General features: G+C 63.5%; 439 protein-coding genes, 3 tRNA genes, 1 other RNA gene, 6 pseudogenes and 1 riboswitch (2 of these 450 running past the window's edge). Of the genes and pseudogenes, 200 read left to right on the top strand and 249 right to left on the bottom strand.

Annotated elements, in window-relative coordinates:
* The 3 genes from HB777_33310 to HB777_33300 all read right to left on the bottom strand — a co-directional run.
* A protein-coding gene (locus HB777_33310) for a substrate-binding domain-containing protein (protein ID QND68359.1) crosses the window boundary here: on the bottom strand, positions 1–190 show its beginning. It extends 881 nt beyond the left edge of the window; only the first 190 of its 1,071 coding nucleotides appear in the window; its start codon is at positions 188–190; its stop codon lies beyond the left edge, outside the window.
* Positions 191–405: 215 nt separating this feature from the next.
* Complete coding sequence (locus HB777_33305) at positions 406–1,413, bottom strand: amino acid ABC transporter substrate-binding protein (GenBank protein ID QND68358.1); 1,008 nt, start codon at positions 1,411–1,413, stop codon at positions 406–408.
* 117 nt (positions 1,414–1,530) lie between these two features.
* Positions 1,531–4,587 carry an aminotransferase class III-fold pyridoxal phosphate-dependent enzyme gene (locus HB777_33300; GenBank protein ID QND68357.1) on the bottom strand — a complete coding sequence of 1,019 codons (3,057 nt, stop codon included), beginning with the start codon at positions 4,585–4,587 and terminating at the stop codon, positions 1,531–1,533.
* 132 nt (positions 4,588–4,719) lie between these two features.
* Between HB777_33300 and HB777_33295 the strand changes: the two genes are divergently transcribed.
* The gene (locus HB777_33295) at positions 4,720–5,160 is read left to right on the top strand and encodes an Lrp/AsnC family transcriptional regulator (GenBank protein QND68356.1); all 441 of its coding nucleotides are present in this window, start codon (positions 4,720–4,722) and stop codon (positions 5,158–5,160) included.
* A 19-nt stretch (positions 5,161–5,179) separates the two neighbouring features.
* Here HB777_33295 and HB777_33290 read toward each other — a convergent pair whose 3' ends face one another.
* Positions 5,180–5,713 carry a TetR/AcrR family transcriptional regulator gene (locus HB777_33290; GenBank protein QND68355.1) on the bottom strand — a complete coding sequence of 178 codons (534 nt, stop codon included), beginning with the start codon at positions 5,711–5,713 and terminating at the stop codon, positions 5,180–5,182.
* Positions 5,714–5,858: 145 nt separating this feature from the next.
* Between HB777_33290 and HB777_33285 the strand changes: the two genes are divergently transcribed.
* Both HB777_33285 and HB777_33280 read left to right on the top strand, forming a co-directional pair.
* Complete coding sequence (locus HB777_33285) at positions 5,859–7,187, top strand: efflux RND transporter periplasmic adaptor subunit (protein ID QND68354.1); 1,329 nt, start codon at positions 5,859–5,861, stop codon at positions 7,185–7,187.
* Complete coding sequence (locus HB777_33280; GenBank protein QND68353.1) at positions 7,184–10,267, top strand: multidrug efflux protein; 3,084 nt, start codon at positions 7,184–7,186, stop codon at positions 10,265–10,267. Before HB777_33285 ends, HB777_33280 begins: the two co-directional genes overlap by 4 nt.
* Before the next feature lie 208 nt (positions 10,268–10,475).
* On the opposite strand, the gene HB777_33275 is transcribed toward HB777_33280, so the two are convergent.
* A complete protein-coding gene (locus tag HB777_33275; GenBank protein ID QND68352.1) occupies positions 10,476–10,937 on the bottom strand; it encodes a L,D-transpeptidase in 462 nt (153 codons plus the stop codon).
* 354 nt (positions 10,938–11,291) lie between these two features.
* On the opposite strand from HB777_33275, the gene HB777_33270 reads away from it, so the two are divergent.
* Together HB777_33270 and HB777_33265 are read left to right on the top strand one after the other, a co-directional pair.
* Positions 11,292–11,624: a hypothetical protein gene (locus tag HB777_33270; protein ID QND68351.1), complete on the top strand. Its 333-nt coding sequence runs from the start codon at positions 11,292–11,294 to the stop codon at positions 11,622–11,624.
* Positions 11,625–11,678: 54 nt separating this feature from the next.
* Positions 11,679–11,846, top strand: coding sequence for a hypothetical protein (locus tag HB777_33265; GenBank protein ID QND68350.1), 168 nt, complete (start codon positions 11,679–11,681; stop codon positions 11,844–11,846).
* Between the two features lie 72 nt (positions 11,847–11,918).
* Here HB777_33265 and HB777_33260 read toward each other — a convergent pair whose 3' ends face one another.
* On the bottom strand, positions 11,919–12,605 hold the full coding sequence (locus HB777_33260) for a response regulator transcription factor (protein ID QND68349.1): 687 nt from the start codon (positions 12,603–12,605) through the stop codon (positions 11,919–11,921).
* A 94-nt stretch (positions 12,606–12,699) separates the two neighbouring features.
* Here HB777_33260 and HB777_33255 point away from each other — a divergent pair, with 94 nt between their 5' ends.
* Positions 12,700–13,425, top strand: coding sequence for a response regulator transcription factor (locus HB777_33255; protein ID QND68348.1), 726 nt, complete (start codon positions 12,700–12,702; stop codon positions 13,423–13,425).
* Between the two features lie 79 nt (positions 13,426–13,504).
* A complete protein-coding gene (locus HB777_33250; GenBank protein QND68347.1) occupies positions 13,505–15,592 on the top strand; it encodes a PAS domain S-box protein in 2,088 nt (695 codons plus the stop codon).
* Between the two features lie 116 nt (positions 15,593–15,708).
* On the opposite strand, the gene HB777_33245 is transcribed toward HB777_33250, so the two are convergent.
* Positions 15,709–16,119 (bottom strand): hypothetical protein, encoded by a 411-nt coding sequence (locus HB777_33245; GenBank protein ID QND68346.1) that lies wholly within the window; start codon positions 16,117–16,119, stop codon positions 15,709–15,711.
* Between the two features lie 499 nt (positions 16,120–16,618).
* Here HB777_33245 and HB777_33240 point away from each other — a divergent pair, with 499 nt between their 5' ends.
* On the top strand, positions 16,619–17,821 hold the full coding sequence (locus HB777_33240) for an aromatic ring-hydroxylating dioxygenase subunit alpha (protein QND68345.1): 1,203 nt from the start codon (positions 16,619–16,621) through the stop codon (positions 17,819–17,821).
* A 239-nt stretch (positions 17,822–18,060) separates the two neighbouring features.
* Here HB777_33240 and HB777_33235 read toward each other — a convergent pair whose 3' ends face one another.
* On the bottom strand, positions 18,061–19,482 hold the full coding sequence (locus HB777_33235) for an aminotransferase (protein ID QND68344.1): 1,422 nt from the start codon (positions 19,480–19,482) through the stop codon (positions 18,061–18,063).
* A 272-nt stretch (positions 19,483–19,754) separates the two neighbouring features.
* Between HB777_33235 and HB777_33230 the strand changes: the two genes are divergently transcribed.
* The 3 genes from HB777_33230 to HB777_33220 are packed head-to-tail and all read left to right on the top strand — an operon-like array spanning position 19,755 to position 22,583.
* Positions 19,755–20,672, top strand: coding sequence for an ABC transporter permease (locus HB777_33230; protein ID QND68343.1), 918 nt, complete (start codon positions 19,755–19,757; stop codon positions 20,670–20,672).
* Positions 20,669–21,493: an ABC transporter permease gene (locus HB777_33225; GenBank protein QND68342.1), complete on the top strand. Its 825-nt coding sequence runs from the start codon at positions 20,669–20,671 to the stop codon at positions 21,491–21,493. The genes HB777_33230 and HB777_33225 overlap by 4 nt, the downstream gene beginning before the upstream one ends.
* A gap of 16 nt (positions 21,494–21,509) precedes the next feature.
* Positions 21,510–22,583, top strand: coding sequence for an ABC transporter ATP-binding protein (locus HB777_33220; protein ID QND68991.1), 1,074 nt, complete (start codon positions 21,510–21,512; stop codon positions 22,581–22,583).
* Here the strand turns inward: HB777_33220 and HB777_33215 are convergent.
* From HB777_33215 to HB777_33195, 5 genes are all read right to left on the bottom strand, one after another.
* Positions 22,547–23,857, bottom strand: coding sequence for a flavin monoamine oxidase family protein (locus tag HB777_33215; protein ID QND68341.1), 1,311 nt, complete (start codon positions 23,855–23,857; stop codon positions 22,547–22,549). The genes HB777_33220 and HB777_33215 overlap by 37 nt on opposite strands.
* The gene (locus HB777_33210; protein ID QND68340.1) at positions 23,854–24,930 is read right to left on the bottom strand and encodes an extracellular solute-binding protein; all 1,077 of its coding nucleotides are present in this window, start codon (positions 24,928–24,930) and stop codon (positions 23,854–23,856) included. Before HB777_33210 ends, HB777_33215 begins: the two co-directional genes overlap by 4 nt.
* Before the next feature lie 115 nt (positions 24,931–25,045).
* Positions 25,046–26,128, bottom strand: a complete 1,083-nt coding sequence (locus HB777_33205) for an ABC transporter substrate-binding protein (GenBank protein ID QND68339.1) — start codon at positions 26,126–26,128, stop codon at positions 25,046–25,048.
* Between the two features lie 29 nt (positions 26,129–26,157).
* Complete coding sequence (gene betI, locus HB777_33200; GenBank protein QND68338.1) at positions 26,158–26,871, bottom strand: transcriptional regulator BetI; 714 nt, start codon at positions 26,869–26,871, stop codon at positions 26,158–26,160.
* 6 nt (positions 26,872–26,877) lie between these two features.
* Positions 26,878–27,672: a methyltransferase domain-containing protein gene (locus HB777_33195; protein QND68337.1), complete on the bottom strand. Its 795-nt coding sequence runs from the start codon at positions 27,670–27,672 to the stop codon at positions 26,878–26,880.
* 201 nt (positions 27,673–27,873) lie between these two features.
* Between HB777_33195 and HB777_33190 the strand changes: the two genes are divergently transcribed.
* The 4 genes from HB777_33190 to HB777_33175 are packed head-to-tail and all read left to right on the top strand — an operon-like array spanning position 27,874 to position 32,586.
* Positions 27,874–29,493 carry an NAD(P)/FAD-dependent oxidoreductase gene (locus HB777_33190; protein QND68336.1) on the top strand — a complete coding sequence of 540 codons (1,620 nt, stop codon included), beginning with the start codon at positions 27,874–27,876 and terminating at the stop codon, positions 29,491–29,493.
* Positions 29,480–31,045 carry an NAD(P)/FAD-dependent oxidoreductase gene (locus tag HB777_33185; protein ID QND68335.1) on the top strand — a complete coding sequence of 522 codons (1,566 nt, stop codon included), beginning with the start codon at positions 29,480–29,482 and terminating at the stop codon, positions 31,043–31,045. Before HB777_33190 ends, HB777_33185 begins: the two co-directional genes overlap by 14 nt.
* Before the next feature lie 3 nt (positions 31,046–31,048).
* Entirely contained in the window at positions 31,049–32,323 is a 1,275-nt protein-coding gene (locus HB777_33180; GenBank protein ID QND68334.1) for an aminomethyl transferase family protein, read from the top strand.
* 2 nt (positions 32,324–32,325) lie between these two features.
* Positions 32,326–32,586: a hypothetical protein gene (locus HB777_33175; GenBank protein QND68333.1), complete on the top strand. Its 261-nt coding sequence runs from the start codon at positions 32,326–32,328 to the stop codon at positions 32,584–32,586.
* A 6-nt stretch (positions 32,587–32,592) separates the two neighbouring features.
* On the opposite strand, the gene HB777_33170 is transcribed toward HB777_33175, so the two are convergent.
* The 4 genes from HB777_33170 to HB777_33155 all read right to left on the bottom strand — a co-directional run bounded on the left by HB777_33170 (position 32,593) and on the right by HB777_33155 (position 35,670).
* Positions 32,593–33,651 carry a membrane dipeptidase gene (locus HB777_33170; GenBank protein ID QND68332.1) on the bottom strand — a complete coding sequence of 353 codons (1,059 nt, stop codon included), beginning with the start codon at positions 33,649–33,651 and terminating at the stop codon, positions 32,593–32,595.
* A 144-nt stretch (positions 33,652–33,795) separates the two neighbouring features.
* Entirely contained in the window at positions 33,796–34,095 is a 300-nt protein-coding gene (locus tag HB777_33165; protein QND68331.1) for an N-acetyltransferase, read from the bottom strand.
* Between the two features lie 2 nt (positions 34,096–34,097).
* A complete protein-coding gene (locus tag HB777_33160; GenBank protein ID QND68330.1) occupies positions 34,098–34,733 on the bottom strand; it encodes an alpha/beta hydrolase in 636 nt (211 codons plus the stop codon).
* Positions 34,734–34,737: 4 nt separating this feature from the next.
* On the bottom strand, positions 34,738–35,670 hold the full coding sequence (locus tag HB777_33155) for a ring-cleaving dioxygenase (protein QND68329.1): 933 nt from the start codon (positions 35,668–35,670) through the stop codon (positions 34,738–34,740).
* 226 nt (positions 35,671–35,896) lie between these two features.
* Between HB777_33155 and HB777_33150 the strand changes: the two genes are divergently transcribed.
* The gene (locus HB777_33150; GenBank protein QND68990.1) at positions 35,897–37,459 is read left to right on the top strand and encodes an alkaline phosphatase family protein; all 1,563 of its coding nucleotides are present in this window, start codon (positions 35,897–35,899) and stop codon (positions 37,457–37,459) included.
* Between the two features lie 83 nt (positions 37,460–37,542).
* Here the strand turns inward: HB777_33150 and HB777_33145 are convergent, their stop codons facing one another.
* Complete coding sequence (locus tag HB777_33145; protein ID QND68328.1) at positions 37,543–38,868, bottom strand: PRC-barrel domain containing protein; 1,326 nt, start codon at positions 38,866–38,868, stop codon at positions 37,543–37,545.
* A gap of 289 nt (positions 38,869–39,157) precedes the next feature.
* On the opposite strand from HB777_33145, the gene HB777_33140 reads away from it, so the two are divergent.
* A complete protein-coding gene (locus tag HB777_33140) occupies positions 39,158–40,078 on the top strand; it encodes a diacylglycerol kinase family lipid kinase (GenBank protein ID QND68327.1) in 921 nt (306 codons plus the stop codon).
* Positions 40,079–40,107: 29 nt separating this feature from the next.
* Here the strand turns inward: HB777_33140 and HB777_33135 are convergent, their stop codons facing one another.
* Positions 40,108–40,281, bottom strand: a complete 174-nt coding sequence (locus HB777_33135; GenBank protein QND68326.1) for a hypothetical protein — start codon at positions 40,279–40,281, stop codon at positions 40,108–40,110.
* Positions 40,282–40,427: 146 nt separating this feature from the next.
* On the opposite strand from HB777_33135, the gene HB777_33130 reads away from it, so the two are divergent.
* The gene (locus HB777_33130) at positions 40,428–41,939 is read left to right on the top strand and encodes a GAF domain-containing protein (GenBank protein ID QND68989.1); all 1,512 of its coding nucleotides are present in this window, start codon (positions 40,428–40,430) and stop codon (positions 41,937–41,939) included.
* Between the two features lie 13 nt (positions 41,940–41,952).
* On the opposite strand, the gene HB777_33125 is transcribed toward HB777_33130, so the two are convergent.
* The 3 genes from HB777_33125 to HB777_33115 form a co-directional block, all read right to left on the bottom strand.
* On the bottom strand, positions 41,953–42,411 hold the full coding sequence (locus HB777_33125) for a hypothetical protein (GenBank protein QND68325.1): 459 nt from the start codon (positions 42,409–42,411) through the stop codon (positions 41,953–41,955).
* Between the two features lie 11 nt (positions 42,412–42,422).
* Positions 42,423–42,749, bottom strand: a complete 327-nt coding sequence (locus tag HB777_33120; GenBank protein ID QND68324.1) for a DUF883 domain-containing protein — start codon at positions 42,747–42,749, stop codon at positions 42,423–42,425.
* 128 nt (positions 42,750–42,877) lie between these two features.
* Entirely contained in the window at positions 42,878–43,639 is a 762-nt protein-coding gene (locus tag HB777_33115) for a Crp/Fnr family transcriptional regulator (GenBank protein QND68323.1), read from the bottom strand.
* Between the two features lie 127 nt (positions 43,640–43,766).
* Between HB777_33115 and HB777_33110 the strand changes: the two genes are divergently transcribed.
* Positions 43,767–44,171, top strand: a complete 405-nt coding sequence (locus HB777_33110) for a response regulator (protein ID QND68322.1) — start codon at positions 43,767–43,769, stop codon at positions 44,169–44,171.
* Positions 44,172–44,315: 144 nt separating this feature from the next.
* Here HB777_33110 and HB777_33105 read toward each other — a convergent pair whose 3' ends face one another.
* The 3 genes from HB777_33105 to HB777_33095 form a co-directional block, all read right to left on the bottom strand.
* Positions 44,316–44,867 carry a sigma-70 family RNA polymerase sigma factor gene (locus HB777_33105; protein QND68321.1) on the bottom strand — a complete coding sequence of 184 codons (552 nt, stop codon included), beginning with the start codon at positions 44,865–44,867 and terminating at the stop codon, positions 44,316–44,318.
* A 3-nt stretch (positions 44,868–44,870) separates the two neighbouring features.
* The gene (locus tag HB777_33100) at positions 44,871–45,074 is read right to left on the bottom strand and encodes a hypothetical protein (GenBank protein QND68320.1); all 204 of its coding nucleotides are present in this window, start codon (positions 45,072–45,074) and stop codon (positions 44,871–44,873) included.
* 140 nt (positions 45,075–45,214) lie between these two features.
* Positions 45,215–45,919 carry a hypothetical protein gene (locus HB777_33095; GenBank protein ID QND68319.1) on the bottom strand — a complete coding sequence of 235 codons (705 nt, stop codon included), beginning with the start codon at positions 45,917–45,919 and terminating at the stop codon, positions 45,215–45,217.
* 118 nt (positions 45,920–46,037) lie between these two features.
* Here HB777_33095 and HB777_33090 point away from each other — a divergent pair, with 118 nt between their 5' ends.
* The 6 genes from HB777_33090 (at position 46,038) to HB777_33065 (ending at position 49,549) form a co-directional block, all read left to right on the top strand.
* Complete coding sequence (locus HB777_33090; GenBank protein ID QND68318.1) at positions 46,038–46,832, top strand: response regulator; 795 nt, start codon at positions 46,038–46,040, stop codon at positions 46,830–46,832.
* A 247-nt stretch (positions 46,833–47,079) separates the two neighbouring features.
* A complete protein-coding gene (locus tag HB777_33085) occupies positions 47,080–47,247 on the top strand; it encodes a DUF1328 domain-containing protein (GenBank protein QND68317.1) in 168 nt (55 codons plus the stop codon).
* 184 nt (positions 47,248–47,431) lie between these two features.
* Positions 47,432–48,463, top strand: coding sequence for a sensor histidine kinase (locus HB777_33080; protein QND68316.1), 1,032 nt, complete (start codon positions 47,432–47,434; stop codon positions 48,461–48,463).
* 138 nt (positions 48,464–48,601) lie between these two features.
* Positions 48,602–48,781, top strand: a complete 180-nt coding sequence (locus HB777_33075; GenBank protein QND68315.1) for a hypothetical protein — start codon at positions 48,602–48,604, stop codon at positions 48,779–48,781.
* Between the two features lie 111 nt (positions 48,782–48,892).
* On the top strand, positions 48,893–49,219 hold the full coding sequence (locus tag HB777_33070) for a hypothetical protein (protein ID QND68314.1): 327 nt from the start codon (positions 48,893–48,895) through the stop codon (positions 49,217–49,219).
* 84 nt (positions 49,220–49,303) lie between these two features.
* A complete protein-coding gene (locus HB777_33065) occupies positions 49,304–49,549 on the top strand; it encodes a lipoprotein (GenBank protein QND68313.1) in 246 nt (81 codons plus the stop codon).
* A gap of 96 nt (positions 49,550–49,645) precedes the next feature.
* Here the strand turns inward: HB777_33065 and HB777_33060 are convergent, their stop codons facing one another.
* From HB777_33060 to xylF, 4 genes are all read right to left on the bottom strand, one after another.
* On the bottom strand, positions 49,646–51,292 hold the full coding sequence (locus HB777_33060) for a histidine kinase (GenBank protein QND68312.1): 1,647 nt from the start codon (positions 51,290–51,292) through the stop codon (positions 49,646–49,648).
* Between the two features lie 173 nt (positions 51,293–51,465).
* Positions 51,466–52,266, bottom strand: a complete 801-nt coding sequence (locus HB777_33055) for a sugar ABC transporter ATP-binding protein (protein ID QND68311.1) — start codon at positions 52,264–52,266, stop codon at positions 51,466–51,468.
* An 11-nt stretch (positions 52,267–52,277) separates the two neighbouring features.
* A complete protein-coding gene (locus HB777_33050; protein QND68310.1) occupies positions 52,278–53,630 on the bottom strand; it encodes a sugar ABC transporter permease in 1,353 nt (450 codons plus the stop codon).
* A 246-nt stretch (positions 53,631–53,876) separates the two neighbouring features.
* The gene (gene xylF / locus HB777_33045; GenBank protein ID QND68309.1) at positions 53,877–54,917 is read right to left on the bottom strand and encodes a D-xylose ABC transporter substrate-binding protein; all 1,041 of its coding nucleotides are present in this window, start codon (positions 54,915–54,917) and stop codon (positions 53,877–53,879) included.
* 270 nt (positions 54,918–55,187) lie between these two features.
* On the opposite strand from xylF, the gene HB777_33040 reads away from it, so the two are divergent.
* Complete coding sequence (locus tag HB777_33040) at positions 55,188–56,435, top strand: ROK family transcriptional regulator (GenBank protein QND68308.1); 1,248 nt, start codon at positions 55,188–55,190, stop codon at positions 56,433–56,435.
* A gap of 16 nt (positions 56,436–56,451) precedes the next feature.
* Here the strand turns inward: HB777_33040 and phoB are convergent, their stop codons facing one another.
* The 7 genes from phoB to HB777_33005 all read right to left on the bottom strand — a co-directional run bounded on the left by phoB (position 56,452) and on the right by HB777_33005 (position 67,793).
* Positions 56,452–57,141 (bottom strand): phosphate regulon transcriptional regulatory protein PhoB, encoded by a 690-nt coding sequence (phoB, locus tag HB777_33035; protein QND68307.1) that lies wholly within the window; start codon positions 57,139–57,141, stop codon positions 56,452–56,454.
* A gap of 16 nt (positions 57,142–57,157) precedes the next feature.
* Positions 57,158–57,865 carry a phosphate signaling complex protein PhoU gene (gene phoU / locus HB777_33030; protein QND68306.1) on the bottom strand — a complete coding sequence of 236 codons (708 nt, stop codon included), beginning with the start codon at positions 57,863–57,865 and terminating at the stop codon, positions 57,158–57,160.
* A gap of 26 nt (positions 57,866–57,891) precedes the next feature.
* The gene (locus HB777_33025; protein QND68305.1) at positions 57,892–58,716 is read right to left on the bottom strand and encodes a phosphate ABC transporter ATP-binding protein; all 825 of its coding nucleotides are present in this window, start codon (positions 58,714–58,716) and stop codon (positions 57,892–57,894) included.
* Positions 58,717–58,733: 17 nt separating this feature from the next.
* On the bottom strand, positions 58,734–60,050 hold the full coding sequence (gene pstA, locus HB777_33020) for a phosphate ABC transporter permease PstA (protein QND68304.1): 1,317 nt from the start codon (positions 60,048–60,050) through the stop codon (positions 58,734–58,736).
* Positions 60,047–61,513 (bottom strand): phosphate ABC transporter permease subunit PstC, encoded by a 1,467-nt coding sequence (gene pstC, locus HB777_33015; GenBank protein QND68303.1) that lies wholly within the window; start codon positions 61,511–61,513, stop codon positions 60,047–60,049. The genes pstA and pstC overlap by 4 nt, the downstream gene beginning before the upstream one ends.
* 98 nt (positions 61,514–61,611) lie before the next feature.
* Entirely contained in the window at positions 61,612–62,640 is a 1,029-nt protein-coding gene (locus HB777_33010; protein QND68302.1) for a phosphonate ABC transporter substrate-binding protein, read from the bottom strand.
* 515 nt (positions 62,641–63,155) lie between these two features.
* On the bottom strand, positions 63,156–67,793 hold the full coding sequence (locus tag HB777_33005) for a PAS domain-containing protein (GenBank protein ID QND68301.1): 4,638 nt from the start codon (positions 67,791–67,793) through the stop codon (positions 63,156–63,158).
* 119 nt (positions 67,794–67,912) lie between these two features.
* Here HB777_33005 and HB777_33000 point away from each other — a divergent pair, with 119 nt between their 5' ends.
* Positions 67,913–68,263, top strand: coding sequence for a hypothetical protein (locus tag HB777_33000; GenBank protein ID QND68300.1), 351 nt, complete (start codon positions 67,913–67,915; stop codon positions 68,261–68,263).
* A gap of 112 nt (positions 68,264–68,375) precedes the next feature.
* Here the strand turns inward: HB777_33000 and HB777_32995 are convergent, their stop codons facing one another.
* Together HB777_32995 and HB777_32990 are read right to left on the bottom strand one after the other, a co-directional pair.
* Positions 68,376–68,612 (bottom strand): hypothetical protein, encoded by a 237-nt coding sequence (locus HB777_32995; GenBank protein QND68299.1) that lies wholly within the window; start codon positions 68,610–68,612, stop codon positions 68,376–68,378.
* Positions 68,613–68,731: 119 nt separating this feature from the next.
* Positions 68,732–69,664: a DUF2865 domain-containing protein gene (locus HB777_32990; GenBank protein ID QND68298.1), complete on the bottom strand. Its 933-nt coding sequence runs from the start codon at positions 69,662–69,664 to the stop codon at positions 68,732–68,734.
* Positions 69,665–69,982: 318 nt separating this feature from the next.
* Between HB777_32990 and HB777_32985 the strand changes: the two genes are divergently transcribed.
* Positions 69,983–70,198 (top strand): hypothetical protein, encoded by a 216-nt coding sequence (locus HB777_32985; protein ID QND68297.1) that lies wholly within the window; start codon positions 69,983–69,985, stop codon positions 70,196–70,198.
* A gap of 55 nt (positions 70,199–70,253) precedes the next feature.
* On the opposite strand, the gene HB777_32980 is transcribed toward HB777_32985, so the two are convergent.
* The 8 genes from HB777_32980 to HB777_32945 form a co-directional block, all read right to left on the bottom strand.
* A complete protein-coding gene (locus tag HB777_32980; GenBank protein ID QND68296.1) occupies positions 70,254–70,622 on the bottom strand; it encodes a hypothetical protein in 369 nt (122 codons plus the stop codon).
* A 377-nt stretch (positions 70,623–70,999) separates the two neighbouring features.
* Positions 71,000–71,839: a glutathione S-transferase family protein gene (locus HB777_32975; protein ID QND68295.1), complete on the bottom strand. Its 840-nt coding sequence runs from the start codon at positions 71,837–71,839 to the stop codon at positions 71,000–71,002.
* 22 nt (positions 71,840–71,861) lie between these two features.
* On the bottom strand, positions 71,862–72,443 hold the full coding sequence (locus tag HB777_32970) for a VOC family protein (GenBank protein QND68294.1): 582 nt from the start codon (positions 72,441–72,443) through the stop codon (positions 71,862–71,864).
* 318 nt (positions 72,444–72,761) lie between these two features.
* Entirely contained in the window at positions 72,762–73,133 is a 372-nt protein-coding gene (locus HB777_32965; protein ID QND68988.1) for a hypothetical protein, read from the bottom strand.
* 481 nt (positions 73,134–73,614) lie between these two features.
* Positions 73,615–78,633, bottom strand: a complete 5,019-nt coding sequence (locus HB777_32960; GenBank protein ID QND68293.1) for an autotransporter domain-containing protein — start codon at positions 78,631–78,633, stop codon at positions 73,615–73,617.
* Positions 78,634–78,981: 348 nt separating this feature from the next.
* Positions 78,982–79,056 (bottom strand) — tRNA-Glu (locus tag HB777_32955).
* Between the two features lie 90 nt (positions 79,057–79,146).
* Positions 79,147–79,554, bottom strand: coding sequence for a VOC family protein (locus HB777_32950; GenBank protein ID QND68292.1), 408 nt, complete (start codon positions 79,552–79,554; stop codon positions 79,147–79,149).
* A gap of 56 nt (positions 79,555–79,610) precedes the next feature.
* Positions 79,611–79,994: a fimbrial protein gene (locus HB777_32945; GenBank protein QND68291.1), complete on the bottom strand. Its 384-nt coding sequence runs from the start codon at positions 79,992–79,994 to the stop codon at positions 79,611–79,613.
* A gap of 27 nt (positions 79,995–80,021) precedes the next feature.
* Between HB777_32945 and HB777_32940 the strand changes: the two genes are divergently transcribed.
* Positions 80,022–81,062 carry an RluA family pseudouridine synthase gene (locus tag HB777_32940; GenBank protein ID QND68290.1) on the top strand — a complete coding sequence of 347 codons (1,041 nt, stop codon included), beginning with the start codon at positions 80,022–80,024 and terminating at the stop codon, positions 81,060–81,062.
* 190 nt (positions 81,063–81,252) lie between these two features.
* A complete protein-coding gene (gene rpoH, locus HB777_32935; protein QND68289.1) occupies positions 81,253–82,164 on the top strand; it encodes an RNA polymerase sigma factor RpoH in 912 nt (303 codons plus the stop codon).
* Between the two features lie 328 nt (positions 82,165–82,492).
* On the opposite strand, the gene HB777_32930 is transcribed toward rpoH, so the two are convergent.
* The 4 genes from HB777_32930 to HB777_32915 form a co-directional block, all read right to left on the bottom strand.
* A complete protein-coding gene (locus HB777_32930; GenBank protein ID QND68288.1) occupies positions 82,493–83,365 on the bottom strand; it encodes an MBL fold metallo-hydrolase in 873 nt (290 codons plus the stop codon).
* A 150-nt stretch (positions 83,366–83,515) separates the two neighbouring features.
* Positions 83,516–84,175, bottom strand: a complete 660-nt coding sequence (locus HB777_32925) for a peroxiredoxin (protein ID QND68287.1) — start codon at positions 84,173–84,175, stop codon at positions 83,516–83,518.
* A 164-nt stretch (positions 84,176–84,339) separates the two neighbouring features.
* Complete coding sequence (locus HB777_32920) at positions 84,340–84,702, bottom strand: cell division protein ZapA (GenBank protein QND68286.1); 363 nt, start codon at positions 84,700–84,702, stop codon at positions 84,340–84,342.
* Positions 84,703–84,722: 20 nt separating this feature from the next.
* Entirely contained in the window at positions 84,723–84,995 is a 273-nt protein-coding gene (locus HB777_32915; protein QND68285.1) for a DUF4164 domain-containing protein, read from the bottom strand.
* Positions 84,996–85,257: 262 nt separating this feature from the next.
* Between HB777_32915 and tkt the strand changes: the two genes are divergently transcribed.
* From tkt to HB777_32880, 7 genes are all read left to right on the top strand, one after another.
* Positions 85,258–87,249, top strand: coding sequence for a transketolase (gene tkt, locus HB777_32910; GenBank protein ID QND68284.1), 1,992 nt, complete (start codon positions 85,258–85,260; stop codon positions 87,247–87,249).
* Positions 87,250–87,407: 158 nt separating this feature from the next.
* Positions 87,408–88,418 carry a type I glyceraldehyde-3-phosphate dehydrogenase gene (gene gap / locus HB777_32905; protein QND68283.1) on the top strand — a complete coding sequence of 337 codons (1,011 nt, stop codon included), beginning with the start codon at positions 87,408–87,410 and terminating at the stop codon, positions 88,416–88,418.
* Positions 88,419–88,636: 218 nt separating this feature from the next.
* Entirely contained in the window at positions 88,637–90,526 is a 1,890-nt protein-coding gene (locus HB777_32900) for a potassium/proton antiporter (GenBank protein QND68282.1), read from the top strand.
* A 146-nt stretch (positions 90,527–90,672) separates the two neighbouring features.
* On the top strand, positions 90,673–91,869 hold the full coding sequence (locus tag HB777_32895; protein ID QND68281.1) for a phosphoglycerate kinase: 1,197 nt from the start codon (positions 90,673–90,675) through the stop codon (positions 91,867–91,869).
* A gap of 188 nt (positions 91,870–92,057) precedes the next feature.
* Positions 92,058–93,083: a fructose-bisphosphate aldolase class I gene (locus HB777_32890; GenBank protein QND68280.1), complete on the top strand. Its 1,026-nt coding sequence runs from the start codon at positions 92,058–92,060 to the stop codon at positions 93,081–93,083.
* A 177-nt stretch (positions 93,084–93,260) separates the two neighbouring features.
* On the top strand, positions 93,261–93,998 hold the full coding sequence (locus HB777_32885; GenBank protein QND68279.1) for a DUF899 family protein: 738 nt from the start codon (positions 93,261–93,263) through the stop codon (positions 93,996–93,998).
* Positions 93,999–94,081: 83 nt separating this feature from the next.
* Positions 94,082–94,795 carry an SGNH/GDSL hydrolase family protein gene (locus tag HB777_32880; GenBank protein ID QND68278.1) on the top strand — a complete coding sequence of 238 codons (714 nt, stop codon included), beginning with the start codon at positions 94,082–94,084 and terminating at the stop codon, positions 94,793–94,795.
* Between the two features lie 22 nt (positions 94,796–94,817).
* Here the strand turns inward: HB777_32880 and HB777_32875 are convergent, their stop codons facing one another.
* Positions 94,818–94,979: a hypothetical protein gene (locus tag HB777_32875; protein ID QND68277.1), complete on the bottom strand. Its 162-nt coding sequence runs from the start codon at positions 94,977–94,979 to the stop codon at positions 94,818–94,820.
* A gap of 117 nt (positions 94,980–95,096) precedes the next feature.
* Entirely contained in the window at positions 95,097–96,044 is a 948-nt protein-coding gene (locus HB777_32870; GenBank protein QND68276.1) for a ring-cleaving dioxygenase, read from the bottom strand.
* A gap of 309 nt (positions 96,045–96,353) precedes the next feature.
* Between HB777_32870 and HB777_32865 the strand changes: the two genes are divergently transcribed.
* The 4 genes from HB777_32865 to HB777_32850 all read left to right on the top strand — a co-directional run bounded on the left by HB777_32865 (position 96,354) and on the right by HB777_32850 (position 98,526).
* Entirely contained in the window at positions 96,354–96,521 is a 168-nt protein-coding gene (locus HB777_32865) for a hypothetical protein (protein QND68275.1), read from the top strand.
* An 84-nt stretch (positions 96,522–96,605) separates the two neighbouring features.
* Positions 96,606–97,196: a glutamine amidotransferase gene (locus HB777_32860; GenBank protein ID QND68274.1), complete on the top strand. Its 591-nt coding sequence runs from the start codon at positions 96,606–96,608 to the stop codon at positions 97,194–97,196.
* 74 nt (positions 97,197–97,270) lie between these two features.
* Positions 97,271–97,678: a hypothetical protein gene (locus tag HB777_32855; protein ID QND68273.1), complete on the top strand. Its 408-nt coding sequence runs from the start codon at positions 97,271–97,273 to the stop codon at positions 97,676–97,678.
* A gap of 128 nt (positions 97,679–97,806) precedes the next feature.
* Complete coding sequence (locus HB777_32850) at positions 97,807–98,526, top strand: YafY family transcriptional regulator (protein ID QND68272.1); 720 nt, start codon at positions 97,807–97,809, stop codon at positions 98,524–98,526.
* A gap of 167 nt (positions 98,527–98,693) precedes the next feature.
* Here the strand turns inward: HB777_32850 and HB777_32845 are convergent, their stop codons facing one another.
* The 3 genes from HB777_32845 to HB777_32835 form a co-directional block, all read right to left on the bottom strand.
* Positions 98,694–99,389 carry a DUF1013 domain-containing protein gene (locus HB777_32845; protein QND68271.1) on the bottom strand — a complete coding sequence of 232 codons (696 nt, stop codon included), beginning with the start codon at positions 99,387–99,389 and terminating at the stop codon, positions 98,694–98,696.
* 499 nt (positions 99,390–99,888) lie between these two features.
* Positions 99,889–100,029, bottom strand: coding sequence for a DUF1127 domain-containing protein (locus HB777_32840; protein QND68270.1), 141 nt, complete (start codon positions 100,027–100,029; stop codon positions 99,889–99,891).
* 193 nt (positions 100,030–100,222) lie between these two features.
* Positions 100,223–101,233: an NAD(P)H-quinone oxidoreductase gene (locus tag HB777_32835; GenBank protein QND68269.1), complete on the bottom strand. Its 1,011-nt coding sequence runs from the start codon at positions 101,231–101,233 to the stop codon at positions 100,223–100,225.
* A 123-nt stretch (positions 101,234–101,356) separates the two neighbouring features.
* Here HB777_32835 and HB777_32830 point away from each other — a divergent pair, with 123 nt between their 5' ends.
* The 3 genes from HB777_32830 (at position 101,357) to HB777_32820 (ending at position 103,186) form a co-directional block, all read left to right on the top strand.
* Positions 101,357–101,551, top strand: coding sequence for a DUF1192 domain-containing protein (locus HB777_32830; protein QND68268.1), 195 nt, complete (start codon positions 101,357–101,359; stop codon positions 101,549–101,551).
* A gap of 91 nt (positions 101,552–101,642) precedes the next feature.
* The gene (locus HB777_32825) at positions 101,643–102,890 is read left to right on the top strand and encodes an MFS transporter (protein ID QND68267.1); all 1,248 of its coding nucleotides are present in this window, start codon (positions 101,643–101,645) and stop codon (positions 102,888–102,890) included.
* Positions 102,891–102,922: 32 nt separating this feature from the next.
* The gene (locus tag HB777_32820; GenBank protein ID QND68266.1) at positions 102,923–103,186 is read left to right on the top strand and encodes a winged helix-turn-helix transcriptional regulator; all 264 of its coding nucleotides are present in this window, start codon (positions 102,923–102,925) and stop codon (positions 103,184–103,186) included.
* Positions 103,187–103,220: 34 nt separating this feature from the next.
* Here the strand turns inward: HB777_32820 and HB777_32815 are convergent, their stop codons facing one another.
* The 4 genes from HB777_32815 to HB777_32800 all read right to left on the bottom strand — a co-directional run bounded on the left by HB777_32815 (position 103,221) and on the right by HB777_32800 (position 105,649).
* On the bottom strand, positions 103,221–103,685 hold the full coding sequence (locus tag HB777_32815; GenBank protein QND68265.1) for a polyketide cyclase: 465 nt from the start codon (positions 103,683–103,685) through the stop codon (positions 103,221–103,223).
* 11 nt (positions 103,686–103,696) lie between these two features.
* Positions 103,697–104,032 (bottom strand): helix-turn-helix transcriptional regulator, encoded by a 336-nt coding sequence (locus HB777_32810; protein ID QND68264.1) that lies wholly within the window; start codon positions 104,030–104,032, stop codon positions 103,697–103,699.
* A 5-nt stretch (positions 104,033–104,037) separates the two neighbouring features.
* Positions 104,038–104,694, bottom strand: coding sequence for a glutathione S-transferase family protein (locus tag HB777_32805; protein ID QND68263.1), 657 nt, complete (start codon positions 104,692–104,694; stop codon positions 104,038–104,040).
* Positions 104,695–104,812: 118 nt separating this feature from the next.
* Positions 104,813–105,649: an alpha/beta hydrolase gene (locus HB777_32800; GenBank protein ID QND68987.1), complete on the bottom strand. Its 837-nt coding sequence runs from the start codon at positions 105,647–105,649 to the stop codon at positions 104,813–104,815.
* Between the two features lie 100 nt (positions 105,650–105,749).
* On the opposite strand from HB777_32800, the gene HB777_32795 reads away from it, so the two are divergent.
* The 3 genes from HB777_32795 (at position 105,750) to HB777_32785 (ending at position 107,176) form a co-directional block, all read left to right on the top strand.
* The gene (locus HB777_32795; GenBank protein ID QND68262.1) at positions 105,750–106,268 is read left to right on the top strand and encodes a helix-turn-helix transcriptional regulator; all 519 of its coding nucleotides are present in this window, start codon (positions 105,750–105,752) and stop codon (positions 106,266–106,268) included.
* A 77-nt stretch (positions 106,269–106,345) separates the two neighbouring features.
* The gene (locus HB777_32790) at positions 106,346–106,579 is read left to right on the top strand and encodes a hypothetical protein (protein ID QND68261.1); all 234 of its coding nucleotides are present in this window, start codon (positions 106,346–106,348) and stop codon (positions 106,577–106,579) included.
* Positions 106,580–106,744: 165 nt separating this feature from the next.
* Complete coding sequence (locus HB777_32785) at positions 106,745–107,176, top strand: heme-binding protein (GenBank protein ID QND68260.1); 432 nt, start codon at positions 106,745–106,747, stop codon at positions 107,174–107,176.
* A gap of 9 nt (positions 107,177–107,185) precedes the next feature.
* Here the strand turns inward: HB777_32785 and HB777_32780 are convergent, their stop codons facing one another.
* The 3 genes from HB777_32780 to mtgA form a co-directional block, all read right to left on the bottom strand.
* Positions 107,186–107,587: a hypothetical protein gene (locus HB777_32780; protein ID QND68259.1), complete on the bottom strand. Its 402-nt coding sequence runs from the start codon at positions 107,585–107,587 to the stop codon at positions 107,186–107,188.
* A 245-nt stretch (positions 107,588–107,832) separates the two neighbouring features.
* Complete coding sequence (locus tag HB777_32775; GenBank protein QND68258.1) at positions 107,833–108,015, bottom strand: 50S ribosomal protein L32; 183 nt, start codon at positions 108,013–108,015, stop codon at positions 107,833–107,835.
* Between the two features lie 141 nt (positions 108,016–108,156).
* On the bottom strand, positions 108,157–108,918 hold the full coding sequence (gene mtgA / locus HB777_32770; protein ID QND68257.1) for a monofunctional biosynthetic peptidoglycan transglycosylase: 762 nt from the start codon (positions 108,916–108,918) through the stop codon (positions 108,157–108,159).
* A gap of 222 nt (positions 108,919–109,140) precedes the next feature.
* On the opposite strand from mtgA, the gene HB777_32765 reads away from it, so the two are divergent.
* From HB777_32765 to HB777_32740, 6 genes and pseudogenes are all read left to right on the top strand, one after another.
* Positions 109,141–110,058 carry a polyprenyl synthetase family protein gene (locus HB777_32765; GenBank protein ID QND68256.1) on the top strand — a complete coding sequence of 306 codons (918 nt, stop codon included), beginning with the start codon at positions 109,141–109,143 and terminating at the stop codon, positions 110,056–110,058.
* A 469-nt stretch (positions 110,059–110,527) separates the two neighbouring features.
* On the top strand, positions 110,528–112,396 hold the full coding sequence (locus HB777_32760) for a S8 family serine peptidase (GenBank protein ID QND68255.1): 1,869 nt from the start codon (positions 110,528–110,530) through the stop codon (positions 112,394–112,396).
* Between the two features lie 10 nt (positions 112,397–112,406).
* Positions 112,407–113,582, top strand: a complete 1,176-nt coding sequence (locus HB777_32755; GenBank protein QND68254.1) for a hypothetical protein — start codon at positions 112,407–112,409, stop codon at positions 113,580–113,582.
* 88 nt (positions 113,583–113,670) lie between these two features.
* Positions 113,671–113,818, top strand: a pseudogene (locus HB777_32750) (polyprenyl synthetase family protein).
* Between the two features lie 225 nt (positions 113,819–114,043).
* Positions 114,044–114,850 (top strand): class I SAM-dependent methyltransferase, encoded by an 807-nt coding sequence (locus HB777_32745; GenBank protein QND68253.1) that lies wholly within the window; start codon positions 114,044–114,046, stop codon positions 114,848–114,850.
* 153 nt (positions 114,851–115,003) lie between these two features.
* The gene (locus tag HB777_32740) at positions 115,004–117,343 is read left to right on the top strand and encodes a response regulator (protein ID QND68252.1); all 2,340 of its coding nucleotides are present in this window, start codon (positions 115,004–115,006) and stop codon (positions 117,341–117,343) included.
* 18 nt (positions 117,344–117,361) lie between these two features.
* Here HB777_32740 and HB777_32735 read toward each other — a convergent pair whose 3' ends face one another.
* From HB777_32735 to HB777_32715, 5 genes are all read right to left on the bottom strand, one after another.
* Positions 117,362–118,114, bottom strand: a complete 753-nt coding sequence (locus tag HB777_32735; GenBank protein ID QND68986.1) for a Stf0 sulfotransferase — start codon at positions 118,112–118,114, stop codon at positions 117,362–117,364.
* Positions 118,115–118,159: 45 nt separating this feature from the next.
* Positions 118,160–118,726 (bottom strand): chloramphenicol phosphotransferase, encoded by a 567-nt coding sequence (locus HB777_32730; protein QND68251.1) that lies wholly within the window; start codon positions 118,724–118,726, stop codon positions 118,160–118,162.
* Between the two features lie 47 nt (positions 118,727–118,773).
* Positions 118,774–119,628, bottom strand: a complete 855-nt coding sequence (locus tag HB777_32725; GenBank protein ID QND68250.1) for a lytic transglycosylase domain-containing protein — start codon at positions 119,626–119,628, stop codon at positions 118,774–118,776.
* A gap of 5 nt (positions 119,629–119,633) precedes the next feature.
* Positions 119,634–120,884 (bottom strand): flavodoxin-dependent (E)-4-hydroxy-3-methylbut-2-enyl-diphosphate synthase, encoded by a 1,251-nt coding sequence (gene ispG / locus HB777_32720; GenBank protein ID QND68249.1) that lies wholly within the window; start codon positions 120,882–120,884, stop codon positions 119,634–119,636.
* Between the two features lie 334 nt (positions 120,885–121,218).
* The gene (locus HB777_32715; GenBank protein ID QND68248.1) at positions 121,219–121,398 is read right to left on the bottom strand and encodes a YdcH family protein; all 180 of its coding nucleotides are present in this window, start codon (positions 121,396–121,398) and stop codon (positions 121,219–121,221) included.
* Between the two features lie 241 nt (positions 121,399–121,639).
* Between HB777_32715 and HB777_32710 the strand changes: the two genes are divergently transcribed.
* The gene (locus HB777_32710) at positions 121,640–121,843 is read left to right on the top strand and encodes a DUF465 domain-containing protein (protein ID QND68247.1); all 204 of its coding nucleotides are present in this window, start codon (positions 121,640–121,642) and stop codon (positions 121,841–121,843) included.
* Between the two features lie 125 nt (positions 121,844–121,968).
* On the opposite strand, the gene HB777_32705 is transcribed toward HB777_32710, so the two are convergent.
* A complete protein-coding gene (locus HB777_32705; GenBank protein ID QND68246.1) occupies positions 121,969–122,757 on the bottom strand; it encodes an IclR family transcriptional regulator in 789 nt (262 codons plus the stop codon).
* A 121-nt stretch (positions 122,758–122,878) separates the two neighbouring features.
* Between HB777_32705 and HB777_32700 the strand changes: the two genes are divergently transcribed.
* From HB777_32700 to HB777_32645, 12 genes are all read left to right on the top strand, one after another.
* On the top strand, positions 122,879–123,751 hold the full coding sequence (locus tag HB777_32700) for a transporter substrate-binding domain-containing protein (GenBank protein ID QND68245.1): 873 nt from the start codon (positions 122,879–122,881) through the stop codon (positions 123,749–123,751).
* Positions 123,752–123,966: 215 nt separating this feature from the next.
* On the top strand, positions 123,967–124,632 hold the full coding sequence (locus HB777_32695) for an amino acid ABC transporter permease (GenBank protein QND68244.1): 666 nt from the start codon (positions 123,967–123,969) through the stop codon (positions 124,630–124,632).
* Between the two features lies 1 nt (position 124,633).
* Complete coding sequence (locus HB777_32690) at positions 124,634–125,284, top strand: amino acid ABC transporter permease (protein ID QND68243.1); 651 nt, start codon at positions 124,634–124,636, stop codon at positions 125,282–125,284.
* Between the two features lie 4 nt (positions 125,285–125,288).
* The gene (locus HB777_32685) at positions 125,289–126,083 is read left to right on the top strand and encodes an amino acid ABC transporter ATP-binding protein (protein ID QND68242.1); all 795 of its coding nucleotides are present in this window, start codon (positions 125,289–125,291) and stop codon (positions 126,081–126,083) included.
* A gap of 38 nt (positions 126,084–126,121) precedes the next feature.
* Complete coding sequence (locus HB777_32680) at positions 126,122–126,583, top strand: RidA family protein (protein QND68241.1); 462 nt, start codon at positions 126,122–126,124, stop codon at positions 126,581–126,583.
* Positions 126,584–126,609: 26 nt separating this feature from the next.
* The gene (locus HB777_32675; protein QND68240.1) at positions 126,610–127,815 is read left to right on the top strand and encodes an aminotransferase class V-fold PLP-dependent enzyme; all 1,206 of its coding nucleotides are present in this window, start codon (positions 126,610–126,612) and stop codon (positions 127,813–127,815) included.
* A gap of 153 nt (positions 127,816–127,968) precedes the next feature.
* Entirely contained in the window at positions 127,969–128,916 is a 948-nt protein-coding gene (locus HB777_32670) for a metallophosphoesterase (GenBank protein ID QND68239.1), read from the top strand.
* Between the two features lie 54 nt (positions 128,917–128,970).
* Positions 128,971–129,285, top strand: coding sequence for a cupredoxin family copper-binding protein (locus HB777_32665; protein ID QND68985.1), 315 nt, complete (start codon positions 128,971–128,973; stop codon positions 129,283–129,285).
* Between the two features lie 46 nt (positions 129,286–129,331).
* Complete coding sequence (locus HB777_32660; protein QND68238.1) at positions 129,332–129,871, top strand: sigma-70 family RNA polymerase sigma factor; 540 nt, start codon at positions 129,332–129,334, stop codon at positions 129,869–129,871.
* Complete coding sequence (locus tag HB777_32655; protein ID QND68237.1) at positions 129,868–130,800, top strand: anti-sigma factor; 933 nt, start codon at positions 129,868–129,870, stop codon at positions 130,798–130,800. The genes HB777_32660 and HB777_32655 overlap by 4 nt, the downstream gene beginning before the upstream one ends.
* A gap of 99 nt (positions 130,801–130,899) precedes the next feature.
* Positions 130,900–131,397, top strand: coding sequence for a 5-(carboxyamino)imidazole ribonucleotide mutase (gene purE / locus HB777_32650; GenBank protein QND68236.1), 498 nt, complete (start codon positions 130,900–130,902; stop codon positions 131,395–131,397).
* Complete coding sequence (locus HB777_32645; GenBank protein ID QND68235.1) at positions 131,394–132,470, top strand: 5-(carboxyamino)imidazole ribonucleotide synthase; 1,077 nt, start codon at positions 131,394–131,396, stop codon at positions 132,468–132,470. The genes purE and HB777_32645 overlap by 4 nt, the downstream gene beginning before the upstream one ends.
* A 14-nt stretch (positions 132,471–132,484) precedes the next feature.
* On the opposite strand, the gene HB777_32640 is transcribed toward HB777_32645, so the two are convergent.
* Positions 132,485–132,907, bottom strand: a complete 423-nt coding sequence (locus HB777_32640) for a lysozyme inhibitor LprI family protein (protein QND68234.1) — start codon at positions 132,905–132,907, stop codon at positions 132,485–132,487.
* Positions 132,908–133,148: 241 nt separating this feature from the next.
* Between HB777_32640 and rpmJ the strand changes: the two genes are divergently transcribed.
* The 3 genes from rpmJ (at position 133,149) to HB777_32625 (ending at position 135,186) form a co-directional block, all read left to right on the top strand.
* Positions 133,149–133,274, top strand: a complete 126-nt coding sequence (gene rpmJ / locus HB777_32635) for a 50S ribosomal protein L36 (protein ID QND68233.1) — start codon at positions 133,149–133,151, stop codon at positions 133,272–133,274.
* A 114-nt stretch (positions 133,275–133,388) separates the two neighbouring features.
* Entirely contained in the window at positions 133,389–133,994 is a 606-nt protein-coding gene (locus HB777_32630) for a hypothetical protein (protein ID QND68232.1), read from the top strand.
* A 124-nt stretch (positions 133,995–134,118) separates the two neighbouring features.
* The gene (locus HB777_32625) at positions 134,119–135,186 is read left to right on the top strand and encodes an alpha/beta hydrolase (protein ID QND68231.1); all 1,068 of its coding nucleotides are present in this window, start codon (positions 134,119–134,121) and stop codon (positions 135,184–135,186) included.
* A gap of 4 nt (positions 135,187–135,190) precedes the next feature.
* Here HB777_32625 and pyk read toward each other — a convergent pair whose 3' ends face one another.
* Positions 135,191–136,627 (bottom strand): pyruvate kinase, encoded by a 1,437-nt coding sequence (gene pyk / locus HB777_32620; GenBank protein ID QND68230.1) that lies wholly within the window; start codon positions 136,625–136,627, stop codon positions 135,191–135,193.
* Positions 136,624–137,112 carry a DUF1036 domain-containing protein gene (locus tag HB777_32615; protein ID QND68984.1) on the bottom strand — a complete coding sequence of 163 codons (489 nt, stop codon included), beginning with the start codon at positions 137,110–137,112 and terminating at the stop codon, positions 136,624–136,626. Before HB777_32615 ends, pyk begins: the two co-directional genes overlap by 4 nt.
* Before the next feature lie 245 nt (positions 137,113–137,357).
* On the opposite strand from HB777_32615, the gene HB777_32610 reads away from it, so the two are divergent.
* From HB777_32610 to HB777_32600, 3 genes are all read left to right on the top strand, one after another.
* A complete protein-coding gene (locus HB777_32610) occupies positions 137,358–138,155 on the top strand; it encodes an N-formylglutamate amidohydrolase (GenBank protein ID QND68229.1) in 798 nt (265 codons plus the stop codon).
* A gap of 14 nt (positions 138,156–138,169) precedes the next feature.
* Positions 138,170–138,478, top strand: coding sequence for a DUF1244 domain-containing protein (locus HB777_32605; GenBank protein ID QND68228.1), 309 nt, complete (start codon positions 138,170–138,172; stop codon positions 138,476–138,478).
* Positions 138,479–138,911: 433 nt separating this feature from the next.
* The gene (locus tag HB777_32600; GenBank protein QND68227.1) at positions 138,912–140,087 is read left to right on the top strand and encodes an MFS transporter; all 1,176 of its coding nucleotides are present in this window, start codon (positions 138,912–138,914) and stop codon (positions 140,085–140,087) included.
* Here HB777_32600 and HB777_32595 read toward each other — a convergent pair.
* On the bottom strand, positions 140,051–140,959 hold the full coding sequence (locus HB777_32595) for a LysR family transcriptional regulator (GenBank protein ID QND68226.1): 909 nt from the start codon (positions 140,957–140,959) through the stop codon (positions 140,051–140,053). The two genes, HB777_32600 and HB777_32595, sit on opposite strands and share 37 nt — an antisense overlap.
* Before the next feature lie 115 nt (positions 140,960–141,074).
* On the opposite strand from HB777_32595, the gene HB777_32590 reads away from it, so the two are divergent.
* On the top strand, positions 141,075–141,284 hold the full coding sequence (locus HB777_32590) for a DUF680 domain-containing protein (protein QND68225.1): 210 nt from the start codon (positions 141,075–141,077) through the stop codon (positions 141,282–141,284).
* A gap of 93 nt (positions 141,285–141,377) precedes the next feature.
* Entirely contained in the window at positions 141,378–142,337 is a 960-nt protein-coding gene (locus HB777_32585; protein QND68224.1) for an NAD-dependent epimerase/dehydratase family protein, read from the top strand.
* An 84-nt stretch (positions 142,338–142,421) separates the two neighbouring features.
* Here the strand turns inward: HB777_32585 and HB777_32580 are convergent, their stop codons facing one another.
* From HB777_32580 to HB777_32555, 6 genes are all read right to left on the bottom strand, one after another.
* Positions 142,422–142,580, bottom strand: coding sequence for a DUF3309 domain-containing protein (locus tag HB777_32580; GenBank protein ID QND68223.1), 159 nt, complete (start codon positions 142,578–142,580; stop codon positions 142,422–142,424).
* 95 nt (positions 142,581–142,675) lie between these two features.
* A complete protein-coding gene (locus HB777_32575) occupies positions 142,676–145,849 on the bottom strand; it encodes an efflux RND transporter permease subunit (GenBank protein QND68222.1) in 3,174 nt (1,057 codons plus the stop codon).
* An 87-nt stretch (positions 145,850–145,936) separates the two neighbouring features.
* Positions 145,937–147,049: an efflux RND transporter periplasmic adaptor subunit gene (locus HB777_32570; protein QND68983.1), complete on the bottom strand. Its 1,113-nt coding sequence runs from the start codon at positions 147,047–147,049 to the stop codon at positions 145,937–145,939.
* 217 nt (positions 147,050–147,266) lie between these two features.
* Positions 147,267–147,875, bottom strand: coding sequence for a hypothetical protein (locus tag HB777_32565; protein QND68221.1), 609 nt, complete (start codon positions 147,873–147,875; stop codon positions 147,267–147,269).
* Complete coding sequence (locus HB777_32560; GenBank protein ID QND68220.1) at positions 147,872–150,145, bottom strand: xanthine dehydrogenase family protein molybdopterin-binding subunit; 2,274 nt, start codon at positions 150,143–150,145, stop codon at positions 147,872–147,874. The genes HB777_32565 and HB777_32560 overlap by 4 nt, the downstream gene beginning before the upstream one ends.
* A 2-nt stretch (positions 150,146–150,147) precedes the next feature.
* Entirely contained in the window at positions 150,148–150,609 is a 462-nt protein-coding gene (locus HB777_32555; GenBank protein ID QND68219.1) for a (2Fe-2S)-binding protein, read from the bottom strand.
* Between the two features lie 113 nt (positions 150,610–150,722).
* Here HB777_32555 and HB777_32550 point away from each other — a divergent pair, with 113 nt between their 5' ends.
* Positions 150,723–151,322, top strand: coding sequence for a TetR/AcrR family transcriptional regulator (locus HB777_32550; protein ID QND68218.1), 600 nt, complete (start codon positions 150,723–150,725; stop codon positions 151,320–151,322).
* A 15-nt stretch (positions 151,323–151,337) separates the two neighbouring features.
* On the opposite strand, the gene HB777_32545 is transcribed toward HB777_32550, so the two are convergent.
* The 3 genes from HB777_32545 to HB777_32535 form a co-directional block, all read right to left on the bottom strand.
* On the bottom strand, positions 151,338–152,468 hold the full coding sequence (locus HB777_32545) for a patatin-like phospholipase family protein (GenBank protein QND68217.1): 1,131 nt from the start codon (positions 152,466–152,468) through the stop codon (positions 151,338–151,340).
* 49 nt (positions 152,469–152,517) lie between these two features.
* Entirely contained in the window at positions 152,518–153,309 is a 792-nt protein-coding gene (locus tag HB777_32540; protein QND68982.1) for a 3-hydroxybutyrate dehydrogenase, read from the bottom strand.
* Positions 153,310–153,498: 189 nt separating this feature from the next.
* Entirely contained in the window at positions 153,499–154,587 is a 1,089-nt protein-coding gene (locus tag HB777_32535) for a citrate synthase/methylcitrate synthase (GenBank protein ID QND68216.1), read from the bottom strand.
* A 93-nt stretch (positions 154,588–154,680) separates the two neighbouring features.
* Here HB777_32535 and HB777_32530 point away from each other — a divergent pair, with 93 nt between their 5' ends.
* Positions 154,681–155,820, top strand: a complete 1,140-nt coding sequence (locus tag HB777_32530) for a citrate synthase (GenBank protein ID QND68215.1) — start codon at positions 154,681–154,683, stop codon at positions 155,818–155,820.
* A 21-nt stretch (positions 155,821–155,841) separates the two neighbouring features.
* On the opposite strand, the gene phaR is transcribed toward HB777_32530, so the two are convergent.
* Positions 155,842–156,453: a polyhydroxyalkanoate synthesis repressor PhaR gene (phaR, locus tag HB777_32525; GenBank protein QND68214.1), complete on the bottom strand. Its 612-nt coding sequence runs from the start codon at positions 156,451–156,453 to the stop codon at positions 155,842–155,844.
* 299 nt (positions 156,454–156,752) lie between these two features.
* On the opposite strand from phaR, the gene HB777_32520 reads away from it, so the two are divergent.
* The 6 genes from HB777_32520 (at position 156,753) to HB777_32495 (ending at position 164,843) form a co-directional block, all read left to right on the top strand.
* Positions 156,753–157,931, top strand: a complete 1,179-nt coding sequence (locus tag HB777_32520) for an acetyl-CoA C-acetyltransferase (protein QND68213.1) — start codon at positions 156,753–156,755, stop codon at positions 157,929–157,931.
* Between the two features lie 93 nt (positions 157,932–158,024).
* On the top strand, positions 158,025–158,750 hold the full coding sequence (phbB, locus tag HB777_32515) for an acetoacetyl-CoA reductase (GenBank protein QND68212.1): 726 nt from the start codon (positions 158,025–158,027) through the stop codon (positions 158,748–158,750).
* 726 nt (positions 158,751–159,476) lie between these two features.
* The gene (locus HB777_32510) at positions 159,477–162,917 is read left to right on the top strand and encodes a helicase (protein ID QND68211.1); all 3,441 of its coding nucleotides are present in this window, start codon (positions 159,477–159,479) and stop codon (positions 162,915–162,917) included.
* A 16-nt stretch (positions 162,918–162,933) separates the two neighbouring features.
* Entirely contained in the window at positions 162,934–163,320 is a 387-nt protein-coding gene (locus HB777_32505; protein ID QND68210.1) for an RNA-binding S4 domain-containing protein, read from the top strand.
* Positions 163,321–163,555: 235 nt separating this feature from the next.
* Positions 163,556–163,894, top strand: coding sequence for a ferredoxin family protein (locus HB777_32500; GenBank protein ID QND68209.1), 339 nt, complete (start codon positions 163,556–163,558; stop codon positions 163,892–163,894).
* A gap of 367 nt (positions 163,895–164,261) precedes the next feature.
* Entirely contained in the window at positions 164,262–164,843 is a 582-nt protein-coding gene (locus HB777_32495; GenBank protein QND68208.1) for a CarD family transcriptional regulator, read from the top strand.
* 202 nt (positions 164,844–165,045) lie between these two features.
* Here the strand turns inward: HB777_32495 and HB777_32490 are convergent, their stop codons facing one another.
* From HB777_32490 to HB777_32480, 3 genes are all read right to left on the bottom strand, one after another.
* Positions 165,046–165,813: an amino acid ABC transporter ATP-binding protein gene (locus HB777_32490; protein ID QND68207.1), complete on the bottom strand. Its 768-nt coding sequence runs from the start codon at positions 165,811–165,813 to the stop codon at positions 165,046–165,048.
* On the bottom strand, positions 165,810–166,490 hold the full coding sequence (locus HB777_32485; GenBank protein ID QND68206.1) for an amino acid ABC transporter permease: 681 nt from the start codon (positions 166,488–166,490) through the stop codon (positions 165,810–165,812). The genes HB777_32490 and HB777_32485 overlap by 4 nt, the downstream gene beginning before the upstream one ends.
* Positions 166,491–166,623: 133 nt before the next feature.
* Positions 166,624–167,397 (bottom strand): amino acid ABC transporter substrate-binding protein, encoded by a 774-nt coding sequence (locus HB777_32480; GenBank protein ID QND68205.1) that lies wholly within the window; start codon positions 167,395–167,397, stop codon positions 166,624–166,626.
* Between the two features lie 329 nt (positions 167,398–167,726).
* On the opposite strand from HB777_32480, the gene HB777_32475 reads away from it, so the two are divergent.
* A complete protein-coding gene (locus HB777_32475) occupies positions 167,727–168,590 on the top strand; it encodes an RNA polymerase factor sigma-32 (protein ID QND68204.1) in 864 nt (287 codons plus the stop codon).
* 35 nt (positions 168,591–168,625) lie between these two features.
* Here the strand turns inward: HB777_32475 and HB777_32470 are convergent, their stop codons facing one another.
* The 4 genes from HB777_32470 to HB777_32455 form a co-directional block, all read right to left on the bottom strand.
* A complete protein-coding gene (locus tag HB777_32470; GenBank protein ID QND68203.1) occupies positions 168,626–170,095 on the bottom strand; it encodes a M48 family metalloprotease in 1,470 nt (489 codons plus the stop codon).
* Between the two features lie 263 nt (positions 170,096–170,358).
* On the bottom strand, positions 170,359–171,159 hold the full coding sequence (locus HB777_32465) for an ATP-binding cassette domain-containing protein (protein QND68202.1): 801 nt from the start codon (positions 171,157–171,159) through the stop codon (positions 170,359–170,361).
* Positions 171,152–172,762 (bottom strand): thiamine/thiamine pyrophosphate ABC transporter, permease protein, encoded by a 1,611-nt coding sequence (gene thiP, locus HB777_32460; GenBank protein ID QND68201.1) that lies wholly within the window; start codon positions 172,760–172,762, stop codon positions 171,152–171,154. Before thiP ends, HB777_32465 begins: the two co-directional genes overlap by 8 nt.
* A gap of 164 nt (positions 172,763–172,926) precedes the next feature.
* A complete protein-coding gene (locus tag HB777_32455) occupies positions 172,927–173,925 on the bottom strand; it encodes a thiamine ABC transporter substrate binding subunit (GenBank protein ID QND68200.1) in 999 nt (332 codons plus the stop codon).
* A 43-nt stretch (positions 173,926–173,968) separates the two neighbouring features.
* Positions 173,969–174,083: riboswitch (TPP riboswitch) on the bottom strand.
* Between the two features lie 87 nt (positions 174,084–174,170).
* Between HB777_32455 and HB777_32450 the strand changes: the two genes are divergently transcribed.
* The 4 genes from HB777_32450 to HB777_32435 are packed head-to-tail and all read left to right on the top strand — an operon-like array spanning position 174,171 to position 177,227.
* Positions 174,171–174,815 carry a thiamine diphosphokinase gene (locus HB777_32450; protein ID QND68199.1) on the top strand — a complete coding sequence of 215 codons (645 nt, stop codon included), beginning with the start codon at positions 174,171–174,173 and terminating at the stop codon, positions 174,813–174,815.
* A 1-nt stretch (position 174,816) separates the two neighbouring features.
* Complete coding sequence (locus tag HB777_32445) at positions 174,817–176,628, top strand: ABC-F family ATP-binding cassette domain-containing protein (GenBank protein ID QND68198.1); 1,812 nt, start codon at positions 174,817–174,819, stop codon at positions 176,626–176,628.
* A gap of 57 nt (positions 176,629–176,685) precedes the next feature.
* Positions 176,686–176,928, top strand: coding sequence for a type II toxin-antitoxin system CcdA family antitoxin (locus HB777_32440; GenBank protein ID QND68197.1), 243 nt, complete (start codon positions 176,686–176,688; stop codon positions 176,926–176,928).
* Positions 176,928–177,227 (top strand): plasmid maintenance protein CcdB, encoded by a 300-nt coding sequence (locus HB777_32435; protein ID QND68196.1) that lies wholly within the window; start codon positions 176,928–176,930, stop codon positions 177,225–177,227. The genes HB777_32440 and HB777_32435 overlap by 1 nt, the downstream gene beginning before the upstream one ends.
* A 24-nt stretch (positions 177,228–177,251) precedes the next feature.
* Here HB777_32435 and HB777_32430 read toward each other — a convergent pair whose 3' ends face one another.
* Positions 177,252–178,913 carry a hypothetical protein gene (locus HB777_32430; protein QND68195.1) on the bottom strand — a complete coding sequence of 554 codons (1,662 nt, stop codon included), beginning with the start codon at positions 178,911–178,913 and terminating at the stop codon, positions 177,252–177,254.
* Between the two features lie 75 nt (positions 178,914–178,988).
* Complete coding sequence (locus HB777_32425) at positions 178,989–180,287, bottom strand: adenylosuccinate synthase (protein QND68194.1); 1,299 nt, start codon at positions 180,285–180,287, stop codon at positions 178,989–178,991.
* A gap of 206 nt (positions 180,288–180,493) precedes the next feature.
* On the opposite strand from HB777_32425, the gene HB777_32420 reads away from it, so the two are divergent.
* Positions 180,494–181,405, top strand: coding sequence for a DMT family transporter (locus HB777_32420; protein QND68193.1), 912 nt, complete (start codon positions 180,494–180,496; stop codon positions 181,403–181,405).
* Between the two features lie 54 nt (positions 181,406–181,459).
* Here the strand turns inward: HB777_32420 and HB777_32415 are convergent, their stop codons facing one another.
* From HB777_32415 to HB777_32395, 5 genes are all read right to left on the bottom strand, one after another.
* On the bottom strand, positions 181,460–183,061 hold the full coding sequence (locus HB777_32415; GenBank protein QND68192.1) for a phosphoglycerate dehydrogenase: 1,602 nt from the start codon (positions 183,059–183,061) through the stop codon (positions 181,460–181,462).
* 67 nt (positions 183,062–183,128) lie between these two features.
* Complete coding sequence (locus tag HB777_32410) at positions 183,129–184,304, bottom strand: phosphoserine transaminase (protein ID QND68191.1); 1,176 nt, start codon at positions 184,302–184,304, stop codon at positions 183,129–183,131.
* 202 nt (positions 184,305–184,506) lie between these two features.
* Entirely contained in the window at positions 184,507–185,274 is a 768-nt protein-coding gene (locus tag HB777_32405) for a porin family protein (GenBank protein ID QND68190.1), read from the bottom strand.
* Positions 185,275–185,478: 204 nt separating this feature from the next.
* Positions 185,479–186,315 (bottom strand): porin family protein, encoded by an 837-nt coding sequence (locus tag HB777_32400; GenBank protein QND68189.1) that lies wholly within the window; start codon positions 186,313–186,315, stop codon positions 185,479–185,481.
* A gap of 254 nt (positions 186,316–186,569) precedes the next feature.
* Positions 186,570–187,922, bottom strand: coding sequence for a phosphoglucosamine mutase (locus HB777_32395; GenBank protein ID QND68188.1), 1,353 nt, complete (start codon positions 187,920–187,922; stop codon positions 186,570–186,572).
* Positions 187,923–188,290: 368 nt separating this feature from the next.
* Here HB777_32395 and HB777_32390 point away from each other — a divergent pair, with 368 nt between their 5' ends.
* Positions 188,291–189,127, top strand: coding sequence for a hypothetical protein (locus HB777_32390; GenBank protein QND68187.1), 837 nt, complete (start codon positions 188,291–188,293; stop codon positions 189,125–189,127).
* 846 nt (positions 189,128–189,973) lie between these two features.
* Here the strand turns inward: HB777_32390 and HB777_32385 are convergent.
* The 10 genes from HB777_32385 to ybgC form a co-directional block, all read right to left on the bottom strand.
* On the bottom strand, positions 189,974–191,902 hold the full coding sequence (locus tag HB777_32385) for an ATP-dependent metallopeptidase FtsH/Yme1/Tma family protein (GenBank protein ID QND68186.1): 1,929 nt from the start codon (positions 191,900–191,902) through the stop codon (positions 189,974–189,976).
* Between the two features lie 125 nt (positions 191,903–192,027).
* Positions 192,028–193,404 carry a tRNA lysidine(34) synthetase TilS gene (tilS, locus tag HB777_32380; protein QND68185.1) on the bottom strand — a complete coding sequence of 459 codons (1,377 nt, stop codon included), beginning with the start codon at positions 193,402–193,404 and terminating at the stop codon, positions 192,028–192,030.
* 58 nt (positions 193,405–193,462) lie between these two features.
* Positions 193,463–194,572 (bottom strand): tol-pal system protein YbgF, encoded by a 1,110-nt coding sequence (gene ybgF / locus HB777_32375; GenBank protein QND68184.1) that lies wholly within the window; start codon positions 194,570–194,572, stop codon positions 193,463–193,465.
* Positions 194,573–194,796: 224 nt separating this feature from the next.
* Positions 194,797–195,303, bottom strand: coding sequence for a peptidoglycan-associated lipoprotein Pal (gene pal, locus HB777_32370; protein QND68183.1), 507 nt, complete (start codon positions 195,301–195,303; stop codon positions 194,797–194,799).
* A 231-nt stretch (positions 195,304–195,534) separates the two neighbouring features.
* Positions 195,535–195,912 (bottom strand): four helix bundle protein, encoded by a 378-nt coding sequence (locus tag HB777_32365; protein QND68182.1) that lies wholly within the window; start codon positions 195,910–195,912, stop codon positions 195,535–195,537.
* A 36-nt stretch (positions 195,913–195,948) separates the two neighbouring features.
* Positions 195,949–197,259 carry a Tol-Pal system protein TolB gene (gene tolB / locus HB777_32360; GenBank protein QND68181.1) on the bottom strand — a complete coding sequence of 437 codons (1,311 nt, stop codon included), beginning with the start codon at positions 197,257–197,259 and terminating at the stop codon, positions 195,949–195,951.
* A 40-nt stretch (positions 197,260–197,299) separates the two neighbouring features.
* Complete coding sequence (locus HB777_32355; GenBank protein ID QND68180.1) at positions 197,300–198,457, bottom strand: TonB family protein; 1,158 nt, start codon at positions 198,455–198,457, stop codon at positions 197,300–197,302.
* Positions 198,458–198,465: 8 nt separating this feature from the next.
* Positions 198,466–198,918 (bottom strand): protein TolR, encoded by a 453-nt coding sequence (tolR, locus tag HB777_32350; protein ID QND68179.1) that lies wholly within the window; start codon positions 198,916–198,918, stop codon positions 198,466–198,468.
* A 10-nt stretch (positions 198,919–198,928) separates the two neighbouring features.
* On the bottom strand, positions 198,929–199,639 hold the full coding sequence (tolQ, locus tag HB777_32345) for a protein TolQ (GenBank protein ID QND68178.1): 711 nt from the start codon (positions 199,637–199,639) through the stop codon (positions 198,929–198,931).
* 398 nt (positions 199,640–200,037) lie between these two features.
* Complete coding sequence (ybgC, locus tag HB777_32340; protein QND68177.1) at positions 200,038–200,508, bottom strand: tol-pal system-associated acyl-CoA thioesterase; 471 nt, start codon at positions 200,506–200,508, stop codon at positions 200,038–200,040.
* A gap of 57 nt (positions 200,509–200,565) precedes the next feature.
* Here ybgC and HB777_32335 point away from each other — a divergent pair, with 57 nt between their 5' ends.
* The gene (locus HB777_32335; GenBank protein ID QND68176.1) at positions 200,566–201,816 is read left to right on the top strand and encodes a glycoside hydrolase family 5 protein; all 1,251 of its coding nucleotides are present in this window, start codon (positions 200,566–200,568) and stop codon (positions 201,814–201,816) included.
* A 12-nt stretch (positions 201,817–201,828) separates the two neighbouring features.
* Here HB777_32335 and HB777_32330 read toward each other — a convergent pair whose 3' ends face one another.
* The 10 genes from HB777_32330 to HB777_32285 form a co-directional block, all read right to left on the bottom strand.
* Positions 201,829–202,725 carry a metallophosphoesterase gene (locus HB777_32330; protein ID QND68175.1) on the bottom strand — a complete coding sequence of 299 codons (897 nt, stop codon included), beginning with the start codon at positions 202,723–202,725 and terminating at the stop codon, positions 201,829–201,831.
* A gap of 156 nt (positions 202,726–202,881) precedes the next feature.
* Positions 202,882–203,919 (bottom strand): Holliday junction branch migration DNA helicase RuvB, encoded by a 1,038-nt coding sequence (ruvB, locus tag HB777_32325; protein QND68174.1) that lies wholly within the window; start codon positions 203,917–203,919, stop codon positions 202,882–202,884.
* Positions 203,916–204,320: a type II toxin-antitoxin system VapC family toxin gene (locus HB777_32320; GenBank protein ID QND68173.1), complete on the bottom strand. Its 405-nt coding sequence runs from the start codon at positions 204,318–204,320 to the stop codon at positions 203,916–203,918. Before HB777_32320 ends, ruvB begins: the two co-directional genes overlap by 4 nt.
* Positions 204,317–204,601 carry an AbrB/MazE/SpoVT family DNA-binding domain-containing protein gene (locus HB777_32315; protein QND68172.1) on the bottom strand — a complete coding sequence of 95 codons (285 nt, stop codon included), beginning with the start codon at positions 204,599–204,601 and terminating at the stop codon, positions 204,317–204,319. The genes HB777_32320 and HB777_32315 overlap by 4 nt, the downstream gene beginning before the upstream one ends.
* 68 nt (positions 204,602–204,669) lie before the next feature.
* A complete protein-coding gene (gene ruvA, locus HB777_32310) occupies positions 204,670–205,290 on the bottom strand; it encodes a Holliday junction branch migration protein RuvA (GenBank protein QND68171.1) in 621 nt (206 codons plus the stop codon).
* Positions 205,291–205,305: 15 nt separating this feature from the next.
* The gene (locus HB777_32305) at positions 205,306–205,719 is read right to left on the bottom strand and encodes a type II toxin-antitoxin system VapC family toxin (GenBank protein QND68170.1); all 414 of its coding nucleotides are present in this window, start codon (positions 205,717–205,719) and stop codon (positions 205,306–205,308) included.
* Positions 205,720–205,721: 2 nt separating this feature from the next.
* A complete protein-coding gene (locus tag HB777_32300) occupies positions 205,722–205,973 on the bottom strand; it encodes an AbrB/MazE/SpoVT family DNA-binding domain-containing protein (GenBank protein ID QND68169.1) in 252 nt (83 codons plus the stop codon).
* Between the two features lie 61 nt (positions 205,974–206,034).
* Complete coding sequence (gene ruvC, locus HB777_32295) at positions 206,035–206,544, bottom strand: crossover junction endodeoxyribonuclease RuvC (GenBank protein QND68168.1); 510 nt, start codon at positions 206,542–206,544, stop codon at positions 206,035–206,037.
* Positions 206,545–206,620: 76 nt separating this feature from the next.
* On the bottom strand, positions 206,621–207,154 hold the full coding sequence (locus HB777_32290) for a DUF1465 family protein (GenBank protein QND68167.1): 534 nt from the start codon (positions 207,152–207,154) through the stop codon (positions 206,621–206,623).
* Positions 207,155–207,551: 397 nt separating this feature from the next.
* Complete coding sequence (locus HB777_32285; protein ID QND68981.1) at positions 207,552–207,932, bottom strand: cbb3-type cytochrome c oxidase subunit I; 381 nt, start codon at positions 207,930–207,932, stop codon at positions 207,552–207,554.
* A gap of 328 nt (positions 207,933–208,260) precedes the next feature.
* Between HB777_32285 and HB777_32280 the strand changes: the two genes are divergently transcribed.
* Positions 208,261–208,812: a DUF2269 family protein gene (locus tag HB777_32280; GenBank protein QND68166.1), complete on the top strand. Its 552-nt coding sequence runs from the start codon at positions 208,261–208,263 to the stop codon at positions 208,810–208,812.
* 40 nt (positions 208,813–208,852) lie between these two features.
* On the opposite strand, the gene HB777_32275 is transcribed toward HB777_32280, so the two are convergent.
* The 3 genes from HB777_32275 to HB777_32265 form a co-directional block, all read right to left on the bottom strand.
* Positions 208,853–209,623: a sulfite exporter TauE/SafE family protein gene (locus HB777_32275; GenBank protein ID QND68165.1), complete on the bottom strand. Its 771-nt coding sequence runs from the start codon at positions 209,621–209,623 to the stop codon at positions 208,853–208,855.
* A gap of 117 nt (positions 209,624–209,740) precedes the next feature.
* Positions 209,741–210,469, bottom strand: a complete 729-nt coding sequence (locus tag HB777_32270; GenBank protein ID QND68164.1) for a class I SAM-dependent methyltransferase — start codon at positions 210,467–210,469, stop codon at positions 209,741–209,743.
* 103 nt (positions 210,470–210,572) lie between these two features.
* Positions 210,573–211,049 carry an Lrp/AsnC family transcriptional regulator gene (locus HB777_32265; protein ID QND68163.1) on the bottom strand — a complete coding sequence of 159 codons (477 nt, stop codon included), beginning with the start codon at positions 211,047–211,049 and terminating at the stop codon, positions 210,573–210,575.
* Between the two features lie 132 nt (positions 211,050–211,181).
* Here HB777_32265 and HB777_32260 point away from each other — a divergent pair, with 132 nt between their 5' ends.
* The 6 genes from HB777_32260 (at position 211,182) to HB777_32235 (ending at position 216,347) form a co-directional block, all read left to right on the top strand.
* On the top strand, positions 211,182–212,087 hold the full coding sequence (locus tag HB777_32260; GenBank protein QND68162.1) for a DMT family transporter: 906 nt from the start codon (positions 211,182–211,184) through the stop codon (positions 212,085–212,087).
* Between the two features lie 134 nt (positions 212,088–212,221).
* Positions 212,222–212,869 (top strand): thiamine phosphate synthase, encoded by a 648-nt coding sequence (locus tag HB777_32255; protein ID QND68161.1) that lies wholly within the window; start codon positions 212,222–212,224, stop codon positions 212,867–212,869.
* 1 nt (position 212,870) lies between these two features.
* Positions 212,871–213,911, top strand: coding sequence for a sel1 repeat family protein (locus HB777_32250; protein ID QND68160.1), 1,041 nt, complete (start codon positions 212,871–212,873; stop codon positions 213,909–213,911).
* A 175-nt stretch (positions 213,912–214,086) separates the two neighbouring features.
* Positions 214,087–214,653, top strand: a complete 567-nt coding sequence (efp, locus tag HB777_32245) for an elongation factor P (protein ID QND68159.1) — start codon at positions 214,087–214,089, stop codon at positions 214,651–214,653.
* An 85-nt stretch (positions 214,654–214,738) separates the two neighbouring features.
* Entirely contained in the window at positions 214,739–215,539 is an 801-nt protein-coding gene (locus tag HB777_32240) for an inositol monophosphatase (GenBank protein QND68158.1), read from the top strand.
* Positions 215,540–215,660: 121 nt separating this feature from the next.
* Positions 215,661–216,347, top strand: coding sequence for a hemolysin III family protein (locus tag HB777_32235; GenBank protein ID QND68157.1), 687 nt, complete (start codon positions 215,661–215,663; stop codon positions 216,345–216,347).
* Here the strand turns inward: HB777_32235 and HB777_32230 are convergent.
* Positions 216,334–216,546 (bottom strand): hypothetical protein, encoded by a 213-nt coding sequence (locus tag HB777_32230; GenBank protein ID QND68156.1) that lies wholly within the window; start codon positions 216,544–216,546, stop codon positions 216,334–216,336. The genes HB777_32235 and HB777_32230 overlap by 14 nt on opposite strands.
* Positions 216,547–216,649: 103 nt before the next feature.
* Between HB777_32230 and HB777_32225 the strand changes: the two genes are divergently transcribed.
* From HB777_32225 to HB777_32215, 3 genes are all read left to right on the top strand, one after another.
* Complete coding sequence (locus tag HB777_32225) at positions 216,650–217,675, top strand: flagellar motor protein MotA (GenBank protein QND68155.1); 1,026 nt, start codon at positions 216,650–216,652, stop codon at positions 217,673–217,675.
* Between the two features lies 1 nt (position 217,676).
* Positions 217,677–218,708 (top strand): peptidoglycan -binding protein, encoded by a 1,032-nt coding sequence (locus HB777_32220; protein QND68154.1) that lies wholly within the window; start codon positions 217,677–217,679, stop codon positions 218,706–218,708.
* A 249-nt stretch (positions 218,709–218,957) separates the two neighbouring features.
* On the top strand, positions 218,958–219,392 hold the full coding sequence (locus tag HB777_32215) for a hypothetical protein (GenBank protein ID QND68153.1): 435 nt from the start codon (positions 218,958–218,960) through the stop codon (positions 219,390–219,392).
* Between the two features lie 76 nt (positions 219,393–219,468).
* On the opposite strand, the gene HB777_32210 is transcribed toward HB777_32215, so the two are convergent.
* On the bottom strand, positions 219,469–219,822 hold the full coding sequence (locus tag HB777_32210; protein ID QND68152.1) for a DUF1304 domain-containing protein: 354 nt from the start codon (positions 219,820–219,822) through the stop codon (positions 219,469–219,471).
* Between the two features lie 141 nt (positions 219,823–219,963).
* Between HB777_32210 and HB777_32205 the strand changes: the two genes are divergently transcribed.
* Positions 219,964–221,451, top strand: coding sequence for a carboxypeptidase M32 (locus HB777_32205; GenBank protein ID QND68151.1), 1,488 nt, complete (start codon positions 219,964–219,966; stop codon positions 221,449–221,451).
* Between the two features lie 51 nt (positions 221,452–221,502).
* On the top strand, positions 221,503–221,694 hold the full coding sequence (locus tag HB777_32200; protein QND68150.1) for a hypothetical protein: 192 nt from the start codon (positions 221,503–221,505) through the stop codon (positions 221,692–221,694).
* A 2-nt stretch (positions 221,695–221,696) separates the two neighbouring features.
* On the opposite strand, the gene HB777_32195 is transcribed toward HB777_32200, so the two are convergent.
* Positions 221,697–223,496 carry an ATP-binding cassette domain-containing protein gene (locus tag HB777_32195; GenBank protein ID QND68149.1) on the bottom strand — a complete coding sequence of 600 codons (1,800 nt, stop codon included), beginning with the start codon at positions 223,494–223,496 and terminating at the stop codon, positions 221,697–221,699.
* A gap of 207 nt (positions 223,497–223,703) precedes the next feature.
* Here HB777_32195 and rpmE point away from each other — a divergent pair, with 207 nt between their 5' ends.
* Together rpmE and HB777_32185 are read left to right on the top strand one after the other, a co-directional pair.
* Positions 223,704–223,925 (top strand): 50S ribosomal protein L31, encoded by a 222-nt coding sequence (gene rpmE / locus HB777_32190; GenBank protein QND68148.1) that lies wholly within the window; start codon positions 223,704–223,706, stop codon positions 223,923–223,925.
* A 100-nt stretch (positions 223,926–224,025) separates the two neighbouring features.
* Positions 224,026–224,526: a hypothetical protein gene (locus HB777_32185; GenBank protein QND68147.1), complete on the top strand. Its 501-nt coding sequence runs from the start codon at positions 224,026–224,028 to the stop codon at positions 224,524–224,526.
* 39 nt (positions 224,527–224,565) lie between these two features.
* Here the strand turns inward: HB777_32185 and HB777_32180 are convergent, their stop codons facing one another.
* Positions 224,566–225,273, bottom strand: a complete 708-nt coding sequence (locus HB777_32180; protein QND68146.1) for a hypothetical protein — start codon at positions 225,271–225,273, stop codon at positions 224,566–224,568.
* Between the two features lie 159 nt (positions 225,274–225,432).
* Here HB777_32180 and HB777_32175 point away from each other — a divergent pair, with 159 nt between their 5' ends.
* The gene (locus HB777_32175) at positions 225,433–226,500 is read left to right on the top strand and encodes a helix-turn-helix transcriptional regulator (GenBank protein QND68145.1); all 1,068 of its coding nucleotides are present in this window, start codon (positions 225,433–225,435) and stop codon (positions 226,498–226,500) included.
* A gap of 37 nt (positions 226,501–226,537) precedes the next feature.
* Here HB777_32175 and HB777_32170 read toward each other — a convergent pair whose 3' ends face one another.
* Positions 226,538–227,179: a TetR/AcrR family transcriptional regulator gene (locus HB777_32170; protein QND68144.1), complete on the bottom strand. Its 642-nt coding sequence runs from the start codon at positions 227,177–227,179 to the stop codon at positions 226,538–226,540.
* Between the two features lie 106 nt (positions 227,180–227,285).
* On the opposite strand from HB777_32170, the gene HB777_32165 reads away from it, so the two are divergent.
* Both HB777_32165 and HB777_32160 read left to right on the top strand, forming a co-directional pair.
* Positions 227,286–228,119, top strand: coding sequence for an NAD(P)H-binding protein (locus HB777_32165; GenBank protein QND68143.1), 834 nt, complete (start codon positions 227,286–227,288; stop codon positions 228,117–228,119).
* Position 228,120: 1 nt separating this feature from the next.
* The gene (locus HB777_32160) at positions 228,121–228,597 is read left to right on the top strand and encodes a DUF1772 domain-containing protein (protein ID QND68142.1); all 477 of its coding nucleotides are present in this window, start codon (positions 228,121–228,123) and stop codon (positions 228,595–228,597) included.
* Between the two features lie 159 nt (positions 228,598–228,756).
* Here the strand turns inward: HB777_32160 and HB777_32155 are convergent, their stop codons facing one another.
* The 3 genes from HB777_32155 to HB777_32145 all read right to left on the bottom strand — a co-directional run bounded on the left by HB777_32155 (position 228,757) and on the right by HB777_32145 (position 230,351).
* Positions 228,757–229,047, bottom strand: coding sequence for a SelT/SelW/SelH family protein (locus tag HB777_32155; protein ID QND68141.1), 291 nt, complete (start codon positions 229,045–229,047; stop codon positions 228,757–228,759).
* A 17-nt stretch (positions 229,048–229,064) separates the two neighbouring features.
* Positions 229,065–229,814, bottom strand: coding sequence for a YebC/PmpR family DNA-binding transcriptional regulator (locus HB777_32150; protein ID QND68140.1), 750 nt, complete (start codon positions 229,812–229,814; stop codon positions 229,065–229,067).
* 213 nt (positions 229,815–230,027) lie between these two features.
* On the bottom strand, positions 230,028–230,351 hold the full coding sequence (locus HB777_32145) for a helix-turn-helix transcriptional regulator (GenBank protein ID QND68139.1): 324 nt from the start codon (positions 230,349–230,351) through the stop codon (positions 230,028–230,030).
* A gap of 52 nt (positions 230,352–230,403) precedes the next feature.
* On the opposite strand from HB777_32145, the gene HB777_32140 reads away from it, so the two are divergent.
* Positions 230,404–230,886 carry an ATPase gene (locus HB777_32140; protein ID QND68138.1) on the top strand — a complete coding sequence of 161 codons (483 nt, stop codon included), beginning with the start codon at positions 230,404–230,406 and terminating at the stop codon, positions 230,884–230,886.
* Between the two features lie 15 nt (positions 230,887–230,901).
* The gene (locus HB777_32135; GenBank protein QND68137.1) at positions 230,902–231,264 is read left to right on the top strand and encodes a hypothetical protein; all 363 of its coding nucleotides are present in this window, start codon (positions 230,902–230,904) and stop codon (positions 231,262–231,264) included.
* 24 nt (positions 231,265–231,288) lie between these two features.
* On the opposite strand, the gene HB777_32130 is transcribed toward HB777_32135, so the two are convergent.
* The 4 genes from HB777_32130 to ssrS all read right to left on the bottom strand — a co-directional run bounded on the left by HB777_32130 (position 231,289) and on the right by ssrS (position 233,865).
* Positions 231,289–232,056 carry a TerC family protein gene (locus HB777_32130; GenBank protein QND68136.1) on the bottom strand — a complete coding sequence of 256 codons (768 nt, stop codon included), beginning with the start codon at positions 232,054–232,056 and terminating at the stop codon, positions 231,289–231,291.
* A 74-nt stretch (positions 232,057–232,130) separates the two neighbouring features.
* Positions 232,131–232,955 (bottom strand): YmdB family metallophosphoesterase, encoded by an 825-nt coding sequence (locus tag HB777_32125; protein QND68135.1) that lies wholly within the window; start codon positions 232,953–232,955, stop codon positions 232,131–232,133.
* A gap of 70 nt (positions 232,956–233,025) precedes the next feature.
* The gene (locus HB777_32120) at positions 233,026–233,613 is read right to left on the bottom strand and encodes a 5-formyltetrahydrofolate cyclo-ligase (protein QND68134.1); all 588 of its coding nucleotides are present in this window, start codon (positions 233,611–233,613) and stop codon (positions 233,026–233,028) included.
* A gap of 96 nt (positions 233,614–233,709) precedes the next feature.
* Positions 233,710–233,865, bottom strand: a non-coding RNA gene (ssrS, locus tag HB777_32115) — 6S RNA.
* A 148-nt stretch (positions 233,866–234,013) separates the two neighbouring features.
* Between ssrS and HB777_32110 the strand changes: the two genes are divergently transcribed.
* Entirely contained in the window at positions 234,014–234,853 is an 840-nt protein-coding gene (locus HB777_32110) for a MoxR family ATPase (protein ID QND68133.1), read from the top strand.
* Between the two features lie 68 nt (positions 234,854–234,921).
* Here the strand turns inward: HB777_32110 and HB777_32105 are convergent, their stop codons facing one another.
* A complete protein-coding gene (locus HB777_32105; GenBank protein QND68132.1) occupies positions 234,922–236,490 on the bottom strand; it encodes an MFS transporter in 1,569 nt (522 codons plus the stop codon).
* 127 nt (positions 236,491–236,617) lie between these two features.
* On the opposite strand from HB777_32105, the gene HB777_32100 reads away from it, so the two are divergent.
* The 5 genes from HB777_32100 (at position 236,618) to msrB (ending at position 240,499) form a co-directional block, all read left to right on the top strand.
* Entirely contained in the window at positions 236,618–237,481 is an 864-nt protein-coding gene (locus HB777_32100) for a LysR family transcriptional regulator (protein QND68131.1), read from the top strand.
* Between the two features lie 56 nt (positions 237,482–237,537).
* Positions 237,538–237,984, top strand: a complete 447-nt coding sequence (locus HB777_32095) for a GNAT family N-acetyltransferase (GenBank protein ID QND68130.1) — start codon at positions 237,538–237,540, stop codon at positions 237,982–237,984.
* A 7-nt stretch (positions 237,985–237,991) separates the two neighbouring features.
* Entirely contained in the window at positions 237,992–239,182 is a 1,191-nt protein-coding gene (locus tag HB777_32090) for a VWA domain-containing protein (GenBank protein ID QND68129.1), read from the top strand.
* Positions 239,183–239,992: an MBL fold metallo-hydrolase gene (locus HB777_32085; GenBank protein ID QND68128.1), complete on the top strand. Its 810-nt coding sequence runs from the start codon at positions 239,183–239,185 to the stop codon at positions 239,990–239,992.
* Between the two features lie 102 nt (positions 239,993–240,094).
* Complete coding sequence (gene msrB, locus HB777_32080; protein ID QND68127.1) at positions 240,095–240,499, top strand: peptide-methionine (R)-S-oxide reductase MsrB; 405 nt, start codon at positions 240,095–240,097, stop codon at positions 240,497–240,499.
* 80 nt (positions 240,500–240,579) lie between these two features.
* Here the strand turns inward: msrB and HB777_32075 are convergent, their stop codons facing one another.
* The 13 genes from HB777_32075 to HB777_32015 all read right to left on the bottom strand — a co-directional run bounded on the left by HB777_32075 (position 240,580) and on the right by HB777_32015 (position 255,808).
* Positions 240,580–240,891, bottom strand: a complete 312-nt coding sequence (locus HB777_32075) for a hypothetical protein (protein QND68126.1) — start codon at positions 240,889–240,891, stop codon at positions 240,580–240,582.
* 7 nt (positions 240,892–240,898) lie between these two features.
* Complete coding sequence (locus tag HB777_32070; GenBank protein QND68125.1) at positions 240,899–241,339, bottom strand: DUF4268 domain-containing protein; 441 nt, start codon at positions 241,337–241,339, stop codon at positions 240,899–240,901.
* A gap of 50 nt (positions 241,340–241,389) precedes the next feature.
* On the bottom strand, positions 241,390–241,650 hold the full coding sequence (locus HB777_32065; GenBank protein QND68124.1) for a DUF2312 domain-containing protein: 261 nt from the start codon (positions 241,648–241,650) through the stop codon (positions 241,390–241,392).
* Between the two features lie 158 nt (positions 241,651–241,808).
* The gene (gene pyc, locus HB777_32060; GenBank protein ID QND68123.1) at positions 241,809–245,267 is read right to left on the bottom strand and encodes a pyruvate carboxylase; all 3,459 of its coding nucleotides are present in this window, start codon (positions 245,265–245,267) and stop codon (positions 241,809–241,811) included.
* A 299-nt stretch (positions 245,268–245,566) separates the two neighbouring features.
* Positions 245,567–246,685 (bottom strand): branched-chain amino acid ABC transporter substrate-binding protein, encoded by a 1,119-nt coding sequence (locus HB777_32055; GenBank protein QND68122.1) that lies wholly within the window; start codon positions 246,683–246,685, stop codon positions 245,567–245,569.
* A 137-nt stretch (positions 246,686–246,822) separates the two neighbouring features.
* Positions 246,823–247,170 (bottom strand): hypothetical protein, encoded by a 348-nt coding sequence (locus tag HB777_32050; protein ID QND68121.1) that lies wholly within the window; start codon positions 247,168–247,170, stop codon positions 246,823–246,825.
* Between the two features lie 112 nt (positions 247,171–247,282).
* The gene (locus HB777_32045) at positions 247,283–248,011 is read right to left on the bottom strand and encodes an ABC transporter ATP-binding protein (GenBank protein ID QND68120.1); all 729 of its coding nucleotides are present in this window, start codon (positions 248,009–248,011) and stop codon (positions 247,283–247,285) included.
* Positions 248,011–249,570 (bottom strand): ATP-binding cassette domain-containing protein, encoded by a 1,560-nt coding sequence (locus HB777_32040; protein QND68980.1) that lies wholly within the window; start codon positions 249,568–249,570, stop codon positions 248,011–248,013. Before HB777_32040 ends, HB777_32045 begins: the two co-directional genes overlap by 1 nt.
* A gap of 35 nt (positions 249,571–249,605) precedes the next feature.
* Positions 249,606–251,201 (bottom strand): high-affinity branched-chain amino acid ABC transporter permease LivM, encoded by a 1,596-nt coding sequence (gene livM, locus HB777_32035; GenBank protein ID QND68119.1) that lies wholly within the window; start codon positions 251,199–251,201, stop codon positions 249,606–249,608.
* A 4-nt stretch (positions 251,202–251,205) separates the two neighbouring features.
* Positions 251,206–252,108, bottom strand: coding sequence for a branched-chain amino acid ABC transporter permease LivH (locus HB777_32030; protein ID QND68118.1), 903 nt, complete (start codon positions 252,106–252,108; stop codon positions 251,206–251,208).
* Positions 252,109–252,442: 334 nt separating this feature from the next.
* A complete protein-coding gene (locus tag HB777_32025; GenBank protein QND68117.1) occupies positions 252,443–253,444 on the bottom strand; it encodes a 4-hydroxyproline epimerase in 1,002 nt (333 codons plus the stop codon).
* Positions 253,445–253,474: 30 nt separating this feature from the next.
* Positions 253,475–254,725 carry an FAD-binding oxidoreductase gene (locus tag HB777_32020; GenBank protein QND68116.1) on the bottom strand — a complete coding sequence of 417 codons (1,251 nt, stop codon included), beginning with the start codon at positions 254,723–254,725 and terminating at the stop codon, positions 253,475–253,477.
* A 189-nt stretch (positions 254,726–254,914) separates the two neighbouring features.
* Positions 254,915–255,808: a dihydrodipicolinate synthase family protein gene (locus HB777_32015; protein QND68115.1), complete on the bottom strand. Its 894-nt coding sequence runs from the start codon at positions 255,806–255,808 to the stop codon at positions 254,915–254,917.
* Positions 255,809–255,877: 69 nt separating this feature from the next.
* Here HB777_32015 and HB777_32010 point away from each other — a divergent pair, with 69 nt between their 5' ends.
* Positions 255,878–256,570, top strand: a complete 693-nt coding sequence (locus HB777_32010; GenBank protein ID QND68114.1) for a GntR family transcriptional regulator — start codon at positions 255,878–255,880, stop codon at positions 256,568–256,570.
* Between the two features lie 9 nt (positions 256,571–256,579).
* On the opposite strand, the gene HB777_32005 is transcribed toward HB777_32010, so the two are convergent.
* Positions 256,580–256,897 (bottom strand): hypothetical protein, encoded by a 318-nt coding sequence (locus tag HB777_32005; protein ID QND68113.1) that lies wholly within the window; start codon positions 256,895–256,897, stop codon positions 256,580–256,582.
* A 327-nt stretch (positions 256,898–257,224) separates the two neighbouring features.
* Positions 257,225–258,722, bottom strand: a pseudogene (locus tag HB777_32000) (CoA-acylating methylmalonate-semialdehyde dehydrogenase).
* A gap of 387 nt (positions 258,723–259,109) precedes the next feature.
* Here HB777_32000 and HB777_31995 point away from each other — a divergent pair.
* The 3 genes from HB777_31995 (at position 259,110) to HB777_31985 (ending at position 262,685) form a co-directional block, all read left to right on the top strand.
* Entirely contained in the window at positions 259,110–259,991 is an 882-nt protein-coding gene (locus HB777_31995; GenBank protein QND68112.1) for a LysR family transcriptional regulator, read from the top strand.
* A 97-nt stretch (positions 259,992–260,088) separates the two neighbouring features.
* Positions 260,089–260,532 carry a hypothetical protein gene (locus HB777_31990; GenBank protein QND68111.1) on the top strand — a complete coding sequence of 148 codons (444 nt, stop codon included), beginning with the start codon at positions 260,089–260,091 and terminating at the stop codon, positions 260,530–260,532.
* Positions 260,529–262,685 carry a phosphatidylserine/phosphatidylglycerophosphate/cardiolipin synthase family protein gene (locus HB777_31985; protein ID QND68110.1) on the top strand — a complete coding sequence of 719 codons (2,157 nt, stop codon included), beginning with the start codon at positions 260,529–260,531 and terminating at the stop codon, positions 262,683–262,685. Before HB777_31990 ends, HB777_31985 begins: the two co-directional genes overlap by 4 nt.
* 12 nt (positions 262,686–262,697) lie before the next feature.
* On the opposite strand, the gene HB777_31980 is transcribed toward HB777_31985, so the two are convergent.
* From HB777_31980 to rsfS, 10 genes are all read right to left on the bottom strand, one after another.
* Positions 262,698–263,954 carry a D-amino acid dehydrogenase gene (locus tag HB777_31980; protein ID QND68109.1) on the bottom strand — a complete coding sequence of 419 codons (1,257 nt, stop codon included), beginning with the start codon at positions 263,952–263,954 and terminating at the stop codon, positions 262,698–262,700.
* Between the two features lie 122 nt (positions 263,955–264,076).
* Positions 264,077–264,619: a nucleoside-diphosphate kinase gene (locus HB777_31975; protein ID QND68979.1), complete on the bottom strand. Its 543-nt coding sequence runs from the start codon at positions 264,617–264,619 to the stop codon at positions 264,077–264,079.
* A 14-nt stretch (positions 264,620–264,633) separates the two neighbouring features.
* The gene (rnk, locus tag HB777_31970) at positions 264,634–265,050 is read right to left on the bottom strand and encodes a nucleoside diphosphate kinase regulator (GenBank protein QND68108.1); all 417 of its coding nucleotides are present in this window, start codon (positions 265,048–265,050) and stop codon (positions 264,634–264,636) included.
* Between the two features lie 274 nt (positions 265,051–265,324).
* A complete protein-coding gene (gene alr, locus HB777_31965) occupies positions 265,325–266,464 on the bottom strand; it encodes an alanine racemase (GenBank protein QND68107.1) in 1,140 nt (379 codons plus the stop codon).
* 78 nt (positions 266,465–266,542) lie between these two features.
* A complete protein-coding gene (locus HB777_31960) occupies positions 266,543–267,061 on the bottom strand; it encodes an RNA pyrophosphohydrolase (GenBank protein QND68106.1) in 519 nt (172 codons plus the stop codon).
* Between the two features lie 51 nt (positions 267,062–267,112).
* Entirely contained in the window at positions 267,113–268,309 is a 1,197-nt protein-coding gene (locus tag HB777_31955; GenBank protein ID QND68105.1) for a divergent polysaccharide deacetylase family protein, read from the bottom strand.
* A gap of 197 nt (positions 268,310–268,506) precedes the next feature.
* A complete protein-coding gene (locus HB777_31950) occupies positions 268,507–269,838 on the bottom strand; it encodes a S41 family peptidase (protein ID QND68978.1) in 1,332 nt (443 codons plus the stop codon).
* Positions 269,839–271,182: a murein hydrolase activator EnvC gene (locus HB777_31945; protein QND68104.1), complete on the bottom strand. Its 1,344-nt coding sequence runs from the start codon at positions 271,180–271,182 to the stop codon at positions 269,839–269,841.
* Positions 271,183–271,365: 183 nt separating this feature from the next.
* On the bottom strand, positions 271,366–271,848 hold the full coding sequence (gene rlmH, locus HB777_31940; protein QND68103.1) for a 23S rRNA (pseudouridine(1915)-N(3))-methyltransferase RlmH: 483 nt from the start codon (positions 271,846–271,848) through the stop codon (positions 271,366–271,368).
* Positions 271,849–271,904: 56 nt separating this feature from the next.
* Complete coding sequence (gene rsfS, locus HB777_31935) at positions 271,905–272,282, bottom strand: ribosome silencing factor (protein ID QND68102.1); 378 nt, start codon at positions 272,280–272,282, stop codon at positions 271,905–271,907.
* 242 nt (positions 272,283–272,524) lie between these two features.
* Between rsfS and HB777_31930 the strand changes: the two genes are divergently transcribed.
* A complete protein-coding gene (locus HB777_31930) occupies positions 272,525–273,376 on the top strand; it encodes a mechanosensitive ion channel (GenBank protein ID QND68101.1) in 852 nt (283 codons plus the stop codon).
* On the opposite strand, the gene HB777_31925 is transcribed toward HB777_31930, so the two are convergent.
* The 5 genes from HB777_31925 to obgE all read right to left on the bottom strand — a co-directional run bounded on the left by HB777_31925 (position 273,377) and on the right by obgE (position 279,064).
* Positions 273,377–274,669, bottom strand: a complete 1,293-nt coding sequence (locus tag HB777_31925; GenBank protein ID QND68100.1) for an MFS transporter — start codon at positions 274,667–274,669, stop codon at positions 273,377–273,379.
* A 105-nt stretch (positions 274,670–274,774) separates the two neighbouring features.
* Entirely contained in the window at positions 274,775–275,362 is a 588-nt protein-coding gene (locus tag HB777_31920) for a nicotinate-nucleotide adenylyltransferase (protein QND68099.1), read from the bottom strand.
* A 164-nt stretch (positions 275,363–275,526) separates the two neighbouring features.
* Complete coding sequence (locus tag HB777_31915; protein ID QND68098.1) at positions 275,527–276,813, bottom strand: glutamate-5-semialdehyde dehydrogenase; 1,287 nt, start codon at positions 276,811–276,813, stop codon at positions 275,527–275,529.
* A gap of 3 nt (positions 276,814–276,816) precedes the next feature.
* Complete coding sequence (locus HB777_31910; protein ID QND68097.1) at positions 276,817–278,028, bottom strand: glutamate 5-kinase; 1,212 nt, start codon at positions 278,026–278,028, stop codon at positions 276,817–276,819.
* Between the two features lie 4 nt (positions 278,029–278,032).
* On the bottom strand, positions 278,033–279,064 hold the full coding sequence (obgE, locus tag HB777_31905; protein QND68096.1) for a GTPase ObgE: 1,032 nt from the start codon (positions 279,062–279,064) through the stop codon (positions 278,033–278,035).
* Positions 279,065–279,198: 134 nt separating this feature from the next.
* Here obgE and HB777_31900 point away from each other — a divergent pair, with 134 nt between their 5' ends.
* The gene (locus HB777_31900; GenBank protein ID QND68095.1) at positions 279,199–280,068 is read left to right on the top strand and encodes an endonuclease/exonuclease/phosphatase family protein; all 870 of its coding nucleotides are present in this window, start codon (positions 279,199–279,201) and stop codon (positions 280,066–280,068) included.
* Between the two features lie 7 nt (positions 280,069–280,075).
* Here HB777_31900 and HB777_31895 read toward each other — a convergent pair whose 3' ends face one another.
* From HB777_31895 to HB777_31880, 4 genes are all read right to left on the bottom strand, one after another.
* The gene (locus tag HB777_31895; GenBank protein ID QND68094.1) at positions 280,076–280,606 is read right to left on the bottom strand and encodes a GNAT family N-acetyltransferase; all 531 of its coding nucleotides are present in this window, start codon (positions 280,604–280,606) and stop codon (positions 280,076–280,078) included.
* 21 nt (positions 280,607–280,627) lie between these two features.
* Complete coding sequence (locus HB777_31890; protein QND68093.1) at positions 280,628–281,215, bottom strand: GNAT family N-acetyltransferase; 588 nt, start codon at positions 281,213–281,215, stop codon at positions 280,628–280,630.
* A gap of 118 nt (positions 281,216–281,333) precedes the next feature.
* Entirely contained in the window at positions 281,334–281,603 is a 270-nt protein-coding gene (gene rpmA, locus HB777_31885; protein ID QND68092.1) for a 50S ribosomal protein L27, read from the bottom strand.
* Positions 281,604–281,701: 98 nt separating this feature from the next.
* On the bottom strand, positions 281,702–282,370 hold the full coding sequence (locus tag HB777_31880; protein QND68091.1) for a 50S ribosomal protein L21: 669 nt from the start codon (positions 282,368–282,370) through the stop codon (positions 281,702–281,704).
* Between the two features lie 405 nt (positions 282,371–282,775).
* Between HB777_31880 and HB777_31875 the strand changes: the two genes are divergently transcribed.
* Positions 282,776–282,865, top strand: a tRNA-Ser gene (locus tag HB777_31875).
* Between the two features lie 236 nt (positions 282,866–283,101).
* The gene (locus HB777_31870) at positions 283,102–283,323 is read left to right on the top strand and encodes a hypothetical protein (protein ID QND68090.1); all 222 of its coding nucleotides are present in this window, start codon (positions 283,102–283,104) and stop codon (positions 283,321–283,323) included.
* Between the two features lie 269 nt (positions 283,324–283,592).
* Here HB777_31870 and HB777_31865 read toward each other — a convergent pair whose 3' ends face one another.
* Together HB777_31865 and HB777_31860 are read right to left on the bottom strand one after the other, a co-directional pair.
* On the bottom strand, positions 283,593–283,796 hold the full coding sequence (locus HB777_31865; GenBank protein ID QND68089.1) for a DUF3606 domain-containing protein: 204 nt from the start codon (positions 283,794–283,796) through the stop codon (positions 283,593–283,595).
* A gap of 542 nt (positions 283,797–284,338) precedes the next feature.
* A complete protein-coding gene (locus tag HB777_31860) occupies positions 284,339–284,992 on the bottom strand; it encodes a porin family protein (protein ID QND68088.1) in 654 nt (217 codons plus the stop codon).
* A 706-nt stretch (positions 284,993–285,698) separates the two neighbouring features.
* Here HB777_31860 and HB777_31855 point away from each other — a divergent pair.
* Positions 285,699–286,469: an SDR family oxidoreductase gene (locus tag HB777_31855; protein ID QND68087.1), complete on the top strand. Its 771-nt coding sequence runs from the start codon at positions 285,699–285,701 to the stop codon at positions 286,467–286,469.
* Positions 286,470–286,486: 17 nt separating this feature from the next.
* On the opposite strand, the gene recQ is transcribed toward HB777_31855, so the two are convergent.
* A complete protein-coding gene (gene recQ / locus HB777_31850) occupies positions 286,487–288,328 on the bottom strand; it encodes a DNA helicase RecQ (GenBank protein ID QND68086.1) in 1,842 nt (613 codons plus the stop codon).
* A 277-nt stretch (positions 288,329–288,605) separates the two neighbouring features.
* On the opposite strand from recQ, the gene HB777_31845 reads away from it, so the two are divergent.
* Entirely contained in the window at positions 288,606–290,027 is a 1,422-nt protein-coding gene (locus tag HB777_31845) for a coniferyl aldehyde dehydrogenase (GenBank protein QND68085.1), read from the top strand.
* Between the two features lie 188 nt (positions 290,028–290,215).
* Here HB777_31845 and HB777_31840 read toward each other — a convergent pair whose 3' ends face one another.
* Both HB777_31840 and uxaC read right to left on the bottom strand, forming a co-directional pair.
* The gene (locus HB777_31840; protein ID QND68084.1) at positions 290,216–290,551 is read right to left on the bottom strand and encodes a cupin domain-containing protein; all 336 of its coding nucleotides are present in this window, start codon (positions 290,549–290,551) and stop codon (positions 290,216–290,218) included.
* 54 nt (positions 290,552–290,605) lie between these two features.
* Positions 290,606–292,015 (bottom strand): glucuronate isomerase, encoded by a 1,410-nt coding sequence (gene uxaC, locus HB777_31835; GenBank protein ID QND68977.1) that lies wholly within the window; start codon positions 292,013–292,015, stop codon positions 290,606–290,608.
* Between the two features lie 176 nt (positions 292,016–292,191).
* Between uxaC and HB777_31830 the strand changes: the two genes are divergently transcribed.
* Entirely contained in the window at positions 292,192–293,685 is a 1,494-nt protein-coding gene (locus tag HB777_31830) for a mannitol dehydrogenase family protein (protein ID QND68083.1), read from the top strand.
* Positions 293,686–293,738: 53 nt separating this feature from the next.
* Here the strand turns inward: HB777_31830 and HB777_31825 are convergent, their stop codons facing one another.
* The 7 genes from HB777_31825 to HB777_31795 form a co-directional block, all read right to left on the bottom strand.
* On the bottom strand, positions 293,739–294,146 hold the full coding sequence (locus HB777_31825) for a F0F1 ATP synthase subunit epsilon (GenBank protein QND68082.1): 408 nt from the start codon (positions 294,144–294,146) through the stop codon (positions 293,739–293,741).
* Between the two features lie 113 nt (positions 294,147–294,259).
* On the bottom strand, positions 294,260–295,852 hold the full coding sequence (gene atpD / locus HB777_31820; protein ID QND68081.1) for a F0F1 ATP synthase subunit beta: 1,593 nt from the start codon (positions 295,850–295,852) through the stop codon (positions 294,260–294,262).
* A 70-nt stretch (positions 295,853–295,922) separates the two neighbouring features.
* On the bottom strand, positions 295,923–296,807 hold the full coding sequence (locus tag HB777_31815; GenBank protein QND68080.1) for a F0F1 ATP synthase subunit gamma: 885 nt from the start codon (positions 296,805–296,807) through the stop codon (positions 295,923–295,925).
* A gap of 31 nt (positions 296,808–296,838) precedes the next feature.
* Positions 296,839–298,368: a F0F1 ATP synthase subunit alpha gene (locus HB777_31810; GenBank protein QND68079.1), complete on the bottom strand. Its 1,530-nt coding sequence runs from the start codon at positions 298,366–298,368 to the stop codon at positions 296,839–296,841.
* Entirely contained in the window at positions 298,368–298,928 is a 561-nt protein-coding gene (locus HB777_31805) for a F0F1 ATP synthase subunit delta (GenBank protein QND68078.1), read from the bottom strand. Before HB777_31805 ends, HB777_31810 begins: the two co-directional genes overlap by 1 nt.
* A gap of 246 nt (positions 298,929–299,174) precedes the next feature.
* On the bottom strand, positions 299,175–299,570 hold the full coding sequence (locus HB777_31800) for a DUF4345 family protein (GenBank protein ID QND68077.1): 396 nt from the start codon (positions 299,568–299,570) through the stop codon (positions 299,175–299,177).
* A 95-nt stretch (positions 299,571–299,665) separates the two neighbouring features.
* On the bottom strand, positions 299,666–300,361 hold the full coding sequence (locus HB777_31795) for an aspartate/glutamate racemase family protein (protein QND68076.1): 696 nt from the start codon (positions 300,359–300,361) through the stop codon (positions 299,666–299,668).
* 67 nt (positions 300,362–300,428) lie between these two features.
* Here HB777_31795 and HB777_31790 point away from each other — a divergent pair, with 67 nt between their 5' ends.
* Both HB777_31790 and HB777_31785 read left to right on the top strand, forming a co-directional pair.
* A complete protein-coding gene (locus HB777_31790) occupies positions 300,429–300,671 on the top strand; it encodes a type II toxin-antitoxin system Phd/YefM family antitoxin (protein ID QND68075.1) in 243 nt (80 codons plus the stop codon).
* Positions 300,668–301,123: a type II toxin-antitoxin system VapC family toxin gene (locus HB777_31785; GenBank protein QND68074.1), complete on the top strand. Its 456-nt coding sequence runs from the start codon at positions 300,668–300,670 to the stop codon at positions 301,121–301,123. The genes HB777_31790 and HB777_31785 overlap by 4 nt, the downstream gene beginning before the upstream one ends.
* 12 nt (positions 301,124–301,135) lie before the next feature.
* On the opposite strand, the pseudogene HB777_31780 reads toward HB777_31785, so the two are convergent.
* Positions 301,136–303,320: pseudogene (locus HB777_31780) on the bottom strand (primosomal protein N').
* A gap of 90 nt (positions 303,321–303,410) precedes the next feature.
* Between HB777_31780 and fsa the strand changes: the two are divergent.
* Positions 303,411–304,067 (top strand): fructose-6-phosphate aldolase, encoded by a 657-nt coding sequence (gene fsa, locus HB777_31775; protein QND68073.1) that lies wholly within the window; start codon positions 303,411–303,413, stop codon positions 304,065–304,067.
* A 90-nt stretch (positions 304,068–304,157) separates the two neighbouring features.
* On the opposite strand, the gene HB777_31770 is transcribed toward fsa, so the two are convergent.
* The 3 genes from HB777_31770 to HB777_31760 form a co-directional block, all read right to left on the bottom strand.
* A complete protein-coding gene (locus HB777_31770; protein QND68072.1) occupies positions 304,158–306,857 on the bottom strand; it encodes a DNA translocase FtsK in 2,700 nt (899 codons plus the stop codon).
* A 296-nt stretch (positions 306,858–307,153) separates the two neighbouring features.
* Positions 307,154–307,723, bottom strand: coding sequence for a hypothetical protein (locus HB777_31765; GenBank protein ID QND68071.1), 570 nt, complete (start codon positions 307,721–307,723; stop codon positions 307,154–307,156).
* A complete protein-coding gene (locus HB777_31760; GenBank protein QND68070.1) occupies positions 307,710–310,334 on the bottom strand; it encodes a leucine--tRNA ligase in 2,625 nt (874 codons plus the stop codon). The genes HB777_31765 and HB777_31760 overlap by 14 nt, the downstream gene beginning before the upstream one ends.
* Before the next feature lie 155 nt (positions 310,335–310,489).
* Between HB777_31760 and HB777_31755 the strand changes: the two genes are divergently transcribed.
* Positions 310,490–311,152, top strand: a complete 663-nt coding sequence (locus tag HB777_31755; GenBank protein ID QND68069.1) for a YggS family pyridoxal phosphate-dependent enzyme — start codon at positions 310,490–310,492, stop codon at positions 311,150–311,152.
* A gap of 111 nt (positions 311,153–311,263) precedes the next feature.
* Entirely contained in the window at positions 311,264–312,313 is a 1,050-nt protein-coding gene (locus HB777_31750) for an aldo/keto reductase (protein ID QND68068.1), read from the top strand.
* Between the two features lie 353 nt (positions 312,314–312,666).
* On the opposite strand, the gene HB777_31745 is transcribed toward HB777_31750, so the two are convergent.
* Positions 312,667–313,575: a LysR family transcriptional regulator gene (locus HB777_31745; GenBank protein ID QND68067.1), complete on the bottom strand. Its 909-nt coding sequence runs from the start codon at positions 313,573–313,575 to the stop codon at positions 312,667–312,669.
* Between the two features lie 119 nt (positions 313,576–313,694).
* Between HB777_31745 and HB777_31740 the strand changes: the two genes are divergently transcribed.
* Together HB777_31740 and HB777_31735 are read left to right on the top strand one after the other, a co-directional pair.
* Complete coding sequence (locus tag HB777_31740; GenBank protein ID QND68976.1) at positions 313,695–314,876, top strand: MFS transporter; 1,182 nt, start codon at positions 313,695–313,697, stop codon at positions 314,874–314,876.
* A 58-nt stretch (positions 314,877–314,934) separates the two neighbouring features.
* Positions 314,935–315,969, top strand: coding sequence for an aldo/keto reductase (locus HB777_31735; GenBank protein QND68066.1), 1,035 nt, complete (start codon positions 314,935–314,937; stop codon positions 315,967–315,969).
* Positions 315,970–316,274: 305 nt separating this feature from the next.
* Here HB777_31735 and HB777_31730 read toward each other — a convergent pair whose 3' ends face one another.
* Positions 316,275–316,547 carry an aspartate-semialdehyde dehydrogenase gene (locus HB777_31730; GenBank protein QND68065.1) on the bottom strand — a complete coding sequence of 91 codons (273 nt, stop codon included), beginning with the start codon at positions 316,545–316,547 and terminating at the stop codon, positions 316,275–316,277.
* 316 nt (positions 316,548–316,863) lie between these two features.
* On the opposite strand from HB777_31730, the gene acs reads away from it, so the two are divergent.
* Positions 316,864–318,819, top strand: a complete 1,956-nt coding sequence (gene acs / locus HB777_31725; protein ID QND68064.1) for an acetate--CoA ligase — start codon at positions 316,864–316,866, stop codon at positions 318,817–318,819.
* Positions 318,819–319,568 (top strand): MOSC domain-containing protein, encoded by a 750-nt coding sequence (locus HB777_31720; GenBank protein QND68063.1) that lies wholly within the window; start codon positions 318,819–318,821, stop codon positions 319,566–319,568. Before acs ends, HB777_31720 begins: the two co-directional genes overlap by 1 nt.
* Here HB777_31720 and HB777_31715 read toward each other — a convergent pair whose 3' ends face one another.
* From HB777_31715 to HB777_31705, 3 genes are all read right to left on the bottom strand, one after another.
* On the bottom strand, positions 319,569–320,837 hold the full coding sequence (locus HB777_31715; GenBank protein QND68062.1) for a class I SAM-dependent methyltransferase: 1,269 nt from the start codon (positions 320,835–320,837) through the stop codon (positions 319,569–319,571).
* Between the two features lie 440 nt (positions 320,838–321,277).
* A complete protein-coding gene (locus HB777_31710) occupies positions 321,278–322,651 on the bottom strand; it encodes a hypothetical protein (protein ID QND68061.1) in 1,374 nt (457 codons plus the stop codon).
* A gap of 205 nt (positions 322,652–322,856) precedes the next feature.
* Positions 322,857–323,726 carry a transglutaminase family protein gene (locus tag HB777_31705; GenBank protein ID QND68060.1) on the bottom strand — a complete coding sequence of 290 codons (870 nt, stop codon included), beginning with the start codon at positions 323,724–323,726 and terminating at the stop codon, positions 322,857–322,859.
* Between the two features lie 165 nt (positions 323,727–323,891).
* Here HB777_31705 and HB777_31700 point away from each other — a divergent pair, with 165 nt between their 5' ends.
* Positions 323,892–324,557, top strand: coding sequence for an HAD-IA family hydrolase (locus HB777_31700; protein QND68059.1), 666 nt, complete (start codon positions 323,892–323,894; stop codon positions 324,555–324,557).
* 8 nt (positions 324,558–324,565) lie between these two features.
* On the opposite strand, the gene HB777_31695 is transcribed toward HB777_31700, so the two are convergent.
* The gene (locus HB777_31695) at positions 324,566–324,787 is read right to left on the bottom strand and encodes a DUF1674 domain-containing protein (protein ID QND68058.1); all 222 of its coding nucleotides are present in this window, start codon (positions 324,785–324,787) and stop codon (positions 324,566–324,568) included.
* A 105-nt stretch (positions 324,788–324,892) separates the two neighbouring features.
* Between HB777_31695 and htpX the strand changes: the two genes are divergently transcribed.
* Both htpX and HB777_31685 read left to right on the top strand, forming a co-directional pair.
* Entirely contained in the window at positions 324,893–325,912 is a 1,020-nt protein-coding gene (gene htpX, locus HB777_31690) for a zinc metalloprotease HtpX (protein ID QND68057.1), read from the top strand.
* Positions 325,903–327,297: an RsmB/NOP family class I SAM-dependent RNA methyltransferase gene (locus tag HB777_31685; protein QND68975.1), complete on the top strand. Its 1,395-nt coding sequence runs from the start codon at positions 325,903–325,905 to the stop codon at positions 327,295–327,297. The genes htpX and HB777_31685 overlap by 10 nt, the downstream gene beginning before the upstream one ends.
* 35 nt (positions 327,298–327,332) lie before the next feature.
* On the opposite strand, the gene HB777_31680 is transcribed toward HB777_31685, so the two are convergent.
* Positions 327,333–328,268 carry a phytanoyl-CoA dioxygenase family protein gene (locus HB777_31680; protein QND68056.1) on the bottom strand — a complete coding sequence of 312 codons (936 nt, stop codon included), beginning with the start codon at positions 328,266–328,268 and terminating at the stop codon, positions 327,333–327,335.
* A gap of 93 nt (positions 328,269–328,361) precedes the next feature.
* Between HB777_31680 and HB777_31675 the strand changes: the two genes are divergently transcribed.
* The 3 genes from HB777_31675 (at position 328,362) to purH (ending at position 332,793) form a co-directional block, all read left to right on the top strand.
* Positions 328,362–329,204, top strand: a complete 843-nt coding sequence (locus HB777_31675; protein QND68055.1) for an AraC family transcriptional regulator — start codon at positions 328,362–328,364, stop codon at positions 329,202–329,204.
* Between the two features lie 160 nt (positions 329,205–329,364).
* Positions 329,365–331,089 (top strand): heparinase, encoded by a 1,725-nt coding sequence (locus HB777_31670; protein QND68054.1) that lies wholly within the window; start codon positions 329,365–329,367, stop codon positions 331,087–331,089.
* A gap of 87 nt (positions 331,090–331,176) precedes the next feature.
* Positions 331,177–332,793 (top strand): bifunctional phosphoribosylaminoimidazolecarboxamide formyltransferase/IMP cyclohydrolase, encoded by a 1,617-nt coding sequence (purH, locus tag HB777_31665; protein ID QND68053.1) that lies wholly within the window; start codon positions 331,177–331,179, stop codon positions 332,791–332,793.
* Between the two features lie 253 nt (positions 332,794–333,046).
* On the opposite strand, the gene HB777_31660 is transcribed toward purH, so the two are convergent.
* Together HB777_31660 and HB777_31655 are read right to left on the bottom strand one after the other, a co-directional pair.
* Positions 333,047–334,423: an MFS transporter gene (locus HB777_31660; GenBank protein ID QND68052.1), complete on the bottom strand. Its 1,377-nt coding sequence runs from the start codon at positions 334,421–334,423 to the stop codon at positions 333,047–333,049.
* A 269-nt stretch (positions 334,424–334,692) separates the two neighbouring features.
* Positions 334,693–339,483, bottom strand: a complete 4,791-nt coding sequence (locus HB777_31655) for an NAD-glutamate dehydrogenase (GenBank protein QND68051.1) — start codon at positions 339,481–339,483, stop codon at positions 334,693–334,695.
* Positions 339,484–339,618: 135 nt separating this feature from the next.
* On the opposite strand from HB777_31655, the gene HB777_31650 reads away from it, so the two are divergent.
* Together HB777_31650 and HB777_31645 are read left to right on the top strand one after the other, a co-directional pair.
* Positions 339,619–340,182 (top strand): peroxidase-related enzyme, encoded by a 564-nt coding sequence (locus HB777_31650; GenBank protein ID QND68050.1) that lies wholly within the window; start codon positions 339,619–339,621, stop codon positions 340,180–340,182.
* A 136-nt stretch (positions 340,183–340,318) separates the two neighbouring features.
* Complete coding sequence (locus HB777_31645) at positions 340,319–340,642, top strand: hypothetical protein (GenBank protein ID QND68049.1); 324 nt, start codon at positions 340,319–340,321, stop codon at positions 340,640–340,642.
* Between the two features lie 4 nt (positions 340,643–340,646).
* Here the strand turns inward: HB777_31645 and HB777_31640 are convergent, their stop codons facing one another.
* A complete protein-coding gene (locus HB777_31640) occupies positions 340,647–341,261 on the bottom strand; it encodes a LysE family translocator (GenBank protein ID QND68048.1) in 615 nt (204 codons plus the stop codon).
* 584 nt (positions 341,262–341,845) lie between these two features.
* On the opposite strand from HB777_31640, the gene HB777_31635 reads away from it, so the two are divergent.
* The gene (locus tag HB777_31635) at positions 341,846–342,466 is read left to right on the top strand and encodes a DUF1062 domain-containing protein (GenBank protein ID QND68047.1); all 621 of its coding nucleotides are present in this window, start codon (positions 341,846–341,848) and stop codon (positions 342,464–342,466) included.
* Between the two features lie 59 nt (positions 342,467–342,525).
* On the opposite strand, the gene typA is transcribed toward HB777_31635, so the two are convergent.
* The gene (gene typA / locus HB777_31630) at positions 342,526–344,355 is read right to left on the bottom strand and encodes a translational GTPase TypA (GenBank protein ID QND68046.1); all 1,830 of its coding nucleotides are present in this window, start codon (positions 344,353–344,355) and stop codon (positions 342,526–342,528) included.
* Positions 344,356–344,498: 143 nt separating this feature from the next.
* Here typA and HB777_31625 point away from each other — a divergent pair, with 143 nt between their 5' ends.
* Positions 344,499–344,834 carry a hypothetical protein gene (locus HB777_31625; protein ID QND68045.1) on the top strand — a complete coding sequence of 112 codons (336 nt, stop codon included), beginning with the start codon at positions 344,499–344,501 and terminating at the stop codon, positions 344,832–344,834.
* A gap of 90 nt (positions 344,835–344,924) precedes the next feature.
* Here HB777_31625 and HB777_31620 read toward each other — a convergent pair whose 3' ends face one another.
* Together HB777_31620 and HB777_31615 are read right to left on the bottom strand one after the other, a co-directional pair.
* Positions 344,925–346,499 carry an alkaline phosphatase gene (locus HB777_31620; GenBank protein QND68044.1) on the bottom strand — a complete coding sequence of 525 codons (1,575 nt, stop codon included), beginning with the start codon at positions 346,497–346,499 and terminating at the stop codon, positions 344,925–344,927.
* A 155-nt stretch (positions 346,500–346,654) separates the two neighbouring features.
* Positions 346,655–347,938, bottom strand: coding sequence for an MFS transporter (locus tag HB777_31615; protein QND68043.1), 1,284 nt, complete (start codon positions 347,936–347,938; stop codon positions 346,655–346,657).
* 73 nt (positions 347,939–348,011) lie between these two features.
* Here HB777_31615 and HB777_31610 point away from each other — a divergent pair, with 73 nt between their 5' ends.
* Both HB777_31610 and HB777_31605 read left to right on the top strand, forming a co-directional pair.
* The gene (locus HB777_31610; GenBank protein ID QND68042.1) at positions 348,012–348,629 is read left to right on the top strand and encodes a TetR/AcrR family transcriptional regulator; all 618 of its coding nucleotides are present in this window, start codon (positions 348,012–348,014) and stop codon (positions 348,627–348,629) included.
* A gap of 44 nt (positions 348,630–348,673) precedes the next feature.
* Positions 348,674–349,266, top strand: a pseudogene (locus HB777_31605) (hypothetical protein).
* A 9-nt stretch (positions 349,267–349,275) separates the two neighbouring features.
* Here the strand turns inward: HB777_31605 and ppa are convergent.
* The 6 genes from ppa to HB777_31575 form a co-directional block, all read right to left on the bottom strand.
* Complete coding sequence (ppa, locus tag HB777_31600; GenBank protein QND68041.1) at positions 349,276–349,809, bottom strand: inorganic diphosphatase; 534 nt, start codon at positions 349,807–349,809, stop codon at positions 349,276–349,278.
* Positions 349,810–349,921: 112 nt separating this feature from the next.
* Entirely contained in the window at positions 349,922–350,428 is a 507-nt protein-coding gene (locus HB777_31595) for a GNAT family N-acetyltransferase (protein ID QND68040.1), read from the bottom strand.
* 240 nt (positions 350,429–350,668) lie between these two features.
* Positions 350,669–351,307: a TPM domain-containing protein gene (locus HB777_31590; protein ID QND68039.1), complete on the bottom strand. Its 639-nt coding sequence runs from the start codon at positions 351,305–351,307 to the stop codon at positions 350,669–350,671.
* 9 nt (positions 351,308–351,316) lie between these two features.
* Positions 351,317–352,204, bottom strand: a complete 888-nt coding sequence (locus tag HB777_31585) for a YgcG family protein (protein QND68038.1) — start codon at positions 352,202–352,204, stop codon at positions 351,317–351,319.
* Positions 352,205–352,208: 4 nt separating this feature from the next.
* Complete coding sequence (locus HB777_31580; GenBank protein ID QND68974.1) at positions 352,209–353,060, bottom strand: YgcG family protein; 852 nt, start codon at positions 353,058–353,060, stop codon at positions 352,209–352,211.
* Positions 353,061–353,237: 177 nt separating this feature from the next.
* Complete coding sequence (locus HB777_31575) at positions 353,238–353,876, bottom strand: LemA family protein (protein QND68037.1); 639 nt, start codon at positions 353,874–353,876, stop codon at positions 353,238–353,240.
* Between the two features lie 163 nt (positions 353,877–354,039).
* On the opposite strand from HB777_31575, the gene HB777_31570 reads away from it, so the two are divergent.
* The 6 genes from HB777_31570 to HB777_31545 all read left to right on the top strand — a co-directional run bounded on the left by HB777_31570 (position 354,040) and on the right by HB777_31545 (position 359,327).
* Entirely contained in the window at positions 354,040–354,291 is a 252-nt protein-coding gene (locus HB777_31570) for a hypothetical protein (protein ID QND68036.1), read from the top strand.
* A gap of 13 nt (positions 354,292–354,304) precedes the next feature.
* Positions 354,305–355,189, top strand: a complete 885-nt coding sequence (pdxY, locus tag HB777_31565) for a pyridoxal kinase PdxY (GenBank protein ID QND68035.1) — start codon at positions 354,305–354,307, stop codon at positions 355,187–355,189.
* On the top strand, positions 355,186–355,956 hold the full coding sequence (locus tag HB777_31560; GenBank protein ID QND68034.1) for a DUF429 domain-containing protein: 771 nt from the start codon (positions 355,186–355,188) through the stop codon (positions 355,954–355,956). Before pdxY ends, HB777_31560 begins: the two co-directional genes overlap by 4 nt.
* 148 nt (positions 355,957–356,104) lie before the next feature.
* Positions 356,105–356,749: a carbonic anhydrase gene (locus tag HB777_31555; protein QND68033.1), complete on the top strand. Its 645-nt coding sequence runs from the start codon at positions 356,105–356,107 to the stop codon at positions 356,747–356,749.
* Between the two features lie 16 nt (positions 356,750–356,765).
* A complete protein-coding gene (locus HB777_31550) occupies positions 356,766–357,179 on the top strand; it encodes a nuclear transport factor 2 family protein (protein QND68032.1) in 414 nt (137 codons plus the stop codon).
* A 93-nt stretch (positions 357,180–357,272) separates the two neighbouring features.
* Positions 357,273–359,327 carry a M3 family metallopeptidase gene (locus HB777_31545; protein QND68031.1) on the top strand — a complete coding sequence of 685 codons (2,055 nt, stop codon included), beginning with the start codon at positions 357,273–357,275 and terminating at the stop codon, positions 359,325–359,327.
* An 81-nt stretch (positions 359,328–359,408) separates the two neighbouring features.
* Here HB777_31545 and HB777_31540 read toward each other — a convergent pair whose 3' ends face one another.
* The 4 genes from HB777_31540 to HB777_31525 form a co-directional block, all read right to left on the bottom strand.
* Positions 359,409–360,986, bottom strand: coding sequence for a M81 family metallopeptidase (locus HB777_31540; GenBank protein ID QND68030.1), 1,578 nt, complete (start codon positions 360,984–360,986; stop codon positions 359,409–359,411).
* Between the two features lie 155 nt (positions 360,987–361,141).
* A complete protein-coding gene (locus HB777_31535; GenBank protein QND68029.1) occupies positions 361,142–361,966 on the bottom strand; it encodes a carbohydrate ABC transporter permease in 825 nt (274 codons plus the stop codon).
* Positions 361,963–362,832, bottom strand: a complete 870-nt coding sequence (locus tag HB777_31530) for a sugar ABC transporter permease (GenBank protein QND68028.1) — start codon at positions 362,830–362,832, stop codon at positions 361,963–361,965. The genes HB777_31535 and HB777_31530 overlap by 4 nt, the downstream gene beginning before the upstream one ends.
* A 154-nt stretch (positions 362,833–362,986) precedes the next feature.
* Positions 362,987–364,219 (bottom strand): sugar ABC transporter substrate-binding protein, encoded by a 1,233-nt coding sequence (locus tag HB777_31525; protein QND68027.1) that lies wholly within the window; start codon positions 364,217–364,219, stop codon positions 362,987–362,989.
* Between the two features lie 181 nt (positions 364,220–364,400).
* Between HB777_31525 and HB777_31520 the strand changes: the two genes are divergently transcribed.
* Genes HB777_31520 through HB777_31510 form a run of 3 tightly spaced genes read left to right on the top strand, consistent with a single transcriptional unit; the run spans position 364,401 to position 367,169 of the window.
* Complete coding sequence (locus tag HB777_31520) at positions 364,401–365,207, top strand: SDR family oxidoreductase (protein ID QND68026.1); 807 nt, start codon at positions 364,401–364,403, stop codon at positions 365,205–365,207.
* A 2-nt stretch (positions 365,208–365,209) separates the two neighbouring features.
* Complete coding sequence (gene ugpC / locus HB777_31515) at positions 365,210–366,277, top strand: sn-glycerol-3-phosphate ABC transporter ATP-binding protein UgpC (GenBank protein QND68025.1); 1,068 nt, start codon at positions 365,210–365,212, stop codon at positions 366,275–366,277.
* 10 nt (positions 366,278–366,287) lie between these two features.
* Positions 366,288–367,169, top strand: a complete 882-nt coding sequence (locus HB777_31510) for a MurR/RpiR family transcriptional regulator (protein QND68024.1) — start codon at positions 366,288–366,290, stop codon at positions 367,167–367,169.
* Positions 367,170–367,187: 18 nt separating this feature from the next.
* Here the strand turns inward: HB777_31510 and HB777_31505 are convergent, their stop codons facing one another.
* Positions 367,188–367,499 (bottom strand): DUF167 domain-containing protein, encoded by a 312-nt coding sequence (locus tag HB777_31505; protein QND68023.1) that lies wholly within the window; start codon positions 367,497–367,499, stop codon positions 367,188–367,190.
* A 13-nt stretch (positions 367,500–367,512) separates the two neighbouring features.
* Positions 367,513–367,803 carry a YggT family protein gene (locus HB777_31500; GenBank protein ID QND68022.1) on the bottom strand — a complete coding sequence of 97 codons (291 nt, stop codon included), beginning with the start codon at positions 367,801–367,803 and terminating at the stop codon, positions 367,513–367,515.
* Between the two features lie 161 nt (positions 367,804–367,964).
* Between HB777_31500 and HB777_31495 the strand changes: the two genes are divergently transcribed.
* From HB777_31495 to HB777_31470, 6 genes are all read left to right on the top strand, one after another.
* A tRNA-Ala gene (locus tag HB777_31495) sits at positions 367,965–368,040 on the top strand.
* Positions 368,041–368,378: 338 nt separating this feature from the next.
* On the top strand, positions 368,379–369,128 hold the full coding sequence (locus tag HB777_31490) for a helix-turn-helix transcriptional regulator (GenBank protein ID QND68021.1): 750 nt from the start codon (positions 368,379–368,381) through the stop codon (positions 369,126–369,128).
* 424 nt (positions 369,129–369,552) lie between these two features.
* Positions 369,553–370,617, top strand: coding sequence for a SagB/ThcOx family dehydrogenase (locus HB777_31485; protein ID QND68973.1), 1,065 nt, complete (start codon positions 369,553–369,555; stop codon positions 370,615–370,617).
* 58 nt (positions 370,618–370,675) lie between these two features.
* Positions 370,676–370,930 (top strand): hypothetical protein, encoded by a 255-nt coding sequence (locus tag HB777_31480; GenBank protein QND68020.1) that lies wholly within the window; start codon positions 370,676–370,678, stop codon positions 370,928–370,930.
* Positions 370,931–370,934: 4 nt separating this feature from the next.
* Positions 370,935–371,195: a hypothetical protein gene (locus HB777_31475; GenBank protein QND68019.1), complete on the top strand. Its 261-nt coding sequence runs from the start codon at positions 370,935–370,937 to the stop codon at positions 371,193–371,195.
* Between the two features lie 96 nt (positions 371,196–371,291).
* Positions 371,292–371,612, top strand: a complete 321-nt coding sequence (locus HB777_31470) for a hypothetical protein (GenBank protein ID QND68018.1) — start codon at positions 371,292–371,294, stop codon at positions 371,610–371,612.
* Between the two features lie 54 nt (positions 371,613–371,666).
* Here HB777_31470 and HB777_31465 read toward each other — a convergent pair whose 3' ends face one another.
* The 4 genes from HB777_31465 to HB777_31450 form a co-directional block, all read right to left on the bottom strand.
* Complete coding sequence (locus HB777_31465) at positions 371,667–372,611, bottom strand: energy transducer TonB (protein ID QND68017.1); 945 nt, start codon at positions 372,609–372,611, stop codon at positions 371,667–371,669.
* Positions 372,608–373,054 (bottom strand): TonB system transport protein ExbD, encoded by a 447-nt coding sequence (gene exbD, locus HB777_31460; protein QND68016.1) that lies wholly within the window; start codon positions 373,052–373,054, stop codon positions 372,608–372,610. Before exbD ends, HB777_31465 begins: the two co-directional genes overlap by 4 nt.
* 4 nt (positions 373,055–373,058) lie before the next feature.
* Complete coding sequence (exbB, locus tag HB777_31455) at positions 373,059–374,009, bottom strand: tonB-system energizer ExbB (protein ID QND68015.1); 951 nt, start codon at positions 374,007–374,009, stop codon at positions 373,059–373,061.
* Between the two features lie 65 nt (positions 374,010–374,074).
* A complete protein-coding gene (locus HB777_31450; GenBank protein ID QND68972.1) occupies positions 374,075–374,866 on the bottom strand; it encodes an ATP-binding cassette domain-containing protein in 792 nt (263 codons plus the stop codon).
* Positions 374,867–375,044: 178 nt separating this feature from the next.
* Between HB777_31450 and HB777_31445 the strand changes: the two genes are divergently transcribed.
* From HB777_31445 to HB777_31425, 5 genes are all read left to right on the top strand, one after another.
* Positions 375,045–377,264 carry a TonB-dependent siderophore receptor gene (locus HB777_31445; protein QND68014.1) on the top strand — a complete coding sequence of 740 codons (2,220 nt, stop codon included), beginning with the start codon at positions 375,045–375,047 and terminating at the stop codon, positions 377,262–377,264.
* 25 nt (positions 377,265–377,289) lie between these two features.
* Positions 377,290–378,153, top strand: coding sequence for an ABC transporter substrate-binding protein (locus HB777_31440; GenBank protein ID QND68971.1), 864 nt, complete (start codon positions 377,290–377,292; stop codon positions 378,151–378,153).
* 38 nt (positions 378,154–378,191) lie between these two features.
* Positions 378,192–380,150: a Fe(3+)-hydroxamate ABC transporter permease FhuB gene (gene fhuB / locus HB777_31435; GenBank protein QND68970.1), complete on the top strand. Its 1,959-nt coding sequence runs from the start codon at positions 378,192–378,194 to the stop codon at positions 380,148–380,150.
* 112 nt (positions 380,151–380,262) lie between these two features.
* Positions 380,263–381,987 (top strand): ABC transporter ATP-binding protein, encoded by a 1,725-nt coding sequence (locus HB777_31430; protein ID QND68013.1) that lies wholly within the window; start codon positions 380,263–380,265, stop codon positions 381,985–381,987.
* Positions 381,988–382,087: 100 nt separating this feature from the next.
* A complete protein-coding gene (locus tag HB777_31425; GenBank protein ID QND68012.1) occupies positions 382,088–382,774 on the top strand; it encodes a cysteine hydrolase in 687 nt (228 codons plus the stop codon).
* Positions 382,775–382,780: 6 nt separating this feature from the next.
* Here HB777_31425 and HB777_31420 read toward each other — a convergent pair whose 3' ends face one another.
* A complete protein-coding gene (locus HB777_31420) occupies positions 382,781–383,722 on the bottom strand; it encodes an LLM class flavin-dependent oxidoreductase (GenBank protein ID QND68011.1) in 942 nt (313 codons plus the stop codon).
* 110 nt (positions 383,723–383,832) lie between these two features.
* Positions 383,833–383,988, bottom strand: coding sequence for a hypothetical protein (locus HB777_31415; protein QND68010.1), 156 nt, complete (start codon positions 383,986–383,988; stop codon positions 383,833–383,835).
* A gap of 289 nt (positions 383,989–384,277) precedes the next feature.
* On the opposite strand from HB777_31415, the gene HB777_31410 reads away from it, so the two are divergent.
* Complete coding sequence (locus HB777_31410) at positions 384,278–385,045, top strand: SDR family oxidoreductase (protein QND68009.1); 768 nt, start codon at positions 384,278–384,280, stop codon at positions 385,043–385,045.
* A gap of 209 nt (positions 385,046–385,254) precedes the next feature.
* Here the strand turns inward: HB777_31410 and HB777_31405 are convergent, their stop codons facing one another.
* From HB777_31405 to HB777_31375, 7 genes are all read right to left on the bottom strand, one after another.
* A complete protein-coding gene (locus HB777_31405; protein ID QND68008.1) occupies positions 385,255–386,199 on the bottom strand; it encodes an ABC transporter permease in 945 nt (314 codons plus the stop codon).
* Entirely contained in the window at positions 386,196–387,251 is a 1,056-nt protein-coding gene (locus HB777_31400) for an ABC transporter permease (protein QND68007.1), read from the bottom strand. The genes HB777_31405 and HB777_31400 overlap by 4 nt, the downstream gene beginning before the upstream one ends.
* A 225-nt stretch (positions 387,252–387,476) precedes the next feature.
* Positions 387,477–388,967, bottom strand: a complete 1,491-nt coding sequence (locus HB777_31395; GenBank protein ID QND68006.1) for an ABC transporter ATP-binding protein — start codon at positions 388,965–388,967, stop codon at positions 387,477–387,479.
* A gap of 210 nt (positions 388,968–389,177) precedes the next feature.
* Positions 389,178–390,209, bottom strand: a complete 1,032-nt coding sequence (locus tag HB777_31390; protein ID QND68005.1) for a BMP family ABC transporter substrate-binding protein — start codon at positions 390,207–390,209, stop codon at positions 389,178–389,180.
* Positions 390,210–390,628: 419 nt separating this feature from the next.
* Positions 390,629–391,834, bottom strand: coding sequence for a 3-oxoadipyl-CoA thiolase (gene pcaF / locus HB777_31385; GenBank protein ID QND68969.1), 1,206 nt, complete (start codon positions 391,832–391,834; stop codon positions 390,629–390,631).
* A 1-nt stretch (position 391,835) separates the two neighbouring features.
* Positions 391,836–392,633, bottom strand: coding sequence for a CoA-transferase subunit beta (locus HB777_31380; GenBank protein ID QND68004.1), 798 nt, complete (start codon positions 392,631–392,633; stop codon positions 391,836–391,838).
* Complete coding sequence (locus tag HB777_31375) at positions 392,630–393,487, bottom strand: CoA transferase subunit A (protein QND68003.1); 858 nt, start codon at positions 393,485–393,487, stop codon at positions 392,630–392,632. Before HB777_31375 ends, HB777_31380 begins: the two co-directional genes overlap by 4 nt.
* A gap of 120 nt (positions 393,488–393,607) precedes the next feature.
* On the opposite strand from HB777_31375, the gene HB777_31370 reads away from it, so the two are divergent.
* Positions 393,608–394,378 (top strand): helix-turn-helix domain-containing protein, encoded by a 771-nt coding sequence (locus tag HB777_31370; GenBank protein ID QND68002.1) that lies wholly within the window; start codon positions 393,608–393,610, stop codon positions 394,376–394,378.
* Positions 394,379–394,659: 281 nt separating this feature from the next.
* Here HB777_31370 and HB777_31365 read toward each other — a convergent pair whose 3' ends face one another.
* Genes HB777_31365 through HB777_31350 form a run of 4 tightly spaced genes read right to left on the bottom strand, consistent with a single transcriptional unit; the run spans position 394,660 to position 399,584 of the window.
* Positions 394,660–395,961: an FAD-binding oxidoreductase gene (locus tag HB777_31365; protein QND68001.1), complete on the bottom strand. Its 1,302-nt coding sequence runs from the start codon at positions 395,959–395,961 to the stop codon at positions 394,660–394,662.
* Positions 395,962–395,963: 2 nt separating this feature from the next.
* The gene (locus tag HB777_31360; GenBank protein QND68000.1) at positions 395,964–397,346 is read right to left on the bottom strand and encodes a glutamine synthetase; all 1,383 of its coding nucleotides are present in this window, start codon (positions 397,344–397,346) and stop codon (positions 395,964–395,966) included.
* A 5-nt stretch (positions 397,347–397,351) separates the two neighbouring features.
* A complete protein-coding gene (locus HB777_31355) occupies positions 397,352–398,635 on the bottom strand; it encodes a glycosyltransferase (GenBank protein QND67999.1) in 1,284 nt (427 codons plus the stop codon).
* Positions 398,636–398,645: 10 nt separating this feature from the next.
* A complete protein-coding gene (locus tag HB777_31350) occupies positions 398,646–399,584 on the bottom strand; it encodes a GntR family transcriptional regulator (protein ID QND68968.1) in 939 nt (312 codons plus the stop codon).
* Positions 399,585–399,823: 239 nt separating this feature from the next.
* Here HB777_31350 and HB777_31345 point away from each other — a divergent pair, with 239 nt between their 5' ends.
* From HB777_31345 to HB777_31305, 9 genes are all read left to right on the top strand, one after another.
* Entirely contained in the window at positions 399,824–400,888 is a 1,065-nt protein-coding gene (locus HB777_31345) for a spermidine/putrescine ABC transporter substrate-binding protein (GenBank protein ID QND67998.1), read from the top strand.
* A gap of 441 nt (positions 400,889–401,329) precedes the next feature.
* A complete protein-coding gene (locus HB777_31340; GenBank protein QND68967.1) occupies positions 401,330–402,172 on the top strand; it encodes an ABC transporter permease in 843 nt (280 codons plus the stop codon).
* Positions 402,165–402,959 carry an ABC transporter permease gene (locus tag HB777_31335; GenBank protein QND67997.1) on the top strand — a complete coding sequence of 265 codons (795 nt, stop codon included), beginning with the start codon at positions 402,165–402,167 and terminating at the stop codon, positions 402,957–402,959. Before HB777_31340 ends, HB777_31335 begins: the two co-directional genes overlap by 8 nt.
* Positions 402,956–404,029: an ABC transporter ATP-binding protein gene (locus HB777_31330; GenBank protein ID QND67996.1), complete on the top strand. Its 1,074-nt coding sequence runs from the start codon at positions 402,956–402,958 to the stop codon at positions 404,027–404,029. The genes HB777_31335 and HB777_31330 overlap by 4 nt, the downstream gene beginning before the upstream one ends.
* 13 nt (positions 404,030–404,042) lie before the next feature.
* Entirely contained in the window at positions 404,043–405,317 is a 1,275-nt protein-coding gene (locus tag HB777_31325) for a glycosyltransferase (GenBank protein ID QND67995.1), read from the top strand.
* Positions 405,318–405,621: 304 nt separating this feature from the next.
* On the top strand, positions 405,622–405,972 hold the full coding sequence (locus HB777_31320) for a cupin domain-containing protein (GenBank protein ID QND67994.1): 351 nt from the start codon (positions 405,622–405,624) through the stop codon (positions 405,970–405,972).
* 17 nt (positions 405,973–405,989) lie between these two features.
* Complete coding sequence (locus HB777_31315; GenBank protein QND67993.1) at positions 405,990–406,331, top strand: cupin domain-containing protein; 342 nt, start codon at positions 405,990–405,992, stop codon at positions 406,329–406,331.
* Between the two features lie 22 nt (positions 406,332–406,353).
* Complete coding sequence (locus tag HB777_31310; protein ID QND67992.1) at positions 406,354–406,698, top strand: cupin domain-containing protein; 345 nt, start codon at positions 406,354–406,356, stop codon at positions 406,696–406,698.
* A 20-nt stretch (positions 406,699–406,718) separates the two neighbouring features.
* Positions 406,719–408,227, top strand: coding sequence for an aldehyde dehydrogenase (locus HB777_31305; protein QND67991.1), 1,509 nt, complete (start codon positions 406,719–406,721; stop codon positions 408,225–408,227).
* 139 nt (positions 408,228–408,366) lie between these two features.
* Here the strand turns inward: HB777_31305 and HB777_31300 are convergent, their stop codons facing one another.
* The 6 genes from HB777_31300 to HB777_31275 all read right to left on the bottom strand — a co-directional run bounded on the left by HB777_31300 (position 408,367) and on the right by HB777_31275 (position 414,194).
* Positions 408,367–409,089, bottom strand: coding sequence for a hypothetical protein (locus tag HB777_31300; GenBank protein QND67990.1), 723 nt, complete (start codon positions 409,087–409,089; stop codon positions 408,367–408,369).
* Between the two features lie 301 nt (positions 409,090–409,390).
* A complete protein-coding gene (locus tag HB777_31295) occupies positions 409,391–410,152 on the bottom strand; it encodes a glucose 1-dehydrogenase (protein ID QND67989.1) in 762 nt (253 codons plus the stop codon).
* 10 nt (positions 410,153–410,162) lie between these two features.
* Positions 410,163–410,975 carry an ABC transporter permease gene (locus tag HB777_31290; protein QND67988.1) on the bottom strand — a complete coding sequence of 271 codons (813 nt, stop codon included), beginning with the start codon at positions 410,973–410,975 and terminating at the stop codon, positions 410,163–410,165.
* Positions 410,975–411,838 carry an ABC transporter permease gene (locus HB777_31285; GenBank protein QND67987.1) on the bottom strand — a complete coding sequence of 288 codons (864 nt, stop codon included), beginning with the start codon at positions 411,836–411,838 and terminating at the stop codon, positions 410,975–410,977. Before HB777_31285 ends, HB777_31290 begins: the two co-directional genes overlap by 1 nt.
* Before the next feature lie 75 nt (positions 411,839–411,913).
* Entirely contained in the window at positions 411,914–413,077 is a 1,164-nt protein-coding gene (locus HB777_31280) for a spermidine/putrescine ABC transporter substrate-binding protein (protein ID QND67986.1), read from the bottom strand.
* On the bottom strand, positions 413,058–414,194 hold the full coding sequence (locus tag HB777_31275) for an ABC transporter ATP-binding protein (GenBank protein ID QND67985.1): 1,137 nt from the start codon (positions 414,192–414,194) through the stop codon (positions 413,058–413,060). The genes HB777_31280 and HB777_31275 overlap by 20 nt, the downstream gene beginning before the upstream one ends.
* A gap of 148 nt (positions 414,195–414,342) precedes the next feature.
* Here HB777_31275 and HB777_31270 point away from each other — a divergent pair, with 148 nt between their 5' ends.
* A complete protein-coding gene (locus tag HB777_31270) occupies positions 414,343–415,116 on the top strand; it encodes a helix-turn-helix transcriptional regulator (protein QND68966.1) in 774 nt (257 codons plus the stop codon).
* 294 nt (positions 415,117–415,410) lie between these two features.
* On the opposite strand, the gene HB777_31265 is transcribed toward HB777_31270, so the two are convergent.
* From HB777_31265 to HB777_31230, 8 genes are all read right to left on the bottom strand, one after another.
* On the bottom strand, positions 415,411–417,480 hold the full coding sequence (locus tag HB777_31265; GenBank protein ID QND67984.1) for a 3-hydroxyacyl-CoA dehydrogenase: 2,070 nt from the start codon (positions 417,478–417,480) through the stop codon (positions 415,411–415,413).
* Positions 417,481–417,614: 134 nt separating this feature from the next.
* On the bottom strand, positions 417,615–418,562 hold the full coding sequence (locus tag HB777_31260) for an ABC transporter permease (protein QND67983.1): 948 nt from the start codon (positions 418,560–418,562) through the stop codon (positions 417,615–417,617).
* 3 nt (positions 418,563–418,565) lie between these two features.
* A complete protein-coding gene (locus HB777_31255; GenBank protein ID QND67982.1) occupies positions 418,566–419,546 on the bottom strand; it encodes an ABC transporter permease in 981 nt (326 codons plus the stop codon).
* A 1-nt stretch (position 419,547) separates the two neighbouring features.
* Positions 419,548–421,017 carry a sugar ABC transporter ATP-binding protein gene (locus HB777_31250; protein ID QND67981.1) on the bottom strand — a complete coding sequence of 490 codons (1,470 nt, stop codon included), beginning with the start codon at positions 421,015–421,017 and terminating at the stop codon, positions 419,548–419,550.
* Positions 421,018–421,066: 49 nt separating this feature from the next.
* Positions 421,067–422,080, bottom strand: coding sequence for an ABC transporter substrate-binding protein (locus HB777_31245; protein QND67980.1), 1,014 nt, complete (start codon positions 422,078–422,080; stop codon positions 421,067–421,069).
* Between the two features lie 93 nt (positions 422,081–422,173).
* Entirely contained in the window at positions 422,174–423,064 is an 891-nt protein-coding gene (locus HB777_31240) for an SMP-30/gluconolactonase/LRE family protein (protein ID QND68965.1), read from the bottom strand.
* A gap of 158 nt (positions 423,065–423,222) precedes the next feature.
* The gene (locus HB777_31235) at positions 423,223–423,957 is read right to left on the bottom strand and encodes a response regulator transcription factor (protein ID QND67979.1); all 735 of its coding nucleotides are present in this window, start codon (positions 423,955–423,957) and stop codon (positions 423,223–423,225) included.
* On the bottom strand, positions 423,957–425,231 hold the full coding sequence (locus HB777_31230) for an ATPase (protein QND67978.1): 1,275 nt from the start codon (positions 425,229–425,231) through the stop codon (positions 423,957–423,959). Before HB777_31230 ends, HB777_31235 begins: the two co-directional genes overlap by 1 nt.
* Positions 425,232–425,386: 155 nt before the next feature.
* On the opposite strand from HB777_31230, the gene HB777_31225 reads away from it, so the two are divergent.
* The 8 genes and pseudogenes from HB777_31225 to HB777_31190 all read left to right on the top strand — a co-directional run bounded on the left by HB777_31225 (position 425,387) and on the right by HB777_31190 (position 434,639).
* Positions 425,387–427,819, top strand: coding sequence for a glucan 1,4-alpha-glucosidase (locus HB777_31225; protein QND67977.1), 2,433 nt, complete (start codon positions 425,387–425,389; stop codon positions 427,817–427,819).
* 35 nt (positions 427,820–427,854) lie between these two features.
* Positions 427,855–428,868, top strand: a complete 1,014-nt coding sequence (gene gnd / locus HB777_31220; protein ID QND67976.1) for a decarboxylating 6-phosphogluconate dehydrogenase — start codon at positions 427,855–427,857, stop codon at positions 428,866–428,868.
* A 22-nt stretch (positions 428,869–428,890) separates the two neighbouring features.
* Entirely contained in the window at positions 428,891–430,267 is a 1,377-nt protein-coding gene (zwf, locus tag HB777_31215; protein ID QND67975.1) for a glucose-6-phosphate dehydrogenase, read from the top strand.
* A gap of 11 nt (positions 430,268–430,278) precedes the next feature.
* Positions 430,279–430,983: an ROK family protein gene (locus HB777_31210; GenBank protein ID QND68964.1), complete on the top strand. Its 705-nt coding sequence runs from the start codon at positions 430,279–430,281 to the stop codon at positions 430,981–430,983.
* 215 nt (positions 430,984–431,198) lie between these two features.
* Positions 431,199–431,659 (top strand): annotated as a pseudogene (locus HB777_31205) (transcriptional regulator).
* Positions 431,660–431,779: 120 nt separating this feature from the next.
* A complete protein-coding gene (locus tag HB777_31200; protein ID QND67974.1) occupies positions 431,780–432,880 on the top strand; it encodes an aminotransferase class I/II-fold pyridoxal phosphate-dependent enzyme in 1,101 nt (366 codons plus the stop codon).
* A gap of 160 nt (positions 432,881–433,040) precedes the next feature.
* On the top strand, positions 433,041–434,279 hold the full coding sequence (locus HB777_31195) for an MFS transporter (GenBank protein ID QND67973.1): 1,239 nt from the start codon (positions 433,041–433,043) through the stop codon (positions 434,277–434,279).
* 51 nt (positions 434,280–434,330) lie between these two features.
* Positions 434,331–434,639 (top strand): NIPSNAP family protein, encoded by a 309-nt coding sequence (locus HB777_31190; GenBank protein QND67972.1) that lies wholly within the window; start codon positions 434,331–434,333, stop codon positions 434,637–434,639.
* Here HB777_31190 and HB777_31185 read toward each other — a convergent pair.
* The 6 genes and pseudogenes from HB777_31185 to hemC all read right to left on the bottom strand — a co-directional run bounded on the left by HB777_31185 (position 434,636) and on the right by hemC (position 440,725).
* On the bottom strand, positions 434,636–435,352 hold the full coding sequence (locus tag HB777_31185) for a glutamine amidotransferase (protein QND67971.1): 717 nt from the start codon (positions 435,350–435,352) through the stop codon (positions 434,636–434,638). The genes HB777_31190 and HB777_31185 overlap by 4 nt on opposite strands.
* A gap of 15 nt (positions 435,353–435,367) precedes the next feature.
* Positions 435,368–435,847, bottom strand: a complete 480-nt coding sequence (locus tag HB777_31180; GenBank protein ID QND67970.1) for a hypothetical protein — start codon at positions 435,845–435,847, stop codon at positions 435,368–435,370.
* Positions 435,848–435,883: 36 nt separating this feature from the next.
* Positions 435,884–437,484, bottom strand: a pseudogene (locus HB777_31175) (heme biosynthesis protein HemY).
* A 10-nt stretch (positions 437,485–437,494) separates the two neighbouring features.
* The gene (locus HB777_31170) at positions 437,495–438,970 is read right to left on the bottom strand and encodes a phage tail protein (GenBank protein ID QND67969.1); all 1,476 of its coding nucleotides are present in this window, start codon (positions 438,968–438,970) and stop codon (positions 437,495–437,497) included.
* A gap of 109 nt (positions 438,971–439,079) precedes the next feature.
* Positions 439,080–439,796, bottom strand: coding sequence for a uroporphyrinogen-III synthase (locus HB777_31165; protein ID QND67968.1), 717 nt, complete (start codon positions 439,794–439,796; stop codon positions 439,080–439,082).
* 2 nt (positions 439,797–439,798) lie between these two features.
* Positions 439,799–440,725 carry a hydroxymethylbilane synthase gene (gene hemC, locus HB777_31160; GenBank protein ID QND67967.1) on the bottom strand — a complete coding sequence of 309 codons (927 nt, stop codon included), beginning with the start codon at positions 440,723–440,725 and terminating at the stop codon, positions 439,799–439,801.
* A 154-nt stretch (positions 440,726–440,879) separates the two neighbouring features.
* Here hemC and tsaD point away from each other — a divergent pair, with 154 nt between their 5' ends.
* From tsaD to HB777_31125, 7 genes are read left to right on the top strand one after another with little or no spacing between them, the layout of a single operon-like run.
* Positions 440,880–441,968, top strand: coding sequence for a tRNA (adenosine(37)-N6)-threonylcarbamoyltransferase complex transferase subunit TsaD (gene tsaD / locus HB777_31155; protein QND67966.1), 1,089 nt, complete (start codon positions 440,880–440,882; stop codon positions 441,966–441,968).
* A complete protein-coding gene (locus HB777_31150) occupies positions 441,965–442,981 on the top strand; it encodes an NAD(P)-dependent glycerol-3-phosphate dehydrogenase (GenBank protein ID QND67965.1) in 1,017 nt (338 codons plus the stop codon). The genes tsaD and HB777_31150 overlap by 4 nt, the downstream gene beginning before the upstream one ends.
* A 55-nt stretch (positions 442,982–443,036) precedes the next feature.
* Positions 443,037–443,333, top strand: a complete 297-nt coding sequence (locus HB777_31145; GenBank protein ID QND67964.1) for a hypothetical protein — start codon at positions 443,037–443,039, stop codon at positions 443,331–443,333.
* A gap of 41 nt (positions 443,334–443,374) precedes the next feature.
* Positions 443,375–443,800 (top strand): EVE domain-containing protein, encoded by a 426-nt coding sequence (locus HB777_31140; protein ID QND67963.1) that lies wholly within the window; start codon positions 443,375–443,377, stop codon positions 443,798–443,800.
* Positions 443,797–444,453, top strand: a complete 657-nt coding sequence (locus HB777_31135) for a methyltransferase (protein QND68963.1) — start codon at positions 443,797–443,799, stop codon at positions 444,451–444,453. The genes HB777_31140 and HB777_31135 overlap by 4 nt, the downstream gene beginning before the upstream one ends.
* A gap of 50 nt (positions 444,454–444,503) precedes the next feature.
* Positions 444,504–444,920: a DUF1761 domain-containing protein gene (locus tag HB777_31130; GenBank protein QND67962.1), complete on the top strand. Its 417-nt coding sequence runs from the start codon at positions 444,504–444,506 to the stop codon at positions 444,918–444,920.
* 15 nt (positions 444,921–444,935) lie between these two features.
* Positions 444,936–445,679, top strand: coding sequence for a hypothetical protein (locus HB777_31125; protein ID QND68962.1), 744 nt, complete (start codon positions 444,936–444,938; stop codon positions 445,677–445,679).
* A gap of 32 nt (positions 445,680–445,711) precedes the next feature.
* Here HB777_31125 and gcvA read toward each other — a convergent pair whose 3' ends face one another.
* Positions 445,712–446,662: a transcriptional regulator GcvA gene (gcvA, locus tag HB777_31120; protein QND67961.1), complete on the bottom strand. Its 951-nt coding sequence runs from the start codon at positions 446,660–446,662 to the stop codon at positions 445,712–445,714.
* 130 nt (positions 446,663–446,792) lie between these two features.
* Here gcvA and HB777_31115 point away from each other — a divergent pair, with 130 nt between their 5' ends.
* On the top strand, positions 446,793–447,050 hold the full coding sequence (locus tag HB777_31115; GenBank protein QND67960.1) for a hypothetical protein: 258 nt from the start codon (positions 446,793–446,795) through the stop codon (positions 447,048–447,050).
* A gap of 107 nt (positions 447,051–447,157) precedes the next feature.
* On the opposite strand, the gene HB777_31110 is transcribed toward HB777_31115, so the two are convergent.
* A complete protein-coding gene (locus HB777_31110) occupies positions 447,158–447,673 on the bottom strand; it encodes a L,D-transpeptidase (GenBank protein QND68961.1) in 516 nt (171 codons plus the stop codon).
* Positions 447,674–447,838: 165 nt separating this feature from the next.
* Between HB777_31110 and HB777_31105 the strand changes: the two genes are divergently transcribed.
* The 4 genes from HB777_31105 to HB777_31090 all read left to right on the top strand — a co-directional run bounded on the left by HB777_31105 (position 447,839) and on the right by HB777_31090 (position 450,970).
* Positions 447,839–448,522 (top strand): response regulator transcription factor, encoded by a 684-nt coding sequence (locus tag HB777_31105; protein QND67959.1) that lies wholly within the window; start codon positions 447,839–447,841, stop codon positions 448,520–448,522.
* A gap of 222 nt (positions 448,523–448,744) precedes the next feature.
* Positions 448,745–449,200, top strand: a complete 456-nt coding sequence (locus tag HB777_31100; GenBank protein ID QND67958.1) for a Crp/Fnr family transcriptional regulator — start codon at positions 448,745–448,747, stop codon at positions 449,198–449,200.
* Positions 449,201–449,267: 67 nt separating this feature from the next.
* Positions 449,268–449,780: a GNAT family N-acetyltransferase gene (locus HB777_31095; protein ID QND67957.1), complete on the top strand. Its 513-nt coding sequence runs from the start codon at positions 449,268–449,270 to the stop codon at positions 449,778–449,780.
* A 101-nt stretch (positions 449,781–449,881) separates the two neighbouring features.
* A complete protein-coding gene (locus HB777_31090) occupies positions 449,882–450,970 on the top strand; it encodes a hypothetical protein (protein QND67956.1) in 1,089 nt (362 codons plus the stop codon).
* Positions 450,971–451,046: 76 nt separating this feature from the next.
* On the opposite strand, the gene HB777_31085 is transcribed toward HB777_31090, so the two are convergent.
* From HB777_31085 to HB777_31075, 3 genes are all read right to left on the bottom strand, one after another.
* Entirely contained in the window at positions 451,047–451,853 is an 807-nt protein-coding gene (locus tag HB777_31085) for an exodeoxyribonuclease III (protein ID QND67955.1), read from the bottom strand.
* A gap of 167 nt (positions 451,854–452,020) precedes the next feature.
* Positions 452,021–452,704: an outer membrane lipoprotein carrier protein LolA gene (locus HB777_31080; protein QND68960.1), complete on the bottom strand. Its 684-nt coding sequence runs from the start codon at positions 452,702–452,704 to the stop codon at positions 452,021–452,023.
* A gap of 151 nt (positions 452,705–452,855) precedes the next feature.
* Entirely contained in the window at positions 452,856–455,519 is a 2,664-nt protein-coding gene (locus tag HB777_31075) for a DNA translocase FtsK (protein QND67954.1), read from the bottom strand.
* 203 nt (positions 455,520–455,722) lie between these two features.
* Between HB777_31075 and HB777_31070 the strand changes: the two genes are divergently transcribed.
* Positions 455,723–455,804, top strand: the start of a protein-coding gene (locus tag HB777_31070; protein QND67953.1) for a hypothetical protein. Its footprint extends 290 nt past the window's final position; only the first 82 of its 372 coding nucleotides appear in the window; its start codon is at positions 455,723–455,725; its stop codon lies beyond the right edge, outside the window.

The following is a 455,804-nucleotide window of genomic DNA, read 5'->3' as shown; positions in this document are numbered from 1 at the left end:
TGCCTCGCGCATTCGCCTGATAGCCCAGTTCCCGCGCAGCAGTGACGATAGCGTCCCGTGTGGGCTGCGCGACGACCGGCGACCCCCGCAGGGCCTTGGAAATGGTGGCGATCGAATAACCGGTATGGGCCGCCAACGTCTTGATGGTCGGCGAAAGCTCTCGGCGTTCGGATTTTTCGATCTCTGCCATGGACGATTCCATCCTGATGTCAGGGTTCGTATCATCGCATAAAAACGTTTTCAACCAAAATAAAAACGTTTTTATTGCCTCTTCGAACACGACGAAGGTGGTGACGTGCGGGCCGCACATCACCACCTCTCTTTAACAGGCCAGACATCGCCGGGGGCGCGGGAGCCCGAGAGCACCACGCTTCGGCAACTCCGGTTAGTCGTTGCTTTCTGGTCTCAGCGTGCCGGTGGCGCGTACATCAGGCCGCCGGCGTTCCACAGCGCATTGATGCCGCGCGCTATTTTCAGCTGGCTGGACTGGCCGAGATTGCGCTCGAACATCTCGCCATAATTGCCGACCTTGGCGACGATGTTGTAGGCGAAGGCAGGCTCGAGCCCAAGCTGCTGGCCATTGTCACCGTCGACGCCGAGAAAGCGGCGGATCGTCGGATTCTGTGACTTCAGCGAGGCTTCCGCATTGGCCTGGGTGATGCCTTCCTCTTCCGCCTCGATCAGCGAGAACAGCGTCCAGCGCACGATGTCGAACCACTTGTCGTCGCCCTTGCGAACGGCAGGGCCGAGCGGTTCCTTCGAAATGATCTCGGGCAGCACGGTGAAGGCGGCGGGGTTGGTCAGCTTCAGGCGTTGCGCATAGAGCGCCGATGCGTCCGTGGTGTAGACGTCACAGCGGCCGCTATCGAACGCCTTGATGATGCTGTCGGCGGAATCGATGACGACCGCCTCGTACTTCATCTTGTTGGCGGTGAAATAGTCGGCAACGTTCTGCTCGGTGGTCGTGCCTTGCTCCGCGCAGACCGTGGCTCCCGACAGCTTGAGCGCGCTGTCGACTCCGAGGTCCTTGCGCACCATGAAGCCCTGGCCGTCATAATAGGCGGTGCCGGCGAAGTGGATGCCCATGCCGGTGTCGCGCGACAGCGTCCACGTCGACTGCCGCGACAGGATGTCGACGGTGCCGGCCTGCAGCGCGGTGAAGCGTTCCTTGGTCGACAGCGCCACATAGCTCACCTTGTCGGGGTCGCCGAAAACGGCGGCCGAGATAGCGCGGCAGAAATCGATGTCGAAGCCGCCCCATTTTCCCTGGTCGTCTGGTGACGAAAAACCGGCGACGCCCTGGCTGACGCCGCACAGGATCGAACCCCTCTGCTTGACGATGTCGAATGTGTCCGCTTTCACCGGCATCGTGGCCGATGCAAGCAAGAGCGCTGTGATCAATGCATGTCTCATGGTTTCCTCCCTTGATGAGGCAAAGCCTCTCCTCCCGCCGGCACGTAGAGCGCCGGAAGTTCGTGAAAATCGCTGTCGTGAATCCCTCCGCGCGCCGCCGGGCGTGCGGGATCTGCCCTACGTCCCTTCCCCCAGAACCGCCGCCAGCGTCTCGTCGAGAACGCCGACCAGATGATCGGCATTGGCCCGGCTGAAGATCATCGGCGGGCGCATCTTCAGCACATTGTCGTGCGGCCCTTCGGTGCCGATCAGCACGCCGCGTGCCCTGACCCCGTCATTGACGCGGCGGGCAAGGGCGGTCGCCGGCGCCTTGCTGTTGCGGTCCTCGACCAGTTCGATGCCGAGGAAGAGCCCTTGGCCGCGCACGTCGCCGATGATGTCGTAGCGGGCCTGCAAGGCCTTGAACCGCGCCATGAGGTAGTCGCCGATCTCCAACGCATTGCGCCTGAGGCCGTCACGCTCGATGACGTCGAGCACCGCGAGTCCGGCCGCGCAGGACACCGGATTGCCGCCGAAAGTGTTGAAATACTCCATGCCGTTGTTGAACGAAGCGGCGATCTCGGTGGTCGTCACCACGGCTGCCATCGGATGGCCGTTGCCGATCGGCTTGCCCATGGTGACGATGTCGGGCGTCACCCCTTGCGTCTCGAAAGCCCACCAGTGGCTGCCGACGCGGCCAAAGCCGACCTGCACCTCGTCGGCCGCACAGATGCCGCCGGCGGCGCGCACCATCGCGTAGACTTCCGCCAGATAGCCGTCCGGCAGGAACACTTGGCCGGCAACGCTGGGGATCGATTCCGCCAGGAACAGGCCTGGCATGCGGCCTTGCCTCGCCATATCAGCGATCTGCTCGGCGACGCTTTCGGCAAAGCGCCTTGCATGCTCCGCCAGCGGCCATTCGACCGGGGCACGGTAGCTGTCGGGAATGGTTGCCTCGAACACATGCGGCGGGCGCCCCTTGCCGCCCTTGCGCTTGTATTTGTAGGGGCTGAGGTCGATCAGCTCCTGCGTTGTGCCGTGATAGCCCCAGTCGAGCACAATCGCCTCGCTGCGGCCGGTATGGGTTCGCGCCATGCGCAGCATCAGGCTGTTGGCCTCGCTGCCCGAACAGGCGAAGGACGCCACCGACAGGCCGGCGGGCAAGGTCGCGGTCAACCGTTCCGCGTAGGTCACGATGGCGTCGTGCAGATAGCGCGTGTTGGTGTTGAGTTTCGCCGCCTGTCTGGCGATCGCCTCGACCACGTCGGGATGGGCATGGCCGAGGTGGCAGACATTGTTGAAGCAATCGAGATAGGCGCGGCCAGTATCGTCGATCAGCCAAGCGCCTTCGCCGCGCACGAACTTGATCGGCTCGGAATAGGAGATCGAGAGATTGGGCAGCAGCGACGCCTTGCGTGCGGCAACGATCTGCGGACGGGAACGACCACTTTTGTGGAAGGTTTCGGGCGGAATGCCGGCGAGGTCGGCGGCGTCCGGAAACAGCTCTTGCCAGACTGAGAGATAGCGCTCTTCACCGACGCCGAGGATGTCGCGTGCGGTGAGGCTTGTGTCCGTCGATATCTGGAAATGCAGATGCGGCGCCCAGCCGCCATTTTCTGCTGGTGATCCCATCTCGCCGACAAGCGCGCCGGCTTGCAGATGCTCGCCGACCTTCAGTCGCCGGCCTGCTTCATGCGCCATATGCCCCCACAGGGTGATGAAGGGCGGGCACCCCGGCGGGGCATGCTCCAGCGCCACCAGGCAGCCATAGCCGAGCGGATCCTCCTCGATCTCGACGCTTCTGACGGTGGCGGCCAGCGGCGTGTAGAGCTGCGTGCCCGCCGGCATGAACAGATCGAGGCCCAGATGATTGGCGCGGCGGGCACCTTCCACAAACCGAGAGCGGAAGATGTCGCTGGTGTAGACCGTGCGCGCCTCGCCCCACGGGCCGATGCCGAGCGCAATGCCATGCTCGGCGCAATAGGCATCCCACCATGCGGTCGCCTTGTCGGGCTGTTGCGCGGCCGATGTCACCGTCATGGGATTTTGTGGATCGCCATAAGGCACCAGCGCCTTGGCAAGCGTCGCCGGGTGGCGGTCGAGGATGGGCGCAAGCTGCGCGCGGTTCGCCGCGATCCAGCTCGTGACAGCGCGAGCTCCGGGCGCGGCCTCAAAGCCGCAGGCATGGCGCAGGATCGCCGTCGCGAAGCGCCGGTTCATCGCTCCCAGGCGTCGCAGCAGGCGCCAGGCCGGCGCTTCCGAGATGGACAGATAGGGATTGTCGGTGGTCCGCTCCTTGCGCGCCGCCGACAGCGTCACCGAAGTGACGAGACGCATAACAATGAGATCGAAGAGCAGATCGAGCTCCTCTTCGCGCAGCGGATATTCGGCATGGAACCCGGCGGCAAGACGGGCGGCGGCGGCGATCGGATCCTCGGCATCGAGGATGGCATAGGCACAGGCGACCGCAACCTCGGCGATCAGCACGCTGTGCAAGGCGTCCCCGAAATCGATCAGCCCGGCGACACGCTCGGGCCGCTCCGGATCGACCAGCACATTCCAGTCATTGGCATCGTTGTGGATCACCTGCGCCCGCAGCGCCGGCAGCCGGGGCGCCACCTCGGCATCGAAATGATCGAGAAGCCGCTCCAGCAAGGCGCGGTCCTGGTGATCATCGATATGGTGAAGGCGTTGCCGCGCGGCACCGGCCCGGCGAATGTCCCAGTCGAACGTGCGCAGCGCGCCGGGGTGGATGAAGCCTTGCAGGGCGCGGTCCAACCGGCCGAGCGCGCCGCCGAGGCTTTCAAGCAACTCCGGACTGGACGAGCTCTCGGCCAGCGGCCGGCCGGCAAGCCACGACACCAGCCGCACGGCATGATCTTCGCCGCCGGCGCCGGTGGCGTGAGCAAGCGATGTTCCCCCCGCTGTTGTCCTGAGACGCGGCACGGCGACATGAGGGCTGTTGCGCTCAAGGTGGTCGAACAGCGCCGTCTGGAATTCGCTCTCACCGAGCGGTTCGCTGGCATTGACGATCTTGAGGATCCACAGCGAATGGTCGGGGGCGGTCAGCTTGAAATTCTGGTCGCGCTCGCTGTCCAGCGGCGTGACGCTGCCGGCAATGCCGAAATGCCGCGCGGCGATATCGATGGCCTCGCTTTGCGAGAACTGAGGCGCTGGGTGGGAAACATTGGTCATCGGCAATCCGCATCTGCTTTCTCAAAGCTTGGCATGGGCTTAAAAATCGGGCATCCGGCAAAGCGTCGGTTACGCCGTCACAATGACTGCATTGGCCGGCACATTAACGGAAGCGGGTAGGAGCGCGATGTGATGAGGGAACTGGACGCCAAGGACAGGGACATTCTCGGCATCCTGTCGAAGGAGGCCCGCATCCCGCTGAAGACGCTTGCGGGGCGCATCGGCCTGTCGCGCAGCGCGACGAGCGAGCGGGTTGCCTCGCTGGAAAAAAGCGGCGTCATTCGTGGCTACCGCGCCGATATCGGTCAGATGGACAAGGGGCTGATCTGCGCCTTCCTGCTTGTCACGCTGATACGCACGCCATCGATCGGCATCCTCGACCAGCTGGCGCGCTATCCTGAAGTCCGGCGGGTGTCATCGGTCAGCGGCCAGCTCGATCTCATCGTCGAGGTCGAGGTGCCGTCCATCGACAGGCTGAACACGCTGCGCGATCTGATCGCCAGTCATGGCGGTGTCGAGGACCTGACAACCGCGATCGTGCTGCGCCGCGACATCGAGCGCGCCGTGGACTGAGCGCTTCGATCAGCCATGCCTATCTGGCAATCTCGAGCAGGGACGACACCAGCAGCTCTCGCTCGTCTTTCGACAGCACATCCGCATCGAACAGGTTCATGCTGCGCAATCCCTCGATGGCGAGGTAGCAGACCAGCAGCGATTTGAGGTCCGGCGTCTCGCCCTTCAGTCGCTCGAAAAGGTGCCGTTTGAATGTCTTTATCGGCGTCATGAAATCGGGATCCTCGGCGATCGCGGAGAATATCCAGGACGCGGACGGCTGCTTTTCCTCGCAATCATTGGCCGACAGCCTGATGTAGACGGCCAGCGGATTTTCGTCCTTGTCATTCGTGCGGGCGGATTCCAGCGCGTTCTCGAACTCGCGCAAATAGCCTTCGACCAGACCTTGCATCAATTTGGCCTTGGTCGGGAAATTGTAGAGCAGCCCGCCCTTCGAAACGCCGGCGCGGCTGGCGACCGCTTCCAGCGACAGGCTGCCGGGTCCGGATTCCCGTGCGACATCGGCCGCCGCGGCGAGAATTTTCTCGCGCGAGTTCGTTCGTTGGGCTCTCATGGCGCCTCCCTTCGCAAGCTTAGGCCCAATTGACAAGACCGTCCAGACGGTACAGTAAGACCGCCACTATTTGAAATCGGGACCCGCAGTCGATATGTGTCCCGATGTCCGCGCTTCGCGCCGGATTTCGACTGAGGGGACTTCCTTGTTCAAGCGCATACTCCGTATCTTTATCATCGTTCTGGTTCTGGCTGTGCTCGTCGTCGTGGTCGGCGGCATCGTCGGCTTCAACTTCCTGCGCGACAACGGCATCAAGCAGTATTTCGCATCGATGAAGCCGCCTGCGGCAACCGTGTCGACGACCATCGCCAAGCCTTCGACCTGGACGCCGGGCGTCGAGGCGATCGGTACGGTCAAGGCCGTGCGCGGTGTTGACCTGACGGTTGAGACCACCGGCATCGTCAAGGACATCCTTTTCCATGCCAACCAGAAAGTGGCCGACAATGCGGTTCTGCTGCAGCTCGACGACGCCGTCGAGCGCGCCGATCTCGACGCGCAGAAAGCGCAAGCCGCGCTCGACCAGGCATCGCTGGCCCGCGCCATCGAACTGACGAGGCGTGGCGTCGGCTCCGACTCGACGCTGGACACGGCGCGTGCGGCGGCCTCGGCCTCGGCCTCGCAGGTCACCAAGCTGCAGGCCGTGCTCGAACAGAAGCAGCTGACGGCGCCTTTCGGCGGCACGGTGGGCATTCCGAAGATCGATATCGGCCAGTATCTGGCGCCCGGCACCGCCGTGGTGACGCTGCAGGATCTCGACACGATGCGGGTCGATTTCTCGATTCCCGAACAGCAACTCGCGCTGCTCAAGATCGGCCAGACGGTTCGGTTGGGCTTCGGCGGTGAGGACAGGCCGTTTGCCGGCGCCATTCGCGGCATCGACCCGAAGATCGACTCGTCCAGCCGGCTGGTGAACATCAGGGCGGAAGTCGCCAATCCCGACGGCAAGCTGACCCCTGGCCAGTTCGTGCAGGTGCGTGTCGAACTGCCCGAAGAGCAGAACGTGCTGACGCTGCCGCAGACGGCACTGACGACCAGCCTCTATGGCGACTACATCTTCGTGGTGCAGCCGGCAAAGCCCGCCGAGGCGGCCCCGGCCAAGCCGGAAGAAAAACCCGCCGTGGCGGCCACCGACAAACCGGCTGACGCCAAGCCGGCGGACACCAAGCCGGCCGATGCCATGAAGCCGGCGGCTGACGCAGCCAAGCCTGCCGCCGATGCGGCAAAGCCGGCCGACAAGGCTGCCGATCCGGCCAAGCCGGCGGCGGAAGGTGACAAGCCCGCGCTGGTGCTGTCGCAGGTGTTCGTCAAGCCGGGCCGCCGCAATCAAGGCATGGTCGAGATCGTCGAGGGGCTGAAGGCCGGCGACGAGGTCGTCACCGCCGGTCAGAACCGCCTCTTCAACGGCATGTCCGTCGCTATAGACAACACCATCGATCCGACCAAATCGGCGAACAAGCAGGCCGACCAGCAATGAGCTTTTCCGATCTCTTCATTCGCCGGCCTGTCCTTTCGACGGTCCTTGCCTGCATGATCCTGCTCCTGGGTTTCCAGGGCATCTTCAACCTGTCGATCCGACAGTATCCGAAGGTCGACGAAACGGCGATCACCATCACGACGGCCTATCCAGGCGCCAGCGCCGATCTGATCCAGGGCTTCATTTCCGCTCCGATCGCCCGCGCCGTCGCCTCGACCGAGAACATCGACTACGTCACCTCGTCCAGCCGTCCGTCGTCCAGCACCGTGACGGTGCAGATGAAGCTCGGTTCCAACCCCGACGTCGCGCTGACCGAAGTGCTGTCCAAGGTCCAGGGCGTGCGCGGCACCTTGCCCGACGCCTCGAAGGATCCCGTCATCGTCAAGGGCACCGGTCAGCAGTTCGCGATGATGTACATCTCGATGCAGAATCCGAACATGACGAAGGAGCAGCTGACGGAGTATATCGAGCGCGTCATCAGGCCGCGCATGTCGACGGTCGAAGGCGTCGCCGATGTGCAGATCTTCGGCGCCCAGGAATACTCGATGCGCGTCTGGATCGATCCGATCAAGCTTGCCGCGCGCGGCGTGACGGCCTCCGAAGTGCTGACGGCGATCAACAATTCCAACTTCCTGTCGGCGCCCGGCAACACCCAGAACGAGTATGTCGTCTCGTCGATCACCGTGCGCTCGACATTGCAGACGCCGGAGGCGTTCGCCGAACTGCCGCTGCGCTCGACCGATGGCAATGTGGTGCGGTTGCGCGACGTGGCTCGCGTCGAACTCGCTGCCGAAAACACCGACACCAGGGTCTCCTTCAACGGCAAGCCCGGCACCTTCCTCGCCATCTTCCCGACGCCGGCAGCCAATCCGCTGACCACGGCGGCGGCGCTCACCAAGCTGGTGCCGCAGATACAGGAGACGCTGCCGAAAGGTATGACGATCGAGGTCGTCTACGACGCGACCGGGCAGATCAGCGCGTCCATCGAAGAGGTGTTCAAGACCATCGCCGAGGCGGTTGCCATCGTCATCGTCGTCATCCTTTTGTTCCTTGGCTCCTTCCGTTCCGTGATGATGCCGATCGTCACCATCCCGCTATCGCTGATCGGCGTCTGTTTCCTTTTGTTTGCGGTCGGCTATTCGATCAACCTCCTGTCGCTGCTGGCCATGGTGCTGGCGATCGGCCTGGTCGTCGACGACGCCATCGTGGTGGTGGAGAACATCCATCGCCATATGGAAGAAGACCACATGTCGCCGATGCAGGCCGCGTTCAGCGGTATGCGCGAAATATCGTCGGCCATCGTTGCCATGACCATGACGCTGGCCGCCGTGTTCGCGCCGCTGGCCTTCACCGGCGGCCTGACCGGCGCGCTGTTTCGTGAATTCGCGGTCACGCTTGCCGGCTCGGTGGTGCTGTCGGGCGTCATCGCCATCACCATCACCCCGATGATGTCGGCACGCCTCCTGAAGTCCGGCACGCCGGGCCGTTTCCAGCGCATTGTCGACGGCGCCTTCGCGCGCGTCGAGCATGTCTATGAACGGGCCGTCACCGGGTCGCTGAACTATCGTCCATTGACGCTGATCATCGTGCTTGCGCTTGTCGGTGTCACCGGCTTCATGTTCACCAAGACCTCGAGCGAACTTGCGCCGGAAGAGGACCAGGGCTTCCTGCTCTCGATTGTGACGGCGCCGCGTTATGCGACCTCCGATTACACCGAGACATACGTCAACCAGATTCTCGGCCTGGTGAAGGATATTCCCGAAACACGGGCGCAGTTCTCGGCCGTCGCCTTCGGCGGCACGACAAACAGCGCCTTCGTCGGCTATGCCTTCAAGGATTGGGCGGAGCGCAAGCGCAATTCGAAGGAACTGCAGGCCGACATTACGGCCCGTATCGCCAAAGTGGCCGGTGTCGAGGCCTTCGTCTTCGCACCGCCGACGCTGCCGGGCTCCGGCGGCGGCCTGCCCATTTCCATGGTGGTGCGATCGACCGGCGCTTCCTCGGAAGTGTACGAGGTGGCCGAGCAGATCAAGAACAAGGCGCAAGCCTCCGGCCGCTTCATAGTCGTGCAGAATTCGATGGCCTATGACGCACCGGAGGTGACGGTGACCATCGACCGTGACCGCGCCGCGGCGCTGAACCTGCCGATCGCCGACATCGGCCGCACGCTGACATTGCTGGTCGGCGGCGCCGAAGTGGCGCAGTTCGACCGCGACTCCAACAGCTACGACATCATCCCGCAGGTGCCGCAGGAGTTCCGCGACAACCCCGACAAGCTCGGCGAATACTTCGTGCGCAGCGTGACGGGCGAGATGGTGCCGCTTTCGGCGGTGGTCAAGATTTCGACCAATGCCGCGCCGGCGGCAATCGAGCAGTTCAACCAGCTGAATTCGTCGACGATTTCAGCGCTTCCACTGCCCGGCGTCACCACCGGCGACGGGCTGAAGGCGCTGGAGGACATCGCCAAGGAGAGCCTGCCCGACACCTTCTTCCTCGACTATTCCGGTCAATCGCGACAGGAAAAGGAACAGGGCAACACCATCCTGATCGCTTTCGCGGCGGCCGTCGTCGTCATCTATCTGGTGCTGGCGGCGCAGTTTGAAAGCTTCCGCGACCCGCTGATCATCATGATGGCGGTGCCGCTGTCGATCTTCGGCGCGATCGTGCCGCTCAATCTGGGCCTCGGCACGCTCAACATCTACACGCAGGTCGGCCTGATCACGCTGATCGGTCTGATCACCAAGCACGGCATCCTGCTGGTCGAGTTCGCCAACCAGCAGCGCGAAATCCATGGCATGCGGCGGCGTGACGCCATCATCGCCTCGGCCAAGGTGCGCCTGCGGCCGATCCTGATGACGACGGCGGCGATGGCGCTTGGCGTGGTGCCGCTGATCACCTCCAGCGGCGCTGGTACGGCGGCCCGCTATTCGATGGGCCTGGTCATCTTCACCGGCATCCTGGTCGGAACCATGTTCACGCTCTTCGTCGTGCCCATGTTCTACACCTTCATTGCCAGCAAGGATCTGCCTCATCTGGCCGAGAAACCGGATCCCAAGCTGATGCCGGCACTGCCGAGCTAGGGCAATTCGAGGAAAGCGCGTAACGGTTTTCCGTCCGGTATTGCGCAAGACAAGTTGGAAACAAAGAAAAGAGGCCGGAAATTTCCGGCCTCTTTTCTTTTTGGCTGGGCTCGATACCGCCGGTTTGAGCTGTACTCAATACCGCAGCGTTTTCCGGTGGGAGCTTTGAGGCGTGGCAGCATGCTGCCACGCCATCGTTTCCAGCCTGCTACTTGACGATGACGATGCTGGTGTTGGTCGCCCCGAAGGTTTCGACGAGCTGGTAGAAATCGGCGGCATTGTCGGGGTGCAGCCGCACGCAGCCATGCGAAGCCGGCTGGCCGAGACGCTTGATCGCGTAGGTCGCATGCACCGCATAGCCGCCGCTGAAGAAGACCGAGTGCGGCATCGGGGCGTTGTCGTATTTCTTCGAATACCACATCTCATGCATGCGGGTCGGCTTGAACGAGCCGGTCGGCGTCACATGAGCCCGGTCGCCGGTGGAAACCTTCCAGGCGAAGGTCGGCCGGCCATCGACCGAGACTTCCATGACCTGCTGTGAAAGCGAAACGCGCGCCACGATCTTGTTGGCGGCGTGCGCTGCGCCCGAGCCGGCGCCGAACAGCAGTGCGGCGCCCGTCAGCGCGGCGGCGGTGATGTTGATGAGCTTGGCGGAAATGGCGGTATGCATGATGAAATCCCCTCTCTCTGCCGGTTCGGCCGGCTCCAATTCGATGGCTGCTTATCCCAACGTCATGTTTCGGGGAGATTTCGCAAAACGCTCATTTGTGTTTCGAATCTGTTTCCTCGGGTTAACAAACGCAGCCCTTTATAGACCGAATGGGAGTCGGCACCACGGCCTACCGGCGAGAGGTCAAAGTCAGAACATGAGTATCTGCCTCTAAACGAAAGTGCGGATTGGCATCATACGAAAGAAATGCCGGCAATCTCGAAACCAACCTGCAACAAAGCGAGGCTTCAAGCGGCATGATCCGGATACGGGCCGCAAGCAAAGTTGACGCAACGAAAACAGCCGGTAACGAACATGGGAACGAAATCGAACGCGCTGTCCTGGCTTCTTAGGATCAGCATCGCGGCAGCGGTCATTGGCGGCGTCGGCACGGTTGCCGGCACTCCACTGACAAGCCTCGGCGCGATGACGTCAGGCGAGATTTCGACGCTGCATGCCGCACTGTTTTTCGCCACGGTCTGGATTGTTTCCAGCCTGCGCATCGCCCGGCTAAAGGCCCTCTGGCGGGTCGGCCTTAGGCTGACGGGTTTGCGCGGCGCCTCCGGCAACTTGCTGCCGAGAGGACCGAAGGCCCGCGCCGCGACGGGGGGCTCCGTGGGCGGCGCGGGCACTTCGGGGGTGTCCTGAAGCGATCCGCAACACATTCACTTTGAAGAATTGGCTTTTTGGGGAACTGCTACGATGAAAACGAAATTTGCCGCTTCGGTGCTTTCCGCACTGCTCTACGCACAGGGCCTGCTCGGTTTTGCCGGCCTTGCCACAGTGCTGCTCAGGGACCGCGCCCATGCAAGCGAGATCGCCGTGGGCGGCGACATGCCGGTAGGCCCATCACTTCTGCTGGTACGCTGAGCCTCAAGAGCATCGGGCCCAGAGATGGAAACTCCGATGCTCAGCCGAACAAATTGCCTGGGCGCTCGGCAATCAGCCGGCGAATTGCTGCGGCGGATCGAACCTGTAGCCGGCGCCGCGTATGGTGGTGATGGTTTCGGTGTCGAGCTTGCGGCGCAGCCGCACGATGCGCGAATCGATCGAGCGATCGAAGGCGTCGGCGTTTTCCGCCGGTGCCGCGGCAATGATGTCGTCACGCGTCAGCACCTTGCGCGGACTGGCCAGGAACAGCCTGAGCAGCGCCACCTGACCGGGCGAAAGCTGCTCCTCCGTGCCGGAGCGATGCATGACCATGGCCGACCTCAGATCGACGGTCGCGTTCTCCAGCACGATCAGTTCCTGAGTGCCCCTGCCGCGTCGCGAAAGCAGGCCGCCAACACGGGCAGCCAATTCCCTGACATTGAGCGGGCTCTCGACGACGTCGGCCGCACCAAGCTCGAGCGCCAGCACCTTGTCGACGAGATCGGCCGGCCGGCAGATCAGGATGAAATCCGGTCCGCCCTCGCCGCCATGGCGCCGCAGCAGGTCGCGCCCCTCCGCCTGGCTGAGGCTGTCGCCGACGACGACGACGTCGATGCCCTTCCCCGACAGCAGCGATTCGGCCTCCCAGGGCTGGCGCGCCTGACGCACATCGTGACCGCGCCGCTCGAGATGGTCGGCGAGCTCGGTCGCGACCACTTCGGCAACGGAAACAAGCGCGATGATCGATCGTGCGGCCATGTTTTCCCACCCTGCAACAGACATCCCGAGATGAGTGCTGGACATCATGTTTATACCCAATCTACTTTCCGCTGATAGCGGGGGCGAGAGCATAGTGCGGGCAAGAATTGTCATCGTCGAGGATGAGCCCGATCTGAGGGACGCGGTCGCCGAGTATCTCGAGGCCGCCGGCTATGAAGTGGTCACCGCTGAAAGTGCTGCCGCCGCGCGCAGCCTCGTTGAAACGCAGTCGTTCCATCTCGCCATTCTCGACATCGCGATGCCGGGCGAGGATGGCCTGTCGCTCGGCCGCTGGCTGCGCTCGAAGCTGCCGATCGGCATCATCTACGCCACCGCGGCCGGCACCGCGCTCGACCGCATCGTCGGGCTGGAGCTCGGTGCCGACGACTACATCGTCAAGCCTTACGAATTGCGCGAAGTGCTGGCGAGGGTCCGCAGCGTGTTGCGCCGCGTTCCCCAGCCACAGGAGCTTCAGGACAAGAAGGCCAGGACAGATCGCCGTTCCGTTGCCTTCGGCCCTTTCCAGGCCGATCTCGACGGCAGGCTGGTCACCGGCGCCAATGGCGCGGTGATCGAGATGGCCAAGAGCGAATTCGACGTGCTGGAGGTTTTCCTGACCCGCGCCAACCGGCTTTTGACCCGCGCCGCGATCTCCGAGGCGATCGGCTTCACCGAAGACCCGGACTCGTCGCGCGCGGTCGATATTCGCATCATGCGGCTGAGGAAGAAGATCGAGACCGATCCGGCCAATCCGAAATTCCTGCGCACGGTGCGCGGCGAAGGCTATATCTTTTCGCTGCCGACCGGCGACGGCAACTGAGCGGCGAGGCCGGAGGGTTTCAGGTTCGGGCCGTTGCTCGTCGATCAAATTGGCATGACCTCTGGAATGACGGCTGACAATGACCGCTGAGGCAGTAAGCACGGAGATGCAGGGTTTCAGGCAGGGCGCTGCGATGGCGGCCGTGCGTGTCGTTCGCCGGCTGCGCGAGGCCGGCGACTGGCAGCGCGAGATGGAAGGTATCCTGGAAACGCTCTGCCGGGCCATGGATTGCCAGCGCGGCATCCTGTTTCGCCTGCGCGAATTGCCCGGCCAGGGTTTCGCCCAATCGGTCGCCGCCTACTGGATCGACCCGCTCTTTGGCGGCGAACTGGCGTCACCGACCGTCATCATGCAATCGATCGTCAATTCGGACCCGCTGCTGGAGCGGCTGGCCGAGGACGAACGGCAAGGCAAGATCTTCGCCGGCCATACGCGCGATCTCGATGGCTTTCTGAGAACCGATTTCGAAAAGCAGAACATCAAGTCGTTCCTGTCGGTGTCGGTCTTCGCGCATGGCCATCTGTGGGGCACGCTGGCGGTCAATGACTGCGTCAACGAGCGCGATTGGACCGACGAGGAAGAGGCGACGCTGCACATCATCGCGCTGGCCATCGGCGATGCCATCGAACGCTCGCCGTCCGAAGCCCATGCCAGCGAGGTCATTCGCCGCACCATGCTGCAGGCCTCGCTCGACGCCATCGTCGTCATCGATGAGACCGGTTCTATCATCGAATTCAATCCGGCCGCCGAGAAGATGTTCGGTTTCCAGCGCAGCGACATCCTCGGCAAGGACCTGCTCGATACCATCGTGCCGATCTATTACCGAAAGGGCTATGCTTCTGGGGCCGAATACATGTCCGGCCGCGGCGCGCCGATGGTCGGCCAGCGGCTCGAGACGGTGACCCAGAACGCCGCCGGCGAGGTGTTCCCGATCGAGCTGACGGCGACCGAGATGCGGGTCGCCGACCGCCGCCTGATCTTCGGCTCCATCCGCGACCTTCGCGACAAGCTCCGCGCCGAGGAGGAGATCGGCCGCCAGCGCGAGAAGCTGCACCAGAACGAGAAGATGGCGGCGATGGGCTCGTTGCTGGCCGGCGTCTCGCACGAACTCAACAACCCGCTGGCCGTGGTGGTGGCGCAATCGACGCTGCTGCACGAATTCGCCTCCGACCCGCAAACCAAGGTGCGCGCCGAGAAAGTCCGCGCCGCCGCCGAGCGCTGCGGCCGCATCGTCAAGAGCTTCCTGTCGATGGTCCGCCTTCATCCCGCGGCACAGGCCGAGACAGACCTCAACCAGGTGATCCGTGCAGCATTGGAAGTGACCGCCTATGGCGCGCGCTCCAGCGGCATCATCATCGACACCGACTTCGCCGCTGGCCCGCTGCTGGCCATGGCCGACGCCGACCATGTGACGCAGGTGGCGGCCAACTTCCTCATCAACAGCCAGCATGCGCTGGCCGGCATTGCCGGCGACCGGCTGATCAAGGTGCGGACGTTCCGCAGCGACCGCAGCCACCCCTGCTTCTCGGTCGAGGACAACGGGCCCGGCGTGCCGGAAGCGATCCGCGGCCGCATCTTCGAATCCTATTTCACCACCAAGCCGGTCGGCGTCGGCACCGGCATCGGCCTGTCGATCTCGAAATCGATCATCGAGCGGCACAATGGCAATGTCTGGTTCGAGGAAGTGCTGCCGAGAGGCGCGCGTTTTGTCGTCCAGCTGCCCGCCATTGTAGCCGGCCATGCCACTGCCGGCGAGAGCCAGCCGCGATCGAGCGGCCTGCGCCACGCCTTGATCATCGACGATGAGCCGGATGTTGCCGGCTCGCTCTCCGACATTCTGGAATTGATGGGCATCAAGTCGCGGATCGTTCCTGTCTGGGAATCGGGCACCGCCACCTTGAGCGGCCACATGCCGCCGGACATCGTCTTTTCGGACCTGCGCATGCCCGGCGTCAGCGGCATATCGATCTATCGCGAGTTGCTCGCCGAAAAGCCCGACCTGGCGCGGCGTTTCGTGCTGGTCACCGGCGACCTGATCGGCGCGAAAGCCGAAATCGAGGCCCTACCGGCACAGCAGCGGCCGCAGATCCTGGAAAAGCCGTTCAGCACGCTGGATGTGCGCAGCGTGCTGTCCGCCATTGCCGAACAGGCGGCAATAAAAGGATAAAAAGAGGCCCCCCGGGGGCGGGGGCCGAAGAAGAGCGCGCTGGAGGGAGCGCTCGGGGAGGTCAGAGCACGATCCCAAAGAGGGAACCGGTTTTCGGGATCATGCTTCGACAGAAATCAGAAAATGTTCGGCGTACCGGTCAACGGCGCGGCATTGGCGATCATGCGGATTGCGCGGCCCTTGTGCGCTCCGGACTGTTCGGCGATGGCGCGCAGGCAATCGATGCTCTCGGCGCCCCAGGCCTGCCCCCTGCAGGCGAAGTCGGTCACCGGCATCGGCAGACGCGCGGTCCTCGTCGTCGTCTGCGCGCCCTCGATGAGGTTGGCCGGCGGATTCAATGAAGCAAAGGCCGGCCCGATTGTCGGCGTGAACGCCATGCCGATGAAGGCGCAAGCAGCCAGCACCATGAACATCGCCATGGGGTGATCGCTGGCTCGCTGGCGCAGCGCCAGTTTCGGACGGCGGTCATTGCGCTCTGGAGCCTGAAGGCGGCTCTCGCCGCGGATCGTCTGGATTTTCGCACGCATTGCCTTCCCCTTCGCTAAGTTTCTTTTTGGTGATGAAACGAACTTAGCCGCGCTTTGTAACAAGGCAACGGTGCTGCAAGACTGCCAATGTAACGAGTTTGAAACAGCATTTCGGGCAGAAACGGGCAAAATCGGGCACGCGGACGCGCTCCTCGTGCAGAAAGGCGATCTTCGGCCCGATTCCAGCCGACTGCTCCGTTCGCAATATGCCCATGGATCAGCGAACCGGACGGAGGATGGCGAGGCCATTTTGTCATCGGCCGAGGTGCTTTGTGCCGCGCTCCGTTCGCTGCACAAAGCAGGGCCGGGACAGCGTCCCTGAAACCCCGACTAACATCTGGATTCTCCGGGATTTTCCCGGTCGACAGCCATGTGGATTTTGACCCCGGACGGCATGAGGATTCCGCCACAGAAACTGTCGAATTTTCACAAGCCATTGCATTTCAATGAAAAATATGATTTTATTGAATGAGTATTCAATAAAAAGAAGAGACGTTTTATGAACCCGCACCTCCGTGACGTGGCGATCCCCAACGATTGGGACCGGCGGGGACTACCGGGCTGGAGCTACCATTCCGATGCCCTTCTCGAACTCGAGAAGGAGCACGTCTTCCGCAACCACTGGCAGATCGTCGGGCATGTCTCGGACGTCCCTGACGCCGGCGACTATCTGACCATGGACGTCGTCGGCGAACGCGCCTTGATCGTGCGCGGCAAGGATGGCGTGGTGCGCGGTTTCAACAATATGTGCCGCCACCGCGGCAGCCGCGTCGTCGCCGACAGCCAGGGCAATTGCAAGAACGCGCTGGTGTGCCCGTTCCATGGCTGGGTCTACAATCTCGACGGCACGCTGCGCGGTGCCGCGCGCCCGCGCTCCTTCCCCGATCTCGACAAGACCGATTTCGGCCTGATGCCGCTCGATCTGGAAGTCTGGATGGGTTTCATCTTCATCCGCTTCCGCAATGGCGGGCCTCAGCCCTCGGTCGCCGAACTGATGAAGCCGATCGAGCCCGAATTCGCGCATTACAACGCCGCCGACATGGTGCCCTCCTGGGGCATCTGGAACCAGAAGACCCCGGTCAACTGGAAGTCGGTGCGCGATGTCGACAATGAGGGCTATCACGTCGCCATGGCGCATCCCGCCTTGCAGGATCTTTATGGCGCGACCTATTTCGACGAGCCCTTCATCAACGGCGTATCGCGCTCATTCGCCACCTACAACCCGCATGCCGGCCGGCGCTGGAGCGTCAAGAACTACGTCAAGATCGCGCCCGAGCCACAGCATCTGCCCGACTATCTGAAGAAGGCCTGGGTCTATTACGGCATCTTCCCCAATGCGGTCATTTCGGTGATGCCGGAATCGGTGCAGTTCTATCAGGAGTTTCCACTGTCGACGGGTGAGACGCTGCTGCGCGGCGCCATCTACCGCTACCGCGACGAAAGCCGCGAGCAAGCCGCCGCCCGCTACCTCTCCTTCCGTATCGACCGCGACACCATGTCGGAAGATGTGCAGCTCTCGGTGTGGTCGAACGAATCCATGCTGTCCGAAGCCTTCGAGGGCTTTTATCTCTCCGACCTCGAATATGGCGTGCGCACCCACCACGACCATCTGCGCAAGATGCTGCCGGTACTGGGTCTGGAGACCGCGCCTGAGGAGAAGGACATGTGGAATTTGAACGACGCGCTGAGGTCGCGGTCGTAGCGCTCTGTCTGCAGCGCAGGTGATTGGCGAAGCCGCCGATGAGAGCGCCCCTCTCCCCGTTCTACGGGGAGAGGATGCCGGCAGGCAGGTGAGGGGCGGCGCCGGGCTTGTGAGGTAATCGCGTCAAACAGACGATAGCTTCGAATTTGCATTGGATGCGGACAATTCACCGCTGCTGGCGCCGCCCCTCATCCGCCTGCCGGCACCTTCTCCCCGTGAAACGGGGAGAAGGGAGAAAATCACCCCCGCCACACCCCTTCTTTCCGCAAATCATCCATCGTCCTTGAAATACCTTCGCGCAGAATGCCGACCATGTCGTCGATCTGCTCGCGCGTGATGATCAGTGGCGGTGACATAACGCACATGTTGATCAGCGGCCGGACCAGGAGGCCGAGCTCGTGGCAATGGGCGTCGATGCGCTTGCCGACATCCTTGTCGAGCTGCAGCGGATCCTTGCTTTCGCGGTCCGCGACGCATTCGACGCAGCCCATCAACCCCATCCCGCGTACCTCGCCGACGAGCGGCAATTCTTCCAGCGTCTTCAGTTGCGCCTGGAAATAGGGCGCGACCGCCTGCGTGTGGGCAAGCACGCCCTCTTCCAGCAGGTCGAGGTTTTTCAACGCCACGGCGCAGCCGACGGGATGGCTGGTGTAGGTCAGGCCATGGCCGAACATCGCGTCGGGATGGTTCGACCGGCGCAGCTCTTCCAGCAGCCGTTCCGAGATGATGACGCCGCCGAGCGGGAAATAGCCCGAGGTGACGCCCTTGGCGAAGGTGATCATATCCGGATCGATGCCGAACACGTCGCCGGAGGCGAAGACATGGCCAAGTCGGCCGAATGCCGTCACCACCTCGTCGGACACATAGAGGATGTCGTTGTCGCGGCAGATCTCGCGGATACGCTTGAGGTAGCCATCGGGCGGCACGACGACGCCACCTGATGCCTGCACCGGTTCGCCGACGAATGCACCGATCTTGTCGGCGCCGACACGAGCGACCGTGTCGCGGAACTGATCGACGAGGAAATCGGTGAAGGCGGCAAGGCTCATGCCGTGCGGGCGCCGAAACGGATCGGGCGACGACAGCTTGATCACCAGCTCGTCGACGCCGTCCATCCAGTCGCGGTCGCGTGGGCGGCCGTTGAGCGAGGCCGACAGGTAGGTCGAGCCGTGATAGGCGCCGCCGCGGCTCAGGATCAGCTTCTTTTCCGGCCGGCCGCGCACATTGTTATAGAACTGCATGAAGCGCAGCGCCGTCTCGACGGCCGAAGAGCCGCCGGTGGTATAGAAGACATGGCTGAGATCGCCCGGCGCGTGGCCGGCGATGCGCATGGCGAGTTCCGCCGACGGCGCGTTCATCGTGTACCACGGCGTGTTGTAGGACAGCGCCATCGCCTGGTCGTACATCACCTTGGCGAGCTCCTCGCGGCGGTGGCCGACATTGACGCACCACATGCCGGCCGGCCCGTCGATCAGCCGTTTGCCGGTGCTGTCGGTGATGTAGATGCCGTCGCCTTCGCCGATCAGGGCGCGCGCTTCATTGCCGACCGAACCGGCGAACGGCCAGGGCTGGATAAGATGGCGCTTGGCCAGCTCGACCGCATCGTCGCCGGGCTCCGCGCCGGCCATCTCGGTCGCCTTCAGGTCTCTTGCCGCAGCCATCATCGCCTCACATTGCTTCACAAATTTTCATCGGACATGAAGTGAGATGCCAAGCATTGGAAACAGAGGCTTTCTTCACTTCATTTTGAATGTCCGTTCAATCAATATTGCAGAATTAACGCTTGATTTCAATCCAAGGATGCGCGCATGATGAAAGAAAGCCGGCAAGGGGAACAGGCAGCCGGCGCCAGCACAATGGGATGCCGCATGGCGGGACAGTCCAGGCCAGCAACCGAGATCACACCCGGAGCCCTGCCCTCCGGAGCCTGGCAATGACGGCGGCTGCCGAAGGGTCGTCCCCGTTGCGCATGACGCGGGCCAGACGAAATGCCCTTCTGCAGTCCGAACCCGTACAGGGCCTTGCCCTGATCAGCCCGACCTTCATCTACGCGCTCATCCTTCTGGTGCTGCCGATCCTGGTGGTCATCGCGCATTCCTTCTGGACGCAGCACTATTTGACCATCGACCGCACCTTCACGCTTGAAAACTACCGCGTCGCGCTGACCGAGCCGATCTACCGTGATCTCCTGTGGCGCTCGCTCTACATTTCGCTGACGGTCAGCCTGCTCACCGTGCTTCTGGCCTATCCGATTGCCTATTTCATTTCCTTCCACGGCGGCCGCCACAAGAGCCTGTGGCTGTTCCTCATCACCATCCCGTTCTGGACCAGCTACCTGCTGCGGGTGATGTCGTGGAAGGTCATCCTCGGCTATAACGGCGTGCTGAATTCCGGCCTGATGGGCCTCGGCATCATCGATGAGCCGTCGACCGCGCTGCTCTACAATTCGAGCGCCGTCATCATCACGCTTACCCATGCCTGGGCGGCCTTCGCCATCCTGCCGATCTTCGTCTCGCTGGAAAAAGTCGACCGCACGCTGGTCGAGGCGGCCACCGATCTCGGCGACGGTCCGCTGCGCTCGTTCCTGCGCGTGACCTTGCCGTTGTCGGCGCCGGGCGTCATCTCGGCGGCGCTGATCGTGATGATCCCGACCGTCGGCGACTACGTCACACCGAAGCTGGTCGGGGGCAAGGACGGCGTCATGATCGCCAACGCCATCCAGGCGCAGTTCGGCAAGGCCTCCAACTGGCCGCTGGGCGCCGCCCTTTCCGTCACCACCATGCTGATCGTGACGCTGATGGCAGGCGCCACAGTGTTGATCATCCGCGCCGTCCAGAGGCTGGCGCGATGATTGCGGTGCGGCGTTTCCTGTCCGGCGGCTGGCTGGCGACCTATGCGTTTCTCTACGTCGCGTTCCTCTATCTGCCAGTGATCTTCCTGCCGATCTTCTCGGTCAACACGGCAGCGACACCGAAATTTCCGCTCACAGGCTTCACCTTGCATTGGTATGAGGACCTGCCGCGCACGCCGGCTTTGCTCGACGCCGCCTGGAACAGCCTGATCGTCGGCGTGTCGGCCGCCGTCCTGTCCACCCTGCTTGGCATCCTCGCCGCGCGCTCGATCACCCGCTATCGCTACCCCGGCCGAAGCACCATTCACGGCCTGATCATGGCGCCGCTGGTGCTGCCGGAAGTGATCGTCGCCATCTCCATGCTGCTGGTGATGCTGCAGCTTGGCCTCAGCCTGTCGCTGTTCACCGTCGTGCTCGGCCACGTGCTGGTCTGCATTCCCTATTCGATGACGGTGCTGACCTCGGGTTTCGAAGGCTTCGACCGCAGCCTGGAAGAGGCCTCCGCCGACCTCGGCGAAAGTGCTTTCGGCACCTTCCGGCGGGTGACGCTGCCGATGGTGGCGCCGGCCATCATCTCCAGCCTGCTGGTCTGCTTCACCATCTCGCTCGACGAGTTCATCATCGCCTTCTTCCTGACCGGCACCGAGGCAACCCTGCCGATCTACATCTGGGGCCAGCTGCGCTTCGCGGCCAAGCTGCCGGGCGTGCTGGCGCTGGGCACGCTGCTTCTGGTTGCCTCCTTCCTGTTGATGACCGTCGCTGAAATCCTGCGTCGCCGCGCCGCCAGACGCACCCAGAACGAGGGAGGCCTCTATGCCTGAGCAGCAGCAACGATCCATGATCGAGATCAAGAACGTTACCCGCAGCTATGGGGCGTTCAAAGCGCTCGATGACGCCTCGCTGACCATCCGGGAAGGCGAGTTCTTCTCGTTGCTCGGCCCATCCGGTTGCGGCAAGACCACGCTGTTGCGCATGATCGCCGGCTTCGACAATCCGACCAGTGGTTCGATCTCCGTCGGCGGTCAGCCGATGGAGGGCATCCCCGCCAACCGCCGGCCGACCAACATGGTCTTCCAGAGCTATGCGATCTTCCCGCACCTCAATGTCGAACAAAACGTCGCCTATGGGCTGAAGCGGCTGAAGCTGCAGGGCGGCGAGGAAAAGCGCCGTGTCGAGGAGGCGCTGGCGCAGGTGTCGCTGACCGGCCTCGGCAAGCGCCTGGCGACAGAACTTTCCGGCGGCCAACGGCAGCGCGTGGCGCTGGCACGCGCACTGGTGATGCGGCCCAAGGTGCTGCTGCTCGACGAACCGCTGTCGGCGCTGGACAAGAAGCTGCGTGAGCAGATGCAGGTCGAACTGCGCCGCCTGCAGCAGGCGGTCGGCATCACCTTCGTGCTCGTCACCCATGACCAATATGAGGCGCTCGCCATGTCCGACCGCATCGCCGTGATGTTCGGCGGCAGGATCGCGCAGGTCGCCTCGCCGAAGGAAATCTATCAGCGGCCGGTCACCCGCCAGGTCGCCGACTTCCTCGGCGGCATGAACTTCGTCAAGGCGCAGATCGTCGAGGAGGATGGCGCGTCGCTGCTCGTCGACACACTGGGCTTCGGCCGCATCAAGACCGACAAGCCCAAGGCTTTCGTGCGCAATGGCGGCGGCGCGACGCTCGGCATCAGGCCGGAGCGGCTGCGCGTCCTGTGGGACAATGCGACGGCCAAGTTCGAGGTCGCCGGCAAGGTGGTCGAACGCCACTATTTCGGCGAGATCACCCATCTGATCGTCGAGATACCGGGCCTGGAAAAGCCGCTGTCGGTGACGGAGACCAACGATTTCGGCGCCGACGACATCCCGGTCGGCACCTCGATCCGCCTCGCCTACGATCCCGAGGCTTTGGTGGCGATGGCGGATTGAAGCCCCGCGATGATCTTGCGCGCGGCGATGCGACCGGCAACGATGGCGCCTTCGACATAGCCTGGAAATGACGGCGACACTTCCGAACTGGCGAAATGCACCGGTGGCGCGCCGGCCAGGATGGTATGCTCGGCGTCGGTCGCATCCACGTCGATGATGAGGTCGCTGTAGCCGCCAACGCTGCCTTGGTCGTCGAACCAGTATCGGACGGCAAAGCCGATCCATTCTGCAGCTTCTGGACCGAGTGCCGCAACGAGACGCGCCGCAATTCTGGTGCGGAGGCCTTCCTGCCCAAAGCCACGCCATTCGATGGCTGATGGACCGCCAATGAAAACCACCAGCGCCGGATGATCGTCATCCTTGCTGGCGTCGCAGGCAAACAAACCCGGCTGGTCGCGCCACATCACCATGCCGCTCAAGCCCTTGGCTCGCCAGAAGGCGGTGGGGTAGCGCACCAGCACCTTGATCACCGTACCGCTCCGCCAGACGCCGAGTGCTTTCTCCAGGGCCGCCGGCAGTGGCGGCGAATAGTCGATCCTCGACGCCATGACCGGCGGCACGGCGACGAGCAGACAACGAGCCTCTATCCAACCCGCGCCGGCATGGATGGACACGCCGTTTGCGCCTTGCTCGATGCGCGTGACATGCGCGCCAAGCCGCACCCGGGCGCCCAGATCTTGAGCCAAATCCTCCGCCAGCGAATGCATCGTCTCTGCGAGAAAATATTGCAGCTCCGACACCTCGTTGGTGATGCGGCGATCATTGTCGATGAGGTGCCAAAGCGGCAGCTTCTCCAGTGCCTGGCACCACAGACCTTCGATCATCGAGCGAAAGACTGCCTTGGCGTCCTCGGGATCGTCCTGGCGATCGAGCCAGGCGGCGACCGACAAGCCGGCGATATCAGGATCATCGGGCGCGATCGCGTTCATGCGATCGCGGATCGCCATCGAGCCGACATAGGTTCGTTCCGCCTCCCGGGCAGACATGGCCGGCTGGGCGATAAATTCGCCGTCGACATAGGACTCGACCAGCGTCTTGCCATGCTCCTCGACCAACGCCATCAGCGCCGGCATATCCTCGCACAGGAACTGACCGCCGCTGTCGATACGCTCGCCGTCGCCAATCTCCATGGACTCGACCCGCCCGCCGACTCGGTCGCGCGCTTCGAGCAACAAAAAGTCGATGCCGGCTGCCTTCAGCTCAAGCGCTGCCGACAGGCCGGTGAAGCCGGCGCCAACGATGACGACATCGGTTCTTTCCGGTTCGCCCGTCAATAGCCGGCCTTGATCTTCTCGAATTCGGCGACCATGCGCTGCTTGAGTTCCGGCGCAACCGGCTGCTGGAACAAGGTCTTGTCGAGAAACTTGTCGAGATTGTCGAAGCCGCGCTCGACCAGCACCTTGTGGTCGAGCGCGGCCATGCCGGCGCCATTGCCATGGCCATAGCCGAAGGTCTTGACCATGTAGTCCGACACGCCGGGTGCATTGACGGCGCTGAGGAATTCATAGGCTTCATCGAGCTTACCGGGAGCGTCCTTCATCAGCACATAGCCGCACACCCAGGTGGAAATCCCTTCCTTGGTGTCGCGGTTCATGGCGATCGGCATGCCTTGGCCTTTGAGCGTGACAAAGGTCTCGTTCCAGCCCCAGACGAGATCGACCTCATTGCCGATAAAGGCCTGGTTGAGGTCGGTGTCGTCGGTCCAGTAGAAGCGGATGTTCTTGTGCACGTCGCGCAGGAAGGCGGACGCCTCCTGGAACTGCGCGTCGGTCATCTTGGTCCAGTCCTTGAGGCCGATCACCAGGCTCGCCAGCGCATAGGCGTCATCGACGTTGTCGCCGATGGTGACGCGGCCCTTGAACTTGGGATCGGCGAAAATCCTGAGCGATTGCGCCTCTTCAGCCGTGACTTTGTCGGTGCGGTAGAGCAGCGAGGTGTTGCCCCAGTCGAACGGCATGAACCAGGCTTTGCCGTCGGCTGTGGTAGCCAGATCCTTCATCGCCATGATGCCGGGATTGAGGTCTTTCCAGCCTGCTATCCTGGAGGTGTCGAGCGGCTGCAGCATGCCGGCCTCGCGCCACTTGACCACGCTTTGCGAGCAAGGGTGGGCGATGTCGGCCTTGAAGCCCGCCCGCATCTTCTCGAAGGCTTCGTCCTCGTCGCCGAAGAAAGCGAAGGTTGGCTCGGCGCCGTATTTGGCGGTGTAGGCGGGGTGCAGCAGCGGATCTTCATAGCCCGACCAGTCGAACACGACGAGATCGCCGCCGCCTTCAGCGAAAGCATAGACCGCACCGGCGCCGATCATGCACGCGGCGGCAAGGGCAAGGCGGCGTAGCACTGACGTCATGGCGCGAAACTCCCCCATCGCGAAAAAAGCTGCTGCGAGGTTAGGAGAATTCGGCTCACTTGGCGAGCCCGACTGCCACCCGATCGGCGCGCAGACGGGCTGCCCAGAACAGGGCTCAATACCCTGCTTTGATCTTCTCGAACTCAGCGATCATCTTGAGCTTGAGGTCGGACGGCACCGGCGATTGGAACAGCGTCTTGTCGACGAATTTCTGCACGTCGTCATAGCCCTTTTCCTTCAGCACCGCCTGGTCGACGCCGGCCATGCCCTTGGCGTTGGCCTGGCCATAGCCCCAATCCTTGACCAGCACCTTGGCTGTCTCCGGATCGTTGACGGCATTCAGGTAGTCATAAGCCTTGTCGATGTTGCCGGGCGCGCCCTTGAACAGCACATAGCCGCAGACCCAGGTCGAGATGCCTTCGTCGGTGTCCTTCTTCGCCATGATCGGCACGCCGGCGGCGACCGACTGCACGGTTGCGTCATTCCAGGCCCAGGCGAGATCGACCTCGCCGCCACTCAGCAACTGCACGACATCGGTGGTGTCGGTCCAGTAGGAGCGGATGTTCTTGTGCACCTGGCGCAGGAAATCGGACGCCTGCTTGAATTGGTCGTCGGTCATCTTCGTCCAGTCCCTGAGGCCGATGGCAAGGCTCGCCAGCGCATAGGCGTCGTCGACATTGTCGCCGATCGACACCCTACCCTTGAATTTGGGATCGGCAAAAGCCTTCAGCGATTGCACGTCCTTGGCATCGATCTTGGAGGTGTTGTAGGTGAGCTGGGTGTTGCCCCAGTCCCAGGGCATGAACCACGCCTTGCCGTCCGATGTGGTGGCAAGATCCTTCATCGCCATGATGCCGGGATTGAGGTCTTTCCAGCCCGTGATCTTGGACGTGTCGAGCGGCTGCAGCAGACCGGCCTCGCGCCATTTCACCACGCTTTGCGAGCAGGGATGGCCGAGATCGGCCTTGAAGCCGGAGCGCACCTTCTCGAACGCCTCGTCCTCGTCGCCGAAGAAGGCGAAGGTCGGCGAGTCGCCGTTCTTCTCGACATATTTCGGATGGAAGCTGGGGTCCTCATAGCCGGACCAGTCGAACACGATCAGGTCCTTGTCGGCGGCGACCGCAAGTGCCGCGGCCGAAGCCGCCAGCGCACCAGTCAGCGCCAGGGTCAATGTCAGGCGTCGGGTCAGTTTCTTCATTGTTCCATCCTCTGTCTGTTCTGGTGTTCTTATGGTTTCGTGGCGCCGGCCGCCTTCGACGGATAGTGCTTCGGGAAGGCCACCGACAGGAATTCATTGGCTGCCTGCAAGGCGCTCTCGCGGGTGGTGTCCTCGGTCCCCATCATCAACCGCAGCCACAGCCCCTCCAGCATCGCACTAAGCGCCAGCGCCATGACCTGCGGCTCATAGGCATAGAAGCCGCTTTGCTTGAGCGTCGCGCACAGGTCGATGAAGATGGTCTGATAGACGGCGTCGCGCGCGCTGCTCAGCGCCTGGTAGGTCGGCCGCGACTTGGCCTCGCCCCAGAAGGCGCACCAGGCGGCCAGCTTGCGCTTGTTGCAGATCGACCGATCGAAATCGGCGGAGACCAGCGCGTGAAGCTGATCGGCGGGGTCATCGCCTGCCTTCTGCAAGGCGTTGCGCCAGTGCGCCGAATACTCGTCATACATATGCTGCAAGGTCGCGATGAGCAGCTTTTCCTTGCTCTCGAAATGGAAATTGACGATGCCGCGCGATAGGCCCGCACCGTCGGCGACGTCGGCCATCGTCGTTTCCGAATAGCCACGCTTGGCCAGGGAATCGATCGTCGCCTCGATGAGCTGAAGCTGCCTGACCTCCTTCGAGGCCTTGCGTCCGCGCTTTTCGGCCTCGCTTTTCCGCGCCGATTCAAGGAGGGCTTCCTTGGCGACTGAAGTCTTCATGGGTCTGATGGTCTCCAGCATCGCCGGCTATCCAACCGGCTTTCGCCCGCGAAGATGAGTGGGACGGTGCTCACCACTGTCAAGCACCTTCTGCATGGCTTCCCAGGTTCGTATGTTCTTGTCGACATAGGCTGCGCCAACAGCGGCCGCGACCATCGGATAGAGCGGTCCTTTCAGCCTTTCGAGTTCGCCGCGCGCGACGTCGCGATACCAGGGATTGCGGTCCCTGACGGTGACATCGGCAAAGCCGGCGCTGCGCATGGCCTGCGCATAGCGCGCGGGCGATGCCATGGCGAAGGACAGCCCTTCCGCCGCGATATAGGCCTTCATCTCGGGTGACGGTTCGCCGTCATGCGAGATCATCCAGTTGGAGGCGGCAAAGACGCCGCCTGGCCTGAGCACCCGGAAGATTTCGGCAAACAGCGCGTCCTTGTCCTGCACGTGCAGCAGCGCATCCTTGGAGAAGACGACATCGAAGGAGCGATCGGCGAAGGGCAGCGATCCCGGTGACGCCTGGATGAAGCTCGCACGATCCGCGAGCCCACGCGCCGCGGCTCGCTGTCTCGCCGTTTCGATCACCGGCTGTTCGACATCGAAGCCGGTGGCGTGGGCGGCGCCGTGGCGCTCGACCAGATGCAGCGTGATGCCGCCGGAGCCACAACCGATGTCGAGAACGGTCTTGCCCTTGAGCGAAAGCCCTTCGACCACCCGGTCGACCTCGTCCGGTCCGCCCGGCGACAGATAACCATCGCCCCACAGCGCCTCGAGGAAGCGGATGGCGATGTCGTCATACTCGGGCTCGGCGTCTGCCGTTTCGATCATCGCACCTCGGCCCCGTCAGCCGATTTGAGTACTTTCGAATGCCGGCAAAGCGTATCTCAAGGATGAGAAAAAGCAACACCATTTGTTGAACATTCATTCAGTATGGCTGGACAGAATGGCTGATGTCGTGCCAAATTCCGCGCATTCGGGGAACAGATCACGCAAAAATGAAGGGCGGGTCAGAATGAAGACTGGGCCAAAATGAAAGCTTGGGATGCGATCATCATCGGCGGCGGGCACAACGGCCTTGTCAACGCCTGCTACCTGCAGCGCGCCGGCCTCGACGTGCTGGTAGTCGAGAAGAACGACTGGGTCGGCGGCGCCGCCACCAGCCGCGAGCTGACGCCGGGCTTCCTCTACTCCAACTGCTCCTATGTCTGCTCGCTGTTTCGCCCCGAGATCATGCGCGACCTCGAACTGCCGCGCTTCGGCCTGCAGGTCATCTCCTATGAGGGCGGCGCGGTGTTCACGCGCGACGGTGACTACCTCGCCAACTACCGCGACCACGATGCCCACCGGCGCGAATTCGCCCGCTTCTCCAAGCGCGATGCCGAAGCCTATGACCGCTACGCCCGCGACGTGACGCGGCAGTGCCGCTTCATCCAGCCGCTGTTGATGCGCACCGCGCCCGACCCCACCAGCCTGCGGCCGCGCGACCTCGGTGAACTCATCTATCTCGGCAAGAAATTCGCCGGACTGTCGGCGCAGGAAATGGCGCTGACGCTGCGCTTCTGGACCATGTCGATCTCGGAATTCCTGGACGAATATTTCGAGACCGATGTCATCAAGGCGAACTTTGCGCTGTCCGGCATCATCGGCACCGCGCTCGGGCCGATGTCGCCGGGCACGGCTTACGTGCTGCTGCACCACTATATGGGCGAGGTCGACGGCTCGGTCGGCGCCTGGGGCTATGCGCGCGGCGGCATGGGCGCCGTCACCAAGGCGCTCGCCGCCTCCTTCAAGGCCTCGGGCGGAACCATCCGCACCGGCGCCGAGGTCGACCATGTGCTGGTGAGCCGAGGCAAGGCCAAAGGTGTGGTGCTGGCCGGCGGCGAGGAGATCTACGGCAAGCTCGTCGTCTCCAACGCCGATGTGAAGCGCACCTTCCTCAAGCTGGTCGAGGAAAAGGAACTGCCCGACATCTTCCTGCGCCGGGTGAAGAACTTCAAGATCCGCGGCTCGTCCGGCAAGGTCAACATCGCGCTCGATTCGCTGCCGGAATTCCCGGCGCTGCCGAAGGATTCGCCGGTCTATCGCGGCGACATGCATTTCACCGATTCGATGGAGCGCATGGAGCGCGCCTATGACGACTGGAAGGCCGGGCGCTGGTCGGCCGATCCCTTCCTCGACATGGTCATCCCGACGACACTCGACCCGACCATGGCTCCGCCCGGCAAGCATTTCATGAGCTGCTTCGTGCAATACGCACCACCCAAGGTGAACGGCCGCGACTGGACCGATGCCGACCGCGACGGCTTTGCCGAAAGCGTGATTGCGCAGATCGCTGAATATTCGCCTGGCTTCCGTGATCGCATCGTTCACATGGAAGTGCGCACGCCGCGCGAGATCGAGGCCGAGGTCGGCCTCACCGAGGGCAATATCTTCCAGGGCGAACTGACCTTCGACCAGCTTTTGTTCAACCGGCCGGTGCCGGGCTACGCGCAGTACCGCTCACCGGTCGGCGGGCTCTATATATGCGGCTCCTCGACCCATCCGGGCGGCGGCGTCATGGGCGCGCCCGGCCGCAACGCCGCGGCGGAAATCCTGCGCGATCTTGCCAAGTCGACCTCCCACATGAGCCCGGCCCATGACGTCATTTGATGCCATCGTCATTGGCGGCGGCCACAATGGCCTCGTCGCTGCTGCCACGCTGGCCAAAGCCGGCCGCAAGGTGCTGGTGCTGGAGGCCGGAAGCGAAGTCGGCGGCGCCGCGCGCACCGAGGAATTCGCGCCCGGCTTTCGCGCATCCTCCATTGCCCATCTGCTGAACCGGCTGCATCCCGATGTGGTGAAGACGCTGGAGCTGGAAAAGCGCGGGCTGCGGTTTGCGCGCGCCGACTTCATGCCGTCGGTGGCGCTGTCGAAAGACGGCTCGCCGATTGTCCTGCATGGCGCCTATGGCGAGGTGCTGACTGGCGCCAGTTCGTCCGAGCAATCGGCCTGGAAGGACCTGCGCGGGCAGCTGCTGCGCTATGCCGGCATCCTGAAGCCGTTTCTCTCCCGCCGGCCACCCGATCTCGCCGGCATATCGCTGCTGGAAACCGCTTCACTCGGCCAGATCGCGCTGGCGCTGAAAAAGCTTGGCAAAGAAGACATGCGCGACTTCCTGCGCGTGCTGCTGATGAACGTTGCCGACCTGCTCGACGAACAGCTTGCCGATATCAGGCTGAAAGGCCTGCTCGCCTTCGATGCGACGCTGGGCAGTCACCTCGGCCCGCGCTCGCCGACCTCGCTGCTTGGTCTCTACTACCGGCTGGCCGGCGAGACCGGTGGTGCGGCCGGCGCGCAGATCCTGCCGCAAGGCGGCATGGGCGCGGTCGTCGCCGCCATTCGTGCCTCGGCGGAGAAGGCTGGCGTCGAAATCCGCACATCGGCGCCCGTAGCAAAAATCATCGTCGAGAAAGGCCGCGCCGTCGGTGTCGCGCTCGACAATGGCGAGGTGCTGCGCGCCAACACGATCGTCTCCGCCATCAATCCGGCGATGACTTTCCTCGATCTTGTCGGACCGCGCGAGATCGACACCGGCTTCGTGCGGAAGGTGAAGAACATCCGCATGAGGGGCGATGCGGCCAAGCTCAATCTGGCACTCGACCGGCCGCCGCAATTCAGCGGTGTCGATGCCGCCGGCCACACGGGCCGGCTGGTCATCGCCGCCTCGCCCGACCACGTCGAGCGCGCCTTCAACCCATCCAAGTATGGCGAGTTCTCGCCCGAGCCTGTTATGGAGATCACGCTGCCCAGCCTCGCCGATCCGTCGCTCGCGCCGAGCGGCGCCTGCGTGCTGTCGGCGGTCGTGCAATATGCACCCTACGCCCTCAAGGAAGGCTGGGACGCCGGCAAGCCGAAATTCCTCAAGGCAATCATGACGCAGCTCGAGTCTTACGCGCCCGGCATCAGCGAGAGCGTGGTCCATGCTGTACTGTTGACGCCGGCCGATATCGAGACGCGCTACCGCATGCAGGGCGGCCATTGGCACCATGGCGAATTGCAGGCCGACCAGATGCTGGTCTCGCGCCCCGTCTCCGGCTGGTCAGGTTACGACACGCCGGTCGAAGGGCTGTTCCTAGCCGGCGCCGGCTCGCATCCCGGTGGCGGCGTCTCTGGTGCGCCTGGCCTCAACGCCGCGCGGCGCATCATTGCGATGAAGGGATAGGCCATGGCCCAGGCAACCAGAAAGAAGCCCGTTGCAAAGGCAGTCAGCGCGGCCGTTTCCGCCCGCATCGCCGCCCAATCCCATTTCCGGATGCTGCGTCTGGGCACGCCATTCCAGCCGCGCATCGATGCGCTGGCTAAAACCCAGGACTGGTACAATTGGGCCGGCTACCGCGCCCCGCACTCCCTGTGGGACGAGGAGCTCGAATATTTCGCCATCCGCAGCCAGGCGGCGCTGTTCGACATTTCGCCGATGACCAAATACCGGATCGAGGGGCCGGACGCCGAAGCCTTGCTCAACCGCGTCACGCTGCGTGATGTCACCAAGCTCCGACCCGGCCGCGTCCACTACACAGCCTGGTGCGACGACGAAGGTTTCGTCCTCGACGACGGCACGCTGTTCCGGCTCTCGCCAACGCGTTTCCGGCTGTGTTCGCAAGACCGACATCTGCCATGGCTGCTCGACAGCGCCATTGGTTTCGATGTGACCGTTGAGGAAGAGACGGAGGCGGTGGCCGGCCTCGCCTTGCAAGGCCCGACCTCCTTTGCCGTGCTGCGCGATGCCGGCTTCGCCGGCGTCGAGAGGCTGAAAATATTCGACCTCGCCGACTTCCCGCATGATGGCGGCCCCCAGGGAAACACCCAAGTCAGCATTTCGCGCACCGGCTTCACCGGCGATCTCGGCTACGAGCTGTTCGTGCCGGCCGACAAGGCGCTGAGCCTGTGGGACCGGCTGATGACATCAGGCGAACTGCGCGGCATCCGCGCCATCGGCTACAACGCGCTCAACCGCGCCCGTCTCGAGGCCGGGCTGATCGTTGCCAATGCGGATTTCACGACCGCCGAGCACGCCATCCGCGCCGACCGCCTGCGCATGCCTGACGAGATCGGGCTCGGCTTCATGATCGATCTGGAAAAGGGCCATTTCAATGGCCGCCGTGCCATCCTCGAGGCGAGAGCGAAACGCAAATTGCGCTATGTGCTGGTCGGGCTGGAGATCGAGGGCAACATCCCGGCCGAACACGCCATCGTCTACCACAAGAAGCACCAGGAGGTCGGCCTGGTCAGCGCCGCCATGTGGTCGCCGATGGCCAAGCGCAACATCGCCATCGCCTCGCTGGCGCGGCCGTACGGTGATACCATGGTGGAAGACCTCTGGGTCGAGATCTACGCCATGCGCGAGCTGCAGTATCAGAAGCTGATGAAGCGGGCCAAGGTGGTGGCGCGGCCGTTCATCAAGCTTGACCGCCGCACCGCCAATCCGCCTGCGGATTTCTGATCATGACTGACGAAGCCGACAAGCCGCAAGAAGATGCGGAAGCCGCCGAACAGTGGGAGCTGGTCAACACGCCGCTCGGCGAAAAATGGTCGGGCCGCACGCGCTATGCCGCCGCCATGTTCTTCTACAAGCGCGACGAGATGACTTCCGAGACGCTCGAGGTCTACCGCATCTGCGCAAGGCTCGATTCCGAAAATCCGCTGCCGATCATCAGAGATCGCGGTGTGGGCAAGGACTGGCTGAAGCGCATGGGCTTCCAATAAGGCGGTCTAACCTATCGTTTTCTCGAGCATGCCCAGCCAGTTGCGATAGGCAATCTTTTCGATCAGCGCGCGGCCGAAGCCCCGTGCCGCCAAGGCATCGATCAGTTTCGGCAGGCCGGCAACGTCGCCGATGACGGCCGGGATCATGGCGCCGTCGAAATCGGAGCCCAAGCCGACGCCGTCTTCACCCAGAGCCTGCAGCAGTGAATCGACATGGCGCACCATGATGTCGAGGCTGGTGTCGGCATTCATGCGGCCGTCTTCGCGCAGGAAGCCGGTGGCGAAGTTCAGCCCGACCATGCCGCCGGACTCGCGGATCGCGCCGAGCTGCCAGTCGGTGAGATTGCGCGAATGCCCGCAGATCGCATGCACGTTGGAATGGGTGGCGACCAGCGGCGCATCGCTGAGCGCGGCGACATCGCGAAAGCCCTTCTCGTTGAGATGCGAGAGATCAATCATGATCTTCAGCTGGTTGCAGGCCTTGACCAGCGCCTTGCCCGCATCGGTCAGGCCGGGCCCGGTGTCGGGCGAGGACGGAAAGCGGAACGGCACGCCGTGGCCGAAAGCATTCGGCCGGCTCCAGACGATGCCGAGCGAGCGTAGGCCGGCGGCATGCAGCACGTCGAGCATGGTGAGCTCGGGATCGATCGCCTCGACCCCTTCGATGTGGAACACAGCTGCAATCGAACCCTGCGCCATGGCGTTGCGCACATCGCCGGCACTGCGGCAGACAGTGAGCGCTCCCGCCCGCTCCAGCCTGAACAGGATCGAGGCCATACCGATCGTCGAGGTCAGCGCGTCACTGTGTGGAACCTCGGGCGGCAGCGGCTCGGCAGCGCTCGGCGCCAGGGGCACGGCGCTGCGCCTGGATTTCTCGACTGGCGGCGGAAAGATGGCGAACATGCCGCCGGCAAAGCCACCGGCTTTGGCACGCGGCAGGTCGATATGGCCGCCCGATTTCCCCTCGATGAACAGCTTTTCGACGTCCGTGTCTTTCGACTGGTAGAGTCTGAGCAACGTATCGTTGTGGCCGTCGAAGACGGGAACGAGGTCGGTTTCGGTCATAGGGGGATCATTCGGTTCGTTTGTCGGCAAGGGGGCTGAGATACACCATATCTACTTAGGCAGGATGTGCCACCCGCGCAAATGCCAAAGCCGTCCCGGTGGGATGGCAGCCGCTTGCCGCGCCGTTTCCGAGCGACGAAAATCCTACTGCTTCAGCACGTCGGCCCATTCCTGATGACGGCGGAACTGGGCGTTGGCGAAGGGGCAGAGTGGGATGATCTTCTTGCCTGCCGCGCGCGCATCCTCGACGGCGCGGGTGACGAGCCGAAGCCCGGCACCCTGGCCGCGAAATGCGTCCGGCACCTCGGTGTGGTCGATGATGATCTGGTGCTCGCCGATCTTGGTGAAGGTCATCTCGGCCTCGGCGCCACCGGGCCCGCGCAGGACATAGCGACCCTTGGAACCGCGATCCTCAAGTTCGATCTCAGGCAGTTGGTCAGGCATCGCTATGCTCCTTGGGCAGCGCCGGCAAAGAACCGTCGCGCCGCCTCGATCTCGTTTGGCCGCACCTCGTGCCCGCCTTCATGCCACTCCACTGTGACATCGGCGCCGTCGGCACGCAAATAGGCTTCGAGCCGCGTCGTCAGGTTCGGCGGGCAGATCGGATCGCGCTTGCCGGCGGTCAGCAGAATATGGCGGCCGGCGAGGCTGCCCTTGACCTCCGGTTCGAACGGGATCAGCGGATGCATCAGCACCGAGGCGTCGAACAGCAGCGGTGCCGCAAACACCACCGAGGCCAGGATGTTGGCGCCGTTGGAGTAGCCGAGACCCAGCACGACCGACGGCTTTGCCGCCCCGACATGGGCTGCCTCGACATGCGCCTTGATGAAGCCCGCCATCTTGTCCGTCGCCCGTGCCAGATCGTCCATGTCGTAGACGCCCTCGCCGGTGCGGCGAAAGAAGCGCGCGGCACCTTGTTCGGACACATCGCCACGCGGCGAGATGATGGTTGCCTGGGGCGCGAGATCGCGCCCCAGCGACAGAAGCTGGTTCTCATCGGCTCCCGTGCCATGGAAGACGAACAGCAGCGGACCGCCCGGCGAACCGGGCAGCAGCTTGTGGATGTAAGCGTCCTTGCTCATAGCCTCAGCCTTCCAGTCTCTGCAAATGCTGTTCGAGATAGGGCCGCAGGTGCTGATGCTGCGTCGGCAGCTTCAGCGCCTCGCCGAGATGAGCGGTGTCCTCATCCCGATCGAAACCCGGCTCGTTGGTGGCGACTTCGAACAGCACGCCACCTGGCGTGCGGAAATAGATCGCCCAGAAGTAGTCGCGGTCGATCACCGGCGTCACGCCATAGCCGGTGTCCATCAATGCCTTGCGCACTTCGAGCTGCTTGGCGCGATTCTCGACGGCGAAGGCGACGTGATGGACGGAGCCGGCGCCAAGATCGGCGAAGGCAGCAGCCGGCAGCGATTCGATGTCGACAACATCAGCGCCGTTGCCGTTCTTCACCGCCAGTCGCCTGACGTTGCCGGACTTGTCGACTTCCTCATAGCCCATGAACTTCAGCAACTCCTCAGTGGCGCCGCCATCCTTCAACCGGAGCGACACGGAATGAAAGCCTCGGATCGCCTCATCCGTGGGAACACCGCCTTTCGCCCATGGCGCTCTGCTGTCGGCCTTGTCCTCGACCAGCGCGAAACCGTCGCCATCCGGTCCGGCAAAGGCCAGGCGCTTCTCGCCGAATGTCTCTTCGCGCGACAGGCCGGTGACTCCTTCATCGGCAAAACGCTTTTCCCAGTAGGCGAGCGTGCCTTCCGGCACCGAGTAGACCGTGGTGCCGACTTCGCCGACGCCATGCCGGCCTTTGCCGATGTCGGGGAACGGGAAATAGGTCATCACCGAACCGGGCGTCCCGGCCTCGTCGCCGTAGTAGAGGTGGTAGACATCAGGCGCGTCGAAATTGACGGTCTTCTTGACCCGGCGCTGCCCGAGTTTTTTGGTGAAGAACTCATTGTTCTGGCGGGCATCCCTGGCCATCGATGTGACGTGATGCAGGCCCTTGATCTGGTCGAGCATTGTCTTGCTCCTTCCCTTGGTGCTTGTGCGGCCCTCGCCGCTGTCCACGCCAATATGAGGACGCGACCGCTTTAGGCAAAGGCGGCAAACACAGAATGGACTGTGCTGTAAAAGTGAACAACAGAAAGCGGCTTGTTCACCAATTGACTCACAAGACAGACTTGCGCCTGCGCCAGAATTCGGTTCCATGAGCGGCGTTCGACCATCCCAGGACAAGGTATCGCGCGTGACCGGAAAAGCCAGGCGGCCTAACATTCTGCTGATCACATGCGACCAGTGGCGCGGCGACTGTCTGTCGTCCGCGGGCCATCCGGTTGTACAGACGCCGAATGCCGATGCACTGGCCGCGGAGGGTGTGCTGTTCAAGCGGCACTATGGCGGTGCGGCGCCCTGCTCGCCGGCCCGCGCCTGCCTCTACACCGGCCTCTACCAGATGAACAACCGCGTCTGCCGCAATGGCACGCCGCTCGACGCCCGTCACGGCAACATCGCGCTGCACGCGCGCGCCCTCGGCTATGATCCGACGCTGTTCGGATACACCGACGTCTCGCTCGACCCGCGCCTGCTGGCGCCGGGCGACCCGCGGCTGCAAAGCTATGAGGGCGTGCTGCCGGGCTTTACCGTGCGCCAGTTGCTGCCCGAACATCAGAAACAGTGGCTGTCCTGGCTGAAGCAGCGAGGTATCGATGTCAGCGCCGGATCTCCCGACATCCACCGACCGGTGAACGGCGACAAGGCCGGCGCTGTCAGCAACGTTCCGCCCGTCTACTCCAGCGACGAGACTCCGGCCGCCTTCCTGACCGGCGAATTCACGCGCTGGCTTGGGGAGCAGGACGACGCCGCGCCGTGGTTCGCGCATCTTTCCTTCATCAGCCCGCACCCGCCCTTCATCGTGCCGGAACCCTACAACACGATGTATCAACCTGCCGATGGCCCGGCCTTCCGGCGGGCGGCGAGTTGGCAGGAGGAGGCTCTGAGCCACCCCTACCTCGCCTATGATCTCGGCCGGCAGAAACAGATAAAATTCCGCCCCGACGCCCGTGGCAAGGTATATGACTGGAGCGAGGACGACTTCCGCCGCATCCGGGCGATCTATTACGGCATGATCTCGGAGGTCGACGCGCAGCTCGGCCGCATCTGGCAGGCGGTCAAGGACGCTGGCGCGTGGGACGACACCATCATCGTGCTGACCTCGGACCATGCCGAGATGATGGGTGACCATTTCATGCTGGGCAAGGGCGGCTACTTCGACGGCAGCTACCACATTCCGCTGATCATCCGCGACCCCAGCCATGGCAAGGCGGCCGGCGGCAGCGTCGATCGCTTCACCGAGGCGGTGGACATTGTGCCGACACTGCTCGACCTGCTCGGCGAAGACCCCGCACCGCACCTCGACGGCACCTCGCTGAAGCCATTCCTGAGCGGCGGGAGCCCTGCTGACTGGCGCGATGCGGCGCATTGGGAGTTCGATTTCCGTTCGATCGCCGAAGGCGAGGCCGAACGCCATTTCGGCATCGCCTCACGCCAATGCAACCTCGCCGTCATCCGCACGGAAAAATTCAAATATGTGCATTTCGGCGGCAACCTGCCGCCACTGCTGTTCGCCCTGGAAACAGATCCGGGTGAATTGAACAACCTGGCCACCGATCCTGACTATGTGGCTGTGCGGCTGGAGTTCGCCGAAAGGCTGCTTGCCTGGCGCGCCGAACATCTCGACCAGTCGCTGGCGTTGGCAGAGCTGACGGAGCACGGCGTTGTCGGCCACGTGGCCAGGGCAGTAAGGGAATAGGGCAGCAGCGAAACCGAACCGGTACAACGACGGTCCAACCCTACTGCCTACTGCCTACTGCCTACTGCCTACTGCCTACTGCCCTACTGCACAATCAACCGCTGCTGGTCCCGCTTCTCCGCATAACTGCCCTTGTCATAGGCGGTTTGCGCCTCGAGCTGTTCCTTGGTGAAGGTCGTGTACAGGTACTTCTTGCCGTCCTTGTCGGTCATGAATTTGAGATTATCCACGCCGACCGCGACTTCCTTCTCGCCAATGCCGAGGAAGCCGCCGACATCGACAATCACCGCGTCGGTCTTGTTGTCGGGCGCGAGCACGACATCGCCGATCTCGCCGACCTTGGCGTCGTTGGCGCCGTAGACAGTGGTGCCCTTCAGATCGTCGCCACGGATTTCGCCGACCGGCATTTCCGTCAGCGTCGACTTGTCGATAGCTGCCGTCTGCGTCTGGTCGGGAGCCGAGGCATCAGGGGCTGCCGGAGCCTCGGCCGTCTTGTCTGTGGGAGCGGCCGCAGGAGCCGTAGCGTCGGACGGCACAGCGGCCGGAGCGGTTGCCGCCGGCTCGGTGGAAGCCATCGTTGCCGGCACCGGATCATAGGCTTTGCGGTTGAAATCCGGCTGCGCCTGCAGCTCTTCCTTGGTGGTCTGGGCCACCAGCCAGCGGTCGCCGTTCTTCTCGGCCCACTGTGCCTTGGAGAAATCATAGGCGACATTCTTTGCGCCGAGGCCAAGGAAGCCACCGACGCCGATGACCAGCGACTCGGCCTTGCCTTCCCTGGTCAGCACGATGTCATTGACGCTGCCGATGTTCTGCGCGTCATCGCCGGTGCCGTTGTAGACGGTTTCACCGATGATGTAGGTGGCGAGATTGCCGTCAGCGCGCTTCACGGGTTCCGCCGGAGCGGCATTCAGGTCGACAGGCGTCTGCGCGGTGTCCGTCGTTGCGGGCGCCGCATCGGTCGATGCGGCAGGTGCCGGGGCCGGACCATAAGGCTTGCTGTCGAACTCCGGATGCGCCGTCAGCTCGTCCTTGGTCGTCTGGGCGACCAGCCAGCGATCGCCGTTCTTCTCGGCCCATTGCAACTTGTCATAGTCGAAAGCGACGTTCTTCGCCCCGACGCCCAGGAAGCCGCCAACGCCGATGACGACGGATTTCGCCTGGCCGTCCTTGTCGAAGACGACGTCGCTGATCTTGCCGATGCTCTCGGCATCGTCGCCGGTGCCGTTGTAGACGGACTCACCGATGATGTTGGTGACAATGCTGCCCTCGGCGCGCGGCAGGGGGGCGGCGGCAGCCGGCGCCTGAACGGCAGGCGCGTCCGCGGGTGCCGGGGTCGTCGCCGTCTGCGCATGGGCGCCGGTCGCGATCAGCGTTGCGAGTGCGGTCGTGGCTAAAAGATTGCGGATCATGATAGTCTCTCCTGGGGCGTGATTTCGTGCGCGCCGCGCCCGGTTGAACCCGTCGCTGGGGAGATCTGACGCGGCAGCTCCTACAGTTCACAACGTCGTGAGCATGCTGTTGTTCCGACAAAAAGCGCGCGGAGTCCGCCGCAAGAAATCGACAAGCGTCTCCGCCACGGTAGTAAGCCCGATCGCGGATTTCGCCGCACACGGAACCTTTCCCACCTCGCCGCGTTGCAGCCTGTGGCTGGGTTTGTCTTTGTCCCGGTCCGACCATGGTCGACTAACGGAGTGGGGCATGAAATTCGCAGCGGTGCTGAACCGGGACGGCGGCACCTTGCGGACCACTGACCTTGCCGCTTTCTCCGACAGGATGCGCCAGGTGCTGGAGACGGCAGGTCACTCTCTCAGCATCGAGATTGTCGCCGGCAAGGATGTTGTGGAAACGCTCGACAGCGCGGCTTCACGCCGCTCCGTCGATGTCGTGCTGGCCGGTGGCGGCGACGGAACCATTTCTGCCGCGGCCGCCCGGCTAATGGGGACGAAGAAGGCGCTTGCCATATTGCCGGCCGGCACCATGAACCTGTTCGCGCGCGGGCTGGGCATTCCGCAGTCCCTGGATGCCGCGCTCGAATCCTTCACTGACGGCGAAATCATCGCGGTCGACATAGCGACCGCCAACGGCCGGCCATTCGTTCACCAGTTCTCGATTGGCATGCATGCCAAGATGGTGCAGCTGCGCCAGAAGATGGAGTTCGGTTCTCGCCTGGGAAAGATCCGCGCCTCGGCCAAGGCGGCGTGGGCGACGATCAACAATCCACCGGCGATGAACGTAACGCTCAGCATCGGCGAAGCCGAGATGGCGGCCCGCATCACCGGCATCGGCATCACCAACAATTTGTTCGGCGAAGGCCATCTGCCTTACGCCGACAACCCGGCGGGCGGCGTGCTTGGCGTCTATGTCACGGTGGCGCAGCAGCGCGCCGAACTGGTCAAGTTCTTCTTCAACATGGCGCGTGGCAAATGGCGCGACAACGAACATGTCGAAATCCATCAGGCGGGCAGAACGGTTCTGCAAATCCATTCAGGGAGCCGGAAGTTTCGCGCCGTGATGGATGGGGAACTGGTCAGGCTTGAGCGTGAAACGACGATCGAAATCCAACCGGGCGCGCTCAATGTCCTGGTGCCGGCGAGCATCGCCAAGGCAAAGGCTGCCTGATGCGATTCGAACCCAATATCGCCGACAAACTAGCCGCTGCGAGCACTGCCCTGTTGGGTCGTATCCTTCTTGATCAATTCGCCATAAATCTCGGCGGCGCCCCAGGCGACAAAGGCCAGCAGCAACGCAGCGATCAGAATGCGCAGGCCATGCCGACCCCAGCGCCCCTCACGGGCTTTGTCCTCGGGAATGATCTTGATCATGGTCGGCCCTCGGATCGTTTTGCACCAACTGGCGCGTCCGGCAAAACAACATGGTCAGGTAACGGTTCCTCGCTAGGATGGTTCCGGGTCGGCGACGATGACCAGGACGGGCATTGGGGACTTGGGTGAATAGCAAGGCAGAAACAGTGCCGGGTCTGCCGGCCGAAATTGCGCGGGCTGTCAGCGCCGAAGACCGGCTGGCCGTGCTGCACGGGCTGGAGATGCTGGATACGGCGGCCGACCCGGATTTCGACCGCATCAGCAGCCTTGCCGCGGCGGTGATGCAGGCGCCGATCGCCCTGGTCACGCTCGTCGACCACGAGCGGCAGTGGTTCAAATCCTGCTTCGGCCTGGACGAGACCGAAACCGCGACCGACATCTCTTTTTGCGCTCATGCGATTGCCGCCGGCGACGAGCCCATGGTGGTGGCGGATGCAACGACGGACCCGCGTTTCAAGGCCAACCCGCTGGTCACCGGCAAGCATCACGTCCGCTTCTATGCCGGCGCGCCGATGGTGGTGGCAGGTGCCCGCATCGGCACGCTGTGCGTGCTCGACCGCAAGCCGCATGCCTTTCCATCCCGCGCCAAGCTCGACCAGTTGAAGGCGCTCGCCGGCCTTGCGGGCAGCCTGTTCATCTTGAAGGACGCGACCCGCAGCGGCGCCATCGCCGAGGCCGCACTGGTGCGCGAGGAAAAACGGCGCGCCATCGCGCTCGATGCGGCTTCGCTCGCAAGCTGGGCCTGGGACATCCGCACCGACATCATCGAATGTGACACCTTGCTGTCGGAGCTGTTCAACTTGCCGCGCTCGAACCGGCTGCGGGCACGCGACATCCTCACCGCCATCGATCCGCGTGACGTCTACCAGACCGAAACCCGCTTTCGTGACGCCTTGACCGGCAGCGACGACTATTTCGGCGAATACCGGGTGAAAGGCTTTCATCCGCCGCGCTGGCTCGCCACGCGCGGCCGTGTCATCGAGCGTGACGGCGACGGCAAGCCGACGCTGATCTTCGGCGTCAATTACGACATCTCGGAGCGCAAGCTTGGCGACGAGCGGCAACGGCTGCTGCTGCGCGAGCTCAACCATCGCGTCAAGAATACGCTGGCGACCGTCCAGGCGTTGGCGACGCAGACCGTGCGCCATGCCCGCCAGCCGAGCCAGTTCCTCGAGGCCTTCGGCGCCCGGCTTCAGGCTCTGGGCATCGCCCACAATCTGTTGTCGGACCGCGAGTGGCGCGGCATCGGCATCCGTGAACTCGTCCAGATCGAGGTCAGGCCCTTCGAAACGGCCGAGCAGCCGCGCATGACGATTACCGGCGACGACTTGCTGCTGTCACCCGACCAGGCTGTCGGGCTTGGCCTGATCCTGCATGAACTGGGCAGCAATGCACTGCAATATGGATCGCTGTCGGTGGCATCAGGCAAGGTCGATCTCGGCTGGAAGACGCAAGGCAGGAAGGGGGCCCGGCGCCTTGTGCTGACCTGGCGCGAAAGCGGCGGCCCGCAAGTCGCCCCGCCGGAGCGGCACGGCTTCGGCTCGATCCTGATCCGCCGTAGCCTTGCCAAGGTCATTTCAAGCGAAGTGACGCATGAGTTCCGGCCGGAAGGCGTGTTTGCCGAAATATCGATGCCGCTGGAAGACCTGTCGAAGTGACCTCCCAGCAGCTCTATTTCCGCTCGCTCTCATCCGGATCGTCGGATTTCACATTCTCGCGGTAGATCGCGTAAGCCGCGAGCGCTACGGCTGGGCCCAGAATGACGCCGAGACCGCCTTTTCCCTTGAGCAGCGTCGGCAGCACGGCGAGTGCGGCGGTGATGCCGATGGCCTTCATGTCGGCATTGCGGCGTTGCGCCCGGCGCCGGGCGCGCGAGCCTGCGGATATCCGGTAAATCAGCAGGATCAGCCCGGCAAGCACCAGGAACCCGGCGCCAAAGCCCAGCGCGGCGGCAAACGACCCATAGCGCATCGCCGCCCAGATATAGGCTGCGCCGACCAGAAAGCCGAGACCACAGAGCGCTGCCGATAAAGCGAGCCCATAGACGATTGCCGCCCTGCGCGCCCGGCGCATGGCGGCAACGGTCTCGCCCGAGGCGAGACCCGAAATCAGGGATGCCAGCATTCCCATCTGCAATGTGACTAGCGACGCGCGATGAGCGCGAAGAGGAAGCCGACGCCGGCGGCGATCGCCAGGGACGTCACCGGCTTTTCACGCACGCTGGCCATCATCTGCGCTTCGATGTCCTTGGCGTTGCTGCGCAGACTGTCAAAGGCTGCTTCGCCCTGCGCGCGCAGTTGCTCGACGCCTTCCGTGGCCGCGCGACGGGCAGTGCCATAGCCATGCTCGCCGGTCTTGGCCAATTGCTTGGTGAGCTTGTCGATGTCGGCCTTCAATTGCCTGATGTCGGCTTCCAGGTCCGCATTTGCGCGGGCGTCGTTTGCGGTCTTTCCTGCGGCAGTTGCCATGGCTTAACTCCTTGTGATTGCTCGATTTCAAACGCGCCGCGCGCCTCAAGGTTCCGGCATTGCGCACAAAGTAGCCGAAAACGCATCCGCGCGCACCCGATCCGCCGGCCTGGCAAAAAGGCGCTTCGTCAGATCAGCGGTCGGCGCGCCTCGCCCAGCCCTTCCCAGCCGGCGAGCCGCTTGAGCCCTTCGTTGTCGGTGACCTCGCAACCGCCGTCGCGCCAGACGATCAGCTTGCGATCCATCAACTTGCGGATCGTCTTGTTGGTATGAACCAGCGACAGGCCGAGCGTGTCGGCGATGTGTTGCTGCGTGATCGGTATCTGGATGGACTGCTTGCCGTTCAGCCCGACGACCTTGGCCCGGCTGGCGATGAAGGCGATAAGATAGGCGGCGCGCTCGATCGCGCTGCGACGCCCGAGGCTGAGCAGATTTTCATCCAGCATGCGCTCTTCGCGCGACGCGATCCAGGTGATGTCGTAGGCGAGCCCTGGATGATTGCGATAGAGCTCGTGCAGATACTCACGCTCGAAAACGCACAGCAGCATCGGCGACAAGGCCTCGACGGAATGCTGCATCTCGCCCATCACACTGCCCTGCAGGCCGATCAGATCGCCGGGCATGAGATAGTTGAGGATCTGGCGGCGGCCGTCCCGCAACAGCTTGTAGCGGAACGCCCAGCCGGAGAGCACGGTGTAGAGATGGGCGCTGTGGCTACCCTCGACCAACACGGTAGCCCCCTTGTCGACGACGAGCTCGCCCTTCTTGAATGTACTGATGAAGGCCAGCTCCTGTTTTTCGAAGTCGCGGAAAACCGGCAACGGCCGCAACGGGCAGTTCTCGCAAGGATACTGGAGGTTGGAAAAGGCGCGACCGTTCCGGGCTGACATTTCGACCCCTCTTCGAAAGCCCGCTCTTTGGAAGAGCTACGTTTCAACGCGTTGCAAGGATTGAGGTTCCGCCGCCGGCCACATGTCTTTTTTAAATGACAGCACGCCAATTAGCGATCATGACTTCATGCGTTTCAAGGAGTCCTTGCCGGTGCCCACATTGCTTGACGGATTGCGAATTCTCGTCCTGGAGGATGAATTTCTCATCGCCATGGATGTCGAGCAGCTTTGCCGTGACCATGGCGCCGGTGATGTGGTCATCGCCCGCGATCTGACCGAGGTCGATGGCCGGGAGGTCGCCACGCAATTCGACGCGGCCATTGTCGACCTCATGCTGGGCGGCGCCTCGACACTCGATTTCGCCTCGGGGCTGCGCGCGGCAGGCGTACCTTTCGTGTTCGCGTCGGGCTATTCGGATGCCGATGAAATCAAGGCATCTTTTCCGGGCGTCAGGCTCGTCGGCAAACCCTATTCGGGTGAAGACCTGGTGCAAGCGGTGGCGGCAGCCTGCGGACGCGCTTCTCCCGGTTAGAGCAATTCCAGGAAAAGTGTGAACGGTTTTCCGTCCGGAATTGCGTCAAAACAAAGAGCTGGAGCAGTTCGCTGTTTCCGTGAAACGGTGAACTGCTCTAAGGCGAGATCCCGTTCATTGCGGATCGCGCCTGGCGATCGCAGGTCAGCTGGCCGGCGAGCCCGTTACCTGGGTCGAAATCGCATCCGGACCATACTCGTCTTCGCCTGATATTTTCAGGATCTCCTGCAAGCGCGTGCGGGCTCGGCTGACGCGGCTCTTGATCGTCCCGACCGCGCAACCGCAAATCTCGGCGGCCTCCTCGTAGGAGAAACCCGACGCGCCGATGAGGATGATGGCTTCGCGCTGGTCCTCCGGCAATTGTTCGAGGGCGCTGCGAAAATCCTTCAGGTCGAGCTGGCCATGCTGGGCGGGATGAACGGCAAGCCTGGCCGTCATGATGCCGTCGCTATCCTGTACTTCGCGCCCGCGCTTGCGCATCTGCGAATAGAATTCATTGCGCAGGATGGTGAAAAGCCACGCCTTGAGATTGGTGCCCGGCTGGAAGCTTTCATGCTTGTCCCACGCCTTGACCAGCGTTTCCTGGACCAGGTCGTCGGCCTTGTCGGCGTTTTGCGTCAGCGACACGGCAAAGGCGCGCAGGCTTGGGATCGCCCCAAGCAGATCGGTCTTGAAGCCTTGGGAGACCGCGGCCATGCCTCAGTCCTTCTTCTGTGCGGGTTCGGCCTGTTCCAGCTGGCTAAGCAACTGGGAGAAGCGATCCGGCACATCGTCGGAGACCAGCTCGTCGTAATATTGTTTGAGTTTGCGCCCGATTTCGGAGTTCGGCCCAAGGGCGTCACCGGAACCATTCCGGCGCCTGCTCTCGGCGCCAGCCAGAATATCTTTCGTCATATCCTTCATTTCGCCCTTGTATTCCCAGCGCCCAAGCCGCTCACAATATTACTCAACACAACGCAAGCGACACCCTCGTCTGGTTGCCCATCCCGACTTCAAACGCCGTCCCGACGCATTAGTTTTTTTTTAAAAAAAAATTTATTTAATTAAAAAAAAAAAAAAAAAAATTTTTTTTTTTTTTTTTTTTTTTTTTTTTTTGTTTCCCCCCCCTTTTTTTTTTTTTTTTTTTTTTTTTTTTTTTTTTTTTTTTTTTTTTTTTTTTTTTTTTTTTTTTTTTTTGTTTTTTTTGGTTTTTTTTTTTTTTGGGGTTTTCCCCCCTCTCCTTTTGGTTTTTTTTTTTTTTTTGGGGTTGGGTTTTTTTTTTTTTTTTTTTTTGGAAGGTTGTTTTGGGGGGGGGGGGTTTTAAAAAAAGAGGGGGGGAAAATTTTTTTTTTTTTTTTTGGGGGGGGGGGGGAAAGGAGGGGGGGGGGGTTGGGTTTTTTTTGGGGGGGGTTTTTTTTTTTTTTGGGGGCCCCCCCCGGCCGGCCCCCCCCCTTTTTTTTTTTTTTTTTTTTTTTTTTTTTTTTTTGGGGGTGGTGTTTTTTTTTTTTTTTGGTTTTTTTCCTCCCCCTTCCCGCCCGGGTTTTTTTGGGGGGGGAAAGGGGTTTTTTCCCTTCTTTGGGGGGGGGGGATTTTTTTTTTTTTTTTTTTTTGGGGTTCCTTCCCCCCCCCCCCCCCCTCCTTCCTTTTTTTTTTTTCCCCCCCCCCCCCCCCCCCCCCTGAGAGGGGGGGGGGGGCCCCCCCCCCCCCTCCCCCCCCCCCCCCTCTTTCCCCCCCCCCCCAAATAAAAAAATTTCCTCAACCTTTTCCACGAACCTAGTTCCATCAACGCCGGAACTTTTTCTCAAGATCGGCGTTGTTTGACCGGGCTTGCAATCAGCTTGACCTGCAATCTATGCAATCACGTCATTCTGAGGGAGACGTCTTACCATGAGCTTATCCGCCACCATCGCGCCAAACCTGCCATTCCTGCGCCGCTTCTCGCGGGCCGTTTCCGGATCGCAGGAGAGTGGCGATGCGCTGGTCGCCGCGATGCTCGAAGCCATCATCGCCGATGTCGAAATCTTTCCCGAGGCATCGAGCGACCGCATCGCTCTGTACAAGGTTTTTGCCAAGCTGTTCACATCGGTCGCCATCCGCGTTCCACAGGAGCACGCGCAATCGGCATGGGAACAGCGCGCCGCCGCCAATCTGAATGCAATTGCGCCGCGCCCGCGCCAGGCCTTCCTGCTCGTTGCCGTCGAAGGCTTCAGCGAGGACGAGGCGGCCGAGATCCTCGATGTCGGCGACCAGGAGTTTTCAGAGCTGCTTGCCCAGGCGAGCAACGAGATATCCCGTCAGGTGGCAACCGACGTGCTGATCATCGAGGATGAACCGCTGATCGCCATGGATATAGAAGAAATGGTCGAGAGCCTCGGGCACCGCGTCGTTGGAACGGCGCGCACCCATGCCGAGGCGGTGATGATGTTCGGCAAGACACGGCCCAAGATGGTGCTGGCCGACATCCAGCTTGCCGACGGCAGTTCGGGCATCGAGGCGGTGAACGAGATCCTGTCGTCGACATCGGTGCCGGTCATCTTCATCACCGCCTTTCCCGAGCGTCTGTTGACTGGCGAGCGTCCCGAACCGGCCTTCCTGGTCACCAAGCCGTTCAATCCCGACATGGTCAAGGCGCTGATCAGCCAGGCGCTGTTCTTTGACCGTCAGGCGAAAGCCGCCGCATAGTATTGAGGAGTGGAGGAATTGAAGAATTGACGAACCCGGGGCGATAGCCTCGCTCGCCGATTTTCTCCAGATTTTCAATTCATCAATTCTTCACTTCGTGCCGCCTGATGCACGCATTGGGCGGCAGCGGCAAATTTCCCCGCGCGCTCTGCACCGAACGATTTGCAAGCATCGCCTTTTTCGGCAAAAGGGTGGAACAAACCGCATCTACCCACGTTTTCATCGCACCATTCGAAGGAGATGGATCATGCTTTACTGGGCGCTCGTATTTCTCGTCGTGGCGATCATTGCCGGCGCGCTTGGTTTCGGCGGCATCGCCGGTACGTCTGCCGGCATCGCGCAGATATTGTTTTTCATCTTCCTCGCTTTCCTGGTCATTTCGCTTCTTGCGGGCCTGTTCAAACGGGCATCGTGAGGACGAACGGCGACCGAACACTGGAAGCCGCACCCCTCAAACGGTTTCCAGCCACCGCCGGGCGGTATCCTGCAAAGGACACCGTCCGGCGGACCGCTTTTTGGGGCTGGTTTGCGGGAAATCTCTTTTGGGAACCCATTCAACAGTAAGCCGTTCAGCCTGAGTTGGGTGGACAGATTGGCAGATGCGTTCCAGAACCGGAGATGGGAAGGACGACGTGCAAAGCGATGAAGTCATCGCCCTGCATCCTGCCGAAAGCGGCATGCAGCTCGGCCGGGCTCTTCTCCACGCGTTGCACAATGCCGGCATTTCCGTTCTCTACCAGGATCGCGAGATGAAAACCGTATGGGCGCGCAATATGCGCGCGCCCTGGGTTTCCGACACCGCCGACAGCAACGGCATCCTGCCGGCGGCGCAGGCTGACCGCATTGGCGCGGCCAAACGCGACGTCATCGCATCCGGCAACCCGCAACGTCTCGAGATCAGCGTTCCCGTCGAGGATGGCATCCGCTGGTTTCAAGTCTGGATCGATGCCGACCACGGCGATGGCGGCACGGTGCAAGGCGTCGTCACCACGATGGTCGAAACGACCGAGCAGAAACGCCGTGAGCAGACCCTGACGACGCTGTTGCGCGAAGTCAGTCATCGCTCGAAGAACCTGTTGGCGATCATCCAAAGCATAGCCACCCAGACCGGGCGCTACTCCGACGGCATCGGTGATTTCCTGACACGCTTTCGCGGCCGGCTGCAATCGCTGGCTTCGTCCCAGGATCTCGTCACCTCTTCCAACTGGCGGGGTGCCGCGCTTCGCGAACTGGTATCGGGCCAGGTTGGCCGCTACGGCGGGGATCCGGTGCGCAGCCTGCGTTTTCAGGGGGCAAACCCCTATCTCAATCCGAACGCTGCCCTGCATATCGGCCTTGCCATGCATGAACTCGCCGTCAACTCGGTGAGCTATGGCGCCCTGTCGCGGCCGGATGGATTCGTCGAGGTTACAGCCAACCTGACCGCCGACGACACAGGAACCTCCCTGTCTCTGACCTGGGCCGAAGCGATCGGAGCCAATGATAACAGGCGCAGCGAGAAGCGCTTCGGCAGCGTCGCACTCGAACGGGTCGTGCCGGCGTCGCTGAATGGTACGGCGACGCTTGAAATCGCGGCTGGTCGCCTCGAATACCGCCTTGTCGTTCCGCACGGCAATTTCGAGACGGATTGAGCGACCCGCACCTGCGCTAGTCCTTAACCGGCTGTTCACCATAAAAGCCGATGCTGTATTTCCCAGACACCGCTGGAACCTGTTGCATCGCCGGACATTTCCGCAGCAGGACTTGCAGCATGGTGCGGGAGGAATGCCTTGACGGTTGCCGACATGAACAGACTGGAACAGGCCGCTCGGATCTCCATGGGCGAGTTTGAAGACTCCGAGGCATCCGCGCCACCGCTGTCTCCTGTTCCTCACGCTTCGTTGCGCCTTGTCGCTCTGGGTCTGGCCGCGTTTATCGTCGCGGTGGTCCTCTTCCAGCTGGCTTACTGACCTCCGCGCCACCTGAGGCCTTGGTCGATGTATGTTAATTCGCTGGCAAGCCTTGCAGTGCAGGAACTTTGCGGAATGTGGACCGTTACTGTGGCGAGAGGACGTTTCGCCATGGAACACATCGCCGCATTGCTGCTGGTCATCGGCTGCTCGAACACGATGGCCGATTGCCGTGAGCTTCAGGTTCCTGTCAGTGTTTTCGAAACCGCCGACCAATGTGTCGCCGAACGCCCGTTCGCCATGGGCGACGTGCGGGGGCAGGCAGAACACATCGTCGCCAAATGCCTTGCGGTCGACCCGGCGCTCGAAGATGACTACGACCAGGTGGTGTGGAAGGTCGGCCCGGACGGCCGTCTCGACGCATCCTTGGAGATTTCAAAAATCGTGGTTGCGTCAAACATGACGCGCCCCGAAAAAGACTATCTTAGCCAACAATAAATTCGAGCGGGCAACGGGCGCCATTTCATGCTAAATGGCGGTTGGAGCTTATTAAAGTGAGGACACAAAGTGAGGAGTGACTCTATGCGGAAGATACTTATTGCCATGGTTGCTGTGGTCGCGGTCAGTGGCTGCACCTCGACCGAGCAGGACGTTGTTGGCGGCGGCTTGATCGGCGCCGGTGTCGGCGGCTTGGTCGGTGGCGGCAAGGGCGCGCTGATCGGCGCGGCCGTCGGTGCCGGTTCCGGCCTGCTGGTGCGCAACCTGCGCAATGGCTATTGCCAGTATCGCGATCATCGCGGCCGGATCTACACGGCGCGCTGCAACTAGTTCGGCGATAATCGAAAGCTGATCCGGAGACCGGTTAGCCGGCCTCCGGATTTTCGATGTCTGGGAGATTGATCCTGGCCCGCCTGACGACCGTCGTCAGTCTGCCAGAGGGATTTTGATTTCCACGTTCAGCCCATCGGCCCGGAAATCACGCTTGATCGTACCGCGCAATTCGCGTGTCACGTTGAGATCGATCAGCTTGGTGCCAAATCCGGTCTTGGCCGGCGATTCAAGTTTTTTCTGCCCGGTTTCGCGCCAGTTGAGAGCCAGCGTCCTGTCGCGCCCGCGCCCTTCCAGCGACCAGTCCACTTTCAGCGCCCAGTCACCCTTAAGCGAATTGGCGGAGTTGCCGGCTTCGCCGTATTTCAGCGCATTCGTGGCCAGTTCGTGGAAGGTCAGGCCGAGCGCTTGCGTCGTGGTTTCGTCGAGCAGCACCTGTGGCCCCGACAACAGCTCTTCGGGCAGTTCCTTGCCGAACACCTGACCTAGCTCGATGCGCAGGAGATCGCCAAGATCGGCCTTCTGCCAGCGCGAGCGCGTCAGCATGTCTTGGGACGCCGCCATTGCCTGCAGCCTGGCCGAGAAGGATGCTGAAAACTCGTTGACGTCGGTGGCCCTCGATGCCGTCTGGCGCGCGATCGCCAGCACCCTGGTGATCGAATTCTTGATGCGATGCTTCATCTCCTGCAGCATCAGGTCTTTTTCGAGCAGGCTCTTTTCGGTCGTTTCGTGCAAGCGCGACGCTGCCTCATAGGCCCGCTCCTGATACCGCGCCACCAATGCGATGGCGCCCGCCAAAAGCAGGCCGAACAGCCCCAGCATCACCGGAATGGCACGCGACGACGGCGGCAGGAAGGCGCTCGTCGGCCGGAACAGGACAGTCCAGGGTCGCCCGGCCACGATGATCTTGCGGGTGACCAGCAACCTGTCGCCGAACGCGGAAACCGGTGGCGTTTCCGACCGGAACAATAGATCGTCGCCGTTCACCGCGCCGTCGCTGTCATAGATCTCGGTGTTGACCGGCAGCAGTGGCGACCGGCTGAGCGCGGTCTGGAACAGGTCCCGAGCCCGAAAGGCCGCATAGAGAAAACCGGACGTCGAGGATCTGGACGCATTGATGACATCGGGTGCGGTTTCGACATTGAGCCGCACGAAGACGACGAAGCCGGGGAAGGTCTGCGCGGCGCCTGTGCCCTGGCCCAGTTGCACCAGCCCGCTGGCATGCTGGTGATCGTTCGACATCGCCTTTTCGATCGCCGCGCGCCGCACCGGTTCGCTGAACATGTCGTAGCCGATGCTGGCTTGATTGGACGGATCCATCGGTTCGAACATCACAATGGGCGCGCGCCAGGATTGCGTGGTGTCTGGATAGATTGGATGGCTGACGCCATGGTCGTGCAGCATGTCGCGTTCGACGGCCGCCTCGTCTCCCGCCTTCACCAGCCTGGGAAAGCCGATACCGCGCAAGCCGGCGAAATTGTTGTCGACATCGAGCGCGTTGAAAAACGCCTTGAACTCATTCTGGGAGATGTCGCCGTTGCGGGCGTCGAACAGGGCCTGCGTCGAGCGCAACAGCGACAAATGCAGGTCGATGCGGCTCTCGATCCGGTTGAGCGCGTCATCGGCCGTCGCTTCGAACTTGATGCGGGCGGCCTCCTGCGTGGCGAAATAGGCAAACCCCGCCATCGTCATGCTGATCAGCGCAACGGCGATGAACGCGACGATTGGAAAAAGCTTCTTCAACGGATGATGCGGTCCCTGAGCGAATTGGGACCTTTATGGGCAAGTCGCCGCGCCAACACAATGGCAAGGCCAAGCCATGCTGACGGCTGGCACATCACGTGTCCGGCAACCCGCGACCTGGTCTGACCCAGGCCGCTATCTTCAGCGACCTCAGGCCGCGATCTTCGGCGGTCTCAGGCCGCGATCTTCAGTGCGCCCGGTCCGGGAATGGCGCCGGGCGGGCATTTACCCAGAATGATCATGCCGAGCACCTCGTCCTGGGTTACATCGGTGGTGCGTGCGGTGCCGACGACCTGGCCGTTCTTCATGACGCAGACCCGGTCGGCAAGTTCGAAAACGTCGTGGATGTCGTGGCTGATCAGGAAGATGCCGATGCCGTCGGACTTGAGCTGCTTGACCAGTTCACCGACCTGCGCCGTCTCCTGCGGACCGAGCGCCGCCGTCGGCTCGTCCATGATCAGGATGCGCGCGTTGAACAGGATGGCGCGCGCGATCGCCACCGATTGCCGCTGGCCGCCCGACAGCTTGATCACCGGCTCCTTGAAGCGCTGGAAGCGGGGATTGAGCCGGCCCATCACCTTGCGCGCCTCCGCCTCCATGGCAACGTCGTCGAGCGTGCCCCAGGCGGTCATCAGCTCGCGGCCGAGGAACAGATTGGCGGCGGCATCGACATTGTCGGCCAGCGCCAGCGTCTGGTAGATCGTCTCGATGCCGTATTTCTTGGCGTCGCGCGGATTGGAGATCGATGCCTCCTCGCCATTGACGAAGATCTGGCCCGCATCGCGCTTGTAAGCGCCGGACAGGATCTTGATCAGCGTCGACTTGCCGGCGCCGTTGTGACCGAGCAGCGCCACGACCTCGCCGGGGAAAAGATCGATCGAGGCGTCGTCGACGGCGCGGATGCCGCCAAAGGCGATCGAGATGTTGCGCATATCGATCAGTGCGGTGGCTGCAGGAGCAATCTTGTCAGTCATGGCCATGCCTCCTAGACGCGCTTGCGATAGACGGTGTCGAGCCACACCGCGATGACCAGCACGGCGCCGACGACGATGCTCTGCAGCGGCGAGTCGACACCGAGCAGCACCATGCCGGACTGCAGCGACTGCATCAGCAGCGCACCGAGCATGGCGCCGATGATCGTTCCCGAGCCGCCGGCGAGCGACGTGCCGCCAATGACGGCGGCGGCAATGACCAGCAATTCGTCCAGCGTTCCAAGCACGTTGGTCGCCGAATTCTGCCGGGCCGAGGAGATCGCGGCGGCGATCGTGGCCAGCACGCCCATGATCATGAACACCTTCATGGTGATCCAGCGCGTGTTGATGCCGGCGAGATTGGCTGCCTCGGGATTGCCGCCAATGGCAAAGACATAGCGGCCGAAACGGGTGCGGTTGGTGATGAAGGTCATGACCAGCCCGACGGCGATCGCCATCAGCACCGGTATGGCAATGCCGTGAGCGATGAACAGGCCGCCTTCGGGAACGGTGATGTTGTTGGCGGCCGCATACCGGTTCACGATGCCGATCGGCCAGGGATAGGAATTGGCGAGCCAGACCGCACCCATGATGACGGCGCAGGTGACGACGCCGAGCAGCGTTTCGGCCCAGATCGGACGCAGCGGAAACCGGAAACGCTTGCGCTGCACCCGGCCGTTGAAGAGCGCAAACGCCACGGCAAGGCAGGCGACGATCCCGACGACCCAGCTCCAGGTGGCGCCGATCGATCCCGCCGGCCCGCCGCCCATGAGCTGAAAGGTGGCGTCAAGCGGCGCCACCGTCTGGCCGCTGGTGACCCACCAGGCAGCACCGCGCCAAACCAGCAGTCCGCCCAGCGTGACGATGAACGCCGGCACTTCGAGATAGGCGATGACGAAGCCTTGAAAGGCTCCGATCAGCAGGCCGAGCGCCAGGCCGATGATCAGCGCCAGGACCCAGATCCACGGATTGCCGAGTTCGAGCCCGACAAACCGGACCAGGAAATGCACCTGGGCAAATCCCATCACCATGCCGATCAGGCCCTCGGCGGAACCGACGGACAGGTCGATGTTGCGCATGACAATGACCAGCACCATGCCGCAGGCCATGATGGCGACCGCCGATGTCTGCACCGACAGATTCCACAGATTGCGCGGCGTCAGAAAGGTGCGGCTGTCGAAATCGAGCGGATTGACGCCGAGGCGCAGGCTGGAAATGACATGTAGCCCGATCCAGATGATCAGCAGGGCGCCGACCATGCCGAGCATGCGGGTGTCGATCTCGGTCGCCTTCAGGAACCGGGCGACCACGCCGAGTTCCGACGCACGCGCGGTGTCGGCCTGCGGGTTGGACGTCGTGTCGGTCATGATTTCCTCCCACCGGCTGGCCGTCTGACACGGATGCCGGAATCCAGCCTGGAACGGTTCACCGATTCACGGAAACGCCGAACCGTTCTATCTCTTTGTTTTGACGCAATTCCGGACGGAAAACCGCTACGCACTTTTCCTGGAATTGCTCCCGAAGCTATCCGCGTGATGCGGAAACACAAATCTTTTTGAGAAAACGCCGCGGCTTTTGGGCCGCGGCGTTCAGATATTTCGAAGTGATCCAGATCAGTTACAGGCCGCGACGGTGCCGGCGGCGACGCCCGCGCAGACTTCGTCCTTCTTGATCCAGCCGGCGTCGATGACGACGTTGAGATTGTCCTTGGTGATCGCAACCGGGGTCAGGAACAGCGACTTGACGGTGTTGCCGCCCGGTGTCGTGAAGTCCTTGGCACCGGCAATGTCGCTCGTCTTCTTGCCGTCGGCGAGCTGCGAGGCGATCTCGGCGGCGTTCTTGCCGAGTTCGCGCGCGTCCTTCCACACCGACACGGTCTGCGTGCCGAGGGCGATGCGGTTCAGCGCGGCGTGGTCGCCGTCCTGACCCGAGACCGGCACGGTGCCGGCAAGGCCCTGCGCCGTCAGCGCCGCGACGACGCCACCGGCGGTGCCGTCATTGGCCGCGACCACGGCATCGACCTTGTTGTCGTTGGCGGTGAGGAACTGTTCCATGTTCTTCTGGGCGTTGGCGGGCAGCCAGCCGTCCGTATACGCCTCGCCGACATTCTTGATCTTGCCGCTGTCGATGGCTTCCTTGAGCACTTCCATCGAGCCCGAAAACAGGAAATCGGCATTCGGATCGGCGCCCGAACCCTTGATGAAGACATAGTTGCCTTCGGGCTTCGCCTTGAACACTTCGCGGGCCTGCATGCGGCCGACTTCCTTGTTGTCGAAGGTCAGATAGAAGACGTCCTTGTTCTCGATCAGACGGTCATAGCCGACGACCGGAATGCCTTCGTCCAGCGCCTTCTGCACCGCCGGGCCGATGGCCGAGGCATCCTGCGCCAGGATGATCAGCGAATTGGCGCCCTGCGAGATCAGGCTTTCGACATCGGTAAGCTGCTTGCCGGGATTGGACTGCGCATCGGCGGAGATGTACTTGTCGCCGGCGGCCTCGATCGCCGTCTTCATGGCGGCCTCGTCGGTCTTCCAGCGCTCTTCCTGGAAGTTGGACCACGAAACGCCGACGACCTTGTCCTTCGCCTGCGCGACCGACGCGAGCGTCAGCGACATGGCGACACCCGCCAGGATGGCGGCTGTGAATCTTTTCATAATATCCTCCCTGCGCCGCGTATGGCGCGACCAAACTGACCCGAAGGCCGGCACAGAGGCTCTATTTTTTCGAGCCTCGAAAAAATACTGGTCCAACACCCGAACGCTGTCAACATCGATTCTGATGGATTTTGATGTGCTCGCGAATTTTTTTCGAGCTCCGGAATAAATAAATGACAGAGTGGGTCGCTTCTGCCAGTATTTGACTGCGTTGCCGACAGCGTTCGAGGGGCACGGTGAACCGCGGCGACCGGGAGGACTTGAAGAAACATGTCGGTCGGAATCCGCCACGACGATTTGCGCCGGCGCAACCGGGCGATGGTGATTGCGGCCGTGCGCCGCGCCGGACAACCGTCCCGCACCGAGATCGCCGCGACCACCGGCCTCAGCCACTCGACCATATCGGCGATCTCCTCCGACCTGATCGGCGAAGGCATCCTGACCGAAAGCAAGCCGAGCGAGGCCGGCTCGCTCAAACGCGGCCGGCCGCAGGTCGGCCTCGGCCTCAATCCGGAAGCAGCGGCGGTGATGACCGTGGTGCTGTCGCTGAATTTTCTCTCCGTCGCCGTCATCGACTATGCCGGTCAGGTAATCGCCGAGGAACAGCGCCGGCTGGACACGCTGACCATGTCGCGCGACGCGCTGATCGGCGAATGCACGGCAATCGTGCGGCGCCGTCTCGAGGACCCCGATCTCGATGTCCGCAGCGTCGCCCGCATCGCGCTGGCGATCCAGGGCATTACCGACACCCATGCCCGCGCCATGCTGTGGTCGCCGATCACGCCGCACACCGACATCGCCTTCGCCGACGTACTTGAAGACGAGTTCGGCATCCCCGCCACGATGGAGAACGACTGCAACATGATGGCGATTGCGCTGCGCTGGCGCGATCCTGATCGCTACCGCGACGATTTCATCGCCATCCTTTTATCGCACGGCATCGGCATGGGCCTGGTGCTGAAGGGCGAGTTGTTCACCGGCACCCATTCCTCGGGCGGTGAGTTCGGCCACATGATCCATCGGCCGAACGGTGCGCTGTGTCGCTGCGGGCGGCGCGGCTGCGTCGAAGCCTATGCCGGCAACTACGCCATCTGGCGCAACGCCAGGCAGCTGGGTGAGGACGCAGAACCCGTCGCCGATGTCAGTGACGCCGATATGCGTGCCCTGGCGACCGCGGCCCGCGAAAGGGATGGGCCCGAGCGCGAGGCCTATCGCAAGGCCGGCGAAGCGCTCGGCTACGGCCTCGGCAGCCTGTTCGCGCTGATCGATCCGGCGCCCGTTGCCATGGTCGGCGTCAGTGCTGCCGCCTTCGACCTGATCGAGCCGGCTTTGCGCAAGGCGATTGCCCAGACCGCCGGCGGCCAGCACTCGAAATCGATTTCCTTCGATACCGAACCGAACGAACTGCCGCTGATCCGCGAAGGCTGCGCCATGCGAGCGCTGACCTTCGTCGACCAGGAGATTTTTGCGCCGGGCATGCAGACAAGATCCAGCCTCGTCGGCAAGAACGTGGCGTGAATTCAAACGAGCGGGTTCAATCTTCCCTGATCGCGTATCCCGCCCCGCGAATGGTGCGGATGACATCGGGCATACGGCCATTGTTGACCGCCTTGCGCAGCCGGCCCACATGCACGTCGACCGTGCGCTCATCGATATAGATCGTCTCGCCCCACACATTGTCGAGCAGCTGGCTGCGCGAGAAGACGCGGCCGGGATGACGCATCATGAACTCGAGCAGGCGGAACTCGGTCGGCCCGAGCCGGATCTCGCTCTTCTTGCGATAGACCCGGTGCGATTCTCGGTCGAGCACGATGTCGCCGACCTTGAGCACGCTGGACAGCACTTCCGGCTTGGCGCGGCGCAGCAGCGCCTTGACCCTGGCCATGAACTCCGGCGTCGAGAACGGCTTGACCAGGTAATCGTCGGCGCCGGTCGAGAGGCCGCGCACGCGGTCGCTTTCCTCGCCCCGCGCGGTCAGCATGATGATCGGCAGCCGCTCGGTCTCAGGACGCATCCTTAGCCGACGACAGAGCTCGATACCGGAAACCGCCGGCACCATCCAGTCGAGCACCAGAAGGTCGGGAACGTTCTCCTGCAGCCGGATCTCGGCCTCGTCGCCGCGCGTCACCACCTCGACCTGGTAACCCTCGGATTCGAGATTGTAGCGGAGCAGCACGCCTAGCGGCTCCTCGTCCTCCACCACCATGATGCGTGGCGCGATCATCGGCCGGTCACCCCTGTCATGCCGCCGGCGCGGACATTGCCGTTTCGTCCTGCTTCGGACGATTGGCGGGCAACTGCGTACCGGTCAAAACATAATAGGCATTTTCGGCGATGTTGGTCACATGGTCGCCAATGCGCTCGAGGTTCTTGGCGCAGAACAACAGATGCGTGCAGGCAGTGATGTTGCGCGGGTCTTCCATCATGTAGGTCAGCAGTTCGCGGAACACCGAGGTGTATTTGACGTCGATGCGCTCGTCGTTGTTTCTGAGCGTGGCAAGCGCTGCCGCGTCAGCGGCGGCATATTCGTCGATGACGCCCTGCACCTGAATCAGCACCAGCTGCGCCATCCCGTCGATCGAATGCGACAGGTCGCGCGGCGTGACACTCAGCCCGACAGTGCCGACGCGCTTGGCGATGTTCTTGGCAAGGTCACCGATGCGCTCGAGGTCGCTGGCCATGCGGATCGAACCGACCACGGCACGCAGGTCGTTGGCCATCGGCTGGCGCTTGGCAATCAGCGTAATGGCGCGATCGTCCAGCTCGCGCTGGCGTGCATCCATGATGGCATCGTCGGAAACCACCCGCTGCGCCAGCGCATTGTCCGAATTGAGCAATGCCTTGGTCGAGCCACTGACCATCGAGCGGGCGAGATCGCCCATGTCGCGGATCAACTGGCTGATGTGCTCCAGATCCTCATCGAAAGATGCGACGGTATGTTCACCCATGATCTTCGTCCCTTGTATGCCTGAACTCAGCCGAACCGGCCGGTGATGTAGTCTTGGGTGCGTTTGTCGTCGGGGGTGGTGAACATCTTGTCGGTGGCGCCCTCCTCGACCAGATAGCCGAGATGGAACATCGCGGTGCGCTGCGACACGCGCGCCGCCTGCTGCATCGAATGGGTGACGATGACGATCGTATAGTTCTGACGCAGCTCGTCGATCAGTTCCTCGACGCGAGCGGTGGCGATCGGGTCGAGCGCCGAACACGGTTCGTCCATCAGGATCACCTCGGGCGATACGGCGATGGCGCGCGCAATGCACAGACGCTGCTGCTGGCCACCGGAAAGGCCGGTGCCTGGCTCCTGCAAGCGGTCCTTGACCTCGTTCCAGATTGCCGCCTTCTTCAGGCTCGACTCGACGATCTGATCCATGTCGGCCTTGCGCTTGGCCAGTCCGTGGATGCGCGGGCCATAGGCGACGTTCTCGTAGATCGACTTGGGGAACGGATTGGGCTTCTGGAACACCATGCCGACGCGCGCCCTGAGCTCGACGACGTCGATGTTCTTGTCGTAGATATCCTCCTGGTCGAGCGTTATCTTGCCGGTTACCCGCGCTGAATCGATGGTGTCGTTCATGCGGTTGAGGCAGCGCAGGAAGGTGGACTTGCCGCAGCCGGAGGGGCCGATCAGCGCCGTCACCTGATTGAGGCGGACGTCGAGATTGACATCGAACAGCGCCTGCTTCTCGCCGTAGAACACGCCGACCTTGTCGCCGCGCATTTTGATCACTTCGTTCGACTTGGCGTTCATCTTGTCGCCCACTGCGTTTTCAAGGGACTGTTCGGTCATGATGTTCATACCAAAATGCCTTTTTTCTACCAGCGCCGCTCGAACCGACGCCGAAGCACGATCGCGGTGATGTTCATGGCCATGAGGAAGACGAGCAGGATGATGATGGCGCCGGACATGCGCTCGACGAAAGCGCGTTCGGCCTCGTTCGCCCACATATAGATCTGCACCGGCAGCGCGGTGGCCGGATCGAAAGGCGTCTTCGGATAATCGGCGACGAAGGCGACCATGCCGATCAAGAGCAGCGGTGCGGTTTCGCCGAGCGCACGCGCCAGGCCGATGATGGTGCCGGTGAGGATGCCGGGCGCGGCAAGCGGCAGAATGTGATGGAACACCATCTGCATCTTGGAGGCGCCGAGACCAAGCGCTGCCGAGCGGATCGACGGCGGCACGGCGGCAAGTGCAGCGCGCGTCGCGATGATGATTGTCGGCAGCGTCATCAGCGTCAGCACCAGGCCGCCGACGAATGCGGCAGAGCGCGGCATGCCAAGGAAATTGATGAACACCGCAAGGCCGAGCAGGCCGAAGACGATCGACGGCACGGCCGCCAGATTGTTGATGTTGACTTCGATCAGGTCGGTGAAGCGGTTCTTCTTGGCGAACTCCTCCAGATAGATGGAGGCGGCGACGCCGATCGGCAGCGCCAGGAGCAACACGATCACCATCATATAAAACGAGCCGATGATGGCCACGCCCATGCCCGAGGTTTCCGGGCGGCTGGAGGCGCCGTAGGTGAACAGGCCGGTGTTGAAGTGCTCGGCCATCGCACCCTCGGCCTTGAGCTTGTTCATCCAGGTAATCTGCTGGTCCGAGACTTTGCGGCGCGCTTCCTCGACGCTGAGGTCGATCTGGCCCTTGAAGGCCGAGTCGAGATTGGCAGCGGCCAGGATGTTGACATCGCGCGTCGTTCCGATGACCGACGGATCAGCTGCGACGATGTCGCGCAACTGGACGCGGGCGCCGTCGGACAGGAAGCCCTTGAGCTTCTGGATCATCGGCTTGTCGTCAGGAGAAATGCCGAGCTTGGCGACCAACGCGTTCTCGGCAAGTTTGGGATAGTTTGCCTTGATCAACACGTTCGGATCGGTGGCGCGCTTGTTGGCGGGATCGATCACCTTCTCGTCGAAAGTAATCGGCAGCGATACCGTCGTCTGCCAGAAGGCGGTGTAGCCTTTCGAGACGATGGTGATCAGCATGATGGCCAGGAACGCCAGGCCGACGGAAATCGCTACAACGCCGTAGATGCGGAAACGGCGTTCGGCGGCATAGCGGCCCTTCAGGCCGATGTCACGGCGCGGATGGGCCGCGGCCCTGACCATCGTATCCATGGAGATGTCGGTCATTCGTACTGCTCCCGGTATTTGCGCACGATGTAGAGGGCGACGATGTTCATCACCAGCGTCAGCGCGAACAGCGTCAGGCCGAGCGCGAAGGCGACCAGCGTCTGCGGCGAATTGAACTCCAGGTCACCGGTGAGCTGGTTGACGATCTTGACGGTGATGGTCGTCATCGCCTCGAACGGGTTGATGGTGAGGTTGGCGGCGACGCCCGCTGCCAGCACGACGATCATCGTTTCGCCGATGGCGCGCGAGGCGGTCAGCAGGATCGCGCCGACGATGCCGGGCAATGCGGCTGGCAGGATCACCCGCTTGATCGTCTCGGAGCGGGTTGCGCCAAGGCCGAGCGAGCCGTCGCGCATGGCGCGCGGCACCGCGGTGATGATGTCGTCGGACAAAGAGGACACGACCGGGATCAGCATGACGCCCATGACCAGGCCGGCGGTGAAGATGCTCTGGCCCTGGATGAAGGGCGAACCGCCGGTCAGCGCCGCGGACAGGTCGCGCAGGAACGGTCCGAGGGTGACGACGGCGAAGATGCCGTAGACGATGGTCGGTATGCCGGCCAGCAGTTCAAGCGCCGGCTTGACCACCGAGCGCACCCTGGGTGTTGCGTATTCGGCCATGTAGACAGCCGACATCAGCCCGACCGGCACCGCCACCAGAAGTGCGACGGCGGCAATGTAGAGTGTGCCGGCAAGAAGCGGGATCAGGCCGAACTGACCCTGGCTGCCGCCCGAACCGGCAGCGGCAAAACGCGGATCCCAGACCGTGCCGAAGAAGAAACTCATCGGCGAGACGCTCTCGAAGAAGGTGATCGTCTGGAACAGCATCGAAAGCACGATGCCGACGGTGGTCAGGATGGCGATGGTGGAGGCGGCAAGAAGCCCCCACAGCATCAGCCTCTCGACATTGTTGCGTGCCCTGGCGCGCGGCGCGATCTGCCTGAGCGCATGGAAGGCGCCGGCGATCGACAAAGCGAGAATGACGACAGCACCGAACAGGCCGAGCCGGTCCTGGACCTTGTTCGCCTCGACGGCGATCGGGATCATGTAGTCCTGGGTGTCGGTCGCCAGCGCCACACCCTTGGCGGCGAGCAACGGCTGCAGCTCGGAGAAGCTGGCAGGCAGCGCGGCCTGTGTGCCGGCATCGAGTTTGCGCAGGCCCTTGGCCAAGCTCTTTACCAGGCTGACGTCCAGCGCCTCGCTGGCAACCTTGCTGTCGACGCTGCGCTCGGGCAATGCAGAGTGAATGTGCCGGTCGAGATAGACGGACGAGCCGACGGCCCAGACGGCCAGCAGCAGAACGGCAGGCAGGACGGCGAGCAGGAAGGCCCACCAGCCGTGATAGTGGGCACGTGAATGCGGCTTGACCCGGCCATCATCCTGCGCTGCGGCACGCTGCCGGCCTATGAAGAATGCGACCAGGCCGATGGCAACGACAATGGCGAGCACGAGCAAGGAAGACATGGACCCACCCCAAGGGAAACTCTAGTCGCAGCCGCCATTGCGGCGTGCGGCGAAATCAGGGCGCGGGTTTTGGCCCGCGCCCTGATCCGGTAGTTTGACTACATCGACTTCCCGGCGGCGAAAGCGTCGCGCTGGGCCTGACGCTCGGCATCCGGAGCAGCAACGAGGCCGTATTCGGCGAGCGGGCTTTCCGGGCCGACCATCTGGTCGTCAAGGAAGAACTCGACATATTCCTTGAGGCCGGGAACGACGCCGAGATGCGCCTTCTTGACATAGAAGAACAGCGGGCGCGACACGGGGTACTTGCCGGTGGCGATGGTCTCGGTCGAAGGCACGATGCCCTCCACGGTAGCGACCTTCAGCTTGTCGGCATTGTTCTCGTAGAAGGCGAGGCCGAACACGCCAACGCCGGTCTTGTTGGAGTCGATGCGGGCGAGCGTCTCGGTATAGTCGCCGTCGATGTCGACAGCCTTGCCGTCCTTGCGAATGGCGATGCAGGTCTTGCCGATTTCCTTGTCGTCGGCAATGCCGGCGGCCTTGAGAGCAGCCTTGTCACAGCCAGCATCGAGAAGCTTGGTCTCGAACACTTCGCGGGTGCCGTGCTTTTCGCCCGGAATGTAGGCGGCGATATCCCAGTCGGGCAGCTTCGGATTGACCTGGCTCCACTTGGTGTTCGGATTGTCGACGAGCTTGCCGTCGACGACGAGCTTGGCGGCGAGCGCCTTGTAGACGTCGGCGGGAACCAGCGACCAGTCCGGGCCCTTGATGTCGGTGGCGAAGACGATGCCGTCATAGCCGATACGGACTTCCTGGACTTCCTTCACGCCGGCGTCGGCGCAGGACTTGAGTTCGTCCTTCTTGATCGGACGCGAGGAGTTGGCGATGTCGATGGTGTCTTCGCCGACGCCCTTGCAGAATTCCTTGATGCCGGCGCCGCTGCCGCCAGACTCGACGACCGGGGTCTTGAAGTTGGTGAATGTTTCGCCGAACTGCTCGGCGACGATCTTGGCATAGGGTAGCACCGTCGATGATCCGGCGACCTGAATCTGGTCACGCGCGGCGGCGAAGCCGGACGACGCGGCGAGCGCAAGCGCCGCGGCCGACGCCGTATAGAGGAATTTCTTCATGTGGCCTGCTCCTGTTCGGAAGATGGTCTCTCGGCGCCAGTGTCTGTCTGCGCCCGCTGAGGCCAATAGCCTTCGATTATTACAGTCGCATGACAGTTTGATGTCACCCCGGTAACGCGTCGTCGGGACGAGCAAAATGCCGCCTGGCCGGCACTCCCGATGGAGCCCGGCTTTGTCCCCGGAATCAGAGACTTGCTCCGTTTGAGCCGAGGCTGGCCGGCGATTTGGGATCAGCCGGCCGCTATAAAGAAAATCCGGACGGGAGCGCGTTGCTCTCGGCCAGACGGTGTCGTGGCCGGGCCATCGCCGAAAACAGGTCCGTTGGGGTAGGTTGACGCTGTCTCATGCCGGCGGTCGCTGCTCCCGCCCGTAACTGGGAAGAGCGGAATTCGAATGTGGTCATTGTCTCGATCAGGCACAGGTTTGATATGGTGCGATCGCACCATGGCGCTGCGCGCGGGACGCGTCACGAATCTCCGCATGGTTTCTTGCCAACAGGGTGCGACGAGAATCCCTTACCCGGCGTTGCGCTGAGCCTGGCGGCTGGCGCCGACCCAGCGCTCGACCTTCTCGAGCAGGGCCCGGGGACTGATCGGCTTGGGCAGATAGTCGTCCATGCCGGCCTCCAGGCAGCGCTCGCGATCGCCCTTCAACGCATGCGCGGTGACGCCGACGATCGGCACATGCGTGCCGGTTTCTTCCTCAAGCCGGCGAATGGCGGCGGTTGCCTCGAGCCCGTTCATCTCCGGCATCGAGACATCCATCAGGATCATGCACGGATTGAGCCGGCCGAAGGCGTCGAGCGCCTTGCGGCCATTGGCGACGATCTCGAAACCATAACCGGTCTCACCGAGGATCTGGGTGAACACCATCTGGTTCACCTCATTGTCCTCGGCCACCAGGATATCCAGCCTGTCGCCGCCACCCGCCACGGGCGGCCGGGGGCGAATCGAAGGCGGCTGCAGCAGCGCCCGCTGTTCGGAAGGCGCAGAGGGCTGTGGCCGCGCAACATTGTTTGCAGCGACGTCGGCCGCTTGCGGCAGCGCGTCGCTGCCGCTCGTGTTGTGGCGATGCCGCTGGATGGTGGCGACCAGCGTTTCCAGCAGCACCGAAGAGCGCGCCGGCTTGATCAACTGGGCATCGATGCCGAGATCGCGATAGCTGGTGTTGGCGAGCGACTGGTCGACCGAGGTCAGCATGATGATCGGCGTTCCGGCAAGGCCAGCGGTGTTGCGCACGATCCGAGCCATTTCGGCGCCGCTCATCTCAGGCATCTGGTAGTCGAGCACGACGCAATCGACGGGCACGCCATAAGCGGCGGCGGCGATCAGCACCTTGAGGCCCTCGGCGCCGCTTTCGGCAGCGCAGGAATCGAACGTCCACGATGTCATCTGTTCGGTCAGGATGGCCCTGTTGACGGCATTGTCGTCGACGATCAGCACGCGTGCGCCGGTCACGTCGATCGGCATGATGCGTTGCCCGTTCTGCTGTCCGGCCCTCGGCAGTGTCACCGAGAACCAGAAGGTCGAGCCCTTACCCTCGGCGCTCTCGACACCGATGTCGCCGCCCATCAACTCGACCAGCCGCGAGGTGATGGCGAGGCCGAGGCCGGTTCCCTCGTGCCGCCGCGTCGACGAGGTGTCGACCTGGCTGAATTTCTCGAACACGAGTTTCAGTTTTTCCTCGGGGATACCGATGCCGGTGTCGGTGACCGAGATGGTGAGCTTCGTTCCGGTCGGAACCCTCTCGCCGGTGACATCGACCAGCACATGGCCTTCATCGGTGAATTTCACCGCGTTGCCGAGCAGGTTGGTGACGATCTGCCTGATGCGGCCGACATCGCCGACGAACAGATTCTCGAGCCGAGGCTCGACGCGCACGATGAGTTCGAGGTCTTTCTCCTTGGCGCGTGTAGACACCAGCGTCGCGACATCCTCGATCGCCTCGGCAAGATTGAAGGGCGCCGGATCGAGCACCAGCTGACCAGCATCGATCTTGGAGAAGTCGAGGATGTCGTTGATGATTGTGAGCAGCGCGTTGCCCGATTTCACGATGATGTCGGTGAACGTCTTCTGCTTCGGGTCGAGGTCCGATTTGGCCAGGAGTTCGGCCATGCCGAGCACGCCGTTCATCGGCGTGCGGATTTCGTGGCTCATATTGGCCAGGAATTCCGACTTGGCGCGGTCGGCGAGCACGGCGCGCTGCCGCGCTTCGCGCAGTTCAGCCTCGCGCGTCTTCAGTTCGGTGATGTCGGTGGTCGAGCCGATCAGGTAGAGCGACCCGTCCGAGGCGATCATGGCCCCCTTGCGGGCAAACTGATGCCGCACACTGCCGTCGGCCGCCGTAACGGTCTCTTCGACCTCTTGCGTTTCACCGCTGCGCAGCACCGCAAGGTCGCTTTCGACGAAGGCTTCGCCATCCGGCCCGAAGATCTCGATGTCGGTCTTGCCGGTAGCCTCTTCCTTGCTGAAGCCGGTGAGATCGCACCAGCCCTTGTTGACGTAGAACTGCCTGAGGTCGGAGCGTTTGGCGTAGATCGACACCGGCACATTGTCGATCAAGCTGCGGAACACCTCGTTCTCGCGCATGCTTTCTTCCAGCGCACGCTCGCGCGCCTTGACGTCGGTGATGTCAGTGCTCGAACCGACCAGATGCACCGACCCGTCCAGCGCCACCAGGCGGCTCTTGCGCGTCATCAACTGCCGAACCGTGCCGTCACGATGGGTGACGGGTTCCTCGATCTCCTTGACGGCGCCGGTCACGGCGACTTGCGTGTCGTCATGGCTGTAGCCGTCGGCGTCCTGCGCGCCGAACAGCTGGCGGTCGGTGCGGCCGATGACATCCTCCTTGGCCAAGCCCGTGATCGCGCACCAGGCCTTGTTGACGAACTCGATGCTCAGGTCCTGCGCCTTGATGAAGGCGGCCACCGGCAACTCGTCCAGCACATGCCGGAACAGGTCGATCTGGCGCATCGAGTCGCGCAACGCCGCCTCGCGGCTCTTGATCTCGGAGATGTCGACGCGCACGCCGATGAAGGTGCCATCGTCGGTCCGCATGTCGTAGACCTGATACCAGCGGCCGTCGGGGTTGTGACGCTCGTAGGAGGAATTGGGCAAGCGGTAGCGGGTGAGGATTGCATCCAGCCAGCGGTCACGGTCGCTGTCGTAGAGCTTATCGACTTGCGGATCGCCGCTGTTGCGGAAATAGCCGTTCGCATGGCCCAGAACGAGTGCCTCGCGGAATGTACACCCCGGCTGCCATGCCGGCTTCAAGGCCGGCAGCGTATCCTGGATCTTGCGGTTGGCGAAAACGAACCGGTCGTCTCGGTCGTAGATGATCACGGCCGCCGGCAAGGATTCCAGAACGCTGGCGAGATGCATGCGCGCATCCTCGGCCTCCATCTCGCGGCGCTTCATGTCGGAAATGTCGAACAGGAAACCGGCAACGTAGTTGCGGCCGCTGGCCATGCCGACGCGGCTCTTCCTGACGATGCGCGAGCGGCTGGCGCCATCGGCCTGGAAATTCTCTTCCACTTCGTAAGCGCGTCCGGTGGCAAGCACGTCCCGTTCGCTCTGCTCGAAAAGCGCGGCATGGTTCGTTGTCAGGAAATCGCCGCCGGGCTTGCCGAGCATGGCTTGCGGCGTCTGGCCAAACAGGGCGGCGAACGCCTCGTTGACGAAGACGAAGCGCAGATGGTCGTCCTTGACGAAGATCGGATCCTTGACGGCGTTGATCACCGCTTCCGCCAGCCGCGCTTTCTCCAGCGCCTCGGCAAGTTCGGCCTCGCGGTCCTTCATGTCGGTGACATCGACATAGGAGATCAACCGCTTGCCGCCGGCCAGCGGCGCCGTCGACGATATCAGCGTGCGGCCGTCATTGCGGGGGAACTGACGCGATCCGGCGGTGCCGGCCCTGATTTCCGCCTCACGCTCGGCGATGTGCTGCTGCCATGTCGCGTCGTCGGAACCATACGGGTCGATGTCGCGGCTGGCGTCCATAAGATCGCGGAAGCTGCAGCCGATCTCGGCGCGCCGGGCGTCGATCTGCCAGAAATCGTAGAAGGCACGGTTGATGACTTCGGCGCGCATATCGGCATCGAGGACGAGGACACCGATCGGCATCTGGTCGACCATGGTGCGGAGATTGACGAAGGTCTCGGCGATTTTGGCGTTGGCGCTCTCGATCTCGGCATCGCGATGCTTGATCTCGGTGACCTCATAATAGGTCAACAGCCGCTTGCCCCCCGACAGCGCCGTCACCGAGAACATCATCGTCCTGCCGTCGGCATGGACAAACTCGCGCGGCGCGATGGAGCCGGCACGAATCTCGTCGACACGGGCAGCGAGGTAGCGCTGCCACTGCTGTTCGTCGATGTCGCCATAGATGCCGTTGCGGCGATTGAGTTCCATCAACAGGCTGAACGGAGCGCCGACGGTGACAGCGCCGTCCGGAATCCTGGAGAGGTCGCGATAAGCCTTGTTGACGATCAGCGTGTCGAGCCTGGCGTCGAGAAGCACGACGCCCATGTGCATGGCGTCCATCGTCCGCTCGAGATCGACCAGATGCTGGTCGGGTTCGCCGTCCGCCGAGGGTCCCTGCCCCGGGGTTTGGAACGCGCAAGCCAGTGCCGTGACGTTGCGGCCGATGCCGCGATAGCCGGCAAATCGTCCCTCGCCGTCGAATCTTGGAAAGCCTGATGTCAGAACCCAGCGGCAATCGGCGCTGCCGCCCTTGAGCTCATGGACGAAATCGCGAAACGGCCGGTGCGCCTGCAGATCCTCCAGATGCGCGGCGCCACTGCGATCGCCGTTCAGGACCTGATTGAGGAAATCGAAGCGGAACCGGCCAAGCACGTTTGCCGGATCGATGCCGGTGGCTGCCTGGTAGTTTTGCGAAAGCCAGGAGAAGCGCAGTTCGGCGTCGGTTTCCCAGACCCAGTCCGAACCGGCTTCGACGAGTTGGCGAAGCGCATCGTTCGAATCCATGCAAGCGGCGGGCGACGATGCATCGTAGCCATGCGCTGTGGATTTGCGAGGCCCGCGCTTGCCGCGCGCGCCAATTGTTTCGTCCGCTTCCGCCATGCCGTCCCCACCCCGAAAACCAAGGCCGAACCCTCCTCCGCGGTTCGTCGGCGGAATGTGCCCGAGAAGCATTAACGATCCGCTAACCTTAACGGCCGGTTAGACATATCGGCCGGCACGGCCTGGGTTGTTCCGCCCGGTTGTCGGCGGGATCGAAGCCGCTATATAAGCAACTGCAGGGGGTATTGCTGATGCTTGGACGGATTGTGCCTTTTTTCATGGCGGTGGCGCTGCTTTTCGGCAGCGGCTGCTCGCGCAGCTATGATGGCACCGTCGTCATCCCGAGACCGCTCGATGTCCGGCGTATCTGGGATCGTCCGCCACCGAATGTCGACTATGGGCCATCCGAGGTCGAAAACGGCGCCTTTCCGGTAGCGCCACAGCCGCCGAGGCGGTTTTCTGAGCGCAAAGTCGCTCATGCCGCACCGAGACGGCACCAGACGAGGCTGCCCCCGTCAGCCTCGCTGTCCGAACCGGCCAACCCGCTTACCTGCAGGAACGTCAGCGAGCCCGGCAAGAGAGCTCGCATGGTCTGTGATTAGAGCATGGTCCCCAAAAGCGGGAACCGGTTTTCTCGGGCAAACGGAAACCGTTTGTCCAGGGATTACGCTCAAGCAAGAGATGATCCGCAGATAGCTTTCGGTGAACTGGTCTTCACAGCGAGGCGGCGCCCTTTTTCGGCTCTTTCGCACCGAGTTTGTCGAGTGCGAGACGAACCTGACGCAGATCGTCCTGCCAGCCATCATCGTCGCCCATCGGGCTCTCGGAGGCCGCCCGCTGCAGCCCGCGCGCCTCGGATTCAATCTCGCGCAGTTCAGCGATTTTCTGTTCGGTGTTCAGCGAGCCGTCTTCGACGATCTCCAGCACCCGCATTTCCCTGAACGTGGCCATGGCGTTTCTCCTGGCTGATGTCGATCACAACGCCGTGAGCGCCTCTCTATTCCAGGCAGATTTCAGGATCCAGCGGGGTCGCAACAGGCTTGCGGCAGCCGGTCATCCGCCAATGGTGCTCAGTCGGCAGGGAAGAAGGCCGGGCCGACCACGCGCACCGTCCGCTTGCTGGCCTCGATCGACTGGTGCTGGGCAGCGCCCAGGGTTTCGGCATCGGGCACCGGAACGGCTGCCACGGTGCCGAAATCCGGGGTGCCAAGATCCGGCTTTACCGTCGGCAGCGGAATGATGGCGTTGCTCATGTCGGCGGGCGTCACCGTCCTGGCTCGCAGTTCGGTGACCCGCTGGTAGTAGCGCTTGACGTCGCATGCCTTGAAATTCGCGTCATCGCGGTATCTGAAGGCCGCCGTCAGCTCGGTATAGGGCTTGCGCGTATCGAGCGCGACCATCTGGTCGGTTTCGAGGCTGGCGTCGCTCAACGTGTAGAGGTCGACGCTGGCATTGTCGCAGATGTAACGGCATTGATCTGCCGTCTCCTTCAGATCGCCGCTGGCGGCGAATTGCGACTTTGGCGCCGGGAAGAAATACCCGTCCGACAGGCGCACGCAAAACAGCATCGCATTGCCGCCGAGCGTGGCTCCGGCTGACTGGGTGCTGCTAGGCGCGGCGCGCGCCGGCCGTTGCTTTGCCGAAGGCGCGCAGCCAAGCGCTACGAAGCGCGCCTGCAGGCCCGATGTGTCCCGGCCCGAATTTCCCGCGGCAGCGATCCGGCGCTGCACATCCGTGCGGCTCTTGGCGAGGTCGGCGCAAGCGTTGAAGAGGCCACCCAGCGAACTTTTCGCCGTGCATTGTCGTTGTCTCTCGATAGTCTGGATGGCGGCAAGTTGCCGGCGCAGCTGGGCAAGCTCCGGGCTCGCCCCGCCGCTGCGGCCGGCCGAAAGCAACTGGCTTCTGATCACGCCGCAGCTGTCCGCGTAGGACGAAAGCGTACCGAACAAAACCGCCGCCAGCGATATCAGCGCGATCATCATGGGAGGCCAGAAACGGGTCATCGGGACGACTTGGCCCTTATTGCGGAGAACCTGGAACTACAGTTCTTGACTTCGGCAAGCTTTGTCTAAATGAGCAACATCTAATTTCTACAAGCTTCTCAACCTGAAGAGACCTTTACCTAGTGTATTAGGTCGCCTCCTGTAAATTCGATATTACATTTTTATTTCAAGATTGAGACGAACCCCAAAACAATGCGGCAAGCCCGACGATCGCCGACAGCCGCGGCGCGACGGGCCGGAATCAATCCGCCATTACCGCCAGGTGCTTTTGAAACCTTTGCCCGGTCTTCGGCGTTGAAGGGTCAGAGGAGAACGCGGATGTCTATCCACTTCACTGTCTCGGACCTGACAAGAAACCTGTTTCACTCGCTGGGGCTGGATCACGAGCGCGCACCAAGGCCTCTCAACCCCGAGCAAAGCCTGTTGCTGGAATGCTATCTGGCCGGCCAGGTTCCGGAATCGGCCTGGAACGACTACGTCTTCGAGACGCCCGATCTTGCCCGGCACGCCGAGGCAAGGCGCAGTCACCACTGAGCCGTGCGGCACGGGCCGAGCCCATCTTGGCAATGCGGCTTGCGCCGCTCGTGGGCTATTTGGGAGAAGCGAATTGCAACGTGAACACGTTGCCGGCGATCCCCTGCGCCAGCTTCGCTGAGAAGGTCAGGGGCAGGCAATTCTGCAAAGCCGCCGTCGCGGCATCGACAAACGATTTTTTCGCCTTGGCATCGCCATCCACCTTGATGGCTGTCGGCCTCGGTGGGCCGATCAGCGTGCCGTCCCGCTTGAAGCTGAAGCTCAAGGTGACGCTGGCGGTTCCGGCGTCCGCCGGCGGCGTCCAGCATGCCTGGATCGCGTCCCCGACATCGTTCATTGTGTTGAGTTCAGCCGCATTTGAAGGATGAACGGCGCTCGCCAGCATCACGCCCACAATCGCAACCCGCCTCGCAACGCTTTTCATCGCCAGCCCTCGTCTCGCGCCTGACCTGCAATCCATGCCGGACCGCCGAAATGGATGGTAGGGCCGCCTCCGGCAATGACAATATCTCTCGGCAAAAGTTGACGCCAAAAAAGCGAGAGCAGACGAGGCCTGATCGCAGTTCGACCACGCCTCGGCGATGGGGCAATTCCAGGAAAAGTGTGAAACGGTTTTCCCGGGAAAAGCGCGTAGCGCTTTCCCTTGGGAATTGCGTCAAACAAAGAGATGGCGTTCGAAAAGCAAAAAGGCCGGCATCGCGCCGACCTTTCCTATCGCTACGACGTTCTGCGCCAGTACATCCGTGGTCGCCGGCCGAAAGCGAATTGCCTTCAGTAGACAGGGCTTTGGTTAACGAATCCTTAAGCTGAGGCATTGGCCTGCGACTTCACATAGGCGATGTAGCCGCGCACGTCACCGGCCGGCTCGCTATAGGCCTTGCCGAGCTTCTTCTCGACCGCTGCCACATAGTCCTTCGCCCATTTGGGCAAGGCATAGTCGATGACGGCCAGGAATTCGAGCGTCGCAGCCAGGCGAATATCGGCGATGGACGGGTTCTTGCCGCCGATGAACGGCTTGCCGTCCCTGAAGAACGAGTGGAAGACCTCCAGCGGCTCGGCGATCGCGGCCATCGCTGCCTTCTGGGCTTCGGACTTCTTGTCGGGGTGGGCGTCGCTGTGGCCGACCTCGCCGGCATATTGCGGAAAGCCGAGGAACGGATAGGTGGCGCGTGCGACATAGGGGTAGAGCGTACCGACCAGGTAGAACATGGCGCTGTCGATCATCGCCCGCTTGGCCGGCGCCTTGGGATAGAATTTCTCCAGCCCGTGCTTGTTGGAGAGGTACTGCATGATGGCGCAGCTTTCCCACAACACGCCCCTGGGAAGGCCCTTGTCCTCGATCATCGGCGTCAAATGGGCGGGGTTTCGTGCCATGAATTCCGGCGAACGGGTGTGGCCCCAGGCATCGGTCTCGGCGGTGTCCAGCCCGGCCGCGCGCGCGAACACCCGGACAGTCATGTTGTTGACGCTGGGCTTCAGCATGCTGAGCTTCAAGGCCGGTTTCTTCGCCGGCTTCGTCTTCGCCTTCACAGCGGGCTTGGCGGCTGCCTTGGCCGCCGGCTTTGCTGCAGCTTTCGCCGCCGGCTTGGCGGCTGCCTTGGCGGCCGGTTTCTTCGCACTCTTCGTCGCTGTCTTGGCCATCTTGTTCCTCCCTGTGGTTTGTTCAGTATGGGTTCTTCGGTGCCCGATCGTCCGACAAGGTTGCGCGGGACCGCTCGACAAGCGCCTGGATCGCATCGGCGAGATGCACTTCGGCGATATTGTAGTCGCCACGCGCCACCCGCAGCCTGTGCGCTTCCATCAGCACGTCGGCATGGGTGAAGCCCGCCGGCGGCTCGAAGCGGTAGGACGCCAGTTCGATCAGCAGGCCGAGCGGATCCTCGAAATAGATCGAATCCATGAAGCCGCGATCCTTGACGCCGCTGTGCTTGATGGCGCGCTCGTCGAGCCGGGCGACCGCCTGCAGGAAGGTGACGCGCGACACCGAAAAAGCGATGTGGTGAACGCAACCCGGATCGGTCGGCGTGCGCCGCTTCTCCGGCGTGCGGCTTTCGTCGGTGAAGATGGTGATCAGCCTTCCGTCACCCGGATCGAAATAGAGGTGGCTTTCCCTGGGCTTGTCGAGGTTGGGCTGCTCGAAGATGAACGGCATGCCGAGCACGCCTTCCCAGAAATCGATCGAGGTCTGGCGCCCGGCGCCGACCAGCGTGATGTGATGGACACCCTGCGATTGCAGCTTCTGCATTGGCCTTCCTCCCCGTGGCATCAACTGCCCGTCCTGCCCGGCACCCGGCGTTCTGCGCGCCGCTGGCCGTGCCTCAGGATCCATGACGCGATGCTAATGCAATCGGCCCCGCTGCGCCAGAACCGTCGAATGCGACCAGGATTGGAAGATTGGTGGAGAGATCTGAAAGATTCGCGGTCTTCGGTCGAAACCGAATTGCGTCCAATCCAGGCGCGCTAACGCATGTCGCTCAAAAGTGGCCCCGGTTTTGAGACGACGACATGCATAGAAACAAAGACCTAAAGCGCGTCGCTTGAATCCGCTTCGACACGACGCGCTTTAGTCGAGAAACTTGATTTTCTTGAACGCCATCATCTCTCCCATGACGTTGCCGCTGTCATCGACCTGCTGCCCTTGCCCGACTGTAACCGTCACGCGTTTTCCCTTGTAGCGGGACGGCATCACGGTCTGCTCGTTCCAGCTTTCGCACTCGGGCGCGGAACACAGGCCGACTTGCTCGTCCTTCTTGCGGTCGACGATGGTCAGGTAGCAATTGTCGCCGCATTCGAAACCGCGAATGGTGCCAGTGATTTTCCTGTCCTTGGAGAAGGACGGACCACATTGGGCAATCAGGGACACGCAGACGAGGAGGGCCAAGGCCAGCTGTTTCATGCAGCCAACTTGCTGCAACATGCCGTGCCGCGCAAGCATCATATCTGGTGGAAAATCCTTGGTACGCCCAAGGGCCGCAAACGCGACGCGCCTTAGTCCCTGATGAATGAAAAACCCGCCACAGGAGCGACCTGCAGCGGGCTTTTTGAGTGGCTACATCCCTGAAGGAATCGACCGCTTGTAGTTGTATTGTGAACCGTGTGATCGGCTTAGCCTATGGTGTGATCGCGGAAGCCTGGGGCAAGCGCCTTGCCGACCAATGTTGATTGGAGAGCACGATGACGATGGCGCCGCCGGCGTTCGCAGGGTCAGACCCTCGCCAATCAGGCGATGGACATGCGCCGGGCAGCGTCAACGAACGGGTAGGCGTTGCGCCGGAAGCGACAAGGGTCGGAAAACTGCGTTTACTCCATAGCGTTCTGACTGGACGGTCGTGAGGAGCAACGGGCCTCCGACGCAAGAGGTCCGCTGCTCCTCTGGAGCACTCCGGCCGGCCCGAGCATTCGTGATTCTTTCGCCGTCAGAACTTCCAGTTGAAATTCGCCCTGACGGACTGGTCGGAGAGGCCCGAGGCGAACTGGCCGTCGTAAGAGACGCCGAGCGTGGCGCCGGGCGCGATGGCGAGGTCGAGACCCGCCTCGACCACGGCTGCATCGCGCGTGATTGGCACACCCGCGATCGTGAACGGCGCGCCGCCTGCAAAGGCCATGGTGGCGAGCGGCGTCACGTCGCCGAAGGCATGCTTCCAGCCGAGCGTCCCCCTCGCGGTGGTGCTGACGTCGCCGAGGTCGAACGTCGTCGAGGCGCGCAGGCCGAGCGTCGAGAAGGTAGCGTCCGTCGTGGCGCCAGCGCTCGACAGCGCGGCAGCGCCGCCTTTCTCGGTGAAGCCGTCGGTGTGCAGGTTCACATAGGCGAGGTTGGCGAAGGGCTCGAAGCCGACATTGCCGGCGCGCATGCCGTAGCCGAGTTCGCCGAAGACCTGCGCAGTGCCGGCGTTGTAGTCGCCCTTCAGGCTGTCGGAGAAGCCGGGGAAGGCCACCGTACGGCCCGTCGAGATGTCGTGCCAAGTGTAAGCGGCGCCGGTGCGGAAAGCGAGATCGCCCCCCAAGACATTCCAGCTGGTGCCGCCATAGAGGCCGAGATGATAGTTGTCGCTCGCGCCCGAGGAATGGCGGTCCTTCACGTTGAAGTTGGTGCGGCTGTAGCCCGCGACAGCGCCGAGGCGCCAGGTGTCGAACACCGGAGCGTCGGCGCCGATGAAGAAGCCGCCGGTCGAGCGGCTGAGACGACCGGCGTTGCCGTCGCCATCCGTGTGGCCCCAGGAGCCGAAGCCCTGACCCCAGACCGCGAGACGATCGGTGGCGGCGGGCGCAAGCACGGGTTCGCCGTCGGCATAACCCAGCACCGGCACGCTCGGCGCGCCGACACTCTCGAAGGCTGCGCGCAGGCGGTCATCAGCGGTATTGCGCAGGAAGCGACTGTCTTCAATCAACGCCGTTTTCGCCGAGGCGTGCATCTCGCCCGAGAGCTGGTCGAAGGCTGCTGCGGCTGACAGGGCGTCGAGCTGCGCTACGGCGCCGACGAGCGGGTTCGACAGCGGCGCGCCGTCCAGGCCGCCGCCGGTCGCAATCTGGTTCGCTGTTGTCCCGGCCGAGGCGAACGTCAGGTCGCTGCGCTGCACGTTTAGGTAGGCCGCGTACTGGCCGTAGCTCAGGCCGAAGGACAGGAAGGGCGTCGAGAGCGGCGGCGCCTGGGTCAGGCTGGCGAAGGTACCCGCCACGCCGCCGGCGGCCGACAGAATTGTGTAATGGGCGCCGAGTGCGTAGACGCCGGGCGCATTCAGGACCTTGACTGTGCCGCCATTGATCGTCGCGGTGCCGGTCGCATTGATCCGGTCGGACTGGCCCGCCGCGTTCGCCTCGACCTCATAGGTCGAGCCGGCATCGAAGGTGAAGTCGCCGGCAACGTTGAGCGTGCCGATCGAGTTGCCCGGCGCGATCGTGCCCGAGACCGTGGTGTTGCCCACCGTGCCGGTGCCCTGCAGGCGACCCGCGGCCAGAACGTCGAGCGTGCCGCCAAGCACGCCATTGACGGCGAGCGTGCCGCCCTTGACCGTGGTCGTGCCTGTGAAGCCACTGGAGGCTCCGGTCAGGATCGTCGTGCCGGCCTCCACCGTCACCGCCCCCGCGCCCGAGATGGCTGGCGCAAAGACGTAGTTCGAGGCGGTGTGGTTGAAGACGATGCTGCCGGTGCCGGCCCCGAACATAACCGAGGCGGCGTTCAGCGTGCCCGGCGCAACCGCCGTCTGACCGGCGGAGGCGCCGATGTTCAGCGTTCCGGTCGAACCCGCATTGGCGGCGATCACAGTAGACCCGGCAACGTTCACGGTGCCGCCGTTCTGGATGGTCAGCGTGCCGGTGCCGGAGATGCCGACACGGAGTTTGCCGGAATTGATCCACGACGAACCGGCGCCATCGACCGTCACGGTGCCGGTCGAGCCGGCACTGTAGCCGAGGGAGCCGTAGATGTTACTGACCTTGCCGCCGTTCTGGATCGTCAGCGTGCCGGTGCCGGAGATGCCGACATCGAGATCGCCGGAATTTATCCACGACGAACCGGCGCCATCGACCGTCACCGTGCCGGTCGTACCGGCATTCCAACCAATAAGGCCAAAAGCATTTGCGACCTTGCCACCGTTCTGGATTGTCAGCGCGCCGGCGCCGGAGTAACCGACATAGAGACTGCCGGAATTGGTCCAGGACGAGCCATCGACCGTCACCGTGCCGGTCGAGCCGGCACCGTAGCCGAGTATGCCGTCGATGTTACTGACCTTGCCGCCGTTCTGGATTGTCAGCGTGCCGGTGCCGGAGTTGCCGACATAGAGATTGTGGGAGTTGGTCCACGACGAGCCGGCGCCATCGACCGTCACGGTGCCGGTCGCGCCGGCATAGGTGCCGACAAATCCGTTGTAATCTGCGACCTTGCCGCCGTTCTGGACCGTCAGCGTGCCGGTGCCCGAGTAACCGACTTTGAGATCGACGAAATGGTCCCAGGACGATCCGGCGCCATCGACCGTCACGGTACCGGTTGAGCCGGCAGACAAGCCGATAAATCCTGTGATATCTGCGACCTTGCCACCGTTCCGGACCGTCAGCGCGCCGGTGCCGGAGTAACCGACATAGAGACCGCTGGAATTGCTCCACCACGAACCGGCGCCATCGACCGTCACGGTGCCGGTCGAGCCGGCACCGTAGCCGAGGAAGCCGTTGACACCTGCGACCCCGCCGCCACCCAGGATATTCAGCGTGCCAGTGCCGAAGTTGCCGACAGTGAGATTGCCGGAGTTGATCCACGACGAGTCGACGCCAGCGACGGTCACCGTGCCGGTCGAGCCGGCATAGGTGCCGATCCCGCCTGTGTCGTCGCTCACCTTGCCGCCGTTCTGGATCGTTAGCGTGCCGGTGCCGGAATTGCCGACACGGAGATTGCCTGAATTGATCCACGACGAACCGGCGCCATCGACCGTCACCGTGCCGGTCGAACCGGCATTCTCACCAATAAAGCCAAAAGCACTTGCGACCTTGCCGCGGTTCTGGATTGTCAGCGTGCCGGTGCCGGAGTCGCCGATATAGAGATCGCCGGAATTGGTCCAGGCCGAGCCGGTGCCATCGACCGTCGCCGTGCCGGTCGAGCCGGCATGGGTGCCGATAGATCCGTTGACATCTGCGACCTTGCCGCCGTTCTGGATGGTCAGCGTGCCGGTGCCGCCGAAGTAACCGAAATAGAGATCCCTGGAATTGGTCCACGACGAACCGGTGCCATCGACCGTCACCGTGCCGGTCGAACCGGCATTCTCACCAATAAAGCCAAAGTTATTTGTGACCTTGCCGCCGTTCTGGATCGTCAGTGTGCCGGCGCCGGAGTAACCGACTTTGACATCGAGGAAATGGTCCCAGGACGATCCGGTGCCATCGACCGTCACGGTACCGGTTGAGCCGGCAGACACGCCGATAAAACCTATGGTATCTGCGACCTTGCCGCCGTTCCGGACCGTCAGCACGCCGGTGCCGGAGTAACCGACAACGAAACCGCCGGAATTGACCCCCCACGAACCGGCGCCATCGACCGTCACGGTGCCGGTCGAGCCGGCATCGTAGCCGAGGAAGCTGTTGACACCTGCGACCACGCCGCCGTTCTGGATGTTCAGCGTGCCGGTGCCGGAGTTGCCGATATAGAGATTGCTGGAGTTGGTCCACGACGAGTCGGCGCCAGCGACCGTCACCGTGCCGGTCGAACCGGCATAGGTGCCGATCCCGCCTGTGTCGTCGCTCACCTTGCCGCCGTTCTGGATGGTCAGCGTGCCGGTGCCTAAATGGCCGACATTGAGATTGCCGAAGTTGGTCCAGGACGATCCGGTGCCATCGACCGTCACCGTGCCGGTCGAACCGGCATTCGCACCAATAAAGCCAAAGTTATTTGTGACCGTGCCGCCGCTATGGACCGTCAGCGCGCCGGCGCCGAGGTAACCGACAAACAGATCGGCGGAATTGGTCCACGACGAACCGGCGCCATCGACCGTCACCGTGCCGGTCGAACCGGCATTCTCACCAATAAAGCCAACGTTATTTTCGACCTTGCCGCGGTTCTGGATTGTCAGCGTGCCGGTGCCGGAATAACCGACTTCGAGATTGCCGGAATTGGTCCACAACGAGCCGGCGCCATCGACCGTCACCGTGCCGGTCGAGCCGGCACCGTAACCGAGGAAGCCGTCGGTGTTACTGACCTTGCCACCGTTCTGGACCGTCAGCACACCGGTGCCGCCGGAGTCGCCGACATCGAGCTCGCCGGAATTGGTCCACGACGAGCCGGCGCCATCGACCGTCACGGTACCGGTTCTGCCGGGAGCCAAGCCGATAAGTCCTGTGGCATCTGCGACCTTGCCGCCGTTCCGGACCGTCAGCGTGCCGGTGCCGGAGTTGCCGACAAGGAGAGCGGCGGAATTGGTCCACGACGAACCGGCGCCATCGACCGTCACCGTGCCGGTCGAACCGGTACTCTGACCAATAAAGCCAAAGTAATTTGCGACCTTGCCGCCGTTCTGGACCGTCAGCGCGCCGGTGCCGAGGTGACCGACATAGAGATCGGCGGAATTGGTCCACGACGAACCGGCGCCATCGACCGTCACCGTGCCGGTCGAGCCAAGGTAGCCGAGGAAGCCGTCGATGGTACCGACCGTGCCACCGTTCTGGATTGTCAGCGTGCCGGTGCCGGAGAAACCGTAACCGACATAGAGATGTTGTGCTTGGGCGCCAGTTGCGCCTACCACGGTCGCGTTCGGAGTGTCTGTGTCGATCGTCGCGTCGGCACCGCTGGCCGGAACACCGCCAGACCAGTTCCCGGCGTTGAACCAGTCGGTCGAGGTGGCGCCGGTCCAGTCGGTAGCGAACGATGGACTCGCCAGCCCCAAACCAAGCGTTACGATCGAGGTCGTGCTGACAAGCACACGCCTGACGCGCCAGGTCATGGCACGGTAAGGCATAATCCTGGATCTGTTCGGGACGTTTCCCCCGCGATCGGCGGGACAGTGTAATTTCGATTGGGTGAGCGCCGCCAAGTCCCCGCGCGCACCCTGAAATGATTTATGCAAAATCGTCCGCCCCCCGGCAGTCGTCATTCAGCAATTGGCCCACGCCCATCGAAAACCGATGGAGCACACAATTGCCGGCCACCTGTTCCCAATGTGGCCACTCGACGGGTATCGTGGGGAGCCGCGAACGTCAATCCCAGCTAATTTAGAGAATTAGAGATGATTTGTGCCGCGAATACAGGCTGTTCCACAGACGGTGGACAGAACAAATCACAAGTCAGCCAAGTCAATAATTTAGCCTGGTACGCCCAAGGGGAATCGAACCCCTGTTCCCGCCGTGAGAGGGCGGTGTCCTGACCGCTAGACGATGGGCGCGTTCAAGAACCGGCGATATAGGCTGAGCGCTGGGAAAAAGCAACTGGGGGTCTGCCGCTTTCCCTTATCGGGGAAAAGTCGGCTCCGGTGCTACCGTTTCGGCTCGATCAGGTCCCAGAGATTGCCATGCAGATCGGCGAAAACGGCCACCGTGCCATAGGGCTCGAAGCGCGGCGCCTCGCGGAATTCGACGCCCTTCTCCAGCATCGCCGCATGGTCGCGGGCAAAGTCGTCGGTTTCGAGGAACAGGAAGACACGCCCGCCGGTCTGATTGCCGATGCTTTTGCTCTGTGCCTCGTCGGAAGCTTCGGCCAGCAGCAGCCTGGCGCCTTGTCCTTTGGCCGGCGCCACCGTGACCCAGCGCTTGCCGCCGCCGAGATCGACATCCTCGACGAGCAGGAAACCCAGCCGCTCGACATACCAGGCAATCGCCTCGTCATAGCTGGCGACGACCAGGGCCACGGTCGCGACACGGCGATGTTCGGCGAACCCGGTCATGCCTCAGGCCTGTTCATTTCTGCGACAGACTTGTTTGTTGCATGGTTGCCGACCGCTCATTTGTTGCGGATCGCAAAACGGCCGATCAGGCGGCGCTCGGCAATGTCGTAGACGAAGATCGTGCGGCTGCCGTCGGCAAGCTCGGCGTCGATCGAGAGGCGATTGCCGGAAAGCGACTGGCTGACCACCTTGGCGCCGACCGGCAGAACGATGTCGCCACTGATCGGCTCACCGGCAGGCACCTGGATGTCGCCAGCCAATGGCGGGCTGGCAGGCGGTGCGTTGCGCGCTTTGTAGACAAGGGCGATGATCACCACCATAAGGGCAAGGAACAGCAGGCCGAGATTGATGCCCATGAAGCGGACGAGCTTCTTGCGCACCTTTTCGGTTTCAGGGCCGAGCGGCTTTTCCTGATCTTCCTCGGCGATTGGGCTGGCCATGGCAAAACATTCCGGAACGGTTTTTCAATGAGCGCTCATAGCGAAGAGGCCCCCGAATTGATAGAGGCTGCGCCAACCGTGCTGGTGGCAGGCGCGAATGCAGCCGGTCAGCGCCTCGACCAGTGGCTGGCGGCCAGCCTCGGTCCGGACATGTCGCGCAGCCGCGTGCAGATGCTGATCCGGCAGGGCGCAGTCTCGGTCGACGGCAAGCCGATCGACGAGACCAAGCGCAAGATGACACCAGGCGAAAGCGTGTCGGTTGTCATGCCGGAGCCCGAGCCGGCGACGCCACAGGGCGAGAACATCACGCTCGATGTGCTCTATGAGGATGACGACCTGATCGTCATCAACAAGCCGGCTGGTCTTGTCGTTCACCCCGGCGCCGGCAACTGGACCGGCACGCTGGTCAATGCGCTGATCCATCATTGCGGCGACAGCCTTTCCGGCATCGGCGGCGTGCGCCGGCCGGGCATCGTCCACCGCCTCGACAAGGAGACCAGCGGCGTCATGGTGGTCGCCAAGACCGACCGCGCCCACAAGTCGCTGTCCGAAGCCTTCGCCGATCACGGCCTGACCGGCGATCTCGAACGCGCCTATCTGGCGCTGGTCTGGGGTATACCGCAGAGGCCGACCGGAAGGGTCGACGCGCCGCTCGGCCGCGCAGCCGACCGCGTGCGCCGTGCCGTGGTGCCGGAAGGACGCGACGACGCCCGCCATGCGGTCACCCATTTCGCCGTGCAGGAGCGCTTCGGCGAGAACCAACAGGAATTCGCCACTGCCAGCCTGGTCGAATGCCGGCTGGAGACCGGCCGCACCCATCAGATCCGTGTCCACATGGCGCATATCGGCCATCCGGTGATCGGCGACCCCGACTATGGCCAGGCCTTCCGCACCAAGGCCAACCGGCTGCCCGAACCGCTGAAAAGTCAGGTCAAGGCATTTCCCCGGCAAGCTTTGCATGCCTGGCTCCTTGCATTTCGCCACCCCACTACCCATCTAACGATGAGGTTCGAAGCGCCTATACCGGGGGACATGGAGGAACTCGTAGGCGGTTTCCGCAAGCTCTGAACCTGCCATAGAAAAACCTGAGCGGCATTGTTCACTTTGGCGTGACACACTGTTTCGTGTTGAACAAATGCCTGTCTTTTCTGGTTTTGTTCCTGTATAAGATCGGATGTCGCGGGCGAGCCTTTTGGTGCTCGCGTCACATGCCCGCCGCGTTTCGGGGGCATCACTCCAATAGAGAGGGGGCGCTATCATGGCCCAGTCATTACCCAGTATCGTTTCCGGCGAAGGCGGCCTCAGCCGCTACCTGGAAGAAATCCGTCGCTTTCCCATGCTGCAGCCGCAGGAAGAGTACATGCTCGCCAAGCGTTACGCCGAGCATGAAGACACCTCCGCTGCGCACAAGCTCGTCACCAGCCACCTCAGGCTCGTCGCCAAGATCGCCATGGGCTATCGCGGCTATGGCCTGCCGATCGGCGAAGTGATCTCGGAAGGCAATGTCGGCCTGATGCAGGCCGTCAAGAAATTCGAACCCGAGCGCGGCTTCCGCCTCGCGACCTACGCCATGTGGTGGATCAAGGCCTCGATCCAGGAGTACATCCTGCGCTCATGGAGCCTGGTCAAGATGGGCACGACCGCCAACCAGAAGCGCCTGTTCTTCAACCTGCGTAAGGTGAAGGGCAAGATCCAGGCGCTCGACGACGGCGACCTCAAGCCCGACCAGATCGCCGAGATCGCCACCAGGCTGAACGTTTCCGAGGCCGAAGTGGTGTCGATGAACCGCCGCCTGTCCGGCGACGCCTCGCTCAACGCCCCGATCCGGGCGAGCGAAGGCGAATCCGGCGAATGGCAGGACTGGCTGGTCGACGACCACGAAAGCCAGGAAGAGATGCTGATCGAGCAGGACGAGCTGGAAAACCGGCGCGGCATGCTGTCGGGCGCTCTTGCCGTGCTCAACGAGCGCGAACGGCGCATCTTCGAGGCGCGTCGCCTCGCCGAGGAGCCGCTGACGCTGGAAGAGCTGTCGTCCGAGTTCGACATCAGCCGCGAGCGCGTGCGCCAGATCGAGGTGCGCGCCTTCGAGAAGGTCCAGGATGCGGTCAAGGCCGCCGCCAAGCGCCAGACCCAGGCGCTGCGCACCATCGAGGCACAGCCGGCAGCGTAAAGCCGGCTAAGGCAACAGGTCATAACGGCGGCGTCAGGAAACTGGCGCCGCCTTTTTTGTGGGTTCAGCCTTTCGCGATTGGCGCTTCCTCGCCCCCGCAAAGCGGGGAGAGGTGGCTCGGGCGAAGCCCGAGACGGAGAGGGGGCAGCGCGGCGGTTGGGATTTGCTCATTCACCAAGCCTGCTTTTCACGATGCGCCCTGTCTTGAGCCGGCTTTGGCTTCGGGGACGTCGCTCCCCTCTCCGTCTCGGCTACGCCGAGCCACCTCTCCCCACTGCGTGGGGCGAGGAACCCAGGTTCTGAAAGGCGCTGGGGCCGGCAAAGCCTCTCACAGCCCATCCAGCGGGAACTTCAGGTACCGCCGGCCATTCGCCTCGGGTTCCGGCAGCCTCCCGCCATTCATGTTGACCTGCAGTGCATGCAGGATCAGCCGCGGCATCGGCAGCGTCCTGTCACGGGCCTCGCGCAGGGCGACGAACTCGGCTTCTGTGTGCGCCGCAACCAGGTGGATATTCTTCGCCCTTTGCTCAGCGACGGTGCTCTCCCAACGCGCCTCGCGGCCGCCGACCTCGTAATCGTGGCCGACGAACACCCGCGTTTCGTCCGATAGCGTCAGAATACCCTGGATCGAACGCCACAGCCGCGCCGCGCTGCCACCGGGAAAGTCTGCCCTTGCGGTGCCGCTGTCGGGCATGAACAGCGTATCGTGGATAAAGGCGGCGTCACCGACGACATAGGTGATCGAGGCGAGCGTGTGGCCGGGCGAGAAAAGCACCTTGACCGGAAGGTTGCCGATCCGAAAGATATCGCCTTCCGCAAACAGCCGGTCCCACTGCGAGCCGTCGGCGGGAAAATCCGGCCAGTTGTAGATCGCCTTCCACAGTTTCTGGACGTCGACGACCCTGTCGCCGATCGCTGTCGGCGCTCCGGTCTTCTCTCTCAGGTAATGCGCCGCCGAGAAATGGTCGGCGTGCGGATGGGTGTCGAGGATCCACTCCAGCTCCAGCCCGTTTTCCCGGATGAAATCGAGCAGGACGTCAGCATTCGTCGTGGCCGTGGCGCCGGATCTCTCATCGAAATCGAGGACCGGATCGATGACAGCGCAGCGCTTCGTCGCCTGATCGGCAACGACATACTGAATGGCCCCGGTCGGCTTGTCATAGAAGCCGCTGACCTGCGGCCTGGCCAAAGCTACGTCCAATTCCGGCTTCCCCACCACCTCTTAGCCGGCAGGAATGATTTTCTCTGACGGCATCCGAGAGGAGCATGTTTCTCCACTCGGACGCCTCCGTCAAGCATCACTTGGCTCGCAGCGGCGAGAAAGCCAAAAATCGTTCCGAAGCGCCTGAGGTCAGGCGGATGGCTGCTTGGTCTTCCGCAGATAGGGCAAAATGGTCTCGTAGGCGCCGAAGCGCTTGATCGCATCCTCGTTGGAGACGGCAGCGGTGATGATGACGTCCTCGCCCTGCTTCCAGTTTGCCGGCGTCGCCACCTGGTGCTTGGCGGTGAGCTGCATGGAATCGACCGCCCGCAGGATCTCGTCGAAGTTGCGGCCCGTGGTCATCGGGTAGGTCAGCACCAGCTTGATCTTCTTGTCCGGTCCGATGACATAGACCGAGCGCACCGTGGCGTTGTCGGCGGGCGTGCGGCCCTCCGATGTCTCGCCGGCGCCGCCTGGCAGCATGTCGTAGAGCTTGGCGACCTTGAGATCCTTGTCGCCGATCAGCGGATAGTTCACCGAATGGCCGGTCGCCGTCTTGATGTCGGCCTGCCACTTGTCATGGCTCGCGACCGGGTCGACGGAAATGCCGATGATCTTGACGTTGCGCTTCTTGAACTCGCCTTCCAGCCCGGCCATCGTGCCAAGCTCGGTCGTGCAGACCGGCGTGAAATTCTTCGGATGGCTGAACAGGATCGCCCAGCCGTCACCAATCCATTCATGGAATTTGATCGTCCCTTGCGTTGTCTCGGCGCTGAAGTCCGGCGCAATGTCGTTGATACGAAGGCTCATGGTCCCTACCCCTGTGAATGCCGCCGGCTGGCGGGCTCCGACCCTTTTACCACTCCCACGGCGACCTTCAAAACGGTGAGGTCGCCCGGCAGTGGCGCCGGGCGCGAAAAATTTTCCCCTTTTGTTGGAGAATGTAGAAATTTCGCTGCCGGCGCCGGTAAAGTCTAGGATTTCACGGCCAGCGACGTTGCCAGGTCTTCCATGCGCTGTGCCAGCGCGCCAAGCGCGTTGGTCAGCACGCTGTCGTTCTTGTCGGCCTTGGTCAGCGCATCGTCGCGCGTCTTGCGCAAGGTCAGCACTTCGCTTTCCATGCCCTTGACCCGCTTCTGCAGCTCAGAGAGTTCGTCCATCACCATGATGCCGGCCATCACGGTCAGCCGCTGGTCGCCGATCTCGCCAAAGGAGTCCTTCAGATGCGAGACATAGCGGTCGAAACGTTCGGCAAGGTCGATCAGATGGTCTTCCTGACCCTCGTCGCAGGCCATCCGATATTGTTTGCCGTCGATGGAAACCGTGACTTGAGCCATGAGCCTACCTGTCCAGCCCCCTACCTGTCCAACACAGCGCGGATGGTTTCCATGGCGGTCACCAGCCGTCGCGACACTTCCTTGTTGGCGTCTTCCAGACGTTCGGCGCGCGCTTCGGAATTGTCGAGTTCCTGCGCCAGCCGGGAACGATCGGCATTCATCCGCTGCACTTCGGCCTCGGCTTCCGAGTAATCGCGTTCATGCTCGAGCTTGGCCGCGACGGCGTTTTCCAGCCCCTCGATGGCCTTGCCCAGCCTGGCGATGACTTCCTTGAGTGTGGCTTCCCCGGTCATGGCCTTCGTCCTGTGCCCTGCCCATCACCGAATCGTTCGCGTTCAGAACGCGTTATCCCGGAAACATTAGGCACCGGGTGAAGGCAACGTCAACAAAGCTCTCGCGACTGTCCCCTGCTAACGCTAATGTAGACCCGCCGCCGGCATCACAAGGCCGGCAAATGTGCACCCGATTTGTTGACTAAAAGCGCGCGCCTGCTATGTGTCGCGCACCCTTTTCAGGGCTCTCCCAAGCCCCCAAACCCCCACTTCTGGAGGAACCATGACGTCGCGTGAACAACATGACCGGATGGCCAATGCGATCCGCTTTCTCTCCATGGATGCCGTCGAGAAGGCAAATTCCGGCCATCCCGGCCTGCCCATGGGCTGCGCCGACATCGCCACGGTGCTGTTCACGCGCTTCCTGAAATATGATCCCAAGGCCCCGCACTGGGCCGACCGTGACCGCTTCATCCTGTCGGCCGGCCATGGCTCGATGCTGCTCTATTCGCTGCTGCATCTGACCGGTTACGAAGACATGACCATCGACCAGATCAAGCATTTCCGCCAGTTGGGCTCGAAGACCGCCGGGCACCCGGAATATGGTCACGCCACCGGCATCGAGACGACGACCGGCCCGCTCGGCCAGGGCCTGGCCAATTCGGTCGGCTTCGCGCTCGGCGAGCGCATCATGAACGCCGCCTTTGGCAATGACCTCGTCGACCATTACACCTATGTGCTGGCCGGCGACGGCTGCCTGATGGAAGGTGTGTCCCAGGAGGCCATCGCGCTTGCCGGCCACCTCAAGCTCAACAAGCTGATCGTCTTCTGGGACAACAACAACATTTCGATCGACGGTCCGGTCTCGCTGTCCGACAACACCGATCAGGTCGCCCGCTTCCAGGCCTCCGGCTGGAATGCCAGCCACATCGACGGCACCGATCCGGAAGCGATCGCCTATGCCATCGAAGCCGCCCGCCATTCCGACAAGCCGACCATGATCGCCTGCAAGACGACCATCGGTTTCGGCGCGCCGACCAAGGCCGGCACCAACAAGGCGCACGGCTCGCCGCTCGGCGCCGACGAGATCGCCGGCGCACGCAAGTTCTTCAACTGGGATTCGCCGCCCTTCGAGATTCCGGCCGACATCCTCGACGCCTGGCGCACCGCCGGCAAGGCCGGCGTCAAGGCACGCACCGACTGGGAAGGCCGCCTGGCCAAGGCCGACGCAAAGCTGAAGGCCGAGTTCGAGCGCCGCCTCGCCGGCAAGCTGCCGTCCAATTTCGACGCCGTCATCGCCGACTACAAGAAGAAGCTGTCGGCCGACAAGCCGAAGGTCGCCACCCGCAAATCGTCCGAGATGGCGCTGGAAGTCATCAACGGCGCGGTTCCGGAGACCATCGGCGGTTCCGCCGACCTGACCGGCTCCAACAACACCAAGACCAGCCAGACCAAGAACATCACGCCCGACGACTACGGTCAGCGCTATGTCCACTACGGCATCCGCGAGCACGGCATGGCCGCCGCGATCAACGGCCTGACGCTGCATGGCGGCCTCATCGCCTATGGCGGCACCTTCATGTGCTTCTCCGACTATGCCCGTCCGTCGATGCGGCTGGCCTCGCTGATGGGCATCCGCTCGATCTTCGTCATGACCCATGATTCCATCGGGCTGGGCGAAGACGGCCCGACCCACCAGCCGGTCGAGCACCTGGCCGCACTGCGCGCCATCCCCAACCACAACGTCTTCCGACCGGCCGACGCGGTGGAAACCGCCGAATGCTGGCAGATCGCCCTCGAGTCGGAAAAGACGCCGTCGACGCTGGCGCTGACCCGCCAGAACCTGCCGACGGTGCGCACCGAATTCTCTGCGAAGAACCTGAGCAGCCAAGGCGCTTACGAACTGGCTGCCGCCAGCGGCGAGGCGGCGGTGACGATCTTCGCCACCGGCTCCGAGGTCGAGATCGCCCTCGGCGCGCGCGACCTGCTGGAAAAGCATGGCCATCCCACGCGCGTCGTCTCGGTGCCTTGCTTCGAGCTGTTCGACCAGCAGAGCGCCGACTACCGCAAGAAGACGATCGGCAACGCCCCGATCAAGATGGCGATCGAGGCCGGTATCCGCCAAGGCTGGGATCATCTGATCGGCTCCGACGGCATCTTCATCGGCATGACCGGCTTCGGCGCCTCGGGCACCATCGAACAGCTCTATCCGCATTTCGGCATCACCGCCGAAGCCGCGGCCAAGGCGGCGGAAGCACGCTTGCACGCCAAGTAAGATTCCGGGCCAGCCGGCGAAATCGCGAAAAACGGTTTCGCCGGGCTGGCCCAACCTAATCGATTTAAATCCACGTCGCCGCGGCTGGATTCTTTCCGCTTCCGCCGCTATGAAGCTGCGGACCCATCGTCAGCCTTCCAGCTCCCAGGGAGAGAGAAATGACCGTCAGAGTTGCCATCAACGGATTCGGCCGCATCGGCCGCAACATCCTGCGCGCCATCCATGAATCCGGCCGCAAGGACATCGACGTCGTCGCCGTCAACGACCTCGGCCCGGTCGAGACCAACGCGCATCTCTTGCGCTATGACAGCGTGCACGGCCGCTTCCCGCATGAAGTCTCGGTATCCGGCGATCAGATCACCGTCGGCAAGGAGACGTTCAAGGTCACCGCGATCAAGGATCCGACGCAGCTGCCGTGGAAGGAACTCGGCATCGACATCGCACTCGAATGCACCGGCATCTTCACCGCCCGAGACAAGGCCGCCGCGCATCTGACCGCCGGCGCCAAGCGCGTCGTCGTTTCGGCCCCGGCCGAGGGCGCCGACCTCACCGTCGTCTACGGCATCAACCACGAACAGCTGACCAAGGACCACATCGTCATCTCGAACGCGTCGTGCACCACCAACTGCCTGGCACCGCTGGCAGCCGTGCTGCACGAGACGGTCGGCATCGAAAAGGGCATGATGACGACGATCCACTCCTACACCGGTGACCAACCGACGCTGGACACCATGCACAAGGACCTCTACCGCGCCCGCGCCGCCGCCCTGTCGCAGATCCCGACCTCGACCGGTGCCGCCAAGGCGATCGGCCTGGTGCTACCCGAGCTCAAGGGCAAGCTCGACGGCATCTCGATCCGCGTGCCGACCCCGAACGTCTCGGTCGTCGACTTCAAGTTCATCGCCAAGCGTGCGACCACTGTGCAGGAGATCAACGACGCGGTGATCGCCGCCTCCAACGGCAAGCTCAAGGGCATCCTCGGCGTTACCCACCACCCGAACGTGTCGATCGACTTCAACCACGATCCGCGGTCTTCGATCATGGCGCTCGACCAGACCAAGGTGATGGACGGCAACTTCGTCTCGGTGCTGTCCTGGTACGACAACGAGTGGGGTTTCTCCAACCGCATGGGCGACACCGCGGTCGCCTTCGGCAAGACCATCGCCTGATCGCAAAGCTCTCTTTTCGAAACCTGAAACGCCCGGCTTTGTCCGGGCGTTTTTCATGAGCGCGGCTTGCGCCTTCCCGAATTGTGTCCTGGGCGCCAAAACATCCGAAAATCAGCGGCATAGGTCAAAAAGCCACCCTGCCGCCTTGCACTGGTCACGTCTTCGCCCCACTCTCTCGTAAAGCAGGAGACAGACGAATTTGAGGGGCTGATTTCAGGATGGAGCATGCGATCTATCTCGTCACGCTGGTCGGCACAGCGCTTGTCGTCGCCGCCGCGTTTTCGAGCCTGATCGCCTTCCGCTTCGGCGCCCCGCTTCTGCTGCTGTTTCTCTGCATTGGCCTCGCCACCGGCACCGACGGTCTCGGCATCCAGTTCGACAACGCCCGCATCGCTTATTTTGCCGGCTCACTGGCGCTGGCCGTCATCCTGTTCGATTCCGGCTTCGGCACGCCGCTCAACGCCTTGCGGCAGGCCGCAGGCCCGGCTTTGTCGCTGGCGACATTTGGCGTGCTTTTGACCACCGGCCTGTTTGGCGCCGCGGCCCACTATCTGCTCGACCTTACCTGGCTGGAATCCTTCCTTCTCGGTGCTGCCGTCGCCTCGACCGATGCCGCGGCCGTGTTCTTCCTGCTGCGCGCCGGCGAGATCAATCTGCGCGAACGCGTGCGCTCGACGCTCGAGGTGGAATCCGGCACCAACGACCCAATCGCCATCTTCCTGACCATCACGCTGGTCGAGATCATCGCCGCCCACGCCAACCCCGAGACCAATGTCCTGGTCACCAGCCTGTTCCTCGGCTTCCTCCTCAACATGGGTCTTGGCGCCGTCGTCGGCGTGCTCGGCGGCCTCGCCATCGTGCGCCTCGTCGACCGGCTCAACCTCGACCACGGCCTGCTGCCGATCTTCGTGCTGACCTTGTCGCTGATGGTGTTTGCCGCCGCCGGCGCCATAGGCGGCTCGGGCTTCCTGGCGGTCTATATCGCTGGCCTGATCGCCGGCAATTCCGACATCCGCGCCGTCACCATTCTCAAGCGTTTCCAGGACGGCATGTCGTGGCTGGCGCAGATCATCATGTTCCTCATCCTCGGCCTGTTTGCGACGCCGTCGCAGTTTCCGGCGATCATGGTGCCGGCGGTAGCGCTCGGCCTGTTCCTGATGTTCATCGCCCGCCCGATCGCGGTCTGGCTCTGCCTGATCCCGTTCCGTCTGCCGCGCCCCGAGGTTGCCTTCGTCTCCTGGGTCGGCTTGCGCGGCGCGGTGTCGATCCTGCTCGCCATCACCCCGCTGCTCGGCGGGCTGGAAAACGGCCGCGTCATCTTCAACACCGCCTTCATCATCGTGCTGGTGTCGCTTGTCATCCAGGGCTGGACGGTCGGACCGCTGGCGCGCCGCCTCGGCCTGATCGTACCGGCACGCCTCGGACCGCTGGACAAGGTGGAATTGGAACTACCGGGCTCGGCCCATCACGAGCTTCTTGCCTATCGCGTTGCGCCCGGCAGCCCGGTGGCGCGCGGCGAACGCATCCCGCGCTGGGCACGGCCCTCGCTGGTGCTGCGCGACGGCCGCTCGATGCGCTTCCAGGACATGGGCCGGCTCGCCGCCGGCGACCAGGTCTACATCTTCGTGCCGGACCGCTATCCGCGCCTGCTCGACAAGCTTTTCGCCAGCCGCGCCGTGGTCGATCCCGAGGATGCCGATTTCTTCGGCGCCTTCGCTGTCGACCCGGCACGCTCCGCCGCCGAACTGGAAGCGGCCTATACGCCAGGACTGACCGAGGCGGAGCAAAAGCTCACCGTCGGCGCGCTAGTCACGGCGCGACTCGGCGGCCATGCCGAATATGCCGACCGCGTGCTGCTCGGCCCGATCGAGCTGATCGTCCGTGACGTCGACGACAAGGGCAAGATCACAGGCCTCGGCCTTTCCTTCGAGCCGACCGCGCCGGTGGCCAGGGTGCCGGTTTTCCTGAGCGCCGGCGAAATCGGCGACCGTCTTTCTGCCTTTATCCGCAACTGGCGCAAGCCGACCGAGACGCAGATGGCGGAGGCGCGCGCGGGCGAGAAACCGGAGCCGGAGCCCGCGCCGGAAAAGACAGCGACCGAGAGCTGACAACTTCTGGTGTGAGTTCTGCCCTTCATCCCCCCGCCGGCACAAAATCGTTCCGACTTCAAAATTTCGTTTCGAACCCGGCCCGAGCCTTGCATCATCGTCGGCGCGGGGTATGGTCCCCCGATTTTTCGCGAAAAGGAACCCGCATGGCCGCCTTCAAGACCCTCGACGACATCGGCAACATCAGCGGCAAGCGCGTGCTGGTGCGCGTCGACCTCAACGTTCCCGTCGCGGACGGCAAGGTCACCGACGCCACTCGCATCGAACGCATTGCGCCGACCATCGCCGAACTGTCGGCCAAGGGTGCCAAGGTCATCCTGCTTGCCCATTTCGGACGGCCCAAGGACGGTCCTTCGCCAGAATTCTCGCTGGAGCCGATCGCCAGGGCGACGGCTGATGTGCTCGGCCGCCCCGTTGGGTTTGCCTCCGATTGCGCCGGCGACATAGCGGGAAGCGCCATTGCCGCCATGAACAAGGGCGATGTCCTGCTGCTCGAAAACACCCGCTTCTACAAGGCCGAGGAGAAGAACGATCCGGCCTTCACCGAAAAACTCGCCGCCAATGGCGATATCTTCGTCAACGACGCCTTTTCCGCCGCGCACCGCGCCCATTCGTCGACCGAGGGGCTGGCACATCTGTTGCCGGCCTTTGCCGGCCGCACCATGCAAGCCGAACTCGAAGCGTTGGAGAAGGGTCTGGGAAAACCAGTCCGTCCGGTCGTCGCCATTGTCGGCGGCGCCAAGGTCTCGACCAAGATCGACCTGTTGATGAACCTGGTGAAGAAGGTCGACGCGCTGGTCATCGGTGGCGGCATGGCCAACACCTTCCTCGCCGCGCGCGGCACGAATGTCGGCAAGTCGCTGTGCGAGCATGATCTCGCCTCGACCGCCAAGCAGATCATGATCGAGGCGGCCGAGGCAGGCTGCGCAATCATCCTGCCGGTCGACGGCGTCGTCGCTAAGGAGTTCAAGGCGGGTGCCGCCTGCGAGACCGTCGCCATCTCGGACGTGCCGGCCGACGGCATGATCCTCGATGTCGGCGCCAAAACCGTGACGACCATCGGCGAATGGATCGACCGCGCCGCGACACTGGTCTGGAACGGCCCGCTCGGCGCCTTCGAGATCGCGCCCTTCGACCATGCGACGGTGGCGGCGGCCAAGCACGCGGCGGCACGCACCAAGGCCGGCAAGCTGGTCTCGGTCGCCGGCGGGGGCGATACGGTGGCGGCGCTCAACCATGCCGGCGTTGCCGACGACTTCACCTATGTCTCGACCGCCGGCGGTGCTTTCCTGGAATGGATGGAAGGCAAGCCGCTGCCCGGCGTCGATGTGTTGAAGCGCTAAAGCATTTTGCAGCCAGGCGGAAACGCTTGGCGTCGCAGAAATGCGGCTAAACCAAACAACTCGATCAACACTAGGAGAGCGAACAAGGGCGCCCGAGGCTTTCAATCGATTCGAGCTTTCCGATGCCATTCCTTTGGCGGTAGACTTCCGTTAAGCGCGGAAAAAACAACCGTTGCAGGAGAAGCAGAATGAGCGAACGTCTCGAAGACATTGCCGCCGCGATCGTCGCCGACGGCAAGGGCCTGCTGGCCGCCGACGAAAGTTCCGGCACCATCAAGAAGCGCTTCGACGTCATCGGCGTTGAATCGACCGCCGACAGCCGCCGCGACTACCGCGAGATGATGTTCCGCGCCAGGGAGGCGATGACCCGCTACATTTCCGGCGTCATCCTCTACGACGAGACGATCCGCCAGAAGGCCGCCGACGGCACGCCGCTGGTCGACATCATCAAGGCGGCCGGCGCCATCCCCGGCATCAAGGTCGATGCCGGCGCCAAGCCGCTGGCAGGCTTTCCCGGCGATACCATCACCGAGGGCCTCGATGGCCTGCGCGAGCGCCTTGCCGACTATTACAAGCTCGGCGCCCGCTTCGCCAAATGGCGCGCGGTGATCGACATCGACCAGGCCAAGGGCGTGCCATCAGCCACTTCGATCGGCTCGAACGCCCATGCGCTTGCCCGCTATGCCGCCCTTTGCCAGGAGGCCGGCATCGTGCCGATCGTCGAGCCGGAAGTGCTGATGGACGGCGCTCACGACATCGACACCTGCTACGAGGTCTCGAAGGCAACGCTGATCAAGCTCTATGACGAACTCCATGCAGCGCGCGTCGTGCTGGAAGGCACCATCCTAAAGCCCAACATGGTCCTGTCGGGGAAGAAGTCGGGCACTGTGGACAGCCCCGAAAAGGTCGCTGAGATGACCATAAAACTGTTCCGCGAAACCGTACCGGCAGCGGTGCCGGGCATCGCCTTCCTTTCCGGCGGTCAGGAGGACGAGGAGGCGACCGCCAACCTCAACGCCATCAACGCCATCGGCCCGCACCCGTGGCAGCTGACCTTCTCCTACGGCCGCGCGCTGCAGGCCGCGCCGCAGAAAGCCTGGAGCGGCAAGGCCTCGAACGTCGCCGCCGGCCAGGCCGCCTTCACCCATCGCGCCCACATGAACCATCTGGCAGCGCTTGGAAAATGGAAGGCAAGCCTGGAACAGGCCGCCTGATCACGGTTCTTTCTTCCTCCTTCAAACCCGGGCCGATGCGCCCGGGTTTTTTGTTTGTGACGTTCCGGGCTTGGGATGGAGCCTCTCCGTCCTTATTTCCCCTTCGGCAAAACCCGACAGCAATGTCGGTTTGCGCCCATCCTGAACGTCCTTGGGATGACAGACAGGGAGAGGTTCATGCATCGCAACAAGATCGTTTCACGCGAAGACTGGTTCCAGTCGCACAAGGCACATCTGGCCCGTGAGAAGGAACTGACGCGGCTTCGCGAGCGTGTTGCGGCCGAGCGGCGGGAACTGCCCTGGCTGAAGATCAGGAAAGATTATGTCTTCGAGACCGAACAAGGGCCGAAGAAACTGGCCGAGCTCTTCGCCGGCCGCAGCCAGTTGATCGTCTATCACTTCGTGTTCGCGCCCGGTTCCAATCATCACTGCGAAAGCTGTGCTTTCGTCGCCGACCATATGGACGGCGCCAATCATCATCTCAGGCATCATGACGTGTCGCTTGTCGCCGTATCGAGGGCGCCACTCGCAGAGCTGCTGCCCTACAAGCAGCGCATGGGCTGGACATTCGACTGGGTGTCTTCCTATGCCTCGGACTTCAACTTCGATATGCAGGTGTCCTTCACCGACAAACAGATCGCATCCGGCGAAGCGGTCTATAATTTCGAAACACCGGTGCTGACGTCGAAGGACCTGCCCGGCACCACTGTCTTCTACAAGGGCGAAACAAGTGACATCTTCCTGACCTTCATGTCACGCGCCCGCGGCAGCGAGCAGTTCATCGGCACTTATCAATATCTCGATATTGCTCCGAAAGGCCGTGACGAAACCGGCCCTTACCGAACCTTCATGGACTGGGTGCGGCTGCACGACGAATATGGAAACAGGTCGCAACCGGACGATGCATGCCCTTAGGGCATCGGCCGGCGATGCAAGGGATCGTTCACCTCGGCCCAAAGATGCGATAAGCCTGCCGCAGATCATTCCACGGTGTCGCCATGCGTTTCCCAGCCCTTCTCACCTGGCTCGCCTTCCCGGTCTACATCTGGCAAGGCCTCGGCGTGCGACGCCGCACCACGCGCATGCTGCCGGCGCAGGGGCCGGTCATGCACGAAATATCAGGCAAGGCGCCTGATATCTCGCTTCTGGTGCTGGGCGATTCGTCGGCCGCTTCGGTCGGAATCGGCAATTCGGAAGATGGGCTTGCCGCGCAGCTCGCCGTGCTGATTTCACAAAGTACGGGCCGCGCCGTGCGTTGGCGGGCGGCCGGCTTCAATTCGGCGACGTCGGGCCAGATCCGCGACCATGTCCTGCCCAATCTGTCGGCCGATCCATGGACGCATATCGTGCTGGCCATCGGCACCAACGACACCAAGAATTTTCACTCCGTGCCGCGCTTCAAGAAGGAGTTCGGCGGGCTGCTCTACGGCCTGCGCGCCAAATGGCCGGAAGCACGTGTGGTGTGGTCGCCGGTGCTGGAGTTCACGCGGGCGCCGGCGATGCCGCCACTGCTCGGCAAAATTCTTGAAATCCGCGCGACCGAAATGAACCGGATGGGTGAGCGCCTTTGCCTGGAGCGCGGTGCGGTGCCGGCGCCGCGCCTGCCGATCACCAATCCTGAAGAAGGGTTTGCCTCCGATGGCTTTCACGCCTCGGAAGCCGGCTACCGGGCCTGGGCCGAGCATCTCGTCGGCCCAGTGCTTGGCAACTGAGCACCGACGGCACGAGTCCGTCCTACGTCAAATGCCCGAGCACGGCCGCCAGTGAGATCGCGGCCATGGCGAGCAGCGCCAGCTTCCAGAAATCACCGCGTCGCTTCAGGCCAGGCCAGCCAAGCGGCTTGATCAGTTGGATGACCATGAAGCCGATGATGACAAGGGCAAGGAGTTTCGTCATGCCGCCTTTGACCAGCAACGCGGCCGGCTGTCAAAGCACGTCCTTCGTTGCCCGGGAAAGAACGGGCGCCGCGTTCCCGAACGGAGACGCGGCGCCCGCCCTTGACCGCGGAGCGATCTACTTCAGCGGCTTGAGGCCGGCCTCGATCGAAGCGCGCTTGGGTTCGAGGAACGGCGGCAGGGCCAGGCTCTCGCCCAGCGTTTCCAGCGGCTCGTCGGCTGTGAACCCCGGCCCGTCGGTGGCGATCTCGAACAGGATGCCGTTCGGCTCGCGGAAATAGAGCGAGCGGAAATAATAGCGCTCGACCTCGCCGCTCGACGGCAGCCGGAACTCGGCCAGCCGCGCCGTCCATTGATGCAGCGTCTCCTGGTCCGGCGCCCTGAAGGCGACATGGTGAACCGCACCCGCACCTTGCCGTGCCGGCGCCAGTCCCGGCTGCACCAGGACATGCAACTCCGCCGCCGGCCCGCCCTCACCCATTTCGAAGACGTGAACCTGGCCCTCCGGCGAGGCATAGTCGCGGGCCTTGCGCATGTTCATCACCTTGGTCACCACCGCCTCGGTGTTGGTGATGTCGGGGACGCTGATGACGATCGGCCCGAGCCCGCGGATCTGGTGCTCGGCCGGTACCGGGCTTTGCGCCCAGGGATGGCTGCCGCCCTTGCCGCCATCGCTGACCAGACGCAGACGCTGACCTTCGGGGTCTTCGAAATCCAGTGACGCATAACCGCCGATGTCGGCGATCTCTCCCGTCACGATGTTTTCGCCGGTCAAATGCTGTTTCCACCAGGCAAGGCTCTCCCGGCTGCCGACCCTGAGGCTGGTCCGCACGATGCTGTGCGTGCCGCGCCGCTCGTGGCCAACCGGCCAGTCGAAGAAGGTAAGGTCGGTGCCCGGCGTCGCTTCGCCATCGGCATAGAAGAGGTGGTAGGCCGAGGTGTCGTCCTGGTTCACCGTCTTCTTGACCAGCCGCAGGCCCAGCACCTTCGTATAGAAATGAAGATTGCCCGGCGCATTGGCGGTGATGGCGGTCAGATGGTGGATTCCTGTCAGTTGCAGGCTCATGGTCGTCTCCCTGGTTTTGGGGAAGAATTTTCTCTCTCCATATCAGAACTGCTGCACCATTGCTGAAGGCCGCGTATTCCGACAGTCCGTCGCCGGAAGCTGAACGAAGGCGCCTTGACCAGTGTCGTTGTGGTGAACAATCAGCACGGAGCATGCCTATGCCAACCACGGTTCGATGCCGTGAAAGAAGGATCCCCTTCCCGGCAAATGCTCCGGTCGGAATTATCGCCGCCGCCCTGCCATCCTCCTGACAGACTGCTGTCAGGAGGGGTGTGCGATAGTGTCTCCATCAGAAAGAGGAGACTAGCCATGAACGGTTCCACCATTCTGCGCGGCGTACAGCACTATGTCGGCAAGATACGCACGATACGCAACGAGATCCGCACCCAGCGGTTCATGAACTCGCTGCCGGCGGACATTCGCAAAGATATCGGCTGGCCGGACATGTATGCCGACCGTCGCCTTCGCGGCAATTGAGACGAAATTTTCGAAGCCGCGGTTGGATGTGGGCGCGTCAACGCCCAGATAACAAGTCCGGCGCGCGAGGGATGGAGCGAGCTTATGCCCGAACAAAAGACAATCGGCTTTCTTTTCATCGAAGGCTTTGCCGACTGGGAATATGGGCTGCTGGCGGCTTCGGCGGTCGAATGGTTCGGCGCCCGCGCCGTATCGCTGACGCCTGACGGCAAGCCGGTGACCGGGATCAGTGGTTTCCGGCTGACGCCTGATCAATCGGCCAAGGCGGATGAGAACAACGATCTCGACGCCATCGCCGTCATCGGCTCCGACGGGTGGGCCGGCAAGGCACCGCCGGACGTCGCCGAACTGCTCAATGCTGTTGCATCGCGCGGCGGCGTGGTCGGCGGAATCTGCGCCGGGACGCTGGCACTGGCCCGCGCCGGCCTGTTCGAGAAAGCCAAACACACCAGCAATGGCCGTGACTGGATCAATGGTCATGAGGCCGGCTATGTCGGCGACAGCAACTACCAGGATGTGCCGTATGCCGTGGCTGACGGCAAAGTCGTTTCCGCGCCAGGCTCGGCGCCGGGCACTTTCGCGCTCGCCTTTCTGAAGACGCTCTATCCCGAAAGAGGCGGCGATCTCGCGCAGATGCGGACGCTGTTCGCCAAGGAGTATGCTGAAGCCTCCTGACAGTATGCTGTCAGGAGGCTCGTGCAATGGTGCAAGCCTCAGACACTGTGCATCGGCGGTCGAAAGGACGATCGATGAAGAGTTGGAACGACAGACTGAACACACCAGGCATCAACGGCGTCAAGCCGACGCCGCGCACGATGGCCGATGTCGTCGAAGGTCAGCCTATGCTGGTGCCGACAGCGCGCCAGGTCGATGATTTCATCCGCTCGATTCCGGAAGGCGTCGAGATGGATGTGCGCGCGCTGCGCACGGCGCTTGCCATCGAGCATGGCGCCGAAGTGACATGCCCGGTCACCATCGGCTACCATCTGCGTACCGTTGCCGAAGCCGCCAAAGAGGATTTGGAGCGCGGCATGACGTTGAGCGACGTGGCACCGTTTTGGCGCGTGCTCGATGCGAAAACGCCGACGACGAAGAAACTGTCCTTCGGCGCGGAGTTCGTCGCCGCGCAGCGCAAGCGCGAAGGGCTGAAACCATGATGCATGCCACCCAAAAGCGTTCTGCGGTTTTGGGATAACGGTATGTGAAAAAACGCGATGCGCGCCACCCAAAAGTGTTCTGCATTTTTGGGCGGCCTGCATGGAGACAACGCCGAGGGAACCATACGATGCGCCGCGCCGACAGGCTCTTCCAGATCGTGCAGCATCTGCGCGGTGGCCGTTTGGTCACCGCCCAGAAGCTCGGCACGTGGCTCGAGGTTTCCGAGCGAACCATCTACCGCGACATCGCCGACCTGCAGTCGACCGGGGTGCCGATCGACGGCGAGGCCGGCGTTGGCTACATGATGAGGGAGGGTTTCGACCTCCCGCCGCTGATGTTCACGCGTGACGAGATCGTCGCGCTGGTTGCCGGTGCCCGCATGGTGCGCGCCTTTGGCGGTGCTGCGATGGCGCGCGCCGCCGAGGAGGCGCTGGTCAAGATCGGCGCCGTCCTGCCCGATGCTGAAAAAGACCGTATCGCGCGCACAGAGATCCACACGCCGATGTGGGTGGTCAGCGACGCCGCGCGCGAGGCGATCGACCTGATCGAGCGCGCGGTCGAAAAACGCCAGGTGCTGACCATCGACTACTCAGACGAGGCCGGCCGCGGCACCGCTCGCGATATCCGTCCGCTTGGCCTGTGGTTCTGGGGCAAGGTGTGGACGCTGGTCGCCTGGTGCGAGATGCGCGACGATTTTCGCGCCTTCCGCATCGATCGCATCGCCTCCGTGGTCATCGCCGGCCGCATCTTCAAACCGGAGCGCGGCAAGCAGCTTGCCGACTTCTACCGGGCGGTAGAGCGCAGCGAGGATTATGGCATGGCACCGGATCGTGCGGCGCGGACCTAATGCATGTCGCTCAAAAGTGGCCCCGGTTTTGAGGAGACGACATGCATAGAAACAAAGACTTAGAGCGCGTCGCCTGAATCCGCTTCGACGCGACGCGCTTTAAGACCTGACGCACCCCACAAAAAAGCCCGCTCAAAGCGGGCTTTTTCTTGGAATGTCGGACAATCTTACTCGTCGTCGTCACTATCCGTGTTCTTCGACTTCAACGCCGAGAGCTTGGCGAACACGGCGTTGGCGTCGAGTTCGGCATCCTCGTCCTTCGGCTTCTCGGGAGCCGGCACCAGCCGCTCGGTCAGGGCCGCCGGCAGCAGCGTGTCACCGACCGGCTGCGCCTGTTCGCGACCGCGCGAGGCGCGGTTAACTTCCATGTCGAGGTCGATCTGCGAGGAAAGACCCAGCGTCACCGGGTCCATCGGCTGCAGATTGGCCGAGTTCCAGTGCTTGCGTTCGCGGATCTGCTCGATCGTCGACTTGGTGGTGCCGACGAGGCGCGAGATCTGCGCGTCCTTGAGCTCGGGATGGTTGCGCACCAGCCAGAGAATGGCATTCGGCCGGTCCTGACGCTTCGACAGCGGCGTGTAGCGCGGACCCTTGCGCTTGGATTCGGGCACCCGGACCTTGGGGTCGGAAAGCTTCAGGCGCTGGTTCGAGTCTTTCTCGGCACGCGCGATCTCGTCGCGAGTCAGCTGGCCGGTCATGATCGGGTCCATGCCCTTGATGCCTTGCGCCGATTCGCCGTCGGCGATCGCCTTGACCTCGAGCGGATGCAGCCCGCAGAACTGCGCAATCTGCTCGAAGGAAAGCGCGGTGTTGTCGACCAGCCAGACGGCGGTCGCCTTGGGCATCAGCAGCGTATTGGCCATTTAAAAATCCTTCTCGTTCGCCCGCGTTCCCGCGCGGGCGGTGGTTTAGAGCCACCAAAATGGGAAATTCGCGGTCTGTATAACCGCTCTCTTGCCGTTTCGCAACGTTTTTGGAAGCAATCGGCCGGAAGCCGTGGGGACTTCCCCAAATGGTTCCGCGCTCTCGGGCAGAACGACAAGCTGGCTTTGCTGGCGGGTTCCGGTCCTGGCAAAGATCCGTTCGAGATCGGTGCACCCTGTCTTGACGGTGATGTTGGAGCTTGCCGCTGCTTCCATCAGGGTTCGCCCTTGTGAAAGCGTCGAGCCAAGATGCCATGCGGAAGACTGAGGTCGATCCTACTCGATGACCGGTGTCGGTAGAGACGGCCGTCGATCATTCCCGCCCTCAAACGACAAAACCCGCCGGACTGGGTCCAGCGGGCTCGGAACCGCGACGAAAGTCGTCTGATGCGGCTCTGGCTTCTACGGCTTGGTCCGCCGGAGCGGACCAGACCTGGCTTCAGATGGTCTTGCGGGCGATCTTTTCGATGTCGGCGCGGTTGATGCCGAGATCGCTGAGCTGACGTGCGTTGAGACGGTTCAGTTCGCGGACGGTCTCGGTGTACATACGCCAGTTACGGAAAGCGCGGATCGGGTTCATGGTAGTCCTCCAGGATGATGTTCGTTTCGATGGTGCTCAAATAGGCATCATCGATGAGGACTTGAATGGCCGATTTTGCATAGCAATGATGCAAATGCTGCATTGCAGCATTAAGCTTCTGTTCATCTTGTAGGCAGCCACGGGCGCCGACCTCGCTCGCTCGGCCTGCAGGTCAAGCGAAGCAATGCCGCTGTCAGCCCACGTCGAGCACGATCTTGCCGATATGCTCACCGTCTTCCATGCGCTCATGCGCCCGCCAGGCTTCGCTGAGCGGGAAGATCATGTCCATGACAGGAGCCACCTTGCGCGTGCCGAGCAGCGGCCACACCTGCGCTTCCAGCGCCGCCGCGATCGCCGCCTTGAACTCGACGGTTCGCGGCCTCAGCGTCGACCCTGTGTGGGTAAGCCGCTTGACCATGATCTTCGAAAAGTCCGCGCTTGCGACAGCACCGGCTTGTACGGCGATCTGGACGATACGGCCCTCAACCGCCGCCGCCTCGTAGTTGCGCTGGACATAGTCGCCGCCGACCATGTCGAGGATGACATTGGCGCCCTTACCGCCCGTTGCCTCCTTCACCGCCGCGACGAAATCCGCCTCGCGATAATTGATGGCGCGGTCGGCGCCGAGCTTCAGGCAGGCATCGCATTTCTCCTTGCTGCCGGCGGTGGTGATGACATAGGCGCCGAAGGCCGAGGCAAGCTGGATTGCCGTCGTGCCGATGCCGGACGAGCCGCCATGGACGAGCAGCGTTTCGCCGCGCTTCAGGCCGCCGCGCTCGAACACATTGTGCCAGACGGTAAAATAGTTTTCCGGCACGGCCGCGGCTTCGGTGTGGGTGAAGCCGGCCGGCAGCGGCAGCACGCTGCCGGCATGAACCTTGACATATTCGGCATAGCCGCCGCCGGGCGTCAGCGCGCAGACGCGGTCGCCGATGCGCCAGCGCGATATGTCGTCGCCAAGGGCCGCCACTTCACCCGAGGCCTCGAGGCCCGGCAGGTCCGACGCGCCGGGCGGCGGCGGATAGGCGCCCTTGCGCTGCTGGACATCGGGCCGGTTGACGCCGGCGGCATGGACCTTGATCAGGATCTCGCCGGGACCCGGCTGCGGCACGTCACGCGTTTCCGGCCTCAGCACCCGTGGGCCACCTGGCTCCGAGATCGCGATGGCCGTCATTCTTGCCGGAATTTTCTGTCCGCTCGCCATGAGATTTCCCGTCTTTTCTCGCCGTTGTCCGACCGGCTGTTTGCATCGACGCCCCTGCCCTATGTATGCTGATTGCCAAATCAGGCAAATGGCCAATCTGGTCTTGGCGGAGGAGGAGCGACGATGGCGATCTTCGACGACGAACCCAAGAAGAAGGCACGCCCGCACGAGATCGGGCAGGACCTGTCCCTGCTTTCCGTTGGCGAGCTGTCGGAACGCATCGGCATCCTGCGCGACGAGATCGCCAGGCTGGAGGCCGAGCTCAAGGCCAAGGACAACACCAAATCGGCAGCTGAAGCACTGTTCCGTCGCGGATAGCAGCGCGGGCGCAAAGAGCCCGCCGCCGAAAAGCCCGAATGCGACTGTCTTCAGACCCAGCGCCCCTGTCAAACATGAGCCGGATCAAACAATGTTCGCAACCTACCGACCGATCCTCTCGCTGCTTCGCGGCACTGCCTTCCTGCTCGCGGCGTCTGGATTGCACGGGCTGCTGCTGCCCCTGCGCGGTCAGTTGGAAGGCTTCTCGACCGCATCGCTCGGCCTGATGGGCACGGCCTGGGCCGGCGGCTTCGTTACCGGCTGCTTCTTCGCGCCGCGCATCGTGCGCCGCGCGGGCCACGTGCGCGCCTTCGGCGCCTTTGCCGCATCCGGCGCCATCGTGGCGCTGCTCACCGGGCTGATCATCGACGAATATGTCTGGATCCTGCTGCGCGCCTTCACCGGCTTCACCATGGCCGGCGCCTTCATGGTCATCGAAAGCTGGCTGAACGAGAAGGCCACCAACGAGAATCGCGGCACCGTCTTCGGCCTCTACATGATGGTCACCTATGCCTCGATCATGGGCGGGCAGATGATCGTCGCCGGCGGCGACGTGAAATCGGCGTCGCTGTTCATGATCACCGGCATCCTGTTTTGCCTGTCACTTCTTCCAACCGCGGTCTCGAGCGCTTCCCACCCCAAACCGCTGCAGGATGTCTCGCTCGACGTCAAAGGCCTTTATGCCAACTCGCCGGTCTCCGCGGTCGCCTGCGTGTTGATCGGCATCGCCAACGGCGCCTGGGGCACGCTTGGCGCGGTTTACGGCGCCCGCATCGGCATTTCCACGGCCGAGATCGCCCTGATGATGAGCCTTGTGGTCGTTGCCGGTGCTGCCATGCAGCTCCCGGCCGGGCGTCTGTCCGACAAGACCGACCGGCGTTTCGTGCTGGCGGGGGCGGCTTTCGGCGCGGCCTTGTTCGCGCTCTTGATCTTCCTGTTCGAGCCACGCTCCAGCGTCTTCGTCATCGTCTTCACCGCAGCCTATGGCGCCTTCGCCTACACGCTCTATTCGATCGCCGTGGCCCATGCCAACGACCACGCGCGCTCGGAGGATTTCGTCAAGGTGTCGGGCGGCCTGTTGCTGCTCTATGGCTTCGGCACGATGATCGGACCCTTGCTGGCCGCAGCCCTGATGGGCTGGATGCGTCCGGAAGGCCTGTTCCTGGCGACCGCCTTCGCGCATCTTTGCCTGGCCGGCTACACGCTGCTGCGCATCAGCCGCCGCGCGCCGGTGCCGATCGGCGATCGTGACGCCTTCAAGACGCAGCCGGCCGACCGCTCGGTCACCCCGGAAGCATTGCGGCTCGACCCCAGAAGAAAAGCAGAAGCAGACGGTTGAGATTCGAAAGGCTTTGCCTCACTAATACAGGCATGATGTTTTCCGACGCCTTCATGGCGATTGCCGATCCCAACCGGCGCCATCTTCTGGAAGAACTTCGCCGCGGCCCGAAAACCGTCACCGAACTGGCCGCCGGCTTGCCGGTCTCACGTCCGGCCGTGTCGCAGCATCTGAAAGTCTTGCTCGATGCCGGGCTGGTCCACGCCAAGCCGGAAGGGACAAGGCGCGTCTACACGGTGAGCAACACCGGCTTCCTCAAACTCAACATCTGGCTCGATCAGTTCTGGGAAGCCTGACCCGTTCGGCCAGCCGCAACACGCGCCGCGAAGATCAAGCATCGCTCCGCAGGAACGCGCCGAGCGCGTCGAGCAATTCGCCCGTGCCATGTTCGCGCGTGGCTGACGTATCATGGCCGTCGAGGAAAGCGCCCTGCTCGGTCAGCACCAGCCGCGTGCCTTCGCCCTCGGCAAGAAGCTCGATCGTGGCCAGCGACACCGAGACACGGGTTTCGCCAAACAGCAGCTCGTAGCTGTAGACGATGCGCTGGTCCGGCACGATGTCCTGATAGACCGCGTTGTAAAAATGCATCTGACCGTCGCTCGGGCAGCCGGCATTGATCTCCTTGCCGCCGACGCGGAAGTCCATCTCGTGCCGGCTCGGCATCGGGTTGTCGGGGTCGGCGAACCAGCGTCGCTTGGCGGCCGGATCGCTCAGCGCGAAGTAGACCCTTGCGGGCGACGCAGGATAGAAGCGCTCGATGACAAAGGTGGAATGGACGACGGAACGTTGGGTCATGATTGCCTCCTTCAGGTCTCATCCTTGGTTTCCGCGAGAAAATCACCGAGCCGGTCAAGCCGGCGCTCCCAGGCCAGACGCCGCTCATTGATCCAGTGTTCCGCCGCTCTCAATGCCGTGGGCTCGATCTGGCAGGTGCGCACCCGGCCAAGCTTTTGCGTACGCACGAGGCCGCTTGCCTCCAGAAGGTTCAAATGCTGGACGACGGCCGAAAGCGACATCGCCAGCGGCTCGGCCAGTTGGCTGACCGAAGCAGGGCCGCGCGACAGCCGGTCGACCATCTGTCGCCGCGCCGGGTCGGCGAGCGCCTGGAACATCCGATCGAGCTGAGCGGGATCGTGCAGCATCAGGGTCAACCGTTGTTGTAGGGGAAGAACTTGAAGTAGGGCTGCGCCTCCTCGATCACCCGGGCGAAGGCCGGCCGCTGCAGCAGGCGGTCGTGATAGCGCTTCACGGCCGGATATTTGTCGCCGAACGGCTCGACCTTGTTGGCATAGAATAGTGCGGGGGACGCCGCGCAATCGGCCATGGTGAAGCTGTCGCCCATCGCCCAAATCTTCGACTGCATATCCTGCTCGATGATGGCGTAAGAATTGCGCAGCTGATCGCGGGCTTGCTCGACGCCGAATGGATCGGTCTTGTCGTCGGGGCGCAACCGGTCGCCGACGATCTTCTGCATCGGCTCCTGCACATAGAAGTCATAGAAGCGATCGGCCTGACGGACTGCCAGTGCAAGGTCGATGTCGGCGGGCACGAGGTCGAGCGGTCCGGGATAGTGCGCAGCCAGATATTCGACGACAATGGTCGATTCCAGCACCGTGCGGTCGCGCGCATCGTCGCGCAGAGCCGGCATCTTGCCGGTAGGCGAAATCTCCAGGAAGGTCGCGCGCGACTCGGCGTCGCCGAGATCGACGATGACAGGCGTAAACGGCGTGGCGTTCTCATACAGCGCGATCAGCGGCTTCCAGCAGAAGGAGGCCAGCGGATGGAAATGAAGCGTCAGGGACATTTTTTGCTCGTCTGTTTCGTCGTTCGTCGGTGGCCGGCGCTGTTCTGCTTGCCAAACACTGAAGCATTTACTTAACTATTGCGACCCGCGCCGTCCGTCAAGACCCGCCTGTGCCGCTTTAATTGGCTTGGATGTGAGCGACAACTGCCGCGGATATCTCCGTCCAATCGTTCGGATGCAGCTCATGGCCGCCGCCTTCGATGCGGATGAGTTTCGCGCCAGTAACCGCCTCGGCCAGCGCCTCGCCATGTTCGACCGGAAAGATCGGATCCGCCGTGCCGTGAATGACCAGCAGCGGCGCCGCCATTTCGTGCAGGCGGCCCTTCCAGGCGGCGCCGCCCTTGAGCATGAAATGGTTGGTCGCGCTCAGGAAACCGCCGGAGCGGTCGTAATCCCGCTCGATGAAAGCCCGCATCCCAGCCGCGTCGAAGGGATGCGCGATGCTGGCAATCGCGCGCGCATCCCGGACGATGAAATCGACCACCTGGCCACGCTCCGACCAATCGACTGTGGCCCCCTCGGCCGAATGCTTGATATAGGCCTCGGTCGTCCCGGGCAGATGCGAGGTATCCAACCCCACCGGCGAACTGCTGATCACAGTCAGGGAAATAACACGCGAGGGATGTTTCAATGCCACAAGCTGCGCGACCATGCCGCCCATCGACATGCCGACAACATGCGCCTTGCCGATGCCGTGCTCGTCGAGAACCTGCATTGCATCGTCCGCCATGTCGTCGAATGTGTAGGGCGGCTCTCCCGGTCTATATTTGGTCGACCGGCCGGTATCGCGATTGTCATAGCGGATCACGAACAGGCCGGCCTCAGTCAGTTTCCGGCACAGCGCCTCCGGCCACCAGAGCATGGACGCCATCGCCCCCATGATCAGCAACAGCGGCGGGTTCGCCGGATCGCCAAAGGCTTCGGATATGATCTTGGGTCGTTCGGTGGTCGTCATGACGCAGTCTCCCGTTTCATAAAACTGATTGCATTTTGCAATCGGTTGCACGATAATAAAACCGATACGATAATGCAACCGGTTTTGGAGAAAAAATCTCATGAGCATGGATCGCCGGTCCGGATGCCCGATCAACCTGTCGCTGGAAGTGTTCGGCGACCGCTGGAGCCTGATCATCCTTCGCGACATGATCTTCGGCGGCAGGCGCCATTTTCGCGAGATACTCAACGGATCGATGGAAGGCATCGCCTCCAACATCCTCGCCGACCGGCTGAAGCGCCTGATGGAGCTGGGCATGCTGACCAAAGCCGACGACCCCTCACATAAGCAGAAGGCGATCTACAGCCTGACCGAGATGGCGATCACGCTGGTGCCGATCCTGGCCCATCTCGGCGCCTGGGGCCGCGTCTGGCTGCCGGTCAGCGACGAACTGTCGATCCGCGCCGAACTTCTGGAAAAGGGCGGACAGCCGATGTGGGACAAATTCATGGATGAGTTGCGCCACGAGCATCTCGGCATGCCGCTCGATACAACAGGCCCTTCTGTCCGCGCGACCTTGCAGGCCGCCTATGAGGCGATGGTTGCCGGCAAAGCCCTCGCCGCCGGCACGGCCGCATAACCAACTTATTTTCCCGTTTTGGGGCCGGCTCTGCTAGAAGAGGCGGAAAATCACAATTTACGGGATTGGATAAGGTCTTGGTTGAAAACTCTCGGGATGCTGCCCGCGCGCGCGCCGACCTGCGCTTCAAGAAGCAGGAAGAGGCGGCAACCGTCCGCCAGAAAGCGATGGCCGAATACGTCGCCGAGAGCGACGCCCGCCAGGCCAAGACCAACAAGCTGCGGGCGCTGCGTCTCGCCAAGGAAGCGGAAGACCTCGCCAACGCGCCGGCGGCACCCGCCAAGAAGCCGGCCCGCGCCAAGAAAAAATAGCCATCCCCAGGCACGTCTGGAGCCACACAACGGCATGCCCGGATGGTGTCGGCGAAGGCCGCTTTCCATCCCGCCTCTTCACGCGAAGCAATTTCAACCGAAACCGGGATGTTATCTCGCCCGTCGACGGTCAATGATCGACGCGTTTTCAAACAGGAGACTGCCATGACCGCACTGCCGCTCGAAAAAGCCAGGCAAATCATCGATGCCGCCTTTGCCAAGGGCGCCGATCTCAAGCTCAAGCCGCTCGGCGTCTCGGTGCTCGATGCCGGCGGGCATCTGGTCGCCTTCCAGCGCCAGGACGGCGCCTCGTTCCTGCGCCCACAAATGTCGGCCGGCAAGGCCTATGGCGCGCTGGCCATCGGCATGGGCTCGCGTAAAGTCGAGGCCTTCGCCAAGGAGCGCCCGCATCTCGTCGCCGGCATCTCGGACGTCTCGGGCGGACGCGTGCTGCCGGTCGTCGGCGGCGTGCTGATCCGCGACAAGGCCGGCGCCATCATCGGCGCCGTCGGCATCTCCGGCGACACGTCGGACAATGACGAAGCCGCGGCAATCGCCGGCATCGAGGCAGCCGGCTTCACCGCCGATCCGGGCTGAGGCGTCAGTCTAATTTAGGTTGATATCCCGGCTGGCCGACCGCATCGACACCGCGAATCCGGCCAGCACATCGAACAGCGCGATGACCATCAGCGTGAAGAAGACGGAGTGGGCGGCGCCCTTCACCAGCAGGAACTCGACCAGGAACGCCACGAAGACCAGCGTCGACAGAAGGTGGTCCATGATCGAGGCATTGGTCGTGCGCACCGATTTCGCCATTTCGAGGAACAGAAAGATCAGCCCGATCAGCACCATCAGATCGCCAAGCGTCATCGAAAACACGCCGCCCGACATCATGCTGAAGGAGAAGACCTCGCTCGCCCACGGATCGTCACCGCTGCCGAATATTCCCAGCAGTCCGAGATTGTAGAGCACGAAAGGCACGATCAGCAGCGGAATGGCACCGAACATCTGGCGTCTCCATGTGGGGGCAATCCTTTGTAGAATGCGCCACAGGCACGTCGTCAAGATGTTTCGGCGGCGGCGCTGAACACGGTCGAAGACCGCACGCAACAACCATGTCAGCCGGTTGCCCGGCTCGAGAACTGCAACAATTGCCGCCTGCGCTTCGAAATGCGCGCTACCTGGCCCCCAAACGCAAAAAGACCGGCGACTGGCCGGTCCTTTTGTAACTCAAACCTTTGGGGAAGCTGGTCTCAGCTTTCCTTGGGCGTCAACACCTGGCGACCGCGATACATGCCGGTCTTCAGGTCGATGTGGTGCGGACGGCGCATTTCGCCGGAATTCTTGTCCTCGACATAGGTCGGGGCCTTGAGAGCGTCGGCCGAGCGGCGCATGCCGCGCTTGGACGGAGAGGTTTTTCGTTTCGGAACGGCCATGGATATGCTCCATTACATGGTCAAAAAGCCCCGCCCGCCCTCGTGAAAGGGCCGTGTCGGGGCCGGAATCTGAGAAAGTCGGGTGCCTATACACGCCCTGTGCCGTTTTGGCCAGCACTGGCGCGAATTTTTTTGAGTCGGCTAGCGGAGACAACCGACATAGGCGCCCGAGCGGCCGGCACGCCGCTCGATAAGGTTGGCGAGTCTTCTCAGGCCCGGACCGGGCTTGGCCGGATTGCGGGCGATCGGATTTGGCAAGGAGACGGCAAGCAGCGCGGCCTGCCGTCGCGACAGCTGTTTTGCCGAAACGCCGAAATGGTGCTGTGCCGCGGCCTCGATACCGTAGATGCCCGGCCCCCACTCGGCGATGTTGAGATAGATTTCCATGATGCGCCGTTTCGACATCACCGCATCGAAATAGACGGCCAGCGGCAATTCGACCACCTTGCGCACCGAGCCCAGCGGCCGTGACCAGAGAAACAGGTTCTTGACCGTCTGCATGGTGATGGTCGAGGCGCCGCGCGTCGCTTCGCCGGCCAGCGCGTCGTCGACGACGCCCCGCAGCTCGCCGAGATCGACACCACGATGGAAGCAGAATTGCCCGTCCTCCGACATGATGACGGAATTGGCCAGCACCGGCGCGACATCGTCGATCGACACCCAGCGGCGCTCATAGCCGGAGAACGTCGCCAGGTCCTTCAGCATCAGCGTCGAGACCGGATGCACGAAGGATGGCAAATAGAGGAACGTCAGTACGACCGGAATCAAAGCCAGCACCGCGGACACGACGATGCCGCGCCGGACCCAGCGCTTGAGACCGCGGCGGTTTACGCCCCGCGATCTCGTCGCCATGTCCAGCTTTTCGGTTTCATGATCGACGATCGGTTCCGCCAAGCCGCCCAACCCGTACCAGGGAGCTCGTTTTGAAACTCGCTCCTGTGAGTCATATGACGGTGTTTTCGAGAACCGGAGCGGCGCGTACATGAGAGTACGTGAGCACCGGAAGCGCAGAAAACGCCTTCAGATGACCGCAGGAGTAGAGTTTCCAAACGGGCTCTTACTGCTCCGGCATAATGGCGCTTGCCTTCTTGCGCAACGTCTGAGTGTCGGCTACCGGTCCCGGCCATGACGAATGACGACGAAATGGCGTTCGAAATGGCGCTCATCAGACGGGCAGCCGCCGTCGAGGTGCTGCTGCGGCGATTGCTCGACGACCGCGCGCTTTCGGGCGAGATCGCTCGGCCCGACCGTTTGATGGCCGCGATGCGGCATGGCGTCCTGAACGGCGGCAAGCGCCTGCGTCCCTTCCTGGTCATGGAAAGTGCGGCGCTTTTTTCCGCCGACGGCGAGGCGGCACTGCGCGTCGCCGCAGCGCTTGAATGCGTGCATTGCTATTCGCTGATCCACGACGACCTGCCCGCCATGGACGACGACGACCTGCGCCGTGGCCAGCCGACCGTGCACAAGGCCTTCGACGAGGCGACTGCCATCCTGGCAGGCGACGCCTTGCTGACGCTGGCCTTCGACATCATCGCCAGCGAGGCGACCACCCTGCCGGCGGAGCGGCGGGCAGCCCTGGTGCTGGCGCTTGCCCGCGCGGCCGGGGCGGGCGGCATGGTCGGCGGCCAGAAGCTCGACCTCGAAGCCGAACAGGCGCCACCGGACGAGGCCGGCATCATCCGGCTGCAGGCGATGAAGACCGGCGCGCTGATCCGCTTTGCCTGCGAGGCCGGCGCCCTCATCGCCGGCGCTGCCGCCGAGGATCGCGAGCGGCTGGCCGAATTCGGCTCCGCGATCGGCCTTGCCTTCCAGCTTGCCGACGACCTGCTCGACCTGACCGCCGATGCCAGCCAGATGGGCAAGGCGACCGGCAAGGACGCTGCCGCCGGCAAGGCGACGCTGGTCGCTCTGCATGGCGCCAATTGGGCGCGCAGCCAGTTGCACGGCCTCGTCGACCAGGCGCATGCGCTGCTTGAGCCCTATGGCGACGACGCCCAATTGCTGAAGGAAGCGGCGACATTCGTGGCGGCGCGTAACAGCTGAGGTTGGGGCCAACCAACGGCGCCACTTCGATCGGGGTGCCAATTTTCGCCTGTTTTGCACCCAAACATTTTCGCGGCCGACTGATCCCGGCTATGCGCCTGCCGGGCCGCCTCGCATCAGCCGCCTCGCATCAATGGGATCTGCAATTCTTGCACAGATGATCCGCATCCCTACACCCGCGCTCGAGGTTTTGCAGCCGCCGACAGCGCCCTCATCAATGTATCGCACGCCAGATAGTGAAAGACGGTCCATGGCACCAACATCAGGCAGATGCTGGAGTAGATATCCGGACGCGTCTTGAGGATGCAGGAAATTGCGCCGCTCGAGGAAATATTTCTGTCACCTGTACAAGGCACGTACCGAGCTCATTTTGATTCGCGCGGCTGAAATCAAAATGACAATTGAGTGTGACAGGCAATGTAGCTAGATTTGCACTCGACTGGGGTTTGCGCAAAGGTCTGTGGGTACAATGGCTACTCTTGCCTTTTCAACTGTCGACGACATCCTCTTGTCCGGGCGAGCGGGCCGGCGCCAGTTGAACGAGACCGCTATACAACTCGATGTCTGGAGAGCCTACGCGGCCGACCCCGGCGCGCCGGTCGACCTTTTGCTGACGCCGATGGACAGTATCGAGGCATCGATGATCGCGAGGCATCTCCTTACGACGCTCGCCGAGCGCTCGACCGCGGCCTATCCGGGCGAGGACGATGGGCGCTGGCGCCCGGCACGTCGCATCGCACCGCTCGAAGGCGTCGTCGCGGTCAGGCTGACGTTCATGGATTTCCTGACCACGGTCGTGCCCTGCACCGGGCTCGACATCCACCAGGCCGTGCGCCAACTGAAGGATATATCGGGGTTGCCCCTGGCTCTGTCGGAGCTTGATACACTGCCGGGGCCCGGGTCTCGCGCCTCCCCCGTCCAGACGGTGACGTTTGCCCAATTGGACGACCTCAAGAAGAGAACCCTCGGGAGGCTCGCCCCCGACCTGCGAACTGCCTTGCTGGTCTTGCTCATTCTGGCGCCGGAGCCGACGACATCTCGCGGCGCCCGATCACGAACTGCTCTCAACCTCGACGCCTTGCTCGATGATCTGACGCGTCGTGTGGAGCCCATGATCTACCGGATCTCCCGCAATCGCGATGTTCACCCCATGATGGCTGCGTCGGTGGACACCATCAAGGCCGATGCGGCGCGCCGTGTGTTCGATATCAACTGTCGAGGCGTGACCTGGGCCGTGATCGATTCCGGCATCGACGGCGCACACCCCGCATTCATCGACCATGCTGCCGGCGATCTCTCCATCCGCGTCAAGAAGGCTTATGATTTCGCCGAACTCCGCTCGCTCGTCGCCTATGATGCAATGATACTGCCGCAACACCGCGACTACCTCACCGGAATCATGGTGAACAAGCTCGGCCTGCCGCAGGCAGTGGCGAGCGCGGCGGTGCAACGGCTGTGGGAGGCCGCGGATAATGGACGTCCCTACGACTGGGAAGTCCTGTCTCGGTTGCTCTTGACGAGTCCCGATCGTCTTCCGACCCCGCGCCAGGGCGACCGTCCCATCGGTCACGGTACGCATGTGGCGGGGGTCCTCGCGGCCGATTGGCGCAACGGCGACGACGTCTTCTTCCAGGGCGTCTGCCCGGACCTCATGTTGTACGACCTGAGGGTTATTGCGGAAACGATCGAAGACACCGAATTCGCCGTCATTGGCGCGCTGGAGTTCGTGCGCTGGCTGAACACCCGCAACCGCTACATGACGATCCACGGCGTAAACCTGTCGATCGGGCTGGTGCACGACAAGGCCAACTATGCCTGCGGCCGGACGCCGGTGTGCCTGGCGTGCGAAGCCACAGTCAACAGCGGTGTCGTCGTCGTGGCCGCCGCCGGCAACTGGGGCACGCAGAAGTTCGTGCTCGATGGTGGCGACATTTACGACGGCTATGCCGACGCATCCATCGCCGACCCCGGCAACGCCGAATCGGTGATCACGGTGGGCTCGACGCATCGCGACCGTCCGCACGAATATGGGGTCAGCTTTTTCTCATCGCGCGGCCCTACCGGTGATGGTCGCTTGAAGCCCGACGTGGTGGCCCCCGGCGAGCGCATCGACGGGCCATTGCCCGATCTGGGCTATGGCAGACTGGATGGCACAAGCATGTCGGCGCCGCACGTCTCGGGGGTGGCGGCCTTGCTGATGGCCCGCAACGCGGAGTTGATCGGCAAGCCGCGCGACGTGAAGGCGGTGATTGTCGGCAGCGCCACCGACCTGAAACGTGAGCGGCACTTCCAGGGCGCCGGGCTGGTCGATGCCCTGCGTGCACTGCAAACCCCGTAGGAGGCATAGAGTGGCATTTCACATCGAGGCACTACCCGCCAAATACGGTGACTGCCTTTTCCTGACATTTGGCAATGGCAACGATCGCCCTACCCGCATCCTCGTCGATGGTGGTCCGCCCGGCGTGTTCAACGCATCGCTCAAGGTCAGGCTGAAAAAGGAGCAGCAGGCCTTCCCGGACGAGGTTCCACTAAAGCTCGACATTGTCATGGTCAGCCACATCGACCAGGACCATATCAACGGCATCATCCAGCTTCTCGAGGCCATGCGCGACGCGGATGAACGCAACATCCCCAGGCCTTACAAGCCGATATGGCTGCTGCACAATGGCTTTGACGCCATCCTGGGCGAAGGGGAGGGAACCGCAGCACGCGATGTGGGTGGTCCAGCCTCGCTTGCCAGTTTCGGCGGGCCCGGACCATTCGCACTGGCAACGGAGCCGGATCCTGTGGCCGCGGCTGTGCTGCAGAGCTACCCCGAAGCGCTGAAGCTGGGGTCGCTTGCCTCGTTCCTGCAAGTGACACGGAACCCGCCCGACCAGTCCCTCCTCACCGGCGATCGCCCGCCTATGTCCGTCGGCGACGCGACCCTGCGCATCCTTGGCCCGCTCGTTGAGCAGGTCGAGGAGTTCCGCAAAGAGTGGCGAGAGAAGCTCGATCCCACCGGCGCTGGCCCCGCAGCGCTCGCGGAATACCTCGACACTTCAATCCCGAACCTTGCCAGCATCGTCGCTTTGCTCGAATACAACGGCACCACGATGCTGCTGACAGGCGATGCGAGAGGCGATCTGATCGTCAAGGCGTGCGACAATGCCGGCCTGATCAGGAACGGCAAGCTGAAAATCGACGTGCTGAAAGTGCCTCATCATGGCTCGGACCGCGACCTTGAGACGAGCTTCTTCCAGATTATCGAGGCCAAGCACTATATCATTTCGGCCAACGGCAATTTCGGTAACCCCGACCGTGCCTCGCTTGAGATGCTGGAACAGGGCACCGGCAACCGCAAGATCAAGGTCTACCTGACCGTGGCGGCGCAGGACTGCGACATCCAGCACGAGGCCTGGCGCCGCAACCAGAAAGTCAAGTTCGATCCCGCGATCCACTCGATCACGCCGATCATCCAACGCTGGCAACAAGGCAACCGCATCACGGTTTCGGACGGAACACCGATAAAGATCGATTTCTAGGCACAACATCCACGAACGGGATTTCATATAGCGCAATCCCGACCATTAAAATGATGCGCACGTGTTGGGATTGCGCGGCTAGGGCGTCGCCGCCAGTAAGGCAACACTGGTCGCGCCGCATGAAGCAAATTGGGCACGGCCTCGTTGACCAGGCGCATGCACTGCTCGAGCCTTATGGTGACGACGCCCAATTGCTGAAAGAAGCGGCGACATTCGTGGCGGCGCGTAACAGCTGAGATTGGCCAACCAACGGCGCCCAGCGCGTCACGAGCATTTCCGGGCGCAATGGCGATCGGCAAAACTGCTCGTATTCTTTGTCCATGGGTCGGTCAGAGCCCGCTCGCCCTCCGCCGGCCAATTCAGAAATAGAACTTGAGCGGAAGCCTGCCGAAGCAGAGGATCGATCCGACTTTGCCATCCACACGGCAACCACGCGGTGCGGACAGAGTTGGAGGGATGCCATGTCGACCACCGACAAGCTGTTCAGCGGTTCCATTCCCGAGGTCTACGACCGGGCGATGGTGCCGCTGATCTTCGAGCCATATGCGCGGGATCTGGCGGAGCGGGTGTCGAGGCTCGGGCCGCAATCAGTGCTCGAAGTGGCGGCGGGCACCGGCGTGGTGACACGGGCGCTCGCAGCGAGGCTGCCGGCGCAGACACGCATCGTGGCCACCGACCTTAACCAGCCCATGCTTGATCACGCGCGCACCCGGATGGCGGACGATCCTCGGATCATCTGGCGGCAGGCCGATGCTCAGGCGCTGCCCTTCGAGGACGCACAGTTTGATGCCGTGGTCTGCCAGTTTGGCGCGATGTTCTTCCCCGATCGAGTGGCCGCCTACGGGCAAGCTCGGCGGGTGATGCGGCCGGGCGGGCATTTCCTGTTCAACGTCTGGAGTGCCATCGAAGAGAACGAGTTCGCCGAGGAAGTGACACGGGCGCTCGGCCATCTCTTTCCCACCGATCCGCCGCGCTTCATGGCGAGGACGCCGCACGGCTATCACAATGCGGACACCATCCGCGCCGACCTGCATGCCGCCGGCTTCCACGACGTCGCCATCGAGCCTCTGGATGCCGTGAGCGCAGCTCCGTCGCCGCATGATGCGGCCGCGGCCTATTGCCAGGGCACACCGCTGCGTGCCGAGATCGAGGCGCGCGGCGGCTCGCTGGAGGAGGCGACGCGATACGTGGCGAATGCCATGGGGAAACGGTTCGGGGAAGGCCCGGTGAGTGGCCGCATCCGCGCCCTCGTCGTGGTGGCGGCCTGAATCCGTTCAGACGCGACACGCTGTTGCGAAGGGGGCGTTCAAAAGCTGTCATCCATCCGGCGGTTCGCGTGGTTCGTCTATCCACACGAAATTTTAATGTAAATGAAGCGTAATCCCGACCATTAAAATGGTGCGTATGTGTTGGGGTTGCGCATGCCGGAATATTCGTCCTTCATCCAGTCAGTCCGGATTCGCTATATTTCAGGGTTGCTGATCTTCGCGCTGGCTTCCGCAGGCATCGTGATTGCGCTCGATCGTGTCAATTCCTTTCGCCGTGACATCGATGCGCTGAGCAGCAACCTCGTGGTCTTCACCCGCGATCTGCGCAACGCGACCAGCTTTGCCGAGACGACCGGCACAGCCTGGCGGGCGGAGACACGCGATGCGCTGACCACATCGGCGCGCGGCCATTCGGAGCGCCTGACCGGCGAGATCGAGACGCTGACCGCCCAGCTTGCGGCGATCAAGCCGCGGCTGTCGACCAAGACCGTCAACGAGCTCCAATCCGCTTCCGTCAACGGCGACCTGTTCTGGTCGCCGCGCGACATGGTGCGCAACTTCAACCTGATGTCGATGGCGCAGAAGGTCGACGAGTGGAGCTATCGCGAAATCCGCAACCAGAACGACCTGTTCGCCCAGCCAATGCTGGTCCGCGTCCGCACCGCCATGGACGATGAGCGCCACCTGGCCGACGCCTCCAGCGACAGGCTGCTGCTGTGGGCGAGCGGCATCCTGTTCGCGGCGCTTGCCATCGTCGCCTTCTGGATCTTTCGCCCGATGGAAGTGGCGATCCGCCGCGCCTTTGCCGAATCCGCCGAATCCCTGTTCAAGGCCGAGGCCGCCGACCGCGCCAAGTCGGAATTCCTGGCCAATATGAGCCACGAAATCCGCACGCCGATGAACGGCGTGCTCGGCATGGCCGAACTGCTGGCCAAGACCGATTTGACGGCGCGCCAGAAGACCTTCACCGACGTCATCGTCAAATCCGGCAACGCGCTGCTCACCATCATCAACGACATCCTCGATTTCTCGAAGATCAATGCCGGCCAGCTCACCCTCGACCCCGCTCCCTTCCGTCTCTCCGAGGCAGTCGAGGATGTGGCGACGCTGGTCTCGGCGCGCGTCGCCGAAAAGAACCTCGAACTGATCGTGCGGGTCGACCCGCGCCTGCCGGCCCATGTCGTCGGCGACGCCGGGCGGTTCCGGCAGATCATCACCAACCTGCTCGGCAACGCGGTGAAGTTCACCGAAAAGGGTCATGTGCTGATCGATGTCGGCGGCGAGATCGTCAACGACGTGGTCCAGCTCAAGGTGCGCGTCGAGGACACCGGCATCGGCATACCGGCCGAGAAACTGCAGAACGTGTTCGAAAAATTCGCGCAGGTCGATGGCTCATCGACCCGCCGCCATGAGGGCACAGGACTGGGCCTCGCCATCGCCGCCCGCCTCGTCGACCTGATGGCAGGCAAGATCGGCGTCGAAAGCGAGATCGGTCGCGGCTCGGTATTCTGGTTCGCGGTGCCGCTGCCCGCGCATCAGGCCGCGGCGCGCGACGAGATCGTGCCGGTCGACGTCACCGGCGCGCGCGTGCTGGTCATCGACGACAATCCGGTCAACCGAGAAATCCTGCTCGAGCAGCTCAGGAGCTGGAGCTTCGATTGCGCCGCCGCCGAAAGCGGCGCCGTCGGGCTGGCCTTCCTCGACCGCGCCTTTCAGCTCGGCGCCGCTGTCGACTGCATCATCCTCGACTACCAGATGCCGGGCATGAATGGCGCCGACGTCGCCAGAGCCATTGCTTCCGACAGCCGCCTGTCGGCCATCCCAATCGTTATCCTGACCTCGGTCGACCAGGTCGATTTCGGCAAGATGATCATCGATTTCGGCATTGCCGCGCACCTGACCAAGCCGGCGCGCTCCGCGGTCCTGCTCGGCACCGTCATCTCGGTCGTGCAGAAGGCCCGTTCGCAGGTCGGCAAGGCGCAGTTCGTCCGCGAACCGATCGTGCAGGCTGCCCCGGCAGCACCGCCCGCCTTTACCGTCATCCGCGGCCCGGCGATGCCGGCCGCGATAGTGCCGGAATCGGCAACGACGCCGAACGGACCGATCGACATCCTTATTGCCGAGGACAATGACGTCAACCAGCTGGTGTTCGGCCAGATCCTCAATGGGTTGGGCTTGAGCTACCGCATCGCCGGCAACGGCCGCACCGCGGTCGAGATGTACCGGGCGCTTCGCCCCAAGCTGATCCTGATGGACGTCTCGATGCCGGAAATGAACGGCTATGAAGCGACCCGCGCGATCCGGGCCATGGAGACCTCGACGGGCACGCACATACCGATCATCGGCGTCACCGCGCACGCTCTGAAGGGCGATCGCGACAAGTGCATCGAGGCCGGCATGGACGACTACCTGCCGAAGCCCGTTTCGCCCGACCGCCTCGGCACCAAGATAGGCACCTGGCTCAGCGAGACGGTGGTGGCGAAGACGGCGTAGCCTGCATCCAGGGATGCGTCAGACGACTGCGTCCAGACAATAGCGGCGCATCCAGTCGAGGCTCGTCTCGTCGGAGAGCTTTGCAACGCCGGGGCTAACATCCTCGGCGTCAGGGGTTCGGACCCCCAGGGCTTCGCAGATGCCTAGCAATGTCGCAGCCGGGTTCACGGCAAGGCGCTCATAGCCGACCCGCAGAGGGGAAATGCCTTGCTCCTCGAACCAGATGTTCCAGGCCGCATCATAGGTCTCGAGTTCCGTGACCTCACGTCTGATCCGCTCGAAATCATATTGGGGCTCTTTCGGCGGGGCCACCCTTTCGATCTCGGTGCCGTCAGGAGCGATATGCCAAAGACCGGTCTGCTCGGCTTTGATCAGGGAGACAGCCTGCGCAAGCTTGTCCTCCCGGGAGAGGTGTATGTAGAGAATGCGGCCAAAGGCCTTTTCAAGACGCGCTCTGTCGGATGAAAGCCCTGGGAAAATCTGGTCGAGGATTGCCGAAAGCTCATCCAGATTTTCGCGCATCAAACGAAGGCCGAAGATGCCGGTCCCACCCTTGCCCGCCGCGATCGCCGCGTTGAGATAGGCGACATTGAATTCGCGCTCACTCATCGTGCCGCGATCAGGCACCTTCCACTCTTCGGCCCACTCCGACACATCCTGCCGCCGATAGAATGAGTGCGGATCGCCAGCCGTCTTCGTGGATGCCAGAAGCTTGCACAGCAGCGTGCTTCCGGTCCTCGGCGTGCCGCAGATAATGTATCCATCGAACATGTTACGGCCCATGCTGCTCGTCAAAGGCAGGGCTGTCGCCCCTAGTCAAGATGGCCGCCCCAATAGCTGAAATCTTTGCTGAATGCGACGGGCACATTCCAGCGGCGTGAGGACGCTGGTGTCGACTTCGAGGTCGTAATCTACATTCGCGTGCACGCGCTCATATTGCCAGCGCGCCAGTCCCGGCATGCGGTCGCCGCGCCGAGCTTCCCGCGCTTCCAGGACTTCCAGCGGTGCCATGATGCCGACCAGATGGAGATCGAAAGCCGACAGCAGTTCGAGATAGTCTGATATTTCGCCGTTGCAGAGCACGTCGTCGACGATGAGATTGTTGCCCTGCCCGGCCATGGCGGCGATGGCGTGGCGCATGCCACGCAGGGTTCGCGCGCCAACCGGCCCGGTCCTGATCACCACCGAAGGCTTGCCGTCCCGTTGGATGGTTTCATAGGAAAAACCATCCGTATGGTCCTGCAAGGCGTCGGGCAGCATCGCGATGAAAGTGTCCATCTGCACATGCAGGAAGGGCTCGGCGGTTATTGTCTGCAGGACCCTGGCGATCGAAGACTTGCCCGCACTGCCGACGCCATTGAGCAAAATGATCCTGGCTTTCATCTTCAGACGCCTCTCTCAGGCAGAACATCATGCCGGCAGGGGTCAAATTACCGGTTGCGCACCACCACGCATGCCCCACCGACACTTTGCAATTTCTGGCAGATGACGTTGGCATCGGCGCGCCGGTCGACACCGATCCTGACTGCGTAGATACCGCGCCGGCCGATCGGCGTGCGCACCCGGCTGACCACCGGATCATGCCCGTTGAGCAGGGCCGGGAACCGGCTCCTTACCCTGACCCACTGGCTGATCGCGGCACTGCGGCGAAAATTGCCGGCCACCTGGATGCCCCACGGCTTAATGTTGATCGAGGCCATCGCCACGGTCCGCGACATGATCACCGGCAGCCTGCGGCAGGCGACGGTAAAATCCGTCTTTGCATCGAGCGGCTCGATCTTTCCGGCATAGGCCCGGTCGGTAAACTTGTCGGCCGGCTCGCCCATGATGTCGAAGACATAGCTTTCGGTTTCCATCGGCAGGAAGCCGCCGGAGCTGAGCCAGCGCGACACCCGGCTCTCGCCGGCATTGTAGGCGGCCGCCGCCAGGCCGAGATTGCCGTAGCCGGTTTTCATTTCAGCGAGATATCTAGCCGAGGCCGGGATCGCCTGGTCGATGTCGAAGGAATTGGCCAGTCCGCGCATCTTGGCGGTGCCCGGCATGAACTGGGCGATGCCTTCGGCGCCGACCGGACTGATGGCGTTGGGATCGAAACGGCTTTCCTTCCAGATCAGCCGGGCGAAGAAATCCCGGGGCAGGCCATTCTGATCGGCATGGGCCTGGATCAGGGTGCAGACCCTGTCGATCAGCCGCTGTTTGGCGGATTGCGGCGGATCCGCCTGGGCCAGCGTCGACCAGACCAGCCCACACAGTAGGATCAGCGTCGCCCAGAGGAAACGCTGCATCTGATCTACTCGGCCGCGGCTTTGCCGCGACCAAACCGTTGCTCGATATAGTCTGCGACCATTTTCTCGAAATCCGCCGCGATCGACGGCCCGCGCAGCGTCGCCGCCTTCTTGCCGTCGACGAAGACAGGCGCGGTCGGCGTCTCGCCGGTGCCAGGCAGCGAAATGCCGATGTCGGCATGCTTGGACTCGCCCGGGCCGTTGACGATGCAACCCATCACCGCCACCTTGAGGTTCTCGACGCCGGGATATTTGTCGCGCCACACCGGCATGTTCTTGCGCAGATCCGCCTGGATGTTCTGGGCCAGTTCCTGGAACACGGTCGAGGTCGTGCGGCCGCAGCCGGGGCAAGCGGCAACGATCGGCACGAACTGCCTGAAGCCCATGGTCTGCAGCAATTCCTGCGACACCTGCACCTCACGCGTGCGGTCGCCATTCGGCTCCGGCGTTAGCGAGATGCGGATGGTGTCGCCGATGCCTTGCTGCAGCAGGATGCCCATGGCGGCCGACGAAGCGACGATGCCTTTCGAACCCATGCCGGCCTCGGTGAGGCCGAGATGCAGCGCATGGTTGGAACGGGTGGCGAGTTCGGTATAGACGGCGATCAGGTCCTGCACGCCGCTGACCTTGGCTGACAGGATGATTTTCTCGCGGCCAAGGCCGATCTCTTCCGCCATCTCGGCCGACAGGATCGCCGACTGCACGATCGCCTCGCGCGTCACCTCTTGCGCGGTCAGCGGAAAACCCTTGTCCTGGTTGTCGTCCATCAACCGGGTCAAAAGCTCCTGGTCGAGCGAGCCCCAGTTGACGCCGATGCGCACCGGCTTGTCGTGTTTGATCGCCATCTCGACGATCGCGGCGAACTGCCGGTCCTTCTTGTCCTTGAAGCCGACATTGCCGGGGTTGATGCGATATTTGGCCAGCGCCTCGGCACAGGCCGGATGATCGGCCAAAAGCTTGTGGCCGATATAGTGGAAATCGCCGACCAGCGGCACGTTGATGCCAAGCCGCTGAAGCCGCTCATGAATGCGCGGCACGGCGGCAGCACTCTCGTCGCGATCGACGGTGATGCGCACGATCTCCGAGCCGGCACGGTGGAGTGCTGCAACCTGCGCCACGGTCTGGTCGATATCGGCCGTGTCGGTGTTGGTCATCGACTGCACGACAACGGGTGCGCCGCCGCCGACGACCACGCCGCCGACATCGACGCCGACCGAGGTGCGGCGGGGAAAAGGAGAGGAAAAATATCCGGTCATGCCGGCAGCCTTTTGTCTCTGGAGCCTCGTGCGTCCACTTGGACGCACGAACGCTTCCCGGGGCCGATGCGCTAAAGTCCGGGCATGAGGTGGAGGAGCAAAGATGGCTTGTCAATGGCGACAGGTCGCCACTGGCTGGAATCGACCCGCCGCCAGGGGCCAGAAACAATCGATGATCTGGCGAAAGCTGGCGACGGCCGAAGCGGAAATTGAGCCAGGTGGCAGTCCAGCCTCGGCCGATAGCCCAGTGCTGGAAATCAAAACCCACCGCACCGGCGGCGGGTACCGCCGGGAAAAGAGGCCGCGGATCGTAAGCGGCTAGGTCAGCAGAGCGTCAATGCGTGGTCGGATGTGCCCTCAGTTTTTCAATCGCATCCTTGAGTGCCAGCTTGCGTCGCTTGAGATTCACGATTTCGAGGTCGTCGACCGATGGATGGTTCATCGCGTCATCGATTTCACGTTCGATGTCGCCGTGTTTCCGCTGCAACTCATCAAGATGGGAAGCAAGAGACATGATTGGTTCTCCCTTTCATGGTTTCCTCGATTGCAACCGTCACGGCGCGTCCACCGCAGGTTCGCTTTCTGTGACGGCACGGTGACAGTGTGCCACCTTCCGGCAACGATGTCGAATGATCCGTGGTAGCATTCCACGACAATGTGAAATGTGATATGGGCTGCGCGCCGGTTGCAAAATCCCGCCGGCCCCGCCCAATCAGGCCCATTCTTGGGCGCCGCAGACGTGCAGACGGTAGATAATGTCCGATCAGGAACAGGCTGATATCCGCCTCGAATATTCCCGGCTGAAGCAGGAGCACGCCGATTTCGATGCGGCCATCAACGCGATGATCGCCATGGCCTGCGATCCGCTGCAGATCCAGCGCATGAAGAAGAAAAAGCTGTTCCTCAAGGACCGGCTGATGGCGCTGGAAGACAAGATCATTCCCGACATCATTGCCTGAGGCAGCATTCACTCGTTGGCGCGCTTAGAGCATGATCCCGAAAAGTGGGAACCGGTTTTCGGAAAAGATCATGCTCCAACAAAGAAATAGATCAGGATGACGATTCAATCAAACGTCATCCTGATCTAGGCCGCGATCGAAAGCTTCGCGGCGCGGTTGCGCAGCAGGCCGATGAGTTCGCCGGTCCGCTCCTCGGACGTATCGATGGGGACCACCAGGCACATCGTCGCCTCGACCTTGCCGGGGGCTGAAAACACCGGCGCGGCAAGGCATTTCGTATAAGCATCGACAAGGCCCGAGGTGACGCAATAGCCGGTGACCTGCGCTTTTGCGATGTCGGCGACGAAATCGTCGAGCCGCAGTTTGCGCCCGTCGGGCAGCACAAGATCGTCGTCCGACACCATGCCTTCGATCTCAACCCTCTCCAGCCCCGCCAGAAGCAGCCGCCCCGAGGCCGTCCAGGGCAGCGGTATCTGCAGGCCGGTGGCGGAGCTGATGCGGAACGGCCTGGTGCCGGGACTCGCGTGGACGATCGTGTAACGGCCGCTTTGCAGCATGCACAGTTCTGAGGTCTCGCCGGTCTCGCGTGACAGATTGTCGACCTCCTGGCGCCCCCGCCTCAACAGGTCGTTGCCGCGCACATAGTCCATTCCATAGAGATAGAGCTTCTTGCCGAAATAGACGCGATTGCCGTCGCCTTCCATTTCCAGCAGTCCCGCATCGACCAGCGACCGCACCAGCGTGTAGGTCGTCGAGCGGGGCGCGTTCACGCCCTTGGCAAGGTCGCCAATGCCGATCGCCCGCTGGGTCGTGTGAAGAAACTCCAGAATCTCGAGCACCCGATTGAGCCCCTTTTCACGGGAGCCCGAAATCTTCTCGCCGGCTGAAACTGCCGAGGCATTGCCATCTTGCATTGTCGATTCCTGGTGTTAGTATCTGTCTCGTATAGGATACATGCGTCTCTTGTAAGAGACAAAATCACCGACGCGTGTCTTGCCTGTGCACAAGGGGAACACAACACGAAAGGAGGTCGCCGTGAACGACACATCCGGAAGACGTGATTTTCTGAAATTGGGAATGGCAGGGCTGGCCACGGCTGGCGTGCTGGCAACCGTCGATGCCCAGAAGGCCGCTGCCCAGGCAGCACCCGACAGCTTGCTGCGCACCGTGCTCGATCGCGGCAAGCTGATCGTCGGCACCGGCAGCACCAACGCACCCTGGCACTTCGAGAACGATGCCGGCGAACTCGTCGGCATGGACATCACCATGGGGCGCATTCTCGCCAAGGGCCTTTTCGACGATCCGACCAAGGTCGAATTCGTCATGCAGGATCCGGCTCAGCGCATTCCCAACGTGACCACCAACAAGGTCGACATCACCATCCAGTTCATGACGATGAGCGCCCAGCGCTCGCAGCTGGTCAATTTTTCCCGGCCTTACTATGTCGAGGGCGTCGCCCTGCTGAGCCTTCCGACCGCCGAGAACAAGACCTTCGACAAGCTGCTTGCCGGCGGCGCGGCGACACGCATCTCCATCCTGCAGAATGTCGATGCCGAGGCGCAGGTGCATTCGGTCCTGCCCCAGTGCCAGGTCATGCAGATCGATACCCAGGCCAACGTCCTGCAGGCGCTGGAATCGAAACGCGTCGATGCCGCTGCCGTCGATCTGTCCACGGTGCGCTGGCTTGCCTCGCGCAATCCGGACAAATATTTCGACGCCGGCAAGAGCTGGCTGAGCATGCTTTATGGCGCAGCACTGCGGCAAGGTGACCTCGACTGGCTGACCTTCGTCAACGCGACCTTCACCATCGCCATGTTCGGCCACGAAAACGCACTCTACGATGCCGCCTTCAAGGACTATTTCGGACAGGAGCCGCCGGCGCGCCATCCCGGCTTCCCAGCCATCTGACCTGCATCGGGCGGAAGGGCGCATCCAGCGCCCTTCCGCCTCCGACGGCCCTCGGCACCAAGGCTTGTTGAGATTCAGGTCAGGCCGAGTCGAAAACGGTGGTTTTCGAGAACCGGAGCGGAGCGTACTTAAAGTACGTGAGCACCGGAAGCGCCGAAAACCGGCGTTTGCAGGCCGGCATCACCTGAATATCAACGAGCCTTTAAGGCGGACGCATGGGCTATGCCCTTAATTTCAACCTGATCTGGCGGCACTTCGACAAGCTATGGGGCGGCCTGCTGCTCAGTCTCGAGCTTGCCGTCATATCGATCGCCATTGGCATCGTCATCGGCCTGGTTCTGGCGGTCTGGTATGTGTCTGCCGGACGCATCGTGCGCACAATCATCGCCGCCTATGTCGAATTCATCCGCAACGTGCCGCTGATCCTGCTCGTCTATCTCGTCTTCTACGGCCTGCCGACGGTGGTTGATATCGCCTACAGCGCGCCGACCTCGTTCGTCGTCACGCTGTCGCTCTACAGCGGCGCCTATCTGGTCGAGGTGTTTCGCTCCGGGCTCGAAGCCGTTCCGCGCGGACAGCTGGATGCCGGCAAGGCAATCGGCCTGACGCCATGGCAAAGGCTGCTCAACGTGCGCCTGCCGACCATGCTGCGCATCACGCTGCCGGCACTGTCCAACACCTTCATATCTTTGTTCAAGGACACGTCCGTCGCGTCGGTCATCTCGGTGCCTGAGCTGACCTATGGCGCCCAGTGGATCAACTTCAACACCTTCCGCATCGTCGAGGTCTATCTCGTGGTGACGGCGATGTATCTGGTGACCGGCTACATCATGCTTTTTGCGCTTCGGCTTGTCGAGCGCCGGTTCAGGGCGGCGCGCTGACATGCTCACCCAGATCGCCTATGCCTTGCCTTTCCTCGCCCAGGGCTTTGCCCTGACACTGTGGGTATCCCTGCTGGTCGTGGTGTTTTCCCTGATCGCCGGCGTGATCTTGGGCGTCGGTCTCGTCTATGGCCCCATACCGTTGCAATGGGCCGTGCGCATCTTCAGCGACACCATCCGCGGCATCCCGATCCTCGTGCTCATCTTCTTTGTCTATTACGGCCTGCCGGCCGTCGGGCTTCATCTGCCGTCCTTCTGGGCGGCGGTGCTGGCGCTGACCCTGTTCAAGACGGCGCAGGTCGTCGAATATCTCAGAGGTGCGGTCGGCTCCATTCCGAGAGGGCAATCCGAGGCGGCGATGGCGATCGGACTGACCTTTCGCCAGCGCCTCGCCTACGTCATCTTCCCCCAAGCGTTCAGGCGCTTCCTGCCGCCCTGGATCAATGGCGTCACCGACGCGGTCAAGGGCAGCGCGCTGGTTTCGCTGCTCGGCATCACCGACCTGATGCAGGCCATCAACCAGGTCATCGGCCGCACCTACGAAGCCATGCCGCTCTATATCCTCGGCGCGCTCATCTACTTCGCGGTCAACTACGCGCTTTCGCTGGCCAGCCGGCGGCTAGAGCGGCGTTTCTCCTTCATCCGGGAATAGCAAGATGTCCACCAGTTCGACCAACATCCCGGCCCTTCTCGATGTCACCGATGTTTCCAAATCCTTTGGAACCGTCCAGGTCCTGCGTTCGGTCAGCCTGCAGGTGGCGCGTGGCGAAGTGGTGACGGTCATCGGCCCCTCGGGCAGCGGCAAGACCACACTGCTGCGCTGCGTCAATTTCCTCGAAAGCTATGATAGCGGTTCGATCCGCATCGACGGCAAGGAGGTCGGCTTTCGCGAAACCGGAGCCCGTCAACGCCGCAGCGAACGCGACCTCGCCGCGATGCGTGCCGAGACCAGCATGGTGTTCCAGAGCTTCAACCTCTTTCCGCACCTGACGGCCGCCGGCAACATCATGCTTGGCCTCACCAAGGTGCGCGGCAAGAGCAGTGCGGAGGCCCGCACCATCGCCGAACACTGGCTCGGCCGGGTCGGCCTCGCCCACAAGGCCGACAGCCTGCCCGCCGAACTGTCCGGCGGCCAGCAGCAGCGTGTCGGCATTGCCCGTGCCGTGGCCATGGGGCCGAAGATCCTGCTTCTCGATGAGATAACCTCCGCGCTCGACCCGGAACTGGTCGGCGAGGTGCTCGAGGTTGTGCGCAGCCTGGCCGAGGACGGCATGACCATGGTGATGGTCACGCACGAAATGGCCTTTGCCCGCGATGCCTCGAGCCGCATCATCTTCATGGCCGATGGCGGCGTCAGCGCGGCGGGTCCACCCGCCGAAATCCTGGCGGCGGACACCGACAATGAGCGCCTGCGCACCTTTCTGGCACGCTTCCGCGCCTCGCATTTCTAGAACGGGACAGCCAACGCTGTCGCAAGGAGCCTTCTTTCATGACGCCTTATATCCGGCTCGCCGCGTTGGGCCTGACACTGCCCGAGCCGCCGACCCCGATCGCCAACTTCGTCACCCATGCCGAAAGCGGCCGGCTGATCTTCCTGTCCGGCCAGGGGCCGCTGCGGACCGACGGCACGCTGTTCACCGGCAAGGTGGGAGACGATGTCACCGTCGAGGAGGCCTATGGCCATGCCCGCCTCACCGGCCTCAATCTGCTCGCCGTCATGCACGCGGCCACTGGCGACCTTGGCCGGATCGTGCGCATCGTCAAGCTGCTTGGCTTCGTCAACGCGATACCGACCTTCAGCGACCACCCGAAGGTGGTCAATGGCTGCTCCGACCTGTTCGCCGCTGTGTTCGACAGTATCGGCGGCCATGCCCGCTCGGCGATCGGCGTCGGCTCCTTGCCCGGAAACATCACCGTCGAAATCGAGGCGGTCGTCGAGATCGCCGCCTGACCTCTTGAGAAAATGGGATCGCAGAGATGAAAACCTTTTCCGCCAACGGCTCCAACACCACGATCCGCGAACGGCTCGGCCTTCGCCCGATCATCAACGTCTCCGGCACGATGACCGCGCTCGGCGCGTCGATCATCGTCCCGGAAGCGATCAGCGCCATGGCGGAAATGGCCTCGCAATGGGTGGAGATGGACGATCTGCAGCGTGCCGCAAGCACGATCGTTGCGCGCCTCACCGGCGGCGAGGCGGGTTTCATCACCGCCTGCTGCGCCAGCGGCATCACCATGGCGATCGCCGGCGCGATGACAGGAACCAACCTGCTCGCCATCGAACGCCTGCCGGACGATACAGAGGGCCTCAAATCGGAGGTGATCGTCCAGCTCGGCCACATCGTCAACTATGGCGCGCCGATCGACCAGTCGATCCGGCTGGCGGGCGCCAGGGTCGTGGCGGCCGGCACGGTCAGCGTGACCCAGGATTATCACGTCCGCGACGCGATCCGTGACCGCACGGCGGCGGGCCTCTATGTCGTCGCCCACCACACCGTGCAGTACGGCATGCTGTCGCTGGAGGAATTCTGCGAGATCTGCCACGCCAGGGGCGTCCCGGTGATTGTCGACGCGGCTTCCGAATATGATTTGCGCGGCTTCCTCGCGCGCGGCGCCGACATTGTCATCTACAGCGGACACAAATTCCTGAGCGGGCCGACCAGCGGCATCGTCACCGGGCGCAAGGACCTGGTTCGAGCCGCCTATCTGCAGAACCGCGGCGTCGCGCGCGCCATGAAGGTCGGCAAGGAAAGCATTGCCGGCACCATGGCCGCACTGGAAGCCTGGGAAAAGCGCGACCACGCCGGCATCCGCCAGCGCGAAGAGGCAGCGCTGAACCTGTGGCAAGACGCGTTGAGGGGTTTGCCGGGCATTGTCGCGCAAATCATTCCCGACCCGACGTCCAATCCGCTCGACCGGCTGCAGATTTTCGTCTCGCCCGAGAGCCGGTTCACCGCCGCCGGCCTCGCCTCTGCGCTAGCCGCCGGCTCGCCGCCGATCATCGTGCGCAACCATGAGGTGGAGCGCGGCCATTTCTTCCTCGACCCTTGCAATCTTCATCCCGGCGAGGCCGAGATCGTTGCCGAACGGCTGCGGGCCGTACTAACCGCGGCCGAGCGGCCCGCCGACGCCATGAAGGCTCCGCGCAAGGATTCGTCCGGCGCCTTGCACTGGCCGGATTGAAACACCGGGCGGACCACTGCCTGAAGATGCGCCGGTCGCGATCGGCACGCCATCACGCGACCGTGAACGGCTGGACTCGCGCCAGCCGGGAATAAACCGCTGCCGCCCCGGGTCTCCTCAGTATACGCCGCTCCTGGCGTTGAGGAGACCGATATGACCCATCATCACGACGACGAGAACGGGCACATCAGCCGCCGCCATGCGCTGGAATGCATGATCTGGGCCGGCACCGGCGTGCTGTGGACGATTTCAGGCGGCATACCGGTGTCGCTCAACCTGCTCGGCGAAGCACAAGCTGCCGAAGCCACGGCCACTGGCTTCACCTTCCTGCAGATATCCGACAGCCATATCGGCTTCGACAAGGCGGCCAACCCGCATGCCATCGACACGCTGAAGGAAGCGATGGGCAAGATCCAGGCGCTGCCGCAAAAGCCGGCCTTCATGATCCACACCGGCGACATCACCCATCTTTCCAAGGCCGCACAGTTCGACAATGCGGCTGAGATCATCGGCGGTGCCGGCTTCGACGTGCATTACGTGCCGGGCGAGCACGATCTGATCGACGACGGCAACGGCAAGGCCTATCTCGAGCGCTACGGCAAGGGCACCAAGGGCGCCGGCTGGTATTCGTTCGACCAGAACGGCGTGCATTTCGTGGCGCTGGTCAATGTCGTCAACCTCAAGGCGGGCGGGCTCGGCAATCTTGGCGCCGAACAGCTGGCGTGGCTGGCCGACGATCTGAAGGCGGTCAGCGCCTCGATGCCGATCGTCGTCTTCGCTCACATCCCGCTGTGGGCGGTCTATCCCGAATGGGGTTGGGGCACCGACGACGCGGCACAGGCGCTCGGCCTGCTCAAGCGCTTCGGCTCGGTCACCGTGCTCAACGGCCACATCCACCAGATCATGCAAAAGGTGGAAGGCAACGTCACCTTCCACACCGCGCGCTCGACCGCCTTCCCGCAGCCGGCGCCAGGCACCGCCGCCTCGCCCGGACCGATGACTGTGCCGGCTGGGCAGCTGCGCGGCCTGCTCGGCACCAGCAGCGTCACCGTCAAGCAAGGCGGGCAGGATCTCGCCATCATCGACTCGACGCTGGCTTGAGCCGGAACAGCAAGGGAAATCACCATGCTTTGCATACGCCTTCCGGCCCGGCATATGGCCGCGATCCTCGCCGCCTTCACCTTGACCACGGCAACCTGCCAGCCGCTGCGCGCGGCCGACGCGCCGATGGTCAGAATCGAGAATTTTGCCTTCACGCCGCCGGTGCTGACGGTCAAGCCCGGCACCACCGTGACCTTCAGAAACGACGACGATATTCCGCATCTGGTCGTCGCCAACGATTCCTCCTTCCGCTCCAAGGCGCTTGACACCGGTGACACTTATGAATTCACCTTCACCAAAGCAGGCGACTTTGCCTATTTCTGCGGGCTTCACCCGCATATGCAGGGCAAAATCACCGTCGCTCCCTGAGCGGGCGCGGCAAATCCTGCCCGGAGTGCCGGATCATGGTGCTGACTTGAGCGAAAAGGCCTTGGCCGAGCGCTTCGGCGAGGTGGTGCTGCCCCATCTCGGTGATGCGCTTGCGCTCGCCCGCTGGCTGACCGGCAACGCCGCCGACGCCGAGGATGTGGTGCAGGAAGCCTGCGTGAAGGCGCATGCCGGCATATCAGGCTATGCCGGCGGCAATGCCCGCGCCTGGCTGCTGACCATCGTGCGCAACACCGCCTACACCTGGATGTCGCGCAACCGGCCGCGCGGCATGCTCGCCGTCGGCGACCTCGGCGATCTCGACGAGATGGCGGCAGCGCACGGCACCAGCCTGCCCGAAGAGGACGGACCGGAAGCGAGCCTGATCGCCAGGGCCGATGCTGCAGCCCTGGAAGTGGCGATCGCAGCACTACCGCAGCCGTTCCGCGAGACGCTGGTGCTGCGCGACATCAACGGCCTCAGCTACCGCGAGATCGCGGCCATGCTGGGAGTACCGATGGGCACCGTGATGTCGCGGTTGGCCCGCGCCCGCGGCCTGCTTGTATCTGCACTGGGGAGAGCGCCATGACCATGCATGACGACGGACTGCCCAACGATCCCGAGGGTATCAGGCTGATGATCCATGCCCTCATCGATGGCGAACTCGACGCGGCGGCCGCACTCGCGGTGGAGCGGCGCATCGCCGCCGACCCGCAGCTTGCCGCCGAACATGCCCGCATCATTGCCTTGCGGGGCGCACTCGGCCGTTTGCCGCGCCCCGATGTCAGCGATGCCTTTCGGGCACGCATCGCGGCGATTGGTGCGACAGCCACGGCACATCCGGCGCAAGACGTGCCGGCGCAGGACGAAGCGGCCGGGCCGCAGCGGGGCACGCCGTCGCCACAACCGGGATTGATCGCGGGTGCACCCGTCGGGGGCGGCCAGAGACGAAACGCCGAGACACGTCCGTCCCAGGCGCGGGCGCTGCCGAGGGCGCGCCGCTTCGGCTCGTTCGATTGGCGTGCGCTGGCGGCGTCGATCGTGGTCAGTGCGGTGCTGGCCAGCGGAGCGACGCAGTGGGTGATGGTCGACAACGCGTCCGATAGTTTCGCAGCTGGAGTCGCCAGCGGCCATCGCCGCAGCCTGCTTGCCGCCAGCCCGATCGACATCGTCTCGTCCGACCGCCACACGGTCAAGCCGTGGCTCGACGCCCGGATCGGCGTGTCGCCGCCGGCGCCCGACCTTGCGCAGGACGGCTATGCGCTCATCGGCGGCCGGGTCGAGGTGATATCAGATCGACCGGTGCCGGCGCTGGTCTATCGCCACCGCGAGCACCTGATCACGCTGGTCGCCGAACCGCAGCAGGGCGGCGGCCTCACCGCGCCGGCTGATCTCTCGTCGGGCGGCTTCTCGCTGGTGCACTGGAGCGACGGCGCCTTCTCCTACTGGGCGATCTCCGACATGGAGCGGCCCGAACTCGACGACTTCGTCGCCCGCTTCCGCAAGGCGGCTGTTTAGGCCGATTTCAGTCTCACCAAGCCGCTGCGGTGGCCACCTATCCTTGCGGCTTCGCGCGAATTCCGCTAAGGCGCGCCTTTGTCGCCGGGGAACACAGACTTGGACGATCAACGCGCCGACGTCGCCATCATCATGGGCAGCCAGTCCGACTGGGCGACGATGCGCCATGCCGCCGAAACGCTGGAAGCACTCGGCATCCCGCACAAGCGGCTGATCATCTCCGCGCATCGCACGCCAGACCGGCTCTATGAGTTCGCCAAGGGCGCCAAGGCGGCCGGCTACCAGGTGATCATCGCCGGCGCCGGCGGCGCCGCGCATTTGCCCGGCATGACGGCGGCGATGACGCCGTTGCCGGTGTTCGGCGTGCCGGTGGAATCGAAGGCGCTGTCCGGGCAGGATTCGCTGCTGTCCATTGTCCAGATGCCGGCCGGCATTCCCGTGGGAACGCTGGCCATCGGCAAGGCCGGCGCCGCCAACGCAGCCCTTCTGGCGGCTGCCGTGCTGGCGCTGAACGATGACAGCCTTGCCGTCCGTCTGGATGCCTGGCGCGCCGCGCAGACCGCCAAGGTCGCGACCGAACCGACGGATACACCGTGAGCCTGCCCGCCGGATCGACCATCGGCATCATTGGCGGCGGCCAGCTCGGCCGCATGCTGGCTGTTGCTGCCGCCCGCCTCGGCTACCGCACCGTGGTGCTGGAGCCGCAAGCGGATTGCCCGGCGGCACAGGTCGCCAACCGTCAGATAACGGCTGCCTATGACGACAAGGCTGCCCTTGCCGAACTGGCGGCGTCGAGTTCCGTCGTCACCTACGAGTTCGAGAACGTGCCGGTCGCGGCGGCAAAAGCGCTGGTCGCCAAGGTTCCGGTCTATCCGCCGGCGCGCGCGCTGGAAGTGGCGCAGGACCGGGTGAGCGAAAAGACATTTCTCAATGGCATCGGCGTTGCCACCGCGGATTTCCATGCCGTCGACAATGATGACCAGTTGACGGCGGCGCTGAAGGCGTTCGGTGGCAGCGGCATCCTGAAGACGCGCCGCATGGGCTATGACGGCAAGGGCCAGCGCGTCTTCCGCCACATGGAAGCCGGCGGTTTTGCCGGCACCTGCGAGGCTATGGGCAACGTGCCGCTGATCCTGGAGTCCTTCGTGCCGTTCGAGCGCGAGATATCGGTGATCGCAGCGCGTGGGCCGGACGGCGCGGTCGTCGCCTACGATCCGGCCGAGAATGTCCACCGCAACGGCATTCTCCATACGTCGACCTTGCCGGCCCGCGTAAGGCCCGAAACGGCGCAAGCCGCACGAGCCGCGGCATCGAAGATCCTGTCGGCGCTGGACTATGTCGGCGTCATCGGTGTCGAGTTCTTCGTGCTGCCCGATGGCTCGCTGCTGGCCAACGAGATCGCGCCGCGCGTCCACAATTCCGGCCACTGGACGGAAGCCGCCTGCATCGTTTCACAGTTCGAGCAGCACATCCGCGCTGTCGCCGGCCTGCCGCTCGGCAGCCCGGACCGCCATTCCGACTGCGTGATGGAGAACCTGATCGGCGACGATGTGCTGCGTGTCCCGGAGCTTCTCGCCGAGCCCGACCTGATGCTGCATCTCTATGGCAAGGCCGAGGCGCGCCCCGGCCGCAAGATGGGTCATTTCACCCGGATCAGCCGTCGCGTCTAACCTGAGAGGCGCGCTTACTGCAAATCGTCGCTCTCGTCCTCGTCGGGACTGACGCAGCTCACATCGCCTTCCTCGCAATTGGCCGCGGCGGCGAGCTGCTTGATGCGATCATTGGTCAATCTGGTCAGGCACTGCGAAACCTCCATCGAATGGATGGAACCGCCGTCGCTGGCGGCGGTGGAATGCGCGCACTCGGCATCGCGAAAGGTGATCCAGGCGCGTTGCGCCACCTGCAGCAATCGCTTGCCGCCGGCATCATCCGAGCTGATGAGCTCCTGATAGGCCGTGTTGAGCCTGGCGTCGGCCGCCTGGTAATCCTCGCCGGCGCAGATGTTCATCATCTGCTGGCTGTCGTCGCTGCGGTCGCATTCCTGCGCATGGGCAACCGAGGCTCCCGCCAGCAGGACAAGGCAGGCGGACAGGAACATTCGGCGCATGGTCATCTCCAAATCACTTCGCGGCAGCCGCATCATCCCAGCCGGCCAGAGGCCGCGCAATGCCGCGAGGCCGACTTGGCGGATATTTGATGATAGGGATGATTCACATCCGCTATGGAGCACGCTTGCGGTTGACACGGACAAGGCTCCTCGTTTATGAGCCACCCACAGTTCAAAGGCGCGTCTTCTGGCGCGCCTTAAGATTTCGACCCGGACCGGGTCCACACCGACAGGCAAGACCATGAAGATCAAGAATTCGCTCAAGGCGCTGAAGGCGCGTCACCGCGACAACCAGCTGGTTCGCCGCAAGGGCCGCGTCTACATCATCAACAAGACCGCCCCGCGCTACAAGGCACGCCAGGGCTGAGGTTTTCGGCCGGAGGCGCGTTGCCTCCGCCCAATTGATGCTTGCTGCCGGCCTGCCGGCCTTTTCACGCCAAATTCAGTTTGACGTTCCGCCGCCCGGGACTAGAGTCCGGCGATGCGGATTCTTTTTGCATTTTTGACATCTCTGCTTGTTTCCGGGGTCATTTATGGCCCGGCATGGGCGGATGATGCTGTCGTGCCGCCGGCCACCCAGGACGCGCCGCCGGTGGCAACGACGAAACAGGCCCGTCTCGACCAGCTGTTCAGCGACCTGAAACGCGAGCGCAACGAAAAGGCTGCCGAGCGCATTGCCGGCAACATCTGGAATGAGTGGTCGCAATCCGGCAGCGCCTCGATCGACCTGATGATGCAATGGTCGCAAAAGGCCGTCGAAGGCCAGAAGTTCGACGTCGCGCTCGATTTCCTCGACCAGGTGGTGACCTTGCAGCCGACCTATGCCGAAGGCTGGAACCGGCGCGCCACGGTGCATTTCATGATGAAGAACTACGGTAAGTCGATGTCCGACATCGACCATACGCTGCAGCTCGAGCCACGCCATTTCGGTGCGCTGTCCGGCCTGGCGCAGATCATGGCGCTGACCGGCCACAAGCAATCGGCGCTCGAGGCGTGGCAGAAGGTGCTGGCCATCTATCCGATGATGCGCAGCGCCCAGGACCAGGTCGGCACGATTTCGGAAGAGCTTGCCGGCGAGGGAATTTAAGGGAATAGGCAGCAGGGATTAGGCAGTAGGTGCAGATCGCGCTGCGGAACACACATGCCTACTGCCTACTGCCTACTGCCTACTGCCCCACAACTTATCCCCCTCCACCCCCGTATATCTCCCCATGAACCTCATCTACGCCGTCCTCGCCTTCCTGATGGCGCTTGTGTTTTGCCTGGTTGGCGTCACCCGCGTCGGCTCATGGCTGATCGAGCGCCGCAATCCGCCGATCGGCGAATTCGCTGACATCAACGGCGCCCGCATCCACTATGTCCATGTTCCGGCACCCGCCAATGCCGAGTTGCCGCCGATCGTCTTCATCCACGGCGCCAGCGCCAATCTCAGGGATCAGATGCTGCCGCTGCGTCCCTTGCTCGAAGGGCGCGCCGAAATGCTGTTCTTCGACCGGCCAGGTCACGGCTGGTCGGGGCGCGGCCCCGGCAACAACGAAGACCCGTCGGCGCAGGCCAACACCATTGCCGCGCTGATGGACCGTCTCGGCATGAAGAAAGCTGTCATCGTCGGCCATTCCTTCGGCGGCGCGGTGACATCAGCCTTTGGCCGCGAGCATCCCGACAAGACACTCGGCCTGGTCTTCCTCGCACCCGCGACCCACCCATGGCCGGGCGGCGCAACGTCCTGGTACTACAATCTGACCACCACGCCGGTGGTCGGCTGGTTGTTTTCCGAAACGCTGACCTACCCGGCAGGAACGCTGCAGATGGCAGACGCCACCACCTGCGTCTTTGCGCCAAACAAGGTGCCGGACAACTATGCCGGCGAGGCTTCTATACCCCTGGTGCTCAGGCCCAAAGCCTTTCGCGCCAACGCCACCGATGTCGCGGGGCTTTACCGCTATGCACTCGACGCCTCGCCGCACTACCGCGAGATCAAGGCGCCGACAATTGTCATCTCCGGTGACCGCGACAAGGTGGTCTATGCCACGATCCATTCGGTCGGCCTGGTGCGCGATATCCCCGGTGCCGAACTGGTCTGGGTGCACAATCTCGGCCACAAGCCGGACTGGATCGCATCCGATCTCGTTGTCGGCGCGATCGGAAAGATCGCCGGCAGGGATATCGACCTGCAGGCGATGGCGAAGGCGGTGGAAGCACGCATTGCCCACGACGCCTTCGGTGCCGGCAAATGCGCCGACCTCAAGGTGCCGGCCGCCGAACTGGCGCCGACCTAGAGGGTTAGTGGCTGGCTTGCGTGTCCGACCCGATATAAGCGATGCGCAGCATGTTGGTCGAACCCGGCGTTCTCAACGGTACGCCGGCGGTGATGATGACGCGGTCGCCCGGCTTGCCGAAGCCTTCGTCGAAGGCGATGCGGCAGGCGCGGTTGACCATGTCGTCAAGATCGCTTGCATCCGGTGAGACGACGCAATGCGTGCCCCACAGCAGCGATAGCCGTCGCGCCGTGTTGAGGATCGGCGATAGCGCGATGATCGGCACTTGCGGCCGCTCACGGGCGGCGCGCAGGCCTGTAGTGCCGGACGCCGTGTAGGTGATGATCGCCGACAGCTTCAGTGTTTCGGCGATCTCGCGCGCGGCCAGCGAAATGGCATCGGCGCCGGTCGCTTCCGGCTCGGAGCGCTGGGCATTGATGATGCCGGCATAGGTCGGATCGGTTTCGACCTTGGTGGCGATACGGTTCATCATCGCCACCGCTTCGACGGGATAGGCGCCGGCTGCGGATTCCGCCGACAGCATGATGGCGTCCGCGCCTTCGAAGACGGCGATCGAGACATCGGACACCTCGGCGCGGGTCGGCACCGGTGCCGTGATCATCGATTCCAGCATCTGCGTTGCAACCACCACCGGCTTGCCGGCGCGGCGCGCGGCGCGCGTGATCTGCTTCTGGATGCCGGGCACTGCCTCGAGTGGCATCTCGACGCCGAGATCGCCGCGGGCGACCATCAGCGCGTCGGACAGTTCGATGATCTCGGCCAGCCTGGCAACGGCCTGCGGCTTTTCGATCTTGGCCATGATCAGCGCCCGGCCGCGCGCGATCTTGCGCGCCTCAGCCAGATCCTCCGGTCGCTGCACGAAGGACAGCGCGACCCAGTCGACGCCTGTGGCCAGCACGGCATCGAGATCCTTGCGGTCCTTCTCGGTCAGCGCACCGACCGGCAGGTCGGTGTCGGGAAGGCTGACGCCTTTCTTGTCGGAAATCGTGGTGCCGGCGACGACGGTGCAGACGATCGACTTGCCGTCGCTCTTCACCGCCTTCAGCTCGAGCTTGCCGTCGTCGATCAGCAGGCGGTGACCGGCTTCGACCGAGCTCAGGATTTCCGGATGCGGCAGATAGACCCTGGTCGAGGTGCCTGGCTCGGGATTGTCGTCGAGCGTGAAGGTCTGGCCTTGCGTCAGCACTTCCTTGCCATTTGCGAACTTGCCGACGCGCAGCTTGGGACCTTGCAGGTCGGCCAGGATGCCGATCGGCCGGCCGACCGCTTCCTCGACGGCGCGGATGCGCCCGACCAGCGTGCGCATCAATTCGTGATCGGTATGGCTCATATTGATGCGGAACACATCGGCGCCCGCTTCGAACAATTTCTTCAGCATCTCCTCCGACGAGGAGGCCGGACCGATGGTGGCGAGGATCTTGACCTTGCGGCTGCGTCTCATTGACTGTTTGTTCCCGGGGCGGCTGGAGCGCCTCCCGTTGTGGACTCATCGGTCAGCTGGACCATCCAGCTTGCCTGCTCGCCCGTGTCATATTCCTGGAATCCGGCGCGCTGGAAGCCCCGGGCGACGCAGTCGGTTACGCCGGCGATCTTGAACTCTTTTTCAGCCACGCACATGTTGATCGGGCCGTCCCAGCGTCCACCGCGCTCGGCGTCTTCTGCATAAAGATAGTAAAACCTTGATGACAGCGGCCCTTCGATCAGCGTCTTGCAGCTCGATCCCTCGATGTGCCACCAGCCCTCGGTGATCCAGCCGGCTTTGGCACGATAGCCGATACCGACGCCAACCAGGTTCTGCGTGGCGTTGCAGACGCGGAAATCGGCACGCGCCGGCGAGGCCATGACCAGCGCCGACAGGCTGACCGCAAGGCTCAGGAGCGGCATGGCAAAGGCAGAGCGCATGCGCTGCCCGCCGGCGGAACTCATCCGAAAACCCCTCAAGAACCACATCAGCATCTCTCTGCGCCCCTTTTCGGAAAAGTCCGGGCGCATGTCAACGCACCGTTTTGTTCAATTCCAATCGATTTAGAAAGGCTCCGGCGCACAATTCGCCGACTTCTGCCAGATTTCCCGGGAAACCTTGGCCAAACAACGGCATTGCGCAAGCGTCGCCTTCGTGGAATGACGATAGCACCCTCCCCGGAAGCCAGCGAACAGACCATTTCCCGCCAATGACCCGATCCACAGTTTTCGCGCCTTTCGATGTTGTCGAAGGCGACCGCAAGCGAGGCATCGTGCTGTTGGGCGATCATGCCCGCCGAGACCTGCCCGACGACTATGGCAGCCTCGGCCTGCCCTCAGCGGAACTCGAGCGCCACATCGCCTATGACATCGGCGTCGAGACGGTGACGCGCGAGCTTGCCGCCCTGCTTGGCGTGCCGGCGGTGCTCGCCAATTTTTCGCGGCTGCTGATCGATCCCAACCGTGGCGAAGACGATCCGACGCTCATTCGCCAGCTCTATGACGGCACCGTCGTGCCCGGGAATTACCCCATCGCTCCCGAGGAGCGCGAAAGGCGGCTCGACCGCTTCTACCGGCCCTATCACGATGCGGTCGGCGCCATGATTGCCTCGGTCGCTCAGGCCTCGGCACAAGCGCCCTTCATCTTCTCGGTGCATTCCTTCACCCCTGCCATGCAAGGCATCAAGCGACCCTGGCATGTCGGCATCCTGTGGGACCTCGACGACCGGGTGGCGCGGCCGCTGATCGACATGCTGGCCGCCGACAACAATCTCGTTGTCGGCGACAACGAGCCCTATGACGGCGCGCTGCGTGGCGACACCATGTACAAGCACGCCATCGTCAACGGTTTCGCCCATGCGCTGATCGAGATCCGCCAGGACCTGATATCAGACCAGAAGGGTGCGCTCGCCTGGGCCGAACGGTTGGCGCCGATCGTTGACGCCATCGACCGCCGTCCCGATATACATGTGGTCAAGCAATTCGGCTCCCGCACCGGGCCGGTATGACGGAGGCTGTGACCATGACCGAACTCAGTGACGAGCAGCAACGCGATTTCGAGGCCGCCGCCTTTCGGCGGCTGGTCGAGCATCTGCGCGAGCGTAACGACGTGCAGAACATCGACCTGATGAACCTCGCCGGCTTCTGCCGCAACTGCTTGTCGAACTGGTATCGCGAGGCAGCGAATGCCGACGGCGTCGACCTCAGCAAGGACCAGTCGCGCGAGATCGTCTACGGCATGCCTTATGCGCAGTGGCAGGCGCTCAACCAGACCGAGGCGTCCGACGCCAAGAAGGCCGAGTTCGAGGCAAGGCGCCCCAAGGACCATTAGCGAGCCTGATACGGCGAGCGGCCTCCGGCCACGGTATCTGCGATAGGCGAGGCTCTCCGACTTCGTCATCCTAGGGTGGAGCAGTCGCGAAGCGACGTCGCGGAAACCCTAGGATCCATGCCGCGACGGTCGCCAAGAGCACAGCGGCTCAGAATGAAGGTCGCGCTCACCGGAGCTGGCTTTGCACCGTAGCATCGCTCAGAAGTCGCGGCATGGATCCTCGGGTCTGCGCCGCGTCGCTACGCTCCTTGCTCCGCCCGTGGATGACGAAGAGAGAAGCGTTTCCGCTACTCTCCAACGTAGGTAAGTCCGCACGAACGACACGGTCTCATTTCTCCCTTTGGTCCAACCACTTTCACAAAACCGGCGCTTGACTGAAAATTGAATCGATCTAATTTGCCCCGCGAGGCCATTTTCTGAGCGGATTCGCTTTATGAACGCATCGAACGCCATGCAGACCGCCATTCGCGGACGATGGGCCGTTGCGGCCATTTTTCTCGCCAACGGCTTCCTGACCGGTAGCTGGGCTCCGCAGATCCCGGTGTTCCTGACCCGGCTCGACATTTCGAAATTCACGCTCGGCCTGCTGATCCTGCTGTTCGGCGCCGGCGCGATCGCCGCCATGACCTGGTGTGGTCATCTGATCTCGAAGCACGGTTCGCGCACCGTGCTTCGCTGGTCCGGCCTTTGCGGCAGCGTTGGCCTGCTGGTCGTGGCGCTGGCGCCCAATGTTCCGCTGGCCGCCGTTGCCATGTTCATCTTCGGCGGCTCGATCGGCGGCATGGATGTCGCCATGAATGCCAATGCGGTGGTGGTGGAACGGCGGCTCTCCCGCGCCGTCATGTCCTCGTCGCACGGCTTCTGGAGCCTCGGCGGGTTCGCCGGCGGCGGCATTGGCGGCTTCGCCATCCAGCACTACGGGCACCTCGCCCACGCGGCAGCGGTAACAGCGGTCGCCTTCACGGTGATCGCGGTGGCGGTCCGCCATCTGGTCGCCGAAGACCGACCGCAGGTGGCCGAGCATCAAAAATTCGCATTGCCGGCCAACCCGCTGGTCTATCTCGTCGGCTTGATGGCGCTGCTGACGATGGTCTCCGAAGGCACGGTGCTGGACTGGGCGGCACTGTATCTGCGCCAGGAGCTCGGCGCCGACCTTGCCGTTGCGGGTCTTGCCTATGCCGGCTTTTCCGGAGTCATGGCGATCGTGCGCTTTTTTGGCGACGGTGTGCGCAACCGCTTCGGCGCGGTAACGACGCTTCGCGGCTCGGCCATAGTCGCCGCCGCCGGCATGCTGGCGGCCGGGCTGTCGCCCTCGCCCTGGCTTGCCATAGCAGCCTTCGCCTTTTGCGGCTTCGGCATCGCCAACATGGTGCCGATCATCTTTTCGGCCGGCGGCAACCAGGAAGGCATGTCGTCGGGCACCGGCATGAGCGTGGTCACCACCATCGGCTACTCCGGTATACTGGTGGCGCCGTCGGCGATCGGCTTCGTTGCCGAGCATTCCAGCTTCGGTCCGATCTTCGTTGCCTTGTCGGGGTTGCTGGTCATCGTGTTTCTGATGGCCGGGCTCGCTCACCGAGCCGAATTCGCGGCAGCACCCGCGGAATAGCGTTTCAGCTCCTCGTAGAGAAAATCCACTACCCGGCGGATGCGCACGCTGGTGCGCACGTCGCGGTGCATGGCCAGCCACACCGGCAGGACAGGCAAAGGCAGGCCGGGCAGCAATTTCTCCACCGATGGGTCACGGTCGACCAGCGGCTCCTGGCCGAGGCCGATGCCGTTTCCCGCCCGCACCGCCTCCCACAAAACGATCTGGTTGTCGGCCCTGAAGCGAAAACTGCTCCGGGTGACAGGAATGCCATACTGGGTGAAGCCTCTGATGATCTCGTCGCTGCGGTCGAAGCCGACCAGATCGTGGTCGACAAGGTCGGCGGGCTTCAGCGGGTGGCCGCGCCTGTCGAGATAGGACCTGGCGGCGCAGGCGCAGAGCTTGATGTCGCAGACCTTGCGCGCCGTCAGCTCATTCTGCGCCGGCTTGACCATGCGGATGGCGATATCCGCATCGCGCCGCAACAGGTTCTCGACCTGGTTGGAAGCAACGATCTCGACCTCGATGCCGGGCTCCTCGATCCCCAGCCGCATCATCATCTCGGGCAGCACATAGGCTGCCACCACCTCGCTGGCGGCAATGCGCACCGTGCCTTCGATGGCCTCGACCGACCCCAGCGCCAACAGTGAGAAGGCGCTCGCCTGCTCGCTGACCGCCTTGCCGCGTTCGAACAGCGTGCTGCCGGCCTCCGTCAGCTCATAGCCGCGCCGCCCACGCCGGAACAGCGTGATATCCAGTGCCTGTTCGAGCTCGCCGATGTGACGGCCAAGTGTCGGCTGGCTGGCCGAGAGCTTTCGCGCGGCGGCCGACAAACTGCCGGTTTCCGCCACGGTGACGAAGCTTTTGATCAGGTTCCAGTCGATTTCAGCCATTCAATAATGAATATCGAAACCCCGTTCATAGTCAATTTCCATTCGTATTCGTAGCGACGATATTCCCGATGCAGACACCAACACGGACTGCAGCCACCAACCAGGAGAACATGAAATGGCCAAGATCGCCCTCATCGCCGCCGCCATCCTCATTTCCGCCAGCACCGCTTTTGCCGGCAGCGACAAGTTCGGCTCGAACAATGCCAGCCAGCCGGCTGTCACCAGCACCGACAACACCAACACAAGTTCGATCGAGAAGATGGACGCGACCGCCAAGAAGCCGGTCGCCCAGGGCAGCAACCGCGAACTCTTCGGCAACCGCTGATCCCGATCGCGCTTGTCGCTGATCCCGATCGCGCTTGTCGCGGATCGGGCCTCCCGGGCCGACCATGAAAATTCCAGATCAGGAGTACTCGAAATGACCAAGATCGCAATTCTGGGTGCCAATGGCCGGCTCGGCCGCGTTGTCGCCAAGGCCTTCATCGATGCCGGCTATGATGTCCGGGCAATCACCCGCAGCGGCAAGGTGCCGGATGAACTCAAGGGGGCCACCGCCGTCGCCGGCGACGCGCTCGACCGCGAGGGGCTGATCCGTGCCACGCAAGGCGTCGACATCATCTTCAACGGCCTCAACCCGATCTACACCGACTGGGGCAAATGCCTGCCGATGGCCGAGAACGTCATGGCCGCCTGCCATGCGAACGGCACGCTGCATCTCTTCCCCGGCACCGTCTACAATTACGGATCGCCGATGCCGGCGGTGATATCAGAAGACACACCTTTCCACCCGACCACGCAAAAGGGCCGCATCCGCTGCGCCATGGAGGAGTTGTTTCGCCGCGAGGCCGAAGCCGGCCGGGTCCGCACCATTCTGCTGCGGGCCGGCGACTTCTTCGGCGGCACCGGCAGCGGATCGTGGTTCGATCTGGTCGTCGCCGCCAAGATCAACAAGGGCATCTATACCGCGCCCGGCCCGGTCGACCTGGTGCATGAATGGGCCTATCTGCCGGACTTCGCTGTTGGCTTCGTCGCGCTGGCGCGCAATCTGGACAAGCTCGGCTTCTATGAAGCGCTGAACTTCCCGGGCCACGCGGTCACCGATCCGCAGATCAAGGCCGCTGCCGAGAAGGCTGTTGGTCGTCCGCTCAAGATGACCTCGATGCCCTGGTGGGTGCTGCGCGCCGGCAGCCCGTTCGTGGCGATGTGGCGCGAGATCGTGTCGATGTCCTATCTGCGCTTCGAGCCGCATCAGCTGGTTTCGACGCGGCTGCAAGGCATCATCGGCGAGATCCCGCATACGCCGCTGGATCAGGCGGTCATTGAAGCTCTCGAGGATATCGGCGTCGCCACAGTGAATAGCGTTGCGAAAGCTGCCTGATTTGTGACGTCGGCGGGCACTGCTACGGCTCGCCCCCCCGTTTCTCCGCAAACCGAAAAGTCTCTTTACGGACTGACAGGCAGCTCAAAGCCGCCCCATCAACAGCAACACCAGAAGCACGACCAGCACCACGCCGACACTGCCCGACGGCCCATAACCCCAGGAGCGCGAATGCGGCCAGGCCGGCATCGCGCCGATGAGGACAAGGATCAGGACGATAATGAGAATGGTGGTGATCGGCATGAGAAATTCCCCGCATTGACGTTTTGCTCAGGGACAATGCAAAAGGCCGCCCGGTTGTTCCGGGCGGCCTTTGCCATTCAAATCGGGAAGCCTGCCTATTCGGCTGCTTTTGGAAAGGCGATCGCCGGCTCGGCGCCCGCATCCCGGCCTGGCGTTTCGGTCGACGAAACCGTGCCTTTGCCGCGCCGGAACACCCGGCGGAAAAACGCGTAGAAGCGGCTGTCCTTGCTGCGCGTGAAGATCATCAGCATCGACGGCGTCACCACCAGCGTCAGCAGTGTGGCAAAGGACAGACCGAAGACGATCGCCGACGACAGCGAAATCCACCATTGCGTCGACGGCGCATTGATCGTCGTCTCGTGATGGAAGATTTCGAGACCGAGGCCAAAGGCGATCGGCAGCACACCAAGGATCGCCGACACCGCCGTCAGCACGACCGGGCGGGCGCGCTCGCGGCAGGTCTGCAGCACCGCGTCCATCTTGTCCCAGCCTTCTTCGCGCAGCCGGTCATAGGTGTCGATCAGCACGATGTTGTTGTTGACCACCACGCCGGCCAGCGCGATGACGCCGATGCCCGACATGACGATGCCGAACGCCTCTCCCGTCAACAGCAGCCCCAGGAACACGCCGATCGTCGCCATGACAACGCAGGACAGCACCATCAGCACACTCGTGAATTTGTTGAACTGCATCAGAAGCACGAGGAAGATCAGGAAGATCGCGGCCCCGAAGGCCTTGCCGAGGAAGGCGCTGGCCTCGGCGCTGTCCTCGTTCGAACCAGCCAGCTTCCAGCGCGTGCCGCTGTCCAGCTTCATATCGGTGACCGCCTGGGTGACCTCCTGTTGCACGGCCGCAACCTGCGCACCGGCCGTGACATTGGCCTGCACCACCACGGTGCGTGCGCCATCGATGCGGTTGAGGACGCCGACGCTGGGCTTCGCCTTGCGCACGACGAAGTTCGAGATCGGCACCGAGCCTTGCGAGGTCTGCACCCGCAGTTCGTCGAGCGTCGACAGCGTGCGCCGGTCTTCCGGCAGGCGCAGCCTGATGTCGACCGCCTTGTCGGCGCCGGCCGGGCGGTATTCGCTCAGCTTCAGGCCGTTGGTCACCAACTGCACGACCGTTCCGACCGCGGTCGGGCTGATGCCGTACTGTGCTGCCTTGGCGCGGTCGACTTCCAGCGCCCAGTCGACACCGGGCGGCGGCAGGCCGTCGGAGACGTCGATGACGCCAGGCACCTTGGCGATGCGCGCCGCCACGGCGCGGGCGTTCTCGTCCAGGCCGGCCGGATCGATGGCCGAAAGCCTGATCTGGATAGCCTTGCCGGTGGGCGGGCCGGCCTCCGGCACGCGGACCTCGACATCGACGCCGGGAATGCCAGCCATGACGCCACGCAACTCGTCCAGGATATGGTTTGCCGATTTGCGCTCGCGCCAGTCGACAAATTCATACTGGATGACGCCGACAACGTCTTCCGGAACGTCCTGGCCGCCGCCTTGCGTCTTGCCGACACGGGTGTAGACGGATTTGACGCCAGGCCAGCCGAGCAGCCGGTTTTCGGCGATCTTGGTCGCGGTGTCCATTTCGGCCAGCGAAAGATTGCCGCGTGCGTGCACGTAGAGCAGGCCATAGTCGGGCTCGACACTGGGGAAGAACTCGACACCGGCGCCATATTTCGAATAGGCGTAGCCGACGCCGAACAGCAGCGCGACGGTCAGCAGAACCACGGTGATCGGGAACCGCACCGCCTGCTTGACGATGGCCATGTACCAGCCGTCGCGATTGTCGTCCTCATGGTGCTGCGGCGCCTTGGCGAAGATCGCCCCCAGCGTCGGCGCGAAGACCAGCGCATAGAGCATCGAGGCCGACAGCGTGACGATCAGGGTGATCGGCATGTATTTCATGAAGTCGCCGATGATGCCCGGCCAGAACAGCAGCGGCGAAAACGCCGCGATGCGCGTCATCGTCGCGGCGATGACCGGACCGGCCATGCGCTTGGCGGCAAGCGCGAAGGCTTCCGCCTTCGGCATGCCCTCGCTCATCCGCCGCTCGGCGAACTCGGTGACGATGATGGCGTCGTCGACCAGCATGCCGACGGCCAGAATGAGGCTGAACAGCACGATCATGTTGATCGTGTAGCCCATCATCGCCAGCAACAGGATACCCATCAGGAAGGATGATGGAATGGCGAGGCCGATCAGCAGCGAGGCACGGCCGGACAGCGCATAGAGGATGACGACGAACACCAGGATCACGGCGATCATGACGTGGTTCTGCAGGTCACCGAGCAACTGGTTGACGAAGACCGACTTGTCCTGCGTGTAGGTGACGTTCATGCCTTCCGGCATCGTCTTGAGGAACGCATCCGATACGGCTCGCACCTTGGTGAGCGTGTCGATCAGATTGGCGCCGATGCGCTTCTTGACCTCGATGGCGATGGCCGGCTTGCCGTTGAGGCGGGTGATCGTTTCGGCATCGGCGAAGGTCGATCGGATCGTGGCAATGTCTCTGGCGTGGACCACGGCATTGGGGCCGGCGACAACCGGCAGGTTGGCGACATCTTCCGGAGTCTCGATCAACGACGGCACCTTGACCGCGTACTTGCCCTGCGAACCTTCGAGGTTGCCGGCGGCAACCAGGCTGTTCGAAGCGCCGACGGCGCCGATCAGCTGATCGAGCTGCAGGCCGTAGGAAGACAGTTTCATCGGATCGATGACGACTTCGACGAGATCGTCACGCGAGCCCTGCAGCGAGCCTTCGAGAACACCGGGCACTTCCTCGATGCGGTCGCGCAATTCGCGAGCGGCCGCGGTCAGAACGCGCTCGGGCAATTCGCCCGACAGGGTGACGACGAGGACCGGGAATTCGGAGATGTTGACTTCGGTGACCACGGGCTCTTCGGCGGCCTGCGGCAGGTCGGCCTTGCCGTCCTGCACCTTGCTGCGCGTGTCCTGCAGTGCCGTCGCCAGGTTTGTCTGCGGCTGGAACTCGACCAGCACATAGCCGCCGCCCTGGAAGGCAGCCGAGCGCATCTCCTTGAGGCCCTTCAGGCTCTTCAGCTTGCTTTCCATCGGCCGCAGCAAAAGCCGCTCGGAATCCTCGGGCGAAATGCCTTGATAGATCAGGCTGACATACATCATCGGAATCGGAACGTCGGGTTCCGCTTCCTTCGGCGTCGACTGATAGGCGACCCAGCCGGCGAGCAGCAGGAAGGCCAGGACCGAGATGGTCAGGCGAGCATTGTTGATCGCAAGTTTGACGATATCCATGGCTAACGCCTGTTCTTGAATTTCAGGAGCTGCGTCGCAGCCGATTGTCCCCGCCCAGGGCTAGTCCGTCACTATCTCTTGCTCTTGCTACTGCGTGCCGGCGGTCGCTTCGCCCAATAGCTTCTGGATGGTCGCCTGGTCAGCCTCGACCGGCTTGACGACGTCACCTTCCTTCACCAGCTCCTGGCCGGCGACGATGATGCGCGCATCGGCCGGAATGCCGCCAAGGACGAGGCCGGTCGGCGTGTCGTCGACGAGGTCGATCGGGAAGAACGCCACCTTGTTGTCCTTGTCGACGGCGCGAATGCCGAGGTCGCCCTTGTCGCCGAGCGTCACCACCGAGCGTGGCAGTAGGACCGCGTCGGTCGGCAGCGCGCTGAGCTGGATTTCCGCCGTCATGCCGGCCGGCACCGAGCCATCGGCATTGGGGATGGCGACCTCGACACGGAAGGTGCGGGTCGCCGACGACGCATCGCGGCTGATATAGCGCACGGTACCTTCGACGGTCTGGCCGCTGACCAGCCGAACATTGGCCTTGTCGCCGATCTTGAGATAGCCGAGGTCGCGCTCGCTGATCTCGCCGCGCGCAATCACCGGATCGAGCTTGAGGATGGTCGCCACCTCGCCGCCCTGCATGACGGAGCTGCCGAGTTCCACCGGCACCCGGTCAATGACGCCGTCGAACGGCGCCTTGACTTCGTTGCGGTCAAGTTCGGCCTGCGCGGTATCCAGTTGCGATTGCGCCAGGGTCAGATTGGAGCGGGCGGTGTCGAGCTGCAGCTTGGGCAAATTGCCTGATTTCATCAGCCGTAGCGACGCGTCCAGCTCGGCCTGGCGCTGCACCACGAGCTGCCTGGCGTTGTCGACCATCGAGATCTTTTCTTCCGCCGCAAGCATCAGCACCAGATCGCCGGTCTTGACGTGATCGCCTTGCTTGACCGGCAGCTTGTCGATGACGCCGGCGACGCGCGTTGCCAGCACGGCGCGCTTGTCGGCTTCGGTCAGTCCGGAAATGCGGATGGCGCGAGCATAGGTCTTGCGCGGCGGCGTCACCACCGCAACGGTGCGCAGCGGTGCCTTCGGCTCGGCTTCCGCCGTCTTGGGCTTGGCCGCGTCCGGCGCCTTGGCCTGCTCGACTTCGGCTGCCTTGGCCTTATTGGCGGCTACGCTGCCGACCGACGAAAACTCGCCTGTCGCCATCCACGCCGCGAAACCAATGAGCACAACAATGGCTGCAAGCTTGTGAAACCTGATTCTCGGCATCGTCGTTTTTTCCACTGCGGGTTCGGCCAGCGTCCTCATAACGCGGGCGCGTCGCCGATATGGGTGCGCGCCGGGCCGTGTTCAATTTGCCGTGATCGGCGAAGCGCGCTTCTACATCAAAGTTGCACCGCAATATAGTGCGAAAGTTGCGGGATCATTGCGCCACCGGACAAGATGCGCCCGCCGCCGCCCAGTTTTCGATCGCTTGATAGGTTGCTTCGGCAGAGCCCGGAGCCGGCTCACGCCCCGACCCCGGCGCCCAGCCCCAGGCGACCAATTTGTCGTCGCGAACATGCAGCGCGATATCCTTCAAGCTACGGTTGCCATTGCGCAGGGGATCCTTGATCTGAGCGCAGATCTCGGCCGAGGATTTGCCGAACCAGGCCATTTCGGCTGGCGCCAAATGCCAGCTATCGGCTCCGGGCGGCCCGTGCAATGCATTGGAATTGCTGGAGAAATGGCAAGTCGTGCAGCGCAGGCCGGGATTGCCGAAGCCCGATCCGTCAGCGCCGCGCTGGACATTGAAGGCATGAATGCGGGTGCCGCCATAATGCGCGCCGGACCAGCGCGGCCGGTCGTCCGCGACATGACAGTCGGCGCAGCGCGGATGCGAGAACACCGCATAGATCTTGTCCCATTCGGACAGGCTTTTCGCCGCATCGACCGTCACTGGTGCCGGCGTCTGGTTCTCTTGCGCGATCGCGAACGGCACTGCCAGGACGAGCATGGCAGCAGGCGTCAGCATGATGAGAAGCTTCTTCATGCGAAGGCCACCGTTTTCGACAGCGGCAGCGTGCGGATGCGCTTGCCGGTGAGCGCGAAGATGGCGTTGGCAAGCGCCGGCGCCGCCGGCGGCGTACCGACCTCGCCGACGCCGCCCATCTTGTGGAAGTTCTCCAGGATGGCGACTTCGAAGACCGGGCACTGGAAGATCCGCATGGCGTCGAAATCGTGGAAGTTCGACTGTTCGACCATGCCGTCGGCGAAGGTGATTTCCTGACCCATAGCCGCCGAAAGACCGTAGATGGCGGCGGAAATCAGCTGCGCCTCGATGATGCCGGGATCGAGCGCGGTGCCGACATCGGCGGCGATCCACACCTTCTCGATACGGATGCCGGCCGGCGTGTCCGCCACCTGGACGATCTCCCCGACCCAACTGCCGAAGGACAGCGTGAAGGCCATGCCCTTGGCCCTGCCGGCGGGCAGAGCCTCGCCCCATTTCGCCATCTCGGCGACTTTCTCCACCACCTTCACCGCCGAGGGATAGGCGGCCATCAGTCTCTTGCGCATCTCGACCGGATCGATTTTTCCGGCAACGGCGATCTCGTCCATGAAGCCTTCGTGGAAGAAGCCGTTGACCGAACTGCCGACCGAGCGCCAGGAGCCGACAGGGATGGAGACCGGCGCCGCGACACCACTGACCCGGTAATTCGGGATGGTGTAGGGCTGGTCGTAGGCGCCATCGACGATGGTCTTGTCGGGACCGAGCGGCGATATCGAGGGAAAGAGCCGGCGCAGCGTGCCGGCAATCACCGATGGCGAGGCCATCTTCATATCGACCGCGACCGGCATGCCATCATCACCGAGCCGCGCCTGGAACTTGCCGATAGCGGCCGGTCGATAGGCGTCGTGGCGCATGTCTTCTTCACGCGTCCAGGTCACCTTGATCGGACGCCCGCCTGTCTCCTTCGCCATCAGCGCGGCGCACAGGGCGTAATCCATCTCGACGCGCCGGCCGAAACCGCCGCCCATGAAGGTGGTGTGGACGGTGATCTTGTCCTGCTCGATGCCGACCGCGTTGGCGCAAAGCTGCCGCACCAGGGTCGGCGCCTGGTTGCCGCACCAGATGTCGAGCGCGCCGTCCCTGAACTGCGCCGTTGCGTTCATCGGCTCCATCGTCGCATGCGCCAGATAGGGCACCGCATAATCTGCTTCGACGATCCTTTCACGCGGCGCGTCGGCGAAGGCGGTATCGACATCGCCATTGTCGCGCATCACCGAGCCCTTGGTGCCAAGCGTCTGCTTCAGCACATCTGAAATGGCGGCGCTGCTGAGCGGGTATTCGGGATCGGACCACTGGGCGTCGATCGCCTCAGCCGCCTTGAACGCCGCCCATGTGTTGTCGGCGATGATGCCGAAGCCATGGCCGTAATTCGTCTCGAGCGCCACGATCTTGATCACACCAGGCATTTTCTCGGCCTTGGAGAGGTCCGCCTTGACCGGCCTCGACCAGAAGCGCGGACTCATCTTGACCGTGCCGCAGAGCATGTCCGGCAGCCGGACATCGATGCCGAAGATCGGCGCCCCGGTGACCTTGGCCAGCATGTCGATGCGCTTTTGCGGCTTTCCCAGCAGTTTCCAGTCGGCCCGGTCCTTGAGCCTGACTTCGGCCGGCGGCGCCATCGCGGCGGCGGCCGCGGCGACCGCGCCATAAGTCAGCGACTTGCCAGACGCCTTGTGCAGGATCGAACCGTCAGCCGTTTCCAGATCGGCGGCGGCGACACCCAGTTTTTGCGCCGCAGCCGCGATCAGCATCTGCCGGGCGGCTGCACCCGCTTGCCGCATCTTGTCAAAACCATCGCGTGTCGAAGCCGAACCACCCGTGCCCTGCAGGGCAAGGAGCTTGCCGACCACGCCGAGACCCGAGCGCACCGCTTGCGCGGTCATGCTCTCGTCGAAGAAGGCGAACGGACCGCCCTCTTCAAGGATCGCGGCGTTGTAATAGGCATGGGAGGCCGGTCCATGCTCGACCTTGACCCGATCGAGGCCGACATCGAGTTCTTCGGCCACCATGACGGCCAGCGTCGTCGAAATGCCTTGCCCCATCTCGGCGCGCGGCGCGACGATGGTGATGGTGTTGTCGGCGCCGATCTTCACATAGGGGTTGAAGGTCGCCTCGCCCTTGCCGAGTTCCGCCTCGAGCGGGTTCGGGAACGGCTTGCGATAGTAGTAATAGCCGACGGCAACGCCGCCCGCGACAGCGGCGGCGCCGATCAGAAACGTGCGGCGGGCGATCTTTCCGACACTGGCCATGGTCAGAGCCCCGCCGTCTTGAGCGCAGCGGCCTTCTTGATGGCCGAGCGGATCCTGGGATAGGTGCCGCAGCGGCAGAGATTGCCGCCCATGGCGTTATCGATGTCGGCATCGCTCGGGTCGGCGACCTCGTCGAGCAGCGCCACCGCGCTCATGATCTGGCCGGCCTGGCAGTAGCCGCATTGCGCGACCTGTTCCTCCAGCCATGCCTGCTGCACCGGATGCAGCCTGCCCGCCGTGCCTATGCCTTCGATGGTGGTGACGGCGCCGCTGACCTGGCCGACCGGAAGCGAGCAGGAACGCACCGGCTGACCATCGACATGCACCGTGCAGGCGCCGCAGGCGGCGATGCCGCAGCCGAACTTCGGTCCGGTCTTGCCAATGAGATCACGCAGCGCCCACAGCAGCGGCATATCCGGATCGGCATCGATATCGAATGACTGACCGTCGACGGTGAGGCGCATGGGGATACCCTTTGTTGCCCGAGGCGAAATGGCCAACTGGTCATTTCGTTCTCAAACAGATTGACAAATTACGTCATTTTGTCAATTAGGATTTTGCAGGATAGAATTGCTCCATGAATCAGATCGAAGACGTCGCCACCGCCGACCCCAAACGCGTCCGTATCCTGGATGGGGCGATGAAGGTGTTTTTGGCCTATGGCTTCTCGCGCACCACCATGGACGACATCGCCCGCGCCGCCGACATGTCGCGGCCGGCGCTCTATCTCCTGTTCAAGAACAAGACCGACATTTTCCGCGCCATCGCCATGATGGTGCTGTCACGCTCGGTCGAGGCGACAAAAATGGCGCTGGCCGGCGACGGCGCTTTCGGTGAACGCATGATGCGAGCCATCGACGAGGCATTCATCTCAATGATGGGCGCCGTCATTGCCTCACCGCACGGCGCCGAATTGCTGGACATGAAATCGAGCGTCAGTGATCTGGTCGGCTGCTGGCGCGACGGCCTTGTCGGACATATCGCCGCCGCGATCGAGGGCGAGGCCGCCAGGAACGGCGTCGATCTCACAGCCAAGGGCCTGTCGGCGCAACTGCTTGCCGACATGCTGCTCGACGGACTGGAAGGCATGAAGGCGCGGATCAGCGATCCCGAGGGGCAGCGGCAAGCCGCCGCCGCCCTGATCCAGGTGATCGACCTGACGCTAAAGGCCGGATGAAGCCAATTGTTCGGCTCAGGCCCGGCGGCGCTCCGCCTCCGGATTCTTGCGCGCAGCAAGGAATTCCTTGACCCGCCGGCCAGGTGCCGGGCCGCGCACCGGCTTGAAACCGTCGTCGAGTTCGCCGGAGAGATCGAGTGTCGGCCGCTTGCCGACGGCGTCGTAATTCTCTTCCAGCCAGTCGCTGGCGGCGGTGCGGCCGAGATCTCTGAGATAGCTCAGGAACGCCCATTCGGCATTGACCTTCGACGACGCCGACAGATCCTTGAACGCCTCGTCGGCATCGATGCGATGCATGCGGATGTCGCGGTATTCGCCATGCGGCAGACGGCCAGCGGCGATCAACTCCTTGACGAAGGCGATCGAGCGGAATTCGCGCAGCAGCCCGGCGTTGAAGGTGATCTCGTCGATGCGGTTCTGGATCTCGTTGGCGCTCCTTGGCGTTCCCTCCCGCACCACCGGATTGATCTGCACCAGAAGCACGTCCTCGGTCGCCGCCGTCTTGAAGAACGGATAGAGCGCCGGGTTACCGCCATAGCCGCCATCCCAATAGGGCACGCCCTTGATCTCGACGGCGCGGAACAGCTGCGGCAGACAGGCCGAGGCCATCACCGTGTCGAGGTCGATCTCGCCGTCGGAAAAGACGCGCAACTGTCCGGTCTCGACATTGGTCGCCGAGATGAACAGTTCCATCGACTTGCAGGCGCGCACATTGTCGAAATCGATCTCCTGCTGCACCACGTCGCGCAGCGGGTTGAGGCCGAGCGGGTTGGCAACGTAGGGCGAGAACACCCGCGACATGGTGTCGAAGAAGACGTAGCCCGGTGTGTTCTCGATCGACCAGTTGCCCCAGGCGACATCCCACGGCATGCGCTGGACTGGGCTGAACCGGCCCTTGGCCGCCACCGCACGCCAGAAATCGTCGAGTTTTTGCCGCGCGCCTTCGACACCGCCGCGCACAAAACCGTCGGCCAGCGCCACCGCGTTCATGGCGCCGGCACTGGTGCCGGACACTGCCGATATCTCTAGCCGTCCGTCCTCCAGCAGCCGGTCGAGCACACCCCAGGAAAAGGCCCCGTGCGAGCCGCCGCCCTGAAGTGCGATGTTGATCTTCTTCGTCTCCTCCGCCTTGCCGTTTTTGGTCATGGCGTCGTCCTTGATCTGTCTGTTTGGGTCGATGAAAAAATTCTGCGCCTCACGCGGCGGTCCAGCCGCCATCGACCGAGAGATGCGTGCCGTTGACCTGCGCTGCCGCGTCCGAGCACAGGAACACCGCCGCTGCCGCGATCTGCTCGACCGTGACGAATTCCTTGGTCGGCTGCTTGTCCAGCATGACCTCGCGGATGACGGTCTCGCGGTCCATCTGATGGGCTTTCATCTGGTCGGGGATCTGCGCCTCGACGAGCGGCGTCAGCACATAGCCGGGGCAGATGGCGTTGCAGGTGATCTTGTCACGCGCCAATTCGAGCGCGACCGTCTTGGTCAGCCCCAAAATTCCGTGCTTGGCCGCGACATAGGCCGACTTGAACGGCGACGCGACCAGGCCATGCGCCGAGGCGATGTTGACGATCCGGCCGCGGCCAGCGTTTTTCATCAGCGGGATGGCGGCTGCGATGGTGTGGAACGCCGACGACAGGTTGATGGCGATGATGGCGTCCCACTTCTCGGTTGGAAACTCCTCCACCGGCGCGACATGCTGGATGCCGGCATTGTTGACGAGAATATCGACCGACCCGAATGTCTCGGCCGCCTTGGCGACAAGCGCCCGGCATTCGGCCGGCTTCGACATGTCGGCCTTGATGTAGGCAGTCTTCACCTTGTGCTGTCCGGCGATCGCATCGGCAATGGCGTGGTCGGCGGCCGTGTCGGAAAAGGAATTGAGGACGACGTTATGGCCTTCGGCCGCCAACGCCTGGGCGATGGCCAGGCCAATGCCTGATGTGGAGCCGGTGATGACTGCGGTTTTTCTGGCGGCCAAGGGCGAAATCCTCTGGTTGCGGCAAGAGCGGGCTTATGTTGCAGTGCAGCATATAGGCTCAATGCGACGCAATAACAGCGGCCAGAATTTGCGGCGAGATGAAATTTTCGTCATGAGCGGCCGCGCAGCCGCTCACCTGAAGGACATGGGTCGGAGTCTTTGGGGGGTGCCGCCCTCCCCAGCGAAAGCGAAAAAGCCTCAGGCGACGAGGTCCGGCACCGGCCCGACATAACGCGATTGCGGCCGGATCAGCCGCCCGGTCGTCTGCTGCTCGCGCGCATGCGCGATCCAGCCGGAAACGCGCCCGGCGGCGAAGACATTGCTGAAAGCCTGTGGCGGAAAACCCGCCGCTTCCAGCACGAGCGCGGTGTAGAACTCGACATTGGTCTGCAGCGAGCGCTGCGGCTTGGCGATCCGCAGCACCTCGAGCGCCGTCTGCTCGACCGTCTCGGCGAAGGCCAGCCGGCGGCCGGTTTCACCCTCACCGCCGAGTTGCCGCACGACCGCTTTCAGCACATCGGCGCGCGGATCGCGCACACGGTAGATGCGGTGACCGAAGCCCATGATACGCCTTCCGTGCGCGATCTCGTCGCGCAGCCAGCCGGCCGCATCGCCATGCACCTGGATTGCATCCAGCATCTCGATGACAGGGCCGGGCGCGCCGCCATGCAGCGGCCCCTTGAGCGCGCCGAGCCCGGCCAGCACGGACGATGTCAGGCCGGCCAGTGTCGAGGCGACCACACGGGTGGCGAAGGTCGATGCGTTGAGGCCATGGTCGCAGACGGTCACCAGATAGGTGTCGAGCGCTTTCGCCAGCGGCGGTGAAGCGACGGCGCCGTTGAGCATCCTCAGCATGTCGGCGGCATGGTCGGCGCGGCTGTCCGGCGCGATCGGCTCCTCGCCGCGCTGCCGGCGCAGCAGGGCCGGCGTCAGCACGGCGGGTGCCGCGATCAGCAGCAAGGCGTCCGTCAGCGTGTCGCCATCCGGCAGCAGCGCCATGCCGGCGCGCATCGCGCTGTAGACATCGAGCGATGACAGCAGGGACAGTGAGGGCAAAAGCCGCTCAAACACTTCCGCACGTGCCTGTCCGAGCGCCCGCGTCAGCTCCGCATCATCGGGAAGGTCGTCGAAGAAGCCGTCGAGCAACAGGCGCACCACCTGGGCATAGTTCCAGCGGCCGGCCAGTTCCGGCAGCGAATGACCTCGGATCGTCAGACGGCCGCCAAGACCATCCACGTCGGAAAGCACGGTTTCCGCCGCCACCACATCATCGAGCCCATTCGCCATAGCCTTGTCTCCTTGAAGCATTTCCGGATCCGAGATAAGGCTGGGCAACACATCCATCAATCTTGATCAACAGAATCAATATCAGAGCCCGATATGTCCGAGTGGTTGTCGCGGGAAGAGGCGCTGGAAAGGCTCAAGGTGCGGGCGCAGACGCTCTACGCCTATGTCAGCCGTGGCCGCATAGGCATGCGGCCCGACCGCGCCGATCCGCGCCGCAGCCAGTATCGTGCCGACGACATTGCCGCGCTGGCGATCCGCCGGGCACGCGGCCGCAGTCCGTCAGTCATCGCTGAAAGCGCCATTGCCTGGGGCGAGCCCTCGATCGCAACGGCGATTTCGACCGTCTCGCACGGCCGGCTCGTCTATCGCGGGCAGGACGCCGCGGCGCTCTCCGGGCACGCCACACTGGAAGAAGCCGCCGCCGTTCTCTGGGCTCTGCCGGAACCGGTGGCTTTCGAAGCACCCTCGCCGGATGTGCCCCATCAAGCTGGCCGGGCCGCGGCCTTTGCGCAACTTGCCATGCTTGCCGGCCAGGGGCGCCCATCGCTCGGGCGCAGCGCCACCTCGCTGCATGCCGACGCCGCGCACGCGGTCAGCGTGCTGGCCGGCGCGCTGGGCGCACCGGCAGGACCGGATCCGGTCCATCAGCGGCTGGCGCGGGACTGGTCGCTGGATGCCGGCGGCGCCGAAGCGATCCGCCGCGCGCTCGTCCTGCTTGCCGATCATGAACTGAACGCGTCGACCTTCGCCGCGCGCGTCGCGGCCTCGACCGGCGCACCGCTGGCCGCCTGCCTGCTCGCTGGGCTCTCGACACTGTCAGGCCCTCGCCATGGCGGCGCCGGCGAGGCGGTGATGCAACTGGCCGAGGATGCGGCGCGGCATGGCGCCGATGCGACGATCCGGCGCTGGCTCAGCCATGACCGGCCGCTGCCGGGGTTCGGCCATCAGCTCTATCCCGACGGCGATCCCCGGGGCGCCGCGCTGCTGTCGGTGATTGAGGTTGACGGCACACTATCGTCGCTGCGCGACGCTGCCCTTGCGGCGACCGGCGCGCTTCCCAACATCGACTTTGGGCTGGCGGCGCTGACGCGTAGCCTGGGTTTGCCGCGTGATGCACCGTTCCGCCTGTTTGCGCTCGCACGCAGCGTCGGCTGGGCCGCGCACACGGTCGAACAGATAACAAGCGGAAGTGTCATCAGGCCGCGCGGCCGCTATGAGGGAATGCTGCCGTAAGATCGCGAGAGCGCTAAGCGCTCACGACATCGTGTCGAGCTTGCGCTGCATGGCCGCGATCTGGTCCTTCAATTCCTGAAGATCGTCTGGCTTGTCAGGCGTTTCCTTCCTGGCCGGCTCGGGCGCAGCCGCAGCGGCTGGCGCGGTGCCGGCCGGCGGAAACGGCGTGAACAACCGCATCGCGTTCTGGAACATTTCCATGTTGCGGCGTGTCTGTTCCTCCAGCGCCTTGATCGGCGTGGTGATCTTCATCATGTCGAGCGGCGACTTGCCGATCGCCCCCTTCATCTGCTCGCGAAAGCGCTCCTGCTCCTTGGAGAAGGCGAGCATCGACTGTTCGAGGAAGCTCGGCACGATCATCTGCATCTGGTCGCCGTAATAGGCGATCAGCTGGCGCAGGAACGGGATCGGCAGCATGTTCTGCCCGTCCTTGTTCTCCAGTTCGAAGATGATCTGGGTCAGCACCGGATGCGTGATGTCGTCGCCGGTCTTGGCGTCCTGGACGGTGAACTCCTCGCCCTTCTTGACCATCTCGGCGAGGTCCTCGAGCGTCACATAGGTGCTGGTGCCGGTGTTGTAGAGGCGGCGATTGGCGTATTTCTTGATGATGATCGGATCGTCTTTAGCGGCCATCTACATCCTCCCGGGGACACCGGTGCGCCTCTGAGTAAGCGGCCGGTAACGATTGTGCCTTTTTTGAGGATATGCGCAAAAGCCGCACAATTCCAAGCAGTTTGTGCAGTGCGGGATCACTAAATGCTGCATAGCGGGCAAAATATGCTGCGCAGCAATGGACGAACGGCCGCCACGGCAAGGCGCGACCTGCTTGCCGCGCATGGGCGCCATGCCCATTTCCGGTTTGACTTGGGGTTGGGAAAGGGCAAGAAAAGTCCTCAACGACAGAACAACACCCTTGAAGTCTGGAGAAGAAAATGTCCGCTTCCATCGTCATTGCCAGTGCTGCGCGCACGCCGGTCGGCTCCTTCAACGGCGCCTTCGCCGCCACCCCGGCGCATGAGCTCGGTGCCGTCGTCATCAGGGAATTGCTGTCGCGTGCCGGCGTCGAACCAGGCGAGGTCGACGAGGTCATCCTCGGACAGGTGCTGACCGCGGCTCAGGGTCAGAACCCGGCCCGCCAGGCATCGATCAATGCCGGTCTGCCCAAGGAAACCACCGCCTGGGGCCTCAATCAGGTTTGCGGCTCGGGCCTGCGCGCCATTGCGCTCGGCATGCAGCAGATCGCCACCGGCGACGCCAAGGTGATCATCGCCGGCGGCCAGGAATCGATGTCGCTTTCGACGCATGCCCAGCACCTGCGCGCCGGCGTCAAGATGGGCGACTTCAAGCTGATCGACACCATGATCAAGGACGGACTGTGGGATGCCTTCAACGGCTATCACATGGGCAACACCGCCGAAAACGTCGCGCGACAGTTCCAGATCACCCGCGACGACCAGGACCAGTTTGCGCTGGCCTCCCAGAACAAGGCCGAGGCCGCACAGAAGGCCGGCAAGTTCAAGGACGAGATCGTCGCCGTCACCATCAAGGGCAAGAAGGGCGACACCATTGTCGACCAGGACGAATACATCCGCCATGGCGCCACGATCGACGCCATGACCAAGCTGAAGCCGGCTTTCGACAAGGACGGCACGGTGACCGCCGCCAACGCCTCCGGCATCAATGACGGCGCCGCCGGCGCACTGCTGATGAGTGAGGCGGAAGCGGTGAGACGCGGCATCACCCCGCTGGCGCGCATCGTGTCCTGGGCGACCGCCGGCGTCGATCCGCAGATCATGGGCACCGGACCTATTCCCGCCTCGCGCAAGGCCTTGGAAAAGGCCGGTTGGTCGGTCGGCGATCTCGACCTGGTCGAGGCCAACGAAGCCTTTGCCGCGCAGGCCTGCGCCGTCAACAAGGACATGGGCTGGGATCCCTCGATCGTCAACGTCAATGGCGGCGCCATTGCCATCGGCCATCCGATCGGCGCTTCGGGCGCCCGCGTCTTCAACACGCTGGTCTTCGAGATGTGTCGGCGCGGCGCCAAGAAGGGGCTGGCCACCCTCTGCATCGGCGGCGGCATGGGCGTCGCCATGTGCGTCGAAGCACTCTGAAGAAAGTCACTAACCGGGCGGCGCGAGCCGCCCGCTCTGTATCCAGTGCCTGCCAAGCCCGACAACAGGGCGATATCAAAAAAGGGGAAATGCATGACCAAGGTAGCAATCGTCACAGGCGGATCGCGCGGCATCGGCGCGGCGATCTCGATCGCATTGAAGACCGTCGGCTATTCGGTTGCCGCGAACTATGCCGGCAATGACGAGGCGGCGGCGAAATTCAAGGCCGAAACCGGCATTCCGGTCTACAAATGGTCGGTCGCCGATTATGATTCCTGCGCCGCCGGCATCCGCCAAGTCGAGGCCGATCTCGGCCCCGTCTCGGTGCTGGTCAACAATGCCGGCATCACCCGTGACGCCATGTTCCACAAGATCACGCGCGAACAGTGGAAAGAGGTCATCGACACCAATTTGTCCGGCGTCTTCAACATGACGCATCCGCTGTGGAGCGGCATGCGCGACCGCAAGTTCGGCCGGGTCATCACCATCTCCTCGATCAACGGCCAGAAGGGTCAGGCCGGCCAGGTCAACTATTCCGCCGCCAAGGCCGGCGACATCGGTTTCAGCAAAGCTCTCGCTCAGGAGGGGGCTCGCGCGGGTATCACCGTCAACGTCATCTGCCCCGGCTACATCGCCACCGAGATGGTCAAGGCGATCGACGAGAAGGTGCTCAACGAGCGCATCATTCCGCAGATCCCTGTCGGCCGCCTCGGCGAGCCCGAGGAGATCGCGCGCTGCGTCGTCTTCCTCGCTTCCGAAGATGCCGGCTTCATCACGGGCTCGACCATCACGGCCAATGGCGGCCAATACTTCGCCTGACGACGCGGCGGTGTAGGCAAAGAGATCGACGGGCCGGCACACCGGTCCGTTTTGCTGGCACGGTCCCTTCGATGTGCCGGCGCCGGCTGCTGACCCAATCCGGCACGCAGAGGTTAACAGCGGCCGGCCGCCCTGTGCGAAACCTGATCCCAAGCCTGTGGATTCTCGGTGGATAAGCTGTTCACAACACAAGATATTGGGGTGAACAAACCAAGAAGATTCCGGCATCGCTGATTCGTCGCCGATTCGTTCCGGCTTTGAGCGGAACGTTAACGCCGACGGCCGGAATCACCTGCCAATTCCTTAACGCCGATTAAGAAAGATCAACAATTTCATAATCTTGGCCGAGGCACGCAAAGCCATTGTGATCGTTTATCGGCAAAGATTAACAGCAACGCCCTCTTAGCATGAAACGGGCCAGTTCAGCGATTCAGCATGTGGTGCGACTCCCAGTCGCAAAATCCACATGTAGCCGTGAACAAAAGCTGAATCTGCAGGAGTCACCGATTCGTCGCTGATTCGTTCCAGACTCGTTCTATCCGTTAATCCGCAGCCGGTTGAGAGCTTGACAAAAACACCTTCTGGCCGTCGGCGGAACATTCCGCTTTCGCTTCGCGCCCGAAATCCCTATGTGTCGGCTGTCATACGCGCCACTTGAGGCACGCTCCCGACAACCAGAGGCCAGAAAGCCTTATTTCCAGGTCCCGGAAGCCTTATTCTAGGTCAATGAACATCCAGCCCAAACACACCGAGCCGCTGATCCTGTCGGGCCGCGACGTGACCGCCGTGCTGGGGCCGACCAACACCGGCAAGACCCATCTCGCCATCGAACGCATGGTGGCGCATGAGAGTGGCATCATCGGCCTGCCGCTCAGGCTGCTGGCGCGTGAGGTCTACGCCCGCGTCTGCGAAAAGGTCGGCGCCCACAAGGTCGCGCTGATCACCGGCGAGGAAAAGATCCAGCCGGCGGGCGCCAAATATTCGGTCTGCACCGTCGAGGCCATGCCGCGCGAGACCGACGCCGCCTTCGTCGCCATCGACGAGGTGCAGCTCGCCGGCGACCTCGAGCGCGGCCACATCTTCACAGACCGCATCCTGCATCTGCGCGGCCGCCAGGAAACGCTGCTGCTCGGTGCCGCCACCATGCACGGCATCCTCCAGCGCCTGCTGAGGGGTGTCTCGGTGGTGACGCGGCCGAGGCTGTCGCATCTTGCCTACGCCGGTTCGAAGAAGCTGACACGCCTGCCGCGGCGCACGGCGATCGTCGCCTTCTCGGCCGACGAGGTCTACGCCATCGCCGAGCTGATCCGCCGCCAGCAGGGCGGTGCCGCCGTCGTGCTTGGCGCGCTCTCGCCGCGCACCCGCAACGCCCAGGTGGCATTGTTCCAGTCCGGCGATGTCGACTATCTCATCGCCACCGACGCCATCGGCATGGGTCTCAACCTCGATCTCGACCACGTCGCCTTCGCCCAGAACCGCAAGTTCGATGGCTTCCAGTATCGCAACCTGACCGCGGCCGAGCTTGGCCAGATCGCCGGCCGCGCCGGCCGGCATCTGCGCGACGGCACCTTTGGCGTCACCGGCCAGGTCGACCCGCTGGACGAAGAGCTGATCAAGAGGATCGAAGGCCATGATTTCGATCCGGTGAAGGTGCTGCAGTGGCGCACCGCGCATTTCGACTTTGCCAGCCTCGACGCGCTGAAGCGCTCGATCGAAACCAACGCACCGGTCGAGGGGCTGACGCGGGCATTGCCTGCCGTCGACGCGCAGGCGCTTGAGCATCTGTCGCGCGACGAGGACATCCGCGCACTCGCCACCAACGCCAAACGGGTGGCGCTGCTGTGGGAAGCCTGCGCGCTGCCCGACTACCGCAAGATCGCGCCGGCCCAGCATGCCGACCTCATTGCCTCGATCTACACGGACCTCGCACGCCACGGCCATGTCGACGAGAATTACATGGCCGAGCAGGTGCGCCGCGCCGACACCACAGAGGGCGATATCGACACGCTGTCGCATCGCATTGCCCAGATCCGCACCTGGACATTCGTGTCGAACCGGCCCGGCTGGCTGGCCGATCAGGCACACTGGCAGGAAAAGACGCGCGAAATCGAAGACAGATTGTCGGATGCGCTGCATGAGCGGTTGACGAAACGCTTCGTAGACCGCAGGACTTCCGTCCTCATGCGGCGCCTTAGAGAAAATACCATGCCTGAAGCCGAAATTAGTCCTACCGGAACCGTCCTTGTCGAAGGCCACCATGTCGGCGAGTTGCAAGGGTTCCGCTTCACCGCTGACCAGACCGCCGGCGGTGAAGACGCCAAGGCGGTGCGCACCGCGGCCCAGAAGGCGCTGGCCGCCGAGTTCGAGGCGCGCGCCGAACGCTTCGGCGCCTCGGCCAATGGCGACATCGCGCTTGGCTCGGACGGCACGCTGCGCTGGATCGGCGCGCCGATCGGGACGCTGGTCTCGGGCGAAGACGCATTGAAGCCGCGCCTGGTGCTGCTGGCCGACGAACAACTGACCGGCCCGGCGCGCGACAAGGTCGCCGCGCGTGCCGAGCGTTTCGTCAATTTCCAGATCGAGTCGCTGTTGAAGCCGCTGGTCGACCTGAAGAACGCCGATCAGATTTCCGGCATCGGACGTGGCATCGCCTTCCAGCTGGTCGAGAATTTCGGTCTCATCAACCGCCGCGACATCGCCGAGGAGATGAAGTCGCTCGACCAGGAAGGCCGCGCCGCTCTTCGCCGGCTTGGCGTGCGCTTTGGCGCCTACCATGTCTTCGTGCCGGCTCTGATCAAGCCGGCGCCTGCCGGACTGGTGACGCTGCTGTGGGCGCTGAAGAATGACGGCAAGGACAAGCCAGGTTTTGGCGACGTGGTCCATGCGCTCGCCTCTGGCCGCACCTCTGTGGTCATCGATCCTGCCTTCGACAAGACCTTCTACAAGCTCGCCGGCTACCGCAATCTCGGCCGCCGCGCCGTGCGTATCGACATCCTGGAACGGCTGGCCGATCTGATCCGTCCGGCGACCAACTGGAAGCCCGGCCTCGGCCAGCGCCCTGACGGCGCCTATGACGGCCAGTCCTTCATGGTGACGCCGCCGATGATGTCGATCCTCGGCGCCACCGCCGACGACATGGAAGAAATCCTGAAAGGTCTTGGCTACCGTGCCGAGCCGAAGCCGGCCATCGAGGTCAAGGCGCGGCTCGAAGCGCAGGACAATGCCGCGCGCGAAGCAGCGGCGGCGAAGCTGGCGGCGGAAGAGGCTGCAAAGGCCGAGCAGGCCAAAGCGGCCGAAGCCGCGGCAGCCGATGCCGCGGCAGAGGCAGCCGTCGAAGGGTCGGAGCCGGAGTCAGCTGTCGAAGCCTCCGTCGAAGCTCCGGTCGAAGCCACCGCGGAAGCGGCAGCGGAGCCTGTCGTGGAAGAGCAAGCCGAAGCACCGGCCGGGGCCACGGAAGAGGTTCCGCTCGTTGCGGAAGCCATCGCTGACGTCACTGTCACCGAAAGCGCCGACGCCCTCACCTCCCCCTCGATGGGGGAGGTCGCGGCGCGAAGCGACGCGGGTGGGGATGATGGCGCCGACGATGCAGTTACAACCGACGACGCCGGCGCTGCCCCCACCCCGGCGCTGCGCGCCGACCCTCCCCACGAGGGGGAGGGTGGAGCCGGCGAACCAGCTGCGGAAGCCGAAGCGCCAAAACCCATCCTGTTGTGGCGTCAGGGTCGTTTCGAGCAGCGCCCGCGCAACCGCGACGACAACCGCAGGAACAATCGCCCACGCAACGGACAAGCGCGCGGCCGAAGCGATGCGCCCGCGGATGCCGCCGGCGCACCGGCCGCAGCTGCACCCGGAGAACGTCCGGCCCATGAAGGACGGCGCGATGGAGCCGGCAAGCCGCGCTTCGACCGCTCGAAGTTCAAACCCAAGCCGCAGGCCGAAGGCGAACAGCGGCGCGACGGCCGACCGCAAGGCGAGCGTCCCGACCGCCGCGAAGGCCGTCCCGACTGGAAGGGCGGCAGGCCCGATGGCAAGGGTGGTCCCGATCGAGGCCCAGGGGGCGGCAAGCCTGCCTTCCAGCCGAAGCCGCGCGAGGAGCGCCCGGTGCGCTTCGACCCGGACTCGCCCTTCGCCAAGCTCGCCGCATTGCGCGACCAGCTGAAGAAGTAGAACCCGGCTCGCTTCGATGGTTGCTGAAGGCCGCCAGCGTATCGACAAATGGCTGTTCTTCTCTCGCGCCGTGAAATCGCGCTCGCTGGCGGCAAAGCTGGTCGTCGCCGGCAGGGTTCGCATCAATCGCGACAAAGCAGCGCAGGCCTCCGATCAGGTCAAGCCAGGCGACGTGCTGACCATCACGCTAGAGCGGCGCATCTTCATCTGGAAGGTGCTCGGCGCCGGTGCGCGACGCGGCCCGGCCGAGGAGGCCCGCACGCTCTACGAGGATATGTCGCCCCCGCCGGCACCGAAGGGCGAGGCCCCTCCGGATGCAATTCCGGGGCTGCGCGAGGCCGGCAGCGGCCGCCCGACCAAGAGGGAACGTCGCCAGACCGACCGTTTGCTTGGCGAAGACTGACGCATGTCGTCCCAAAATGCGCAGCGATTTGGGGCAACGGCACGCCTGGGGCAAACACTGAACCCGGCAAACAAGACGCTGTGCGGGACATGGCTGACTTCCGCCAGGCCTGCTGTCTGGAATTCCATTCCGGAAACACCGGCACCTCCCGCAATGGCCACCCTTGCAAGCGGCCGATAAAGGCGTTACCTGACGGAAAAAGCCCAACAAAAATGGGACGTCCCGGAGCCGACCGATGACCTATGTCGTGACCGACAATTGCATCAAATGCAAATATATGGACTGCATCGAGGTCTGTCCGGTCGACTGTTTCTACGAAGGCGAGAACATGCTCGTCATCCATCCCGACGAGTGCATCGACTGCGGCGTTTGCGAGCCGGAATGCCCGGCCGACGCGATCAAGCCCGACACCGAGCCTGGCCTCGACAAATGGCTGCAGGTCAACACCGAATACGCCGACAAATGGCCCAACATCACCGCCAAGAAGGAACCGCCGGCAGACGCCAAATCCTTCGACGGCGAGGCCGGCAAGTTCGAGAAATACTTCTCCGCCGAGCCCGGCGAAGGCGATTGACAACACCGCCGCAAAGGCCGGTATTACGCAAGGTAAGAGGCACGTCACATTAACCGGCTTGACAGCCGGCGCCGGGTTGTGGCCTTCGCGTATGCAGCAAAACCTTGATTCTTCCGACTTTTTGTGTTACATCAGCGAAACATGCCGGTGACACAACGTCGATTGATGGCGCAGACGCCCAAAATCACTGAAAGGTGAAAATCCCATTCCGGACCAGAGCGATCTGGGCCAGGCGGCCGCAATATTGCGTTTGCCGGTCCGGCTTTTCCGATGGGTTCATCTGTTGTGCGGCTAACGATCGGTTTCCCCGATCGCGCGAGTTCGGGCCGGCAGGACGCCGGTACCACAACAAGGAGTTCAGGGCGTAATGGCAACGATCACCCCGCAGAAGAAGTCCACCGCTGCGCGTCACGGTTTCAAGACCGGCGAATACATCGTCTATCCGGCGCATGGCGTCGGCCAGATCGTCTCGATCGACGAGCAGGAAGTTGCTGGACACAAGCTGGAACTGTTCGTGATCGACTTCTCGAAGGACAAGATGCGCCTGAAGGTGCCGGTCGCCAAGGCGACCTCCATCGGCATGCGCAAGCTGTCGGAAGAGGATTATGTCGAGCGCGCGCTGAAGGTCGTGCAGGGCCGCGCCCGCGTCAAGCGCACCATGTGGTCGCGCCGCGCCCAGGAATATGATGCGAAGATCAATTCGGGCGACCTGATCTCGATCTCGGAAGTCGTGCGCGACCTCTACCGCGCCGACAACCAGCCGGAGCAGTCCTATTCCGAGCGTCAGCTCTATGAGGCGGCGCTCGACCGCATGGCCCGCGAGATCGCGGCCGTCAACCGCATGTCGGAAACCGAAGCCGTGCGCCTGATCGAGGTCAACCTCAACAAGGGCCCTAAGCGTGGCGCCAAGGCCGACAATGAGGAAGCCGAGCAGGAAGAAGCTGCCTGAGCTTTTTCGCCTTTGAATTCATGAAAAACCCGGCCTCGCGCCGGGTTTTTTGCTTTTACCCTCCCCCTTTTGTGGGGGTCCGAAGGACGGGCGAGACCCGTGGCTCGCCCTGGCAAGTCGCTGCGAAGCAGCGGGGTGGGGGCGGCGCCGACCCCCGCCCGGACCTTCGGTCCGACCTCCCCACAAGGGGGAGGTAAAGGGCTCAGCCGCCACCTTCCTTCATCGCCTCCTGCTTCAGCGTCGCAATGAAGCGCTTCGTCCGCTGCTGCTCAGGGTTGTTGAACAGCACCGCGGCCGGCCCCTTCTCGACGATGACGCCGGCATCCAGGAACACCACTTCCTGCGCGATCTTGGAGGCGAGTCGCAGATCATGCGTCGCCATCACCATGGTCGTGCCTTCGCTGGCGAGCTTGCCGAGCACATCGACCACCTCTTGCGCCAGTTCCGGGTCGAGGGCCGAGGTCGGTTCGTCGCAGAGCAGCACTTTCGGCGACGGCGCCAGGGCGCGGGCGATCGCCACACGCTGCTGCTGGCCGCCCGACAGCGTCGCCGGCCAGGCGTCGGCCTTGTGCGCCATGCCGACCTTCTCCAGCAGGGCCTGCGCCCGCTCGCGTGCCCTCTCAGGCGGCCATTTCAGCACCGTCACCAGCCCTTCCATGACATTCTCGATCGCGGTGCGATGCGGAAACAGCTGGAAGTTCTGGAACACCATGCCGGTCTGCAGCCGCAGGCGCTGGATATCCCTGGCCGGAACCCTGCCGCCAGGGTGGAATTCGAGCGTCTCGTCGCCGATCCGCACCGTGCCCGAGGTCGGGATCTCCAGGAGGTTGATGCAGCGCAGAAGGGTGCTTTTCCCGCCGCCCGACGGGCCGACCAGCGCCGTGACGCTGCCTTCGGCAATGGTGACCGTCACGCCCTTCAGCACGAGATTGTCGCCGAAGCGCTTTTCGATGTTGCTGAGGCCGATCATGAGCGCGCCTCCAGGAAGCCGCCATAGCGGTTGAGCCGTGTTTCCAGCCGCGTCTGCAACGCCGACAGCACCGAACTCAGCGCCAGATAGAGGATCGCTGCCTCGACATAAAGGATCAGCGGTTCATAGGTGGTGGCAACGATGCGCTGCGCTGCCTGGAACATCTCCGGCACGGTGATGGCAGCGGCCAGCGACGTGTCTTTGACCAGCGAGATGAAGGTGTTGGAGAGCGGCGGCACCGCGACCCGCCCGGCCTGCGGCAGGATGGTGCGCCGCATCGCCTGGCTCCAGGTCATGCCGATCGAATAGGCGGCTTCCCACTGGCCTTTCGGCACCGAGCCTATCGCCGCGCGGATGATTTCCGATGTGTAGGCGCCGATGTTGAGCGTGAAGCCGATCAACGCCGCCGTGAAGGCGTCAAGCAGGATGCCGACCGACGGCAGGCCATAGAAGATCAGGAACAGCTGCACCAAAAGTGGCGTGCCGCGGAAGATCCAGACATAGAAGCGCACAAACGCGACCAGCGGCTTCGGCCCGAACAGCCGGGCAAGCGCTGCGCCGAGGCCAACCGTCAAGCCAAGGGCGAAGGACAGCAGCGTCAGCGGCACGGTGAAGATCAGCGCCGCCCACAGGAGCGAAGGCAGCGACTCCAGCATCAATTGCAGCCAGTGCGGCACGTAAGACCCTCCAGATGGTCGCATTGTCGAGGCGCGAAGCGCCAGCCATATCACGACAAAAGCGGCGGGCCGTCAAAGACGGCTCGCCGCTTGATATCTCTCATGGGCCGGAGACCGGCCCCACCTCGCAAGATTACTTCGAAACGTCCTGGCCGAAATAGGTGTCGGCGATCTTCTGATAGGTGCCGTCGGCCTTGATGTCGGCCAGCGCCTTGTTGATCGCCGCAACCAGTTCCGGATCGCCCTTGCGCACGATGACGCCGGAATAGTCGGCGTTTTCTTCTTGCGCGGCGATCTTCACATTGGCGTCGGGCTTGTGCTTCTTGAAGTCGAGGAATGACAGGCTGTCATTGATGGTGGCGTCGGCACGGCCTGTCAGAAGCAGCTGGATCGACTGGTCGAAGCCATCGGTGCCGACCAGCTCGGCGCCGTTCGTCTCGGCCAGCTTGCCGAAATTCGAGGTCAGCGACTGCGCCGACTTCTTGCCCTTGAGATCGGCGAAGCTCTTGATGTCGGTGTTGTCGCCGCGCACGATCAGCACCGCCTTGGAGGCGATGTAGGGATCGGAGAAGTCGTACTTGGCCTTGCGGGCGTCGGTGATGCCGACTTCGTTGATGACGGCGTCATAGCGATTGGCATCGAGGCCGGCGATCAGCCCGTCCCACTTGCCTTCGAGGAACTCGGCCTTGACGCCGAGCTTGTCGGCGATCGCCTTGGCGATTTCGACGTCGAAGCCGACCAGTGCGCCGGACGTGTCATGATAGGTGAATGGCGCATAGGTGCCTTCCGTGCCGACCTTGATGGCCTCGGCCTGCTTGATCTGGTCGAGATTGGCGCCGGCATGGCCTGCGGTGACAGCCAGAGCCTGCAGCGTTCCGGCGATGATGAGCGAGCTGAGCCATTTCATTTTTCTGTGATCCCGTCCTTGGCCTGAAATCCGGCATGTTGTGAAGGCTGGAAAATGGCAGATGCAAGCGGAAAAAATAAGGAACAGGATTTCAAAAATAGCTTGTTTCCGAAATCAGATTCTCGAGATGGTGGTTTTTGGCGGCACTCGAAGTCGTTACCGACCCGTGCAGACATCGTTCAAGCATAGCGATCCGCCTGGCAACAACCAGGGAACCATTCCCGCGCACCGTACGTTCTGGCTGTTCTAGGGCACGACGCCGCCATTTCAACCCGGGCGCCAGCCAAGTTTGCAACGTCATCCGCATCGCCTGATGCCAGGAGCGCCTCATGATGGAAGACACGGCAGGACGGATCATGGTCCGGGCGGCAATGAGGGCTCCCTACCTCGAACGTGACGAGGAGCATCGGCTGGCATTGCTCTGGAAAGAGGACAACGACCAGAACGCGCTGCACAGCATCACCGTCGCCCATATGCGGCTAGTCATTTCCATGGCCTCCAAATTCCGCCATTACGGCTTGCCGCTCGGCGATCTGATCCAGGAGGGTCATGTCGGCCTGCTCGAGGCCGCGGCCCGCTTCGAGCCGGAGCGCGAGGTGCGGTTCTCGACCTATGCGACGTGGTGGATCCGCGCCTCGATGCAGGACTACATCCTGCGCAACTGGTCGATCGTGCGCGGCGGCACCAGCTCGGCGCAGAAGGCGCTGTTCTTCAACCTGCGACGCCTACGCGCGCGGCTGGCGAATGGTGCTGAGCCGCTGTCCAACGCAACGCTCTATCGCGAAGTGTCGGAGGCACTCGGTGTCTCCGAAGCCGATGTGGCGATGATGGATTCGCGGCTGTCGGCACCCGACTCCTCGCTCAACATGCCGATTGCCGACGATGCGGGTTCGACCGAGCGCATGGATTTCCTGGTCTCGGACGATCCGCTGCCCGACGAGATCGTCGGTGACAAGATCGATGTCGCGCGCCGCTCGCTCTGGCTGAGGGAGGCGCTTCGCGCGCTCAACGCACGTGAGTTGAGGATCATCGAGGAACGCCGGCTGAACGACGAGGGCGCGACACTCGAAGCGCTCGGCGAGACGCTCGGCATTTCCAAGGAGCGCGTCCGCCAGATCGAGGCGCGCGCCATGGAAAAGCTGAAGGTGGCGTTGGTGAAGCGGAACCCGGAGTTCATGGCGACCGCCGCCTGATCTGCGTCAGACGTCCAGTAGCGTGAATTTGTAGCTTACTTGTCGGTGACGATCTTGACCTTGTCTCCGGCCGAAACCGCGGCGCCCGGCGACAGCGCGTTGAGCACGCGGAACAAATCGAGCTTACGGTCGACGCCGACCATCTGCGCCGAAAGCGAACCCATCGTCTGCCCCGGCTGAACGGTGACGACGCGGATATGCAGCGGCTTCAAAGCCGCCTTTTCGGCAGCGCTGAGGATCCGGAACGAGCCGCTGACCGAACGCGCCACGGTGTCCAGCGAGGTGCTGGCCGAAGGGGCAGCGGTCAGCAGCCGGTAGACCTGGCCGCCGGCACGGATCACGGCGATGTCGAACTGCCAACCTTCGGCGCCGGCATGCGCCGTCGCCGCCTCATTGCCGTTGATGGTTTCCTGCTTGACGGTGCTGTCGTCGAGACCAGCCACCCAGCCGCTGCGGATATAGTCGGTCAGTGCGCGGTTCTTGTCGATCGAGACGCCGTCGAAGCGGATCGCCATATCGCCGGGCCCGGTTGCGGTCACCGCGGCGGCCGAATTGTCGATGATGAAGCCCTGCGGCACCGAGAAGGACACGCCGAGGCCCGGATGCAGGAAGGTTTCGCCGCGTACATAGCCTTCCTCGGGCGTGTCGCCATAGAGCAGGCCGTCTATGCCGGCGAGGAAGGAATCGCGGTCTCGCGTGCCGAAGCCTGGCGCGCCGAACTGACGGGCATGGCGCTGCGCCAGATCGATGCGCTGCGGCGTGTTGGGGTGCGTGGCCAGGAAGTCGAGGCTGGCATCGGTGGCGCCGCTGATCGAGCGGAAATCGGTGTAGGCCGACATCGACTGCAGGAAGCGGCCGGCGGCGAAAGGATCGTAGCCGGCTTCGCCGATCGACTTGATGCCGATGGCGTCGGCTTCCAGTTCCTGATTGCGCGAAAATTGCGCCAGCCTCAGCTTGCCGCGGATCAGCGCCGCCTTGGCGGTCGGGCTGTCGCCGAGCACGTCGGAAACCACCTTGGTCGCCAGGCCTTCCTCGGCCTCAAGCTGCTGGCGCTGCAGGCCGTGATTGGCGGTGACGTGGCCCATCTCATGCGCGATGACCGCGGCAAGCTCGGCCGAATCATTGGCCAGCGCCAACAGGCCGCGCGTGATGTAGAGATAGCCGCCCGGCAGCGCGAAGGCGTTGACGTTGGGCGAATTCAGGATGGTGATGCGATAGGTCTGCGTCGGATTGGCCGAGACCACCGTCAGATTGCCGACCACCTTGGCAACCATGCGCTCCAGCTTGGGATCGGAATATTCGCCGCCATAGGTCGCCAGGATGCGCGGGTGCTGCGCCTTGGCCAGTTCGGCGAGCTTGTTGTTGGCGCCCACATTGTCGACCGTGATCGGCCTGTCGGATGGCTGGAAGCCGGATTCCTGAACCTCGGGCGGCGTGAACATCTGGCAGCTTGCCAGCGCCACGGCAAAGCCGGCCAGCGCAAGAAAGCGCGCCAGCGGCTTCATTCCCAGTGTATTAGCGCCGATCGCCAGAACGGCTTCCTTTCGGGTCCCGGCGCATGATCACGAAAATCGGGGGCGATCTTCGGAATGTGTCATGCGCTATATATCTCAAACTGCTGCAGTATCCGTTGCCCGTCCCTCAGAGGCGAGCGGCGGATACTGCAGGCAAATCACGTCCTGTGCCGGACCAGTAGGGCGGACCTAGCCACACTCCTCCAGTCATGGCAAGCAAGCGCCACATCGCCTGGAACCGGTTTGGCCGTAAATTATGTCCGCTTCCGGGCAACATCTCGTGATACGGCATCCCCGGCACCCGCGCCGATATAGCGCCGGAACGCTTCCGGACCAGCCCCGTTGAAGAAATCGTCCGCCTTGCCGGTTGCGGCAACCAACCCATTGTCGAGAAACACGATATGCTCGCCGATGCGACGGGCGTCTTCCGGCTGATGCGTGACGAACAGCACCGTCATGCGCCGCTCGGCATGAACGGCGGCGACCAGATCCAGCATGTCGTCGCGCAAAGCGGGCCCAAGCGAGGCGAAGGGTTCGTCAAGCAGCAGCACCGGCCGGTCGCGCACCAGCACCCGGGCCAGTGCGACGCGCTGGCGTTCGCCGCCGGAGAGTTCGCGCGGCAGGCGTTTCTCCTTGCCGGCGAGGCCGGTGCGCGCAAGCGCCTCTGCGATCGCGGTGCGGTCCGCCTCGGTTAGCCCTAGGGATGGCGAGCGACCGAGCCCGACATTCTGCTCGACGGAAAGATGCGCGAAGAGATTGTTCTCCTGGAACACCATGGACACAGGTCGCACCGAGGCCGGCTCGGCGCTGACATCGACCCCGCCGATCAGCACGCGGCCCGACTGCGGGGTCTCGAAGCCGGCGACCAGATTGAGCAGCGTCGACTTGCCCGACCCGCTCGGCCCCATGATGGCGGTGATCTTGGCCGTGGCGAACTCGACGTCGAAGACAAGCGGCGCCTCGCCATAGCTGCCATGACTACCATAACTGAACGACACCTTGTCGAGCCGCACCGGAGCGCCCTTTTCAAGCCTGCTGGCCGCCCCGTCACGCATCCCCGACCTTCTCCCTTCCCAGCCAGTGCGCCGCCACGATCAAAGCGAGGCAGACGAGGCCGAGCAGCAATGCCAGGCCGGCGGCGTCCTCGGTGCGATAGCTGCCCATCCGCGCCAGGAGAAGGTAGGGCAATGTCTGCACCGAATCACTGCCGAACAAGGCAATGACGCCGAGATCGCCGAGCGACAGCGCCATGGCGAAAGCGAAAGCCGTGGCGAGCGGCCGTCGCAGCGACGGCCAGTCGACCAGCATCAGCCGGTTCCAGCCCGCAATACCGAGCTGAGCACAGAGCCTTTCATGACGCTCGCTCGCCGCATCATAGGCGGGACGGACGGCGCGCAGGGCGAACGGCATCGCCATCACCGCATTGACGGTGACGACCATGACCGGGGCGATGGCGAAGACATCGCCGACATGGCGCAGCAACAGGAACCAGCCGGCGCCAACGACGATCGGCGGCACGACCAGGACAAAGCCGGCGCCTGTGTCGGTGGCATGTTCGAGCAGTGTCTTGCGGCCAGCCCGGCGGTTCAGCGCCAGGGCCCGCCGTGCCATGGTCAGCGCCAGCGACAGCGTCACCGAAAGCAGCGCCGACAGGAAGGCGAGCACCACGCTGGTCAGCGTCGCCTGCCGGACAGTGGCCTCCCCGGCCAGCCGGCCGAGATCGGCACCCAACCCGGCCATAACTGTCGCCGCCATCGGCCCAACGACGAACAGCAGCGCCAAGACGATGAGCATGGCATTCAGCCAGGTCTCGGCCCCGTTGACTGAGAGATAGCGGCGTTGCGCGACCGGCAAATTGGTGTCGCCGACCACATTGGCGCCTAGCCGCGTCAGTGCCAGCACCACGATGAAGGTCAAGGCGATCTGCAGCAGCGTCAGCGTCACCGCGCGCGCGGGATCGAAATCGAAGCGCAGCGCCTGGTAGATGCCGACCTCCAGCGTCGTCGCGGCCGGCCCGCCGCCCAGTATCAGCACGATCGTGAAGGATGTGATGCAGAGCATGAAGACCAGCCCGGCGACACCCGGCAACGCCGCACGCAGCGTCGGCCATTCGATCAGCCGGAACGCCGGCCGCGCCGACATGCCAAGCTGGCTCGCCAGCCGCCATTGGTCGGCTGGAATCGTTTGCAGCGCCTCGAGGAACAGCCGCGTCGCCAACGGCAGGTTGAAGAAGACATGGGCGACGAGAATGCCGGACAGGCCATAGATCCCCGGCCAGCTTCCACCGCCGATCATGGCGAGCATGCCTGCGAAATAGCCGGCACGGCCATAAAGCGCCAGGATGCCGAGGGCCGCGACGATGGCCGGCAGAGCCAACGGTACGGCGAAGAGCTGCAAGATGAAGGCACGGCCAAAGAAGCGTGGATGCCGCGACAGCGCGCGCGCCACGAACAACGCCGGGCCGACGGAAAGCAGGGTCGACAGCGCTGCCTGCCAGAGCGTGAAGCGCACGACGCGAAGCAGATAGGGATCGAAGGCTGTCCAGGCGCTCGAGAAATCATGGGCGCCCTCGAAAAGCAGGCCAGCAAACGCGCCGCCGATCAGCAGCGCGATTGCAGCGAGGGCGACAATGCCGGCGCTGACGCGGGGGTCAGACACACGCCTTCCACCCTCCCCCTTGTGGGGAGGGTCGGGGCGCGGATGCCGCGAAGCGGTATCCGCGAGCCGGGGTGGGGGGTGAGGCAGTGCTCAGCGTCGCAGCCCCCACCCCGCTCCGCTTCGCGGATCGACCCTCCCCACAAGGGGGAGGGTGAAGCGCGCGCTCACTTGCTCATCACCGCCAGCCATTCATCGACCCAGGCTTTGCGGTTGGCGGCGACCTCCTCGGGGCTGAACAGCAAGGTCTTGGTCGGCTTGACCAGTTTGTCGAAGGCCGGGTTGAGCGGCTTGTCGGTCTTGCCTGCCGGGAACATCCAATTGGTCTCGGGGATGGCATCCTGGAATTTCGGTCCGGTCATGAAGGCCATGAACTTTGCCGCCAGCGGGTTCTTAGCCCCCGTCGTGGTGATGCCCGCCACCTCGATCTGCAGATATTCGCCCTCCTCGAAGGAGGCCGCCTGGTAGCGCTCGGTTTTTTCGGCGACCATGTGGTAGGCCGGTGACGTCGTGTAGGACAGCACCATCGGCGCCTCGCCCTTGGTGAACAGGCCATAGGCCTCGCTCCAGCCCGGCGTCACGGTCAGCACCTTCGCCTTGAGCTTGGCCCAGGCTTCCGGCGCCTTGTCGCCATAGACCGACTTGACCCACAGAAGCAGGCCGAGACCCGGCGTCGAGGTGCGCGGATCCTGGATGACGATCTTGTCGTCGGCACTGCCTTCGACCAGGTCCTTCAGGCTCTTCGGCGGCGTCTTCAGCTTCTCGGTGTCGTAAACGACAGCGAAATAACCGTAGTCAAAGGGGACAAAAGTGTCGTCGCTCCAGCCGCCCGGCACATCGACATCGGTCAGCGCGCCATGCGGCGCGAACAGGCCTGACGCCTTGGCATCGGCAGTGAGATTGGTGTCGAGGCCAAGCACGATGTCGGCCTTGGTCGATGCGCCTTCCAGCTTGACGCGGTTGAGCAGCGCGACGCCATCGGCGACCGAAACGAACTCGACATCGCAGCCGCATTCGGCCTCGAATTCCTTCTTCACCACGGGACCCGGACCCCAGTCGGCGGTGAAACTCTCATAGGTGTAGACGGTGAGCTTATCCTTGGCCAAGGCCGGTCCGGACAGCACCAAGGTCATTGCTGAGACAAGAGAATATAAAAGCGTGCGCATCGGCGCCTCCTTCGTTCGAATTGAAAGGAATTGAGGCGTCGGACTGTCCGAAACGTCTAATCCCTCCGCCGGTACAAACCGGATCAGGTTCAGCGGGTTGGCGAGATTGCCTCTCAGCCGGTCCGCGAAGATCGCGTCCGGCACCCCGTTAGAGCGTTTCGACACATAGGCCGGGCCGATCAGCCGCGCAAGTGGGAGTTTGCCGCCTTCCGTTTCCCGTGCCGGGCTGGTAAGGGCCACACGATATGAGCACATTCACCATCCTGCTTGGCGGCGATCTCATCCGCACGCCACGGCTCGACCGCCAGGTCGAAGGCTCCCGCGTCATCGCCGCCGACGCCGGCATCGGCCATGCGCGGTTGCTGGGTCTCGTGCCGGAGCTGTGGGTGGGTGATTTCGATTCGGTGCCGGCCAACCTGCCTGACGATCTCGCTGCCGTGCCGCGCCGGACCTTCCCGGCGGAAAAGGACCAGACCGATGGCGAACTGGCCATCGCCGCCGCACTCGAGCGCGGCGCGACCAGACTGGTGCTCGCCGGCGCCTTCGGCGGCAAGCGCGCCGACCACGCTTTCCTGCATCTGGCGCTTGCCCTGCGGCTGGCCGAGGCCGGGACTGATGTGCTTTTGACCAGCGGCGCCCAGGAAGGCGTTCCCCTGCTGCACGGAACGGCTGGCTTCGACTATCCCGACGGCACGCTGTTTTCGGTGCTCGGCTTTTCCGAGCTTGCCGGCCTGACCGTCACCGGCGCCAAATGGCCGCTGAACCACGTCAAGGTGGCGTTCGGTTCGTCGCTGACCGTCTCCAACGAGGTCAAGGGCCACCTCGAAATCGCGCTGGACCATGGCCGCGCGATGCTGCTCGCTCATCCCTATCCCTTACCTGAAAGCTGACATGGCCCCGCCCCTTCTCAACCTCGACGGGATAAAGCTGACCTTCGGCGGCACGCCGCTGCTCGATGGCGCCGCCTTGACGGCTTCGGCCGGCGACAAGATCGCACTGGTCGGCCGGAATGGATCCGGCAAGTCGACGCTGCTGAAGATCGCCGCCGGCCTGATCGAGCCGCAGGACGGCGAGGTGTTCCGCCAGCCTTCGGCAACCGTCCGCTATTTGCCGCAGATGCCCGATATGGAGGGCTTTGCGACGGTCCGCGCCTATGTCGAGGCGGGGCTCGGGCCCGCCGACGATCCGTACCGCGCCAGCTATCTGATGGAGCATCTCGGCCTGTCGGGCGAGGAGCGGCCGAACGACCTGTCCGGCGGCGAGGCGCGGCGTGCCGCCCTTGCCCGCGTCATGGCGCCGGAACCGGACATCCTGCTGCTTGATGAGCCGACCAATCATCTCGATCTGTCGGTGATCGAATGGCTGGAAGAAGAGCTTATCCGCACTTCCTCGGCACTGATCGTCATCTCGCACGACCGCCGCTTTCTCGAGCGCGTGTCGCGCGCCACCGTCTGGCTCGATCGCGGCCAGACCCGCAGGCTGGACAAGGGCTTTGGCCATTTCGAGGAATGGCGCGACCTCGTGCTGGAGGAAGAGGAGCGCGAACAGCACAAGCTCGGCCGCCAGATCGTGCGTGAGGAGCACTGGCTGCGCTACGGTGTGACGGCGCGGCGCAAGCGCAATATGCGCCGGCTTGGCGAATTGCAGACCATGCGCCAGCGTTTCCGTGGCCATCGCGGCGCCGAAGGATCAGCCACCATGGTGGCCAGCGACGCCGCCGAATCCGGTAAGCTGGTGATCGAGGCGAAGAACATCGAGAAGAGCTTTGGCGATCTCACCGTGGTCAAGGGGTTCTCGACCCGCATCCAGCGCGGCGACCGCGTTGGCCTGGTCGGGCCGAACGGCGCCGGCAAGACGACTCTCTTGAAGATGCTGACCGGTGAGATGAAGCCCGACGCCGGCTCGATACGGCTTGGCACCAATCTGGAGATCGCCACACTCGACCAGAAGCGCGAGGCGGTCGACCCGCAGGAGACGCTGGCGCAGTATCTCACTGACGGGCGCGGCGAGAACCTCGTCATCAATGGCGAGCAGCGCCACGTCGTCTCCTACATGAAGGATTTCCTGTTCAAGCCGGAGCAGGCACGCACCCCGGTGCGCGAGCTGTCCGGCGGCGAGCGGGCGCGGCTGTTGCTGGCGCGCGTGCTGGCCCGGCCGGCAAACCTTCTGGTGCTCGATGAGCCGACCAACGACCTCGACATGGAGACGCTGGAACTGCTTCAGGAACTGGTCGCCGGTTTTGCCGGAACCGTCATCCTGGTCAGCCATGACCGCGATTTCCTCGACCGCACCGTGACCAGCCTGATCGCGCCGGATGGTGACGGCCGCTGGATCGAATATGCCGGCGGTTACTCCGACATGCTGGCGCAGCGCGGCGGCACCCGGCTGGACGACCGCAAGGCGCGCGCGAAGGCCGAAAACGGCGATGCGGGCAAGAGCGAGCCGGCGGCGCCAAAGGGGCCGGCGAAGAAGCTGTCATTCAAGCAGAAATTCGCGCTGGAATCCCTGCCCAAGAAGATCGAGGCGGTGATGGCGTCGATCTCAAGGCTTGAGAACAACATCGCCGATCCGGCCTATTACGAGCGCGACCCGGCCTCCTTCCAGAAGACCATCGCCGCCCTCGACAAGGAGCGCGCGACGCTGGCGGCGCTCGAGGAAGAGTGGCTGGAGCTGGAGATGTTGCGGGAAGAGATGGAGGGGTGAGGATTGCGTGCGGGCTTTTATGCGCCTACATTATGCGCATAAAAGGACGCGATCCCCATGCTTCAGTCGACGCCAAAACCTCAGCGACAATCTGTTAACACGTCCATTGATTCTCAGCTGATCAGAGACGCCAAGGCGTTGGGCATCAACATCTCCCGCGCCGCCGAAGCGGGTATCGCAAAAGCGATTGCGGCGGAAAAAACGCGTCGTTGGCAAGAAGAAAATAAGGAAGCTATTCAAAGCTCCAATGAATATGTCAGGCGCAACGGGCTGCCATTGGCCAAGCACCGGCTGTTTTGATGGCACGCTACGATCTCTATCGGAATGCCGAAGGTAGCGGTTATCTTCTCGATGTTCAGTCCGACCTTCTTGAGGGACTGACCACGAGGGTCGTCATTCCGTTGATGCCGCCCGACATAGCCCCGGTTCCGGGCCGCCGTCTAAACCCGACCTTCGCAATCGACGGCAGGATTCATGTGATGGTCACACAATTCATGTCAGCCTTGATGGCCTCAGAATTGCCGGATGCCGAGGGAAATCTTTCCAGGCACCACGACGACATCGTCGCCGCGCTCGACATGCTGTTCCAGGGCTTCTGAACGAAAGCGGCAGTCCGGCGTTTCTCAGCCAGCCGTCTTCGCCTGCCAGGCCTTGATCGCCTCGTCGAACACCTTCTCGCCGGGAATGCCCTTTTCCATGGTCAGCAATGCCCGCCGTCCGGTCTTGTAGACGACCGGCACGTCGATCCAGTCCTGGCCGCGAAGCAAGGTCATGTTGGCGTCTTCGTCGGCCTTGGTGTCGTTCAGCGCGACGAGGAAGAAACCGTCGGCGATCTTGGCCGGAATGCCGATCAGCGGGCTGCCGGCATCCTGTTCCGAACTCTTCATGGCGACGCGCAGGATGTTGTCGACGCCGCCGCCCTCGAAACCGTCGGGCGTCAGGAAGATCATCTCGATGATGTGGCTGGCCGGCAGTGTCTGGTCGGTGTTGCGGCGGATGGTCATGCGCAACTGGATGTCCTTGCCGGGAATGGTGGCCTCGGCGCGGATCGCCGGCTCCGGCGGCAGGTCGCCACCGGGCGATTCCTGCACCAGCGACCAGACGATGTTGCCGGGCTCGGCGGAGCCCTGGGCAGTGCTGGTGCGCTCTTCATAGAAGATCGCCTTCTGGCCAACCGGCAGAGCGGTTTGCGTCGGCGCGGCTGCCGGTGCCGCCGGCGCAGCGCCTGCCGGCGCTGGCGGGGTGGCGGCAGCATCCGCTGGGGCAGCGCCGGTGGCAGGCGGCGTCGCGGGCGCGGGGCTTGGTGCCGGCGCTGCGGCAGGTGCGGCCGCGGCTGGGGTGCCAGCGGCCGGTGCGGAAATCGCCGGCGCATTGGTCGCCGAGGGCGGTGTGGTCAGCGCGGCGACTGATTCGCCTTCGCCGATGCCGCTTTGGCCACCGGCCGGGCCGGGGTCGACTTCACTGCCTTGCGGCGTCAGCCGCTGCGTGAATTTCGTGCTTTCGGCTTCCGTGCCGCCGGCTGCGGGCGCCGGCGGCGTTGCCGCGGCATCATTTGCCGGCTTGGCCGGTGCTGGTTTCACTGGTTCGGTCTTCGCGACCTGGCTGCCGCCAAGCCCCAGCATCTTGCCAAAGGCGTCCTTGTTCAGCCAGATCCCGTAGCCGCCGCCGGCAACGACCAGCAGCGCGACCAGGGCAGCGATGAGCCCGCCATAGTTGCGCTTACGCTCGGCGGGACGCAGGCGCTGGAAGGTGTCCGACACCGGCTCTTCGTTGCTGGAAAAGACATCGGCCCCGTCGTCCGCCTCGTCGGCGTCCATACCAGCAGCATCCATACCTGCAAGAGGCGCGTCGGCGCGAGCTGGCTGGGACGGTGCGGCCGCGGGCTTCCAGCTTGGCTCGACCTTGGCGGCGGGGGGCGGAGCGGGTTGATAAGGTTCAGGCTTGGCGACAGGCGGTGCCGGCCAGGCCGATTCCGCCTTCGCCGGCTGCCGTGTGTGGCTCGGCTGGTTCTTGTTGCGATCTATCGAGGAAAAGATGTGTTCCAGTTCCGCGAGCGGGTCGGTCTCAGGCACGCTCTTGGCATAGTCCCGCTCGACGCTCGCGATGGCGTCTTCCAGGGAGCGTTTCTGCTTGGCTATGACCTCCGCGGACAGCGGCGGCGAGAATTCCGCAAGTTTCTTGACGAGTGCGGAACGAGCGCCATCGTAGGTCCGCGTGCGCGTTTCCGGCGTCGGCTCGCCGTACTTGTCGAGCGCCTTTTTCAGAACAGCAACGAAATCTGCCATGCTTCAGTCGACCTGTATTTTGTTTCCGCGCCGGCCCCCGCAAATCAGCCGCGATGCCCGGAAAGGCTTCAGAAACTAGTCTTGAAACGGATCGGTCACAAGTATCGTGTCGTCGCGTTCCGGGCTGGTTGAAAGGAGCGCGACCGGGGCACCGATCAGCTCCTCGATGTAACGGACATACTTGACCGCCTGGGCCGGCAGATCGTTCCAGCTGCGTGCGCCGGCGGTGGTGCCCTTCCAGCCTTCGAGCGTCTCGTAGACCGGTTCGACACGCGCCTGCGCGCCCTGGCTGGCCGGCAGATAGTCGATCATCTCGCCGTCGAGCCGGTAGCCGGTGCAGACCTTGATCTCGTCCAGCCCGTCGAGCACGTCGAGCTTGGTCAGCGCGATGCCCTTGATGCCGTTGACGGCAACGGCCTGGCGCACCAGCACCGCGTCGAACCAGCCGCAGCGACGCTTGCGCCCGGTGACGACGCCGAATTCATGGCCGCGCGTGCCGAGGAATTCGCCGATCTCGTTCTTCTGCTCGGTCGGGAACGGACCTTCGCCGACACGCGTCGTATAGGCCTTGGTGATGCCGAGCACATAGCCGATAGCGCCCGGACCGACGCCGGAGCCGGCGGCAGCCTGGCCGGCGACCGTATTCGACGAGGTGACGAACGGATAGGTGCCGTGGTCGATATCGAGCAGCGTGCCTTGAGCGCCCTCGAACAGGATGCGCTCGCCAGCCCGACGCTTGTCGTCGAGGATTTTCCAGACCCGGTCCATATAGGGCAGGATCTCGTGCGCGACCGAGGTCAATTCCTGCATGATCGCGTCATGTGTGACTTCCGCATGGCCAAGCCCGCGACGCAGCGCATTGTGGTGCGTCAGCAGCCTGTCGACCTTCAAGGGGAGCGTTTCCAAATCCGCCAAATCCATCACCCTGACCGCGCGCCGGCCCACCTTGTCCTCGTAGGCGGGGCCGATGCCACGACGGGTCGTGCCAATCTTCGTTCCGGAATTGGAGGCGGCGTCCTCGCGGAATCCGTCCAGTTCCCGATGCAGGGACAGGATAAGCGCTGTGTTTTCGGCTATTTTCAGGCGATCCGGCGTGACTTCGACACCCTGAGCCTTGAGCTTCGCCACTTCGGCGACGAAGGCGTGCGGGTCGAAAACGACGCCGTTGCCGATGATGGACAGCTTGCCCTGGCGCACGACGCCCGACGGAAGCAACGACAATTTGTAGACCTTGCCGTCGACGACCAGCGTGTGGCCGGCATTGTGGCCGCCCTGGAAACGCACCACGACATCGGCGCGCTCCGACAGCCAGTCGACGATCTTGCCCTTGCCTTCGTCGCCCCACTGCGAGCCGACGACCACCACATTGGCCATGTTTGTTTTCCCTTGAGACGCCGCGTGGCGGCTGGAAGACTGTTCAAAACGACAGGCCTCTATAACGTCAAGACCTCGCGAGCGCGACCTTTCTTTGCCGCCGAAAATGCCTTGAGGCACAACAATTTTCGGCTTTGACATCATTTACTTGGGCGCACGGGGGCAATAGGCCCGCAAACACGGCCATTGGCCTCCGGAATCCCGCGATGCATCGAAGCGCCTACATATTCCTGCTGCTCACCACCTTGCTGTGGGGTGGCAACTCGGTGGCCGGCAAGCTGGCGGTCGATCACGTCTCGCCAATGACGCTCGTCTTCCTGCGCTGGGTGCTGGCCGTGGCGATCATGCTGCCGATAGGCTTGAAGACAATACGCAAGGACTGGCCGGTGGTGCGCAAGCACTGGCTCGTGCTGGCTGCCCTGGGCGCCAGCGGCTTCGCCTTGTTCAACACCATCTTCTACACGGCGCTCAACTACACGACAGCGATCAACGTCTCGATCGAACAGGCGGCGATGCCGATCCTGATCATGACAGCCAATTTCGTCTTCTTCCGCCTGCGCGTGAACTGGGCGCAGATTGTCGGTGTCGTGCTGACCATCGCCGGCGTGATCCTCACCGCCTGCCATGGCGATCCGCGCCGGCTGTTGACGCTGGAGCTCAATTTCGGCGACGCCATCATGCTGGTCGCCGTGTTTCTCTACAGCGGCTATTCGGTCGGGCTGCGGCTGAAGCCGGTGATGCATTGGCAGAGCCTGATGCTGGCCCTGTCGGTTGCAGCACTCGTCACCTCGCTGCCGTTCTTCCTGTGGGAGATCGCCGCCGGCAAGGTCATCGTGCCCGATGCGCGTGGCTGGGCCGTCATCGTCTACACCGCGATCGGCGCCTCGGTCGTCTCGCAGATCCTCTATATCAGGGGCAACGAACTGATCGGCGCCAACCGCGCTGGCCTGTTCATCAATCTGGTGCCGATCTTCGGCACGCTGCTGTCGGTGCTGATTGTCGGCGAGACGTTCCAGCTCTATCAGGCACTGGCTCTGGTGCTCGTGCTGGGCGGCATCGGACTTGCCGAACACAGCGGGCGCAAGATGGCGATCCAGCGATCCGCCAGGACACGCTGAACGAAAAAGGCGCGGACCAGGCCGCGCCTTTGGATATGTCACGGCAGTCCGGGATCACATCGCGTTGACGTCGAACTGCAGCCGCTTGGCCGAGTCGATCGACTTGTGCGCCTTGACTTTTTCCAGCACGTTCTCCGGGAACGGCGCGTCGAGATAGAGCAGCGCGATGGCGTCGCCGCCCGGTCGGTTGCGACCGAGCTGGAAGTTGGCGATGTTGACGCCGTTCTCGCCGCACACGGTGCCGAGCAGGCCGATGATGCCCGGCGCGTCGGCATTGGTCGTGTAGAGCATGTGCTGGCCGACCTCGGCATCGAGATTGATGCCCTTGATCTGGATGAAACGCGGCTTGCCGTCGGAGAAGCAGGTGCCGGCGATCGAGCGCGTCATGTGCTCGGTCTTCACCGTCAGCTTGATGTAGCCGTCGAACACGCCCGACTTGTCGCGCTTGACCTCGGCGACGATGATACCGCGCTCCTTCACCATGATCGGCGCCGACACCATGTTGACGTCGGAGACCTGCGGCCTGATCAGCCCGGCAAGCGCGGCGCTGATCAGCGCGCGTGTGTTCATCGTCGCGGTCGAGCCGTCGAACAGGATCTCGACCTCATTGATCGGATCCTCGGTGACCTGGCCGACGAAGGAGCCGAGCACCTCGGCGAGCTTGACGAAGGGCTTCAGCCGCGGTGCTTCCTCGGCGGTGATCGACGGCATGTTGATGGCGTTGGAAACGGCGCCCTTGATCAGATAATCGGCCATCTGCTCGGCAACCTGCAGCGCGACATTCTCTTGCGCTTCCGCTGTCGAAGCGCCGAGATGCGGCGTCGCCACCACGTTCTCCATGCCGAACAGTTCATTGTTCTCGGCCGGTTCGACCTCGAACACGTCGACGCCGGCGCCCGCCACCTTGCCGCTCTTCAGCGCCGCGACCAGGTCGGCCTCGACGATCAGCCCGCCGCGGGCGCAGTTGATGATGCGCACGCCCTTCTTCATCTTGGCGATCGCCGCCGCGTCGATGATGTTGCGCGTCTTGTCGGTCAGCGGCGTGTGCAGCGTGATGAAGTCGGCGCGGGCGAAAAGCTCATCCAGCTCGACCTTGTCGACACCGAGCTCCTCGGCACGCTTGTCCGACAGGAATGGGTCGAAGGCGATGACATGCATCTTCAGCCCGACGCCGCGCGTCGCGACGATCGAGCCGATGTTGCCGCAGCCGATGACGCCCAGCGTCTTGCCGGTGATCTCGACGCCCATGAAGCGGTTCTTCTCCCATTTGCCGGCATGGGTAGAGGCGTTGGCTTCCGGAATCTGGCGGGCAAGCGCGAAGATCATCGCCACCGCATGTTCGGCCGTCGTGATCGAATTGCCGAAGGGCGTGTTCATCACGATGATGCCCTTGCGGCTCGCCGCAGGGATATCGACATTGTCGACGCCGATACCGGCGCGGCCGATGACTTTGAGATTGGTGGCGGCGTTGATCAGCTTTTCGGTGACCTTGGTCGCCGAGCGGATGGCGAGGCCATCATACTGGCCGATCACTTCGGCGAGCTTTTCCTTGTCCTTGCCGAGATCGGGCAGATAGTCGACCTCGACGCCGCGATCCTTGAAGATCTGCACGGCGGTGGGAGAAAGTTTGTCTGAGACGAGAACGCGGGGCGCCATGGCGGCCTCCTTGAAATGGATTTGATCCTGATGGGAAGGGGCGGCCCGAAGGCCGCCGCGAATGCTCTCAGGCCGCTGCTTTGAGCGACGCCTTCTGTGCGGCGAAGGCCCAGTCGAGCCAGGGCAGCAGTGCTTCGAGATCCGATGTCTCGACCGTCGCGCCGCACCAGATGCGCAGGCCGGGCGGTGCATCGCGATAGGCGCCGATATCATAGGCGACACCTTCCTTATCGAGCACCGACACCAATCCCTTGGCGAAAGCCGCCTGCCCGTCGGCATCGAGCGCCGACACGTCCGGGTCGGTGAAGTGCAGGCAGACCGAGGTGTTCGACCGCGTCGCCGGCAGGGTGGCGAGATGGCCGAGCCATGAGGACTTGCCGACAAAGCGATCGAGGACGGCCGCATTGGCATCCGCCCTGGCGATCAGCGCATCGAGGCCACCGATCGACTTCGCCCAGTTGAGCGCATCGAGATAGTCTTCGACGCACAGCATCGAGGGCGTGTTGATGGTTTCGCCCTTGAAGATGCCCTCGATCAGCTTGCCGCCCGAGGTCAGCCGGAAGATTTTCGGCAGCGGCCACGAAGGCTTGTAGGTCTCCAGCCGCTCGACGGCACGAGGCGACAGGATGAGCATGCCGTGTGCGCCCTCGCCGCCCAGCACCTTCTGCCAGGAGAAGGTGACGACATCGAGTTTTTCGAAATCGAGCCTCTGTGCGAAGGCGGCGGAAGTCGCGTCGCAGATGGTCAGGCCCTTGCGGTCCGCGGGAATGAAATCGCCGTTCGGCACGCGCACGCCGGACGTGGTGCCATTCCAGGTGAAGACCACATCGCGATCGAAATCGATCTTGGTAAGGTCGGGCAGTTCGCCGTAGCCGGCTTCGATCCTGCGCACATCGGCGAGCTTCAACTGCTTGACCACGTCGGTGACCCAGCCGGAGCCAAAGCTCTCCCAGGCGACCATGTCGACGCCGCGCTCGCCGAGCAGCGACCACAGCGCCATCTCGACGGCGCCGGTGTCCGATGCCGGCACGATGCCGATGCGGTAACCCGCCGGGACCTGGAGAATGTCCCGCGTCAGCTCGATCGCCTGTTCGAGCTTGGTCTTGCCGATCTTGGCGCGGTGGGAACGGCCGAGCGCGGCAGCTTTCAGCGCCTCGACCGACCAGCCGGGGCGTTTTGTGCAGGGACCTGAGGAAAAATTGGGGTTTGCCGGACGGAGTCCGGGCTTCGTATGCGTCGTCATCGTGGTCTATCCTTCCAGATAGTGGCCCCTCGTTGGGGAGGGGTGGCCCACGGACGGCGATATTCGTTCGCGCTTCGGGCGTCAAGAGGAAAGTTTTTGTCGCTGTCGGGATACTGGCGATCCGTGATCAGGATGTCGTGACTTCAAACGCAAACGGCGGACCCGAAGATCCGCCGTCCCTTGATCCTCGTGCTCGCGGCGCCTACCAGAGATCGTAGCGCAGCCCGAGCTTGACCTGATGATTGCTGATCCCCTTGCGGATCGGATAGGAATTCAGGCTCTCTGCCGTTACGTATTCGGCTTCGGGGGCGGAAAAATACTGGTAGCCCAGATCGACGGAGACATTCTTCGACAGCTGGTAGGCGAGGCCGGCATTCAGCGTGTAGGCCAGGGAGTACTGGGTCTTGCTGTCGCTCACCACGAAATCGTCCGTGTCGTCGCCATTGTTTGTGAAATAACTCGCCGACAGGCTGCGCTTGCTGCGGACGACACCGATACCGGCGCCGAGATAGGGCGTGATCCCGACATAGGTGCCAAGATCGACATAGCCGTTGAGGATGCCCGACAAGGCGTAGTTCTTCAGGGACGCCGATGCCACGGTCGCCGTAGCTGGCGCTATCACGGTCGCGGTATCGTCATAGCCGACGCCGATCTTGTTGCCGGGCAGATAGCCGAGATTGAGGTCGGCGCGCAGATAGTCGTTGAAATGGTAGCCGAAGCCGATGCTGGCAAAGATCGGATCTTCCTTGTTGCTGAAGCTCGCCGTCGCGGAGGCGAAATCCTGATTGTCGAAGCTCTTCTGCGGCAGATAGGAGACATCGCCGCGCAGATACCAGCCGGAGCCGACCTCGACCGGCACATAGTCGGGCGCCTGGTCGACATAGACCGGCGGATCGTAGTCGGCTGCATGCACGGGCGTCAGCGGTGCGAGGGCGAGTGCGACAAGCGCCATACGCGATATGAGTTTCATGGTCCCCGACTCCCGAATTTGGCGCCGCAAGCAATCGCAACGGCAGCCATCGTTTCAAGGAGCATTGTTAACCATAGTGGTTAAGTGCCGGTTAAGGCTAACGGAGCGTTAGCAGATTGATTTTCAAGAATTTCAGCCGAAACGCACAAACGAAAACCGCCCGGTCGATGCCGGGCGGTTCGCGGACTTCAAGCAGTGCAGGTGTTACTTGGTGTAGATCGGCTCGGGTTCGGGCTGGTAGGCGACGACCGGTGCGGCGCAACCATTGTTGCCGCCGAACTGATAGCGCAGGCCACCGCGCACTTCGTGCGTGTTGATGCCGCGGTCGAAGCCGGGGCCGGAGCTGCTCACGTCCCATTCGAACATGCGGCCGCCCTGGATATGGCTGAAGCGGTAGCCAGCATCGAGGATGATCTTGTCGGTCAGGCAGTAAGAAGCGCCGGCCATCACAGCGTAGGCGAAACGCCAGTTGGACGCTCCCGGATTGGTCTCGGTGGTGTTCGGGTCGTAGACAGTATCCCACTTGACGCGCGCACCGCCGATGCCGGCGCCGACATAGGGCGTGATGCCGTGATAGGTGCCGATATCGACATAGGCATTGGCCAGCAGCAGCAAGGCGCTCATCTTCGACACTTCGGTCGATGTTCCGTTGATATCCGAGGTGCCGCCGTTGAAGTTCGACTTGAACCAGTAGTCAGCGGTCAGATCGGTACGGAAGTGGTCGTTGATCTTGTAGCCGACGCCGGCGCCGAGCGAGAAGCCGCCCTTGAGCTTGCCGAAATCGAAACTTCTGGTGCCGGGCGTGACCGTACAATTACAGGGATCGACGGTGTAGGTCATGTAGTCGATGCCACGCACGGTCGACTTGTGATAGTCGATGTCGCCGCGGATGTACCAGCCGCCGACTTCGGCCGGCTGTTCGTAGACCGCCTGAGGCGGAGCTTCTTCGACCACCGGCTCCGGCAGGTCGGCTGCGAACAACGGTCCTGCCAGGCCCGCGAACAGTAAGGCGAGCAGGACCTTTCTTGCTGTATTGAACATGCTTGTCACCCCTGAGAAGCTCGGAACGGCGAACCCGCCCGAAATGCGATTGGCTTTCAGTCGTGGATAATGAATTGCAAAGGTTAAAAGGCGTTTAACCCTGTTGCTTAACCACGAATCTCGAATCTTCGAGGGATAGGTGCACGGTTTCCGGAACCTCGGAGCACCCGCCGGCCAACGAAAAAGCCCGCCGAAAGAGGCGGGCTTTGAAACTGGTGAAGTGCGCCGCGACGCCCTTGCGGGCGCTCTGGGGATCAGGCGGCGCTGCGCGTTTCCGAGATGACTTCCACGATGCCATTGACGACGGACTCGACCAGTTGCGGGTCGTCGCCTTCGGCCATCACGCGGATCAGCGGCTCCGTGCCGGATGGCCGGATAACCAGCCGCCCGGCCTTGCCAAGACGGTGACGGGCATCTTCGATGGCTGCCTTGACAGGCGCTTCCTCGAGCGGCTTGCCACCGGAAATATGGACGTTCTTGAGAAGCTGCGGCACCGGTTCGAATTTCTTCGACAGTTCGCTGACCGGCCGCCCCTGCCGCTTGATACAGGCCAGCACCTGCAGCGCCGAAACGAGGCCATCGCCAGTGGTCGAGAAATCCGACAGCACGATATGGCCCGATTGTTCGCCGCCGACATTCAGCCCATGCGCGCGCATATGCTCGACGACATAGCGATCGCCGACCTTGGTGCGGTGCAATTGCAGCTTCATGTCGCCGAGAAAGCGCTCGAGGCCGAGATTGGACATGACCGTCGAAACGACGCCGCCGCCGGCCAGCCGCCCACTCTGGTGCCAGGATTCGGCGATCAGCGCCATGATCTGGTCGCCATCGACGATCGCGCCGTTTTCATCGACGATGACGACGCGATCGGCGTCGCCATCGAGCGCGATGCCAATGTCGGCGCGCACTTCGTGCACCTTCTTCTGCAGGCCGGCGGGATGGGTCGAGCCGCATTCCTTGTTGATGTTGAAGCCGTTGGGCTCGACATTGATGGCGACGACTTCGGCGCCCAGTTCCCACAGCGCCTCGGGCGCTACCTTGTAGGCCGCGCCGTTGGCGCAATCGACGACGATCCTCAAGCCCGAGAGTGACATCGAGCGCGGCAAGGTGCGCTTGGCGAATTCGATGTAGCGGTCATGCACGCCATCGACGCGCTTGGCGCGGCCAAGCCCGTCGGAATCGGCGAGCGCCAGTTCGATATCCTTGTCGAGCATGCTCTCGATGCGCTCCTCGATCTCGTCGGAGAGCTTGTAGCCGTCGGGTCCGAACAGCTTGATGCCGTTGTCGTAGTAGGGATTGTGCGAAGCCGAGATCATGACGCCGATATCGGCGCGCAGCGAACGCACCAGCATGGCCACCGCCGGCGTCGGGATCGGGCCGAGCAGGAACACGTCCATGCCGGCGGCACAGAGGCCGGCGACCATGGCATTCTCGATCATATAGCCGGAAAGCCTGGTGTCCTTGCCGAGCACGACGCGGTGGCGATGGCTGCCGCGCTGAAAGGAGAGGCCGGCGGCCATGCCGACCCGCATCGCGATTTCCGCGGTCATCGGAAACTTGTTGGCGCGCCCGCGAATGCCGTCCGTGCCGAAATAATTCCCTGCCATGCTAGCCAGTTTCCTCGACGTTTCTTCCCCGGCACGTCATGCCACAATTGGCCAGGGCGCTATGATCACATTGTGTGATTATATGTTACCAATCCTTAGAAAATCATTGTTGTGCACCGCACACAACATGGCTGCAACCTAACACGCCGAGACTGCCATGCTGCAATATACCAGTCATGCGAGCCTTTAAGCGCGGATGAACCTGGAAAATCTTGCTCTGAAGCCGGCAACGGGCAACGATTTCATCACCTTATCGGGAGAAGCCGGCATTCGGCGATATATACGCCACTTAGCATCTGGCGCAACCGACCGTTGAGCGTTATTGATTCGCCGGGACGTATCATGGGCTGCTGCAACGGAGAAACGCTATGCTCATCCACCGACTTGCCACTTTGACCGGCCTCGCCGTCGCGACCTTGTTCCTGGCCGCGCCAGCCAACGCGCTGACGATGGCCGAGTGCAGCACGAAGTACAACGCCGCCAAGGATGCGGGGACACTCGCCGGGGCGACCTGGAACCAGTTCCGCAAGGCCCAGTGCGGCACCGACGCCGCGGCGACGACCGACACCAAGCCAGCCGACACCAAGAAGGCTGCCGAGACGAAACCGGCCAAGGCGGCCAAGGCAGCCGCTGCGGCGGACGACAGCACGGCCAAGGGCCTTACGGCGAAGGAATGCAGCACCAAGTACCAGGCAGCGAAGGCTGCCGGGACGCTGAACGGCATGAAGTGGAATGACTTCCGCAAGTCCGAATGCGCCGCCGGCGCATCCGCCGCCGCTGCCGCCAAGCCAGCAACCACCAAGGCTGCCGCGGCTCCCGCGGACGGCAAGGGTTTGAGCATGGCCGAATGCAGCACCAAGTATCAGGCTGCCAAGACGGCCAACACGCTGAAAGGCATGAAGTGGAACGACTTCCGCAAGTCCGAATGCGGTGCCGGCGCATCGGATGACGACACCGTGCCAGCCGCCGACGAGGCGAGCTACACCAAGGAGCCGGCGAAGCCGACGACGGTTGCGCCCAAGGGCGTCACTTTCCCGTCGGCGATCTCGCCGAAATATGCCAGCGAGACCCCCGGAAAAGGCCGCATGCATACCTGCCTCGACCAGTACTATGCCCTCAAGGACGCGAACGCGCTTGGCGGCCTGAAGTGGATCCAGAAGGGCGGCGGCTTCTACAGCTTGTGCAACACCAAGCTGAAGAGCTGAACGACCTTTGTAGCTGAATATCCAAGGCCCGCGAACCGCAAGGTTCGCGGGCTTTTTTTCATGTCTCTTTGCCAAGCGAACTGTTCCGCCGGCGCTGCCCCTGCCTACCCGTCCTTCGCAGCAGCTGCGCTGCCCCCACGGAGGGTGGACCGGCATCCTCTCCCCGTTTACGGCTACGCTATGCACATATCTTCTGTGACTGGCGTGACCGATCGGGCCGAGGCTTGATTGCCACGTGGTTCCCCCAATCCGTCGCTGCTTCGCAGCGCCACCTTCCCCCTCCGGAGGGAAAGGAAGGGAGCGTTGCTGGACGAGCGTTGACGGCAAAAAGCTTGGCGCCTTTCCTCTACCCCGTCGATCGGGGGAGAGGTGGCTCGGCGAAGCCGAGACGGAGTGGGGGTCGACCAGCGCAGCATAAGACAATGCATGCGCCAAGCTGCCATGCACGCTATCGCCAAACACCAGCCGCTTGGAAATGTGTGCATGCCGTAGCCGTATGGTGACGGGGAGAGGAGCGCTGTCATCCGTGATTTCGCCAATCATCAACGCCGCAAGAAGAATGCCGGTCCACCCTCCGTAGCGGCAGCGCAGCTGCTGCGAAGGACGCGGCAGCCAGATGAGGGGCGGCACCGACTTCAAATTAATGCATGTCGCACAAAAGTGGCCCCGGTTTTGGGAGACCGGCATGCATAGAAACAAGAACCTAAAGCGCGTCGCCTGAATCCGCTTAAACGCGACGCGCTTTAGGCCCACCTTCGAGCGGAGCAGACCGCCAGCAAAGCGCCTCAAACAGAAACGCCGCGGACCATGCCGCGGCGTTTCTAAAATCAACCTGCTTGGTCGAACTCAGCTCGACGGCTGCGGTTCCATGCCGCCTTCGGGCTCCGGACCCTTCTTGCGCCGGCCGCCGGACTTCGGCACGGCCGAGCCACGGCTCGTCGGCGTGTCGTCGCCAAGATCGCGCGCGGGCTTGTGGCCGGCGATCAGCTGCTTGATCTCCTCACCGGACAGCGTCTCGTATTCCAGCAGGCCTTGCGCCAGCGCAATCCACTCCTTCTTCTTCTTGGTCAGGATGGACTTCGCCGACGAGTAGGCCTCGTCGATCAGGCGGCGCACTTCGGCATCGATGATCTGCGCCGTCTCTTCCGAGACGTTCTGCGTGCGCGCCACCGAATGGCCGAGGAACACCTCCTCCTGGTTGTCGCCGTAAGCAACATGGCCGAGCTTGTCGGAAAAGCCCCAGCGCGTGACCATCGCGCGGGCCAGCTTCGTTGCCTGCTCGATATCAGAAGAGGCGCCGGAGGTGATGTTCTCCTTGCCGAACTTGAACTCCTCGGCGACACGGCCGCCCATCATGATGGCGAGCCGCGAGATCATGTATTTGTAGCTCATCGAATAGCGGTCGCCTTCCGGCAACTGCATGACCATGCCGAGTGCGCGACCGCGCGGGATGATGGTCGCCTTGTGCAGCGGATCGGCCGACGGCACGTTGAGCGCGAGGATGGCGTGGCCGGCCTCGTGGTAAGCGGTGAGCTCCTTCTCGGCCTGCGTCATGGCCGACGAACGACGCTCGGCGCCCATCATGATCTTGTCCTTGGCGTCCTCGAATTCGGCCATGGTGACGAGACGCTTGTTGCGGCGTGCCGCCATCAGCGCGGATTCGTTGACGAGGTTCATCAGGTCGGCGCCGGAGAAGCCCGGCGTACCGCGCGCGATCACCTTGAGGTCGACATTGGGCGCCAGCGGCACGTTGCGCACGTGCACCTTGAGGATCTTCTCGCGGCCGACGATGTCGGGGTTCGGCACCACGACCTGGCGGTCGAAGCGGCCTGGCCTGAGCAGTGCCGGATCGAGCACGTCGGGTCGGTTCGTGGCAGCGATCAGGATGATGCTTTCGTTGGATTCGAAGCCGTCCATCTCGACCAGCAACTGGTTCAGCGTCTGCTCGCGTTCGTCGTTGCCGCCGCCGAGGCCGGCGCCGCGATGACGGCCGACAGCATCGATTTCGTCGATGAAGATGATGCAGGGCGCGTTCTTCTTGGCCTGGTCGAACATGTCGCGGACGCGGCTGGCGCCGACGCCGACGAACATCTCGACGAAGTCCGAACCGGAAATGGTGAAGAACGGCACATTGGCTTCGCCGGCAACCGAACGGGCGAGCAGCGTTTTGCCGGTTCCCGGAGGACCGACAAGCAGCACGCCGCGCGGAATCTTGCCGCCGAGCCGCTGGAATTTCTGCGGATCGCGCAGGAATTCGACGATCTCTTCCAGATCTTCCTTGGCTTCGTCGACGCCGGCGACATCCTGGAAGGTGACGCGGCCATGCGCTTCGGTGAGCAGCTTGGCCTTCGACTTGCCGAAGCCCATGGCGCGGCCGGAGCCGGACTGCATCTGGCGCATGAAGAATATCCAGACGCCGAGGATGAGGATCATCGGCAGCCACGAGATCAGGTAGCCGAACAGCGAATTGGAACCGTCCGTTTCAGGCCGCGCATTGATGGTGACGTTCTTGTCCTGCAGCCGCGAGACCAATGACGGATCGCCAGGCGAATAGGTCTGGAAGCCGCTGGCATTGTCGGTGTAGGTGCCGCTGATGCGGGCGCCTGCGATGGTGACCGTCTTGACCCGGCCCGCCGCGACATCCTGCAGGAACTGCGAATAAGGCACATCGCTGGAGGCCCCTCGCGTCTGCGGCGTCTGGAACAGATTGAACAGGGCTATGAGCAGGACCGCTATGATCGCCCAGAGCGCGAGGTTGCGATAGTTCGGATTCATCAATTGTCCCGTTGGCGTCCGCGGGGCGGACACGCGTCATGAGAGGAAACTTGCGCCTAACATAGGGAGAGCGCCTCCCCTTGCCAAGCATAACAGCACGTCTGGGTTAAGCTTTCGCCCTACCATCAGCCGGCACTGTGGCCGCTGAAAGGCAAGGGCGGGACCGGGGCCGCGCCAATCAGCCCGGCGGCGTCCCGCGCCGGCGCCAGGTCGAAGGATGGCAGGAAGCGGGCAAAGGGGGCAACAACCGGCCGCACCTCAGCCATCGCGGACGTCAGTCCATGTCCAGGCAAATCAAGGCATTCCCCGCCCTGCCATAACGCCGGCTCGGCGGCGAGCGCGGCGCGCATCAGGCTCGACGGGGTATTTCCTTCGCCCGTCGTCAGCCGCTTCGCCGCTGCCGTGCCTAACGCGGCAATCAACAATGCGCCGCTGCTGTCGTTCAATGTGATGTGCCGGCGGCCGTCCCACAGGGTGCCGTCCGTGATGGCAGCGGCGGCGGGCAAGCCGCGCGCCTCGCGGCGCAGGAAGATGCCGGCGCGCCGGAAATCGACAACCGTCCGCGACAATGTGGCGCAAAGAAATCCGGCCTTCAGCCGGCCGAAGAGCGCCTCGCTGCGGGCCTGATCCGGCAGGAAGGCAATCCCGCCGATCGTGGCCAGCAGGATGCGCAACGCATAGACGGCTGCCTGCTCGTCGCCGGCGGAAAGCAGGCACGGGTCGAGGCGGATGAGGCCGATGGATGGCTGGGTGGCGAAATCGCCGATCAAGCTTGCGGCAGCGAGGCCGAGTTGACTGCGCGCACGACCCTCATGCGCGGCGAGCGCCAGTGCATCGTCGATGCGTTGTGCGCCGTTGCCGTCGGCGAGGGCCGCCCGCATGCGCGGCCGCTCGAAAGCCTCGTCGGCATTGGTCGGGTCGTCGACCCAGCCGACATTTTGACGGCGCAGGACGTCGCGCAGCGCCGTGCGCCGCGTGCTCAGAAGCGGGCGAACGATCCACTCGCGCCAGCCATAGAGGGTGGCTGGCGCCATGCCGGCAAGCCCGCGGCCTGCCATTTCGGCAAACTCTCGGCCACCATCCCGCGCGTGCCGCATCAGCACCGTCTCCGCCTGGTCGTCGGCGGTATGGCCGGTGAGGATCAGGCCGATGCCTTCGGCTTGTGCCGCCTCGGCCAGCAGCCGGTAGCGCGCTTCCCGCGCGGCGGCGGGCAGGCCGGTCGACGGCTTGGGGCCTGACCACGCCAGGGCGCGGTGTGAGATCCCATAGGTGGCGCACAGCTTCGCCATCCCTTGCGCTTCCGCTGCCGAACCGGGTCGCAAACCGTGGTCGATCGTCACCGCCAGCAGCTTCGTTGCCGGCGCCGTGCGGTCGAGATGATGTTTGAGAAGAAGGAGCAGGGCGGTCGAGTCGCTGCCGCCGGACACGGCCGCAACAGCGCCGCTGGTAAAATCGATATGCGAAAAAAGACTGGTCGAAAGATCAGGCTCGATGTCGAGCATTAATGCGCGTCGCTCAAAAATGGTCCCGGTTTTGGGACAACGACATGCATGACAAGGATCAGCACGCAGCCAGAGCCTTCTCCTGCTTGACGCGTTCCTTGAGCGCGCTGGAAATATCGGGGTAGCGCTTGCCGACCTCGCTGAAGGTGGCGCAGGCAACGTCATGCTGCTTGAGCCCGACCAGCGACACGCCGAGCTTCAGCAGCATATCGGGAGCCTTCTTGGCCTTGGGATAATCCTTGCTGGCGGCAAGGAAAGTCTCTGCAGCGTCGCGGTATTTCTGCTGGCCAAGCAGGGACTCGCCCAGCCAGTAATGCGCGTCCGCCGCCTTCGCATCCTTGGGGAAGCGGGCGATGTGGTCGCGAAAGCCCTGTTCGGCGGTGCCGTAATCGCCCGAGAGGATGAACTGGTAGGAGTTTCGGTAGAGCTCCTCCGGGTCGTTGGTGGCGGGCAACGCCGCGATCACCGTGTCGGATTTGCCGGCCTTGGCCGGGGCGCCGGTGGCTGGCGCGGCATCCTGCGCCGGCGCGGTCGCCTGCGTGTTGCCACCGGCATCGATGACATTGCCGTTCTTGTCGACGGTGATGGTGCCAAATGTCTTTTCCGGCGCTCCCGTACCGGGAATCACCTTGCCGGGGTCGCCATCGGGCGATTCGACGATGACGTCCTGGACCGTCTTGCCGCCTGCCGACTGATCGTTGCCGGCCGCGGCGCCGGCATCGGCCGGCGCCTGTGTTGCCGGGGCCGCTGCCACGTCGGTGTCGGTGCCGGTGGTGGCGTCCGATTTCTTCTGTGCCGGCGGCTGTCCGCCTTGCGTGCCGCCGCCTTCAAGCTGCTGGAAGCGGAATTCATAGTCTTCCTGCTGCTTGCGGATCTGCTCCTGCATCTGCAGGACCTGGAAATTGAGTTCCTCGATCTTGCCATTCATCTGCCGCAGCTGCTCTTCCAGGCTGGTGACGGCGGCAGGATCGGACTGCACCAACTGGACCTGATCCGGCTTCTTCTTCTGGCCGAAAAGGCCGGGCAATTCGATACTGGGCAGATGGAAGGAAAAGCCGCTGTCGGTTGATTGCCCTGTGCCGCTAGCCCCCAGGCCGCTAGCCGGGGCGGTGACGCCTGATAGGAGCAGCAGCGCAAGCGTGCCGCTCAGAACCGATCTCAAATGCATGTGTCTCTCGCCGTGATTTCGTTAGCTTTCGCGCCTTCCAATCAGAATGGGACCAGCCAAGCGCCCTCGGCTCATAGCAGGAGCCGAGACTTCGGCCAAATTTTGTTTCGGGCATCCGGATATGGAAAAGGCGGCCCTGGGGCCGCCTTTCGCATAGATATGTTGCATTTTTGCCGCTAGACCGCCGCGCGTTCTTTTGACGCGCCGGTCGGCTGCGCGATGCCTCAGGAACCGGCGCCGCTGAGCGTGGTGACCGCACGGCGGTTCTGCGACCAGCAGGAAATGTCGTCGCACACCGCGACCGGACGTTCCTTGCCGTAGGAAATGGTCTTGAGACGGCTGGCCGAGACACCCTTGGCGACGAGGAAGTCGCGGGTCGCTGCAGCACGGCGGGCGCCGAGCGCCAGATTGTACTCACGCGTGCCGCGTTCGTCGGCATGGCCTTCGACGACGATGGCATACTGTTTGTACTGGTTCAGCCACTGCGCCTGGCGAGCCAGGGTCGTCTGCGCGTCGGCACGGATCGAGGTCGAGTCCGTATCGAAGAAGATGCGGTCGCCGATGTTGACGGTGAAGTCCTGCGCCGATCCGGGTGTTGCAGCACCCGCGCCATTGAGGCCGAGATCAGCCGCATTGTTCGGCGTCTTCTTCGAGGCGCAACCGGCGATGGCGAGCATCGCCACCAGCGCGATCATGACCGGGTTTCTGGTAAGTGCTGCGATACGGCCCATGCCGCCTCTCCTTCGTATTTCGAGTGATTTCGTTGATCACCCAGTAACCACGTTTGGGTTAACCGGCATTCAAGAAACACGGTTAAAATTTGGTTTAGCTGCCCGTCCGCAGCCGTTTGGCCTGAAGCCACATTTCACGCGGACCCTAGGCGCAAATACGGCTAAAACGCGACCAATGCGTGGAAAAAGAGGAATTGAAGAATGGAGGAATTGAGGAACTGAAGAGAGAAATCACTTTAACTTCTCTCTGAGATTCACCAGCATTCCGTAGATGTGGGCATAGGATTGTAGCCACTCGTCGAGTTGCGCTTGTGAGATGTATCCAAGGTCGAACGTGTACGAAATCCACGTATCCACTTCGCTGCATGACCCCATGGCCATCGAAATGAACCGTGCGAATTCGGGTTTGGAGTGCGTCTGTTTGGCAAATCCCTCGGCCAGATTGGCGCAAATCCCTTTGCTGGAACGACGCAATTGATCGGCCAGCGCGTATTGCTCGATTTTCGGGAAAGCAAGCGTGGTCCTATGAACGTCAAGAGAAACCGCATAAGCGCGCTTATAGACCTCTAGATCCCTCGCACGCTTAATGTAGCTGCCAGTCTTCTCCATTCTTCCGTTCTTCAATTCGTCAGTTCTTCAATTCCCCTATTCGAGGAGCGGCGACCAGGCGGGGTCCGAAGCGAAATTCGCCGTCGGGATCGATTGCTCATTGCGTCCGGTCAGATCGACGGAAACCAGTTTGGGGCCGCCGGCGGAATCGCGGAAGAACATCAGCACGCGACCATTCGGCGCCCAGGTCGGTCCCTCCTGCTGGAAGCCGGAGGACAGGATGCGCTCGCCCGAACCATCGGTCTTCATGACGCCGATCTGGAATTCGCCGCCGGTCTGCTTGGTGAAGGCGATGAGGTCGCCGCGCGGCGACCAAACCGGCGTCGAATAGACGCCGTCGCCGAAGGAGATGCGGTTCTGGCCCGAGCCGTCGGCGCCCATCACGTAGATCTGCGCGCGGCCGCCACGGTCGGAGGTGAACACCACCTGGCTGCCATCGGGCGAATAGGACGGCGACGTGTCGATGGCGGTCGAGTTGGTCAGGCGTGTCGTCGAGCGGCTGCGCAGGTCCATGGCGAAGATGTTGGAATTGCCGTCGTCGCGCAGCAGGCTCATGATCACCTTCTGGCCATCGGGCGAGAAGCGCGGTGCAAAGGTCATGCCGGGAAAATTGCCGACCAGTTCGCGCTGGCCGGTCTCGATCTGCAAGAGGTAGACCCGGGGCTGGCCGCTTTCATACGACATGTAGGTGATTTCCTGCCGGTTCGGCGAGAAACGTGGCGTCAGCACGATCGACCTGCCATCCGAGAGATAACGGACGTTGGCGCCATCCTGGTCCATGATGGCAAGGCGCTTCTTGCGCGCGTTCTTGGCGCCGGATTCGTCGATGAAGACGACGCGGGTGTCGAAATAGCCTTTTTCGCCGGTCAGCCGCTCATAGATCGCGTCGGCGATGATGTGCGCGACACGCCGCTGATTGGCGTCGTTGGCGAAGAACTGCTCGCCGGACATCTGCTGGCCGGCAAAAGTATCCCACAACCGGTACTGGGCGCGGATACGGCCGTCGGCTTCCTTGCTGACGCTGCCGGTGACCAGCGCCTGCGCGTTGATCACCTTCCAGTCGTCGAAGCGCGGCGCTGCATCGGGGTTGGTGATCTTCTCGATAAAGGCGCTCTTGTCGATCGGCGCGAACAGGCCCGAACGTTTCAGGTCGGCGGTGACGATCTGCGAAATCTGCGCGCCAAGCGCGTCGCCGCCCTGGAAATCCGTGATGGCGATCGGCAGCGGCTCGACATTGCCCTTGTTGACGTTGAGCTCGACGAGCGCCAGCGCCGGCAACGTGCCGGCCGCGGTCATGCCCATCGCCATTGCTGCGACCATCAGGAGCGGCTTGAGGATTGATTTCATGTCTTCTCGCTTCTCATACTGATTTTCGGATACTCAGGCTCTAGAGGCCGAGCATCTCCCTTGGATCGAAGGTGACGCGGACGTCGGCCCAGATGTCCTGCTTGCCGGCCGGAACCTGCAGGCCGGTGACATCGCATTTTTGCACCGCGCGAACGGCACTTTCGTCGAACTGGCGATTTCCGCTCGACTTTTCGACCGCCGGGCGCCCATCCAGCTTGCCGGACGCATCCAGGTTGAACCGCACCACGACGACGAAATTTTCGGAACCTTCAAGGCCGACAGGAAGGGTCCAGCAGCCGCCAAGCTGGCTTTCCAGAGCGCCCATCTCCGACCTGGACAGCTTCTGGCCCTGATCCTTGTCGCCGCCGAGCGACGCCTGCTGGGTCGAGCGCTTGGCGCCGCCGCCGGATGGCTTCTGCTTGTCGAGCAGAGCGGAAATCTCGTCGGCGTTGAATTGCTTGTCGTCGGACTTCGGCTTCGACGACGCTTCCTTGACCGGCTTGTCGGCATCCTTGCGCTCCGGCGCCTTGGCGCTTTCGGCCTGCGCCGGCTGCGGCTTCGGCCGTGCTTCCGGTGCGGGCGCAGAATCCGGCAGCTGCGTCGCCTCGGCGGGCGGCTCCTGCGCTATGGCCTCGGCAACGGCGTCAGGCTTGACCTCGGGCGTCGGATTGATGGCGGCGGTCTTGTCCTGCGGCGGCGGGGTAGGCGCCGGCTTGGCCGGTGTCGGCTTGGGGTCTGCCTGCTTGACCGGCTCGGGCTTGACCTCTTCCTTGGGCGTCGGCGCCGGCGCCACTTCGGTAGCCGGAATAGGCTTGGGCTTTTCCTGCGGCTTCGGCACGTCCTCGGGCTTCGGCTTTTCGATCGGCGTCGGCGCGGGCGGCGGAGCCGAGGTCATGTCGACGGGTTTCGGCTTGGCTTCCGGCGTTATCGGCTTGTCAGTATCGACGCTGTTCTCGCCGACCTTCTGCGCATCCGGCACGATGTCCGGGCGCTGGGTCGGCACAGGTGCCGGTTTTTCATGCATCACGGCCTTCTTGTCGCCCTGCAACGTCTGCGCAATGGCTTCCATCGGCACGATGTCGACCGCGACCGACTCGACGTCGGAGGACGGAAGCGCGGCCGGCGCCGTCAGCGTGAACAGGCCGAAGGTCAGCGCCGCCGCATGCAAGATCACCGATGTGGTGAGGCCGGTCTTCATCGTCTTGTCTACTGATCCTGTTCCTGCAGTGAAACCAGGCCGATGTTCTTGTAGCCGGCGGCCGAAATGCGGGCCATCACCTTCATCGCGGTGCCGTAGTCGGTCGACTTGTCGCCGCGGATGAAGATGCGCTCCTCATAGCCGGTCTTCGAGATCGCCTGCAGCTTGGCTACCAGCTCCTCGATCGGGATCTCGGTTTCCTGCAGATAGATCTGACCGGCGGCGTTGATCGAGACAGTGATCGGCTGCGTGTCGGCATTCATCGCCTTGGCCTGCGTATCCGGCAGGTCGATCGGCACGCCGACCGTCAGCATTGGTGCGGCGACCATGAAGATGATCAGCAGCACCAGCATCACGTCGACCATCGGTGTGACGTTGATCTCGGACATCAGTGCATGGTGACGGCCGCGCCGCCTGTGGCCGCGCCCGCCGCGTCCTCCCATGCCCATGGACATACCCATCTGCTACTCCTCAGGCCTTGGGGGCCACTTTTTCATCGATTTGGCGCGAGAGTATGGCGGAGAACTCGTCGGAGAACCCTTCCATGCGCACCGCTATCTTGCTCGCGTCGGACGACAGCTTGTTGTAGGCGATGACGGCGGGAATGGCGGCGAGCAGGCCGATGGCCGTCGCCAGCAGCGCTTCGGCGATGCCGGGCGCAACCACCGCGAGACTGGTGTTCTTGGAGCCGGCGATTGCCTGGAACGACGTCATGATACCGATGACGGTGCCGAACAGGCCGATGAAAGGTGCCGCCGAACCGGTGGTGGCGAGGAAGCCTAGGCGGCCCTCAAGCTTTTCCATTTCGCGCGTCAGCGCCAGGTCCATCGCCTTGTCGATGCGGGTCTGCAGGCCGAGCGGCGTTTTTGCGCCCTTTTCGAAGCTCTTCTTCCACTCGCGCATCGCAGCCACGAAAATGGCGCCCATGCCGGTGGTCTTGCGGTCGGCGAGCGTGCGGTAGAGCTCCTCCAGCGACTGCCCCGACCAGAACACCTGCTCGAACCGGTTGAGCGCCAGCCGCATGCGGGCGTAGGAAACCAGCTTGTCGACGATGATCGCCCAGGTCCAGACCGAGGCGCAGAGCAGGCCGATCATGACCAGCTTGACCACCCAACTGGCCGAAACGAACAGCGACCAAACCGACAATTGCGCGCCCGGGTCGGCGAGTGCGATATTTTCCATCGTTACGTCCTTAAGATTTTCCGGGCGAAGCTGGCGGCTGGCCCCTGGCATCCCTTGTGGTCGGTTCGCACGAAGCTACCGGAACAACCCCAAACTGTGCCGTTCTCGGCCTTTTCAGGGCAAATATTGGTGAAAGGAAGGCGCTCCGATAACGCCAATCTTCACCAATCTCTTCATGAACCGTTATGGTTAAGGATGGGTTAGTATATAAGGCGCGGCGCATTGCCACGCCCAGTGGCAAGGCCATCAATTCAATGGCTGCGCCTAGGGTGTGCTGAGATTCAGGTCAGGCCGAGCCGAAAACGGTGGATTCCGAGAACCGGAGCGGAGCGTACTTTTCGTACGTGAGCACCGGAAGCGCAGGAAGCTGCTGTTTGCAGGCCGGCATCACCTGAATATCAGCGCACCCTCGGCATGAACGCCGCCACCCACTCCCTGGGAAAGCGCCTTGGGCGGCCATTCTCGCCGATGATCGCAGCCTCGACCTTGGCCTCCACCAGCACCTCGTCGCCGCGCTTGAGCTGCTGCGCCATGAAGATGCGCGCGCCGGAAATGTCTTCGGTGCGGGTATCGACGGTCAGGATGTCGTCAATGCGGGCTGGGCCGCGAAAGTCGATCTCCATGCGCCGCACCACCCAGACTATTTTCTCGCCATGCTTGCCGTCGGCAAGCTCGGTGTGGTGCACGCCGGTCAGCCTCAGATAGTCGGAGCGGCCGCGTTCGAAGAATTCGAGATAGCGTGCGTGGTAGACGACGCCGGAGAAATCGGTGTCGGCGTAATAGACCCGCGCCATCAGCCGGTGGCCGAACGCCGTCAGCGCACCGGAAAGCCCGGCCAGCAGCGTCGCCGATTCACCATGATCGCCCATTGCGCTTCCTTTTTCAGCCCCGACGAGTCACCTGTTTCCCGCGTGACATAGCATCGGATGGCACTGTTGACGGCGATGATCAAGACCTTGATGGCGGCGCTGCTTGTGCTCGCGGCCTTGGCGTGGCCCAGCCAGGCGGCGAGCTTTTCGATGAAGCGCGGCCTCAATCTCGACCAATGGGTCACATGGCCCGGCGAAGACCAATGGGGCGACGCCAAGGCCATCCTGCCCTATCCGGAATGGCGCAAATTCCTTGGGGAGAACGACCTCAAGGCACTGAAGGATGCGGGCTTCGATTTCCTGCGCATGCCGGTCGACCCCTCGCCTTTCCTGTCCGGCCAGACCGTGGCCTTGCGCGACGATCTCTATGCCAGCGTGCTGGACTCGGTGCGCATGATCAACCGCGCCGGGCTGAAGGTGGTCGTCGACATGCACCTGATCCCGGCCGGCGGCAGCCGCCAGATCGGCATGGCGCAAGTGATGGACGACACGCGGACCTTCGATGCCTATGTCGAGATGGTGCGCAAGATGGCGCGCACGCTGGCCGGCGAAGATCCCGCGCAGGTGGCTTTCGAGCCTATGAATGAACCGATCGTCGATTGCGACAGCGATGGCACCAGCCTGTGGCCGGACCGCCAGCGTAAACTGTTCGCGGCTGCGCGATCCTCGGCGACCAAACTGACCCTGGTGCTGACCGGCGCCTGCTATTCCGCCGCGAGCTCGCTGGACAAGATCGACCCGAAGATGATCCCCGACGACAACGTCATCTGGACCTTTCATTCCTACGATCCGTTCCTGCTCACCCATCAGGGCGCGACCTGGGCCGGCGACTTCATTCCTTACGTGACCGGCCTGCCCTATCCGCTGACGGCGATGCCCAAGGCGCAGCTCGAGGTGACGCTCGACACCATCCGCGCCAGGATCAAGGCCGAGGCGCCATGGACAAGGCAGAGCGGCCTGCTTGCCTATCTCGACGAACAGGTCGCCAGCATGGACAGTCCCGACAGGCTGCTCGGCTTGATGGATGCGCCGTTCGAGAAGGTCCAGGCGTGGGCCAAGGCGAACGGCGTCAAGCCGGAGAACATCACGCTGGGCGAGTTCGGCATGATCCGCCAGGAGTATGGCAACGCCTATGTCATGCCAGCCGAGTACCGAGCCGCCTATGTCAGGGACATGATCGCGCGCGCCGAGGCACATGGCTTCTCATGGTCGGTGTGGAGCTATGGCGGCGCCTTCGGCATCGTCGATGCCTTCAACGGCGACAAGGCCGAGCCGGATGTGATGGACGCGATCAGGTCGCTTCACTAACGCTATTTGGACCTAACCAAGGTCGATCGACAGGATTTCCGGGCGCATTCCAAAACGCACCGGCAATATGCTGAAGCCGAGCCCGCCAGAGACGATCAGATTGCGGTCGTTCTCGACGACGTGGCCATAGGCATAGCGATTGCCGAAACGCGACGGCACCACAGGCGAATAGCCGAACAGCCGTACCTGCCCGCCATGGGTGTGGCCGGAAAGGGTCAGCGATACGCGCCACGGCACCTTCGGAAAAATATCGGGCTCGTGGGCGAGCAGGACAATGGGCGAGGTGTCGCTGACCTTGGCCAGCGTGCCGTCGAGATCGTCCCGCCCCCTGAAGCCGGCGCGGCCCCTGGTCGGCAGCAGGGCCAGTTGATCGGCGAGACCTGCAATCCAGACACCATGGCCATCCTTTTCCAGGCGCACGACATCATTCTCGAGAACCGGAATGCCGACCTTCTCCAAGGCCTTGCGCGCTATGGTCGGGCCGGTCCCGGCACGTTGCGCGAAGCCATCGTTCCACAAGTCGTGGTTGCCGAGGATCGACAGCACGCCGAGCGGCGCCTTGAGGTCCGACAGGGCGGATGCCCATTGTGAGGGCGTCACCGGGCCGGTCACCAAGGGCATGCCGGCAATATAGTCGCCGAGCAGGACGATCAGGTCCGGCTGCAGCGCATTCGCGTCTTCGACAAGCGAGGTGATCCGCTCCGGTGTCATCCACGGCCGGCAGGCATGGATATCGGCAAGCGCAACGACGCGCAGTTTCAAGCCGTCAGGCCAGTGCGGCGGTGTCAGCGCGTAGCGTTTCACATGCGTCAGCAGCATCGGCTCGATGCCCACCGCATAGGCGCTGAACGCGGCGATCGACAGGAACGAACCGCCCATGAAGCGCAGGAACCCGCGTCTGGTGATCATTGCATGGCTCCGGCACTCGATCGGAGCGAGACTGCCCCGGGGATGGCACCGTCACCAAAGCCGACGAATGCGCCGGCAAACCGGCGAAGCTGAGGATATTTTGCGCAGGCCTTTCACTGATCGTTGATCAGCCCCCGTGCCTGATCGCCCGGGCGGCTATTCTTCCTGGAAAAGGTTGATCTGCTGCTGCGCCAGATCCTTCGGCGCGTCGAGGCCGAGATGGCGCCAGGCATTTGCCGTCAGCATACGGCCGCGCGGCGTGCGCTGGATGAAGCCCTGCTGGATCAGATAGGGCTCGATAATGTCCTCGATGGCGTCGCGCGGCTCGGACAGGCCGGCGGCGATCGTCTCGATGCCGACCGGCCCGCCGCCGAAATTGCGGGCGATCATGCTGAGGTACCGGCGGTCGAGCGCGTCGAGGCCGAGCGCGTCGACCTCCAGCCGGGTCAACGCCTCGTCGGCGATCTTGCGGTCGACATGGCCGTCGCCGGCGACCGAAGCGAAATCGCGTACGCGACGCAGCAGCCGGCCGGCGATGCGCGGCGTGCCGCGCGCACGCCGCGCGATTTCCAGCGCGCCGTCGTCGCCGAGCGGCATTTGCAGGATGCGCGCACCGCGCCGCACGATCTGCTCCAGCTCCTCGACCGTGTAGAAATTGAGCCGCACCGGGATGCCGAAACGGTCGCGCAGCGGGTTGGTGAGCAGGCCAAGCCGCGTGGTGGCGGCGACCAGCGTGAAGCGGGCGAGGTCGATCTTGACCGAGCGCGCCGCCGGCCCCTCGCCGATGATCAGGTCGAGCTGGAAATCCTCCATCGCCGGATAGAGGATTTCCTCCACCGCCGGGCTCAGCCGATGGATCTCGTCGATGAACAGCACATCGCCTTCCTCGAGATTGGTCAGCAGCGCGGCAAGATCGCCGGCCTTGGCGATGACCGGGCCGGAGGTCGAGCGGAAATTGACGCCGAGCTCGCGCGCCATGATCTGCGCCAGCGTCGTCTTGCCAAGGCCCGGCGGCCCGACGAACAGCACATGGTCGAGCGCCTCGTTGCGGCCCTTGGCGGCCTCGATGAACACTTTGAGATTGGCCCGCACCGCCGCCTGGCCGACGAAATCGTCGAGCGTCTGCGGCCGCAAGGTCTGCTCGGCATCCTCACCGCGTTTTTCCGGCGCAATCAGGCGGGGCGACAGGCTCATGCGAGCAGTTCCATACTGGCAATAGATTTGGCAGCCCGCTGATCAAACGTAACTGTATGCGAGCAACCCAGATTTCGATTGTGCTCTGCGATCAGCGCATCGGCAAAATCCACCTGCGGCAAATTCGATCTCTCGAGCGCAACCACGATGGCATCGAAATCTTCGAACACCAGCGTCTTGATCTTCAGCAGTCTCTGGATTGCCGCCTGCACCTGCTCTTTCGGCAACCTGTAGCGTGAAATCAAAGACCAGCTAAATTCCACCAGCACGATCAAGCTGACGAAGCCGGGAGCACCTTCGCTGAGGCCTTCGCCGAATGCGAGGGCTTTTGCCCGTTGCTCCGCATCGTCATTGAGCACCATTCGAAGCAGAACATTTGTATCAATGCCGATGGACGTCACCGGCCGCCCTCTTGTCCGCCTTGCGACCTGTCTCCGACAACATGTCTACCAACGGCATCCCGCACCGCGAGGTCGATTTCCTCCAGTGACGCTGGACCGCCGAGCGGATCGCCCAGAAATCCGGCGAGGTCGGCAAAGTCGAGATTGCGCGGCGTTCCAACCAGGTAGCCATCCACGACCGTCCAGGCGATCATGTCACCCGTCTTCAGTGACAGCGCGTCCCGGACATCCTTTGGAATTGTAAGCTGGCCTTTCGAGGTCAGACTGGCAAACGCACCCATTTTCTTACTTTCTGAGAAATTTCTTACTAGTCACATGATAGTCGGAATTTTCTTTTCCAACAACCATGTCACCGCGCCAGTTCCTTCAGCCCGAAGCGGATCAATTTCGGCGCATCGGCATCCTCGCCCGCCGTCTTCAGCGCCGCCGCCACCGCATTGGCGGCGGTGTCGCGCGAATAGCCGAGATTGACCAGCGCCGAGACGGCGTCGGTGATCGGCGCGGAGGCCACGCCGTCGCCCAGCTCCTGCTTCAGGCCGATGGTGCCCGAGGCGGTTCCGGCATAGGCCGGCGCCTTGTTCTTCAATTCGGTGACGATGCGCTCGGCCACTTTCTTGCCGACGCCGGGCGCGCGCGAAACCATGGCGATGTCGCGCAGCGCAATGGCATTGGCGAGGTCGGCCGGCGCCAGCGTCGACAGGATGGCCAGCGCCACCTTGGCGCCAACGCCCGGCACATTGTTCATCAGCAGCCGGAACCACTCACGCTCGAGCTGCGACTGGAAGCCGTAGAGCCGCAGCATATCCTCGCGCACATAGGTTTCGATGAACAGCACTACCGCTTCGCCGGGCGAAGGCAGCGCCGCCAGCGTGCGCGCCGAGCAATAGGCGACGTAGCCGACGCCATGGATGTCGACGAGGCAATGATCCTCGTCGACCTCGTCGAGCGTGCCCTTGAGCTTGCCGATCATTGGACGCAGCCCCCGTTAGGGATGAGTATCGGGCGTAATGAGCTCGACATCTGGAAAGTACTTTCTGAAACCTGCGGGATCGCGAGTAAGAATGGGATAGCCTCGGATGGCAGCGTGAGCCCCAATCAGGAAGTCGGGCATCACCTTCTCTCGGGGTCCGCCCAACCGCCGATAGACCGAGAACGCTCTCGATGCCGCAAAGGCCGCTTCGAACGGGAGGCTTTCGCGCCGGAACTCATCTTCAGGCAAGGCATCATCGACATCGTCTATCGCCTCATAGCGCATCGAAAACTCGGCGTAGATAATCTGATTGATGACCAGGCTGCCTTGCTCGAGGGCAGACACCATCTTGGACCACGACCACTTTGACCAGACGGGATCGCGAACGGCGATATCGATAAGCACGTTGGTGTCGACAAGCGTCGCCAAGATCAGCGATCCCGGGTCAAAGCCATGACGGCATCGGCATTCATTGTCTGATCGCCGCTGCCCTCAAGCCGGTCGAGTGCAGCAAGAAAACGATCCAGTCTTTCGCGATCAGCCAACCGCCCCTTGTCATGCTTCGGTGTGATCGTGATCTTGCCGCCCTCGATGCCGAAGATGACTTCGCTGTTGGCGCCAATCCCAAATGTCTCCCGCAGATCCCGTGGGATTGTCACTTGGCCTTTGCTCGTCACACGCATGAAACACACCTTTCTTACAAGTAAGGAATATTCCAACTATGTGAACAAGTCAAGAACATCGCTAACCGGCAAGCGCCATCCTGTAGGCCACGCTTTGCCGGTGATGCGCGTGGCAGATGGCGATGGCCAGCGCGTCGGCGGCATGTTCGGTATCGAAAATGGCTTTCGGCAACAGCACTTTCACCATCATGTGAATCTGCTTCTTGTCGCCATGGCCAACGCCGATCACCGCCTTCTTGACCGCATTGGGCGCATACTCGGCAACGACGAGGCCCGCACGCGCCGGCACCAGCATGGCGATGCCGCGCGCCTGGCCGAGTTTCAGCGTCGCCACGGCGTCCTTGTTGACGAAGGTCTGTTCGACGGCCGCCTCGTGCGGCATGGCGCTATGCAGGATCTCGGCTAGCCCGTCATGCAATTGGCACAGCCGCGTCGCCAGCGCCGCCTTGTCGTCGGACTTTACCGTGCCGGAGGCAATGAAGCGCAGCGAATTGCCGAGGCTTTCGACGATGCCCCAGCCGGTGCGCCGAAGCCCGGGATCGATACCGATGATACGAATCGCTTCCGCCATGTGCCGAGTTTACCTCCGGCCGATAGCGATGCCAGCGAAATGTGAACAAACCGGAAACGGAAATGCGGAGCGAGGTTTAACCTCGGGCGAAAGCCGTGTTTAGCAGGCTGATCTGGTCGGAAACCGGATTGGAACGGCGAGCCATCGGTTGCATGTCGACCACGGCGCCGGAGCCATAAATCTCCTCGTCCATGCGGCGCACCAGCGCCTGCAGGCGCAGCGAGCGGGTGACGAGGTCGAGAAAATCCTCGGGCAGTTCGGCCCAGCCGGTGGCTTCGTCATGGGCGGAAGCGGTGTCGAGACGCACCTTGGACTTTTCCGACGCGACCTGGTCGCGGGTCATCTCGCCGGAATTTGCGGCGCGCTGCAAAAGCAGCCAGGAGGCAACCTGCATCAGCCTGGTGGTCAGCCGCATTGATTCGGCGGCATAGAGCGTGGCCGCCAGCCTGGACAGTTTCTTCGCCTCGGCCCGGCCCTTGCCGTCGAGATATTCCGCCGCCTGTTCGACCAGGCCCATACCTTCCTGGTAAAGCGGCTTGAAGGATTGCGAGAAAACCCGGCGCTCCGCCAGCTTGACGGTTTTCGCACTGCCCTTCGAAGGCTCGTTCATTGATACGCCCCTGCACTTGCAACCGGCTGATTCGGCTCCCTGCCGATACACCCGGAACCCTAGCTGACTGAAGCTTGAAAATGCGCTTCGTCACCGGTGAAGGCAAGCACATGTTTAACAGAAGGTTAACGGCGAGCCGATGTCGGGCGTCCCCTCTGAAATTCGAACGAAAAGAGAAAATGCGGACAAAAAAAGAGCCGCGGATAAGGCGGCTCTCAGGAGTTTAACAGGGAGGCGTCAAACAAAGTGGCTCCAACCACTCGGTAAGAATCCAGATCACTGGATGAACATAGTAAACACCTGTAAAGCTTAATGAAGCCTTAACGGTGCGGACGTTTTTTGACCGAACGCCGCTATCTTGTGCCGTAACAGCACAGCCTCACCTTGCCTTTGGGCTTCAGGCCGTCTTCCAGACGGCGGGCAGGGCAATGAATGCAAACAGCAGCATGCCCGCATAGAACCCGATCGAGGAAATCCCGAGCAGCGGTTCTATCCCCGGATTGCCGGCGAGCAGAACGTAAAGGCCGATCATGAGCCCGATACCGCTGATGGCAGTCAGCCAGAAGTGAACCTTGGCCAGGGCCTTTTGCCCGACGGCCGGGAACAGATGGTAGAAAAAGGCGAAGACCGCCGACATCAGCCATCCGGCGACCATCGTGTGGGCGTGGGTTGGCATCTGGCCATGGTCATCGCTGATCGCCATGTGGATACCGAGCGCCATGCCGCACAACGCATAGATGATGGCCAGCGTGAAGAAATTCCGTGCTACCCCTTGCATAATGTCCCCTCGAATTGCCTTTTCCCGTTTCTCGGGAATGGGTTGATCGTCAGGCGACTGTTGTCGCCACCGGGCTCCCGGCGTTAGCGCACTAGCATCGGCGATGTTTCCGGACGATGTCGCGCCAACCCCTCCCGACGATTCGTACATTAGCAGGAAATCAGATAGCGCGTTCACGATCTCAGCCGCTTCTTCATTGCGCTGAAACAGAGCCGGATTTTTCGTGACATCGTTCCGAAACAGGCGTGGCGCTAAACGCTCGCTCCTCTGACGGCCAGCGCCAATCCGCGCCGCCGCAAACCTGACCGGAACACTGCAGGAGCAACCCATGGACTGGTACTCGATCGTAAAATTCCTCCACGTCGCCACGGCCATTCTGTGGGTCGGCGGTGGCTTCGTGCTGTTCCTTCTCGGCGTGCTTGCCGAACGGGCGGGCAACATCGAGGAAAAACTGCAGGCGATGCGCGCCAGTGGTCAGCTGGGCGGCAGGTTCTTTGCGCCGATGTCGATGCTGACGCTGATCTTCGGTCTCATCATGTGCTGGTTCTGGGTCGGCTTCTCCGATCTGTGGATCCTGATCGGCCTGGCCGGCTACGCCACGACCTTTTCGATCGGCATGCTCATCTTCAAGCCGACCGGCGAGCGCATGGGCGCGATGATTGCCAAGGAAGGCGTCACACCAGCTGTTCTAGCCATCGGTGAACGCATGATGAGCGCGGCACGCTTCGACTATGCGGTGATGCTGGTGATCATTGCCGACATGGTGCTCAAGCCGACCGTGCATGACATCGGCATCCTCGCCGGCATGGTGCTGGTCGTTGTGGTGGGCGCCACACTTGCCTTTGGCGGCAGCCGCCGCCTCGTTCCGAGCGCAGTCTGACCCCTGGCAGTGAGGACGGCTGGCAGCCGCCTCACCTATTTTACATCAGACCAACAATGCCATCCCAAAGCAGCTTCAGCGCCACCACCGCGACGGTTGCATAGGTGAAGGGATAGAAGGTTTCCGGCCGCATCCGACGCACCAGCCACGCCCCGGCGACGGTCGACAGCGGCGCCAGCGGCATCAGCACCGCCGATGCTGTCAGATTGGCGGTGTCGAACTGGCCGAGCGCGAAATAGGGCACCAGCTTCAGCGCATTGGTGGCGGCAAAGAAGATCGCGGCGGTGCCCGACAGAACTTTCGGATCGAGCCGGATCGGCAAGGCATAGACCTGGAAGGGCGGGCCGCCGACATGGGCGACGAAGCTGGTGAAGCCGGCGACCGTGCCCCAGACGGCGGCGGCCACGCGGTTGGGCGCGGCCGCGTGGTCGGCGCCGTGGCGGAACTGCAGATAGAGCCAGCGCAGGACGAAGATGATGGCGACGGCACCGACGATCAGCCGCACCGCCTCTTCGGTGACGAGTGCCGCCGTCAGCCAGCCGAGGCCGATGCCGATGACGGCGCCCGGCATCATGTCGACCAGCATCTTGCGGTCATAGACACCCCGCCATGCCCACACCGAGACAATGTCCATCAGGCACAGGATCGGCAGCAGGATGGCGGCCGCCTGCACCGGCGGCATGGTCAGCGCCATCAGCGGCACGCCGACAAAGCCGACAGCGCCGCCAAAGCCGCCCTTGGACAGGCCGACCAGAATGACCGCCGGAATGGCGGCCGCGTAGAACCACGGATCGAGAAGCAGGCCTGACATGGGAGGGGACTGGTCCGGAGGGAAAGCGTGTCGACGCTTGAATAGCCCAGAATGCCGGGCGGAGCGACAGCAAATATGAGCGTGGCGGCCGCACATCCGGCCGACGCCGGCCAGTGCCTATCGGCGGGCCGAGACCAGCAGGAACATCGGCCGCTCGAGTTCCTCCGCCAGTTCCGGCTTGGCCGCGATCTGCGCATCGGTCGGGCGGAATTCCTCGACCTGGTCGATGGTGAAACCGGATCGGATCAGGGCGTTGAGCGTGGTGCCGATCGTGCGGTGATGTTTCACCACGCCGTTGGCCAGCCAGTCGGTGCTGCGCGGCCCCTCCACCAGATACTGGTCGACAGGCCATGTCTTTCTTCCCGCGGCATCGATCGACCAGCCAGGATTGGTCGGCGCCATGAAGATCGGATGCTCGGTCGAGAAAACGAAATGCCCGCCGGGCGACAGGGCCTGGTGCACGGTCCCGAACAGACGCCGCACATCCTCGACATAGTGCAAGGCGAGCGAGCTGTAGACGAGATCGAAGCTGGCTTCCGGCAGACTGAGCCGATCGAGATCGGCTGTCTCATAGCTTATCCCAGCATCCGGGCCGGCGGCCCTCGCCCGGGCAAGCATTTTCTCCGACAGATCCAGGCCAAGCACCTGCGCCGCCCCATGCGCGCGGGTCCAGCGGCAGAACCAGCCGAAGCCGCAGCCGAGATCGACAACCCTCAAGCCGCTGACATCGGGCAGCATCGCGCGCAGCGCCGGCCACTCGGCGGCACCATCCAGGCCCTCCACGGAGCGGCCGAGCTGGCTGTAGCCTGCGAAGAAATCCTCGCGGTCGTATATGTTCTGCGCCATTATCGTCTCAGCCTCGTTTGGACCGGCACCCTAACCAACCGGCCGCCGGCTTTCCACCCGCTGCGGCCAGCTCCTCTGAAACCCAGGGCGTGGCCGGCCCGGCTCAGGATGCCTGCGGGACCTTTGCCCTGTCCCGAGAGGTTGCGTCGAGCGGTGGCGGCCGCCGCCGGATCGGTTGCGCCTTGATGATGGCGGTGCTTGTCTCGGCCTTGTCGGCGATGCGGTCGAGAATCCCGTCGAGATCGCCGATCGAGCGCACGAACAGACGGGCGACGAAGCAGTCATCGCCGGTCACCTTGTCGCATTCGCCGAATTCGGGGATCTCCTCGATCAACTTCTGCACGATGTGCAACTTGCCGGGCAGAGGTCGGATGCGCACGATGGCCTGCAAGGTATAACCAAGCGCCAGCGGATCGATCTCGACGGTGAACGCTCGGATGACGCCGCGCTCCTCGAGCCGTCGCAGCCGCTCCGAAACGCTTGGCGACGACAGCCCGACCTGGGCGGCCAGTTCCTTCAGCGAGGTCCGCGCATCCTTGACCAGGATTTCGAGGAGATTTCGGTCGAGATCGTCCAGCATTTTACATTTCCTGCCGATTTGGAACCGTCGCCTAATATAATTAGGCCATTTAACCATACATCCTTTCTCATCCGATGGAAAGCCGCGTAGCCGCATGAGATTATAGCGGTTGCAGGGATACGGAGGTTTGTTGTGAACGAAACAGTGCGCGGCACGGTCGAAATGTCGGCCGCAATGGCGATCCTGGGAACGATCGGATGGTTCGTCGTCCTGTCGGGCCAGCCGATTATGGATGTGGTGTTCTGGCGTTGCGCTTTCGGCGCGCTGACGCTGCTCATCATCTGCACCGCCCTCGGGTTGCTGCGCAACAGGCTGTCGCTGCGCATCATCGGCATCGCTGCGCTCGGCGGCGTCGCCATCGTCGTCAACTGGCTTCTGCTGTTCAGCGCATTCTCGCGCGCGTCGATTTCGATCGCCACCGCCGTCTACAACACGCAGCCCTTCATGCTGGTCGGCTTCGGCGCGCTGTTCTTCGCCGAGCGGCTGACCCTGACCAAGCTGACCTGGCTGGCCATCGCCTTCGCCGGCATGGTGCTGATCGTGCAGTCGGCTCCCGACGCTGGCGATATCGGCACGGATTATTTCACCGGCATCGTCATGGCGCTCGGCGCGGCTTTCTTCTGGGCTGTCGCCGCCATCGTCACCAAGAAGCTCAAGGGCACGCCGCCGCACCTCATCGCGTTGATCCAGGTCTGCGTCGGCGTCATCATGCTGGCGCCCTTCGCCAATCTTTCACAGCTTCCGGCCGATGCCTGGAGCTGGGCCATGCTGGCGACGCTCGGCATCGTCCATACCGGCCTGATGTACATACTCATGTACGGCGCCATCCAGAAGCTGCCTACGCATCTGCAGGGATCGCTGTCCTTCATCTATCCCGTCGTCGCCATTCTGGTCGATGTCGTAGCCTTCGGCCATCGGCTGCATCTGAGCCAGATCGTCGGCGCCACCGCCATCCTGATCGCCGCCGCCGGCATGAATCTCGGCTGGACGCTGTGGAAGAGCAAAACACCCGTCGCGAGCCCGCACCCGATCAAGTGAAGCGCCCCCGCCGGCTGCCGGCGGGTCAAACATCGCGATCCCGGCTGCCCGCCTGTTCAAGGCGGGCACTTTGCTCTATGCCGCAATCCAACCATCTTCGCCCGGCATAGGCGAAACGCGGGACCCGAAGAACCATGAATGACGCAACGCCCCCCAACCGCTGTCGCATCGTACTGATCGCACCGCCAGGCGTGCCGGCGGCCCGTATTGTCGCGGCATTCGAAGGCGGCGACGTCGCTTCGCTGATCCTGCCCGAGAACGGCATGGATGAGGCCTCCTTCCAGGCTTTCGCCGAACAGATCGTGCCGGCGGCGCAGGCCGCCGGAGTTGCTGTCATCATCGCCGGCGACACCCGCATAGCCGGCCGCGTCCAGGCCGACGGCATCCATGTCGAAGTCTCCAAGGCCGAACTCGGCGAGACGATCGAACATTTCCAGGCAAAGATGATGGTCGGCACCGGCGGCGCCAAGACGCGTGACGACGCGCTCGAGCTTGGCGAGACACGGCCCGACTACATCTTCTTTGGCCGCTTCGGCTACGACAACAAGCCCGAACCGCATCCGCGCAATCTGTCGCTCGGCGCATGGTGGGCCGACATGATCCAGATCCCGTGCATCGTCATGGCCGGGTCCGACATCGCCTCGGTGGAAGCCGTGGGCGCCACAGGTGCCGAGTTCGTGGCGCTGTCGAGCGCCGTGTTCGCCGACGGCACCGATCCCAAGACAGCGGTCGCCACCGCCAACGCGCTGCTCGACGAGACCGCGCCGCGCTTCGAGGACTGACGTGCCCTCGGCGAGGCTTCCCTTCCAGGCTCTGCTTGCGGTGCTGATGGTCCAGGCGGCGGCCGCGGAGACCATCCCGCTGCCGCAGCCCAAGCCGGACATCGGCGTGCACACCGACAAGCCGATCGACAAGCCGCTGCCGCAGCCCGCCACCACGGCCGAGCCGGCGCCGCTGCCGTCGGCCGACACCATCAACCCCGACCGCTTCGGCGCAAAACCTGCCGATGCCGCCTATGGCGCCTTCCAGCGCGGTCTCTACAAGACGGCCTACAATCTTGCGCTGGTCCGGGCGCAAAACGGCGACCCGGCGGCGCAGACGCTGGTGGCCGAGATCCTGTCGCGCGGGCTCGGTGTGCCGCTCAATTCTGCGGAAGCGGCGAAATGGTATGCGCTGGCCGCCGAACAGGGCGTGCCGGAATCACAGTTCCAGTATGCGCTGATGCTGCTCGACGGCCGCTACGTCAAGAAGGACGAAAAAGGGGCCTATGCGTTGATGCAGGCCGCCGCCGAAGCCGGCAACCGGCTGGCGCAGTTCAATTTCGCGCAGATGCTGGTCCAGCAGGACCCCGGTGACGCCGGCATAGCCAAGGCGGTCTCCTACTATGAGCGCGCGGCCGCGACGGGCCTTGCCGACGCGCAATATGCGATGTCGCAGATCTACGCCAATGGCGTCGGCGGCAAGCCGCGCGACGATGTGCAGGCAAGGCGGCTGCTGGCGCAGGCGGCACGGCAGAATTACGACACCGCGCAGATCGATCTCGCCGCCTGGATGATCGAAGGCCGTGGCGGGGCGCGCGATCTGAAATCCGCCTTCGGCTGGATGAAGCAGGCGGCGGAGGGCGGCAACGTCGCCGCCCAGAACCGCCTCGCCAAGCTCTATATGCAAGGCATCGGCACCGATCCGGACCTGGTCCTCGCCGGTGCCTGGTATGTCATTGCCCGCCGCGCCGGCCTCATCGATCCGCAGATGGACGATTTCCTGCAGGGGCTGAGCGACGACGAGACCAAGCAGGCCCTGCAGAAGGCGAACCGCCTGCCCTGACGGCGGCTCGAACCAGTCATTGCACGTCCGACCTTGGCTCCATTGCTTGGCACCAACCTGCCCGCTCCCTTGCCTCTTCTGACGATTTGTGGTCTTGGGAGCCCGAAATCGCTTTCCCAGCGAACATCCCATACCGACGGCCAGGCCGTTGGTATCCATTCCGGATCATCTCATCATGGCCAAGATCAATGGCAACGAAATCCGTCCCGGCTATGTCATCGAGCATGATGGCGGCCTTTGGGTGGCGGTCAGGACCAACACCGTCAAGCCCGGCAAGGGCGGCGCCTACAATCAGGTCGAACTGAAGAACCTCATCAACGGCACCAAGCTCAACGAGCGCTTCCGCTCGGCCGAGACGGTCGAGCAGATCCGGCTCGATCTGAAGGACTTTTCCTTCCTGTACGCGCAGGAAGACGCACTGGTGTTCATGGACACCCAGAGCTACGAGCAGCTCGAATTGAACAAGGACTTCGTCGGCGATCGCGCTGCGTTCCTGCAGGACGGCATGATGGTGACGGTCCAGCTCTACGAAGAGAGGCCGATCGGCATTTCGCTGCCCGACTATGTGACCCTGACCATCACCGAGGCCGACCCGGTGGTGAAGGGCCAGACGGCGGCTTCGTCCTACAAGCCGGCGATCTTGGAGAACGGCATTCGTGTGCTGGTGCCGCCATTCATCGGCGCCGGCGAGCGCATCATCGTCGACACCAACGAAATCACTTACGTGCGCCGCGCCGACTGATGCATGTCGCCCAAAAGTGGCCCCGGTTTTGGGTCACCGACATGCATCAAGCCAGAGCTTAAGTGCAGCACCAGGAAGAACCACTATGGCACGCTCAGCCCTCCTTAACGTCATGGTCCAGGCCGCAATGAAGGCCGGCCGCTCGCTGTCGCGCGACTTCGGCGAGGTGCAGAACCTGCAGGTCTCGATGAAAGGCCCCGGCGACTATGTCAGCCAGGCCGACCGCAAGGCCGAGGACATCGTCTTTGCCGAGCTGTCCAAGGCACGGCCGGGCTATGCCTTCCTGATGGAAGAGCGCGGCGCGGTCGAAGGCGACGACGGCCAGCATCGCTGGATCGTCGACCCGCTCGACGGCACCACCAATTTCCTGCACGGCATCCCGCTCTTTGCCGTTTCGATCGCGCTGGAACGCCAGGGGCAGATCGTCGCCGGCGTCATCTACAATCCGGCGATGGACGAGCTCTACACCTGCGAACGCGGCGGCGGCGCCTTCATGAACGACCGCCGCTTGCGCGTCGCCGGCCGCATCAAGCTGGTCGACACGGTGATCGGCTGCGGCATGCCGCATCTCGGCCGCGGCCACCACGGCAATTTCCTCGTCGAGCTGCGCAACGTCATGGCCGAGGTTTCCGGCGTCCGCCGTCTCGGCTCCGCCTCGCTCGATCTCGCCTATGTCGCGGCCGGCCGCATGGATGGATTCTGGGAGACCGGCCTGTCCGCCTGGGACATCGCCGCCGGGCTGCTGCTGATCCGTGAAGCGGGCGGCTTCGTCTCCGACATGGACGGCGGCCAGGACATGCTCGACAACGGCTCGGTTGTCGCCGGCAACGAGGTCATTCAACGCGCGCTGCTGAAGGCCGTGAAGAAGCCGCTCCCCTCTCGTTGACAGGCAAGCACGGTGACGGCACGCCGCGCTGAAGCGCCGCAGTCGTAAAACCGCAAACAAGACTTGAAATACTGCTTGGCTAGCGCCCAGATTTGGAGTGCGCGGCGCAGGAAATCCGGCAGTGAACGACATCAAGCCCACCCCCGACATCCCGTTCATCGGACGCTGGCACTATTCGCGCGCCGAGATGATCGCCGACGGCATCGTCCACGCGGTCGGCATCGTGCTGGCGATCTCGGCCGGTTCCGCACTGCTGGCGCTGGCGGCCTTTCGTGTCGGACCGGGCGAATACATCGCCGCCGCCTTCTACGTGGTTTCGCTGCTCACCGTGCTGTCGGTGTCGATGACCTACAATTTGTGGCCGGTGTCGTCGCCTGCAAAGTGGGTGTTGCGGCGCTTCGACCACGCCGCGATCTATCTGCTGATCGCCGCGACCTATACGCCTTTCCTGGCCCAGCTCGAAGGCTCGCCGCTGGCGCGCTGGATGATCGTCCTGGTCTGGACCGCAGCAGCACTTGGCATTGCCATCAAGGTGTTTTTTCCCGGCCGCTTCGACCGGCTCGCCATCGTCTTCTATCTCGCCATCGGCTGGAGCGGCATCGTCCTGGTCAAGCCGCTGGTGCAGACGCTGCCGACGACATCGATCGCCCTCATCGTCGCCGGCGGCATCGTCTACTCCTGCGGCGTCATCTTCTTCGCCTGGAAGGGGCTACGCTTCCACAATGCGCTGTGGCACGGTTTCGTCGTCACCGGCGCCGGCCTGCATCTGGCCGCCATGGTCGACTGTCTGGTCATCAATCGCCTCTGACACGGTACAGCAATATTGCCAGGACAATCGGGTGAATGAAAAATTCCTCGGTCGAGCCGAACAGGCGGTGATTTCCATTTTTGCGCAGCGAAAATGGCAAGGCCGAACGGCCGTCGGCGCTTATGCGCCGTAAGCCAAGGGCGCGGATGCGCCCGCCCGGCGCTTGAGGGGAGAAAAAGGAAAGGGCAAGCGGGTTCACCCGATTGCCCTGGCAATATTGCCAAGCGCCATTCAATTTGGTCACAATTCCGTTTAGAGTCGCGGTCTACGTGATCGGCGGCGGCATCGGAAACGGGGCACGGATGGCTTTTCTCAAATCCTTCGGCATGGGCAGACGTTCTGATGTCCTGATCTACGATCCGCACAAACTGTCGAGCCCGCAGGTCTTTCTGCTGACCATGGTGATCTTCCTGGTCATCGTCGCCTTCATCGCCGCCATCCTGACCCGACAGATCTCCACCGCCTTTGGCAGCAATCCCGGCCTCAACGGCCTGATCGTCGGCGTGCTGGTGGTCGGCATCCTGTTGGCCTTCGCCCAGGTCGGACGGCTGTTTCGCGAAGTGCGCTGGGTCAACTCCTTCCGTGCCGGCTCGGAGACCACCGAACCGGTGCTGCTGGCACCGATGAAGGCGATGATCGGCCGCTCCTCGGCGACGGCCTTCTCGACCAGCTCGATGCGCACCATGCTCGATTCCATCGCTACACGCCTCGACGAAAGCCGCGACACCTCGCGCTATCTCGTAGGCCTGCTGGTGTTCCTCGGCCTGCTCGGCACCTTCTGGGGCCTGTTGAACACCATCGGCTCGATCCGCGAAACCATCGAATCGCTCGATCCCGGCACGGGTGATGCCGCCGCGGTGCTCGATTCGCTGAAGCAAGGGCTTTCGGCGCCGCTGGCCGGAATGGGCACGGCCTTCTCGTCCTCGCTGTTCGGCCTGTCCGGCTCGCTGGTGCTCGGCTTCCTCGACCTGCAGGCCGGCCGCGCGCAGACGCGCTTCTACACCGAGCTTGAGAACTGGCTGTCCTCGGTCACCGACCTGTCGTCCGACATCGTCGTCTCCGACCCGGCCAAGGCAGAATCCTCCGACGAGATCCGGGTTTTGTCGGAACGGCTGCGCAGCATGCAGGAGAATGGCGGCGGCTCCAATCCGCGCGTCGCCACTGCCATGGCCAATCTCGCCGACGGCATTTCCGGCCTGGTCAAGAACATGCGCTCGGAGCAGCAGATCATGCGCGACTGGGTCGAGGCCCAGTCCGACGAGCAGAAGGCGATGCGCAACACGCTGGAAAAGATCGCCGACGCCCTGAAGAAGCCCGGGGTCCACTAACATGGCACTCGCCAGGGGCCGGCGCACCGATCGCCGCATCGACTATTGGCCGGGCTTCGTCGACGCGCTGTCGACGCTGCTTTTGGCGATCATGTTCCTGCTCACGGTCTTCGTGCTGGCGCAGTTCCTGCTGGGCCGCGAAATCTCCGGCAAGGATACGGCGCTCTCGCGCCTCAACTCGCAGATCAACGAACTGACCCAGCTTCTGGCGCTGGAGCGCTCGACGGCGCAGGACAAGGATGATTCGCTGGCCAATCTGCAGGCGTCCCTGTCGGCCGCCGAAGCGGAGAAGAGCCGGCTCGAACAATTGCTGGCGCAAGGTGCAGGCGCCGGCGACGCCGCCAACCAGCGCGCCGCGGCGCTCGGCGGCGAACTCGACAGCCAGCGCCAGATCAGCCAACAGGCGCTGAGCCAGGTCGAGATCCTCAACCAGCAGATCGCGGCGCTGCGCAAGCAGATCGGCGCGCTCGAGGATGCGCTCAACGTCTCCGAAACCCGCGACCGCGATTCCAACACCAAGATCGCCGATCTCGGCCGCCGCCTGAACGTCGCGCTGGCGCAGCGTGTGCAGGAATTGAATCGCTACCGCTCCGATTTCTTCGGCCGCTTGCGCGAAATCCTCGCCGACCGCGAGAACATCCGCATCGTCGGCGACCGCTTCGTGTTCCAGTCCGAGGTGCTGTTTCCGACCGGCTCCGAGGTGATCAACGATGCCGGCAAGGTCGAGATGAAGAAGCTCGCCGACGCCATCATCGAACTGCAGAAGGAAATCCCGCCCGAGATCAACTGGGTGCTGCGCGTCGACGGCCATACCGACAACAAGCCGCTTTCCGGCACCGGCCGCTACCGCGACAATTGGGAGCTGTCGACGGCGCGCTCGACCTCGGTGGTGAAATTCCTGATCGAGAACGGCGTACCGGCCAACCGCCTGGTCGCCGCCGGTTTCGGCGAGTTCCAGCCGCTCGATCCCGCCGACACCGAAGAGGCGCGCAACAAGAACCGCCGTATTGAACTGAAGCTCACCGAACGTTGATCCATCATCACGCGAACTCACGCGAATTTGTTCGTCGGCTCAACTCTAGGGCGCAGATCAGGGCCGACAAGGCCTGAAAACATTATCTTTTTTAATTACACATTGTCGCAGGGCGGTCCTAGCTTCCCGCCTGGGCCGAGAACCGCCAGCGATGAATCCCCCCTCGTCGCGACACGACGGAACCCGACGGCCCACGGCCAGAAGGCAGGCGGAACGACCGCCGCCTTCCTCTACAAGAGGAGACGCGTGATGCGCTCTTTCACTCCCAAGACCTCGCTCAGAACTGCAACACTCACGGCGTTCCTCATCGCCGTTCCGCTTGCCGGCACCTATGCCGCGGGCCATCACAAGGGCGCTCTCGACGCGAGCGATCCGACCGATTTTACCGGCCCGCGCGTGGAAGGTCTCATCCAACAGGTTGAAGGCGTCCATCAGGGCATCCTGGACGCGAGGCAGGCCAACAACATTACGCCGGCCGTGGCGGAGCGTCTGGAAATGCGCACCGCGCGCATCAGCCAGGCGGCCGAGAAGATAGCGGCGTCCGATCACGGCAGGATACCGGCTGCGCAATACCATGACCTGCTGCGCCGTCTCGACAATGTCGACCAGCGGCTGAGGGTCGATACCGGCAGCGGTTTCCTGATGGGCGATGGCTCCGACGGCGGCAACTATCCGAACGGCTGAGGCCGTAGCGCCCGAAACGGTCCAAGAGGAAGGGACCGCCTGACGCCTTCGGGAGCCAATCCTGCGGGCGTCGTTTTTACCAGCCCAGCCAGACCGCGATCAGGGCAACCACCGCCGGCACGGTCTGGACGAACAGGATCTTGCGGCCGACCGTTGCCGCGCCATAGAGGCCGGCAATCGCCACGCACAACAGGAAGAACATTTTGACCTGGAAACCGGCCGCACCGAGGTAAAGTCCCCAGATCAGGCCGGCGGCGAGGAACCCGTTATAGAGCCCCTGATTGGCGGCCAGCACCTTCGAGGCGCTGGCGAATTCGGCAGTCAGATTGAAGACCTTGCGGCCGCGCGGCGTGTCCCACAACACCATCTCGAGATAGACGATGTAGACATGGATCAAGGCCACCAGTCCGACCAGGATGTTGCCGATCATGTTGCTCCCCCTCAATTGTCGCCGGCAGCATTTCACGCATGACCGCCCCTGCGCAAGATGCGTCCTCCGCACAGAGCCGCAGGGTTGCAAACGCCTTTGCGCTGGTATCTTTTCGCGCCGTCCTCAATCACGGAAGCCGCCATGTCCTTTCAGAAACTCGATGATCTCGGCCACAAGCTCGAAGCGCTCGAGCACGCGCTGGCCATCCTCGGCGCCGACGAGGCCACCCACATGGCCGTCGGCGGCGGCGAGAAGCGCGCCGAGGCGATGTCGGCACTGGCCGGCATGTATCACACCAGGGCAACGGCGCCGGAAATCGCCGACTGGATCGCCGCGGCCGAACAGGAGGCATTGGATGAAGAGCAACGCGCCGCCGTCTCGGAGCTGCGGCGGCAATACACCAACCTGACCTGCTTGCCGGTCGAATTCGTCGAACGCCAGACGACCGCGCGCATGCGTTGCGAGCAGCTGTGGCGCGACCTGCGCGCCAAGAACGACTGGGCGGGCTTCCAGCCGGCGCTGGAGGGCGTGGTGGCGCTGGTGCGCGAGGAGGCGGCGCTGCGTGCCGACGTGCTCGGCCTCGCCCCCTATGACGCGCTGATGGAGCAATACGATCCTGGCAACCGCACCGCCGACATCACGCCTGTTTTCACCGACCTGAAGGCTTTCCTGAAAAGCTTTGTGCCGGAGGCGCTGGCGATCCAGGACGCGCGGCTGCGCAAGCGCCTGTTGAAGCCGCTCTCAGGCACCTATGCGATCGACCGGCAGCGCGAACTCGGCCTCGCCATGATGGCGGCGGTCGGCTTCGACCTGACGCACGGGTCGCTGTCGGTGTCGCACCACCCATTCTGCGGCGGCGTGCCGAGCGACGTGCGCATCACAACCCGCTACAAGACCTCCGATTTCCTGTCGGCGCTGATGGGCGTGCTGCACGAGACCGGCCATGCGCTTTACGAACAGAACCTGCCGAAGGCGTGGTCGCAGTGGCCGCTCGGCAAGGCGCGCGGCATGGCCGTGCATGAAAGCCAGAGCCTGTTCGTCGAAAAGCAGCTCGGCCGCAACCCGGCCTTCTGGCGCTGGGCGCTGCCGGTGGTCGAAAAGCATCTCGGCGAAGCCTGGTCGCTCGACGACATCCTGCCGCATGTGCATCGCGTCGAGCGCGGCCTGATCCGTGTCGATGCCGACGAGGTGACCTATCCCCTGCATGTCATCCTGCGCTACGAACTGGAGCAGGAGCTCGTCGCGGGCAGGCTTGAAGTGGCCGACCTGCCCGAAGCCTGGGACGCCAAGATGCGCGACTATCTCGGCCTTTCCACCATCGACAACCCCGCCGACGGGCCGATGCAGGACGTGCATTGGCCAGGCGCCGCCTTCGGCTATTTCCCCTCCTACACGCTGGGCGCGATGATGGCGGCCCAGCAATGGGCGGCGCTGACGCGGGAACATCCCGCTGCCGACGAGGATCTCGCCAAAGGCAATTTCGAGGCGATCAACGACTGGCGCCGCCAAAAAATCTGGTCGCAGGCGTCACGCTGGTCGACGCCGGACCTGCTCGAACGCGCCACCGGCGAAAAGCTCAACGCCGCGTATTTCGTGAACCATCTGAAGCAGCGATACGGAAAGGTCTGACGCAGTGTTTCCGTATGAGGAGTTGGGAGAACGCATCGTAGGAGTCGCTTCGTGGAGAAGGCAATAGATCAAGCGTTGCGTGCCGTTGCGGTCAAGCGCCTTAAGAAAATGCTGGACGAGTTGCCCCGCGAATCCAGCACTCAAGGTGAAAGCACTACCGATTTCCTTCGCCTCCAGCGAATGAAGTGGGATGGCCGCGCCTTCGACGTGTTCGAAGATACCAAGGAAACCGGACTGAGCTGAGCTTACTCCGCCGCGCCCCTGAAGGCGCTGGCGCCGGTTTCGAACTGCAGCTTGGCCAGCCGCGCATAGATGCCGCCCTTGGCGACCAGGCTCTGATGCGTGCCTTCCTCGACGATCGAGCCGCCATCCATGACCAGGATCCTGTCGGCCTTAAGCACCGTTGCCAGCCGGTGCGCGATGACGATCGTGGTGCGGCCCTGCATCAGGCGTTCCAGCGCCATCTGCACCAGCGTCTCGCTTTCGGCGTCGAGCGCGGAGGTCGCCTCGTCGAGCAGCAGGATCGGCGCGTCGCGCAGGATGGCGCGGGCGATCGCCACCCGCTGGCGCTGGCCGCCGGACAGCGTCACGCCGCGTTCGCCGACCTGGCTGTCATAGCCCTTTTCGAGCTTGAGGATGAATTCGTCGGCAAGCGCATCCTTCGCCGCCGTTTCGATCTCGGCCTTGCTGGCGCCCGGCCGGCCAAAGCCGATATTGTCACGCGCGCTTGCCGCAAAAATGGTGACGTCCTGCGGCACGATGGCGATGCGCTCGCGGACGGAAACGGGATCGGCCTCGCGCACATCGACGCCGTCGATCAGGATCTTGCCGGTTTCGGGATCGTAGAAACGCAGGATCAGCGAAAAGACCGTGCTCTTGCCGGCCCCTGACGGCCCGACGATCGCCACCGTCTCGCCAGGCATGACCTGAAAGCTCAAGCCGTGCACGGCGGCGCGGTCGGGCCTTGCCGGATAGGAGAAGGAGACATTGTCGAAGACGATCGCGCCCTTGGCGACCGCAGGCAGCGGCTTCGGATCGGCCGGGGCCTGGATCGCCGGCTTCTCGGCCAGGATCTCGGTCAGCCGTTCGGCCGCACCCGCTGCTTGCGCAAGCTCGCCCCAGACTTCGGACAGCGCGCCCAGCGCGCCGGCGGCAAACACCGAATAGAGCAGGAACTGACCGAGCGTGCCCGGCGATATCGAGCCTTCGAGCACATCGCGCGAGCCGAACCACAGCACCGCCACGACGGACGAGAAGATGGTGAAAATGGCAAAGAAGGTGAGGAAGGAGCGCGCGAAGATCGAGCCGCGTGCCGCCTCGAAAGCGGCTTCCACCGCGGCGGAGAAATGGCCGGTGACCAGCTTCTCGTTGGTGAAGGCCTGCAGCGTGCGCACCGCGCCGATCTGCTCGCTGGCATAGGCGGTGGCATCGGCAAGCGTATCCTGCGCCTGCCGCGACTTGGCGCGCACCGAACGGCCGAAGGCGACCAGCGGCAGCACGATGACGGGAATAGCGGCAATGACGAGGCCCGACAGTTTCGGGCTGGTGATGACCATCATCCCCACCGCGCCGAGACCGAGGATGACGTTGCGCAGCGCCACCGAGGCCGTCGCTCCGACCGCCGACTTGACCTGCGTCGTGTCGGCGGCGAGCCGCGACACGATCTCGCCCGACTGGGCGGTGTCGAAGAAGGAAGGCGACAGCGTCGTGACATGGGCAAAGACATCGCGGCGGATGTCGGCGACGACGCGCTCGCCGAGCGTGATGACGAAATAGTAGCGGCCGGCCGATGCCGCCGCCAGCAGGGCGGCCATCGCCACCAGTGCTGCGAAATATTCGGCGATGAAAGTGGTGCTGGCCGACGAGAAGCCATGATCGATCATGCGTCGCACCGCCAGCGGCAGCGCCAGCGTCGTTGCCGCGGCGATGACCAGCGAGATGACGGCGCCGATGACCAGCCTGCGATACTGCGTGATGTAAGGAAACAGGCGCCTGAGCGGCTTGAGCGAGCGCCTGCGCTCGTCTGCGCTGCTGATTTGCGCCATCCCGATGTTTCCTCTAGCCGCCCTTAGGGTATGCGCCTCAATATGCGCTTGCCGCGGCCTTGTGATTCAATTCCGGCTGATGTATAGGCTCGCCGACCGTTTTAGAAGCCGTGGCTCCTCAATAGCTGCGGCTTCGAGTTTTAAAAAGGGGCGCATCGACGCAGGCTTATGCCCGTCGGCAGCGCCGGCAAGCCAGGAACCGAACCCATGAAGACCGACATCCATCCCGATTACCACACCATCAAGGTCGTCATGACCGACGGCACCGAATACATGACCCGTTCGACCTGGGGCAAGGAAGGCGATACGATGAACCTCGATATCGACCCGACCACCCACCCGGCCTGGACCGGCGGCCAGCAGACCCTGCTCGACCGCGGCGGCCGCCTGTCGAAGTTCAAGAAGCGTTTCGAAGGTTTCGGCCTCTAAGCCCGACGACCTTTTCGCAGATCGAAAACCCGCCCTTGTGGCGGGTTTTTTGTTGACCGCGGGCAGCCTTGGTGGAACGCAATGGTTCTCGGAGGGCAAGATGTCTATTCTCGACGATGGCCGATGGTCCGGCCTTAAAGGTGGATACAAGGTGGCCTACGATCCTCGACCGGCCTTGCGAACACTGGCCCTTCGCTATGATGACAAAACGGTCTGGGACGAACTTTGGAATGAGTTGCATCACCAAGGGGACGTTGGAGACGCGTCTTATGCTGCGGTTGTTGAAATTGTTCGCATCTCCGAAGCTCACGCTCCGGCTTACTGGGGTGCCTATGGTTTGGTCGCAACGATCGAAGAGGCGCGACTGCTCTACGACCGAAATCCGCAGGTTCCTGCTTGGATCGAACCGCACTACAAGGCAGCGTGGCGAACGCTCCTGCATTTGGCATTGCGGGATCTGGCAACTTCTACCAATGACGAGACGGTGAACTGCGCCTTGTCCGTCATCGCGCTTTATCGGGGCCGCTTGAACCTCGGCCGCATGGCGATGTGCACAGAGGATGAGCGCGCGGAAATGCTACAGGAATATTTCGGCGTATAGCTTTCCCTATACGTCGAAATATTGTGCGGCCTGCGCTTGTCAGCGGATCGTCGCGCGGACAAAATCGCCCTTGATGACGACCGAGGGCTTGGCCCTGGCAGTATTGGGAAGCGAACTGTCGACGAAGGACGCCGACGCTGTTACCGAATAGCTGATCGGAACCTGCTGGCCGAAGGCCAGCGTGGCATCCAGTGCCCTGCCGGCAATCGCGATGTTCTCATCCTGCCTGACGTTTGCGAAGGCGAGATAGACTTTCAGCGCCTCGCCCTTGAGATCGACGGTCGAAGCATGCCCGTCGAGCGAAACGTCGGCCGCTTTGCCGGTTATGGTGATGGCGGAAAAATTCCCAATCATTTTGGCGCGCAGCGCTGCCTGGTCGATCGACACTGAACTCTCGGGCGGGATGTTGGCATTGATCTCGACCCTGCAGTCCGAAGGGTCCAGCCATGCGGACGGCGCGACGTCGATACGCAGCGCCGAGGCCTCCCGCTTCATGTCGCTGGCGGTACGGCAGTCATTGACGAACCAACTCGAATACCAGCCGGCAAACCAGCCTTCGCGGCGGCTGTTGATCGTCGCCTGATACGGCGCGGTTGCCGAGGTGGTAAGCCGGACGGAACTTGCCTCGCCGGTGATGACGACAGCGGTCACCCCGGCGAGATCGAGTGTCTTGGCGGCATCACCGGTCCCCGGCGATGCCAGGGCAACGCCGGCAAAGGGCAGCAAGGCAAGAATTGCGGATTTCATCATTGTCTCCGATCATGGGTGGCGATCCCGACTGGACCGTGCGCTGTTGAAATGATCCGAGACGTCGATTTCCGCGACCTTGATCACGATCCGGGACGACCGCGAACGCAATCCGGGTCATTGTCGGTTGTTGTCCGCCCTGGAATCACGCTTGCGATCATGATCTTCATTCCCCTGCCGTTCGTCGTCTCCCTGTTGCTCGTCATCCTGCTCATGCAGATGATCCGCCGAAACGAGGCCGACCTGCGCGAGAACATCTCTTTCATGCTGCTGATGGCGGTCTATGCCTTGCAGTCGGTGCTGATCGGTATTCGCTGGGGCTATGACGTCAGGGTCGTCATGCCGGTCCTGTCGGTGCTGGCGACGCTGATCGCGCCGCTAGCCTGGATCGCCTTCAGCGGCCTGACGAAGGAACGGTCGGAGCATCGCCTGGCACGGCTATGGCCGCATCTGCTGCCGGCCTGCCTGGTTGCCCTGCTGCTGATCTTCTGGCGCGAGCCGGTCGGGCCGGTGATCATCCTGGTGTTCCTGTCATATGGGCTCGCGCTTCTTTGGCTTGCGCTGGCCGGTCCGGATATCCTGGTCGAATCGCGCCTCGACGGCGTCTTGCGGTCCTACCGATCGCTGTGGGTGACGGCGGTGGCGATCCTCGCGTCGCCGGTCACCGACATCATCATCAGCCTAGACATGCAGTGGACCGGCGGCGCTCATTCCGGCGCGGTCATAGCCGGCGGCAACGTGCTGGCGCTGTTGCTGCTCGGCGGCGCTGCCGCGGTCGCCAGCGAAGCCGCTGCTTTTGACGGAGACGACGACGATGATGCGCCTCGTGCTGAAACCACGCCGCGGGCAACCAGCGAAGATTCCGCTGTCGCGGCGGCGGTGGACATGCTGATGCAGTCGAAAGCGCTCTACAAGGATGTCGATCTCAACCTTGGACGCATCGCCAGGCGGCTCGGCCTGCCGGCGCGGCAAGTATCGTCGGCGATCAACCGCATCCACCAGATGAGCGTATCGCAGTACGTCAACAACCAGCGGATCGGCGAGGCCTGCCGCCTGCTGGCGGCGACAGACGAGCCGATCACCCGCGTCATGTTCGACGCCGGCTTCCTCAGCAAGTCGAACTTCAATCGCGAGTTTCTGCGGGTGACAGGGTTGGGGCCGAAGGTCTGGCGGCAACAGCATCAGCCATTGAACGGTGAAGATCCGACGACAGCGCGCGCTGGTTGAGCGCGCTCGACCGCCCGCTGGCTCCGGCGAGCCGTTCTCAGGTCCCCAGCAATTCCCTGAGCGCCATGCGCTTGTAGGCGGCGACCAGCCTGTCGCCCTCCTGCCGCTCGACCGAGATCGCCAGCCGCATGGCGGCCTCGCCCATTTGCCAGACCAGGAACGCCGTGGTTTCCAGTGCCGTCGGATCGGCCGTGGGCCGTAGCCGCCTGAGCACCGCGGTGAGGAATTCGGCGTTGGCGCGGCTGTCGGCGAGTTCGAGCTGGCGCAGCGCCTTGTCGGCCTGCGTGCCCGACCAGATATCGCGCATCACCGGTTCGGCCAGGAACAGCCGGTAATAGATATCGACCAGTTCCGAAAATGCCTGGCCCAGGCCTTCGGCGTCGCCGACGCCGGCAAGTGCTGCCGAGATGCAGGCCTGGCTCTCTGTGGTGTGGCGCTCGGCCAGCGCCCAGATGATCGCCCGCTTGTCCGGAAAGAACTGGTAGAGCGAACCGATCGACACTCCTGCCCGTTCCGCCACCTCACCCATGCGCATGGCATCGCTGCCTTGCTCGGCAATCAGCGCCGAGGCAGCGGCCAGCATGCGCTCGACCCGCTCGCGGCTGCGCTGCTGGCTGGGCGCCCGGCGCGGTGAAGCAATCTGCTCCTGCGGGGAAACCGGCGTGGCCGTGTCTTCCATGACTGACTCCAATGCCGGCAAAATCGCTTGACTCGCAAAATACGAGGGTTTATCACGTTTTGCAAATGTGAGGATTGCTCATATTTTCAAAACGGAGGAACCCGAAATGACTGACACGACATTGAAACCAATTCTGATCCTCGGCGGCACCGGAAAAACCGGCCGCCGTCTCGCCGACCGTCTGACCGCTCGCGGCCTGCCGGTGCGGATCGGCTCGCGTTCCGGCGCCCCGCGCTTCGACTGGGAAGTTCCCGCGACCTGGGGCCCCGCAATGCAAGGCGTGAGTGCCGTCTACATCAGCTACTATCCCGACATCGCCGTGCCCGGTGCCGCCGAAACCGTCGGCGCGTTCGCCAGGCTTGCCGTGGCCAATGGCGTCAGCCGGCTGGTGCTGCTGTCCGGCCGCGGCGAGACCGAAGCCCAGCGCGCCGAGGAGATGCTGAAGGCCTCGGGCGCCGACTGGACGATTCTGCGCTGCGCCTGGTTCTCGCAGAATTTCAGCGAAGGTTTTCTCGTCGAGCCCTTGCTGGAAGGCGAAGTAGCCTTGCCAGTCAGCAATGTCGGCGAGCCGTTCGTCGATGTCGACGACATCGCCGAAGCCGCCTTCGTCGCGCTGACCGAGCCAGGCCATGTCGGCCAGCTCTACGAGCTGACCGGGCCGCGGCTGCTGAGCTTCGCCGACGCGGTCGCCGAGATCGCCAAGGCGGCCGGCCGCGACATCCGCTTTGTCAGGATCTCGCATGAAGAATTCACCGCCGCGATGGCTGCGCATGAACTGCCGCCCGAAATCGCCTGGCTGCTCAACGAGCTGTTCACCGAAGTGCTCGACGGCCGCAACGAGACGCTGACCGACGGCGTCCAGCGCGTGCTCGGCCGCACGCCGAAAGACTTTTCCGCCTACGCAACCGAAACCGCCGCTAGCCGAATCTGGAGCAACTGAGATGACCAAGCTTCTTCCCACCCTCACCATCATTGCCGCAATCGGCTCGGGCGTCGTCGGCGGCGTGTTCTTCGCCTTTTCCAATTTCGTCATGGCGGCGCTTGCCCGGCTGCCCGTTCCAAGCGGCATCGCCGCGATGAATTCGATCAACATCACGGTGATCACCCCGACCTTCATGACCGCGCTCTTCGGCACCGGCCTGCTGTGTCTGGTGCTTATCGCCGCCGCCATCATGGGCTGGAGCCAGTCCGGCTCGTACTGGTTGCTTGCCGGCGCGGTGATCTACGTGATCGGCAACCCGATCGTGACCATGGTCTTCAATGTGCCGCTCAACGATGCGCTCGCCGCCGTAGACCCGGCCAGCAGCAATGGCGCCGCCGTGTGGGCGAACCATCTGAGCCAATGGGTGATGTGGAACCACGTCCGCACCATCACCGCCATCGTGGCGATGGCCTGCTTCATCTTGGCATTGCTCTAGAAAGTCGTTGATGAAGTAAGCTGCGTTGAGATTCAGGTCAGGCCGAGTCGAAAATGGTGGATACCAAGAACCGGAGCGGAGCGTACTCAAGTACGTGAGCACCGGAAGCGCAGGTATCCGCCATTTGCAGGCCGGCCTCACCTGAATATCGACGCAGATTTAGGCCTTGCGGTCGGAATGGCCTAGATCGCGATCCGGGTCGATGACATCGCGGACCAGTTGCTTGAGCTTGGCTGCGTCCGGAAAGCCACCATCGCGCTTGCGGTCCCAGACCAGCACGTCATTGCAGGAAATGGTGAAGATGCCGCCAGTGCCGGGCACCAAGGTGACCTCGCCCAGATCGGTGCCGAAGGTCGACAGCAGCTCTTGCGCCATCCAGCCCGCACGCAGCAGCCACTGGCATTGCGTGCAATAGGTTATCCGGATGGCGGGGAGGAGCTGCTCGCTCATGTCTGGCTGAGCTTCGCTCATGCCGCGCTGAGCTTGGCCATGGTCTCGTCATCGACTTCGAAGTTGGCGTAGACGCTCTGCACATCATCGTCATCCTCGAGCGTGGCAACCAGCTTCATCAGGGACTGTGCCCGCTCCTCGTCGACCGGAACATTGTTTTGCGGCCGCCAGATCGGCTTCACCGATTCAGCTTCGCCGAGCGCGCCTTCCAGCGCCTTCGACACCTCGCCGAGATTTTCGAAGGCGCAATAGATGGTGTGGCCTTCCTCGTCCGACTCGACATCATCGGCGCCGGCCTCGATCGCCGCATCCATGATCTTGTCGGCGCTGCCGGCCGAGGCCGGATAGTAGATCTCGCCGGCGCGGTCCCACATGAACGACACCGAGCCGGTTTCGCCCATCGCCCCGCCGGCCTTGGTGAAGGCGGCGCGCACATTCGACGCCGAGCGGTTGCGGTTGTCGGTCAGCGCCTCGACGATGACGGCAACGCCGCCGGGACCATAGCCCTCATAGCGCACGGCTTCGTAGTTCTCGGCATCGCCCATCGAGGCCTTGTTGACGGCGCGCTGGATGTTGTCCTTCGGCATCGACACCGCCTTGGCGTTCTGGATCGCCAATCGCAAGCGCGGGTTCATCGATGGATCGGGCGTTCCGCTCTTGGCGGCGACGGTGATTTCGCGCGCCAGCTTGGAAAACATTTTCGACCGCACCGCATCCTGGCGGCCCTTGCGGTGCATGATGTTCTTGAACTGTGAATGGCCAGCCATGGCACCCCTGTCGTCTTCTCGGCTAGAGCATCCCGAAGCGGGGTGATCTCACCTCGTCTTCCGCAATGCCCGAATTCAAAATTTCAGAGCGTCCCAGGTGCAACTCGTGGAAGCACGGCGTTCTCTGTCGGAATGGCCGGCTTATAGATAAATCGGCTCAATTCGTCCAGCCGCGCCGCGCATGGGAAGCACGACATGGGCTGCTGCGAGCGTTCACGCCTCCAGATCGGATTTCAGCCGGTCGATGATGCTGAGCGCATGGCCGGCATACTGGCTGATCCAGCGGTCGTGGATCTGCTTGATCGGCAGCGCGTTGAGATGGTTCCAGCGCTCGCGTCCGTCGCGCCGCGCGACAATCAGCTCGGCCTCCTCCAGCACCTTCAGATGCAGCATGACGGTGCAGCGATCGATATCGGGAAAGGCCTCGCACAGCATGCCGGTCGTCTTCGGCGTATCCTTCAGTTGATCCAGCATTTCGCGCCGGCGCGGATGCGCCAGCGCCTTGAAAACATTGTCGTCTTGCGATCGGCTTGACATGTTATGTTTCTATAACATATCGTTGCGCCAATCAAGGCAAGGAGCTGTGGATATGTCGCTTGGGTTCAGGGTTTCCGGCCGCATCGGCAAGCCGGTCGCCGACGTCTTCGACGCGGTCGTCAATCCGAAGAAGCTGAGCGGCTATTTCACCACGATCGGCGGCGCCAGCGCGCCGTTGGTGGCCGGCGCCGGCGTCGTCTGGTGGGGCAAGGTGCCCGTCGAGGTCGACGAAGTGATCAAGGATAGCCGCATCGTGCTGCGCTGGGATGCCACCGACGCCGACGGCAAACCCGCATACAAGACCCGCATCGAGATGAACTTCGAGCCGCTGGACGATGGCGGCACCTTCGTCACCATCGCCGAGAGCGGCTGGCAGGAAGGCGCGGTCGGCCTGAAGAAGTCCTACCTCAACTGCGAGGGCTGGTCGCAGATGCTGGCCTGCATGAAGGCCTATGTCGAGTACGGCATCAATTTGCGCGACGGCTACTATCGCAGCGAGATGAAGGGCGAACCCGCCAACGAGACCAATATCTGAACGATGGAGCCAGCAATGACCGCAGAAATCACGGGCGGCATCAATATCGCCATGAAGGTACCGCCGCACCAGTATGAGGCGACGATCGCCTTCTACCGTGACGTCGTTGGCCTGAAGCCATTCACCGCCAAGGCGCCGGCCATCGGCTTCGAGCTTGGGCCCAACCGGCTGTGGATCGACGAGGCGCCGATGTTGAGCCAGGCCGAGGTCTGGCTGGAACTATTCACCGACAGTTTTCCCGCCGCCGCCGCGCAGTTCGTCGAGGCGGGCGTCGTTCGGTGCGACGCCATCGAACCACTGGGGGAAGGCTTTCGCGGCGGCTGGATCACCAATCCGGCCAACATCGTCCACATGGTGCGCGAACCAGACGCCTGGTGAGCGTAAGGCCCCGGCGATCCGGGCTCAGTGCCCGGCGCCCGACTTCGCCTTCTTGCGCCGTCGCGCCAGCATGTTGAGCCCTTCGACCAGCGCCGAGAAACCCATGGCCGCGTAGATGTAGCCCTTGGGCACGTGATAGCCCATGCCGTCGGCGATCAGCGTCATGCCGATCATCAGCAGGAAGCCCAGCGCCAGCATGACGATGCTCGGGTTCTTGGCGATGAAGTCCGCAAGCGGTCCGGCCGCCAGCATCATCACGCTCACCGCGACGATCACGGCGATGTACATGATGGCGATCTCGTCGGTCATGCCGACGGCGGTGATGATCGAATCGATCGAGAAGACCAGGTCGAGCAGCAGGATCTGGAAGATCGCACCGGCAAGGCTGATCTGCAGCGTCTCGCCCAGCATCGTGTCCTTGTGGTCGTCGGGATCGACCGTGTGATGGATCTCCTTCGTCGCCTTCCAGACCAGGAACAGGCCGCCGGCGATCAGGATCAGGTCGCGCCAGGAGAAGCCGTGGCCGAATGCGGTGAACACTGGCGCCGTCAACTGGACGATGATGGAAATGGTGGCCAGCAGCACCAGCCGCATGATCAGCGCCGCCGAAATGCCGAGGCGGCGAGCCTGGGCCCGTTGTGCCTCCGGCAGCTTGTTGGTCAGGATCGAGATGAAGATCAGATTGTCGATGCCGAGTACGATCTCCAGCACCACCAGCGTCAGCAGCGCGACCCAGGCCGTTGGATCGGACACGAATTGAAAATGCGGCGCCAGGAATTCGATGAGCTGCATGGAGGTCGTCCCCTCTTTTAACGATCTAGAGCAGTGTGGCCGGCAATTAGGTACTAAGCGCGCCTATATCAATGTCACGACCAGAAGGATGGCGCGGTTTCCTCCAGCCGCGGGCCGCGACGAAACGGCGCGATCCGCTCGGTGAGCCCTGTGCGGTCGGAAATATCGACGCCGACGCCGCACAATGTCGCCGGTCCGGTGGCTGCCTCGAAACGCCCTTTCGGCACTTTCGACAGGAACCGGTTGAGCGGCTCCTCCTTGTCCATGCCGAGCGAGGAATCATAGTCGCCGCACATGCCGGCGTCGGAGATATAGCCGGTGCCGCCATTGAGGATCTGATGATCGCCGGTCGGCTGGTGGGTGTGGGTGCCGACGACGAGACTGGCGCGGCCGTCGACGAAATGCGCGAAGCACATCTTTTCCGAGGTCGCCTCGGCGTGGAAGTCGATGATCACGGCATCCGCCTGCTCGCCGAGCGGACAGGCGGCAAGCTCGCGTTCGCCGGCCTGGAACGGGTCGTCGAGTTCGGGATGCATGAACACCCGGCCCATGATGTTGGCGACCAGCACGCGGGCGCCGCTCCTCGCGATATAGACGCCGGAGCCGCGCCCGGGCGTGCCTTTGGGAAAGTTGGAGGGGCGCAGAAAACGCTCTTCGCGCGGCGCGAAGGCGAGCGCGTCACGCTGGTCCCAGACGTGGTTGCCGGTGGTGACGACATCCGCACCGGCCGCGATCGTTTCGCGAAAGATCTCTTCGGTGATGCCGAAGCCGCCAGCGGCGTTCTCGCCATTGACGATGACGAAATCGAGTTTGAAGTCGGAGATCAGGCCGGGCAGCTGTTCCCACACCGCCGTGCGTCCTGTCTTTCCAACCATGTCACCGAGGAAGAGAAGTCTCATATGATCCCGCACCGAAGGTCAGCGAAAGCTGCATGACGCCCGTGAAAGATCATGCGTCCCTTGTACTTATCTACAATTTTGGCGCGAAGCGGCGCAACCCGCTCTCGGTGAGTATTTCCGAAATGACGACGTCGTGGTTCTCATCCGGCACCAACGCCACTTCCTGGCAGTCGAAAGCGATGCCGATCAGTCGCGGCGGCTTTCCCTTGTCGAGCAGCTTGGCGATGGCACGGTCGTAATAGCCAGCGCCATAGCCGATGCGATGGCCGCGCGCATCGAAGGCGGCAAGCGGCACCAGCATCACCGACGGGTCGAGCTCCTCGGCCTCTTCGTGCGGCCCGACCGTGCCGAAACCCATCTCGACCATCGGCGCGCCGCGCACCAATTCACGAAAGACGATGGTGGTCTTGTCGAGAATGGCCGGCAGGCAAAGCCGTGCGCCCTTTTCGCGCAAGGCAAACATCAGCGGCCGGACGTCGACTTCCGAACGCATCGGCCAGAAGCCGGAAACGATCTGGCCCGGCTCGACGTGGAGGTGATCGCGTGCCGTCTCGGCCATTTCAAGCGCGACCTCCACCCGCCAGAATTCATCGAGCGCGTCGCGGCGCCCGAGGGCCTCACGGCGAAGCTGTTTTTTCAGGTCTGTGGGAGAGGTCATGCGGCCAAGGTAGAAAAGGTCAGATCTAGATGGAGTTTTGGAAGCGACGTTTTCCACCGCATCATCCACCGAAATGGGTGGATATCTTGCGATAAGTGACGATCCACACAACCGGTGGAGAGAGCGATCCCGGGAACCTACAAAGTAGGTGGGCGCCGTGTGAGAAAACCCACGGGTCTTCCCAGGGACAGCTCCCTAAGGATCGTTAAGGCCCCGGGGAAAATGTTCTCCTGCCGGGAAGCACAGACCGTCCCAGCCAATATAGGCTGCCGGTGGACCAAGCGCCAGTGAGACGGGCATTCTTTCCGTGTTGGGTTCAGACCCTCGCAACGCCAACACCTCACCCTTGCACAGGCTGAGCCGCGTCCTTACGGTCGCCATGACCAACCGAGGAGCAAGAATGCGTTTCGAAGGCACGGCGGCCTATGTCGCCGACAAGGATCTGATGGTGGCCGTCAACGCGGCGATCGCACTGGAGCGGCCCTTGCTGGTCAAGGGCGAGCCCGGCACCGGCAAGACGGAACTGGCCCGCCAGGTGGCAGCGGCGCTTGGCCTCGACCTCATCGAATGGCACGTCAAATCGACCACGCGGGCGCAGCAGGGCCTGTACGAATATGACGCCGTCTCGCGCCTGCGCGACAGCCAGCTCGGCGATATCAGGTTCAACGACATCAAAAACTACATCAAGCGCGGCAAATTGTGGGAGGCGTTCGCGGCCGGCAGAAAGGTCGTGCTCTTGATCGACGAGATCGACAAGGCCGACATCGAATTCCCCAACGACCTCCTGCAGGAACTCGATCGGATGGAGTTCTTCGTCTACGAGACCGGCGAAACCATCCGCGCCGCCGTCAGGCCGATCGTCATCATCACCTCCAACAACGAGAAGGAGCTGCCGGACGCCTTTCTGCGCCGCTGCTTCTTTCACTACATCCGCTTTCCCGACGTCGACACGCTGCACAAAATCGTCGACGTCCACTATCCCGGCATCAAGCAGAATCTGGTTCGGGCAGCGCTTACCCAGTTCTACGAGATCCGCGACGTGCCCGGCCTGAAGAAGAAGCCGTCGACCTCCGAGGCGCTCGACTGGATAAGGCTGCTGGTCGCCGACGACATCGCGCCGGAAGATTTGCGCGCCGACCCGAAGAACGCGCTGCCGAAGCTGCATGGGGCGCTGCTGAAAAACGAACAGGATGTGCATTTGTTCGAACGGCTGGCCTTCATGGCCAGACGGCAGGGATGAAGAGCGGTTCGCACATGATTACTGGACCGCAACAACTCGGCCTCTGACGCCGAGCTGGAAGGCCGTTGCTACGAGCGGGCCTCGCCCGCGGTCTGAGCGGAACCATGCCCCCTCTGCTCTTGCGGCGCGTCGGTCTTGGCGCCGAAGATGATGAAGCTGATGACGGCAAGAGCGAGAACGCCGATCCCGCAATAGAGCATGACCCAGCCAAAACCGTTGACCAGTGCGGCATGCGCGATGGCGCCGGATGGGTCTAGGGTCGCGAGCCTGGGCGAATATTGCGTCAAGCCATCGAGATTTCCGGTGGCGATCTTTTCCGCCAGTGCACCCAGTTCATTCGGGCCGAACGCCCCGTCAAACGCGTTCCGGAGATAAGAGACTATCCCCTGCGTAAGCAGCAGGCCCAGCACCGCGATGTTGATGGCGAGCGTGATCAAGCGCGCACTGATATCGATGCCCGAAGCCATGCCGGCACGATCCGGCGACACCGAGCCGGTCGTGGTGTTGGTGGTCGGTGAATTGGTCAGGCCGATGCCGATGCCGGCGATCAGCGTACCGGGCAGCATGGTCACCCAATTGGCGCCCTCGAGCCCGGACCCTATCCGCATGGCGATAAAGCCGATCCCTAATGTCAGCAGACCGAGCGGGATCGCAACCCGCGCCTGATAGCGCGCGCGCAAGCGCTCGGCGGTCGAGGACATCAGCATCAGGGGAAGCGTGTAGACGAGCAGCAACAGGCCGGTCGTGGTGCTGTCATAGCCCAGAACGCCCGAAAAATAGATCGGCAGATAGATGATGAACGGCCAGTAGCTGAAATTCATGCCAATGCCGCCCATGATCGCTCCCGAAAACTGACGGATGCGGAAGACGGAGAAATCGAACATCGGATAGGGACTGATCTTCTCGGCAAAAAGGAACGCGATGAAGGACAGGACGGCCGCGACGGTCACGCCGATGCGGGCACCGGACCCGAGATCGGCGCCTTGCGTGATCAGATAAGAGAAGCCGAACACCGCGAATGAGAGCGTCAGGATGCCGGCCCGATCAAGCCTCTGGGCGTTGTGATCGCGTGATTCAGTGACGCCTCTGCCGATGAAGACCAAAGCAAGGATCGCCAGCGGCACATGGATGAGGAACACCCATTGCCAACTGGAGAACGCCACGATCAATCCGCCAATGGCGGGCCCGAAACCGAGCCCGATGCCCGAGACGACGCTCCAGGCGACGAAAGCCTTGCCGCGTTCACCACCATCTTGAAACTGATGGGACAGCACGGCCACGCTGCACGTGAACATCGCTCCGCCCGCGAGCCCTTGCAAAAAGCGGGCGATGATCAGAATTGGAGCGCTCGGTGCGAGGCCGCACAGCAAAGAGGCAAAGCCGAAGGCTATGGTGGTGATCACCATCACCCGTTTGCGCCCGAAACGGTCGGCCAGCGTCCCCGTTGCCATCAACACCGTGGTGCAGGCAATGGTGTAGGCATTCATGATCCACTGCAAATCCTTGAAATCGGCGGCGAGCACGCTTTCCAGTTTCGGAAGGATCACCGGTACGCTGGAGATTTCGAGACCGAACAGCAGCGAGGCAAGGCAGGCCCCCACAAGCGCAACGGTGTTTCGCTCAATTTGAAACCTCATATCGATCACTTTCTATCGGAGTTGCAGGCAATGCTTTTCAAACTGCCGTCGATGAGATAGACCACCCCTGATCATGAAAAAAGGCTATGCATCTCTATTTCAGAGATGACAAAATGGAATGCTCGAGATGACCAGCCTTGATGTCGACGCCGTGCGGACCTTCGTCATGGTGGCCGATCTGCAGAGCTTCACCCGGGCGGCGGCGGCGCTGGGCAGCACCCAGGCGACGATCAGCGTCAAGCTGCGCCGGCTTGAAGAAAAGCTCGGGGCGCGTTTGATCGAACGAACCCCGCGCCGCGTGAGCCTGTCAGCGAGAGGAGCGATCTTTCTCCCAGCGGCGCGCGAATTCCTTGCCGCCCATGAACGCGCCATCACGGAGTTTTCCGAGGCGCCGTGCCGGCTTGCCCTCGGCTTTGTCGACCACGTCGCGGGACCCGAGCTTTCCATACTGATAGCCCAGCTTCATGCCCACGATCCGTCGCTCGCGCTCAATATAAGGATCGATACCAGCTCCTTGCTGGAGGACGCTTTCGATCGCGGCGAACTCGATGCGGTCATTGTGCACCGGGAGAGCGACGGTCGCCGGGGCGAAGCCTTGTCGCGCACCCATTATGGCTGGTTCGCCGCCCCCGCCTTCGAATGGCGACCCGGGACGCCCTTGCGCCTGGCGCTTTTAAGCACCGTATGCAACTGCCCGGACCGTGTGAGAGCGGTCGAGGCGCTGGACAAAGCAGGCATTGCCTGGAATGAGGCTTACGTCGGCGGTGGCGGCGCGGCCGTCAACATCGCGGTATCGGCCGGTTTTGCTCTATCCGCCCTCGCTTACCGTGTGGCCCCTCCCGGTTTGATCGAGGTTGGCCGCAAATTCAGCCTGCCGCCAATTCCCTCTTCCGAGATTGTTCTACATGCGCGCGCTTTGGCGCCACGGGCACGAGAGGCACTGAAGATGCTCGCAACCGCTTTTCGCGAGTCCAATTTGCCGACAGGATAGGACAGGTGTCACGATCCGATTCTATCGGATCGTGCTCCAAACTTCGGAGGAATGAAATGACCGAGATCACCGTCCGCCCGCTCGCGCAGTCCGACCACGCCGACTGGCGGCGCCTGTGGACCGACTACCTCACCTTTTACGAGACGAAGCTTCCCGAAGAGGTCTATGCCGTCACCTGGAAGCGGCTGTTCACGCCGGGTGAGTTCGAACCGAAAGGCTTCATCGCCACATCAGGCGGCAAGGCGGTCGGCCTCACCCACTATCTCTACCACCGCTCCGGCTGGTCGGAAAAAAACAACTGCTATCTGCAAGACCTGTTCGCCGACCCGGATGTGCGCGGCAAGGGCATCGGCGCGGCCCTGATCAAGGCGGTGAAAGAGGAAGCCGCAAAAATCGGCGTCAAGAACGTCTACTGGATGACGCACGAGACCAACGCCACCGCGCGCAAGCTCTACGACCATGTCGCGCGACGGACGGGCTTCATCGAGTACGATCTGCTGTAGATAGGCCATGTTCATCCCCTTCTTCCTCGAACTGAAGGCAGCGCGCGTTCCCGTTTCGCTGCGGGAATATCTGTCGCTGCTGGAGGGGCTGGAAGCCGGGTTGGTCGACTATGATGTCGAAGGTTTTTATTACCTCGCCCGCGCAGCATTGGTGAAGGACGAGCGCCATATCGACCGCTTCGACCAGGTGTTCGCGCATGTCTTCAAGGGCATCGAAGCGCTGGGCGGGCCGGATGCCGTGGACGTCGCCAATATTCCCGAGGAATGGCTGCGCCGCCTCGCCGAAAAGCACCTGACCGACGAGGAGAAAAAGCTGGTCGAAGCGCTCGGCGGCTTTGACAAGCTGATGGAGACGCTGAAGCGGCGGCTGGAGGAGCAAAAAGGCCGTCATCAGGGCGGCTCGAAATGGATCGGCACCGGCGGCACTTCGCCCTTCGGCGCCTATGGCTACAACCCCGAAGGCGTGCGCATCGGTCAGCACGAAAGCCGCAACCGCCGCGCGGTGAAGGTGTGGGACAAGCGCGAGTTCAGGAATTTCGATGACGCCGTCGAGCTCGGCACCCGCAACATCAAGATCGCGCTGAAGCGCCTGCGCCGCTGGGTCCGCGAGGGTGCCGAGGAGGAGTTCGACCTGCCCGGCACCATCCACGCCACGGCCGAACATGGCTATCTCGACGTGCGGACGCGGCCCGAACGCCGCAACGCGGTGAAACTCCTGATGTTCTTCGATGTCGGCGGCTCGATGGACGACCACATCAAGAGCGTCGAGGAGCTGTTCTCGGCCGCCCGCGCCGAATTCCGCCAGCTCGAATATTTCTATTTCCACAACTGCCTCTATGAGGGCGTGTGGAAGGACAATCGTCGCCGCCATGCCGAGACGGTCCCGACTTTCGACCTCCTCCACAAATATGGGCCGGACTACAAGGTGATCGTCGTCGGCGACGCCTCTATGAGCCCATATGAGATCGCACAACCCGGCGGGTCGGTCGAGCACTGGAATCCGGAGGCCGGAGCCGTCTGGCTCGGCCGCCTGCTGCAGCAATGGCCGAACGCGGTATGGCTGAACCCCGAAAACCAGAAAAACTGGGGCTTTACCCATTCGATCGCCATGATCCGCGACATCTTCGGCGGCCGCATGTTCCCGCTGACCTTGGCCGGGCTGGAAGGCGCGACCAAGCAGCTTTCAAGGAAGCACTGAATGGATCGGCAAGAAACCTGCTTTCTCTGCCTGCAATGCGGCGTCCAGTTCGCGGCAACAGAGACGCCGCCGGAACATTGCCCGATCTGCGAGGACGAGCGGCAATATGTGCGCTGGGAGGGGCAGGCCTGGATCGCGCCGCAGGACCTCGCTGGCGGACATCGGCTCGTGATGAAGGACGACGCCGGCGTACTCGCCTTCGGCATCGAGCCGCGCTTCGCCATCGGTCAGCGAGCGCAACTGGTTGAGACACCGCACGGCAATGTGCTGTGGGACTGCGTCTCGATGGTCAGCGACGAGGCGGTGGCCGAAATCAACCGGCGTGGCGGCCTGATCGCGATCGCCATTTCGCACTGCCATTTCTATTCGGCGATGGCCTGTTGGAGCGAGGCGTTTGGCGGCGTGCCGATCTATCTTCATGCAGACGACCGGCAGTGGATCATGCGGCCGCATCCCTCGATCGTCAGCTGGGAGGGCGAAACTCTTGTCATCAACCCGTCTCTGACACTCATCCGCTGCGGCGGCCATTTTGCCGGCAGCCAGGTGTTGCACTGGCAGCGCGATGGCGGCAACGCCCTGCTGACCGGCGACACCGTCCAAGTGACGCCGACGCGCCGCCATGTCAGCTTCATGTACAGCTATCCCAACCAGATACCGCTCAACGCGGCGGCCGTGCGCCGCATCGCGGCAGTACTTGAACCATATGACTTCGAAGACATCCGCGGCGCGTGGTGGGACTTGAACATCATCGGCGACGGAAAGAATTCGTTCGCTACTTCGGTTGCCCGCTATCTCGCAGCCATCGCATAAAGGTCACGATCGAAAATGCGGGCAAATGCCGTAACAAATGCCTATCTTGGTGCGAATATGAGGTTGCAATCAACAACGAGCCGGCAAGGCTGAGGAGATCAAATGGACACCCACACCTACCCCGTGACCCGCACCGACGCCGAATGGCGCGCCCGGCTGACACCGGAGCAATATGCCGTCATGCGCGGCCACGGCACCGAGCGGCCGGGAAGCTGCGCTTTGCTCTACGAGAAGCGCGCCGGCACATTTTCCTGCGTCGGCTGCGACCAGCCCTTGTTTGAATCCAAGCTGAAGTTCGAGAGCGGCACCGGCTGGCCGAGCTTCAACGATCCGGTGCCGGGCTCGGTCGAAAATACTGTCGACCGCAGCTACGGCATGGTCCGCACCGAATGCCATTGCGCCCGCTGCGGCAGCCATCTCGGCCATGTCTTCGAGGACGGCCCGCCGCCGACCGGCCTGCGCTATTGCATCAACGGCGTCGCATTGAAATTCGAGCCGGCGGCTTGAACCATCCGGGTTCGACAAAATGAAAGGGCGGCTTCGGCCGCCTTTTTTGTTGGAATATCCGTCGCCCCCCGGGCAGACGATCAGACCAGGATCATCGCCACCAGCCACAGCGTGGCGCCCAGTGTCATCATCCAGGCCTTGGCACCGGGAATCTTTTCGGTGGTTCGCCACACGGCCACGGTCAGGAACAGGCTGTAGGGCACCGACGCGAAATGCACCGCCAGCACAAGGCCGAGCGGCAACTTCAACCCGAGCAGGACGAGCGCCAGCGCCGATGCTGCGAGGCTGATCGCGGTGCCGACAAGGACAAGATCGCGCCAGAACAGCCGGTCGAGCGGCACCTGACCTTGCCAGCGTGAGCGGAAGAAGGATCCGACGCCCTCTCGCAACACCTGATATCTACCCCTGCCCCAGGACTTCTGTGACCGCGCGCTCGATCCGCGAGCATTCGGTCACCAGCCAGTCGGCCATGGCCGGCCAGTTGTCCTCGGCATAGCAGTTCACCCGCCACATCGAATTGATGCCGAGACCTTCGCAACTCTGCTCCGGCCTGAGCTTCAGCCTGTCTTCGATATCAGGCTGGAACGGCTTCAACCGCGACCACGCTTGCGTGGCGCCGAACTTCTCGTTGCGGCCGAAGAAGACGCCGACATGGTTCTGCGCCGGCGCGACATACATGGAAAGGACCAAGGCGAAGTCGGGTAGCCCGCGCTGCCAGAACCAGGGTCCGCGCCTTGCCATCAGAGCCTTTTCTTCCGGATGCCGCTCAGCAAACAGCGTCCAGAAGCCGCGCTGGCGGAATTCAGAGGCGCGGCGGGCGCCGAAATCGAATTCGCTCATGGTTCAAACCGTATCTCCGGCAACCGCGTCGGCGCCGGGGCCGGCTAGTCTTACACCATGCCGAGCGCGGCCTTGTACAGATCGAGGATGGTTTCCTCTTCCTGCCGCTCGGCCTGGTCCTTCTTGCGCAGCCGGATGATCGTGCGCATCGCCTTGGTGTCGAAGCCGGTGCCCTTGGCCTCGGCGAACACTTCCTTGATGTCGTCGGAAATGGTCTTCTTCTCTTCCTCGAGCCGCTCTATGCGCTCGATGAAGGCACGCAGCTGGCCGGCGGCAACAGTCTGGCTGGTATCGGTGATATCGTCGGCCATGCTTTTCTCCACATCGTTTCTGCGCCGCGACTCGGGGACTACGGCGGCAAATTTGAGCCGGTTCGATGCCCGACCGGCGGCGGCGGGTCAAGCTGTTATCGGTGATCGAACTGACGCTGCCGCCATGATGCGGACAGCCATCCCCAAGAAGGCACCAATTAGCTGAAGGCGATCAGCAGATCCTTGGCATCGATCTGGTCGCCGGCTTTGACCAGCACCTCGGCGACGGTGCCGTCGCGCTCGGCATGCAGCGCCGTCTCCATCTTCATCGCTTCGATGGAGAGCAGCACATCGCCGGCCTTGACGGCCTGGCCGGCAGCCACCGAAAGCGCCGAGACGACGCCCGGCATCGGTGCGCCGACATGCGCCTCGTTGCCAGGCTCGGCCTTGCGGCGGGCCTTGGCGGCGGACGCGCCATGCGCCCGGTCGGGCACCTTCACACGACGCGGCTGGCCGTTGAGCTCGAAGAACACGGTGACCATGCCCTTCTCGTCGACATCGCCGAGGGCAAGGCACCGCACCACCAGCGTCTTGCCCTTCTCGATGTCGACGAAGATCTCGTCTTCCGGCCTCATGCCGTAGAAATAGGTCGGCGTCGGCAGGACGCTGACCGGCCCGTAGGTTTCCTGCGCGCCGGCGAAATCCGTGAACACCTTCGGATACATCAGCCACGAGGCGAATTCGAACTCCGAAAGCTTGCGCTCGAGCTTCTCCTCGATCTCCTTGCGACTTGCCTTGAGGTCGGCTGGCTTGAGCAGCGACCCGGGCCGCACCGTGATCGGCCTGTCGCCCTTCAGCGCCTTCTTCTGCAGCGCCGCCGGCCAGCCGCCGGGTGACTGGCCGAGATCGCCACGCAGCATCGAGACGACCGAGTCCGGGAAGGCAATGTCCCTGTCGGGGTTCTCGACATCGGTGACGGTCAGGTCCTGGCTGACCATCATCAGCGCCATGTCGCCGACGACCTTGGACGACGGCGTCACCTTGACGATGTCGCCGAACATCAGATTGACGTCGTGATAGGTCTGCGCCACCTCGTGCCAGCGCGTTTCGAGTCCGAGCGAACGCGCCTGCTCCTTGAGGTTGGTGAACTGTCCGCCCGGCATCTCGTGCAGATAGACCTCCGAGGCCGGACCTTTCAGATCGCTTTCGAAGGCGGCGTACTGGTTGCGCACCGCCTCCCAGTAGAAGGAGATGTTGCGGATCCATTGCGGGTCGAGGCCGGGGTCGCGTTCGGTGCCCTTCAGCGCCTCGACGATGGAGCCGAGACATGGCTGCGAGGTGTTGCCCGACAGCGAATCCATCGCCGCATCGATGGCGTCGACGCCGCTGTCGACCGCCGCCAGCACCGTCGCCGCCGACAGGCCTGACGTGTCATGGGTATGGAAATGGATCGGCAGGTCGGTCGCTTCGCGCAGCGCCTTGAACAGCACGCGAGCAGCAGCAGGCTTCAACAGCCCGGCCATGTCCTTGACGGCGATGATGTGGGCGCCCGCCGCCTGCAATTCCCTGGCCAGGCCGACATAGTATTTGAGGTCGTACTTGGCTCGCGCCGGATCGAGGATGTCGCCAGTGTAGCAGATCGCCGCTTCGATCAGCTTGCCCTCGGCGCCGACCGCATCCATGGCCACACGCATGTTCTCGACCCAGTTCAGGCAGTCGAACACGCGGAACAGGTCGATGCCGCCGCTCGCGGCCTGCTTGACGAAATGCTGCACGACATTGTCGGGATAGTTGGTGTAGCCGACGCCGTTGGCGCCGCGCAGCAGCATCTGCAGCAGCAGATTGGGCGCAGCCTCGCGCACCAGCGACAGCCGCTCCCACGGATCCTCGGTGAGGAAGCGCATGGCGACGTCGAAGGTGGCGCCGCCCCAGCATTCGAGCGACAGAAGCTGCGGCAGGGCCCGCGCATAGGTACCGGCAATGCCGGCAATGTCATGCGTGCGCATGCGCGTCGCCAGCAGCGACTGATGGCCGTCGCGCATCGTCGTGTCGGTGACCAGAACCTCCTTCTGGTCGCGCATCCAGGCGGCGAATTTCTGCGGACCCAGCACGTCGAGCTTCTGCTTGCTGCCGCCCGGCACATTGCCGTTGAGATAGGGCACCACCGGCGCCGCGGCGTCAGCTTTCGGCTGCGGCCGGCCGCGCGTCTCGGGATGGCCGTTGACGCTGACATCGGCGAGATAGTTGAGCAGCTTGGTGGCGCGGTCCTGGCGCTTGACCTGCTGGAACAGCTCCGGCGTCGTGTCGATGAACTTGGTCGTGTAGGAATTGTCGGCGAAGCTCGGGTGATTGATGATCGCTTCGAGGAAGGTCAAATTGGTGGCGACACCGCGGATGCGGAATTCGCGCAGCGCCCGGTTCATGCGGGCGATGGTCTCGCCCGGCGTCGGCGCCCATGCCGTCACCTTCTCCAGCAGCGGATCGTAGAAGCGGGTGATGACCGCGCCCGAATAGGCGGTGCCGCCGTCGAGGCGGATGCCGAAACCCGTCGCGCCGCGATAGGCGGTGATGCGGCCGTAGTCCGGGATGAAGTTGTGCTCGGGGTCTTCCGTGGTGATGCGGCACTGCAAGGCGTGGCCGTTCAGCCTTATGTCCTTCTGTGCCGGCACGCCCGATTCCGGCGTGCCGATGGCAAAGCCGTCGAGGATATGGATCTGCGCCTTGACGATGTCGATGCCGGTCACCTGCTCGGTGACGGTGTGCTCGACCTGGATGCGCGGGTTGACCTCGATGAAGTAGAATTTGCCGGTGTCGGCATCCTGCAGGAACTCGACCGTTCCGGCGCCGATATAGCTGGTCTCGCGCGCGATCTTCAGCGCATGACCGCAAAGCTCCTCGCGTTGCGACATTTCAAGGTATGGCGCCGGCGCCCGCTCGACGACCTTCTGGTTGCGGCGCTGGATCGAGCAGTCGCGCTCGAACAGGTGCACGGCGTTGCCATGCGTGTCGCCAAGCACCTGCACCTCGACATGGCGGGCGCGTTCGATCAGCTTTTCGAGATAGACCTCGTCCTTGCCGAAGGCCGCCTTCGCCTCGCGCTTGCCTTCCGTGACCTCACGGGCAAGGTCGGCTTCGGCGCGGATGGCGCGCATGCCGCGGCCGCCGCCGCCCCATGATGCCTTCAACATCACGGGGTAGCCGATTTCCTTGGCCAGTTTCTTGACCGCGTCCATGTCGTCCGGCAACGGATCGGTGGCGGGGATCACCGGCACGCCGACCTCGATGGCGAGATTGCGCGCCGCGACCTTGTTGCCGAGCCGCCGCATCGTGTCCGGCTTCGGTCCGATGAAGGTGATGCCGGCCTCGGCACAGGCATCGGCGAATTCGGGACTCTCCGACAACAGCCCGTAGCCGGGATGAATGGCATCGGCGCCCGAAAGCCTGGCGACGCGGACCACCTCCTCGATCGACAGATAGCTTTCGATCGGTCCCATGTCCCGGGTCAGATGTGGCCCACGTCCGACCTGGTAGCTCTCGTCAGCCTTGAAGCGGTGCAGGGAGTATTTGTCCTCCTCCGCCCAGATCGCCACGGTTTTGAGGCCAAGTTCGTTGGCCGCGCGAAAGACGCGAATGGCTATTTCGGACCGGTTGGCGACGAGGATCTTCGTGATGGCCAAGGACTGGGCTCCAGCAACGGAAGGAAGAGAAATCGGCGCAATGATTAGCGTGAAAATGCTGCAGCGCAAACAAAATTGACTCGCATTTAAACCGATTGAAATGGAATCTTTGCGACAAAGTCGGTCGCATTCATTCGAAGGCGCAAGAAAGTGCTGCCGCTGCCATTCCAGGCATGATCATTTTCCGGCTAAAGGCCCGGCAGTATCGGCTTGCCGGACCCTCTGAACGTGAGCGCGGCTCAAAGAAAAATGCCCGGCGCGAAGCGCCGGGCATCCGTAAAATCTGGAGACTGACGAGCTTACATCTTCTGGATGTAGGTGTACTTGCCGTCGTCGCCCTTCTTCCATTCGTAGATGACGTAGCCGGGCAGCGTCGGGTCGCCCTTGGCGTCATAGGACAGGTCGCCGAGCACGGTCTTGAACGGGCCGTTCGCATGCAGCGCCTTGGCAACTTCCTGCGGGTCGTTCGACTTGGCAGCGGTCGCTGCTTCGGCGATCGCCTGCACGGCGGCGTAAGCGTAGAGCGTATAGGCTTCCGGCTCGAAGCCCTGCGCGCGGAACTTCTCGACGAGTTCCTTGTTGGCGGGGATCAGGCGCGGATCCGGGCCGAACGTGTTGAGCGTGCCCGCAACCGCGTCGCCCGCGATCGAAGCCAGCTCGTTCGACACGATGCCATCGCCGGAGACCAGCGTCGCCTTGAGGCCCTGGTCAGCCGCCTGACGGATGATCAGGCCGGCTTCGGTGTGCAGGCCGCCCCAATAGATGATGGTAACGCCGGCTTCCTTCATCTTGGCGATCAGCGCCGAGAAGTCCTTGTCGCCGACATTGATGCCTTCATACATGACTTCCGTCAGGCCCTTGGCGTTCATCGCCTTCTTGGTCTCGTCGGCAAGGCCCTGGCCGTAGGTGGTCTTGTCGTGAACGACGGCGATCTTGGCATCCTTGAAGTTCGCGGCGAGATAAGCGCCGGCGATGCTACCCTGCTGGTCATCGCGTCCGCAGGTGCGGAACACGTTCCACAGGCCGCGTTCGGTGAACTGCGGGTTGGTCGCGGCCGGCGTCACTTCGACGATATTGTTTTCCGCATAGACTTCCGATGCCGGGATCGAGACGCCCGAGTTGAAGTGGCCGACCACGAACTTGACGCCGTCGCCGACGAACTTGTTGGCGACCGAGATGCCCTGCTTCGGATCGGAGACGTCGTCGCCGACTTCGAGCTTGATCTGCTCGCCGTTGATGCCGCCCTTGGCATTGATGTCGGCGACAGCCGCTTCCGCACCCTTCTGAAGCTGTGCGCCGAAGGCGGCGTTCGGACCGGTGATCGGGCCGGCAACGCCGACCAGGACGTCAGCCCACGCGGCACCACCGAACGCGACAAGCGCGGTCAGGGCGACGGCGGACAAAAGTGACTTTTTCATTTAAACGCTCCCATTTACGGAGTGGGCGTGGATGAAGCTTTCATGCGATGCCCACCCTTATCGCAGAAAGCATAGTTTGCCGATTTTCAGGCACTTGTCACGCCGATTCAATTCCGAGGCGGCGTTAATGATGAACCTCAACCTTTCGGTTTCCAGCTCAAGATTGAAGCTCTTTCGTAGAGCCAATTATACTGCGTCACCATCTGGTTGGTACGCGTGTATTGATAGCCGATGAAGCCGAGGATCATCAGCACGATGGTGTCGACGATGTAATAGTGCAGCGAGAACATCGTGCCGCCGAACAGCGCGTGATGGATGAAGCGGATGCCGATGCCGAGGCCCAGCATATAGGCGAACAGCTGGATGAAGCTGCGCCATGTCTGGGCGCTGGCCTTGCCGGTCATCCAGGCCGCCCAGCCGCCCAGCAGACAGGTGACGAAGAAGAATTGCCAGATCGACGGCTCCTCGTAGAGAATGCCCTGCATGGTGAAGTCTCCCTAGCATGATCCCGAAAAGTTGCAGACTTTTCGGACAAAGATCATGCGACAAACAAACAACTTGGAGCGGAATACCGCATGCACACATTCCGCTCCAAACTCAGTGGTGTCCGCCTTCAAGATAGGCGGCGCGCACTTCCGGATTGGCGAGCAGCTCCTTGCCGGTGCCGCTCATCGTCACATTGCCGTTGACCATGACATAGCCGCGCGTGGCGAGTTTCAGCGCGCCGAAGGCGTTCTGCTCGACCAGGAACACGGTCAGCCCCTGCGTGCGGTTCAGTTCGCGGATGGCGTCGAAGATCTGCTTGACGATCAGCGGCGCCAGACCCAGCGACGGCTCGTCGAGCAGCAGCAGCTTCGGCCGCGCCATCAGCGCGCGTCCGATCGACAGCATCTGCTGCTCGCCGCCCGACAGCGTGCCGCCGCGCTGGGCGATGCGCTCCTTCAGCCGCGGAAACAGCGTGAACACCTTCTCGACGTCCTCGTCATAATGCTTGAGGTTGTCGAGGCTGGCGCCCATCTGCAGGTTTTCCATCACCGTCATGCGCGGAAAGATGCGCCGGCCCTCGGGCGACTGGGCGATGCGCATGCGCGCTATCTCATGCGTCGGCATCTGGGTGATGTCGGTGCCGGCAAAGGTGATGGTGCCCGCACGAGCCCGAGGCGCGCCGAAAATGGTCATCATCAGCGTCGACTTGCCGGCGCCGTTGGCGCCGATCAGCGCCACGATCTCACCCTGCTTGACGGTGACATCGACGCCGTTCAGGGCCCGGATGTTGCCGTAATAGGTCTGCACGCCCTTGATATCGAGCAGCGTCGTCGCGGCCATCACTTGCCCCCTCCACGCTTGCCAGCCACAGGCTTGGCGGCAGCAGTCTTTCCCGAAGCTGCATTTGCAGTCTTTCCGGAAGCATGGCTGGTCGCCACCTTGCCCTCATCGACACGGCGCGAGAATTCCGTGTCCTTGCCTTGGCCGAGCAGCTTGGCCTGCTTGACCCATTCCTCGCGCGCGATGCGTCCGTCAAAGGCCAGATAGGCTTCGGCGGCCTCGACGTCGGCCTTTTTCCAGGCTCCGATCTGGTCGAAGTGGAAGATGCCGTGATCGTTGAGCTTCTTCTCGTTGACGGTACCGATGCCCTTGATGCGGGTCAGGTTGTCGGCCTTGCCGCCGCGAGGCGCCGCCAGCCGATTGGAGATTCCGCCAGCCGTCGCCGCAGGGGCCTTCACCGCAGGGGTCTTGGCTGCCGGCTTGGCCGGCGCGGTCGACTTCACCGCCGTCCCGGTGGTGGCCTTTGACGACGCTTTCGGAGCAGGCTTTGCCTTCGCCGCCGGAGCGGACTTCTCAGCCGGTACCGCTGCCAGCGAGGCAGCCTTGTTTGCCGCGGCGAGCGATCTCGCGTCGACCTGACCGGCCTTTGACGCGCCCTTTGCCACCGTAACCCGCTCGCCTGAACTGTGACCGACCGTGTCGGTCACCGGCCCGGCGAGATACGAAGACGATGTCCCCGGACCATGCGCGGCATCCGGCCCGGTATCGAGCTGTTCGATGACGTCTTCGTCGCCGACTTCGGTAAGGACCGCCTCGACTTCCTCGTCGTCGACACCGAGATAGGCGGCGATGACGCGCGGGTCGGTGCGTACCGATTGCGGACTGCCGTCGGAGATCTTGCGGCCATATTCCAGCACCACGACATGGTCGGAGATCTGCATGACCACCGACATGTCATGCTCGATCAACAGGATCGAGGTGCCTGATGTCTTCTTGATATCGATCAACAGTTCGTTGAGTGCCGCCGATTCCTTCGGGTTGAGGCCAGCCGCCGGCTCGTCGAGGCACAGAAGCTCCGGCCCCGTGCACATGGCGCGGGCGATCTCGAGCCGCCGCTGCGCGCCATAGGGCAGGTCGCCGGCCGGATCGTCGGCTCGATCGACGAGGTCGGCCTTCTCCAGCCAGTGCTTGGCAAGCTCTATCGATTCGGCCGAGGCCTTGCGGTAGCCGCTGAAGCCGAACAGGCCGAGCACCGTATAGCCCGAGGCCTTCATCAGCTTGTTGTGCTGGGCGACCAAAAGGTTCTCCAGCAGCGTCATGCCCGAAAACAGGCGGATGTTCTGGAAGGTGCGCGCCACCTTGGCGCGCGCCGGGATCTCATGGTTGGGCAACCGCTCGAGCAGGAAGCTCGAACCGTCGTTCCGGTTCAGCGTGATCATGCCTTCCGACGGCTTGTAGAAGCCGGTGATGCAGTTGAACACGGTGGTCTTGCCGGCGCCGTTGGGGCCGATCAGCGCGGTGATCTCGCCGCGCTTGGCGGCGAAGGACAGGTCGCCGATGGCCACCAGGCCACCGAACTTCATCGACAGATGATCGACCTGCAGGATGGCGTCGTTCATGCCCGGATTGGCTTTCTGAATAGGGTTCGCATTCATCAGCCGTGGCCCTCCTTGGTGAAGGAACCGGAGACAGCTCTTCGCTCCTTGAGGAAGGCGGTTGGTTCACGACTGCCGACGAAGCCGCGCGGCTTCCACAGCATCACGATGACCATGGCCATGCCGAACAGAAGCATGCGGTAGAGTTCCGGCGTGAAGTCCGGCCCAAAGATCTGCTTGAGGAAGTCGAGTTCACGCAGCGCCTCGGTGCCGCCAATCATCACCATCGCGGCAACGGCGATACCGACCAGCGAACCCATGCCGCCGAGCACCACGATCGCCAGGATGATAGCCGATTCCAGGAAGACGAAGGATTCCGGGCTGACGAAGCCTTGCCGCGCGGCGAAGAACGAGCCGGCGAAGCCGCCGAACATGGCGCCCGTGGCAAAAGCCGTGAGCTTGGTCGTCGTCGTATTGATGCCCAGCGACCGGCAGGCGATCTCATCCTCACGCAACGCTTCCCAGGCACGGCCGACCGGCAGACGCCGCAGCCTGATGGTGACGAAGGCGGTGAGCAGGCACAGGCCCAGGATCAGATAATAGAGGAAAATCTTATAGTAGGCGCCCGACTGGGCGATGTGCAGCACCTTGGCGATGTAGTTCGGGTCTGACACGTTGAACGACATCAGGCCGAAGAAGCTGACCTTGGGAATGCCGGAAATGCCGGCCGATCCGTTGGTGACCTCGCGCCAGTTGATGAGCACCAGGCGGATGATCTCGCCGAAAGCCAGCGTCACGATCGCCAGATAATCGCCCCGCAGGCGCAGCACCGGGAAGCCGAGCAGCACGCCCCACAGCGCCGCCATGGCGCCCGCGGCCGGCAACAGGATCCAGAACGACAGACCAAATTGCGTGGCGAGAAGCGCATAGGCATAGGCGCCAAGTGCATAGAAGGCGACGTAGCCGAGATCGAGCAGGCCGGCGAGGCCGACGACGATGTTCAGGCCCCAGGCCAGCATCACATAGATCAGGATCTGGATGCCGAAATTGTCGACCCATTTCAGCGAACCCTGCAGCCCGCTGGCGATCGACCAGGCGTTCAGCGACAGCACCGCGACCACGAGGATCGGGTACAGCACCAGCGCTGTGATGCCCAATTTGGTGAAGTTTGTATGGATGAAGGCGCGGAAGTAGTAGATCACGCAAGCCAGCACATAGATGATCGCCAGGGCGCGCAGGAATTGCAGATAGCCGGCTGGTTCTGCTCCCACCCATCCGGCGAGAGAGTTGTTGAGAACGAACAGCAGCACCGCCGCGACAACAGCCGCGATGAACCACGGCAGCTGGAAGAACCGTGACGCCACGCTGGCCGGCAACAGGCCGGTGGCAACGTTGGTTATCTTCTGGCTGGCCATGAAGGGCTGGCCATAGGCGACATAGAGGAAGCGTCCGACGGCCGTGGCGACCACCACTGCGGCGAGCAGGCCCCAGCGCGTCGTCACGACCAGTTCATTGGAAATGTTCTGGCCGGTCTTCAGGCCGATGAACAGCACGAACAGGCCAAGCGATATGGCGCCGGCATAGAACGCTTCCTTAAGCGCGCGCTGCACGGGGGTGGCGACGACGTCGCGCTCCGGAGATACAGTGACGGCCATGATCTCAGACCTTTTCGACTTCTGGCCGGCCCAGAATGCCGGAAGGCAGGAAGATCAGCACGATCGCCAGGATCGAGAACGCCGCGACGTCCTTGTAGTCGATCGAGAAATAGGCCGACCACATGCTCTCGATGAAGCCGATCATCAGCCCGCCGAGCACCGCGCCCGGCAGCGAGCCGATGCCGCCCAGCACCGCGGCGGTGAAGGCTTTCACACCCGGCGTGAAGCCGTCGGAGAAGGCGATGACGCCGTAATACATCAGGAACAGCGTGCCGGCGACGGCGGCGAGCGCCGCACCCATGATGAAGGTGATCGAGATCGTGCGGTCGACGTCGATGCCGAGCAACGCCGCCATCTTGCGGTCCTGCTCGCACGCTCTTTGCGCCCGACCCAGCGATGTCCTGTTGACCAGGTACCAGAACAGCGCCAGCAACAGCGCGGTGACGACGACGATGATGATCTGCTTCAGCGACACGCTGATGCCGTTGATGTTGTACACCTGGCTGACCATCGGCGGGATCGGCTTGTTGCGCGGCCCTTGCGTCACCTGGACGAAGTTCGACAGCGCGATCGACATGCCGATGGCGGTGATCAACGGCGCCAGCCGGAACGAACCGCGCAGCGGCCGGTAGGCCACCTTTTCGATCGTCCAGTTGTAGAGGCTGGTGAGCAGCATCGCCACGATCATCATGACCAGCAGCGCGATGACCACCGGCACCGAATAGAACAGCGCGCCGAGGACGAGGAAGACGATCAGCGCCGTGAAAGCGCCCACCATGAAGATGTCGCCATGGGCGAAGTTGATCATGCCGATGATGCCGTAGACCATCGTGTAGCCGATCGCGATCAGCCCATAGATGGACCCCAGCGTCAGCCCGTTGATAAGCTGCTGGACAAAGTACTGCATGTGTACATGGCTCCCCTGGAATGTCGCCCATGCAGACGCATTCCTTTTCGTATTTCCCCTAGTCGTAAAGTTTCGAGCCCGGATTGCAACGTCATTTTTCAATCGTCATGCGTGTTTTCGCGGCACGCCGTCCGATTGCCCGTTTTCTCCCATCCGACCCCTGGACTATCGCGGACCCTACCATTGGCATAACGCAATGTCTTTGACGATTCGGCCGCATCATGCGCCCCGTTTCGAAGAAATCGCCGTCAAAATTAGGTGATGAGAAGAATCGTTGCGTTGCTGACACAATCCGTTTTTCGTTCTGTTCCTTTCCGTTGGGTCAGGTTTCCCTTCACTTGACGACAAAACCATGCGCGAACGGATCGCGGTCGTCGATGAAGATGGTGTTCAATCCGGTCATCCGCGCCCAGCCGCCGATCGAGGGAATGATGGCCGGTTTACCGGCGACGGTGACGTCCTTTTCGACCTTGCCCCTGAACAGCGAGCCGATGATCGATTCATGGACAAAACTGTCTCCGGCCTTGAGCCTGCCCTTGGCATGAAGCTGCGCCATGCGCGCCGAGGTGCCGGTGCCGCAGGGTGAGCGGTCGATCGCCTTGTCGCCGTAGAACACGGCATTGCGGGCGTCGGCCTCGGGGTCGGTCGGCTTGCCGGTCCACAGCATGTGCGACAGCCGGTTGATGCCCGGGTTCTCGGGATGCACGAAGGAATATTTCTCGTTGAGCCGCTGCCGGACCACCGGGCTCCAGGCGATGAAGTCGCCCGCCGAATAGTCGGCCATGTCGCGGTAGTTCGCCTGCGGCTCGACGATGGCGTAGAAATTGCCGCCATAGGCGACGTCGACGGTGATTTCGCCGAGCTGCGGGCATTCGACCGTCAGCCCCTCGGCGTAGAGGAAGGAGGGCACGTTGGTGATGCGCACTTCCTCGACATAGTCGCCGACCTGCTTGTACTCGGCGATGACGAGGCCGGCCGGCGTGTCGAGCCGAAGCACGCCCGGCGTCTTCGGCTTGATCAGTCCGTGCTCAATCGCCATCGTCACCGTGCCGATGGTGCCATGACCGCACATCGGCAGGCAGCCGGAGGTTTCGATGAACAGGATGGCGATGTCGCAATCCTCGCGCGTCGGCGGATAGAGGATCGAGCCGGACATCACATCATGGCCGCGCGGCTCGAACATCAGCCCGGTGCGGATCCAGTCATACTCGGCCAGAAAATGCGCCCGCCGCTCCATCATCGTCGAGCCCTGCAGCAGCGGGCCGCCCCCGGCGACCAGCCGCACCGGATTGCCGCAGGTGTGGCCGTCTATGCAGAAGAAGGATTTCTTGGCCATGACGCTCCTCGAAGAACAAAACCCGAAAAATCAGAATCGTTGTGGACTGAAGGGAGCCAGATCGATCGGCGGAGTCTGCCCCAGGACGAGATCCCTGATCAACCGTCCGGTGGCGGCCGCCTGGGTCAGGCCGAGATGGCCGTGGCCGAAGGCATAAACCACCGACCGCTTTCCCGGCGCGCCGCCGATGACGGGCACTGAATCCGGCAGCGAGGGACGGAACCCCATCCATTCGCGACCGCCCGAGGGATCGAGCCCCGGCAGGAATTTTTGCGCCTTCTGCAGCAGCGCCTTCGACCTGGCATAATTAGGCGGCCGCTCGATGCCGCCAAGTTCCACGGCGCCGCCGACGCGCAGGCCCGTTTCGAGCGGCGTGATGACGAAGCCATGACCGGAGAAGATCAGCATCCGCTTCACGTCGAAGGCACTCGTCGGCAACGTCGTGTTGTAGCCGCGCTCGGTTTCCAGCGGAATGCGATCGCCGAGCTGCCTCGCCAGCAGATGCGACCAGGCACCGGCGGCGACGACGAGGTGTCGGGCCTGCCTAGTCGTTCCGTCTCCCAACGTCAGTGTTGCACCATTCTGATCCGCCGCGACTTGGCCGATCCGAGCCAGCTCAAAGCGGGCGCCCTTGGCCTGCGCATGGGCCCACACCGCTTTGCCGAGCAATTTTGGATCGGCGACCGTCTTCCATCCCGGCACGAACGTGCCTTTGATGAAGCGCGGCGACAGCCCCGGCTGCAAGGCGGCCAGTTCCTCGCCCTCGACATGGCGAAAACCGATGCCGAAACGCTCACGCGCCGCCCAGCCGGACAGCCCTGCCTGAAACTCGGCCTCGCTTTCGTAAAGCTCGAGCGAACCGTCCTCGCGCAGCATCGACCGCGTACCCGAGCGATCGAGCAGGCCCATCCATTCCGCTTCGGCGAGCTTCATCATGCCGGCTTGAGCGGCAAGGCTCGCCTCGTATTTTCCCGGCGCACCGGCGCGCCAGAAGCGGACCAGCCAGGGCAGAAGCTTCGGCAGATAGGCGGGCGGGATGCTGAGCGGTCCGAGCGGATCGGCCAGCCATTTCGGCAATTGCCGCATCATGCCCTTGTGGGCCAGCGGCAGCACATCGGAAAAGGCAAAGGCAGCGGCATTGCCGGAGCTCGTCTCCTCGCAGATGCCCGTGCGATCGAAGATCGTGACCTTGCGTCCCGCCTCGGCCAGAGAGGCGGCAGCGCAGATGCCGATGATGCCGCCACCGATGATGGCGATGTCGATTGTAGCATCGGCGATCATGGCCGCGCACCGTGCGGCATGTCCCGGCTTCCGTATCGATCTTTGCAGCCAGCCCCCTCATCCGGCCCTTCGGGCCACCTTCTCCCAGTGGGGAGAAGAGGCTGACGCCGGCGTTGGCGACCTCTTCTCCCCTCGGGGAGAAGGTGGCCGCGCAGCGGCCGGATGAGGGGGGCTGCGACATTGCGATCCTTAGAACTTCGGCAGTGTCGGCCGAACCGCGAGTGCGTCCTTGATGATCTTCTCGACTGCCTTGCGGCGCTCGCCCGACAGCGGCTGGCGCGGCATGCGCACGCGGTCATTTGTGTTGATCGCGAACACTTCGGCAAGCTTGATGTTTTGGACCAGATAGGTCGAGACGTCGAGATCGAGCAGCGGCCGGAACCAGCGGTAGATGCCGAGCGCCTCTTCGCGGCGGCCCTGCTTCATCAGCTGGTAGATGGCGACGGTCTCGCGGGGGAACGCGGTGACCAGTCCTGCCACCCAGCCGATGGCGCCGACCGACAGCGCCTCGAAGGCCAGATTGTCGACACCGGTGAACAGGTCGTAGCGAGTACCCAGGCGATTGATGATCTCGGTCGAACGGCGGATGTCGTCCGAGGATTCCTTGATCGCGACAAAGCGCTTGTCCGACGCCAGCTCCTCCATCTGGTCGACGGTGACGTCGACGCGGTAGGCGAGCCGGTTGGAGTAGATCATGACCGGCAGGTCGCCGGCCTGCGCGACCGCGCGCAGAGCCGCGACCGTCTCTTCCGCATTGGTGTGGTAGATAGGGCTCGGCACCACCATCAGGCCGTTAGCGCCTTCCTTGGCCGCGCGCTTGGCAATGCTGGCGGCCTCTCGGGTGCCGGCCTCGTTGACGGTCAGCAGCACCGGCTTCTTGCCGGCAACTTTCTGCGCGGTCTTCAGCACCTCGATCTTCTCGTCGGGCGACAGCATCGGCCCTTCGCCGAGCGATCCGCAGACGATGATACCGTCGCAGCCGGCCTCCATCTGCAGGGTGAAGCAGCGCTCCATCTCGGCATGATCGAGACGATCATCCGCGGTGAATTTGGTCGTGACGGCAGGAAAAACTCCGGTCCACATGATCATTGCTCCATCTGATATATCAGCCATATATCTGTTAAGAAACTGCCTGTCAATACGGATTCCGTTATGATATATTCAAGATATATCAGGAGAGCGCGTTTGATATCCATGGAAGCAAGCACCCCGACCGAGCCGGCCGCGACCAGGGCCTACCACGTGCTCGAGCACATGATCGTCACGCTCGAACTGGCCCCGGCAAGCTTCGTCACCGAGGGCGCCCTGATCGACAGGCTCGGGCTTGGTCGCACGCCGGTGCGCGAGGCTATCCAGCGCCTGGCCTGGGAAGGGCTGCTCGACGTGCGGCCGCGCGCCGGCATCGCGATCGCGCCGCTCCATCCCGGCGACTGGCTGCGCGTGCTCGATGCGCGTCGTGGCGTCGAGGTGGTCCTGGCCCGCTCGGCCGCCCGCTTCGTTACCCGCGAGGCCGCCGACCTGTTTCACGAAGCAGCGCTCGCCATGCAGAAAGCGGTGATCTCAGGCAACGTGCTTGCCTTCATCCAGGCCGACAAGGCGCTCGACGAAGCGCTGGCGCTGGCCGCCGACAATCCGTTCGCCGCCCGTTTGGCCGCCCCTTTGCAGACCCACAGCCGCCGCTTCTGGTTCCGCTACAAGGCCGACACAGGTCTTGCCGAATCCGCCGAGCACCATGTCGCGCTGATCCGCTCGATCCTCGACGGCGACGAGGAGGCCGCCGCCAAGGACGCCAAGCGCCTGATGGCGCTGCTGCGTGGTCACGCCGAGGTGGCCGCAACGCGCTGATCGAACGGTTCAGATCCCTTGCGCCGTCGCGGTGACGGCGACGGTATTCTCCCATCCGTCACCGGTCGCGAAGATGCAGCTTCGGCCCTGCACGTCGGTCACCAGCATGGTCCATGTCCCGCTTGCCGAAACATAGACCTCGACAATGGCGGCTTGCCCGACCACACCGTAGCCGATCTGCTTTTGCTGGAAGGCCTGCGCCAATCCCGCGACAAGATCACTGTGGCCGCCGCAGATGAACTGCGCCTGCGCGGATAGCGTCGACAGCGCCAGCGCGGCGCCGATCGCGGCTATCCTGATCCATCGAAACGAAAATTTGTGTGCCATCTGGCACCTCCTTCGCCTTGGCGTTCCGGCAAGGGAGGCACATGGGCAGCCTCAATATGCCGGTACGTTCCAGGCCGGATTCGACGTCTTCATCACGTCACTCCTTCTGGTTTCCGGTCTGTCATCAGGGAACTTTATCGCATTCCCTGGAGTCGATATGGTGAGGTCCCGATGCGAAAACAAGCACTCGCCATCGCCCTGGCATCGCCAGTGGCGTCGAATGCGAACGGGCGCCCATGGGCGCCCGTTCGGTGTTCCGGTTGTCCGGCTAGTTCATCGCGCGCCCGCAGCCGCAGGCGAGGACGCACAGCCTAGAAAATCGTCCGGCTAGTTCATCGTCGGGATGACGAATTCCGCACCGTCCTTGATGCCGGACGGCCAGCGCGAGGTCACCGTCTTGGTCTTGGTGTAGAAGCGGAAGGCATCGGGGCCATGCTGGTTGAGGTCACCGAAGGACGATGCTTTCCAGCCGCCGAACGTGTAGTAGGCAATCGGCACCGGGATCGGTACGTTGATACCGACCATGCCGACCTGGACACGGCTTGCAAAGTCGCGCGCGGCATCGCCGTCGCGGGTGAAGATGGCGACGCCATTGCCCATTTCGTGGTCGTTGGCGAGCTTGATCGCGCTCTCATAGGTCGGCGCGCGCACCACCGAGAGCACCGGCCCAAAAATCTCTTCCTTGTAGATGCGCATGTCAGCGGTGACGTTGTCGAACAGGCAGCCGCCCATATAGTAGCCGTCTTCATAGCCCTGCATCGAGAAGCCGCGGCCGTCGACGACGAGCTTGGCGCCTTCCTTGACGCCGGTGTCGACATAACCCTTGACCCGCTCCAGGGCTTGGCGCGTCACCAGCGGGCCGAAATCGGCGGAAGAGTCGGTCGAAGGACCGACCTTCAGGCTTTCGACGCGCGGGATCAGCTTTTCCATCAGCCGGTTGGCGGTGTCGTTGCCGACCGGGACGGCAACCGAAATCGCCATGCAGCGTTCGCCGGCCGAGCCGTAGCCGGCGCCGATCAGTGCGTCGACGGTCTGGTCCATGTCGGCGTCGGGCATGATGATCATGTGGTTCTTGGCACCGCCGAAGCACTGCACGCGCTTGCCGGCGGCGGTGCCACGCGAATAGATGTAATGGGCGATCGGCGTCGAGCCGACAAAGCCGATGGCCTTGATGTCGGGATCGTCGAGGATGGCGTCGACGACGTCCTTGTCGCCATTGACGACGTTGAGGATGCCTGCCGGCGAGGCCAGCCTCGAGGAACAGTTCGGCAATGCGCATCGGCACACCCGGGTCACGCTCCGACGGCTTCAGGATGAAGGCGTTGCCGCAGGCGATGGCCGGCGCGATCTTCCACAGCGGGATCATCGCCGGGAAGTTGAACGGCGTGATGCCGGCGACAACGCCGAGCGGCTGGCGCATCGAATAGACGTCGATGCCGGGACCGGCGCCGTCGGTGAATTCGCCCTTCATCATGTGCGGCGCGCCGATGCAGACTTCGACCACTTCGAGGCCGCGCTGGATGTCGCCCTTGGCGTCGGCGATGGTCTTGCCGTGCTCACGCGCCAGGATGTCGGCCAGTTCGTCATAGTCGCGGGCGACCAGTTCGAGGAACTTCATCAGCACGCGCACGCGGCGCTGCGGGTTGGTCGCGGCCCATTTCGGCTGCGCAGCCTTGGCATCCTCCACCGCCGCACGCAGTTCCGCCTGCGAAGCCAGCGCCACCGTGCCGCGCACGGAGCCGTCCATCGGCTGCATGACATCCTGCTTGCGGCCGCTGGTCCCGGCGACATGCTTGCCGCCGATGAAATGACCGTAGTCGATCATGATCTCTCTCCCTTTGTTTGTGATGCAGCATTGTCCGCCTTTGGCCGGCGGATGGCAACGCGACGGAGAACGCAACCGTTGTGCGAAAAGTAGATAACGATTGACGCGTGAGCATCAATTCCCGCAAATGATGCTTATTCCGAGACGACGCCCGAGGATTGACAGGTTGAGTTCCTTCGCGCCCCCTTGTGTCCTGCCGGACATCTCACCAGCCTTCACCCTCCCCCTTGTGGGGAGGGTCGGCGAGCGGTCGGAGCGAAGCGGAGATCGTTCGACGGGGTGGGGGTCTAGCGCCAGCGTCACCCCCGCTCCGCTACGCGGATCGATCTACCGGGGCGAGCCTCGGGTCCCGCCCGTCCTTCGGACCCCCACAAGGGTGTGGGTAAGATGAACTGGGATGACGTCCGCATCTTCCTTGCCGTGGCTCGCGCCGGCCAGATCCTTGGCGCGGCCAAGCGGCTGGAGCTCAACCACGCCACCGTCTCGCGCCGCATCGCCGCGCTCGAGGATGCGCTGCGCACAAAACTGTTTCGCCGGCTGACCACCGGCAGCGAGCTGACGCCTGCCGGCGAGCGTTTTCTCGACATTGCCGAACGCATGGAGGGCGACATGATCGCCGCGCGTTCGACAATTGCCGGCGAAGGCGACGATGTCTCCGGCACGGTGCGCATCGGTGCACCCGACGGGTTTGGCGTCGCCTTCCTGGCCAAGCGCCTCGGCGCGCTGACCGCGCTGCACCGCGAACTGACGATCCAGCTGGTGCCGGTGCCGCGCTCCTTCTCCCTGTCGCGCCGCGAGGCGGACATCGCCATCACCGTCGAGCGGCCGACGGAGGGCCGACTGGTGGCGGGAAAGCTGGTCGACTATTCGCTAGGCCTGTTTGCCTCGCGCGACTATGCTGAAGTGCATGGTTTGCCCAAAACCGCAGCCGAGCTTGGCCAGCACACGCTCATCGGTTATGTGCCGGACCTTATCGTCAGCCCCTCGCTCGACTACGCAGCCGAATTCAGCGCCGACTGGCGCACCAGCTTCGCCATCTCCTCGGCGCTCGGCCAGGCCGAAGCGGTGCGCTCGGGCGCCGGCATCGGCATCCTGCACACCTTCGTCGCCCGCTCGATGCCGGAACTTGTGTCCGTCGATGTTGTCGCGCCGATCCGCCGCGCCTACTGGCTGGTCTATCATGAATCGGTGAGACCCCTGCGCCGCGTCCAGATCGTCGCCAGCTTCATCACCAAGGCGGTGGAGCGGGAGCGAAACCTGTTCGTTTAGCCGTGCCGCCTTTTCCTTGCCACAAAACCGGCGAGTGTGGCATCAGGCGTGCGATCGCCGCGTAGGGACATCTTTCAGAAAGCTGGCGCGGATAGACATGCGAGCCGTTCTTGCCATCCTGTCGCTGCTTTTCGTTTCCGCTTGCGCCAATCCGTGGACCAAGGTGCCGGAGGCCGAACTGCCCAAACCGATCCGCAGCGCCATGGCGCGGCCTTCGCCTTTCGTCTTCGGCAATTATTGCGGCCCCGGCACCCGCACCGGCGATCTCTCGGCCCGACCGGTCAACCGCCTCGACGCGGCCTGCCGGACACATGACGCCTGCTACATCGCCCGCCACAACCATTGTGACTGCGACGGCACCCTCGTCGCCTCGGCGAAAGCGATACGCGACGACAAGACAGCGCCGCGCAAAATGCGCGGCGAGGCCGAACTGCTGATCGCCACCTTCGCCATTCCGGTCTGCAAGGTCTTCCCGCAGGGCTTCATGCCACCGCGCGACCCGGCGCAATTGAGCGCCCTGAAGGCCGGGGCGACCGGGTGAAGGGCTGCAGATCCATCGCCATCGTTCTGTTCGGGCTGGCTGTCCTTGCCGGCTGTGCCGGTGCTGGCCGCAATGCCTGCGATCTCCTGCAAGGCCAGAGCGCCTGCGCGCGACCCTCGCTATCGGCCATGACAGCCGGGCCGCAAGTCGCCGCCGCGCAGTTTTTCGGCGACGCCGGCACCAGCGACTACGAAAAGCGGTTCCTGGCGCTGCTTGCCCACCACCAGCTCGGTGCCATGGACCGCGCCAACGGCACCGGCCCTTTCGGTCACGACCGCCGTGAGATCGCCAACAGCGATTTCCAGGCGACCTACCGGACACTGCAACAACTGGCCGGGCCGGTCGCGGAAACGCATCTGCCGCCGGCCGGCGCCAGCAGCGGCGAGGGCCATTTCGACGGCCGTTGGCGGGTGTCGCGGCAAACGCTCTACATCGATGCGGCAGCGCGGCCTTCGGCCCCCAGGATCTTCGATTTTTCCGGCCTGCAGGCGCGCAGCGTTGAGGTCGTGCTGCGCCAGGCCGGCAAGCAACCGGCCGACATCGAGGGCACTTGCGACGGCACGCTGGCGATCCATGCCGGCGGCGCTTCACACACCATCGCCACGGGCACGGCATTCCGCTTTCGCCTTTCCGGCGAGGACGACAGTGTTAGCCTGTTCCCGAGTGACGGCCTGAACCGCTGCACGGCAAGAATCCGCTCCAGCCTTGCCCCTGCAGGCGCGCCGCTCATCATCCGGCGCGAAGAGACCGCCGACACGGCGCTTGCCGCCTTCGACAGTCGCTACGAGCGCTGCCCAACGCCCAACCCCACCGGCCTCGATCCGCTCAGCCGCGCCTTCTACGCCAGCCGCTGGCTGTCGCAGACCTGTGCCTTGCCGATCGGAAAGCCGCACCTGCTGCGCAAGTCGCGCGACGGCTTCAACGCCAAGGTCGAGGCGCTGATGGGAGCGCCGCTGTCCGACAGCGCCATCGACAAGGGCGACCCGGAGCTGCCGCTCGACTTTTCCAAGGCTCCAAGGCTGAAGCTGATCTATCTGTCGTCGCTGGAGTTCAAGGCCGACTTCTCAGGCCGCATCATCGAACGGCTGATCCGCCATCATGCGGCACTTGGCACCAAGGTGCGCATCCTGGTCACCGACGTGCTGGAGCGCGACAAGGACGACGCCCTGCTGCACCGGCTGGCGGCCGAATTCCCAAATATCGAATTGCAGGAATATCGCTGGCGGGCGGACCATGGCGCGCCGATCGACGAGCAGATCTCACAATTGCACAAGGTCCATCACGTCAAGATGCTGGCGACGCTTGCTGACGATCCCGCGCGCTCGCGCGCCATCATCGGCGGCCGCAACATCCATGACGGCTTCCTGTTCCACCAGCCGATCGATCTGTCGCGCTATCCCGACCTCGAGCAATACGGCAAGACCGACGGATTCTCGCTGAACTACTATTCGAACTGGAGCGACTTCGACATCGAGTTTGCCGATCCGGCCACCGTCGAGACGCTCGCCGCGCATCTTTCGACGGTGTGGCTGCGCGACGCCGACACCAATCTCACGCGCCCTTTCTCCATTCCGGTCCGGTCCAGCGGCGCCCGCCCATCAGGCACGGCGCGGCACTTCATTTCGGTGCCCTACGAGGATGGCCATGCGCTGGAGGATTACTTCGTCGAGCTGGTCGACGCCGCCCAGCACCATATCCAGATCGTCAATCCCTACCTCAACCTGACGCCGAAGCTTGGCCTCGCCTTCGACCGGGCGCTCGCCCGTGGCGTCAGGATCGACATTGTCGGCCGCATCGATCTCAAGGGCGATATCGGCGGCAAGTTCCTCACCGCGCTCAACAAGCTGTTCGTCGAGAAATATGGCGACCGCATCAACATCCGCGAGTTCAAGGCGCCGGACGTCGTGCTGCATTCCAAGATCATGATGATCGACGAAAGGCTGGTCGCCATTTCATCGGTCAACCTCAACAACCGCAGCTTCTTCCACGATTCCGAGAACGGCATGATGGTGCTCGATCCGGCCTTCTACACCAGGATGAAGCCGATCTATGACGACTATCTCGCCCATTCCAACCCGGTCCCCACCAATGTGACGATCCCGTGGGCCTATCGGTTGCTGTTCGATGAAGACTGGGTCCGGCAGGCCTTCTGACCAACGCACGCCCTACCGCAGATAGCGCTCCTGCGCGAGGTCGCGGACATCGATGTCCGGCACCCGGCTGGAGATGATGTCGGCCAGAACCTTGCCCGAGCCGCAGGCCATCGTCCAGCCGAGCGTGCCGTGGCCGGTGTTGAGATAGAGATTGGAAAGCTCGGTGCGGCCGATCAGCGGCGGACCGTCCGGCGTCATCGGCCGCAGCCCGCACCAGAACGTCGCGTCCCGCATGGCGCCGGCGCCCGGAAAGAGATCGCCAACCGAGTGTTCCAGCGTGCGCCGCCGCGATTCATGCAGCCTGAGGTCAAAGCCGGAAATCTCGGCCGTGCCGCCAACCCGGATGCGGTTCCCAAGCCGGGTGATCGCCACCTTGTAGGTCTCGTCCATCACCGTCGACACCGGTGCCGCGGCGGCGTCCTTGATCGGCACGGTGATCGAATAGCCCTTCACCGGATAGACCGGGATCGGCCGCTTCACCCGGCGCATGAAACCTGCCGAATAACTGCCCAGGGCCATCACATAGGCGTCGGCGGCTTTCCAGCCCTTGCTGGTGCTGAGATTGGCAATGCGGTTGCGGCTGCGGATGATACGCCAGATCGTCACGTCGTATTCGAACTTGACGCCGCGCGCCACACAGAGCTCGGCCAGCCTGTCGGTGAACATCTTGCAGTCGCCGGTCTCGTCGTGCGGTAGCCTGAGGCCGCCGACGAACTTTTCGCGCACCCCGGCCAGGCCCGGCTCCGCCGCGATACAGCCGTCCTGGTCGAGGATCTCGTAAGGCACGCCATACTTCTTCAGCACCTCGACATCGCCACCGGTGCCGTCGAGCTGCTTTTGCGTGCGAAACAGCTGCAGCGTGCCCTGGGTACGCTCGTCATAGGCGATGCCGGTTGCTTCGCGCAGCGCCTTCAGCGTGTCACGGCTGTATTCGGCGAGCGGCACCATGCGCGCCTTGTTGATGGCATAGCGCTCGGCGGTGCAATTGCGCAGCATCTTGATGAGCCATGTCCACATATGCGGATCGAAGGCCGGCCGCACCACCAGCGGGCCATGCTTCATCAGCAGCCATTTGATCGCCTTCAGCGGAATGCCGGGGCCGGCCCAGGGCGAGGCGTAGCCGGGCGATATCTCGCCGGCATTGGCGAAGCTGGTTTCCAGTGCCGGGCCTTTCTGGCGGTCGAGAACCGTCACCTCGTGGCCGGCCTCGGCAAGAAAGTACGCCGTGGTCACCCCGATGACGCCACCGCCCAGCACCATGATCTTCATCGTTCACTCCTTGCCGCGCCGCACATCCTTGAGGACGCCCTGGACGCGGCCGCATTTCCGATTTGCGCATGATCCCCGGCGAAAATCGATGCCGATTTTCGAGATCATGCACTGTTGCCTGTTCACGCCGCCGTGGGACCGGGGTCGTCATCCTCTGTCTGCCGCATTCCGGCCCTCTCGCCAAGAGGCCGCCAATCGGCCGCCGCGCTGTAAACGAGGGTGAGCCCCTGCGGTCGCCGCACTTCGGCTGGGGATTTCTCCCTGACCGCCCGCCGCGCGGCCTCCGGCTGGTAGAGCACGGCCGCGATCAGGACCGACTCCCGCCTGCCGTCGGCCTGTTCGATCGATGCCGTCTGGCCCTCGGCCATGCCAAGCATGCAGAGCCCCCGCCTCGTCATGATCGACAGGCTGGAGCCGACCGGCCCACGCACCTCGTTCTGCACCAGGGTTCGGGTTTCGGCGGGGCCGGCATCGATCCGAAACACCACTCTGCTGTTCAGCGTCACGATATCGGCTTCGACCGAATCGATCGCGACGACATCGGCTTTGGAGAGCTTGTCTGCAAGCATAGGAACGATCGGATCCGCGAAAGCCCGCCGACGCTCCAGCATGATCTCGAGGACGGCGAAGTCCTTCGTGGTCAGCCGGCAATTCGTGCCTGTCATCACCGCCTCCATGATCAGGATCGCTCCCGACCGGAGGCGAACGTGTCGATGGCCTCAACGATCAACGACAGTTCCCGGCCACCACGACTGCTCCAACGCACTGTCTGCCCGATGGTCGCACCGATAAGCGCCGTCCCCATCGGCGTCAGCACCGAGATTCGGTTTTCAGCGATGTCGGCTTCGCCGGGATAGACCAGCGTGATGCGCTCCCCGCCATCGCCGCGGATTGTCACGGTCGAACCCATCCGCACCACATTGGCCGGCATGGAAGCCGCTGCCGTGATGACGGCCCGGTCCATTTCCGAAAGCAGCTCTTCGGCCGTCTCGGGCACGCGGTCGAGCGACGCCCGCGCCAGGCCCGTCAGCCTGTTGTGGTCGGCATCGCTGACCAGAAGCCGGCTCGGTGGACGCAATCCTGTTGCATGTTGCATGGCAAACCTCATGAATTGGCGCATCGAACAGACGCGCGCCTGCCACCGCACACACGGTGGCTCGATGAAAAGCCGGCAGCCGCGAAGCTGTCTGGCTTGAGAATGATGATGTCAGGTAGAAATGCCCCGGTTCGGACGGACGCCAAAAGGCGACCGCGCCGGGGCTACGATCCCGCGATCGGGCAAACCCTGAACAAGGTTCTGATGTAAGCGAGGTTGCTCATGTCCGGAGCCTTGCCGACAGGCGTCCGCTTGTCAAGCGCGGCCAAACCGCTCAACCGCCGACATAGCGCCGATGAAAGCGCGGGCCGAGGCTGGTCAGGATCTCGTAGCCGATGGTGCCGGCATGGCCGGCAGCGTCATCGACGCTTTGCGAGGGACCGAGGAGTTCGACGAGATCCCCCTCGCGGAGCTTGCCGGGCGGCAGCGCGGAAATGTCGAGAATGATCGAATCCATCGACACCCGCCCGAGGAAAGGCAGGCGCACGCCCTCGAACCAGGCAGCCGACGTGGCGCGGCGTTGCCAACCATCCGCGTAGCCGAACGAAATCGTCGCCAGGCTGAGCGGGCCTTGCGCATGATAGGTGTGGCCATAGCCAACGCCGGCGCCTTTTTCGACGCTGCGCGTCTGCGCCACTTTTGCCTGCAGCCGCACGACGGGCAGCATCGGATTGGGCTTGTCCGGCGTCGGATTGATACCGTAGAGGGCGGCGCCGGGCCGGGCGAGACCGTAGTGAAAGCGCGCCCCGAGAAAGATACCGGACGAATTGGTGAGTGAGGCCGGCGCCTCCGGCAACATCTTGCGCAGCCGCTCGAACGCCAGTCGTTGCCGCTCATTGGCCGGATGCTCCGGCTCGTCGGCGCAGGCCAGGTGGCTCATCACATATCTGACGTCGATACCGTCGAAGGCGCTGATATCCTCCGCCACGGCCTCGACTTCGGTCGGCGCCATGCCAAGCCGCGACATACCGCTGTCGACCTGGACCGCGGCCGGCAGTTTTCGGCCGGCGCGGCGAGCCGCCGCACGCCAGGCCGCCAATTGCCCCACGCTGTTGATGACAGCGCAAAGGTCCGCCGCCACGGCGTCCGGCTCGGCGCCGGGTGGAATGCCGTTCAACACGAAAATGGCAGGACCCGGCCCGATCGAGCGGCGCAAGGCGACGCCTTCGCCCAGAAGCGCGACAAAGAAAATGTCGCAGCCTTCGTGCAGCAGTGCCGCCGCGACCTGGCTGGCGCCAACGCCGTAGCCGTCCGCCTTGAGCACGCCGGCGCAGCGAACATCGCCCAACCGCGCTTTCAGCCGCCGGTAGTTCTCACGGATCGCATCGAGATCGATGGTGAGGATAGCCCCAGCCGCCACTTCGCTTGTGGCGGTGACCTCTTCGGGCAGCGAGCTTTTGGGGGCGTCGTTCATGGCGACCCTTCGCATGGTGGATAGAGACATCAATAGGACTGCCGGGCCGGCGCGGCAACCGCGGTTGTTGTATCGTGGCTATTGCACCAGATTCCGGAACGCCGCCACCACGTCCTCATAGACATGGCGCTTGAACGGCACGACCAGGTCGGGCAGATCCTGCATAGGCCGCCATGCCCATTTGTCGAACTCGGCGGTGTGGCCGCCCGGCGGCGGATTGATCTGGATCTCGCTGACATCGCCGTGGAAGCGAAAGGCGAACCATTTCTGCGTCTGGCCGCGATACCGCCCCTTGAAGGCGATGCCGACGAGGTGGTCCGGCAAATCATAGTTGATCCAGTTGGGCGCTTCGGCCAACAGCGAGACGCCGCGCATGCCGGTTTCCTCATAGAGCTCGCGCTCGGCCGCCTGCAACGGCTTCTCGCCCTCGTCGATGCCGCCTTGCGGCATCTGCCAAAGCTGCGTCGTGCCGGCGAATTCGCTGTCCGGTTCGGCGATGCGATGCCCGACCCAGACCAGGCCATCGGCGTTGAGGATCATCAGCCCGACACAGGGACGATAAGGCAGCGTTTCGCGATCAACTGTCTTTTTAGCCATCTGACGTTTCTTTCCGGCCGTTCTTGGGAGTTCGTTGCGACCAGCAGATCGCTAGCCTTTTTGCGGATCGATGGCCACGGCTGAAATCGGCACGATCTCGATGCCGCGCTTCTTGGCCTCGGCCACCCAGGACGTGACCGTGTCGACCGTCAGGTCGAAGGCCGAGCCGATGCCGACGGCAGAGCCTTTGGCGCGCGCGGTCGCCTCCAGGCTGTCGAGCTTCTTCAGGATTTCGCCGCGATCCTGCACGGCATCGATCGCCGTATCGCCGGAGACAAAGGGCACCCCGTCCTTCAGCGCCAGGTCCGGCGCCAGGCTGCGTGCCGACGAGCCGTCATCGACATAGGCGAGGCCGCGTTTGCCGAGCTCGGCCATGAACGGCTCCATCGCCGCCGCATCGGCGGAAAAGCGGGCGCCCATATAGTTCATGACGCCGGTATAGTTCGTCGTCCGCGACAGCGCCCAGTGCAGGTTCTTCAAATTCTCGTCCGCGCTCGCCGCCACCGTCAGCGTGTTGCGGCCGGGGTTGACGTTTGGGTAGTCGAACGGCTCGAGCGGCACCTGCATGACGACCTCGTGTCCGCTTTGCCTGGCAGCCTGCATCCAGCGGCCGATGCTGTTGCCTTGCGGCGCGAAGGCCAGCGTGACTTCCGCCGGCAACTTGGCGATGGCCGCCTGGGTGCCGGTCTGCGACACGGCAAGCCCACCGATGACGATCGCCACGCGGGCGCCTCGCGACCCGGACCACGGCCGCGCATAGACGTCGAACGGCCGCCTGCCATCGGCGGCGCGCACGGGCAAAGGTCCGGTGTCGCTGGCCTCGATCAGCGCCTTGTCTGGAATATGCGCGATCTTCAGGTTCTGGCCGATGGTCGACGGGTCGCGAATGACGATCGCCGACCTGGGCGGGCCATCGCCCTCTTCCGTCTGCACATGGATGATCTGTGGCCCACCCGACTTTGTCGGTGTCCCGTTGGCCGGAGCCTCCGGCTTCGACGCCGCCACCGGGGCCAAAGCGGACGGCGCGGCGGCAGGCTCGGCCGCCGCCGTCACTTTCGGCGTTGAAACGGCAACCTCTTGCGGCTTTCGAAACGGCTTTTCCCGGAGCGCGATCGCGCCGGAGACGCCGGCCACCGCCAACACGACCGCGGTCGCCATGATCGCACCGCCGCTGACCTTGCCGGCGACGCGCGGCGGCCGGACAGCCTGTCCGAGCGGGCGTTCGATGTCCTTACCGATATCAGCCAAGCCTATTCCCCGGGCGCATGGCTTCGAAGACGAAACCGCTTCGAAAAGACATGCGCGAATTCATCAATCCTGGCGCACCCCTGGCGCCGTGTTTGAGGGCTTCGCCTTGCCCCCAGAATCAAACTGCCGGAACCTTTCGGTCCCGGCAGCATCGCATTGCTTCCATCAGGCGGCCAGACCTGTTGTCGGTCGCAACCTTACTGGTTGAGAACGGCCTTTTGCGGATTGGGCGGGAAGGACGGATCGGTCTTCTGGCCGCGCAGCAGCTGCTCTGCATAGATGAGCTGCAGATCGTCCTTCGGATCCGGCGGCACATAGGCCGCCGACCCCGAACCGGTCGAGCTCTCGTCGGCACCCTTGATATGGCCCTTGAGGTCGGATTCGCCGCGCGTCAGGTCCCTGCCCTGCAGTTCCGGCGGCAGCGGCTGGTCGACCTTGATGTCGGGCGTGATGCCCTTGCCCTGGATCGACTTGCCGGACGGCGTGTAATAGAGCGCCGTCGTCAGCCGCAGCGCACCATTCTCGCCGAGCGGAATGATGGTCTGCACCGAACCCTTGCCGAAGGACTGCGTGCCGACCACCGTGACACGGCGCAGATCCTGCAGCGCGCCGGCGACGATTTCCGACGCACTGGCCGAACCGCCATTGACCAGAACGATCATCGGCTTGCCATTGATGTCGTCAACCTGCTTGGGCTTGGCGTCGAAGCGGGTGACATCCTTGGGATCACGGCCGCGCGTCGAGACGATCTCGCCGCGGTTGAGGAAGGCATCGGACACGCTCACAGCCTGGTCGAGCAGACCACCCGGATTGAGGCGGAGATCCAGTACGTAGCCCTTGAGCTTGTCGTCCGGCACCTGCTTCTTGATGGTGTCGATCGCGTTCTCGAGGTCGTCATAGGTCTTTTCGGTGAAGGAGGTGATCTTCATGTAGCCGATGTCGTTCTCGACCCGGAACTTGACCGCCTTGACCTTGATGATGTCGCGCACGACCGTCAGTTCGATCGGCTTGTCGGCGCCCTGGCGCAGGATGGTGAGCTTGATCGGCGTATTGACCAGGCCGCGCATCTTCTCGACGGCGTCGTTGAGGGTCAGGCCGCGAACCTCTTCGCCATCGATCTTGGCGATATAGTCGCCGGCCAGCACACCTGCCTTGGCGGCCGGCGTGTCGTCGATCGGCGTGATCACCTTGACCAGGTCGTTCTCCATGGTGACCTCGATACCGAGGCCGCCGAACTCGCCCTTGGTCTGGACGCGCATGTCCTGGGCCTGCTCGGCGTTCATGTAGGAGGAGTGCGGGTCAAGCGAGGCAAGCATGCCGTTGATGGCGTTCTCGACCAGCGACTTGTCGTCGGGCGGTGTCACATACTGTGCCCGCACCCGCTCGAAGATATCGCCGAAAATCGCCAGTTGCTTATAGGTCTCCGACCCTGCAGCGTTCGCCGCCGAGCCGGGTGTGCCATAGACAAGGCTCATGGCGGACGCGCCCATCAGCGCACCGGCAAACAGAAGCGACAGTTTCCGCATTATTCACGTCCTTCCAGAAAAACGGTCCGCCCACCATGGGGCCGGATCGACGGGTTTTCCATCCTTGCGGAACTCGACATAGAGTTCCGGCGTGGCATTTCCATTCTTCGAAACCGAGGTGCTCGCCACCCGGGCCTCTCCCATCGCGCCGATCGGCTCTCCTGCGAGCACTGACTGACCGGTCGCGACGCTGATTCTGCTCATCCCCGCCAAAACGACATGATAGCCGTCGCCTGCGTTAAGGATCAAGAGTTGACCATAAGAGCGAAACGGCCCCGCATAAAGCACATTCCCATCCGCCGGCGCGGTGACGATGGCTCCCGATTGTGTCGCAACCATGTCGCCAAGCATCACCGCGCCGTTACCGTCATCGGCGCCGAATCGCCGCTTGATGCGGCCGGTCACCGGTAGCGCGATCTGTCCCTGCAGCGCCGAAAAAGGCGCCGCGGCGGCAAGTTGGTTGCCTTCCGGCACGGGTAGGGACGCCAATTCCGCGGGGGCCTCGGCTGGCGCTGCCGTCTTGTCGCCATCCGCCGCCTTTTGCTCGGCAGCCTTGGCCGCGTCCGCCGCCTTGCGGCTCTTGTCGGCTTCGAGCGACGCGATCAGCTCTTTCAGGCTGCCGGCCCTGGCCGCCAGCGTCTCGGATCGCTGCTTTTCAGCGGCCATTTGCGTTTGCGTGTCGGCTTCGAGCTTCTGCTTGGCCTCCAGCAGCATGCCGAGGCGCTTCTTTTCCGCCGTCTGGTCGCCGACCGCCGCCGTCAGCCGCGCCCTTTCAGCCTCGATCGAGGCCGTGACCCGAGACTGCTCCTTGAGATCGGCGAGCAGGCTATCGGTCTGCTCACGCAGTTCCGGCACCACCGCGCCAAGCAGGATGGCGCTGCGCACCGACGACAGCGCGTCCTCCGGCTTGACCAGGATCGCCGGCGGCGGGTTCAGCCCCATGCGCTGCAGCGCGCCCAGCACTTCGGCCAGAACGTCACGCCGCGCCATCAACGAGGCGCGTATCTTCTGTTCCTGGCCCTTCAGCCCTTCCAGCTTGGCACCGATGTCCTCGATGTCCTGGCCGAGTTTCTGCTCGGTCATTGCCGACTGGATCAGGGCGGCGGTGATCGAGGCGTGATCCTTCTTGATCGTCGCGATATCGGCGGAGAGCTTGGCCAACCGTTCCGACGACAGCGTGATCTCCTTCGAGACCCGTTCGTATTCGGCCCGGCTCTGGTCCGGATCGGGAGCCATGTCGAGCGTGTTTTCGGCCCGCCCCGCATGCAGCGACAGGACAAGCACCGCCGCCGCGATGCCGCAGCGCGCGCGCCATGAGCCCGTTCTCGATTTCCAGCCTTCAGACATCCGGCGTCGACTCTATCCGCGGCTTCGTTAACGAACCATCAACCATGTTTGAAAGGCCCGTTCCCGAATACATGTCGCCCAAAAGTGGTCCCGGTTTTGGGAAAACGACATGCATAAGACCAAAGGTCCAATCTGGCGCGGCATTGGGGCGGAAATCCGGGCAGGTCGCGCCAATTCACCGGTTTAAGATCGATGGTAGGGATGTCCCGAAAGGATGGTGGCCACCCGATAAAGCTGCTCACCCAGCATCACGCGCACCAGCTGGTGCGGCCAGGTCAGCAATCCGAACGACATCACCAGGTCGGCCTGGTCGCGCAGCGACTGATCGTGGCCGTCGGCGCCGCCGATGGCGATGACCAGCGCCTTGCGGCCACCGTCACGCAACAGGCCGAGGCGCCCGGCGAAATCTTCCGAGGAAAAGCTTTTGCCACGTTCGTCCAGCAGGATCAGCGCGGTGCCGGGCTGCAACTGCGTCTGCAGCTTCTGGCCTTCCTCACGCCGCCGCTCGTTTGCGGTCTGGCCGCGCCCCTCGGCGATCTCGGCAATGCCGGCAAATTCAAGCCCCACCGCCGGGCCACTCTTGGCGAAGCGCTCGAAATAACGGTCGGCGAGCAGCTTCTCGGGGCCGGCTTTCATCCGGCCCACGGCATGAACTGATATCTTCATCCTCGCCCCTATAAGCCGCTAATGCATGTGATGACATGCATCAAAACAAAGGCGGCTTAGTGGAGGGTCTCTTCCTCGAGATCCGGCGCCTGCCACATCTTTTCAAGATTGTAGAATTCGCGGACTTCAGGGCGGAAGACATGGACGATGATGTCGCCCGAATCGATCAGGACCCAGTCGGCGCCTGCCAATCCCTCAACGCGCGCGGTGCCGAGACCGGCATCCTTGATCGCTTTGAGAAGATGATCGGCGACAGCCGCAACATGACGGTGCGATCGGCCCGAAGCGACGACCATGTAATCGCCGAGGCTCGATTTCCCCTGGATGTCGATTGAGACAATATTTTCGGCCTTGGAGTCTTCCAGACTGGCAAGGACTGTCTTGATGGCGCGGGACACGGCGTCGTCTACGCTGATCCTGGCCGGCGAAGGCATGATATCGGCCTTCTTCCGCAGTGCTGTTCTCAGTGTATTTCCTTTCGCAGCAAGAACAACCAAATCACCCTCAAAAGCAGGTGACACCACTTAGATAGGCAGAGTTCCCTGACAGTTTCAAGACGGGACCCTGCCTCGCACGAACGTATTCTCGATCCTGTGGTTCCGCCGCACGCTGGAAAAGATCGGAACCCTCGCCGCCCGCATGGGTTATCGGCTCACCGACCAACCGGAATCCTGTCATGCCGATCGACCCTCAAAACGCCCTTCTCACCGTCCAGGCCGGCCTCGCGCAGCTAAGCACGCTGATCGTTTCCTACGCCTTCTCGGCCATCGGTGCCGTTATCCTTTTGGTTGTCGGCTGCATCATCGCCGGCCTTGCCGAACGTTCCATCTTCGCCGGCCTCGGCCATATCCATGGTTTCGATGCAACTTTGCGGCATTTCTTCTCCAAGATCGTCCGCTACGCCATCCTGCTCCTCGTCACCATCATGGTGCTCGGCCAATTCGGCGTACAGACGGCGTCGATCATTGCCGCAATCGGTGCCATCGGCCTTGCCATCGGCCTGGCGCTGCAAGGCACGCTGCAGAACATCGCCGCCGGGATCATGCTTCTGGCGCTGCGGCCGTTCCGCATCGGCGAGTCCGTCGAGGTCGGTTCGATTGCCGGCTCGATCGAGGAGATCGGCCTGTTCGCGACCAGTCTCAGGAGCGCCGACGGAACCTACATCCTGGCGCCCAATTCGACGCTGTGGAACCAGCCGGTGCGCAACTTCTCGCGCAACGGCGTGCGCCGCAGCGACATCACGCTCAGCATCGGTTCCTGGAACGACATCGACCGCGCCCAGAAGGCCTTGCTTGCCATTGCCACCGCAGAGCGGCGGGTGAAGCGCGAGCCGGCGCCGATCGCATTCGTGGCCACACTAGGTGAAAGCACGGTTTCGATTGCCTTGCGCTACTGGACATCGTCGGCGGACTTCTTCGCCACCCAGACCGACCTCACCAAGCGCGCCAAGCAGGAATTCGACTCGGAAGGCATATCGATCCCGCAGCCGCCACCGGAAGCGCCGCCGCCGGAAGCCCGCCGGCAATAATCAGCTGCCCCTGTGCCGATCCTGCTCGTCCGGCGCGAAAGCAAGCTCCACCGGCAGCGGCGCCTGCGCCGTCATCGGCGCGAAACTGCCGGTTTCACCGGCAGGGACAGCCTGCGTCGTGAACACGCGCAGAAGCACGAACAGGCAGAAGGCCGCGGCAATGAGGATCGCCACATAGATGAACGCCTGCGTGCCAAAGACGGCCGAAAGCGCGGTCACGATGCCGGGCACGATGAAGCCCGAAAGCGACCACGCAAACAAAAGCGAGCTGGACAGCGCCACCATGTCCTCCTTGCCGGCACGGTCGGAGGCATGCGCGCTGGAAAGCGAATAGATCGATTCCGAGGCGCCGTCCCAAACGATGTAAATCACCACCAGCGCCGCCAGCGCGCCGCCGTCGAAGCCGAGCGCGAACAGGCCGGCGACCATGGCGAGCGCGGATGCGGCGATCAGCACATAGCGGCGGTCGGTGCGGTCGGAAATCCAGCCGAGCGGGATCTGCAGGATCAGCGTGCCGACCGGCATCGCCGAAAGCAGCAGCGCCACGTCGGCCTGGCTGTAGCCCTTGGCCGTGGCGTGGATCGGCGCGAAGCCGGCGATCGACATCGACAGGCCGCCGACCGCCAGCATGCCGGCGACCCCGACCGGCGAAATCCGCCAGGCGCGGCGCAACGCTACCGAGGCCGCCTGCGGCGCCGGCGGCTGGGCCAGCCGCGTCATCCCGACGGGAAGGATCGACAGCGCCGTGAAGACGATACCGATCAGCGGCGCGTCCGCCGTCCTGATATCGACCAGCGCCAGCGTCGCGTAGCCGACGCCTAGACCGGCGACATAGGCAACGTAGAAGAACGCCATCACCCGGCCACGGATGGCATTGGCAACGGCATCGTTGAGCCAGCTCTGCGCGACGATGAACAGGCCGCATATGGCAAAGCCGTAGAGTGCGCGGGCGGCGATCCACAGCAGCGGATGGACCCCGGCGCCGACAGCGGCGTTGGCCAGCGCGATCAGCGCCGACAGCACCATGAAGGCGCGGGCATGGCCAACCCTTCGCACCAGCGGTCCGGTCAGGATGCAGCCGGCGAGGCCGCCGGCCGAAAGTCCGGTGATGATCAGCCCGGCCCACGTCGGATCGAAACCCTCGGCGCCGAGCCGCACCGGGATATAGGCAAACATCAGCCCGTTGCCGACGGCGATCAGCGCCATCGACACGATGACGCTGGCAATCGCGATCAGCGGCGTGGGCTCGGCGCCCTGCTCGGCTTCGCTGCGGTTTTTCCTGGGAATCGACATGCCTGCTCAGGATTGCCAATGAAACAGGCAAAGGGAGCGATAAAAGCGACATGGCCGGTCTTGCCTTCTCCCCTTCTTGTGGGAGAAGGGAAATCCGCGCGGATGCTATCCCTTTGCCAGCTTGCGGATCGCGCTCGACGACAGCGACGAACGCGGGCCGTGGATGAAGGTCCAGGCTGGCGCCTTCATCCGGGCCAGTCGCGGCGCGTCGCCCTCGTCGACGCGGGCATAGTCGAAGGTCTTGGCGACGACCGAGGACAGGAACGACAGCGTCGCGCCCGGGCGGTCGATGACGGCGATCGGGAAGGTCATGACGATCTCGCGCCAGCGCTGCCAGCGATGGAAGTCGCGCAAACTATCCGCGCCCATGATCCAGACGAAGTCGACACCGGGATTGCGCGCCTTGACCAGCGCCAGCGTATCGGCGGTGTAGCGGACGTGATGGGCCGCCTCGAAGGCGGTGACCTTGATCTTCGGGTTCTTGGCGATCTGCTCGGACAGTTGCAGCCGCTCGCTGAGCGGCGCCAATTCCCTGGTGCTCTTCAACGGATTGCCCGGCGTCACCATCCACCACAGCTGGTCGAGCGCCAGGCGGCGCAGCGCAATCTCGGCGACCAGCGCATGGCCGGCATGCGGCGGATTGAACGAGCCGCCGAACAGACCGACGGCGAGGCCTTTTTCGGCGTGCGGCATTTTCAGATAATGGGAGGGGACAGCCTCCTTACCCTCCCCCTTGTGGGGAGGGTCGATCCGCGAAGCGGAGCGGGGTGGGGGTATCGTGGAATTCAGCGTCGTCCCCCCCACCCGGCTCGCTGCGCTCGCCACCCTCCCCACAAGGGGGAGGGTAAGACCAGCGCTCAAGGCCTCACCTGTCCCGCCCCGCGCACGCGGTATTTGAACGAAGTCAGTTGCTCGACGCCAACCGGTCCGCGCGCGTGCATCTTGCCGGTGGCGATGCCGATCTCGGCGCCCATGCCGAACTCGCCGCCATCGGCGAACTGCGTCGAGGCGTTGTGCAGCAGGATCGCCGAATCGATCTCGTTGAAGAACCGCTCGACCGCTTGCGCATCCTCGGCAACGATCGCCTCGGTGTGATGCGAGGAAAACGTCTCGATATGGTCGATCGCGCCACCGATGCCGTCGACCAGTTTCACTGCGATGATGGCATCGAGATATTCGGTCACCCAGTCGGCATCGGTCGCCGGCTTGGCGTCGAAAAACACTTTTAGCACCTCGGCATCGGCATGGATTTCGCAGCCGGCGGCGCGCAGGGCGTCCAGGATCGGCACCAGATGCGTGGAGGCAACCGCCCGGTCGACCAGCAGCGTCTCGGCGGCACCGCAGACGCCGGTGCGCCGCATCTTGGCGTTGACCGCAATCCGCACCGCCATGTCGAGATCGGCCGAGCGGTCGATGTAGAGATGGCAGATGCCTTCGAGATGCGCGAAGACCGGCACCCGCGCCTCGCTCTGCACACGCCCGACGAGGCTTTTGCCGCCGCGCGGAATGATGACATCGAGCGTACCGCCGAGGCCCTTCAGCATCTCCCCGACGGCGGCGCGGTCGGTGGTCGGCACCAGCTGGATGGCGTCTTGCGGCAGGCCGGCTTCCTTCAGCCCTTCGACCAGGCAGGCATGGATGGCGGCCGACGAATTGAGCGAATCCGAGCCGCCGCGCAGGATCACCGGATTGCCGGCCTTGAGACACAGCGCGCCGGCATCCGCCGTGACGTTCGGGCGGCTCTCATAGATGACGCCGACGACGCCGAGCGGCGTGCGGACGCGCTCGATATGCAGGCCGTTCGGTCGGTCCCATGCGGCGATGACATCGCCGACCGGATCGCGCAGCGCGGCGATCTCCCTGATACCATCGGCCATAGCGCGAATGCGCGCCGGATCGAGCTTCAGACGGTCCATGAAGGAGGCGGAAAGTCCGGATTCGTGGCCATTCGAGACATCGATGGCGTTGGCGTCGAGAATATCCTGCTGACGTGCAACGATCGCCTCGGCCATGGCAACGAGCGCGGCGTTCTTGGCGGCGGTTGTGGCGATGGCCAGCGGTCGGGCGGCAGCGCGGGCGCGGCGGCCGATATCGGCCATCGTTGCTACGGTGTCATCCCCGGATTTTTCATGCAGCTTCAGCATGGCTCATCCTCCGCTGGTTATTTGGTCAGCGATCCCTAATTGATCACCCGCCCCTACTTGGTCGCTGGCCCCTACTTGGTCGCTGGCCCGTACTTGGTCGCTGGAATGGCTCACCACAAGGTCGTCGCGGTGGATCATCGCCGAGCGCGCCTCGTAGCCGAGCACGGTTTCGATCTCGGCCGTTTTCAGGCCTGCGATCCTTACGGCATCGGCGGCATCATAGGCAACCAGCCCGCGCGCGATCTCGTGGCCCTCGGGCGACAGGATCGCCACCGTGTCGCCGCGCGAGAAATTGCCGCTGACCAGCTTGACGCCGGCCGGCAGCAGCGACTTGCCCGACAGCAGCGCGCCGATGGCGCCGGCATCGACTGTCAGCCGGCCGGCAGGTTCGAGCTGGCCGGCGATCCAGGTCTTGTAGCCCTTGACCGGGTTGGCGCTCGGCCGGAAGAAGGTGGCACGCTCGCCGCGTTCGATCGCCATCAACGGCGACAGCCGCGTGCCTGACGTGATGATCATCGCGGTACCGGCGGCGGTGGCGATCTTGCCGGCATCGAGCTTCGTGCGCATGCCGCCGCGCGACAGCTCGGAAGCGGCCGCACCCGCCATCGCTTCGATGTCGGGCGTGATGCGATCGACCACCGGAATGAATTTGGCGTTGGGGTCGCGCGCCGGCGGCGCCGTGTAGAGCCCGTCAATGTCGGAAAGCAGCACCAGAAGGTCGGCGCCCATCATGGTGGCGACGCGCGCCGCCAGCCGGTCATTGTCGCCATAGCGGATTTCGGACGTCGCCACCGTGTCGTTCTCATTGATGACCGGCACCGCTTTCATCTTGAGCAGCGTCGAAATCGTCGCACGCGCGTTGAGATAACGGCGGCGCTCCTCGGTATCGCCGAGCGTCAGCAGGATCTGGCCCGACTTCAGGCTGCCCTTGCCGAGCGCATCCGACCAGGCGCCGGCCAGGGCGATCTGCCCGACGGCTGCCGCGGCCTGGCTCTCTTCGAGCTTCAAGGCACGCTTGCCGAGGCCAAGGATGGTGCGGCCAAGCGCGATGGCGCCGGACGACACGACGAGGATTTCAGCGCCGCCCTGGGCCAGCACGGCAATGTCGTCGGCGAGCGAGGCCAGCCAGTCGCGCTTCAGGCCCGTCGTGCGGTCGACGAGCAGCGCCGAGCCGATCTTGACGGTGATGCGCCGATATTTTTTCAGCGACTGCATCGTCCTATTTGTCCCAGCGCGTCTCGACCGGCGCAGCGATCTTGTCGCGTGCCTCGGCCACAACAGACATCAGCGCCCGCAGCACCGCCTCGACACCTTCGCCGGTGACCGCCGACAACAGCATCGGCGCGCGGCCGGCGGCACGTTTCAGCAAGGCGACCTTCTTCTTGCGCGCCTCGGCGTCGAGCGTGTCGACCTGGGACAGCGCCACGATCTCGACCTTGTCGGTCAGGCCGTTGCCATAGGCCTCGAGTTCGGCGCGCACGGTCTTGTAGGCCTTGCCCGGATTTTCCTCCTGCGCCGAAACCAGATGCAGCAGCACACGCGTGCGCTCGACATGGCCAAGGAAGCGGTCGCCGATGCCGACGCCCTCATGCGCGCCTTCGATGAGACCCGGAATGTCGGCAATGACGAATTCGCGCGCATCGATGCGGGCGACGCCAAGGCCGGGATGCAGCGTCGTGAACGGATAGTCGGCGATCTTCGGCTTGGCCGCGGTGACGGCGGCCAGGAATGTCGACTTGCCGGCATTCGGCAGCCCGACCAGCCCGGCATCGGCGATCAGCTTCAGCCGCAGCCAGATGTTGAGTTCTTCGCCCGGCAGGCCGGGGTTGGCGCGGCGCGGCGCCTGGTTGGTCGAGGTCTTGAAATGCTGGTTGCCGAAACCGCCATTGCCGCCCTTGGCCAGGAGGAAGCGCTGGCCGACCACGGTCAGGTCGCAGATCAGCGTCTCGTTGTCTTCTTCGAACACCTGCGTTCCCGCCGGCACTTTCAGCGTGACGTCGGCGCCCTTGGCGCCGGTCATGTTGCGGCCCATGCCGTGGACGCCGGTCTTGGCCTTGAAATGCTGCTGGTAGCGGTAGTCGATCAGCGTGTTCAGCCCGTTGACCGCCTCCAGCCAGACATCGCCGCCACGGCCGCCATCGCCGCCGTCCGGCCCGCCGAACTCGATGAATTTTTCACGCCGGAACGACACCGAACCGGCGCCGCCGTCACCGGAGCGTATGTAGACCTTGGCTTGATCGAGAAATTTCATGGGATTTTGCAGTTTCTACCAGTGGCCTTGCGGCATTGCTCTAAACCTTGGGCTTTGCTCTAAACCAAGGCGCGGCGAAGGGCGAGGCCGTTTTGTGACAATGGCCGCGTGAGATTGGCCGGAGAGATGTCGGAATGAAGCTTGTAACCTACAACATCCAGTACGGCATCGGTCTCGACGGGCAATACGATGTCGGGCGCATCGCTGATGCCGTGCGCGGCGCCGACGTGATCGCCCTGCAGGAGGTGACCCGCAACAATCCCAGGAACGGCGGCCGCGACATGGTCGCCGAGATCGGCGAGGCGCTGCCCGATTACTTCGCCGTCTATGGCAGCAATTTCGAAGCCAACATCGGTTCGCACATCGAAAACGGCCGCGCCATCACGAAAACCTTCCAGCTCGGCAACATGGTGCTGTCGAAGACGCCCATTCATCTGTCGCGCAACCTGCTTTTGCCGCGCAGCCGCAGCTTCGAGATGATGAACTTCCAGCGTGGCGCGCTGGAAGCGCTGATCGAGACACCGCTTGGTTTCATCCGCTTCTATTCCATCCATCTCGATCACCGCAGCCCCGTCGAACGCGCCAGCCAGATCCAGTTCCTGCGTCAACGCATGCTGAACTATGCGCTCGAAGGCGGCGCGCTGTCTGGCGTCGCCGAGATCGGCCTGCCGGAATTGCCGCATCCCGAAGCCTTTGTCGGCATGGGCGATTTCAACATGCTGGCCGGATCGCCCGAATATGTCGAACTCGCCGGCCGGCCGGACCACGAATTCGGCATGCCGCTGACCGCCGACTTTGCCGTCGATGCCGCCTTGCGGCTGAACGTCACCGGCGACGATCTCGTCAGTTGGGTCGACCCCAAGCAACCCACTGACCCCAGCCGCCACAAGCGCATCGACTATATCTTCACCAGCGCTTCGCTCGCCAAATCCCTGCAGCGCCTTTGGGTCGACCGGCAAGCGACCGGTTCGGATCATCTGCCGGTGTGGGCTGAACTGGGCTGATGGCCAGTCATCCGGCTGCGTTTTCGCGTTCGACGATCGCCATCATGATGGTATCGCGATATTCCCCGTCGATAAGGACGGCGTCGCGCTGCACGCCCTCCCTGACAAACCCGACCTTGTCGTAGAGGGAGATGGCGCGAGCATTGTCGGAATGCACGGAAAGCTCGACGCGGACAAAGCCGGTCTTGCGCGCCTGCGCCAAGGTCGCATTGATGAGCCGCAGTCCGAGGCCACGCCCCCGATAGGAAGGAATGATCCCCATTCCAAGCGCGCCGCGATGCGCATGGATGAGCCGGTCATGGCGTGAGATGTCGCACCAGCCGACGACCTCGCCACGAACAACGGCCACGAACCCCGGGTCGCCTCTGCCGATACGGTCCATTGCGAAACTTCTGACTTGATCCAGCGAGGGCGCCTCGAGGAAGGACAGGTACTTTCGCTCGCGCGCTACGACATCGAGCGCGCGACGAAAGCTTTCGACATCCCCAGGCGTCATCGGCGCGATCGCGGCCGTTTCAATATTGCTGCTGTCGACCATTGGCTTGACCGTCGTCATCCATCAAAAGTGGACCCAGTTCCGCAGGCTCGTCCACGTCTTCCTGTCGAGCCGGTAGCGCTCGACCGGCACCTGGCCAGCGACGATCGAGTTCAGCATGCCCTGGCCGGCATACTGGAAGCCGCACTTGTGGATGACGCGACGCGAGGCCGGATTGATGACCCGCGTCGAGGCATGCAGCACCTGGATCGACGTCCTCTGGAAGGCGAGATCGACCAGCGCATGCGCTGCTTCGGTCGCATAGCCCTTCTTCCAGTAGGGCTCGCCGATCCAGTAGCCGAGCTCCAGCCCGCGATCGGTGGTGTTGAGACCGGCGCAACCGACGAATGTGTCGGTGCCGGCCAGCGTCAAGGCATAGGCGATGCCTGCCCGGCGCGACTTGGTCATGGCGAGGAAGGCGCGCGCCTCGGCCTCGCCATAGGGGTGCGGCATGCGAGCCAGCATTTCGGCGACATGACGGTTGTCGGCCAGCTCGACCAGTTGTGCGATGTCGCCTTCGTGAGGCGCCCGCATCACCAGTCGCTCGGTGACCAGCACCGGGCAGTCTATCGCGTAACTTTCGTCTTCTGAGTCTTCCGCTTCGGCAACCATTTGAAGTCCTCCAGGCACAAGAAAAAGGGGAGATGGAAACCCATCTCCCCTGATCCTTTTCCTGGTTTTGCCAGACACCGGTCCCGAGATGGGCGCCGGTGTTCTAGTGCGGAACCGGCTACTCCGCGGCTTTGGTAATCGGGTTGACCGATACGTAGGTTCGGCCGTTGGCTTTCTTGTTGAACATCACGGCGCCGGCTTCGAGCGCAAAAAGGGTATGGTCCGTGCCGATGCCGACATTGACGCCGGGATGCCACGTGGTGCCGCGTTGACGAATGATGATGTTGCCCGGGATGACGGCTTCGCCGCCGAACTTCTTCACGCCCAGACGCTTGGAATGCGAGTCGCGACCGTTGCGCGACGAGCCGCCAGCTTTCTTGTGTGCCATCTAACTAACTCCGTTGCGCCGCAAGGCGCCTAAAAGGCCTTATGAACGCGTTCGCGTTCCGTTTCAAGTCCGATCCGGCGACCTAATCGCCAGAAAAATTACTTCGCCGCCAATTCCTTGGCCTGCTCGCGCCAGTCCTTGATCTGGTCGGCGCTGAAGGGCATGTGCTCGTCGATCTTGGCGACATCCTTGTCGGTCAGCTTGGCGAGCTGGGCGAAGGTGATGATGCCCTGCTCGTTGAGATCCTTGGCTGCGACCGGGCCGATGCCCTTGATCACGGTCAGATCGTCCGGCTCGCCCTTCGGCGCCTTGAACAGCGGCGCTGCCGCGGTCTCGGCTGCCTTGGCCTTGGGCTCCTTCTTCGGCGCGGCTTCCGCCTTCGCTTCCGTGGCGACCTCTGCCTTGGCTTCCTTCTTCGGTGCCTTGACCGCTGCCGTCTTCGTCGGCTTTGCGCCACCCAGCAGGATCTCGGAGATCCGCACGGTGGTCAAAAGCTGGCGATGGCCGATCTTGCGGCGCGAATTCTGCCGGCGGCGCTTCTTGAAGGCGATGACGGTGCGGTTCTTGCCCTGTTCGACGACTTCGGCGGTGACCACCGCGCCGTCGACGAACGGCGCGCCGAACGTGACATTCTCGCCCTCGCCATGCGCGAGAACATGGCCGATCTCGACCATATCGCCGACATTGGCTTCGACTTTTTCGATCTTCAGGAGATCGTTGGCGGCAACGCGATACTGCTTGCCACCCGTTTTAATGACTGCGAACATTTTTTGCCTTTCGCTGTTCGGTCGGCCTTGATGAACCGCCTGAGGCAGTTCAGCCGTCTTTTTGTCAGTCTGCGGGTTCAAAAAACAAGCGGCGTGGAAGAACCCTCCACGCCGATTGCGCGCTGTCCCTAACCGAAGGTTGAGTGCGAGTCAAGGCAAACAGCCACGCCGGGACTGTTATTGGCGGGCAAGCAATCGCCGTGTCAACACGGCCGCACAGCGTCGCCGTCGGGGGAAGGCGAGGATGTGCAACTGGTCCGGAATACTGCCTACGTCTCGCGACAACCAGACCGCCGTGAATCCGCCGCTTGTCGGGCACGCCAAATAACTCGCGGATTGGCCTTGTAACCTGCCCGTCCAGCCGTTATCTAGTGCGCCGCGCCGGCAACGGCCGACCATGACCGCGGAGAGGTGGCAGAGTGGTCGAATGCACCGCACTCGAAATGCGGCATGGGTGCAAGCCCATCGGGGGTTCGAATCCCTCCCTCTCCGCCATTCTCCAAATACCGCAATAGGTGAGAATACTCAGCCGCCTGGCGGGATGGCGAAAATCAGGCGTGCCCCATGCCTGCGTCCCGGCCGGTCTGGGGCTGTCGAGGATTGCCGCGTGTCGGATGGGGTGCGCTTCGCTCGACCAAATTATTCCGCGCGAACGCCAATTGTGGTATCATTGGCCCCGGCCTTGAGGACAGGGCTGACCGTCCTCGGCCAAGGTTGCGGAGGACTGGGCGATGTCCGTTACCGACCAAGCACTAAAATACGGCATCCTGAGCGCCAAGGAGTTGGCTCTATTGAGTCGCGCGTTCGACGCGGCATGTCGTCAACGTCTGGTAGACGACCATTCGTTGGAGGCGGAAATCATAGCTGAGGAAATCGTTGCCGCTTACCGACATGGAGTGAGGGACGAGGACGAATTGATCAAGATCGCTGGAACCTCGTCACACATCGGGTAGATCACGCTGCCCCGGCCATTCGCGTATTCGCTACCAGCTGATCCCGATCGCTTACCAGCTGATCCCGAAGCGGCCAATGCCCGGCACGCAGCAAGAGACCTTCAAAGCTCGCCCAGGTACCATAGTTTATGTCGCCGATTGCAGCGGCATCGAGGGCCGTCTAGCGCCTCTTAGGCTTCGGCGTGATCTCCTCGACCCGCACCTTGTCGCCGATCTCTACGGAGCCAAAGCAGTTGGCCTCCGAGCATGAACTCAACTATTCGACGCAGCTAATGTTCCGCCTGCGGTGCTGGTCGGTCGTGTTGTCTGTCATCATCTTTCAAACCCTGCGCAGCTTCGATCACGGCCTTGCGGCTGTTGCCGTGTTTTAGGATCAACTCCCAAGTCAGGTCCGGAGACAAACCGTTCTCCAAGGCGAAATACTCGACCTGATGATCGTGAATATCGTGCTGCCTGCGCTTGTCGCCGGCCATTTGAGCCTCCGCTCTGCAGTCTGATGCTGCCGTCGGGAAATGCCCGGTGCAGGGGATGCTTGGGTGAAGCGGGCCGCACCGGCCATTGCGGGTCAGTGTTTTGGGATCTCCCCCGCATTGCCGAAGCTAAATGCATATTAGCAATAGCTCAACTAAGACTGAAGTCCCTAACGACCGCTACCCAGCCGTAGGAACCATTCCGATTCCTCGTGGATGTAGCCGCTTGAATAAGCCCACTGCTGACACGTCAGCGGCGGGCTTTTCTATTGATAGAACCCGCTGCCCCATTCACGGCAGCAGCGGGCGCCTCTAGGGATGATGAGACTTGCCGAGGCGTTGGAACCCTGCCGCCAAGGAAACTATCGGAAATGTCGAAAGGTTCCGGCCTCGCGCTTCGTGGCGCTACCCAGGCGTACGGAATGGCTCAACTGTGGAAGCTCTGCTACAAAATCAGCCATGGGGGAGCCGCTTGCGGGCGCGAGTCGTTTGCGTAAATAGCCCGTCGCGGTTGCGACAGGCTCTCTATGAGACTTCTCAGAGGACTAGAACTTGTAGGCGATGCCGAAGCGAACCTCGTTGGTCTTCAGATCAACATCCCCGATCGTGAATGATTCTGTGCCGAAGTCAGTATAGCGATACTCGGCGCGCAGCAGCAGATTGTCGGTCATGGCATAATCCAAGCCCGCGCCTATCGTCCATCCTGTGAATGTATCTCCGAACGAAGGTGCGACGGTATTAGTGCTTATGTCGATGTCGCCAAATGCAACGCCACCCGCGATATAAGGAAGAAAGCGATCAACGGCATATCCTAGGCGAAGTCTTGCCGCACCACTCCAATTGAGTTCCTCGGTCCCTATGCCGCCCGGAAATGGGAGACCAGGAGCCGCGAATATCTGGCCGCTGCCATCAACATTCGCGTACACAACGTCCAGTTCCGCACCGATCACGATATTGTTCGACATCTGATAGTTGTAACCGGCGTAGACACCTCCAAGGAACCCGTCAGGTTCTGTCTCGACAAAGCCCGGCCCATTGTTTTGGTGCAGGTTGCCATCACCCCAAGCGTAGCCTGCCTGAAGGCCGATATACCCACCTGTCCAGCTAAAAACCGGCGCGACGTTTTCGACGACGGCATCGGCCGCAAACGCCGAAGACGCCAGCAGAGACAACAACAAACCAAGAAGGACCTTCTTCATGGGCAATCTCCTATAACCGACTCTTTGGTGACAGAGCGCGCCGCTCAGGCTTTGCTCGGGCCGGAAAAGGGAACAATCTGCGCCGCAATTGACGCCAGCCGTTCACGCTTGACGAGTATCGGCTTCTGATAGGTCTTCTTCATTGTGTGCTCCTCGCTTACCCCAGATGCGAGATGTGCATTAGCAAGCCCTTAAATGTCAAGACGAAGCCGGCCGCGCGTCCTAGCGCTCGCCTGTGGCCAGCCGCATGCATTGATGCGCAATCGATCGGGAAAGACCCTCCTGCCTCTCGACCCATGGCCCGAAATGACCATGCGGCATTGACGCCTTGGTATGGAGCAGCCCGCGGCCGATTGCCGGTTTCTGGGGGTCTGATAAATGACTGCGGGAATGGCTCGAGTATCGGCCGGCGCGGGATCTGCTAACGGCGCGACATTGCTCGGGAACAAAGGGGCATCGCGCCCGGAAAACCTGGCCGAACTCCCCTTGAGCTTGGCGACACGAATGCCGTTGACTTCGGGCGGCTCGGTCATGTCGATCAGCGCGCGGTCGCAGACCAGCACATAGACCGGTACTCCCGGGCAAAACGCATTCGCCCGCGCATTAAGTTCATTTGACCGGCTTCGGTTGAACAGTAGGCTGGAAACAAGCCGCCGATTGCCGCATGGGATCGGTTCCCGTCCCATGCGTGCAGAGGCCACCTGTTGTGAGCATTTTCGATCGATTTTCGTTGGAGGGGCGTGTGGCGCTGATCACCGGAGGCGGGCGTGGGCTCGGCTTCGAGATTGCGTGCGCCTTTGCCGAAGCCGGAGCCCATGTCGTGGTGACCGGACGCACCGCCGCAACGCTCGACGGCGCCGTCGCCGCCATCACCGGAAATGGCGGCAGTGCGCAGGCGGCGGTCTTCGACATCGCCGACATCGGGGCGGGTCGCGCGACAATCGCCGACATCAGCAAAACCCGAGGCCGGCTCGACATCCTCGTCAACAATGTCGGCGCCCGCGACAGGAGGCCGCTCGCCGCTTTCAACGACGACGACATCCTCGATCTGTTCAAGACGGATCTCTTGTCGGCGATCTCGCTGTCACGCGATGCGGCGGAAATCATGAAAGCGCATGGCTATGGCCGGCTGATCGCGGTGACCTCGATCGTCGGTGAGATGGCGCGACCCGGCGATGCCATCTATCCAGCCGCCAAGCAGGGGCTGACCGGGCTGATGCGGAGCATGGCCGTCGAATACGGCGCGTATGGGGTAACGAGCAACGCCATCGCGCCAGGAATGTTCGCCACCGAGACCAATGCCGCGATTGCGGAAAATCCCGATATGCTTGCCTTCGCCCGCCAGCGGGTTCCGCTGCAGCGCTGGGGGCGGCCGCATGAAATCGCCGGCGCCGCACTTTACCTCGCCAGCGATGCGGCCTCCTTCGTCAACGGACATGTCTTGACTGTCGACGGCGGGATGTCCGTCCAGATGTGACGACGCACGACAGGTCTTCAGACTTCTCCACCAGATTGGTGCGCCGCAATCGCGCTGAGAAAAACCTGGCCGAACTCCTTCAGCTTCGCAGCACCGACACCATTCACTTCGGCGAAGGCGTCGAGGTCGTGCGGGCGGCGCTCGGCCATGTCGATCAGCGTGCGATCCGAGAACACCACATAGGCCGGCACCTGGCGTTCCTTGGCGAGCCGCAGGCGCAAGGATTTGAGCGCGGCGAGCAATGACGCATCGATACCCTCGGCGCTCATGCCCGAACCCTCGGCCCCTCGCACCTTGCGCAAGGCGCGGCTGCGCACCTCGACACGATAGTGGAACGGCATCTCGCCACGCCCAAGCGCATGGCCTTTTTCGGCGATGGCCAGGCCGCCATGGCCGGCTGGATCCGGCATCAAAAACCCACCGGCGACGAGCTGCCGGATCAGCGACAGCCAGAAATCCTTCTTGTGCGCCAGTCCGCTGCCGAAGCTGGCGAGCCTCTGGTGGTTCCTGGCCAGCACCTTCTCGGTTCCATGGCCGAGCAGAATGTCGATGACATGGCCGGCCCCAAAGCGTTCTCCGCTCTGCGCGATGGCCGCCAGGATGATCCGCGCCTCCGCCCCGCCATCGGCGCGCGGCGCCTGGTCGAGGCAGGTGTCGCAATTGCCGCAAGGTTGCGCTTCCTCGCCGAAATAGCCGAGCAACACCTGGCGGCGACACTGCGCCGTCTCGCAATAGCCGATCAGCGTGTCGAGCCGGCCATGCGAGCGCCTCTTGTGCTCGGCCGGCGCGTCCTCGTCGTCGATGAACATCCTGCGCATGCGGATATCGCCAAGGCCAAACAGCATATGCGCCTCGGCGTCGCGCCCATCGCGGCCGGCCCGGCCGATCTCCTGGTAGTAGGCCTCCAGGCTGCCCGGCATGTCGGTGTGGAAGACATAGGCGACGTCAGGCTTGTCGATGCCCATGCCGAAGGCGATGGTCGCCACCATGACGACACCCGACAAGGTCATGAAGCTGTTCTGGTTGGCGTCACGCGCCTCCTTGCTCATGCCGGCGTGATAGGCGAGCGCGGTGACGCCGTTCTTCTCGAGGAAGGCCGCCATCTCTTCCGTCTTCTTGCGCGACAGGCAGTAGACGATGCCGCTGCGGCCGGGATGACGCTCGACGAAGCGCAGCAATTGCCGCTTGCTGTCCTGCTTGGCCTCGATGGCAAGCTTGATGTTCGGCCGGTCGAAACCCAGCACCAGGGTCTCGACGCGCTCGGCGAACAGCCGCGCTTCGATGTCGGTGCGCGTGCCCTCGTCCGCCGTCGCCGTCAGCGCGATGATCGGCACGTTGGGGAAGATACCGCGCAGCCGTGACAGGTCCTCATACTCGCGCCGGAACGCCGGCCCCCATTGCGAGATGCAATGCGCCTCGTCGACAGCGATCAGGCTGATGTCGAGCCTGGCCAGCGCATCGAGCATCCGCTCGGTCATCAGCCGCTCCGGCGCGAGATAGAGCAGGCGCGTCTGGCCCGAGGCAACGCGCCGCCATGCGGCGATGTTGGCATCGCGGTCGATCGAGGAATTGATCGTGTCGGCCGCCACGCCGGCAAGGCGCAAGGCGGCGACCTGATCCTGCATCAGCGCCACCAGCGGCGAAACGACAATGGTGAGCCCGCCCAGGACCAGCGCCGGCACCTGGTAGCAAAGCGATTTGCCCGCACCCGTCGGCATGACGGCCAGCACATGACGCCCGGCCAGCAACGCATCCATGACATCGGCCTGGCCGGGGCGAAAATCATCGAAGCCGAACACGTCCTTCAGGACGCGCCGCTTGGGATCCTCCGCCCGAACGCTCGCTGCCTGCGCCTGCATCAATCGGACACCGGGCCGGAATTTCGTGGACTGGAGAGGATGTGGAAACCGGTCAAGACGACTCTCTGCATGGGCACCTTGGCTTAGCGCAGCTGTCATCGCACCACAACAGGAACAAGCCGGCATAGGGGATGGTCGGACTTCGGGAGCGCCGAAGCAGGCCGACCGATCGGCAGCATTCAGCAAGGGCGGGCCTTCCCTTGCGATACCTGCACCCCCGCTGGATTCCTCCACGCACCACGATGTAAGCTCGGCCCGGCAAGCCAGGGAGGGCGCGATGCTGCAGACCAGACAGGATGTTCTCGGCGAGCGGTTCCAGTTGCAGCGAGCCGCCTTCGAGGCGCAGCCTTTCCCGGGAATTGACGTCCGAAAAGACCGGCTGAAACGCCTGCTGGCGCTCACCGAGCGGCACGAGGCCGACATCTGCGCGGCCATCGACGCCGACTTTGGCGGCCGCTCCGCGCACGAGACGCGCCTTGCGGAACTGTTTGTCGTGCGCGCCGGCATCCGCCACGCGCTGTCGCATGTCAGGGGCTGGATGCGGGAGCGCCGTGTCGCCACCACCCTGCCGTTCCTGCCGGGCAGAAATCGCCTCATTCCGCAGCCGCTCGGTGTCGTCGGCATCGTGTCGCCCTGGAATTATCCTTTCCAGCTCGCTGTTGCGCCGGTGACTGCAGCACTTGCCGCCGGCAACCGCGTGCTCATAAAACCTTCCGAGCTGACGCCGGCATTTTCGGCGCTGCTGGCCAAACTCGTTGCCGAGCATTTCGCAGCCGATGAGCTCTGCGTCATCACTGGCGATGCGGAGATGGGAAAGGCCTTCGTGTCGATGCCTTTCGATCATCTGCTGTTCACGGGCTCGACCGCGGTTGGCCGCCAGGTCGCGATCGCGGCGGCCGCTAACCTGACCCCGGTCACGCTCGAACTCGGCGGCAAGTCGCCGGCAATCTTCGATCCGTCATGCGACCTCGATGCGGCGGTATCCAGCATTGCCTATGGCAAGCTGTTGAATGCCGGGCAGACCTGCATCGCGCCCGACTATCTGCTGGTGCCGAAGGGACAAGCGGGCACGGTCGCCGAGAAGCTCGCAGCCGCTGTGGCGCGGCTCTACCCGACCTTGCTAGATAACCCCGACTATACCGCCATCATCAGCGACCGACACCACCAGCGCCTGCGCGACATGGTCGCCGAGGCGCGCGATGCCGGCGCTGATGTCACCGAAATCAACCCGGCCAGCGAACAACTCAGCGCCACGAACCGAAGGATGTTGCCGACCCTGGTCCGCAATGCCGGCGCAAACCTGCGGCTGATGCGCGAGGAGATCTTCGGGCCGGTGCTGCCGATCGTCGAATATGCCGGGATCGACGAGGCGATCGACCATGTGAACGGGGCGGACCGGCCGCTGGCGCTCTACTGGTTCGGCCGCGACAGCGGCAACCGTCAACGCATCCTGCATGAGACCGTCGCCGGCGGCGTCACCATCAACGACTGCATGCTGCATCTGGTGCAGGAGAACCAGCCCTTCGGCGGTGTCGGCGCCAGCGGCATGGGCGCCTATCACGGTGACTGGGGCTTCCGCACTTTCAGCAAGGAGAAGCCGGTTTTCCTGCAGTCGCGGCTGAGCGCGGGAGCCATGTTGCGCCCGCCCTACGGCAAGACGTTCGAGCGGCTTTTCAGCCTGCTCCGGTATATTACCTGACCGAACGAGCGCAGCCTCCGGTTCCTCGTGACCACGCAGCGCCGGCGCGTTAAACCTATGTTCACCATCATGCGGCAGGTTTCGCATCCTGCGGTCATGTCTTGAGTACCGCGGCGCCATAAGCGCCCAGGCAACAACCCGCGCCTCTTTGGGGCGCGGGTCTTCCCTGCTCCATCTCCATACCTTGGCTAGCCGAGGAAATCGGCCCGGTGCGGCGTAAAGCTGTCGACCAGCCGCCCCGCTTCGAGCGCCTTGACGCCGTGCACCAGACCGGACGGGACGATGAAGCTGCCGCCGGTCTCAAGGGTTTCGGTCCGGCCGTCGACGGTCACCTCGAAGCGGCCTTCAGCAACGTAGCTTGCCTGCACATGCGGGTGCGAATGCAAGGCGCCGACGCCGCCCTTGTCGAAGCCGAATTCGACCAACATCAATTCATCGGTGTGCAGGAGAACGCGTCGCCTGTTGCCGTCCGGCGTCGTCGTCCAGGCGCCCTCGCCGGTATGCGCGAAAATCTTTGCGCTCATCGTCATCTCCTCATCGCGGATAGCTGACCAGCGCCGATTGCGCGCGAGCACGCGTCAGAGCCGATAGGCTTTCTTGGCGAGCGTGTAGGTCAATTCCCCCGCCAGCTCATGCGCCTCGTCCTCGCGCAGCCGATGTTCGGCGACCAGACGCGCCAGGAAAGCGCAGTCGACGCGACGCGCCACATCGTGGCGCGCCGGTATCGAGGGGAAGGCTCTCGTGTCGTCATTGAAGCCGACCGTGTTGTAGAAGCCGGCCGTTTCCGTCGTCATTTCGCGGAACCGGCGCATGCCTTCCGGGCTGTCGTGGAACCACCATGCCGGCCCGAGTTTGAGCGCCGGATAGACGCCGGCGAGCGGCGCCAGTTCGCGCGCATAACTGGTCTCGTCGAGCGTGAACAGGATGACGGTAAGGTCGCGCTCCAGCCCGACGCAGTCCAGCAGCGGCTTCAGCGCCGTCACATAGTCCGTTCTGGTCGGAATATCGAAACCCTTGTCGCGGCCGAATTTCTCGAAGACGGCGCGTGAGTGATTGCGCTGGGAACCGGGATGGATTTGCAGGACCAGACCGTCGTCGAGGCTCATCTTGGCCATCTCGGTCAGCATCTGCGCGCGGAACAGCCGCTTTTCGCGCTCGTCGTCCGAGCCATGGCGGACCCGATTGAACAGCTCTTGCGCCGCGGCGTCCGAGAGATTGGCGGTCTCGGCCGTCGGGTGGCCGTGGTCGGACGAGGTTGCGCCAAAACTCTTGAAGAAGGCGCGCCGCTGGCGATGCGCATCGAGATAGCCCACCCAACTGCCGGTATCGCAGCCGGTGATCTCGCCAAGCCGGTCGAGATTGGTCGAGAACCCTTCGAAGTCGGGATCGACGACCGCGTCCGGGCGATAGGCGGTGACGACACGGCCCTGCCAGCCGCTGTCGCGGATCATCTTGTGCCATCTGAGATCGTCGAGCGCGCCTTCCGTCGTCGCGATGACCTCGATGTTGAAGCGCTCGAACAAAGCGCGCGGCCGAAAATTCTCCCACTGCAACAGCGTCGCGATCGTGTCGTAGTGGCCATCGGCCGTCTTGGCACTCAATGGCTCTTCTATACCGAACAGATGGGCGAGAACATGATCGAACCACAGCCGGGTCGGCGTGCCGCGGAACAGAAAATAATTTTCGGCAAAGCGCCGCCAGATCGTCCTGCCGTCGGTTTCCACCGGTGCGCCGTCGAGCGTCGGCACGCCGAGATCCTCAAGCCGGACACCCTGGCTGAACAGCATGCGGAAAATATAGTGATCCGGCACGATGAGCAGTTGCGCCGGATCCGGGAAGGGTTCGTCCAGCGCATACCAGCGCGGATCGGTATGACCGTGCGGACTGACGATCGGCAGGTCCTTGACGCCGGCATAGAGGTCGCGGGCAAGTGAGCGCGACTGCGCTTCGGGCGGAAACAGCAGGTCCGGATCGGTCAGCGCGACCATGGGAAAGGCGGCTCCTTCCAGTTTGGACATCGGTACGTTCAGGCAAAAGCGATGTCAACGTGGGCTCACAAACAGGCATCCTTGCGGCAAGCGGAAACAGGTGTTACGCCGCTTAGTACCCGCCGCGCGGGACACCGTCATGCCGCCCCGTCCAAAACCATCCGCCCTGTGATATGATGACCCGCAGCCATTTGTCCGACGCCTCGCTACAGTCACTGCCCGAGCGGGTGACAATTCCCGGATATGACCGCAGCAGGGTCGTCCCGGGCATCGTGCATCTCGGCGTCGGCGCCTTCCATCGTGCCCACCAGGCAGCCTATGTCGACGATTGCCTGGCCGCCGGCGAGACCGGCTGGGGCATAACAGGCGTTTCGCTGCGCAGCGCCGACACGCGCGACGCGCTCACGCCGCAGGATGGGCTCTACACGCTGGCGATCAGAAGCAGTGGAACCGAAAAACTTCAGGTCATCGGCTCGATTACCGCGATGCTGGTGGCCCCGGAGGATCCGGGCGCGGTGCTGGCCGAGCTGATCGATCCGCACACCCGCATCGTCACGCTGACGATCACCGAAAAGGCCTATCTGAGGGAAGCGGGCGGCGGACTGGACGCCGCTCACCCCGACATCGTCCATGATCTGGCAAACCGGGAAATGCCGAAGACGGCGCATGGTTTCCTGACCGAAGCGCTTGCCCGGCGACGCGCCGCAGGCACACCGCCCTTCACCGTGCTCTGTTGCGACAACCTGCCGGCCAACGGCGCCACGCTGCATCGGCTGCTGATTGAATTCGCTACGCTGCGCGATGCCAGGCTAGCCCAATCAGACGACGCCGAGCTCGCCCGCCACATCGCCGACGAAGTCGCCTTTCCCTCGAGCATGGTCGATCGCATCGTGCCGGCAACCACCGACGCCGACCGGGCGCGGATCGCTGTCGAACTCGGCGTCGAGGATGCCTGGCCCGTCATGACCGAGCCTTTCTGCCAATGGGTGGTCGAAGACAATTTCCCAGGCGGCCGTCCGGCCTGGGAAAACTTCGGCGTCACCATGGTTAGCGATGTCGGCCCCTTCGAGGACATGAAGCTCAGGCTGCTCAACGGCTCGCATTCGGCCATCGCCTATCTCGGCCTGCTCAGCGGCCACGCCACCGTCGACCGTGCCTTCGCCGACCCGGCGATCCGACAGTTCGTCGATGCGTTATGGGCCGAAGCCATTCCGACCCTGCCCGAGGATGCCGGCCTCGACACAAGCGGTTATACTGCGGAACTCGCAGAGCGTTTTTCAAACACCGCGCTCGCCCACCGCACGGCGCAGATCGCCAATGACGGCAGCCAGAAACTGCCACAGCGCATCGTCGCTTCCGCCATCGAATGCCTCGAAGCCGGTACTGAGCTGGTCCATCTAACCCTGGTGGTGGCTGCCTGGATCGCCGCCTGCGCCGCGCGAGGGAAAGCCTTGCCGGAGGGTCATTTCACCGATCCGCTCGACGCGGCGCTGACGGCACTTTTGAGTGAGCAACTGCCGGCGAACGAGACTGTGACGGCAGTGTTCGACCTGGCCGGTTTCGCCAGGGACCACGCCGAACGCCAGACGTTGATTGAACTTGTGGCCGTCCATCTCGTCCACTTGCGGCGCGATGGCCCGACACTGGCCTTCGCTGCCTTGGGTATTTAGACAAAAAAGCGAGGCAAGGCCCCGCTTTTTCATCACGTCATCTGAAGCAGACCTCAGGCCGGCAGGATGGCGCCTTCCAGCGTGGTGAGCTGGCTAAGGAACTGTTCCGCCTTGCTGCGGGCCTGGTCGTCCTTGGCGTCGGCGGCGTCTTCCCTAGCTTCCTGGATGCGGCGCGCGAGATCAGCGCGGTCGACATCCTTCACCGCCACAGCCGATTCCGCCAGCAGCGTGCAGCCGGCCGGAACGATGTCGGCGAAGCCGCCGAACACCACATAGCGCTCTTCGCCGCCCGAAGCGGTCTTTACGGTGACGACACCCGGCTTGATCGTGGTCATGACCGGCGCGTGATGCGCCATCACGGTCATCTCGCCTTCGGCGCCCGGAATGACGACGGATTCGACCTGCTCGGAAACAAGCAGGCGCTCCGGCGAGACCAGTTCGAACTTGAAAGCTTCAGCCATGATCAATTTAGTGAGTAGGGAATAGGAACTAGGCAGTAGTAAGTGGCCCCAACCGGCCCACATCACAAATCTGCTATTCCCTACTCACTACTCCCTACTCCCTATTCCCTAAATTAAGCCGCTTCAGCCGCCAGGCGCTGTGCCTTCTCGACCGCTTCCTCGATGCCGCCGACCATGTAGAAGGCGGCTTCCGGAAGGTGATCGTAGTCGCCGTTGCAGAGGCCCTTGAAGCCCTTGATGGTGTCGGCGAGATCGACCAGCTTGCCCGGCGCGCCGGTGAACACTTCGGCGACGAAGAACGGCTGCGACAGGAAGCGCTCGATCTTGCGGGCGCGGGCCACGGTCTGCTTGTCCTCTTCCGACAGCTCGTCCATGCCCAGGATGGCGATGATGTCCTGCAGCGACTTGTAGCGCTGGAGGATCGACTGCACCTGGCGCGCGACGCCGTAGTGCTCGTCGCCGACGACCAGCGGGTCGAGCATGCGCGAGGTCGAGTCCAGCGGATCGACGGCCGGATAGATGCCCTTTTCGGCGATGGCGCGGTTGAGCGTCGTCGTCGCGTCAAGGTGGGCGAACGAGGTCGCCGGCGCCGGATCGGTCAAGTCGTCGGCGGGCACATAGATGGCCTGCACGGACGTGATCGAGCCCTTGGTGGTGGTGGTGATGCGTTCCTGCAACGCGCCCATGTCGGTGGCGAGCGTCGGCTGATAGCCCACGGCCGACGGGATACGGCCGAGCAGAGCCGACACTTCCGAACCCGCCTGCGTGAAGCGGAAGATGTTGTCGACGAAGAACAGCACGTCCTGGCCCTGGTCGCGGAAATATTCCGCAACCGTCAGGCCGGTGAGGCCGACGCGGGCGCGCGCGCCCGGCGGCTCGTTCATCTGGCCATAGACGAGTGCCGCCTTGGAGCCTTCGCCGCCGCCCTTCTTGTTGACGCCGGATTCGATGAATTCGTGATAGAGATCGTTGCCTTCGCGGGTGCGCTCGCCAACGCCGGCGAACACCGAATAGCCACCATGCGCCTTGGCGATGTTGTTGATCAGCTCCTGGATCAGCACGGTCTTGCCGACGCCGGCGCCGCCGAACAGGCCGATCTTGCCGCCCTTGGCGTAGGGAGCCAAGAGGTCGAGCACCTTGATGCCGGTGATCAGGATCTGGGCTTCCGTCGACTGCTCGACATAGGTCGGAGCCGGCTGGTGGATGGAGCGCATTTCGGTGGCGTCGACCGGGCCTTCTTCGTCGACCGGCTCGCCGATGACGTTGATGATGCGGCCGAGCATGCCCGGGCCGACCGGCACGGTGATCGGCGCGCCGGTGTCGCGCACTTCCTGGCCGCGAACCAGACCTTCGGTCGAGTCCATGGCGATGCAGCGCACGGTGTTTTCACCCAGATGCTGGGCGACTTCGAGCACCAGGCGGTTGCCGACATTGGTGGTCTCGAGCGCGTTCAGGATCGCCGGCAGATGATCGCCGAACTGCACGTCGACGACGGCGCCGATGACCTGGCGGACCTTGCCGACAACGCCGGTTGCCTTGCTGGCCACTGCCGATGTCTTGACAGCCGCGGCCTTCGCAGGTGCTGCCGCCTTGGCCGGGGCCGCCTTCGTGGCTGCTGCTGGAGCCTTTGCCGCCTTCGCGGGGGCTGCGGTCTTCGCGGCTGCGGCCTTGGGGGCTGCCGTCTTGGGGGTCGCTGCTTTCGCCATCGTCTTTACCCTTTTTCGTCCTTTGTTTCTCACGCGGTCCGGTCGCGGGCCGATGACCCGCGAACCGCGCCTAGAGCGCCTCGGCGCCCGAAATGATTTCGATCAGTTCCTTGGTGATCTGCGCCTGCCGCTGGCGGTTGTAGGTGATCGACAGTTTGTTGATCATCTCGCCGGCGTTGCGCGTCGCATTGTCCATGGCGCTCATCTTGGCGCCCATTTCGCCGGCAGCGTTTTCGAGCAGCGCCCGGAAAACCTGCACGGAGATGTTGCGCGGAATGAGGTCGGAGAGGATTTCGCCCGGCTCCGGTTCATACTCATAGACAGCGTTGCCGCCATCCACCGCCTCGGCCGGAGCCGAAGCGACGCCCGCCGGGATAATCTGCTGCGCGGTCGGGATCTGGCTGATCACCGACTTGAACTGCGAATAGAACAGCGTGCAGATGTCGAAGCCGCCCTCGTTGAAGAGGTGGATGACCTTCTTGGCGATCGCATCGGCATTGACGAAACGCAGCGTCTTGACCTCGCGCAGGTCGACACGGTCGATGATCATCGAAGCATAGTCGCGGCGCAGGATATCGAAACCCTTCTTGCCGACGCAGATGATCTTGACCTGCTTGCCGTCGGCCAAAAGCTTGCGGATATGGTCGCGGGCAAGGCGGGCGATCTGCGAATTGAAGCCGCCGCACAGGCCGCGCTCGGCGGTGCAGACGACGAGCAGGTGCACGTCGTCCTTGCCGGTGCCGGTCATCAGCGCCGGGGCATCGCCGCCGCCGCCGATCGCCTGGGTGATGTTGGCCAGCACGGAACCCATGCGCTCCGAATAGGGGCGCGCCGCTTCCGCGGCCTCTTGGGCACGGCGCAGCTTCGCCGCGGCGACCATCTGCATCGCCTTGGTGATCTTCTGCGTCGCCTTGACCGAGGCGATACGGTTACGAAGGTCTTTTAATGAAGGCATGCTTCAAACCTGATCCCGTCTTGCAATTCGCTCAGGCGAAGGTCTTGGCGAAAGCGTCGATCTCGGCCTTCAGCTTCGCGCGCAGATCGTCCGACAGCGCCTTTTCCTTGCGGATGGCGTCGAGAACGTCCTTGCCTGCCGAACGCATGTGGCTGAGCAGGCCATGCTCGAACTTGCCGACCTGGTTGACCGGCAGCTTGTCGAGATAGCCGTTGACGCCGGCGAAGATCACCGCGACCTGCTCTTCCGTCTTCAGCGGCGAGAACTGCGGCTGCTTCAGGAGTTCGGTCAGGCGCGATCCGCGGTTGAGCAGACGCTGCGTGGCGGCATCGAGATCCGAGCCGAACTGCGCGAAGGCCGCCATTTCGCGGTACTGCGCGAGCTCGCCCTTGATCGAGCCCGCAACCTGCTTCATCGCCTTGATCTGCGCGGCCGAGCCGACGCGGCTGACCGACAGGCCGACGTTCACCGCGGGACGAATGCCCTGGAAGAACAGGTTGGTTTCGAGGAAGATCTGGCCGTCGGTGATCGAGATCACGTTGGTCGGGATGTAGGCCGACACGTCGTTGGCCTGCGTCTCGATGATCGGCAGGGCGGTCAGCGAACCACCACCCAGATCGTCGTTGAGCTTGGCGGCGCGCTCGAGCAGGCGCGAGTGCAGATAGAAGACGTCGCCCGGATAGGCTTCGCGGCCCGGCGGACGGCGCAGCAGCAGCGACATCTGGCGATAGGCGACGGCCTGCTTCGACAGATCGTCATAGCTGATCAGCGCGTGCATGCCGTTGTCGCGGAAATATTCACCCATGGTGGCGCCAGCGAACGGCGCCAGGAACTGCATCGGCGCCGGATCGGAAGCGGTGGCGGCGACGATGATCGAGTATTCGAGCGCGCCGCGCTCTTCCAGCACCTTGACGAACTGCGCGACGGTCGAGCGTTTCTGGCCGACGGCGACGTAGACGCAGTAGAGCTTTTCCTTCTCGGGGCCGTTGTCGTGCACCGACTTCTGGTTGAGCATCGTGTCGAGGATGATGGCGGTCTTGCCGGTCTGGCGATCGCCGATGACCAGCTCGCGCTGGCCGCGGCCGACCGGGATCAGCGCATCGATGGCCTTGAGGCCGGTCGACATCGGCTCGTTCACCGACTTGCGCGGGATGATGCCAGGCGCCTTGACGTCGACGCGCTTGCGCTCGACTGCCTTGATCGGGCCCTTGCCGTCGATCGGATTGCCGAGCGCGTCGACGACGCGGCCGAGCAGGCCGGGGCCGACGGGAACGTCGACGATGGCGCCGGTGCGCTTGACGATGTCGCCTTCCTTGATGTCGCGGTCGGCGCCGAAGATGACGACGCCGACATTGTCGGCTTCGAGGTTGAGCGCCATGCCGCGGATGCCGCCGGGGAATTCGACCATCTCGCCGGCCTGGACATTGTCGAGGCCATAGACACGGGCGATACCGTCACCGACGGACAGCACCTGTCCGACTTCGGAGACCTCGGCCTCCTTGCCGAAATTCTTGATCTGGTCTTTCAGAATTGCGGAAATTTCCGCGGCGCGGATGTCCATCAGCCGACCTCTTTCAGTGCAAGCTTGAGCGAATTGAGTTTGGTTTTGAGCGACGTATCGATCTGGCGCGAGCCCATCTTGACCACCAGCCCGCCGAGCAGCGACGGATCGACGGTGACGGAGATGGCCACGTCCTTGCCGGCAACGCTCTTCAGCGCCGCCTTGAGTTCGGTCTGCTGGGCAGCGGTCAGCTCGTGCGCCGACGTCACTTCAGCAGCGGTTTCGCCACGATGTTCGGCGGCGATCTGGCGGAACGCCCTGATCATGCCGGGAATGGCGAACAGGCGGCGGTTGCGGGCGACGACGCGCAGGAAATTGCCCGTGAGGCCGGCAATCCCGGCCTTGTCGGCGATCGCCGCGATGGCCTTGGCCTGGTCCTCGCTGGAGAACACCGGGCTGTTGATCAGTCGGGTGAGATCAGCGCTGCCCGCGAGCATCGCTTCGAAACTGTTGAGGTCGGCTTCGACCTTGGCCACGGAATTTGCCTGCAGGGCGAGTTCGAACAGCGAACCCGCATAGCGTTCTGCGACACCTGAGATTGGCGATGACGATTGAGCCACGGACCGTCTTTTCTCTTGTCTGACAGGCCGCAGATTGTTGGCGCGAGCAAAAACTCTGGCTAAATCTTTGACCTTACTGCATTTTTTCGAGCACGGAGGCGCGGCTTCCGCTATCCCCGGCCGAAAGTCGATTGCCGTCTAGCACAGGCATTTTAAGACCGCAATGCGTCGTTCCGCATGGTTTTCAGGCACTATTGTCGCATCCGGCGAAAGTCACCCGTCTTCCATCGCGGAATACCCAACGATTCAAGGCAGAAAGCCGAAGGCAAAGGCGAGCGGCAATGCCGCCAGCACCAATTCCACCACAATGGAAACCCAATTGAAAGGCGTGTTGGCGCCATCCGACATCATCGACAGCAGCCGGCCGAAGGCGGTGAACAGCCAGGAGAAGCCGAGCGCCATGTAGATCAGCGGCTGCGCGAGCAGGATGCAGCAAAGGCCGACGCCGAGATAGAAACCCGACATCCTGCCGCGCCCCTCGGCGATCGCCGCCGCCTTCTCGGGCTTGACCTGCAAGCGCAAGGCACGGAAAGCCAGGCTCGGGGCCAGAAAAAACAAAAGCCCGAGCAGCACGGTGAAGACGGCGCTCGACCACGCCAGCCATTCGCCCTGGCTCGTCGGCCACGGAAGCGCAAAATCCATACTGTCCCCTCGAAATGCCTGTTTTGAAATTCCCGGCATTCTAACGGAGGAAAACCGCCGCGCCAGATGGCTTCAGGCACTTTAGGAGAAGCGTATCAACCGAGCGCGAATTCCACTGCCGCCTCGGCATGGATGCGCGTCGTGTCGAAGACCGGAATGTCGAAATCCTGCTGGCCGATGAGCATGGTGATCTCGGTGCAGCCCATGATGACACTGTCGGCCGCCTCTTCGCGGCGTAGGCGTTCGGTCTCGGCGATATAGGCCGCCTTGGAGGTCTCCGTGACGATGCCCTGGCACAATTCCTCGTAGATGACACGGTGGACCATATCGCGGCCCGCCGCATTGGGCACCACGGGCCGCAGACCGTATTTGTCGGCGAGCCGGCCCTTGTAGAAATCCTGCTCCATGGTGAAGCGCGTCGCCAGCAGCGCCGGGCGCTGCATGCCGGCGCGCTTCACCGCCATCGCGGTGGCATCGGCGATGTGGATCAGCGGGATCGACACCGACGCCTGCACCTGGTCGGCCAGTTTGTGCATGGTGTTGGTGCACAAAAGCAGGCCCTCCGCGCCGCCGGCCTCGAGCTTGCGCGCCGCGTCGATGAGAAGCACGCCGGCGCCGTCCCAATCGCCATGATGCTGCCGCTCGGCGATCTCGGCGAAGTCGAAGGACCAGAGCAGAAGCTTTGCCGAATGCAAGCCGCCCAGCCGCTCGCGCACGATCTCGTTGAGCAGCCGATAATAGATGGCCGTCGATTCCCAGCTCATGCCGCCCAGAAGGCCAAGGGTTTTCATGAGGGACTGTTCCTTTCGCAGTGCAATTCCTATATTATGACCACATGAGACCACAAGGAGGGCCGCTATGAAAACAATGCAGGTTCGAGAAGCCAAAGCCGGGTTCTCGGCGCTCGTTGAAGCTGCGGAAAACGGTGAACCAACCATCATCACCAAACACGGCAAGCCAGCGGCCGGGATCGTTTCTGTCGAGGACATGCAAAAGCTCTACCCCGTCAAGCGCCGCAACTTCGGAGAGTTTCTTTTGACATACCCCGGAGGGATCGAACTCGAGAGGAATGAATCGCCGTCGCGGGATATCGATCTTTGAGCCGCTATCTTATCGACACGTCTATTTTATCCGCCTTCGCACCTGGAAGGCCGGCCCTTGCAAAGGGGATCTCCACCTGGATCACAACCCAGGGCGAAAAGCAGACGCTGTTCGTCCCTGCCATAGCAATTGCTGAAATCGAGAAAGGGATACGCAAGCTCTATCGCGCGGGGGCTACAAAACGAGCGGAGAGTCTCACCGATTGGCTCAACAATGTTATTGGAGGATTCGCGGATCAGATCCTGGCGGTCGACGCCGACGTGGCGCGAAGAGCAGGTCAGATGGAGGAAGCGGCCTCTGCCAGAGGCACGAATCCGGGTCTTGCGGACATATTGATCGCCGCCACGGCGGCAATCAATGAACTTACAGTGATCACGGCCAACATCAGGCATTTTGAGGCGCTGGATGTCCGGTGCTGGAACATACTCCAAGACCCGCCAGCACCCGACTGATGCACTCCAAAGTTACAAAAAGCTCTGCGGGTCGATATCGACCTGCACCCTGACCGAACCGCGCTGCTTCGGCCCATTGGCCAGCATCGCGCGGATGAAGCCCTGTATGTCGGCGCGCCGCTCACCCTGGATCAGCAGGCGGAAACGGTGACGGCCGCCGAGCAGGGACAGCGGCGCCTCGGCGGGCCCCAGCACGAAGAGATCTGACGCCTCGGGCGCGGCGCGGCGTAGGCCGCGTGCATGGCCTTCGGCTTCCGCTCGCGTCACCGCACTGACGATGACACCGGCGAGCCGACCGAAAGGCGGCAGGGCGGCCCGTTCGCGCTCGGCAATCTCGCGCTCGTAAAAAGCCTCGGCGTCGCCCGACACGATCGCCCGCATCACCGGGTGGTCGGGCTGAAAAAGTCTGCAGCAGGCCGAGGCTCTTCTTGCCGGTACGGCCGGCGCGGCCGGTGACCTGGCTGAGCAACTGGAACGTACGCTCGGCGGCGCGCGGATCGCCATTGGCAAGGCCGAGATCGGCATCGACGATGCCGACCAGCGTCATGTTGGGAAAGTTGTGACCCTTGGCGACGAGCTGCGTGCCGATGACGATGTCGGCCTCGCCATCAGCGATCGCCTCCAGTTCCAGCCGCAGCCGCCGCACGCCGCCCATCAGGTCGGATGACAAGACAATGGTGCGCGCGTCGGGGAAATGCGTGACGACCTCTTCGGCGATGCGCTCGACGCCCGGTCCGCAGGCGACCAGATGGTCGAGCGTGCCGCATTCCGGGCAGGCTTCGGGCCGGCGCTCATTGTGCCCGCAATGATGACAGACCAGCTGGCCGCGAAAACGATGCTCGACCAGCCAGGCCGAGCAGACCGGGCAGCCGAAGCGATGCCCGCAAACCCGGCACAGCGTCAGCGGCGCATAGCCGCGCCGGTTGAGGAACAATAGCGACTGCTCCTTCCTCTCCAGCGTCTGGCGCATCTGGTCGAGCAGCACCGGCGACAGGAAGCCGCCGCGCGCCGGCGGTGCGCGCCGCATGTCGACCGCCTTCAGATGCGGAAGAGCGGCCTCGGCGAAACGGGCAGAGAGAACGGCTCTGTTGTATTTGCCTTGGCTCGCATTCACCCGGCTTTCGACCGACGGCGTCGCCGACGCCAGCACGACCGGAAAGCTGCCGATATGGCCGCGCACCACAGCCATGTCGCGCGCATTGTAGAAGACGCGGTCCTCCTGCTTGTAGGCAGGGTCGTGCTCCTCGTCGACGACGATCAGGCCGAGCTCCTTGAACGGCAGGAACAGCGCCGAGCGCGCGCCGGCGACGACGCGCACGCCGCCCTCCGCCACTTGCCGCCAGACTTTTTCGCGCATCCTGGGCGGCAGGTCGGAATGCCATTCGCCCGGCTTGGCGCCGAAGCGCTGCTGGAAGCGCTCGAGAAAGGCATGCGTCAGCGCGATTTCCGGCAGCAGGATCAGCACCTGCTTGCCCTTGTCGAGCGCGGCCGCCACCGCCTCGAAATAGACCTCCGTCTTGCCCGAACCGGTGACGCCGTCGAGCAGCGCGACGTTGAACACGCCGGCTGCGACATTGGCGCGCAGCATCAGCGCCGCGTCGCTCTGGTCCGGCATCAATTCCGGTATGGCGTAGCTCGAGTCTGGCGCGGCCACCACCGGGCGCGGCGGGATCATCACCGTCTCGAACACGCCTTGCGCCCTCAGGCCGTCGATCACCGTCGACGACACGCCGGCGGCATGGGCGAGGCCGGATCGCGTCCAGGCAAGCCCGCCTTCGGCCGTCTCCAGCACGCGCTGCCTGGCCCCCGTCATCCGGTCGGGTGCGAGAAGCGTGCGCTGCAGCCCCTCGATCCACGGTTCGGGATCGAAAGCCTCCGGCGCCCTGAGCAGCATGCGCGCCACCATGCCTGGCGGCGACAGCGTGTACTGCGCCACCCAGTCGACGAAACGGCGCATGGCGCGGTCTATCGGCGGGCAATCGAAGACCTGTTCGATGGGGCGCAGCTTCTTCGCGTCGACCTTCTCGACCGCGCCGTCCCAGACGATGCCGGCGACCTGGCGCGGACCAAGCGGCACGCGCACGATCGAGCCCGGCACCACGCGCATGCCGGCTGGCACGGCATAGGTGTAGGGGCGTTCGGCGGGCATCGGCACCAGCACCGGTGCGGCTGCGACAAAGGGCGAATCTTCGATCATGAGGCGTGACCTTGCCCTGACTTTGGTCTAGATCAAAGGCCGACCCCGAATGTGCATGGCATGCACATAAGAATCTTCAGGAGACCCGCCATGAAATTTTTTGTCGACACCGCCGACATCAAGGATATCCGTGAGCTGAACGATCTTGGACTGCTCGACGGCGTTACCACCAATCCGTCGCTGATCCTCAAATCGGGCGGCAAGATCGCCGACGTCACCAAGCAGATCTGCGATATCGTCGAAGGTCCGGTCTCGGCGGAGGTCGTGGCGACCGAATTCAAGGACATGATGGCGGAGGCCGAGGTGCTGGCCAAGATCGCGCCCAATGTCTGCATCAAGGTGCCGCTGACGCTCGACGGACTGAAGGCCTGCAAGACCATCCGCACGCAGATGAACCGTATGGTCAACGTGACTCTCTGCTTCTCGGCCAACCAGGCGCTGCTGGCGGCCAAGGCCGGCGCCTCCTTCATCTCGCCCTTCGTCGGCCGTGTCGACGACACCGGCTCGGACGGCATGGAGCTGATCCAGGAGATCCGGCAGATCTACGACAATTACGATTTCCAGACCGAGATCCTCGTCGCTTCGGTGCGCACCGTGAACCATGTCAAGCAGGCGGCACTGATCGGCGCCGATGTTGTGACCGCACCGCCGGCGACCCTGAAGGCACTGGTCAAGCACCCGCTGACCGACAAGGGCCTGGAACAGTTCCTCGCCGACTGGGCCAAGACCGGCCAGAAGATCGGCTGAAACCACAACACTTTCAACTAGAAAAGGCCGGGCAACCGGCCTTTTTTGTTGCGCTTCAGGCGAAGCCAAATCGCCAAAGGAGCCCGCCGCTCAATCCGCGCCGTCATCGTCAGGCGCGGTCGTCTGCTGGCGACGTCCCATGATGATCTCGCGTTTGCCGACATGGTTGGGTGTGCCGACCAAGCCTTCCTTTTCCATGCGCTCAACCAGGGATGCGGCACGGTTGTAGCCGATGCCCAGGCGGCGCTGGATGTAGGACGTCGAACACTTCTTGTCGCGCACCACCACCTTGACCGCCTCGTCGTAGATGGCATCGCTGTCTTCGGCTGCAACGGATCCCTTGTCGAAGACCGCGCCCTGGTCGTCTTCGATTTCTTCCTCATCCTCGTCGGCCGTAACGGTTTCCAGATATTCGGGGCGGCCCTGCGCCTTCAGATGCGCGACGACATGCTCGACCTCCGCGTCGGAAACGAAGGGACCATGCACACGCGAAATGCGCCCGCCACCCATCATGTGCAGCATGTCGCCCTGGCCGAGCAGCTGTTCGGCCCCCTGTTCGCCCAGGATGGTGCGGCTATCGATCTTGGACGTTACCTGGAATGAGATGCGGGTTGGAAAGTTCGCCTTGATCGTGCCCGTGATGACATCGACCGAGGGGCGTTGCGTTGCCATGATCAGGTGAATGCCGGCGGCGCGCGCCATCTGCGCCAGACGCTGGATCGCGCCTTCGATCTCCTTGCCGGCGACCATCATAAGGTCGGCCATCTCGTCGACGATGACGACGATGTAGGGCATCGGCGCAAGGTCGATTTCCTGCTGTTCGAAAAGCGGCTCGCCGGTGCCCTTTTCGAAGCCGGTCTGCACCGTCATGACAACTGTCTCGCCCTTGTCGCGGGCTTGGGCCGCGCGCTCGTTGTAGCCGTCGATGTTGCGCACACCGAGCCGCGCCATCTTGCGATACCGGTCCTCCATTTCGCGCACCGCCCACTTGAGCGCGGTGACGGCTTTCTTGGGATCCGTGACGACGGGCGTCAGAAGATGCGGGATGCCGTCATAGACGGAGAGTTCGAGCATCTTGGGATCGACCATGATCAGCCGGCATTCTTCCGGCTTCAGCCGGTAGAGCAACGACAGGATCATGGTGTTGATGGCAACCGACTTGCCGGAGCCGGTGGTTCCGGCCACGAGCAGATGCGGCATCTTCGCCAGCTCGGCGATGACAGGCTCGCCGCCGATCGTCTTGCCCAAGCAAAGCGCCAGCTTGCAGCTGGTCTTGCGAAAGCCCTCCGATTCGATCAGCTCGCGGAAATAGACGGTTTCGCGCGTCTCGTTCGGAAGTTCGATGCCGATGACGTTGCGGCCAGGCACGACGGCGACGCGCGCCGAAATCGCCGACATGGAGCGGGCGATATCATCGGCAAGCCCGATGACGCGAGAGGATTTGACGCCCGGCGCCGGCTCGAACTCATAGAGCGTGACGACAGGGCCTGGGCGAACATGAATGATCTCGCCGCGCACACCGAAATCTTCGAGCACGCTTTCCAGCAGATCGGCATTCTGCTCGAGCCGCTCCTGCGACATGTAGAAGCCTTGCCCCTCCGGGGGCTGCTGCAGCAGGTCTTCCGGGGGAAGCTCATAGGGATCGCCCGAGTTTGATGGCGCAATCTTTCCGGCTCCAGGCAAACGCGGGGAGCGAGCGGCAGCGACCCTGACAGGGACGTCCACCTTTGGCGCGGCCGGCGCAGGAATGGCATCGCTTTTGGCAGCAGCCTCGGCCCGCGACGGCGCGCTGCTCGCAGGCACGTCGGGCTGGACGACGGCCTGGTTCGAATTGGCCGGCGAGACGTCCGGCAAAGGCTTCGAGACCTGGCCTGGAAGGCATTCGATAACACGAAACAGCGAGGTGGCATCGGCCGCTATCGGCGGGCGGATGTCGACCCGCGTAGCGGCGACGGGCACTGCGGCGACCGGTGCAGGCGAGGTTGGGCTGGCCTGCCGGGCCTGGGATGAAACATCGACCAGATAGGGCGCCATAGCCTCGAAGAAAGCATGATCCGAAAGATGGGGCCAGCGCAGCTTTTCGGGGGCCGCCGGTTTGCTCGGGGCGCCCGAAACGGCAACCGTGCGCGCGGCTGCTCGTCCCGTTGCGGCCGTCATCGGCGGCACCGCAGTAACGACGCGCGCTGTCTCTCCGGCGCGGCCCGGAGGAACGAAAGGTGCAGCCGGCGGTGACGGCCTTTGCGTGGCGGCTCCGCGGCCGGCCAGCGGCTGGGACGCAGGGCTTTTCACCGACGCCGGCAATGCCAGGAGCGAGGGAGCGGAGGATGCCTCGCCGACCATGGGTTGCGCGGCTGCTTGCTGCGTCGGAACGGCCCCTGGACCGGCTTGCTCGACAAGGCGGTCTTGCTGCTGGCGCTGTTTTTTGGGTTCGTAGTCCGGCGTTCGGGTAAACCGCACATTGGGTGCGAGGAAGAAATATTCTTGCCAGGCAGGACTTTCGATATCGCCGATTTTCGAGGACGCGTTGCTCGCCTCTACGCTACCCCTCGGCTCCATATAGGGCCGCTTGTTGCCGCCGAGATCGACAACCGGTGCGGAATAGCCGGTCTGCTGTGTACCGGGCTGCCGGCCATCCAGTCCCTTGTGCGCCGGACGATCAAGAGCGCCTGTCGCGGCTGAAGAAATTCGCTGACCGCTCTTGTCGCTACTGCCGTCGAAACGCTTCCCCTCGGGATCATCGGGCGATGCTGCCTTCGACAAATTGACCCGGGAAAAACGCCTGGCTTCCATTCTCAAGACTCACTCTGCAATGTCTGCCGAGCAATAGGGAGCGAGTGGTTAACAGTTGCTTCCCGGATGGATCGCCAACCATCCCTGGGCAGCAAAATCGTCGTGACAGCCCCTATGAGCGACGCGGCACGATCGTCGTCCCACAGCGCACACGCTGGTGGCGCAATCTGCTCGCTGTGCCATTGAGGATTTGTGGTGGCGCATTGTCGCAGCAATGCCGGACGATCTGGCTTCGGCGCCGGATCGTCATTTCATGCTTGGGGCGCTAGACCGTTTCCGGGAAACGATGAGCCGCCTTAGCCAGTCTTGGCGTGCCTGACCAGATCCTGGGCGATGGACAGCTGCAGCGCTTCCGCCAGTTCGCGCGCGGAGCGATTCTCGGCGTCGATCTGCGCCCGGTATGCGGCGAATTCCTGACGCGGCCTGTCGAAGGACGAGGTGATCGAACGCTTGCCGGATGCGATCACCGCACCGGTCTTCGCATCGGCCAGCGTATAGGTGCCGGTCAGCGTCACGGAACCGGCGGTCGGCTCGTCCTGGTCGGTTCCCACCTGCACAAGGGCCGAGGACTCGACGGCTTCGGTCACGCCCAGAGTGAGCGAATAGGCCGGCTCGCCGGCGCCCCTGCCAAACCCGAAAATCAAATTGTTGCGCACCTGTTGGCCGTAACGCGTATTGACGGGCTTGATGCCGATCGACGCCAGCTCGGCACTGGCGCTGGCCTGCGACCCCGACAGCGGCGCACTCGAATAGAGCGGCCGTACCGTACAGGCCGAGACAAGCGCGAGCGAGCCGACCAGGCCGGCGAGCGCGATGCGGCGCAGCAAACGGCTCAACTCTGTCTTTTCCCGATCAGGCAACGACATTGACGATCCTCTGCGGCACGATGATCACCTTGCGCGGAGCCTTACCTTCGAGTGCTTTCTGCACGAAGTCGAGAGCCAATACCGCTTTTTCGACCGCACCTTGGTCCGCGTCGCGGGCAATTGTCAAATCCCCCCGCTTCTTGCCGTTGACCTGCACCGGATAGGTGACTTCGTTGTCGACGACCAGCGCCGGATCGAAGACCGGCCACGGCCGTTCGGCTACCAGATCGGTGCCGCCGAGCGTTTCCCAGCACTCCTCGGCCAGATGCGGCATGACCGGCGCGATCAGATGCACGAGAATCTCCACGGCCTGCCGGCAGGCGCCTTTCAGCGCTGCATCGGCCTTGCCTTCGGCCACCTCGTTGAGCGGCGTGGTCAGCGCGTTGGCCAGTTCGTACATGCGGGCGATGGCGCGGTTGAAAGCGAGCTTCTCGATATCCTCACCGACCGCCTTCAGGATCTTGTGCGCGGCCTTGGAAACCACCGCGGCCTCGCCGCTGCTGGCCGCCGCGGGCTTGATGCCGGCCAGCGTCTCGGCCGCCGTCGACACCAGGCGCCAGATGCGCTGGATGAAGCGATGCGCGCCGGCGGCGCCATCGTCGGTCCATTCGACATCGCGCTCGGGCGGCGAATCCGACAGCATGAACCAGCGCGCCGTATCGGCGCCGTAGCCGTCGGTGATGTCTTCCGGGCTCACCGTATTCTTCTTCGACTTCGACATCTTTTCCAGTGGGCCGATGGTGACGGCCTCGCCGGTGGCAATGTCGATGGCGCTGCGCTTGCCGTCGAGGTCCTCCAGCCGAACCTCGGTGGGCGCCAGCCAGCGGCCATTCGATGCAGAGCCGACGCGGTAGGTTTCGTGCACCACCATGCCTTGCGTGAACAGGCCCTTGAACGGCTCGGCCAGATCGACATGGCCGGTCTCACGCATGGCGCGGGTGAAGAAGCGCGAATAGAGCAGGTGCAGGATCGCGTGCTCGATGCCGCCAATATACTGGTCGACCGGCAGCCATTCATTCGCCGCCCTGGGATCGGTCGGTTCATGCGCCCACGGTGCCGTGAAGCGGGCGAAATACCAGGACGAATCGACGAACGTGTCCATCGTGTCGGTTTCGCGCCGCGCATCCTTGCCGCATTGCGGGCACTTCACATGCCGCCATGTCGGATGCCGGTCGAGCGGATTGCCCGGCCGGTCGAAATCGACATCGTCGGGCAGCTTGACCGGCAGGTCTGCCTTCGGCACCGGCACCACGCCGCAATCCTCGCAATGGATCATCGGGATCGGGCAGCCCCAGTAGCGCTGGCGCGAAATGCCCCAGTCACGCAGGCGGAAATTCACCTTGCGCTCGGCCATCGGCCGGTTGCCGATGGTCTTCTGCTCCAGCAGTTTCGCCACCTCGGCGAAAGCCTGATCCGGCTTCATGCCGTCGAGGAAGCGCGAATTGATCATCACGCCGTCGCCGTCATAGGCCTCATCGATGATCTGGAACGTCGCCGGATTCTCGCCTTCCGGCATCACCACCGGAATCACCGGCAGGCCGTATTTGTTGGCGAAGTCGAGGTCGCGCTGGTCGCCTGACGGGCAACCGAAGATGGCGCCCGTGCCGTATTCCATCAAAACGAAATTAGCGACATAGACGGGCAGCGTCCATGAGTCGTCAAACGGATGGACGACGCGGATGCCGGTGTCAAAACCCTTCTTCTCCGCCGTCTCCAGCGCCGCCACCGAGGTGCCCATATGACGGACTTCCTCAATGAACTTCGCCAGCGCCGGATTGCTCTCGGCGGCCTTTTTGGCCAGCGGATGATCGGCGGCGACGGCCATGAAGGACGCGCCGAAGATGGTGTCGGGCCGCGTCGTATAAACTTCCAGCTCATGCTCGCCATCAGACGCGGCTGCCAGAGGCCAGCGGATCAGCAGGCCTTCCGAGCGGCCGATCCAGTTCTGCTGCATCAGCTTCACTTTTTCCGGCCATTCGTCGAGGCCGTCGAGCGAATCCAGCAGATCCTGCGCAAAGTCGGTGATCTTGAAGAACCACTGCGTCAGTTCGCGCTGTTCGACCAGCGCGCCCGAGCGCCAGCCGCGCCCGTCGATAACCTGCTCGTTGGCGAGCACGGTCATGTCCTCCGGGTCCCAGTTGACCTTGGAGGATTTGCGCGTCACCAGCCTCTTCTCGACGAAGTCCAGGAACAGCATCTGCTGGCGGTGATAATAGTCGACGTCGCAGGTGGCGAATTCGCGCGCCCAGTCCAGCGACAGGCCCATGACCTTGAGCTGCTCGCGCATGGTGGCGATGTTCTGGTAGGTCCATTCCTTGGGGTGGACCTTGTTTTGCATCGCCGCGTTTTCGGCCGGCATCCCGAAGGCGTCCCAGCCCATCGGGTGCAGCACGTTGAAACCCTTGGCCCGCTTGTAGCGCGCCACCACGTCGCCCATCGTATAATTGCGGGTGTGGCCGATATGGATGCGCCCCGACGGATAGGGGAACATCTCCAGCACGTAGTATTTCGGGCGCGGATCGTCATTGTGCGCTTCGAACAGCTTCTTGGCGTCCCAGGCCTTCTGCCATTTGGGCTCTGACGCGCGCGGATTGTATCGTTCGGTTGCCATGGGACGTTTTTCACTTAAAAGCATGCGCGAACTGCGGGCGACGGCTCGGCAGTTGAGGGAATGTGGTCCGGGTGTTCACCATGGTTTGGCAAACCCGTCAACCATATGGGTATCGCGTCTGACAAAAACGCGGGCCAAAACAGCAGGATTTGCATATGGGCGATGCCGTTCAGCAGTTTTTCGCGGTCAAGGCGAAGATCGCCGCCGCCGAGCGCGAGGCCGGTCGCGAGGCTGGCGCGGTGACGCTGGTCGCGGTTTCCAAGACCTTTGACGCCGCCGAGATAAGCCCCGTCATCGAGGCCGGCCAGCGCGTCTTCGGCGAGAATCGCGTGCAGGAAGCGCAAGGCAAATGGCCTGATCTGAAGGACGCATTTCCTGGCATCGAGCTGCATCTGATCGGCCCGCTGCAATCCAACAAGGCTAGGGAAGCGGTAGCACTGTTCGACGTCATCGAGACGGTCGATCGCGAAAAGATCGCCGCCGAACTCGCCAAGGAGATCGCCAAACAGGGCCGCGCGCCAAAGCTCTACGTCCAGGTCAACACTGGCTCCGAGCCGCAGAAGGCCGGCATCGAACCGCGCGACGCCGTGGCCTTCGTCGCCCGCTGCCGCGATGTGCATGGCCTCGCCATCGAAGGCCTGATGTGCATCCCGCCGGCCGACGAGAACCCCGGCCCCCATTTCGCCTTGCTGGAGAAGCTCAGCAAGGAAGCTGGCGTCGCCAGACTGTCAATGGGCATGTCCGGCGACTACGAAACAGCAATCGCCTTCGGCGCCACCAGCGTCCGGGTCGGCTCGGCGATCTTCGGCAGCCGCTGAGAGGGCAACGGCTTTTAGGCCAGATCGACAGGCTCGTTGCTCCAAGACTGGAAACGAAACGTACCGTTCCTATTTGCTTTGTGCCATCACAAACTCTCTGGAGCCTCCACCATGCGTTACAACCAGCTTGGAAATACGGGGATGTTCGTCTCCGAAATCTGCCTCGGCACCATGACCTTCGGTGCTGCCGGTGAAAATGCCCAATGGGGCCTGATCGCCAGCCTCGACCAGAAGGGCGTCAACGAGATCGTCGCCCATTCGCTCGCCGCCGGCGTCAATTTCTTCGACACGGCCGACGTCTACTCCTTCGGCGAGTCCGAGCGCCTGCTTGGCCAATCGCTCAGGGATCTCAAGGTCAACAGGCAAAACGTCGTCATCGCCACCAAGGCGCATGGCGCCATGGGCGAAGGCCCCAACCAGCGTGGCTCCTCTCGCGGCCACATCATGGATTCGGTCGATGCCAGCCTCGAGCGCCTGCAGCTCGATCATATCGATCTCTACCAGCTGCACGGCACCGACACCGTGACGCCGATCGACGAGACGTTGCGGGCGCTGGACGATCTGGTTGCCAGCGGCAAGGTCCGCTATGTCGGCGTCTCGAACTGGGCGGCATGGCGCATCGCCAAGGCGCTCGGCATTGCCGAGCGCAAGGGCTTCGCCCGTTTCGAGACCGTCCAGTCCTATTATTCGATCGCTGGCCGCGACCTCGAGCGCGAAATCGTGCCACTGCTCAACGAGGAGAAGCTCGGCCTGATGGTGTGGTCGCCGATGGCCGGCGGCCTGCTGTCCGGCAAATATGGCCCCGGCGCACCCGGCAATGGCGAAGGCCGCCGCGCTTCCTTCAACTTCCCGCCGGTCAATGAGGACCGTGCCTGGGCAGCCGTTGCCGTCATGCGCGAGATCGCCAAAAAGCATGATGTGAGCGTCGCCACGGTGGCGCTCGGCTATGTCCTGGCCAAGCCTTTCGTGATGAGCGTCATCATCGGCGCCAGCTGCATGGAACAGCTGGAGCAGAACCTTGCCGCGACTGAAGTGAAGCTCGACACCGACGATCTGGTTCGTCTCGACGAGGTTAGCGCCCTGCCGTCCGAATATCCCGGCTGGATGCTGGAGCGCCAGGCAGCGGGCCGACGCCCGGCGCCGTTCACGCCGAAGGCGTAAGGCTGCCGGCACGGCTATCTCGGGAGCCAATCGGCTCCCGAGAACCATCCAGGGCAATCACTTCAGGTTCGTATTCGCCCCGTCACTCTTTTCCGAGCGCTGGCGCCGCCCCTCACCTGCCTGCCGGCATCCTCTCCCCGTAAAATGACGGGGAGAGGGGCGCTGTCATCGATGGTTTCGCCAATCTCCAGCGTAGCAAGATGGGTGCCGAGGTTGCGGCCAGCCCCCTTCTCCCCGTCACTATACGGGGAGAAGTGCCCGGCAGGGCGATGAGGGGCAGCGCCAACTTCGACAATTGGCAGTCTCGGCCATAGATTGGAAACTGCCGTTGGTCCAAAGTGATTGCGATCCTCTCAGGCCAACCTGACGCTCTCGCCCAGAAAGTCGAGAAAGGCGCGCACCCGTGCCGGCAGATGCCGGCCCTGGCCGACATAGACGGCGTGGGTGGGCTCCTCGTCGCCGGGATTGAATGCCTCCAGCAGCGACACCAGCCGGCCGGCGGCGATATCGGCCGCCACATGCCAGCGGGCCAGCCGGGCGATGCCCGTGCCCGCCAGCACCATCAGCCGCATCGCCTCGCCATCGCTGACCAGCGTGTTGCCGATGATCGGAACCATGATGGCGCGGCCTTCCGCGTCGAGGAACGGCCAGCCATCGACATGCCGCACGAATCCGAAACCCATGCGGTTGTGCCTGTCGAGATCGGATGGCGTCAGCGGCATGCCGTGCGTCTCGAGGTAGGAAGGTGCTGCAACGACCACCACCGGGCTTTGCCCGAGCTTGCGTGCCACCAGCCGTGACTCGCTCAGCGGCCCGGCACGGATGGCGACATCGGCGCGTTCCGCCATCAGGTCGATGACGCTATCGGTCAGCACAAGATCGACCGAAATCTCCGGATACCGTTGGAGGAAGCGCGGCAGCAGCGGGATCAGCCGATGCACCCCGAAGGGCACGTAGCTGTTGACGCGCAGCCGTCCGCGCGGTGCCGCGCCCGCCGCCGCCTCCTGCTCGGCCGCCGCCATGTCGGCGAGGATGCGCAGGCCGCTCTCGTAGAACGCTGTGCCTTCCGGCGTCAGTTGCAGCTTTCGCGTCGAGCGGCTGACCAGCCGCGCGCCAAGCCGGGCCTCCAGCCGCGCGATCAGCTTGCTCACCGCCGAAGGCGTCATGCGCAGTTCGCGCGCGGCGGCTGAAAAGCTTCCAGCCTCGACGACGCGCACGAACACTTCGATCTCGCCGGAGCGATTGATGTCGGGCCTGGCCATTTGTGAATCTATTTCACAGAAAATGTGCCCAGGGCAAGTCTGGTTCACAATGCATGGCAACACGATCTCAGGGGCCGGGGCGCGGGACGGCGCTCTTCGTCATCGAAGTGGAACTCGCCATGCCTCTTGCTCTCTACGCTCTCGCCGCCGGCGCCTTCGGCATTGGCGTCACCGAATTTGTCATCATGGGTCTGCTGCTCGATGTCAGCAAGGATCTCGGCGTTTCGATCTCGGCCGCCGGCCAGCTCATTTCGGGCTATGCCCTCGGCGTCGTCATCGGCGCGCCCTTGCTGACCATCGCCACCGGCAACTGGCCACGCAAGACCGTGCTTCTGGCGCTGATGGCGATCTTCACGCTTGGCAATCTCGCCTGTGCGCTGGCGCCCGACTACTGGACGCTGATGGGCGCCCGCATCATCACCGCCTTCGCCCACGGCACCTTCTTCGGCGTCGGCTCCGTCGTCGCCACCGGCTTGGTCGCGCCCAACAAGAAGGCCTCGGCGATCGCGCTGATGTTCACCGGCCTGACCATCGCCAACATTCTCGGCGTGCCCTTCGGCACCTGGCTCGGCCAGGCTTTCGGCTGGCGGGCGACCTTCTGGGCGGTGACATTGGTCGGCCTGGCGGCCTTCGCCGTCATCCTGGCCCTGGTGCCGCGCAGCCGGACGGCGCCCGAAAAGAGCGACCTGCGCGCCGATCTTGCCGTTTTGCGCCGCACGCCCGTCCTGCTCGGTCTTGCCACCACCGTGCTCGGCTATGCCGGCGTCTTCGCCGTCTTCACCTATATCGCTCCATTGTTGACTGAGATCAGCGGCTTCAAGGAAGCGGCCGTGTCGCCGATCCTGCTCGTCTTCGGCGGCGGTCTCATCGCCGGCAATTTGCTTGGCGGCAAGGTCGCCGATCGATGGCTGGTGCCGGCCGTGCTGGGCAGTCTCGTGGTGCTGGCACTGGTGCTCGCCACCATGACCTTCGCCATCCACAGCCAGGTGATGGCCGTCATCTATGTCGGCCTGCTCGGCGCTGCCGCCTTCGCCACGGTGGCGCCGCTGCAGATGTGGGTGCTGGACAAGGCGCAAGGTGCCGGCCAAAGCCTCGCCTCGTCCTTCAACATCGCCGCCTTCAATCTCGGCAACGCCGCGGGCGCCTGGCTTGGTGGTGCGGTGATTGCCCACGGGTTTGGTCTGGGTTCCCTCACCTGGGTCGCCGCCTTGCTGCCGGTCGCGGCCCTCGGCGTGGCCGGACTGGCGCTGCGTCTCGATCGTACCGCCACGCTCGGCGAGCCTGCCACCATTCGGTCGTGACCGTCCTCGGCAAACCCGCTTTCGACACCCTTCATTCCACACCACCAGGAGTAAAAAGATGAACTATCGACGTCTCGGTGCATCGGGCCTGAAAGTGCCCGCACTCTCATTCGGCGCGGGAACCTTTGGCGGCTCCGGCCCGCTGTTCGGCGCCTGGGGCAACAGCGATGCCAGGGAAGCGCGGCGGCTGATCGACATCTGCCTGGAGGCCGGCGTCAACCTGTTCGACACCGCCGACGTCTATTCGAACGGCGCCTCGGAAGAGGTGCTTGGCGAAGCCATCAAGGGGCGCCGCGACGCCGTGCTGATCTCGACCAAGACCTCGCTGCCGATGGGCGACGGCCCGGCCGACTACGGCTCGTCGCGGTCGCGGCTGATCAAATCCGTGGACGCCGCGCTGACCCGTCTCGGCACCGACTACATCGACCTTTTGCAACTGCATGCCTTCGATGCCGGCACCCCGATCGCGGAGGTTCTGTCGACGCTGGACGAACTCGTGCGCGCCGGCAAGCTGCGCTATGTCGGCGTCTCCAATTTCTCCGGCTGGCAAGTGATGAAGTCGCTGGCGCAAGCCGACAGCCAAGGCTACCCGCGTTATGTCGCGCATCAGGTCTACTACTCGCTGGTCGGTCGCGACTATGAGTGGGAACTGATGCCGCTCGGCCTCGACCAGGGCGTCGGCGCATTGGTGTGGAGCCCGCTTGGCTGGGGCCGCCTGACCGGCAAGATCCGCCGTGGCCAGCCCTTGCCGGAAAAGAGCCGGCTGCACGACACGGCGAGCTTCGGGCCGCCGGTCGAGGACGAGCATCTCTACCGGGTCATGGATGCGCTGGACGCGGTGGCGCAGGAAACCGGCAAGACCGTGCCGCAGATCGCCATCAACTGGCTGCTGCAGCGCCCCACCGTGTCGTCGGTCATCATCGGCGCCCGCAACGAGGAACAGCTGCGCCAGAATCTCGGCGCCGTCGGCTGGACGTTGACGCCGGAGCAGATCGGGACACTCGACGCTGCAAGCGAAGTCACCGCGCCCTACCCGTATTTCCCCTATCGCCGCCAGGAAGGCTTTGCCCGGCTCAACCCGCCAGCGGTGTGATTAAGTCGCAGTCCCACGTTCCGGGGCCGCCATAGACATTGGGGGGTAGCCGTAGCCCCTCAACTTCGTCATCCACGGGCGGAGCAGCCGCGAAGCGGCGTCGCGAAGACCCGAGGATCCATGCCGCGACCTTGGCCGTAAAGTGCAGCGGAGCAGAATTCTGCACCGTTGTGACGCTTCGGAGTCCCGGCATGGATCCTCGGGTCTGCGCCGCGTCGCTTCGCTCCTTGCTTCGCCCGTGGATGACGACGCGATGGGCGTTTGCGCCAACCACTAGTGGTCGATAAAATGCCTGCCTACTGCTCTCAGTGCAGCACGAACTCGCCGTCCACCTTGCGCCATTCATTCGGCGCGATCAGCTTCTGGTGCGTGTAGCTGATCGAATGCAGCGGCCCGTCCAGCTTGGCCTTCCAGAATTCGATGAACCGTATCAGCACCGGAAATTCCGGAGCGAGGTCATAATCTTGCCAGATGTAGCTCTGCAGCAGATGCGGATGGTCGGGAAAGTGATAGAGAATCTTGGCCGTGGTCAAGCCATAGCCTTTGAGCATCAGGTCCATTTCGGAATGGTCGCGCATGGCAGTCCCCTTGGGCGGTCCCTGGTTGAGTCTCCTTTCCTCCCAACGTCAGAGTGTGCGCGCCGTTGCTTAACTGTCTATTGATTTTTCCTGATCAAGAACAGGTTTTCCGCGCGAAAACATGCAGTTAGCAGCGAGCTTGTCCGAGTGCTGACAGCCCCGGAGAAGCCCCCTGCGGCATCCCGCCGCGCGAATCCAACGTCTAATATTGCGATCACAGACGAACTGGTAATAATGCCGCCGAATTCGCGGGCAGCTCTGCCGCGATCCCACCGGCGTTTCAAGCCGGCGGATTGGTTTGGGAGGAAAGTCAGGAATGTCCGAGGTTCATGTCCATCGCGTCCAGCCGGCGTGGAAGAAAAACGCGCTGATCGACAATGACACCTACCTGAAATGGTATGCCGAGAGCGTCAAGTCACCGGACAAGTTCTGGGGCAAGCACGGCAAGCGCATCGACTGGTTCAAGCCCTTCAGCAAGGTCAAGAACACCTCCTTCGACGGCAAGGTCTCGATCAAATGGTTCGAGGACGGGCTGACCAACGTCTCGGTCAACTGCATCGACCGGCACCTGAAGAAGCGCGGCAACCAGACCGCCATCATCTGGGAAGGCGACAATCCCTACGACGACAAGAAGATCACCTACAACGAGCTCTACGAACATGTCTGCCGGCTCGCCAATGTGATGAAGAAGCACGGCGTCAAGAAGGGCGACCGCGTCACCATCTACATGCCGATGATCCCGGAAGCGGCCTATGCGATGCTGGCCTGCACGCGTATCGGCGCCATCCACTCGATCGTCTTCGGCGGCTTTTCGCCTGACGCGCTGGCCGGCCGCATCGACGACTGCAAGTCGACCTTCGTCATCACATCAGACGAGGGCCTGCGCGGTGGCAAGCCGATCCCGTTGAAGGAGAACACCGACAAGGCGATCGAGATTGCCGCGAAAGCCGGAACGAAGGTCGAAAAGGTCGTGGTCGTGCGCCGCACCGGCGGCAAGACCGGCTGGGTGGCCGGACGCGACGTCTGGTACCATGACGAGATCGCGACGGTGAAGGCCGAGTGCAAGCCGGAAAAGATGAAGGCCGAGGATCCGCTGTTCATCCTCTACACGTCTGGTTCGACCGGCAAGCCTAAGGGTGTGCTGCACACCACCGCCGGCTATCTCGTCTACGCCTCGATGACGCATCAATATGTCTTCGACTATCATGACGGCGACATCTACTGGTGCACCGCCGATGTCGGCTGGGTCACCGGCCACAGCTACATCGTCTACGGCCCGCTCGCCAACGGCGCCACCACGCTGATGTTCGAAGGCGTGCCGAACTATCCGTCGCAGTCGCGCTTCTGGGAAGTCATCGACAAGCACAAGGTCAACATCTTCTACACCGCGCCGACGGCGCTGCGCGCGCTGATGGGCGCCGGCGATGCGCATGTCACCAAGACATCGCGCAAGTCGCTGCGCGTGCTGGGTTCGGTCGGCGAGCCGATCAATCCTGAAGCCTGGGAGTGGTATTTCAACATCGTTGGCAACGGCAAGGTGCCGATCGTCGACACCTGGTGGCAGACCGAGACCGGCGGCATCCTGATCACGCCGCTGCCCGGCGCCACCGACCTCAAGGCGGGTTCGGCGACGCGGCCGTTCTTCGGCATCAAGCCGCAGCTGGTCGACGGCGAGGGCAAGGTGCTGGAAGGTGCCGCCGACGGCAATCTGTGCATCACCGATTCCTGGCCCGGCCAGATGCGCACCGTCTATGGCGACCACGACCGCTTCATCCAGACCTATTTCTCGACCTACAAAGGAAAATACTTCACCGGCGACGGCTGCCGCCGTGACGCCGACGGCTATTACTGGATCACCGGCCGCGTCGACGACGTCATCAACGTCTCCGGCCATCGCATGGGCACGGCCGAAGTCGAATCCGCACTGGTCAGCCACGACAAGGTCTCGGAAGCCGCCGTCGTCGGCTATCCGCACGACATCAAGGGCCAGGGCATCTACTGCTACGTCACGCTGATGGCGGGTGAGCAGCCGAGCGAGGAATTGCGCAAGGAGCTGATCGCCCATGTCCGCAAGGAGATCGGCGCCATCGCTTCGCCCGACAAGATCCAGTTCGCGCCCGGCCTGCCGAAGACGCGCTCGGGCAAGATCATGCGCCGCATCCTGCGCAAGATCGCCGAGGACGATTTCTCTGCCCTGGGCGACACCTCGACGCTCGCCGACCCGGCCGTCGTCGAAGACCTGATCGCCAACCGTCAAAACAAGAAGGGCTGATGCAGGACGAGGCCGCGCTGGGCACTGTCAGTGAGCTCTGGCGCTATCCGGCGAGTTCGCTTGCCGGCGAGCGCCTGGAGGCGATTTCGGTCGAGGTCGAAAGCATCGACGGCGACCGCCTGTTCGGCCTTGTCGACGTGTCCGACAATGAAATCGCCCGGCCGGACCGCGACGCGAAATGGCACAAGGTGCCGCGCATTCGCACCCGGCTGTCACCGGCCCGCGAACTCGAGATCGCCGTCCCGGACGGCGGCTGGCTGGCTGCGCCGGGTATCGAGAGCGACCGCGCGGTGTCGGCCTATCTCGGCTTCGAAGCCTCGATCCGGCCGTTTCGCCGTGAGAATGCCGCGTCCGGCTATTCCGGCCCGCTGACGGCGGAGCGTTATCGCAAGGCGCCGATCCATCTGTTGACGACGGCTTCGCTGGCGCGCCTGAAGGCACTGCATCCGGAAGGCGCCCCCGACCCGCGCCGTTTTCGTCCCAACATCGTCGTCGACATGGCGGCAATCGAAGGGTCGTTTCCCGAGACGGAATGGATCGGCCGCAAGCTGGCGATCGGCGACCTGCTGCTGACCATCTCGGAACCCTGTCGCCGCTGCGGTTTCACCATCATCGCCCAGGACGGCTTCGAAAACGATCCGGCGATCCTGCGCAATCTGGTTCGCCACAACGCGCACAATCTCGGCGTCTATTGCACGGTCGATCGGCCGGCCAGCGTCGAGATCGGCGACACGATGCGCTTCATCTGATCATTGATACAGATCCGCCCGCGTCGGCGGCAGCCCGCTCGGGCCACGCGCGCGCTTGGTGACGACGGTCTGGAAAATCTGTGCCGAGGCGCGTTCGAAGGTGATCGAACAGCCCGTCAGGTAGAGCAGCCATAGCCGCGCCTTGGCTTCTCCCACCTCGGCGATTGCCTCGTCAAAGCGTGCGTGCAGGCGCTCCGCCCACAGCCTGCAGGTGCGGGCATAGTGTTCGCGCAAATTCTCGACATCGTGGACCAGAAAACCATGCGCCTCGAGATTGCCGAGCGTCATGCCGATCGTGTCGACCTCGCCACCGGGAAAGATGTATTTGATCAGCGCCTTGTATTCCGCGCCCTTGCGCAGCGTCTTCTTCGCGCTGCCCTTGCCGCGCCTGGTGATGGCATGGTGCAGGTAGATGCCGCCCGGCTTGAGCAGGCGATGGACGGTCGAGAAATAGGCGGCATGGTTGGCAAGGCCGAGGTGCTCGAACATGCCGATCGACGAGATCTTGTCGAACGAGCCGGAGAGTTCGGCATAGGATTTTATCTCGATGGTGATGCGGTCCTCCAGCCCCTCGGTGCGAATGCGCTTGCGGGCAAGATTGGTCTGCGCCTCCGACAGCGAGACACCACGGCCGATGACGCCATAGTTCTTCGCGGCATGGATGAGCATCGCTCCCCAGCCACAGCCGATGTCGAGCAGTCGTTCGCCAGGCTTCAGCCGGAGCTTGCGACAGATATGGTCGAGCTTGTCGGTCTGCGCCTGGTCGATGCCGTTGGCGAAATCCTTGAAGTAGCCACAGCTGTAGACCATGCGCTCGTCGAGGAAGAGCCGGTAGAAGGCATTCGAGATGTCATAGTGATGCTGGATCGCTTCCTGGCTCGAACCGCTGACGAAGGGATTACGCCCCGAAAGATCGGTCCGCGCCGTCATCTGTTTCCTTGAAAACAGCACGGCCGGCAGGTCACGCAGGATTGCCAGCTTTGGCAAGGTCTTGAGTTTCGACCCGAGCTTGCCTTGCGAAGGCAGGGCGTAGAAATCAAACAGCGATCCGTCTTCGACATCGACGGCCTTGGAAATCCACATCTCGATCAGTGTCGAGAAGTTGGGTCGGCGAACCATCTGCCAGACAATGTCCGGGTCGTTGACGGTGAGTACAGGGCCGGTGGCGGGGCCAATCCGCTCGCCGGTCCACAGCTTGACAGCAAAGCCCGGCTTCAGCGTTTCAACAACCGTTCGAACGATCCGCGCGGCCTTGTCGGTGGCGTCCATGCTTCCTCCCCGAAGCCAGAGCGCCAATGTTGTCTGTTTGCCCCTGGACTGCAAGCCGCCCGTCAGGCCAAAGCCTGTCTGGCCAAGCCTGTCTGGAAAGACACACACCCGGCTTTTTGAGGGTGGCACCTTGCCATTTGCTGCAACGCACCCCATCATGAGTATGTGTTCAACAAATCGAAAGGAGGTGATCCGATGTCGAGTGATTTCGTTTTCCAGAACGTGGCCTCAGCGGATTGCACTTTCGGGAAGCAGTCTTCCCGTTAAGGCGCGAGATGCGCGGCGGGTGACCTCTTGAGGTCATCGCCACAGGGCCGCGCCACGGACGGAAACACGGAAGGCCGCCAGCTTCGAAAGAAGCGGCGGCCTTTTCCTTTTGGACCATGATGCGAGCTGAAGACCGGCGCATCGCTTCCTCGCGATTGCTCCGGTCCGGGCTGCTATCTGGTCAGCGCCAGGGTTTCGATGTTGCGGGCAATCGCCTGGAAGGCGTTGTCCAGTTCGGCGCCGGTCGCGGCCTGGTAGAAATGCTTGATCGAACCGCTGTCGGCGCTGGCACAATCCTGCAGCGTCGCCTGGGCATTGGGTTCTGTCAGATCAAAGCCGATCGTGAATATCTCGATGCCCTTGTCGCGCATGGCGGCACAAAGCGTCTTTGCAGCTGTCCGGGTCGGCTCCTTGCCGGCGTTGTTGTAGACGTCCTCGACATCGGTGGCGTCGAAATAGGACAGGTTGAATTCACCATCGGTCATCAGGATCGCATATTTGGCAACTTTCTTCGGATCCATCCGGGCTGGCCGCTCCGAAGCTTTCATCACGCTGCGCCAGTTCTCCGAGAGCGTGTACCAGGTCCATTGCACGCCGATATGGCCAGCCGTGCCACCCGAAGCGACAAAATCCTTGATGACGTTCTTGAGTGTATCGGCGTTGGCCGTCAACGGCACCACCGCTGCAACCGGGCAAGCCGCGGTCCTCCCACCTTGAGGACTGCTGATGAACAACGACAACAGATAGTCGCGGTTGACCATGCTGGAATCAGGACCGGCGTCGGAATATTGATCGGCGCCCTTTCGTTCGGTGGCGCAATTGTCCGGGCGCACCGGGGCTGAAGCAAGTTGCGCGCTGGTGTTGCCGGGCGCCTGCTTGCGCTGGCTGGCATCGGTTTCGACATAGACGCTGCTGGCGGCGAGCGCCCCCGCATTGACCGAATTCGCATAAGGCACGATTGCAACGCGCACCCTTGGCTGGGTCGGATCCTGGTTGTTGCCCAGGAAACTGTCCACCGCATTGCTCGCGGCCGCCTTCAGATCCTTGATTTTCCGACCTTCCATGGACCCGGTCACATCGAGCATCATCGCCACTTCGATGGTCTTGTCCGAATAGAGCGCCGTTGTGGAAGCAGTGACGCGCTTCATGTCACCCATATCGAAAATCGGGAAATACAGGGCGACGTCGACATGGGCGTCCGCCCGGACCGTCTTGGTGCCCTTGTTGACAGTCAGCTTGTCGAGCACGATCTGGTCGGCCTGCAGGATGCCTGCCTGGCTGTTGGCGTCCAGAAAGGCCTGCACGGATTTGTCGGCATCGGCTTGCTTGATGGCGCCGGTCGTCAGGTCGCGCGCTGTCGACGTGACTGCGGCGTCGAGCGCGCCCTGCAGGCTCGATCTGGCATTGTGAAGTTGCGTTACGTTGACGGAGAAGCCGACAGCGAGCAACAAGACCGGGGCGCCAAGGCCGAACAAGATCGCGAAATTTCCACCACGATGTCTGGCGAAAACGCCGACCGCGTGAACAAGCCCCCCGTAATTCCGCATTGTGCAACCTCCACTCACCTCAGCCTCGTCGTCGTGGGAAGAACAGTGCGGAATTCCAGCCCGGTGACGCCCCCAAATGGCAAAAGACCAGCAGTTCGCTAACAACTCATTGTCTTGTTTGGTTTCGAGTTGCGTAGAGGTGAACGGCTGGTAAACAGAAGATACCTGCCGGGCGCGAAGCGGTCGGATCAAATACCCTGGGAGACTAGGCCAGCATCTGCGCGCTGACCGTCCTGTCGATGCCGTGATAGGGCGGGTTGAACAAATTGCCTTCCTGTTCGTAGGTCCACACCTTGAACAGGCTGAGCCGGTGCGGGCCGAAGCTATGCAGCAGCGGCACATCGGTGGCGTCGCGGCCGCGCGCGATGACGATGCGCCCGGCCCTCGGCGTGTTGTGGCGAGCATCGAACGTGTACCATTTGCCGTCGAGGAACACTTCCAGCCAGGCCGAGAAATCCATCGGCGCCGGATCGACCGGCACGCCGATATCACCGAGATAGCCGTTCACATAGCGCGCCGGAATGTTCATGCAGCGGCAGAGCGTGATCGCCAGATGGGCAAAGTCACGGCAGACGCCGACCCGCTCCTCATGCGCCTGCGCCGCGGTGCGGGTCGAGCGGGCATAGCCATAGCCGAAGGACAGCCGGTTGTGGACATAGTCGACGATCGCCTGCACGCGCGCCCAGCCGGGCGGGAGATGGCCGAAGAGCTGCCAAGCCAGGCCACTCAGATGATCTGTCTCGCAATAGCGGCTGCCCAGCAGATAGAAGAGCACCTCGTCGGGCAATTCCGCCACCGGCACTTCCCTGGCCAGCGTATTGACCTCGTCCGTCTCGCCGCTGTCCTCGACGACCGCGTCATACAGGATGCGAAAACCACCGGCTGGCGCCGTGAAGCGGCGGCAGGCATTGCCATGCAGATCGTGGTAGAGCTTGGTCGGCACAGAAGGCGAGGTCAGCACGCGCGTCTGCCGCTTGATGTCGGCCTGGCGGTCCTTGTGGATCTCGAGCAGCGAAATCACGGGGGTGGCGTCGGTGCATTCGATGGCGATTTCATAGCCGATCCGGATCAGCATCGCAGTCCCCCTTCGATCGTCGTGGAAAACAGTTTTGCTCAAACGCGAAAAGACCGGCTGTGGTTCCCTGGGCCGATCGAAAAGCTCGGCCCGTGTCTTCCCCTGCCGTGGCCGAGACGATAGGTTCGGGAACGCCACAAGCGCCCCCCGGACTCAAGGAAAATCATGTATTCAGGCAGAAAATTCGCGGCCTTCCTCTTCGATATGGACGGCACGCTCATCAATTCCATCGCCTCGGCGGAACGGGTGTGGAGCGATTGGGCACGCCGCCAGGGCCTCGACGTCGCCGCCTTCCTGCCGACGATCCATGGCGTACGGGCGATCGAGACCATCACCGGCCTGGCACTCCCGGGCGTCGACCCGGCGCACGAGGCTGATCTGCTGCTGAAGGCCGAGGCGGCCGATCTGGATGGCATTCTCCAGATCGCCGGCGCAGCCGCGTTTCTCAATTCGCTGCCCCCCGAACGCTGGGCGATTGTCACCTCCGCGCCGCGCGAACTGGCGCTGTTGCGCATGCAGGCTGCCGGCATCCCTGTCCCGACTGTCCTCGTCGCGGCGGAAGATGTCTCCCGCGGCAAGCCGGCGCCCGATTGCTTCCGGCTTGGCGCGGAACGGCTCGGCTTCGATGCGCGCGATTGCCTCGTATTCGAGGATGCTCCCGCTGGCATCACGGCAGCCGAGGCGGCGGGCGCGGCGGTCATGGTCATCAACGCTACGCACAAGCATCCATTGCCGACCCAACATACCGAGATCGCAGGCTACGACACGGTCGGCATCACCATCGACGAGCATGGCTGGATCGCGCTCGAGCCGCAGCGCAGCGCCGCCTAGGGCAGCATCTAGAAATCGCTGGTCAGGCCCTTTACCTCCCAGTCGCCATAGCGTCCGGGCTCCTTGCCGCCGCGGCCGCCGATTTCGCGAGGCGCAGAGGCTTCCTTTTCCAGATACTTAACGCGTCTTGCTTCGGCTTCCGCGAGCGCACGGCTGGCTGCCGGCGTCAGCGCCTTCGGCGAGACATCATTGCCAGGGTCGGCGTCGGTTTTACTGGTTTCGTCGTTCATGCGATATTTCCAGCGGATTGAAACAGGACCAGGCGTTTCCCATCATATAGCGATGAACTCACACGGATCGACCCCCTTTCACAGCCAGTTGGACAGGAGCAGACGATGAACACCATCCGCACCGCCATGCTTCTTGCCGCGATGACCGCGCTGTTCATGGGCGTCGGCTTTTTGATCGGTGGAACCGGCGGCATGATGATCGCGCTGCTGATCGCCGCCGGCACCAACCTGTTCAGCTACTGGAACGCCGACAAGATGGTGTTGTCGATGAACCGTGCCGTCGAGGTCGACGAGAAGAACGCGCCCGAATATTACGCCATCGTCCAGGCAATGGCCAAACGGGCCGGCCTGCCGATGCCGAAGACCTATCTGATCGACAACCCGCAGCCGAACGCCTTTGCCACCGGCCGCAATCCGCAGAATGCGGCGGTGGCTGCCTCCACCGGCCTGCTGCAGGCTTTGACGCATGAAGAAGTCGCCGCCGTGATGGCGCACGAGCTCGCCCATGTGCAGCATCGCGACACGCTGACCATGACGATCGTCGCCACCTTTGCCGGCGCCATCTCGATGCTCGGCAATTTCGCCTTCTTCCTCGGCGGCAATCGCGACAACAACCCGTTCGGCTTCGTCGGCGTGCTGGCGGCGATGATCGTGGCGCCCTTCGCCGCCATGATCGTGCAGATGGCGGTCAGCCGGACCCGCGAATACGAGGCCGACCGACGCGGTGCCGAAATCTGTGGACACCCGCTCTGGCTGGCAACGGCCCTTGACAAGATCGCTCGCGGCGCCGAACGCATCCGCAACCCGGATGCCGAGCGCAACCCGGCAACCGCGCATCTCTTCATCATCAATCCTCTTTCCGGCGAGCGCATGGACAGTCTGTTTTCCACCCACCCGAGCACCGACAACCGGATCGCCGCCTTGCAGGCGATGGCGCAGCAGATGCAAGGCAGCGAAACCCAGGCCGCTCCGCGCCGGGCTCCGGCGCCACGGCAGGCGGACGAACAGCGGCCATCCGGCCCGTGGGGCGAGGCAGCACGGCCCGAGCAGCCGGCGGAGCCCGCCACGCCGAAAACCAACCCGTGGGGGCGCAACCCGACCGGGCCCAAGGGCCGGTGGTCGTGAGCGTGGCGGACAGAGGACCTCGACGCACGGTTTCAGGTGATCCGGAACACAGGGACGGCGGCGACTTCGTTGCCGGCCTTGCCGCCCGCAAGGCGGCGGCGCGCCTGCTTGCCGCCGTCATCGATGCCAGGACGCCGCTCGACGGCCTGACCGATCACGAAAACGGCCACCCGCAATACAAGGCGCTCGACCTGCGCGATCGCGGCCTCGTGCGCGCCATTCTGGTCACCGCGCTGCGCTATCGCATGACCATATCAGGGCTGCTGGCGCGGCGCCTGGAGAAGCCGCTGCCGCCCAACGCCACCGCGCTGTCGCACATCTTGCATGTGGCGGCGGCCCAGATCCTGTTCCTCGACATTCCCGACAGTGCCGCCGTCGACATCGCGGTGACCCACGCCAAGTCCGATCCGCGCACGCAGCGTTTTTCCGGTCTCGTCAATGGCGTACTGCGCACGCTCGCACGCGCCAAGGAAACCGAACTGCCTGCCGCCCTTGCCGCCACCGACGAGGCGCCCAAATGGTTTTCCGACCGGCTGAAGGCCACCTATGGCCCAGACAAGGCAAGGCAGATCCTGGAAGCCCACCGCGTTGAGGCGCCGGTCGACTTCTCGGTCAAGGCCGATCCCGAGCTTTGGGCGGAAAAGCTCGGCGGCATCGTCCTGCCGACCGGCACGGTCCGGGTGGAGAATCTCGTTGGGGCCGTCACCGAACTGCCAGGCTTTGCCGAGGGCGCGTGGTGGGTCCAGGACGCCGCGGCCAGTCTGCCTGCACGACTGTTCGGCGATGTCAGGGGGCTTCGCGTCGCCGATCTCTGCGCCGCGCCCGGCGGCAAGACCGCGCAGCTGATCGTTGCCGGCGCGAAGGTCACCGCCGTCGACACGTCAAAAAACCGGCTCGTGCGGCTGACGCAGAATCTCGACCGCCTCGGCCTGTCGGCCGAAATCGTCCAAGCCGACCTGCTCAAATATGAGCCGGAAGAACTGTTCGACGCCGTTCTCCTCGACGCGCCTTGCTCGTCGACCGGAACGGTGCGGCGGCACCCCGACGTGCCGTGGACCAAGACGGCGGCCGATGTCGAAAAACTCGCCGACCTGCAACGCAAGCTGCTCGCCCGCGCCGTCACGCTGGTGAAACCTGGCGGCAGGATCGTCTTTTCCAACTGCTCGCTCGACCCGCTCGAAGGCGAAGACCTCCATCGCGCCTTCCTGGCCGGCACCGCGGACATAGCCGACGATCCGCTGCGGCAAGGCGAGATCGCCGGCATCGATCCATTCCTGACGCCGCAAGGCATGCTGCGCACCACGCCCGCCGATCTTGAGCTAGGCTCACCCGGTGTTTCCGGTCTCGACGGCTTCTTTGCCGCTCGCATGCGACGTGTGGCCTAGCGCCAAAGACGGGCTGAGATTCAGGTCAGGCCGTCTTAAAGCATGTCGTCGAGAGACCAGTGCTTGCCCCAGCGGGCGTCGATTTCGTCGTCGACGTTTTGGTAGCGGATATCGGTGGACAGCCGGATGTGTCCACTCAGGCTCTGGTTCGTTGTCGAGGCATGAATCATGTAGGGCGAGTGCAGAACGACATCGCCTGCTTCGAAATCAGCCACCAGCCAGCGCGTATCGAACCGTTCCGCCATGTCCGGAAGATCCTTCGACACCCAGCCACCCTCGGTCATGTTGCGGTTGTAGGCACTGATCCGCTCCTGAGCGTCCAGATCGGCATTGTCCCGGCTGAACTGGGCTTCCATGCCGACGCCAATCGCGTGCGAACCTTCGAGGTAGACGAGACCGCCCATGTCGACTGAAATATCGCCGATCGGAATCCAGGCCGTGACGACACGGCTGGTGCCGCCGCGAAGATAGACGAGATCGTAATGCGCCGGCGTCGCGACGGACGTGCCGGGCTGGGTGAAACGCATGATCTTGCGCTTGTGCAGGTAGGACAGCCCACCCAGGAATTCGTCCATGAAACGGCACAGGGACGGCTGCGCGCAAAACCCTTCATAGGCTGCCGAGCGAACCAGCGACATCAGGCGTCGGTCGGCGCCTTGGCGGTCAAATGTGCCGGCTGCCGCTATGCCAAGCCGGGGATCCGTGCCGGGCTCGAGCAGCCCGGTGTCGGCCATGAGCGAAAACACCCAGCCGCGAAAATCGACCACGTCTTTGCGCGGCAGCAAACCCTTGAGCCAGACATAACCCTGCCCGGCAAAGAGCTTGCGGATCGTCTCGACACCGACGGAGGGGTCGGTCGGGGAAAGATATCCCAACCGGTCTTGCGCCATCGACAAGAGCTTGCCATCGGCCACCAGATCGACAGCAGGAACGACGTCTTTCGGTTGCGCCTCGCCGACGCGACTTGACATTTCAATCACCCATGGCTTGTCATCTTGGCTTAATACTGCCCTAGAGCTTCGGATTCTGGCCATGGACAGAATGCAAGGCTGGACTTTTCGCTCATGCTTGATCGACATTTTGCGCTGTACAGATCTCCGCCGGCCGCCGCAGGCGGCCTGTCGGTAACCGGGATCGGCCGGCATCTTGTCACGCAGGCAATCACGACCCGCAAGCTGCCGGATTTCGCCGTCGTTCTCGTCGAGGAAGGGCGCGGCTGGCTTGAAACAAAAGCAGGCGGCAGGCAGGCGATCGAAGCGCCTTCCTTGTTTTGGCTGTTTCCAGGCAGGACACATTCCTACGGCCCAAACGAGGCCGGATGGATTGAGCGCTGGGCGCTCTTCGAAGGCGCTCTGACGCGTGATTTCACACGGCTGCGTCTCATTGCCGAAGCCGCTCCCATTGTTGCCCTGCAAGACCTCGGTGAAATACAGCGTCTGTTTGACAGGCTGCATGGCGAGCTCGCGCTGGACACCGTGCTAAGTCACGCGGAAGCGGCTGCCACGCTTCATGCCATCGTCGTGCGGGCCGCCCGGCAGGCCGCCGGTTGGAGCAACCGCAAACGCGATCCCGATTTTCCAGGCGCCGCCGATTTTCGGCGCATCGTGGACACGTTGCGCAATTGCGCAAGCGATCAGGTTGACCTGAGCGCTTTCGCCATGAAATTCGGCATGTCGCCGGCAACGCTGCGCCGCAGGTTTGCGCTGGCCACCGGCATGTCACCCAAGGCATTTCAGTTGCGCATCCGGCTCGACCTTGCCAAGCAAATGCTGGTCGCCTCCGAGTCGTCCGTTGAATCCGTGGCGGCCGCGGTCGGTATCCACGATGCGTTCTATTTTTCCCGCCTCTTTCGCGATCGCGAGAAGTGTTCGCCCAGCGAGTTCCGTCGCCGCCACCAGCGTAGTTGAATGCCGCGACGAGGCCAGGAGCGCCTGAAATGTGCCGACTTTTTTAGGGCTGATCCGGCGGCAACAGAGTGAACTCTTTCACTTCAGTGGAATTCGCCTTCGCATAAGTTCTTGAATCATATAAACTTGGTGCCGGGGTAGAGGACAATCAGGAGGGGTTTTGGCACTCGCTGCCGGCAGCACGACGCGTCTGTGGACGCTTGTCGCGAAGGAGTTCTGGCGCAAAACGCGCCGGCGCCTGCGCGCCGGGCCTGTCTATCGCTGGCGCTATTCCGGCCGCACGCCGGAACGTGTGCTGATCGCGCCGCCGGACCTGCGCCTCGCCGACCCGCAGATCGCACTCGAGATCTATTACGGCCGCTATCCCCTGTCGGGGCATCTGGTCGAGACCGGCGGCAAGTCGCCTTTCCAGATCAACGTGCCCAATCATGGCTGGCAGAAGACGCTGCACGGTTTTCGCTGGCTGCGCCATATGCGCGCCGCCGGCACCGAGCTTGCCGCCGCCAATGCCCGCGCCCTGGTGTCCGACTGGATCGCCATGCATGGCAGCCATATTTCCGGCATCGCCTGGGAGCCCGGCACGACGGCCAAGCGCATCATCGCCTGGCTGCAACACTCCTCCGTCGTGCTGCAGGGCGCTGAGTTCCCCTTCTACCGCGCCTTCCTGAAATCGCTCGCCGTCCAGATCCGCTACCTCCGGTCGATGGCGCGCGAAATGCCCGACGGCAAGGACCGGCTGCGTGCCCGCATCGCGCTCGCCTTCGCCGCTTTGTCCCTGCCGGCGCCGGCATCGGCGCTGCGCGGTGCGACCCGCAACCTTGCCGAGGAACTCGACCGCCAGATCCTCGCCGACGGCGGTCACATTTCGCGCAATCCGATGGTCGTCCTGGAAATCCTCGCCGACCTTCTGCCACTGCGCCAGACCTATGCCAACCAGGCCGAAACGCCGCCGCAGGCCCTGATCGGCGCCATCGACCGCATGCTGCCGGCGCTGCGCTTCTTCCGCCATCAGGACGGCAGCCTCGCCCGCTTCAACGGCATGGGCGCCACCATCCACGACCGCATCGCCACCATCTTGCGCCACGACGATACCGCCGGCGCGCCGTTGCTGCATGCGCCGCATTCCGGCTATGAGCGCCTGTCGATGGGCGGCACCACGGTCATTGCCGACACCGGCCTGCCGCCGCCGGTCGATGTGTCAAACGCCGCACACGCCAGCTGCCTCGCCTTCGAACTGTCGTCCGGGCGCCAGCACTACATCGTCAACGCCGGCATCGATACCTACGGCGCGGCCGAGTTCAGGCCGCTGGCGCGCGCCACCGCCGCGCACTCGACCGCCACCATCAACGACACCTCGTCGGCACGCTTCAGCCATTCGCTGCGCGTCAACGACTTGCTTGGCTCGCCGCTGATTGGCGGCCCGCAGCATGTGCAGTGCAAGCGCACCGACCAGAAGGGCGTTCAGGGGTTCATCGCCCGCCATGACGGCTATGTCCCGCGCTTCGGCTTCCTGCATGAACGCGAGCTGAAACTGTCGGCGAACGGCAATGTGCTGGCCGGCAGGGACCGTTTCCAGCGGCCCGGCAATGCGGCGATCCGCAACAACGGCCGCGACTTCGTCACTGTCCGCTTCCACGTCCACCCCGACATCAACCTTTTACAGGACGAGCATGATCGCCTGGTGCTGGCCGCCGATCAGGCCGACACCTGGGTGTTCACAGCAGCCGAAGTGGTGCCGGAGGTCGAGGAATCGATCTATTTCGCCGGCCTTGGCGGCCCGCGCCGCAGCCGCCAGATCGTGCTTGCCTTCAAGGCCTCGGAAGTCGCCGAAGTCCACTGGCAGCTGACGCGCACCAGCATCGCCGGTTATCCGGAAAACAACTGAGCTTACCTGACCGCTAGTTTGATTTCCGGGCATCCTGTGCTACGGGCGCGGGCATCCATCACACCAGCCGTGAAAGGCCGCCAGCCTATGGCCGTCGCCGCCAAGAACATTCCCGCACCAGATCTCGTTCCCGTGCGTCGCGCCCTGCTCTCCGTCTTCGACAAGACCGGCCTCATCGATTTCGCCACGGCGCTGGCAGCAGCCGGTGTCGAGCTGGTCTCGACCGGCGGCACGGCAAAGGCGATCGCTGAAGCGGGCCTGGCGGTGCGCGACGTCTCCGAGCTCACCGGTTTTCCCGAGATCATGGATGGCCGCGTCAAGACCTTGCACCCCAGCGTGCACGGCGCGCTGCTTGGCGTGCGCGACGACCCGGAGCATTCCGCGGCAATGCGCAAATACGGCATCGAGCCGATCGATCTCGTCGTCTCCAATCTCTATCCGTTCGAGGAAGTCCGCCGCTCCGGCGCCGACTACGCATCGATCGTCGAGAACATCGATATTGGCGGCCCGGCGATGATCCGCGCCTCGGCCAAGAACCACGCCTATGTCGCCATCGTCACCGATCCCGGCGACTACGCCTCGGTGCTGAATGCGCTGGAGATGAACATCGGCTCGCTGTCGCTGGATTTCCGCAAGAAGCTGGCGGCCAAAGCCTTTGCCCGCACCGCCACCTATGACGCGGCGATCTCCGGCTGGTTCGCTGAAGCGCTCGAGATCGAACATCCGACATGGCGCGCCTTTGGCGGCAGGCTGGTCGAGGTGATGCGCTACGGCGAGAACCCGCATCAGAGCGCCGGCTTCTACGTCAATGGCGACAAGCGGCCGGGCGTCGCCACGGCGCGCCAGCTGCAGGGCAAGCAGCTGTCCTACAACAACATCAACGACACCGACGCCGCCTTCGAACTGGTCGGCGAATTCGACCCGGAGCGCTCCGCCGCCGTCGCCATCATCAAGCACGCCAATCCGTGCGGCGTTGCCGAAGGCACCTCGCTGAAGGCGGCCTACGCCAAAGCGCTTGCCTGCGACCCGGTTTCGGCCTTCGGCGGCATCGTCGCCGTGAACCGCGTCCTCGACGCCGAGGCGGCGGAAGAGATCGTCAAGACCTTCACCGAAGTGATCATCGCACCCGGCGCGACCGGCGAGGCCGCGGCAATCGTTGCGGCAAAGAAGAACCTGCGCCTGCTGGTCACCGGCGGCCTGCCGGATCCGCGCACGCCTGGCACGACGGTCAAATCCGTCGCCGGGGGCCTGCTCATCCAGGGCCGGGACAATGCCGTGGTCGACGACCTCGAGCTGAAGGTGGTGACGAAGCGCGCGCCGACAGCGGCCGAAATGGCCGACCTCAAATTCGCCTTCCGCATCGCCAAGCACGTCAAGTCGAACGCCATCGTCTACGTCAAGGACGGCGCCACCGTCGGCATCGGCGCCGGCCAGATGAGCCGGGTCGATTCCTCACGCATCGCCGCGCGCAAGGCGCTCGACGCGGCCGAGGCCGCCGGCCTTGCCGAACCGCTGACCAAGGGCTCGGTCGTCGCCTCCGACGCCTTCTTCCCCTTCGCCGACGGACTGCTGGCCGCGATCGGGGCCGGCGCCACCGCCGTCATCCAGCCGGGCGGCTCGATGAACGACAAGGATGTCATCGCCGCCGCCGACGAGCACGGTATCGCCATGGTGTTCACGGGCGTGAGGCATTTCCGGCACTGAGCTTTACCCTCCCCCTTGTGGGGGTGAGAAGCGGTTCGCGCAGCGAACGAAAAGCCAATTGCTTGGCTTTTCGAGCTTCGAACGCCCTGAGCCTGCGAAGGGCTCGGGGCTGAATTCTGAATGACCAATCGCCAGGCCGGGTCCCCGCTGCTCCGCAGCGTCCCGGCGTTCGCCGGCCTTTCATCGTGCCACTGGCACGATGAATTCGCTAACGCGAACCGGCTGCTCACCCCCACAAGGGGGAGGGTAAGCTTCACTCCGACGGCCGATCCGCCGGATAGGGTGTCTTGATCAGGATCGCCATGCCGATCCCAAGGAACAGCACGATCACCGCCATACCGAGCCGCGCCGAGCCGCTGGCCAGGGTGACGGACGCGACCATGAACGGCGCCAGGAAACTGGTCGCCCGCCCTGCCAGCGCATAAATGCCGAAGTAACGGCCGGATTCGGCGGCGGTGACGCTGCGCGCCATGTAGGAACGCGACGACGCCTGCACCGGCCCGAAAGCCACGCCAATCAACAGGCCGAAGAAGATGTAGGCTTTTTCCGCCGCCGTACCGAACAGGCCGCCGCTGTCCGGTCCAGGCATCATCCAGAGGCCGAACAAAGTGTAGCCCGGTCCGGTCGAGACGATGCCCACCGTGGCGATGCTGAGCAGGACCAGCGAGATCATCACGATGGTTTTTGAGCCCAGCGCCGTGTCGAGACGGGCCGCGACCAGGCAGCCGAAGATGGCGACGACGTTGAGAATGATGCCGAAAATGCCGATCTCGGTGATCGACCAATGGAACATTGCCGCCGCAAAGGTGCCACCCAGCGCCAGCAGCGCATTGACGCCGTCCTGATAGATCATGCGGGCGACAAGGAAGCGGAAGATGCCACTGCGCCTGCGCACCTCGCCCAGCGTTACCTTCAGCTCCGCCAACCCCTCTCGCACCGCCGGGCCGATCGGCAGGCCCTTGATGGCATCGGGGGTGAAGAAGAACATCGGCAGGATGAACAGGAAGTACCAGCCGGCAGACAAAGGCCCGGTGGCGCGTGCGTCCTCGCCGAGCTTCGGATCCAGCGAGAAGAGCGGGTCGATGCCGATGATCGTTTTGCCGGTCTCCGGCGAACCGGCCATGCAGGCGACGACGAAGATCAGCGCAATCATGCCGCCGAGATAACCAAGACCCCAGGCCATGTTGGAAATCCGGCCGATCTCGCTCTTCGGCACCAGGCGCGGCATCATCGAATCGTTGAACACGGTCGAAAACTCTGCCGCGACCGACGCCAGCGAGAAGAACAGCACGACCAGGAAAAGGTTCGAACCGGGGGCGGCGAACCAAAGCAGGCAAAGGCTGGTGATCTTGACCGCGGCGAAGAACGCGATCCACGGCTTGCGCGGCCCGGTCTGGTCGGCGATCGAGCCGAGGATAGGCGACAGCACGGCGATGACTAGGCCCGCCGCGGCGATGCCGTAGCCCCAGGCCGCCTGGCCGGTTTCCGGATTGCTCGCCATGCGCGAGACGAAGTAGGGCCCGAAGATGAAGGTGGTGACGACCGTGAAGAACGGCTGCGCCGCCCAGTCGAACAGCATCCATCCCCAGATGCCGCGTCCAGACGCACGCTGCACTGCTACCTCGGTCATGTCGCCTCCGATCGCCTTCGTAACACTGGCTGCTGGCGCCATGTCTGCATGTTTTCCGATGGTCATGCAAACGGCTATGGCTTGGTTCCTCGCCCCCACGGGAGTGGGGGAGAGGTGGCTCGGCGAAGCCGAGACGGAGAGGGGGAGATGCGCCGTCCCATCTTTCAGGCTGATCCTCTAAGGGCCTCACCCTACGAAGCCCCCTCTCCGACCGCTTCGCGGCCACCTCTCCCCCGCTCTGGCGGGGGCGAGGAACCCAAGCTTCGAGACTACATCCCCGTCAGATCGCTCATCAGCCCGGACGCAACCGACAGCCGCGAGACGGTGATGTCGCCGCCCTCGGTCAGTGCCTGCAGCCGCTCGCGGATGCGTGCCACCCGTTCGCCGCCGGCTTCCAGCCAGGCCGCCACCGGATCGGCCGTCTTGGCGTGGCCGGTGAGTGCCGCCACCGCGATGCCGCGCCGTGCCGCGCCGATCGTGTCGGCGGCGCGCGAAAGCGCCAGCTGATCGTAATAGTCCGACGGCGTGATCGAGCGTGCCGCGTCCTCGACACGCGGGATGCGGAAGGCATCGCTGACGGCGAAGAACGCCTTGGCCGCGGCGACGATGTCGGCGCCGGCTGTGCGCGCCGTCAGCGCGATGTCGGGGATGAGTTCCGCCACCTCGCTCAGCGCCAGCTGTTCGGCCAGTCGTTCCGGCGCGCCGCTCTTGAATAGCCCGTGTCGCTTCTCCTCGATCCGCTCGCGCGAGAAGGCCGGCAGCAGCGAAACGAGCTTGGGCTCCAGCGCCTTGCGGGCTTCCTGCAGCTCAGTGATGCGCTGGCTGAGGGATGCTGTGCCGGCATCGTTCTTCAGATACCAGCCGCTGGTCACGTAGATCAGCCGGCTGACCATCTGATAGAGGTCGAGCTGCACCTGGCCGTCGATCTGGTTGTCGAGCGCGTCGATCTCGCGATAGAGCGCCGGCAGCGCAAAGCCGTCGCGCACCACCGCGAAGGTGCGCACGACGTCGGCGGCAGTGCGCCCCGTGGCTTCCTGCAGCCGGTTGACGAAGGACGGGCCGCCGCGATTGACCAGATCGTTGGCAACGACCCGCGTGATGATCTCGCGGCGCAGCCGGTGGCCATGGATCTCAGTGGCGTATTTCTTCGCCATCCGGTCTGGGAAATAGCCCATCAGATCGCGGTCGAAATGCGCGTCGTCAGGCACGTCGCTGGCGACGATGTCAGAAAACAGCACGATCTTGGCATAGGCGAGCAACACGCCGAGCTCGGCCCTGGTCAGCGGCTCGCCGCGCGCTTCGCGCTCGGCAAGTGCTGCCGGCGACGGCAGCGTCTCCACCGCACGGTCGAGCAGGCCGCGCCCCTCCAGCGCCGTCATGAACCGGCTTTGATGCGCGATGTCGGCGAGGCCGCGCTTGCGGGCGATCGAAAGCGCCAGTGTCTGCTGGTAGTTGTTGGACAGCACCAGCGAGCCGACCTCCTCGGTCATCTCCGCCAGCAGCTTGTTGCGTGCCGGGCGCGTCAACGATCCCTTGCGCATGGCGGACGCCAGCGCGATCTTGATGTTGACCTCGACGTCGGAGCAGTTGACACCGCCCGAATTGTCTATGGCGTCGGAGTTGCAACGGCCGCCATTCAGGCCGAACTCGATGCGCGCCCGCTGCGTGACGCCGAGATTGGCGCCCTCGCCGATGACCTTTGCCCGGACATCGAGCGCGGTGATGCGGATCGCATCGTTGGCGCGGTCGCCGACCTCGGCATTGGTTTCGGTGGACGCCCGCAAATACGTGCCGATGCCGCCGAACCAAAGAAGATCGACCGGCGCCTTGAGGATGGCGGTCATGATCTCGACCGGCGTGGCGGTGGTCTTGGCCAGGCCGATCGCCGCCGCAGCAGCCGCCGGCAGGGTGATCGACTTCTGGTTGCGCGAGACGATGATGCCGCCTTCCGACAGTTTCGTCTTGTCGTAGTCCTGCCAGCTCGACCTAGGCAGGGCGAACATGCGCTCGCGCTCGGCCATCGAAGCCGCCATGTCCGGATCGGGATCGATGAAGATGTCGCGATGGTCGAAGGCAGCGATCAGCCGGGTCTTCGGCGACAAAAGCATGCCGTTGCCGAACACGTCGCCCGACATGTCGCCGACACCGACGACGGTGAAGGACGAGGTCTGGATGTCGCGGTTGATCTCGCGGAAATGCCGCTTGACCGCCTCCCAGGCGCCCTTGGCGGTGATGCCCATCTTCTTATGGTCGTAACCGGCCGAACCGCCGCTGGCGAAGGCGTCGTCGAGCCAGAAGCCATGCTTCTCCGAGATCGCGTTGGCGGTGTCGGAGAAGGTCGCCGTGCCCTTGTCGGCGGCAACGACGAAATACGGATCGTCCGGGTCGCGGCGCACGACACCAGCCGGCGGGATGACACCGTCGAGGCCGATATTGTCGGTGATCGACAGCAGGCTGGAGACGAAGTTCTTGTAGGCCGACGTGCCGGCCTCGAAGATCGCATCGCGGCTGCCGCCCACCGGCAGGCGTTTCGGAAAGAAGCCGCCCTTGGCGCCGACCGGCACGATGACGGCATTCTTGACCTGCTGCGCCTTGACCAGGCCGAGCACCTCCGTGCGGTAGTCCTGGGCGCGGTCCGACCAGCGCAGGCCGCCGCGCGCCACCGGACCGAAGCGCAGATGCAGGCCTTCGACCTCGGACCCGTAGACGAAGATCTCCCGCCACGGCCGCGGCGCCGGCAATCCTTCGACCGCGTGCGAATCGAGCTTGATCGCCAGCGACTGGCCTTTTTCCTTCGTATCGGCAACGAAATGATTGGTGCGCAGCGAGGCTTCGATCAGGTTGAGGTACCGGCGGATGATGGTGTCGTCGTCGATATTCGGCACATCCTCCAGCGCGTCCTTGATCTTGGCCTTGAGGTGTTTTGCCGCCACCACACCTTCGGTCTCGGCTGTCGGGCCAAGCCGGGCGATGAACAGCGCATGCAGGCCGCGCGCGATATCGGGATAGCGATTGAGCACCGCGGCGATGAAGTCCTGGCTTTGCGGAATGCCGACCTGCTGCAGATAGCGGCCATAGGCGCGCAGGATGGTGATTTCGCCCGACCACAGCCCGGCGGTCTGGGCAAGGCCGTTATAGCCGTCATTGTCGACGTCGCCGCGCCACACGGACAGGAATGCGTCCTCGAACAGCGCACCACCATCGGCAAGGTCGATCGGCTTGCCGTAGCTGTTCTCCAGCTCCATGTCGTGGATGAAGACCTGGCCGACCTGGTCGTCGCCAACCTCGAAAGTCCGCTCGCTGATGACGCGGAAGCCGATGTTTTCCAGCACCGGTACGCGGCGAGACAGCGCCACGGGACTGCCATGGTGATAGATCTTCAGCGCCGCCTGGTGCGGCTTCTGCTCGGCATGGCGATAATAGTCGATGGCGATTGGATTGTCGGCGCTGATTTTGGCGATGCGCCTGGCATCGGCCAGCGCCACCGCCGCGCTGAACGAATCACGGTAACTTTCCGGCAACCGCGCGGCGATCGCCTTCAACGCCTGGTCGCCGCCACTGGCATCCGCCGCATCGGAAAGGGCGTCCTCCCAGGTGCGTACGATGTCGCGGATCGCCGCTTCGATCGTCGCTTGCTCGACCTTCGGCGTCTTGCCGCCGGAACGGCCGATGATGAAATGCACGCGCGCCAGCCCGCCTTCGGGGAAGGCCGGGTAGTAAGCCGACAGCCGGCCTTCGAACACGGTCTTCAGATAGAAGCCGATCTTCTCGCGCACGACACTGTCGTAACGGTCGCGCGGCACGAAGACGAGGATCGAAACGAAGCGGTCGAACTGGTCGGCGCGCACCAGCGCGCGTACCCGTGGACGCTCGACCAGGCCGAGAATGGCTGCGGCGTGCTTCCTCAGGATCGGCACCGGCACCTGGAACAGTTCGTCGCGCGGATAGCTTTCCAGCACGTTGATCAGCGCCTTGCCGGAGTGATCGTGCCGGTCGAAGCCGGACTTGGCGATGATGGTTTCGGCCTTGGACCTCAGATACGGGATCTTCATCACCGAGCGCGTGTAGGCAGTCGAGGTGAACAGGCCGACGATACGCAACTCGCCCGCAAGCGTACCCTTTGCGGTGTAGGTCTTGACGCCGATGTAATCGAGATAGATGCGGCGGTGCACGGAAGACTTGGCATTGGCCTTGGTGACGATCAGCGGCTCCGGCCCATGCAGGAAGGCGCGGATTTCGGGCGTCGTCGTCACCGCTTCGGTACCGCGCCTCAGCACCAGCACGTCGGGATCGGACAGGATGCCGAGACCGGGCTTGTCGGCACGCTCCAGCGTGCCGCTTTCCTCGCCGCCGGTGTATTTGAATTCGCGCATGCCGAGGAAGGTGAAATTGTCGTCGCGCAGCCACTCCAGGAAGGCGATCGCCTCGGCGACGCTCTTCTTGTCGAGCGGCACTGCCGAATAGCGGAACTCCGAGATCGCCTGATCGAGGCGGGCCAGCATCGGCTTCCAGTCGTGCACGGCGGCGTGAACCTGGCCGAGCATCTTGCGCAGCCGCTCGGTCAATCCGCTCGCCTGCTCGGCGGTCAGCCTCGGTATATGGACATGGATGACGCTCAGCCGATCGTGGCTGCCATCGTCCTTGGCGAAATTGCCGTCGCCGAGGATTTCGTCCACACCGCCTTTGCCGTGGCGCACCACGATGACCGGATGGGTGACCAGAGTCGGTTCGCCTGATGTCTCGGTGATCTCGCCGAGGATGGAATCAAACAGGAACGGCATGTTGTCGTTGACGACCGTAATGACCGTCACCGGGCGGCCGTCTCGCACAACGCCGGAATCGGCATCGACGGCGACGACGCACTCACCTTTTTTGTGAGCGGCAATCGCTTTGCCGGCGAGATCGGCGGCGCGTTCGAGGTCGGCCACCTCATAGGTGGCGATGTCTTCAGCCGGCGCGCGGGCGAGCAGATAGTCGGCAAGCCTAGTTGGCCTTTCCTCCGCTTTTGTCGCTGCCGTGGCTTTTTTCTTCGGCTTAGCTGCGGATTTCACGCTGGCCATGACGCACTTCCCTCCCGTCAATGCTTTTACGACTATGGTAGCAGATGACCGCTGTTTGGCGACAAAGGTTTGACGGCTTGCAAAGAAATATCGGAATTCGGCGATAAGGCGTCGCCCAACGAGGAGAAATGACCCATGACCGGCAAAATCACCGCGCTTGACCTTGGCCAGGCAGAGCTGAGCGAGGCGACAAAAGCCTATTTCGCCAAATGCGAGGAGAAGCTCGGCCTGGTTCCCAACGTGCTGCGCGCCTATGCCTTCGACGACAAGAAGCTGCGCGCCTTCACTGACATGTACAACGACCTGATGCTGGGTGATTCCGGCCTGTCGAAGCTGGAGCGCGAGATGATCGCGGTCGCGGTCTCCTCGATCAACCATTGCTACTATTGCCTGACCGCGCATGGCGCGGCGGTGCGCCAACTGTCCGGCGACCCGGCGCTCGGCGAGATGATGGTGATGAATTTTCGCGCCGCCGATCTTTCGCCCAAGCAGACCGCAATGCTCGAATTCGCCGTCAAGCTGACGCAAGTGCCGGCTGATATCGTCGAGGCCGATCGGGCCGCACTGCGCAAAGCCGGCTTCACCGACCGCGACATCTGGGACATCGCCTCGACCGCGGCCTTCTTCAACATGTCGAACCGGGTGGCCGCAGCAATCGACATGCGGCCGAACGACGAATACCACGCCATGGCGCGGTGAGGCTGGCGGCTGGTGCCAGGCCGGGCGTTATATTAGCAACTTCGCATTCTCGTTGCTTGTTTGCCGGTTTGGTCCGATGATCGGCAGGCGGCATGACCGCATGCCGGTTCGATGCCGCTCATCAAGGGAGGAGAACATGGCGAAGTTTCTCTACGTCTATCACGGCTCGGGCAAGATGCCGACCGAGGAGGCCGAACGGAAAGCGGCAATGGACGCCTGGAACGGCTGGTACGGCAAGCTCGGCTCGGCCGTGGTCGACGGCGGCAATCCGGTCGGCATGTCGAAGATGGTGCTGCCCGGCGGCAAGGTCGAGAACAATGGCGGCAGCAATCCGACCGCCGGCTACACGATCGTTGAAGCGAAAGACATCGACGATGCCGTAGCCAAGGCCAAGGATTGCCCGATCCTGATGGACCCAGCCTTCAGCGTCGAGATCGCGCCGATCATCGAGATGATGTGACGGGTTATGACCGAGCCGCGATCGCGGCCGCCGCGCCGGCCATGGTCGTGGCGCTGACGCGGTTGGCGATCTTCATGGCGCGCTTGCTCTTCAAAAGCTTGCGCGCCTGCGAGGCGGCCAGCACCCAGGCGAGATCGATGGCGACCAGCACCACGGCCATGGTCGCCGTCAGTTCGACCCAGCCGACGATGCTGACCGAAGCGAGGTCGATGATGGTCGGCAGCAGCGCTAGATAGAACATCATGATCTTGGGATTGCCGAGCGTCACCGCCATGCCGGCGAAGAACAGCTTTGCCGGAGAATCCTCGCGCGGCATCTCGCCCTCTTTTGCATCGACAGGAGCGATCCACATCTTCCAGGCAAGGTAAGCGAGGTAGGCAACGCCGACCCATTTCACGACGACGAAGGCGAAATGGAAGGTCTGTGCCACCACAGCCAGTCCGAACACCGCCAGCGACAGCCAGATGCCCTCCCCGATCCACATGGCGAGCAGGAACGGAAACACGTCGCGAAACCCTTTCGAGATCACGCGCGCCACGAGCGCCGCGATCGACGGACCGGGCGAACCGGCGGCAACGAAGAGGGCGGCGGCGAAGATCAGGAGCGATGTGAGGTGCATGGCCAGGGTCTCTGGTTGGGGCTCGATCAACCACAAATACTCGACAGCTGCGGCTCTGGCAAAGGCAACCCGATACGGGCCATTCGCGCTGACGTACCAAGGCTTGGGTTCCTCGCCCCCGCGAAGCGGTCGGAGAGGGGGCTGCGACGCTGGTGAGTTTGCTCCGAATTCTTGTGAACGCCGAGCCCTTCCCCCTCTCCGTCTCGGCTTCGCCGAGCCACCTCTCCCCCACTCCCGTGGGGGGCGAGGAACCCAAGGCTTGCGAACTCCCTTGCCCGTCCGGCATCTCGCGGCTAGAAAGGCCGCCGCGAAACAATTTTGAGCTTCACTTTGCCTACGTAACCGCCGGTCTCGTCAACTCCCCCGACACACTGCATGACGCCGCATTCGCGGTGTCTGTTTCCATTTTCATGTGTTCTTCTGGGCGGCGGTTCGAGACCGGTTTGGCACTGCTGAACCGCGTCGCGCGGCTTTGCCCGTGACACCTGATTTCCAAAAACCGCAGCCTTTCGCCACGCCGTGCCCGCATGGGCATCTCGACATCGCCGACCTGATGAACTTCCCGACGGGAAGGGCTTATCGGCATGTCTGGACTTCTGCGTATCCATTGGGCGATCGCGCCCAAGACCGCACCTCGACCGCTCATCAACTGCAATCGCTGCGGCACTGTGAAAGCCTATTGCAGCAGCGGGAAATTCCGCGTCAACGCCAACGGCAAACGCATTGACGTGTGGCTGATCTATCGCTGCATCGACTGCGACAATTCCTGGAATTTCGGCATTTTCGAGCGCCGCAACCGCCGCGACATCGAACCGGCGCTGCTGCAGGCGCTCGAAAGCAACGATCCGGCCCTCGCCCGACGCCATGCCTTCGATGTGGTCGCGCTGCGCAGCCGGATCGGGCGCGTCGAGGAATTTCCCGATGTCGCCGTTCACAAGCGCCGGCTCGGCGACGCCAGGGAAGCCGCGACCGTGTTGGACCTTGAGCTCGGCCTCGAAATGCCGACATCCCTGCGACTCGACCGTTTGCTCGCCGGCGAGCTCGGCATCTCGCGATCAAGGCTTCAGGCGTTGGAGGAGAAGCGATTGCTGGTCATCGGCCGAGACGGGTCCCTGCGCAAGCCGGCCCGCGCAGGAATGACGATCCGCATCGATCTGTCGGGCGAGGCCGATCGGCAGACCATCATCTCGGCTGCCGGCGGATGAACGAAAAAGGGGCGGAACACTGTTGCTCCGCCCCTCTCGGTTGTTGGAAAATAGAAAACTTACGCCGCGCCGACCGCCTTGGCCGACTTCTCGAAGCGCTTGCGCTCGTTCGGATCGAGATAGAGCTTGCGCAGACGGATCGTCTTCGGCGTCACCTCGACCAGCTCGTCGTCCTGGATCCAGGCCAAGGCCTTCTCCAGCGTCATGCGGATCGGCGGCGTCAGCTTCACCGCCTCATCCTTGCCGGCGGCGCGGATGTTGGTCAGCTTCTTGCCCTTGAGCACGTTCACTTCGAGATCGTTATCTCTTGAGTGGATGCCGATGATCATGCCCTGATAGACCTTGACGCCGGGATCGATGACCATCGGACCGCGGTCTTCCAGGTTCCACATGGCATAGGCCACCGCCTCGCCCTGCTCGTTGGAGATCAGAACGCCATTGGTGCGGCCGGGCAATTCGCCCTTGTAAGGCTCGTAGGCATGGAACAACCGGTTCATCACCGCGGTGCCGCGCGTGTCGGTCAACAGTTCGGACTGGTAGCCGATCAGGCCGCGCGTCGGCGCATGGAAGACGATGCGCTGGCGGTCGCCGCCGGACGGACGCAACTCCACCATCTCGGCCTTGCGCTCCGACATCTTCTGCACGACGATGCCGGCATGCTCCTCGTCGACGTCGATGACGACTTCCTCGATCGGCTCGAGCAGGTCGCCGTTTTCGGCCTTCTGCATGACGACGCGCGGACGCGACACGGCGATCTCGAAACCTTCGCGGCGCATCGTCTCGATCAGCACGGCCAGCTGCAATTCGCCGCGGCCGGAGACGAAGAACGAATCCCTGTCCGGCGATTCCTCGATCTTCAGCGCGACATTGCCTTCGGCCTCGCGCAGCAGGCGGTCGCGGATGACGCGGCTGGTCACCTTGTCGCCTTCGGTGCCGGCCAGCGGACTATCGTTGACCAGGAACGACATGGTCACGGTCGGCGGATCGATCGGCTGCGCATGCAGCGGCTCGCTCACCGCCGGATCGCAGAACGTGTCGGCGACGGTGCCCTTCGAGAGGCCGGCAATGGCGACGATGTCGCCCGCCTGGGCCTCTTCGATCGGCTGGCGCTCAAGGCCGCGGAAAGCGAGGATCTTGGAAATACGGCCGGTTTCGACCAGCGTGCCGTCATGGTGCAGCACCTTGACCGGCTGGTTGGACTTCAGCGTGCCTGACTCGATGCGGCCGGTGATGATGCGGCCGAGGAACGGATTGGCTTCCAGGATGGTGCCGATCATGCGGAACGGGCCGGGGTGCACGGTCGGCGCCGGCACATGCTTGATGACGAGGTCGAACAGCGGCGCCAGGCCCTGATCCTTCGGGCCTTCCGGATTTTCCGAAACCCAGCCGTCACGGCCTGAACCGTACAGAATCGGGAAGTCGAGCTGCTCGTCGGTGGCGTCGAGCGCTGCAAACAGGTCGAACACCTCGTTGACCACCTCGACATGGCGGGCGTCCGGACGGTCGATCTTGTTGATGACGACGATCGGCTTCAGGCCGACCTTGAGCGCCTTGCCGACGACGAATTTGGTCTGCGGCATCGGCCCTTCGGCGGCGTCGACCAGCACGATGGCCGAATCGACCATCGACAGGATGCGCTCGACCTCGCCGCCAAAATCGGCGTGGCCGGGGGTGTCGACGATGTTGATGCGGGTATCCTTCCAGTCGACCGAGGTCGCCTTGGCCAGGATGGTGATGCCGCGTTCCTTTTCGAGGTCGTTGGAATCCATGGCGCGCTCGGCGACGCGCTGATTGTCGCGAAAGGAGCCGGATTGCCGGAGCAATTGGTCGACAAGGGTGGTTTTTCCATGGTCGACGTGCGCGATGATCGCGATATTACGGATTTTCATGTTCTGGTCTCGGAAGCGTTGCAGGCAGCAGGCCAAAAGGCGCTGCCTCTTTCGGTTGCGCGGCTCATACAGGGTTTTTCGCAGTTGCGAAAGAGGAGGCGCGACACCAAATACTCATCAAATCTTAAGCATCTGCGTGTGAGATGATTTTGTTAACCAAGGCGGGAACCTTTCGGGGCCCGGGCAGTTCGAACGTCATGACCGATAAACTCAACCGATTCTGGCCGCTCATCGCGTCCGCAGCCTTCGCCGTCCTGCTGGCGGCCAACGCCGCGCAGTCGGCCGCGACGCTGCGCGAGGCGCGCGCCGTTGCGCAGTCCGACACGCAGACAGCCGAACAGACCTTTGCCGATGCACCTGATGGCGTCGACCCGATGGTGACCGGCCCGGTCAGCGCCGCCTTCAAACAGCGGCAGGTCAGCGCCAACTGCGACAGCGCCGTGTGGCCGAACATTCCGATGGTCTGCTACCCGGATTAAGTCGGCGCTTCACCCCCACCCCGTCTCGCCAGCTTCGCTTTGCGAAGCCGCCTCGCCGACCCTCCCCACAAGGGGGAGGGTGAAGGACCTCTAAGCCGACCGCACCGGGTCGAGCGTCACCTTGTAGAGCTCGTTGTCGTCGCGATCCATCAACCGCACGGTCATCTGCTCGCTGGCGCCGTTGATGTCGACCAGCCCGAAGAATTGCAGACCGGCCGATGGCGGCAGGTTCTGGCCTTGCTCGGCGCTCGGCGCCTTGATGAACTTCAGCTCCGGGCCGAACGTCATGTCGAAATCGTTGGGACCGAATGTGCCGGCGTGGATCGGGCCTGAGACGAATTCCCAGAACGGATTGAACTCCTGGAACTGCGCCTTGTCCGGGTTGTAGTAGTGCGCGGCCGTGTAATGCACGTCGGCGGTCAGCCAGACGGTGTTGCTGATACCGGCATTCTTGATGAAGCGCAGCAGGTCGGCGATCTCGAGCTCGCGTCCTTTCGGCAGGCCATTGTCGCCGTTGCTGACCGCTTCGGCGCCGACCTTCTTGGTGCCATCGTCCCAGACGACGAGGCCGAGCGGCATGTCGGCGGCGATGATTTTCCAGGTCGCCTTCGAATTCGCCAGTTCGCGCTTCAACCATTTGGTCTGCTGTTCGCCCAGCATGCGCGATTGCGGCGTCATTTCATCCTGCATGTCCGGACCGTTGGGGCCGCGATAGGAGCGCATGTCGAGGAAGAACACGTCGAGCAGCGGCCCGTAGGCTATTCTGCGATAGACACGGCCCGGCTCCGACGGCTCGTAGCGGATCGTCGTCATTTCATGGAAGGCACGCGCCGCACGGGCAGCCAGCACGTGGATGGATTTCTCCGTGTAGCGACTGTCGGCGCTGAGGTCTTTCGAATCAGACCAGTTGTTGAGCACTTCGTGGTCGTCCCACTGGTAGAAGGTCGGGCAGATGGCGCTGAGGCCGAGCACGTTCCTGTCCATCATGTTGTATTTCCACTGGTCCCGGTATTCGTCCAGCGTCTCGGCGACCTTGCGCTTGCCGTCGATCAGCACGACGTTCTTCCACTTGCCGCCGCCGGGCAGGTCGACCTCGTCCTTCATGGCGCCATCGGCATAGATGGTATCGCCCGAATGCAGGAAGAAGTCGGGCGTGTGCTTGCCGATCGTGGCGTAGGTTTTCATGCCGGTCTCGTCGATGCCCCAGCCCTGGCCGGCGGTGTCGCCCGACCAGGCAAAGCGGATGTCGCGCTTCGAGGCCGGCGCCGTCCTGAAGCGCCCGGTGATCGGCTCGGAAACGGCATTGATGTCGGCGAGGTCGGCAGCCGTCATACGGTAGAAGATGTCCTGATCGGAAGCGAGGTCGGTGAGCAGCCGCTTGACCGTGTAATCGCTGGCCGGCGAGGTATCGAGCGGCGCCAGGCGTGTCGCATTGGCGAAATTCTCCGTCGACGACACCTCGAACATGACGCGCGACGGGCGGTCGGTGCGCGTCCACACCATGCCGCTGGTTGCATCGACATCGCCCGACTGGACGCCATGGGTGAAGGCCGGCCGCTGACTGGCGCGCGAATAGTAGGGCAGCGCCAGGCTCGAAACGCCGGCCAGGCCAACGGCGCTGGCGGAGGTGACGAAGGCGCGGCGGGTCATCGAGAGCTTGTTCACGGCTGTCTCCTGGATGGCTTGAACGGTGCCACCAAGGTCCAGCGTCAATGTTTCAGGGACATCTCGGAATGATGAAGTTTTGATAACAGTGGGCAGGTCGACGAACTGCCAATCTCCCCCGTGTGGGGGAGATTGGCAGCTTGGCCGATGGCGCCTCAGGCCGCCTGCGGCTCCGGCTCAAACGCCGGCTTGCTGGTGTTGATCAGCAGCGAGATACAGGCGGCGGCTATCGCCGTCATGCCGGCAATCAGGAAGGCCAGCTCATAATTGCCCTGCAGCTCACGCATGGTGCCGCCGAAGGCAGCCGCGGTGGCCGCACCGATCTGGTGGCCGGCGACGATCCAGCCGAACACGATCGGCCCGCTGCGATCGCCGAACGCCTCATTGGCAAGCCGCAGCGTCGGCGGCACGGTGGCGATCCAGTCGAGGCCGTAGAGCACGGCGAAGATGATCAGGCTGGTCGCCGAGAAGCCGGAATAGGGCAGATAGATCAACGACAGGCCACGGATGCCGTAATAGACGCCAAGCAGCTTGCGCGGGTCGTAGCGGTCGGTGAGCCAGCCCGACAATGTCGTGCCGATCAGGTCGAAAATGCCCATCATCGACAGCAGGCCGGCGGCCTGAACCTCGCCGATGCCCATGTCGCCACAGAAGGCGATCAGATGCGTGCCGACCAGCCCGTTGGTGGTGAAGCCGCAGACGAAGAAGGTGGCGAACAGGTACCAGAACACCCTTGTGCCGGCGGCGCGGCGCAGCGTGTTGAGCGTATGCGCGAGGAAATTGCCTTGCGACGCGGGCGATGTCGGCGGCACGTCGTCGGCCTCGGCGCCGTAGCGTACCATGCCTATCGAAGCAGGCCGCTCCGGCACCAGCAGCCAGACCAGCGGTATCAGGGCAGCAGTGGCGATCGCCACCGCAATGACGACCGGCTGCCACCCGCCCGACTGTGCCAACGCGGCGATCAGAGGCAGGAACACCAGCATGCCGGAAGCGCTGGAGGCCGACATCAATCCCATGACAAGGCCACGATTGGTCTTGAACCAGCGATTGACGATGGTGGCGCCGAGCACGCTGGCGACAGCGCCGGAACCAATGCCCGAGAACACGCCCCAGGTGATGAACAGATGCCAGGGCTTGGTCATCAGCAGGCTGAGCGCGGTAGAGCCCGACATCACCACCAGCGAGGCGAGCAGCGTGCGGCGCAGTCCGATGCGCTCCATCAGGGCTGCGGCAAATGGCCCCGTCAGGCCGTAAAGCAGAATGCCGACACCGGCGGCCAGCGAGATGATGTCGCGCCGCCAGCCGAAACTGTTCTCCAGCGGCAGCATCATGACGGCGGGAGCGGACCGCAGGCCGGCCGCGACCAGCAGGCAGAGGAAGATGACGCCAACCACGACGAAAGCGTAGCGCTGGCCAAATGGACGGGATTGAGCTATCATGTTACTGACCGGTACGTTGCAGGGTGGAGCATGTATACGTACCGATCGGTAACATTGTCAATCGAGTCACACGATGCCAACGGACAAAAATATTGATCTGACCATCAGCGACGGTCATGCGTCCGCGCCGCCGAAGGCCGCCAAGAAGATCCTCGATGTGGCCTATGATCTGTTCTACCGGCGCGGCATCAGGGCGATCGGCGTCGACGAGATCGTCAAACGCGCCGGCGTCACCAAACCCAGCCTCTACCGCAGCTTTCCGTCCAAGGATGAACTGGCTGCCTCCTATCTCAGGCAATACGATCTTGAATACTGGGAACGTTTCGACGAGGCGGTCGCCGCTCATCCCGGCGACCCGCGCGCGCAGATCAAGGCGTTCCTGACCCGCATCGGCAAGCGCACGCAAGTGGCGGACTATCGCGGCTGCGGCATGACCAATGCGGCGGTCGAATATCCCGACCACAGCCATCCGGCCCGCGTGGTCAGCGAGGCCAACAAGCAGGAACTGCGCCGCCGGCTGCGCGCCATGGCGGTTGCGATGGGCGCGCAAGACCCTGACACGCTGGGCGACGGCCTGCTGCTGCTGATCGAAGGCGCCTATATCAGCGGCCAGCTGTTCGGGCTCGGCGGCCCGGCGCAGGCGGTCGCACGCAACGCCGATCTGCTGATTGAAGCCAGCTTGAAGAAATAGCGTTTGACGCTACGCTGCGCCGGCCTCCAACGGAGATGCCCGCGATGCGCAGCCTGCTGATTCCGCTCACCCTCGCCGGCTTCTGCCAGGCTGCACACGCCGACGGCATTGCAAGCGCCTACACCGATCTCGACTCGAAGAAGGACTGCGTGACCTACGCGCAGGCCGACGAAGGCGACGGCGACTGGGCCGAACTCGCCTGTTCGGGCTATCGCGGCTATCCCGTGCTGATCGCCTATGACGACGCGCGCGAATCGCTGTTCTACGGCTTTCCACCCGGCGGCGACATGACGACGGTGTGGGAGAGCTTTTCCGGTTTCAATTCGTCCGGAGCCAAGATCGAGTGGCGCATCGAGACCAAGGGCGACAGAGCGGTGCCCTTTGCCGTCATCCATCGCCGCTCGATCAGCAACCCGGACGACGAAAAAAGTCGACCGAAGTGCTGCTCGTCGCCAAGGTCGGCCAGATGGACGCGCGCGACGGCTGCACCGTCGGCCTGGTGCTGGCCACCGGCAATCCCGCCGCCAACGACCAGGCACGCAAGCTTGCCGACGACAAGGCGCGGACCTTCGCCTGCGGCAAGGACAGGCACACCGTCATCGGCAACGTGCCGGCTTTCGGCCGGGTCGATAACTGACCGGTCGGGCTACTTGCTCTTCTTGGCCCGCTCGATCGCGTCGACGATCATCTTCTTGGCATATTTGGAATCGTGCCAGCCTTCGATCTTGACCCATTTGCCGGGCTCGAGATCCTTGTAGTGCTCGAAGAAGTGCTGCACCTGCTGGCGGGTGATGTCGGGCAGCTGGGTGTATTCGGTGACGTTTTCGTAGCGCAGCGTCAGCTTCGGTGACGGCACGGCGATCACCTTCTCGTCCTGGCCGGCATTGTCTTCCATCACAAGCACGCCGATCGGCCTGACATTGATGACGCAGCCCGGCACCAGCGCGCGCGTGTTGCAGATCAGCACGTCGATCGGATCGCCGTCACCCGACAGCGTGTGCGGCACGAAGCCGTAATTGCCGGGGTAGCGCATCGAGGTGTGCAGGAAGCGGTCGACGAACAGCGTGCCGGCCTCCTTGTCCATCTCGTACTTGATCGGCTCGCCGCCGATCGGCACCTCGATGATGACGTTGATGTCGTCAGGCGGATTCTTTCCGATGGCTATGGCTTCGATGCGCATGGCTTTGTCCCTCTTTTGATGGGAGATCGATAGCGGGCGCTGCCGCGCGGCGCAATGCGGCGAATGGTGCTGGGTGCGATCGGAAGACGCGGGCGGCCGAAAAGCCGGTCTGTCATTCCCAGACGAAAGCGACCTTCTTCAGCGCCTTCTGCTCGAAGATCTCGACGCCCTCGGCGACATCGCGGCCGCCGGCGCCGGCGTAGAAGGCAAGCGCGTTCTGGTTGTCTTCCAGCGCCCAGACCACCATGCCTTTCAGCCCGTGATCGGCCAGACGCGCCCTGGCTGCCGCAAACAGCCGGCTGCCAAGCCCGATACCCTGATATTCCGGCCGCAGGTACAATTCATAGATTTCGCCTTGCTGGCGCAGTTCGCGGGCGCGATTCTTGCCGATCGTCGCATAGCCGGCGATCTTGCCGCCGATTTCGACCACCAGAACGGTGGCGGCGCGGCGAATCGCATTCGCCCACCAGTCGGCGCCGCGACGGTTGATCATAGATGTCAGCGTACGGTGCGGAATGATGCCGGAATAGGCGCCGCGCCAGGCCTCCAGATGCACCTCGGCGATGGCACCGGCATCGCGCGGGTCGGCCTTTCTTATGTCGATGGTCAGCGTATTCATGATTTGTTAACCATAAACCCGCATCGCCCGATTGCAAGAGTCCGGGCGACCCGCCGACCGCTTTCTCACAGGCGATCATGACACTGATGACATCAGGCAAAGCCTGCTTGAAAACGCGCTCAGCCGAGGCGGATGGCGTGGCTTTCGAGAACCGGAGCGGAGCGTACTTTTGTACGTGAGCACCGGAAGCGCAGAAAACCGCGTCAGGCGTCCGGCTGATTAGCGTTTGCAGGCGGGCTTTCAAATCTCGACGAGATGATCGTCCAGCTCGTTGGTGTCGCCCGCCGTGACCGGGAAATGCTCGGCCAGCACCGCGCCCACCTGCTCGATCGCCTTGACGAAGCCGTCGGCAAGCCGGTCGTCGCCGGCATGCGCGGTCAGATCGCGCACGACGCCATCCCAGACATGCTGGCCGACCTTGGCGTCGATGCCCGAGTCGGCGACCACTTCGGCATAGCGCTCAGTGATCGAGACGAAGACCAGCACACCGGTGCGCGCCGTCGTGCGGTGGACGTTGCGGGCGAGGAACTGCTTGATCGCGTTGGCGTGCGCCGCCTGGTAGCGCAGCCGCCTCGGCACCAGGTGGATGCGCAGGCCGGGCAGCGCCCACACCAAGGCCAGCACGCAGGCCAGCGCCAGGAGCTGGGCTAGGACGAAATGCGGCAGCCGGATCGACAGCCACCATGCCTCCAGCCCATAGCCGACCGCCAGACTGACGATCAGCATGCCGACCGTCGCCATGAAGGCGGCAGGGAAGAAATAGCCATCGCTGGCATGCGCCACGACGCAGTAGATCTCGCCGTCGGTTTTCGATTCGGCAGCGCGGATCGCCGTGGCGATGCGCTCGTGATCCTGCGGGCTGATTGGTCGTGTTGCCATGATCTTGTCTCACCAGCCTCCTGAAGAACCGCCACCACCGGATGAGCCGCCGCCGCCGGAAAACCCGCCGCCGCCGGAAAACCCGCCACCGCTGCTTGACCCCGAAGACCAACCGCCGCCGGAACTCCCCGGCGACCAGCCGCTGCCCGATGACGAACCCGATACCCAGGCGCCGCCCGGCCCGTGGCCGTAACGAAACGTCATGCCCAGCCATTTGTACACGCCCGGCGACAGCTTTGTGCCGAACATCGGCGGCAGGAACGCAATCGCCAGGCCGCCAAAGAACATCGTCCCCCACACGATCAGGAACACCGCGACGATGGGGGCGATGGAGGTACTGTCATCGGCGGGATTGCGCTTGCCCCGCGCTTCCAGTTCTTCCGGATTGCCTTCCAGCACCATGACCATGTCGTCGACGGCCTTGCTGATGCCGCCGGAGAAATCGCCGGCCCGGAACGCCGGCACCATGTCGTTTTCGATGATCAGCTTGGTGTGCAGATCGGTCAGCGTGCCTTCCAGCCCATAGCCGACCTCGATGCGCATCTTGCGGTCGTTCTTGGCGACAAGCAGGAGCACGCCATTGTTTTCGCCAGCCTGGCCGAGCTTCCAGAAGCGGAACAGCCGGTTGGCGTAGGGTTCGATCTCCTCGCCATCGAGGCTGGGGATCGTCGCGACGACGATCTGGTCTGAGCCTTTTGTCTCGAAATCGGCAAGCTTCTGCGTCAGCGCCGCCTTGGTCGCTGGATCGATGATGCCGGCATTGTCGACGACACGGCCGGTCAGTGCCGGCAGGTCGGCGGCAAAAACCGAGAAGCAGGAGAACAGCACGGCCACAGCCATCAGGACAAGCGAGGCGAAGCGGTCGGGTCTCGATAGGCTGATGGTGCGTATTGTCATGCCATTACCAGCTTCCCGACGAGCCGCCGCCGCCGGACGAACCGCCGCCGCCGGAAAAACCGCCACCGCCGCTTGACCCCGAAGACCAGCCGCCGCCGGAACTTCCCGATGACCAGCCGCCACTGGAGGATCGCCGGTGTGGCTCGAAGGTCATGCCAAGCCAGCGATAGCGGCCGGGACCAAGCTTCTGGCCGAATATCGGCGGCAGGACGGAGACCGCGATGCTGCCGAAGAAGATGATTGCCCAGATGCTGATGAAGACGCCGAAGAACAGGTCGTCGGGATCAAAGGGCGCCTGCTGGTTGCGCTCACCGCGCGCCTCCAGCTCCTCCGGATTGCCTTCCAGCACCATGACCATGTCGTCGACGGCCTTTTCTATGCCGCCGGAGAAATCGCCGGCGCGGAATGCCGGCACCATGTCGTTTTCGATGATCAGCTTGGTGTGCAGGTCGGTCAGCGTGCCCTCAAGGCCATAACCGACCTCGATGCGCATCTTGCGGTCGTTCGGGGCCACCAGCAGCAGGACGCCGTTGTTTTCCTTGGCCTGGCCGAGTTTCCAGAAGCGGAACAGCCGGTTTGCGTAGGGCTCGATCTCCTCGCCATCGAGGCTGGGGATCGTCGCGACGACGATCTGGTCTGAGCCTTTTGTCTCGAAGTCGGCAAGCTTCTGCGTCAGCGCCGCCTTGGTCGCGGCATCGATAATGCCGGCATTGTCGACGACACGGCCGGTCAAAGCGGGGAGATCGGCGGCGAGAGCGGTGAAGGGGAGGAAGAAGAGGCTGGCGAGAAGGCCAAGAAAGGAAAGGTAGGTGTTCCGTAGCGCCCCCCTCTGTCCTGCCGGACATCTCCCCCTCAAGGGGGGAGATCGGACGTCACACCGGCCTTCGCCAATCACCGACGCAGAAGGATGAGCGATGCGCTCGAAACTGCCGATCTCCCCCCTTGAGGGGGAGATGTCCGGCAGGACAGAGGGGGGTGTTTGCACGCCAGCAATCCGTCATTTCGCGGGATTTATTCCGATGACAGTCGCCGTTCACCCGCCCTGCTTGGTGCCGAAATCGACCTTCGGCGGCTGCATCTTGTCTTCATCGACGGTGAAATTGGCGTAGGGCTCGTTGCTGCGGAACCAGAAGGTCGCCCACAGCACCGACGGGAACGTCTTCAGCGTCAGATTGTAGTCCCTGACCGCCTGGATGTAGTCGCGCCGCGCCACCGCGATGCGGTTCTCGGTGCCTTCGAGCTGCGCCTGCAGCGCCAGGAAATTCTGGTTGGCCTTGAGATCGGGATAGGCCTCCGACACCGCGATCAGCCGCGACAGCGCGCTGGTCAACCCTGCCTGGGCATCCTGAAACTTCTTGAGGGCTTCGGGATCCTTTAGCGTTTCCGGCGTCACCGTGATCTGCGTTGCCTTGGCGCGGGCTTCGACCACCGCGTCGAGCGTGTCCTTTTCGTGCGAGGCATAGCCCTTGACCGTCTCGACCAGGTTGGGGATGAGGTCGGCGCGGCGCTGATACTGGTTCAGCACTTCGCTCCATGCCGCCTTGGCGTTTTCTTCCGCCGTCGGGATGGTGTTGTAGCCGCAGCCGGCCAGCAGCGGCAGCACGATCGCCATCATCAGGAAGGCGGGCAGCGTGCGGAACATGGACGGTGAGGCAAGGCGCTGGGCAAACATGATGGGGTCCCTCGGTAGAAGTTGCATGGCAAGCATTACCACAATCAGCGCGCAAGAAAACCGCCCGACCGGAAGCCGTTTGGCTGGCACGCCCGATGCCGTTGCAAGGCCCTGTGATTGGCTGTGCGAACGCGATAAGGTCCGATCGAAACGGGACATCATCATGGCGGAACGCCAGGACAGCGAGAAGGAATCGCGCCGTATCCTCGAGCGCGTTGCGCGCGAGACGGATCCGGCCGGCAACTCGTTTGTGGCGCGGGCCACGAAAGGCCTGCACGATCACGTCACCGCGGCCGATGCCGATCGTGCCGATCCGATCGAAATCTGGGGCACCCGCATTGGCCGGACACTCGGCCTGCTGCTGGCGCTGGGCCTGATGGTCTGGCTCGTGCTTTACGTCATCCGGGGCAGTTAGGAATCAAGCAACAATGAGCGCCGAACAAACCGACGCGCCGCGTGCGGTCATCGTCATTTCCAGCCATGTCGCGCGCGGCTCGGTCGGCAACCGTGCCGCAGTCTTCGCACTCGAGACGCTGGGCTTCCCGGTCTGGGCGGTGCCGACGGTCATCCTGCCCTGGCATCCCGGCCATGGGCGCGCGACGCGCATCGTGCCGCCGCTCGACCAGTTCAAAGCGCTGATGGCCGATCTCGAGCGCGCGCCATGGCTGGGTGAGGTCGGCGCCGTACTTTCGGGCTATCTCGGCGAAGCCGGCCAGGCCGAGGCCGTCGCCTCGCTGGTCGCCACGGTGAAGGCAAGGACGCCTGGCGCCATCTATATCTGTGATCCGGTGATGGGTGATTCGGGCGGCCTCTATGTGCCGGAACCGACCGCCATCGCCATGTGCGACCGGCTGATGCCGATCGCCGATATCGCCACCCCCAACCGCTATGAGCTGGAATGGATGGCCGGCGCTCCCTTGCCCGACCTGAAATCGGTGATCGCGGCCGCACTCCATGCCGGGCCATCGACCATGCTGGTCACCTCGGCGCCGTCGATGATGACGGGCGGCACGGGCAACCTGCTGCTCGACGGCAGCCAGGCGCTGCTTGCCGAGCACCGCCTGATCGACAAGCCGCCGAATGGGCTGGGCGATCTGACGGCGGCCGTCTACCTGGCACGTATCCTGTCAGGCCAGCCGGCAATCAAGGCGCTGCAATCGACGACTGCGGCGGTCTACGAGATCCTGGCGCGCACCGCCAAGCGCGGCGGCGACGAACTGCAGCTCGAAACCGATGCCCCGAGCCTGTCGCACCCGATGGCGATGGTTCAGCTGCGCCACCTCACGCATCCGGGGCGGGACCGCCGGGCGTGACATCGGCCAAGATCGCGCTTGTCGGCGTCGACGGCTGCAAAGCCGGATGGATCGCCGTTCGATGCGACCCCGGCATGGCACCCTCCGTCGCTGTCTTTGCCAGCTTCACTGCCCTGCTTGCATCCCTCCCCGACGATGCGGTCATCGCTGTCGACATGCCGATCGGCCTGCCCGCGTTTTCGAGCAAAGGCGGGCGCGGCCCGGAGGCGCTGGTGCGGCCGTTGCTTGGTAACAGGCAATCCAGCGTCTTCTCGATCCCGTCTCGCGCCGCGCTCTATGCCGACACCAACGACTTCACCACCCTCGAAGCCTGGTATGCCGCGCATAGCAGGGCAAGCGAGGTGGCCAAGGCCACATCCGACCCGCCGCGCGGCGTTTCGATCCAGGCGTTCGGTATTTTTGCCAAGATCCGCGAGATCGACGCATTGCTGATCGCGCGACCCGATCTGCGCGGCCGTGTGTTCGAATCGCATCCGGAAGTCGCCTTCTGCCGGCTGAACGGCGACCAGGCCATGCAACTGCCGAAGAAGATCAAGGGCGGTATCAATCCGGCCGGCATGGCGGAACGCAAGGCGCTGCTCTGCCGGCATGGCTACGAGCAGGGCTTTCTCGACCAGCCGCCGCCACGTGGTGCCGCCGCCGATGATTTCCTCGACGCAGCCGCAATGATGCTGATCGCCGGTCGCATCGCCAGCGGTGAGGCACGACCGTTTCCCGACCCGCCGGGCCGCGACGCTTTTGGCATTCCCGTTGCCATCTGGGCGTAACGCTATCGGCTAAGGCTGCGCCTGATGCATGGCTTTTAGAGCCAGCCCCCATAATTCTGCATTGCTCGCGACGGGCTTTTACCGTTAGAGCCTCTTCTGACCGCAACGAGCTGCCGCCTCCAACCCGGAAAGGCTCCAGACGCCGCCCATGTCCCATCTCCCCGACCACCTTCTCGCCGGCTACCGCAATTTCATGAATGGCCGCTATCTCACCGAGAGCGGACGTTATCGCGACCTCGCCCGCGAAGGCCAGGCGCCGGAGACGATGATCGTCGCCTGCTGCGATTCCCGTTCGGCGCCCGAGGCGATCTTCGATGCCGGACCGGGCGAACTCTTCGTGCTGCGCAATGTCGGCAACCTTGTGCCGCCCTATGCGCCGGACGGCGAATTCCATTCGACCTCGGCGGCGCTCGAATTCGCCGTGCAGAGTCTCAAGGTCAAGAACATCGTCGTCATGGGCCATGGCCGCTGCGGCGGCATCCGCGCCGCGCTCGACACCAATTCCGCACCGCTGTCGCCGGGCGACTTCATCGGCAAGTGGATGAGCCTGATCGCGCCGGCGGCCGAAACCGTCTCCTCCAGCACCTTCATGACCGCGTCGGAGCGACAGACCGCGCTGGAGCGCATCTCGATCCGCTATTCCATCGCCAATCTGAGGACCTTTCCCTGCGTCTCGATCCTCGAGGGCAAGGGACGGCTGTCGCTGCACGGAGCCTGGTTCGATATTTCGACCGGTGAACTCTGGACGATGAACAAGGAGACCGGCGATTTCGAACGGCCGGAGCTGGGATGACACGGCGGCGCGCAAGGTGGTGAACATCAGGTCGATCGTTTTGACGGCGGCCGCACTGCTGATAGCGATAATTGCCGCCCGCGCCGATGACCGCGCCATCATCAGCCGCTGGTATTCGGCATTGCTGGTCGCCGACCGCACCGAGCTGTCCGACCTGCTCTCCGATGACGTCCGGATAACACTGGACGACCTCGGCATCGTGCAAAGCAAGCAGGAATTCATCGCTTCGATCGACGAATGGCAGGGCGCCGTCGCCGGGGCGGCGATCCGGCACCGGATCGAGAAGAGCGAAGGCGGCGTCACCACGGTGGTCGCCTGTTACGATTTCCCCAACAACGACATGCTGATGCAGGAAACCTTCGCGGTAACCGACAACCGCATCACCGCCAGTTCGCAAGCAGCGATCGCCGAGAACTGCGACGGCTTCTGAGGCGGATATCGGCCAACTGCGATATTGCGGGTCCGCCGGCCGCGCCCTACATCGGTAGCGACCCACCCTGCCTTCTCCAGCGAAAGACTGTCCATGCCTTCCACAAAAGCCGTCGACCTCGCCGCCCATCCGCTGACCGCGTGGCAAGGGCCGCTCGGCCTGCCCGATTTTGCCAGCATTGGCGACGGCGACTTCTCCCCGGTCTTCGACGCGGCGCTGAAGGCGCATGAGGCCGAGATCGAGGCGATCGCCGGCAACAAGGACACACCGACCATCGAGAACACGCTTGCCGCACTGGAACTCGGCGGCGAAGCACTCGACCGTGTCTCGTCGATCTTCTGGTGCCGCGCCGGCGCCTACACCAATGACACGATCCAGGCGCTGGAACGCGACATCTCGCCGAAAATGTCCAGGCATTTCTCGGCGATTTCGATGAATGAGAGGCTGTTTGCCCGCATCGACGATCTTTACCAGCGCCGTGAGAGTCTGAAGCTCGACGCCGAGACGCTGAGGGTGCTGGAAAAGACCTGGAAGGGTTTTGTCCGATCAGGCGCCAAGCTCGACGCCGAAGGCAAGAAGCGGCTGGCAAGGATCAGCGAGGAATTGTCTTCGCTCGGCACAAGTTTTGGCCAGAATGTGCTCGCCGACGAGAGCGACTGGGCGCTGTTCCTCGACGAGGCCGACCTTGCCGGCCTGCCGGATTTCCTGAAAAGCTCGATGGCCGAAGCCGCCGAGATACGCGGTCAGAAGGGCCGCTATGCCGTGACCCTGTCGCGCTCGATCTATGAGCCGTTCTCGACCTTCTCCGAACGCCGCGACCTGCGCGAGATCGCCTTCCGCGCCTTCACCATGCGTGGCCAGAATGGCGGCGCCACCGACAACACATCCGTGGTGCGCGACATGCTGCGCCTGCGCGCCGAAAAAGCAAAGCTGCTCGGCTACGCCTCCTTCGCCGCGCTGAAGCTCGACGACACCATGGCCAAGACGCCGAAGGCGGTGCATGCGCTGCTTGACCCGGTGTGGGAGAAAGCGCTGGAGAAGGCGGCCGCCGACCAGACCGACCTGCAGCGGCTGGCGACGGAAGCCGGCAGCAACGAAAAATTCGCCGCCTGGGACTGGCGCTTCTACCAGGAGAAACTGCGCGCGGAGAAATTCGCCTTCGACGAAGCCGAACTGAAACCCTATTTGCAGCTCGACCGCATCATCGACGCCTGCTTCGACGTGGCGACACGGTTGTTCGGCATCACCTTCGAGGAGAAGAAAGGCATCGCGGCCTGGCACCCCGACGCTCGCGTCTTCGTGGTGAAGAACGCTGACGGCAGCGAGCGCGGCCTGTTCCTCGCCGACTATTTCGCGCGGCCGTCAAAGCGCTCGGGCGCCTGGATGAGCGCGCTGCAGTCCGGCTATAGGCTCGGCCACGGCTCGAAACCGGTGATCTACAACATCATGAACTTCGCCAAGCCGCCGGTGGGCGAGCCGGCGCTGCTGTCGGTCGACGAGGCGAAGACGCTGTTCCACGAGTTTGGCCATGCTTTGCACGGCATGCTGACCGACGTCACCTGGCCGTCGGTCGCCGGCACCTCGGTCAGCCGCGATTTCGTCGAACTGCCCTCGCAGCTCTACGAGCATTGGCTGACCGTGCCGGCGGTGCTGGAAAAGCACGCTCTGCATGTGAAGACCGGCAAGCCGATGCCCAAGGCGCTGCTCGACAAGATGCTGGCCGCGCGCACGTTCGGCGCCGGCTTCGCCACGGTCGAATTCACCGCCTCGGCGCTGATCGACATGGCCTATCACGCCCGGCCGGATGCACCGGAAGCGCCGCTTCGTTTCGAAGCCGAAACGCTTGCGAAGCTTGACATGCCGAACACCATCGCCATGCGCCACCGCACCCCGCATTTCGGCCATGTCTTTTCCGGCGACGGCTATTCGGCCGGCTACTATTCCTACATGTGGTCGGAAGTGCTCGACGCCGATGCCTTCGCCGCCTTCGAGGAAACCGGCGACCCCTTCAACCCGGCGCTTGCCGAGCGGCTGCGCAAGAACATCTACGCCGCCGGCGGCTCGAAGGATCCGGAAGAGCTCTACACGGCTTTTCGGGGCAAAATGCCGTCGCCGGAAGCGATGATGGTGAAGCGGGGATTGGTGTGATTAGCCATCTCCCCCCTCGTGGGGGAGATGGCCGGCAGGCCAGAGGGGGGGCGCTGTCCCGCCAACGTCTCCGCGAGAAGATCAGCGATCTTCGTTCGATTTCTTGCCCGCAAGACTAGTGAGGTCGCGATCCTTCGCGCCCCCCTCTGCCCTGCCGGGCATCTCCCCCACAAGGGGGGAGATTGGCAGCTTCCAAGGATCAGCCACCCGCGGCCACACCGGCCGCGTCAGCTTCGTATAATTCGTCACCGCCGGATTGCTGGGATACGAACTTGGCGCCGAGACATAGATGATCTCGGCGGCGATCGGCTCGAAGCCGGCGTAGAAATGATTGGTCGACTTGATCAGCAGCATGTCCTTGGCCAGCGGATCGACGCCGATGTTGGAGAAGATATCCGGTTCGAAGGTCTGCGTGCGATTGGTGTTGAGGATGATGTCGACCTCGCTGCCTTCGAGGCGGACCAGCGCCGTCGGCCCGAGCGTCACCCGGCTTGGCCCGAAACTTTGCCAACCCTCCGCAACCGCCTTCAGCACGCGCACACGCGCGTCGATCGGCTCGCCTGCCTGCGGCCCGGCCTTGCCCCCGAAGCGCAGGTCGATAATGGCGCCCTCGCCCGCGGCCAGGCAGAAGGTGACGGCAATCGGATCCCAGATCGTCGCCACGGCGAATTTGTCCAGGCCACGCGCCAGCATCTGGCGCAGCACGAAGGTGCCGTCGCCGGGGACGCCGCCGCCGGGATTGTCCCAGATATCGGCGAGGACCACCGGCTTGCCCGGATTTTCGGCGTGCACGGCCAGCGCCCGGTCGATGCCGTCGGTGGCGCTCAGCATGGTCATCGCCGTCTTTTCGCGCAACGCATAAAGCTCCCGCCCCAGTCGTTCCGCCAGCGCGTCGCCCTTGGCCTTGTCATTGTCGGTGACCACCAGGATGCGCGTGCCCATTTCGGCCACATCGGCCGCCATGAAGCCGTGGATGACCGAGACCGACAGCACGCCGTCCTTGCCGTGCAACGCCTTGATACGGTCGACGAAGGAGCGCATCGGCTCGCGGCTGGTCGGCAGCACCTGGATCATGCGGCAATCGAAGGTCGAGATGACCGGCTTGATCTCGCCGCGCGCCGCGGCGAGGCCGAGTTCGACGACATGTTCGCCGCGTTCGTAGAAATCGGTGTGCGGAAATTCGAGGAAGTAGGCGAGGATATCAGAGGCCGCCACGCGCTTCGGTGTCAGATGGCTGTGCGGATCGAGTTCCACGGCGATCACCACCTCCGGCCCGACCATTGCGCGAACCCGCTCGAGCAGATCGCCTTCGCAATCGTCATAGCCTTGCGCCACCATGGCGCCATGCAGGCCGAGGATGACGGCATCCACCGGCAGTGCTGCTTTGAGCTGACCCAGAATCTCGTCGCGCAGCGCCTCATAGGTCTGCCGTTGCACCAGACCGCCCGGCTCGGCCCAGGTGGCGGTGCCCTCGATGACATCGAGGCCTTCGGCCACGGCACGCCGGCGCAGCGCGACCATCGGCGAGGAGCACAGCGTCGGCGTTTCCGGATGCTTGCCGGGGCCGGCATAGAAGGCCATCTCGAACGATGCCCGGTCGGTCGGCACCGGCGAGAAGGTGTTGGTTTCCGTCGCCAACGAGGCGGTGAAAATGCGCATGTCTGGAGTCCGCTTCGCTCAGTATCTGGCCGTTTCGGCAAGCCATTTAGACGAAATGCTCGGCCGTGGCGATTGCTGCACAAGCGACGATACGGCAGCGCGCGACATTGGAAGCCTCCCTATCCTTGTTGTTCTTGGCGGCGAATTGGCCGCTGTTATTTGACGGCTCCGAGCGCCAGGCCTCTGACGAGGTAGCGCTGCAGCCAAATGAACAGGATCGCCACCGGCAAGGTCGCCAGCAGCGTCGCCGCCATGACATGGTGCCATTCGATTGTGTAGCGGCCGGCGACCAGCGAGAACACCTGGATCGGCAGCGTGTAGCTTTCCTGGCTGCGCAGCATGGTGAGCGCGACGACGAATTCGTTCCAGGCGTTGATGAAGGTGAAGATCGCGGTCACCGCGATCGCCGGCAGGCAGAGCGGCAGGAACACCTTGCGCAAGGTCAGCCAGCGACCGGCGCCTTCCATCCAGGCCGCCTCCTCGAGATCGCGCGGAATGGTGTCGAAATAGCTCTGCAGCATCCACACCGTGAAGGCGACGTTGAAGGCCATGTAGATGAAGCCCAGCGCCGTGGTGCTTTCGACCAAGCCCCAGGCGGCCATCAGCCGGAACAAGCCGAGCACCAGCACGATCGGCGAGATCATCTGCGAGATCAGCAGGAACTGGCGCAAGGCGCCGTAGCCGGCAAAGCGGAAGCGCGACATCGCATAGGCCGCCGGAACCGAGATCAGGATGGCGCCGACGGTGGCTATCACAGACACGTAGAGCGAATTGAGCAGCGCCTGGCCGAAGCCGGTCGCCACCCACATGTCGGAAAAATTCGACCAGCGGAATTCGCTCGGCCACCAGGTCGGCGACAGCACTTCCTGCCTCGGCTTGACCGCGGTCAGGAACATCACGGCGAAGGGAAAGAGCGTCACCACGATCAGTGGCGCCAGCAGCAGCCAGGCAATGACGGTGCGTTTGAGTTTACTTGTCATGCGCGCTGCTCCCGCATCGCCAGCCGCACATAGATCATGGTGAAGATGAGCAATATGGCGAACATCACCAGCGACACCGCGGAGGCTTCGCCGAGTTTGCCGATGCGGAAGGCCAGCTTGTAGAGGTGGGTGACCAGGATATCGGTCGAGTTGGCCGGCCCGCCTTGCGTCATCACCCAGATGATCGGGAAGGAATTGAAGACGTAGATGGTGTTGAGCACGATGGCGATGTTGATGAACGGTTTCAGGAGCGGAAAGGTGATTTCGCGGAACTGCTGCAGCGGTGTCGCCCCTTCGAGCGCCGCCGCCTCGTAGAGGTCGTCGGGAATTGACGACAGGCCGCCGAGGAAGATCGTCGTCGTGAACGGCACCGTCACCAGGATGCCGATCAGCACCTGCATCGGAAAGGCGGTCTCGGCGCTCGCCAGCCACTGGATGTTGTGGTCGATGAGGCCGAGACCGATCAGCGCCGAATTCAGCATGCCGCTTTCGCCGCTCAGCGCCCAGCGCCAGACCACCGCGGTCATGGTCAGCGACACCGCCCAGGGCAGCATGATGATGACGCGGGCAATGCCACGGCCATAGAAATCGGTGTTGAGGATCATCGCCACCGGGATCGACAACAGCAGCGCGCCGCCGACGACCATCACCGTCCACTGGCCGGTGCGCCAGAGCGCGGCCATGAAATCGGGATCGGCAGCGAGTGCCCCGAAATTGGCAAAGTCGTTGAAGTCGCGAAGCTGGCCGAAGCGGCTGACATCATGCGTCGAGATCTGGATCAGGTCCCAGACCGGCCAGAAGATGACGATTGCCGCCAGGAACAGGCTGGGCAAGGTCAGAAGATAGGGCAAGAAACGGTTTTGCATCGGCTGCCTGCGCCTCGGCGCGTGGATCAGAAGTTTCTATGCGAATTTCGGATCCACCGCACCAGGCGGGAAACCAGGGGGTGGCGCGCCCCGCCTGAGTCTGGGGCGCGCCACGGGCGCAGGGAGATTGCGCCCTATTTCTTGAGCACGGCCCCTATTTCTTCAGCACCGCGTTGGCCTTGGCCGCCGCGTCCTTCAGACCGGCCTCGGGGTCGCCGCCGAGATAGATCTTCTGCATGGCGTCCGAAGTGATCTGGGCGACCTCTTCCCAACCCGGAATGACCGGCGCGAAGCGGGCGTCGGGCAGCAGCGCGGTGAACGCCGCCAGATCGGCGTTGTTGACGTAGTAATCCATCTTGGCCTCTTCCTTGTTCACCGGCAGGAAGCCTTCGCCCTGCGTGAACTTGGCGCGCTGTTCCGTGGTGAACAGGAAATCGAGCAGCTTCCAGGCCTCGTCCTTGTTCTTGGAGTTCTTGAACATGATGATGGAATCGGTGACGCCATAGGTGCCGCGCGCGCCGGTCGGTCCGGCGGGAATGGCCGCCACGCCGTATTTCAGGTTCGGCGCCTCGTCCTTGATCTGGTTGGACAGGAACGGTGCGGTGATCATCATGCCGACCTTGCCCTGCTTGAACAGGTTCTGCACGTCCTCGCGGTTGTTGGAGGTGACGCCCGGCTCGGTGAGGCCTTCGTCGATCATCGACTTGTAGAGCTTGGCGGCTTCAAGCGCACCTGGTGTGCCAAGGCCGGAGGTGCCGTCCTTGTTGAGGATTTCGGTGCCCTGGGACCACATCGCATAGTAGTAGTAGACGTCGGTCTCGATCTCCTTGCCCTGCAGGCCGAAACCGAACGTGCCGGACCCCAGCGCCTTGATCTTGCGCGCATCTTCCTGCAGTTCGGTCCAGGTTGCCGGCGGCTTGGCGATGCCGGCCTTCTCGAACAGCTCCTTATTGTAGTACATGGCGCGCGCCGAGGCCGCGATCGGCAGGCCGTAGGTCTTGCCGTCCATGATCGAGGGCGACAGGAAGGTGTCGATGAAGCGGTCCTTGAAGTCGGGCTTGATGTAGCTGTCGAGCGGCTCGGCGACATCCTGCTGGACAAAGTCGATCAGCCAGCGCGTGCCGATGATCGACAGATCGGCATTGGTGCCGGCGGTGATGTCGGTGGTCAGCTTCTGCAGCAGCACATCCCACGGCACCACTTCGAACTTGACGGTGATCCCGGGATTGGCCGCCTCGAATTCCTTCTTGACGTCGGCGAAATAGGGAGCAGTCTTGGCGCTGTACTCGGCGACGGTGACGCGCACCTCGCCAGCATCCGCCTGCGCCGCAATTGCCAGCATGCTCATTCCGGCCATCAGGCCGACAGTCCATTTTGCAAGGCTCATTTGATCTCTCCCATTTTGATTTTGCGCCTGCGCGCCTCTTCGTGCCGGAGCAGAAGATTTATGTGACTTTCCTACATTATCGATGATTTGAAGGCTTGCAAGCAGATTTTTCTGTTGCTTAATTACATTTTCTGGCCTAGGCGTTGCACGATCTGTCAGTACTCCCGGAGGATGACGCAGGGTGGTTTCGCAAGCCGAGTTCAAAGGCAGGGCCAAGTTCGAAGGAAGGACCGAGTTCGAGGGCAAGACTGTCGTGGTGACGGGCGCTGGCGGCGGCCTCGGCACCGCCATCGTGGCGCTGATGGCGCAAAGGGGCGCCAGGGTCATCGGCTGCGACCAGTCGAGCGAGGCGTTGAAGAGCCAGCACCTTGCCTCTAGCCATGTCTTCGATCTTCTCGACAAGGCGTCGATCGCGACGGCGATCACCGCGATCCTCGACCGGGATGGCGTGCCCGACATTCTCGTCAACAATGCCGGCTGGACGCGCGCCGAGACGATTTCGGCGCTCAATCCCGACAGGATAGAGCAGGAACTCGACCTCAACCTGACCGGCGTGATGAACTTCGCCGATCCGCTGGTCAAGGCGATGGCCGGCCGAGGCTCCGGCAGCATCGTCTTCATCTCGTCGGTCAACGCCATCGCGCATTTCGGCAATCCCGCCTATGCCGCGGCCAAGGCCGGCATCAACGCCTATGCCAAGGCGATCGCCGTCGAGCTCGGCCGCAGCGGCCTGCGCGCCAATGTCGTCTGCCCCGGATCGATTCGCACCGCCGCCTGGGACCACCGCCTTGCCAAGGATCCCGAAATCCTCGGCAAACTGCAGCGGCTCTATCCGCTCGGCCGCATCGTCAACGCTTCGGAAGTGGCGGAAGCCGTCGCCTTCCTTGCGTCCGATCGCGCATCTGGAATAACAGGCGTGGTGATGCCCGTGGACGCGGGACTGACCGCCGGTTGCCTGCCATTCATCGACGACATTCTGGGAGCGTGAGCATGACCGACGTCGAGTTTCGCGACCTGTCGAAATCCTTCGGGCAGCACAAGATCCTCGAGAACATCAGCCTCGATATCAAGAGCGGCGAGTTCGTCGTCCTAGTCGGCCCGTCCGGCTGCGGCAAGTCGACCTTGCTGCGCATGCTGGCCGGGCTGGAAACGATCACCTCCGGCGACCTGTTGATCGGCGGCGTGCGCGCCAACGCGCTGCCGCCGCAGCAGCGCAACATTGCCATGGTGTTCCAGTCCTATGCGCTGTTTCCGCATCTGAAGGCAGCCGACAATATCGGCTTTGGCCCGAAGATACGCGGCGAGGCGCGCGAGGCGGTCGAGGCGAAGGTCAAGAAGGCCTCCGGCGTCCTCAATCTCTTCTCCTATCTCGACCGCTATCCCCGCCAACTGTCCGGCGGCCAGCGCCAGCGCGTCGCTATGGGCCGCGCCATCGTGCGCGAACCGTCGGTGTTCCTGTTCGACGAGCCCCTGTCCAACCTCGACGCGCAACTGCGCGTGCAGATGCGCGTCGAGATCAAGGCGCTGCACCAGCGGCTGAAGTCGACGATCGTCTATGTCACCCACGACCAGATCGAAGCCATGACCATGGCCGACCGCATCGTCGTGATGGACCGCGGCAGGATCCAGCAGGTCGGGGCGCCGCTGGAACTCTATGACAGGCCGGCCAACAAGTTCGTCGCCTCCTTCCTCGGCTCGCCGTCGATGAGCTTTGTCTCGGGTTCTCTCAAGACGACAGCCGAGAAAACCTGGTTCGAGTCGGGCGGTGGCGGGCGGCTTGCGCTTGCCGGCAAACAGGTGCCGGCGGGCAGCGCGGTGGAGGCCGGCATACGGCCCGAGCATTTCGTCATCGGCGAGGCTGTCGACGCGATGGCGATCAAGGTGGATGTCGTTGAGCCGACCGGCTCGGAAACCCATGTCTATGGCGCCATCGGCACCGATACGGTGCGCGCCGTGTTCCGCGACAGGGTGCCGGTCAAGCCGGGCGACCTGCTGCCGGTGAGCGTCGCTCCCGGCAACATCCATCTGTTCGACAAGGCGACGGGCCTGCCTCTATGAAAATATCAGCATGAAGACGCCGGCCGACATCATCACGCGCCTGCAACTGATGTTGCAGGACGGAACGAAGTCGGATCGCAAGCTGGCCGGCTTCGTCCTGGCCGACCTCGACTTTGTCTCCAAGGCGGCCATTTCGGAAATTGCCGCGCGCGTCGGTGTCAGCGAACCGACGGTGACGCGATTCTGCCGCAACCTTGGTTGCGAGGGCCTGCGTGATTTCAAATTCTATCTGGCGCAGGCCATCGCCATCGGTGGCCAGTATCTGTCACCGGAGCCGTTGAGCCGCGATGCCCGCGAACAGCGCATCGCTTCCGCCATCACCGAAGCGGCGATATCGGCCATCCAGCGCGCCAGCGAGAACCTCGACATGACGACGCTGGTCGCCGTCGCCGCGCGCATCGCCGTCTCGGGCAATGTGCTGTGCATCGGTTCCGGTGGTATTTCCTCGATGATGGCGACCGAAATGCAGAACCGGCTGTTCAGGCTGGGCGTGTCGGTGCTGGCACAGATCGACGGGCAATTGCAGCGTATGTACGCCGCCGTCGCCACGCCCGATACCACGCTGATCGCCTTCTCTGTCTCGGGCTATGCGCGATCGGTCATCGATGCGGTCCAGGTCGCCCAGCAATATGGCGCCACGACAATCGCCATCACCCCGCCGGACTCCGCACTCGCCAAGGTCGCCGACACGGTCATCCATTTCCAATCGCTGGAAGACGGCAACATCTACAAGCCGACATCGTCGCGCTATGCGCTGCTGTCGATTGTCGACATGATCGTCACCTCGGTCGCCGAGACGCGCGGACCACGGGTTTTGGAAAATCTGCGCCGCATCAAGCAGAGCGTGAACACGTTGAAAGTCGACGATCCGCGTTTGCCGCTGGGCGATTGAACCCTCCACCTAAGTGCGTCAGGGGCCGAGCGCCTCGATGCCTTTCACCAACATCGCCGGATCGCCTGAAATGCGCACGGTCTTCAGCCGGGCGGTGCCGCCGGCGACAACCGAGACGGCGGACGGCGGCACGCCCAGTGCCTTGGCCAGCAATCGTTCAAGCGCCTGATTGGCGGCGCCGTTTTCCGGCACGGCGCGGACGCGCGCCTTCAGATGGCTTCGACCGTCCGCCGTCGTCTCGACACTTTCAAGCCTGTCCAGCGCAGCCTTCGGCGTTAGCCGGACAAACAGGTCGACACCACCATCGCGCAGGCGGAACGGCGCGCTCACGCAAGCACCGGACTCACAGGACGAGCGGCGCCACCGTGGTGAGTATGAACTGCCGCAGGAAGAACAGGATCAGAAGCAGGACGATCGGCGAGATGTCGATGCCACCAAGGTCCGGCATAAAGCGGCGGATCGGCCGCAACGCCGGCTCGGTCAGCCGATAGAGCATGTTGCCGATGGAACCGACGAACTGGTTCTTCGAGTTGACGACGTTGAAGGCGTAGAGCCACGAGAAGATCGCCGATGCGATGATGATCCACCAATAGAGGTCAAGCGCCATGACGATTGTCTGAATGAGGGCGAGCATGCCGGTCTCCAATTGTTGCCGACATGTAGCCATTGCGCGCCAAACCGGCAAGGGCCGCCTGCCATGGTGCGCCGGCACGGCGGCCAGGGACGGCGGATTTCGGCAAACCTCCGCCTTGACAGGAAACCGCAGCGCCCGATAAATGCGCCCATCCGCTGGACGGGGCTGTAGCTCAGCTGGGAGAGCGCGTCGTTCGCAATGACGAGGTCAGGAGTTCGATCCTCCTCAGCTCCACCAGCGGAATAGTCAATTCTCCTCTCTCCGCCGCCAAATGCACTGCACGACGCTCGTCCTGGCTCGCTCGCGGGCGATATTCGTTGTGCCAAGGCGCCTTCAAAGGCCGCGCGCACTACTGTGCGCCCATCTCGCGATATCTGGCAAAGCTGTTGTCAATTGGACTTATGGCGGAAGCTGCGCACGGATTGTTTCCGTTCTTTTTGGAAGCTGCCTCATTAGATTGACGTCACCAAATCAGTTTTTTCTGTGCGTTGTGACAAGGGCGTTTCGGCGGGGGCGACCGAAGACGCTATATGGATTTTGAGTCGAAATGAAAATCCGCCTGCGGAAGCAAAGACGTGTCAATTCGCGAGAATCTCGCTGCAAACCTTAGACGGCTCTGCAAGGACCATGCTTCCGTAAGCGCGGTATGCCGTGAGCTGCACATCAATCGCACGCAGTTCGAACGCTACCTGCAAGGGCAGACCGTTCCCAACAAGGCCACCGCCAAGCTGATATGCGACTACTTCCGTATCGACGAGGTCGAACTGTACCAGGATCCGAGCGCACCTGAGCCCACGATGCGTGGCCTGCCGCCGGTTTCCGAGAGCTTGTTCAACCAGATGATCCGCCCTCCCAGTCCTTCGATCGCGGGGGGCACCTATTTCACCTATTTTTCGATCCCGGGCCGCCTCGACCTCTTGATGCGCTCGGTGACCTTCGTGCGGCGCGAAGCCGAACTGGTCACCTTCCGAAGGGTCACCGGATGGTCGGAGCGCCAGGGATCGACCTGGGCGCGGGCGCGCGGCAATCACTATGGGGTGGCGATCTCGCGCCTGAACTGGATCTATTTCAGCGGCATCAATCGCCGCCAGACCGGCGAGCCGTCGCTGATCTCCGTGCAATGGGCGCCCATCTCCGAACCGGTGCTGATGGGCAAGGCCATGCTTCTGACGGAGGCCGGGCCAGCATTCGTGTCCGTCATCATGCGGCGCGACATTGCCAACATCCACCCAAGAGATGCCATCAGCATGGCGCATGTCATCAGGCTCGACGATCCGGGCGTCGACCAGCTGGTTGTCAGCCTCACCCGGGACGGGCTGGGCTAATCCGCTCGCGGCAGCTTACGCTAAATAAGAATAAGCCTATACCGAAAAAGCGTACGCCAACGATTGTCTACTCTGTATCTGAATAAAATCGATATTTTACACTTTAACGCCAGGAAAGATAATCCATCCGCCCGTCTTTGGCGCGTGGATTTACTACAATTTTAACAAACCATTAACTCTTCCGACCTTACCTTTCTTCACGCGGATCCCGTTTTTGGGGGGTCTTTCAACGGATCCCAATGGGGTCAGGAAAGGGATGAAAATGGCCAAGAAAGTGAACACAGCTCCGAAGCTGACGATTGCCGCCGGCACGCAGACCGTCTTCTTTTCGCAGGGCATGCACTACAACAAGCGCTGAAGTCGTTCTGCGCCGGCAAGCGATCTGCTTGTCGGCGCCTCGACTTCGCAGATGGCATTCAGCATCATGAAAATGCGCTCTTCAAAAACGCTTGTTTTCTACCCCGGACCGAACAAGGTCACGGCCTGCAACTTCCTGACCAGAAGCGTGTTTGAATGCAGCCCTGAGATGGTCGGTCTTCTCGCATCGTGGGACAAATGGGCGTCGACGGCCGATATCGCCCGCGCCCATGGATGGTCGAAGTCCGAGCTGAAGGCTGTCGTCCCCCAGTTGCTCGATTTTTCCGCCCTGGTGACCGCCGGATCGCCGCTCGCCGAGCAGGAGGAGCAGTTTTCCGGACAATGGAGCTGGGGCCTTCCGACCGCGCTGATGCATTTCTGCGTCCAGGACAGCGCATACATGACCATCGAGCAGGCGGAAGAACGGCAGATCGAACGCGCCGGCCATACGCCGCAGCCGGACCTAGTGCTGAAGAATTCAGCCGGCGCCATTCAGCTGCCGAACGCACTCGAAGACAACGACCTTCTCGCTTTGATGGCGCGGCGCCGCACCAACCGCACGGCGGCTCGGCCCACCATCACGGCCAAACAGCTTTCCGACTGCCTGTTCGCAGGGCTCGGCATCACCGGCGAGACCGCCAACTGCGTTGGCGCCCTGCCGCTTGGCATGACCCCTTCCGGCGGTGCGAGAAATCCTTATGAGGCCTATGTGGTCGCGCTCGGCGTCGATGGCCTCGAGCCCGGCGTCTATCACTACTGCGCCGCAGATCACGACCTTGGCAGGATCTCCGCAAACCATCTGCCCAAGATCTCCGAACTGGTAGGCGAGCAGGAGTGGGCTGATACCATGCCGTGCCTGATCCTCCTTTGCGCCAAGCTCGATCGCACGATGTGGAAATACGAGGACGCCAACGCCTATCGTGTCGTGCTGATCGAGGCCGGCCACATCGGCCAGAACATCATGCTGGCGGCGACCAATCATGGCCTGTCGGCATGCCCGACGGCAGCACTCAGTCATTTGGCGATCAAGCGTCTGCTCGGCCTCGATCGCCTCACCGACGCGCCCATCTATGCCTTGACCCTCTCGGCCCCGGAACCATGCCCATCCTCGATGGGTCAATCTATCAATTAGTCGGCTCAGTATATTGTGTAACGCGTTCCCTAGGTTCAAACAGAGACAGGAGCAGCACGTGCCAAATCAATCTCTACGCCAGTCGGAAATCGATAGCCTTCAATATATTTCGTCGATGACCAATGAGCTCGTGCAGATGGCCGAAGCAAGCCGTTTTCCCATGATCTCCTATCTGCTGGGCATGGCCTATGCAGAAGCCTTCGACGTGCTTCGCGGCGCACGGCCGGCCAGGCATGCGCAGCTCAGCGGCAACCCGCTGCACCCCAAGGCGCAGGCAAAAGACAATCGTGCTGCCCAGCCTCGGATAGCGTAGCGACATGCAATCGTCAGCCGCATGCGCGGTGGCCGGCTCGACCTCCCGGCCAAACCGCTGGGAGACGCTTTGCGCGTTGCAAAACCTGCTGCCGCTGCTGAGAAAAGCCGCCACGGATCTCAACCGCGCCGACATGGTCTACTGGTTCGAACAGGCCGACGCCGAGGTCGCCAACATCATCAGGGGCCGGCCCTCCGATGCGGGCGCCATCCCGGCCTTGATCGCATCCTGCCCGCAGAACCGGTATCCGGCCGCTCAAGCCTAGGCGGTCCAGAACACTGGGCCCGCTCTGACCATTTGTTTTCAAGCAGTTCCGGACGGGAAACGTCGCTCGCCTGGAATTGCCAAGGGGGACCTGCACATGAACATGATTGCCAACATCAGAAGCGTCGATGCCAGGGAAAGCATTTTCAGCCGGCTTGACGCCCTGATCGCCAGGCGACCGTCATCGGCCGACGCCGCGCGGGTCGAGGCCCGCCAACTCGTCTCGATGGCAATTGCCGATAGCTGCCAGGCCGACAGTCTCTGGGGCGCGGTGGACGCCTTCCACGCCCATTTCGACTTCATGATGCAGACCATCGAGATCAACGGCGCCGATGACCCAGGCCTCAAGATCTTGCGCACGAAATGCCGCTTCTATCTCGAAGAGGTCGAGGCTCTGTGCCTGTCGCTGGGCTATTGATCGACTGCAGTTCGCGCAAACGATAGCACCCGTCCGATCGGATCAAGACCTGCCTTAATTGCGCAGGTTGAAGACGAATGGCGCCGTGCGGCTTTGGCGCCCACCAAGCTCTGGCGGTGGTGCCGGCACGGTAGCTCCCTGGAGCACGGAAAGCGCCGCGCGGTCCAGGACGGCATTGCCGGAGGAGCGGGTCAGCCTGGCAGAGAGGACCCGACCGGACGAGTCGACCGTAAACGTTACATACGCACTGCCCTCGGCGCGTTGGGTCCTGGCCGCGCTCGGATAGCGCGTATGCCGATTGATCCACGAGCGCAGCCTTGAATCCCATTTACTGGAGTCGCCGGATCTCGACGCGGATTGTGCCGACTTCGGCGCGGCTGTCCTGGCCGAAGGTCTCGCATCGGCGCTGGCGGCGGCCACCGTCTTCGGCGGCGCCGCCTTCTCCTTCTTCGGCCGCGGCTTGGGCCTGTCGACAGGCTTTTTCGCCTTGGCCTCGACCGGTTTCTTGTCCTTGACCATTTCGACCGGTTTCGGCTGCGGCAAGGGGATGACGACCTCGGGCGCGACAGCCTCGACAATATCCGGGACAACCTCATCCGGCGGCGGCTGGTCGACCTGTTCAGCCAATTCGGTCCGGGTGGGTTCGGCCTCGTCGGGGGGAACGGCTTCCGGCTGTTCGGCAACCGGCTCCGCCTTCTCGACCGGCTCTTCGGGCGTCGGCTCGGGCGTCGGCGTCGGCTCGCTTTGATCTGGTGTAACCGCGTCCAGCGCGGCAATTTGCTCCTCCACCGCCGGCATCACCACCATCGGCGCCATCTCGATCACCTGGGCTGGCGGCGGGCCGCCATCTGCTTCGGTGACCATGGTGAAGTTCTGCACGGCATAGGCGACCGCGACATGGGCTCCAAGCACCAGCGCGGCCGCACCGGCCCACAAGCCAAGGTCGCGCCAGCCGAAGCGCGACAACTGGACCGAGGGCAAGGCGGCCGCTTGCATCATGGCGCCGCTGCACCAGTGGCGGCCGGCGCCGCCTCCAGGCCGACCAGCGCGATCTTCAGATAACCGGCGCCGCGCAGCAGGTTCATCGCCTCCATCAGGTCGCCATAGGCGACCGCCTTGTCGGCGCGCAGGAAGATGCGCGTCTGCTTGTCGCCCTTGGTCCTGGTGTCCAGCGTCGCGGCGAAAGCCGGGCGCGGCACGCTGTCATTGCCGATCGCAAGCGTCAGATCGTCCTTCAGCGTCAGGAACAGCGGCGTTTCGGGCCGCGGCGCCGGCGTTGCGGTCGAGCCCGGCAGGTCGACATTGACATCCACCGTCGCCAGCGGCGCCGCGACCATGAAGATGATCAGCAGCACCAGGATGACATCGATGAAGGGGGTGACGTTGATCTCGTGGCTTTCCTCGAGATCGTCGTCCATGGTCTGTCGGATTCTGCTTGCCATGGCGCTACTCCGCCGCCAGCGCCGTTGACGGCGCGACGGTGCGGAAGTCGAGGTCGCGGCTGACCAGCCTTTCGACGCCTGCCGAGGCATCGGCAAGGATCTGCCGGTAGCCAGCTATCGAGCGGGCAAAGACGTTGTAGATGACGACGGCCGGTATCGCCGCGACAAGGCCCATCGCGGTGGCCAACAGCGCTTCAGCGATGCCCGGCGCGACCACGGCGAGATTGGTGGTCTGCGCCTGCGAGATGCCGATGAATGCGTTCATGATGCCCCAGACGGTGCCGAACAGGCCGACAAAGGGCGCGGTCGAGCCGATCGTCGCCAGCACACCGGTGCCACGCGACATGCGCCGTGACGCCGCCGCCTCGATGCGCGACAGGCGCGACGTGACCCGCTCCTTGAGGCCGTCGCCGGAGACATGATCGAGCGCGCCGGCCGAAAGGGCGGTCTCCTCTTCCGCCGCCCGCACCAGCAGCGCGCCGGGGCCGCCGCTGCGGTCGAGGGCGCGGCTGGCCTGCTTCAACGTGGCGGCATCGCCGATTGCCCGCACGGCGCGCTGGATGCGCAGCTTACCGCCAAAAATCTCCAGCGATTTGGCCAGCCATATCGTCCATGTGACGAGCGAGGCAAAGGCCAGCCCGATCATCACCGCCTTGACGATGATATCGGCGGCCTTGAACATGCCCCATGGCGACAGATCATGCGGCAAGGTCAGCTCCATCGCCGTCGAAGTCCCCGCCTCGGCTGACGCTCTCGGCTGGCTGGCCGGCTGCGCAGGCGCCATCGTGGCCGGTGGGGCGACTGACGGTGCGGCGGGCGCCGGTGTGACGAGCACTGGCGCGGCGGGCGCAGCGATCGCGGGGGCGGCACCTGCTGGTTGCTCCTGGGCGGTCGCGCTACCGACCGACAGGATGACGGATGCGACCAACGCCGCCAACAAACCACTTCTCGACAACAGCTTCTTCCTTGTTCTCACAGCGGCCGGCCGCTTTCCGGTTCCCATCGCCGCATCAAATCTCATCACTGCACATAGCCGACAGGCTGGCCGGTGACGGGGTGCGCGAACACACCCATCTCGACGCCGAAAATGCCTTTCAGCACATCGCTGCGCATGATCTCGCCGGGCGTGCCGCGCGTCAGCAGCTTGCCGTCCTTGAGCGCGATCAGCTCGTCGCAGTAGCGAGCCGCCATGTTGGGATCGTGCAGCACGACGACGACGCAGAGGTCGCGTTTGCGGCTGAGATCCCTGACCAGCCCGAGCACCTCGACCTGATGGGCGATGTCGAGCGCCGAGATCGGCTCGTCGAGCAGCATGACGCCGGCGTTCTGCGCCACCAGCATGGCGAGCCAGGCGCGCTGGCGTTCGCCGCCAGACAATTCGTCCACCAGCCGGTCGGCAAATCCGTCCATGTCGGTCAGGGCCAGCGCCTCGTCGACATGCTGCCTGTCCTCCGCGCGGAAACGGCCAAGCGCGCCATGCCAGGGATAGCGCCCGAGCGTCGCCAGTTCGCGCACGGTGAGACCGGTCGCCGCCGGCGTCGTCTGCGGCAGATAGGCAAGCGCGCGGGCAAGTTCGCGGGCGCCCCATTGCGGCAGCGGGCGCCTGGCGAAGGTGATGGCGCCTGAGCTTGCCGGCTGCTGGCGCGCCATCAGCTTGATCAGCGTCGACTTGCCAGAACCATTGTGGCCGATCAGCCCGTAGACGCGTGAGCGCTGCAGTTCGAGCGAAACCGGACCGAGCAGCGTCCGCTCACCGACGGCGAAGCGCACCGCGTCGATATGGAAGGCAGTCTGGGCATCAATTCCAGCCACGGTCATGGCTTTTCTCCAGTGCGGCCGCCTGCATTTCCAGATTCCGGCTTTCGGCAAGCGATGCCCGGTTGACTATGAAACATGACCTTACTAGTCAACATTGAAGATGACTGCAACACTCAACAAATCGTCGCGACCGGCAATATCGGCGCGAAATTCGGAAAACGGGGTGCACCGAATGATCACTGGACGGGGACCACTTTGGCAGGACGGGGTTGCGCGCAAGCGCCTGCTGATCGCAACCGTGGCGCTGCCGGCCCTGCTTGGCTGCGGCCATGCAGCGGCCCAGGACACGGCGATAACGCTCGATCCGATCAACGTCCAGGAGCGTGTCGAGAGCGCCTTTGGACCGGTCAAGGGCTACGTCGCCACCAAGGGCTCCACCGGCACCAAGACCGACACGCCGCTGATCGAGACGCCGCAGTCCATATCAGTCATCACCAAGGACCAGATGGAAGCGCAGGCCGTCGACAGCCTGAACAGCGCGCTGCGCTACACGCCCGGCGCCACCGGCAATCTCTACGGCACCGACAATCGTGGCCTTGGCCTGCAGTTGCGTGGCATTTCGAACGCCAATGGCGTCTTCTACAAGGACGGGCTGCAGCTCAAGGAGAGCAATTTCACACTGTTCACCGCGCTCGATTCCTATGGCGCGGAACGTTACGAGGTGCTGCGCGGACCTGCGTCGGTGCTTTACGGCCAGGCCAGCCCCGGCGGTATCATCAACTATGTCAGCAAACGCCCGACCGAGGAGAACCTGCGGGAGGTCGAATTCGGTGGCGGCAGCTTCAACCGGTATGAAGGGAAGTTCGATTTCAGCGGCGCCGTCAATGCCGACAAGTCGCTGCTGTTTCGTCTCACAGGTGCTGCGCATATGGGTGATACGCAGACCGACTTCGTCAAGGACGACCGCATCTTCATCGCCCCGGCGATCACCTGGCAGCCTGACGCCGACACCAGCCTGACCATCCTGGCCAACTACCAGCGCGACCGCTCTGGATGGGCGATGCAGTATCTGCCGGCGCAAGGCACGGTGACGCCGGCAAGGAACGGCCAGACATTGCCCAACAGCCGGTTTGTCGGCGAACCGGGTTTTGACTCCTACAACAACGACCAGGCGTCGATCGGCTACGAGTTCGAACACCGTTTCAACGAGACCTGGCAGGTTCGCCAGCACGCCCGCTACGTCTATCTCACCCACACCGAGGAAGGCGTCTTCGGTGGCGGACTGGTGAATGACGCGGCTAACCCTGGCGACTTGGACTACGGAGCCTATTCCCGTTATGCCGACGCCGGCGGCACCAAACTCAGCGGCGTGACCATCGACAACCAGGCGCAGGCCGATTTCGACACCGGACCGCTCGCCCACACGCTGCTGATGGGTCTCGACTACAAGCGCTACACCTACCGCGACTATGCCTCGGAGGGGACGGTCGATCCGATCGACATCTTCAACCCGGTCTATGGCAGCCCGGTGACCGGTCTGACGCCCTACACCGATACCGACACCACCCAGCAGCAGGTCGGCCTCTATGCGCAGGACCAGGTCAAGCTGGGCAACTGGCGGCTGACGCTGGGTGGCCGCCAGGATTGGTCGGATTCGAAGGTCTACGACAATCTGGCCGGCGATTTCCTGGCCCCGCAGAAGGACAACGCCTTCACCAGCCGCGCCGGCCTGGTCTATCTCGCCGACAACGGCCTGGCGCCTTATGTCAGCTACTCCGAATCGTTCCAGCCGGTGGCCGGAGCCGACAGCGACGGCAATTTGTTCGTGCCCGAGACCGGCAGGCAGTACGAGATCGGGCTGAAATACCAGCCCGTCGGCTGGAACTCCTTCGTCACCGTCTCGGCCTTTGACCTGACCCGGCAGAATGTCGTGCGCTACGGCAATGAGGGCCGGCCCGACGACATGTTCCAGACCGGCGAGATCCGCTCGCGCGGCATCGAGCTCGAAGCCGTCGCCAGCCTCGATTCCGGCCTCGACCTGAGAGCGGCCTACACCTATCTCGACACCAGGATCACCAAGGCGACCTCTGTTGTTGATGATAATGGGAGTTCGGTCAGCAATGAGGGCAACACGCCCTTCGGCGTGCCGAAGCATTCCGCGTCGCTGTGGGCGAATTACACCATCGGCGGCGGCCGCCTGGAGGGGCTAGGCCTCGGCGCCGGCGTCCGCTACGTCGGCTCGACCTTCGGCGACGACGACAACAGCTTCAAGGTGCCGTCCGTCGTGCTTGCCGATGCGGCGATGCATTACACCTGGCAGAACGCCACGCTCAGCCTCAATGTCAGCAATCTGTTCGACAAGCGCTACGTCGCCTCCTGCTTCTCCTCGGGCTTCGGCTGCTTCTATGGCGAAGGCCGCAGGATCAACGGCTCGGTGAAATACACATGGTGATGCAGACGTGACCGGCCGAGCCAGGATCGCGCCGCTGACACGGCGCCAATGTCTTGCCGGCCTGGCGGCAACGGGTCTCGCTTTGCCGGGCGGCATGGCACGCGCCGCTGCACCGGCCCGCATCGTCTGCCTGGAATGGACATCAGCCGAAATGGTGGTCTCGCTCGGCCTCTCGCCGCTCGCCGTCGGCGACATCAGGGGTTATGGCGACTGGGTGCAGGGTCCGGCGTTGCCGCAAGCCACCATCGATTTGGGGTCACGCAGCGAACCCAATCTCGAGTTGCTCCGGGATTTGCGGCCCGACCTGATCGTCGGCGCCTATGGCTATGGCCTCGACGAGAGCAGCTTCACCAGGCTGGCGCCGACCTTCAACGTGCCGTTCTACAGCGGCAAGGCCGCACCCTACCCGCAAGCGCAACAGGTGACGCTGCAGCTCGGCGACATGCTTGGCCGCAGGACGGAAGCAGAAAACCTTGTCGAGCGCATCGAAGCCTCGATCGCGCAAGCCCGCGCCACGCTGGAGCGGGCGGCGCAAGAACCGCTCTGCGTCGTCAGCATGTTCGACGACCGCCATGTCCGCATCTACGGCGCGGGCAGCCTGCTGCAGGATGTCGTCGACCGGCTCGGCCTCGTCAATGCCTGGACCGGCGCCACCAATGAATGGGGCTTTTCGACGGTCGGCATCGAGGAACTGGTCGCCGTCGGCGAGGCGCAACTGATCTCGCTCGACCCGATCCCGCCGCACATCAGGATCAGGATCGCCCGCAGTTCACTCTGGGCCAATCTGCCTTGCGTCCGGAACGGCCGGGTGCGGACCATCCCGCCGGTCTGGCCGTTCGGCGGTCTTGCCGCCGCCGGGCGTTTCGCCGAATTCATGGCAGCGGCATGATCTCCCAGGCAATGCCCCTGCCGCGACAGCGCAACGGCATCGGCGCGCTTGTCCTGCTGGTGGCCGCGCCGGCGGCCCTGGCGCTGGCGCTGACCGTCTTCGATCTAATCCACCTTCTGCCGACAGACCTGTGGTGGCGGGCGCTCAACGCTCCCGACGCGTCCGACCCGGCACAGTTGCTGTATCGTTATGCCTTCCTGCCGCGCGTCGCCGTCAGTGTGCTGGCCGGCGCGGCACTTGGTCTCTCCGGCGTCATCATGCAGCATGTGCTGCGCAATCCGCTGGCCGAGCCAACCACCATCGGCACCAATGCCGGAGCCAGCCTCGCTCTGGCAGCCGCCACCCTTTACGCACCATGGCTGCTGGAAGGCGGCCGCGAAGGCGTGGCGCTGGCCGGCGGCGCGCTCGCCACATCGGCCGTCTTCGCATTGGCGCGCGGGCGCAGCTTCTCGCCGGTGTCGATCATCATCGCCGGCCTCGTCGTCAGCCTGACCTTCGGCTCGGCCGGTGCGCTGCTGATGGCGCTCAACCGCGAATACACCGAGGAACTGTTCATCTGGCAGAACGGCTCGCTGGTGCAGAATGGCGACGCCGCCGTCGTTGCTCTGGCGCCATGGCTGCTGGCCGGCATCTGCGCTGCGTTCCTACTCTGGCGACCGCTGCGCCTGCTCGACCTCAGCGACGACGGCGCCGCATCGCTCGGCGCCCGGCCAGCCATCGGCCGGCTTGCCGGCATGGCGGTTGCCGTCGCCCTCAGCGCGCTGGTCGTTGCCGAAGTCGGCGTCATCGGCTTCGTGGCGCTCGCCGCCCCGGCGCTGGCGCGGCTGGCCGGCGCGCGCATGGTTGACCACCGCATGGTCTGGTCGCCGCTGGTCGGCGCCGCGCTGCTCTGGCTCACCGACCGGCTGGTGCAGCATCTGCCGTTCGCCGGGGAAATCCCCGCCGGCACCGCGACCGCTTTGCTCGGCGCGCCGCTGCTGCTGTTCCTGTTGCCACGGATGCGCACCGCCCCGGAAGGACAGTCGGACATCGTGTCATCCGCGCGCCTGTCGAAAAACGGACTGCCGTTGCTCGCAGGCCTGCTGGTGCTGATCCTCGTCGTTGCTGTCGCGATCGGCTTCGGCCGCGGCGCCGGCGGCTGGCACTGGATCTCATCAGAGGATTTGACAGGGCTGCTTTCCCTGCGCGCGCCCCGCGTCGTCGTCGCCGTCTCGGCGGGCGTCCTGCTCGCCGTCGCCGGCACGCTGATGCAACGCCTGACCGGCAACCCGATGGCCGCACCTGAAGTGCTCGGCATTTCCGGTGGCGCCTCTTTCGGCGTGCTGGCGCTGCTGCTGCTCAGCGACGGCTTCGACCGCTCGGCCATGCTCGGCGCTGCCTTGGCGGGCGCCCTGCTGGCGCTGGCGATCGTCGTGCTGGTCGGACGGCGCAACGCGCTGTCGCCGGAGCGGCTGCTGCTTGCCGGCGTCGCCGTGGCGACGGTCGCGTCCGCCTTCGCAGCGCTGCTTCTGGCCAGCGGCGATCCGCGCATGGACTTCCTGCTCGCCTGGCTGTCAGGATCGACCTACCGCGCAACGTCCAATGATGCTTTCACCGCCGCAATGGTCGCGGTTGCCGTCCTCGCCCTGGCGCCGCTGACGGCGCGCTGGCTCGACATCATGCCGCTCGGCGAAACTGTCGCGCGCGGCCTCGGCCTGCGGCTGGGGTGGGTTCGCGCCATTCTGCTCGCGCTCACCGCGCTGGCGACCGCGACCGCGACATTGGTCATCGGTCCGCTCAGCTTCGTCGGCCTGATGGCGCCGCATCTCGCCCGCATGCTCGGCTTTCGCCGCGCCGCGCCGCAGCTTCTGGCCTCTGCCGTGACCGGCGGGCTGATCCTCGTTGCCGCCGACTGGGCCGGCCGAACGCTGATCTTTCCCTGGCAGGTGCCCGCCGGCCTGATCGCCGCCTTCGTCGGCGGTCCCTATTTCATGGCGCTGATGTGGAAAGGCAGGTAATGAAGTCCGCCCTGGCATATTGCAGCCCCTGCGCTGCCGATTGTAAGCAGCACCCACCGATGACGGCCGGCGCGCTCACTGCGCCTGTCAAGACAGCTTGCGGTCCACCTCGATGATCAGACGTTTCCTGTCCTACTACGCGCCCTGGAAGGGCTTGTTCGCGCTCGACTTCTCCTGCGCGGTGCTGGCCGGCCTGCTCGAACTCGGCTTTCCCATGGCCGTCCGCACCTTCGTCGACCAGCTGCTGCCGCAGCAGGACTGGACCTTGATCATCATCGCGTCGGTCGGCCTCTTGGTGATCTATTTGCTCAACACCGTCCTGATGGCGGTCGTCACCTATTGGGGCCACATGCTCGGCATCAACATCGAGACGGAGATGCGGCGCAAGAGCTTCGACCATCTGCAGAAACTGTCGTTCCGTTTCTATGACAACCATAAGACCGGCCATCTCGTCGGCCGTGTCACCAAGGACCTCGAGGAGATCGGCGAGATCGCCCATCATGGTCCCGAGGACCTGTTCATCGCCATCATGACCTTCGCCGGCGCCTTCGTGCTGATGTTCACCGTCAACATGCATCTGGCGCTGATCACGGCGGTGATCGTGCCGCTGATCGCCTGGGTGACGATGCGCTATGGCGACCGCATGGAGCGCAACTGGCAGGCGCTGTACCGGCGCGTCGGCGATTTCAACGTCCGCATCGAGGAGAATGTCGGCGGCATGCGTGTCGTCCAGGCCTTCGCCAATGAGGAACATGAGCGCGCGTTGTTCGCGCATGACAACCAGCGCTACCGCCAGACCAAGCTCGACGCCTACCGCATCATGTCTGCCTCGAATTCGCTGAATTATATGGGCATAAGGCTGATCCAGCTCGTGGTCATGATCGCCGGCAGCTATCTCGTCATATCAGGGGGCTTGAGCAATGGCGGCTTCGTCGGCTTCCTGCTCCTGGTCGGCGTCTTCGTGCGGCCGATCGAGAAGATCAACTCGGTGATCGAGACCTATCCGAAAGGCATTGCCGGCTTCCGCCGCTACACCGAGCTGCTCGACACCGAACCCGACATCGCCGACCGCCCTGATGCCGTGACCGTGGACAGCCTCAAGGGCGACATCGAATATCGCGGCGTAAGCTTCGGCTATGGCGACGGCAAGCCGGTGCTGAAAGACATAGATCTCACCATCCACGCCGGCGAAACCGTCGCCTTCGTCGGCCCGTCCGGCGCCGGCAAGACCACCATCTGCTCGCTGCTGCCGCGTTTCTACGAGGTCAGCGCCGGTCGGATCAGCATCGACGGCATGGATATCAGGGACATGACGCTCGCCTCGCTGCGCGGCCAGATCGGCATCGTCCAGCAGGATGTGTTCCTGTTCGGCGGCTCGATCCGCGAAAACATCGCCTATGGCCGGCTCGGCGCCTCCGACGAGGCGATCACCGATGCCGCGCGGCGGGCGCAGCTCGACGGCATGATATCAGGCCTGCCGGCCGGCTATGACACGATCATCGGCGAGCGCGGCGTCAAACTGTCCGGCGGCCAGAAGCAGCGGTTGGCGATCGCCCGCATGTTCCTGAAGAACCCGCCGATCCTGATCCTCGACGAGGCGACCTCGGCGCTCGACACTGAGACCGAGCGCGAAATCCAGAAGTCTCTGGCCGAGCTTGCCGAGGGCCGAACCACGCTGGTCATCGCGCACCGGCTGGCGACGATCCGTGGCGCCGACCGCATCGTCGTCGTCTCGGAGTCGGGCGTCGTCGAGCAGGGCTCGCACAGCGAACTGCTCCATGCCGGCGGCATCTACCGCCGGCTGCACGACGCCCAGCATCTGGTGTCGTCGCGCTGATACGAAACCGCTGGAGCAATTCCAGGGAAAGTGTGAAACGGTTGTCCGTCCGGAATTGCGTCAAAGCAAACAAGTGCCGGTTGAAAACCGGGAGCCAAAAATGATCAAGGCGACGCCCTTCGACTTCCCTTATGACGGCAGACTGGTGGCCGAAAACACCGCGCTGATCGTCATCGACCTGCAGCAGGATTTCCTGTCGACGACAGGCTATTTCGCCAGGAAGGGCTATGACCCCTCGCCGCTCAGGGCGATCCTGCCGACCGTAAGCCGGCTGATATCAGCCGCCCGCAAGGCGGGCGTCAGGATCATCCACACCAGGCAGGGTTATCGCGCCGACATGGCCGACATGACGCCTTACGAAAAATGGCGCCGCAAGCGCTCCGGGCTCGACGGCACCGAAATCCTGCTGCGCTCGGGCCAGGGATTCCAGATCGTTCCGGAGATCGACGTCGCGCCGCACGACATCATCGTCGACAAGACCTGCAACAGCGCCTTCACCTATACGGATTTCGAACAGGTGCTGCGCGCGCAAGGCATCACGCATCTCATGTTTTCCGGATGCACCACGGATGTCTGCGTCCACACCACGCTGCGCGAGGCCTGCGACCGGAATTTCCAATGCCTGACGATTTCCGATGCCTGCGCCAGCGGCGATCAGAAGGCCCACGAAGCCGCGCTTCACATGGTGACGGTGGAAGACGGCGTCTTCGGCGCGCTGACGGATTCGAGCGCTGTTATCGAAGGCCTGTCGCGGCTTGGCGACAGGCCTGAAGCAACAAAAGGCTGAAGGACCTCAGCCCGCTGCGCGCGTCTCGAGACCTGCGCGAGGCGCATACGCCCCGGGTTGGAATGCGTCTGCCTCGCGACGCGCCAGCGAATTGCGCAGCAGGGCGATCGTTTCCCGGCCGACCGTCGCGATCTCGCGCGGCGTGTCGACGCCGACGATCATGAATTCATCGATTCCCAGAGCCGCATAGGCAAGCAGCGACAGGGCGGCCTGAGCCGGTGGCCCGGAAAGGTCGACCGCCTTGTGGCCGGTGGCGGAAGCGCCCTGGTGAATCCTGACTGGAAGCGCAAAGCGCAGCTTGCCCGCGCGGCCGTGCTCGGCGGCGGCACCGCGCACCCGCTCCATCAGCTGCCGAACCTCGTCGATCGAGCCCGGCGCCAGTTCGAAGACATCGGCATGCCGGCCGGCCACCCTGAGCGCTGTTCCGGATTGCCCGCCCATGCGGATGATCAGGTCGGCGCCGTGCGGACCCTTGCGCGGCACGTAGCCGCCCTTGATGCTGTAGAACGCGCCTTCATGGTCGAACGGTCGGTCGTTCGACCACAACCGCTTGAGCAGCACCAGATATTCGTCGATGCGCTGCCAGATGACGGTATGCCCGACCGGCCGTGTTTCGGCATCGTCGTCGCTCAGCGGCTCGCTGAGCATCCTCAGCGCCAGCCGGCCGCCGCTCTTGGCATCGATGGCAGCCAGCTGCCGCGCCGCCACTGTCGGGTCGATCACGCCTGCCCAATGGGTAAGGACGACTTCCAGCGACGAGGTGCGATCCAGCACCTGGGTGGCAAGATCCATGTTGGTCAGCAACCCGGCCGAATCATCGACGACGATCTTGCGGAAGCCTCCGTCCTCGATCAGCCCGAGCTTGGTCGCGGTCTCGGCAAAGTCGTAGAAAAAGGGTACTGCGGCGTCGGCGGTCTTGCCGGGAACATGCGTGAACTCGATCGGCATTGCCATCTCCTCCGTTGTGTCGGGCGCGCGAAAGCGCACCGAGGATTCGGTTCATTCAACTCCGATTGCCTGTAAGCGGTGGGGCAGCTAACCCCGGTCGATCTGACGACTCAGGGAATAAGACCCAGAACAACGGCCCCGGTGAACACAAACGCAAGGGCAAAGACGAGATAGGCGAAGGCACCGGCATAGGCCGGGCGAAAGGCCTGGGCATTGGCCAGCCTCTGGCCGTTGCGATCCGTCTGGGCGTTCTGGATATAGGACATATCGGCCTCCGTCTCGCCTGTTAATCTATAAAACTTGTAGACTTTGTCGATTGCTATTTTTCGACCTTGGGCAGAATAATTTTCTCCTGCGCGGCTCAAAATTGGCAGTCACTTGCTGAGAAGACGCATCCGAACGATCGATCGGCATGGCACGTCCGTTTCGCCTCTGCGTCGGAATGGACCTATGGCCCTATCGCCGCTGCACCCAATTCGTGGATTGGCCGCCCGGCGCGGGCGCGGTAGCATCGCCCAACCAGCAAAGAGAAATCGTCAAACAGGGGACAGAAAAATGGGCACAAGACTGGCCGGCAAGGTCGCCATCATTTCGGGCGGCGCGACGGGAATGGGTGGGGCCGCCTCGGAGCTGTTCGCTGCGGAAGGCGCCAAGGTGGCGATCATCGACCGCAACGGCGAGGCCGCCGCAGCGACCGCCGCCACGATCCGCGCGCGGGGCCATGTCGCCGAGCACTTTGTCGCCGACGTCTCCGACGAGGCTCAGGTTCAGGCGGCGGTGAAAGGGGCGATCGACAAATTGGGGCCGGTCACCGTGCTGTTCAACCACGCCGGCACCATCGTGATCAAACCCTTCCTGGAGACGACGGTGCAGGAATGGGACTGGTTGCATGCCGTCAATGTGCGCTCGATGTTCCTGATGACGCGCGCCGTGCTGCCCGGCATGATCGCGGCGGGCGGCGGCTCGATCGTCTGCACCTCGTCGATCTCGGCGGTGGCGGCGACGCCGATGGAGGTGCTCTACGATACCACCAAGGGCGCCTGCCACATGTTCGCGCGCGCCATCGCCGTCGAGTTCCGCGACCGCAACATCCGCTGCAACGCGGTCTGCCCCGGCTTCATCCGAACGCCGCACGGCCTGCGCGAGGTCGCCGACCTCGGCAGGCTCGGCGTCGATGTCTCGGACGCGGCACTTGCCGCGCAGCAGGGCCGCATCGGCGAGCCGGAAGAGGTGGCAAGGGCGGCACTTTACCTGGCCAGCGACGAGTCGAGCTTCGTCAACGGCACGCATCTGTTCGTCGACAACGGCTTTACGGCGATGTGAGGCGCTCAAAGAAGGCGCGAACTTGGCAGGATGCGGGTTCCTCGCCCCCACGAATGTGGGGGAGAGGTGGCTCGGCGAAGCCGAGACGGAGAGGGGGAATGGCTCGACCTTGCCGTGCTTCGGCGACAACTCGCCAGCGTCGCAGGCCCCTCTCCGACCACTTCGCGGCCACCTCTCCCCGCTTTGCGGGGCGAGGAACCCAAGCTTTGCTACCGCTCCTCGCGCCGAAACGGCTTGAGCAGCGCCGAGGGCGCCACCGCATTGCGCGACATCACCGCCATGGCGACGATGGTGAAGATGAACGGCAGCATCAGAAACGCCTCATAGGGGATATGTCCGAGGCCGCTTGCCTGCATGCGCAGCTGCAAGGCATCGACGAAGGCGAACAGCAGTGCAGCCCCCGCCGAGCGCCACGGATCCCAGCGGCCGAAGACGACCAGCGCGATCGCCACCCAGCCGCGCCCGGACACGACGCCGAAGGTGAAGGCGTTGAACTGCGCCATCGACAGGAAGGCGCCGGCCAGCCCCATCAGCGCGCCGCCGAGGACAACCGCCTGGAAGCGCGTGGCAATGACACTGACGCCGGCCGAATCGGCGGCGCGTGGGTTCTCGCCGACCATGCGCACCGACAGGCCCCATGGCGTGCGGTAGAGCACGAAGGCCGCGATCGGAATGGCCAGGATCGCCATGTAGACCAGCGCAAACTGGTTGAACACCGCCGGCCCGAGCACCGGAATGTCGGAGAGGACCGGGATCGGTAGTGTCTGAAAACCCTTGATGTTGGGCGGCACCGACTGCTGGCCGAAGATCAGCCGGTAGAGGAAATAGGCGAGGCCCGACGAGAACAGCGTCACGCCGATGCCGCAGACATGCTGGCTGAGGCCGAGCACCACCGTGAACAGCGCATGCAGCGCGCCCATCAGCATGCCGGTCAGCACAGCCGCCACCACGCCGAGCCACAGGCTGCCGCTGAGGCTGGCGGCGGTGAAGCCGGTCATCGCCGACAAAAGCATGATGCCTTCGATGCCGAGATTGAGCACGCCGGCGCGTTCCGAGAACATTTCGCCGAGCGTCGCGAAAGCCAGCGGCGTGGCGATGCGGATGATCGCGGCCAAAAAACCGACCTGAAAGATCTGTTCGAACACCGCGCTCATCGGGCAGCCCCGACGCGACGGATGCGATAGGCGGTGAACAGCAGCGCCACCAGCATGGCGAGCAATGCGGTGCCCTGGATGACGTCGCTGAGGAACGCCGGCACACCGGTCGCCCGCGACATCGCCTCGGCGCCGGTCATCACGGCGGCCAGGAAGATCGCCGCCGGCACCACGCCAAGCGGGTTGAGCCGCGCCAGCATGGCAACGACGATGCCGGAATAGCCGTAGCCCGGCGAGATGTCGCTCATCACCTGGAAATGCACGCCGCCGACCTCGCCGACGCCGGCGAGCCCCGCCAGCGCACCGGACAGCAGCGCCGTCGAGATCAGCACGCGCTCGACATTGATGCCGCCATATCTAGCCGCTTCCGGGTTTTCGCCGGTGACCCTGATCCGGAAGCCAAGCGTGGTACGCACGATCAGGAACCAGATCAGCGGTGCCGCGAGCAGCGCCACAACGACGCCGAGGTGCAGCCGCGTGCCTTCGAGCAGCACCGGGAAATTGGCCGAATCCTCGATCGGCGGCGAGATCGGATAGCCGCTGAAGGAGTCCTTCCACGGTCCTTCGATCAGCGCCATCAGCGCGTAGTAGATGACCGAGTTGAGCAGCAGCGAACTGACGACATCGTCGACCTTGAATTTGACTCTGAGCGTCGCCGGCACCAGCGCGACCGCGGCTCCTGCCGCAGCACCCGCCAACGCCATCAACACCATGGCGAGCGGTCCGGGCATGGGGATGGCGCCGACAAAGCAGCTGGCCACCGCACCGGCCAGCAATTGCCCTTCGGCGCCGATGTTCCAGAATTTTGCCCGGAAGGCGACGGCCACCGCCAGCCCGGTGAAGATCATCGGCGCGGCGCGCACCATCGTCTCGGTGATCGCGTAGCTGTCGCCCAGCGAGGCGGTGAACATCACGCCGTAGGCTTCAAGCACGCCGGCGCCGGCCAGCGCGATGAGGCCGCTGCACAGGACAAGCGTTGCGCCGATCGCCAGCAGCGGCAGCGCAAGGTTGAACCAGGCGGGCGTGCTGGCGCGGGCTTCAAGGCGGAACATTAGCTGTTGTCCCCGCTCTCAAGTTGATCACATAAGGATTCTGACGAAGAGGGACCCCCACCCCCTAACCCCTCCCCACAAGGGGGAGGGGGACTCTCGTAGGCGCCAAACACAGCAGATAGCAAAGGTCTTGGTACTGGAGCTGAGCAAAAGCACGCGGCAGCGTTCCCCTCCCCCTTGTGGGGAGGGGCTAGGGGTGGGGGTCAGCGCCATAAGAAATTCCATTTAAGCCCTCCCCTCCGCGCCGGTCATCATCAGGCCGAGCCGGGCGATCGTCGCATCGGCACTGTCGAGCGTGCCGACAATGCGGCCCTCGTACATCACCGCGATGCGGTCGCAGAGCACCAGCAGCTCTTCCAGATCCTCGCCGATGACGACGATGCCGCAGCCCTTGGCCCGCATGTCGAGGAACTTTTCGTGGATGAAGCGCGCAGCACCGATATCGAGGCCACGCGTCGGCTGCGAGACAACAAGAACCTTCGGGTCGAAGGCGAGCTCGCGCGCCAAAAGCGCCTTCTGCAGATTGCCGCCGGACAGCGCTCCGGCGCGGGTCATCGGCCCGGGGCACCTGATATCATAGGCCTTGATTTGCTCTTCCGCGAAGGCGCGGATCGCATCCGGCTTGAGCAGACCCCTGCTGCTGAACGCGGCGGTACCGATGCGTGGCAGCACCATCGAGTCGGCGAGCGGCAGGTTGGTGACCAACCCGGTCGTCATGCGGTCTTCCGGGATACGGCCGAGACCGAGCGCCTGCACCTCGCGCGGCGAAAACCGCGAGACTTTTTGGCCGGCAATCGTCATCTGGCCGGCATCGGGCATGCGTGTCCCGGAGATCACCTCCGCCAGTGCCCGTTGGCCGTTGCCCGACACCCCGGCAATGCCGAGGATTTCGCCGGCACGGATCGAAAGCGATACGTCGCGCAGCGGCGTGCCCGAGTGCTTTGAGGTCGAAATGCCGTCGAGGGTCAGCACCGCAGCACCGGGCGTCGACGGTCCCCTCGCCGGCGGCACGATCTCGTGGCCGCACATCAGTGTTGCCATCTCCGAGGATGTCGTGTTGGCCGGGTCATCGACACGGCCGGCAACGCGGCCATGCCGCAGCACCGTGCAGCGATGCGTCAGCGCCCGCACCTCGTTGAGCTTGTGCGAGATGAAGATGATGCCGAGACCCTGCGCGGCCATCGAGCGCAACGCCGAAAACAGTCCGTCGACCTCGCTTGGCGCCAGCACTGCCGTCGGCTCGTCGAGGATCAGCAGCCTGGCGCCACGAAACAGCGCCTTGACGATTTCGAGCCGCTGCTGCTCGCCGACCGACAGCGCCGAAACCGGAAGGCTCGGGTCAAGCGTGAGGCCATGCTGCCGCCCGATCTCGGCCAGCCGCGCCAGCCCGCCGGCGCGGTCGATCCGGCCCGATTTGCCGGGAATGCCGATCAAAAGGTTTTCCAGCACCGTCATCCTTGGCGCCAGATGAAAATGCTGGTGCACCATGCCGATGCCGGCGGCGAGCGCATCGGCGGAACTGGTGATCCGCACCTTCCGGCCCTGGATGAGGATCTCGCCCGCGTCGGGGGCATAGGCGCCGAACAGCACGTTCATCAGCGTCGTCTTGCCGGCGCCGTTCTCGCCCAGCAGTCCTAGGATCTCACCGGGCGCAACACTGAGATCGACGGCCTCGTTCGCCTTGACGGCGCCGAAGTGTTTGGTGATGCCGCGCATTTCGATGAGGGGGGGCGGGCGTCGGCAAGGGCATTTCCCGTTGAGAGGTGGCGTTGAAGCGGCTCCTCACCCTCCCCCTTGTGGGGAGGGTCGGCTTACGATCGCAGCGAAGCGAAGATCGTGAGACGGGGTGGGGGTGCGGCGCCGAAGACCCCCGCCCCGCTCCGCTTCGCGGATCGACCCTCCCCACAAGGGGGAGGGTAAAAGAACTCAATCCGAAACCGGCGTGTTCTCGTCCACGTCGACGCGGAAATTGCCTTCCAGGATCTCGGCCTTCTTCTTCTCGACCAGTTCCTTGACATCCGCCGGCAGCGTCTTGTCGAACTTGTGGTAGGGCGCCAGATGCGAGCCACCCTTGGCCATGCGCGAGAAGTCGCCATAGTCCTGCGCGGTGAAGACGCCGGCCTTGACCAGTTTGATCGCCTGTTCGACCGTCGGATACATGTCCCAGACCGGGCCGGTGATCACCGTATCCGGGCCGAGGCTCGACTGGTCGGACATGTTGGAGATGGCGAGGATCTTCTTGTCCACCGCCGCTTCGATGACGCCGAAGCGCTCGGCATAGATGACGTCCACACCGGCGTCGATCTGCGCGACGGCGGCTTCCTTGGCCTTTGGCGGATCGAAGAAGGAACCGATGAAGGCGACCTTCTTCTTGATGTTGGGGTTGACCTCCTTGGCGCCGGCGAAGAAGGCGTTGACCAGCCGGTTCACCTCCGGAATGCCCATCGCCGCGACGGCGCCGATCGTGCCCGATTTCGACATCTTGCCGGCGATCATGCCGGAGAGATAGGCCGGCTCGTGGATCCAGTTGTCGAACACGCCGAAATTCGGTTCCGCCGGGCCGGCGCCCGAGCCGAACAGGAAGGCGGTCTTCGGGAACTGCTTGGCGGTGCGGCGCGATTCACGCTCGGCGGCGAAGGCATCGCCCAGCACCAGCTGGTAGCCGCCTTGCGCATATTCGCGCATGACACGGCTGAAATCGGCGGTCTGCACCTTCTCAGACCATTTGTATTCGATGCCGAGTTCCTTCTCGGCCTTCTGCAAGGCGACGTGTATCTGGTTGTCCCACGGCTCCTCGATCGGCGTGGCGAAGATCGCCGCCACCTTCAGCTTCTTGTCCTTGCCCAAGGCAGCGCCCGGCAGCATGGCTGCGGCCAGGCCAAGCGCGCCGAGCTCCAGCACATTGCGTCGAGAAAGCCCTTCGCGTTTTATCTGGAATCTGTTCTTCCGGTTTTCCATTGCATTCCCCTCTGTTCGACAGCCGTGTCGAGCCGGCTGTTCGTGAAAATGTCAGACGGGGAACTATGGTACGCGTGCGGACTTTTGTCCACATGGTCAAATTTGGTGGGTAAGCCACCGCTCATGGCTGTCAAAGGCGGGAGATTGAGCCCGCAGTGTCAATCGCCTTAGGTTAGCGCTGCCCCTCACCTGCCTGCCGGCATCCTCTCCCCGTATAGTGACGGGGAGAGGGGCGCTGTCGTCGACGCTTTCGCAAATCACCAGTGTTGCAAAGAGGGCGCCGAGGTTGCGACCAGCCCCCTTCTCCCCGTCACTATACGGGGAGAAGTGCCCGGCAGGGCGATGAGGGGCAGCGCTAACTTCGACAATTGATAGCCACCGCTACGGGCGGCAATTATTTTCATCCAGCGACGCCCCGCTCAAACCCGTTCGAGCGCGATGGCGATGCCCTGGCCGACGCCGATGCACATGGTGGCCAGCGCATAACGGCCGCCGCGGTCGCGAAGCTCCAGCGCCGCCGTGCCCGATATGCGGGCACCCGACATGCCCAAGGGATGGCCGAGCGCGATGGCGCCGCCATTCGGGTTGACGTGTTCGGCGTCCTCGGCAATGCCGAGTTGGCGCAGCACGGCGATGCCTTGCGAGGCAAAGGCTTCGTTGAGCTCGATGACATCGAACTGTTTTGGCGTCAGCCCAAGCCGCGCACAGAGTTTTTGCGTCGCCGGCACCGGACCGATGCCCATGATGCGCGGCGCAACCCCCGCGGCAGCACCACCAAGGATGCGGGCGATCGGCGTCAGCCCATACTTTTTCACCGCTGCTTCCGAGGCAACGATCAGGGCCGCCGCGCCGTCATTGACGCCGGAGGCATTGCCGGCCGTCACCGTGCCGCCCTGCCGGAACGGCGTCGGCAGCTTGGCCAGCGCCTCGACCGTGGAGCCGGCGCGCGGATGCTCGTCCTTCGAGACGACGATCGGATCGCCCTTGCGCTGCGGGATGGTCACCTCTGTGATTTCCTTGGCCAGCCTTCCATTGGCTTGTGCGGCGACCGCCTTGTCCTGGCTGCGCACGGCAAAGGCGTCCTGGTCGGCCCGCGACACCGAAAAATCCTCGGCGACATTCTCGCCGGTCTCCGGCATGGAATCGACGCCATACTGCTTCTTCATCAGCGGGTTTACGAAGCGCCAGCCGATGGTGGTGTCGTAGATCTCGGCATTGCGCGAGAACGCCGTGTCGGCCTTGGGCATGACGAAGGGCGCCCGGCTCATCGATTCGACGCCGCCCGCGATCATCAGCTCCGCCTCGCCGGCCTTGATGGCTCTGGCTGCGATGGTCAGCGCATCCATGCCGGAGCCGCACAGGCGATTGACGGTCGAGCCCGGGACTTCCTTGGGCAGCCCGGCCAGCAGCAGCGCCATGCGCGCCACGTTGCGGTTGTCCTCGCCGGCCTGGTTGGCGCAGCCATAGACGACATCGTCGACCGCCTGCCAGTCGATGCCGGGATTGCGCTCGACCAATGCCCTCAGCGGTATCGCGCCGAGATCGTCTGATCGTACCGAAGATAGCGAGCCGCCAAAGCGGCCGATCGGCGTGCGGATGTAGTCGCAAATATAGGCCTCGGCCATGTCATGCAGCCTTTGCTTTTCCGGTTCCCTCATGCGCCGCCTTGGTGCGGGCCTGCAGGTCGCGCAATGTCTTGAGTTCGAGTTCGCTTGGCGCCGGTGTTTCGTCAAGCGCCTCGGCAAACTTAACCACCCAGCCACAGCTCTCCTGCACCTGCTCGCGGGTGACGCCGGGATGCAGCGACACGACCGTGAATTCCTTGCTCACCGGATCCGGCTTCCAGATGGCGAGGTCGGTGATCAGCAAGGTCGGGCCAGCAGTGTCGATGCCCAGCCGTTTGCGATGGTCGCCGCCCTCGCCATGGCCGAAGGAGGTGAAGAAGTCGATCTTCTCGACCATGCCGCGCTTGGTCTGCGCCATGGTGATGTAGATCTCCTTCGACGACGTCGCGATCTCCGGCGCGCCGCCGCCGCCCGGCAGCCTGGTCTTGGGATGGAAATAGTCGCCGATGACCGTGGTGTTGATGTTGCCGAACTTGTCGAGCTGCGCGGCGCCAAGGAAGCCGATCGAGATGCGGCCGCCCTGCAGCCAGTAGCGGAACATCTCCGGCACCGCGACGGTGGTGACAGCGGTCTCACACAATTCGCCATCGCCGATCGACAGCGGCAGCACGTCGGGCGCGGTGCCGATCGTGCCGCTCTCATAGATCAGCGTGATATCAGGCGCATGCGTCAGCCGCGCCACATTGCAGGCGGCCGATGGCGCGCCGATGCCGACGAAGCAGACGTCGTCATTCCGCAGCGCGCGGCTGGCGGCGATGGTCATCATCTCGTTGGGGGTGAAGCCCGGATTGTCGCTCATGCCGCTTTCCTCAGATGCTCGACACGGGCCTCGAAATCGTCGGCGCTCTTCTCCATGACATTGGCCTGCATCCACGCCTGGAATTTCTCCCGGTCGGCGGCGATCTCGTCCCATTCCAGATAGGCGGCATTGTCGCGCGCATAATAGCCATGCGCGTAGGACGGATGCGAGCCGCCGGGCACGACCGATATGGCAGCGATCGTCCAGCGCGGCAGCACAGTCAGATTGGGGTGCAGATCGTCGAAATTGTCGACGACTTCCTCGACCGTCACCACCGCGCGCTTGGCCGCCAGCACGGCTTCCTTCTGGATGCCGATGATGCCCTCGACCAGCACATTGCCCTTCCGGTCGGCCTTCTGCGCATGGATGAAGGTGACATCTGGCCGGATCGAAGGAACAGCCGCCAGCACCTCGCCGGTGAACGGACAGGCCACCGACTTGATGTTCGGGTTGACCGCCGCCAGCCCAGCACCGCGATAGCCGCGAAACACCGCGCAGGGCAGACCGGCCGCGCCGGCCTCATAGGCGTTGGCCATGCCGGCATGGCTGTGCTCCTCGATCTCGAGTGAGTGCGGAAAACCGTTCTCGATCGCATCACGGGCGCGCCGCAGCAGGCCGACGCCGGGATTGCCGACATAGGAGAAGACGATTTTCTTCGCCATACCCATGCCGATCATCTGGTCGTAGATCAGGTCCGGCGTCATGCGGATCAGTGTCAGGTCGCGAAACCCCTGGCGGATCGCCTCATGCGCCGCCGCCGTCGGGATCAGATGGGTGAAGCCCTCGAAGGCAACCGTGTCGCCATCGTTCAAATTCTCCGCAACGGCCTGCTTGAGCGGCAGGAACTTGACCATCGCATCGGCTCCAGGTTCAAAAAGTTCGTATTGCGAACATATGTTTTGTATGTGATACTTTCTACGTCGAGCGAGGGCGTGGAGTCAATCCTGACGCCGATGCCGTTCCGCGGAGACAAGATGGACGAAGAGGCAGCTTCCCGTGATCATGTCGGCTCGCTCGAGCGCGGCCTTGCCGTCATGGAGATCCTGGCCCGGCATCCCTCGGGCATGACGCTGACCGAAATGGCCGAGGAAGCCGGCTTGACCCGCGCCGGCGCCCGCCGCTTCCTGCTGACGCTTGTCGCCACCGGCTATGCCACCCAGGCCGGCCGCGTGTTTTCATTGTCGCCGCGCCTGCTCACGGTTGCCCGCACCTGGCTCGGCGGCGCCTCGCTATGGACCTTCGCCGCCCCCATCATGCAGGCTGTGGCAGCACAGTTGAACGAGGCCTGTTCGGCGGCGATCCTGTCGGGTGCGGATGTCGTCTATGTCGCCCGCATTCCCGGCCGGCGCATCCTCAGCGTGTCGCTCGATGTCGGCACCAGGCTGCCGGCCTATTGCACCTCGATGGGGCGCATCCTGCTTGCCGGCCTCAAGCCTCAGGAATTGGACGCATTCCTCGGCCAGGCGACGATCGAGCGGCGGACGCCGAAGACGATCACCGACAGGCGTTTGTTGGCGGGCGCCATCGCCAAGGCGAAGGCGGACGGCTTTGCCATTGTCGACGAGGAGCTGGAGCTCGGCCTGCGCTCGATCGCTGTACCGATCCGCGACCGAGCGGAACGCACGGTCGCGGCAATCAACGTCTCGACCCAGTCAGCGCGCTTTTCGGTCGTGGAGATGGAGCGGGAAATCCTGCCGGCGTTGCTGGAGGCCAGGCAGCGCGTGGAGGACTTCTTCGTCGTCTAATCAACTCGCCCGAAAGCCTTCAGCGCCGGCGCCGCCCCTCATTGCCCTGCCGGGCATTTCTCCCCGTATAGTGACGGGGAGAAAGGTGCTGGCCGCAACGCCGGCGCCTTTTCTGCAACGCTGGCGATTGGCGAAATCGGGAGACCACAGCGCCCCTCTCCCCGTCACTATACGGGGAGAGGATGCCGGCAGGCAGGTGAGGGGCAGCGCCAACGCCGGCAGTTGGCGTCTAAGACATCAGTTCCGTCGCTTCTTATGCGATGGATGACAACGACGCACCCTCAATGCTTGATCCGATCCCTCATCGCATACCACAGCATCCCCAGCACATAGAGCGGGCCGCGCAGCGCCGTGCCGCCGGGGAACGGCATCGGGGTCAGCGTCGAGAACAGATCGAGTCGCGAGGCGTCACCTGTGATCGCTTCGGCCAACAGCTTGCCCGACAGCGTCGACAGGATGACGCCCTTGCCGGAATAGCCATGGGCGAAATAGACCTCGCCATAGTGCCCGACATGCGGCAGCCGCGACGTCGTCACCGATACCAGCCCGCCCCAGGCGTGACCGATGCGGCAGCCCTTGAGCTGCGGGAAAGTGGCTTCCATATGCGGCCGCACGAAGCCGGCGATGTCGGCCGGCGGCGACGGCGTGTAGCGCTCGCCGCCGCCGAACAGCAGGCGGCCATCCGCCGACATGCGGTAGTAATTGACGACGAAGCGCGTGTCGGACACCGCGACATTGGCCGGGATGACATTGCGCTTGCCCTCGAGCGGCTCGGTGGCGACGATGTAGTTGCCGACCGGCATGATGCGGCTGTTGACGCGTGGCTCCAGCCCATCGAGCAGAGCGTCACCGGCCAGCACGACATGCTTGGCGCGCACCGAACCCTTTGCCGTCGAGACCCGGATCGAAGGCTCGCGCTCCAGTTTCACCGCCACCGAATTCTCATGGATGATCACGCCGGCGGCCACTGCCGCACGGGCAAGCCCGAGCGTGTAGTTGAGCGGATGCATATGGCCGCCGAGCGGCTCGTACATCGCGCCATGATAGGGTGTGTCGACCTTGCTGCGGGCTTCAGCCGCCGACAGGATCTCGACGTCCCGAAACTTCATCACGCTTTCGAGGCACTTGGCCTCTTCTTCCAGATCCTTGAGGTCGGACCCGTTGACCGCGCCGACCAGATGGCCGGTCAGCCTGAGATCGCAATCGATGGCATGGCGCTCGATGATGTCGAGCACCAGCCCGCGCGCCTCGAAGGCAAGGTCGAACAGCACCTTTGCCCGCTCGGATCCGTAGAGCTTGACCAGGCCCTTGGCGCCCTTGCGCAGGCCGGGGATCATCTGGCCGCCATTACGGCCCGACGCGCCCCAGCCGATCTTGCCGCCTTCGAGCAGCACCACTTTCAGGCCGCGCTCGGCGGCGTGAAAGGCGGCCGACAGGCCGGTACAGCCACCGCCGACGACCACCAGGTCGGCTTCGACATCACCGACAAGCGCCGGATGGTCCGGCGCCGGATTGGCGGTGGCGACATAATAGGATTTGCCGATATCGAGGCCCGAATTGAAACCCGTTGAACTGGAAGCCATGATCACACCTTCAAGAGCAGGTGGTCGCGTTCCCAGCTCGTCACCACGCCCTGGAACAGGTCGAGCTCGACGCTCTTGACGCGCAGATAGGTCTGGAAGAAGTCCTCGCCGAGCAGTTGTCGCACCGGGTCGCAAGCCTCGAAACGGTCGAGCGCCTCCTCCATGGTTTTCGGCAGCGTGCTCTTGATCTTGTAGGCATTGCCCGACGCTTCGGCCGAGCGCGCCAGTTTCTGTTCGACGCCGAGATAGCCGGCGAGAAGCGAACCGGCGATCGCCAAGTAAGGATTGGAATCCGCGCCTGGAAGCCGGTTCTCCACCCGCCGCGCGGCGCGGCCACCGGCCGGTACACGCAGGCCGCAGGAGCGATTGTCATGCGACCATTCGATGTTGGCCGGCGCGCTGTGGTTCGGCCTTATGCGTCGGAACGAGTTCACGTTGGGCGCAAACAGCGGCATGATCTCGGGGACATATTTTTGCAGGCCGCCGATGAAATGGCCGAACATCTCGGTGTCGGCATCGTCGCTGCCGGCAAACAGCGTCTTGCCGGCCTCGTCGATGATGGACATGTGCAGATGCATCGAGCTTCCCGCCTGGGCCGCGATCGGCTTGGCCATGAAGGTCGCGTGCATGCCGCTTTGCTGCGCGGCCTGGCGCGTCAGCCGCTTGAACAGCAGCACCTTGTCGGCCAGCGGCAGCGCATCGCCATGCAGGAAGTTGATCTCAAGCTGCGCCGTACCCGATTCATGGATCAACGTGTCGAGCGGCAGGCCGGCCGCCGCCGCATAGTCGTAGATGCGCCGGATCACCGGCTCGAACGCCTCGAGCCCGGCCATATCGTAGGGATGCTGCACGGTCTCAGCTCGGCCATTGGCGCCGACCGGGGCGGTCAGCGGGCGGTCCGGATCGGGATTGAGCGCGGTGAGATAGAATTCCACCTCGGGCGCCACCACCGCTCGCCAGCCGCGCTTGGCGTAGAGATCGAGCGCGGCCCGCAGCACATGCCGCGGCGAGGCCATCCAGGGCCGGCCGTCCATATGGAACGCATCGGCAAAAACATAGGCCTTGCCGGCGCTGGCACCGGGCGCCAGGCACAGCGTCGAAACGTCAGGCACCATGCGCATGTCCGGGTCCGAATAGGCAAAACCCTCGTCGATCGAGCCGGAATAGCGGCCGTCGATGCTGACCAGGAAGGCGCTGCTCGGCAGATAGAGCGCGCGATCTTCCAGCGCCTGAAGGAATTTGGCCGTCGGCAACGCCTTGCCGCGCAGCACGCCGTTCATATCGGGCACCAGGCACTCGACCTCGTTGATGCCGTGCTGGGCCAGCCAGGCCTTGGGATCGGTACCGCTGGAGAGCGAGGTGTTCGTCGTGATTGTGTCAGGCATTTCGTTCATGTCCGTATCAGAGAGAGTATGGCTTGCGCGGCCACATCCGTTCCGGGTTTCAGCGCCATTTGGGCTGCATTGTCCTTCAGGCGTACGCGCATGGCATCGTCGGCCAGCAGGCCGAGAATGGCTTTCTCCAACACTCCTTCGGTCCAGGCATCACGGCCGATATGGTCACCGACGCCGGTCTCTCCGGCGCGCCGCGCATTGTCATGCCCGTCCCAGCAATAGGGCATGATCAGCGACGGCACGCCGAAGCGCAGCGCTTCGCAAAAACTGTTGTTGCCGCCGTGATGGATGAACAGGTCCGACTTCGCCACCACCGAGGGCTGCGGAAACCAGGCGTCGAGATAGACATTGTCGGGCACCGCGCGATAGGCGTCGCGCAGGCCGCCGGCATTGACGATGAAGCGCGCCGGCAGCCTGTCGAACACCGCCAGCATGCGCTCGATCAGGCCGACATCCATGGCGCCGAGGCTGCCGAAGCTGACATAGACCAGCGGCCCGCCATTGCGCGGAAACACCGGCACCTCGAACGGCCCCTCCGACCGCACGCAGCCTTCGAGATAGACGAAGCGCGTGGGATCGAGCGGTTCGGCGCGCTCGCGGCGCACGATCGATGGCGTCAGCAGCAGATTGAGGTCGGGCGAGGCCTCGAGGAACTGACCCTTCGGCAGCGGCCCCAGTCCAGCATCCGCCCGGAAACGGTTGAAGCGGTCATGCGCCGATGCCGAGGCCGTGAGATAGCGAGCTTCGAACGCCGCTCGTTGCGGGTCGTCCACGCCAAGCCCCGACAGATAGGGTGGCACATTGGCATCCGGAAGCTCGGTCTCGGCGCAGGAGACAACGCGCACCCAGGGACAGCCGGCGGCAGCGATCGCCGGGAACATGATGACATTGTCGAGCACCACCGCATCCGGCTTCAGCCGTGCCAGCAATTGGCGCAGCGGCGCCTCCGCGTTGACTGCCGTGTCGACGATCGCTTGCCAGGTCGGCGCGACATAGGTTTCCAGTTGGTCGATCGGGCTCAGCCTGAAATGCGGCAGGTGCCGGCGCACGAAGGCCTGCCAGTAACTCTGGCGTTCGCTGTCGCTCAGCGGCTCGTCGGTCGGCAGCTGGTATTCCTGGAAACCATAGTCAGCAAAGACGCCGGAGAAGCCGGCATGGCAGATGAAGACAGGCCTAGCTCCCTTGGCACGCAATGCCTGCGCGATGCCGACGCAATTCAACGCCGCGCCGAAACTGGCTTCGGGGAACAGCGCGATGGTCGGGCTGGCTTTACGCGTCAATTAATCCTCGTCAATCCGGCCGGCTGATCATGCCGAACAGGGCGGGCGCCCCGCGACTGGCCGCTTGCGGTCGCTGGTTGCGGGAGAGCCGCAGGTGGATGCGAAGCAGATCGGCAGCCACCTCATACTGCAGGCTTTCAAGATGGTCGAGTATAACAAGGTGTTCGCGCAGCGATTGCCGCAACCGGAAGACGTTGACGCCGGCATAGATGCCCGGCAGCCGGCGCAGCCTGAGGTGATCGGCGAGCGCGTCGGCCACGAAGCGGTTGGCGCAGCCTTCGGCGAGCATGCCGTGAAAATCGATGTCCAGCCGCTGGAATTCGCGTGTGTCGAAGGCGGCGTCCGGCAGCGCAACCAGCGCTTCCATGCCCTGGCGCAACGTCGCCGCCCGCGCGCCGTCCAGCCGGAAGCCCGGTGTCAGGATGGCCGCGGGCTCCAGCAGCAAGCGGAACTCATAGCTGTCGCCTTGCGCCTCCGGATCGTCGGGCGTGCGCCGAAACAGCCAGGATTGGCCGGGCGCACGGTCCAGCAGATTCTCATCTGTCAGTTTGTTCAACGCTTTTAGTACCGTCTTCCGTTCGGCACTGTAGCGCCGCATCAGCCCTGCAACCGTCACTGTCTGGTCCAGTCGCCGCGCCGAGCGATCGCGCAGGATCGCCCCGGCCAGTTCGTCCTCCTCGGCAGCGGGCAGTTCCGTGGCGACCGAAGCCTGCGCGGTGAGGTCGATCGCCAAATGATACCCGGAATCCGCCTCCCAGCGTACGACTCCCCGCTCCGCGAGCAGGCCGAGCGCCGCCCGCACCGGCGTGCGCGAGACATTGCACAGCGAAGCGATCTGCTGCTCCGGCAAGCGCGCGCCGGGCTCAAAACCGCGCTGCCGCGCCACATCCAGGATGCGCTGCGCCAGATCGAGATGGTTGGTGCGAGGTCGTCTGGCTACGGCTTGCATGACTGGTCTCGTGGAAAACGACATGACTTTGTTGGTTTGACCGATCGCCAGCATGGACGCAATCGGCCAGATTCCTCGATCGCCTAGCAAATTATGGATTGACGTACTTTTTTCTGCAATAGTACTGTCAGGACAATCGGCGAGAAAAAGACCGAGGGAACAGGATCGAGGCAGCGGCAAGGTCGCAGGCGTTGGTCCGGCGAATGAAATTCGACGATCAACCGGAATGGGAGTCTGTCATGACCGCTACCAGCCTGCGGCGCCGTGCGCTGAAAACATCTTCGATCGCACTTGGCCTGGCCTTGGCGCTGTCTGCGCCGGCGATGGCTGCTGATCTCGTCATTTCCAACTGGGACGGCTACATGGCGCCCGACGCCATGGCCGCCTTCAAGACCGCGACCGGCGTTTCGGGCGAAGTGGTGGTGCATGCCACCAATGAAGAAATCATGGGCAAGCTGATCGCCGCCGGCGGCAAGGGCTATGACGTGGTCTTCGTCTCCTCGCCCTTCGCCGAAGTGCTGAACAAGCTCGGCCTGACCGAGCCGATCGACCACGCCAAGATCCCGAACCTCACCAATCTCTACCCCGAAGCAACCAAGCTGCCGCACGATGTCGGCAATGCATTCTCGGTCCCCTACACCTGGGGAACCACCGGCCTCTGCTACCGCTCGGATCTGGTGAAGACAGCGCCGACCAGCTGGAGCGATCTGCTCGCTCCTTCCGACGAATTGAAGGGCAAGACCACCATGCTGGCGACCGACCGCTGGCTGCTGGCCGCCGGCCAGCTCGACAAGGGCTACTCGGTCAACGAAACCGACCCGGCCAAGATGGCCGAGGTCAAGGACCTCTTGATCTCGGCCAAGAAAACCCTGCTCGCCTATGACGACACCACCTTCTATTCCAAGCTGGTGTCCGGCGAGGCGCTGATGGTGCAGGCATGGGACGGCTGGTGCAATTACGGCATCGCCGAGAAGCCTGAGATCAAATACGTGATCCCCAAGGAAGGTTCGGATCTCTGGGTCGACACGATGGTGGTGATGAAGGCCTCCGCCAACAAGGACGCCGCCTTCCAGTTCATCAACTTCATGCTCGACGCCAAGAACCATGCCTGGGCGGCGCAGAACATCGACTACAAGGTGCCGAACAAGCCGGCGATGGAAAGCCTGCCGGCCGATTTCCTGGCCAAGTTCCCCAATATGGCGATGCCGGTTTCCGACCTCGTCAAGTTCGAGCAGCTGCGCGACGTCGGCGACGCCCAGCGCGACTATTCGAAGATCGTCAGCGAGATCAAGGCCGCGCAGTAGGCGGCGGTTCCAACAGCATCCTGGAATTAAGCTTGCGTTCCGTGTCGCCCCCCTCTGGCCTGCCGCGTCCAGCCCTTCGCTGTCGCTCTGGGCGTTCGCCGTTCGGAAAGCCAAGCAATTGGCTTTCCGTCCGCTGCGCGGACCACGCCTCACCCCCCTCAAGGGGGAGATTGGCTGGGTTGCGGCCTGTCGCCAATTTTCGGCACAGCTCCCCCTCATCCGGCCGCTTCGCGGCCACCTTCTCCCCGTTGGGGAGAAGAGGAAGGCGTTAGCGCCAACGGCCTCCTCTCCCCCTGGGGAGAGGTCGGATTGCCCCGAATTGCCCTTCGCAATTCGGTTGGCAATCCGGGTGAGGGGGCAGCTGCCGGGACACCACTTCGATGCCGTTGAGATGATCGGCAGGGACGCAGCGTGATGCGACCCTCCCGTTCCTCCCTCCTGATGGCCCCGGCCCTGGCCTGGCTCGCGGCCTTGATGGTGGTGCCGTGCGCGCTGGTGCTGGCGCTCGCCTTCTTCCGGCGCGGCATCTATGGCGGCATCGAATACACCTTCACGCTGGAGAATTTCGGCCTGGTCTTCGACCCGCTCTACGCCGGCATCTTCCTCAATTCGGCGCGCATCGCCGGCACCGCGACCCTGATCGCGGTGGTGATCGGCTACGCCGCCGCCTACGCGATATCGGCGGCACCGCGCCGGCTGCAGCCAATTTTCCTGTTCTTCGCCGTACTGCCGTTCTGGTCCAACTACCTGATCCGCACCTATGCCTGGATAGTGCTGCTCAACCGCGAAGGCCTGATCACCCAGCTCCTGCGTTGGTTCGGCTACACCGGCGAGCCGCCGTCGATGCTCTACACCGAGGGTGCGGTCATCGCCGGTCTGGTCTACAACTATTTGCCCTTCGTCATCCTCGCCTGCTACGCGCCGCTGTCGCGCCTCAACCCGGAACTGGCCGAGGCGTCGCGTGACCTCGGCGCTTCCGCGATCACCACATTCCGCCGTGTCATCCTGCCGCTGACAGTGCCCGGCATTGCCGCCGGCGCGGTGTTTGTCTTCGTGCTGTCGATCGGCAATTTCGTCACCCCGGCACTGCTCGGCGGCGGCCGCTTCCAGATGATCGGCAATCTCGTCTACGACCAGTTCCTGACCGCCAATGACTGGCCGTTCGGAGCAGCGCTTGCCATGGCGCTGATTGCCATCATGCTTCTGGTGCTGACGGCGCAGGCGCTCGCCGCCAATCGCGCCTCGGGCCACACCGCGCAAGCCGGCGGAGACACCGATGGCTGAGCGCTCTCCCGCGACGCGGCGAGCGCTTTGGATCGTGCTCAGTCTCGTCTTCGCCTTCCTCTACATCCCGATCGCCGTGCTGGTGGCGCTGTCCTTCAACGAAGGCGGGCTGCCGACGGCATGGTCGGGCTTTTCGCTGAAATGGTATGTCTCGCTGGCCGGCAATTCCGCCATCCTCTCCGCCGCGCTCAACACGCTGATCGTGGCGCTGGTCTCGACCGCGATCGCCACGCTGCTCGGCACGCTGCTGGCGATCGGCATCGAGATACGCCGGCAATACGGCAAGGGCCTCGAAGCGCTGATCTTCGCACCGATGATCATCCCCGACATCGTGCTGGCGATCGCGCTGCTCTCGTTCTTCTCCATGCTCAACCTGACCATGGGCCTGCACACCATCATCCTCGCCCATGTCGTCTTCAACCTCGCCTTCGTCTGCTCGGTGGTGCGCGCAAGGCTGAAGAGCTTCGACTGGTCTATCGTCGAGGCCTCCGCCGATCTTGGCGCCTCCGCGCTCACCACCTTCCGGCGGGTGACATTGCCGGTCATCGCGCCGGCGGTGATCGCCGGTGCGCTGCTCGCCTTCACGCTCTCGGTCGACGAGTTCATCATTGCCTTCTTCACCGCCGGCGCCGGCCGCGCCTCGACGACGCTGCCGATGCAGATCTACGCGATGATCCGCTTCGGCATCACGCCGGAGATCAATGCGCTGGCGACCATCGTCATGGCGGTCTCGATCACCGCGCTGACCCTGTCGCAGCGGCTCAACCGTGGGGTCATAGGCCAATGAGCGAACCGCGCACGCTGCTGGCCATCGACAAGGTGTCGAAGAATTTCGGCCGGGTGACGGCCGTCGACGGCATCTCGCTCGACATAAGGGAGAACGAGTTCTTCGCTTTGCTCGGACCGTCCGGCTGCGGCAAGACCACGCTGCTGCGCATGCTGGCCGGCTTCGAGACGCCCAATGACGGGCGCATTCTGCTCGACGGAAGCGACATCGCGAAAACCCCGCCCAACAAGCGGCCGGTCAATCTGATGTTCCAGTCCTACGCGCTGTTTCCGCATATGAGCGTCAGGGCCAACGTGTCCTACGGCCTTGAGATGGAGCGTTTGCCGGCGGCTGAAATCCGCTCCCGCGTCGACGCCATCCTGGCGACGACCGAACTCGTCCCCTTCGCCGACCGCAAGCCGGAGCAATTGTCAGGCGGCCAGAAGCAACGCGTCGCGCTCGCCCGTGCCCTGGTCAAGCGACCCCGGCTGCTGCTGCTCGACGAGCCACTCGGCGCGCTCGACAAGAAACTGCGCGGCGCCATGCAGCTGGAGCTGAAGCGCCTGCAGCATGAGGTCGGCATCACCTTCGTCATCGTCACCCATGACCAGGAAGAATCGCTCGTGATGGCCGACCGCATGGCGGTGCTGAAGGACGGCAAGCTGCTGCAATGCGACACGCCGCACGCGATCTATGAACATCCCGCCGACCGTTTCGTCGCCGACTTCATCGGTGTGATGAATTTTGTGCCGGGCAAAGCCGCCGCCGATGGCGTTGTAGCCGCAGATGGCGCTCGGATATCCGGCAAGGTTCCCGCAACGCTTTCACCCGAGGCGTCCGCTGTCGCGTCGGTACGGCCCGAGCGCATCCGGCTGTTCCCATCGGCGGAAACCGCCAACCGCACCACCGGCACGGTCGAGGCGCTGGCCTATCAGGGGCTTGACCTGCAGCTGCATGTCCGCACGCCCCTGTCGCCAAAACCGTTCCTGGTGCGCGTCACCGCTGATGCCGCCGACCGCAGGCCGGTTTCGTCGGGCGACCAGGTCGAACTCGGCTGGGATGCCGCCGATGTCAGAATTTTCGCAGAATGACAGGAGAAGCTTGATGGCGCAGAAGACGATCGCGTTTTTTCCAGAAGCGGCCTACGGCCCGGCGCTTAATTCCGTCGGCATCGCCCAGGCGGTCGAGGCGCGCGGCCACAGAGCGGTGTTCCTGTCCGACCCCGGCTTCGTCGATGTCTATAAGGGCTACGGCTTCGAGGCGCATCCGGTGAACCTGTCCGAGCCGATGCCGCCCGAACAGATGGCGAAATTCTGGGAGGATTTCATCAACGGCCACATCCCCAACTTCCGCAAATCGCCCTATGACCAGGTCGACAATTACGTGAAGGATTGCTGGACGGCGATCGTCGACAGCGCCAAATGGGCGCAGAAGGACCTGCCGCGCGTTCTCTCAGCCATCAAGCCTGACGTGATCTGCGTCGACAACGTCATCCTGTTCCCGGCGATCAAGCAGTTCGGCAAGCCATGGGTGCGCGTCATCTCCTGCTCGGAAAACGAGATCGAGGACGAGGACATCCCGCCGCATCTGTCGGGCTGCGGCGAGAACGACCATGCCGGCCACCAGCGCTACCGCGACCATTTCAACGCCGTGATCAAACCGATCCATGACGATTTCAACACCTTCCTCACCGCCAATGACGAGGCGCCCTATCCGATCGGCCAGTTCTTCGAGGCCTCACCCTATCTGAACCTCCTGCTCTACCCCGAAGCGGCGAAGTTCAAGCGCCGCCATCCGCTCGACCCGGCAAAATTCCAGTATCTCGAAGGCTGCGTGCGGCAGGAAAAGCCCTATGCAGTGCCGGCCTTCGCGAAAAACAATGACGGGCCGCTGCTCTACGTCTCCTTCGGCAGCCTCGGCGCCGGCGACGTCGACCTGTTGAAGCGCATCATCGCGACACTGGGCAAGACGCGCTATCGGGCTCTGGTCAATGTCGGCGGCTACAAGGACCAGTACACGGACGTGCCCGGCAACATCATCGTCGAGAGCTGGTTCCCGCAGCCTTCGGTCATCCCGCAGGTCGATGCTGTGATCCACCATGGCGGCAACAACTCGTTCACCGAGTGCCTCTATTTCGGCAAGCCGGCCATCATCATGCCCTATGTCTGGGACGGCCACGACAACGCCACCCGCGTCGAGGAAACCGGCCACGGTTTCGGCATGCCGCGCTACGAGTGGACCGATGCCGAGCTGATCGCCAAGATCGAAGCATGCCTGACCGACCCGGCGATGAAGGCCAAGCTGGCGAAGACCTCGGCACAGATGCGCGCGCAGAACGGCCCGGAGAAAGCCGCTGGGTTGTTGGAGGCGCTTCTGTGATTGAGTTGATTGAAATGCCGAGCCAAGGCACCCCCCTCTCGCCTGCCGACCATCTCCCCCTCAAGGGGGAGATCGGCTGTCACTACCGCTTTCGCCAATCGCAAAGCTCACAAGGGATGCACCGTCTTTGGAGCTGCCAATCTCCCCCTTGAGGGGGTGAGGCGTGGTCCGCGCAGCGGACGGAAAGCCAATTGCTTGGCTTTCCGAACGGCGAACGCCCAGAGCGACAGCGAAGGGCTGGACGCGGCAGGACAGAGGGGGGCCTCGTAGAGCGCAGCCTCAACACGCGAGGGGGAACCTCCGCATGATCTCCTCCGCTCCCCACCTCCACCAAGCGTCCACCCGCGCCGACCTCGTCGACTGGGGCGCCCAACCCGACGCATTGGAAGGCGCCTCCCACTCGACCGGCAAACTCGTGCACAAGGGCCCGAACAACCAGCCCGAAGCCGGCATCTGGGTCTGTACGCCAGGCCGCTGGCGGCTCTCGATCCCGCGCGATGAATTGTGCCATTTCGTCGCCGGCCGCGCGACCTACCGGTCGGATGTCGGCGAAGTGATAGAAGTCTCAGCCGGGACCGTGGTCATGTTTCCCGCAGGCTGGACAGGCGAATGCACCGTGCATGAGACCATGCGCAACGTCTACATGCTGGCCTGACGCCATAGGAGCAACACATGCCGACACCGCACTGGCCAAAGGCCTCGAGCGTGGAACTGGAGGACTGGGGCGCGGGCAGCAACACGCTCGCCGGCTCGCCCCGCGCCTCGGGCAAGATCCTGTCCCAGAACCCGGACGGATCGAGTGAATGCGGCCTGTGGTCGTGCACGCCGGGCACGCGCAAGGTCACCTTTGCCGCCGACGAGTTCTGCCACTTCCTGTCGGGTCGCGGCAGCTATGTCCATGACAACGGCGAGCAGATTCCGGTCGAGGCCGGCACGCTCGTGTTCTTCCCCGCCGGCTGGACCGGCATCTCCATCATCACGCAAACGCTGACCAAGGCCTTCATGTGCCGCTGAGCCCCATTTCAAGGAAATCGATATGACCACACCCATCATGAAATCCCCGCTCGCCATCACCGACCTCGTCGACTGGGGCGTCATCCCGACCATGATCGAGGGCCTGTCCCACACCTCGGGCAAGCTGCTTCACAAGGGGCCGGAAGGCCGCTCCGAATGCGGGCTTTGGGTCTGCACCCCAGGCAAATGGCACTGCCATGTCACCCGCGACGAATTCTGCCACTTCCTCGAAGGCCGCTGCACCTATGTGCATGAATCCGGCGAGGTGATCGAGATCGAGCCGGATACGGCAGCCTTCTTTCCGCAGGACTGGAAAGGCGTCTGCACCGTCCATGAGACCATCAAGAAGGTCTACATGATCCGCTGAGCGGATCTGAGAGGATACCCATGGATTTCTCAGCTGACCGGCCGGCATTCTTCGTCAACCCCGATTACCGGCCGATGACTGGCACAAACAAGCCGGTGATCGATCCGGCGACGCTCGAAACCGTAGGCACCATATCGGCAGCCACCGACGGCGAGATCGACGCCGCGCTCACCGCCGCGACCAAGGCGCAGACGGCCTGGAAGAAACTCGACGCCAAGAGCCGGGCAAAGCATCTGCACGCCGTCGCCAACGCTATCGAGGCGGCCGACTTCACCCGCTGCGCCGAGCTGATGGTGCGTGAGATGGGCAAGCCCTACCCCGAGGCGATCGGTGAGATCGCCAACTGCGCGCCGATCTTCCGCTACTATGCCGAGATGGCGCGCGACGATGCCGGCAAGATCGCCGGCACGACACAGGCCGGTTCGTTCCAATATGCGCGCTACGAGCCCTATGGCGTATCGGTCCACATCATGCCCTACAACTTCCCGATCCTGCTGATGTGCTGGACGGTCGCCGCGTCACTTGCCGCCGGCAATGCCTGCATCATCAAGCCGGCCGAGGCGACGACGCTGTCCACGCTGGACTACATGACCGTGTTCCGCTCGCTGCCGGAAGGCCTGGTCTCCTGCCTGCCCGGCGGTGCCACCACCGCGCAGGCCCTGATCGCCTCCGATCGCACCCACGCCGTCGCCTTCACCGGCTCGGTCGCCGCCGGCAAGGCGGTCGCGGTCGCTTGTGCCGAGCGCATGAAGCCTTGCGTCATCGAAGCCGGCGGCAGCGATCCGCTGATCATCAGTGAGCACGCCCCGCTTGAGGTCGCGGCCGCCGGCAGCGTCACCGCCGCCTTCCACCTCACCGGCCAGGTCTGCACCTCGGCCGAGCGCTTCTTCGTCGTCGATGCCGTCCACGACCGCTTTGTCGAACTGTTCGCCGAAAGGACACGGGCGTTGCGCGTCGGCAACGGCATGGACAAGACCGAGATCGGTCCGCTGGTCAGCGAAGCGGCACGGGCCAAGGTCATGCGCCTCGTCGACGATGCAATCGCGCACGGCGCCAAGGCGGTCACCGGAGGGCGCATCCCGCCGGCGCACAACACCGGCTGGTTCTACGAACCGACCATCCTGACCGGCGTCACCCCAGACATGGCCATCGTGCGCGAGGAGTGCTTTGGCCCCGTCGCCGCCATCTGCCGGGTCAGGGATTTCGACGAGGCGATCCGGCTTGCCAATGACAGCCCGTTCGGGCTCGGCGCCTCGGTGTTCACATCAGATCTTGCCGAGGCGCACGAGGCAGCCGAGCGGCTCGAAGCTGGTATGGTCTGGGTCAACAACCCGTTGATCGACAATGACGCCCTGCCCTTCGGCGGCTGGAAGGCCTCAGGCCTCGGCCGCGAACTCGGCCGTCAGGGGCTCGACGCCTTCCGCCGCTCGAAGATGGTGATCATCGACCACAAACCGGCAATCCAGGACTGGTGGTATCCCTACCCCGACAGCTGGTTCCGCGAGACCGGCGGCCGCAAGCATGTATGAGTGTTCGAACCTCGCCATCTCAGGATAGTTCGCTGTCCCGGGATAGCCAGCCCGATCATGGCCGGGAAAAAGCAATGCCGCCGGGCGAGACCCGGCGGCATCTTCTTTGACTGGCCACTGCCGTTTCGGCGGCAGGTCGTTACGGCGTCGTTTCCGTCTGCATCGTGGCGGCCGTCTGGTCGATCTTGTCGGCAAGGACGCCCTGGGCCCAGGTCGTGACCTCGTCATCGACGGGCTTGTTGGCCATCTCCGTCAGCGCCGCGTTGAGCGATGTATCATCGGTGCCGACCGCGGCCGCGGCAGCCGCCGCTTTGTCGGCAGCGACCTCAACCTGCAGGGCCGCTATCTTCCCAGGCAGGGCCGCCTGATCTTCGGGCGACATGGCGGCAATCTCGTCGGCTGTCAGCGACGTCAGGGCGTCCAGTTCGGCCTGGGCGGCGTCCGCTGTGGCCTGGGCGACCTTGGCTTTGGCGGACTGCGTCACGAAGGCCTGAATGGCAGCGAACTTCTTGCTCTTCGAGTTCATATAGGCGTTGATGTTGCGCTGCAGCGAGTTCAGCCGGCCAAGCTTGGCGTGGATGTTCTTCTCCTTGGGCAGAGCCGAGACCTTTGTGGTCTTGTCGACCGTGGTGTCGTCCGTTTTGGTCTTTGCCACCTGCCCAGGGGCCGACGACGACTTGCCGTGCGAAGCGCCGCTCTTGCCATTGCCATTGCCGCCGTTCCCGCCAGCATTGCCACCGCCATTACCATGGCCGCCGCCATTGCCACCGCCGTGCCCGTTGCCGCCGGCTCCGGCGAGCGCCGGAGACGCCAGAAGCGCCAATGCGGCAAGCGCCGCAAACAGAGTTTTTCGGTTTGTCATGGTAATCTCCTCGGGAATCGCCGCCCTTGGCCCGACCGCTAGGCGACCGTCCTATGAGGAATCGCTAATTGTACAGAGTAAACTTTAGACAAATGCGGTCTCAATACGCGAGCGGGCGATCAGTCGGCACCATAACCATCTGATATCAAACACAAATTGATGCTTTTGAACGGTCGTGGCACTGAAGTCCCATGCCGGTCGGACTATAGTCCTGCCACCGAGCAGCGGCACGGGTGAAAGTTTTGGCGTGGTATATCGGAAAGGCTTTCAAACAGGGGAGTTGATAACGAAAGCACAAGTCTCAACCGATGCTTTCGCCGCCATCGATCACCAGCGCCTGGCCGGTCATGAAGGATGAGCGGTCGGAGACGAGGAAGAGGATCGCTTCGGCGATCTCATCGGCACTGGCCCAGCGTCCCATCGGGATCTTGGTGCGGACATAGGTTTCGATCGCCTCGCGTCCGCCCATCTGAGCGATGAACGGCTCGTTGAACGGCGTGTCGACCCAGCCCGGGCAGAGTGCGTTGACGCGGACATTGTGCCGGGCATAGTCGAGCGACATCTGCCTGGTCATTGCCACCACCGCATGTTTGGAGGTTGCGTAGGCGATCATCTCGCGGTCGTAGAACACGCCCGAATTCGAGGCCGTGTTGAGGATGACGCCGCCGCCTCGTGCGACCATCGATGGCATGACCACCCTGGCCGCCAGGAACTGCGCCCGCACATTGACCCGCCACGACGCATCCATGCCGTCGACTTCGACTTCGGTCAGCGTGCCGCCGACCTGGATGCCGGCGTGATTGTGCAGGATGTCGATGCGCCCGTGCCTGTCGAGCGTGCCGGCAATGAGTTCTTCAACCGCCGCGTCCTCCGCGACATCGGTGGCGATCGCCTCGGCTTGGCCGCCCATTGCCCGGATGTCCGAAGCCGTTGTTTCGCCAGCAGCCTCATCCCTGTCGGCGATGACGACCACCGCACCTTCCCTGGCCATGATCATGGCGCCGGCGCGCCCGATGCCGGAGCCGGCGCCTGTCACCACGGCGATGCGGTCTTTGAGGATCATGATGCAGCTTTCAGTTCGATGGTTTGCGCTGGCGCAACTGCCATTGGGCAAGCACCACGAGCAGCACGGAGGCGACGAGGACGATCGTCGCGATGGCATTGATCTCCGGCGTCACGCCACGCCGGATCGAAGCGAAGACATAGATCGGCAGCGTCGTCTGTGCGCCGGCGACGAAGAAGGCGACGATGAAATCGTCGAAGGAGAAGGTGAAGGCGAGCAGGAAGCCGGCGACGACCGCCGGCAGGATCTGTGGCAGGACGATGCTGCGAAACGTCGTCAACGGCGTGGCGTAGAGATCACTCGACGCCTCGACCAGATTGCGGTCGAGGCTGCCGAGCCGGGTGCCAACGATCATCGTCACCAGCGCCATCGAAAACAGCCCGTGCGCCGCAATGATCGAACCGTAGCCGAGCGCCAGGCGCGGCGGCTGGTCATCCGGCCAGATCGAGGCGAGGAACGGGTTGACGACGCCAAAGAGCTGGACGAGCGCAACCAGCGTCGAAATGCCGATGACGACACCCGGAACGACGATCGCGGCCCCGAGAAGGGCATCGAAAACCGCGCGGGTTCTGACGCTCACGCGCGCCAGGCCGAGTGCGGCCGCCGTGCCGCATAGCGCCGCCAGCGAAGCGCTGGTGGTGGCAATGAACAGGCTGTTCTTCAGCGCCTCGACCAGGAACGGGTTCGCCAGCGCCTTGCCGTACCATTGCACCGAAAAGCCGGTGAACTCGCTGGCATGGTGACCAGCGTTGAAGGAGAACAGCACGACCAGCGCGATCGGCAGATAGAGGAAGGCAAAGACGGCAATGACGAAGGCGCGCATCAGATCAGGTCCACCCGGCGCGCGCCCGAAACCCGGGTCGAGATGCGGTTTGCGGCAATCAGCACCACCACCGAGACCAGCACCAGCGTGATCGCGATGGCCGATCCGAACGGCCAGTTGCGCGACTGCAGGAACAGGTCGACCAGCGCGTTGCCGATGAAGAACACCTTGCCGCCGCCAAGCAACGTCGGGATCAGATATTCGCCAAGCAAAAGGATCATGACCAGCGAGAACCCGGTCATCACACCCGGCAGCGACAGTTTCAGGGTCACGCCGAGGAAAGTCGAAATCGGCGTCGCGCCGAGATCGGCCGAGGCTTCCAGCAGCCGCCGGTCGAGCCGCTCGAGGCTGACATAGATGGGCAGGATCATCAGCGGCAGATAGCCATAGACAATGCCGAGCAGAACCGCACCCGGCGTGTTGATCAGCCTGACGTCCTCGATGCCGACAAACGCCAGCAAGGCGGGAATGCCGCGCCCGCCCAGCACATACATCCAGGCATAGGTCCGCATCAGAAGGCTGGTCCAGAAAGGGATGACGACCAGCGCCAGCAGGATCAGCCGCCAGCGCTGCGGCGCCTTCAACGCAAGATAGTAGGCGACCGGATAGGCGACGAGAAGACAGGCGAGCGCCCCCACCGGCGCCAGCACCATCGTGTTCCAGAAGGCGGTCGCCCGCGCCGGGAGATTGGCATATTGCGCGAAAGTGAAGGCTGCCTGGTAGCCGCCTTCCGGCGCCCGTTCGCCGACGCTGAACACGGCGATGGCTATGAACGGCAGCACCAGAAACACCACCAGCCACGCGGTCGCCGGACCGAGCAGCATGGCGGTCAGAAGATTCTTGCGAAGACGGCTGCCGTGCATGGAGAGATTGCCCCGGTGCCGGCGGGCAAAACCCGCCGGTCAAGTTATCTGCGTCGAATTTGAGGTCCGCGCCGCTCAGGCCGACTTGAAGCGCGCCATCAATTCAGCACGGCCGGGATCGGTCAGCGTTGCCGCCGCGCCGAATTCCAGTGGCGTCAACAGGTCCGCCGCCGGATAGAGGATCGGATTGTCGAGCACCTCCTTCGGCAGCACCTTGTTGACCCGCGCATCGGTCGACGGCGCACCATTGGCCAGGTGCTCCTTCACCGCCACCTGCGGGTTCATCAGATAATTGAGCAGGGCGTAGCCGGCGGGCTTGTTCGGCGCGTCCTTCGGAATGGCGTAGAAATCGGTCCAGATCTCGCCGCCTTCCTTGCCCAGCACATAGGCGATCTCGGGAATGTCGCGATGCAACTGCGCGCCATCGTTCGTCCAGCACATGGTCATCCACGCGTCACCGGCGCGCATCCCCGGCTGATAGTCGGAGGAAACCGCGAACAGATGCGGCTTGACCTTCAGCAGCAGTTCCTCCGCCTTGGCCAGTTCGTCTGGCTTGAGCGAGTTGAACGAGTAGCCGTAATATTTCAGCGCATTGCCGATCGTGGTCAGCTGATAGTCGTGCACCATGGTGCGGCTGTCGCCTTCCGCCATGGCGGTGTCCCAGAACTCCTTCCAGCTCGTCATCGGCTTGGTCAGCTTCTTGGTGTTGACGGCAAAGCCAGTGGTGCCCCAGTTCTTCGGCACCGCATAGGTCACCGCATCGATCGTGCCCTCCGAGGTGAAGCGTGGATCCTCCTGCGACCCGTCGAAATTCGGCAGTTTCGCCATCTCCAGCGGTTCGATGATGCCGAGCTTCTTGTAGGTGGAGATCGTGTAGTTGGTCGGCACGAACAGGCTCCAGCCCGAGGCGCCGGCCTGCAGCTTGGCCAGCATCTCCTCATTGGAGCCGAACACGTTGACCTCGACGGCAACGCCGGTGTCCTTCTTGAAATTCTCGAAGGTCGCCGGGTCATGATAATTCGGCCAGGTGGCGATCGACATGCGGTCGCCAAGGTTTTCAGCGGCAAAGGCCGGCGTCGGCATGATGCCGATCTCGCGCGCCATCACCGCCGTCGCAATGCCAAGGCCGGTGAGGCCGAGGAAATCGCGGCGGCCGATCGAGCCGCGCTTGAGGCGCATCAGCTGGTCGACAAAATTCTCAGGGCTTATCGGCAGTCCGTCACGATATGATTTCGACATGTTTATCTACCCTCTGGTTGGTCCCGTTGTTCTTGGTGTCCGGAAACGCCAGCGGCGTTCCGGAGGCAAAGCCGATGGCGACGGGTTCACCCGGCTTGAAGAGATTGCCGTGGCCGATCAGATGGTCGGCCTTGGCCAGCAGCGTTCCGATGCCCTTGACCTCGATCGCGTATTCCGCCGTCGAGCCCAGGAAGATCCGGTTGCGGACGATGCCCTTGAACCGGCCGCTTCCCGACGCGCCGAGACTGAGCGATTCGGGGCGAAGGCTGACCGACACGGCCTCGCCCTGCTGCAAGGCAGTCCGCTTGCGCGCCGCAATGACCGTGCCATCGGCAAGCGCTACCTCCACCAGATCGCCGGTATGCCCGGCGACGGTGCCGCTCAAGAGATTGGTCTTGCCGACGAAGTCGGCGACGAACAAATCGGCCGGCTCGTCATAGATCTCGCTCGGCTGCCCGAGCTGGACGATGCGGCCGCCATTCATGACGCAGACGAAATCGCTCATCGACAGCGCTTCCTCCTGGTCGTGGGTGACCAGCACGAAGGTGATGCCGATCTCGCGCTGCAGGTTCTGCAGCTCGATCTGCATGTCGGTGCGCAGCTTCTTGTCGAGCGCCGCCAGCGGCTCGTCGAGCAAAAGCACGGCCGGCTTGTTGACCAGCGCGCGCGCCAACGCGACCCGCTGCTGCTGGCCGCCTGACAGTTCGTGGATCTTGCGGCGGCCATAGCCGGCGAGCCGCACCATTTCGAGCGCCTCGCCCGCCCTTGAGGATATCTCGCGTGACGACAGCCTTGGCCGCGCCTGGCGCAGCCCGTAGGCGACGTTGTCCTCGACATCGAGATGCGGAAACAGAGCGTATTGCTGGAACACCATGTTGACCGGCCGCCGGTAGGGCGGCGTGCCGGCCATGTCCTGGCCGCGAATGAACACCTGACCTTCGCTCGGCTGTTCGAAGCCACCGATCATGCGCAGGCAGGTCGTCTTGCCGCAGCCGGAGGGGCCGAGCAGGGCAACAAAGGCGGAAGGTGGGACGGCGAGATCGATACCGCTGACTGCGGTCACGCTGCCATAGCGCTTGGTGACGCCGCGAAACTCGATGTCAGGCACTGCGGTCAAAGGCTGCGGGCTCCAGCGACAGGGCAATATCAGAACGCTACCAGAGCCAATGCCGGCTAGTATATACCTCGCAGGTGGTATATCTGATCTATTTTCTCGTTTAAGGGGGTATGGATTGTCCCGCAGCGACGAATATAGCCAACTCGCCATGCTCGTCGCAGCGACGCGGGAGACGAGCGGCGACCTCTTCGGCAAGGCGCTGGTCGATTGGCTGCGGCTTCATGTCAGTTTCGATCACTGCGTGGTCTTCGGCTATCGCGGCGCCTCGCGCCCGCCGCTGCTGTTCGAGACGTTTTCGCCCGCCGAAAGCCATGTCTTCGTCGCGCTCTACCAGGAAGGCCCGTATCTGCTCGACCCGTTCCACCACGCGGCGGTCGAGCGCAAGGAAGGCTTCTGGCGCATGCGCGAATTGGCACCGGACCGTTTCTACGCCAGCGAGTATTTTCGTTCCTACTACAGCCAGACCAGGCTGGCCGAGGAGGTCGGCTTCTTCGTGCCGCTACCGGGCAAGGATGCGCTGGTGCTGTCGCTGATGCGGCTGCGCGCTTCGGGCCCGTTCGGCACCGCCGATGCCAGATTGTTACGCGACATGGCGCCGGCGGTGATCAACCTCATCAGGTTGCGCTGGCCCGCCCTTCCGGCCGACGAACCAACCGAGACGAAGCAGGACGAGACGATCGTTGCGGTCAACGAATTCGACCGTGCCCATATCTGGAAGAGCCTGTCGCTGACGCCGCGCGAAAAGCATGTCGTCGACCTGGTGCTGCAGGGGCATTCGACGGAATCGATCGCCAGGGCGATGCGCATCGTGCCGGGAACCGTGAAGGTTCATCGCCGCAACATCTACCGCAAGCTCAAGATCAAGTCGCAGGCCGGCCTGTTCGCACGCTTCGTCGAGATCATCGACGCGCGGATCCGGTAGCTCCTTCAGCCCTGCCACCGCTTGCCAGGGCAATCGCTTCCGATTCGAACACCCCATCACATTTTCCGAGCGTTGGCGCCGCCCCTCACCTGCCTGCCGGCATCCTCTCCCCGTATAGTGACGGGGAGAGGGGGTGCAGTAATTGCCGGTTTCGCCAATCTCCAACGTTGCAAGACAGGCGACGAGGTTACCGCGAGCCCCTTCTCCCCGTCACTATACGGGGAGAAGTGCCCGGCAGGGCGATGAGGGGCAGCGCAAACCTCGACAATTGGGTGGCTTGCCCATGACGTTCGATCAGGCCGCGCCGGCTTCCCACGACCCGGTCTCGGCCATCCGCTTCAGCAGCGGCGCGGGCTTGAACACGTCCTTGCCCGTCCGCTGATGCCAGTGGTCGAGCCGCTCGATGATCTTGGCCGGACCTTCGAGGCCAGCCCAGAACATCGGCCCGCCCTTGCCAATGGGAAAGCCGTAGCCATTGACCCAGACGACGTCGATGTCGGACGCACGGGCCGCGATCTTCTCTTCGAGTATCTTCGCGCCCTCGTTGACCAGCGGGTAGAGCGTGCGCTCGATAATTTCTTCCGCGCTGATCGCACGCGGCGCGATGCCCTTCTCGGTAGCCTTGTCGCGGATCAGCGCTTCAACCTCGGGATCCGGCACTGGTGTGCGCGCGCCAGCCTCGTAGAGATAGAAACCCCGGCCGGTCTTCTGGCCGAAACGCCCTTGTTCGCACAGCGTGTCGGCGATCACGGCTGTGAGGCCGCGTGCCTTGCGGTTGCGCCAGCCAATGTCGAGGCCGGCGAGATCGCCCATCTGGAACGGCCCCATCGGCCAGCCGAAATCGGTGAATGCCTGGTCGATCTGGCAGGGTGTCGCACCCTCCAGCAACAAGGCTTCGGATTCCGAGCCGCGCGCGGCCAGCATGCGATTGCCGACGAAGCCATGGCAGACGCCGACGACGACAGCCACCTTGCCGATCCGCCGCGCCAGGTCAACGACGGTCGCCAGCGCATCGGGCGCGGTCTTGTCGGCCCGCACGATCTCCAGCAGCTTCATGACATTGGCCGGCGAGAAGAAATGCAGGCCGAGCACATCCTGCGGCCGCGAGGTCGAGGCGGCGATTTCGTTGATGTCGAGATAGGAGGTGTTGGTGGCAAGGATCGCACCCGGCCTGGCCACCGCTTCGAGCTTGCCGAAAACCTCCTTCTTGACCGCCATGTCCTCGAACACCGCCTCGACGATCAGGTCGCAATCGGCGAGATCGGCATAGTCGGTAGAGCCTTTGAACTGGGCAAGCCGCTCGCGCTTGGCGTCTTCGCTTAGCGAACCGCGCGTCACGGAAACGGCATAGTTCTTGTCGATGGTCGCCAGCCCGCGCTGCAGTGCCTCATGGTTGGTTTCCAGCAAGGTCACGGGATAGCCGCCATTGGCGAAGGCCATGGCGATGCCGCCGCCCATCGTGCCGGCGCCGATGACACCTACGCGTGCGATCCTGCGCTTGACGATGTCCTTTCCCGGAAGCTTTGCCGCCTCACGTTCGGCAAAGAACAGATGGCGCTGCGCCCGCGACTGGTCGCCGGCGACGAGTTTCACGAACAGCGCGCGTTCCGCCGCAAGCGCTTCGTCAAAAGGCAGCGTCACGGCGTTGCGCACCGCCTGCGCACAAGCGATCGGTGCCTCGAGGCCGCGCGCTTTCCTGGCGAGATCCGCTGCCTCGGCGTCGAAAGCCGCGAGGTCGGTCTCCTTGAGCCCCTCATTGCGATCACGCACCGGCGTGAAGGGGCCACCCTTGCGGGCTATTTCCCCAGCGAAGTTCACCGCATGCGTGGTCAGATCGCCATCGAAGACGGCATCTACGAGACCGGCGGCATGCGCCTCGGTCGCAGCGACCGGCGTTCCGGAGACGATCATCCTGAGCGCCTTCACCGCGCCGACCAGGCGTGGCAACCGCACCGTGCCGCCACCACCCGGCAACAGGCCGAGCTTGACCTCCGGCAGACCGAGCTTGGCACCGGCGTCGGCGACGCGGAAATGGCAGCCCAGCGCCAGCTCCAGCCCGCCGCCGAGCGCGGTGCCGTGGATGGCGGCCACCGTTGGCTTGGCGATGGTTTCCAACGTCGCCACGATGGCGCGCAGTTCGGGCTGCTGCATCGGCTTGCCGAATTCGGTGATGTCGGCGCCGGCGACAAAAGTCCGTCCGGCACAGGCGATGACGATGGCGGCAACCGACGCATCATCCCGCAGCTCAACCAGCGCCTGCATCAGCGGTTCGCGGACATGAAAGCTCAGCGCGTTGACCGGCGGATTGTCGATGGTGACGATGGCGACATCACCGTCACGGTGGATCCTGAGGAAATCGGACACGCAAACCTCCCAATATTCAGCGGCCGCGGCCGCGCGAACGGGATTTACAGCGCCATGACGTCGAAGGGAACCGGATGTCGGCCTGGCACAATGATTACAGGCCTTGAAAGTGCCTGGGATGACGAAGGCGTTGACTACCGCAGCGCCTTCTGCCCGCCCGCCGCCGTGATCACCCCGACAATGATCAGCCCCGTAAGCAGCAATCGCACCCCGGCGCTGACGCCGAACGTGTTGAGCATGGTCAAAAGCAGCACCAGGAACAGCGCCGCGCCCCAGACGCCGGGCACGTTGGCCTTGCCGCCGGCCACCGATGTGCCGCCGATGACGACGACGGCGATCGAAGCGAGCAGGTATTCATTGCCGATATCGACATTGGCGCCGCGGAAATAGCCGGCGAGCAGTGCTCCGTCGATGCCGCCGAGCGCGCCCGACAGCGTGTAGGTGAGGAAGCGGATGCGGCCGACATTGACGCCGGCCAGCCACGCCGCGCGGATGTTCTGGCCGATCGCCAGAACCGAGCGGCCATAGATCATGCGTTGCAGCGCGATGGCCGCACCGATGGTGAACAGCACGGTGAGGATCGCCAGCACCGGAATGCCCAGTATCTGCCAGTTGGCGAAATCGGCGAAGCCCGGCGGCGGCTTGATCTGCAGCCCGCGCCCATAGCTGATGTCGATCGACTGGATGATGAAGCTGGCCGACAGCGTGGCGATGATCGGAGGAATGCGCAGCGCCCAGATCAGCAGGTAGTTGGCGGCGCCGACCGCCGCGCCACAGGCGAGCGCCGCCAGCAGCCCGACCACGATCATGGAATCGTTGCCGTCCATCACTTTCATCGCGACGGCGCTGGCAAGGCCGATATTGGCCGGCAGCGAGAGGTCGACATTGCCCGGGCCGAGCGTGATGACGAACATCTGGCCGACACCGACGATGACCGTGAACACCGCCAGCGACAAAGCGGCGGTCACCATGCCGCCAGCGCCATAGCCGCCGGTGAAGGCGATCGTCGCCAGCCACACCAGCAAGGCGCCGAGAAACGACCAGATCCAGGGTTTGCCGGCCAACGATTTCACCGAGGTCATCGCTCACCTCTCCTTGCGGCTGATCAGCACCCGCGCCGCCAGCACGATGATGAGGATGGCGCCGTTGGCGGCGACCTGCCAGTCAGGCGGGATGTGCATGAAGGTGAGCAGCGGCGATGCCGCCAGCGCCAGCGTCAGCGCGCCGATCACCGCGCCGATCGGCGACACCCGGCCGCCGACGAATTCGCCGCCGCCGAGGATGACGCCGGCGACCGCCAGCAGCGTGTAGCCATTGCCGATATTGGCGTCGGCCGATGTGGTGATGCCGATCAGCGCCATGCCGGACAGCACGCCGAACAGGCCGGCGAGCGCAAACAGCACGATCTTGGTCTTGAGCAGCGACCAGCCGGCGCGGCCGAGTGCCGCCGGATTGCCGCCCGAACCGCGCAGGATCACGCCATAGGATGTGCGCATCAGGCCGAAATGAACGATGAGGCCGATCAGCAGCGCCGCGATGATCGGGAACGGAATGAAAGGCGGCTTGAACGCCATCAGCCCAAGCAGCCAGTCCGGCGCCTTGCCACCCGGTTTGGGCAAGACGAGAATGGCCAGCCCTTGCCAGACGAAGCTCATGCCAAGCGTCACCACGATAGAAGGCAGGTTGCGCAGATGGATCAGCGCGCCGAGCAGCGCATAGATGCCGATCGACCCGAGCAGGATGACGGCGCCGACGAGCGGCGCATCCTTCAGCCAGGTCGCGGTGACACAGCCGACGAAGCCGACGAAAGTGCCGATCGACAGGTCGAGCTCGTTGCCGGCGATGACGAACATCTGCGCGATGGTCGCCAGCGCGATCGGGATCGCCAAATTGAGCATCAGGCTGAAGCCGAAATAGCTGATGGCGCGCGGGTTGAGCCAGGCGATGGCGAGCAGCACCAGCGCCAGCGACAGCGCCGGCAGCAGCCCGCGCAGCAGGCGGGCACGGGCCAGTGCGCCACGCTCGGCGGACGTCCTGGCGGCGGTGTCGAGACTGGCGGCCGTCATTTCAGGCCGCATCGCCGAAGGAGGACTGGATGATCTTCTCCTCGGTCAGTTCGTCGCGGCGCAGATTGGCGACGATGCGGCCGTTCTTGAAGACATAGATGTGGTCGCAATTGTCGAGCTCTTCGGTTTCCGTGGTGTACCAGAGGAAGGTGCGGCCGCGGCCGGCCTCTTCGCGCACGAGGTCATAGACCTCCAGCTTGGTGCCGATATCGACGCCGCGCATCGGATCGTCCATCAGCACGATCTGCGCATCAGAGCCGAGTGCGCCGGCAAACAGCGCCTTCTGCTGGTTGCCGCCCGACAGCGAGAAGATGTTGTTGTTCATATCCGGCGTGCGGATGCCGATCTTCTTCTGCCAAAACGCAGCGAGTTCGGCCTCGCGCTGCGGCGAGATCAGCAGCCCGTTGCGCAGGCGCGCCAGCGAGCGGATGCCGATATTCTGCGCGATCGACCATTGCGGAAAGATGCCGTCCGACTGACGGTCGCCGGCGACCAGCGCCACCGGCGCCGTCACCTCGATGCCAGTCCGGGCGCGCGATGCGGCGCTAAAGATCGCCAGCAGCAGGTCGGTCTGGCCATGCCCCGCCAACCCGGCAAGGCCGATGATCTCACCGGCACAGGCGACGAGGTCGGTGCCGTCCTTCTGCGCGGCGGGCCGCGCCCGAACCCGCAGCGGACTGGCGCCTGGCTTGGCGGCAGCGATTTCAGCGGCGATTTTCTGGCGCGCTTCCGCTCCGCCCATCGCCGTCACCAGCCGGTCGCGGTCGAAGGCACTGGCGGCGTCAGCGACAACCACCTTGCCGTCACGCATCACCACGATGCGGTCGGCGTTACGCAGCACCTCGCCCAGCACATGCGAGATCAGGATGCAGCTTTTGCCGCCGGCGACGAAGCGGCGCACGAAGGCCAGAAGCTGGCCGGCCGTGTGCGCGTCCAGCGACGATGTCGGCTCGTCGAGAATGACGAGGTCGAGACGATCCTGCGTGACGGTAAAGGCACGCGCCACCTCGACCATCTGGCGCCGGCCGATCGACAGGTCGCCGACAATGTCCGACGCCGAGATGCTGTGACCCGGAAAAATCTCGTCGAGCTTGGCGGCGATCAGATCGGCCGCCTTGCGCCGCCAGCCGAGCCCACGCAGCGACGCATGGTTGATGCGTGTGTTCTCGGCAACGCTGAGATTGGGGCACAGCGATAGTTCCTGGAACACGCAGCGAATGCCGAGATGCTGCGCCCGCGACACCGAGTAGTTCGCCTCGATGCCGCCATGCACGCCGATCTGCCCGCTGTCGGGCACCAGCGTGCCCGCCACCATGTGCATCAGCGTCGATTTGCCGGCGCCATTGTGGCCGACAAGCCCGACGCACTCGCCGGGCCCGACGTGAAAATCCACGCCGCCCAGCGCGCGAACGGCGCCGAAATGCTTTTCGGCGCCGTTCAGTCTGATGATGTCAGCGTTCCCTTCAGGCATACTCAACGATATCCGCTCGGCGATACGGACGGCAACGCTGCCGTGATGCTCACTTGATGTTGGCTTTGATGGCCGCGATGGCATCTTCCTGCGTGTATTCGTGGCTGGCGACGCCGCCTTTGACGATCTTCGGCAGCTCGGCCTCGAAATCGTCCTGGGTGAAGGCCAGATAGGGCACCAGCAGGTCATGCGGAATGTCGGTGCGGCCGTCGAGCACCTGCTGCGCCACCCAGAAGGCGAGCGACGACACGCCTGGCGCGATCGAGGCCGACCAAGTCTGGTAGCCGTCCTTGTCCTTCTGCTCCTTCCACCACTGCAACTCGTCCTGGCGGTTGCCCATGATGATGGTCGGACGCGGCTTGCCGGCGGCGGCGAAAGCCTGTGCCGCGCCATAGCCGTCACCGCCCTGGTCGACGATGCCGACGATATCGGGCAGCGACGGCAGGATGGTCGCCACTGCCTTCTGCGCCGTCGTCTGGTCCCAGTCGCCGGTCACCGAGCCGACGATCTTGAACTCGGGATGGGCGGCGACGCCTTCGAGGATGCCGGCATGGATGGCATCGTCGATCGAGGTGCCGGCAAGGCCGCGGATTTCCAAGAGATTGCCGCCCTTGGGCTGGAACTTGGCCATCTGCTCGACTTCCTGCTTGCCCATGTCCTTGAAGTCGACGACGACGCGGTAGGCGCAAGGTTCGGTCACGGTGCCGTCGAAGGAGACGACGGTGATGCCGGCATCGCAGGCCTGCTTGATGGCGCCGTTGAGCGCGTCCGGCGAGGCGGCGTTGATGACGATCGCGTCATAGCCCTGCAGGATCAGGTTCTGCACCTGTGCTGCCTGCGTCGGCACTTCCTTGTCGGCGGTGGTGAAGATGTCGGCCGCGCCGACGACCTTGTCGGCGACCGCCTTCTTGGTGACGATGCCATAGCTGTCGAGCATCGCCTGCCGCCATGAATTGCCGGCATAATTGTTGGAGAAGGCGATCTTCTTGCCACTTGTGTCGGCCAGCGCGGTGCCCGAGGCGAGCATCGCCGCCAGAGCGCCCAAGACGAACAATTTCTTCATGTCGTAATCCTCCCAGATGTTGACTGCTGCATTCCCGCCGGCTTTGACCCCGGCCTCACTGCCAATCTGATTTGAGCACGGATCGTCGTGGGCTCAAAACAGTCTCAATCCCGGCACGCGCACCCGGAGCCGGTACAGCGACGTCGACGCGGTAATGTAGAGGCTTTGCAAATCGTCGTCGCCGAAGGTGAAATTCGCGCAGTCTTCCGGCGTCCGGATGACGCCAAGAATGGCGCCCGATGCGTCAAAGACATGGATGCCGCCGGGGCCGGTGCAATAAAGATTGCCGCGGCTGTCGATCTTCATACCGTCGGGCGCTCCCGGCCCCTCGCCCTCGGTCACTGCCCAGACGGCGCCGCCATTGAGGTCGCCATTCGCTTCCACGCCGAACACCCTGATGTGTCCGCGTTCGGTGTCGTTGACGAACAGCCGCGACTCGTCGAGCGAAAAGCAAAGCCCATTCGGCTGCACGAAATCGTCGGCCAGCAATGTCAGCCGGGCGCCGTCGCCGTCGATGCGGTAGACGCCCTGGAACGGCAGCTCCTGCGGGCGCGGCACGCCATAGAATTCCACCCGGCCATAGCCGGGATCAGTGAAGTAGACCGATCCGCCAGTGGCAACGACGACGTCGTTCGGGCTGTTGAGCTGCTTGCCCTGGTGGTGCGTGGCAAGCACGGTGACGCTGCCATTGGGCTCGGCGCGGGTCACCCGGCTCGTCGCGTGCTCGCAGGTGACCAGCCGCCCGTGGCGGTCCAGCGTGTTGCCATTGGCCTTGTGGCTCGGCTCGCGGAACAGCTCGATTTCGCCCCCGGCACTGCGGCGATACATCCGGCTTTCCGGAATGTCGGAGAAGACCAGCCATTTCTCGTAAGGGTGCCAGACCGGCCCCTCGAGGAAGCCGAAGCCGCTTGCCAGCGTTTCGATCGGCGCATCGCCGACGACGTCGTCGAAACCGGAATGGCGCGCGCGCGCCGAAACCGACATCACTGGCTCCCGGCCCAAACAGCCATGGTGGCGAATGGCATGAACGCTTCCCCGATAGGTCTTCTTGTTGGGGTCGAGCGTAGTTGCGACGCCGGCGCGGCGATACGGGTCAAAGCGCATGGCCGACTGTGCGTTTGCACAGTCGCAAATGGCTGCAATCAGTGACCCGGCGGCGCCTGGGCCAGCCAGGCATCGAGCCGGTCCTGCTCGCGGCGCAGCGCGTCGATGTTGATCAGGCCGCGCGCCATGGCGAGATAGATCGCCCGCGTCCGCGAGTTGAACACGGAAGCGTCGCTGGCGCCTTCCTCCGCCGGCACGATGCCGAGCTTGTCATAGACATGCTTGATGCGGCTCTGCGCGCCACGGATCGATAGGCCGCGGCGTGCCGCGATCGCCCGGTCGGTCAGGCCGAGCGCGATGTCGATCAGACTTTCATATTCACCGTCGGTGATGCCCTCGAACTTGTCCTGCACGCGGTGCTGGATGCCGCGGATCTCGCGGTCGATGATGCAGTGGCCGTCGCGGAAAACGCCGCGCAAAGCGGACCGCATGCCTTCCTCAGTCGCCGATTTGAGCACATAGCCGTAGACCGAGCCGGGCGGCACGATGCGCGCCACGCCGCGCACATAGGCCTCGTCGGCGAAATTCGACCAGAACAGGATGTGCGTGCCGGCGCGGCGGTTCCAGATCGCCCTGGCAACCTCGATCCCGGTCGCCTTCGGCATCTGCAGGTCGAGCACGACATGCGGCGGCTCGCGCTCGGCCGCCAGGTTGATGGCGTCCTCGCCGTCGCTCGCCTCGATCACCTCGACGTCGCCGGGCCACAATTGCTCGACGGTCCGCCGCGCGAAGGTGCGGTGCAGTCCGTCATTCTCGGCGATCATCACAAGCATCACATGGCCTCCGACACGGCGAGCTCGCCGGGCATTGTTGCAACCGCCGCCGATTCGCGCGACGGCTGGCGGTCGATCTCGACGACGACACGGGTGCCGCCGCTCTTGCGGCCGGCCTGGCCGATGCGCAGCCGCGCCCCGATAAGGGCTGCCCGCGTATGCATGTGGCCGATGCCGCCATGCGCGGCCGGATCGACGGCACCGCATCCCTGGCCGTCATCGGTGACGATCACCCGCAGCACGCTCGCGGTCGACGCCAGCAGCACGTCGATGCGGCGCGGCGCGGCGTGGCGAACGGCATTGTTGATGGCTTCCTGCACGATCCTGTAGAGCGCGGTCCGCACTGGCTCGGGCAGGCTGTCGGCGCCGCCATCGCTGGTGTCGGCGATGTGCACGGCGATCGGCGGCTTGGCCTTGCTGACGCTACGGTTGAGATGCGCCTCGACCGCGTCGCGCAGGCCGAACAGTTCGAGCACGCTCGGCCGCATCGCGTCGACGATGTGGCGCAGTTCCGTCAGGCAGCCGGCAACCTCCTGTTCGAGATCGGCAAGCTGCGCCGCTCGCGCCACGCCCTGGCCGCGCAAGGCCGAAAGCTGGCGCGCGATGCGGGCGAGGTCGGCAAGTGTCTGGTCGTGCAAATCCATGGCCATGCGCCGGCGTTCGCGTTCCATGCCTTCGGTCAGTTGCGAGGCGCCGACCCGCAGCAGTTCGACACGGTTGCGCGCCTCGCTCTCCGCAAGCATGGCGCGGCGCGCCTCCTCGGTCTGGATCAGCGCGAAGATATAGGGCGCAATCAGGTCGGCGCATTGCTGGGCGACCGCGACATCGGCCAGGGTGTAGCAGCCGATCTCGTGCCGGCTGATGTTGAGGGCGCCGATGACGCTGCCGCGCGCCCTGAGCGGCACGATGATACGGCTGCGCAGCTTGGCCGCGAAAATCGGCTCGTCAAAGGCGCCGGCAAAGTGGAAGCGGTCGTCGACAAGGGCGTTGTCCGACAACAGATAGGGCGTCTTGCCCCACAACACGTAGCGGATCGGACTGCCTTCCACCGGATGCTGGGAGAGCTCGCTCCAACTGGTGTGGAAACCGGCTTCATAGCAGGCATGCATGCGCCCATCGTGAGACAGCACCGCCAGATCGATATGGTCATGCGGAATGAGCGTGCCGATCTCGATGGCTGTCGCGCGGAACGCCGTGCCGGGATCTATATGGCCGGCAAGCGCCCGCGAAATCGCCAGCAACCGGTCGATCAGGACCAGGGACACTTCCGGCATTGGCTTTCACGATCCTCCCGTGCCGGGAAATAGTGGACGCATGCCGACGCCGCTGTCAACGACGCGCCATTGGCGGTGTCCGATCAACTTGCGGTGCAATGATTGAAAAGGCTTCGTGTCCTGGTCTAGGGAGGGGGCCAGGAGACCGAAACAGAATGCCAGTGACGCCAACCGTTGCTCCGGGCGCCCCGGGAATTCCGGCACGCTGGACGTCGAGCGCCAAGAGCGGCGTCGGAACGTCGCTTTCGCCGACCGGCCAGATCTGGTTCACGATCAGCCACGGCATCCTCAACGAAATCTACTATCCGCGCGTCGACAGCGCCTGCACGCGCGATTTCGGCCTGATCGTCACCGGCCCCGACGGCTCCTTCTCGGAAGAGAAGCGCGATGCCGCGCACGCCATCGAAGCGTTCGAGGACGGCGTGCCCGCCTATAGGCTGGCCAACACGGCGAGCGACGGCGCCTGGCGGATCGAGAAACGTATCCTTGCCGACCCGGCCCGCCCCACACTGCTGCAGGAGATCACCTTCACGGCACTGAAGGGTTCGCCCAGTGACTACCGCGTCTACGCCCTGCTGGCGCCGCATCTGGTCAATGCCGGCATGGGCAACACCGCCTGGGTCGGCGAGCACAAGGGAAAGCCCGTGCTGTTCGCCTCGGGGCGCGGCTCTTGCCTGGCGCTGGCCTCGTCGCTGCCCTGGCGAAGCTGCTCGGCCGGCTATGTCGGCGTCTCTGACGGCTGGCAGCAACTGCACAACACCGGCCAACTCGATCCGGCTTGCCAACGGGCCGAGGACGGCAATGTCGCGCTGACCGGCGAGATCGGCTTTTCCGCCACCGAGACCAAGGCCGTGTTGGCGCTGGGGTTTGGCGCAACGCCCGACGAGGCGGCTGAAAATGCCTTCGCCAGCCTGAAGCGGGGTTTTGCGGCGGCGGCCAAGTCTTACGTCCAGAACTGGCGCAAGTGGCAGACTGGCCTGCTGCCGCTGGATCGGCACACGGCGTCAGGCATCAACAGCTATCGCACCAGCACCGCGGTGCTGGCGACGCACCGGTCGATCGTCGTGCCGGGCGCCGCGGTCGCCAGCCTGTCGATCCCGTGGGGCTTCAACAAGGGTGACGACGACCTCGGTGGCTATCATCTGGTCTGGCCGCGCGATCTGGTCGAGACGGCAGGCGGCTTTCTCGCTGCCGGCGATGCTGCCTCGGCCCTGCAAATCCTGGATTACCTCCGCTCCATCCAGCAGCCGGATGGCCACTGGCCGCAAAACGCCTGGTTAGATGGAACAGCCTATTGGCCCGGCATCCAGATGGACGAATGCGCCTTCCCGCTGCTATTGGCCGATGCTCTGCACCGTGCCGGCCATTTGCCGCGCGCCCAGCTCATAACCTTCCTGCCGATGATCGAGCGCGCCGCCGGCTATGTCGTGCGCAACGGCCCGGTCACCGGCGAAGACCGCTGGGAAGAGGATGCCGGCTACAGCCCGTTCACGCTCGCCGTCGAGATCGCGGCACTGCTTGCCGCGGCAGACCTGCTCGACGCCTGCGGCAAGGACGACGCGGCGACCTATCTGCGCGAGACATCAGATGGTTGGAACGACCAGATCGAGCGCTGGACCTATGTCAGCGGCACGGCAATGTGCAGGCAAGCCGGCGTCGAGGGCTACTACGTCCGCATCGCGCCTCCCGACAGCGCCGAGGCCGGCTCGCCGAAGGATGGCTACGTGCCGATCAAGAACCGGCCGCCCGGCGACAGCGACCGGCCCGCCGAGGCAATCGTCAGCCCGGACGCGCTGGCGTTGGTGCGCTTCGGCCTGCGGGCGGCCGATGATCCGCGGATGATCGACACGGTCAAGGTCATCGATGCGCAATTGCGCTGCCCGTTGCCGCAAGGGCCGCTCTGGTACCGCTACACCAGCGACGGCTATGGCGAGCACGAAGACGGGGCGCCCTTCGACGGCACCGGCCAAGGCCGCCCCTGGCCGTTGCTGGCGGGCGAACGGGCCCATTACGAGCTGGCGGCAGGCCGCAAGGACGAGGCGACCAGCCTGCTGGCAACGCTGGAAGCCTCGGCCGCACCGGGCGGCCTGTTGCCCGAGCAAGTCTGGGACGGTGCTGACATGCCGGAGCGCGAATTGCTGCATGGCAAGCCCTCCGGCAGCGCCATGCCGCTGGTCTGGGCGCATTCGGAGCATATCAAGCTGTTGCGCTCGCTGCGCGACGGCGCGGTCTTCGACATGCCGCCGCAAGGCGTCAAGCGCTATATCGAGGACAAGACCGTGTCGCCGTTCAGGACATGGCGGTTCAACAACAAGATCCGCACCATGCCAGCTGGCAAGACGCTGCGTATCGAATTGTTGGACCAGGCTACAGTCCATTGGAGCACCGACAACTGGACATCAGCCCATGACAGCCAGACGGCGGAGAATGCTTTCGGCATCCATCTTGCCGATTTGCCTGCGGCAAGCCTCCCCGAGGGAAGCACGTTGATCTTCACTTTTTTCTGGCCCGCAACCGGCGATTGGGAGAATGTCGATGCTTCCGTCACAATCGGCGACCAGGATAGCCAGCAGATCCTTTCTCGATAAACCCCGTAAATCTCCTAGGAAACAGGGACGAAACCATGCAGATCGGAATGATGGGACTGGGCCGGATGGGCGCCAACATGGTCCGGCGCCTGATGCGCGACGGCCACGAATGTGTCGTCTACGACATCAACCCCGCCAGCGTCGCAGCCCTGGTGACAGACGGGGCGTTAGGGGCGGCTTCACTGGAAGAATTCGTCGGCAAGCTCGCCAAGCCACGTTGTGTGTGGCTGATGCTGCCGGCGGCGATCACCGGCAGGATCATCGATCAGGTGGCGGCCCTGATGGAGCCCGGCGACATCGTCATCGACGGCGGCAATTCCTACTACCACGACGCCGTCGACCAGGCCGCGAAACTGGCTGGCAAGGGTATCCATCTTGTCGATGTCGGCACCAGCGGCGGTGTCTGGGGCCTGGAGCGTGGCTACTGCCTGATGATCGGCGGTCCCGACGTGGCGGTGCAACATCTCGATTCGGTCTTCGCCACGCTGGCGCCGGGCGCCGACGCCGGCTCCAATCCGCCTAAGGATGCCGGGACCGCGCCCTTTGGCTATCTGCATTGCGGACCGAGCGGCGCCGGCCACTTCGTCAAGATGGTGCACAACGGCATCGAATATGGCGTCATGGCCGCCTATGCCGAAGGCATGAACATCCTGAAATCGGCCAATGCCGGCAAGCGGCAACGGACCGCGGACGCCGAGACCAGCCCGCTGGAAAACCCGCAATACTACCAGTTCGATATCGACCTTCCCCAGGTGGCCGAGGTTTGGCGGCATGGCAGCGTCATCGGGTCCTGGCTGCTCGACCTGACCGCCGGCGCGTTGAAAGGCGACCCGGGCCTGGCGAATTACGGCGGTCGCGTCTCGGATTCCGGCGAAGGCCGTTGGACGCTGAAGGCGGCGATCGACACCGGCGTGCCGGCGCCGGTGCTGTCCTCGGCGCTGTTCGACCGCTTCTCCTCGCAAGGCGAATCTGAATTCGCCGACAAGCTGCTGTCCGCCATGCGCTATGCCTTCGGCGGCCATGTCGAAAAGCCGAAGGCAGGCAAGTGACGGCGACAGGGGAGACGCGCGCATGAGCCAGGAACGGTCCGACACGCTGGTGCTCTTCGGAGCGACCGGCGATCTCGCCCACAAGAAGATATTTCCAGCGCTTTACCAGATGGTCGCCAAGGGCACGCTCACCGAACCGGTGATCGGCGTTGCGTTCGACGCCTGGGACCTCAAGCAGTTGCAGGCGCGCGCCCGCGACGGCATCGTCAATGCGCTGGGCAAGATCGACGAAAAAATGTTCGCCAAATTCGCCTCGCTGCTGCGCTATGTCAGCGGCGACTACCGCGATGGAGCGACGTTCGAGAAGCTGAAAAGCGCGCTCGGCACGGCACAGCGGCCGCTGCATTACATGGCGGTGCCGCCGACCATGTTCGAGACCGTCGTCCAGGGGCTGGAGCAATCAGGCACCGCGCATGGCGCGCGGCTGATGGTGGAAAAGCCCTTCGGCCACGACCTGCAATCGGCGCGCTGGCTGAACCGGGTCTTGCACCTGGTGTTCGACGAGCAGTCGATCTTCCGCATCGACCACTATCTCGGCAAGGAAGCGATCCAGAACCTGCTCTATTTCCGCTTCGCCAATTCCTTCCTCGAGCCGATCTGGAACCGCAATTTCGTCGAGAGTGTGCAGATCACCATGGCCGAGGATTTCGGCGTCGAGGGGCGAGGCCGCTTCTATGACGATGTCGGCTGCATCAGGGACGTCATCGAGAACCACCTGCTCAACATCCTGTTGCTGCTTGCCATGGAGCCGCCGGTCGGCCGTTCCGCCGACGACCTGATCGACGAGAAGGTGCAGGTGCTGCGCGCCATCCGCACGCTCACCAAGGACGATGTCGTGCGCGGCCAGTTCGCCGGTTATCTCGCCGAGCCAGGCGTGGCGCCGAACTCGCCGGTCGAGACCTTCGCGGCCGTGCGCTTCTTCGTCGACACCTGGCGCTGGCAGGACGTGCCGTTCTTCATCCGCGCCGGTAAGAACATGCCGGTGCATGTCACCGAGGTGGTGGTGCGGCTGAAGCGGCCGCCGCTCGATGTCTTCGACCCGATCAAGCCCGCCGACCAGAACTACGTTCGCTTCCGCATCGACCCCCAGGTGGTGATCGCCATCGGCGCCCAGCGCAAGGCGCCGGGCGACGACATGATCGGCGAGCAGGTCGAGTTGACGGCGCTCGACGACAGCAAGGGCGATATGCCGCCCTACGAGCGGCTGATCGGCGACGCCATGAACGGCAACGCTCAGCTGTTCACCCGCCAGGACGCCAGCGAGTTGGCCTGGCGCATCGTCGGCCCTGTGCTTGGCGACACCACGCCGCCGCACCTCTACGAGCCGCGAACATGGGGGCCGGCGGACGTCATGGCCGGGTTCGGGCCGCCCAACGGCTGGATTGATCCGGTGAAATGAGAGAGCACACCATGGCCAAGGCGGTGATACAACCGGCAGCCGATGCCGAAAAGATCGTGCTCTCGATCGATATTGGCGGCTCGCACGTCAAGATCCTGACCAGCGCCGGCGGCGAGGAGCGCCGCGCCGACTCCGGACCGGGCCTGACGCCGCAGCAGATGATCGATGCGGTGAAGAAGCTCGCCGAGGGCCTGTCCTACGATGTCGTCTCCATGGGCTATCCCGGCCCGGTCAATCACAACAGGCCGCTGACCGACCCTGCCAATCTCGGCAAGGGTTGGGCTGGATTCGACTTTGCGGGTGCGTTCGGCAAACCGGTGAAGGTGGTCAATGACGCACTGATGCAGGCCATCGGCAGCTATGAGGGCGGGCGCATGCTGTTCCTCGGGCTCGGCACTGGTCTCGGTGCGGCGATGATTGCCGACAACGTCGCCCAGCCGATGGAACTTGCGCACCTGCCCTACAAGAAGGGCAAGAGCTTCGAGGACTATGTCGGTGAGCGCGGCCTCGAAAAGCGCGGCAAGAAGAAATGGCGCAAATATGTTTTCGACGTTGTCGACCGGCTTCGCGCCGCCCTGCAGCCTGACTATGTCGTCATTGGCGGCGGCAATGTCGACAAGCTGGATGAATTGCCCGCCGACTCCAGGCGCGGCGACAACACACGCGCCTTCGAAGGCGGATTTCGTTTGTGGCGCGACAAGGCGCTGATAGTCTGATATTGTTATTGTTTAATATAGTTGTTCAAAATAACGTGTGAAATGACACCAAGTCATTGCATTACGCAGATTTGCCGACTAGGAATTCCGCGCCACAACAACGCCGCTCGTCCCTTGGATGCACAAAGGGTGCCGCAGCATTTTGATTTCGCGCATGATCCTTCCCGGGAATCGAATCCGATTTTCAGGTCATTCGCTTTGGACGGAGAAATAGAGTGACCGACGATAGCAACAGTGCCCGTAAAGACATCGACCTGCTCGAGCTGACCGCTCACATCGTGTCCGCTTACGTCGAGAAGAACCGCTTGCCGGTTTCCGGCCTGGCCGACCTCATCGCCAGCGTCAGCGCCTCGATAAGCGGGCTCGGCAAGCCGGTGGTTCCGGTGGCTGCCCCCTGGTCCCGGCGGTCAACCCGAAGAAGTCGGTGACGCCGGATTTCATCATCTGCCTCGAAGACGGCAAGAAGTTCAAATCGCTGAAGCGCCATCTCGGCGTGCATTTCAACCTGACGCCGGACGCCTACCGCGCCAAATGGGGCTTGCCGTCGGACTATCCGATGGTCGCCCCCAACTATGCGGCCTCGCGTTCGCTGCTGGCGAAGTCGATCGGCCTCGGCCGCAAGGCCGCCCCCGTGAAGGCACCTGCCAAGGGCAGGAAGGCCAAGGTTTCTGCCTGAAGCAAAAACCCAATTCGGCCCTGAGCCAATAGATTGATTGGAGCCTGCCGGCGAATCCGCCTTGGCAGGCTTCATGTTTTTATGGCTTGGATGGTCGGACAAGGTCTTTGGGGGGAAGCCATGAACTACACCAGGATGGTGATCGAGAAAGAGGCGCCGGAGGAGTACGGCTACGACCGTATCCGCTACAATCTCTCCGAAAGTTCGATCGCCGACCAGAAACTTTCCGACATCGGCCTGTCGCTACCTGATCTGACGCTTTTCTATGGCGAGCATCGCGGCGACAAGGATTTGCGCGCGCTGATATCGGCGCAGGACGCCGGCATTTCGCCTGATGATGTCCTGGTCACTGCCGGCGCCGCAGGGGCGCTGTTCATCATCTCGACCTCGCTCCTGTCGGCGAACGACCATCTCGTCGTCATCCGGCCCAACTACGCCACCAACATCGAAACTCCAAGGGCGATCGGCTGCGCCATCAGCTTCGTCGACCTGGCCTTCGAGGAAGGCTTCGCCATCGATGTCGAACGCGTCAAGGCGGCGATACAGCCGAACACGAAACTGATCAGCGTCACCTGCCCGCACAACCCGACCGGCACGATGATGAGCCGAACCGAGCTCGATGCGCTGGTGGCGCTCGCGGAAAGCACGAACTGCCATCTGCTGGTCGACGAGACCTACCGCGACCTCTCCTACGGCCGTCGCCTGCCGTCGGCGGCGTCGCTGAGCCCGAAGGCGATCAGCGTCTCGTCGCTGTCCAAGGCCTTCGGCATTCCCGGCATCCGCATCGGCTGGCTGATCACCAGGGATATCGCGCTTCAGGAGACATTCCTCGCCGCCAAGGAGCAGATCGGCATCTGCGGCAGCGTCATCGACGAAGGCGTCGCGCGCGGCATGCTTGAGCGCCGGGACGCCTTCCTGGCGACGCTGCTGCCCGCAATGGCCAAGCGCCGCGACATCGTCCAGGCCTGGATCGATCGCGAACCGCTGGTCGACTGGGTGCGGCCTGAAGGCGGTGTCGTCGGCTTCCCACGCCTCAATGTCGATTCCGGCTTCGACCTCGACCGGTTCTATGTGAACCTGCTGGAGAACCATGGCACCTATGTCGGACCTGGCCACTGGTTCGAAATGGAGAAGCGCTTCTTCCGCGTCGGCTTTGGCTGGCCGACGCAAGCCGAGTTGAGCGGCGGCCTCGACGCCATCTCGGCCGCGCTGCGGCAGTAACTTCCCCGTGCGGTCGATGGAGCAGGCTGAAAATTCCTTGATCCAGCACCGATTTTGACGCATATCCGCGGCGAACTTTACTAGAAGTTCCATTGGCCGGAACAGCGCCCATCCGGGAAGTGCCCCGCCGGCCGATGACATTGCAACGGGGCCTCACTCCATGACATCAGCACAAACCTCGCCGGACCAGCGCTATGCCGCGTTCCGCCACCGCTCCTTCCTGATCTATTGGGCGGCGCGTTTCCTCACCACATTCGCCACCATGATCGTGTCGGTCGCCGTCGGCTGGCAGATGTACGACCTGACCCGCGACCCGCTGGATCTGGGCCTGGTCGGCATCGTCCAGTTCCTGCCGTCGCTGCTTCTGGTGCTGGTCACCGGCGTCGTCGCCGACCGCTTTGGCCGCCGCCTGATCATGGCGCTGGCGGTGGTGGTGGAAGCGATGTGCGCGCTGGCGCTGCTCGCCCTCGCGCTACGCGGCATCAGCGGGCCGCTGCCGATCTTCGCCGTGCTCGCCATGTTCGGCGTTGCCCGCGCCTTCTTCGGCCCGGCCTCCGCCTCGCTGTTCGCCAATCTGGTACCATCGGAGGATTTCGCCAACGCCATCGCCTGGAATTCATCGGCCTGGCAGACCGCGACTATCGTCGGCCCGGTTGCCGGCGGCCTGCTCTACGGCGTGTCGCCGGAAGTGGCCTACGGCACCGCCGCTGTCCTGATGCTTGTGTCCGGGCTGCTGATCTTCACCATCCCAAAGCCGTCGCAGCGCACCGAGACGGAAAAGCCGACCATGCAGCACCTGTTAGGCGGGTTCAGCTACATCTGGAGCGAGAAGATCGTGCTGGGCGCCATCTCGCTCGATCTGTTCGCCGTGCTCCTGTCCGGCGCCTCCGCGCTGCTGCCGGTCTACGCGCGCGATATCCTCCAGCTCGGTCCCTGGGGTCTCGGCCTGCTGCGCTCGGCGCCCAGCGTCGGCGCCATTTGCGTCGCCATCTGGCTCGCAGGACATCCGCTGCGCAACCACGCGGGTATGATCATGCTGGCCTCCGCCGCATCGTTCGGCGCCTGCACCGTGCTGTTCGGCCTGTCGACGATCACCTGGCTGTCGATCGTCGCCCTTGCCTTCCTCGGCGCCACCGACATGTTCAGCGTCTACATCCGGGAAACCCTGATCCAGCTGTGGACGCCCGACCATGTGCGTGGCCGTGTCAACGCCGTCAACCAGGTCTTCGTCGGCGCTTCCAACGAACTGGGCGAATTCCGCGCCGGCACGATGGCGGCGCTGATCGGCACGGTGCCGGCCGTGGTGGTCGGCGGCGTCGGCGCGATTGCCGTCGCCGGTCTGTGGATGGTGCTGTTCCCGCAGCTGCGCAGGGTCCGCCACCTCAACGGGCGCAATTGATCTTTTTACGGTTGACAGCCGACATGCCTCGCCCATGCCACAGGAGCTCTCATGATCACTTGCTACTTGAAATATATCATTGACCCGTACAAGCTTGCCGAGTTCGAAGACTATGGCCGTCGCTGGATCGGTCTGGTCAATCGCCTCGGCGGAAACCATCATGGCTATTTCCTTCCGAGCGAAGGAGCGAACAATATCGCTTATGCCATGTTCAGCTTCCCGAGCCTCGCCGACTACGAGGACTATCGCAAGCGCATGGCTGCCGACCCGGAATGCCAGGATGTGTTCGAAATGGAAAAGCGCAATCGCAGCATTCTCAGCTATGAGCGCAGCTTCCTGCGGCCGGTGCTCGAACCTTAGCTATTGCTTGGCTTGCCAAAAATCATCCGCAGGAACTCGTCCAGCCAGCGCTTGAGATGCATGTCCCAGATCAGCCGGCCGCCGAGATGATCGCGGCCGGGCTGCGCGCCGGGCAACTCGAAGCGATGCGCGCCGCGCACCACCCAGCGCTGCATCATCACCCTGGTCAACTCGCCGTGGAACTGGATGCCCCAGGCATTGTCGCCATAGCGGAAGGCCTGGTTGGGATAGGTCTCGGCCGTCGCCAAGAGCGTCGCGTCACTCGGCAGCGAAAAGCCCTCGCGGTGGAACTGATAGACCATCTCAGGCCAGTGCATCAGTTGCTTGCCGGCTTCGGTCGCCTTCAGCGGATACCAGCCGATCTCGACCAATCCTTCGCCATGACCCTCGACCTTGCCGCCGAGATGATTGGCCAGCATCTGCGCGCCAAGGCAGATGCCGAGGAACGGCCGGTTCTCCTTGAGCGGTATTTCCAGCCAGTTGGTCTCGCGGCGGACGAACTCGTCGTCGTCATTGGCGCTCATCGGTCCGCCGAACACCACCGTGCCGGCGTGGCCGTCCAGCGTTTCCGGCAAGCTGTCGCCCAGCGGCGGCCGGCGGATGTCGAGCTCGAAGCCTTCCTCCAGCAGCATGTGGCCGACGCGTCCGGGGCTCGAATTCTCCTGATGCAGCACGATCAGGATTTTTGGCTTCGAACTCGTTTGGCGCGGCATGGGAAGGCGAAAATCCTATTCGTCGCTCGATGTTCCGGTGGCGCCGGGTGCGTGCGCCGCCGCCTTGCGGCGCGCCTCGACGCGGTCGCGGCGTTCGACGCCGATCAGCTCGGCGACGCGCCAGACGGTGTTGTCTTCCAGCTCGTGCAGCTCGCCATCGGCATAGACGATCTCCCACATCAGGCCAATGAAAGCCTTGCGCGCATCGGCATCGAGATGGCGCTTCAAGACACTGGTGAAGGCATAGAGATCGATCGCCTCATTGTCGGCCCGCTCGCCCGCGGCGGCAAGCGCTTCGAGTTCAGCGCCGCTGATCGAGTAGCTCTCCGACAACACCGCCTTGAACCGCTCCCATTCGACATCCTGGCGCACGCCATCGGCATTCATCACATGGTAGAGAAGCGCCGAGGCCGCGACGCGCGGGTCATCCGTGCTGGCATGCGTGCCGGCGGCGGCCGGCAAATCCCTGAGAAACGACAGAACGCGTTCAAACATAGACCCATTCCCCAACGGCCTGACGGCCGGCCCAACTCAAAACAATCGAAACCGGCGCGGCGATTTTTCCGCTTCCTCGTCCGGATCGACGCCGGGATCGTCCGGCAGCCGTGCAAGCTCCTCGGCCGGATCGACGGCCTCGGCATCGGTCGGCACCGCCGCGAAGGCTGCCGCCGTGATCGGCCGGACATGATCTTCGTGGCTCTCGGCGTGCTTGCCCGCCGCCTCGCCGTGACCGGCGTCATCGATCACCTCGGCCGGCTTTTTTCGCTCGTCGGCTTCGCCAGTGCTTCAATGACCGGCGCCGCGCTGGCTGGCGCATCCTCATGGCTGTCGATCAACTGGCCGAGGCGCTCCATCGGCGCGCGCCATTCGAAGGCGTCGAGCCGACCGGTGACCGGCGATACCGGCGCCCAGCGCTCGGAAGCAACGCCGTCGGCGACCCAGGCCGGATCGCGCGGCGCCCGCACCGCCCTGGACAGAAGCTGTCGCACCTTGCCCTGGTCGCCGGTCTCGGCCTCCTCGATATCGGCGAGCAGCAGATAGGCGCCCTCGCGGCGGTCCATCCGGATCGCCGCCTCGGCCTCGCGGCGAGCGGTCGCGAAATCCTGCGCGTCGAGCGCGGCGCGTGCCACCGTCATCGACGACTCGGCGTGGTTCTTCTTCATCTCCTGCAGCTTCTTCGCCCGGTTGAGGCGGTCGAGCACGGCGTCGCCCGGTCTTGCATGGGTGTAGAGTTCGGCGACCTCCGGATGCGGCTCGGCCTTCCACGCCGCCTCGAGGATTTTTGAGCCCTTGCGCACGTCGTTCTGCTTGAACAGCGCGGCGGCTGCAGCAACGGCGGCGGGCGCGAAGTCCGGCCGCAGCCGGTTGGCCTCGATCGCCGCGGTTCTGGCGGCAGCGGGATCGCTGTCGGCAAGCGCCTGCGCCTTGGCGGTCAACAGCACGGCGCGGCGGCGGTTGGCGGCGTCGCGTTCGATCTGCCGCGTCGACTTCTGCGCGTCGACCAGTTTCAGGGCGCCGTCCCAGTCGCCGCGCGCGGCCAGCTCTTCCAGCGTCGATTCGGCCGCCCAAGCCAGCTGCGGCGCCATCACGGCGGCGCGGCCGGCATAGTGCCGGGCGGCGTTGCGGTCGCCGAGCCGCTCGGCTTCGAGATAGAGCCCGCGCAGGCCCAGCAGCCGCATTTCGGGATCGTCCAGCATGCTCTCGAACTTCTGCCGCGCGCCTTCATGATCGCCTTCGAGCAGCGACGCCTGCGCTTCGAGCAGATGGATCAGCGGCTCCTGGTCGGAGCGGATCAGCTTGGCGGCTTCCTTGGTCTTCTTGCGGGCCAGCGCGCCATCACCAGCGCCGGCGGCGATCATACCGGTCGACAGCGCCTGATAGCCACGATCGCGGCGGCGGACACGGAAATAGCGCGAGATGGTGTAGGGGCTGTTCCACAGCGACTTGAGCAGCCACCACAGGATCATCACCGCTGCGACCACGGCAACGACAGCCACCGCCGCCACCATCAGGCTTACCTGGTATTGGTAACCACTGAAGGTGACGACCATGTCGCCCGGCCGGTCGGCCAGCCAGGCAAAGCCCAGCCCGAGCGCGAAAACGACGATGAGGAAGGCGAGCAGGCGGATCATTGTGTTGCCCTCATGCCTTCATCGCGCCGGAGATCAGCGCGTCGACCTGGGTTTCGACCTCGATGCGTGCCTTCAGTTTGCCGGCAAAGTCGGCGCCGGCAGCCTTGGCGGCTTCAGGCAGCGTGTCGTATTCACTGAGCGCCTTGGCGTAGTCGCCCTGATTGACCGCCGCCTCCATGCGCGCGACGGTTTCCGGCGCACCGGCACCCTCGACGGCGCCGATCGGCCTGACCTTGACCAGCGATTCGGCGCTCGACAAAAGGTTCTGCAGGAAGCCGGCATTCTCATCGACAGGCGTCGCGGCGGTGACCATGGCATTGGCTGCGGCATCCGCTTGCGTTGCGATCTCGGCGCGCGTCGGGACGCCCTTTTCGGCATAGGTGCGCAGCGTCGCGAGCTGCGGTGCATCAGGCGAAATCGCGGCAAAGGTTTCGAGTTCGGCCGAAAACGGCGCGCCACGGTCGAGCGCCGCCTTGAGCGCAGAGGCCGCAATGGCGAGCGCGATCTTCGGCTGTCCTGCCGCCGCCTCGACCTTGCCGGAAAGCTGCGACACAGACTGCTCCAGCGCGGTGAGCCGGCCATCCTGTGCCGTCGCCGCGTCGCCGGCCGACTTCAGCTGCGCTTCGAGACCAGCCAGTTTTTCGGTGAGCGGGCCGAGATCGACCGGAGCCGTGCTGCCGGCCTTGCCGAGCGCGGCGACCGCCGTTTCGATCTGCGCGACCTTGTCGCCCAGTGCGGCAAGCCCGGCGGTGTCGCCGGCTCCACCTTTCTCGACCGCCGATTTCAGCGCCGCGACATCGGCCTTGACCTGCTCCAGGCCCGAGGACAGCCCGACCACCTTGGCCGCCGCGTCACCGTTGCCACCGGCGTCTTTCAAGTTTGCGACTTCCGTCTTCAGCGAAGCGATGTCGCCATTGACGCCATCGAGCGAGACGCCGGCGCCTGACCCCGGCGCACCGAGCAGGCCGGCAAATTGCAGCCCGCCGGCGCCGACCAGCGCGATGACACCACCGATGATGCCGGCAGCGATGCCATTGAGGCCGCCACGCTTTTCAGGGGGAGGTGTCGGCGCCATTCTGTCGTCCCGTGTCTCGGTTTTGGCCTTGCTGCCATCGGTCTGCGTGTGCTTCGCCGATGCGTCCTCGAAACTGTAGTCGAAGGTTTTGGCGCGGTTGGGCGGCGCATCCGAACCGGGATAAGGGAGCTCAGGCTCGGCGGCTTTGGCTCCGGCATCCGCCGGCGCTTGCGCCTCCGCGGCGGCATCGGCATGCTCCCAGGGCTCGAGATCGGTCTGGTCGGCATGAACCGGCTCTTCGGGAACTTCGGATTGAGGGGCTTCCGTGGCCTCCACTGGCGCTTCATCAGTGCCTGGCTGCGTCTTGGCGGCATCCTCGTCGACGATGCGTGAGACGGCGCCCGGCTCGAGATCGATGGTCACCGGTTCGCGGCGGCTTTTCGAGTGTCGCATCTTCGGCGTCTTGACCATGCCTGGCTCCGCACAATTCGCTTCGTCTCAACGCCCTGCGGCGCATGATGGTTCAGAAAGGGTCTAGCACATCACCAAGCGGTGAAAAGGGGCGGTGTGATGACGCGGCTCAGCTCACGCCTCGCAAAAGCGCCAACAACGCTTCCTCGTCGGGCTGCGCGGCAATGCGGGTTCTTTCGCTGGCGGTATCGTCGAGGGTCGTCGCGATGCGCGCAGAAAGGGTGAAAAACCATGTTTTTTCAAAGAGCCCTTGCAATGCCGGCCGCCTGGCCAAGACCTGCATCGCGGCAGCCGCCTTGACCGAATAAAGCAGCACCGCATCGGCGGGTCGGTCAGACAGGCGCTCAATGATGGTTTCATCCGAATAACCCATCTGGAGCGTGTCATATGTCTCGACGGCGTGGACCTGAACGCCCGCCGTCTTGAGCCTCTGTTCGAAGGCCGGAAACCGCACGCGCCCACAGAGATAGACAATGATCTTGCCCGAGAGATCACCAGCAAGTCTGTCGGCGAGACCTTCGGCATTGCCTGGGCCTTCGCTGACCGACAAGAACCCCGCTTTGCGCGCGGCTTCCGCCGTCCTTTTGCCGACGGCATGGCAGGGCAAGGCGGCAAGCGCCGCGATGACTTCTTCCGGTGCGTGGCGCACGGCATTGGCGCTGGTGATGGCCACGGCGACGGCAGCGTCCGGGCCGAGTCCGGCATCGACCGGCAGCGCCACCGTTTCGGTGAGGGGCAAGAGAATCGGCTGAAACCCTGTCTCCCTAAGCTGCCGCGCTGTGCGCGAGGCGCCCGGTTCCGGTCTCGTCACCAGGACGCGAAGCATTTTCACAGCCAACCGTCGAAGAACTTTTCGCCGGCCTTGGCCCGCACCGTCCTGGCTGCTTCGGTGCCGATACGGGCGGCGGCCTGCGCCGGTCCTTGCAGCTCGACCGTGTGCGATTGCGTACCGTCGGGCGAGATGATCAGCCCGGCAAAAGACAGCTTTCCAGCCTCGATCGCCGCATAGCCGGCGATCGGCGTGCGGCAGGAACCATCCAGCGCCGCCAGGAAGGCACGCTCGCAGGCCAGCGCCTGGCCGGTCGCAACATCATGGATTGCCGCCAGCATCTTTTCGACATCGCGGTCGCCGATGCGGGTTTCGATGCCGATCGCGCCTTGCCCCGGCGCCGGCGGAAAGATGTCGAGCGGCATCAGGTCGGTGGCGACCTGCTCGAGCCCGAGCCGCTTCAGCCCGGCATAGGCGAGGATCGTGCCGGCGGCGACGCCTTCGTCGAGCTTGCGCAGTCGTGTCTGCACATTGCCGCGGAACATCACCACGTCGAGATCCGGCCGCATGCGGCGGATCAGCGCCTGCCGCCGCAGCGACGACGAGCCGACTTTCGCGCCCTGCGGCAAGTCGGCAATCGTCTTCGCCGCCTTGCCGACAAAGGCGTCGCGCGCGTCCTCGCGCGGCAGGAAGGCCGAGAGTTCGAGACCGTCGGGCAGTTGTGTCGGCATGTCCTTCGACGAATGCACGGCGATGTCGATCCGCCCCGCCAGCAGCGCCTCCTCGATCTCCTTGGTGAACAGGCCCTTGCCGCCGGCTTCCGACAGCGGCCGGTCCTGGATGCGGTCGCCGCTGGTCGAGATGACGACGATCTCGAAGGCCTCGGCCTGCATGCCATGCGCGGCCATCAGCCGCGCCTGCGTTTCCTGCGCCTGTGCCAGCGCCAGCGGGCTGCCGCGTGTTCCGATTCTCAAGATTGTTTGCATGGCGCGCCGTCCGTGATAACCCCCGGCCTGAGCATTTTGCAGCCAAGTGGAGCCACTTGGCGTCGCGGAAATGCAGCTGAAGTAACCGAGGCCTTTGCGGGCTTTCTCCTAACGGGGAAAGGCCTGACAGACAATCTCTTGGGATAGCGACGAATTGATCCGCGTGCTGGGCATAGAGACGAGTTGTGACGAGACCGCCGCCAGCGTCGTGGCGCTGGACGGCGATGCCGCGCCAAGAATCCTGTCCAACATCGTGCTCAGCCAGATCGAGGAACATGCCGCATTCGGCGGCGTCGTGCCGGAGATCGCGGCGCGCGCCCATGTCGAGGCGCTGGACGGCATCATCGAGGCGGCCCTTGCCGATTCGGGCATTGCGCTCGCCGATATCGATGCGATCGCCGCCACCGCCGGTCCCGGCCTGGTCGGCGGGCTGATCGTCGGGCTGATGACGGCCAAGGCGATTGCCGCTGCTGCAAACAAGCCGCTGATCGCCATCAACCATCTCGAAGGCCATGCCTTGACGGCACGGCTGACCGATGGCCTCGATTTTCCCTATCTTTTGCTGCTGGTCTCCGGCGGCCACACACAGATCCTCGCCGTGCGTGGCGTCGGCGACTATCAGCGTTGGGCAACGACCATCGACGACGCGCTCGGCGAAGCCTTCGACAAGACGGCCAAGATGCTGGGCCTGCCCTATCCCGGCGGACCGAATGTCGAGAAGGCGGCACAGGCCGGCAATGCCTCGCGCTTTGCCTTTCCGCGCCCGATGAAGGGCTCGGCGCAGCCCGACTTCTCCTTCTCCGGCCTCAAGACCGCTGTGCGTCAGGCAGCGAGCGCCATTGCTCCCTTGAGCGACCAGGACGTCGCCGACATCTGTGCCTCCTTCCAGGCGGCGGTCGCCGATGCGCTGGCCGACCGCGTGTTTCGCGCGCTGGCGCGCTTTCGCGAGACATTTCCCGGCACGGAAAACCCGGCGCTCGTCGTTGCCGGCGGCGTCGCCGCCAACCACACGATCAAGGCGATGCTGGAGCGGCTCTGTGTCGAGGCCGGCTTCACCTTCATTGCGCCGCCGCTGAAACTTTGCACCGACAATGCGGCGATGATCGCCTGGGCCGGCGTCGAGCGGCTGCGCGCCGGCATGGCGCGGGAGAACGGCTTCGATTTCGTGCCGCGCTCGCGCTGGCCGCTGGACAGCATCTCGACGCCGATGGTCGGCTCCGGCCGGCGCGGAGCCAAGGCATGACTGGCCAGGACTGGAACCGTCCTGGCGAAAGCGGCTGGCGTGTCACCGTGCTCGGCGGCGGCGCCTGGGGCACGGCACTGGCGCTGGCGATGCTGCGTGCCGGTCATTCGGTACGGTTGTTCGCGCGCGACCCTGAAACCGTCGCTTCGATCGGGCATGGCGAGAACCCGCGCTATCTGCCCGGCATTGCCATCGCGCCTGGTATCGAGGCGACGAGCGACATCGCGGCGGCACTTGCCGGCGCCGATTGCGTGCTGGCGGTGACGCCGGCGCAATCACTGCGGGCGACACTGGCAGCCGCACAAGCCCATATGCCGACCGGTATCCCGCTTGTTCTCTGCGCCAAGGGAATCGAGCGCGACACGGGCGCCTTGCTGTCGGCAATCGTCGAAGAGTTCCTGCCGCGAAATCCGGTCGCCGCCCTGTCCGGCCCAAGCTTCGCCACCGATGTCGCTCGCGGCCTGCCGACGGCCGTCGTGGTCGCCGCCCGCGACGAGGCTCTGGCCGCCGACCTCGCCGCCCGCTTTTCGGCCGAGAATTTGCGCTGCTATTCGAGCGACGACCTGATCGGCGTCGAGATCGGCGGCGCCTTGAAGAACGTCTTCGCCATTGCAGCCGGTGCTGTCACCGGTGCCGGGCTCGGCGCCAGCGCCCAGGCCGCCATGGTGACGCGCGGCTTTGTCGAACTGCGCCGCATCGGCGCTGCCTTCGGCGCCAGGCCCGAGACCCTGATGGGGCTCTCCGGCCTTGGCGACCTTTTGCTCACCTGCTCGTCCACCCAGTCGCGCAATTTCGCCTATGGGCTGGCGCTCGGGCAAGGCAAGCCGCTGGCCGGATTGCCGCTGGCCGAAGGCGTGCCGACGGCGGCGATCGCTGCCCGCATCGCCACCGAGCGCGCCATCGACGCCCCGATCATTGCCGCCGTCGCCGCCATACTGGACGGCACCATCACCATCCGGCAGGCTGTGACGGCCTTGATGACCCGGCCGCTGAAGACCGAAACCAACGATTGATCCCGACGACTTTGAATCCCAAGACCTTGAACCCAAGACCGCCAGGAGAAAGACCATGCTGTTTGCTGTGATTTGCAAGGACAAGCCCGGAAGCCTGCAGGTGCGCCTCGACACGCGGCCCGAGCATATCGCCTTTCTCGAAGGGTTGAACGGCGACAAGAAGCTGGCGTTCGCCGGTCCGTTCCTTGACGCCGAAGGCAAGCCTAATGGCAGCCTCGTCGTCGTCGAAGCGCCGGACATGGCCGGTGCGCAGGCCCTGTCGGCCGCCGACCCCTACGCCAGGGCCGGCCTGTTCGAAAGCGTCGAAATCCGCCCGTGGAACTGGACGTTCAACAAGCCGGCGGCTAGTTAATCCCGGTCGTCGGCGCGCAACCCTAAGGAGGAGCAAAAGAAATGAACTACTGGCTGTTCAAATCGGAGCCATTCAAGTTCTCCTTCGAGATGCTGAAGGCCAAGGGCAAGGCCGGCACGCAATGGGACGGCGTGCGCAACTATGCCGCGCGCAACAACATGAAGGCGATGCAGATCGGCGACCTCGGCTTCTTCTATCATTCCAACGAGGGGCTGAACGTGGTCGGCATCGCCGAAGTCTGCGCGCTGGCCCATCCCGACACCACATCGGACGATCCGCGCTGGGAATGCGTCGACATCCGCGCCGTCCAGGATGTGCCGAACCCGCCGACGCTGGAAGAGGTCAAGGCCAATCCGAAGCTTGCCGACATGGCGCTGGTGCGGCTCGGGCGGCTTTCCGTGCAGCCGGTGACGCCAGCCGAATGGAAGGAAGTCTGCCGCATGGGCGGCCTGATGCCCGCTCCGTGACGGCGCTGACGCCCAACAGCGCGAAGCAATTCATTCTCGACAACACGGCGTTGATGGTGCCGCCGCACGTGCCGGAAATCCTGCTTCACCTCGCCGATGAAGCGCATGATCTGTGGCAGCGGACAGAGGATGAGCTGGTCGAGATCGGCCTGCCGCCGCCTTTCTGGGCCTTTGCCTGGGCCGGCGGCCAGGGCCTTGCCCGCTATGTCCTGGACAATCCCGGCACGGTGCGGGGCAAGCGTGTGCTCGACTTCGCTTCCGGCTCCGGCCTTGTCGCCATCGCCGCCGCCAAGGCAGGCGCTGCCAAGGTGATCGCCACCGACATCGATCCGTTCTGTGCGACCGCGATCCGCCTCAACAGCGAGGCCAACGATGCCGCAATCGAATTCCTCGGCACGGATTGTATCGGCACCGATGCAGGTTGGGACGTGACCCTGGCCGGCGATGTTTTCTACGACAAATCCTTCGCCGACCTGCTGATGCCGTGGTTCGCAACCCTGAAGGCGCGCGGCGCCGAGATTCTCGTCGGCGATCCCGGCCGGTCATATATGCCGAAGGCAGGGCTGGAGCCGCTTGCGGTCTATGAAGTGGCCGTCACGCGGGCACTGGAGGATTCCCTGGTCAAGCGCACGACCGTCTGGCGGTTCGCTTGACGCCAACGCCGAACAGGCGTTCCATCAATCTGCATCGGAGGGGGAAGCTCATGGATTTTTCAGCAGTGAACTGGCTGGCGGTGATCGCCGCCGCAATCGTGGCATGGCTGTTCGGCGCCGCCTGGTACATGGGCCTGAGCAAGCCGTGGCTGAAGGCCGCCAAGCTTGACCCGGCCACGATGAAGAAGTCGCCGCTGCCCTTCGTCATCAGCTTCATAGCCGAGCTGCTCATGGCATACATCATGGCTCTGGTCGTCGGCGCGATGACCGGCGGCGAGCCGACACTGCTTGCCGGCCTGGTCTTCGGCTTCGTGCTTTGGCTGGGCTTCGTCGCCACGACGCTGTCGGTCAACCACCGCTATGAGAATTTCGGCTGGGACCTGACCCTCATTGATGGCGGCCACTGGCTTGGCGTCCTGCTGATCATCGGCGCGGTGATCGGCTGGTTCGGCGCGGCGGCAAGCTGAGACGGTGATTTGATGCTGGCAGACGATTCCGGTTTCCCGCGCGAACTGGTGTTCACCCGGATCTGCCACGTCAAGCAGGGCTACGAGGACCGGCGCCGGCACATCGTCAGCGAGTTCGAACGGCGCGGAGTGCCAGTTTACTTCTACACCGATTGGGACCAGCCGGACATCACCCCGGAGATTCGCGATGAGCTGATCGCCCCCGGTTTTGTCCACCCGGCGGGCGTCTCGCTATCGCTGAAGCATGTCGGCATCTGGCGCGACTTCCTCGAGACGGACCTGCCCTATTGCCTGGTTTTCGAGGACGACGTGTTCCTGGCCCGTGACTTCACAGCCAAGTTCCGGCAAGCGTTGGCCGAATTCGGCGATCCGTCGCGCAAGGCTGTCATCTCTCTTGGCAATGGCGGCAATTACTACACGCCGAGCTGGAAATTGCGGAAAGGGCGCAGGCTCTACCCGGCACGGCATGGCAGATGCACCGATTCCTATCTCATCACGCGCCCGGTCGCCGAAGCCCGTTGCGCCTGGGTCGCCCAGAACCGGATATCGAGGGTGATCGATCACCAGATCGAGCAGATGGACGAGGAACTGGGAATTGAAATGCTGTGGTTCGAACGGCCTATTGTCGAACAAGGAACCCACAACGGAACGTTCCCGACATCCATTGGCGGCAAAAATTATCCGCTTTTGTACAGACGCCTGAAATGGAACTGGGAGAAGTACACCCGGATGATCCTCGGCCACAATGCCCGGTCTTGACCGGCGCCGGGCTCGCTGCAACCCGCTTTGCTCTAGAACGCATCCCAGCTGCGACGTGTCGGGTCGGGCTGCGGATTGTGGACTTCGTTCAGGATCCAGTCCCTGAAGGCGATGATCCTGGCATCATTCGCGGATTCGACGGGATAGACGACGTGATAGGCGAAGTCGGGCGTAACCTTGATGCCCAGTTCGAACGGCTGCACCAGCCTGCCCTCGGAAAGGTCGTGCGCCACCATGAAGAAATCGGCCAGCGCGACGGCATTGCCGTCGAGCGCCGCCTGCACGGCATCGGAGGAATTGACGAAGACGATCGTCCGGCTGTCGTCGAAATCGTCAACGCCGGCGGCCGCCATCCACATGCGCCAGTTCGGCCATATGATACCCAGGCGGGACCATTCGATATGGGCGAGCGTGTGATGGAAGAGGTCGCGCGGTTCCTTCAACGGTAACGGGCCGCGCAACAGGGCCGGACTGCAGACCGGGATGATGACGTTGTCGAACAGCCGGTGGGCGCAGAGGCCCGGATATTTGCCCGCGCCGAAACGGATACCGATATCGACGTCGTCCAGGTCGAAGTCGCGCACTTCATAGGTGATGTCGAAGCGGAGGTCGATACCCGGCTGGTGCTTGCGAAAATCGTCGACGCGCCGCATCAGCCATTTCGTCGCGAACTGCGCATCCAGCGTCACTTTCAGCAGCGCCGTGCCGCGCGTCAGCTTTTGCGCCCGCGAAACGGCCCGGCCAAGCAAGTCGAGCGCGTCGGTCGAGGCCTCGAACAGCACCGTGCCCGCCTCGGTCAGCCGGATGGTGCGGCTGGTGCGCGTGAACAGCACCAATCCGAGCTGATCCTCGATTTCCTTGATCTGATGGCTGACGGCGGCTGGTGTCAGGCCCAGCTCATCGGCCGCGCGGGTAAAATTGAGGTGCCGGGCCGCTGCTTCCAGCGTCCTCAAGGCGCGAGTTCCGGGCAGAAGGCGGGCCACTCTATCCTCAAAGAAAACTTGACGATCCAGAGAAAACTACTCGTTTCTCGCAGGGATTTCAATCCGGCATAATCCCACCATCGAAACATCATCAAGCCGGATTTGATATCCGGAGAGACCGGATCACACCATGTCCATCATCGCTTTGAATTCATCGACACCCCGTCCGAACTGGCTGACCGAGACCCTCAACTGGTTGCGTCACGCCAGGGTCGCGATCAATCTCCCGCACCAGAACGTCGAAGACCTGTCGGACCGGCAACTGCGCGACGTCGGCGCCAGGCGCAAGGACATCGCACGCGCCATGGACCGCGAGATGGGCCGGCTGGGTCTCCTCGACATCGGCTGGCAACAGCCAGGACGGAAGGGAGTAGGGAATAGGCAGTAGGCAGTAGGGGAAAGTAAGCGGCTCCGAGGCGGATAGCCTACTGCCTACTGCCTACTGCCTACTGCCTACTGCCTACTGCCTACTGCCTACTGCCTACTGCCTACTGCCTACCTCACCACCCTCACCACCGTCCGGTCCGACAGCAGCGGCAGCAGCCGTGCCATCGTTTGCGCCGTGACTGCCACACAGCCTTGCGTCGGCGTGAAGCCGGGGCGCGCCAGATGGAAGAAGATGGCGCTGCCGCGGCCGCGCCGGCGTGGCGCCAGGTTCCAGTCGAGCACCAGGCAGGCGTCGTAGAGCCGGTCGTCGCGCCGCATGCGTTCGTGGCTGGCGCCATAGGGGATCTTGACCGGCCTGTTGTAGTTGCGGTCGTCAGGCACTTCGCACCAGCCCAGATCAGGCCCGATCGGCGTCATCGCCAGGCGGGTCCTGCGGCCGCTGGAGAACTGATCTCCCCGGAAATATCCCGACAGTATCCGCATCGAGGCCAGCGGCGTGGCGCCGTCGCCTTCGCGCTTGCCGGACGAAATGCCGCCGCGCCCCAGCGCACACGCAAACACCGTTCCGCCCGCCTGCAGCAGGCCCTGGCTTGGGTGGCCGGGCCTGGCCCGCACGGTCAGCACGCGCAGCCCTTTTCGCAAAATTGCGCCGGCTGCATTGCGATCGTGTTTTTTCTTGTATGATCGTGCCACGGAACAAATCACTGTGATCGGCTGTTGTGTCGGTCAGCTTCCGCATAAACAGGCAGCGGTCAACTGAATTTTCTTTTCAAAACAACGGATTGATCCATGACTTCACGCACCATTCTGATCGTCGACGACGATGACGACCTGCGCGGCACACTGGTCGAGCAATTGTCCCTTTACGAGGAATTCGACGTGCTGCAGGAATCGACTGCGGCAAAAGGTGTCGCCGCCGCGCGCGGCGGCCTCATCGATCTGCTCATCATGGATGTCGGGCTGCCCGACATGGATGGCCGCGAAGCGGTGAAGATCCTGCGCAAGGGCGGCTACAAGGCGCCCATCATCATGCTCACCGGGCACGACACCGATTCGGATACGATCCTCGGTCTCGAGGCCGGCGCCAACGACTATGTGACGAAGCCTTTCCGCTTCGCCGTGCTGCTGGCACGCATTCGGGCGCAATTGCGTCAGCATGAGCAGAGCGAGGACGCCACCTTCTCGGTCGGGCCCTACACCTTCAAGCCCAGCCAGAAACTGCTGCTCGACCCGCGCGGCGGCAAGGTGCGGCTGACGGAGAAAGAGGCCTCGATCATCAAATATCTCTATCGCGCCGACCAGAAAGTGGTGACGCGCGACGTACTGCTCGAGGAAGTGTGGGGCTACAATTCCGGCGTCACCACGCACACGCTGGAAACCCATGTCTACCGGCTGCGTCAGAAGATCGAGCGCGATCCTTCCAATGCGGAAATTCTTGTGACAGAAAGCGGCGGCTACAAGCTGGTTCCTTAAACATTTCATTATCCAATGAGCGGTCGGGGCGGGGCCGCTTTCGGGTACGATCCAGTTGGAGGGGGTTTCTGGATCTGCCCCGCGCATCGGCCCAAAAATCGGATTCGATTTTTGGAAAGCACGATGCGCCGATTGACAATGTTAGAGCGTCCTTTGCGCGTCCAAGAGGACGCGCGGCGCTCTAAAGGAGGGATTGGACTGACCGTTCGGGGACACAGCTAGATGGCGCTGGATGACGACATCCGCATCCTGTCCGCCGTGAGGCTCTTCGAGGGCTTCACGCAGGAACAGTTGCGCCTGCTCGCCTTCGGCGCCGAGAACACCAGGCTGAGCGCCAACCACAAGCTTTACCGCGAGGAGGACGAGGCCGATTCCGCCTATATCGTGGTCAGCGGGCGCATCGTGCTCTACCGGGAGCAGGATAACGAACGCATCGCGATAGGCACGGCTGGCCCCGGCACGATCCTGAGCGAACTGGCCTTGATCGCCGACACCAACCGGTTGACCAGCGCATCGGCCGAGATCGATTCGGAAGTGATACGGCTCAGCCGCAAGATGTTCCGCCGCATTCTGGAGGAATACCCTGAGATCGCGGTCAAGCTCCACCAGCGCATCTCGGAGGAATTCCAGGCGATGATCCGCCGCATCGAGGAACTGGGGCCGCGCTTCTCCGGCTAGAGCATGATGCCGAAAAGTGTGAAGCGGTTTTCGGACGACATTATGCTCTATCTCTTCAAAGGCTCGCATGAACTTTCAGCTTGTACGCGCTGGCGAGAATGACCTGCCCTTCATCATGGCGACCGAACGGCGCGAGGGCTATGACGCCTTTGTCGGGCGCTGGGACGAAGCGCGTCATCGCGAGGCCCTTTTCGACAACAATCATGCCTATTTTGTCGGTGTCGACGGCTCAATGCCGATCGGCTTCGTGATCCTTCGCCAATGGGCCTCTGCCGAGCGCGTGACGCTGGTCAAGCGCATCGCCGTCGTCGCACCGGGACAAGGCCACGGCAGAGTGCTGCTGGCGGCGGCGGTCGATCGGGTTTTCGTCGAGACCGACGCCTACCGGCTCTGCATTGGCCATTTCCCGGACAATCACCGCGCCCGGCGCGCCTACGAAGCCGTCGGCTTCACGGCTGAGGGCATTGCGCGCGGCAGCGCGTTTTTCAAGGGCGTGCACCGCGACGAGCTGGTCATGGCGCAACTGCGGCCGGAGTGGGAGGCTCGCCGACAGGTTGATCATCCCGCTGCCCGGACCTGAGGGCGAGGTTCCGTTGACAGGCAAGAGGTGAAATCCTACAGAACCTCGAAGGCGGGCGGCCTAGCAGGCACCGCCACCACCAAGCTCCTGGGGGGCGAGGCATGCTGCCAGCTCGCTACGAGACGATTATCTTGTATTCCCGCAATGACGCGTTCGGCGACGGATTGATCCGGATTCCGGCCTTGCGCGCCGCCAGGACGGCATTCCCCGACAGTTTCATCGTCTACGGAACCACCCGGTCGTCGTCCCTTGAACATGTCCTCAACCGCCATGTCGATCACCTCGTCGATGCGATCAATGTCCGAACGCCCCTGATGCAGCTGGTGGCCAGCCATCGCAAGGGCAAGGGGCGATTGGCCGTTGTCGATTTCCGCATCTCGGGGCGTTGGCTGATTCAGACCTGGGGCTCACTGCTCGGCCGCGGCATTGCCTATGAAGCGAACTTCCCGGCTTTCGCGCTTTCCTGGCGCCCCGGTCAGAAGCCCGAAGCACGACCCGAGCGCAACGCATGGCGCTACCACCGCCTCATCGAGCGTCTTGCGGGCAAGCGGTTGCCTTTCGATCATCGGCTGGAGCCCACCTCGGCCGCCCGGGCAGCGGCCAGGGTTTTGGCGGACGGCAAGCATGCTCCATTGATCGTTATCGCGGCGCATGGCGATGGCGGCAAACGCATGACAGCGGATCAGGTTGTCGCGATCTCCGACAGTATGATCGCCGACGGGGCAAATCTTCTCTATGTGAAAACGCCAGGTGATGGCCCTGATATGGCTGAACTGGCTCAACGCGCGCCGAAGTTGCGGCTTGTCGATTCCGGCGCGGTCGAGGGTGTCGATGTCAGCGATTTGCTGCTGGCGCTCGGAGAGTTTGTCGATCTTTACATTGGCGCCGAAGGCGGCACGGCACATCTCATGGCGACCGTGATGACGCCGATGGTTGTCGTCAGCGGCGGTGCCAGCATGGCCCGTTGGCGGCCGCTTTCGAACTGCGTGGACGTGATCGAATCCCGCCATGCAAGTCCAGCCGGCCTGGTCGCCAATGTCCCGGCGCCGAAAATCATCGAAGCGGCCCAGCGCATGCTGGCGACGCGCCGCCGCGACCATCCCCATCTGCCGGATCACGCAGCAGGCCTGCCGGCGCAGCAGTCTTGGGGCAACGACACACTCAACACGGACTTGAAGCACGCCGTTTGAATTTGAATTCATTTGGTCGCGCTCTGAGATGTGGTGAGATTCAGGTCAGGCCGGCCCCGCCCGAATATCGACGCACCTAATCCAGATCGAACCGCGCGATAACAGGCACATGGTCCGACGGGCGCTCCCAGCCGCGCGCCAGGCGCAGGATTTCATAGCCGGAAAAGCTGGGCACCAGATTCGGCGACGACCAGACATGGTCGAGCCGCCGGCCGCGATTGGACAGCTCCCAATCCTGCGCGCGATAGCTCCACCATGTGTAGAGCTTCTGCTCATGCGGCACGTTGAGCCGCATCAGGTCGATCCAGTTGCCGGCGAGGCGCATGGCTTCGAAATTTTCCGTCTCCACCGGCGTGTGGCTGACCACGTTGAGCAATTGCTTGTGCGACCAGACATCGTGTTCGAGCGGGGCGATGTTGAGGTCGCCGACCAGCACCGAGCCGGACACCTCGTCATGTTCGGCACGGATGGCATTCATCTCGGCGACGAAATCGAGCTTGTGCTTGAACTTCCTGTTGATGACGGGATCCGGTTCGTCGCCGCCCGCCGGAACGTAGAAATTGTGCAGCAGGATCGCCTTGCCGCCAGCTCGCACCGTCACCGAAAGATGCCGGCTGTCCTCGATCTCGCAGAAGCGTCGCTTCTCGACCACCTCGATCGGCCGCCGCGCCACCGTCGCGACGCCGTGATAGCCCTTCTGGCCATGGAACGCGATGTGCTCGTAGCCGAGCTTGCGGAAGGCCTTTTCGGGAAACAGCTCGTCTGGAACCTTGGTTTCCTGCAGGCAGAGCACGTCAGGCGCATGCTCGACGAGCAAGCGCTCGACGATCGGCATGCGCAGCCGGACGGAATTGATGTTCCAGGTGGCGATGGAGAAGGGCATTTGGCAATCCAGGACAGCGTACAGCCGGCCAGAACCGATGGGCCCTGACGGGGAAGACGCCTTTTGACGGAGTCAGTCCGGAAATTGCCAGCCGCAAGCCGCAAACACAAGCCGGCCAACGCCCGACGAGGCGCGGCCCGGTGCTTTCCACAGCTATAAGGACAGGGTTAGCGCGACTTGTTGGTGTTGAGCTCGCGATTCGCCGTGTAGTCGATGGCGAAAGTATCGGGGGCGAAGCTGACGCCTTCCTTGGTGTTGAAGATCATCACCGTTGTGTCCTTGCCCTGCGCGTCGGTGATCGTCCACTGTCGCAAATCAAAGGTTTTCGGATCGAACATCATCGTGATCTTCGAATTGCCGAATACCGATTTGTCGGCGAGCTGGATGGTGGTGAGGTCATCCTCCTGCTTGACGCTTTTGACACGGTCGCCGGAGAGGTCGATCCTGGTGTCGAGCAGCAGCTTCAGAGGCGTCTTCGACAGCGGATAGAGATCGGAGGTGTTGAGTTTCTTGTTCAGGATGACCACCGACTTGCCGTCTGAAATCACCCGGAAGTTCGAAGAGCCGTCATAGTTGAAGCGGATCTTGCCTGGCCGTTCGAGGAAGAACTTGCCGCCGGTCTGCTCGCCCTTGGGGCCGAACTGCACGAATTCGCCGCTCATCGATTTCACCGAGGAAAAATGGTCGGCGATCTTCTGTGCGGCGGCCGGCACGGCCGCCTGCGCCGAAGCCAGCACCTGGAAGCCGGGCACCGCGTTGAAGGCGGTCGCCCCTGCAAACGCCAGGCCGAGGCCCAGCAACTGACGCCGGGAGGGAGCAAATTTGCTGAGCGCTGAAGGATCATTTTTCATGTCGGTCACTCTCATCTGATTCCTGAGTTGTTCTGTGCTTGGACCCCCAGTTAGGCTGAAGTTTGGCGGCTCAGGCGTCCCTCAGTCGCTTCAACGTCCTGAAAGGTTCAAGGTTGCGAGACCAGGATGTCACAAGGGTCAGGCCTTCTGGTCAGAACTTGTCCTCTTCGGTCGGCACCAGGATTTCGCGCTTGCCGGCATGATTGGCCGGGCCGACGATCCCTTCCTTCTCCATCTTCTCGATGATCGAGGCGGCGCGGTTGTAGCCGATGCCCAGCCGGCGCTGGATATAGCTGGTCGAGGCCTTGCCGTCGCGCAGCACCACGGAAACCGCCTGATCGTAAGGGTCGTCGGAATCCTCGAAATTGCTGTTGCCGCCACCGCTGCCGGAACCGCCCTTGCCGGACGGCTCGTCATCGTCCTCGCCGTCATCCTCGGTGATCGCATCGAGATATTCGGGCACGCCCTGCAGCTTCAGATGCGCGACGATCTTCTCGACCTCTTCATCGGCGACGAACGGGCCGTGCACACGCTGGATACGGCCGCCGCCGGCCATGTAGAGCATGTCGCCCATGCCGAGCAGCTGCTCGGCGCCCTGCTCGCCCAGGATGGTGCGGCTGTCGATCTTCGACGTCACCTGGAAGGAGATGCGGGTCGGGAAATTGGCCTTGATGGTGCCGGTGATGACGTCGACCGACGGCCGCTGCGTCGCCATGATGACGTGGATGCCGGCGGCGCGCGCCATCTGCGCCAGGCGCTGCACGGCGCCCTCGATATCCTTGCCGGCGACCATCATCAGGTCTGCCATCTCGTCGATGATGACGACGATATAGGGCATCGGCTCGAGATCGAGGTTCTCGGTCTCGTAGATCGCCTCGCCAGTCTGGCGGTCGAAGCCGGTCTGCACGGTGCGCGAGATCTTTTCGCCCTTCTTGTCAGCCTGGCTGACGCGGGCATTGAAGCCGTCGATGTTGCGCACGCCGACCTTGGACATCTTGCGGTAGCGGTCCTCCATCTCGCGCACGGTCCATTTCAGCGCCACCACAGCCTTCTTCGGATCGGTGACGACGGGCGTGAGCAGATGCGGGATGCCGTCATAGACCGAAAGTTCCAGCATCTTCGGATCGATCATGATCAGCCGGCAATCCTGCGGCGTCAGCCGGTAGAGCAGCGACAGGATCATGGTGTTGATGGCGACCGACTTGCCCGAACCGGTGGTGCCGGCGACCAGCACGTGCGGCATCTTGGCGATGTCGACGATAACCGCCTCGCCATTGATGGTCTTGCCCAGCGCCAGCGCCAGCTTGGCCTTCGTCGTCTCGAAGTCGCGGCTGGCCAGGATCTCTCTGAGATAGACGGTCTCGCGCTTGGCGTTCGGCAGTTCGATGCCGATGGCGTTGCGGCCTGGCACCACGGCGACGCGGCAGGCGATGGCGCTCATCGAGCGGGCGATGTCGTCGGACAGGCCGATGACGCGTGACGATTTGATGCCGGGCGCCGGTTCGAGCTCATAGAGGGTGACCACCGGACCCGGACGGACGGCGATGATCTCGCCCTTGACGCCGAAATCCTCCAAAACGCCTTCGAGCAGGCGCGCGTTCTGTTCCAGCGCATCCTTGGACAGGCTGGCGTCGCGCACCACGTTCTTCGGCTCGGAGAGGAAATGCAGCGACGGCATCTCGAATTTTTCGGAGCCGATCAGCGATGTCTGTGCCTCGCGCTGCACGCGGGCGCCGGGCACGGGGCGCGCCGCCGGCGCCTCGACACGAGTGGCGGCATCGGAGCGGAACGGCTGGACCTTGGCGGTCGGCGCGCCGCGCCGCTGGCTGACGGGCTCGTCCTGCTCGAAATCCATGTCGTCGTCGGTTTCGAAGATGTCGGCATCGTCAGGGTCGAGCGAGACGCTGCGGTCATTGACCATGGCGGCGAAGAATTCGGGCTCGACGCGGGCGCGGCCATCATGGCTCATCCGCTGCTCGGCGAACTCGGCCGATTCGACCCGTTCTGCGGCGCGCCGCCAGGCAGTGGAGCGCTGCTCCATCTCCGGTTCGTACTCGTCGCGCTCCTGCCTGCGGCGCACGGCGCGGCGGTGCATCCACGCGCGCAACGAGAGCCACCAATGAGTGATTGCGCCGAGCGCCAGGATACCTTCGTCGCCTTCGTCCTCGTCATTGTCGAACAAGAGGTCGTCCTCGCGCGGATCGGCGGCAGGCTCGTCCTCCATGACGGCGAAGCCGTTCTTGCGTCCGATCAGCGCCGAGCCAAGGGCAAAGAGCCACAGAGCGGGTGCGGCCAGCAGAACAGCGATGATGCTGGCGATCAGCCCGGTTGGGTAGCCGCCGATGACGAGGCTGGGGATCTTCAGCACCATGTCGCCGAACACGCCGCCGAGGCCGGTGGGCAACGGCCAGGTCTTGGGCGGCACAACGCAGCCGGCCATTGCAGCGGCCAGCAAGGCGAAGCCGAACCAGGACAGCCCGCGTTTGGGCAGCCTGTCTACGCCGCGCGCGGAAAACAGCAGGAAGCCCCAGATGACGGCCGGAACCAGGGCGGCGACAGCGGCGAGGCCGAAGAACTGCATGGCGAGGTCGGAGAACACCGCACCCGCATAGCCCATGGCGTTGGTGACGGCGTTGTTCGTCGCGTGGGAGAAGCTCGGATCGGCGACGTTCCAGGTGGCAAGGCTGGCCACGCCGAAGGCTACAGCCAAGAACAGCCCGGCGCTGACCAGCCGCCCGACCTGACGCCGTGCGAACGCCTGGATGCCGTGCCCCGTATCGGCCAGCGCGAGCGGTGCTGAAGCCCCTGAACGCATGCTCTTCCCCGTCTGTCATGGACTCGCCGGGTGCGTGGCGCATTCCGGCAGATTCGGGTGTCAGACTATCGGCGGGAAGGTTAAGGGCGCATTAACTATAAGGGGTTGAGATGATCAAACCTCGTTACCGCCGGTTGAGCCGCTTGCTTCCCGAGGGATAGCGCGAGAGCGGACCGCAGGGGTCACCAATTTGGGATCTAGGCATGCAATCCGTCTTCCTTCGCGTGGCGGCACTGGCCTGGGCGGGGCTCAGTCTCCTGCTCGCTTTGCACTGGTTTGCCGAAC

Source organism: Mesorhizobium loti (assembly GCA_014189435.1).
GTDB classification, from domain to species: domain Bacteria; phylum Pseudomonadota; class Alphaproteobacteria; order Rhizobiales; family Rhizobiaceae; genus Mesorhizobium; species Mesorhizobium loti_G.
This window is presented reverse-complemented; position numbering and strand designations above follow the sequence as displayed.

Bases quoted from the DNA above. Each gene is read 5' to 3' on its own strand.
- HB777_32685 (QND68242.1), top strand. From the start codon at position 125,289: ATGTCCACCAGTTCGACCAACATCCCGGCCCTTCTCGATGTCACCGAT.
- HB777_31540 (QND68030.1), bottom strand. From the start codon at position 360,986: ATGCGCATTTTCACCGCCTCGTTGGCGACGGAAACCAACACCTTCTCG.
- HB777_32145 (QND68139.1), bottom strand. From the start codon at position 230,351: ATGTCAAGCCGATCGCAAGACGACAATGTTTTCAAGGCGCTGGCGCAT.
- HB777_31990 (QND68111.1), top strand. From the start codon at position 260,089: ATGCGAGCCGTTCTTGCCATCCTGTCGCTGCTTTTCGTTTCCGCTTGC.
- HB777_31915 (QND68098.1), bottom strand. From the start codon at position 276,813: ATGCTGAAGCTGCATGAAAAATCCGGGGATGACACCGTAGCAACGATG.
- HB777_32100 (QND68131.1), top strand. From the start codon at position 236,618: ATGACCAGCCTTGATGTCGACGCCGTGCGGACCTTCGTCATGGTGGCC.
- rsfS (QND68102.1), bottom strand. From the start codon at position 272,282: ATGCCTTCGCCGGCCAGGATCAGCGTAGACGACGCCGTGTCCCGCGCC.
- HB777_32045 (QND68120.1), bottom strand. From the start codon at position 248,011: ATGGCCGCGACGACGCTGCTCGATATCAAGGGCGTGCAGACCTATTAC.
- HB777_31310 (QND67992.1), top strand. From the start codon at position 406,354: ATGACCACACCCATCATGAAATCCCCGCTCGCCATCACCGACCTCGTC.
- HB777_31465 (QND68017.1), bottom strand. From the start codon at position 372,611: ATGATGCAAGCGGCCGCCTTGCCCTCGGTCCAGTTGTCGCGCTTCGGC.
- HB777_32420 (QND68193.1), top strand. From the start codon at position 180,494: ATGCATCGAAGCGCCTACATATTCCTGCTGCTCACCACCTTGCTGTGG.
- HB777_33080 (QND68316.1), top strand. From the start codon at position 47,432: ATGCGTTCCAGAACCGGAGATGGGAAGGACGACGTGCAAAGCGATGAA.
- HB777_32985 (QND68297.1), top strand. From the start codon at position 69,983: ATGTCTATCCACTTCACTGTCTCGGACCTGACAAGAAACCTGTTTCAC.
- HB777_33270 (QND68351.1), top strand. From the start codon at position 11,292: ATGGGAACGAAATCGAACGCGCTGTCCTGGCTTCTTAGGATCAGCATC.
- HB777_32290 (QND68167.1), bottom strand. From the start codon at position 207,154: ATGAACGAGCCTTCGAAGGGCAGTGCGAAAACCGTCAAGCTGGCGGAG.
- HB777_32500 (QND68209.1), top strand. From the start codon at position 163,556: ATGACCTATGTCGTGACCGACAATTGCATCAAATGCAAATATATGGAC.
- HB777_32475 (QND68204.1), top strand. From the start codon at position 167,727: ATGATGGAAGACACGGCAGGACGGATCATGGTCCGGGCGGCAATGAGG.
- HB777_32615 (QND68984.1), bottom strand. From the start codon at position 137,112: ATGAGTTCCGCCGGCGGGCAGCGCATGCGCTCTGCCTTTGCCATGCCG.
- HB777_32445 (QND68198.1), top strand. From the start codon at position 174,817: ATGGCCCCGCCCCTTCTCAACCTCGACGGGATAAAGCTGACCTTCGGC.
- HB777_31595 (QND68040.1), bottom strand. From the start codon at position 350,428: ATGAATACGCTGACCATCGACATAAGAAAGGCCGACCCGCGCGATGCC.
- HB777_32165 (QND68143.1), top strand. From the start codon at position 227,286: ATGACTGACACGACATTGAAACCAATTCTGATCCTCGGCGGCACCGGA.
- HB777_32220 (QND68154.1), top strand. From the start codon at position 217,677: ATGGCACTCGCCAGGGGCCGGCGCACCGATCGCCGCATCGACTATTGG.
- HB777_31570 (QND68036.1), top strand. From the start codon at position 354,040: ATGGCGGAACGCCAGGACAGCGAGAAGGAATCGCGCCGTATCCTCGAG.
- HB777_33090 (QND68318.1), top strand. From the start codon at position 46,038: ATGAGCTTATCCGCCACCATCGCGCCAAACCTGCCATTCCTGCGCCGC.
- HB777_33195 (QND68337.1), bottom strand. From the start codon at position 27,672: ATGATCGAAACGGCAGACGCCGAGCCCGAGTATGACGACATCGCCATC.
- HB777_31140 (QND67963.1), top strand. From the start codon at position 443,375: ATGAACTACTGGCTGTTCAAATCGGAGCCATTCAAGTTCTCCTTCGAG.
- HB777_32255 (QND68161.1), top strand. From the start codon at position 212,222: ATGAATGACGCAACGCCCCCCAACCGCTGTCGCATCGTACTGATCGCA.
- HB777_31200 (QND67974.1), top strand. From the start codon at position 431,780: ATGAACTACACCAGGATGGTGATCGAGAAAGAGGCGCCGGAGGAGTAC.
- HB777_33100 (QND68320.1), bottom strand. From the start codon at position 45,074: ATGAAGGATATGACGAAAGATATTCTGGCTGGCGCCGAGAGCAGGCGC.
- HB777_32185 (QND68147.1), top strand. From the start codon at position 224,026: ATGTCTATTCTCGACGATGGCCGATGGTCCGGCCTTAAAGGTGGATAC.
- HB777_31525 (QND68027.1), bottom strand. From the start codon at position 364,219: ATGAGCCTTGCAAAATGGACTGTCGGCCTGATGGCCGGAATGAGCATG.
- pstA (QND68304.1), bottom strand. From the start codon at position 60,050: ATGACCGACATCTCCATGGATACGATGGTCAGGGCCGCGGCCCATCCG.
- HB777_32510 (QND68211.1), top strand. From the start codon at position 159,477: ATGAACATCCAGCCCAAACACACCGAGCCGCTGATCCTGTCGGGCCGC.
- pstC (QND68303.1), bottom strand. From the start codon at position 61,513: ATGTCTTCCTTGCTCGTGCTCGCCATTGTCGTTGCCATCGGCCTGGTC.
- atpD (QND68081.1), bottom strand. From the start codon at position 295,852: ATGGCGAAAGCAGCGACCCCCAAGACGGCAGCCCCCAAGGCCGCAGCC.
- HB777_31370 (QND68002.1), top strand. From the start codon at position 393,608: ATGGACGAAGAGGCAGCTTCCCGTGATCATGTCGGCTCGCTCGAGCGC.
- HB777_33160 (QND68330.1), bottom strand. From the start codon at position 34,733: ATGAGCAAGGACGCTTACATCCACAAGCTGCTGCCCGGTTCGCCGGGC.
- HB777_32795 (QND68262.1), top strand. From the start codon at position 105,750: ATGAGCATGGATCGCCGGTCCGGATGCCCGATCAACCTGTCGCTGGAA.
- HB777_32275 (QND68165.1), bottom strand. From the start codon at position 209,623: ATGTCAGGCCTGCTTCTCGATCCGTGGTTCTACGCGGCCGCCATTCCG.
- HB777_31255 (QND67982.1), bottom strand. From the start codon at position 419,546: ATGACGGCCGCCAGTCTCGACACCGCCGCCAGGACGTCCGCCGAGCGT.
- HB777_31715 (QND68062.1), bottom strand. From the start codon at position 320,837: ATGGACGCCACCGACAAGGCCGCGCGGATCGTTCGAACGGTTGTTGAA.
- HB777_32580 (QND68223.1), bottom strand. From the start codon at position 142,580: ATGCCGATCACCACCATTCTCATTATCGTCCTGATCCTTGTCCTCATC.
- HB777_31870 (QND68090.1), top strand. From the start codon at position 283,102: ATGTCCGTTACCGACCAAGCACTAAAATACGGCATCCTGAGCGCCAAG.
- HB777_32915 (QND68285.1), bottom strand. From the start codon at position 84,995: ATGACCGGGGAAGCCACACTCAAGGAAGTCATCGCCAGGCTGGGCAAG.
- HB777_33240 (QND68345.1), top strand. From the start codon at position 16,619: ATGAACCCGCACCTCCGTGACGTGGCGATCCCCAACGATTGGGACCGG.
- HB777_31365 (QND68001.1), bottom strand. From the start codon at position 395,961: ATGGCTTCCAGTTCAACGGGTTTCAATTCGGGCCTCGATATCGGCAAA.
- typA (QND68046.1), bottom strand. From the start codon at position 344,355: ATGAAAATCCGTAATATCGCGATCATCGCGCACGTCGACCATGGAAAA.
- HB777_31390 (QND68005.1), bottom strand. From the start codon at position 390,209: ATGGAAAACCGGAAGAACAGATTCCAGATAAAACGCGAAGGGCTTTCT.
- HB777_31680 (QND68056.1), bottom strand. From the start codon at position 328,268: ATGTCAAGTCGCGTCGGCGAGGCGCAACCGAAAGACGTCGTTCCTGCT.
- HB777_31375 (QND68003.1), bottom strand. From the start codon at position 393,487: ATGGTCAAGTTCCTGCCGCTCAAGCAGGCCGTTGCGGAGAATTTGAAC.
- HB777_31300 (QND67990.1), bottom strand. From the start codon at position 409,089: ATGACAAACCGAAAAACTCTGTTTGCGGCGCTTGCCGCATTGGCGCTT.
- HB777_32180 (QND68146.1), bottom strand. From the start codon at position 225,273: ATGAAATCCGCAATTCTTGCCTTGCTGCCCTTTGCCGGCGTTGCCCTG.
- HB777_33115 (QND68323.1), bottom strand. From the start codon at position 43,639: ATGTCAGCCCGGAACGGTCGCGCCTTTTCCAACCTCCAGTATCCTTGC.
- HB777_31865 (QND68089.1), bottom strand. From the start codon at position 283,796: ATGGCCGGCGACAAGCGCAGGCAGCACGATATTCACGATCATCAGGTC.
- ruvC (QND68168.1), bottom strand. From the start codon at position 206,544: ATGGCGGAAGCGATTCGTATCATCGGTATCGATCCCGGGCTTCGGCGC.
- HB777_32030 (QND68118.1), bottom strand. From the start codon at position 252,108: ATGCAGTACTTTGTCCAGCAGCTTATCAACGGGCTGACGCTGGGGTCC.
- HB777_31430 (QND68013.1), top strand. From the start codon at position 380,263: ATGATCAGACGTTTCCTGTCCTACTACGCGCCCTGGAAGGGCTTGTTC.
- phaR (QND68214.1), bottom strand. From the start codon at position 156,453: ATGGCCGCTAAAGACGATCCGATCATCATCAAGAAATACGCCAATCGC.
- HB777_31860 (QND68088.1), bottom strand. From the start codon at position 284,992: ATGAAGAAGGTCCTTCTTGGTTTGTTGTTGTCTCTGCTGGCGTCTTCG.
- HB777_32670 (QND68239.1), top strand. From the start codon at position 127,969: ATGACCCATCATCACGACGACGAGAACGGGCACATCAGCCGCCGCCAT.
- HB777_31890 (QND68093.1), bottom strand. From the start codon at position 281,215: ATGGTTGCCGAAGCGGAAGACTCAGAAGACGAAAGTTACGCGATAGAC.
- HB777_32785 (QND68260.1), top strand. From the start codon at position 106,745: ATGACCGCACTGCCGCTCGAAAAAGCCAGGCAAATCATCGATGCCGCC.
- HB777_31475 (QND68019.1), top strand. From the start codon at position 370,935: ATGCAATCGTCAGCCGCATGCGCGGTGGCCGGCTCGACCTCCCGGCCA.
- HB777_32870 (QND68276.1), bottom strand. From the start codon at position 96,044: ATGAGCCTGCAACTGACAGGAATCCACCATCTGACCGCCATCACCGCC.
- HB777_32155 (QND68141.1), bottom strand. From the start codon at position 229,047: ATGAGCGAGCAGCTCCTCCCCGCCATCCGGATAACCTATTGCACGCAA.
- HB777_32710 (QND68247.1), top strand. From the start codon at position 121,640: ATGTCCGATCAGGAACAGGCTGATATCCGCCTCGAATATTCCCGGCTG.
- HB777_31295 (QND67989.1), bottom strand. From the start codon at position 410,152: ATGATCCTCAAAGACCGCATCGCCGTGGTGACAGGCGCCGGCTCCGGC.
- HB777_31995 (QND68112.1), top strand. From the start codon at position 259,110: ATGAACTGGGATGACGTCCGCATCTTCCTTGCCGTGGCTCGCGCCGGC.
- HB777_32920 (QND68286.1), bottom strand. From the start codon at position 84,702: ATGGCTCAAGTCACGGTTTCCATCGACGGCAAACAATATCGGATGGCC.
- HB777_33235 (QND68344.1), bottom strand. From the start codon at position 19,482: ATGGCTGCGGCAAGAGACCTGAAGGCGACCGAGATGGCCGGCGCGGAG.
- HB777_32950 (QND68292.1), bottom strand. From the start codon at position 79,554: ATGACCGGGTTCGCCGAACATCGCCGTGTCGCGACCGTGGCCCTGGTC.
- HB777_32480 (QND68205.1), bottom strand. From the start codon at position 167,397: ATGAAATGGCTCAGCTCGCTCATCATCGCCGGAACGCTGCAGGCTCTG.
- HB777_32495 (QND68208.1), top strand. From the start codon at position 164,262: ATGGCAACGATCACCCCGCAGAAGAAGTCCACCGCTGCGCGTCACGGT.
- HB777_31615 (QND68043.1), bottom strand. From the start codon at position 347,938: ATGATAGCTCAATCCCGTCCATTTGGCCAGCGCTACGCTTTCGTCGTG.
- HB777_32810 (QND68264.1), bottom strand. From the start codon at position 104,032: ATGCTGCACGATCCCGCTCAGCTCGATCGGATGTTCCAGGCGCTCGCC.
- HB777_32120 (QND68134.1), bottom strand. From the start codon at position 233,613: ATGACCTCTCCCACAGACCTGAAAAAACAGCTTCGCCGTGAGGCCCTC.
- HB777_31360 (QND68000.1), bottom strand. From the start codon at position 397,346: ATGCCTGACACAATCACGACGAACACCTCGCTCTCCAGCGGTACCGAT.
- HB777_33025 (QND68305.1), bottom strand. From the start codon at position 58,716: ATGAACATCATGACCGAACAGTCCCTTGAAAACGCAGTGGGCGACAAG.
- HB777_33140 (QND68327.1), top strand. From the start codon at position 39,158: ATGAAATTCGCAGCGGTGCTGAACCGGGACGGCGGCACCTTGCGGACC.
- betI (QND68338.1), bottom strand. From the start codon at position 26,871: ATGCTGGAGACCATCAGACCCATGAAGACTTCAGTCGCCAAGGAAGCC.
- HB777_31720 (QND68063.1), top strand. From the start codon at position 318,819: ATGCAGGACGAGGCCGCGCTGGGCACTGTCAGTGAGCTCTGGCGCTAT.
- HB777_32960 (QND68293.1), bottom strand. From the start codon at position 78,633: ATGCCTTACCGTGCCATGACCTGGCGCGTCAGGCGTGTGCTTGTCAGC.
- HB777_31395 (QND68006.1), bottom strand. From the start codon at position 388,967: ATGCGCGGCATCACCAAACACTTCGGCGCCGTCAAGGCGAACGAGGCC.
- HB777_32875 (QND68277.1), bottom strand. From the start codon at position 94,979: ATGACGAAACTCCTTGCCCTTGTCATCATCGGCTTCATGGTCATCCAA.
- HB777_32830 (QND68268.1), top strand. From the start codon at position 101,357: ATGGCGATCTTCGACGACGAACCCAAGAAGAAGGCACGCCCGCACGAG.
- HB777_31625 (QND68045.1), top strand. From the start codon at position 344,499: ATGATTTTGTTAACCAAGGCGGGAACCTTTCGGGGCCCGGGCAGTTCG.
- HB777_32390 (QND68187.1), top strand. From the start codon at position 188,291: ATGCTCATCCACCGACTTGCCACTTTGACCGGCCTCGCCGTCGCGACC.
- HB777_31790 (QND68075.1), top strand. From the start codon at position 300,429: ATGAAAACAATGCAGGTTCGAGAAGCCAAAGCCGGGTTCTCGGCGCTC.
- HB777_32885 (QND68279.1), top strand. From the start codon at position 93,261: ATGCATCGCAACAAGATCGTTTCACGCGAAGACTGGTTCCAGTCGCAC.
- HB777_32765 (QND68256.1), top strand. From the start codon at position 109,141: ATGACGAATGACGACGAAATGGCGTTCGAAATGGCGCTCATCAGACGG.
- HB777_32105 (QND68132.1), bottom strand. From the start codon at position 236,490: ATGAGGTTTCAAATTGAGCGAAACACCGTTGCGCTTGTGGGGGCCTGC.
- HB777_31095 (QND67957.1), top strand. From the start codon at position 449,268: ATGAACTTTCAGCTTGTACGCGCTGGCGAGAATGACCTGCCCTTCATC.
- HB777_32280 (QND68166.1), top strand. From the start codon at position 208,261: ATGGACTGGTACTCGATCGTAAAATTCCTCCACGTCGCCACGGCCATT.
- HB777_31150 (QND67965.1), top strand. From the start codon at position 441,965: ATGACTGGCCAGGACTGGAACCGTCCTGGCGAAAGCGGCTGGCGTGTC.
- HB777_31745 (QND68067.1), bottom strand. From the start codon at position 313,575: ATGGCCAGGCCCGACATCAATCGCTCCGGCGAGATCGAAGTGTTCGTG.
- HB777_31470 (QND68018.1), top strand. From the start codon at position 371,292: ATGAACATGATTGCCAACATCAGAAGCGTCGATGCCAGGGAAAGCATT.
- HB777_32800 (QND68987.1), bottom strand. From the start codon at position 105,649: ATGACGACCACCGAACGACCCAAGATCATATCCGAAGCCTTTGGCGAT.
- HB777_31260 (QND67983.1), bottom strand. From the start codon at position 418,562: ATGACCTCGGTGAAATCGTTGGCCGGCAAACCCTGGATCTGGTCGTTT.
- gnd (QND67976.1), top strand. From the start codon at position 427,855: ATGCAGATCGGAATGATGGGACTGGGCCGGATGGGCGCCAACATGGTC.
- HB777_32365 (QND68182.1), bottom strand. From the start codon at position 195,912: ATGGAGAAGACTGGCAGCTACATTAAGCGTGCGAGGGATCTAGAGGTC.
- HB777_32890 (QND68280.1), top strand. From the start codon at position 92,058: ATGAGCGAACGTCTCGAAGACATTGCCGCCGCGATCGTCGCCGACGGC.
- HB777_31900 (QND68095.1), top strand. From the start codon at position 279,199: ATGAAGCTTGTAACCTACAACATCCAGTACGGCATCGGTCTCGACGGG.
- obgE (QND68096.1), bottom strand. From the start codon at position 279,064: ATGAAATTTCTCGATCAAGCCAAGGTCTACATACGCTCCGGTGACGGC.
- tolB (QND68181.1), bottom strand. From the start codon at position 197,259: ATGAAATCAATCCTCAAGCCGCTCCTGATGGTCGCAGCAATGGCGATG.
- rnk (QND68108.1), bottom strand. From the start codon at position 265,050: ATGCAACATGCAACAGGATTGCGTCCACCGAGCCGGCTTCTGGTCAGC.
- HB777_31655 (QND68051.1), bottom strand. From the start codon at position 339,483: ATGGCCAGCGTGAAATCCGCAGCTAAGCCGAAGAAAAAAGCCACGGCA.
- HB777_31975 (QND68979.1), bottom strand. From the start codon at position 264,619: ATGACAGGCACGAATTGCCGGCTGACCACGAAGGACTTCGCCGTCCTC.
- HB777_33085 (QND68317.1), top strand. From the start codon at position 47,080: ATGCTTTACTGGGCGCTCGTATTTCTCGTCGTGGCGATCATTGCCGGC.
- HB777_31225 (QND67977.1), top strand. From the start codon at position 425,387: ATGCCAGTGACGCCAACCGTTGCTCCGGGCGCCCCGGGAATTCCGGCA.
- HB777_32135 (QND68137.1), top strand. From the start codon at position 230,902: ATGACCGCAGAAATCACGGGCGGCATCAATATCGCCATGAAGGTACCG.
- HB777_31575 (QND68037.1), bottom strand. From the start codon at position 353,876: ATGTTTGCCCAGCGCCTTGCCTCACCGTCCATGTTCCGCACGCTGCCC.
- HB777_32150 (QND68140.1), bottom strand. From the start codon at position 229,814: ATGGCTGGCCATTCACAGTTCAAGAACATCATGCACCGCAAGGGCCGC.
- HB777_32625 (QND68231.1), top strand. From the start codon at position 134,119: ATGAACCTCATCTACGCCGTCCTCGCCTTCCTGATGGCGCTTGTGTTT.
- HB777_31765 (QND68071.1), bottom strand. From the start codon at position 307,723: ATGTCGTTGCCTGATCGGGAAAAGACAGAGTTGAGCCGTTTGCTGCGC.
- phoB (QND68307.1), bottom strand. From the start codon at position 57,141: ATGATCGCGCCACGCATCATGGTGGTGGAGGACGAGGAGCCGCTAGGC.
- HB777_31170 (QND67969.1), bottom strand. From the start codon at position 438,970: ATGGTCAAGACGCCGAAGATGCGACACTCGAAAAGCCGCCGCGAACCG.
- HB777_31350 (QND68968.1), bottom strand. From the start codon at position 399,584: ATGCAAGCCGTAGCCAGACGACCTCGCACCAACCATCTCGATCTGGCG.
- HB777_32990 (QND68298.1), bottom strand. From the start codon at position 69,664: ATGACCCGTTTCTGGCCTCCCATGATGATCGCGCTGATATCGCTGGCG.
- HB777_32435 (QND68196.1), top strand. From the start codon at position 176,928: ATGGCACGCTACGATCTCTATCGGAATGCCGAAGGTAGCGGTTATCTT.
- HB777_33105 (QND68321.1), bottom strand. From the start codon at position 44,867: ATGGCCGCGGTCTCCCAAGGCTTCAAGACCGATCTGCTTGGGGCGATC.
- HB777_31735 (QND68066.1), top strand. From the start codon at position 314,935: ATGAACTATCGACGTCTCGGTGCATCGGGCCTGAAAGTGCCCGCACTC.
- HB777_33180 (QND68334.1), top strand. From the start codon at position 31,049: ATGGCCCAGGCAACCAGAAAGAAGCCCGTTGCAAAGGCAGTCAGCGCG.
- HB777_31980 (QND68109.1), bottom strand. From the start codon at position 263,954: ATGAAGATCATGGTGCTGGGCGGTGGCGTCATCGGGGTGACCACGGCG.
- pyk (QND68230.1), bottom strand. From the start codon at position 136,627: ATGAGACGCAGCCGCAAGGTCAAGATCCTCGCCACCATCGGTCCGGCC.
- HB777_33225 (QND68342.1), top strand. From the start codon at position 20,669: ATGATTGCGGTGCGGCGTTTCCTGTCCGGCGGCTGGCTGGCGACCTAT.
- HB777_33145 (QND68328.1), bottom strand. From the start codon at position 38,868: ATGATCCGCAATCTTTTAGCCACGACCGCACTCGCAACGCTGATCGCG.
- HB777_33110 (QND68322.1), top strand. From the start codon at position 43,767: ATGCGTTTCAAGGAGTCCTTGCCGGTGCCCACATTGCTTGACGGATTG.
- HB777_32575 (QND68222.1), bottom strand. From the start codon at position 145,849: ATGGATATCGTCAAACTTGCGATCAACAATGCTCGCCTGACCATCTCG.
- gap (QND68283.1), top strand. From the start codon at position 87,408: ATGACCGTCAGAGTTGCCATCAACGGATTCGGCCGCATCGGCCGCAAC.
- HB777_32745 (QND68253.1), top strand. From the start codon at position 114,044: ATGTCGACCACCGACAAGCTGTTCAGCGGTTCCATTCCCGAGGTCTAC.
- HB777_32690 (QND68243.1), top strand. From the start codon at position 124,634: ATGCTCACCCAGATCGCCTATGCCTTGCCTTTCCTCGCCCAGGGCTTT.
- HB777_33005 (QND68301.1), bottom strand. From the start codon at position 67,793: ATGCTTCTCGGGCACATTCCGCCGACGAACCGCGGAGGAGGGTTCGGC.
- HB777_32085 (QND68128.1), top strand. From the start codon at position 239,183: ATGGATCGGCAAGAAACCTGCTTTCTCTGCCTGCAATGCGGCGTCCAG.
- HB777_31240 (QND68965.1), bottom strand. From the start codon at position 423,064: ATGTCGGTTTCGGCGCGCGCGCGCCATTCCGGTTTCGACGACGTCGTC.
- HB777_33250 (QND68347.1), top strand. From the start codon at position 13,505: ATGACCGCTGAGGCAGTAAGCACGGAGATGCAGGGTTTCAGGCAGGGC.
- HB777_33275 (QND68352.1), bottom strand. From the start codon at position 10,937: ATGCATACCGCCATTTCCGCCAAGCTCATCAACATCACCGCCGCCGCG.
- HB777_31675 (QND68055.1), top strand. From the start codon at position 328,362: ATGCTTGATCGACATTTTGCGCTGTACAGATCTCCGCCGGCCGCCGCA.
- HB777_31190 (QND67972.1), top strand. From the start codon at position 434,331: ATGATCACTTGCTACTTGAAATATATCATTGACCCGTACAAGCTTGCC.
- alr (QND68107.1), bottom strand. From the start codon at position 266,464: ATGAACGACGCCCCCAAAAGCTCGCTGCCCGAAGAGGTCACCGCCACA.
- HB777_33245 (QND68346.1), bottom strand. From the start codon at position 16,119: ATGCGTGCGAAAATCCAGACGATCCGCGGCGAGAGCCGCCTTCAGGCT.
- HB777_31610 (QND68042.1), top strand. From the start codon at position 348,012: ATGCCAACGGACAAAAATATTGATCTGACCATCAGCGACGGTCATGCG.
- HB777_32440 (QND68197.1), top strand. From the start codon at position 176,686: ATGCTTCAGTCGACGCCAAAACCTCAGCGACAATCTGTTAACACGTCC.
- HB777_32205 (QND68151.1), top strand. From the start codon at position 219,964: ATGTCCTTTCAGAAACTCGATGATCTCGGCCACAAGCTCGAAGCGCTC.
- HB777_31285 (QND67987.1), bottom strand. From the start codon at position 411,838: ATGCACGGCAGCCGTCTTCGCAAGAATCTTCTGACCGCCATGCTGCTC.
- HB777_32835 (QND68269.1), bottom strand. From the start codon at position 101,233: ATGGCGAGCGGACAGAAAATTCCGGCAAGAATGACGGCCATCGCGATC.
- HB777_31825 (QND68082.1), bottom strand. From the start codon at position 294,146: ATGGCTGAAGCTTTCAAGTTCGAACTGGTCTCGCCGGAGCGCCTGCTT.
- HB777_32005 (QND68113.1), bottom strand. From the start codon at position 256,897: ATGGCACACAAATTTTCGTTTCGATGGATCAGGATAGCCGCGATCGGC.
- HB777_32450 (QND68199.1), top strand. From the start codon at position 174,171: ATGAGCACATTCACCATCCTGCTTGGCGGCGATCTCATCCGCACGCCA.
- pcaF (QND68969.1), bottom strand. From the start codon at position 391,834: ATGGCCGAGGCCTATATTTGCGACTACATCCGCACGCCGATCGGCCGC.
- HB777_32215 (QND68153.1), top strand. From the start codon at position 218,958: ATGCGCTCTTTCACTCCCAAGACCTCGCTCAGAACTGCAACACTCACG.
- HB777_32330 (QND68175.1), bottom strand. From the start codon at position 202,725: ATGATCACCAGACGCGGGTTCCTGCGCTTCATGGGCGGTTCGTTCCTG.
- HB777_31145 (QND67964.1), top strand. From the start codon at position 443,037: ATGCTGTTTGCTGTGATTTGCAAGGACAAGCCCGGAAGCCTGCAGGTG.
- HB777_33155 (QND68329.1), bottom strand. From the start codon at position 35,670: ATGCTCGACCAGATCAAGGGCCTGCATCACGTCACATCGATGGCCAGG.
- HB777_31130 (QND67962.1), top strand. From the start codon at position 444,504: ATGGATTTTTCAGCAGTGAACTGGCTGGCGGTGATCGCCGCCGCAATC.
- HB777_33210 (QND68340.1), bottom strand. From the start codon at position 24,930: ATGACGTCAGTGCTACGCCGCCTTGCCCTTGCCGCCGCGTGCATGATC.
- HB777_32090 (QND68129.1), top strand. From the start codon at position 237,992: ATGTTCATCCCCTTCTTCCTCGAACTGAAGGCAGCGCGCGTTCCCGTT.
- HB777_31100 (QND67958.1), top strand. From the start codon at position 448,745: ATGGCGCTGGATGACGACATCCGCATCCTGTCCGCCGTGAGGCTCTTC.
- HB777_31320 (QND67994.1), top strand. From the start codon at position 405,622: ATGATCTCCTCCGCTCCCCACCTCCACCAAGCGTCCACCCGCGCCGAC.
- HB777_31330 (QND67996.1), top strand. From the start codon at position 402,956: ATGAGCGAACCGCGCACGCTGCTGGCCATCGACAAGGTGTCGAAGAAT.
- HB777_31105 (QND67959.1), top strand. From the start codon at position 447,839: ATGACTTCACGCACCATTCTGATCGTCGACGACGATGACGACCTGCGC.
- recQ (QND68086.1), bottom strand. From the start codon at position 288,328: ATGCAGGCGCAGGCAGCGAGCGTTCGGGCGGAGGATCCCAAGCGGCGC.
- HB777_31230 (QND67978.1), bottom strand. From the start codon at position 425,231: ATGCCGGAAGTGTCCCTGGTCCTGATCGACCGGTTGCTGGCGATTTCG.
- HB777_32680 (QND68241.1), top strand. From the start codon at position 126,122: ATGACGCCTTATATCCGGCTCGCCGCGTTGGGCCTGACACTGCCCGAG.
- HB777_32760 (QND68255.1), top strand. From the start codon at position 110,528: ATGGCTACTCTTGCCTTTTCAACTGTCGACGACATCCTCTTGTCCGGG.
- ruvA (QND68171.1), bottom strand. From the start codon at position 205,290: ATGATCGGCAAGCTCAAGGGCACGCTCGACGAGGTCGACGAGGATCAT.
- HB777_32715 (QND68248.1), bottom strand. From the start codon at position 121,398: ATGTCTCTTGCTTCCCATCTTGATGAGTTGCAGCGGAAACACGGCGAC.
- HB777_32735 (QND68986.1), bottom strand. From the start codon at position 118,114: ATGTTCGATGGATACATTATCTGCGGCACGCCGAGGACCGGAAGCACG.
- HB777_31080 (QND68960.1), bottom strand. From the start codon at position 452,704: ATGAAAAATGATCCTTCAGCGCTCAGCAAATTTGCTCCCTCCCGGCGT.
- ugpC (QND68025.1), top strand. From the start codon at position 365,210: ATGACCGACGTCGAGTTTCGCGACCTGTCGAAATCCTTCGGGCAGCAC.
- HB777_31410 (QND68009.1), top strand. From the start codon at position 384,278: ATGGGCACAAGACTGGCCGGCAAGGTCGCCATCATTTCGGGCGGCGCG.
- HB777_32665 (QND68985.1), top strand. From the start codon at position 128,971: ATGGCCGCGATCCTCGCCGCCTTCACCTTGACCACGGCAACCTGCCAG.
- HB777_32805 (QND68263.1), bottom strand. From the start codon at position 104,694: ATGTCCCTGACGCTTCATTTCCATCCGCTGGCCTCCTTCTGCTGGAAG.
- HB777_32520 (QND68213.1), top strand. From the start codon at position 156,753: ATGTCCGCTTCCATCGTCATTGCCAGTGCTGCGCGCACGCCGGTCGGC.
- HB777_32395 (QND68188.1), bottom strand. From the start codon at position 187,922: ATGGCAGGGAATTATTTCGGCACGGACGGCATTCGCGGGCGCGCCAAC.
- HB777_31635 (QND68047.1), top strand. From the start codon at position 341,846: ATGTCTGGACTTCTGCGTATCCATTGGGCGATCGCGCCCAAGACCGCA.
- HB777_31380 (QND68004.1), bottom strand. From the start codon at position 392,633: ATGAGCGACAATCCGGGCTTCACCCCCAACGAGATGATGACCATCGCC.
- HB777_31290 (QND67988.1), bottom strand. From the start codon at position 410,975: ATGCGCGCCTTCGTCATTGCCGTCTTTGCCTTCCTCTATCTGCCGATC.
- HB777_32695 (QND68244.1), top strand. From the start codon at position 123,967: ATGGGCTATGCCCTTAATTTCAACCTGATCTGGCGGCACTTCGACAAG.
- HB777_33260 (QND68349.1), bottom strand. From the start codon at position 12,605: ATGGCCGCACGATCGATCATCGCGCTTGTTTCCGTTGCCGAAGTGGTC.
- HB777_32725 (QND68250.1), bottom strand. From the start codon at position 119,628: ATGCAGCGTTTCCTCTGGGCGACGCTGATCCTACTGTGTGGGCTGGTC.
- HB777_33010 (QND68302.1), bottom strand. From the start codon at position 62,640: ATGAAGAAATTCCTCTATACGGCGTCGGCCGCGGCGCTTGCGCTCGCC.
- HB777_33205 (QND68339.1), bottom strand. From the start codon at position 26,128: ATGAAGAAACTGACCCGACGCCTGACATTGACCCTGGCGCTGACTGGT.
- HB777_32860 (QND68274.1), top strand. From the start codon at position 96,606: ATGCCCGAACAAAAGACAATCGGCTTTCTTTTCATCGAAGGCTTTGCC.
- HB777_32940 (QND68290.1), top strand. From the start codon at position 80,022: ATGAGCGCTCATAGCGAAGAGGCCCCCGAATTGATAGAGGCTGCGCCA.
- HB777_32895 (QND68281.1), top strand. From the start codon at position 90,673: ATGGCCGCCTTCAAGACCCTCGACGACATCGGCAACATCAGCGGCAAG.
- HB777_32975 (QND68295.1), bottom strand. From the start codon at position 71,839: ATGGCCAAGACAGCGACGAAGAGTGCGAAGAAACCGGCCGCCAAGGCA.
- HB777_33305 (QND68358.1), bottom strand. From the start codon at position 1,413: ATGAGACATGCATTGATCACAGCGCTCTTGCTTGCATCGGCCACGATG.
- HB777_32430 (QND68195.1), bottom strand. From the start codon at position 178,913: ATGGCAGATTTCGTTGCTGTTCTGAAAAAGGCGCTCGACAAGTACGGC.
- HB777_32195 (QND68149.1), bottom strand. From the start codon at position 223,496: ATGGCGCAAATCAGCAGCGCAGACGAGCGCAGGCGCTCGCTCAAGCCG.
- HB777_32980 (QND68296.1), bottom strand. From the start codon at position 70,622: ATGAAAAGCGTTGCGAGGCGGGTTGCGATTGTGGGCGTGATGCTGGCG.
- HB777_32880 (QND68278.1), top strand. From the start codon at position 94,082: ATGCGTTTCCCAGCCCTTCTCACCTGGCTCGCCTTCCCGGTCTACATC.
- HB777_31810 (QND68079.1), bottom strand. From the start codon at position 298,368: ATGGACATCCGCGCCGCGGAAATTTCCGCAATTCTGAAAGACCAGATC.
- HB777_32170 (QND68144.1), bottom strand. From the start codon at position 227,179: ATGGAAGACACGGCCACGCCGGTTTCCCCGCAGGAGCAGATTGCTTCA.
- HB777_31910 (QND68097.1), bottom strand. From the start codon at position 278,028: ATGCAGTCGCTGAAAAAATATCGGCGCATCACCGTCAAGATCGGCTCG.
- HB777_31755 (QND68069.1), top strand. From the start codon at position 310,490: ATGGGCGATGCCGTTCAGCAGTTTTTCGCGGTCAAGGCGAAGATCGCC.
- HB777_32840 (QND68270.1), bottom strand. From the start codon at position 100,029: ATGAACCCGATCCGCGCTTTCCGTAACTGGCGTATGTACACCGAGACC.
- HB777_32855 (QND68273.1), top strand. From the start codon at position 97,271: ATGAAGAGTTGGAACGACAGACTGAACACACCAGGCATCAACGGCGTC.
- tilS (QND68185.1), bottom strand. From the start codon at position 193,404: ATGCTCGACATCGAGCCTGATCTTTCGACCAGTCTTTTTTCGCATATC.
- HB777_31760 (QND68070.1), bottom strand. From the start codon at position 310,334: ATGGCAACCGAACGATACAATCCGCGCGCGTCAGAGCCCAAATGGCAG.
- HB777_32705 (QND68246.1), bottom strand. From the start codon at position 122,757: ATGCAAGATGGCAATGCCTCGGCAGTTTCAGCCGGCGAGAAGATTTCG.
- HB777_32095 (QND68130.1), top strand. From the start codon at position 237,538: ATGACCGAGATCACCGTCCGCCCGCTCGCGCAGTCCGACCACGCCGAC.
- HB777_31210 (QND68964.1), top strand. From the start codon at position 430,279: ATGGCCAAGGCGGTGATACAACCGGCAGCCGATGCCGAAAAGATCGTG.
- HB777_31270 (QND68966.1), top strand. From the start codon at position 414,343: ATGCTCGTCGCAGCGACGCGGGAGACGAGCGGCGACCTCTTCGGCAAG.
- HB777_32410 (QND68191.1), bottom strand. From the start codon at position 184,304: ATGACGACGCATACGAAGCCCGGACTCCGTCCGGCAAACCCCAATTTT.
- HB777_32125 (QND68135.1), bottom strand. From the start codon at position 232,955: ATGAGACTTCTCTTCCTCGGTGACATGGTTGGAAAGACAGGACGCACG.
- HB777_32405 (QND68190.1), bottom strand. From the start codon at position 185,274: ATGAAACTCATATCGCGTATGGCGCTTGTCGCACTCGCCCTCGCACCG.
- pdxY (QND68035.1), top strand. From the start codon at position 354,305: ATGAGCGCCGAACAAACCGACGCGCCGCGTGCGGTCATCGTCATTTCC.
- HB777_31815 (QND68080.1), bottom strand. From the start codon at position 296,807: ATGCCTTCATTAAAAGACCTTCGTAACCGTATCGCCTCGGTCAAGGCG.
- HB777_32140 (QND68138.1), top strand. From the start codon at position 230,404: ATGTCGCTTGGGTTCAGGGTTTCCGGCCGCATCGGCAAGCCGGTCGCC.
- HB777_31925 (QND68100.1), bottom strand. From the start codon at position 274,669: ATGTCGATTCCCAGGAAAAACCGCAGCGAAGCCGAGCAGGGCGCCGAG.
- HB777_32945 (QND68291.1), bottom strand. From the start codon at position 79,994: ATGGCCAGCCCAATCGCCGAGGAAGATCAGGAAAAGCCGCTCGGCCCT.
- HB777_33135 (QND68326.1), bottom strand. From the start codon at position 40,281: ATGATCAAGATCATTCCCGAGGACAAAGCCCGTGAGGGGCGCTGGGGT.
- HB777_32585 (QND68224.1), top strand. From the start codon at position 141,378: ATGACCAAGATCGCAATTCTGGGTGCCAATGGCCGGCTCGGCCGCGTT.
- HB777_32300 (QND68169.1), bottom strand. From the start codon at position 205,973: ATGCGTGTGACGAGCAAAGGCCAAGTGACAATCCCACGGGATCTGCGG.
- HB777_31280 (QND67986.1), bottom strand. From the start codon at position 413,077: ATGTCGAAATCATATCGTGACGGACTGCCGATAAGCCCTGAGAATTTT.
- rpoH (QND68289.1), top strand. From the start codon at position 81,253: ATGGCCCAGTCATTACCCAGTATCGTTTCCGGCGAAGGCGGCCTCAGC.
- HB777_32265 (QND68163.1), bottom strand. From the start codon at position 211,049: ATGCTGGACGATCTCGACCGAAATCTCCTCGAAATCCTGGTCAAGGAT.
- HB777_32110 (QND68133.1), top strand. From the start codon at position 234,014: ATGCGTTTCGAAGGCACGGCGGCCTATGTCGCCGACAAGGATCTGATG.
- HB777_31545 (QND68031.1), top strand. From the start codon at position 357,273: ATGCCTTCCACAAAAGCCGTCGACCTCGCCGCCCATCCGCTGACCGCG.
- HB777_32850 (QND68272.1), top strand. From the start codon at position 97,807: ATGCGCCGCGCCGACAGGCTCTTCCAGATCGTGCAGCATCTGCGCGGT.
- HB777_33280 (QND68353.1), top strand. From the start codon at position 7,184: ATGAGCTTTTCCGATCTCTTCATTCGCCGGCCTGTCCTTTCGACGGTC.
- HB777_33065 (QND68313.1), top strand. From the start codon at position 49,304: ATGCGGAAGATACTTATTGCCATGGTTGCTGTGGTCGCGGTCAGTGGC.
- HB777_31645 (QND68049.1), top strand. From the start codon at position 340,319: ATGGCGAAGTTTCTCTACGTCTATCACGGCTCGGGCAAGATGCCGACC.
- HB777_31555 (QND68033.1), top strand. From the start codon at position 356,105: ATGTCCCATCTCCCCGACCACCTTCTCGCCGGCTACCGCAATTTCATG.
- HB777_31085 (QND67955.1), bottom strand. From the start codon at position 451,853: ATGCCCTTCTCCATCGCCACCTGGAACATCAATTCCGTCCGGCTGCGC.
- HB777_31705 (QND68060.1), bottom strand. From the start codon at position 323,726: ATGCTGATCCGGATCGGCTATGAAATCGCCATCGAATGCACCGACGCC.
- HB777_32595 (QND68226.1), bottom strand. From the start codon at position 140,959: ATGGCTGAAATCGACTGGAACCTGATCAAAAGCTTCGTCACCGTGGCG.
- tkt (QND68284.1), top strand. From the start codon at position 85,258: ATGACGTCGCGTGAACAACATGACCGGATGGCCAATGCGATCCGCTTT.
- rlmH (QND68103.1), bottom strand. From the start codon at position 271,848: ATGAAGATATCAGTTCATGCCGTGGGCCGGATGAAAGCCGGCCCCGAG.
- HB777_32925 (QND68287.1), bottom strand. From the start codon at position 84,175: ATGAGCCTTCGTATCAACGACATTGCGCCGGACTTCAGCGCCGAGACA.
- HB777_33175 (QND68333.1), top strand. From the start codon at position 32,326: ATGACTGACGAAGCCGACAAGCCGCAAGAAGATGCGGAAGCCGCCGAA.
- HB777_31165 (QND67968.1), bottom strand. From the start codon at position 439,796: ATGCTTCGCGTCCTGGTGACGAGACCGGAACCGGGCGCCTCGCGCACA.
- HB777_33300 (QND68357.1), bottom strand. From the start codon at position 4,587: ATGACCAATGTTTCCCACCCAGCGCCTCAGTTCTCGCAAAGCGAGGCC.
- HB777_32630 (QND68232.1), top strand. From the start codon at position 133,389: ATGCGGATTCTTTTTGCATTTTTGACATCTCTGCTTGTTTCCGGGGTC.
- HB777_32605 (QND68228.1), top strand. From the start codon at position 138,170: ATGACCGAACTCAGTGACGAGCAGCAACGCGATTTCGAGGCCGCCGCC.
- HB777_33040 (QND68308.1), top strand. From the start codon at position 55,188: ATGTCGGTCGGAATCCGCCACGACGATTTGCGCCGGCGCAACCGGGCG.
- HB777_31235 (QND67979.1), bottom strand. From the start codon at position 423,957: ATGCTTGTGATGATCGCCGAGAATGACGGACTGCACCGCACCTTCGCG.
- HB777_32775 (QND68258.1), bottom strand. From the start codon at position 108,015: ATGGCCGTTCCGAAACGAAAAACCTCTCCGTCCAAGCGCGGCATGCGC.
- HB777_32010 (QND68114.1), top strand. From the start codon at position 255,878: ATGATATATTCAAGATATATCAGGAGAGCGCGTTTGATATCCATGGAA.
- HB777_33190 (QND68336.1), top strand. From the start codon at position 27,874: ATGAAAGCTTGGGATGCGATCATCATCGGCGGCGGGCACAACGGCCTT.
- HB777_32335 (QND68176.1), top strand. From the start codon at position 200,566: ATGGCACTGTTGACGGCGATGATCAAGACCTTGATGGCGGCGCTGCTT.
- HB777_32780 (QND68259.1), bottom strand. From the start codon at position 107,587: ATGTTCGGTGCCATTCCGCTGCTGATCGTGCCTTTCGTGCTCTACAAT.
- HB777_31920 (QND68099.1), bottom strand. From the start codon at position 275,362: ATGCCGCACGCCGAAAAAGGCCTCGCCGTCGGTCTGTTCGGCGGCTCG.
- HB777_31185 (QND67971.1), bottom strand. From the start codon at position 435,352: ATGCCGCGCCAAACGAGTTCGAAGCCAAAAATCCTGATCGTGCTGCAT.
- tolR (QND68179.1), bottom strand. From the start codon at position 198,918: ATGGGTATGTCCATGGGCATGGGAGGACGCGGCGGGCGCGGCCACAGG.
- HB777_31740 (QND68976.1), top strand. From the start codon at position 313,695: ATGCCTCTTGCTCTCTACGCTCTCGCCGCCGGCGCCTTCGGCATTGGC.
- HB777_32470 (QND68203.1), bottom strand. From the start codon at position 170,095: ATGAAGCCGCTGGCGCGCTTTCTTGCGCTGGCCGGCTTTGCCGTGGCG.
- HB777_31730 (QND68065.1), bottom strand. From the start codon at position 316,547: ATGCGCGACCATTCCGAAATGGACCTGATGCTCAAAGGCTATGGCTTG.
- HB777_32545 (QND68217.1), bottom strand. From the start codon at position 152,468: ATGACCAAAAACGGCAAGGCGGAGGAGACGAAGAAGATCAACATCGCA.
- HB777_33265 (QND68350.1), top strand. From the start codon at position 11,679: ATGAAAACGAAATTTGCCGCTTCGGTGCTTTCCGCACTGCTCTACGCA.
- HB777_31930 (QND68101.1), top strand. From the start codon at position 272,525: ATGCCGATCGACCCTCAAAACGCCCTTCTCACCGTCCAGGCCGGCCTC.
- HB777_31640 (QND68048.1), bottom strand. From the start codon at position 341,261: ATGCACCTCACATCGCTCCTGATCTTCGCCGCCGCCCTCTTCGTTGCC.
- HB777_33000 (QND68300.1), top strand. From the start codon at position 67,913: ATGCTTGGACGGATTGTGCCTTTTTTCATGGCGGTGGCGCTGCTTTTC.
- HB777_32730 (QND68251.1), bottom strand. From the start codon at position 118,726: ATGAAAGCCAGGATCATTTTGCTCAATGGCGTCGGCAGTGCGGGCAAG.
- phbB (QND68212.1), top strand. From the start codon at position 158,025: ATGACCAAGGTAGCAATCGTCACAGGCGGATCGCGCGGCATCGGCGCG.
- HB777_33050 (QND68310.1), bottom strand. From the start codon at position 53,630: ATGACCGACACGACGTCCAACCCGCAGGCCGACACCGCGCGTGCGTCG.
- HB777_31830 (QND68083.1), top strand. From the start codon at position 292,192: ATGACCCGCAGCCATTTGTCCGACGCCTCGCTACAGTCACTGCCCGAG.
- ybgF (QND68184.1), bottom strand. From the start codon at position 194,572: ATGCATTTGAGATCGGTTCTGAGCGGCACGCTTGCGCTGCTGCTCCTA.
- HB777_32240 (QND68158.1), top strand. From the start codon at position 214,739: ATGGCACGCTCAGCCCTCCTTAACGTCATGGTCCAGGCCGCAATGAAG.
- HB777_32065 (QND68124.1), bottom strand. From the start codon at position 241,650: ATGGCCGACGATATCACCGATACCAGCCAGACTGTTGCCGCCGGCCAG.
- msrB (QND68127.1), top strand. From the start codon at position 240,095: ATGGACACCCACACCTACCCCGTGACCCGCACCGACGCCGAATGGCGC.
- HB777_31400 (QND68007.1), bottom strand. From the start codon at position 387,251: ATGTTCCGCCTTGAAGCCCGCGCCAGCACGCCCGCCTGGTTCAACCTT.
- HB777_32970 (QND68294.1), bottom strand. From the start codon at position 72,443: ATGCAGAAGCTGCAATCGCAGGGTGTCCATCACATCACGCTGGTCGGC.
- HB777_31590 (QND68039.1), bottom strand. From the start codon at position 351,307: ATGGCAACACGACCAATCAGCCCGCAGGATCACGAGCGCATCGCCACG.
- exbD (QND68016.1), bottom strand. From the start codon at position 373,054: ATGGCAAGCAGAATCCGACAGACCATGGACGACGATCTCGAGGAAAGC.
- HB777_32825 (QND68267.1), top strand. From the start codon at position 101,643: ATGTTCGCAACCTACCGACCGATCCTCTCGCTGCTTCGCGGCACTGCC.
- HB777_31180 (QND67970.1), bottom strand. From the start codon at position 435,847: ATGTTTGAACGCGTTCTGTCGTTTCTCAGGGATTTGCCGGCCGCCGCC.
- HB777_32210 (QND68152.1), bottom strand. From the start codon at position 219,822: ATGATCGGCAACATCCTGGTCGGACTGGTGGCCTTGATCCATGTCTAC.
- HB777_32820 (QND68266.1), top strand. From the start codon at position 102,923: ATGATGTTTTCCGACGCCTTCATGGCGATTGCCGATCCCAACCGGCGC.
- HB777_32640 (QND68234.1), bottom strand. From the start codon at position 132,907: ATGCGCCGAATGTTCCTGTCCGCCTGCCTTGTCCTGCTGGCGGGAGCC.
- HB777_32865 (QND68275.1), top strand. From the start codon at position 96,354: ATGAACGGTTCCACCATTCTGCGCGGCGTACAGCACTATGTCGGCAAG.
- HB777_32570 (QND68983.1), bottom strand. From the start codon at position 147,049: ATGGCGACAGGCGAGTTTTCGTCGGTCGGCAGCGTAGCCGCCAATAAG.
- HB777_32400 (QND68189.1), bottom strand. From the start codon at position 186,315: ATGTTCAATACAGCAAGAAAGGTCCTGCTCGCCTTACTGTTCGCGGGC.
- HB777_31770 (QND68072.1), bottom strand. From the start codon at position 306,857: ATGGAAGCCAGGCGTTTTTCCCGGGTCAATTTGTCGAAGGCAGCATCG.
- HB777_31500 (QND68022.1), bottom strand. From the start codon at position 367,803: ATGCTCGCCCTCATTCAGACAATCGTCATGGCGCTTGACCTCTATTGG.
- HB777_32560 (QND68220.1), bottom strand. From the start codon at position 150,145: ATGGCCAGTGTCGGAAAGATCGCCCGCCGCACGTTTCTGATCGGCGCC.
- HB777_31345 (QND67998.1), top strand. From the start codon at position 399,824: ATGACCGCTACCAGCCTGCGGCGCCGTGCGCTGAAAACATCTTCGATC.
- HB777_31880 (QND68091.1), bottom strand. From the start codon at position 282,370: ATGTTCGCAGTCATTAAAACGGGTGGCAAGCAGTATCGCGTTGCCGCC.
- uxaC (QND68977.1), bottom strand. From the start codon at position 292,015: ATGGTCGCGCTGACCGATCCGGACCTGCTGTTTCCGCCCGAAGCGCAG.
- HB777_31250 (QND67981.1), bottom strand. From the start codon at position 421,017: ATGCCTGAAGGGAACGCTGACATCATCAGACTGAACGGCGCCGAAAAG.
- HB777_33165 (QND68331.1), bottom strand. From the start codon at position 34,095: ATGCCTGACCAACTGCCTGAGATCGAACTTGAGGATCGCGGTTCCAAG.
- pal (QND68183.1), bottom strand. From the start codon at position 195,303: ATGGGCCGTATCGCAGCACTTACCAGAAACCCGGTCATGATCGCGCTG.
- rpmE (QND68148.1), top strand. From the start codon at position 223,704: ATGAAGACCGACATCCATCCCGATTACCACACCATCAAGGTCGTCATG.
- HB777_33120 (QND68324.1), bottom strand. From the start codon at position 42,749: ATGGCAACTGCCGCAGGAAAGACCGCAAACGACGCCCGCGCAAATGCG.
- HB777_32130 (QND68136.1), bottom strand. From the start codon at position 232,056: ATGCAGCTCATCGAATTCCTGGCGCCGCATTTTCAATTCGTGTCCGAT.
- HB777_31845 (QND68085.1), top strand. From the start codon at position 288,606: ATGCTGCAGACCAGACAGGATGTTCTCGGCGAGCGGTTCCAGTTGCAG.
- HB777_31420 (QND68011.1), bottom strand. From the start codon at position 383,722: ATGCCGATCGAGTTCACGCATGTTCCCGGCAAGACCGCCGACGCCGCA.
- HB777_31195 (QND67973.1), top strand. From the start codon at position 433,041: ATGACATCAGCACAAACCTCGCCGGACCAGCGCTATGCCGCGTTCCGC.
- HB777_31585 (QND68038.1), bottom strand. From the start codon at position 352,204: ATGACAATACGCACCATCAGCCTATCGAGACCCGACCGCTTCGCCTCG.
- HB777_31340 (QND68967.1), top strand. From the start codon at position 401,330: ATGGCCCCGGCCCTGGCCTGGCTCGCGGCCTTGATGGTGGTGCCGTGC.
- purH (QND68053.1), top strand. From the start codon at position 331,177: ATGGCCGTCGCCGCCAAGAACATTCCCGCACCAGATCTCGTTCCCGTG.
- HB777_32070 (QND68125.1), bottom strand. From the start codon at position 241,339: ATGAGCGAATTCGATTTCGGCGCCCGCCGCGCCTCTGAATTCCGCCAG.
- HB777_31415 (QND68010.1), bottom strand. From the start codon at position 383,988: ATGTCCTATATCCAGAACGCCCAGACGGATCGCAACGGCCAGAGGCTG.
- HB777_32020 (QND68116.1), bottom strand. From the start codon at position 254,725: ATGATCGCCGATGCTACAATCGACATCGCCATCATCGGTGGCGGCATC.
- HB777_32050 (QND68121.1), bottom strand. From the start codon at position 247,170: ATGCAGGGCATTCTCTACGAGGAGCCGTCGATCTGGCAATTCTTCTTC.
- HB777_32535 (QND68216.1), bottom strand. From the start codon at position 154,587: ATGGCGAATGGGCTCGATGATGTGGTGGCGGCGGAAACCGTGCTTTCC.
- ispG (QND68249.1), bottom strand. From the start codon at position 120,884: ATGACCGGATATTTTTCCTCTCCTTTTCCCCGCCGCACCTCGGTCGGC.
- HB777_32285 (QND68981.1), bottom strand. From the start codon at position 207,932: ATGCAAGGGGTAGCACGGAATTTCTTCACGCTGGCCATCATCTATGCG.
- HB777_31650 (QND68050.1), top strand. From the start codon at position 339,619: ATGACCGGCAAAATCACCGCGCTTGACCTTGGCCAGGCAGAGCTGAGC.
- HB777_32225 (QND68155.1), top strand. From the start codon at position 216,650: ATGGCTTTTCTCAAATCCTTCGGCATGGGCAGACGTTCTGATGTCCTG.
- HB777_32995 (QND68299.1), bottom strand. From the start codon at position 68,612: ATGGCCACGTTCAGGGAAATGCGGGTGCTGGAGATCGTCGAAGACGGC.
- htpX (QND68057.1), top strand. From the start codon at position 324,893: ATGAACACCATCCGCACCGCCATGCTTCTTGCCGCGATGACCGCGCTG.
- HB777_32815 (QND68265.1), bottom strand. From the start codon at position 103,685: ATGACCCAACGTTCCGTCGTCCATTCCACCTTTGTCATCGAGCGCTTC.
- ppa (QND68041.1), bottom strand. From the start codon at position 349,809: ATGCGCATCGAAGCCATAGCCATCGGAAAGAATCCGCCTGACGACATC.
- HB777_33295 (QND68356.1), top strand. From the start codon at position 4,720: ATGAGGGAACTGGACGCCAAGGACAGGGACATTCTCGGCATCCTGTCG.
- phoU (QND68306.1), bottom strand. From the start codon at position 57,865: ATGGGTGAACATACCGTCGCATCTTTCGATGAGGATCTGGAGCACATC.
- HB777_31485 (QND68973.1), top strand. From the start codon at position 369,553: ATGAAAATGCGCTCTTCAAAAACGCTTGTTTTCTACCCCGGACCGAAC.
- ybgC (QND68177.1), bottom strand. From the start codon at position 200,508: ATGGGCGATCATGGTGAATCGGCGACGCTGCTGGCCGGGCTTTCCGGT.
- HB777_32355 (QND68180.1), bottom strand. From the start codon at position 198,457: ATGAAGACCGGCCTCACCACATCGGTGATCTTGCATGCGGCGGCGCTG.
- HB777_32015 (QND68115.1), bottom strand. From the start codon at position 255,808: ATGTGGACCGGAGTTTTTCCTGCCGTCACGACCAAATTCACCGCGGAT.
- HB777_32845 (QND68271.1), bottom strand. From the start codon at position 99,389: ATGGCCAATACGCTGCTGATGCCCAAGGCGACCGCCGTCTGGCTGGTC.
- HB777_31660 (QND68052.1), bottom strand. From the start codon at position 334,423: ATGACCGAGGTAGCAGTGCAGCGTGCGTCTGGACGCGGCATCTGGGGA.
- HB777_33290 (QND68355.1), bottom strand. From the start codon at position 5,713: ATGAGAGCCCAACGAACGAACTCGCGCGAGAAAATTCTCGCCGCGGCG.
- HB777_31405 (QND68008.1), bottom strand. From the start codon at position 386,199: ATGAGCGCGGTGTTCGAACAGATCTTTCAGGTCGGTTTTTTGGCCGCG.
- HB777_33070 (QND68314.1), top strand. From the start codon at position 48,893: ATGGAACACATCGCCGCATTGCTGCTGGTCATCGGCTGCTCGAACACG.
- HB777_33230 (QND68343.1), top strand. From the start codon at position 19,755: ATGACGGCGGCTGCCGAAGGGTCGTCCCCGTTGCGCATGACGCGGGCC.
- efp (QND68159.1), top strand. From the start codon at position 214,087: ATGGCCAAGATCAATGGCAACGAAATCCGTCCCGGCTATGTCATCGAG.
- HB777_32505 (QND68210.1), top strand. From the start codon at position 162,934: ATGGTTGCTGAAGGCCGCCAGCGTATCGACAAATGGCTGTTCTTCTCT.
- livM (QND68119.1), bottom strand. From the start codon at position 251,201: ATGGCCGTCACTGTATCTCCGGAGCGCGACGTCGTCGCCACCCCCGTG.
- HB777_32740 (QND68252.1), top strand. From the start codon at position 115,004: ATGCCGGAATATTCGTCCTTCATCCAGTCAGTCCGGATTCGCTATATT.
- HB777_32900 (QND68282.1), top strand. From the start codon at position 88,637: ATGGAGCATGCGATCTATCTCGTCACGCTGGTCGGCACAGCGCTTGTC.
- HB777_32315 (QND68172.1), bottom strand. From the start codon at position 204,601: ATGGGTGCGTTTGCCAGTCTGACCTCGAAAGGCCAGCTTACAATTCCA.
- HB777_32550 (QND68218.1), top strand. From the start codon at position 150,723: ATGAATCAGATCGAAGACGTCGCCACCGCCGACCCCAAACGCGTCCGT.
- HB777_31960 (QND68106.1), bottom strand. From the start codon at position 267,061: ATGGCTAAAAAGACAGTTGATCGCGAAACGCTGCCTTATCGTCCCTGT.
- HB777_32425 (QND68194.1), bottom strand. From the start codon at position 180,287: ATGGCCAATGTGGTGGTCGTCGGCTCGCAGTGGGGCGACGAAGGCAAG.
- HB777_31425 (QND68012.1), top strand. From the start codon at position 382,088: ATGATCAAGGCGACGCCCTTCGACTTCCCTTATGACGGCAGACTGGTG.
- HB777_31325 (QND67995.1), top strand. From the start codon at position 404,043: ATGGCGCAGAAGACGATCGCGTTTTTTCCAGAAGCGGCCTACGGCCCG.
- HB777_32600 (QND68227.1), top strand. From the start codon at position 138,912: ATGAACGCATCGAACGCCATGCAGACCGCCATTCGCGGACGATGGGCC.
- zwf (QND67975.1), top strand. From the start codon at position 428,891: ATGAGCCAGGAACGGTCCGACACGCTGGTGCTCTTCGGAGCGACCGGC.
- HB777_31115 (QND67960.1), top strand. From the start codon at position 446,793: ATGTCCATCATCGCTTTGAATTCATCGACACCCCGTCCGAACTGGCTG.
- HB777_31535 (QND68029.1), bottom strand. From the start codon at position 361,966: ATGACAAGTAAACTCAAACGCACCGTCATTGCCTGGCTGCTGCTGGCG.
- hemC (QND67967.1), bottom strand. From the start codon at position 440,725: ATGCAAACAATCTTGAGAATCGGAACACGCGGCAGCCCGCTGGCGCTG.
- HB777_31090 (QND67956.1), top strand. From the start codon at position 449,882: ATGCTGCCAGCTCGCTACGAGACGATTATCTTGTATTCCCGCAATGAC.
- HB777_33125 (QND68325.1), bottom strand. From the start codon at position 42,411: ATGGGAATGCTGGCATCCCTGATTTCGGGTCTCGCCTCGGGCGAGACC.
- HB777_31750 (QND68068.1), top strand. From the start codon at position 311,264: ATGCGTTACAACCAGCTTGGAAATACGGGGATGTTCGTCTCCGAAATC.
- HB777_32455 (QND68200.1), bottom strand. From the start codon at position 173,925: ATGCGCACGCTTTTATATTCTCTTGTCTCAGCAATGACCTTGGTGCTG.
- xylF (QND68309.1), bottom strand. From the start codon at position 54,917: ATGAAAAGATTCACAGCCGCCATCCTGGCGGGTGTCGCCATGTCGCTG.
- HB777_31315 (QND67993.1), top strand. From the start codon at position 405,990: ATGCCGACACCGCACTGGCCAAAGGCCTCGAGCGTGGAACTGGAGGAC.
- HB777_33220 (QND68991.1), top strand. From the start codon at position 21,510: ATGATCGAGATCAAGAACGTTACCCGCAGCTATGGGGCGTTCAAAGCG.
- HB777_33170 (QND68332.1), bottom strand. From the start codon at position 33,651: ATGACCGAAACCGACCTCGTTCCCGTCTTCGACGGCCACAACGATACG.
- HB777_32270 (QND68164.1), bottom strand. From the start codon at position 210,469: ATGGCGCAGAACATATACGACCGCGAGGATTTCTTCGCAGGCTACAGC.
- rpmA (QND68092.1), bottom strand. From the start codon at position 281,603: ATGGCACACAAGAAAGCTGGCGGCTCGTCGCGCAACGGTCGCGACTCG.
- HB777_31800 (QND68077.1), bottom strand. From the start codon at position 299,570: ATGGATTTTGCGCTTCCGTGGCCGACGAGCCAGGGCGAATGGCTGGCG.
- HB777_32555 (QND68219.1), bottom strand. From the start codon at position 150,609: ATGCGCCTCACCGTCGACGGTCAGTCATTCGATATCGATGCCGATCCG.
- HB777_32385 (QND68186.1), bottom strand. From the start codon at position 191,902: ATGAATCCGAACTATCGCAACCTCGCGCTCTGGGCGATCATAGCGGTC.
- HB777_32415 (QND68192.1), bottom strand. From the start codon at position 183,061: ATGGCGCCCCGCGTTCTCGTCTCAGACAAACTTTCTCCCACCGCCGTG.
- HB777_32655 (QND68237.1), top strand. From the start codon at position 129,868: ATGACCATGCATGACGACGGACTGCCCAACGATCCCGAGGGTATCAGG.
- HB777_31700 (QND68059.1), top strand. From the start codon at position 323,892: ATGTATTCAGGCAGAAAATTCGCGGCCTTCCTCTTCGATATGGACGGC.
- ruvB (QND68174.1), bottom strand. From the start codon at position 203,919: ATGAGCCTGTCGCCCCGCCTGATTGCGCCGGAAAAACGCGGTGAGGAT.
- HB777_31075 (QND67954.1), bottom strand. From the start codon at position 455,519: ATGCGTTCAGGGGCTTCAGCACCGCTCGCGCTGGCCGATACGGGGCAC.
- HB777_32175 (QND68145.1), top strand. From the start codon at position 225,433: ATGATCTTCATTCCCCTGCCGTTCGTCGTCTCCCTGTTGCTCGTCATC.
- HB777_32040 (QND68980.1), bottom strand. From the start codon at position 249,570: ATGAACGACGCCATCCTGCAGGTCGATCATCTGTCGATGAAGTTCGGT.
- acs (QND68064.1), top strand. From the start codon at position 316,864: ATGTCCGAGGTTCATGTCCATCGCGTCCAGCCGGCGTGGAAGAAAAAC.
- HB777_31530 (QND68028.1), bottom strand. From the start codon at position 362,832: ATGCAAAACCGTTTCTTGCCCTATCTTCTGACCTTGCCCAGCCTGTTC.
- fsa (QND68073.1), top strand. From the start codon at position 303,411: ATGAAATTTTTTGTCGACACCGCCGACATCAAGGATATCCGTGAGCTG.
- HB777_31895 (QND68094.1), bottom strand. From the start codon at position 280,606: ATGGTCGACAGCAGCAATATTGAAACGGCCGCGATCGCGCCGATGACG.
- HB777_31945 (QND68104.1), bottom strand. From the start codon at position 271,182: ATGTCTGAAGGCTGGAAATCGAGAACGGGCTCATGGCGCGCGCGCTGC.
- HB777_32590 (QND68225.1), top strand. From the start codon at position 141,075: ATGGCCAAGATCGCCCTCATCGCCGCCGCCATCCTCATTTCCGCCAGC.
- HB777_32530 (QND68215.1), top strand. From the start codon at position 154,681: ATGTCCGAGTGGTTGTCGCGGGAAGAGGCGCTGGAAAGGCTCAAGGTG.
- HB777_32055 (QND68122.1), bottom strand. From the start codon at position 246,685: ATGAAAAAGTCACTTTTGTCCGCCGTCGCCCTGACCGCGCTTGTCGCG.
- HB777_32610 (QND68229.1), top strand. From the start codon at position 137,358: ATGACCCGATCCACAGTTTTCGCGCCTTTCGATGTTGTCGAAGGCGAC.
- HB777_32465 (QND68202.1), bottom strand. From the start codon at position 171,159: ATGCGTGACGGGGCGGCCAGCAGGCTTGAAAAGGGCGCTCCGGTGCGG.
- HB777_31840 (QND68084.1), bottom strand. From the start codon at position 290,551: ATGAGCGCAAAGATTTTCGCGCATACCGGCGAGGGCGCCTGGACGACG.
- HB777_31710 (QND68061.1), bottom strand. From the start codon at position 322,651: ATGCGGAATTACGGGGGGCTTGTTCACGCGGTCGGCGTTTTCGCCAGA.
- HB777_31510 (QND68024.1), top strand. From the start codon at position 366,288: ATGAAGACGCCGGCCGACATCATCACGCGCCTGCAACTGATGTTGCAG.
- rpmJ (QND68233.1), top strand. From the start codon at position 133,149: ATGAAGATCAAGAATTCGCTCAAGGCGCTGAAGGCGCGTCACCGCGAC.
- HB777_31245 (QND67980.1), bottom strand. From the start codon at position 422,080: ATGAAGAAATTGTTCGTCTTGGGCGCTCTGGCGGCGATGCTCGCCTCG.
- HB777_31445 (QND68014.1), top strand. From the start codon at position 375,045: ATGATCACTGGACGGGGACCACTTTGGCAGGACGGGGTTGCGCGCAAG.
- HB777_32675 (QND68240.1), top strand. From the start codon at position 126,610: ATGAAAACCTTTTCCGCCAACGGCTCCAACACCACGATCCGCGAACGG.
- HB777_32490 (QND68207.1), bottom strand. From the start codon at position 165,813: ATGATCGGCCTCAGCAACATCGAAAAGCGCTTCGGCGACAATCTCGTG.
- HB777_31335 (QND67997.1), top strand. From the start codon at position 402,165: ATGGCTGAGCGCTCTCCCGCGACGCGGCGAGCGCTTTGGATCGTGCTC.
- HB777_32565 (QND68221.1), bottom strand. From the start codon at position 147,875: ATGAAGAAGCTTCTCATCATGCTGACGCCTGCTGCCATGCTCGTCCTG.
- HB777_32965 (QND68988.1), bottom strand. From the start codon at position 73,133: ATGCTTGCGCGGCACGGCATGTTGCAGCAAGTTGGCTGCATGAAACAG.
- HB777_31305 (QND67991.1), top strand. From the start codon at position 406,719: ATGGATTTCTCAGCTGACCGGCCGGCATTCTTCGTCAACCCCGATTAC.
- HB777_32025 (QND68117.1), bottom strand. From the start codon at position 253,444: ATGGCCAAGAAATCCTTCTTCTGCATAGACGGCCACACCTGCGGCAAT.
- HB777_33055 (QND68311.1), bottom strand. From the start codon at position 52,266: ATGACTGACAAGATTGCTCCTGCAGCCACCGCACTGATCGATATGCGC.
- HB777_33185 (QND68335.1), top strand. From the start codon at position 29,480: ATGACGTCATTTGATGCCATCGTCATTGGCGGCGGCCACAATGGCCTC.
- HB777_31695 (QND68058.1), bottom strand. From the start codon at position 324,787: ATGAACGACGAAACCAGTAAAACCGACGCCGACCCTGGCAATGATGTC.
- HB777_31795 (QND68076.1), bottom strand. From the start codon at position 300,361: ATGAAAACCCTTGGCCTTCTGGGCGGCATGAGCTGGGAATCGACGGCC.
- HB777_32160 (QND68142.1), top strand. From the start codon at position 228,121: ATGACCAAGCTTCTTCCCACCCTCACCATCATTGCCGCAATCGGCTCG.
- tolQ (QND68178.1), bottom strand. From the start codon at position 199,639: ATGGAAAATATCGCACTCGCCGACCCGGGCGCGCAATTGTCGGTTTGG.